Below are 461,373 nucleotides of genomic sequence, written 5' to 3'. Positions count from 1 at the left end.
GGTTACGAAACAAATTTATGATAAGACGAGAAGCAAAGAAGAAGAAAAAGAAATACAAAATGAAGTAAACAAAGCAATGGGGACATTTTCAAATGATGATACAGATGATATTTTACGACTGATGAGACGAAATGTAGGAGAGCTAAAGGAATATTACACAATAAACAAACAGCAAGCAAGAAATGCTTTTTCATCAGCATTAATAATTTGTTTCTTAGGATTTATTCTGTTTGCATTGGGTTTTATAAGTGTTTATTTTATAGAAGATAACGGGAATATAGTAATATATACAACAATATCAGGTTCAATTGTTGAAATCATATCTGGATTGTTTTTTTGGCTATATAGTCAATCTTTGAAGCAAATTAATTTATTTCATGAGAGCTTAAGGAATACAGAAAAGTTTCTAACGGCAATTCAATTAGCTGAGAAATTGTCAGTTAAAAACCAAGATTTAATTTATGGATTTATTATTCAAAGTATCTTTAAAAATGACAACCTGAATATTTCAAAGAATGAAAGTGAAACTACAACTTAGAATATTCAATTTAGTAGAGCCTTTCGTATAACATTGTATTCACGCATCGAATTTTGGCGGCTCGTCGGTCCGCGAGAAGCTATTGGCTGGGAAGCAGATTCAGCGGACACATCCGCACCGACTAACCGCATCGCGGTCGGCTGCCAGCAGCCTTAAGTCGGTGGAACGTCGTGAACACAGAAACGTTATACGACAGAATCAAAATGAAAAAGAGCCAGAAGGCTCTCAATCTAAAGATATATGTAATTCGTTATGCAGGTGAAGAGCGTCCTTAAAACCTTGCAAATAAATTTCACGTTCTAAAATAGCTTGAACAGAAAGCTCAGCATCGTCGTAAAGGAATAGGGTCTTCTGTATATTCTCCGGTACTCCTTCATGTAACTGCTTGAAGTAGAGATTCCGTTCGGATGAAAATTGGTTGTAGCTGGAGTTGTTTTTGATAAGCTCGCCATATAAAGATTCAATTCGAGTATAAATCAGTGAATCAAGTAAGGCTTCTAAAGAATTATGCATTTTAAACACCTTCCAATGTATTTGATTTTATGAATAAAAGTTCAACTTGTTAAACATAATTTTATCATATCAAATAATCAAGTCAATACATGTTGAAGATGTTTTTGATAAAGAAAATATACTTTCATATAATTAAAGAAAAATTCACTTGATGTGTGAAAGGAATCTCAGATGATTAGTTATAAACCTTTTCAAAAATTATTGATCGACAGGGAGATTAAGAAGCAAGATTTATTGAAAATGACAGGTATCTCGTCTGCTACAATGGCGAAACTTAATACGAACGAATATGTATCATTAGAAGTGATTGATAAATTATGTGCGGCTTTAGGTTGTCAGCCAGGAGATTTATTGGAACATATAGCAGAACAATGACAGATTAGAATCAAGAATGAATGTTGGTTAATCGAAGAAGTGATTCCATCGTATAACATAATATTCAAGCAGCGGCTCCGTTGGAGCCTTGGTCTGCGAGAAGGATTTCAGGGAAGCATCTCAGCAGACAACCCTTCGGGGTTCATGAATACAGGAACGTTATACGACAGAATCTAAATTGCAGATCTTTGACGCACAAATGGAATCGTGTTTAACAATCCAATAAATATAAATTGTAAGTTGAATACAGGAAATTAAATTAAGCTTACAATGAAGAAAAGTTTATTAAGGAGACCTTATGATTAGATTCGAAGAAATCGGGAATGAAATTATAATTCGATACACACCAAGGGATGGATTATATTGGATAACAAAAAAATTTGATAATAACGAGAAGATAACTATAGGCAGAACCTTTTATTTTGAAAAGGATGATTTATATAAAGAGATCGGTTCAGAAGAATTTACTATAATAGAAGAGGCACAATTTTCTTTTGCAAATTTAGAAGGCGACTATTTTAGAGTCAAGAAAACTGCAATCGGGATAGAGAATGAGTTATTTATCCATAAAAGTATAAAATTCCAACCAAATATATTTAAGACATGGAATAATATATCTATTTTCAGGAAGATTTTTGATGTGATAGAAGGAGATTTGTTTATTGGACCAAAAGAATCGGATTTACATATGGAAGAATTCAATAAGCTATTAAAGGTATTTCCTAACTCTACTGAACTACAGAAATATTCTAATGCAAGGATTAGCTGTATATTAAAAGAATATGTAAATATTAAACAAGATTTTATATCAGAATATAATTCTTACATGTCTAAAAAGTCAGTGGCTAAAAGTACTAAGTCAAGCTTAAGTGCTTCATTTGCTGAGTACGAAACCATTAAGTATCAGATAGTGCTGAATCGCCTTAAAGATATGCTTAAGAATGAAAAAGGCTATTCTGAATCAGACTGGCAAAACGAAATTATTGACGTTTTGATATTGATTTACCCTAAATATATCACAGTATTTAAAGAAGTAAGCGTCTACGACGATTACGATTTGAAAGAAAGAAGATTAGATTATATGCTAGTTGACTCAAATGGAAATGTTGATGTTGTTGAAATAAAAAAACCTAATTCTAATGCCTTGATTTCGACAAGAACATATAGAGATAATTATGTCCCCGTTAGAGAACTCTCAGGTACTATCATGCAAGTAGAAAAGTATCTGTTTCATTTAAACAAGTCGGGTAGACAAGGTGAAATAAAACTAACAAATAAATATAAGGATTTGCTTCCGGATGGTTTCAAGATTAACATAACAAATCCTAATGCTATCTTAATTCTTGGAAGAGAAGAAGAGCTTGGTATTGAACAACTTCGAGATTTAGAAGTTATTAAAAGAAAGTATAAAAATGTGATGGATATTGTTACATATGATGATCTTATTAGAAGGTTAGAAAGAATTATCGAAAAATTTCAAAGCCAATTGCCGAAAGCAGATTCAAGAAGTGACTCCGTCGTATAACATAATATTCAAGCAGCGGCTCCTTATGGAGCCTTGGTCTGCTGGATGGATTTCGAGGAAGCATTTCAGCAGATACATCCGACTACGTCGGACGTCATGAATACAGGAACGTTAGGTGAAATTAATTACTTAATTTTATTTCTAATCAAAGGAGTATGATTAGACAATGAGTTTTACTTCAACAAGTATCCTTCCAGATGATGCATCCTATAATAAATTAATAAATTTAATAGACTTGTTAGGTTACACAAAGCAGAGAAACGAATTTAAAACTGAAGGTCTACTAGCAAGTTATTTTTGGTATCAACATAAAAACTATAGATCGTATGTTGGAGTCGAACTTTATATTTATAGAGAAAACGGCGTAATTTCAGTTGACACAAGAACTAGAGCGGGGAGAAGTTATTGGGATCTTGAACATCAAAATAAAACTATTAAATATATAAAAAATTATTTTAAAGGAAGCTTTTCGACGGATGAAGGGAAAAATCGTTATTTTATAATGGATGAGGAAGTTCCTACTGAGTTAGAAGCAGGACTATTTATTGCTAGATGGACTTATAATAATGCACTTATTAAACCTAAGATATATTTGGATTCAAGAAATTTACAAGGTCAAATTGCAAGGCCAGATTCTACAGGTATTGTGTATATGGATGAATTGAATCCAAGGTTCTTCTCGAATAACTTATTAATACCTTACTTAGTAGCGATTTGGGAAGAATATTTAAAGACATCATTTATTGTGCTGTTGAAATATACAGATAATAGAGACAAGATTTTTAAAGAAGCACGATTTTCGGTAAATAATCTGAAAGATATCTCTGCTGGAAAAACGTCAATTGAAGAAGCTTTAGTTGAAAAGTTTTCATTTCAGAGGCCGAGGATAATCGCTGAAAATTATAAGAAGCTTGATGAGAAACTAGATATATTTACTGTGTTAAACAAACCGATATCAAAGAGAAAAATATCTCTTTTCGATTCTATTGAAGAAATTATTGAATTAAGGAACGCTTTTGTTCACGAAGGTGGAATGGATTTAAGTATTACTGACAAAAAACTTAAAGTCATCATTAAAGATTTTGAAGTTGCGGTAGATAGAATTTACGATAGATTTGGAGCTTATTATAATTTTGAACCTAGTAGAGATTTTTAATGCGAAGGACGTAATTAGCTCCACCTAACATAATATTCACACTGCGGACATTCGTCCTTGGTCCGGCGATAGCCGTACACATCCGACTGCGTCGGACGTCGTGAATACAGGAACGTTAGCTGAAATTGCTGAAATCAAAAAAGGTTCTTGAGGTGAACATTGGGAGTAAGAAAAAAATACAAACGAAAGATCATACGTGCAAATCGATTATTCTATTGGTATGTTGAACCGGATATTGATGACGAAGGAATAATTAAATTACACATTTTAGCTGAGAATAAGAAGTTTTTAGTTACTTATGAAGTGGGACAGCATAGCATTAAAAATAAACCCCCTATAATTGTAATCATTGGAAAAGAATTCGAAGGATGGACTAAAGAATATATAGGATACAGAAGAGTGATAACACCAAATTGGAATGATGAAATAATCACTCCAAACTTGATAGGTGAAATAATTGATTGGTGCCTTTTAAGGGATAAAGAAATAAAAGTCGTTAATTGGAAAGGAGAGTTAATAGAATAAGAGATAATTATAAGTAATATCGAGGACCAGCAATATCAGCTAACATTATATTCACGCATCGGGCATACGCCCTCGGTCCGGCAGAATGGATTTCGGGGAAGCAGAAGCAGCTGGACACCCAGCATTCGCTGGGTCGTGAATACAGAAACGTTACGCGTAATTACTGCAATTCTAAAGAAGAGAGGAGAAATACAATGGATCAAATCAAATATCCGATTGGTCAATTTCAACCCAAAAACAATCTTTCAAATGATGAAATAATAAATCTTATTAAACAAATTCCTGAACTAATTAAGCGATTAAATACATTGCTGATTGGTCTCGAACAATACCAATTGGAGACTCCGTATCGGCCGAACGGTTGGACAGTAAGGCAGGTCATACATCACTTAGCTGATAATGATATGAATGCGTACCTGAGATTTAAAAGAGGATTAACTGAAAATAATCCATTAGCAAATACATATAGAGAAGATCTGTGGGGAGAATTAATTGATTACAAGAAGCTGCCCGTAGAGAATTCGCTATCACTTATTGAAGTATTGCATCATCGCTTTTTGGTGTTGCTGAATGAACTTAGTATAGAAGACTATAAACGGACTATACAAACCGAAGTATTAGGAATAATTACATTAGAGACAGCTATACAAAGGTTTATTTGGCACAACAAACACCATGCATCCCAAATCGAAAACCTAATATGAAGAGAGAAATGGAAAGACATATAAGAAAGAGGGTAATTGTAAGGAGTTCAAAGATAGCAGTAACAACGCATAACATAATATTCAAGCTGCGGCTCCTTTGGAGCCTGGGTCTGTGAGAAGGGTGTCGGAGAGGAATTTCAGCAGACACCCCCTTCGGGGTTCATGAATACAGGAACGTTAGTTGAAATTATTGTGATAAATTAATTAATACTGGGAGGATAATATGGATTGTATTATTCCTTATACACATAAAAGACTACTTGAAGCACATCGCTTATGGCACCAAGCATATGATAACTATTTTGATCCGGAAGGATTTAGAGTGAATATCAATGCGACCATACAGGCTTTAAGAAATTTGACTTTTGCTCTTCAAAATGAAAAAGAAAAATTATAGACTTTGATTCTTGGTATCCAAATTGGCAATCAAAAATGAAAACTGATCCAATTATGAAGTGGCTTAATGAAGCTAGAGTCAAAATCGTTCATCAGAAGGACCTTGAAACAAAAAGCCAGGCAAACGTTCTAATTCATAGTTATTTTAACCTCGTGGAGTATAAGTTTGATGTACCAGCGCTTTTGCCCTCTGAGGTAATTGCTCACAAGGCAAAAAGTATTATCAAAGAAAAATTGAAATTCCTGAACATCAATTAAAGGAGTGTATAGCAGTTGTAGAACGAAGATGGGTAGCCGAAGACCTACCTGATTGGGAGATCCTCGATGCTCTTGCATACGGGTTTAATTTTGCTAAAGATATCGTTCTTGATGCACATAAACAAGCAGGATCTAATTATATTGAGTGCTCACTTCATGATTATTTACACCCGTTATCCTATGACGATCTGACAGGACAATATAGCTGTATGAATATGAATACAACGTTCAGAACACAAAATATAGTATTAAGTGACTTTCAAACAAGAGCATTTGAAACGAATACGGTGAAAATGAATGAACAAATAATATCAGCAGCTAAGAAAAGATATTCATCCAAGATATTTAGTCAACTTTCTGGAATTTCAAAACATGATCCATTTAAATTCGCTGATACTTTGAATAAAGTGGCTTTGCAAGTGCTTAAAAAAGATAAGTATCACGAATGGATACAGTTTATTAAAGTGCCATACAAAGGGTGGGAGTTACGCACTGTTAATCCAGAAGATAAATCAGATAAGTTTTTAATTATGAAAGAGCTTGCTCAATATGTTAAAGAAACAAAGGCCACTTGTGTAATTAATATCAATGAGGCTTGGATCTCTAGAGATGTAGATGCAATAATGGACGGTACTCCTGTTAGTGAGACACGAGATAAAGCGGAAGCACTTTGTATTTCTGTAATAACCTCTGATGGGAAATCCAGAAGTTATATGACTGAATTCCAAAGAAGATATTTTGGGAATATTAAATTTTTAGAGACGAAAGTTTCTGAAGAAAATCCAGGATATTTTTTAAAACCCGTCTTAGATGTATGGGAAAGTGGAAGTGAAGAAGTATCTAAATAATTTAGCGTCTCTAAGAAGACAGTAACTTCAACTAACATAATATTCACACTGCGGGCATACGCTCTGGGTCCGGCAGAGGGATTTCGAAGAAGTGGGAGCTGCCGGACACCCAGCATTCGCTGGGTCGTGAATACAGGAACGTTATGGTAAATTAGCTTAAAACTAACAAATGTAAAATATGGGCGGTGATCAATTTGAAATTCTTAGAATTAAGCAAAAATAATAATCTAAAACTGTGCAAGGGTGTATACAACGGAATTGAAGGAAGGGCAGTATTTAATAAAAACAAAAGTGCTCGAAAACGTTATTTCTTGGAGAAACGCTGGCGCAAAGGCAAGAATGTGTTGACTGCAATAATGATGAACCCTAGTAACGCAACACATAATAATTCTGACGATACGGTCGATCAATTAATCGAAGTAGCTCAGAACTATGATTATGATGCTCTTTATGTTGTTAACGTATCAAGCTTTATAGGAGGAAGTAGCAACAAGTTAAACAGTGATAAATTCGTCTTTGATAAAATCAATTGGAAATTCATAGAACAAGCTATGAAAGAATCAAAAATGATATTTATTGGTTGGGGCATGAAAGGACAAAAAGCGATATTTCAACAACAAAGAGTTAATATTACTATTCTACATACTTTTATTAAAACGAAAGAATCTATATATACTTATGAGTTTATACAGTCTAAAAATAAAAATTATTTAAAAAAGCCATTTTATTATGTACCACATCCTCGACCAATAAGAAATAAAGAGAAGTATAGAAAACGAAAGTTGTATAAGTTAACGAATGTTCAACTAAACCAATTGTTAATTAGATGATATTAAAGACGAGTTAAATAAATGTAGATAAAAATTCGGATTAATCAAAGGGGGCGCTAACATCCCATAACATAATATTCACGCTGCGGACATTCGTCCTTGGCCCGGCATTCGCCGGACACCCAGCATACGCTAGGTCGTGAATACAGGAACGTTATGTGAAATACCTGCAAACAATGGAGGAATAGAGATGACCGTTATTTTTGATACAATAACTTCTAAAATACTTCCAGGAATATTAATAGCTATTGTAACTTCATTTATTACTGTTAGATTATCAATGAAGCAGTTTTATACTCAAAAATGGTGGGAAAGAAAGGCAGATACTTACTCAAAAATTATTGAGGAACTATCCTATTTACAATATTACTTTGGCGAGTTATTTGATGAGGGTATACAAATTAAGAAAATCAATAGTGATGTCCATAATGAACTATGGAAGGATTTTAATAATTCAAAACAACAAATATTCAAAACTTATGCTTCAGGTGCATTTATAATTTCTGATAGATCGACGAAAGCATTGGAGGATCTTGTAAAAAAAATCGAACAAGAGAGCAGTAATGGTGATTATGTTGGAGACTTTGATAGATGGTATGGTGCAGTCAAGAAATGTATTCAAATTATTAGAGATGAGGCTAAGAAAGACCTGAAAACGAAATGAATATTTTCTGATTTATCAGGAAGTCAGGTACTTCACATAACAAAATATTCATGCTGCGAACCTTCGGCTCTTGGTCTGCCCGAGTGATTTCAAAGAGGAATTACAGCAGACAACCCCTTTGGAGTTCATGAATACAGGACCGTTAAGCGAAAGTATGAGGAGGAATTCAACTGTTTCCAATTCAGATAAATGGACGATACAAATATCTAGTGAAAGTCATTAATAGAACAGTGGCCTTAATCTCTATAATTGTAAGTTTCTTCACTTTAACTCAGTACTTAAATATAGCTGTTGCTATTATGATCGTTTTTATAGGTTACTTAATAGAAAAAGTGATTTTTGTTTACAATATTGTACACATAAATCCGTTCCCTCAAAGGCTAAGAGAGAACCAAGCAGTTTCAATAGGATATGGTTATCTTGATGAAGAGATGAAAAAGCCATTTATTTACCTAGTATATAAAACCAAGACTGAAGCAATCGAACATTTTAAATATTTTGAGTCAATTGTTTTAGGAAAACTAAATGATGAAGATAACAACTTAGTATTAAGTATTGTTTTTGAAGATAAATCTCGGTATGGAATATATTTTTACCCAAGCCCTTATAGACTTTCAGCGTTAGAAACTAAAAGGAAATTCGAAAATTCTTTAGGGAAAAATGAAAAAGCCAATTTGAAAGTTATGTCGTATATCGATTTCTTACCAGCAATTTATACTGGCGATGGGGAACTGATGGAAATATTCAAAAAGTTTACGGAACAAACACCCATCGAACTTAATACTTGTTACTTTGCTAATGGAGAGATCATTATTGTAAGAAAAAAAGCTATTAAAAAATATCATATGAGAATAATGAATAGAAATGATTTGAATTTTTATACTGATGTTGAATCGAGAATTGATTGGTTTGATCCTCTTGAAGATAGGGATAAAATTATTAGTAATTAGTTGATATACCCAAAGTACCTTCGCTTAACATTATATTCCCGCATCGGGCATACGCCCTCGGTCCGACAGAGGTATTTCAGGGAAGTAGAAGCAGCCGGACACATCCGACTACGTCGGACGTCGTGAATACGGAAACGTTATACGACAGAATTAAAATGAAAAAGAGCCAGAAGGCTCTCAATCTAAAGATATATGTAATTCGTTATGCAGGTGAAGAGCGTCCTTAAAACCTTGCAAATAAATTTCACGTTCTAAAATAGCTTGAACAGAAAGCTCAGCATCATCGTAAAGGAATAGGGTCTTCTGTATATTCTCCGGTACTTCTTCATGTAACTGCTTGAAATAGAGATTCCGTTCAGATGAGAACTGGTTGTAGCTGGAGTTGTGTTTCATAAGTTTTCCATATAAATATTCAATTCGAGAATGAATCAGTGAATCAAGTAAGACCTCTAAAGAATTATGCATTTTGGACACCATCCAATGTATTTGATTTTATGAATAAAAGTTCAACTTATTAAATATAATTTTATCATATCAAACAATTAAGTCAATACATGTTGAAGATGTTTTTGATAAAGAAAATATAGTTTCATATAATTAAAGAAAAATTCACTTGATGTGTGAAAGGAATATCAGATGATTAGTTATAAACCTTTTCAAAAATTATTGATCGACAGAGAGATTAAGAAGCAGAATTTATTGAAAATAACGGGTATTTCGTCTGCTACAATGGCGAAACTCAATACGAACGAATATGTGTCATTAGAAGTGATTGATAAATTATGTGCGGCTTTAGGTTGTCAGCCAGGAGATTTATTGGAACATATAGCAGAACAATGACAGATTAGAATCAAGAATGAATGTTGGTTAATCGTAGAAGTTATTCCATCGCATAACATAATATTCAAGCTACGGCTCTCTTGGAGCCTGGGTCTGCGGATGGATTTCAGGGAGGAATTTCAGCAGACAACCCCTTCGCGGTTCATGAATACAGGAACGTTATGTGAAATCATCGCAAAGAATAAGAAACTTACTTCACAAATCTTCTATATTGAAATTTATCAGAGGTGAACTGTAGACATGATGAACTTTACAAGTAGATGTCCTTCAATCATTAATCGAATGCAATTGCGTAAATGTATAGCGTTATTAGGGGAAGAGTATAATAGTTTGCCATACCATATCTATTTATATAAAGATCGACTTGAACTTGAGATTGAAATGCATGAAGCCCCCAATATGTTAGAAGACTCGTATAATACAATTTTAGGTAATGAAGTGGCTGTACCAATTGGTATTTGTCTTGATGACATTCAAATGATTAAGATATTTCCTTTTAATTTAGATGATACTGAAATTGATGTGATTAAGTGTAAGATCATCTGGTATGTTTTTCATGAAATTCGTCATGCATGGCAAAATTCAAGGCATATTTATACTGAAGACAACATTGACCTAAACACAGAAAACATAAAAGAATACTATGAACATGAGTCGGAGAGAGATGCGAACTCATTCGCTGATAAAATGTATGCAAGTAATGTAGAACATATATTAAGAATTCTTGAGGTCAATAGAGGTATTATGATCGATTCTAAGAGTTTTTATAGACATAAATAATAAGTTTAAGTTTATTCGAGGAAGGCGCTGGCATTACATAGCACAGTATCTACGCTGCGGACTGTTCGGCCCTTGGTTTGTTTGAAGCAGTAAGCGGAAGAGTGAATCATCTACAATCTCAGGAGGCCAAGTCCGTCGAACCAGGTGCATTTGCTCCTTAACCCCCTCGGGTTCGTAGATACAAGAGCGTTATGTTAAATCATCAATAAAAGAATAGGGAGGTATGAGATGGCTAGTTTCATCTGGGGAAGAGATCCTCAAGAAGCTTATAAAAATCCTTATGAATACGAAGCTCAGAACCAGTTTTACAGAGAAGCGAGTGAATTGTTGAGATTATTGATTGAGCACATGACAAAAAAATCAGGTACATATACACGTGACGACCAAAGTGCTGAAAAGGCTATTTGGATGTTATCTCTTGATTCTTTAGAATCTTTAATTGATTGCCTTGATTTACTTAGAGATAAAAAGCATAGGATTGCAGGTAGGTTATTTCGTGATGCTGTGGAAGCAATGGATACAGCCTCTTATTTTAATTCCAATGATATAAAGAAAGATAAGTATTTAAGATACTGGTACAAAGATAAAGTAATACAGAATAGCATTTACAGAAACTACATAAAAGAAAATGATGAACAGGAGTGGGAAACACTACAAAAATATTACAAACAATTATCCAAAATTAATCATAGAACATATAGATCATTAGCATATTCTTATTCATTAGGTAGTAGTAAAAGGCTGATATATGAAGGTAGATATGAGAGCGGATTAATGGTTCCTCCTCATGTGATAGCAATGTATTATGCTTTGCTTGGTGGCTTAATCAGTCATTTCATAATAAGAATAATTGATTGCAAATTGATTTCTGTTGAAGAAGTAGATAGATTTTGGGATCACGCTTTGGAAGAGGAAACTATAGAAAGAAGATTTGCTACACCAAAAGAAGTATTTGAAAGATTTATCAAAGAAGCTGATGACATCACATAACATAATATTCACGCTGCGGGCATTCACCCTTGGTCCGGCAGGAGCCGGACACCCAGCATATGCTGGGTCGTGAATACAGGAACGTTATAAGCAATTGGGGCCAACATCTTAGGAGGGTGAACCATGATAGATCATCAAGAAATTTTACCAATTATCAGAAGATTTGAAGAGAATGAATTAACTTATTCACTTGGTGGAAGTGGATTATTATATTATTTGAATTTAACAGATTTAGTGAATGATTGGGATCTCATGGTTGAGTGTCCAAAAGATAAATTGCTTAAGGCTATAGATGGATATGATTGGATAGAACAGGATAGTGGAGACTACCCTTTTGCAAGTAAATATAGAATACATATTATATCATTAAGAATAGATATAATTGGGGGATTTGCTTTTTACGCTTAAGGAGAAATAATTCATTTACCTACATCGCATATTCGAAATAGAAAATGGGATGGAATAAAGGTATCAAGTCCTGAAATCTGGTACGTGGCCTATTATTTAATGGGAAGAGAAGAGAAATCGAATTTAATTTTAGGTTACTTACAAACACATAAAAAAATTGTAGATAAGCATTTAATAAGAGATATATTGAAGAAGAATGGTTTAAATGATGAGATTAGAGAAGAACTTAGTAAGTTAATTCAATGATGGCCCCAACAACATATAACATAATATTCAAGCAGCGGCTCCTTTGGAGCCTTGGTCTGCGAGAAAGGATTTCAGGGAAGCATTTCAGCAGACAACCCTTTTGGGTTCCTGAATACAGGAACGTTATATGCAATCGACAAGCCATTCTAGGAGTGAGATAACATCATGGAAGAATTAAAAACATTCGAAAAACTTATAGAACAAGACGATATATATCTAACAAATTTGTTATTCGGTAACGGATTTTCGATTAATTTTGGTAGTAAATTTATGTATAGCAATTTATTCGAAGAAGCAAAGCAGTTATTTTCAGGACAAGATATTGAACTCTTCGGTAAACTAGAAACAACAAATTTTGAATACGTGCTACGCATTTTAAGTAGCACAATTGATACAAATTTGATTTATGGAATAAAACATGAAAGTTTAAGGGAAAGTTATGAAAGAGTAAAAGATGCTCTAATAGAAACAGTTAGAAAAGTTCACCCTGAACCACATGAGCTTTCTTTTGAGCAAGTTAATGATTTAAAAACCATTTTTAGGATATTTAAAGAAAAGGTTTTTACAACGAATTATGATCTTTTGGCATATTGGGCCCTAAATAAAGTTAGAGGTATTAACAGAACAGTTTCTGATGGATTCGGATATGATGCTGATTCAGATATGATAATGTTTGGAGCAGGACCAGGAGTTTCCAAAGAGGATAATCCAATTAGATTATATCATCTTCATGGCTCGTTACATTTTTATATGGAAGATGGAGACATAATAAAGATAACTAAAAGTAGAAACCCAGTGGGCTTAAGTGAATTACCTTTATTAAATGTTATTACCGAGACATATGATTCAGGATATTTTCCCTTATATATTTCTGAAGGCACATGGAAACAAAAATTAAATAGAGTATTAAACAATAAATACTTACGGTTCTGCTATGAGGCGTTACTTAAAAGTTCTGAAGGATTAACAATATATGGTCAGTCATTGGACAGGGAAAGTGATAAGCACATAATTGATGCAATTAAGAATTCATCAGTAAGAAAGCTTGCATTTGGAATATATGATGTAGGTAATAGTGCAAATATAATTCATGAGATTACTGAACATTTTAAAGATAGTTCTATTGAAGTTGAATTTTTTGATGCGAGATACTTTTTTGAGTCGCTCAGAAATATTGAAATGGAAATGACTTTTAAGTAACTCGTAAGAAGTGTCGACCGCATATAACAATGCATCTACGCTGCGGGCCGTTCGGCCCTTGGTCTGCAAGATGCGTCTCAATGAGGTGACTTTAGCAGACAACCCTGCGAGGCCAAGTCCGTCGGACCCGGTCGCGTGCGCTCCCTTAAGCCTCTCGGGTTCGTAGATGCCAAAACGTTATGTGCAATATCTTGAAAAACTAAAAAGTGAGGGCTGTTATGAAAGTTTGGGTTTGTACTTGTTTTGATACAAGCTTTGATTTTTGTGAACAAAAATATAATGTCAGATACGATTCATTTGACATAGAAATAATTCGAGGGAGTTCAGAAGAAGGTCATAACTTATTCATTGAAACAACTAAAAAAAATGCTAAATTAGCGAACGAGGCAACTAGAAGATTCTTAAGTGAGATTTGCTGGTTGTATCAATCAAGAGTAGAGATCATTGCTGGTGGTGGATGGGCCTCTCATAAGACGCCTACTAACGTTGCGTTTCGAAAATTTGCAAGGATAGGTGGGGGAATAGATTTAACTAGTTACAGGCAAATAGCTTCAACACATGAACAGAAAATTGCTTTAGGAATTTATAGAGAAGCATTCAGTTCAAATAGTATTTTTTATAAATTTTTGAGTTGTTTTAAAATCATCAATATGATTTATAAGACGGGGAAAGAACAAAAAGACTGGATAAATAATAATATAGAGAAACTCATTAAAAGTAAAAGTAAGATTGAACAGTTGAAGCAGGAAGGCATCACTAACTTGGGAGAACATTTTTATCATTCCGGGAGATGTGCTATAGCACATTCTAATATCATTAGCGGCGAACCCATTGCAGATGCTGACAATCATGAAGATAACTTTAGGATTGGAAGAGAGATTGAGGTTATCAAAGAATTAGCGGAAATAATTATGAGTGATGAACTAATGATACCGACTAGGGGACAACTAATTAAGTATTATTAAGCGTATCCATGGAGTCACGGTACAGCACATAACATATTATTCATGCATCGGGCATACGCCCTCGGTCCGGCAGAGGGATTTCAGGGAAGCAGAAGCAACCGGACACACCTGGCATACGCCAGGGGTCGTGAATACAGGAACGTTAGGCGAAATTCATGCAATGTTAAAAACTTGAAAGGAGTGATGTGGTATGAAAACAAATAACCATATTCAAGATCTCTTTGTGTCGCAGAGGTCACTATTTTAGCAGAGAGATCATTAATTCGGGTCTCTCTAAGTTTAGGAGGAGTCCGATGATTAAATTAAAGGAAGTATGTAAGGATAACTGGGAAGAATGTATTTCACTAAAACCTAAGCAAGAACAGATGGAGTTAATAGCATCGAATTTATATTCAATCGCGGAAGCGCAATTTTTGAATGGATTTTCTAGTAGGGCAATTTATGAAGATGACGTTATGGTAGGTTATACACTATTTGGGCTCGATCAGGATGATCATAATTATTGGATCTATAGGTTTATGATCGATGAACGATACCAAAGAAACGGGTACGGTTTTGAAGCAATGACGAAATTGATTGAAGAGATTAGAAACAGAGAAGACAGGACGGATATAATAGTTCTTGGTTACAACCCAGAGAATGAACCTGCAAAGAAATTATATATGAGAGCAGGATTTAAAGAAGAAGGGATTGCTCCTTGGGGAGAAATGATTGCAAAATATAAGTTTGAGTAAGTATCTCAAAGGTGGCATGAACATAGCCTAACATGCATTCACGCATCGGGGCATACGCCCCTCGGTCCGCGAGAGGAATCTCAAGAAGTAGATTCAGGCGGACAACCCTGCACCGACTAAGATAAGAGCTATCTAAGCCGGTGAGGGTTCGTGACATACAGGAACAAACGTTAGGCAAAATCTAAAATGAGGTGAACAACTTGAATAACTTATTTTATTATCCAAGCTTCGAAGTAGAAAGAGAAGACTGGCTTAAATTTGCACTACTATATATCGGAAAATTAAAGCCAATTGTTCCGATAAATGAAAGACCAAGATTAAGTTCACAAACGAGATTATTACTAGATGAAACAGATCTATTAGATTTTCATCACCCGTCTTCTGAGGAAGCTTATAGAGCTTCATTAGATGCTTTTACTGTAATTGAAAGTTTATTAAAGTCACCAGAAAGATATTTTAGAACTTTCCACACGCGAAGAATATCTGATGTCTTTAGGGACACAAACACTCATACGTCTACCTTATTTCAAGAAAAGTATACATATGAATTCGAAAGATTTTGTTTAGATGAGGGGTTGGCTACAGATACTAATAGAGGTATTTTAATGAGTGATGAATTGATAAATATATATATGACCCTATTAGCTAATATTATTAGTGAGAATAATCACACATCTGCTGTGACTGATAGTAATGAAATGGAAAAATATAATGTTTTGTTGAGAAGGAGTCCTTCGCCTTCTGCAAATAGAATAAACATCGCAAAATCAACGATTAATTTGGCTTTACCAACTAATTTAGAAAATATTTCATTGGAGACAATTATTCAGCTTAGAAATAACAATGATTTCAGAGCCATGATTGATTCATTCCATAGAGAACTCGATGCTTATATTACGTCACTAGAAAATAATAATTATGATGAGAATTTTGTTGAACATTTGAACAGAAATCTATTTGATATTAGAAGTGAGTTGGCTCAATTAGGGCCTAACTTATTTAGTTTTAGTCTTGGATTCTGGTTCATTTTTAACGGAAGTGTAGATTTTAAAGATGTATTTGGTACTGCACTTATTGGAGGAGCTGTGACTGCATCTGTAAGTAAAATCTCACGTCAATTGAGAAATAATAGAGATGCAAGATTTACAAGAAAATACTTAGCAACTTTAGGGAAGGTACCATTTTAGACCTCGCCTAACATAATATTCACGCATCGGGCATACGCCCTCGGTCCGGCATAGAAGGATTTCGGGGAAGCAGAAGCAGCCGGACACCTCAGCATACGCTGAGGTCGTGAATACGGGGACGTTAGATGACATAAAGGAGAATAAACATGAAAAAATTTTTTCAGTCAGATTACATATGCTTATGAATTCACAAGTATAGAGATCTTTTCAAGTATAAAAATATGACTTTTTTTAGTACTGATAATCTTACAAACATCTATATAAACAATGGTGCTTCTGAAGCAAGAGAATTCAAGTTGGATTGCATTACTAGTATTGAAGAACATGAAGGACCAAGTGAAATCAATAGATATAATAGAGCAAGCATACTTACAGTACTTGGAGTCGTTTCTTTTTTTGTAGGAATACCATTAACGGTTTATCATAAAACAGAAGGGAGAGATACAATAATAGAGGAAAATTCAATCTATAACAAACCCTTGAAATTAGTTATTGAAAATGAAGATTATACACAACAATTAAAATCTGTGCTAGAGAAGTTAGAATCAGATGAAGAAGTTGTTGTATCTTTGTTAGATCGTTGGAGGAAAGCTAATTATTTAGTGAATGAGAGCGTTGATGCAAATCTTTATCATGATGAAGCCATTCTCAGTTATTTTCACATAATAGAATTAATTTGTGAAATTTATTCAAAAGGATTACGAGTTGATTTAGAAGAAAATATAAGAGATTATGTCGAAGATTTTTATAAAAAAAATTTCTTTTTTAATGAAAATCAACTTGAGTCACAAGTTAATTCAGTGAAAAAAGTCTTTACTGAAGTTTTGATTGGTAGAGACTTGGCATTATCACATAAAATCAAATTTGTTTTAAATAAATTCAATATGCTGAACCCTTTTGTTGAATATTTTATTGATTCTGTAATAAAAATGAGGAACGCCATTGCTCATGGTAGATTTACATACCAAGAAAAATTATCTTGGCCCTTACCACCATTTTTTTTCATGTCTAATGAATCATTTGAAATATTAGGCTCTTTGAATTTTCTTACAGCTAGATTGATTAGTTGTTATTTAGGAATTGAATGTTGGAAAAAAGAATGGGAAGAAGTAGATAAAGATTTGATGCCACCTGATAAGTTACTAGAAAGATTTTTAACAAATGCTACAGAATTTCCTGAATTGAATTGCATAAGTATCAATGAGTCCAATCAATACCACATTACCTGGGGAACGATTTTTAAGCATTATGTAAGTAATCCTAAAAAATTTAAAATAGAAAAAATTGATATGTCTTTAAAAAGCTTATTCATAAATTCTACAGTGAACGAGTCTACCGCCGGTGATTTATTTAATATATCTGTGATCTTAAGTGACTCGAAGGATGAAGAAATTCAAAATACAGCTATAAAGAACATAGATTTGATAGTTCAAAATAGGTGGTACACTTGGTCAAATAAAAGAGATATCTATAGTTATTTAGAAAAAATGAATGTTCCACCTATCTGGTATCTAAGTTATTTAAAAGATTAAAGATTTACGTCATCTAACATAACATTCACGCTGCGGAAATTCGTCCTGGGTCCGGCATACGCTGGACACCCAACATTCGTTGGGTCGTGAATACGGGAACGTTATATGTAATTGAGGCAAAACTGACTATAAAAAAATATGGAGGAATTGCAGTTATGGGAATTTCAGTATTCTTAAGCTATCCAAGACCATATCTAAAAAGACAAGAAGAATTTATTAATCTAGTCATAAGGTATTTAGAAGATAGAGGTTTCACACCTAGGACATTGGGAATAACGGATTATGATATGAATGCACCACTAACGGCTATACGTAGGCTAATGCTTGAATCAAATGGTCTTATAACAATTGCATTTAGAAGAGCGTTTATAGAGAAAGGAATAGGTAAACCTAGTAGCGATATTGGTCAGTCAGAATATGATCTATCAAATAAATGGACGACAAGTCCCTATTGTTATATAGAACCAGCTATGGCCTTTCAAATTGGATTACCAATATTGATACTTAGAGAATCTGGAGTAATAGATGATGGTGTGTTGGAGAGAGGAGTGACTGGGTTGTATCTGCCAGAATTTGATCTTGATAAAATGCCCAACATTTACCTTGAATCAAGTGAATGGAGACAGATTATGGGACAGTGGGAAGGGAATGTACGTAAAGTGCTTGAAAATAAAGGATGCCCTCCTAAACTATATTAATATTTGAGCATTTCCATGAGGGCTCTCAACTACATATAACATAATATTCAAGCAGCGGCTCCTTTGGAGCCTTGGTCTGCGAGAAGGATTTCAGGGAAGCATTTCAGCAGACAACCCCTTCGGGGTTCATGAATACAGGAACGTTATGGGAAATCAGTGCGAATCATCGTAATATCAATACAAACAAAGGAGAATTTATATGCACTCTGAAAAGAACCCGTACAGCCTGTCAATAGAATGTAAAGACATTATCCTTCGCGAATATCAATTAGAAGATTTAAATCAATTACATGAACTTACATGGCAACCGGAGATTTATGGGTTCTTACCAGGTTGGAATGTTGAAAAAGAAGTTAGACTAGACTGGTTGAAGAATTATGAAATACCAGAAAATAATCAATTTCTTAATCTTGTCGAAGAAGGACTGGATGTTGGTGATCTTAGACTGAGGCTAGGGATCGTACTTAGAGAAACCGGGGAATTTATTGGCTGGTGTTGTTCAGGAATAAAAGACGATCTTCCAGCACCAAACAGAGAAATCATGTATGGTATTTCAAAAGAACATAGAAGTAAAGGATATACGACTCAGGCAGTTCAGGGAATAATTCAGTATTTATTTGATAACACGGAGATCAAAGAATTAAATGCAATTGCATTACTAGAGAATGGTGCATCGAATAGAGTTATTCAAAAAAGTAATTTTAAGTTTGTCGGAGAGATAGAAATAGATGATGAAGTATATAACCATTATAAAATTCATAAGATAGATTTTTGAAATATGGTGAGCTAATTCGGGAAGGCACTGACATCCTATAACATAATAATCAAGCACGGCTCCTTCGGAGCCTTGGTCTACGAGATGGATTTCGGAGAGGCATTTCAGCAGACAACCCTATGGGTTCATGAATACAGAAACGTTAGCCGATATACTTGTAAATTCATAATTATAGGGGTTGTTTATGTGCTTGTTGTTCATTGGTCACCTGTGAATTACTCAAAAAACATCTTGAAAAACGGAATTAGAAAAAGTCGGAACGGGGTTTACTGTTTTCCTTTAACAGGACATATTGCATTGGATCGTTGGTGGATGAAAGCATTAAAGAGATTTAGAAAAGACGGAAAGAAATATAATGGATTTGTATTTAGAGTGGAAGAGTCTGATTTTCCTGCTTATTTTGGTCATTTTATAGGACACATGACAAGTGACAGAAGCGAAAAAACCTATAAAAACGCTAATTGAATTAGGTATGGAAATACAGAATACAATCATTTGGAGGATCGGAGAAAGAGCTGTATGGAATAATATCGAAGTACATAACCATGGTCAGGATTTTTTAAAGCTGGGGAAGGAAGTAATTAAGAAAAATCCAGATGATTATAAGGAAACTTTAACAGATGCAGCATTCATGGAATACATCCTAGAGGACTGTCAACTTGTTTTGACGAATTCTATAAATGCTAGTCGAATCATTCGGGTTATCTCACCAACTAAAGAGTTTGGAAAAGTCTTATACAAGCAAAAGAAAGATGAGTATTTTGAGTGAAAACTCGAAGAGGATCAGTACTTCGGCTAACATATATTCAAGCAGCGACTCTGTGAAGCCTTGGTCTGCAAGGTGGATTTCGAAAAGGTATTTCAGCAGACAACCCCTAATGGGGTTCATGAATACAGAAACGTTATCTGAAAGACTAGCATTTAAGAAAACAGGTGAATAGAATGCCATTAATTCATGAGTTTCTTATAGCTCCTAAAATTGGCTTTGAATTAAATCAAATTGTTAGGAATAACAATGGGAGAATTAATAAAAGAAAATCAGGTATCGATTATTTAGTTGAATTAGATGATGAACTCTTTCAGTATTTTTCAGATACATTAAAGTGGATACCAAATGAAACTGAAAATAGATTCGGTTTGAATTACTGTGGGTTAACAGTTATGTATTCAAATGGAGCGAGTGTACTAAAGAAAATTATTACAGGTTGGTATGAGATATTTAAAAATGCTCCAAATGAAATAAAGTTAACAGGGAATTATTTTTGGAGAGACCAAATCGATAAAGGTGAATATGAAAAAATTGAAGTAAGAAAAGCTAATTTATTAAAAATTCTCTCTGAACTAATTACCTTATGTAATCTAGTTGAAGATAATGACGACTTAATAATATTACATCTAGGGATTTGACACTTTGAAAGAAGTTCTAGTAAGTTATTAGGTGTCAAGCACAGAAGCATATTCAGATAACACACGACCTGACCTAAGATAAGCTATCTAGGGTCAGGTCACGTCATAGAGGCGGAAATGTTAGATGAAAGCACCTAAATAAATAAAACCATCTATAAAGGATGAAAAGAAAAAATGATAAAATCTATTAGTATTGATGAATGGAATGGGACCACATTCAATGAAGAAATAGTTATGAATCCTACATGGGCAGACACTTTAAGATTTTTAAGAAAACTCGATGGAGATAAATTTACATTAGTCTTTTTTGAGGTATCAGACACAGATTCAGCATTAGTTGGAGGCGGACCGGAATATTTCATAGTGTCTATTACAATTGATGGTAATATATATACTCTTATGAACGATAAACAGGGAAACAATGAAATTCTTCTGGTTGCTGGTGGTCAGTTAGGCAATTATTGCGATAACATTTGTATAGAATTAATTCCTATGCTTGAAGTAATAAAGTATTATTATGAAACTGGAAAACTACTCGAAACACATAAATGGAAACAAGAATAATAATTACTTTGAATGCAACTCGAAGAAGTGGGTTAACGTCATCTAACATCGCATTCAACGCCTCTGACCGGGACAAGCCCGGCCCTTGGCCTGGAAGAGGCATTTCGGAGGAGCGGATTCATCGGACACATTAGACCTGCTAATTCGGACGAGCATTCCCGATGGTCACCTTAAGCTGTTTGAACTTCAGGAATACCCAAACGCTATGTGAAATCAACAAAATTATTTAAGAGGTAAACATGGGTGTGATCGCTTGGCGCTTTTTCTTACTTCACGAGCAAGTTGCAATAAAATGAACATGAAGTAGACGGAGCTGAGTGTCTACTTCATGTTCGCTTAAACTTTTGAAAATTGAATTACAGGTGGATCAATGGATCTTTGGAGGTTCAGAATTCATCCTATCGTTAAGCTGAGTCACAAAATCACCTTCGTTCGGGCCAGGGTTATTTCGAAACATTTTCGCTTCTTCCACCAGAACTTCGTCTGTATCCGTGCCAAGTATCTTTATTGTTGCATCAATGAATGAATCAAGTGGCATCGCACGCGGTTCATCGTTGTTGCTTTGAACCCATGGGGGCACAATTTCTATTACTTTTACCGATGTGTCTTTAAGCATGTACCTTTGGGACAGCGTATAGGTATGAAGTGCTGCTTTCGTCGCGGAGTATACAGCAGTTGTCGCTAATGGTGCAAATCCAAGTATTGAAGTCGTGTTGATGACAACCGCTTCTTCTTTGGACTTCAAATGCTCGATGAATGCAGAAGTCAACCGAATGGGACCTAGCAAGTTTGTAGTGACAGTCGAAATCAAAACATCCTCATCGATCACGCCCGCCGCGTCATCGGACTGTATGATGCCGGCGTTGTTAACCAAGACATTAACATCCGGGTATTCTTCGATTAACTGCTTGGCGACCGCCTTTATGCTGGCAGGATCTTGTACGTTCAATTCCACTGCGGACATGCCAGGATTCGCTTTGATTGTCTCCTCCAGACGCTCTTTACGTCGACCGGAGATAATAACTTTGTTTCCAAGATTGTGGAGAGCTTCTGCTAACGCACGTCCAATTCCCGAACCGCCGCCTGTAATAAAAATCGTGTTTCCTGTAAGTTTCAATTTTTAAACCCTCCTAATTCATGTGAATTAAATCATTCCAAAGATTGTAAAGCAATAGCTTTCATGAGTATGGCTCCTCTAAAATTGAACATATGTTGAATCATCAACATAAATTTTATAAAGTGAATGTATCAGAGCGGTATATGGGGTTCAATGGTTAAAACAAGCGTGGTTGTTGATTCTTCAACAGAGGACTTCGAAGTGTTCATTTTTTCGGATAGTACAAAGGGGAGAAGGATATGGACAGGCGTATTCAAAAATCGAGGCAAGCTATTATTGACGCTTTTATGAGGCTGATGTCAGAAAAGGAATTCGAGAGAATTACGATCAATCAAATTGCGGAGGAAGCGAATGTCAATCGCGGAACGGTTTATTTGCATTTCGCTGACAAGTACGATCTGCGCGATCAATGCATGGAAGCTCAAATTAACGAGTTACTACGCAATTGTATGTCTGAAGATAACTTCTTTCATGTCCCTTCCAAAACCGCACTACTGCGCACGTTTGAATATTTGGAGCAGCATGCTTCATTCTACTCTAGAATGCTAACGAACAAGGGAAGTACGGTCTTTCGGAACCAAATGGAGACAATGTTTCGGCAAAGTCTGAGCGAGCATCTGGATTCGATCAACCTCGATCAGGAAATGAACAGGGACATTACGGTGCAATTTTTAATTTCAGCGGCGGTAGGGGTATTGGAATGGTGGATTACCCGTTCGATGCCATATCCGGCATCGGTCATGGTTGAACAATTTTGGAATTTGCTGAACTGTGGTGTCGAGGGACACGAACGAACATCGTCCATTTGAGTCTCTAATTTAGAGGCTTTTTTAATGCTGGTGGAATAGTGATTCAAATGATAGAAATAGAAATAACAGAAGAAGAGTCACTAAAAGCTCAGAAAAGTGAAAGAGATGCATATGAACTAATAATCAAACTACAAAACGAAAAAAGACTATATAAGAAAATTCACTGATAAAAAATGGGTCAATCTTAAAATCAGTGCTTGGCTATCAACCCAACATCCGATGGCGGTTACATTCAATGAGAATGCCTGCTTTAGTACGGCTCTACTTTTCCAGCGATTCCGCAGGCGGATTGAGCAAGTGATGGTGGACTTTCAGATAAGTCCTTGCCCGTGGCAATAGCGTAGGCTGAACGGTTTTCCGAACCTACTGTACGCTGTCAATCACATGACCGTGAACATGAAACTGATCTGCAATGAGAATCGCACGAGGAAAGCACTCGCTGATCCAGGTATAATACGCCCATGCTAAATCCATGACGACCGCCTTGGGGTTCAACAAAAGAAAGTCTGGCTGAGTGTGTGCATACACTCGCAAGTCACTCAGTTTTTGACCCGGAAGCAGATGGAAGACACAGCAGAAAGGCTTTTTTCGCAAATACAGGCAAATGGCTTACCGTCCGCATACCATTACTTCCCTTACGAATGACGTTTTGGTCGGACTTGCACAGAGGCAGCATTGCTTGTAGCTGCGTGGAATGGCTTCGATGTGAAGCTCGTTGGTCACCATGGACCAAATTTGACGGACTTGTAGCTCTGGTATGCCGAGCATTTCATTGATACACTGGATCTGCTCTATTTATTTCCTTTTTTTGTTATTCGGTGAGACTTACAACAATACAGGAGTAGCAGACGATTTTCCATTTTATCCTTTGCTCACTACGTCAAGCATTGATTACAGCTTTGAGCCAAAAAACATGAAAAAAAAATGTTTTATCAGAATAATCTTTTCTGTCAAATATAATGTAACCATCTAACCGAATATTGAGCTACAACAGATTTACTAACATCTTGATTAGGAAAAATAACCCTATAATATTGAGTAACTGCAGAATAAACATAGTCTATATCTATATACTTAGGACTTCCGATGCTTAAGAAACCACCAAGTCTTATATACCTAGCAAATATTGTGGGTTGATCACGAGAAATAGCAATGCTAACCGCTGTACCAATTCTATACATCTCTCCAACGCCTATTGTCACAGGTGTATTTGTAGAAAACATAACAAAAGATTCTTTTTCCGTCTGGTTTTGATTTATTGTTTTCACATAAAGATCACCGGATATTTCCAAAGGACCTCCATCCAAGTTGTGCCCATAAGAAATTCCAATTAATGTTACTTCAAGCATCACAGCCATTTCTACATCTCCTTATGACTTATTTACCGTCAAAAAATCGACCATGGACTAAATTATTTCGTTACCGAAAGACTACTATTTCAAGGGAATAATCCCTATAGTTAATCATATACCCCATAATTACACTCTTTTGGTTATTCTAATCGATACGATTATATTCTCGAGATAATTCCAATATGTAAAAGTTTTAAAATAAAAAATAAAAAAAGCTCAATCTAAAAGTTAGTGTTTGACGAAGTTTTTTTCCATTTTCATCCTTTATCCCTTGCGTAAAACACTGATTTCAGTTTTGAGTCAAAAAAATTTGCATATTGATTTTGAATGCATAGTGAAGAAGTTCGGTAACTTCTGATAACATAATATTCAAGCATAAGAATCCTCACGGAGCCTTGGCCTGTTGGGATGGAGTTCGAGGAGGCATTTCAGTAGACAACCCCGGAAAAAATAAAAAGACAATGGAGGTATGTTTGGTGCTGACATTAGAAAAAGCTAGAAAAAATGATGCACAAAAACTTGCTGAAATACAAAAGGCCAGTTTTGAGGATGGATCAAAGCATTTTAAAAATAACGAAACCGTTGGGCCAATAGGATATGACTCCATAAGTTGGCAAGAAGAGATGATGCAAAATTGCGAATATTTCAAGGTACTCTTTAATGGAGAAATAATCGGGGGTGCTATGATATTTGTAGAATGTAATCAAGTGCATAATCTAGGAAGAATCTTTATTGATCCAAATTTTAAAAATCAAGGAATCGGAACGAAGGTGATGGAGAAAATTGAAAGTAAATTTCCAGACAGCACTGAATGGTGGCTGGATACTCCTAGCTGGAGTGTGAAGAATCATCACTTCTATTCAAAGTGTGGGTTTACTAAAGTTAGAGAAGAAGGTGGCTTATACATTTTTAAAAAGACTTTATAAACTTATGTAATGTACAAACGTTATGAGACATCAGTGCTAAGTGTTACCAAGAAGATATTCAATGAAAAGAGTGAAAGGGAGGATTTACAATGAAGATTGATTTTGCGATTGAATCAGATTATGAGTATATCTCGTTAAGAGACAAGCACATACATAAGACACTGATAAGACCAAAAATAAAAGAAAATGAAATTCTAATAATCAGAGAATCCAATCAAGAAATAGGTTGGATGAGATATGGATTTTTTTGGGACAACACACCATTTATGAATATGATATGGATAGATGAGGAGTATAGAGGAACAGGTATTGGTAAAAAAGTTGTCCAGTATTGGGAAGAGTCAATGAAACAAAAAGGATTTGAAATGGTCATGACCTCAACACAGTCAAATGAAGGAGCCCAACATTTTTATAGAAAGCTTGGATATAGAGATGCTGGATGTTTAATGCTTGAGAACGAACCTCTGGAAATAATACTGACAAAGGATTTAAACAAAAATTGACGTCGAGTAAACCAATGAAGGAAGTGACATTTAAAATATAATATTCAAGCTGCGTCCACAATTGAGCCTAGGTCTGGGAGTTGAATTTCGAAGAGGGATTTCAGCAGACAACCCCTTTGGGTTCAGGAATACAGAAACGTTAGATGAAACCATGCAAAACTAAAACTATGAAATCAAGATGAATATGATGAGTACCCTAAATCATGTTGTAAAGCTACTAATTCCGCCCCATAACAACTTTTCGGCTACAGATCTTGTGGAACACATGGGTAGTGTTATCTACGGAGAAGAGGCTAGCTCAATAAGAGACATGATTTATGAGGTACCAGAATCTTTGAGGACTATTATTTTATTAATAGATTTTGATACAGAATTATCAATGAATGGAGTCTTCGGGTTTCTGGAAAATCCCACTGGAAAGTACTTGAATGAAACAATTTCTGCTTTAAAGCTAATTAAATCAGAAAAAGATTCGTCTATTATGGAGGAGATAAAAGAGCTCATTGAAGGTATTAATTTTAATGGGCAAATAAAATTAGAACCATATCAAGTTACAACATTTGAAGAGAGACATGACATTAATGAAAGGCTACTTGAAAGAATTGAAGAGTTGGCTGATGGACTGTATATATATTCAATAGATAGGGATATTTTTGAATACTTAATTGGTTATCTTTCTGACAACTGGATTGTATTGTTGAAAGAGCTTAAGGGTGTTTGTAAGTAACTCGTAGAAGTGCGTGGTATCATCTAACCCAGCATGCGCTGGGCGTCTTGAATACACCCTCGGTCCGGTAAGAAAATAAACAGTTGATAGGAAGATGCGGATTTCATTTAGATTAAATACGGTATGGAAGTGAATTGATGGAGGGACCAATCATAACTTGTATAAGTATAGGCGTTTATGCTCATGCACTTACAAGGGGCAATAAATACATCGTAAAAAAAGAAGATGGGGACAAGTATAGAATTATTGGAAACCATGGAAAAGCAGTTTGGATATCAAAAGCTCATTTTATTGAGGGAAATATAGAAGTGCCTTATTTAGAAAGATGGAAGTTTGATGATGATCCAAAGGAGTTTGATTTGGTGGAGGTGACCCTTACTTTTTCGGATGGAAGTGAACGATGGAGTTTGGTGACAACCCCTCAAAAATTGGTAAATAACTTTAAAAAAAGAAATGGAAATACCAGGATTTAATATTAAACATCTTATTATAACGAAAACAATGGACTACGATGATATTGAAAAAATATTAAAATATTTAGAGGCCAATGATGAATTAACAGAAGCAAGCAGAGCGTTGGAATGTTGATCTGGAGAGCAGAGGAACCGCATAACACAATATTCATGCTTCGGGTCATGCAGAGCTCTTGGTCTGCCAGAGAGACTTTGAAGAAGTCAGTTATCAGAAACTCTTTAGCTAAAAACACAATAGAAAGAGGGATAGAAATTACAAAACTAGTTGCAATAATACGAAGAAACCTTTTTACAATTAATATCTTGCCAATAGTTATATTTCATCTAACTTTGTTACCTATTTGGATGTTGATAAATGTTTTTGAAGAATTGTGGATTGTTACTTTCTTTTCTGCAATTGGAACAACCATTATTATTCCTTTTTGTTTAGTAGTTATTAATGGATGGTTCAATAAAGATCATAACAATTATTGCTTTATAGAGAATTGGATATTAATATCAACTTCAACATTATTATCACATGCCCTAAACTACATAAATTGGGGTCTATCTTCTCAAAGTATATTGCAGCCTGATTCAGAAACATTATTAATATTGAAATGGGAAGTTATAATTTCTTTATTGATAGTTTTAATAATGAGTTGTATACAACAGATCGAATTGAATAATACGAAAAAAAGTAGAATAAAGAATATATAGAGGCAACATCTTGGAAGTATTTCGGAAAAAATGAACTTCTGATAACATTAATTCACGCTTCGGTCCGTGTGGTCCTTGATCTGCCAAATGAGATTTATCTCAAAGAGGGATTTCAGCAGACAACCCTTAGGGCTCACAGAAACGTTATCTGAAATACGATTAAATGATTAATTTATTTATAGGAGGCAAAGGCAATGAAACGACTAAATCTAAGTACAATAATTAGTTCCTTCAATATTAGGTTTATCAATTGTTATTAGTGGCTTTTTTATTAGTCACACTGGAGACAAAGAACTGAATAAAGACGGAACAAATCAAAAAGAATATAAACCACTAATGACAATCAAAGAAACAGCTGAATACTTGAATATAACTGAACCCCAAGTAAGAACAATCATATTTAGTGAAGAAACTATATTAAAGACCACTGGTTCTTATTCTGGCAAGATGTTTCCCATTATTAGAATTGGAACTGATATTTATATAAGTACAGATGGGTTAAAAGAATGGTTAAAGGAGTCAACAACACAGAGAACACAATATTACAGAGATTATTCGAAGAACTATGCATCAGATAACAACATATTTACGCTGCGTCATTGACACCCCTTGGTCTACACGAGGTATTTCGTAGAATCGGATCCAGGTAACCAACCCTGCATTGTCTAACCGCATCACGGCCGGGGCTGGCGTCACTTAAGCCAGTGAGGATTCGTGAATACAAGAACGTTATCTACAATTCCCAAAGCCTAAAAGGTATAATAGGAGGAGAGTATCTTGACCACAACTTTCACTAAGATAACTGGAGTTGGTTTTATTATTTTATCAGTATTAAGACTAACCCCCTTTATGAATGCTACTGGAAAATGGTTGTTATATATCTCAATTGCAGCGTTCTTTCTTATACTATATGACTTGCTGGAATTTATTGTTGAAGGCATATGGATAAAGAAAGGATTCATGCTAAGTAAATTTCTATTCAGTTTACGTTCTATATTTCTTGGGTGTGCGGTGATGGCTATAATCGTTTTGCCTAATATAAAGATCAATATTTCTGTCAAAGAAGTTAATACTTTTAGTGACGCCTTTACACTAATTAGCTTAGGTATAGCAATAACACTAATTGGGTTTAAAACCGAAAAAGCACAATCCATTTTGTATAATAGGAGAAGGACAATAGATAATGAGGTCAGAGAATTTCTTGATTCAATTGAAGGGCAAAATATAATTAATGAACACATAGAAAAACTAAGAATAGAAAATACACAACAGATTAATAAATTTGATGCAGATTCTAAGTAGTAGCAACAGCATATAACATAATATTCAAACTGCGGCTCCTAACGGAGCCTTGGTCTGCGGGATGGATTTCGAGGGGAGACATTTCTGATTACAACCCCTTTGGGATTCATGAATACCAAAACGTTATCGGAAAAACACGGGGCTATGCATTGAGGAGAAGGTTAAATGAATATTCAAAAAATTCAAGTAATAGTTTCAATTTTTACAGCAATAGTTACAGTGGGACTTTCGTTTTTGGGTTTTTTATTAAATAAATGGAATAAAAAAAAGGTCCAAATGGATGTAATAAAAGAATACTACAAAGAAGGGGATAGCAATGAGTTGATTCAAGCTAGAAAAAATATACTCAATAGAAAACATATCGCAAACGAGATTTTTGAATATGAAAATAGTGCATATCCATCTATAGTATGTAATTTTTTCAATAAGTGGGGTTTGATGGTTAAATATAGAAACTTACCTTTTTATATTTTTAAGGGATCGTCAGGACATGGAGTAACAAAATGTTATGAAGCATTGAAGAGTTATATTGATAAAAGAAGAGTTGACAATGTTTTGTATGCATTTCATTTTGAGTATCTCTATAAGAAAATAAAAAAACACAATAATCACCAAAGAAAAAAGAAATGGTATTTTATGTGGTTAAAGAAATAATGAAATTAAAAAATCAAAAAAGTACAGCAGTATCTGTAAGAGGCGTGTTCATGTGATAACATCTGATTCACGCGGCGTCGCAGGCTCCTGAGATCTGCTTAGGGGTAGATAACTCCTAGTGGATTTTGTGAATTGGGAAAACGTTATTAGAGATAATTGCTGATAAAAATAGTGTTGAGTTGAATGGTGATGAAAGTATTTTTAAAAAAAATATCAATTATTGTTATAAATTGTGAATTTATTTGCGTTGTTGACGAGAAAATTATGAGGTATTGTTTAGAGATTATTCAAGGAAGTATAAAACTTCCTTTATTGAAATTTCGTTCGACTAGAAAGAATGTTATTACATTAACTTATATAGACCTTTAATAAAATCCATATTAATTGAGTATTGTATAAAGCATGGTTGGATACATGATAAACCGATGCAAATTCTGAGAATAAAGGACGGTAGAAAAATTGTTCGAGAGCTATCATTAAGAGATTATGATTACAATTAAATGTTGGAATTTTCATGCTTTTTCCTGCAATTAGGAGGTTACTGATAAGATAGTTGATTTAGAATTTATAAGCAATTCGAAGGAGAAGATGGTAAAGGGCTGATTTTGTAAGTGAATCGAAGAAGTTGATGTTGTGTTAGTGAGCTCGAAGAAGGTGTTACGTCTGATAACATAATATTCAAGCTGCGGCTCCTGATGGAACCTAGCTCTGTAAAATGAATTTCGGTGAGAGATTTTCAGCAGACAACCCTTCGGGTTCGTGAATACAGAGACATTATATGAATTCAGTCTAAACTAATAAATTCAATAATTAGGAGTTACAAATGATAATAAAGATTAATGGAGCATTTGCTCGGGGAAAACAACGAGAGCTCGGAATCTTCAAAGAATTGTTCCAGGTAGTATGTTATTTGATCCAGAAGAGATTGGTTATGTGCTAAAAAAGCTTTTCCCAGAGGAGGGCTTTGCGCTTGGTTTGCAAGAAAAGGTAGGTAGAGAAGGAATTCAGCTCACAACCCTGCGAGGCTAAGTCCGTCGGACCCGGTCGCGGTGCTCCCTTAGGCCTCTCGGGTCGTTGATACAAGAACGTTATACGCCATTCAAAGAATATTCTTCTTGAGGTAAAATGAAGATAGCAATTCAAAAGGAAATAGATTTGATTATTTCCTATTTACAGAGTTGGATCATATCGTGATTTCTTCTATTTTAGTATATACATAAACATTATGAGCAAAAACAATAAGGGGGACTAACATGACAAATAGAGATAAAATGAATTCTAAGGTAGATGTATATTTAAGTAAAGTGAAAAAGTGGCAGGAAGAAATGGAGAAATTGAGAGTGATCATGCTTGACTGCCAACTGACTGAAGAATTGAAGTGGGGTAAACCTTGCTACACCTTTCAGAATAGTAACATAGTTATAATACAAGGATTTAAAGAACACTGTGCGCTTATGTTTTTCAAAGGTGCCTTGTTAAATGATCCCAATGGTATTTTAATCAAACCTGGGGAGGATACGCAGGCGGGGCGCCAGATTCGGTTCACCCATGTTCGAGAAATCGTTCAGATGGAAACCACTTTGAAGACCTATATTGTTGAAGCCATTGAAGTGGAAAAAGCCAGTTTGAAAGTGGATTTTAAAAAGAATACAGAACTCATATTTCCTGAAGAATTTCAAGATAAATTAGATGAGAATCCTGCCTTGAAAACTGCTTTTGATGCATTGACGCCAGGACGGCAAAGAGCATACGTTATGTATTTTTCTGCACCCAAACAATCTAAAACTCGGGAGTCAAGGGTTGAAAAATGTATGCAGAAAATTCTCAATGGAGAGGGATTAAATGATCGTTAAAAGTAATTCAGGCAAAGGCTAAATAAACGTATCAGAGGCGATAATTATGATAGATTTAGAGTCAGAAAGATTACTTATAAGAAATTTTCGATCTGATGATTGGAATGACCTACATGATTACTTATCAATAGAAGAAGTATTGAAGTATGAACCTGGGGAAGTTTGTAATGAGGAAGATTGTAAGCAGATGACATTGGAACGATCGCAAAGCAATATTTTTATGGCAGTTGTATTAAGAGAAAACAATAAAATGATAGGACACATTTATTTTAATCAAACCGTACCGTTTGAGTTTTTAACATGGGAAATAGGATACATATTCAACCCAAGATACTATGGAAATGGATATGCTACTGAGGCAAGTAGAAGAGTATTGCAATATGGATTTGAAGAGTTAAAGGCTCATCGGATTATTGCGATGTGTAATCCAGAAAACGCTTCATCATGGAGATTATTGGAGCGCTTGTTGATGCGAAAAGAAGGTCACCATATGAAGAAAGCATTTTTTAATAAAACGGAAGAAGGACAACCCATTTGGCATAATGCATATCAATATGCGATTTTAGCAGATGAATGGCAAAGGAACAATGAATAATTTGAAAAAAGGAGCGTGATACCATGAATGAGAAGTCACGGTTACTAGAGGAGTTCAAAGAATGGATCCGTTTTGTTTCTGAGATTCGTGAAATGGATTGGCAAATAACGATTGCTGAAGGTAAATGGTCAGTTCAGGATATCGTAAGTCATATACTACTGTGGGATAAATACTTTTTTGAAGCAGCAATAAGTCCCATATTAAACAATAAACCTCTGACATTAACACGTATTGATTTTGATAAATTTAATCAGGATGCTATTGAATATGGAAAAACAAAAACGAAAGAAGAATTAATTAAATTGACTATTCAGTACCGTAACATGATATTGGAGAGTATAGAAAGTTTTGAAGACGACAAGTTTACTAAAGAATATGCTGACGGGAAGTTTACTGTAATATCATATTTAAGAGATTTTATCTGGCATGATCAACATCACATAAGACAGATTGATGAGCTTAAAAGAAGAGCTATGTGAGTATATAGGCGGGTGAATCATATGGGGGATTATTGGAACAAAAGATTTACTGAAGAAGGGATGATTTGGGGTTGTGAACCAAGTCAAACTGTAACCCAAGCTATAGATTTGTTCAAAAAGAATAATGTACATGATATTTTGGTTCCTGGTGCTGGATATGGAAGAAATACAAAGGCGTTCTCTTCTTATTTTCAGGTTGATGGAATTGAGATATCTAGTTCAGCTATAAATCTAGCAAAAGAATGGGACTTAAAAACGAATTTTATTCAAGAATCGGTATTAGAGTTTAGTACATGCCAAAGATATGATGGAATATATTGTTATGATTTATTGCATTTATTTTTGTTAGAAGACCGAAAAAAACTGATACAGAATTGCGTGAAGCATTTGAAGGAATTGGGAGTAATGTATTTCACATGTTTTTCTAATTGTGATTTTAATAATGGTGTGGGTAGGGAAATTGAAGAAGGAACATACGAATACAAGAAGGGTAAATATGCTCACTTCTTTACTGAAGAAGATTTAAAAGGACATTTTAATGATTTGAATATATTAGAAACGGGTTCCATAAGAGAGACTCTAATATATGCAGAAAAACAACAGAAAAAATATGAATTAAGATATATATTTGTTCAAAAGATTGGATAGCTATTCTAAGAAGCAAGCAACTTCTTCTACATCGTTTTATTGCTTCACTCAGCTCAAGTTGATTTTTTGTGTACTTTTGAACAAAGCAAATACACTGCCGTAAGCCTAATCGCTAGGACAGTGTATTTGTATTTAGAACCTGTATATCCGTTGAAAACTTTTTATTCCTCCCCGGTCGCCACCGGATTCTCCTCATAGCTGATCCAGTCGCTCCAGCTTCCCGGATATAAACGGACCTTACTAAATCCAGCTTCATTCAAGGCGAGTACGTTGGGACAGGCGGATACGCCAGAACCGCAATACACGATAATTTCTGCGTTTGGATCAAGGTCGGCAAAGTGCTGCTGCAATTGTTCCGCATTTTTAAAGCTGCCTTTTTCGTCCAATACTTCTTTCCAAAAGTAATTCACCGCACCGGGGATATGCCCCGCAGCTTGATCTATGGGCTCTTCCAGTCCCAGGTAGCGCGGCCGCTCTCTGGAGTCGATCAGTATAGGTGAAAAACCGATATAGGAGCCAACAGGAGCAGAATCTTCGGATATATGTTGTATTTCTTTCATACTTGTGAGCATTTGTTGCTGAACATTTGCCACAAAGGTCGAGGGAATGCGAATCGGCTGATCTGCCGTAACGGGGAATTTTGCTTCCTTCCAGGCACTGTAGCCTTCTTCCAGTACGTACACCTGCTCATGCCCGAGATAGCGCAGGAGCCACCAGAAGCGGGAAGCCATCATACCGCCTTGGTCATCATAAGCGACGATGCGTGAAGATGCGTTGATCCCGGCACGACTCAGACGTGCGGCAAGTGTATCCGCATCAGGTAATGGATGGCGACCACCATGCTCACCAAGAGGAGCAGTAAGGTCTTCTTCCAAATCGAAGTGAACCGCCCCTGGAATATGGTCTTCATTAAATTGAGTCCGTCCAGCCCCGGCTTGTCCGAGCAGGGAACGGCAGTCAGCAATGATCATGTCCGGCTCATACAATCGGGCCAGCAGCCAGCGTTTGGATACGATGGATTTCATAGAGGATTCCGCCTTCCTTTATTTAACAGTAAATTTAATCCGTTGAGTATGGTTTATGAAAATGGGGTAAATAAGTTAAGAGCTGGCCTTCAGGGGATGCTCAGTGTCGGGCAACTCACTTTGGTGGATGACTTTCTTTTTAAAATCCGCTCCGTATCGGATAAAAATCCATACCCCGAACAGGATGAAAAAGCCTGCACCAAATTGTAAAGTAGACAGCCTTTCCCCGAGCAGCATCCAAGCTAGCAGGGAAGAAATAACGGGCTCGCCGAGTACCGCCATCGACACCGCGGTGGCGTTAATGTATTTGAGCAGCCAGTTAAACAGGTAATGTCCGAACAGCGTAGGCACAATGGCAAGCAGCAGGAACAGTCCCCATTCCCGTGGAGCGTATCCGGTAAAAGGAATAGCATTGACCACATTATACAGCGCAAGTGAGGTGGCTGCGATGGCGAAAACCCAAAAATTATACACAAACGCGCTCAAATGCTCGCGCAGATGCTTGCCCATTAGCATATGGATGGACACGGCTACCATACCCAAGAAGGACAGTGCGTCCCCGAGCAGGGCTTGTCCCGAGACATGGAAGTCTCCAGCTCCGATGGCCAGTGAGCCGATAAAAGCCATACCCATTCCGATGAGCATAGCGCGATTCGTGCCCGTCCGGAAAAACAAAAAAGAACCGAGCATGACAAGGATCGGCTCCAATGTCATAATAACGGTAGAGCTTGCAACGGTGGTCAGTCGCAGTGAGCCCATCCAGAGCAAAAAATGCAGCCCCAGCGCAATACCGGGCCAGAGGATCAGCATCCACTGCTTGCGGGTCAGGCTAAACAGCTCAGTGCGGTACTTCCAGACCAAAGGCAGCATGATCAGATTGGTTAGGTACAAACGGTACATAGCGATGACGGACACCTCGGCTTCAGACCATCTTACGAAGATCGAGGAGAACGAAATAGCGATAATACCTACGATGTACAATAATTCAAAGGAAAACGACGGTTTGTGTGCTTGATTCATGTGGCAGCTCCATCCGTATGGAAGAAAGTAAATACGTCTATGTTCCTTCCAAGCGGTATCTCGAAAAATAGGTTTAATACAGCCCATTATACCGTACCTGACATTCCCGTGGTATTAGGATTTTGCAAAATCCTGAGAATATTATAAACGGGAGCAGGAGGTAGGATTTTAAGTGAGATGCTGCGTAGAACTTTTGCTGCACAAGCTCGTCTATCATAGTGGAGGTGGATTTTATGAAAAAACAAAACACATTTTCAATCATACTACTGACTGTAGTGGCAGTGCTGGCTCTGTCAGCCTGTGGAACGAAACCGCAAACCAATAACACCGCACCTCAAGGGTCAGACCAACCGCAAACGCAACAGCAGCCGCAAGTTAAACCGGAGCCAATCGCTGAGCCGGAGGTTAAAAAAGGCACAGGTGTATACAATGGAGCTGCTGACCCCCATACGGTTGAAATTGAAACCAATGGCGAAGCCCAATCCTTCCAATTGGGGGAGGGACTGGACACGGTAATAGCTGGTCTTAAAGAAGGCGATACAGTAGCGTTTGAATATAACGAGAAAGCAGTAGAGGGCGACGCGACGGCGAAACAACTGACTTTAACGAAAATACAAAAAACAGAGGCTGCAACAGATAGCAGTCAAAACGGAAGTTCCAGTCAAGCAGTAGGCGGGGAACGCTCGAAAACTCAAGCTTTTGAGCTTACCCTTGAAGGAAAAAAGGAAAAGCAGACAGCAACATTGGCAAAAGGAGAGGGATATTCACTGTATGTGTTTGATCCGATGTCCCTGTTTCCCGATCAAAACCGTGTTGCCTTGGCTGTAGATGATAACTATTATGCTGAAATTACAAAGCTGCCCTCCGATTTTAATCTGGATGAGCTTCAAAAAGAAGGCGAAAAGGATCTAGCTTCCATCGGCAAGGTGCAAAAGCTGGACAAAGCATCCGTCCCTCAAGAGCTGACCAGCAGCCGTCTGTTCTTGCAAGTGAGCGGTTCGAAGATCACACAACAATATATTGTTGTAGAAAATAAAACAGGCGGTTTCATCGTGAAAGTGAACATTCCACAAGGTGAACCTGCTGAAGGATTCGAATCCTTCATTTATACATCGCTGGAGAGCCTGCAAGCTAATAAATAACCCTACTTTGGTGTGGGGTGGTCGGCGGCTTACAATTATGAATTTAAGGCAGTCATGCCGCTGAAAATAGTTATTTTAAGGGCTAGGTTAGAGCTATAAGGGTCTAATCTATAATTGCGAGACCTGCACTTTTGTGCTATAAAGGATGAGAGAATAAGATCATTCCGGCTTGCGAAGTCGTATGAAGCGATGAAGGAGTTGTTAGATTTACTATGTCCATCGAAATGAATACACAAGAAGTCATCAACGTGATTAAAAACAGCAAGAAAAAGACGCCTGTTAAAGTATATGTAAAAGGAGCTTTGGCTTCCGCATCTTTTGGCGAGAATGTTCAAGCCTTTATTTCTGGAGACAGTGGTGTTGTATTTGGGGATTGGGCTGATATCAAGCCTGTACTGGATAGCGCAAACGCGAAAGAAGAAGACTATGTGGTGGAAAATGACCGCCGTAACTCTGCTGTTCCTATGCTCGATCTGAAAGGCATCAATGCCCGCATTGAGCCAGGCGCATATATTCGTGATATGGTTGGCATCGGTAACAACGCAGTCATCATGATGGGTGCAGTGATTAACATCGGTGTCACCATTGGTGAAGGCACGATGATTGATATGAATGCTGTGCTGGGCGGTCGTGTTAAAGTAGGTAACATGTGTCACATCGGTGCAGGCGTTGTCCTGGCGGGTGTCATTGAACCACCATCTGCACAGCCAGTTGTAGTAGAAGACGATGTATTGATCGGTGCGAATTCGGTCGTATTGGAAGGCGTGCGAATTGGTAAAGGTGCAGTTGTTGCAGCTGGAGCTGTCGTAACTGAGGATGTGCCTGAATACTCCGTAGTGGCGGGTACACCTGCACGTGTGATCAAACAGGTCGACGATAAGACCAAATCTAAAACTGAGATTTTGAAAGAACTGCGCGTTCTGTAAGAAGGCAAAAGTTTTTTATGTACCAAAGGTGAACGATTCCTTGTCAGAAGCATGATGCACTGACAGCATAACTTAGGGACGAAGCACAACGGACAAGGCTCGGCGGCTGCGCCGGGCTTTTGTCCTTTTGTTCTTTTGCCAGATAAGAGCTGATGAGCTATAAAGAGGAGGCGTAGCGGTAATGAGTACGGTCGACTATCGTTCTTTTGTCCAAATACGAAGAGATTTACACCAAATTCCCGAGCCAGGTTTTGAGGAATACAAAACACAGCAATATTTGCTGGATTATTTGGAAACGCTCCCTCAGGAGCGGTTGGAAATTCGTACATGGCGTACGGGCGTGTTAGTGTTCATTCATGGAACAGCTCCTGAACACCGCTATGGATATCGTTGTGATATGGATGGTTTACCGATTGAAGAAGAGACAGGGTACGATTTTCGTTCGACCCATCCCGGCTATATGCATGCTTGTGGACACGATTTACATATGACGATTGGATTGGGAATTGTTACTCACTTTGCAAGCCATCCGATTAAGGATGACCTGGTTGTGCTGTTTCAACCTGCTGAGGAAGGACCGGGCGGAGCCTTGCCTATGCGGGACAGCATGGAGCTGGCAGACTGGATACCCGATGAAATTGTCGCGCTGCATGTTGCACCTGAATATCCTGTCGGTACAATTGCGACTCGCCCGGGCATCCTATTTGCCAATACGTCGGAGCTTTTCATCGACCTGAAGGGTATGGGCGGGCATGCTGCGTATCCACACAAGGCGAATGATATGGTAGTAGCTGCTTGCCAACTGGTGGGACAATTACAGACGGTTGTAGCCCGTAATGTGAATCCACTCGATGCAGCGGTCATTACCGTGGGTAAGGTTAGCGGAGGCACGAAGCAAAATATTATAGCGGAAACCGCCCGTTTGGAGGGTACGATTCGAACGTTGTCAGCCGATACAATGATGCTGGTTAAATCACGGATTGAAGCGCTGGTACGCGGTGTTGAAGCTGGATTTGAATGCCATGCAGAGATTCACTATGGCTCAAACTATTTGCAAGTGTACAATGAAGCTCAGGTGACCGAGGAATTTATGAACTGGGTCCGTAATCGGCAGGATGTGCAGCTTATTGAATGCGGAGAAGCGATGACCGGAGAAGACTTTGGGTATTTTCTGGAGCGAATTCCCGGTCTGATGTTCTGGCTTGGTGTTGATACGCCTTATGGTTTGCATCATGCGAAGCTGGAGCCTGCGGAGGAAGCGATTGGTGTAGCCATTCGTGTGCTGACAGACTATTTTACATGGAAGTCTCAAGGGTAAATGATACGCCCTGAATAATTATGTTTAATGAAAAGAATGAAATGGAATGAAGTCGAATTTTTGAAGGAGGGTGTTATGGGAGAGCAAACCATCATCCGATTTGAACGGGTGACCAAGCAATATGACAACGATCCCCCAGTGCTGGCGGACGTTAGCTTTGAGATTGAGCGTGGTAAATTTTATACACTGCTGGGTCCTTCCGGCTGTGGTAAAACGACGATTCTGCGTATGATTGCAGGTTTTGCGGAACCGACAGAAGGCTCTATTTATTTGAATGGAAAACTCATTAATCGTGTTCCAGCCAATGAGCGGCAGGTCAATACGGTTTTTCAGGATTATGCGCTATTTCCGCATCTGAATGTGTTTGAAAATGTAGCCTTTGGTCTGCGCATCAAAAAGATGAACAAAAAGGACATTCAGGAGAAGGTGACACAGGCGTTGTCCTTTGTCAATCTGGAAGGCTACGGTGAGCGAGAAATTTCTGAGATGTCCGGGGGACAGCGTCAGCGTGTAGCCATCGCACGGGCTATCGTCAATGAGCCTGATGTTCTGTTGTTGGATGAACCGTTGTCTGCACTGGATTTAAAGCTGCGTACAGAAATGCAGTACATTTTGCGCGAAATGCAGCAGCGCCTTGGAATTACCTTTATTTTCGTTACGCATGATCAGGAGGAAGCGCTGGCCATGTCGGACGAAATTTTTGTCATGAACAAAGGTAAGATTGAGCAGAGTGGTACGCCTAATGATATTTATGATGAGCCGATTAATCGGTTTGTTGCTGATTTCATCGGCGAATCCAATATTGTCCCAGGACGGATGATTGCGGATTACCAAGTGGAATTTAACGGTCGACAGTTTGAATGTGTTGACGGAGGATTACGTCCGAACGAGCCCATTGAAATTGTGATCCGGCCAGAGGACTTGGAGATTACGAGTGTGGCTGAAGGCAAGCTACGTGTAAAAGTGGATACCCAATTGTTCCGAGGTGTTCACTATGAAATAAGCTGCTATGATGATTCGGGTCAGGAGTGGCTCGTGCATTCTACCAAAAAGGCGGAGCTGGGCAGTGAAATCGGTCTGCGATTTGACCCGGAAGCGATCCATGTGATGCGGTTCGGGGAAACAGAGGAAGAATTTGATCGGCGTCTGGAAGCCTATGAAGAGGTGGATCAGCATGTCCGGTAATACAAGAGCAGCGTATCTGCTGCCTTACTATTTATGGATTGTGCTGTTCGTGGCAGCTCCGGTTGTACTTGTGTTTTACTATTCATTATTTGATGTGGATGGTCATCTCACCTTCAACAACTACGCTCAGTTTCTGACACCTGTTTATTTGAGCATGACGCTTAGCTCGTTCTGGTATGCATTTCTGATCACTGTATTTTCACTGTTAGTTGCTTACCCGGCGGCATATTTGCTCACACGCACCAAGCATAAGCAGCTGTGGCTGTTGCTCATTATTTTGCCGACCTGGATTAACTTGCTACTCAAAACGTATGCTTTTATCGGGATCTTTGGTACCTATGGGCCGGTGAATTCGGTGTTAGGTATGGTTGGGTTGGGAGGTCAGCAATTATTGTTTACCAGCTCCAGCTTTGTGTTTGTGTCGGTTTATATTTTTGTGCCTTTTATGATTTTGCCTATCTATAACGCGTTGGAAGGTTTAAACCCTTCATTGCTGGACGCAGCCCGTGATTTGGGAGCCTCCAAGTGGACCGCGTTTCGCAGGGTTATTTTCCCGTTAACGCTTGCGGGTGTGCGATCCGGTTGCATGGCTGTGTTTATTCCAGCGTTGTCGCTGTTTATGATTACCCGCCTGATTGCAGGTAACCGTGTGATTACACTGGGGACGGCGATAGAGCAGCATTTTCTGGTTACTCAGGATTGGGGTATGGGCTCTACGGTTGCCGTGTTCCTGATTTTGGCGATGGGGATCATTATGCTGCTCACCTCTGGAACGAAACGGAGGGTGCGGCATGGTAAATAAAAACCGATTCGGGAATATTTATTTGGTGATTGTTTTTCTCGTGTTGTACGCACCTATTTTGTATTTGATGTACTATTCCTTCAACAGTGGCGGGACGATGCATGAGTTTGAAGGTTTTACACTCCAATATTACAAAGAGGTGTTTGCAGACACCCGTTTGATCATTATTGTCATTAACACCTTGGTGATTGCTTTGCTGTCGTCTGCGTTGGCTACGATTATTGGCATTATGGGGGCGCTGGCTATTCATCAGATGCAGAACCGTCGAGTCAAAAACACGATGCTGTCGCTCAATAATGTATTGATCGTGAACCCGGACGTCATTATTGGCGCTTCCTTCCTCATTTTGTTCACGATGGTCGGGATTAAGCTGGGTTTCTACTCCGTTTTATTATCCCATATTGCATTTAGTGTGCCGATTGCGGTCATTATGATTTTGCCGAGGTTGCAGGAAATGAGTCCATCTCTGGTCGATGCCGCGCGTGATTTGGGTGCCAGCCGAATGGATGTGCTGACCAAGGTGATTCTACCCTTTATCAAGCCAGGGATTTATGCGGGCTTCTTTATGGCGTTAACATACTCGCTGGATGATTTTGCGGTGACCTTTTTTGTGACAGGTAGTGGCTATTCGACCTTATCGGTGGAAATATACTCACGTGCCCGTCAAGGGGTTTCCTTGTCCATCAATGCGCTATCCACGCTCATTTTCCTGTTTACTGTGCTGCTGGTGGTGGGTTACTACTTTATTATGCGCAAGGCGAATCGTAATGGTAAAAAAGAGCCTGCGGCAGAAATGGGGGTGCCTAGATGAAGTCACTTGTGCGCGTGTTTCTGTCCATTTTCATCATCTCGTTTGGTCTGATGGGGGTTGCAGCATGGCTTAATTCCAGTCAAGGCTACTCCGGTGGCAACACACTGACGGTGTATAACTGGGGAGACTACATTGACCCCGAGCTGTTGGAACGGTTTCAGAAGGAGACGGGGATTACTGTCATTTATCAGACCTTTGACTCCAATGAGGCGATGCTGACGAAAATCGAGCAGGGAGGAACTTCGTTTGATGTAGCGGTTCCCTCGGAATATGCTTTGGCTAAAATGAAGCAGGAGCACTTGTTGCTCCCGTTGGACCACAGCAAGCTGCCGAATTTGAAGCATGTGGATTCTCATTTTCTAAGCCTTTCGTTTGACCCGAATAATGAATACTCGGTACCGTATTTTTGGGGTACAGTCGGGATTGTGTTTAACCCGGAGCTGACGAAAGGCATTGATTTTCATAGCTGGAACGGTCTGTGGAATCCAAAGCTACGTAATAACCTACTGTTGGTTGATGGTGCGAGGGAAGTCGTAGGGATGTCACTGAACAGCCTTCACTATTCCTTGAACGATACGAATGAGGCACATTTACAGCAGGCTTTGACGAAGTTGGAGAAATTAGCGCCTAATGTCAAAGCGGTTGTCGGTGACGAGATTAAAATGCTGCTGGCAAACGAGGAAGCTGCTGCCGGGGTTGTATGGTCCGGTGATGCGTCTGAAATCATGGATGAGAACGAGAAGCTCGATTACATCGTGCCAGATGAAGGCTCCAACTTGTGGTTTGATAATATGGTTATTCCAAAAACCGCTACCCATGTGGATGCGGCCCATAAGTTCATCAATTTCATGATGCAGCCCGATGTAGCCGCTCAAAATGCCGAGTTTGTAGGATACTCCACACCCAACGAGGATGGAAAGAAGTTGTTGCCTGAAGATATCTCTGGCGACGAGCGTTTTTACCCTCCGTCCGAAATTACAGATAAGCTGGAAGTATACAACAATCTAGGCAAGCGCATGCTCGCTCATTATAATGAATTGTTCCTGCAATTCAAAATGCATTTAAAGTAGGGGAGTGGCGTTGGGATTAGGGGTTGGTGCTTTAAAGGTCGCTGCGGTGGCGGATGGTGCTTACCATCGCTGTTAAATTCCGATTTTTATGATTGAATATTTAAAGGTGAAAATCGGAATTTAAAGGCGACCGCTCCGCTTGTCCAGCACCATTCCGCCCCCTCCGCTGCACCGTGCTTAAAGGTACGCACCCATTAATCCCTACGCCGATAGCCGGTGGGAGTAGTGGAAGAGCGAAAAGGCCTCTGAGCCACCTGTACGGGTGGCTCAGAGGCCTTTTTTATGTTTACTCACCGCGCAAAGCGGTGAGTATTTTTTTACCCCTGCGTCTCCCACACACGTTAGAGAATTGTGGGACTTTAAGGCGGGCAGTGAGCGAAGCGGGCCATTTGAATCTGGAGAAGCGGTAGTGTTCGCTTTTGCTGTGGGATTCTTACCTATAAATGTTTTATCCAATCCAAGAATCCCCCAGCAACAGCGATCGGAAGATCAAATGGACTGCGTAGCGCCTCCTCCCGCCTTAACTCCCTATAACCCTCTAACAAACCTCTCTATTTTATCCAACCCTTGCTCCAGCACATCCTGCCCGTAAGCATAAGACAAGCGAATGTATCCTTCGCCATAGGAAGAAAAGGCATCTCCAGGTACGACAGCCACTCCATGCTCTTCCAGCAGCTTCAAGGTAAAATCCATAGAGCTTAATCCAAAATGCGCGATGGAAGGGAAAAGGTAAAAGGCTCCCTCGGGTTTCTCCAGCGGGATACCCATGTCTGTCAGCCTTCCATGTACATAATCACGACGCTTGCGGTATTCCTCACGCATCGGAAGTGCATCATCGACACCAGTGGTCAAGGCTTCCAGGGCAGCATATTGGCTAATCGAGCTGGCACAGGTTACGTTGTACTGATGGACTTTGACCATGTGCTGTGTAATTTCAGCGGGTGCAAGTGTAAAACCAATGCGCCATCCCGTCATGGAATGTGATTTGGACAGACCGTTGATGACGATGGTACGCTCCCGCATACCTGGTAGAGCTGCAATGGACACGTGGGGGGTATCGTAAATCAGTTCACTGTATATTTCATCCGAAATGATAAACAGATCACGCTCCTTCAGTAAATCCGCGACCGCTTCCAGTTCTTCACGGCTCATCACTCGTCCGGTTGGATTCGAAGGATATCCGAGAATGATTGCTTTTGTCCGTTCGGTCAGATAAGGCTCCAGCACCTCGGCCGTGAGCTTGAAGCCGCTACTGCGGGTATCGGCAAACACAGGAATGCCGCCTGACAAACGGATCAATGGCTCGTACCCTGGGTAGATCGGGACAGGTAGAACAACTTCATCGCCGGGTGACAAAATCGTGCGTAAAGTAATATCCAGCGCTTCACTGGCTCCATTCGTTACGATAACCTCATCCTGTCCACGGTAATTCAGGCCGTATTTACGAGCTACAAACGTCACTGCGGCTTCTCGTAATTCCGGCAGTCCTGGATTAGGTGTATAGGAGGTGCGTCCTTCGTTAATGGCCCGATGGGCTGCTTCCATAATATGCGCAGGGGTAGGGAAATCCGGCTGTCCGATCGTTAATGACAGGGTTCCGGGTAATGCGGCAACTTTGTTGGCGATTTTGCGGATGCCGCTGATTTGAATGTTTTTAACCTGATCGTTAAGCAAATGCTCCATAGCGTATGTGCCACCTTTTTCTGTATTAGAACAAGTTTACAATAATTTGATCTGAATATGCTACGGCAGGAAGAATTCATTTTTATATGATGGCTTTGCAAACATCCAATAAGCGACTTCCAATGAACAATATATAGACCGAAGTGGTCTAGTGCGTCTATATATTGCACTTTGGAGCGACTGGAATCGAATTTTTCAAAATCCTTACATAATTCAGGTACTAAATTGACTAATTTATGGTATCTTAAAAGAAGAATATATTTGTAAGCGTAATCATAGTAAAAATGGGGAGGGGAGTATCTTTTGATGAAACAAGAATACATAGTAAAAATATTACCCACGAAATTAAAAAGGTTCGGAATCACATGGCTCAGTGTCATACTGGTGCTTTCAGCTGGAGGGCCGGTAGGGTTGTCCAGTGGAAAAGCTTCGGCAGAGCCTGCATCTTTTGCAGGAAAAGAGGTGCAACCTTCACCCGTAACTGTAGGGGCAAGTGTATATGCAGATGTCTATTTTCCTAAAAAGCTTCGCATCCACGATATACAGGGGGTAGCACACCGTTCTCCATATGAAGGACAAAAAGTAGCGGATATTGAAGGCGTTGTCACAATGGTGAAGGGGAGCAGCTTCTATATCCAAGAGATGGATGATCAAGTGGATCAGGATGAAAAAACATCCGAGGCCATTTTAGTGTACAAGCCTAGTCACGGTGCACAGGTAGGGGATGAGGTAAGGGTTAGCGGTTCGGTGAAGGAATACACGGAAAGAACATATGCAAGTAAGCCAATCGACTTGACGACCACAGAAATTGTGGCTTCTTCGGTTAAGGTAATTGCCAATGACCGTCCATCGCCATCTCCAATTTTGCTAGGTGAACAGGGACGTGTGATGCCGACATCTGTTGTGGATAATGACGGAATGAAGGTGTTTGATCCACAGGAGGATGGCTTGGACTTTTTCGAAAGCCTGGAAGGCATGCGTGTAGAGTTGAAGGATGCCACTGTGATTGGTCCTTATGGTTATGAAATTCCAGTCCGAATTGATAACGGTCCAAACACAGGTGAGGTTGTAACGGAGGCAGGCGGACTCATGCTGACAGAAAGAAGTCTGAACCCGCAACGGATTCTGATTGATGCGAAGCCTTCGACATCGTTGAAGACAGGCGATCGTTTTGCGGGTCCTATCACAGGTGTGGTGAGCTATAGCTTTAGCAATTATAAGCTGCTGCCAGAGCGTATGCCGGATGTTGTACCTGGCGGCCTCCAGCCAGCCAACACGCGTTTGTTACGCGATGATCGTAAGCTGACAGTAGCTTCTTTTAATGTGGAAAACTTCGATCCCGGTGATGGAAAACGAATAGATCAGCTGGGGCAGGCTATTGCCGTAAATTTGAATCATCCGGATATCATAGGATTGCTGGAAGTGCAGGATAATAACGGTGAGAAAGACGATGGCACCACAGACGCTTCCGAAAGCTTCCGAGTGCTCATAGAGGCGATTCGTGCTCATGGAGGCCCGGAGTACGCTTTTACAGATATTGCCCCTGAAAATAATAAGGATGGCGGTGCCCCCGGTGGCAACATCCGTGTTGGCTTCTTGTACAATCCGCAACGTGTTACGCTGACCGACAAGCCCAAGGGGGATTCAGTTACGTCTGTCACTTATGGAGTGCAGGGACTCTCTCTCAACCCGGGTCGGATTGATCCCCTGAATGCGTCATTTGAAGACTCGCGCAAGCCGTTGGCCGCTGAATTTGAGTTTGAAGGCGAGCAGGTGATTGTGGTCTCTAACCATTTTAATTCCAAAGGGGGCGATCAAGCGCCATTTGGAGGAATTCAGCCACCTGTGCGAAGCAGCGAAATACAGCGTGCGAAGATTGCAACGATTGTGAATGGCTTTGTAAAGTCGGTACTGCAAGTGAACCCTAAGGCCAATATAGTGGTGCTCGGTGACCTGAATGATTTTCAATTTTCGGAAACGCTGGCTTTGCTACGGGGGCAGGGATTGACCAATCTGATTGACAACTTGGATGAAAAGGAACGGTACTCCTATATTTATGAAGGTAACTCGCAAACATTGGATCATATGCTGGTCAGCCCGTCACTGAGCAAAACATCCGTGCTGGATATCGTTCATATGAATGCAGACTTTAGTGCGGCGGACGGGCGGGTAAGCGATCATGATCCGTTGGTTGCGCAAATAGATTTGCCGCGCAAAACGGAAGAACCACCAACAGATGGTGGGAGTGGCCGAAATGACGATGACGATGACGATGAGGATCAGCAGGATAACGTTGGAAACGCCAACGCTGGGAATAGCAGTAGCAGTAACATGAATGGAACGGTAAATGGGCAGGGTCAGACTGCCAGTAGTGTACCCAATGGAAGCAGCCTGTCTGGTACAAATGTGGTGCAAGTCAAGTCTTTAATGATCGGAGTGGAGCAAAACGGACTGAAAAAGGCAGTTGCTCAAGTAACAGCTGCTGAAATACAAAAGGCCATTCAAAATGGCGCGAAGGGTACGCTTGTGATCCGTGCAGGGGAGCAAGTAGAAGCGAGGACGTACGAGGTTCATTTAAACGGTGAAGCTTTGGGAGCCGTCTTGAACGACCGTATTCATACCCTTCGAGTGGAAACGCCACAAGGTGGATATGAAGTAGCAACAAGTCGTTTGTCTCTTCAGAAACTGGCTGATACCTGGCAGGTGCCTGTAAAACAAATTTCCTTGAATGTTTCCGTCGCTTTGAACGAAGAATTGGCTAAACGCTTGGATGTTCCGACAGGGCGCAAACTGTTACAGGCTTTGGATATCGCCGCTGAGCTGAGAAACGAGGATGGACGGAAACAGCTTTTGGCAGGTAACGGAGACTCTGGTAGTGGGTATGAACGTTATCTGTTACGTGTTCCTGCAACGGTCGATGCAGACCAGCTTGCTGTAGTGAAGGTATCGACCAACCAAGCCGGACAGCTGTCCTATCAGCCTGTTCCTTTTCACGCTGCGAGTGAGGAAATAACCGTGTATGGACGTTCGGGAGGGACTTACGCTGTGCTTGATGGCGGGGCTTCTGGTGAAGTCAGAACGTTCATGGATATATCCGGCCATTGGGCGCAGCAAGACATTACACGGCTGGCGACTCGCCTGCTTGTGACGGGGACCGATTCAACAGCGTCTACAGCTAGTGCGACTCATGAAAGGGACTTAGCGAACATGCATTTTGAGCCTGAAGGCCAGATGCGACGCTCTGAACTGGCAGCGATGCTGGTTCGTGTGCTTGGACTGGAGCGTACAGATCGCACGCTGACGAGCTTTGACGACGTTCAAACCGAATCGTGGTATGCGGATTCCGTACGTACCACAGCAGCAGCCGGGCTGATCAACGGCTATGCTGACGGAAGCTTCCGTCCTAATACACCGGTATCGAGGGAGGAACTGGCTGTGATCATAGAGAGAGCCTTGCGCTTCGCTGGGAACACAGAAGAACATACAGGAGAAGTGAGTGAAAGTATATCTGTATCATTATCGGATGCGCAGGAGATCTCTACATGGGCAGCTCCGGCTGTGAAGACTTTGTCTGGACTAGGTATTATGAAGGGAGACGAGAAAGGCCGTTTTGGCCCGGATACATCTGTGACGAGGGCAGAAGCAGCGATTGTATTATCACGCACACTGGATAAGCTACATTGGGAATAGGAGACTTCATTACACAAATGTCAGATTGATTGACTTTATACGATAGTTAAGTTATCTTTTGTGGAGAGGTAGTATGATAAAGTAGAATGAATGACGAATGAAGAGGTGAAATGTCGTGGGAGTAACAGCTAAACAAATTTTTGTGAATTTACCAGTTAAAAACCTGCAACAGTCCATTGATTTTTTCACTACCATCGGATTTGAATTCAGCGCTCAGTTCACTGATGAACATGCAACCTGTATGGTTGTTAGTGAGCATATTTTTGTCATGTTATTGGTTGAAGAACGTTTTAAAGCGTTCACGACAAAAGAAATTTCAGATGCTACAAAAAGTACAGAAGCGATTGTTGCCTTATCGGTAGAGAGCCGAGAAAAGGTGGACGAGATCGTCCACAAGGCTTTGGAAGCAGGCGGCAAGCCCTCGAACGAACCTCAAGATCATGGTTTTATGTATGGATGGAGCTTTCAGGATTTGGATGGTCATCTGTGGGAGTTCTTTTATATGGCAGAGCAGTAATGGAAATAAGAATGATGAAGTAAACGAAGTATTATGGAAAGTAAGCTATCCTCAAAAGATAGTTTGCTTTCTTTATTGTATGTTATCGAACTCACCGGGAGGAATCACAATGTCTAACGAAATGAGAGTCTACCCTGTTCAAGCTCTGAGCGAAGCCCTGGCAGATTCACTGAGTCGACTGTTAATCGACGTGGTTGCAGACGGTGCATCTATAGGTTTCTTACCCCCATTAGGTTATGAGGAAGCAGCAGCTTATTGGAACAATGTACTTGAGGACGGTGTAGTTCTGTGGATTGCTGAGAAGGACGGAGTACCAGTAGGGACGGTACAGCTGCATTTGGCTCAAAAAGCTAACGCTATTCATCGTGCGGAAATTGCAAAGCTTATGGTGCATCCGTCCGGACGCAGACTGGGGATCGCACGACAGTTAATGAAGGTAGCGGAAGAAGAGGCACTAAGTCAGGATAGAACGTTACTGGTGCTCGATACGCGGGTGGGTGACCCCTCCAATGGACTATACGAGTCGATCGGGTTCGTAGAAGCTGGTGTTATTCCGGGTTATGCTCAATCAGCCGATGGTCAGCTTCATGCCACTCGATATTATTATAAGCCATTAAATCTGTATTCTAGTCATAGCTGAGCATTTACCGAATAATTGTGGTATATACGGGTAATCATAACTTGTCATAGGATTACATAGTTTTTTCCGCGTTTATTCGACTGGAAAAGCACGGGAATAGAAACGTATAATAAAGAGGGGATCAGAAAAGGTCTTTTTATGTCAATTTGGGTGTACTGAATTGAAGAACGTAGCAAACACAGCGGAGGAATCAGAGAATATGAGGTTGGAGCATGATTTTTTAGGTACCAAGGAAGTGCCATCAGATGCCTATTACGGTGTACAAACGCTGAGAGCAAAAGAAAATTTTCCAATTACAGGCCAAAGACTGCACCCTGAGTTGATTAAAGCCATGGCGATCGTGAAAAAGGGAGCAGCGACGGTAAATATGGAACTAACCCGTTTACATCGCCCCAAAGCAGAGGCCATTATTCAGGCTGCTGATGAGATTATACAAGGACAGTTGCATGATCATTTCATCGTCGATCCGATTCAGGGCGGCGCAGGCACGTCCATTAATATGAATACAAATGAAGTGATTGCGAACCGTGCGTTGGAGCTGATTGGCAAGCAACGCGGAGATTATCAGGAGATCAGTCCTAATAATCATGTTAATATGGCGCAATCGACGAACGATGCTTTTCCTACAGCCGTACACTTGGCTGTATTAAGTATGATTGATAAGCTGTTAGCTACCATGAGTGAGCTTCAGGAAGCATTTTCCCGGAAGGCAAATGAGTTTGATAGTGTGATTAAAATGGGCCGGACTCACTTGCAGGATGCAGTGCCCATACGATTAGGGCAGGAGTTTCAGGCTTATGCGCGTGTGCTGGGTCGTGATATCGGACGCGTCCGTGCGACCAAGCAGCACCTGCTAACGATTAATATGGGTGCAACTGCGGTGGGTACTGGCCTGAATGCAGACCGTCGTTATATTCAGCGTGTCGCAGAGGTACTGGCAGAAGTCAGTGGCTTCCCTGTGGAAGCTGACGAAAATCTTGTAGATGCTACACAAAATACGGATGCTTATACTGAAGTGTCTGCTGCCTTGAAAATTTGTATGATGAATATGTCTAAGGTGGCAAATGACATCCGGTTAATGGCTTCCGGACCTCGTGCAGGTCTGGGAGAACTGAGTCTGCCTGCTCGTCAGCCAGGGTCATCCATTATGCCGGGCAAGGTAAATCCGGTGATGTGTGAGGTCATTAACCAAATTGCTTTTCAGGTCATTGGTAATGATCATACAATCTGCTTGGCTTCAGAGGCTGGTCAGCTCGAGCTGAATGTGATGGAGCCTGTACTGGTCTACAATCTGCTGCAATCGCTGGAAATTATGAAGCAGGGCTTCCACGTCTTCCGCATTCATTGTGTGGAAGGGATTGAAGCGAATGTGGAGCGTTGTCGTGAATATGTAGAGAACAGTGTAGGCATTATTACAGCGCTTAATCCGCATCTTGGATATGAGGTGGTATCACGTATTGCTCGCGAAGCAATTACGACTGGGAAATCGGTGCGTGAGTTGTGCTTGCTGTACAATGTACTGACCGAGGAGGAGCTGGACATTATATTGGACCCGTACCAAATGACTCAGCCTGGTATTGCCGGAGAATCTTTGCTGAATCGCGAATAATGATGCGGAGTATGGAGTTTAGACAGCTTTGAGGCAAGACGAAGATAGCCCCGTCGAATCTGGCGGGGCTATTGTTATGTGATAACACAGATGTAATACGGGTGCCAGCGTGCATAGGGGAGTGTCCTGTCAAGGATGATATGGCTACGCTTATGGTAGAAAAGGGAGAGTTGGATGTTGCTAGAGAAATTATTGGCATACAAGGAATTAGGAATAGGACTCATTGTACTTTTAGTGTTGTTTGCGCTCATCATCAGAGGACTGATACGTAGTCGCAGAAATCGGATTTTACGTGATCTGGACCCACGCAAAATTGGAATTCAGGATATAGATCGTATGGAGGATGGCTCGGAATTTGAACTTTATTTGCAACGGTTATTATCCGCGCTTGGCTATAAGGACATCTATAAAACAACCAGTAGCCGGGATTTTGGAGCGGATCTGGTTTTTACAGACCGTGAAGGCGTCAGAGTAGTCATACAGGCCAAACGTTATGGGGTACAACATCCGGTAGGCCTGGGAGCAGTGCAGGAGATCTATACCTCTATGCGTTATTATGCAGCTGACAAGTCCCTCGTCATCACCTCCGGCCGGTACACGGAATCCTGTAAAACACTTGCTGCTGTCAACGGGGTTAAATTATTAGACCGCAACGACTTGATCGACATGATTGATTTATTCAAGACGAAACGGCGCGAGGAAGTCATGGATCTCATAGAAAGTAAAACCGAAGTGATTGCTTCCAAATGGAGCGAAAGATAATCATAAAAGGGACTGAATTACTGGTGACGAGATCGAAGCCCAGTAATCAGTCCTTTTTATTTTTTAACATAATGCTTGCTCTTATATTGTTAACATTAGATGCCTGTCCAGACATCCTTAGCATAGCGTTTCTCCTGTTGGAGACGATCCAACCATTGCTGTGCTTCTTCTTTATTGGTATGGTGTGCTTCCGCGTAAGCAGCACAAAGGGTGTTTTCTACATCGGGAGCCATCCGGCTACCATCACCGCATACATACAGATGCGCTCCTTCATCAAGCAAGTGAATCAGAGTGTCCGCATCTTCCTTCATGACATGCTGCACGTATCTTTTGGGTTGATCGGGCAGACGTGAAAAGGCTGTATGAAGCGTAACGATTCCCTCCTGCTCCCAGGCTTGCAGCTCTTGCTTGTACAGATAGTCAAGCTTCGGATTACGGCAGCCATAGTATAGATGAGCCTCGCCGAGCTGCTCTCCTCTCTCCTTAAGTACATAGCGTGTCTGTAGGAATCCGCGGAATGGTGCCACTCCAGTACCCGGACCGATCATGATGACAGGCACGGCTGGATCTTCCGGTAAACGGAAGCCCGACTGAGGCTTACGCACAAAAATGACAATAGGATCATCTGGTTGGAGCTGTGCCAAATAATTAGAGGCAATTCCTAGGTATTCACCTTGTCCGCTACGGGCTGGTCCACGCACGACGCCCACTGTTATACTCGCCGAATTATCCGATTCAAGCGGAGAGCTTGAGATGGAGTAGTACCTAGGCTTGAGTGGTGGTAACAGCGAGATAAAGTTTTCAAATGGCAGCTCGCAGGCTGGATACTTCTCCAGAATATCCAGCATCGTGACGCGCTTCTGTCGTATCTCTCGATCAAAGGTAGTATCCTCCAGCAAAGCTTCAATTTCTTTCTTGTGCGGTGGACACACTGTAAAGGATGCCAGTTGCCGTAGCTGGGCTCTCGTTGCCGGTTCTTGCAGTTCCACACTGAGAGTGAGCAAATCTCCTATACTGACAGGCCGATCTAAGGGGAGATGCGCCGCATCCCGGTCACTGCCTCTCAATACGATGTAATCCTGTTCCTGTAATTTAAAGCGTTGCATCACCCTTTTGACTAGCGAAGCAGGATTACGCGGCAACACACCAAGGTGGTCACCTTCGCGATAGGACAATCCGGTTGGTAATTTGAGCTCCAGATGTCGTGTACTGCGTTCACTTTCAGCAGCAAGCAGCTCACGATTCGCTGTAACGACGGCGGTCACTGCTCCGTAGTTGTCTGCAAGAGGTGTACTGAGTATGGCGCTGACGAACTCTATGCTCAGGCTGTTGCTGTCCTGCGGTTCTGTATCATTGTGCTCTACCCCGAAAGCATTCAACAAATCCGGCCATAAGCCGTGGTTCCAAGCTTCCCAATCCTTCTCGAAGTCACCGCTGGCATCGCCCTCACCCCGGTCATACAGTTGCTTTGCCCCTTTGGCAGACATCAGCTCGTCGATCAGCCTTGGAATACGCTGATACGTGCTGGTCCAATTGCGGTCGCCGCAGCCGAATACAGCATATCTTACGCCTGCCAGTTGCCCTTCGCCTGCCTGCTCCAACCATTGTACAAAGGCATCAGCATTGTCTGGCGGATGCCCATTATAAGATGCGGTCGTAATAAGTACCACGCCTTCTTTAGGCAAATTGTCCACACGATCATTCAGAGTTGCTATGCTACTGTTGAAACCCCAATTTCGACCTAAATCGGCTAGTTCACCTGCAAGTCCCTCAGCTGTACCCAGATTCGAGCCGTACAAAGAAAGCAAAGAAGTATCATGTTTTTCGGCATGGGGGGGTGCAACCTTTTGTTCCTCTTGTTCATGAAGTTCTTGAACGGCACCTGGCAGCATAACGGCAGTCTGTGTGCTGCGCGGGCGTACTTGAATGGTGAAGCCCTCCGGCTTGAGTGTGAGCGTTTCTTTGACTTTCAACTCATAATGAGTATGATCAATCAGCTCAAAATGTTTCAGTACCATACCCAGCACAAGAGTGGCCTCCTGTAAGGCAAACTGCTGTCCAATACAGGCGCGTTGACCGTTGCCAAACGGTTTGTAGGCATCTTGCGGAATGGCGGATGGGTCCTCGAAGCGCTCCGGTCGAAATTCCTCAACATCTTCGCCCCAAGCCTCGGTATCACGGTGCAGTTTTGGAATGAGTACATTGACGCTGTCACCTTTTTTAAGTGGGTAGGTTCCGTCGAGCAACGTATCTTCTTTGGCAAAGAGAGAGAAGGCGGGCGCTGTCGGCCATAGTCGCAGAGCTTCATTCAGTATCATCCTTATGTACTTGAGTTCACGAACCTGAGTATAAGAAGGCAGCGAATCGGTGAGCACGCGATCCACTTCTTCATAAGCCTTGGTTAGCGTTCGCGGATTCTTAAGCAAATAGTAAATGGCAAAGGATAAAAGCCCACTGGTCGTTTCATGACCGGCGATGAGGAAGGTGATGATCTGATAGCGGATATTTTCATCATCCAGCGTCTCACCAGTTTCTGGATCTTTGCCTTCCAGCATACGTGCCAGTAAATCCTCTTCTCCTTGGTTGCCAAGGGTTTTGCGTTCTTGAATAATGCTGTCTACCAGAGAAAACATCGTTTCGATATCGTTTTTAAACTGCTTTTTCTTCGATAACATCAGCTTGTTTTGCAGATTAAGGCGTTGCAGCTGACCCATCGCTTCATCTAATGCGCGTGTCATGCTGGTCACGAACGGATGGGGCTGATCGCGGTAGAAGCTGTTAAAACGATAATTAAAGCCGCATAATCCGATCGTATCCAAAGTCAGCCGGGTCATATCTTCCGGTACCTCTACACTTTCATCGGGATTAAGCCGAGACCATTTCTGTATCAGCTGAACAGCAAGATCAAGCATCATATTGTGGTAACCCTTCATAGCTCTCTGACTGAAGCTTGGTAGCAAAATTTGGTGGGCCTTGCGCCAGTTCGGTTCCTCAGTCCAGCTTGTGAATAGTCCGTCTCCTGCAAAAGCTCGTACTTTTTGTAATGGAGCCCACACTTGTTTGTCGAAACGGGATTCATCACAAGCATCTGCGACCAGCTTATGACCGGAAATATAAATGTTCGTTCCTTCAGGCAGATCCATGCGAAAAATTGGACCGTACTCATAAGAAAGCTTAACCAAAGACTGGACAGGGGCATGTGTATCGATCAAGGGCAGATTACCTAAGGGACCATAAGTTTTGGGCTGTGGAATTAAATCTGTCGAAGTCATTTTTAATGTTGCTCCTTTCGAATTGAAATAGAGTGATGGTTTCAGAGTACCTATGTTTTCCAAATTACACTTTATTCTTACGATATAAACGAAAATAAGTGAATTTGGACAGTTCGTATAATAAAAGAAGCATAAAAATATACATTTTTTACATATAGAGAAAAATAATCTTATTTATCATGTTCTATTTACAATGAATTTACAGAAACTCTTATGAAAAAATATGCTTTTATAACCGATATAAAGATGTTGGGGATTTCCAAATTATGCTGAGGTGATATGTCATGAAAAAGCGAGCTGAATTATTAAATTTTAGGTGGATTCCCATTGTCACAATCTTTGCATTATTGCTAAGTGCATGTGGGCAATCGGCAGCACAAACCAAGGCTCAGCCCATTAAGGTGGGAATCGTACTGTCAGATATTGGTCTGGGTGACCAATCTTACAGCGACGCTGCTTTTCGAGGTTTGGTCAAAGCACGGGATGAGGGGAAAATTGTTTTTGAATACCGAGAAATAACGGAGACCAAGACGTATGATGCGGCTTTTGAACAGCTTGCTCAAGAAAAAGCTGATTTAATCATTGGGCTGGGTTACATGGTGAAGGACAGCTTGGAATCCATTGCTAAAAAATATCCAGACCGTAAATTTTTAATCGTGGATGAGAAATCAGATTTACCGAATGTGGCCTCTATTAGCTTCAAAGCAGAAGAGGGCAGTTTTATGGCTGGAGTCGTTGCTGGTTTGACGAGTCGCACCGAACAGGTGGGTTTTCTCGGAGGTGCGGAATCTCCTTTGTTGAAAAAATTTGAAATTGGGTATCGCGCAGGGGTGCAATCAGTCAAGCCAAATGCCAAAGTTACTGCAACGTATGCAGGAGATTTTGGAAAGCCGGAACTGGGTACGGAAATTGCAGATGACATGATTAATCAGGATCAGATTGATGTCATCTTTGCAGCCGCAGGTCTTACGGGTGTAGGTGCGCTGCAGGAAGCGCAAAAGCAGCATAAATTCGCCATCGGGGTCGATAGCGACCAGTTTTTTATTGCGGAAAAAGCGGTAGTGACCTCGATGTTTAAAAATGTAGACATTGCAATTTATACAGCAGTCAAAGGCTTTGCAGATCATCAAAGAAAATTTACGGAGAAGGATATGGTGTTTGGTCTTGCGGAAGATGGTGTAGGTTTAGCGCCTATTCGTGTCGTGACACTGAGTCCGGATCAGCAAAAGTTGTTGGATGATTTAAAGGAAAAAATCAAATCCGGCACACTGACTGTTCCCACCCAATAAATTTTCGCAAACGGAGGATGAAAGCTGATGAAACTGCAAGGTAAACTGGTGCTGAACGCGATGATTTCCTTGATCGCTTGCCTGGCTTTAGTGGCTTATATCATTTTTGAATTAATTCGTATTAACTCGCAAAGTAGTAATCTGGTTCCGGCTATGTTGAATGTACAGCAGCTCAATGCCTATTTGATTCAGTCAGGGCAGGCACTGCAAAATTATTCAGCTTCCATGACGGAGAGCAACAAAGCCGATGTGCAAAATCAACTGACTCAGTCTGAAAAGACGATTGCTTTGCTTTCACAGGGCATGTTGCAAACCGAAGCGCAGCAAAAGCGACTGAATACGATTAAAACAAAATTCAGCCAATTGAAAGTAGCAACGGAGAAAGCCATGAGTACCCAAAACAGCCCGGAGTCCAAGCGGGAGGCCATGCGTGCCCAAGGGATTCAGAACGATGTATTTATGCTGGATCTGCTGACCAAGGCACGTTATGACCAATACACAGAAGATTTGACCAAGAGCATTCGTTTTACATGGCAATTGGCCTTGGCAGGTGCAGTTATACTTCTGGTGGCGGTTGGGCTATATAATACATATACATCCAGGCAGCTTGCCCTTAGAACACGCAAATTAACGGATGCCGCAAAGCAAATTGCTGAGGGAAATCTGACAGTGCAGCTTGCCCAAACCAAGGGACGCGATGAGCTGGACGAGCTCAATGAATCTTTCCGGGTGATGATCGGGAACTTGCGCAGCATTGTACTCTCCATTGATCAGGCGGGTAATCGTGTCGATCTGATGGCTCGGGATATTGATCAGCATAATGAGGCCATGAAGGAAATTGTGACACAAGTCAGCACGTCAACAGAGGAACTGGCAATAGGCAGTCAGAAAATTGCTGAGGATCTGTCGTCGACAGTTGGCGTTGTGGACGAGATGCAGCAGAAGTTTGAATCGAATCTACTGGAAACCACACAATCGACCGCGTATAGTGAGGATGCTTTGCGTGTCATTGAGCAGGGTACGCGGGTCATGAGCGATCAACTGCGTATTGTTGCAGAAAATCGTTCAGCCATGTCCGAAGTGGAGCAGACGGTCAAGGAGCTGGAGGCTAATGCAGCCGAGATTACAACCATGACTGGATACGTCTCCGAAATTGCCAGCCAAACATCGCTGTTGTCCTTGAATGCTTCTATTGAAGCTGCACGTGCAGGTGAAGCAGGAAAAGGTTTTGCTGTTGTTGCCAATGAAGTGAAAAAGCTGGCGAATCAATCAGAGTCTGCTGTAAAGAAAATTTATACTGCTGTTGACAGTATCACGCAGGCTATGGATAAGGTGAAGACTTCTGTGGCGCAAAGTCAGGAGCTGTTCCGTGAGCAGGAGAAGGCAACCTCCTCAACCGGAGAATCGTTTACAGAGATTAGTGGCAAAGTGCAGCAAATTGCCGGCCAAGTCAGCAAGTTATCAACGGACATGAATGTATCGCGAGAACTGAGCGTACAGGTACAGCAAGCTATCGAAAATATCAGCGCAATCACTCAGCAATCCGCCGCAGGCAGTGAAGAGATTACGGCTTCCACGGTAGAGCAGAAGCGTTCATTTGAGGAATCGGCTGAGAAGGTAAAAGAGCTTCGTCAGATTCGCGAGGAAATGCAGCGGGAGCTAGATCGTTTTCAGGTGGAAAAGACAAGCTAAAACCTGTGAAGCAAGTATCTGTTTTTGCTGAATAATGAATACAAGCAGTGCCAAAGAAGAAGTTCTACCTTGTACAGGGAGACCTCTTCTTTTTTATATGAATGTTGTTCCTTATATTAAGTTTGAATTACATAGGCAGGGAATTCCGACTCTTGCGTCAAATAGTAATAGGGAGAATATGTCACCATTATATGGGTCAGAGGAAGATGGACAACGAAGTCCGGAAGGATGAAGTTACGGGAATGCTGCGACTTAAGCTTCGATTGATACTGAAAAATAAACAGACAAGATTGATTCTACTGCTTACTCTGTGCGTGTCGCTTGTGATTAGCGTGATCGGCTTGCTATCGTATTCAGGATACCGTGAAGGTTTGGATACCGAGCTGAACACACCCAATATAGAATTATTGCAAATCAATCTGGATGTGACCAATCGGGCTTTTCGTGAGTCTGATAACAAGGCGCTGGACGCAGCCTATCATCCGGATGTAGAGGCTTTTGTACGTGTCCAAACGGACGGGAAATCGCTGGAAGACAACGTCTCCGTCATAGATCGGCTTCACAAATACTTGAAAACCCTTTCTTCGCACGAAGAAATTTATTCGGTTGAAGTTATTTCTTTGGACAATCATGCTCTCGTATCCAGCAATTATGGTTACATGCCTGATTGGAAGCAGGCACCGGATACCACATGGGTTCCCTGGATTCAGGACATTCAAAAAAAGCCGTTGTTGATTAAGCGGAGATGGTACGGCACCGATCGTGAGCAGGGGACAGTAGAGCTGCTTTCGCTGGCCAGGCCCATAGTAGAGGATGGTCAGGTCATGGGTGCGGTGCTAATCAATCTGGATTATGACCGTTTTTTCTCCAAACTCTATATTCATTTATCCAACTCACAATACGTGTATGATCTGGAGGGCGAGTTAATCTATCCCAAGCTGAAATCGTCCTTACCCTTAAATGATATGGGCAGGATTTTGAAAGAGCTGGATGTGAGCCCCTATGCTTATGTGGAGATAGGGGACATGGAATATATGGCCAACCAAACCTTTTCAGATGTAACGGGCTGGCGTCTAGTATCGCTCGTTCCGATGGACAAGCTGCTGAAAAATGTAAAGCTGGCGCGCAATATGATGCTGTGGCTTGCCTTTATCTCCATACTGGCTGGGTGCTCAGCAGTTTACTATTACAATTATGCAGCTTTTCGCCCCATGAAAAAAATTAATAGCCTATTAAATTCGGGCAATAAGGGAACGCGCCAAGGAGGATTGTATGACCTGGAACCTGTGATTAGCAAACTGGTTGGAGAGTTTCACCGCAAATCATTGGTGGTAGAGCGAAGCCTGCCGGAGCTGCGTTCCAAATATATGGAAGATGTCATCCAGCGTAGAATGGGCATACAGGAAATGCGTATGAAATGGGAACAGTATTTTTCCGATTGGGACGGCCATTCTTTGTTTGTCATGATCGTGTCCATTGACCGGTATTCTGCGTGGGCTGCAAGCTTTCCAGAAGAAGATAAAATGCTGCTCAAGTATGCGCTGAACAATATTTTGCTAGAGATGCTCGAACCTTACTGGAAAGCAGTATGCTCGCCGGAGGAGGAAAGTGGTTTTATTGTGCTGTTACAGTTCAGTGAGAGTTCGAATGAAGTTGGTACAGAGACTGACCTCCAAGAGAGCATTTTGCTTCAGAAAAGCGTGGATAGGCTGATTCAGGTTGTCGGTGAGTATCTTCCTTTGACTATTTCTATAGGGATTGGTCATATAGTCACGGATATTCAAGAGGCACGGGCGTCTTTTATAAAAGGAAAAGAGGCCCTTAATTTGCGTTTGTATGAGGGGTATGGACGTTCATATACGAATATAGACAGCAGCATAAGTGTGAAAAAGGATAACACAGTGGATGAACAGTCAAAGGAGCAGATTCAGGATTCAACATTGCTGGACAATCGGCGTGTGGAAATGATTCGTGCCCTGGAGTCACAGGAACCTGGTGCAAGTGTAAAGCTAATCAGCCACTGGGTAGAAGAACTTCGACTCCACAGAACATCCCCAGCCCAGGTCTACTTGTTTGTTCATGGATTGCTGGAAGATTTGCTAAAATGGTGTACCACTCAGAGTGTGACGCCGCCGGATCAGCTTGCTGATTACCACTGGAATCAGATTCTGACACTAGACCTTCAAGACATTGAGGTATTGCTGGTCATTATGTTGACTGATATCGAAGAAAAATGGCACGGTCGCATTCAGTCCAAAGATTTTGTGCGTGTACAAGAGATGATCGAATATATGGAACATCATTTGCATTTGAACATCGGGCTTCAGGAAATTGCGGATCATGTTCACATGAGCGTGTCCTCGGTGAGCAGCATGTTCAAGGAAGAAACGGGGACCACCGTTTACGATTATTTGACTGGATTACGCGTAAAAAAGGCATGCACATTACTATGTGAAACCCATTTGAAAATCGGTGAAATTGCAGAACAGGTCGGATACCGAAATGAGAACAGCTTTATTCGGGTATTCCGCAAGCACAAACAAGTGACCCCAGGGAAATTCAGACAAATCAGCAAATCTTCCAATGAATATGCAGATCGGTCAAAAGGCCGATACTTTGGCGAAATAGAAGATAAATACGAAGATTAAGCGATAGCTGTAGCCCTCCACGTTGCGGTACATTGACTTCATGTAAACGCAAACAACAAGACCGAAAACGTTGGAGGTGAAAACGGGCGCATGACGGGCCCAGTTCATTTTTGGAGAAGAGGAAACATAATGAAGAAAAAGCCATGGCAAAAATATGTGCTGGTTGCGGCTGGAGTAGCTATGCTTTCTGCCTTGAGTATCAGTGAATATGTGGATCACCGCACCCTGCAGGATCACAGCCGTATATTTCCTACGAAGCCAATAACACTCGTCGTTCCTTATGCGGCCGGAGGCGGTACAGATATTACCGCGAGAGCGTTGGCGAAAGCCGCCGAAAAGCATCTCGGTCAGCCGATCATCGTCGTTAATCGAACGGGAGGAGGCGGTTCTGTCGGGCTGATGGAAGGGGCTGAGGCGCAGGCGGACGGTTATACTGTAACGTATCTGGTCGCTGAGCTGACTACGTTGCCTCATTTGGGACTGCTACCGCTCACCTATGAGCGATTTAAGCCGCTGCTTCAAACCAATATGGACCCTTCCGCCATTACGGTCCGGGCGGATGCACCATGGAAGACAGCGGAGGCATTTCTGGAGGATGCTGGGGCCCATCCCGGCAAGCTCAAAATGGGGAATGCAGGCACGGGGAGCATATGGCACCTTGCTGCCGCAATGCTGGAGCAGAAAAGCGGAGTCCGCTTTACCCATATCCCTTATGAGGGAGCAGGCCCAGCCGTCTCCGCTTTGATGAGCGGATTTGTGGATGCTGTACCCGTCAGTCCCGCAGAAGTGAAGAAATACGTGGACGAAGGGAAACTTCGCATACTGGCGATCCAGGCAGACACTATTTCGGAAGCGTTTCCAAAAGTGCCGACACTACAACAAGCCACTGGGCTGCGTGTACATTTTATCGGTACTTGGAGAGGGCTGGCTGTACCCAAGGATACACCGGATGAAGTTGCTCAAACGCTGACGGATGCACTGATCAAGGGGACGAAAGACGAGGAATTCAGGGAGGAAATGCGTAAGCATGGGTTGGGATTGCGTGTCCAGGATGCAGAGGCATTCGCGCAGCAACTGAAGGAGAGTCATGATACCTTCGCAAGACTGATTCCCGAGCTCGGCTTGAGCCGCAAGTAATACGGCCTTGTTTTTGCATTGGCAAAAACGAAAGGGTTGAACGAAGTAATGAAAATCAAACAAAACATTGATAAAATTCCAGGGGGCATTATGCTGGTGCCGCTGTTTATTGGCGCACTTTTTCATACATTTACTCCATGGGCAGGCGACTATTTTGGATCTTTTACCAAGGGGCTGATGACAGGTACGGTACCCATTTTAGCAGTGTGGTTTTTTTGTATGGGTGCTTCTATAGATGTGCGAGCGACGGGTACTGTATTGCGTAAATCAGGAACGCTCGTATTGACTAAAATCGCGGTTGCGTGGGTAGTGGCGATCATTGCATCCAGATTGCTGCCTGTTGGTGGTGTAGAAAGTGGACTATTTGCAGGTTTGTCAGTGCTGGCGCTGATCTCGGCTATGGATATGACGAACGGCGGGTTATACGCCTCCATTATGCAGCAGTATGGCTCCAAGGAAGAGGCAGGAGCATTTGTACTGATGTCACTGGAATCGGGTCCGTTGGTGACCATGATTATTTTGGGTAGCACCGGGCTGGCCGTTTTTGAACCGCAGACATTTGTGGGGGCGGTATTACCATTTTTGGTCGGCTTTATGTTGGGCAATCTGGATCATGATTTCCGAAAATATTTTGGGAACGCAACGCAAGCTTTGATTCCATTTTTCGGTTTTGCACTTGGTTGTTCCATTGACCTGAGTGTCATTGTCCAGACAGGTATGCTTGGTATTTTATTGGGTGTTTTTGTCATTATCATTACAGGTATTCCACTGATTTTGGCGGACAAATATATCGGTGGTGGCAACGGTACAGCAGGAATTGCAGCCTCTAGTACAGCAGGAGCAGCAGTAGCCAATCCAGTCATTGTCGCCAATATCAAGCCTGAGTTTCTGCCTGTTGCGCAATCTGCAACGGCCTTAGTTGCCGCTTCGGTCATTGTGACCTCGATTTTAGTACCTATTCTGACGGCATACTGGGCCAATTATATGAAGCGTAAGGGGAAATCCCAAGGAGCAGGGCCTGTAAATCCAGGGACGAATGTACCTAAATGAGGATTTTGCAAAAATCCAATAAGCGACTTCCAATAAACAATATATAGATCGAAATGGTCTAGTTCGTCTATATATTGCACTTTGGAGCGATTGGAATCGGATTTTGCAAAATCCTAAAATAAAGTTTGGATGATGATGCTCTCAACTTATGGACCTTTCCATTACCCGGGAAATGCTTTTGCAGTTATACCTTCAATCCTAACATTACAAAACTTGTCCTAAAACGCTTCTGCAAACATACATATGTAAGCAGAGGAGCGTGATGGGATTGGAAAACAAGGTGCGTCGCTACTACCAGTTAAAGCAAAAGCAAAAAGAAATTGAAGGTGAACTGACTGATTTGCGTAATGACATTACCGCTCATTGTGCACAGCAGGAAGTATCAGATTGGGAAATTGGCAACTACCGAGTCAAGATTATACAGCAGCACCGCAAGGAATACGATCATACAAAGCTGTATGATTCACTGCCTGATCCGCAGCTATGGCGCTTGTTTTCCAAGCCGGATACGTCGAAGATTGCCAGTTTGCTTAAGCTCAAGGTCATCGCAGAGGAGCAAATAAAAGATGCTGTTTCTCTTAAAACGGTGACGCTATTGCAGGTGGATAAAAAATAAATAAAAAGAGCTGCCCCCGTTTTCGGAGCCAGCTCTTTTTATTGTCTGTTGTTTACTAGTCTTCCATCTTCACGCTCTATGAATTATTTATCAGACAAACTTTTTCCCACTCCTTTGAGAAAATGAATACCAAATCCCATTGCCCGGTTTACATCTGGATCATTCATCGCCTTCATAAGATCGCGCAGACGAGTCTTTTTATTCTGCTTTAGATGTTCTTCGGCTTCGTTCAGGCCATTGGTAACGCTATTTGTCAGCTTTTTCATCAGCTCGGGGTCTACCTCAGACAGCATCCCTGCTGCTCCCATGAGATTATTGATGATGTTCGTCACAGGCTTACGAGTCGCTTGTCCTACAGCGATTTTGGCGATGCTTTCTTTGGCTTTTAGCATAGACTGAGCTGCTTCGAGAAGACCACTGTCGTGCAGCTCGCGTACGATTTCAAGCGTCTTCTGCAATGCCGCCCCATTGTCCGCCAGATCAGCAGTAAGCTGATCCAGCGATTGTTTTTGCCGTTCTTCTTCTGTCAGAACGCGTTTTCTCACAATTGAAATAGGCTTAGCCACGGCTTGACCTCCTTATTTTTGATCCACTAAATCGACATAACCGGGACGGTTCCACTTACGGTCCACTTCAACCCCATTTTGCGGATGACGTTTTTTGTAACGCGGATTGATACGTGGTAGTGGATTTTGACCGTCTACCTCCAAAATTTGCATCCGTACTTTGGCTTGTTTATAGGCCGGTGTACGGGTGACCACATCGAACGCTCCACCAGTTAACAGATTGACCGCACCATCATGGCTGGTAGAGTGCATTGGCACATAAATTTCAGTTCCCTGCACCCGGTCTGTCACCAGAACACGTAGCTTGACCGCACCATAAGGGGATTCCAGTCGAACCAGCGATCCATTAGTGATTCCGCGCTCCTCAGCCAATTCAGGTGACACTTCCACAAATACTTTTGGAAGTTTGAGCTGAATACCCGCTGATTTGGTCGTCATATTTCCTTCATGAAACTGTTCGAGCAGTCGACCATTATTTAAGGTCAAATCGAATTCAACGGGGTACTCTTTCGGTGGTACATATTCGAAAAGTCCCAAACGCGCTTTTTTATCCGGAAAGTTAAAGCCGTTGGTGTGCAGCAGCGGTGTATTGCTACCATCCGGCGATCCCCAGTGGAAGCTGTTCCAGCCTTCCAATACGTCATAATTACATTGGGAGAAAAATGGAGTGAGCGACGCCATTTCCTCAAAAATTTCACTTGGATGGCTGTAATCCCAATCAAATCCCATATGCTTGGCAAATTGGCTGAAAATCCACCAATCTGGTTTGCTGTCTCCTATAGGGCGGAGTGCTTCATATAAACGCTGAACACGACGTTCGGTGTTCGTAAAGGTTCCGTCTTTTTCGAGTGAAGGTACGGCTGGCAAAATAACGTCAGCGAATTCAGCTGTCTTGCTCAGAAATACATCCTGAACGACAAGGAAATCCAAGTTCGCCAGCATTTCTTGGGTATGGTTGGAGTCGGCATCCACCCATGCCATCTCTTCTCCAGCGATATACATCGCTTTGAGCTTACCTGTTTCAATGGCTTCCAGCATCTGAATGTTGTCCAGTCCGCGTTGACCTGGAATTTGTACGCCGTAGGCCGCTTCAAACTTGGCACGAATGACATCGTTCGTCACGGGCTGATAGCCCGGGAAAATATCCGGCATTGTACCCATATCGGCAGCACCCTGCACATTGTTATGTCCGCGAAGCGGATATGCGCCTGCACCCGGACGCATAAAGTTTCCAGTCACCAGCAGCAGGTTGGCAATTGCAATCGAAGTGTAAGAGCCTGCGATGTTTTGCGTCACACCCATGCCCCAACAAATGGCAGTGCCGTCGGCTTCGTGAATCAAAGTCGCTACCTCAATCAGTGTCTCTTTGGAAATACCAGTTTCCTGTTCGGCAAATTCCAGGGTGAAACGCTCTAGCAACTTCAAATATTCAGGATAGAAGTTTACATGCTCTTCAATGAATTTTGCATCATGCCAGTTTTGCTCAATGATGTATTTGGCTACAGCGGATAACCATACATAATCAGTACCTTGCTTCGGACGAATGAACAGATCTGCGCGTTCTGCCATTTCATGCTTGCGCAGGTCGACCGAGATCAACTTTTGACCGTGCAGCTTATGCGCACGTTTGATACGAGTAGCCAGCACTGGATGTCCTTCTCCCGGCGCGCAACCGACCAGCATGACCAAACCTGCTTTGGCAATGTCTTTAATCGTACCGCTGTCCCCACCGATGCCTCCGGTGTATTGCAGCCCCCATGACGCAGGAGATTGGCAATACCGTGAGCAATTATCGACGTTATTCGTTTGGAAGACCTGACGAGCCAACTTCTGCATCAAATAGTTTTCTTCATTGGTAAATTTGGACGAAGAAATAAAGCCGAGTGCCTCACCGCCGTAAGTTTCTTGAATAGCTCCCATTTTGCTGGCCATCAGGCTCAAGGCTTCTTCCCAGGTTGCTTCCACAAATTCGTCACCTTGACGAATTAAAGGGGAGGTCAGACGCTGATCACTGTTCACAAAATCCCAGCCAAATTTCCCTTTTACGCATGTCGAGATACCGTTAACAGGTCCCTCAGAGGTAGGTTGTACCTTCAAAATTTTGCGGTCTTTGGTCCAAACCTCAAAGCTGCAACCTACACCGCAAAACGTACAGACGGTTTTCGTTTTTTTCGTACGGGTTTCACGCATCGCTGCTTCGGCTTCGGAAATAGCAAAAATCCCACTATAGCCCGGCTCCACTTCCTTTATTAAATCCACCATCGGATTTAATAAATCCTTGTTCATGCCACTCATGAAGCCTGCTTCTCCCAGCATGGATTTCTCCATCAAGGCATTGCATGGGCAGACGGTTACACACTGACCGCAGCTAACGCAGGAGGAATCGTTAATCGCAACCCTGTCGTCCCATATGACGCGAGGGCGTTCAGCTTCCCAGTCAAGGGAGAGCGTTTCATTGACCTGAAGGTTTTGGCATACCTCTACGCACTGGCCGCATGCAATACATTGATTGGGGTCATATCGATAGAAGGGATGAGACATATCTACTTCTGTCGGGTCAACTTTCGGTTGATACGGATATTTTTGATGTTCAATTTCCATTAGCTCTGCTGTATTATGCAAAGTACAATTACCGTTGTTGTTATCGCACACTGTGCAGTAGAGGAGATGATTTTCCAGCAATCGGTCCATAGCCTCGGTTTGAGCTGCTTTCGCGCGATCCGAATGTAAATGAATATTCATTCCATCGGAAGCCAGTGTCGAGCAGGAACGCATAAGTTTTCCGTCCACTTCCACGATACATGTGTCACAGGTACGGATCGGATCGACTTCGGGAACGTAACACAGCTGGGGATGGGCGATGTTGTTTTCGTTAATCACTTCAAGAATCGTTGCGCTGTTCTTCGTTTTCAGTTCCTGTCCGTTTAATGTAATTTTGATCGCACTATCAGTCACGGTTCAGGCTCCTTTCAGATTTTAAATTTAAAAATTAGGAATAAAAAAACTCCACCATAAACACAAGTGCTCGTGTTCCAGCACTTGTGTTTATGGTGGAGTAGTGACCAAGCTCTAGGTCCTGGAGGCCAATCCGCCATTTGAATATGTATTAATAACAAACAGTACGCACCGTCTGTATATCAATAACTTCTGAATAACTTAGATATGTCATTTTCTGCATGTCATCTCGTGTAACTATAACGTAAAATTTAAGATAGTTCAACGGTACATTATTAATTTTTTAATTGATAATGATTATCGTCTGAGAAATCGAAAAATCATTGACAAACGTTCCAGGATTGCTAACAATAGGAATGTAACCTATTTCAGAGCAATCGTAAATGGAGTGTACGTGGGAATCGCGTATATTTTATTTGTCGCAGCGCTTGTTAGTTTGATTTTTCTATATCACATGATGTGGGATTCGTAAAATCCTGATGTAGATAAATTAACCGGCATTTAGCAGATTCTTCGATATTCATAAGCGAAGAAGTTGTTGTGATGCCGGTTTTTTTGGTTCAGTATAAAATGAATGGAAATACCGTTCCAATTTAGAGTGTAAAGAGTTTTATTAATGAAGACGGATTGAGGTGAACAGGATGGCGAACCGGAGCGACGATCAATGGAATCGTCCGTTACGGGACTTAAGAATATCCGTCATAGACCGATGTAATTTTCGGTGCCGATATTGTATGCCGGAAGAAATATTTGGCCATGACTATCCGTTTTTGCCAAAAGAAAAAATATTGACCTTTGAGGAAATTACGCGCCTTTCCCGTATTTTTGTCTCGCTGGGTGTTACGAAGCTGCGCATTACTGGTGGTGAGCCGTTGCTGAGGAAAAATTTGTCCTCGCTTATTCATTCGTTAACTCAACTCGATGGGGTTGAGGATATTGCAATGACGACAAACGGCGTATTTTTGCCTAAATATGCTGTAGCACTGCGAGAGGCGGGACTAAAGAGAGTGACGGTTAGTCTGGATTCGCTCGATGATGATCGGTTCCGCCAAATGAACGGGGGCAGAAGCAGTGTAAAGGCGGTGCTGGATGGTATTGAGGCTGCGGCTCAAGCAGGGATGCAGGTGAAAATAAACATGGTCGTGCAAAAGGGCTTTAACGATCAGGATATTGTTCCCATGGCCGACTATTTCCAAAAGAAAAAGCATATTTTACGTTTTGTTGAGTTTATGGATGTAGGCAACACCAATGGCTGGAAATTGGATCAGGTCGTTTCCAAGCAGCAGATCATCGAAGCCATTCACGAGCATATGCCGTTAGAGCCTGTCCCACCCCAGTACAAAGGTGAGGTGGCGACGCGCTACAGGTATCAGGACAGAGACGGGGAAATCGGCATTATTTCGTCTGTTACGGACGCCTTCTGCTCCACATGTACACGAGCGAGAATTTCTGCTGAAGGCTCCTTGTACACGTGCCTGTTTGCCTCGCAAGGGTACAAGCTTCGCGCGATGCTGCGTTCCGAACAGTCCGATGACGAGATTAGAGCTTACATTGAGCGTGTTTGGAGAGAACGTACCGATCGCTATTCAGAGGAACGGCTGAATCATACACAGCAAGCAACATCTAAAATTGAAATGTCACACATCGGCGGGTGAGCCGAAGAGCCAGCCTGTCAGAAACAAGGGAGTGGAGCACATGGAAAAGCCAGCTGAGGTAAAACGTGAGATTCTACGTTATCGTGACGGTCAGATCAAGCGTTTTGAAGACACTGTGGTGACGGAGCATCCGGTGACCATCAAAATCAATCAGCAGGAATTTGCTACCATGGTTTGTACACCGGAGTATGTGGAGGATATGGCGGTAGGTTTTTTGGCCTCTGAAGGCGTCATTCAACGGTACGATGATATCGAAGATATTTGGGTTCAGGAAAAAGAAGGTTTTGTTCATATTAAAACCCGTCGAATGAATGAGTTTTATCAAAACTTTCATTCCAAACGGTACATTACCTCCTGCTGCGGTAAAAGTAGACAGGGCTTTTATTTTATGAATGATGCCAAAGTGGCAAAAAGAATGAATGACACCCATGTTACGCTGTCCTTTGACGATTGCTTCCGCTTGATGAATTTAATGCAAAGCTCGGCACTTACGTTCCAACAGACCGGTGGTGTTCATAATGCAGCGTTGTGCGATAAAGACGGGATGATCCTGTCCAGAATAGATATCGGCCGACACAATGCGCTGGATAAAATCTATGGACATTGCTTAAAACATGATATTGTATTACAAGACAAAATCATAGTATTCAGCGGACGCATTTCGTCTGAAATTTTGTTGAAGGTTGCGAAGATTGGCTGTGAAGTTGTTTTGTCCAAGTCAGCTCCTACAGAGCTTGCACTTGAGTTGGCTGAGGATCTGGGGATTACGACCGTCGGCTTTATACGCAGTCGTTCTCTGAATGTGTATACGCATACTGAACGGATTGATGAACTGGTCGAATCTAAAATATAATATAAAAATCTACAATGTACACCGTCATAGTTAACCAGCATGGAATAAAACCTTTCGGGGTATTCATTCATGTTGGTTTTTCTTGGTACATATGTGGTGGACATTCACTGTACTGAAAAGGAGGGCATGTTAAATGAACTATCATATTCAAGTATTTGCCGGACTTGCGGAACAGATGGGAGGGCCTATAATTATGGTGCCTACTGAGCAAGAAACGATGACCGTTGCCGCGTTAAAAGACTTGCTATTCGAGTGTTTCCCTGAATCGGCAGCTCAGTTGCAGGGTTCTTTTGTTGCCAGAAATCAAGCCTACGCCGCTCCTGAGGACCTCGTGAGTATATATGATGAGATTGCGATTATTCCTCCGGTTTCAGGAGGGTAAATTCTATTATATAGATAGATGAATTCGATAGAATAGGTGCAAGGGGGCAGATCATATGCAATACCGTATTCAGCTATTCGCAGGTATGGCGGAGCAACTTGGTGATGTGATCACGGTAGAACTTTCACATGAAACGGTGACCATGGCAGACATTCGAAAAAGGCTGAATGAGCTGTACCCGGAAGTGACTTCACAACTGCCAGGTTCTTTTTTTACCCATCATAAAAAGCTGGCTTCGCCAGATGAACTTGTGCTTCCATCAGATGCAATTGCTCTTCATCAGTCAGCACCCGGGATGGAGACGGTCGTTTCAAAATGTGGTTTATTTGCCATTACGTACGACCCGATTGATGCCGATGAAGTAACCTCAAAGGTGCTCGACCCTTCTCATGGCGCCTCGCTGACCTTTAATGGTACGACTCGGGAATTCACGCAAGGTCAGCGAACGGTGCTGCTTGAATATGAGGCGTATGTCCCGATGGCCATGAACACGATGAAGCAGATTGGTGACGAAATTGCAGAGCGTTGGCCTTCTACACGTACTGCGATTACACATCGGCTTGGCACGGTCAGAATTGGAGAGACGAGTGTGGTGATTGCTGTCTCTGCTGCACACCGCGATACTTGCTACGAAGCCAGCCGCCATGCCATTGAACAGTTAAAGCAAATCGTACCGATTTGGAAAAAGGAAGTGTGGGAGGACGGCTCAGAATGGAAGGGGCATCAGCTGGGTGGCTGGAATCCTCAAAATACCCCAAAGCTTTCGAATAAGGACGAGGACATCTGAGCTTTTAGCTTGTCTGATCAACTTGTAGCTATCAATGGATAAGTATGGAGGGTAAACCAACGATGTCAGAAATGGACAAAATCCAGAAAATAGAAGTTGCTGCACAAGCACATGCGCATGCGTCTCATGCCCGTTATTCTAGACAGGAATTATTCTCGAAAATTGGACCGACAGGCCAGCAAAATATCCGTAGTAAGCACGTGCTGATGGTGGGGGCCGGCGCACTGGGCACTGCCAATGCTGACATGCTGGTGCGAGCGGGCATCGGACGGCTGACGTTGGTAGACCGCGATTATGTAGATTGGAGCAATTTGCAGCGCCAACAGCTCTATGACGAAGCGGATGCCCGTGATCAGATCCCCAAGGCAGTGGCCGCGCAGAAGCGATTGCAGCAAATCAATTCGGACGTGGACATTCGTGCGCTAGTCCGGGACGTCTCGCTAGATGAAATCGACGATATCGCAGCAGGGGTGGATCTCATCGTAGATGCCACCGACAATTTCGATACACGTCTGCTTATGAACGATTATGCGGTCAAGCATCGAATCCCTTGGATTTACGGGGCGTGTGTGGGCAGCTATGGGACAACCTTTACCATCGTGCCAGGGCAGACACCGTGCCTGCATTGCCTGCTCGGAACCGTACCGCTCGGCGGTGCGACCTGTGATACGGTCGGTGTGATTAGCCCGGCTGTACAGATGGTGGCGGCTTATCAAAGCGCCGAGGCATTGAAGCTGCTCACCGGGAACGAATCAGCCTTACAGGGTAAGCTGATTTCCTTCGATCTGTGGAACAATCAGCATCAGGCGATCCAAATCAGCGCCATGAAGAAAGCTGATTGTCCAACATGTGGTGAGTACCCTGTGTATCCTTTTTTACAATCGGAGCATCAGGCTAAAACGGCTGTCTTGTGCGGACGAGATACGGTTCAAATCCGCCCGGCCCCGGGTACTGTACGTGATCTGAATGAAGCGGCACGTTTGTTATCCCGTCAGGGGGGCAAGGTGGAGCATAATCCATACCTGGTATCCGTTGTTATCGGAACGCATCGAATCGTTCTTTTTCAGGATGGACGCGTCTTAATTCATGGGACGAAGGACATCGCTGAGGCGAGATCGATTTATCACAAATATTTGGGTTGACCCAATAGATTCGACCCGTTATGAGATGTACAATGCTTTCTCATTTTCGCTATCACATTTTCGTCATCTCATTTTGGAATTTATAGGATAGGGGAAGAAAAAATTGAAAAAGAAATTTGGGTACATATTCACGTTCGTTGGATTGTTGGCATGGGTTCTGGCGGGGTGCTCGTCTCCGGCTGCTGTACAGTCGGCACAGTCTGCACCCAAGACAGAACTAGTCGTATCTGCCGCTGCAAGTCTTCAAGATAGTCTGAATACGCTCAAGGACCAGTATGAGAAACAGCACCCAGATATCAAACTTACCTTTAACTACGCTTCATCTGGTACATTACAAAAACAAATTGAACAAGGCGCACCCGCTGACGTATTTATTTCGGCGGGCATGAAGCAAATGAAGGCATTAACGGATGCTTCATTGGTGGAAAAGGATAACGTGTTGCTTCAAAATAAACTGGTTGTGGTTGTTCCACAAGATAAGGCGAAAAGCACAGATAACAAAAGCATTACGCTCAATGACTTGATGGGTCCTTCTTACCTGAAAGTGGCTGTTGGGGAGCCTACTACCGTTCCCGCCGGACAGTATTCCAAAGAATCGTTAACGAAGGCTGGACTATGGGACAAGCTGGAACCTAAGATGGTATTCGCCAAGGACGTAAGACAGGTATTAAATTATGTTGAAACAGGCAACGCCGATGCAGGACTCGTCTATCTGACGGATGCCAAATCATCTGATAAAACGGTCATAGCACTGGAAGTGCCTGAGGAATTGCATGCACCCATCCTGTATCCTGAAGGCATTGTAAAAGCAACCAAACACAGCCAGGAAGCAGGCGAGTTTCTTAATTTTCTACGGACAGATGAAGCTATGAGTGTGTTCAGTAAAGATGGATTTTCAGCCCCTACAGAAATGGCGGGAAAATAGAATTCACAGATAAAGGAGGGGGTTCCGTTGGATTGGTCAGCTTTTCTTCCTCCGGTTATCGTATCTGTTAAAGTTGCTGTCGTCGCCAGCATCATCGTCTTTTTATTAGCTACTGTGGTAGCGCGGATGATGGCGAACTGCACGCCGCGGAGGGGAACCAGCGTGATCGAGACCGTCCTACTTCTTCCGCTCGTTTTGCCTCCCACTGTTGTCGGCTTTATTTTGCTCATCTTGCTGGGAAGGAAAAGCTGGATCGGCACAGCCTTCGAAAGCCTGTTCCAGCAGACGATTGTATTTACATGGGGAGCTGCAGTGGTGGCGGCCGTAGTTGTTGCTTTTCCACTGGCTTACCGTACCATTAAAGCAGGTTTTGAAGCTGTAGACCCTGAGGTAGAGCAGGCTGCACGTGCGCAAGGTGCCAACGAATGGCAAGTGTTTCGCCACATTACGATGCCCCTTGCCTACCGACCGCTCATTTCAGGATACATTCTCGGATTTGCCCGAGGGTTAGGGGAATTTGGCGCTACGCTGATGCTTGCAGGTAATATTCCTGAACAGACCCAAACCCTGCCTACAGCGATTTACACCGCGTCCGAGGTCGGAAATATGACACTCTCTTGGAGCTGGGTAGCTGTCATCATTTTATTCTCTTTTATTATGTTGATGCTTTCAAATCGACTGGTAAAGGATTAGCTCTTTTGGAGTAAGAACATGCGCAGTCTGCCGATAGGGTAGGCTGTGTTTTATTTGTCTTGAGAAAATAAAACTCTTAGACTTCTTCATTCACTCTCCAACTCTTGGCATTCGAGGTACTGGAGACTCGCGGAAGGTCGAGGCGGTACTCCGTTTGCAGGCGTAACAGATTCGGTGAATTTTTGTGGTATAATTTACAAAAAAATAAGCAAAGGGAGATGGGGAACCATGAAGAAATTCGGGCAAATGTTTCTGGTAGGTTTAGCCATGGTTTTGGGGCTTGGTCTGGCGGTAGGAAATGTGGAGCTTCCCGCCGCCTCCGCGGCCGATACAGAATATTATGTGTCCACGAGCGGCAGCGACTCTAATGCCGGAACGAACGATGCGCCGTGGAAGACGTTGCAGCACGCGGCTGACGTGGCTCCTGCGGGCAGCACGGTTTACGTCCGAGGCGGCGTGTACAAGCAGAAATTAAAGATTACCCGCTCTGGCTCCGCTTCGCAGGGTCCAATTGTGTTCACCAACTATGGGACAGAGACCGCCATTATTGATGGCAGCGGACTTTCGGTCAGCGGGAACGAAGGGCTGATCGAACTGGCCGATGTCAATTACGTTACTGTTCAGGGGTTTGAAATCCGCAATTTTACCACTGCTTCCAAGAACGTGGTGCCTGTAGGTATTTATGTCCACGGTTCGGGCGGCTTCATTAATCTGTCCAACAACAAAATCCATGACATCAAAAACACGGTCACCCCGACCGGCAAAGATCGGCTGGGCCGGGACGCTCACGGTATCGCTGTTTATGGCACGAAAGCTCCGGCTTCGATTCACGACCTTACGATCAGCGGTAATGAGCTGTACAATCTCGTGCTGGGCTCCAGCGAATCGCTCGTTTTAAACGGCAACGTGGACGGCTTTGCGGTGACCGACAACCTCATTCACGATAATGACAACATCGGGATTGATCTGATCGGCTTTGAGGGAACTGCGCCGAATACTGCTTACGATCAGGCGCGAAACGGGCTAGTGAAGGGCAACCGGGTGTACAATAATTCTGTTCAAAATAACCCATCTTACAAGAGCGATGACAACTCGGCCGGTGGTATTTATGTAGATGGGGGCAAGGACAGTATTATCGAGCAGAACTACAGCTACAACAACGACATCGGCGTCGAAATGGCCTCCGAGCATGCCGGCAAAGCCACCAACAATATTACAGTCCGCAGCAACGTGATATATAACAACCGGCTGACTGGCATTGCCATGGGGGGATACAATGAGGAGCGCGGCTCAACGGTAAATTGCAAGATCGTGAACAATACGCTATACAAGAACGATACGTTTGACGACGGAAGCGGCCAACTTTTGGTTCAGTACGATACGCGAAACAACGTGATCAAAAACAATATTTTCGTGGCTAGCTCCACAGATATGCTGATCTCCAATGGATACACCAAAAATTCCGGCAATGTTATGGATTATAACTTATACTTTGCTCCGAGCGGCAGTTCGGAAGCTAACTGGATCTGGAAAAATAAAGAGTATACGGGATTCTCCGCGTACAAATCGGGGACCGGCAACGATACGCATTCTCTGTTTGCCGATCCTAAATTCGTGAATGCCGCGAACAGCGACTTCCATTTGCAGTCTTCGTCACCGGCGATCGATGCCGGAAACACGGACCGTGCCATCATTGGAACACTGGATATTGACGGGAAGCCCAGAGTACAGGGAGCCGCGGTGAACATCGGTGCCTACGAGTAAGCCTTATATTTTATGACTAGTGCATAGCGAAACTATGTGGGGCCGCTGCTTGTACGTTTTTACAATGTTCCTTGCAATTAAAACACCTTCAAAGAGAATCCCCATGTCGTAAGATATGAGGATAAACTTTGGAGGTGTTTTTGCGTTGGCAACAAGATTAAGCTATCCTCGGAAAGTAAAAATGGAAGTCGTACAAATGAGATTAGATGGTTGTTTCTGTTCGAGAGGCTCTGATTAACATAGTTGTTGTACACCTTTGAACCATACGGACTTGATCGACAAGGTATCCGAGATGTTGGTTGTCGGATCACCGTTTACTAGTATAAGGTCAGCGAGCGCACCTTCGGTAATACAGCCGCGATCGTAAAGCCCAAAGCAACGGGCCGGTTTCGCAGTAGCCGACTGAAGCGCTTCTATGGGAGTAAATCCGGCCTCAACCAGCAATTGCATTTCATGATGAACGCTGGCTCCATGAGCAAGGCCGCCAAGATTGGGAACAGGAACGGGGGCGACATCCGTCCCGACCAGAATATCCACACCGGCACGGTGAAGATCCATCACATTTTTAAAGCTATTCTCCAAATTGCCTTGCGGGAAAGTATGGAAGCTTGAGTTCAACATATCGATCCATTCCGGACTTAATTTGGAATAAACACGTGGATCATTCGCCAATTCTGATGCCGGATTCCCCAGAATGGATGAGTTCAATACTAAGCACGGTATAACAAATGCACCTGAATCCGCTATGGATTTCACCAACTCGGATGTGCATTCGGGCCTGTCGAGAAATAAGTGACCCAATCCGTCGACTCCCATATCGATGGCGGTTTGCGAAGAATGAGCCGTCAAGACGTGGGCTATGACAATTTTATCGAATTTATGGGCTTCTGCCACGGCTGCTTTTAAAATCTCGTCGCTTAAAATAGGTAGTCCAGGGGCACCCAAGACCGTCCCTTCTTCAATCATGATTTTAATATAGTCGGCGCCACTCTCCACCTGGGTATGCACATGTTTGATCGCTTCTTCCACTGTCGTCACTTGGGGCACCTCTTCGTGATCGTGAGCGTAGGCGGCTAGCATAGCTTCCCGGTCTTCCTTGGGTAACTTCTCCAATTCCTTTAATACGAACTCCGGAATTTCATCCTCATCCTGCAATAATTCATCCGGATGACCACCTGGAGCAGTGATCGCTGTGCCGGCAGAACGGACTTCGGCGACGTCATACACGTTTTTCAACTGGATCTTGCGCCCTCTTTCTGTAAAACTGCCGTTCATTTCGAGTTCTGTCGTGACGCCGAATTTTAAAGCATCTCGTAACCCACCGATTGAAGTGTGGACATGCGCATCAATCAGGCCGGGCAATAATGTCGCATTTTCCCCATCGATGATCGTTGCATGTGTCGGAAGGTCTCCGCCTACCGAAATAATGGTTTCCCCATGGATGACAACATTTCTGGGCTCAATAACTTTTTCACCATCGAAAATACGTACATTCGTAATCGCTGTAACTTTTTCTACCGTAGAGCTTTGAGTTACATTCTTCATGTCGTTCCTCCTTAGTGTTCAATCTTAAACACTTAGAATTCTAACTATTAGTTTTATAACTGTCAATAAACTAATTTTTATTTGACAAACAGTTTAGAGATTTATATAGTTTATTTACTGACAATTAGACTTCTAATAATTTGAGGAGATATGATTATGAAAACCCAAAAGGATACGGTTTATCTGGATTTGTTTCAGATTATTGGTCTTAAGTTAAAGAAAAGAGCGGACGAGAGCATAAAAGAGTTGGGATTAAATGCTCAACAAGGAAAAATGATTAAATATATCTACGAGAATCAAGAAAATGATTTAATTCAGAAGGATCTTGCCGATCGGTTTCATCTGCGCGGAGCCAGCATTACAAGCATACTTCAAGGTCTTGAGCAAAAAGGATTCATCGAGCGCAAAATCCCGGCCAATAATGAACGGCAAAAAAATATTTATGTTTTACCAAAAGCCATTGAATTGATTGAAGCTTTTAGTGACTCTTTCCAAAAGGTGGAGGACGAAATTGTTCAAGCCCTGACCGAAGAGGAGAAGCGAATTTTAGAGGAAATGTTAATCAAAATTAATGAACGCTTATAATTGCAGATAAAATCATGTTCCAAAAATCACTTTCGCTAGTCTCTGTTTTATATGATAGGAATCGGTTATGATGGAAATAGTAATAGGGATTTTAGTAGATTTTAGGAGAGCGGTGCGATATGAGAAGGGAAACGGGTTTTAACGAAATTATTCGAAAAGTACGTAAAGAGCTGTTTGGGAAAGGCCCGGAACGCATACATACGACCTTTGTAGATAATATGGCTATCACGATGCTGTATGGAAATTTAACCCCATCTGAAAAGTTTCTTGCACAAGAAGAATCCGGGAAAGAGATGGTGCATGCAGCCCGAACCAAAATGGTTCAAAAAATATATCCCACACACTTCAATAAAGAACTGGAGGATTACATGGATTCCCGGCTGCTGCACCTCTTTTCAGATATTAAAGTGGAGGAAGATATAGCCATCTCCGTTTTTGTATTTGAAGATAATATTACTGCAAAATAAAAAGAAGGCGGAACCGACATAGCATCCATATTGTCGGAGAGTTCGGCTGCACCTTCGATTTAATTAACGATGTCCTAATGGAATGAAAAGAGAGCTGTTTCTGTTTACACGTTTTTTCTTCTTCGATATTGATATTGGGACCATTGGTAGAGAACAAAACATCCTATGCAAAAACCAAGGATAGCCACCAAGGCCGCCACCAGGACCATGGCCGAGAATACATAAGCGACAATACTCCACTGGAGCATAAATCCTACCCAAGCGACCAACAGAAAAAAGACGGCAAGAAGCTGATTAAACCTTTGCTGCTCTCGGTCCTCCTGCACATACGAGGAGGGGCTTTTCTTCAAGAAAAGCTTGGCTATCCGCATTACTGGATTGAAGTTAAAAAGGACGCCGAGCAACCCCGCGATAAGAGGAATAACTAGCACCCCATATCCCCCTGTAATCCAAGTAAAAACTACAGATAAAACAATTACCCATTGATTAGCCCTGACTAACGGACGCGGAATGGAAGATGGATTTTGGCTCATATATATCATCCTTTTCATATCGGAATAAAGTAAAAACTGAAATTATTATAGCCTAACATTTGGAGAATAGATACCAAGAAAAAATGAAAGACTCTGCAAGTCCATCTGCTAAGTTTTTTTGTCTTTCTTAATTCCTAGCGATGTATCAGCCAATTTGTTACAATTCTTATATATGTCAATTGGGGAAGATAGACATTGTTTTACTCTATGCGCAAATCACGGATCATGAAAGGAACCTACATAGTTTATGAAAAGAAATGATTTTGGAAATAGGATGAAGGAATATGAAAATGCCTATAGATTAAGCCTACCACGCCGTTTACCCGTAATCATCAGAATTGATGGTGCGCATTTTCATACCTTTACACGTGGGATGACGAAACCTTTTGATGAGAAACTAATTTTTGCATTATGGGAGACGTGTAAATATTTGGCCTATAACATTATGGGATGTAAACTGGTGTATCATCAGAGCGATGAAATTTCATTGCTTCTTACGAATTATGACAAATTAACGACGCAATCCTGGTTTGAAAATAATCTTCAAAAGATGGTGTCCATATCTGCTTCTCTGGCTACAGCCAAATTTAATGAGGAAATCCAAAAGGTTTACCCAGGTCAGCCTTTAGCTACTTTTGATGCGAGAGCATGGGTCTTGCCCCAGGATGAGGTTACAAACTACTTTCTATGGAGACAACAAGATGCTACTAAAAATAGCATTTCTATGGTAGCTCAAGCCCATTTCAGGCATTCAGAATTAGAAGGGTTGAACGGAAATCAGCTCCAAGACAAGCTTTTTGTGGAAAAAGGGATAAACTGGAACGAACTTCCGGTCTGGCAAAAGCGGGGAATTTGCATTACCAAACAACAGTACAACAAAGGCGAAGCCGTCAGAAGCAAGTGGGATGTTGATCATGAGACACCGATTTTTTCACAGAATAGAGATTATATTAACCAATATGTATACTTGGACAAGGATGTGTAGATTTGGAGTGTGTCATTTTTATAGGAATTCAGGCTTCGGGCAAGTCGACATTTTATAAAGAACATTTCTTCAAAACACATATGCGAATAAACCTTGATATGCTTAAAACACGGAATAGGGAAAATATTTATCTACATGCCTCCATCGAAACAATGCAGCGCTTTGTTGTAGACAATACAAATGCCACTGTTATAGAACGGAAGAAATATATAGATGCTTGTATAAATAAGGGATTTAAAATTATTGGCTACTATTTTGAGCCCGATTTTGCAGAATCTATTAAGCGTAATGAGCAGCGCACAGGCAAAGAGTATATTCCTGAAATCGGTATTAAAAGTGTAATGAGTAAACTAGAGATCCCAAGCTACGAAGAAGGATTTGATGAACTCTATAGTGTGATTTCCATTGAAGGAACGTTTCAGATCAGAAGGCTGCCGGAAAACCATACAATATAGGGGGAGCATCCATGAACATACCAGAGAGATTTATCAAACGGTTTCCAGCATATGAGGACGTATTTATTGGTAATCTTGAACATCACCGCAAGCACTTTCTACCGATTTGCTCGATTAATCTTCAGTTTTTATTCCCGGAGCAGGACGAGTGGCTGCATTTTGTTTCCGTAAAAGAAATACACGAAGGCTGTGTGGGTGAAAATACTCAGCAATTTCATACCTCATATACCAAGGAAGATATGCTGGGTTTCGATGTAATTGACAGCAAATACAAATTCGAAGCAGACTGGAATTATTTTAGTCTTCATCATAAAGAGCAATTGGAAGCTACCTATGAAACGCTGAAACTACCGGGGATAAAGCGTACCTACGTATGAAGAGAGAAGTCATGGCGTTGGACGGACTGGAACAGGTGTACATGGCTAATGAACAAGACTACCAAGCTCGCAAAGCATTTTTCCTGGAAAACAATAAACTTTATCCATATTCCTCCTTTGGGGAGGCCAAAAAGTCTGTGGGAGAGCTCTCACCCGTGATTTTGAGGAAAAGCAATCCAGTGGTTGGGGACTGAGTTTCCCTGAAGTCAACGGAATTTTGGATGATATCGCTTTTCAGTCTGACAAGGCTCAAAGTTATATCAAGGAATATGACGAATCTCTGGAAGAGATGCTCCAGTTCGAGCAAACCAATCTGCTTCATGTGCCTAAACGTCCCAATGGTGAGACTTTTACCTATATCGGTTCTTTCACCGGATATTATTTCCAAGCGTTTGGGGCGGATACCGTCTATTTATTTTACGACCAAGAATTAAGTAAAGCGGTAATTTGCTTCGAATATTCATAAGTGAGAATTTTGCAAAATCCTGAAGTATAAAAAAAACTCCCATAAAGGGAGTTTTTATTTATTTCTTATTCATCTCCACATCATGCTCTTTAGCAAGTGTGTTGACTTGTTCACCAAAATCTCTGAATAGCTTTCTACCTTCGCTGAGCTTGGTGTTACTTTCATTGACTAAGTTCAGATCCTGTTTATCCAACGCATCGAGCATCTTAATGAAGGCTTCCTTTTGAGTACTAGCGGCCTTGATGTAGGTTTCGTGGACGGCTCTTACCTCAGGAGTTTCCGTCTTTACAGCTTCTAACTTATCAACAAATTTGGTGTATTCCGGGATGATATCGTCTTTTAAAGCATTATATAGTGTAACATCATCTGTAAAGTTATCTCCAGTCACAGCTTCATACTTATCAGTAACTGCTTTTTCATCTTGTGCCAAAGGAAGCATTCCATCATTTACATACGTGATTAAATCTTTTTTTATCGGATCGGTAGAGCAGGCTGCCAAAATGGAGAAGCAACATAATACTAACATAAACACGCTAAGTTTTTTCATCTGTATTCCCCTTTTTTATGTATGTTATGGGTAATTCGATTTATTTAATAGTCTTAAAGAACTATCCATATTATTTGATTATATCGTATAAATAAGAGAATGGTAGGATTTTTATGGTAAAATAGTGTCAAAATTAAGTTGATTAACCTAAACCTATTCACATGGAATTACAAATAAGAATTTTCTAAGAAGTATATTCCATTTGAACCAGAATTACTTTATGATAGAAAAGGACATCCTAGAATTTCCCTGTATATATTTGGGAAATGGTTGATTTTTTTTAATACATTTGAGAGATGATTTCAGTATGAAAAGATTCAGAAAGGTGATTTCAGTTACACTAAGCTCAATGCTCCTGCTTTCATTCGGGATGACGGCGAACGCGAGTGCAAGCCCAGAGGTGAAGACGGATCAAGCGATTCAAATAGTTTCCAATGTGCAGCTAACAACTGATAAGGAAAGTGTTATTGAACAATTAACACGCGCGGACAAGCCTGCCAGTATCACAGATTCGGTGTACACCATTACAGAAAATATTAACTTGGCGACACCACAGAAATCTGTATTGAAAAAGAGAGTTACCCCTTCGCTCAAAGCCAGTGCAAACTCAGTATCATCTAAAGCCGCAGCGACCGTAGCGACAGCGTCCACTGCTACATATTCCGGTACGATTACAGAAGAGGGAGGCACACAGTTTTTATATCCGATCTATTTGCAGCCGGGTGAATTGTTACAGGCTCAGTTGGATGGTCCATTTTCAGCCCAGCTTGACTATGACTTATACCTGTATGAGTTTGATATGGCGACAGGCGATATTAATTCCAATCCAATAGATGTTTCCAACTACGGGAATTATGTTAACAATTATGAGCAAGGAGCTGCTTCTCTTCCTGAAAACGTAGGAGCTCGCAACTCGAGCGGAGCTGAAAAGGCTTACGCGCTTGCGGTTCATGCCAAGAAGGGGGCTAGCATTAATGACCTTTTCTATTTAACTGTAGCAGTAAGCTCCAACTATGATGCCTATGAGCCGGATGACAGTGCCTTTCATGCTTATAATTTTACTGTTAACGACAAAGGCTCCTCGATTAACTTCCGCACCATCCATTCCGCTATAGACAACGATTGGTATCAAGTTACAGTACCGGCCGGCCGTAATTATGATGCATTAAATGTGAAGCTGGACAGCACTTCGGAAAGCTATGGGTACAAAGCGGAAGTATATGCAGCTCTTACTGGCAATCAAATGGTGCTTCTACCGCAAACCAATCATAATGTTACCCTAAACACAGGGACCTACTATGTACGAGTGTACAGCACAAGTCAGTATTCAGCCGACCATTTGTATACACTATCGATTAAACCAGTGCTTCGAGCTGGCAAAATTGAAATTACCGGCTATAACTCCAATGGCTATTATGATTATCCGACATATTCTTACGGTCGTCATTATCGTATTAACGGAGGCAGCAGTCTGATCGTGAACGGTGTTGTGAAAACAACAGATGGTCAACTGGTTCCCAATGCTCCTGTCACGGTCGTATGGCTGGATAAGAACTGGAGCGAGAGCAGCGGTAACCGTACGAGAACGGCTTCTACGTACACCGATGATAGCGGTAAATTCAGTGTGACCCTTTCTCTTCCACAATCGACAGGAAAAAATGTAGATTATATAAGTGAAATTGGTTCCACACACTACTATGATCTTACAGGAGTTGCCGCTCAGGTCGATGGAACTTCGATTAGTGCGACGGACATTGTTTATCTGTTTGCTTATAGCTTGAGAAATTAAGATATGCTTTAATGTAGTTTTGATTCATGAGAGTCGCTTTTTTTGAATGGTTAGCTGAGGCTTTCCATTTCTGAAAGAGCGACTTTTCATGTTTATTCACCAAGAATAAGAAAATGGTCTTGTTTTCATAGATTACAAATAGAAATTGTTTTGCATAATATATTCCAATAGAACCAAAGATGATTTATGATAGAGCCATACAGCCTAGAAATCACCCTGGTTTATCCGGGGATAGCGGGAATTCCTTAAACTATTTGAGAGGGGATTTCAGTATGAAGAGGTTCAAAAAGGCTATTGCAGTGATGTTAAGCATGATGCTCCTGTTTGCTTTCGGAATGACTGCGAATGCGAGTGAAAGCACGGAGGCTGCATCGGATCAAGCGATTAAGGCGGAATCCGAGATTCAGCTAACAACTGGAAATGAAGACGTGATTAAGCGTTTAACGCGAGCAGACAAGCCAGACAACGTTACGTCTTCGGTTTATGTCATGCAAGAAAATCTCAACTTCAAGACACCAGAGACAACATCATTGAAAAGGGAACCCATTTCTTCGCTGAAGGCAAACCCAATGGCTGCATCAGCCACAGTTTCCTCTGCTACGTATTCCGGTACGATTACGCAAGAGGGAGGCACACAATTTTTATATCCGATCTATTTGCAGCCTGGTGAATTGTTGCAGTCCCAGTTGGATGGTCCATTTTCAGCCCAGCTTGACTATGACTTATACTTATATGAGTTTGATATGACGACAGGTGACATTAATCCTAATGCCATTGACGCATCCACCTATGGTACTTATTTTAACAATTATGAACAGGGGGCTGCCTCACTTCCTGAGAACGTAGGAACCCGTAACGCTACCGGATATGAAAAGGCATATGCGATTGCTGTTCATGCCAAAAAGGGTTCCAGCATCAATGATCCTTTCTATCTAACGGTCGATACAAGCTCCAGCTACGATGCATATGAACCAGATGAGAGTGCTTTCCATGCCTATAACTTTACCTTTAGTACGGGCGGTTCATCGCTTAATTCACGCTCCATTCATTCAGGCATTGATAATGACTGGTACCAAGTTACGATCCCTGCCAGCCGCAATTATGATGCTTTGAACGTAAAGCTTGATAGTGTTTCGGACGGTTATGGCTACAAAGCGGAAGTCTACGGAGCTCTTACAGGAAACCAAATGGCGCTTTTGCCGCAAACGAACCATAATGTCAGCTTAAATACAGGAACCTACTATGTGCGAGTGTACACAACCAATCAGTATTCACCCAATCATTTATACACACTTACACTGAAGCCAGTGCTTCGGGCTGGCAAAATTGAAATTACCGGCTATGATTCTGTTAATGGTCCTAATGATTATCCGAACTACTCATATGGTCGTCATTATCGGGTTAATCAACGCAGCAACCTTACCGTGAAGGGGGTAGTTAAGACAACTGATGGTTATCCAGTGGCAAATGCGCCTGTTGATGTGACTTGGTTGAATCAGAACTGGACTGAAAGCAGCGGAAATCGTACTCGTACAGGCACAGCTTATACGGACCAGAATGGAGCCTTTAGTGTGACTCTTTCCCTGCCATCTTCCACTGGAAGTATAGCGGAATACCTGTCTGGAGCCATCAGTTTTACACACTACTATGATCTATCAGGGGTAGCCGTTCAGGTGTCAGGTACTTCGATTATAGACACAGATATTGTATATCACTTTGCCTATAGTATTTATGGCGGCTGATGGACGGGTTAAGCTAACACTTAAGGTAACTTGTTGCTTGAATATTTTATATCTGAAACAAAAGTAGTTCGTTTCAATATTTGTTCAATTTTAGGACAAAGCATATGTTCATTCCATATATGCTTTGTCCGATATATATAGAAACAGGGTCACATTACACTATACATACGCCTTAGATTGCCTGTTACAAACATGACAGGAGGAAATAGAATGAATTTTGGACCTCTTAGAGCACAGCAAGCGATTCTTAATGCAAGTAGCTTACGGATCAATCCGACAAGCAAGCAAGCTCCACCACCCCAGCTTCATGAAGAACAGGTCTCCAGAGTGGTAGTTCAAGACTCCGTGGAGATTAGTGAAGCCGGTAGACAGTTGGCGGAAGGAGCTATTGTATCACAGGCTACCAAGTATTTCGGTACAACACAGATCAATGATTCATTAAACCGGGTTTTGGAAGGTCAGCCAGAAGAAGTGTCTAATGCAGTGTACAGTATGATTGAATCTAATTTTATCGTCGACGGAACAGTAACGGATGAGAGTCAACGAGCTGTGCTGCTGGAGATGGGAGTTACTCAATCCAAGTATATTGCCGATCATTACATGGAAGGCGACAAGGCCAAAGAGTTTCTGGAAACCATGAACCAGATTGCTAGTATTGCTTTGACACGATCCACTGATCCAGAGACCGGAGATATTAGCTACACGACTCCAATAGATCGTCCGTCAGGTGCTCCTGAGGATTATGTCAAGCTGTCGGAAGTGATGAAGCAGGTTGATCCTCAAAAATATACTGCGTACATGAATGATATTAAAGGTGGAGGAAATGGGCTGAGCCAACTGTTAAATTTTGCGCAAAAGGTTCCTCAACATCCCGATTGGATTGAGAAATACAAGGAACGTACGGGACAGAATGCAGAGTTGCTCAATAACACACCGCTAAACAATCGGTTTGACAAAGCTGATACGACATCATCTTCTGCTTTTATGAACAGTATGCAAAATCTTCTTAAGGAATCTTCCGCTACTCAGGATTCTTACATGCAGAATATGCGAGGATTTTTTCGGAAATTAGGCGTTCAGGTCCATTAACACTTTCAAATAATTTGTCAGTTCTGTTTACAACTTGCTTGGAACGAAGTATAATAGCTTCAAAACATACTCGTGATATAGAGGAAGCACCTCAAACTTAGGCATTAACGCCTTCGTTTGAGGTGCTTTTTCTATTTTATCCGAAGCGAGTTTGTAAAACTCTTTGAAAATAAAATAAAGTAAGGAGAAGTGTATGTATCGAAAAAATAAGCGAAAGGTAAGGAAGTATAGGAAGTGGGTGTACGGATTTTTGGCTGTAGTCCTACTATTAACGATAATTCCCATATTTCCGGAAAGGGTATCAGCTGCTACTCAGGAGATCATGGGAGGACCTTTTTGCCAAAACAATTTGCCGGGTGGAGGCGACAGTTGGGGCTCTTGGTCAGGAAGTGGGATAGGAGCAACGGAAGTATACACTGGCATGGGTTCGGCCAGGTATAAATGTGATGGTACTACGCAGCCGACAAATCGTTTTATTGATATTGGAAGATCTATTAAGACTTCTGATTATAGAATTTTTGTTTACATTGAAGGGTCGTATCATACTGATATATATACATCTAATAACGCAGCAGGCGACAGTTGGAGGCCTAACGGAACGAACTTATACACATGGACTAATGTAACGAAATTCTATGCCGATAGATTTTACCAGGGAAAATGGATAGATATCACCGACTCTATTACATTAAGGGATGTTCGATATTTCAGAGCGGTGGGAACTAACCAACAGACAAGCAATGAAATATCCAAGTTTGGAATCCGTGTTATTCCCAAATCGGACCTAATGCCTAAACCACCTCAGATCCATGCAGGTACAGAGGGACAAGCGATTACAGGATGGACCAAAGAACCCGTAACCGTGTGGATAAATGGGGACGTGGCTCCTGAAGGGCTAAAATACTATGAATATAGCCTGAATGGAGGAGCATTCCAGCCATACACAGGTCCCTTTACTGTATATGATCACGGTGTAAATACGATCTATGCCCGGACAGTAGACGTGAATAACCAGTATAGTGGTCTTTCTTCCGGGAATGTCCGAATAGACAAGATGTCACCAACTCCACCCATCCTAAACGCAACGGGAAACAGTAATGACTATACGATTTCATTACAACCGGGAACAGACGATTATTCTGGACTAGCCCATACTCAATTTCGTTTGACGGGCGTTGTGAATCAGGATTGGCAGGACTATGATGGAGTGTTTCATGTGAATAAAGATGGCAAAAGCACGGTACATGCACGCTCCATTGACGGCGTCGGTAATGTGAGCCAAGAAGTAAGCAAAGAAGTCACCATTGATAAAAAGGGACCGACTGCTCCTGTCATCCGGGCTAGTGAAACAGGCCCAACGAACCATGATGTGAATATTACCATTGATTCAGGAAGTGACCTTACAAATGGAATTAAGATGACACAGTATCGCTTGGGCCCATTAGGGGAATGGCAGACATACAATGGCACTTTTACATTAAACGCAGAAGGGATTTACGAATTATCAGCGCGGACGATCAATAATCTCAACGTGTCTAGTCCAATCGTGACTCAATCGGTCATGATTGATCGAACCAAGCCAACGCCTCCGAAAGTTACGTTTTCCGAGGTGACGATACCTACCAGATATACCAATAAGCCAGTGCAGTTTACTCTATCGGGTGCGACGGATACTACAGCAGTACATTATGAATATCAATTGGGTTCTGGCACCTATGTGTCTGGTTCGTCTGGAATATTAAATGGTTCGGGTATCGTAAAATTGACTGCTCAAGCTGTAGATTCAGCTGGGAATCGAAGTGATCCAGTATCCGCAATATCTTATATTGATTTGGAACCACCGACGATTCAACTGACGCCGGATTCGCGTGAATGGAAAGATACCCATATTCATGTGAGGATACGATATGCCGATCAGCATTCGGGGATTGAGTCATCCACAATGCAGTATAAAATCACGAACAGCCCTGATTCACCAGAAAACTGGGATGCTTCAGCCGATACAACAATCCAGATGGATCTTTCAGATGAAGGTGAATGGTATGTTCATGCCAAGGTCAAAGACAGGGTGGGTAACATTTATGAAACGGTCAGCAGTGCACTTCGCATTCAAAGGCAGCCCCAGTCGGTTGTGCTCTCTGCGACATCCATACGAAATACAGAAGCTGATTTGCAGTGGACTCTCCCGTCTGGTCTTGATGATGGTTACGTTTATACAGTCCGAAATCTAACAACTAATGAGGTTTGGGATGTTACGCATCCGACAAATTCTTTTACAGATAGAGGGCTACAAGGAGGACGGCAATACGAATATGAAGTCCGTTCTAGTAATCATGTAGGAGGCAATGCCTATTCCAATCGAGTCCATATATTAACGTTACCTGATGCCCCTGAGCATATCCAGTTACGACCTGTCTCTCGTCATTCTGCAGAAATCATGGCTGACTTTACGCCAGTCTCATCAGCTAACAAATATAATATTACAGCAGCAGACGTAAGTACGGGAGAAATCATATTTAAGGATACGGTTACACAGGATGTGTATAATCCAATTACGGGAATGAAGCCTGGTAAATATTACGATGTTTCTGTATCAGCTATTAATGACACTGGAGAGGGTACAGCAAAGCATGTATCTTTTTTAAGTCTACCAGACAGCCCGAACGGATTTCGGAATGTAACTGTAAGAGAAGATGGAATCGACTTGAAGTGGAATTCTGTAATCACTGCCACCTACTACGCCCTAGAACGTGACGAAGTATCGGTTTATAACGATGTGTATACAGAATTCACCGATACTGATCTTCAGGCGGGAACAGAGTATGGTTATAACGTTTCCGCTGAAAATGCAACAGGATTCGGAGACTATGCCCATCTGGGAGTTATCACTTTACCTGATCGAGTAACGACATTATCGAGTGTGACGAAGGATGTGTATGCTATCGGTGTTTCGTGGCAGGATGTGCAGGGGGCTGAAGGATACATCTTGAATGTTAACGATGAACCGAAGGTGCGGGTTGCGCGTGGTATCCATTCTTATACGTTTGAGGGCTTGCCTGCTGGTAGATCTGCCAATATTAAAATACGAGCCTACAATCGAAGTGGCACGGGTAAAGATACATCTATCAAGGCATTAACACTACCTGATTCGGCTGTGCAACTTGCAGCTGAAGATGTTCGCGAGCACGATGCCACATTGATATGGGCCCCGGTTGATGGGGCAACTCAATATAAGGTAACGATCAACGGTCAAAATTATTATAGTACGGAACCACGTGTGGTTGTTTCTGGTTTAACAGGTGGGAGAAACTATGATTTTCAAGTGAGCAGTGGGAACAGTAGTGGTTTCAGCCAGCCAGCGTTGGGTGAGCTGCTGACACTTCCTCCTGAAGTACAAAATGTTAATGTTACAGAACTTGAGGGTGGCCAGATTTCACTGAGCTGGGATGAAATCAAGAGCTCTTCTCAATATACTGTAACCCGTAAAGATACGGGGGAAGTTTTTAACACCAGAGATGCCCATATTAAGCTTTCAGATATCCAGCCTGGTATGATTTACTCGTTTGGTATACAGGCCGTGAATACAACGGGGGTAGGTAATATAGCTCCCTTTACGCTTCGCGCTTTGCCAGGTCAAATACCAGACAATAGATTGACAGTGAAAGAAGTAACAGATACCGATTTGGTTGTTACGTGGAAAGAAGCTTCGGGTGCAGATGCCTACAATGTCTACCAAAACGAGGTGCTTATCGGTCATACGACCACCCATGAATTTAAAGTAGATGGATTGGACAGTTCTACAGTGTATCGTATTACCATTAAGCCAGTGAACACAAGTGGTGAAGGTAAGCAGACAGAAGGTCAGGTCGAGACGCTGCCGTCTCCAGCGTTTGCGTTTTTGAAGACGGAAACAACGAATAGTGAATTTATCATCCATTGGGAATCAGACCATGAGAATGATATTTTCGTCCTTGCCAGTGAAGGAGGAACAGAGCTATATCGTGGTAAGGATCGAAGCTATATCTGGAGACAACTTAAAGAGAAGCAGTTGTATACAGTTCAACTTTGGGCAGAAAATAGTCAAGGAAAACGCACAGAGGCAAAACAAGCGCATGGAAAAACAACGGGTAATACTGTGGACGTAGGTGGCGGAGCAGGAGGGGCGGAGAGTGTAAAACCGATTCAGCCTGTTATAAAGGAACCGATAGAAACAGAGCACATTCAGGATTCAACCGTTGAGAAGAAGCCAAATCATTTTAGTGACATTGATCGGATATTTAATAAAGAAAAAATAAATGTGCTTGCCGATTTGGGTATAGTAAAGGGAATAACCCACACGCTGTTTGAGCCGAACAGACCTGTAACGCGTATAGAGTTCACTTCTATGCTGGTCCGTTCCTTGAAATTACCGCTCGAAACAGATGTGACTTTAGGTTTCGAGGATATCAATCCATCGGCGTGGTACGTTGATCTTCTCAAAACGGCGATTAAAGATCAGGTCGCTCGCGGGTTTAGTACTAGAGAATTTGGCCCAGATCGGGTCATTAACCGTGAGCAGGCGGCTAAAATGGTGAATAACATTATCAAGGCTACACCACAGCAAGAAAGCAGTGCATACTCGGATTCCTCTCAAATTGTCGAGTGGGCCAGAAAGGATGTGCTTGGTCTAACGGAGATAAATTTAGTACAAGGATATCCAGATGGTAGCTTTCGGGCCAAGCAGGAGGTCACACGTGCGGAAGCGGCTGAGATGATTTATAACATGCTTCAAGTGAAATAGAACGAATCAAGGGGCGGCGTTGGCCAGCCCCTTTTTTTGTGTGTACTAACTTAACTTATTCCGCAATAGCGGGGTTTATATTGGATGCTCTGTAGGCAGGAACGCCATTAATGAGTGCGGTTTTTAGCTGAATATATCGTATACCATAATAGGAGGTTGTACTACTCATCCCAGATGAAAGTACAGTTATTTTATAATATGAAAAAGGAATCTCATTACTAAATTGATAGGTTGTTTTTGCAGTGGTTGGCAAAGTTTCGACTTCACCTAACCTAAACCAATTTTCTCCGTCATTAGAGCCGTAAAAAGAAAATGAAAGTATAAAAGCTCGAGAAGATGGCTGAGCTAAAAGAATATCATTGATCGTCTTACCTGTATCTAATTTGAAGATGATTTCTCCACCTTTACCGCTTAAACTGCTTTCCCAATAGAGATTATTATCGATTAAAACATTTTTCGGAAAAGTATTTTTAGAATCTCCGTTCGTTGAAACATTTTCCTCTGCTATAACAACAGGATCCACGGAAAAAGTATAGTCGTCTGGATTTTGACTGAATTTTGCCATGTTGAAATTCCTCCTTAAGTTTAATTTTTGAATGTGTCGAAAAGGTTGATTCATATCATTTATATGAAACTCTCTATGAATATATTCCTTGAACATGGAATGCATACTAGTTATACACTTATTATTTGGGAGATGGCATTTTCCCTTTGGATTGGGAAGTTTGTTTTAGTACTGTTGAGGAATATAAAAGAAAATTATTTGAGAAGTACACCGCTTCCCAAGAATATAATGATTTTGTAATAGGTGGATTTAATGTGCTTACCTACAAAATAGATGCAATTCTGAATTATGCTTTAGAGAACTTTCGAAAAGAATTTCCTCATAATTATGAGTTGCGTTGTCCGGCTATGATATTTCCGTTGCCAAGAGGCGATGAAAGTAATGGTGCTGAGTTTGCTATTATTTTAAAACGAGATGAAGATGGAGATACAATGGTCTATTCGCCACTTCCATTGTCATATTTAGAAAGAAGTTAATACTCTACTGAAAGAAAATGGGGAAACCAAGTGATGAATAATGTAAAGCTATCCCGGGTTTTCCTCTGGCTATATGGAGTGCGTTGATTTGTGTCGAAGAGATCTCAACGCTTCGAATTAAGTATTGGAGGTTGCTCCAGAAAGATATCCGGCAAATTGTTACGGAGCAGTTTTCGGAGTACAGGCACGGATGGGCACCTGCCTACATACAATAAACAGACCGCAAGCCCGGTAAGTAACAAAGGCCGGTAAGTTCGCAACTACCTCAGGAGGTGTCATCCGTGCCCGGACTATTTAGCGCTATCGCTCTGTTCATCAAGGAATTGACGCTACTCGTTTCCTACGTGAAAAACAACGCCTTTCCGCAGCCATTGACTGAGAAAGAGGAAGCTCGACACCTAAAGCTGTTTGCCGAAGGCAATGCACACTCCCGTAACACACTCATTGAGCATAACCTACGGCTGGTGGCCCATATTGTGAAAAAATTCGATAACACCGGCGAAGATTTGGAGGATCTTATATCCATCGGCACCATCGGACTGATCAAGGCCATCGAAAGCTTTCAGACCGGGAAAGGCACCAAGCTGGCAACTTTTGCAGCCCGTTGTATAGAAAATGAAATCCTGATGCATTTGCGATCTCTGAAAAAAACACGCAAAGACGTATCACTCCACGATCCTATAGGGACTGATAAGGAAGGCAACGAGATTACTTTGATTGATATCCTCGGCACCGAGGCGGACGATATTGTAGATAAAGTACAACTTAAAATCGAGAAGAGTAAAATCTATCGCAACCTGGATATTTTAGATGAGCGTGAAAAAGAAGTGGTGATTGGCCGTTTCGGTCTGGAAGCCGGAGGAGAGGAACGAACACAGCGGGAAATTGCCAGAGAGCTGGGGATTTCGCGTTCGTATGTGTCCCGCATTGAAAAGCGTGCATTAATGAAGCTGTACCATGAATTTTACAAGCAGAAGGGGTAATGGATAAGGAGATATATGAAGCCGCTTGAGGCCCTTAACAGGGCCTTTTTAGGTCTTTTTCATAGTTCAATTACTTGCTTCTTTTCAGAGGCGTGTTTAAATTGCATCCCCCTCTGCCCATCCAATATTCTTATATAAAGCTATCCTATAAAAATAACTGCTCCTTTACGCTGAAAAGCGCTAGGCAATTTTTCTATAAGTGTGGTTAATCGTTCAATAAGCTTTAATTCCCGAATATCTTTAATACTGTCAAGATGGGGAATATCAGATGAACTATTCTTTGTTGCTCATGTAGAGAACGCGTTGTTTTCTAGTTCATTAATTCGATTCCGGGTCTTTGTTCAAATGATCTCTATAAAGGATCTTCTCCTGACCAGTGAACAGCATACGCTTGTCTTTTTGTTTTAATCAACATGCTCAGTACTCGTACACTGTTTTTTTTCGCTTAAATAATAACTATTTTGCTATGTATTTTCATTTAAAACGCAAATAAAAGCCTGTAGTGTTTTTCTACACTACAGGATAAAAATGCTTGATATATTGGGTATTTTCACTTCATCAGGACAAGCTCCTTCGCTAGTTGGCTCTCTTGGATTGAATTTATTTTCCTACATACTCATCCAAAAAGCGATCTACTCTTTTGAAATATTCAGTGGGGTAATGGTTGATGGCATCGATGTGCTCCGTATTTTGCGGGTACCATACTTCTGCTTTTGGGTTATCTTTTAAGGACTCGTAAATAATTTCTGTATTTTTATAACTAATTTGCTGATCTCCAGTACCATGAATAAGCATAACTGGCTTGTCTTTCATCTTTTTTACCGCATCCATAGGAGATATGGAATCAAGATCAACCTTAAAGGCCCAACTTGCCATCCATGTCGATGTATAACTGAATGGAAACGCAGGTAAACCTGAAAAGAAGGGCAAACCCTCTCTCAGAAATAGACCAGCATTACGAAAAGGACTATCTGCAATTACGGCTTTGATGTCATCATTTTCATTTGCGGCCAGCAAAGTAGTAGCAGCACCCATTGAAAAGCCAATAACTCCAATGTTATCACCCGTATGGTCTCTCGATTTTAAATAGCTTACAGCTCCTAGCAAATCGTATTTTTCATTGAGGCCCAGTGTAATCAAATCACCATCGGATTTACCTTGTGAGCTGAGGTCAAATGCCAATACATTGTAGCCTTTCGGAACGAAATGCTCTACTAACTTTTGGGTCCGCCCTTTGACTAAACGATTGCTCGTATATCCATGGACGACAATAATCGTCTTATTACTTTCTTTACTAGAAAGACCACTTGCAGGAAAGAAGGAGCCTCTAATCGTATTATCATTTTTCAAACTCTTGAACTCGACCTCTTCGTAGGGAGTTTTATCGATATTCAATCCGTAGCTGACATTAGTGTCTCTAGGATGGTGCAACAAGGTGTCTACTACTTTATAAGATATAAAAAATATAAGAGCCATCACAAGCAAAAGCACGATCCCTAGGCTCCATAAAATTTTCTTTCGTTTTTTTACACGAACGTTAAATGTCAGATCGGGTTGTAATGATGCCTGACTCATTCAGACTCCTCCAGTTTTTCTTTAGGTTGTATGGGTGCGAACAAATAAAAGGCATGCCCCTTCAGATTTTCCCACTCGGGATGATGAATAATACTTTCTGCAAGAGTTAAGCCCACTCCATTTAAGAAAGAGATATAGGCACGAGAGATCATTGCTGGAGAAAAGCTTTTGTTGAATTCTCCCATTAACTGTCCCTTGGCATAGACGCATTCGATCGCATCTGTCATTACCTTTATACTTTCAAGGACCTTCTGTGTAAGTTCAGGGAATCTTATTCGTTGTCCTAAGACAGATTGAACAAGCCGCAATTCATTTATATAGAAGTAGATATGGTTGAATTGTTCTGCCACCATGTTCTTAATCAATACGCCCGGCGTCTCCTCTTGTTGTAGACAAGCAAGCGATTTCGCCTGAATATCAGCAAGCGGCTCAAGAACAGCGGCGTAGTATAAAGCTTCTTTGCTAGGGAAATATTGAAAAATGGTTCCAGGAGTCACTCCTACACTCTGCGCAATGATTGCCGTTGTGGTATTAGAATATCCACTTTCTGCGAACAGGACAACAGCTTCTTCTAGGATACGTTTACGCCGCTCCAGTCTTTTTTCTTCATTGATGGGTCTTGCCAAATGTATTCCCCTCTCTCTAAACTAAACTTTTATTAATTAAATGATTGATTATTTAATTAATAATATATCTTAAATTACGACTTATAGCAAGAGTGAATTTATCTTACTTACGAGCAGGGTGAACCTCAACAATAAAATTAAGCCGTAGTGCTGCCCAACATGCGCCTCCGGCTTGTTTTTATCAGGTTATTTTGGATGAGTACACGTTCCGCCTTCCTTAAATTTGATAAACCAGTGAAGATTTGGAGGACCTCATATCCTTCGGTACCATCGGACTGATCAAGGCCATTGAAAGTCAAACAGAAGGGATAAATGACAAAGGAGATCCGTTGAACTCCCGCAGTATTTGAAGGCCCTAATCAGGGCCTTTTTTCATTACTTGTATTTCGAACAGAATTCAAAAGGGTATGGGTAGAGCGCAGGATCATGATTATGACATCAGCTGGACGAATAACCTTACGGAACGCGGACGTAGTGGCGAGTCTAAATTTTCGCACGATGACTCTACGAGAAAATTTGTTTATACTTTAACTACTTAATAGTGAATGCAATGGATATGAGGTGGAACTAATGATTCTGGTAAGTTCGTGTTTGGCGGGCATGAAGGTACGATATAACGGGACGGATAGCCTGGATGTACATATTCAGAAGTTGGTAGAGGAAAAGAAGGCTATGACAATCTGTCCTGAGCTTTTGGGGGGCTTTGTGACTCCGAGAGAGCCTGCTGAGATTGTTGGAGGGACAGGGGAGGATGTGCTGAACGGCACAGCCAAGGTGGTCGAGTTTTCAGGCAACGATGTCAGCGATATGTACATTAGAGGTGCGTACGAAGCCCTGAATATAGCCAGAGAGGTTAACGCAACATTTGTTGTTTTAAAAGAAAATAGCCCGTCCTGCGGATCAGCAGCAATATATAATGGGTCATTCGAAAACCGTAAAATAGCAGGTAACGGGGTAACCTCGGCTTTGTTAAAAAAGGAAGGCTTTAAGGTCATATCGGAAGAACAAATATCGGATATTTTCTTGGATTAAATATGAAATGGTAGATCAAGCGCCTTGCTAGCTTACAGGCTTATACCTGCGAGCGCAAGACGCTTGTTTGTGCTGTGTGCCGCATACAATTAGACATCACATTATTTAAGCTTTAATGCAAGAATTCCTAGGTATTCCTTGAGGGCTGTTCCGGTTGTAGACATGGCCCCAGCAGACGGCGAGAGCTTGCCAGCATACAGTGCCAGCTTTTCACTTGCCAGATAGTCGGTAGGATAAGCTATGACCTGCATGCCTGCACGCTGAAATTCCAGTGCAGCACGTGGCATATGGAAAGCGGAGGTCACCAGAACAGGTCTAGTGAGTTGATGTTTTCCCAAAATTTGCGATGTATATACGGCATTTTGCTGTGTGTTCAAAGAACGGTTTTCGATCAGAATGTCCTTTGCCGGAATACCGAGTCCTAGTAGCTGCCTCTGCGCAATATTTGCTTCATTACCACTGTCTCCAAACACTTGCCCGCCGGAGAAAAGAATGGGTAAGCCTGTTGCTTCGTGCAGTCGGGCCGCAGTGAGCAGTCGATTAGCCGCAGATCCTAGCAGATTGCCTTGTCCATTGATGTCGGGGGTTCCCTGTGTGGCTCCGCCCCCAAGTACGACAATGACATCGCCTTGAACGGTACGGGGTTGTGGGTACTGTTTTTCCAGGCTACTGATTAACAAATCTCCAGCCAAATTGGTCGAGGAAACATACAGCAGCAATGTGACAAGAAGCAATACGACCGCAGGTATACGTGCCCTTTTCCATAGCCAGATCACGAGCCCTGCCATCACCAGGATGAACAAACCGGGAGGGAGCACAAAGCTGTACAAAAATTTGATGATATAAATCAAGTGCAGACAACCTCCTATCCTTATAAGCTTTATCTATCTTTTTGGTATATTGTAACATAGGAAAATGACTGGATTCCTCTGTCCGAAGACATACCTCGATGAACAAGCGGGCATGAAAGGTGGAGCTTTCCAATACATATTTTTTGTTTGATAAAGTCGTTCTGTAGGCGTAGTATATAAAGTCTAGTGATTTTTTTCATAGAGGAGCGAGAGCGTCATGGGAGAGTTAACGACAGCCAAGCGGATAATGATGATCGCGCTGCTGGTTGTATTATGGGGCATTTCTTGGCCCATTTATAAAGTCGCTTTGGAATTCACACCTCCACTGTTGTTTGCAGGGCTACGTACACTGCTGGGCGGTCTGCTGTTGGGAGTGATTTTAGTACCGAGATGGAATCGCATTCGTTGGAAAGAAAATTGGCGGGTGTATGCTATTTCAGGTATTTTTAACGTGGTACTGTTTTATGGCCTGCAAACAGTGGGACTGATGTACGTCCCCTCCGGCTTGTTTTCTGTGCTGGTATATCTCCAGCCTGTGTTGGTCGGTATTTTTGCATGGATGTGGCTAGGGGAAGCGATGTCCAGACTCAAGGTGATTGGATTGATCATCGGATTTTTGGGCGTTGCAGCTGTCAGTGTGGGCGGATTTTCAGGGCATGTGGCTGTGGCAGGTGTAATCATCGCCATTATTACAGCCGTGAGCTGGGCATTGGGAACGGTATATGTGAAAAAGGTAAACCAGCGTGTGGATTCGCTGTGGCTGGTTGCATTCCAATGTACACTGGGAGGCATCGTGCTGACGGGAGCTGGAACGGTGACGGAAAACTGGTCGGATATCGTATGGAATGTCCCGTATGTGTCAGGGCTGATATTCGGCACGGTGTTGGGAATTTCACTTTCCTGGTTGCTGTATTTCACACTTGTTAATTCAGGGGATGCGAGTAAGGTTGCGTCTTATACGTTTTTGGTGCCTGTGATCTCGGTGTTTGTCAGCTCGTTGGTGCTGGGCGAAGCGATTACGGCTTTCCTGCTTATCGGGTTAATCTTAATCGGGCTTAGCATTTATTTGGTTAATCGCAGAGCGAGAGTAGTACGACAAGCTTGAGCGTAGTAGTTGAAACCAAGAGATTGAAAGATAGAACTTGAAACTATAGTAACAACAAGGGACTCTTGCACAGTAGCAGGGTCCCTTTTTATATGCCGACAGGAGACACAGCTACGTGGGCTTTGACCTGCCTAATTCGAGAGTTTAAGGGGTTTCCTCCCTGGGGAGTTGGTTAAGATTATGATATGGATGACAGCATACAACCAAGCAAAGAAGGGAGATGCGGACGATGGCACGAAAATTGTTGATTACAGGTGCAGCAGGTACAATTGGGAAAGTATTGTATGAAGGGCTAAAAGCGGAAGGTAAATATGAAATAATCGCTGCTGATGTGAAGAGGGATGAAGAGGCAGGGATTGTGGAAATGGATATACATGATGCTGCACGACTGGCTGAGCTTACACGCGGAGTGGATACGGTACTGCATTTTGCATGGATCAAGGATGAAGGGGATTTCCTCGGCAAAGTGCTGTCTGGCAATGTTAGTGGAGCCTACAAGCTGTATGAAGCTGCGGTGAAAAATGGGGTAAAACGCATTGTTTTTGCCAGTTCCAATCATGCCACAGGGTTTTATAAAGTAGGCGAAAGTATAGATGTAGAAGATCCCTACCGACCCGACAGTTTTTATGGATTGAGTAAGTGCTACATTGAACTGTTAGGACGGCTGTATGCCGATCAGGGCAAAATATCTTCAATGAATATCCGTATCGGAAATTTTCCTGGAGATGATCGGCCCCATTCGGAGCGCGCCGCTCATATTTGGATCTCCGAGCGCGATATGATCCGTCTGACTGTCTGCTGTATCGAAGCTCGTCCGGAGATGAGCTATCTTAATTTGTACGGTACGTCAGCCAATACGGATAATTATTATGACATTGGCTACTTGGAAGAACTAATCGGATATAAGCCGCAGGATAATGCCGCTGAGCTGCTGGAGCAGGCAAAGAAAATCGGATTTTGGGTAAAACAGGATGAAACCACATTCCAGGGTGGGCAAAAGGAGTAGATTAGATCGTTCAAATATGCTTTATGAATAGGCTTAAGGCGTCGATTAGACGCCTCATATTACACAAAACTTCACAAATATCCGAATTGTTCACTCCTCAGGACACTCCTTTGTTCATGAAGCATGAGAGGCTTCACTTTTCATTTTGAATGCGCTTACATAAAATATAGTTATACGGCGGCGGTGCTACAAACTTTGCTGTCGGTAACGTATACAGAGGGGGAGTGACTCACATTGAATCAGCCTATGCCCAAAAATTCTGCAATGCTTACAACGGATTCCCGCCTGAACGGTAAGAGGCTGGGAACGGGTAGAAAACACGGGTTCTTCTATGAACTGTTCCGCAATCGGGTATTATTTTTGATGTTGTTGCCCACTTTAATTTTTTTCTTCATTAATTCCTACATTCCTATGGTGGGTATTTATTATGCATTTACCCAGTTCGACTTTAATACCAGCCTGTTTGATGCCAAGTTCGTCGGACTCCAAAATTTTCGCTTTCTATGGCAATCCGGCACGCTGACAAAACTGACATTGAATACGGTCGGATACAATGCAGCGTTTATTTTACTCGGTAACGTGCTAGCGATTGTTCTCGCTATTTTGCTGAATGAGCTGAGAGGCCGCTACTTTAAAAAGATCGCTCAATCCGTGATGTTCCTGCCTTATTTTGTTTCTTTCGTTATTCTAAGTGTTATCGTGTATAACATATTTAATTATGATAATGGTTTCCTGAATACGCTGCTGCTGCAATTTGGTGGTGAACGCGTGGATGTATACAACAAACCATGGGTATGGATTTTCCTGATTATCCTGTTCTATTTATGGAAAAATCTCGGCTACAGTATGGTGATCTATCTGGCAGCGATTACAGGTATCAGTGACGAATATTATGAGGCAGCTAAAATGGATGGGGCCAACATTTTTCAACGAATCTGGTACATTACCGTTCCTATGCTTAAATCGACATTCGTTGTGCTGCTGTTGTTTGCGCTTGGTAGTATTATGAAAGGACAATTTGATCTTTTTTATCAGTTAATCGGCAACAATGGGGTGCTGTACAATACGACGGATATTTTGGACACTTATGTGTACCGTTCGCTGAAAGTGACTTTTGATGTGGGGATGGCTTCGGCGGCAGGCGTATACCAATCATTATTCGGCTTTGTACTGATCATGACCGTGAACTATATCATCCGCAAGTTGAACGACGAGTATGCCTTATTCTAGAAAGGAGGACCCAAACGGATGGCGATCAAAGAGGATGTATACACTCGAATTTTTAAAATTATCTCTTATGTGATTATCATTATTGCTTCCATTGCTTGTTTACTCCCGTTTCTACTTATTATTTCGGCTTCACTGACCAGTAATGAATCGATTATCAGGGATGGATATCACTTTATACCACAGCAATTCTCACTGGAAGGTTACCGGACGGTGTTCACCTTTCCTGAAGAGGTGTTAAGGGCATACGGGGTGACGATTTTTACCACGGTTGTAGGTACGACGTTGGGCCTGTTCCTGATGACGATGGCAGGATATGTGCTGGCACGCAAAGATTTTAAATACCGTAATGCGTTTTCATTCTATATTTACTTTACGACGCTGTTCGGAGGCGGTTTGGTACCTTGGTACATTATGCTGACGAAGTATTTAGGATTGCTTGATACGTATACAGTGCTTATTTTCCCGGGATTGATGACTCCGTTTCTGATCATTTTAATGAAAAACTTCATTCGTTCCTCCATGCCGGAAGAGCTGTTCGAGTCCGCTAAAATTGACGGTGCGGGTGATTTTAAAATTTACTATCGAATTGTGTTGCCTTTATCTACACCGGGTATTGCCACTGTGGGACTGTTTCTGGCCTTGGCTTACTGGAATGACTGGTTCTCATCCTCACTCTTTATTAACGATCCGCATAAATACCAGTTGCAATATTATCTGTATAATGTAATTAACTCCATGCAATTTATCGCTCAAATGGGTGCAGGTACTGGCGTAACCCTTTCCAACGATATGCCGACAGAGTCGACCAAAATGGCAATGGCTATCGTGGTTACCGGACCTATTTTGCTGCTGTACCCGTTCGTACAGCGCTATTTTGTTAAGGGATTGACCATTGGTGCGGTAAAAGGCTAAAGTGGCACTCAAGGACTGTGATGGCATGACGTGCTGACGTTGTGCCATCTAAATAGCACTCTTTGTAAGCGTTTTATTTAATCAGACTACCATTTCAAAGGGAGGATTCACATGACATTCACAAAGAAAAGAAAACAACGCATGTCCATCCTGATTGCAGTAATGGTCATCACGGCGCTATTAGCCGGATGTGGAGGAGGTAGTGGAAACAGCGCTCAAAAAGCAAATGGAGAGGATGATAAATCCCAGAAAGTACAGCTGCAATTTTATATGCTGGGGGATGCTCCTAAGGACTTGCCTACCATTGAGACAGAGATCAATAAGTTGGCGGAAAAAGATCTGAATGCCACCGTCAAATTTAACTATACGACGTGGACAGACTGGGATCAAAAATATAAGCTGTTATTGTCTTCGGGTCAGCCTATCGACCTGATCTTCACTGCAGATTGGACGCAGTATCAGGCCTATGCCAAAAAGGGCGCATTCCTGCCGCTAGACGATCTGCTGCCTAAGGCTGCACCTGCCTTGCAAAAATTTGTGCCTCAGGACATGTGGGATGGAGTTAAAATCGGAGGCAAAATTTATACCGTGCCTGGCACGTATAAAGAATATGTCACAAACGGTTTTGTATGGCGTGAGGATTTACGTGAGAAGTACAATTTGCCTAAACCGACAGATATGAAAAGTTATGAGGCTTATATGGATGGGATACGTCAGCATGAGCCAAATATGAAAACAGTATCTCTGAACAGCGATATTAAGGGAAATCTGCATGATCGATATACTGAATTAGTAACGAAGAGCGTGGGCACACTGCCTTACGGTATCGGTATTAAATACGAAAAACCAACAGAGGTATATAAATTTTGGGGCTCGGATGAACAAAAGGAAGAGCTGAACACTTACAAACGCTGGGCCGATAAAGGATTCATTCCCAAAAACGTATTAAACGTAAAAGATACGCTTCAGGATCAAGTGACTTCTGGTAAAGCAGCGAGTATTTTCGGTGACAATCCAACCCGGTTTAATGATATGGTCATTAAGCTCAAAGCATCTCACCCGGACTGGAAGCTCGAGTACTACCCATTCCCTTTGACGACAGGTTATGCAACTCCAGTGCATCCGATTCATAACGGCTTTGCGATTCCAAAAAGCAGCCCGAATCCAGCGCGCGCATTGGCCTTTTATGAAAAGCTGGTGACGGACAAACGCTATAACCTGCTCACGCAATATGGTATTGAAGGCAAAAACTACGAAGTCAAAGATGGTTACTACCAAATGATAGGTAGCGGCAGTACTAATGGATTTTCACGCGAAGGTATGAATAGTTGGGCTTGGCGTAACCCGGAATACATGCTGTTTGATTCTGGCTTTGACCGTGTGAAGAAAATTTTTGCCGAGCTGGATAAAATCCAGAAGCCTGACCTGTTTACAGGCTTTGCAGAGGACTACACGACATATCAAGCAGAAAAAGCAGCTCTAGAACAGGTTGAGAAGCAATATCTGTATCCGCTCCAAGCTGGACTGATCGACAATGTAGATCAAGGCTTGCAGACCTTCTTGCAAAAGGCAAACCAAGCTGGTTTGGAGAAAATTCAAACCGAATATACAAAACAATGGGAAGCCTATGTAAAGGAGAAGGGGATTAAATAAAACATAAAGAATTGTGATAAAGAAAAAAGCAAGTCTCCAGAAAGTTGGAGGCTTGCTTTTTTAATGTCAGTCTATTTTTTGGGAGCAATGTTCCGTTCTCGGAGCAGGCGTGTAGAGCAGTTTACTTATTGCGCATTTGCTTTAGAACGGCGAAAATCTGTCGGTGTTACACCCAAGCTACGTTTGAACATACGATGGAAATAAGAGCTACTCGCAAATCCGGTTTGTTCTGCTACGTCAGCTACGGACCAGTCGGTCTGTTCCAGCAGCTCACAGGCCTTGCGAATACGAAGTTGTTGGATGACGTCCACGATAGTTGACATGGTCTGTTGCTTATATAGCCTACTGACATAGATCGGCGACATATCCAGTTCTTCCGCAATCTGATTGAGACAAAAATTGGGATCCGTATAGGCTTGCTCCATTCGTTCATTAATTTGCCGTACCAGTCGTTCCTGCTTCGTGTTTCGTTTTTCCGATAGATTGGAGCGAATATGATCAAAGACCAATTGATAATGATCAATAAGATTCTCAGCGGTCTCTAACCGATCAGCGGATGGTAATTCAGATTTAGATTCTATAGCAAATCCATTGAGCTCACTGATATGCCGAACAGCATTATTTACACTCATGATGAGCCGGGATATCGCCACTTGAACAGAGGAAAAAGGATATTTTTCCATATGCATCAATAATTCTTTGAACATACTGTGTGCATCCTCCGTATGACCAGACAGTAGCATATCTAGCATTTTTTTCTCTTTATCGGCTGGATATACGTAAGTATTTTGGATATCCTCCTCTGTAGTGTTTTGCGCATTAATAATGCATCTGTGCCCCTGAAAAAATCGGTGCATAGATGCGTCTTGTACTTGGCGGTACAGCAGATGCAGCCGTTCTGGTTGACTCGTGATGGCACTGTAAGTTAATGAAACACTCAGCTTCAAATATTCAAAGCAAGCTTCACGTATTTGGCGTAATAAGGTTTCTAGCAGTACAGTGTCTGTATGTTCTGCGGGATCGAGAATGTTAAGCATCAGCAGTACACTGTCCTCATCCATATCAACGGTCTCCACCTGGTACGTCTGTCCGCATATTTCAGAAGCAATGTTCATGATTGCAAACTTATAGGGTAGCAGATCAGGTCCACGTTCGCTTTGCCATCGGGTATATTCATCTATGCGCAGCAGCACAAGGCGGTAGTCTTTGTCAAACTGGAACGTAATCCCAAGCTCGCGCAATCGTTCCGGTTCTTCACCGGTAGGAAGATTTCGGATTCCCCGGATCACATTTTTTAAAATGTTTTGCCGGATCGTGTACATACTGTTTCGTTTCTCTGATTCCAGTGAATTCATATGCACAACAATTTGGCCAATAGGCGTATACAGCATTTTGGACAGCAGCCACGAAGCCACGAATCCTGCCAATGCAATGATGGCGGCTATCAGTAACATCGCATTACGAATAACACTTGCCATTTTGATAACGCTTTCATACGGTGTGACACTAATATACTGCCAACCTAGTCCATCCGGAGAGGTGTAGGAAATGAGTGATCTTTTACCATGAAAGTCTTCTACAAAATAGCCTGTTTCTTGTTTTTTGACTCTCGTGTGCAGCCATAGCTGTTCTTTTTCGTTCAAAGTTTCGTCTGTCAATGTTGTACCAGACAACAGTCTGCCCTGATCGTCTAAAATATAAGCGGTCCCGCCTGAGATTGGATTCGCCGCCATTTCCTTGTTCATCCAGGCCGCCGACACATTCACAATCACAGCCGAATTTATCGCTTCGTTCGAGTTAATTGCGTCATAACATAAATACGTATAGGCTGGGATATCTGGGCTTGCTTGCTCTACTTCAGCTCTGGAGTCTGAGGCAGACAGCAGTGGATACGTGCGTGGAATAGGCGTAAAGGGTTTATAGTCCTGATAATGATCCAGCACGCGAATGATATCTGTATCAGCCAGTTCATGTTTGCTGAATAGCCCGTTTTGACCTTGTGAGGAAGCAATGTAGAAGGTGCCGCTTTTAGGGTTAAACACGTAGATGGATTCGATATACGGCATGGAGTTAAGATAATTGTTCAATTCGGTCATGGCAGCGGTTACATCATATACATTAGGTTTTGGATAATACAACAACTTGGACAGGGTACTGCTGCGATACATTTGGAATGCCAACGACTGAGCAATAGATGTCATGTTAATAACCTCTCTGCTTCTCAACGTCAAGCTGTTGTGATTGGCCTCGAATGCCTGCTCCTTTTCCACGCGAATATAGTAAAAATAATACACAGTGGTGGATACCAGCAACGTTAGCGTAATACATAACGTAATGCTGACCAGCAATTTGCTGTGAAGCTTGTGATGCTTTTTGAAATTGCTCATATGAACAGGCCTCCTGTCTGTGTGCACGTAGCTGTAAAGTACACCCTATTTATGTATTCATTATACGTGTGATCTTGTGAACAGGACAGTGAACAAACCGATTCTTTGTGAAAAATAATAATTTTTTCGTAAAAAGGCCAGGAACACTTATACGCATTGGATTGCGTCGGTTCCCGGCCGGGTTTGTCTATTCAAATAAAAGAAGAAAGATGACGGTACTACAATTAGTCAGGAAATTGAACGTTACCTTTAACGATATAGGCTCCGCCTGTACCATTTTCCGCTAGAGCTGGGATTGTATCGTTCAGCACGACACCACGAATGTCCGTAATCCGTATTTTCAGAGGTTGTTTTCCTAAGTTAGTACCTAGAAAGTGGTTGTAATCCTGTTTTTCGAGATTGAGCCATTGTCCGTTTTGTTGGACTTCCATCTTCAAGACCGGATATTTATGATTGCGTACTTGAATGGCTGCCCACCATTGGCTGCTGCCTTCTTTAATGCGGTAGGAGACATTGCCGTTAACCGGAGCTTTGACAACTTTCCATGAAATATTGATTTTTCCGTCTATTTGATTTCCAATCAGGTTGAACGCGTTTGGGGACAGATCGAGCGCGCCACTTGGACCTTCAGGGTAAAGATCAGTTACATATACGGTTGTTTTCCCTTTGGGACCTTGAACTTCCAAATAGGCTCCAGCTAATGCAGCTTTGATTCCGTTATAATTCAGTTGTGTGCGGTTAAGCGCTGTAATTTTGGCATCCGTAGGGATGGGATCAAGCAGTAATGCCCCTCCAGAGTAACCTGATCCCGTATATGTGGCGTACCCCGTGTATGTATCATTCCAAGCAGCTGAAGCGGGAAGGGCGAATAATACAAGACTTAGCAACAATGTCAGACCGATGGTTTTGAACTTTCGGAACGTCGATTTTTTTTGCATAATCATTTCCTCCTTATTCATTTAATAGATTCATATAGTAAATATAAACACTATATTACCTAATATTTCAAATTATACAATAGGACTTTGAGGCAAAAAGAAAATATTGAAGATGTTTGTCAACATACTCATAGGCCATATGTCTTGTTGAACTGTGCTCTTTTTCGCAGAAGGTTTGCAGGGCAGCCGCGATAAGGTCAGGAAGATGTAGCCTTATAACAGAGGGCAGGGCTGACTGGAGAGTAAGCACAGAGGAGGGGTTTAATAATGGGGACGAAACTAGGACTTTTGAATGAAGTCTTTTAAATAGAATAAGCGAACTATTGTTCTCCTTTTGTTTGTCGTATACAATCGAATCATGCTGATTCAAATGGAGTGATGTTGAACTCTGTTGTATGCTGCAACGAAAGGATGTTTTGCACCATGATGGGAAGAGCCCATTTGATTATTGGAACCGGGGTCTCCCTGTCGGTATTAGCTCTAAGTGGATACGAAGTGACCCCGGCTGCCGTGGCAGCTGCTGTGGTCGGTTCACTGTTGCCGGATATTGACGAGCCTAACTCCATGCTCGTGAGCCGAGCGCTACCAACCAAAATGCTTAGGCTCGTACAGCTTCTAATGATTGGGGCTGCTGGTTGGGTGTTTTTCACCCGTTTGGCTCCACCGCCATGGAATCTTGTGTTGGCTTTGCTGATGATCAGTGCTTCTTTTATGCCTTCACGATCCATGCGCAAGGTTATTATCTTTTTAATTGGTATCGGCCTAGCCTGGTATGGAGAATCATATGCACCTTGGAATTATATCGCCGGGTGTCTGCTGATCATTTGTACGTTAGTCCCACACCGGGGGCTGACACATACGGTATACGGAACCGTCGCATGGACTGCGCTGCTTTATGGTACGACACGTTTGCACGGTGACAGCATATGGTTGGCTGGAGGTATGGCGTACTTGCTGCATTTACTGGCAGATTCCTTGACGAATAATGGAATTAAACCTTTGCCGCCGTTTAAATGGAAGCTGCGATTTAAATTGATGAGTACTGGAACCCGGAAGGGAGCTAAGGTAGAAAACGTCTGCGTTGCTTTAACTGCTGTACTTGTAGTGATTGCTTTGCTTCGTTATAAGCATTTGATTTGATATGTTCTATCTTTTGTTTCTATTAAATTAAAAAAACAGTCAATGCACGTTGTACGTGTCTTGACTGTTTTTTTATAGATTGCGATTCTCTGTTACACCTTAGGCTCGTTCAATAATGGTATTCAGCGTTGTACGATCCAGATTTTGAACCAGCTTGATGATCAGCTCTTTGGCTGCATCATAATCATCAGTGTGAATAATGGACGAGGAAGTATGGATGTATCGTCCACAGATGCCTATGACGGTGGATGGCACGCCAATTCCGCTCAAGTGCACTTGACCTGCATCGGTTCCCCCTGTGGAGATGAAATATTGATACTTGATTTTGTGAGTTTCCGCCATGTCTTGCACGTATTCCACAATCCCGCGATGTGTAATCATACCCGGATCAAATACCCGCAGCAGTGCGCCTTTACCGAGGTGCCCGTAAGCATTCGGGTCGCCGCCCATATCGTTAGCCGCACTGCAATCCAGTGCAAAGAATATATCCGGCTGAATCAGATTGGCCGCTGTGCGTGCACCACGCAGTCCCACTTCCTCTTGAACAGTGGCCCCCGCATACAATGTATTGGGAAGCTTTTCTTTTTCTTTATGTAACGCTTCAAGTAGTTCAATAGCCAAGCCTACACCGTAGCGGTTATCCCACGCTTTAGCCATGATTTTTTTAGGATTTGCCAGTGGGGTGAAATCACAGATCGGCGCAATGGCCGTTCCTGGTACGATCCCCAGATCTTGCGCTTCTTGTCTGCTGTCTACGCCGATATCCAGATACATATGCTTGATGTCCATAGGTTTGCTGCGTTGCGATTCATCCAGCAAATGAGGCGAGACAGAGCCAACTACACCGATAACTGGGCCTTTTGGAGTTAATACTTGAAGACGTTGTGACATAATGGCTTGGCTCCACCAGCCTCCAACCGGCTGAAAACGAATCATTCCATTTTCCGTAATACCATTCACGATAAAACCGACTTCATCCAGATGGCCTGCCACCATTACTCGTGGTCCACTTTCTTGACCGCGTAGCACCCCAAAAAGACTCCCCAATCGATCTTGCACGATTTCATCGGTATAACCGGATATCCGTTCCTTAACCCATGCCCGCAACTCACGCTCATGTCCAGGAATGGAAGGAAACTCCGTTAAGGTTTTAAACAATTCCAATGTTTTTGATTCCATGATGTATACCTCACTCCTTATTAATTAACCAGTGGTCGTCATGTATTCAGTATGAATGGATTTGTATCGAATGTCCACGATATCATTTTCCTGACATAACATTTCTCCAAAAAGCTCATAATGAAAAAGACCCAAGCAATTCGAACCGCCAAGCGCGAAAACTTACAGACAAGGGGTGGTGAATGATGCCAGCTAAATCAGGGCAGCGCGGTTTTCGTACCAATACGTCGCCGCTGTCCATAAATGAGAAGGACTATCAGAATATCTCACAAAAGCATGAACCCTCGAGGAAAGTATTTGCCAATTGTGTGCGCGCTTTTCTGGTTGGAGGCGGGATATGTGTGATTGGACAGGCGATTCAAGAGGCTTTTATGGCAGGAATGCACATATCAGCCAAGGAGGCCGCCCCGCCAACCTCATCCATGATGATCTTGCTGGCGGTCATATTAACCTGTATCGGGGTTTACGATAAGGTTGCCCAATGGGCGGGCGCGGGAACCGCTGTGCCAATTACAGGCTTTGCTAACTCCATGTGTTCGGCTGCATTGGAATATCGTTCTGAGGGACTGGTGCTCGGAGTGGGCGCGAATATGTTCAAGCTGGCAGGCTCAGTTATCGTATTCGGGGTGGTGGCCGCATTTATCGTAGGCGTTATATATGCCATCCTTGGTGTGGGAGGCAATCACTTATGAGAAGACAGGGAGGACAAACCTGGAAGTTTGAATCAAGACCGCGCATCATTGGAAGTGCCACCGTTGTGGGCCCGGATGAAGGAGAGGGACCGTTATCCACAGATTTTGATTATATTTATGACAATATAGAAATCAACGAGAAAACGTGGGAAAAAGCGGAACGTAGATTGATTGAGCATTCTACAGAGCTGGCGCTAATTAATGCCAATTTGAACAAAGAAGAAGTACAGTTTTTTATTAGTGGTGATCTGATGAATCAGATTATCAGTAGCTCCTTCTCGGCTAGCAAGCTGGCCATTCCCTATTTGGGTGTTTTTGGAGCCTGCTCAACATCAATGGAAAGCTTAGCCTTAGCCGCACTTATTGTGGACTCAGAGGCCGGTGACTACGTGATGGCGGGTACGACCAGCCATAACTGTACTGTAGAAAAACAATTCCGCTATCCTAATGAATACGGATCACAGAAGCCCCCTACGGCTCAGTATACTGTTACCGGTTCCGGCGCCGCAATTGTAGGACATGCCAAGTCAGGGACGGTGGTGGATTGTGCTACCATTGGACGTGTAATGGATATGGGCATTAAAGACCCCTTTAATATGGGCGGAGCCATGGCTCCAGCGGCTGCGGATACGCTGTTGTCTCATTTTCGAGATACTGGCCGTGACCCTGGTTACTATGATCTCATTGTAACGGGCGATTTAGCCTCAGTGGGGCTACCGATTGCCAAGGAGCTGCTCAAAAAAGATGGATTCGATATGAATCAGACGGAATTTAATGATTGCGGTTTACTGATTTACGATATCAATAAGCAAAAGAAAGTCATTGCAGGAGGCAGTGGTTGTGGCTGCTCGGCTGTTGTAACCTACGGGCATTTGTTGAAGCGGATCGAAAAAGGAGAGCTGCAAAAGGTACTGGTCGTGGCGACCGGAGCGTTATTATCTCCTTTGACTACACAGCAGGGTGAAAGCATTCCTTGTGTTGCACATGCTGTAGCTTTTGAAGCGGGAGGAACGGTATGATATTTCTATGGGCTTTTTTAGTGGGTGGTGCCATTTGTGTCGTAGGCCAGTTGATGATGGATGTGTTCAAAATGACGCCGGCACATACGATGAGTACGTTGGTAGTTGCAGGTGCAATTGCTGATGCTGTTGGGATATACGATCCGCTTATTAAATTTGCAGGGGCGGGTGCGACCATTCCAATTACCAGTTTTGGTAACTCACTTGTACACGGCGCATTAACGGAATTGGAGAAGGACGGATGGTTGGGTGTCATTACAGGGATCTTTAGTCTGACAAGTGCAGGAATTTCCTCTGCGATTATTTTCTCTTTTCTGGCATGCTTGTTTGTTCGTCCAAAAGGAAGCATATAGAAGCAGCGTACTTTAGAAATGACATAAAAATAAATGATTATATACATGTGCCCTTCGGATCTAATGACCGAAGGGTTTTTAATTGTTCTGCACATGAAAGATCGAAAGAAGGATGGAGTTTGAATAATACGGGCAGGGGGTTAAGTGTACTCTGTGCCCGCCTTCATGTACAATAATAGGAAACATGTTGCTATCTAGGAGGTTTACAGAGCTATGCCCGTACGTCAAGAATCTGTGCAGATTGTATCTGCAATCCGTTCTAATCTGGAATCATGTATATTAGGTAAATCCTTTGAAATAAAATTACTGCTTACGGCTATGCTGGCGGGGGGACACATTCTGATCGAGGACGTTCCGGGTACGGGGAAAACGCAAATGATCAAGGCGCTTGCCAAATCCATGCGCGGTGATTACCGCCGTGTTCAATGTAATCCTGATATTCTCCCGAGTGATATTACAGGGGTATCCATATTTCATCCACGGGATGAGCGTTTTTATTTCCGTCCGGGTCCTGTGATGACTAATATTTTGCTGGCGGACGAAATTAACCGAGCGACGACGAAAACCCAGTCGGCTCTGCTGGAGGTTATGGAGGAACGCAGTGTGACAGTGGATGGGGACACTCATATGTTGCCTCATCCTTTTATGCTGTGTGCGACACAAAATCCGATTGATTTTGAAGGCACTTATATGCTGCCGGAAGCACAGTTAGATCGTTTTATGCTCAAAATCAGCTTGGGTTATCCTGACATGGAGACGGAGCGAAACATGCTGCTTCATCATCAGGCAGGCCAGCCAGCAGACCGTCTGGAGGCTGTAGCTCATATGGAGCAGGTTGCTGACATCCAGCAGGAAATTAGAGGAATTTATATGGACGAAGCAGTGACGTCCTATTTACTTGATATCGTGCGTGCGACAAGAGAACATCCATCCGTGCTGCTGGGAGCTAGCCCCCGGGCGGCGCTTGCTTTTGTAATGGCTACGAAGGCATACGCTTTTCTGGACAACCGTGACTATGTGCTGCCTGATGATGTCAAGGCGCTGGCACCTTATGTGCTAACGCATCGTTTATTGCTGCGTCCCGAGGCGCGTCTGGACAGTTCCAATGCCCAGTCCGTGCTCCAAGCTGTCCTTCGGCAGGTTCATGTACCCGTACGAATGGAGCGTCCTTAGGGAATGAATATGGTCAAAAGGAAGCGCAGGCTTCCCCGGCTGTCAGGCCGCATCTGGCTTCTGGTGGTCATATGGGTGGTGTGCCTGCTATATTTGTTGTTTCAGGGCGGCAAGACGTCGGTCATGCTGTTGTCTATGGTTACGCTGTTAATCGTTTATTTATGGATCGTTGGTCTGAGCGGAGTTCGCCGTGTGCAAGGCTCCCGGCAGCTTTCGCAAGGCTCGGAGTTTGGAGAACTGCTGCATGCGGGAGATCAGGTGCATGTAAAGCTGAGCCTCAGCATTCCTGGTTTTCTTCCGTTACCCTATGTCATTGTCCGTGAGGTCCTCAAGCGGCATACAGGTGAATCCTGGTCGTTTGAGGACAGTGTCATTCCCAGTCTAAAAGGGGGCGGTCAGCTTACATTTCAGACTCCCGCTTTAGAGCGAGGAAGCTACCACTTTGAGGAAACTGAATGTGTGAGTGAGGACATCTTCGGTCTGTTAGAGCACAAAGGCAGCTTGAACGCACGCGGTGAATTTCGGGTGCTGCCCCGAACGGTATTCATTCCGTATTGGCAGATGAATGACCGTCGCTCAAGGATGTCTGGACCGCAGACCGTTCAAACTCGAACGCGGCGTGAGACGACACAAATTAACGGTGTACGGGACTATGTATATGGAGATCGGTTTTCGCGCATCCATTGGAATGCGACGGCTCGTACAGGTAGCTGGAAATCCAAGGAATTTGAGCATGAGACCGTTCCAAAAACGATGCTTGTGCTGGACGTACACATGAAGCATTATGTAAACGCCGAACAGTTTGAGCTAGCTGTATCCTCTACCGCTTCATTGCTGGAATATGGTGGACGGGAGCGAATGGGGGTTGGATTGTGCACAGCTGGAGAAAAAGGCACTGTCTTTCAGCCAAGTGAGCAGACAATGGAACGACAACGAATGATGCATCACTTGGTAGACATACACACAACTTCACAAGGTAGCTTGAAATCCGCTGTAGAAAGCAGTGTGCGCCAGTTTCCGCAAGGCTGTTATTTTATACTGATTAGTCCGCTGAATGATTATCAGGCGATGGAGCTTCTTCGTTGGGCCGATACCCGAGGGATGACTCCGTGCCATGTCTATATCGGAGAAGGTTCTGCTGAGGGAGAAGCTGAAAAATGGATGAGCATGCTTCGTGCAAGGGGAATCAAGGGCTACGATGTTGAGAGCCTTGAAGAGCTCCCGGCTGTAATGGGGGGAGGGACACTATGAAGAGCTGGTTACAATCGTTAAAGGGTTCCTGGGCCCCCGCTTTTACATTTTTATGGATTATTATTATTGCCATGCAATGGGTTTCTTTTGCTTCCGAATTATGGCTGGAAGAGACAAGAGCACTTGTACTGATGACCATTACAATGCTGGCTCTGGTGAAGATTGTACTACCATTTCGTCCTTGGATTGAATTTATTGTTAAGGCGGCGGCGCTGTTTTTTATTTTGTATCGGACATTGGTGTCTTACTCCATCATTATCCCCTTCGGAGGGGTAGCCAATCGCCTGGACCAATTTATATCCAATATGTCTCCTTATATTTGGTTTTCCCTCATCGCTTGGCTAGTTATTGAAATGGTGCCGCTCATCGTTACAACGAAACAGCGGATTCTTGTTTTTGTGGGTATTAATATCGCCGCGCTGGCAGTGCTTGATTCCTTTACGCCAACTGTGCTGTGGGAGGAGGTTGCCTGGATCGTCTTTGCTGGTATGGGTTGGCTAGTGACACAGCATCTGCAGTATTTTCGGCAGCATTATCCTCAAGGGTGGAAGCATATTCGACGCTATCCATATAAAATAGCAGCCAATATTGCGGTCATTTTTGCGCTCATTATTATGGCTGGTGTCAATATGCCCGAGGTACAGCCAGCTTTGACGGATCCCTATACAGCGTGGACCCAGAGAAATAGCTCAACCACCGCCGGGATTAGCAATGGATCTGGGGCACTGAATCAGCGGATGAACACCGCATCAGGTTATAGTCGCCAGGATAATCGGTTAGGTGGAGGTTTTAATTTTGATTATTCTCCTGTCATGACCATCACGACCACTCAACGAAGCTATTGGCGGGGGGAAACGAAACGAACCTATTCCGGTACAGGCTGGAGTGACGGGGGCAACGATGATCAAACGCTAAATGATGTTCCAATTACCGCAGAGCTTGAAAACACACAAGAAACGCGGCATTCGACTGAGCAGGTCGTTCAGACCATTACGATGCAAAATGACCAGAGCTATCCTGTTCTGTTTGGCGCCTATTCGGTGCAGCGTGTTCAATCGGTGGACAGAGATTCACGGGCAGATGGGTTACATTGGAACCCGGAACAGGCGGAACTGCTTTGGAATCCATCCTCCCGAAGAACTGCTTATCCTAAAACGTATACTCTGGTATCACATGTCCCTGTGATCCCTGAGAAAGAGCTACGCACAAAAACTTTTAATGAGTTGTACGGAAAAAACAAACAGGATGCCTATCTACAAATTCCAGATGAGTTGCCACAGCGGGTTCGTGATTTGGCTCAGAACGTAACGTCAACGGCGAAAACGCCGTATGAAAAAGTCGGATTACTACAGCAGTATTTGCAGCAAAATTATGCATATACGAACAACCCGGACCTCTCACGGAAAAGAAGCAGAGATTTTGTGGATGCCTTTCTGTTTGAGATTCGGGAGGGCTATTGCGATTATTATTCCACCTCATTAGTCATGATGGCTCGCTCTGTTGGGGTTCCAGCCCGTTGGGTTAAAGGGTATGCACCTGGTCAGCAGACGTTTTCAGATGATGCAACAACGGGCGAAGGTGATGAAAATATGTCCTCTTACTCCGTGACAAATGCGGATGCTCATTCCTGGGCGGAAGTATATTTAGGTGAATACGGTTGGGTTCCTGTAGAAGCTACGCCTGGCTTTGATATGCCGCTGCTTACGGAACAGGAGGATTCAAAGACTCCAGAAGCCCCAGAGGTTAAAGATCAGCCTGAACCAGAACAGCCTGAGCAGAACCCGCAGACTGATCCGGAGGAAGGTTCAAAGATTCATCCTGTAATCATAGGTTCTGCTGCTGCAATTCTGCTGCTGTGGGCTGCTTATATCGTCTGGCGTAATCGGGCAGACATTCACTTTTACCTGCTGCGTTTACGCAGAGGTAAGCCGCTGACCCCGGATGAAAAGGTGGTCGTGGAAACTGAGCACTGGTTAAGGTACATGCGAAGAAAGGGATTTGTCCGCGCCAGTCACGAGACGCTAAGGGAATCAGTTGATAGATGGTCGCTAGAAGTACCGGAACAAGCTTCTATTTTACATCAGCTGCTTGGACGATTTGAACAAGCGCGTTATAGTCCCTCATCCGTAACCGCAGAAGATTGGCATATGGTTCGCCAGCAGGCCTCTCTGTTACACAAAGAAGGATGGATAAAACGATGGGCTGGAAGAAAAGCTGCGACGGATCAGAAGGATCAAGACTAGTCTATTTTTGATTAGGTTCAATTTGCCGTCTATTTTAATCTTTAGCTATATTTAGTGAAAAAGCTGTCCGTTTGTTGCGGATAGCTTTTTACTAAGCCATAGTAATATGGTATAGTTTGTCGTATGAAACTGAGGTGACCGACGTTGTTTGAAATGCTGATGCCCAAATTACGGGTGAATACCGTCTTTGATATTGATCTCGAAGGCTTGTATGCTCAAGGATATCGCGGCATTATTACGGATCTGGATAACACGCTGGTCGGCGCAAAAGCGCCGAATGCGACTCCCGAGCTGGTGGCCTGGTTTGAGAAGGTCAAACAGGCGGGTTTTAAGCTTGTCATCGTGTCTAACAACAATATGGACCGTGTATCCGTGTTTGCTACGCCTTTGGACATTGAATTTATACATGCCGCACGGAAGCCTTCCAACTCGTCTTTTCGTAGAGCCATCCGTATGATGGGGCTGACTCCGGAAGAGACTATTATGGTCGGAGACCAAATGTTGACGGACGTATTGGGAGGCAACCGACTGGGATTGCATACGGTGTTGGTGCTACCGATATCCATTCATGATGAAGGAGTCATGACCCGATTTAATCGGAGGTTGGAGCGAATCGCGCTCACAAGGTTACGTAAGAAAGGCTTATGGCTTGAGGAGGAAAAGAAGAATGACTGAAAGACCTGACGGCGGCACTGCCGTCAAATGTAGTGGTTGCGGTATCACCGTGCAGACCACTAGCCCGGAGCTTCCGGGATATATTCCTGAAAAATTGCTTACTCGCGAACCTGTCATATGTCAGCGTTGCTTCCGGATCAAAAACTATAATGAGACGTCTTCAGTGACGGTGAATCAAGATGAGTTCTTGAAGCTGCTCAGCCAGATTGGGGACAAGGATGCGCTCGTCATCCACATTGTAGATATTTTTGATTTTGAAGGTAGCTTGATTTCCGGTCTGCAACGCTTTGTAGGCTCCAATCCGGTTATACTGGCTGTGAACAAGACCGATTTGCTGCCTAAGGTAACGAATTGGAACAAGGTGCGTAACTGGGTACAAAAGCAAGCGAAGGAGCAAGGACTACGCACAGAAGAAATCGTACTGTGCTCAGCTAAAAAAAATCAGGGCTTTGACCGTCTGTTGGATGTGGTATCTGAGCTCCGTGGTAACCGTGATGTATATGTAGTCGGAGCGACAAATGTGGGTAAATCGACGCTTATTAACCGCTTGATTCGTGATTATAGCGATATGGAGCAGGAACTCACAACGTCCCGTTACCCGGGGACTACACTCGATATGGTGAATATTCCGCTCGACGACGGCAAGCACATTATTGATACTCCGGGTATTGTATACCCTTGGCGATTCAGTGAGATTGTCTCCCGTCAGGACTTGAGTGCTATTATGCCGGACAAGCCGCTGAAGCCTGCTGCGTATCAGCTTGATGCCGGACAAACATTGTTTTTCGGCGGTATGGCCCGATTTGATTTTGTGGAGGGTCAGCACCAATCATTTACCTGCTATATTAACGGTGGTCTTAAAATACATCGCACGAAGCTGGAGCGGGCTGATCAGTTGTTCGCTGATCATGCCGGGGAATTGTTATCTCCGCCAACACGCGATCAATTGGCAGAAATGCCGGAATGGACAAGACATGAGTTCCGCGTTCCACGCAAATCTCCATCGGACATCTACATTTCCGGTTTGGGATGGATCAGAGTGAATAGCGAGAACGGAGCTCTGGTTGCGGTTCATGCTCCTCGGGGAGTCCGTGTGCTTTTGCGGCCTGCGTTGATATAACGTTGCTGTAACCATGTTATAGGGCGGCAAGGAACAGGTACTGGTTCCTGCCGCCATTCATGTATTTGTGCGGCCTAATATTTTGCAATATGGGGGAGAGCAACGATGAACAGCGGGGAGTCTGAAGCGACCGAACAAGGTCTTGTACTATTGGGCGTATTGGGTGATCCGATCAAGCACTCCAAATCGCCTCTTATGCATAAAATAGCTTTACAGGCAGCGGGGATTGAAGGAGATTTTGTACCTCTTCATGTCAAACCGGATCAGCTGGAAGATGCCATGAAGGGGATTCGCGCTATGCATTTCCGCGGAGTCAATGTGACGATTCCCCATAAAGTCGAGGTTATGAAATATCTGGATGAGATTGATGAAGGGGCCAGACTCATTGGCGCTGTCAATACGATAGTGAATGACAATGGACGGCTCAAGGGCTATAACACGGACGGAATTGGCTACGTACGTTCCCTCAAAGAAGAGACTTCTGTCGATTTGAAGGGCGCAAGAATTGCTGTTCTTGGAGCCGGAGGGGCTGCTCGTGGCGTAATTCATGCTCTATTGGAAGAGCAACCGGAATCGGTTATTATTTTGAACCGAACACGTGACAAAGCTGAGCAACTGGCATTAGAGTGGACGACGGAGGCGATCCCAGTGAGGGGTTATTCCAACGAGGATGCCAAGAACGTGCTCGCCACAGTGAATGTGTTGATTAACACAACCTCGGTGGGAATGTCCCCTTTATCGGATGAACTTCCACTGGAAACGAGCTTGATTCCGGAGGGAATCATTGTGAGTGATTTGATCTACAATCCGCTGGAAACGAGACTTTTACGGGAAAGCCGTGAACAGCGCGGCTGCACTGTACATGGGGGCTTGGGCATGTTCGTGTACCAGGGGGCTGTGGCTTTTGAGTATTTTACAGGGGTTGTCCCTGCTGTAGAGCAAATGAGAGTGGCTGTGCTGAGTAGCCTGTCGTAAGTAAGATTGTACATTAAAATTATGGAAATGCTGCATTGCATATGTGGCGACGAAGGGGTTAAATATACATGTTAACAGGTAAACAAAAAAGATATTTGCGTTCAATGGCGCATCATTTGGACCCGGTTTTTCAAGTAGGCAAAAACGGTACGAATGAGCATCTTATGCGTCACATCAACGATGCGATTGAAAAGCGTGAGCTGATGAAAGTGCAAATTTTGAACAACTGTTTGGACGACAAACATGAAATTGCGGAAGAACTGGCCGCGGAGACAGGTTCTGAGCTTGTTCAGATCATCGGGAGCACTATTATTTTGTACAAAGAATCCCGTGATCATAAGGAAATCGAGTTGCCTAGAGGATAACACGCGGGGAGAAAATTATGAAAATCGGTATTATGGGTGGTACATTTGACCCAATTCATATTGGACATCTGCTGGCTGGAGAAGCGGCAAGAGATGCCTATGGTCTGGATCAAGTATGGTTTATGCCTTCTCATATTCCTCCGCACAAGCATCAGGCGGGGGCGAGCGGTAAGGAGCGTCTGGAGATGACGAGTGAAGCGGTAGCGGGTCATCCTGCTTTTGAAGTGCTGGATATTGAAGTGCTTCGCGGGGGAGTATCCTATACCATTGACACGATCAAGGAGCTTCAGGAGTTGCACTCTGCTGTGGATTTTTATTTTATTATTGGTGCGGATATGGTGAACTACTTGCCTCATTGGCAGGGAATTGAGGAACTGGCGCAGCGAATTTATTTTATTGGTGTTCGGCGCCCAGGGTTCCAGCTTGCGTTGGATGAGTTGCCGCATTATTTGCAGGACAAGGTACTGCTTGCGGATATGCCAGTGGTGGACATTTCGTCGACGGATATTCGAGAGCGTGCTGCGGAAGGGCGTACCATCCGTTATCTTGTGCCTGATCGTGTGCATGACTATATTACAAGGGGCGGTTTGTATGAAGTACAGCCGTGAGCAATTAATGGAAGCCGTATCTGGTCAAATGCCTGAAAAGCGCTGGAAGCACACACTAGGTGTTATGCATACCTCAGTTGAGCTTGCGCAGCGATATGGAGCAGATCCGGATAAGGCCGAACTGGCGGCTATTTTGCATGATGTAGCGAAATATTGGCCTGTCCAGCAGATGGAAGAGGTGATTCGCAGTCATCCCGAATGTGATCAGGAGCTTTTGGAACATGACAAGCAGCTCTGGCATTCAGAGGTAGGATACTGCGTTGCAGCAAGAGATTACGGAGTGGATGATCCGGAAATAAGGAATGCGATCCGCTGGCATACGTCAGGACGCGTAGGTATGAGCCTGCTGGATAAAGTCGTGTGTCTCGCTGATTACATCGAACCGGGACGGGATTTTCCGGGGGTTGAGCATATCCGTAAACAGGCAAAGAAAAGCTTGGAGCAGGGCCTTATCGCTGGATTTGACTCCACGATTACATTGTTGCTGGAAAAGAAAAAGGTTATTTTTCCACTGACAGTCTTGTCGCGCAATGACTTGATTCAACAACTAAAACAGAGAAAAACGGAGGTTCATGAATGACCCTAACTAATGAGCAATTAATGCAAACAGCGGTTGATGCTGCAAATGATAAAAAGGCAATGAATATTGTCGCACTGGATTTGCGGGGAATATCACTAGTAGCTGATTATTTTGTCATCTGCCACGGTAATTCGGATACACAGGTACAGGCGATTGCAACAGAAATTCGCAAACGCGCTCATGATGAAGGTGTAACCATCAAAGGAATCGAAGGAATGGATTCCGCCCGTTGGGTGCTAATGGATTTGGGGGATGTCGTAGTGCATGTCTTCCATCGCGACGAGCGCGAATACTATAACATTGAACGACTCTGGTCGGATGCTAAGGTTGTGGAAAAGGTATGAGTTTGATCGCCGGTACTTATGTCACCATTATGGTGGATCGTGAGGTATCTCCTTTCGGTTATTTTCTCACTGTTGGTGAGCAGGATGTGCTGCTGCATTATACGGAGCTGACACGTGAAATAGAAGTTGGTGAACGGTTGGAGGTATTTATTTTTCACGATACAGAGGACCGTTTGGCCGCAACTATGAAAAAGCCGTTCTTGTCGTTGGGCGAAATGGCAAAGCTTGAGGTGGCCGATGTGCATCCGCGTTTGGGTTGTTTCCTGGAGATGGGATTGGGTCGTCAGCTTTTGCTGCCGATTCGTGAGTTGCCAGAAAACCGAGATTTGCATCCTCGGGTGGGCGACTACGTGTATGCCATTATGGAGCATGACAAGCAAGGCAGATTGCGAGCTAAGCTGGCAGGGGAACAGGAGCTGGCTCCGTTGTGCTTCCACGCCCCTGATTCGTGGTTAAATACATGGGTGCAGGCGACTGTGTACAAGCCGCTTCAGATGGGCACATTCGTCCTGGTGGACGGAGGTGTGCTTGGTTTTGGCGCGATTGGAATGATTCATTCCTCGGAGCGTAACCGGATGCTTCGCTTGGGCGAAGAGGTCAAGGTACGGGTCACGCTTGTTCGGGAAGACGGTCGGGTCAATCTGGCGATGTCACCACGCAAGGAAGTAGGCCGTGATGAGGATGCGGATCGGCTGATTGCTTTTCTGAAAGAGCGTCCGGGCGGCGGCATGCCTTATTCCGACGCAACACCGCCGGATATTATCAAGCAACGGTTTGGTATCAGTAAATCCGCCTTCAAGCGTGCGATGGGCAAGCTGATGAAGGAAGGACTGGTTACACAAAAGGAAAACTGGACCTACCTGGTGGAGAATATACCTGAACCGAAGGACGGGAATGGGGAATAAAAAATGGCTTCTTACCGGAAGTTTGCCTATGTGTATGATGAGCTGATGCAGGACATGCCGTACCCGGACTGGTTGCGCTTTGCACGGCAGGCTTGGGATCAGTACGGGATGCCGCATACGGTGGCCGAGCTGGGCTGCGGAACGGGTTCGATTACGATTCCCCTAGTCAACTCGGGCTTCGAAGTGGCTGGAATCGACTTATCCTCTGACATGCTGGCAGTAGCCCGCCGCAAAATGGAAACCACTCCACAGGGACAGCGATTGTTTCGTGAGGGAAGCGTTCGCTGGATACAGCAGGATATGAGAGAATGGATTTTGCCCGAGCCTGTGGATTCTGTAATTTCTTTTTGCGATTGTCTGAATTACTTGTTGGAGGAAGAAGATATAATTTCTACTTTTCGCAGAACGCATGCTGGTCTGAAGCCTGGCGGAACCTTCTTGTTCGATGTACATCATCCGCAGACGTTTTTACGTTATGATGAAGAGCAACCATTCGTACTGGATGAACGCTCTATCTCGTATATCTGGACATGTGCGTTGGACACTCCCCGTTGTGAAATTGAGCATCATCTTAGTATCTTTGCGAAAGCAGAACAAGTAGGACGCAATCTATACCAGCGTTTCGAGGAAATACATGTACAACGTGCCTATGACCCAGACTGGATGAAGGCAGAATTGTCCAAAGCGGGTTTTCGTGATGTGAAGGTATATGCGGATTTTGAATGGGTAGAAGCAGAAGATGACGCGGCGAGACTGTTTTATGTTGCTGTAAAATAGCAAGGCTTCATTTAGCGAGTATGGGAAAAGAAAGACGCTTTTCATGATGACATGAAGGGCGTCTTTTTGCACTCATATATTCACTTTATAGCTCAGCTGAAGCTCATCACCCGGTACACCCCGAATGCCCCAGTTCTGTTTGGGTGTTTCAAATATAGTAATCTCAAGATCCTGTGGAGAAATACCCAAAAGATCGTTAATTCTTTGGAATAACAGGTTAATGAGTTGCTTCTTAGCTTCTGTCGTTCTGCCTTCAAAGATACTGATTTCAATAATGGTGTACGCCTCAGAGCGACCATCGGCATATATAAAGTCTTCCTGATCCATAGGAAAAAAACGATGAAACCTCTTGTCAGGAGGATATTTGAACGCATCCACCACAGCAGAATGAATCACCTCTGAAAGTTGCTTTTTGATTGGATTTAGAGTTTCTTTTATTCCGTAAATTTTAATCTGTGCCATTTCTCAGCTCACCTTTCTTATCTCAACTCATCTCAACTTGAAGCGATTTAATTCGAAATCATTATAAAACATTCGTATGCATGTGTCATGAACAATTAGTATGAAGAGGGTCTTTAACACCAAAGGTAGTCCTTATTTGACTTTTTTCGCGGTTTTCAATATAATAGTGCCATTATTAACGGTTAAACAATCGCTGATGAGGAATAGTAGCTTTGTCTGGACATGTAGAGAGCTGGCGGGTGGTGCAAGCCGGTTGACAGTGCAAAGTGAACTCGCCTCGGAGATATGCGTCCAACGCAGGAACGCCCTATACAGGTGCTTGTATCCTGTTATTAACCCGCATCGGATCACCTCCGTTATCAGGTGCAAAGGGAGTAGAACGCGAAGAACGCTTTCTGCTAACTAGGGTGGTACCACGGGAATATAACCTCTCGTCCCTAGCGCTGACACGCTACGGGATGCAGAGGTTTTTTTGTTGCATACCGTTTGAGGAGGAAAAGACAATGACAGACACACAGCCGAAGCACGGCTATCAACCGCAAAGTATTGAACCAAAATGGCAGAAATATTGGGATGAGAACAAGACGTTCCGCACCGGGGAAGAGCCGGGCAAACCGAAGTTTTATGCTTTGGATATGTTTCCGTACCCATCTGGAGCCGGCCTACATGTAGGCCACCCAGAGGGCTACACAGCTACGGATATTGTTTCACGATATAAAAGAATGCGCGGCTACAACGTACTGCATCCGATGGGTTGGGACGCCTTCGGTCTGCCTGCCGAGCAGCATGCGCTGGATACAGGGGAGCACCCACGCGAAATTACGGTGAAAAATGTAAATAACTTCCGCCGTCAAATCAAATCGCTCGGCTTCTCCTACGACTGGGATCGTGAAATCAGCACGACGGATCCTGATTATTACAAATGGACACAGTGGATCTTCATCCAGCTGTACAAGCGCGGCCTTGCATATGTAGCTGAAGTACCTGTGAACTGGTGCCCGGCGCTGGGAACGGTGCTAGCGAATGAAGAAGTTATTGACGGTAAGAGTGAGCGTGGCGGTCATCCGGTCGTCCGTAAACCAATGCGTCAATGGATGCTGAAAATTACGGAATACGCGGATCGTCTGCTGGAGGATCTGGAGGAACTGGATTGGTCTGAGAGTATTAAGGATATGCAGCGGAACTGGATCGGTAAGTCTACCGGGGCAGAGGTTCGTTTTCCAATTGAAGGCTATGACGAGCAACTCACAGTGTTTACAACCCGTCCAGATACACTGTTCGGCGCAAGCTACTGTGTGCTGGCACCAGAGCAGGAATTGGTGGATATTATCACTACGCCTGAGCAAAAGGATGCTGTACAACAGTACCGTGAACAAGCTGCTCGTAAAAGCGATCTGGAGCGTACGGATCTGGCCAAGGATAAAACAGGCGTATTCACAGGAGCTTATGCAGTGAATCCGGTGAACGGCGAAAAGCTGCCGATCTGGATTGCTGACTATGTACTTGCAGGCTACGGAACTGGAGCGATTATGGCTGTACCTGCTCACGATGCGCGTGACTGGGAATTTGCCAAGCAATTCGGATTGAATATCATTGAGGTTGTCCAAGGTGGAGATGTGGCTAATGAGCCATATACTGAGGATGGACCGCACGTCAATTCCGGCCCGCTGAATGGACTTACCAACGAGGAAGCGATTCCGAAGATGATTGAATGGCTGGAAGCTGAGGGCAAAGGACACGGCAAAGTCACCTATCGCCTGCGTGACTGGTTGTTCAGCCGTCAACGCTATTGGGGCGAGCCGATTCCGGTAATTCATCTGGAAGATGGAACGATCAAAACGGTTCCTGAGGACCAACTTCCGCTCGTACTACCGGAGATGGACAATATCAAGCCTTCCGGTACAGGTGAATCCCCGCTGGCGAACGCAACAGATTGGATCGAAACCATTGATCCTGAGACAGGTATGAAAGCACGCCGCGAGACAAATACAATGCCGCAATGGGCAGGCAGTTGCTGGTATTACCTGCGCTTTATTGATCCGAAAAATGACAAAGAGCTTGTATCCAAAGAGAAACAACGTGAATGGATGCCTGTTGATTTGTATATTGGCGGAGCGGAACATGCGGTTCTTCACTTGCTGTATGCCCGTTTCTGGCATAAGGTACTGTATGATATCGGCGTAGTGGAAACGAAAGAGCCTTTTTATAAGCTGGTCAACCAGGGTATGATTTTGGGCAACAACAATGAAAAAATGAGTAAATCACGCGGTAATGTCATTAATCCTGATGATATTGTCAATACGTTTGGCGCCGATACGCTGCGTATTTATGAGATGTTTATGGGGCCGCTGGAAGCGACCAAGCCATGGAATGAGAATGGGGTAGAGGGAGCACATCGTTTTCTGTCCCGCGTATGGCGCCTGTTTGTTTCCGAGGATGGTAGCCTGAACGATAAAATTACAAATGACGGCGGTAGCGATGAGTTCAATCGTACTTGGCATAAAACGCTGAAAAAAGTAACTGAAGATCTGGATGCACTGCGCTTCAATACAGCGATCAGCCAGCTGATGATCTTCACCAACGATGCATACAAAGCAGACCTTCTGCCGCGTGCAGCAATGGAAAACTTCGTGCAAATGCTGTCGCCGCTTGCACCCCATCTGGCCGAGGAATTGTGGCAGCTGCTGGGGCACAATGATAGCATTACCTACGCGGCCTGGCCTGCTTATGATGAAGCATGGACGGTGGACGCCGAAGTGGAAATTGTTGTGCAAGTGAATGGTAAAATTGTGCAGCGTGCAACGATTGCCAAGGATCTTGATGCTAAAGCGATGGAAGCATTCGCTGTGTCGTTGGACAATGTTCAGCAGGCACTGGCCGGCAAAACGATCCGCAAGGTAATTGCTGTACCAGGTAAGCTGGTTAATATTGTTGCCGGTTAATTGGCTTTAAGCCGAAGGAGACATCCACCTTTTGCATGTCTTCTTCATACTTGTTGTGCGTGGCTTGTATCAGCTTGGGAAAGACACTATGCAGGCTGATGTCCAACAGTGCGAGAGCTTCGGCGGTAATACCTCCGGGAACCGCCACTCTGGCCTGTAACTCGGCTGGTGTCATCCCGCCTTCCGTGAGTAGCTTTCCAGTGCCGATGATCATTTCACCGGCCAGGGCGCATAGCTCCGTACGGTCTATACCTGTAGCTTGAACTGCGGCTTGAATCCACTGGTCCATAAAAAAGGCCAAGAAAGCAGGACCGCAACTCGAAAAATCCGACGTGATTCGAGTATAAGATTCTTTAACCCGAATCGGCCTGCTGATGTGGGACATAAGCTCTTCCAGAAGGGTGCGGTCCTCCTCTGTAATCCGGCTTCCATGGATGCATAGTGAGGCTCCGCTGCCCACTTGGTGGGTGATACTGGGAATAATTTTGGACACTTTGGCTTTCAGTGCATGCTCCAAAATACGAATCTGCACCGGGCTTGTGATAGATACGACGATTTGCTCTTCTGTAATGACGTTGCGTATTTCATCCGTTACGGCTTTTGATTCCAGCGGCTTCACACAGATAAACAAAACATCGCTTTCCGCTGCCGTTTCACGGTTGCTTTGGGCTGCATGCAAACCTGGATAACGACGGGCTAGCTCGGTTACCTTGGAATGCGTTCGATTGCTTGCTGATATTTGCTGCGGCTTGAGTGCGTTAGAATTAATAAAAGACTCAATTAGCAGACTTCCCATGCTGCCAGTCCCGATAAATCCAACTTTCATTGTTCAACGTCCTCCTTTCATACTTTGCGGTATAGACGCTGTGCTGTCAGCTGTCATTCTTCTTAGTGTATGCGCCTGGTCTTGGCCGACATGACGAATTTTATGTCTGAGCATGTTAGATCGTGCCCGGGGTCGTACCACTTTTTTGTAAAAATGCTCACAGCGAGACCGTATGGAGGTTGTTTGCACCCTCCGGTTTAACGGGAATTGAACAGACTTGCTCTGTTTGATTGAGACGGTGTTTTCAGTCGGCTCAATTTCCCGAAATCCATGTGGAGTAGGGGACGATACGGAAATGAAACGCGTATGGACAGGAACAGCGATAACGCTTGCTGTAATCGGGAGTGGACTTATTTTATTTGCCGGAGGACAGCGCTCTGAGCCGCAAGAAGAGTGGACTTTACTTAACCATAAGGTGGAGCAGGCTGTGGCGATGGATTCAGAGCCAAATGAGTCGCAGCGCAGCAGTGACTATGCCCAGAAAAAGCCTGCTGTAAAAGAACCCTCAGACAAAGCTGAGCGCAGTAGGAATGCCGAAGCCGCTGACAATGTGAAACGTGATACTGTGCAGATTTCTACTGGTGTATCTGCTGCTGTGAGCGAAAACTCTATTGCGGGAAATTCAAGTACCGTAAAGCAGTCAGGTGTTGCGAATCCGAGCTCAGACACAGGTATTGTTAGTTCGAGTGGTGCAACGACGAGTAGGACCAATACGGTAAGTGATTCGGTTACTACACCCGTTTCCGGCGAAAAAAAGGTAAACATCAACACGGCGACTGCTGCCGAGTTAATGGAGCTACCAGGGGTTGGGGCTAAAAAAGCCGAGGCTATTTTGAACTACCGTAATCAGCATGGGGCGTTCAAACGTGTGAACGATTTGGATCATGTAAAGGGAATCGGAGCTAAAATGTTGGCGAAAATGAAGCCGTATGTCAGCTTGTAACTTATATAAGATTACAATGTACAGGCCCTGAGAACGGCGGTAGCGGATATGGTTTACGTTTTAACTTGTTTATACGGGAGAGATGGAAATGAGTGCAGATGTACGCAAGGACTGGGACACCTATTTCATGGATATCGCTTATATGGTATCCACCCGTTCGCGCTGTGCGCGGCGTCATGTTGGAGCCGTACTTGTACAAGGTAAAAAGCTCTTGGGGACGGCCTATAATGGAGCACCATCCGGGGTGCCTGACTGTTCTGAGGCAGGCTGTATGATCTCAGAGGAGTATGAGGTCGTTCAACGTGATGGGCGCGAGGAAATGGTTAAGAAGCAGCGATGTATTCGCACTATTCATGCGGAGCAGAACCTGCTACTGTTTACTGACCGAATTGATCGTGAAGGCTCTTCAGTATATGTCACCGACCAGCCATGCTGGACGTGTGCCAATATGTTGGCGAACAGCGGTATTGTGGAGATTGTATACCACAGACCTTATCCCAAAGATGCCGACAAGGTTCGTGCTATGATGGAGGAAAAGGGAATCGCCTTTCGTATGCTGAAGACCTATCATCCACCGAAAGAAACGCTGATGGATGTAATGAATTAAAAAGTAAACGAGGAAGAACCTCTGACGAATGCTATTTTGTCAGAGGTTCTTTTTGTTTTGCTTATTTTGGACAAAAAGCAATGTTTGCTACCGGAAGGTGATTGTATTCAAGCTAAGCTTGTGTTAACTAGACCTATATTGACCCTTACTGTTTGTTGGATTACAGGAAGTGCGGGAGCATGTCTGTATTCTGGACGGATGCTTTTGTTGCTCTGGGCGGGGGTTACCCTGATCTTTCCGCTTATAGCTTTATGGATGAAAATCCCCATCCGGCATATGGTATTACTTTGGCTTGCATTCAGCGGGGGTGGATTTCATTGGTATTGGCATGATACGCATAATGTTAGCAGTATTCCCGATGCTCTCCATGTATCGTCTTCTATGGTGGAAGACATGTCTGTTCAAGCAGCAGGGCTTATCGCTTCTGAAGTACAGGTAGATGGTGATCGAACACAGTTTGAGATGAGAGTCACCTCAATCAATCACTACGGAAGTCATTCGAAAAAGGACGAGAATCGTGCACTAATTTCGGAACAGGTCATTGTTCATATCAAGTTGGCTGCCAAGCAGGAACAGCAACTTGCGGCAGCGTGGCAACGTGGAGATGCAATCCTACTGCGTGGCACCTTAAAGGCTCCTGCAAAAGCGGGGAACTTTGGTAGCTTTGATTACAGTGAATACCTGCACACACAGGAAATCCACTGGCTTTTCAAAGGCGATGGGGCAGCCTCGTTACAGAAGCAGGAGGCTTCACTTTGGAACCGCTACACTTTGTTCAGATGGAATGATCAGCTTAGGGAGCAGCTAGGGCAGAGAATGGAATCGGCATTTACATCACTTCATCACGCGGGATATATGAAAGGACTGGTACTTGGGGTAACAGATGAGTTGGACCCAGCAACGTATAACGAGTTTACGCAGCTTGGTTTAACGCATATTTTAGCAATATCGGGGATGCATGTGGCGGTATATGCAGCTACACTATTATATTTACTCAAGCTACTAAGAGTTAGCCGCGAGACATCTCTTACGGTCGTGATGATACTCATTCCGGCTTATGTCCTGCTGACAGGTGCTTCTCCCTCTGTTGTGAGGGCGGGAATTATGGCGATGATCGGCTTGTTTGCAGCCCGACGAGGTATGCTCAAAGACGGACTTAATATTCTAAGTATATCCGCGTTGCTCATGCTGATTTGGAATCCATATTATCTACTTAGTGTCAGCTTTCAGCTTTCCTTTTTGGTGACAGGTGGGTTGCTCATTTATATGCCGCTTATGAAGCCGTTTTTCGCCAAATGGCCTTTCCTAATCGGCGGTGAAGTTGCGATTACAATTACGGCACAGCTTGTTTCGTTTCCAATGACGGTATTCTACTTTAATCAATTTTCGTTGTTATCATTTGCGGCCAATTTTGTGCTTGTACCCCTTATTACATATATCGTGCTTCCATTAGGTACGGTGGCGATGGGGCTTTCCTTTTTGTGGGGGGATGGGGCTCGTATTCTTGCGTGGCCGGCAGAGCAATTGAACGATTTGACCTTTTTACTAGTGAAATGGCTGAATGTAGATGATGCTTATGTGAGTATTTGGCCGTCTTCTTCCATCCTGTGGGTCATGGCGTATTACGCAGCTCTGTACAGTGTTTTGTACTGGCTCAAAAGGTGGCTGACATCCCGCAGGCAAACGAACGACATTACCGTCTTGAATTCTACTGCCATTTCATCACCTATATATACAGGATTAGCAGCTTCTCCAGAATGGGCGGCTATATTGCATACGGCTCCTGAACCTGAGGGAGCAGGGAAATTTGCAAGTCGACAGTGGAATGGTTATCGTCATTTGGCACTGGCTCTAAGTGTTATTGCTTGGCTTGGAATATTGTATACAGGTTACCAATCTCCTGGTGAGGGAAATACGGGAATTGTTCAATATCTGGATGTGGGCCAAGGTGACAGCATTTTAATTACAACGCCGGGCGGGAAACATATCTTGGTTGATGGTGGGGGTACAATGGATTTTGCGACAGGGAAAAATGCTTGGCGCAAGCGTGCAGATCCCTACGAGGTGGGTGAAGATACGATTGTACCCTTGCTAAAGCAACGAGGTGTGCATCGCCTGGACGCTGTCATTTTAACGCATGGAGATCATGATCATGCCGGAGGACTACAGGCTGTGCTTGACCAGATTCCCGTATCTACTTTGTTTTTTAACGGTACCCTGACAGATAAAACCCCATTCCGTAAGCTGTTGAACACGGCTTTAGACAAGCAGATCAAGCTGTATGGTGCACATCATAGTATGGAATGGGAACCAGACCAGGCTACGAAAATCCGCTTTCTCTATCCGTTTACACTACCGGAGAACGAATCTGAGCAGTTGCCTGTTATGAAGGAACAGAATCATTACTCTGTTGCCATGATATTGGAAATGGAGGGAGCCTCTTTTTTGTTCACAGGAGATATGGATGATGCAGCAGAGTCGTCGTTGCTCTCTGAATTAACTCGTTTTTCATCAAGTGTGAAAGATGAGGGAGCAACGGGGGAAGTAAGGAAAGCTATAGATGTCATGAAAATAGCACATCACGGCAGCAAGTACTCCACCTCGGAAGAGTGGTTATCCTACTGGCGACCGAAAGTATCTGTTATTTCGGTCGGTGCGACCAATACTTATGGACATCCGAATGAAGCGGTATTGGAACGTTTATCGGCAGTTAATTCTGCTATATATCGAACAGATACGATGGGAGAGATACAGATTCGAGCACAGCAAGGAAAACTGAGTGTGCGGTACCAACGCAAATAGTTTTTTCGATCCTTTTTTATCAGTACAACAACACACTAAAACGGGTGCTCACTCTCAGGAGTGGGCTGTTTGCTTTGAATCCAATCTGCATGGACAGTAGCTGTAAGCTTTGATAGAATCATATGAGTAATGAAAATGAGAATCATTATTAATGGGAGGAATATTGTGAGTTATTTTAAATTCAGAGCATCAGCTTGTTTGTTCATCATTTCGTTAATGCTGGTATTGAGTGCATGCGCTACAAGTGGGGGTGGGACTGTAACAGAAAGCGGTCAATCGACTGCTCTCAAGACCACATCAACTGGAGATGAAGCTGCCACACGTACATATGAAAGTGATAAAGGTACAATTACTCTTCCTGAGCATCCCCAGCGTGTCGTAGTGGCAGTCGATGATTATGTAGGTGATGTGCTAGCACTTGATATTACACCTGTAGGGGCTCCAGACACTGTATTTGATGCTCCATACTATAAAAAATATTTGAATGGTGTTGCAAATATCGGTGACAGTTCCGCATTGTCCCTTGAAAAGGTGATCACCCTGAAGCCGGATTTGATCATTACCTATGATGAGAAAGCATATGAAAATCTGAAAAAAATAGCGCCTACAGTGTTTATTCCATATGGTAAATATCAATATAAGGACCGTCTGATGGAGCTGGGCAAAGTGTTAAACAAGGAGCAGGAAGCGAAGAATTGCCTGGCTGATTTTGCAACCAAGATTGCTGAGAAGAAACAGGCTTTGTCTGACGTCATTGATTCGGGCAAAAAAATCGCTATTTTTGAGATTACAGGAAAAGAATTATATCTATATGGAAAATCTTATGGACGTGGAGGAGCCATACTTTATGATGAGCTGGGACTTCATGCTCCTGAGAAGGTAGAAAAGGCAGCGTTCGAGAAGGGATGGGCCAGCATTTCAATAGAGGCTTTACCGGAGATGCTGGGCGATGCCGATTATTTAATGTTGGGTATTAGAGGCGACGGAACAGACCAAGGAAAAGATATTTTATCTAAAAGTGTGTGGAAGAACCTTTCTGCCGTTAAATCAGGTAAAGTATATCAATACTCAATCGACGATTTTTATTTTCAAGATCCGATTGCTCTGACTTATCAATTAGAACTCATATCTGATTTTTTGGTTTCCAAGAAGTAACAATATGATCTTGCAGCTCGATAGGCTAGCATTTAGATGTATGTAGGAGCTAGGGGAAGGTGACTACCTTCCCTTTTTCTGTTATTCTAAGGGAGGATACGCTGGGGAATCTGGGCTTTTTGGTATAATTTTTTTTGTTAAAAAAATAAAATTAGTGTCAGACGTCTATCCTGCAACAATTTGCAAAAGGGATACGTCTGTAATATTGCAGGGAGAGGGGGATCCTTTGTGGTAGAGCAGGGACTCATTCGAGCCGCTCAATCGGGCGATCGCGACGCTCTCATTACCCTATTAAGAGAGATAGAACAGCATGTGTACCGTACGGCATATTACATTCTAAACAATGAGCAGGACGCCATGGATGCTTCACAAGAAGCCCTCATACGGATCTATTCCAAAATTAACTCTTATGAGGAAAAAGCGCAGTTTAAAACTTGGGTCCAACGCATTGTAACGAATATATGCATCGACAAATTCAGAAGAACGAAGCCCTCGGTTTCCATTGACGAGCACGACATGATATTCAACGATCCCCAAAACGTGGAGGTCGAGGTGTTGACCTCTTACATGGCACAGGATGTTCGTGAGGCTATACAACAACTTCCGGAGCACCACCGGACGGTAATTGTCTTAAGATATCTGCAGGATTTCTCCTATAACGAGATTGCAGATTCTCTGGATTTGCCGCTAAATACGGTCAAGTCATACTTATATCGTGCAAGACAGCAATTGCAAGGGCTACTTCAGGAATATCAGAAAGGTGGTGTATCAGGATGAAGTGTGGGGAAGAGGTGATGGATTGGATGCAGCGTTATGTGGATCATGAGCTGGGCGAAGAAGAGACGTCCCAATTAATGAACCATATTGCGACTTGCCCGGACTGTGCGGAAAAATTTCTTATTCTTCAGACACTCTCTCGCGAGCTGGAGGAATTGCCTGCGGTTTCCCCGGCGTTCAGCCTGGTGGATTCCATCATGCCTCAGCTTGATGCCATTGACCGCGCACGTGAAGAACAGGGAAGTGCGCTTCAGGAAATGCAGCCTGTGGCTGTAGAGCCTGGACCAGTGCCTAGACAAAGTACCCAGCCTACACCTTGGTGGAACCGAATGGCTGGACGCGCTGCCATGGGCGTGGCTGCCGCTGCTGTTGTACTGGGGATTGTAGTGTTTAACTTCGAGCCTAAAACAGTGCAGGATGCGGAAGGCATACTTACAACCCAGACGCCCGAAGTGACGAATCCGCAGAATCAGACGGAAATTCTTCCAGGTACAGCCAATGGCAGTGGAGGCCGTGATGCAGCCATTGGTTCGGATTCTACACAGCAGCCGTCAGAGCAGGGGCAAGGAACGGATGCATCTCAGCTACCTGCGGATAAAGATCCTGACCTGAGCAAACAAGGTGCAAACGATGAAAAGAACTCTTCCAAACGGGATACTGGGAAACGTGACGATCAGCGAGCTGGGGAGGAAGATTCGACGAAGTCTGCACCAGCTGAACATTCTTCTCGTCAGGATGAAGGGCAGGGGCAGCTACGTATGGATCGTCAGGTGACAAAGGAAAATCCGTCTGCTGGAGATGCTCCTAAATCTGAGGACAAACAGTTAAGTCAGGAAAAATCTGATCGATCCACGATTGCTCCTGCTGAACAGGTGGAACCGAAAATGGAAAAAGCACCCCTAGCGGATACGGGTACCGCTCAGGACGATAATAATGGTAATACAAGTACGAATGATTCTTCTTCGTCGCTTAGTCAGGATTTGAAGGTACAGGATCGAATTGCGTCAAATGAAACGTCGAAAGAAACGACTTCCAAAAGCATCACCAAGGATTCGGGCAATGCCTTAGGAACGGATAGCAGCAATGCAGCTTCTGATGATCAGCAATCATCCGTGTCGCAAGACCCGGTTCGTAAAGAAGGATTTGTATCTAATTCACTGGTCTCTCCGGACAACAATAATGCTTCCAGCTATAGTGCCCAATCTGGCTCTACAGATCAGCTCAACTCGCCAGATGGTAGCTATGCGGTGGCTATTGAGGGCAAAAAGCTGAAAGTGTATAAGCTTTCCGATAACGGTGTAGACCGAACAACACTGGAAGTCCGTACTCTAAAAGGTGCCTGGGTCAAAGGAAGCTGGTCAGAAGACAGCCAGACCTTTATGTATGAGACGGAGCAGGATGGGACAGCAAGTAAATATACGTACACCGTCCCGCGCAGCACTGGAAAATAGTTTCCGTAAGTTGGCACACTTTTAAAAACAGAGAATATACTATATGAACCGACGTCGTATCCCGACGGCCGAAAGTTTCTAGAGCTTTCTGCTGCCGTGTTGATATAGATGGTGGTGAAGGGATCCTGCCTATAGGCAGGGTCCCTTCGTTTGTATCATGACTTGCCTTCCGGTCGGATGTCGGGTACGATCAGTGGGTGGGGGGAACGGAAAATGGATGTAAAAACAGCCTCTAAGGCTATTCGCAAAGGCGACATTTCGCCAGTGTATTTGCTATACGGCAGTGAAAAATATCAAATGAAGCAGTTTGTTGAGATGCTTAAAGAGAAAGTGGTGGAAGAGGAGCATCGTGACTTCGCCATCATTCCTTATGATTTAACCGAAACGCCAATTGAGGTGGTCGTGGAGGAGGCGGAAACAGCGCCTTTTCTGGTGCCAAAGAAGCTGATTATTGTACGGGATACCAGTGTATTTGCAGCAGGCAAAGATAGCGGTAAGATAGAGCACCGGCTTGAGACGCTGTTGACTTATATGGATAACCCGACTGACTATAGCGTCATCGTTTTTACGGTTCAGGCTGAAAAGTTGGATGAACGGAAAAAGATTGTCAAAAAGCTGAAAAGTGATGCTTCGGTTATTGCTTTTGCTCCAATGGGTGGAGATGATCTTATAGCTTGGATCCATAAGCGTGCAGGAGAAAGAGAAGTGCAATTGGCTGCAGGAGCTGCTGAAAGCCTCATTCAATTTACAGGTACCGGGCTGCAATCCTTGGCTGCCGAGATAGACAAGCTCTGCTTGTACGCAGGAGCACAGGGAACGATCTCATCCGCTGATATAGAATCCCTGGTGCCTCGTAACACAGAGCAAAACGTATTTGCGATGGTTGAGGATCTGGCTAATTTGCGGCTGGATAAGGCGCTTAGTATTTTTTATGAGTTGCTTAAGCAAAAAGAGGAACCGATCAAGATTGCCGCTTTGATCACGCGACAGTTCCGTATTATGTTGCAGGTCAAAGAGCTGGCAGGTCAAAGCTATTCCCAGCAACAAATTGCCAGTCAGCTTAGTTTGCATCCTTATGGGGTGAAAGTTGCAGGGGACCAAGCGCGGAGGTTCCGCCCTGAGCAGCTGCGTCAGCTTCTCTACGAATTGGGCGAGCTGGATTATCATATGAAAACAGGTGTCGTTGACAAGGTACTGGGACTGGAGCTATTTTTGATGAAAATGGGTGCGGGGGCTTCAATCTAATCCCCCCATGTGCTGTTATAGAGTCAGCTCATGTAGCGTGGAAAGCTGACTCTATAAATTAACAAAAGTTATAAACTAAAAAAACCTGATCAGCCAAGGCTGGTCAGGTTTTTTTCATTAACGTATGAAAGTAGCTCTTGCTTACGCTTGAGCTGTAAGAGCGTTAAGTTTTTTCGCCAAGCGGGATTTCTTGCGAGCAGCTGCATTTTTGTGGATCAGACCTTTAGTTACAGCCTTGTCCAGCTTTTGGGAAGCTACTTTGAAAGCAGCAGCAGCAGTTTCAGCTTCGTTACCTACCAACGCTGTATCGGCAGCTTTTACTGCTGTACGAAGCGCGGATTTTTGGGAAGCGTTCAACGCACGGCGTTTGTCGCTAGTTTTAACGCGTTTGATAGCGGATTTGATGTTTGGCATTACATTCACCTCCTGTAAAGGCATTACTTATGAACACAAACGTTTCACAACTTAAAATATTTTAGCATGCCACACCTCAAATTGCAATAAGAAAACATTCTGAGGCGATGCGAATTACAGGATGAAAATGGATGTGCATAAACCTGTTGGGTGTCTCGCACACTATAGTCAAAGATGGTATCCAAGGAGGCTTAAAAGATGGATCTGGATTTGCAGAAGTATGCGGTACGCACGGATTTGGCATTAGAGGCAAGAGAACTGGCCGAACGGGATCAGCCTGTACCTCTGTCGGGCATAAGTGAGAACGTGGAGGAAGATAACGGAATCAAAATCACACGGCTGGACGTACTGAATGAAGAAGGAGCCAACCGTATTGGGCGGGTACAAGGGCATTACGTCACGTTGGAAGTACCAGGCTTGCGTGAAGGCGACACGGGGCTCCAGCAACGTGTAGCTATTGCATTTGCAAAAGAAATGGAGCATTTTATACAAAAAATAGGGATCTCTAATACGGCAAAGGTACTGGTGGTAGGTCTGGGCAACTGGAACGTTACTCCCGATTCGCTGGGGCCGCTTGTCGTTGAAAATTTGATGGTGACTCGTCAATTTTTTGAACTGACACCTGATCAAATCAACCCGGGCTATCGAGATGTGAGCGCAATTGCACCGGGCGTCCTGGGTATTACGGGGATCGAGTCCAGTGAAATCGTTCAAGGCATCGTGGATCGCACAAAGCCAGAACTGATTATTGCAATTGACGCTCTGGCGTCACGTTCACTGGAGCGCGTCAATACGACCATTCAGGTGGCTGATATCGGGATACATCCAGGTTCAGGTATTGGCAACAAGCGGCGCGGTATCACCAAGGATATTATGGGTGTTCCGTGTATCGCTATCGGCGTTCCGACGGTATGCTACGCTTCTACCATTGTCAATAACGTAATCGAACTGATGAAAACACATTTTACCAAAGAAAAGGCTTCTACAAAAGCAATCCTGGGGATGTTGGACGATATTTCAGAACCTGAGAGACTTGGGCTGGTGAGAGAGGTACTGCAGCCGCTGGGGCATGATCTGATTGTGACTCCTAAAGAGATCGATGAATTTATTGAAGATATCGCGAACATCATTGCTACTGGATTGAACGCTGCTCTGCACGAAGCTGTTGATCCTGGCAATGTCGCCGCCTATACGCATTAATCAAGGGTTGGTAAAATCGTATTTTATACCAAAAGTCTCTATTTAACAGGAATCTAATCTCTTTCAAAAAGGGAGGTGATATACCTGTGGTAGAGATTTTTTGTGTTCTAGCAATTGTTCTCCGTTCATAGAGTTGAAGTATAAGAGATTTCCGCAGCAGATAGGAACCCTATGTTCAGAATATAAAGCGGGTTTCGACGGGACGAAGGAGGACAAGGCTCACATGAAAAAAATTCAGACCTGGAACGTCGGAAGATGGAGAAGAAAAGGTATCGAAATTTTGGCGATGGGACATACGCTTGTGCTGCTGATCATGGGCTCGGCGCTTTTATTTGTCGTTTTGGGGCTAGGGGGATTGGCAGAAAATCGTCTACAAACATCTCCTGTTTCTTCGATGAAAGGATTGGCAGGTTCGGTGTCTAGCGGTTTTTTTGCGGATATGCTAGGTATGGAAGTACCTCATTTGGCACAAAAGAAGCAGCAATCTTCGTTGTCGGGTGAACAATGGTCGCCTTTTGTTTTTCAGATGCTTACAGGTATTAATCCGCAGGATCCCAAAAGTCTCATTTCTCGTGAAATTCCTGGCATGTCTGCGGGAGCGCCTGTCTTGCTGCGCAAGGGTTCGGGGAACACAAAGGTAGAGGGTCCTACGGATTATCAGCCCGATCAGGGAACGACGGATGCCCCTGGTGGCTCAGATGCATCTGAGAACCCACCGACTACTACGCCGGATATTCCGACAACACCGCAAACAGATCCGGCACGTGAAGATCATCCAGGTGATACGGCCAAAGGGGACAAGCGTATATTAATCTACCATTCTCATCCCAGAGAAGCATATAACCCACTACTCAGCAAAACCAGTTCCAACCCCAATTCAGGTTCTAAATCAGCCAATGTGTCAAGGGTAGGGGACTTCGTAAAGAAGAGGCTGGAAAAGCAAGGGATATCCACACTGCATGTAAACAAGGATTATGCCACTACAGTTCAAAATTACAATTGGAACTATTCCTATAAATATTCACGCGAAACAGTCAAGGAAGCTTTAGCTGGAAATAAAGGTTTAACTTATTTGCTTGATATTCATCGAGATTCACAACGTCACGGAAAAACAACAGCAACCATTAATGGACTCTCTTATGCCAAGGTGTATTTTATTATCGGACATGACAACAAAAATTGGCGCGAAAATGAAGCTTTTGCTGCTCGTATTCATGAAAAGCTGGAAAAATCGTATCATGGCGTATCACGTGGTGTATGGGGGAAAGATGGTGGCAAAGGCAACAACGGTGAATACAATCAAAGCTTATCTTCGCATAGCATTTTAATTGAAATCGGGGGTATTGACAACACCGAGGAGGAGTTGAAACGCACCTCAGACGTTTTGGCGGACATGATCGGTGAAGTGTATTGGGAAGATCAGAAAGCTCAGAAAGCGGGCACTAACGTATCGGATACAAAAAAGAGCAACAGCGGCAATTAAATGAGGTAGCGGTAAGGGGGGAAGGTAATGTCTGGACATTTTCGTAATAAAGCACTTGGATTTGTATTGCTCATGGGGGCAGGTATTCTACTGGGTATGCAACTGGCAGGATCTGGCCTGCGTTCAGTGTATGGACCGGAATGGAACGGGGATACGATTCAATCGGTAAATCAACAGAAAGTCGGATATGAACAGACGGTTATTGAGGATACACCCGCAGCTAACGCTCGTGCATATAGCGGTACGTATAGCACAAGTGGAAATGTTAAGGTTGAGCCGAAAACGGGAGCGGGTATAAATGAAGCTAGTGGAAGGGAAGAAAATGAGGAGCAGACGGAACTCGGGGCATCCAGGTGGTATTCGACGACTGCGCAGCATGTCAATACTCAGGACCTGGAGACACCGCGTGAACTGTTAGCCGTCAAGGGACAACAAGCTTCGGTGGATACCATGGCGGACAAAACGGCTGGGCTGCTGCAAAACCTATCAAGACAGGGGATTCGATGGGTTGTGTCTGTTTTTGACGGAGTGACAGAATAGAAATATTGCTGACCCCCTATACAACTGCTATAATAAGCTGATTGACACTAGGCATTGTGTGGGGGTAAGGCATGACTGACATATTGGCAAGACAACGTAAAATTCGGAACTTTAGTATCATTGCACATATAGACCACGGTAAATCCACGCTGGCTGACCGGATTTTGGAATACACCGGTGCACTCACATCCCGTGAAATGCAGGAGCAAGTGCTTGATCAGATGGATCTGGAACGGGAGCGCGGGATTACAATCAAGCTCCAGGCAGTGCGACTCACTTATAAGGCCGATGACGGCGAAGAGTACATTTTGAATCTGATTGATACACCGGGACACGTCGATTTTACGTATGAGGTTTCCCGAAGCTTGGCGGCCTGTGAAGGGGCCTTGCTAGTTGTAGACGCGGCACAGGGTATTGAAGCACAGACATTGGCTAACGTATATTTGGCGTTGGACAACAATCTGGAAATTCTGCCAGTGCTTAACAAAATTGATTTGCCAAGTGCCGATCCTGAACGGGTGAAGCAGGAAATCGAGGATGTTATCGGCTTGGATACGAGCGAGACTGTCCACGCATCGGCCAAAGCTGGAATCGGTATCAAGGAAATTTTGGAACAGGTGGTCAGAAGCGTACCTGCTCCGCAAGGGAATCCGAATAATCCGCTGAAGGCGCTTATTTTCGATTCGCATTATGATCCATATAAAGGCGTTATTGTGTATGTCCGCGTCGTAGATGGTAGCATCAAGGCAGGTTCCAAAATTAAAATGATGGCAACTGACAAAACGTTTGAGGTTATTGAAGTTGGTGCTTTCATGCCACGTATGAGCATCGTGGACGAGCTGAACATCGGTGATGTTGGTTTTATCGTTGCTGGTATCAAGCATGTGGGTGATACGCGTGTCGGGGATACGGTGACAGATGCAAAAAATCCAACATTAGAACCGATGCCGGGTTATCGAAAAATTAATCCGATGGTATATTGCGGTCTGTATCCAATCGAAACATCGGAGTATAACGATCTGCGTGAGGCGCTTGAAAAGCTACAACTGAACGATGCTTCGCTCAGCTTTGAGCCAGAAACATCAAGCGCGTTGGGTTTTGGCTTCCGTTGTGGATTCCTTGGTCTGCTTCATATGGACGTTATTCAGGAACGGATTGAACGTGAATTTAACATTCCACTGATTACAACGGCACCAAGCGTTATTTACCGCATAAAGTTGACGAATGGGGAAACGATCCAGATCGACAATCCATCGAATTATCCGGAAATCGGACGGATTGAACATGTGGAAGAGCCCTATGTAAGAGCAGGTATTATCGTCCCTAATGATTACGTAGGTACGGTGATGGAGCTTTGTCAAACCAAACGTGGTGAGTACGTAAATATGGAATACTTGGATACGACACGGGTAACCATTACGTATCAAATTCCGCTGTCTGAAATCGTATATGATTTCTTCGATCAGCTTAAATCAAGTACCAAAGGTTATGCTTCCTTTGATTATGAGATTTCAGGCTATCGCCAGTCCAACCTGGTGAAAATGGATATCTTGTTGAATGGCGAGCAGGTCGATGCGCTGTCGTTCATCGTGCATAGAGATCGGGCTTATCATCGCGGACGTATTATCTGTGAGAAGCTGCGCGAGCTAATCCCGCGTCAAATGTTCGAGGTGCCAATCCAGGCATCTGTGGGAACAAAAGTCGTGGCGCGTGAAACCGTTAAGGCGATGCGTAAAAACGTCTTGGCCAAATGCTACGGCGGCGATATTTCCCGTAAACGGAAGCTGCTTGAAAAGCAAAAAGAGGGCAAGAAGCGTATGAAGCAGGTCGGTAACGTAGAAGTACCACAGGAAGCATTTATGGCGGTACTGAAAATAGATGAGTAAAGCTGCTTGAAGTATTCGTCCATTCTTTCATGGGGCATTTGCCGTGCATGGAGAATGGACGTTATTTATTTGAGCAAGCTATCCAGAGATGGAATGTTTGTTATCTCGGTTGCAAAAATAGTATAACAACAGTAGCTTTAGCGTATTTCTAAAGATGCTTTACTCTTACTGCAACACCTACATCACAAAAAATGACCGATGGTGGTGGGCAGCAGCAGAGTGGATGGAATCGTTCTGAAGAAGCGTTAGCGTTCGCCTTTATCCCCGGATTTTACCCTATTAAGTTTATTTACAAAGAAAAAATCCGGGGGTAACAGCGATCGGAAGAATGATCCATCCACGGAGCGTTCTCCCCCCTCTTCGCCATTTTTTTCAATCACCACACACTGAATTGACAAGGAGGATCGGTATGACCGCATCCATACAAAAACATGAACATTCATCCGCGCCTCAAGCGGTTTACCTGCATATACCTTTTTGCACGAATAAATGCTTTTACTGTGATTTCAACTCTTATGTGCTCAAGGATCAACCTGTTATGGAATATCTGTATGCACTGGAACGGGAGATGGAACATACAGTCAAGCTTCACCCGCCAGGAGAGATTAAAACCATTTTTGTCGGGGGCGGAACACCAACTACTCTAAACCCGAAAGAAATGGAATATTTCCTGAAGAGCGTCCGAACTTACTTCCCACATTGGGCGGAAGATATTGAGTTTTCCATGGAAGCCAATCCAGGCACCACTGATTTTGAAAAACTCACTGTAATGAAAGAAGGCGGCGTCAATCGACTCAGCTTTGGTGTACAGGCTTTTCAGAATGAGCTACTCACAGGCATAGGTCGTATTCACAGTACAGATGACGTATATCGCAGTTTGGAAAACGCTCGTAAGGTTGGCTTGGACAACCTGTCTATTGACCTGATGTTCGGTTTGCCGAACCAAACGGTGGAGATGCTGCATGAAAGCGTCAGTAGAGCGCTAGAGCTGGAGCTTCCTCATTACTCTATCTACAGCTTGAAGGTTGAAGAAAACACACTCTTCCATACACTGTACCAGAAAAATCAGTTGCCACTTCCACATGAGGATGACGAACTGGAAATGTATTTACTCCTCATGCGTCGCATGAAAGAAGCGGGGTATGAGCAGTATGAGATTAGTAATTTCGCAAAACCAGGCTTGGGGAGCAAGCACAACATGACCTATTGGCGAAATGAGGACTATTACGGTCTCGGCGCTGGGGCACATGGATATGTTGGCAGAGAGCGTCATATGAACATTAAAGGCATTAACCCTTATGTGGAGGCTAGTCGTAATGGTTTACCACGTCTGGATAGCTTTGAGGTGCCGGCGGCGGAAGCCATGGAGGATTTTCTTATGGTCGGTTTGAGAATGCTAGAGGGCGTATCCAAGTCCCGCTTTGAAGCTCAATTCGGTCAGGCATTGGAGGATACGTTTACTGCTCCTCTCGGGAAAATGCTCAATGCGGGGTTAATCGAATCAATTGAGGACGGTTATCGTTTGAGTGAACGCGGCATTTTATTCGGAAATGATGTATTTGCAGAGTTCATCGGTTCAATCACGGTAAATTCATAAGTCGTAGGCTTCAATACAGTACGTTTCAACTTCGTAAGCTGGGACAATCATTTTATAACAACATTCTGTCAAAGCAGGTAAATGGAGTATTGCGATTCTATGCGTGATGTTGTATATTTATTCATTATATGCGGCAAGCGGCAGGAGGAGAGCAAGATGGCTTCAGTGTGTAAAGATGTATTGTGCAGAAGTGCGGTTCCTGAGGATGTGGAGCCTTTATATCAAATGATTAGCGGCTATGCAGAGCGGGGGATTATGCTGCCACGTTCGAGGGAAGTGCTTACGCGCCAACTGGAGCTATTTATTGTTGCAGAGGTGGACGGCGAAGTTGTTGGTTGTGGTTCTTTATGCAAATTGGGCGCTGATCTGGTAGAGATTCGCTCCCTTGGCATCTCTGAGGGACATAAAGGTATGGGTATTGGCTCCAAGCTCGTGGAGGGCCTTATTATAGAAGCACGGCGGCAACGTATTCCTAAAATTATGGCATTGACCTACGAGGTCTCCTTTTTTATAAAAAACGGTTTTGATGTAGTAAGTAAAGAGATTTTCCCTGAAAAGGTATGGACCGACTGCATTCACTGTAGTAAACAAAACAATTGTGATGAAATCGCAGTGTTGAAAGTACTGAACTGACCTGTCAATAATGAGGTCAGTTCTTTTTTCATCAGGCCATAATCGTGCGTTTGTTATACAGCCTACATTGTTTAATCCTGGTTCATTTCTCATATGCTTTGAGCAACCACCAAATGAATTGATGATGAGGCTCCAGTTCGGAAGGTATTCCATTCAGGCTTCTTATGGGATGGTCCTTATGATAATCAGTATCATTATAAAAGTATGAAGTGCCGTCTAATGGAACTCGGTGTTTATATTTATACAAGGCGACAACATATCTTTCAGACGCTCCGCTTCTGCTTGGACTATATGTATATCCTTCCCAATCGGCTAGTGTTAAATCATCGTAATGTTGTATTGCCGATATACTGTATTTTATTTGCTTGGGAATACTTGGACTGAATTCTTGAGGGTAAAACAAAATGGTATTCCATATGCTTAAAAGTATTGTAGGAACCAAGATTAAGGCACAACACAGGGGGCTTAATTTACGAATTAGATGGATGACTGAAATAATAAGGGCTGCATTCAGGATGAAAACCAATGGCAAAGCAACTATTCTTCCTAGTCCTGTATACGGAAACAACTCAATTAAAATCTGAAACATACAAATTGTAGGTAAAAGTGCGATCGATGCGTATAAAAGATTGCGGCGATTAGTTCTCAAATTTAATTCCTCCTCAAGGACAAAGAAGCTATAATGGTATGGAGACATAGTCTCGAATTTTTCTATTTTCTGTGTCACTATACATAAATACGGTTTTTATACGCTGGATATTGAGATTTTTCGTGAAAAAGTGTAAACGTTGTGGATTCATTCCAGTAAACTAAACTGTTGTGATAAATCTTGTTTATTGAAAATACTGAACTGACTTGACAATGATCAGGTCGGTTTGGTATTTTTGTATTAACGGTTAGCACTCATCGCGAACGAGTGCTAATGATTCCATTTAACAATCATGCTATTATGGATAAACAACAAGGGGGGATTCGCTTGTTAACCGAACGTCAGAGACTCATTCTGAATGCGATTATTGATGACTACATTCGTTCGGCTGAGCCAGTGGGTTCCCGCAGCATATCCAAAAGGCAGGATGTCGGATTCAGCCCGGCCACGATCCGTAATGAAATGTCGGATTTGGAGGAACAGGGCTATCTGGAGCAACCCCATACTTCAGCGGGACGCATCCCGTCTCATAAAGGTTATCGTTATTATGTGGACCATCTGGTGCCACTGAATACGCTGAAGCCTATGGAAATGCGGGAACTGAAAGCCTTTTACGCCGAAAAGCTGAATGTAATGGAGCAAGTGATCCAGCATGCGTCAGGCATTTTGTCCCATATGACCAATTATACTTCCATCCTGCTTGGGCCGGAGGTTTTTCATACTTCATTGCGTCATTTTCAGCTGCTGCCGCTCAACGAAACGACGGCTGTGGCGATAATCGTGACCAATACCGGTCAGGTGGAGAATAAAACGGTAGATATTCCACCGGGAATTTCGATTTCCGAGATGGAGAAGGTTGTGAATTTACTGAACAGCAAGCTGGTCGGTGTGCCGATTTATCAGCTTAAATCGCGCCTTTACACCGCACTTGGTCAGGAGATGGAGAAGCATGTGTCTCATTTTGAGGACGCTATGAAGGTGCTGGATAAAGCACTGGATAATGAATCGGATCAGCGCTTGTATTTGAGCGGTGCGACGAACATGCTCAATCAACCTGAATTTAAAGATGTAGAAAAGGTTAAACATATTCTCGATCTGCTGGAGGAAACACCAACGCTGCTTAAACTAATGACACCTGTTGCCGGGGCACCTGAAATTCAAGTCCGCATCGGCACTGAAAATGATCATGAGGCGTTTGCCAATTGCAGCCTGATTACTGCTACGTATGCAGTAGATGGAGAAGCGTTGGGCACTATAGGCATACTGGGTCCGACACGGATGGAATATGCGAGAGTTATTAATATTTTGGGTATCCTGTCTAAGGATTTGACCGCAATGCTAACGCAACGGTTTAAATAGAACAAGACCGCATAGGTTGCGGTACTACATGTTCCGCGCCGGGATACGGTTTGTATCCTGCGCGGGTGCATTGTTGCGTGTTTTTGTAAAGGTAGTTATGACTTGAAGGAGGTGAAACATTTTGAAGGAAGAACAAGCGTTCCAAGAAGAAAAACAACAAAATGTAAGCACAGAGGAAGCCGCCGAAACGAGCCAGCAGGAAGAGCCGGTTAATGAAGCGGCAGCACTGGAAGACCAAGAAAGCGAAACAGAGCTGACTAAGCTTCGCGCACAGGCGGAAGAGCATCAACAGCGGTTTTTACGCGCTCAGGCGGATTTTGATAATTTTCGCCGTCGTACGCTGAAAGAAAAAGAAGACCTTGCCAAATATGCATCTATGAAGCTGGTTACCGAGTTGGTGCCTGTTTTGGATAACTTCGAGCGTGCGCTGGCAACAGCACCGCAAGGAGCGGAGTCTGAGTCATTCAGCAAAGGCGTGGAAATGATTTTCCGCCAGTTTGAGAGTGTGCTTCAGGCAGAGGGTGTAACGGCCATGAATTCGGTGGGACAACCGTTTAATCCGGATTTCCATCAGGCTATTATGCAGGTGGAGAGCGAGGAGCATGAGGAAGGCATCGTCGTTGAAGAGGTACAAAAAGGATACATGCTGAAGGACAAGGTGCTTCGTCCAGCGATGGTAAAAGTGAGCATGTAGCTTTTTCAATATACATTAGAAATACATCATTTTGATTCAACCATTCTGGCCTGCGGGCCTCGTATATACAGAAGGAGGAATTGTCCGATGAGCAAAGTAATCGGTATTGACTTAGGTACAACCAACTCTTGTGTGGCTGTTATGGAGGGCGGCGAAGCGGTCGTTATTCCAAATCCGGAAGGCGCACGCACAACCCCTTCCGTTGTTGGTTTCAAAAAAGATGGAGAACGTACTGTAGGGGAAACGGCAAAACGCCAAGCAATTACGAACCCGGATCGTACAATTATGTCCATCAAGCGTCACATGGGTACAAACCATAAAGAAAGCATTGACGGCAAGGAATATTCCGCACAGGAAATTTCCGCTATGATTTTGCAAAAGCTGAAATCCGATGCTGAAGCTTACCTGGGACAAACGGTTACTCAAGCTGTTATTACTGTTCCAGCTTACTTCAATGACGGTCAACGTCAAGCAACCAAGGATGCAGGTAAAATTGCTGGTCTGGAAGTTCTGCGGATTGTCAACGAGCCAACAGCAGCTGCATTGGCATACGGTATGGAAAAATCCGAAGACCAAACGATCCTCGTGTATGACTTGGGTGGCGGTACATTTGACGTATCCATTCTGGAACTGGGCGACGGTTTCTTCGAAGTTAAAGCAACAAGCGGCGATAACAAGCTGGGTGGCGATGACTTTGACCAAGTGATTATTGATTACCTCGTAAATGAGTTCAAAAAAGATCAAGGCATCGACCTGAGCAAAGATAAAGCTGCTGTACAACGTCTGAAAGATGCAGCGGAAAAAGCGAAAAAAGAACTGTCCGGCGTACTGACAACGACGATTTCTTTGCCGTTTATCACAGTAGCTGATGGCGTTCCACAGCATTTGGAGTTGAACCTGACTCGTGCGAAATTTGAAGAATTGTCTGAAGGTCTGGTAGAACGTACATTAGGACCTACTCGTCAAGCAATGAAAGACGCAGGCATGAGTGCCAGCGACATCGATAAAATCGTTCTGGTCGGCGGTTCCACACGTATTCCGGCTGTACAAGAAGCAATCAAAAAGCTGACAGGTAAAGAGCCACACAAAGGCGTAAACCCTGATGAAGTGGTAGCTTTGGGCGCGGCAGTTCAAGCGGGTGTACTGACTGGTGATGTGAAAGACGTCGTTCTCCTTGACGTAACTCCACTGTCCCTCGGTATTGAAACCGCAGGTGGCGTGTTTACTAAAATGATTGATCGTAACACGACGATCCCTACGAGCAAATCGCAGGTATTCTCGACATATGCCGACAATCAGCCTAGCGTAGAAATTCACGTGTTGCAAGGTGAACGTGAAATGGCAGCAGGCAACAAAACACTGGGTCGTTTCCAATTGGGAGATATCCCTCCAGCACCACGTGGTGTACCACAAATCGAAGTTACCTTTGATCTGGATGCGAACGGTATCGTGAACGTATCCGCTACAGATAAAGGCACAGGCAAAAGCCAAAAAATTACGATCACATCTTCCAGCGGCTTGAGCGACGAGGAAGTAGAACGTATGATGAAGGATGCCGAGTTGCATGCGGAAGAAGATAAAAAACGCAAAGATTTGGTAGAAGCGAAAAATGCTGCGGATCAACTGATCTACTCTGTAGACAAAACGATTAAAGATCTGGGCGAAAAAGCGGATGCAGGCGAAGTCGAAAAAGCAAATGCAGCTAAAGAAAATCTGCAAAAAACGCTGGAAACCGACAACCTGGAAGACATCAAAAAAGCTACTGAAGAACTGACTGAAATCGTTCAGCAATTGTCTGTGAAGCTATATGAGCAAGCTGCTCAAGAAGCACAGGCTCAACAAGCTCAAGATGGCGCAGCAGACAGCAAAGGCCGCGACAATGTGGTTGACGCGGACTATGAAGTTGTTGACGAAGACCAGAAGAAAGACTAAGCTACGGATCGGGTAGTGGTAGCTTTACGGTACACCGATGCGTTATGATATACTGAATAGTAATTGCAGCGTAGCTGCCTTGATAAATAACAATTAGCCGAAGGGTAACAGTTATTTCCAAGATAAATAAGCATATTACGGGTTGTACTGCCTTGAAATGATGGGAAGGTCAAAGCCGGGTCATCCCGTGCCTTTGGCTTTCCTTTTATATGTAGTGCAGACACGTTGTAGGCATGGGGGTGGAACATTGGCTGATAAGCGTGATTATTATGAGGTGCTGGGCGTCGCGAAGGGCGCTTCGGATGAAGAAGTCAAAAAGGCTTACCGTAAGCTTGCGCGTCAGTATCATCCGGACGTGAACAAGGCTGCGGACGCGGAAACTAAATTTAAAGAAGTGAAAGAAGCTTACGATGTTCTCAGCGATGGTCAGAAGCGGGCAAGATACGATCAGTATGGTCATGTAGACCCGAACCAGGGCATGGGAGGCGGCTTCGGTGGTGGCGCCGACTTCGGTGGCGGGTTTGGCGATATTTTTGATATGTTCTTTGGTGGCGGCGGCAATGGTCGACGTGATCCGAATGCACCGCAGCGTGGGAACGATCTTCAATATACGATGACGATTGAATTCAAGGAAGCGGTGTTCGGTAAAGAAACCGACATTCATATTGAACGTACGGAAACATGTGATACGTGTCACGGTACGGGAGCCAAAGCGGGTACTCAACCACAAACCTGCTCCGTCTGCCACGGCAGCGGACAGGAAGAAGTGGTGCAGAATACACCGTTTGGTCGCATGGTTAATCGACGCGCCTGCTCCAATTGCGGCGGTTCCGGTAAAATCATTAAAGAAAAATGTACGACTTGTAGCGGTTCGGGTCGGGTACGCAAGCAACGTAAAATTCATATCCGCATTCCAGCGGGTGTAGATGACGGCGCACAAATGCGTATTAACGGTGAAGGCGAAGGCGGTGTCAACGGAGGACCGGCAGGTGACTTGTACGTCGTGTTCCGTGTGAAATCGCACGACTTCTTTGAGCGTGAGGGAGACGATATCTACTGTGAAATTCCGCTGACGTTCTCACAGGCAGCATTGGGAGATGAAGTCGAGATCCCAACGTTGACCGAGAAAGTGAAGCTGAAAGTTCCAGCAGGTACGCAAACAGGTACTTACTTCCGTCTTAAAGGAAAAGGTGTGCCAAAACTGCGTGGCGTAGGTCAGGGTGACCAGCATATTAAGGTCGTTGTGGTAACGCCTAGTAAGCTGAGTGAAGAACAAAAGGATTTGCTGCGTCAATTCTCTTCGCTTAGCGGAGAGCAGACACATGAGAATGAGCAGTCTTTTTTTGACCGTGTGAAGCGCGCCTTCCGAGGCGACTAAGCCCAATTAGGAATCGCGGAGCTTCAACCATGAATCAAAGGAAACTATTCCGCAATTGCGGGATAGTTCCTTTTTTTATATTCACGTAAACACATACATAACCATTTTTGTATAGGCATGTTGAACTGTTGAGACTTAATATCAAGTAGAAAGGGGTGAGTTCCATCGGAAATGTACAGCTCAAGCTACGTCGGGGTAAACCACTATTAAAGCTCAGAGGCCTAATTACACTGCTAGTATGTCTAGTTATGGCACTTGTGCTTCTGCCTGTAACCCTGTTATTTGCTGAGAGAGTGGAACATGAAACTGAGAAGGGACTGGAAGAAAAGGCAATGTCCATCGCGCGTACACTCGCCCATACGCCGCTTATTGTCGAGCAATTGCAAGGGACGGGTTCGTCTCCTTCTATGCAGGAGTATGTGAAGAGGGTTTCAGCAGCAAATCACATCCAGTTTATCGTGGCTATGGATATGAAGGGAATTCGTAAAACGCACCCGGATGCTAGGATGATCGGCAAAGCCTTTGTCGGCGGAGACGAGTATACTGCACTTCATGGCCATGAGAGCGTGTCCGTTGCGAAGGGAACATTGGGCTTGTCCATGCGAGCCTTTTCCCCCGTGTTCAGTTTAACGGGGAAACAGGTAGGGGCGATTGTTGTTGGTATATCCATGCAAGATGTACAGATGGCTCAGGAAGGCAACAACCGTCTTATTGCTATCGCCATTGGCACTGGAATGTTGATTGGCACTGGAGGTGCGGTTGTGCTGGCTCGTAAAATCAAAAATATGCTAGTCGGACTGGAGCCGCCGGAAATCGCACGCTTGCTGGAGGAACGCAGCGCTATGTTGCAATCCATCAAGGAAGGGGTTATTGCAGTAGATGAATTCGGTCGCGTCATGCTGATGAATGCAGAAGCGATACGTCTGCTTAGGCAAGCGGGGATTGAAGATTTCTCATTCTCCGGACAGGAGATTACCGTTTATTTATCCGCTTTTCGATTGCAAGAGGTCTTGGAAGCGAGTACTCCACAGATGGATGAGGAAATGGAGCTGGGTGGAATAACCTTGCTGACCACCAGTGTTCCGATACGGGTCAAAGGGGAAATTGTGGGAGCAATTGTAACCTTTCGGGATAAAACGGAGATGAACCAGCTTGCGGAACGTTTGACAGGAGTGTCCCTGTACACGGAAGCACTACGTGCGCAGGCTCATGAATTTATGAACAAGCTGCATGTCATTATGGGGATGGTACACTTGCGAATGTACGATAAACTGGAGCATTACATTATGGATGCCGTCGAGCATCATCAAGTGGAGATTGGCTCCATCACCCGGCAGATCAGGGACCCAGTTATGGCAGGGTTTGTGTTGGGGAAATTAAGCCGGGCCAGAGAAGTAGGGGTGAATTTTGAACTGACTCCAGGTAGTTACTTGCCCGAATCCAGTCAAACTCAAACGACGCATGAACTGATTACTATTCTTGGCAATCTGTTTGATAATGCGGTGGAGGCGATGGAATCTTTGGAGCACAAACGGATTACCCTTTCACTTTATTTTGAGGAAAGCCAGAAGAACGGCTATCTGACCTGTATCATGTGCGATAATGGTCCGGGTATACCGGAAGGGCTTGTGAAGGCTATATTTGAAAAAGGTTTTTCGACCAAGGGAGAGTCACGAGGGATGGGTCTTTATCTGGTGACGCAAAGCGTGAAAAGATTACAGGGAAGTATAAAGTTGATCCCAGCCGAGCAAGGGTGCTGTTTTCAGATTACGATTCCATACATTATAGCGGGGAATGATGAACATGATTAATGTCCTGATTGTAGAAGATGATCCGATGGTTGCGGAATTTAACCGCAAATATATGGAGCAGGTAGAAGGTTTTCGATGTGGGGGTTGGGCTTCTTCTGTGGAAGAGGCTAAGAAATATATAGCTGAACAAGCCATTGATTTGATATTGCTAGATGTGTATATGCAGGAAAGCAATGGCCTCGATTTACTGTCATTCATACGGGAGACAGGTGTAAATATAGATGTCATTGTCATCTCGGCTGCAAGTGACATGAACAGTGTCAAAAAAGCGATGAACTTCGGTGCGGTGGATTACTTGATTAAGCCGTTCCACTTTAACCGTTTTTTGGAGGCCCTCACGGGGTACCGAGAGCACATTAGCATCGTGCGTGAGCGCAGCCTACTTTCGCAGGAAGAACTGGACCGACTGATTTATCATAAAAGCTTGACTAAAGAATTGGCACGTTTGCCCAAAGGCATAACTAAATCCACGCTGGCTATGATATGGAATTGTATCCAGCGGCATAATAAGGTGCTATTTTCCACCGAGGATATTGCGGAGAGCGCAGGGATATCCAGGGTGTCTATGCGCAAGTACCTGGCTTTTATGACAGAGATTGAGGCTCTTTCCATGGAAACCATATACGGTACCATAGGGCGTCCTGTTTACCAATACCGAATATTGCCACAGGCAGAAGGCATCATGAATAGTTTTATTTAAATCTTCTTTCTGATTACTTTAATTACAAAAGTGAATGATTAGTTTTAAAACCAAATAAAGCGTTTTCCAAGGTGTAGAATGGAAACATGATCATCATTCTTCACTTTATGGAGGGAGATTTATGGAAAATGCTACGAATCAGCCTGTCATTCAAAAGGGGCAAAGATGGAGTAAAAATTTTGTAGATGGCATCAGAATGCTGGGTAGGGTAAAGGTGGGGGTTATTCCTCTTCCACTCTATGCCGTGATCGCGCTAATTGTTTATGCAGCTGCAATTACTGAAAGACTTCCGAACGATCTGTTGGGCGGGTTTGCCGTCATCATGATTTTAGGTATACTTCTCAGTGATCTAGGGGCCAAGCTTCCGTTGCTTAAGTATATTGGCGGGCCGGCCATTTTATCTCTTATGGTTCCATCGTTAATGGTATTTTGGAATATGTTCAGTCCATCTGCGATGGGTGCTGTACACACGCTTATGAAAACCTCGAATTTTCTTTACTTCTACATCGCATGTCTAGTAACGGGAAGTATTCTTGGCATGGATCGGAAAATGCTGATGAACGGAATTGTCAAAATTTTTGCCCCCATTATTATAGGATCTATTGCAGCTGTTGCCGTGGGGATGGTGGTGGGGATGGCTTTTGGCTATAGCGCCTATCATACATTTTTTTTCATCATCATTCCGATTATCTCCGGTGGGATTGGGGAAGGCATTTTACCGTTGTCCATTTCGTATGGATTGGTGCTGGGCAAGGATTCCGCAGTATTCGTATCCCAGTTTATCCCGGCTGCAATTATCGGGAACATTGTTGCAATCATAGGTGCGGGTGTTCTGAAGAGATTAGCAGAGAAAAATCCGAAAACTTCAGGTAACGGGAGGTTATTAAAACTGGAGAAGGATGCAGATAAGTTAGCTCCGGCAAGTTTGGAGCAATCGATTTCTTTTCCATTGATGGGAGGAGGTCTGCTGTTAGCTTGCACTTTCTTTATTGTGGGTAAGTTGCTGGAGCCGTATCTCCATATTCCAGGCCCGATCCTCATGATTCTGGCGGCGGCATTAATTAAGTGTATTCAGATCATGCCGAACACATTGGAGCAGGGAGCTTTTCACTTGTACAAATGTATAACGGCAAGTCTGACGTGGCCCTTGATGGTGGGATTGGGTATTTTGTATGTACCTTTGGATAGTGTAGTTGGGATTTTAACGGTTCCTTATGCCATCACCTGCGCATCTGTTGTAGTTGCATTGATTGTTACCGGATACTTCACAGGAAAATGGATTCACATGTATCCCGTAGAAGCTGCTTTAGTGACTAGCTGTCGCGGTGGATTAGGGGGCACGGGAGATGTAGCCATTCTGTCTGCGTCCAATCGGATGGAACTGATGCCTTTTGCGCAAATTGCAACACGTATTGGAGGGGCAGGCACGGTCATTTTAGCAACTTTGTTACTCCAATTATGGAGCTGATGAGTTTTATACACAGGACTGAGATTCATTCCAAATAGAGACATGGAAGGACGGAGAAAAATATGAGCAGTTTAATAGATGAAATTAGAGAATTACACGCAGGTGGCAAAATGGAGACCTTACCAAAGAAGCCAATTGAAACGATGGAGGGGCTGTCCAAAGTTTATACGCCGGGTGTAGCTGAAATCTGTATGGAAATCGCCAATGACCCAGCCAAAGCGTATCAATTAACAATCAAAAAGAATACAGTAGCAGTCGTATCAGACGGAACTGCGGTACTTGGATTAGGAGATATCGGACCGGAGGCCGCTATGCCTGTGATGGAGGGTAAAGCAGTGTTGTTCAAACAATTTGCAGGTGTTGACGCCTTCCCGATCTGTCTCAACACGAAGGACGCTGATGAAATTGTTCAAATTGTCAAAATGATTGCTCCTGCCTTTGGCGGCATTAATTTGGAAGATATATCTTCGCCACGCTGTTTTGAAATCGAGAGACGGTTGAAGCAGGAACTGGACATTCCAGTATTTCATGATGATCAGCATGGTACGGCAGTCGTTGTATTAGCGGGTCTGGTCAATGCATTAAAGGTATGTGGCAAAAAAATGGAGGATGTCAAAGTTGTATTTGCAGGGATCGGTGCGGCGGGTATGGCCTGCTCCCGTATGCTGCTTAAGGCAGGTGTACGCAATCTGATTGGCGTTGATCGACAGGGAGCTATTCATCGTGACGTGGAGTACAGTAACCCGCATTGGACAGAGTATGCGAACATGACTAATCCGCACAATTTAAGTGGAAGTTTATCCGATGTGATTGTGGGAGCTGATGTATTCATCGGTGTGTCAGGCCCGAATATACTGACTGTGGAGGATATACAGAGCATGGCAACTGATCCTATTGTGTTCGCCATGGCGAATCCGAAGCCGGAAATTGATCCGGCTGTAGCCGCACCTCATGTACGTGTGCTTGCTACTGGCCGCTCCGATTTTCCAAATCAAATTAACAATGTGCTATGCTTCCCGGGAATTTTCCGGGGTGCTCTAGATTGCCATGCTACGACGATTAATGAGGAAATGAAACTAGCTGCCGGACTTGCTATCGCTGATGCGATCTGTCCTGAGGAGCTAAGTGAAACTTATATCATACCGAATGTTTTTAATCCGAAGGTGGTTCAAAAGGTACGGGATGCTGTCATTCGTGCTGCATGGGAGACAGGAGTGGCCAAGTCAGGTGAAGCTCCGGCTGCTACTTTACACCCGTAAAAGTTATATTCTTCACAAACTATGGTTCACAGTCTTGGCCTGCTGTTCTCGATACCGCCTGATCCGTCTAGCCTTCGTAGGGAATATAAAATCGTGCCAATGAGCAGGATATAACAAAGCGTAACGCTCTATGCTCTTGAAGAGCAGTTGCGCTCAATAATACACAGGGAGATTTTGAGATGGGCGAAAAAAATATTTTGGCGTATTTCAAAAGTCCTGAGGAAGCACAGGGAGCCGCTAGAAAACTGGAAGCTCTCCGGGTAGCCGATGTGTCGATAGACCGATTTAGCCGGTATCCGCGGCAGTCTACTGGCAACGCCGGATTGCCTGTATTTTCAGGACAGATTAGCAGCTTGTCCTCACTGACACAGGGCGTGGACTTTACAGATGCAACTCCAGCAATACTGGCTGCAGCTGATCCGTCCGCCAGTGGCATGAGTGATGGAGGACAGGGCGGACCGACGGGCCGTGATATTTTGTTGACTGCTGTGGTGGATGAATCCATTCATCATCAGGCGATGTCCATCGTGGAACAAGCGGGTGGAATGCTGTGAAAAGTTTGGAAGGAGTAGTGACCGATGTCCAAAAACAAACGGTTTGATAAAGTGCTGACCAAAACGGAGAAAATCAAACGCATGCAATCTGCTAAAAATGAAGATGTAGAGTTCTCGGCAGATCAGGCAGATGCTGAGGATCTAGAAGCGATCCGGCGTAGCGAAGTAGCTGACCGTCGTCAGCAGCGTATCATAATCGACAATGAGTAGAATTTAATAAGACGGGTTATCTCCATTAATAAGGATAATTTGTGGGATAGCCCGTCTTATTTGTGTTCTTTCCTCTTTCTATTCATTATCCGCTGTATGCTGTTGCACTAAAAACAAGAGGACCGGCGACGAAAGCAGTAGTCGCAGGCGTTTGATTTTCAATAATCAGTTGGTAGTTTTGCACGCCCAGAGGCGCAACGTCTACCGTTTCGACATTAAGAATAATATTGTTATCGAAGACATTGGATTCCAGTCCGTAATAAATTTCCTTGCCGGCTCTCCAAATCCGTACAAGCACTCTAATGTTGCCGGCACCGACAAAACGTAGTCCAATCGAGGCTTTTAACTCTACTCGGTTGTTGACAGCTCCAGAAATAGCAGGATCAATAAATACAGACGTCGTAGCAATTCCAAGTCCGGCTGGAGAAATCGGAACAGGAAGATTTATACCATTAGTGATAGGTGTAATAACACTGGCATTATAATCTAACACCGTCTTTGCCATACTAAATCACTCCTTTTCTAGTATATTGTATTGTATGTACTAGAGTTAAGGGTGCTTGGACTAAAAGAGTGGACAACATATACAAGCTCTACAAAAAATATTTTGAACTTCGATAATATTAGCTTTTTTGAACTCCTGTGCATGTATATAGTACAATGTAATGTATGCATGTGAAATGAGGAGGAAATGAAAACCATGTTGTGGAATGAAATTACAATACATACAACCGAAGAAGCCATCGAAATGATTTCGAATTTTCTGCACGAAGCAGGTGCAGGAGGGGTTTCCATTGAAGAATCCGGTTCGCTCAACAAGCCGCGGGATACGTCCTATGGACAGTGGTATGATCGGCCTTTGAACGACATACCTGAAGGACAAGCGATCATCAAAGGCTATTTTGCCGAAGAAGTGGATATGGATCGTATTCGTTCGCAGATTGAGCCGCGCGTCGAAGAATTGAGAACTTTCGATATTGATCCGGGTGAGGTTCAGTATGAGCTGAAAACAGTTGATGAGGATGACTGGGCAAATGCTTGGAAGCAATATTTCAAGCCTTTGCGTGTGTCGGACCGTCTGACGATTAAACCCACTTGGGAAGACTATGAGCCTGCGAGTGAAGAGGAAAAAATCATTGAGCTGGACCCTGGTATGGCCTTTGGGACCGGAACGCATCCTACGACATCCCTTTGTCTGAGAACGCTGGAGTCTGTGATTAAGGGTGGAGAAGAAGTTATTGATGTCGGCACGGGTTCCGGTATTTTGGCCATTGGAGCTGTAAAGCTGGGAGCGAAGCATGTACTTGCCTTGGATTTGGACCCGGTGGCAGTATCCAGTGCGCGGGAAAATACGCGTTTGAACGGACTGGAGGAACGCATCACCATTAAAGAAAGTGATTTGCTATCTGTGCTTAATGCAAGCGATCCAACGCTGGGTATCCAGTTACCGGTCAAGCTAGTGGTAGCTAATATATTGGCAGAGATTATTCTGCTGTTCATTGATGATGTATATAAAGCCCTGGAACCAGGTGGTATTTATATTGCTTCAGGGATTTGGAAGAACAAAGAAGAGGTTGTCGAAACTGCTTTGAAAGCAGCTGGCTTTGAGATTGCCGAAATAAGCCGGGATGAAGATTGGCTGGCGTTTGTGGCGAGAAAGAGGTAAGTATGGATTTTCTACAAAATATTTTTCGTGTAAATTTAAATGTTCTTCCCTTTTATTTACTGGCTGTGATCATATCGTTCACGGTTCATGAGTTTGCACATGCGTATTATGCCAATAAATTTGGTGACCCTACGGCCAAGCTACTTGGGCGCGTGACTTTAAATCCGGCAGTGCATATTGACCTGCTGGGTACGCTGCTGCTGTTGATCGGAGGCTTTGGCTGGGCCAAGCCAGTTCCGGTTAATCGTGACAATTTTAGCCGTCCGCGCCTCATGGGCATTATCGTATCGGCTGCGGGTCCGCTGAGCAATCTGCTGCTTGCATTTGTTACTACTTTGATCTATGCCGTGCTCCTTCATTTTCAAGTATTGCCGGGGATGGAGAACCAACGGGTAGCTCAAGCAATCTATTTGTTTATCAATGCTCTGATCAATTTAAATCTATTTTTGTTTATCTTTAATTTGATCCCACTGCCTCCACTGGATGGATACCGGATTGTGGAAGATGTGGCCCCCACTCCTGTACGCCGTAAGCTTCAGCAATTTGAACAGTGGTCGATCTTTATTTTTCTGCTTATCCTGGTCATTCCGCAGGTTCGAGCTGTAACAATTGAACCTCTTTACACGCTGGCCCAGATGATTTATATACAGTTTTTGCAGTTCTCTTTTTATATCACTGGATTGTTTGGAGCCTAAGGGCTCCTTTTTTTACGAGAATAGGTAGGTATAACCTGAATAGAAGAGGGAACAGACTGGTCATACAGGCGCAAAAGATGATATGATGTTGCTTGGTGATTTATTCGGATTTTGTACGGAACGTTAGTGGATAACAGTTATTTTTAGAATGAGGATTTTGCAAAATCCAGGAATAGGTGTGAGAGAGAATGCAGCGTTATTTTATTCCGGCAGAGCAATTTCTAGAAGATCACGTGATTGTCGCGGGTGAGGACGCGCGGCATATCGCTAAAGTCATGCGGGGCCGTAGTGGTGACAAAATTATAGTTAGTGACGGGATATCTAGGGAAGCGCTGGCTGCATTGGATACGATTGAGCAGGATCGTGTTACGGCGACGATTATTGAGCCGTTGAAGATGACCTCTGAACCGCATGTGCAGGTCACTATCGCTCAGAGTCTTCCTAAAGGAGACAAGATGGAGACGGTGATGCAAAAATGTACAGAAATCGGAGCAACCGGGTTTGTACCGTTTTTGTCCGAGCGTACGGTCGTGCAGTATGATGCCAAAAAAGAAGGCAAGCGACTGGAGCGTTGGCGCAAGATTGTGAAGGAAGCGGCTGAACAAAGCCACCGTAACCGGATTCCAGAAATTAGCGCGCCCATGACGTGGAAAGAACTTCTGGCTTCTTTTGCTGGGTATGATTTGATATGTTATTGTTATGAAAAAGAGCAGGGTAAACAGCTACGGGATGTAATCCAGCCTTTGGCAGGACAATGGGCGTCGACGGACATGCCGCGTGTTCTGCTGGTGGTAGGCCCGGAAGGCGGCTTTACTGAAGCGGAAAGCCTGGAGGCCGAGCAGGCCGGGGCACAGTCTACAGGACTGGGAAGACGTATTTTGCGTGCGGAGACCGCAGGAATGGCTGCATTGGCATGCATTTTATATGAGACAGGAGAAATGGGAGGGGTTTAATATGCCGTCAGTGGCATTTTACACATTGGGCTGTAAGGTAAACTTTTATGATACAGAAGCGATCTGGCAGCTGTTTAAAAATGAAGGTTATGAACAGGTGGACTTTGATGAGCAGACTGCTGATGTCTATCTTATCAATACATGTACCGTTACGAATACCGGTGATAAAAAGAGTCGGCAGATCATTCGCCGCGCGATTCGCCGGAATCCAGATGCCATTGTGGCAGTGACGGGCTGTTATGCCCAAACTTCTCCTGCCGAAATTATGGATATTCCTGGCGTTGATCTCGTTATCGGGACTCAGGATCGAGACAAAATCATTCCGTTCGTACAGGAAATTCAAGAAACGCGTCAACCGGTGAACGCCGTGCGCAATATTATGAAAACGCGTGTATTTGAGGAAATGGATGTGCCTGATTTTGCTAATCATACTCGGGCCTTTTTGAAAATTCAGGATGGGTGCAATAACTTCTGTACCTTCTGCATCATTCCGTGGTCGCGGGGTCTATCCCGTAGTCGTGATGCTGCGAGTATTATTGCACAGGCGCGTCAACTGGTGCACGCAGGCTACAAGGAAATTGTACTCACAGGTATCCACACTGGCGGTTATGGTGACGACATGGATAATTACGACCTATCTGATCTGCTGTGGGATCTGGAGAAGGTGGAAGGGCTGGAGCGTATCCGTATCAGTTCGATTGAAGCCAGCCAGATTGATGAAAAAATGCTTGATGTACTGAACCGTTCCACCAAGCTGGTTCGTCATTTTCACATACCGCTTCAGGCGGGGGATGACACCGTGTTGAAACGGATGCGTCGCAAGTACACCACAGAAGAGTTTTATAACAAAATGCTTATGATTCGCAAAGCAATGCCGGATGTAGCGATTACAACGGATGTGATTGTCGGCTTCCCTGGGGAGACGGATGAAATGTTCCGCAATGGCTATGAGCTGATGAAAAAAATCGGTTTTTCGGAAATGCACGTGTTCCCATACTCCAAGCGCAGTGGAACTCCTGCGGCGCGTATGGAGGATCAGGTGGACGAAGACGTGAAAAATGCACGAGTGCATGAGCTGATACAACTGTCAGAGCAAATGCAACTGGCGTATGCTGAGAAGTTTGTAGGTCAGGTGCTGGAGGTCATTCCGGAAGTTGCGCCGAAAGGGACCGAAGATAGCGGCATACTCCATGGATATAGTGACAATTATATTCAACTGGCGTTTGAAGGTACTGAGGATCTGGTTGGCAAGGTATGCCGCGTGAAGCTGACGAAGGCAGGTATTAATGAAAGTGAGGGCCAATTGGTCCGCGTACTAGAGAATGGGCTGCAAACAGCTCTGTAAGAACAAAAAAGCCTGAACAGGCAATAGAGATGGCAAACAAGGATTTCGCCTTTCCTTACAGAGAGGACGGAATCCTTGTTGCGCAAGGAAGGGAGATTACAGGATGGCAGCAAAAAAGGAAATTTCCGCAGGCGGCGTTGTGTTTCGCAAACAGGGGGAGCAGCTTGAAATTCAGCTCATTACTGACCGATATGGTAAGGTATCCTTGGCTAAAGGGAAAATGGAGTTGGGAGAAACAATCGAACAGACGGCTTTACGTGAAATTCGCGAGGAAACAGGGTTGAACGGGCGGATTATCCAGCATGTAGATATGATTGCTTATACGTATCAGCATCCAGAATTTGGGGAAGTAGATAAAGAAGTACACTATTATCTCGTAGAGGCACTGGATGGGGTTTTACAGGCACAGATCGAAGAAATTAAAGGAGTTGCGTGGCATACGCCTGAGGAAGCATGGCGTCTCCAGCGCCAGGGTGGATATGACAATAATGATGTCATTTTAAGCAAGGCGCTGTCCATGCTAGGAATTAACGTTTGATTCTGTGGGGAGATATACGATCCTCTAAACGCGTCCACACAGGTAGATAGCAGAGAGGCAAAACCAGCAGAGAGCTAATAACGTTAAACAGAGTTTGGGCATGGGCTACCTTGGCTCCGGGCTCGGTAGATATCCAGGCAGCGGCCATCTCCAGACCAGGGATCAACGGCATAAAGAGCAAGGCTCCGCCTACGTTCAGCAGCACGTGGGACCAGGCCACAAATTTGCCGGACACGCTGCCGCCAACAGCGGCAATCAGGGCGGTTACGCAGGTGCCTACATTGGAGCCGATGACGATGGCGATCCCCACATCGGCTGGCAAGGCTCCCGCAGCGGCAAGGCTAATCGCCATGCCAATGACGGCTGCGCTACTGTGAACCAGCGCGGTCAGACAGGCTCCAGCAGCGAAGGCCCACCACATGTTGGCCGCAGCGTGATCAAGAAACCAGCGGAATAGTCCGGCCTGCTCAATCCAGGGGCCGACTGTTTGCATTACGCGGATACCTGCCAGAATCAGCGAAAATCCAGCAAAGACGAGGCTGATATATTGTACAGCCTGCGGACGGCTAAGCCCATTGGAGCCGGGTGAAGCTCCAGCGGACGCATACTGGCGACTGGGGACAGCTTCACCCCACAGGACGGCAGTGCTCCAGCATAGCAGTGAGCCGCAGAGCAGCGGAACAGCCAGCATGCCAAGCTGGAGCCCCATCAGCTCAGTGGTCAGGCAGGTGCCGATATTGGTGCCGAGAATGATGCCGAGCGTGCGGCCGTAGGTCAACAGCCCGGCGTTGACCAGTCCGATCGTCAGCACCGTTACGGCGGTGCTGCTTTGCAGCAGGGCCGTAACGCCTGAGCTGAACAGCATGCCCCGCCAAGGGGAAACTGTGGCGCGGTTCAGCCAGCGGGTGAGGAAGGGGCCGGCTAAATGCCGGAGGGCTGCTTCCATCAGCTTCATCCCGCCCAAAAAAATAAACAGCCCGCCGCACAGTGGGAGTATAACATGTATAAACACGGGCATAGCCCCCTTTTCTAGGTAAAAATACTTATGTAACAGCCTATGATCTGTCGGGGACAGCCATGACAAGCATGGCTGAGCTCTTTTTTACGGAACGATATTAAGGACTTTGAGTAATCCAAGAATGGGAGTGAAGGATTTTGCCTTCAGTAATATTAGAACGCAGCCGTAAAAAAAGGCTGGAGCACGCACACCCTTGGGTGTTTAAAAACGAAATAGCCAAGATCGAAGGGGACCCAGAGGCAGGCGATTTGGTCAGTATCGTTAACCATCAGGGGCGTTATTTGGCGACAGGTTACTATAATCCAGCTTCACAAATTACAGTGCGTGTGATGTCCTACGAGCCGCTGGAAGCAATGGATCAAAACTTTTTTGCCCAACGCTTTCGCAAATGTCTGGAGCACCGCGAACGTTTTGTGACCGGGGGAAACGCTTATCGGTTGGTGTACGGCGAGGCTGATTTTTTGCCTGGACTGATTGTAGATCGATTTGGTGATGTGTTAGTCGTGCAGTTGTTAACGCTTGGCATGGATCGGCGCAGGGAAGAAATCAGGGATGCGCTCGTTGAAGTAGTGGGTCCTGTTGGTATATATGAGCGAAGTGATGTATCCATCCGTGAGCTGGAAGGATTGGAACAAACGAAGGGTCCTTTGTACGGTGATTGCCCGCGTCATGTGGTAGTGACGGAAAATGGTCTGCAAATCAAGGTTGATATCGTAGAGGGCCAGAAGACGGGTTATTTCTTTGACCAGCGTGAAAATCGTGCGGCCATAGCACCGTTGATGACAGGTTGGGGAGCACGTAGTGGAATTACGCTACAAGAAGTAGCTGCAGACTCAGGGGATGCGGGCACAACGGTCATGAAGCCAGTGAATAAAAGTGGTAAGGTTGTTGAATTCCCATTCTGGGATGGCGCAACCGTATTGGAATGTTTTTCGCACACGGGAAGCTTTACGCTCAATGCATGTAAACATGGTGCTAAAAAAGTAACTTGTCTTGATATTTCAGAGCATGCGATTGAAAGTGCGCGGGATAATGTCAAGCTGAACGGTTTTGAGGAACGCGTCGAGTTTGTCGTCGACGATGCTTTTCAATATTTGCGCAATCAAGTGAAAGGTGTAGAGGAACGCAATGCACGAGCCGGGGGCAAAGGAGATACATCCAAGCCGCTGACAGCAGGTGGCGGACGCACCTTTGACGTGGTCATTCTTGATCCGCCAGCCTTTGCCAAAACGAAGAACGCTGTCAAAGGAGCTACACGTGGATATAAAGATATCAACCTGCACGGGATGAAGCTGGTCAATGAGGGCGGCTATCTGGTGACTGCGAGCTGCTCGTTCCATATGCGGCCAGAGTTGTTTTTAGATACCATTAAGGAAGCGGCGGCAGATGCCGGCAAAATCCTTCGTCTGGTAGACTGGAGAGCGGCTGGTAAGGACCATCCTCAAATTTTGGGTGTGGAGGAAGGCCATTACTTGAAATTCGCCATCTTTGAGGTGCGCAGCCGGACACAGCTGTAGGTTTCATACAAGGTCAAAGTCAATCGCCTTTTTGGTGATTAAATAGGTAAAATAGACTCGTTTAGGTATAAATCAGTCCTGTAGAGAAGGCGTGCACCAAGCCAATCTGCGGGACTGATTTGTTTTTTTAGAGGGAGGAAGAATTGCTACAACATGGCAAACGTACGTTCTTTTCTCCCTTGCCTGATATGCTATACTGTTTAATAGAATGTTGTTCGTTGGAAAGGAGGCCGCATCATGTCGGTTCGCTTGTTGATTGGCCGCTCTGGGAGTGGTAAAAGTACGTTAATCCGCAATGAAATGACGTCTATGTTACGCGAGGAGCCGCTAGGTAAGCCTATGCTGTTACTTGTACCGGAGCAATCGTCATTTGCTTCTGAGCATGCGTTACTTACAGAAGCCGGAAACGGTATTCAGGGGTCGGTGCGCGCCCAAGTGATGGGATTTCATCGTCTTGCCTATTTAGTTATGCAGGAAACCGGGGGTTCAGCACTGGTGCCTGTAACGGAAGAAGGCAAGAAGATGCTTTTATATAAAATTATTCGTCGTCGCAAGGATGAACTGAGTTTGTTTAAGGATTCGGGAGACCAGCTCGGCTTTGTGGATCGGTTGAATACATTGTTTACGGAGCTAAAGCAGTATGGAAATGATACTCGGTCTGTACCGGAGCAACTGGAGCGAATGAACGCTGCTGGAGAGTCAACTCCGATTTTGCGCGGCAAGCTCAAAGATATCAGTCTAATCTATGAGGATTTTGAACGTGAGCTGACGCTTAAATATATTGACGGTGAAGATACGCTGCGCATGCTGGCAGAACAGATTGCTGAGTCTTCCCTTGTGCGTGGGGCAGATATTTGGATGGATGGCTACCGCAGGTTTACACCACATGAATACAAGGTGGTGGAGCAGCTTATGCTGCACGCTTCTTCGTTGACGGTGGCGCTGACTTGCAACCGCAGCTACGAGAGCGGACAGCTTCCGCATGAGCTGGATTTGTTTCATCCCTCAGCGGCTACGTATGTAAAGCTCAAAGGAATGGCAGACGAGCTGATGATAGAGACGCAGACACAATTACTGCGCCCTGATCCGCTGCCGAGATTTAAGGAGCGTCCGGCGTTGGCGTATTTGGAGGCTAACTTTGAACATCGTACAGGGTTACGGAATCAGGAACAATGGATGCGGCTGCAGCAGCTACGAGAGCAGTGGACAGAAGAACAGCCGGAAGGCATAAAACTGTACACTGCGGCTAATCGCCGTGCAGAGCTGGAAGGGGCTGCACGCGAAATGCGTCGTCTGGCCCGAGATGAGGGCGCTCGTTATCGGGAGATGGCCCTGTTTGTACGTCATATTGAAGATTATGAGCCATGGGTGGAACCGATATTCAAACAATATGAGGTTCCAGTATTTCTGGATCAGCGGAGAAGTGTTTTGCATCATCCCTTAGTGGAATTGATTCGGGCTTCGCTGGATATCGTGCAGCGTCGTTGGCGATATGAGGATGTATTCCGTGCGGTCAAAACAGACCTTCTCCTGCCGCTGGATGGTCGGGTAAGCCGTGAGGAGATGGACCGTTTGGAAAACTATGTACTAGCCTGCGGAATACAAGGTAGCCGTTGGACAGACGGTCGCCCGTGGCAGGCTGTACCCAGCTTGTCACTGGAGCTGGAGGAGCAGGAACGGAACCGTCAACGGGATGAAACGTTGGATTTAATGGAGCTGTGCCGGGATGTGATCGTGACGCCTTTACGTGCGTTTGAGAAACGTGTGGGCAAGGCACGAACTGCACTTGAGAAGTGTGAAGCGGTATATCTGTTACTGGAGGATGCAGAAATTGGCCACAAGCTGGACGCCTTCATTCATCAGGCAGAGGAAGCAGGAAAACCTGAGCAGGCGAAGGAGCATCGTCAAGTATGGGATGCGGTGCTTGAACTACTGGATCAAATTGTCGAAATGATGGGTGATGAGAGGCTGGATACCTCTTTGTTTGCGGGTGTGCTGGAAACGGGATTGGCTGAGTTCCGTATGGGACTTGTTCCGCCAGCTCTGGATCAGGTTCTAGTCGGAAACACGGACCGTACACGTGTGTCCGGTATTCAACATGCCTTTGTGCTAGGTATGAACGAAGGTGTGATGCCGGCTGTGTTCCATGAGGACGGTGTGCTGAATGAGCAGGAGCGTATGGCATTAAACGAACGAGGCGTAGAGCTGGCGCCGGATATGACAAGACGTCTGTTGGACGAACGTTTTCTCGCTTATACGGCCCTTACCTCAGCCGGTAAAAGCCTGTGGATGAGCTATGCAGTGACTGATGAAGAAGGGAAGTCGTTGCTGCCGTCTGAGTTAGTACGACATGTGCGGCACCTGTTTCCTAGTCTGGACGAACGTCCACTGGCTGGATACCCTTTGCCTGGGGATACTTGGACGACTCAATGGGAGTATGCTTCTCATCCGTCCGAGGCTTTGCCGCAGCTCATTGCGCAATTACGGCATTGGCGACGTGGCGGTGACATTTTATCTCCTTGGTGGGAGGTATATAACTGGTACGCAAGCCAGCAAGGGCGTGAGAAGGACAAGCTGCGTCAGCTGTTGACCTCACTTTTTTACGAGAACCATGCCGAAATGCAGAAGGAAACGAGCCGCCGTCTGTACGGCAGCAAGCTGCGTACCAGCGTATCTCGTATGGAACGTTTTGTGGCATGTCCATTTTCGCACTTTGCCTCTCACGGTCTTCGTTTGAAGGAACGTCAAATGTATCGCCTGAAGGCCCCGGATATCGGACAATTATTTCATGCAGCGCTTGGAGAGATGGCGATCAATTTGCGTAAACGCAATGTCAGCTGGGGCAGTCTCAGCACGGAGGAATGCCGCCAAGAGGCGGAAAGTACAGTGGAGCGTTTGGCTCCTCGTCTGCAAGGCGAGATTTTAATGAGCTCCAAGCGGTATGGCTACATTTTGCGTAAATTGAAAGACATCGTGAGCCGTGCCTCGTTGATTTTAGGTGAACATGCGCGAAGAGGTAGCTTTGAGCCGATTGGGCTGGAGTTAGACTTTGGGCCGGGTCAGCAGCTTCCTCCGTTAAGCTTCCGGTTAGATAACGGCGTTGTAATGGAAATTGTCGGACGGATTGACCGTGTAGATGTGGCAGAGGGAGAAAAGGGGTTACTTTTGCGTGTCATCGATTACAAATCTAGCCAAAAGGATCTCAAGCTGCATGAAGTGTACTATGGCCTGTCCTTGCAGATGCTCACCTACCTGGATGTGCTGCTGAATGCGGCGGAGGAATGGTTGGGCGAGACAGCTTATCCAGCGGGTACACTGTATTTTCACGTCCACAATCCGATGTTGCAGTCGCCTAACGGTCTTAGCGCAGAACAGGCCCGTCAGGAGCTTTTAAAACGTTTTAAGATGAAGGGATTATTGCTCGCGGATCGGGATGTAGTTGGGCAAATGGATACAGCATTGGACAAGGGATATTCCTCTATTTTACCTGTTGCGGTGAAAGCAGACGGCAGTTTTTATAGCAGTGCTTCGGTTGCTTCGCCGGAACAGTGGGACAGCCTGCTAGCTTCGGTACGTCATAATATCCGGACGATTGGCACACGGATGACAGAGGGCGATGTGGCCATTGAACCTTATCGTATCCAGCAAGAGACGGCTTGTACCTTCTGTTCTTTTAAGCCTGTTTGTCAATTTGACGACAGTCTGGACGGTAGTGGCTACAATCAATGGGGTAAACCCGGTAAGGATCAGATCTGGAATCTGCTGGGTCATACACAGGAAGGGAAAGGAGGAATGGACCAATGATAGGCACGTCAAACACTAAAGGCATGCCGAAGCCGGAAGGCAGTATGTGGAGTGATGACCAGTGGCGTGCAATTTCGGAATCTGGTAATAACATGCTGGTCGCGGCAGCGGCAGGGTCTGGTAAAACAGCGGTGCTCGTAGAGCGTATTATTCGTAAAATCGTCGATCCCCAGCTCGGCTTCAGTGTGGATCGGTTACTGGTAGCGACCTTTACGAAGGCTGCCGCCGCCGAAATGCGTCAACGGATACGCGAAGCGTTGGAACGTGTACTGGAGCAGGAACCGGAAAGTGAGCATGTACGCCGCCAGCTATCGTTGCTGAATCGGGCCTCGATTACGACGCTTCACTCATTTTGTATGGAGGTCATCCGCAGGCATTATCAGGCCATTCCCCTTGATCCCGGTTTTCGGATTATGAATGAGCATGAGACAGAATTGCTGCGTCAGGAGCTTCTAGAAGAACTGTTTGAGGAGAAATATGAGGCTCATGATGAAGGCAGTACATTCCGCAGACTGGTCGACTGGTTCAGTGGAGAACGCACCGATGATGCAATGTACGTGCTTGTTCAGCGGCTGTATGATTTTTCTCAAAGTCATCCTTGGCCAGAACATTGGCTGCGGGAGACAGCGGCAGCATTTCGTGTACAGGATGTAGCCGCTTTGGGAGAGACTCCCTGGGTTCGCAGTATTTTGGCGGATGCTGCACTTTCATTGCGTGGAGCAGCGAGCTTGCTGGAACAGGCGCATGAAACAGCTATGCAGCCTGGCGGTCCTGCACCTTATGCCGTGACGCTGCAAGAGGATGCGGCGATGGTGAAGGGATTGTTACAGGAGCTGGAGACACAGCCGTGGGCATCTCTATATGATCATTTTCAGACAGCTTCCTTCGGTAAGCTCAAGCCCGTCAAAAAAGATCAGACCGAGCCTGCATTGCAGGAACGGGTTAAAACGCTGCGTGAAGCAGCCAAAAAAATGATTACAGATATGAAGGCTTCCCTGTTTGGCAGGAGAGCAGAAGCCTATTGGGAGGAGCTGCACGCCGCGGCTCCGCTGATGGACGAATTGATAGAAACCGTGATTGTATTCGGGGAACGATTTCAACATCACAAGCAGTCAAAAGGGCTGGTGGACTTCGGGGATTTGGAACATTACTGTCTGAAAATATTACGACATCCCGATTCTACTCCGTACAAGCTACTACCTTCCGACGCTGCGCTCGAATACAAGGCGCAATTCGACGAGGTGCTGCTGGATGAGTATCAGGATACGAATACCGTACAGGAAGATATCGTCAGGCTGGTATCACGGGAGGAACCGGGTAACCGTTTTATGGTGGGCGACGTGAAACAGAGTATTTATCGGTTTCGGCTGGCGGAGCCGGGTCTGTTTTTGAATAAGTATCAACGGTACGGCATGCAGGAGCAGGAAGATGGCTTATTAATTGATCTGGCGCGTAATTTCCGCAGTCGGGAGGAAGTTGTCGATGCGGTCAATTTGGTGTTCCGCCAGATTATGAGTGTGGATGTGGCGGAAATTGAGTACGATGAACGAGCGTGGCTGGTACACGGCGCATCCTATCCCGACCAGTCGGATCAAGACGCCGCATCTGTATACGCACCTGAGCTGCTGTTAGTTGATAAGGGTGGACATGGTCTTTCCGAGGCTTCGGAGCTGTCCGAAGCGGAGAACGAATCTGCTCTACAGGAAAGTGAGCTGGCTGAGCTTGCGGAGCTGGAAACGGCACAGTTAGAGGCTCGTGCGATCGCGCAACGGATTAAGGAGCTGACCGGAGATACTGGACAACCACTGTTGATTTACGACAGAGGATTAAAAGCGATGCGTCCGGCAGTCTACGGCGATATCGTCATTTTGCTTCGTTCCGCAAGCGTGTGGGCCCCCCTAATTGTGGAGGAACTGCGGCTTGAGGGCATTCCGGCCTCTGGGGAGCAGACGACAGGCTTTTTTAAAGCAACGGAAGTTGAGGTAATGTTGTCTCTGCTGCATATTATTGATAATCCGCAGCAGGACATCCCGCTTGCATCCGTGCTTCGTTCGCCGATTGTCGGCTTGACCGAAGATGAACTGGCACAAATTCGGTTGGAGAAGCCGGATGGATTGTTTTATGGCGCATTACTGGCGGCGGCTGAGGCTGACCTACTGGAAGAAAGCGAAGAAGGGATTTCAGCTGACATCATGGAGTTGGATATTTTCCCAGAGGACTCTTTATCTTCATCTGACTTTGGTAATAGAAATGACGGGAATACGTTGTCTGCCCGACTACGTTCATTTTTGCGTAATTTGGAAGCCTGGCGGCATGAAGCCAGACAAGGCAGCTTAAGTGCATTGATTTGGAATGTGCTGGAGGAAACAGGATATCTGGATTGGGTCGGTGGACTGCCTGGCGGCTCACAGCGCCAAAGCAATTTGCGGGCGCTATATGACCGAGCGAGACAGTATGAGACTTCTACGTCCAACCGAGGATTGTTCCGATTTCTGACCTTCATTTCCCGTCTACGGGAGCGAGGCGGTGATTTAGGATCAATTAGCGGAGGGACTGAACCCGATCAGGCTGTCCGCATTATGACCATTCATAAAAGTAAAGGACTTGAATTCCCTATCGTGTTTATTGCCGGGACAGCAAAAATGTTCAATCAACAGGATCTCAATGCGCCGTTTCTTATGCACAAGGAGTTGGGGTTTGGTCCTAAATATGTGGAGGAACAAAATCGTGTCAGCTACCCTACGCTGCCTAATTTAGCGATCCGCCGACGCTCACAGCTGGAGCTATTGGCTGAGGAAATGCGGGTGTTATACGTGGCGCTTACACGTCCGCGCGAAAAGCTGATTATGACCGGAACCGTGAAGGATCTCGCTTCGCGCGCAGCGGGTTGGGCACGTGCCAAAGAACATACGGAAATTGTCTTACCAGACTATATGCTGGCGGCAGGCCGCAGCTATCTGGACTGGGTAGGTCCCGCTTTGATTCGGCATCCTTCTGCTACTTTGTTGAGGGAAGCCGCAGGTGATCAGGATGGGTACTATCACAGGCTGGAACATATGCCGGGAACAGACTGGTTATTTAAAATCGTGGCCTCGGAAACACTTTCCGGCTCTCGTGTGAACTCAGATCATGAGGAAGAGGTGTCGGGAGAAGAGCGCCAAAAGAAGACAGAAGCACTGAGAAATGCGGAGCTAATCGACTTGAACGAAGAGAGTGAAACGGATATTGAAGCTGCTCTTTCCTGGATTTATCCGTATGAACGGGCTGGCAAGACGGCAGCCAATACATCGGTTACTGAGATGAAAAGATGGCTGGAAATGCAGGAGATGGGTTCGGACGATTGGCTGAATCTATCTACCTCCCTACTAGCAGAGTTACCGGAGGATTGGGAGGATTCTCACACTGGGGGAAGTCAATTACACTTGCGCAGACCTAAGTTTATGGGGAATCAGCGTCTGACTCCAACGGAACGAGGAACAGTCTATCATACGTTGATGCTGCATTTGCCACTAGATGGGGGGATGAGCGCCGAAGTTATTGAGGAAACCAAGGCTCGTTTGCTCAATCAGCGTATGTTACTGGATGTTCATGTAAAAGCGCTAGAGACGGATAAAATATTACGCTTTTTCACTAGTGAGCTGGGGAGCAGAATGCTGGGGGCATCCCATGTTCAAAGAGAGCTTCCGTTTACTTATACCATGCGGGCAACCGATTACTGGAACCACAGCTTACCATCAATGTCACCAGGACAAGAAACAGATTCGGAAGGTGGGCAGGACGGAGATAAAGTGCTGATGAACGGGATTATTGACTGTCTATTTGAAACTCCCGAAGGACTCGTGCTGGTGGATTATAAAACAGATCGGATATCTGAATATCGTACACTGTCCCATTTAACAGACCAATATCGATTTCAATTGGAGCTGTATGCCCGTGTGATCGAAGAGATTACAGGCAAAAAGGTTGCTGAGAAGTGGCTGTATTTTTTAGAAGCTGGAGAGAGTGTACGGCTGTAGTTATATAGATAGGGAGAGGAGGAATAGCATGCGGATTTTGCATACAGGTGATTGGCATTTGGGCCGCACGTTGGAAGGACGCAGCCGTTTAAAGGAGCAGGAGGCGTTTTTGGAAGAATTGGCGAAAATGGCTGACGATCAGCAGGCCGATTTGATTATGATGGCTGGAGACGTATACGACTCAGTCAATCCATCGGCCGCAGCCGAGCAATTGTTTTATGAAACGTCTGCCCGTCTTACGGCTGGAGGAAGACCACTAGTCGTCATTGCGGGCAATCATGATCAGCCGGAAAGGGTATCCTCGGTCACACCGCTGGTGAGCGGGCGCGGAATTACATTGCTGGGACTGCCCCATGGGGAAGCGGTACGCGTTCATACACCGCGAACGGGTGAAATGGCATGCATTGCAGCCTTGCCATATCCCTCCGAGTCTCGTCTGAACGAGCTATTGTCTGAAGACGGAGATGAAACAGTATTGCGCGAGGCATACAGCCGCCGTGTGGGCTTGCTGATGTCACAGCTGGGTACAGCATTTCGGCCTGACACCGTTAATTTGTCGATGAGCCATATTTATGTGCTCGGCGGGCTAGAATCGGACTCGGAACGTCCGATTCAGGTCGGGGGGGCGTATACCGTAGATCCGTCTGCTTTGAGCATTGGGGCACAGTATACGGCTCTAGGACATTTGCATCGTCCCCAATATGTGAAGGGAGACGGGCTGATGCGTTACAGTGGCTCGCCGCTGGCTTATAGCTTTTCCGAAGCCGGACAAGCCAAATCGGTTACGTTAATTGACGTGGTTGCTGGCAAGCCTGCTCAGGTCGAGGAACTGTATATTACCAGTGGACGCCCATTAGTGAGGTGGCGTGCACGGGGAGGTCTGGAGGAAGTATATCGCTGGCTGGACGAAGGACTGGATGCCGATGCCTTTATTGATCTGGAAATTACGCTGGATGAAGCGATGTCGATGGGAGATATTCAGCGGCTGCGCAAAAGCCGTGAAGGCATCATTCATATTCGCCCAATGTATCCAGAAATGGCTGCCGCACAGCTGGAGCACCAACGATCAGAACTGCCAGTGCATGAGTTGTTCCGGGCATTCTATCAGCGGCAGACAGGTGGAGCAAAGCCGGATGACGGATTAGTGCAGTTGTTTCTGGAACTGGTGGAACAGGATGATGCAAGAGAGCACGCTGAGGAGGATGACGCATGAAACCAATCCTTCTAAAACTGGCGGGGTTGCAAAGCTACCGGGAGTCACAGGAAATTCGCTTTGACGATTTGACCGAAACTGGACTGTTTGGAATTTTTGGCCCAACGGGTAGTGGAAAATCAACGCTGCTGGATGCCATTACGTTGGCTATGTACGGTAAAGTGGAGCGGGCAGTGAATGGTACACAAGGCATTATGAATCATGCTGAGGATACGTTGTCTGTTGCATTTACGTTTGAATTAATGTCAGCTCAAGGGCCTCGTCGTTACCGTGTAGAACGACGTTTCAAACGTGCTGGAGGCGTATCGGTTAATAATACGCTTAGCCGTTTTATTGCGTTAACAGAGGATGGCGAGGAAGTGCTTGCCGATAAGGTGCAGGATGTGACGCGCTGTGTAGAGGAGTATATCGGCCTGAAAATGGACGATTTTACACGAGCTGTTGTATTGCCGCAGGGAAAGTTTGCGGAATTCTTGTCCTTAAAAGGCAGTGAACGTAGACAGATGCTACAGCGTTTATTCCATCTGGAGAAGTACGGAGATCAACTTGCACAGAAGCTAAGCCGTCGTGTGAAAGATAACGATAGCGCACTGAAAGCGTTAGAGGCGGAGCAGCAAGGGCTGGGGGATGCGAGTGCTGAAGCGCTTGAACATGTAGAGTTGCGTCTCAAAGAGGCGATTGCCAATGCAGAAGCTTCGCGTCGCGAGCTAGAGCGTGTCTCACGTGAATCGGAGGCGCTAAACAAAACCCGTGAGCTGGTCATCGAGCTCAGCCAAAGATCGAACGAGCTGGAGCAGTTGGCAGCACAGGAGCCGGGCATTGCTTTGCTGGAGCGCAAGCTTCGACAAGCAACTGCAGCCGAGGCATTGCTGCCTGCGCTGACGGATTGGAAGGAAGCCATTGCTGAAGCGGAAAAACGGCAAAAGACTGCCGAAGAAATGGAAGTCCTGGCCGCTACCGCGCAGGAGGCTGCGCTTGTGTCTGCGCAAGCAGATGAGCAGGCCCGGCAAGCACTCAGTGCCGAAGAACCGAAGCTATTGCTTCGGATCGACCAACTAGAGCAGGCGCTTCAACTGGAGCGTGATACGGAAGCGTTGCGGACCGAACGGGAACGTCTGGCGGCCGAGCTTGTGCAAAGCGAACAAACCCTTGCTGAACATGCAGAAGGACTCGCAAAGGAACAAGAGCTACAGACGCGAGGCTTGAAGCGACAGCAAGAGCTTCAACAGGAGCTAAAGCAAAATGAAGTGCGGGCAGATGAGCGGCGTATGCTGCAAGAGGCTGTGCAACGGCTGCAACAGCTGGAAGTCGCGAATGAGCAATTGCGTGAAGCTGAACTGGAGTACACCGCTCAGGAGAATCGGCTTGTGCAAGCTGACGAACGTTTACAGCTGACGGACCAGGAGACACAGGAGACAGAGGCACGGCGTTCTGCCCTTGCTGCACAGGCAGCTGATGGCATTGAGGCATTGCTGACGTTGGAGGCAGAGATCACCGTCGATATGTCGTCACTGGCCTCCGAGGAAGAGCAACTGCGCCACGAGCTCCGTGCCGAGGAGCTGGGCCGTCTTGCTCAGCATCTCGCTGCCGAGTTGCGCGAAGGCGAGCCGTGCGCAGTGTGCGGCTCGTTGCATCACCCCGCGCCTGCCGTCGTCGCGGCGCATAGCGCGGATGCCGCTGCGCCAGATGAGCTGCACCGCCTGCGGCTCGGTTTGCAGGAGCTGCGCCTTACACTGCGCCAGCAGTTGCATGAGCAGCGCAGCTTGCTGGCACAGCCCGCCACCGCAGACAGCGGCGCTGCCGCCACGGGCGAGCCTTTCACGCCTGCGGCAGCGCCAGCAGAGCCGCGCGGTGCCGCCGCTTGGGCGGAGCGCTGCACGGCGCTGGAGCGTGCTGCGGCAGAGCTAGCCGCACGTGCGCATATGCTGCCTGCCGAGGCACAGGCGCTGCGCGAGGCAGACGCCACCGGACAGCAGCGGCGTATCCGTGCTGCCGCCGAGCAGGAGGCAGCAGCTGCAGCGCTGACGCAGGCACGCAGCAAGCGCGAGGCATGCACCACGCGCAGCGAGGGGCTGCGCGCCGAATGGGCGGCGCAGCTAACGGATGTCGCTCCTGGCGAAGCCGCGGAGCGTTACCGCGCCATGCAGGAGCGCGACGGGCGTGCGGAAGAGCTGCGGTCCCGGCTGGAGACGAGTGTGACCTTCCTCGAAGGAAAGGCGGCGCGTGTTCAACAGATACAGCAGAGTATCATCGAGGAGGACAAAATCATTATTGCCCGCCGTACAGGGCTCCAAAGCAAAGATGATTCGCTTCGTGAAAAGCTAGCACAGCTCCGAAAGTGGGTTGGAGATGGCCAAGCGGCTTCATTGCTGGAAGAAGCGACCTCGCGACTGTTGGGACTTAAAAACGGAGCCGAAGCCGCGGCACGCCGCCGTACCGAAGCGGAAGAACGCAAGCAGCAAGCCGTTCATGCTTCACTGATTGCCCGGCAGGCCTCCGACTCGGCAGAAGAAAGACGTCAGATGGCAGAGTCCCGTTGGGGCAGCCGTCTGGAAGCATCCTCCTTCGCTACGGAAGCAGAGGTCATGGAATGCTGCCTGGGACCGGAAGAAGCCGCACGCTATGAGCGTGAAGTGAGTTTGCATCGAGAACGGGAAAAAGAGCTGTCTTCCCGCTTAAAACATGTCAAAGAGCAGCTGAATGGAGCAACGGTATCAGAGGAACAGTGGGAAACGGCCACTGCACAGCTACGTGATTGCCGTGCACGCGATGAAGAGGCGCTTCAGAATCGCGCCAAGGCTGAGCGTGATTTAGAGGACTTGCAGCATCGGCACGTCCGCTGGATGGAGCTGGAGTCCAATCGTATACATTTGCGTAGCGAAGCGGAAAAAATGTCCAAGCTCCAGTCTGTTTTTCGCGGCAATGCCTTTGTTGAATATATTGCCGAGGAGCAGCTCATGCAGGTCAGTCAGTCGGCTTCACGCCGCCTGCGTTTTCTGACCAAGCAGCGTTACGCGCTAGAGGTAGATTCCAGCGGTGGATTTGTCATTAGTGACGATGCCAACGGTGGGGTCAAACGTCCGGTATCGACCTTGTCCGGTGGCGAAACGTTCCTGACCTCCTTGTCGCTTGCGCTTGCGCTGTCGGCTCAAATTCAATTGCGGGGCCAATACCCTCTGCAATTTTTCTTTCTGGATGAAGGCTTTGGAACGTTGGACCCTGAGCTGCTTGACACAGTGATCACCTCACTGGAAAAGCTGCACCACGATCAATTGTCTGTTGGTGTGATTAGTCATGTGCCTGAACTACGGGCCCGTCTTCCGCGCAAGCTAGTTGTTCTGCCAGCAGAGCAGGCTGGAGGCGGCTCACGTGTGGTTATGGAAACTTTTTGAAGCAATGTGATACAGGTCACAGATACAGTTTCAAACTATTGTTATAATACAGCCAAGCCGACAAGTTAATCATACAGCACCCCGGCGGACGTATGCTGCGGAAGAAATCTTCCCATCATACGTCCGTTCAGAGGGGCTCTGCCAAGAGCTCCCGGGGTGCTTCTTTTTTTTTGCAAGCCGGAATTCGCCCAATTTGATGTAGCAAATAGCCCGTTTTTGAATAACATACGGTATACATGCAAGAGCCTAGGAGGAAACAACCATGGAAAAAAGCATGACAACCGAAAAAGTTACAGCACCGGAACAGACGGATGCTAAAACACTATGTCAAAAGCATATGCATCGTTATGTATGCGTATGGGTGAAGGACGGGACAATGTATGACGGCATTGTAGAGCATGTGGATGATGAAAAGATATACTTAGCCGTTCCTATGGGTGGAGACGAGATGGAGAATGTCAATGTTAATCTCCCATATCCGCCTAATAATTGTGGCTGCGGCTCCCGTGCATATGGTGGCTATGCGTCTTATCCTCCGTATCCGTACCCGTACCCGTATCCAGCACCCGCTTATGCATATGGGTTCCCATACGGACGCCGTCGCTTTAATCGTTTGATTCTGCCACTTGCAGCGTTGACAGCGATTAGCTTGCTGCCTTATTACTAATCCTATTTTCTTAGTCGTCAGACATAGTGAATTCCTGCTCTCTCCCGCCTACAGTTCTTGTGCAGTACAAGTGACTTTAAGGCGCATCCATACATTATCACCATGCAAGGCTGCTTCTTCCATTATGAAGAAACAGCCTCTTTTTCACGTAAAACATCCCGAATATGATTCAATGATTGAAACTGTATTAGTACAGTTCAATGAAATGAGGTATCCTGTTTATTCATAAACCATGGTAACATCTAGCGTGTAAAGAAACATAAGACGGAATAAGCATGTAATGAGTATGTAAAGAGCAGGTGGGAGGATATTGTGAAAAAATACGTTTCAATTTTATTGGATATAGAACTTAAAATTCGCGAGGGACAATATAAATCAGGTTACAAGTTGCCGTCGGTCCGTGAGGCTTCTGAATTATACAGGTGCAGCAAAAGCACGATTCTGCGGGCATATGCTGAACTTGAAAAGAAACACGCCATCTATTCCATACCGCAAAGTGGATACTATGTAGTGGAAAATTCGGGCGATTTACACCATAGCCATATTCAAGACTCCGTTGATTTTGCTTCGGCCTCCCCGGATTTGAATGTATTCCCTTATCTGGATTTCCAACATTGTTTGAATCAGGCTATTGACACCTACAAATATCATCTGTTCACTTATGGCGATTCGCAAGGGCTGGAAACACTGCGTCATACGTTGGTTTCCCATTTGGCTGATACTCAGGTGTTTGCAAAAATGGATCGGATTATCGTTACTTCGGGTGTTCAGCAGGCATTGGAGATACTCGCTAAAATGCCGTTTCCCAATGGCAAAGAAAAGGTTTTGGTCGAGCAGCCAAGTTACGATATATATTTGCGTTTTCTGGAGGAAGAGAACATACCCGTCAGTACCATCGTCCGGACAGCGGAAGGTATGGATTTTCACGAATTGGAGAATCAATTTAAGAACGAGAGCATCAAGTTTTTTTATACCATGTCAAGATATCATAATCCATTAGGAGTCTCTTACAACACAGAGGAGCGAAAAGCGATAGCTGCCTTAGCCGCCAAATATGATGTGTACATCGTAGAAGATGACTATATGGCAGATTTGGGGGCCGATCATCTTTTTGATCCCATTTATGCATACGACCAGACACACCATGTTATTTATTTGAAAAGCTTCTCGAAAATCATTTTCCCCGGCTTGCGATTAGGAGTTGCGGTATTGCCAGAAGTCCTATTGAAGACGTTTAACACTTATAAAAGATATGTCGACACATCTATATTGTCTCAGGCGGCGCTTGATATTTATATTAAAAATGGAATGTATGAACGCCACAAGCACACGATATATAAACTGTATTCGGAGCGCGTTCGTGCTCTTAACAAGGCTGTGGAACGATACAATCAGGCCGGATACGTTCAGACTTCAGCTGTAACTTCAGGAGTTTATATGCAGTTTAAACTGCCTCGGACGGTGAATTTGGAACGCTTGGTACAGTGTCTTTCCGCGAGGAACATCCAGGTTGTAGCTGGCAAAGGCTTTTATTTATCAGGCTATAGGGAACAAGAGAAATTTTTGCGCATAAGTATTTCGCGCGCGCAGTTGGATCAAATTGATGCAGGGGTGAAAGCTATTATAGAGGAAGTTAGTAAGGGAAACTGGTATTAAGACCCTTTTTCCGTTATGATACATAAAGAAACATAAGTATAACCAAACATGGCTGTATATGTTTCTATTCAGTGTGGGAAATACATAACTTTGAATGCCGAGAGCAAGGGCTGTTTTTGTCTATTTGCTTATGATCGGCTCACTGCCAAAGGAGGGTTTTGAATGGACGATCTGTTTTTGAAAATTGTGGATGGAACCATCCCCAGCAAGAAGGTGTTGGAAACCGACAATGTGCTCGCATTTCATGACATCCAGCCTGCGGCGCCAGTACACGTGCTCATTATTCCAAAAAAATATATTCCTTCGATGAACGCTGTGACAGAGGAGGATCTTCCTCTTATCGCGGAGATTCATCGTGTTGCGGTTGAGGTTGCGAAAAAGTTAGGAATTGCCGAGTCTGGCTATCGGTTGATTAACAACTGTGGCCCAGATAGTGGACAAGCGGTGGGGCATCTGCATTATCACTTACTGGGCGGCGCCAAATTGGGTGCCTTGACAGGTATTTCGGACTCACATTTTTAAAAAATGACAGAGCTTGTCTTTTCAGTAATACGGATGTGAATGGAGAAAAATGGCCCTTTATGTATTCATTTTTTCTTATAGGTTGACACCTGGTTTCCGTTTCACCTATAATAAAATTTGATGAACCGTGTTATTGCTCTTGGACGGTCTGGTCGGAGGGAGGGAAAACTGGTGTCTGAAACTAAAGTTCGCAAAAACGAGACAATTGATGCTGCACTTCGTCGCTTTAAACGTTCCATTGCTAAGGATGGCGTATTGGCTGAGGTGAAGAAACGCAAGCATTATGAAAAGCCAAGCGTAAAGCGCAAGAAAAAGTCCGAGGCTGCTCGTAAGAGAAAGTTCTAGGAGGATCTAAGCAATCATGAATTTGAGCGAACGATTGAACGAAGATATGAAGCAAGCAATGAAGAGTAAGGACAAGTTCAAACTCTCCACCATTCGAATGGTTCGTTCTACGATTAAAAATCTTGAAATAGATTTGAAACGGGATTTGGACGACAACGAAGTGCTTGATATTCTGAGTCGTGAGATCAAACAGCGAAAAGATGCCCTCCATGAATTTGAAAAAGCCGGTCGTGATGAACTTGCGACAAGCACTAAAGCAGAAATAGAGATCATCGCTCAGTACCTTCCCGAACAACTTTCTGAGGAAGAAATTAAAGTTATTGTACAGCAGACCATCCAGGAAACCGGTGCTTCTTCGAAAGCCGAGATGGGGAAAGTAATGACGGCCTTGATGCCTAAGGTAAAAGGCCGCGCTGACGGTAAGCTCGTGAACCAAGCGGTTCAGCAATTTCTGCAATAAACCTGCGACAAACAGGAAAACACAACACCCTCTGTTTACAGAGGGTGTTATTTCTATATATGCGATGCCTACCATAGAATGTAATGATGAGAAGATTCTTTTATGTAAGCGCTATTATTAATTGTGTGAAACGTGATGTCCGTTGGGTGCGTAAAGTATCTGACAGCCGTCAGGATTAGCAATATACCCAATAATTTCACATTAAATCCTGAAAACTGTATAGTTTGTCTAACAAAGTTTGGTATGCTGTAACATAGAAAGGTCGAAAGGGGGGAGAGAAATGCATAGAGAACATCACCACTCCAGTCGCAAATTGATCTTTTTAACGTTGTGGATTATGGTAACCGTTTTGCTGTTACCCTTAGTTCATTCTGAATCAGCGGCGGCCCAAACTAAAGGTGGAGCTGTGTTTGTTATACCAGTTGATCAGGAAATTGAGCAAGGTCTGGGCAAATTTATGGAACGTGGATTTGCAGAAGCAGCAGATTCCAAAGCAGGTCTGATTTTACTGGATATTAACACTCCCGGTGGACGGGTAGATACAGCAGAGAAGCTGGGCAAACTGATTAAAGACAGTCCGATTCCGACCGTAGCCTATATAAGGGGCGAAGCGGCCTCAGCGGGTAGCTATATTGCGTTGAGCGCAAACAAGATTGTTATGAAACCGGGGAGTATTATCGGAGCAGCAGCGTTAGTAGACGGTAGGGGGCAGGCTATCACAGATCCAAAAACGGTAGCTTGGTGGAAGAGTAGCATGGCATCTGCCGCAGAAGCTGGTGGACGTAATCCAGATATTGCCAGAGGTATGGTTGACTCCAAAACGACCGTATCTATTCCAGAGATGAACTTTAATAAGGAAAATGGTCAGATCATTTCTTTAACCAGTGAGGAAGCGCTGAAGTTGGGTTATGCGGATCACATCGCGTCTTCCGAACAAGAAGTTATCCAGTGGATGGGCTACAGCACGGATGATGTAATTCATGTGGAGCGAACATGGGCTGAAAAAGCAGCCGAGATATTGACTAACCCAATTGTGCAGACGTTGCTTTTATTTATCGGTATCGCGGGTGTCGTTATTGAGCTGCTCGTACCCGGTTTTGGTGTACCGGGAATTTTGGGCATACTCGGATTTGGTTTGTATTTTTTCGGCAATTATATCGCTGGTTTTGCAGGTTCGGAGACGTGGCTGTTGTTTATTATCGGTCTGGCTCTGCTTATACTTGAAATGTTCATCCCAAGCTTTGGTATTTTGGGCATTTTGGGTTCAGTCAGCCTTGTCGCCGGAGTTGTTCGGGCAGCATACAACATGCAGCATGCGTTTATATCTTTGGGCATTGCCTTTGCAGCTGCGGTTGCTGTTGTGGCGATTATCGCGGTTGTATTCAAGGACCGAGGGATATGGAACCGTTTTATACTTAAAGAAAGTTTAACGGCTGAACAAGGCTTTTCTTCAGTTGTGAACCGGGAAATGCTATTAGGTCAACGGGGTGTCAGTCTGACACCACTTCGTCCAGCCGGAACGGTGCTGATTGCTGATGAGCGAGTCGATGTTGTAACGAACGGCGAGTTTATTGCTACAGATATGCCGATTATAGTATCCAAAGTAGAAGGTGGGCGAATTGTGGTCAAGGCTGACACTAGCGTCTAAACAAGTAAATAACAAAGAATTAGATTAATGGAGGATGATGCGAGTGTTCGAATCGGGTATTGTCAGCGTTTTGCTGATTGCCGTTGTAGTGATTATTGTATTGAGCGTATTTTTCAGTTTCTTCCCGGTGATGCTGTGGATTTCAGCATTGGCATCGGGTGTGCGTATTGGCATCATTACGCTGGTAGCTATGCGGTTACGGCGCGTCACGCCAAGCCGAATTGTCAATCCGCTCATTAAGGCAACCAAGGCGGGTCTGGGATTGAACATCAACCAGCTGGAAAGCCATTTTCTCGCAGGAGGGAATGTAGACCGAGTGATCAATGCGTTGATTGCTGCCCAGCGTGCTAACATTCCGCTTGAATTTGAACGTGCGGCTGCGATTGACCTGGCAGGACGGGATGTTCTGCAAGCGGTCCAAATGAGCGTTAATCCGCGTGTTATTGAGACACCTACTGTTGCAGCGGTCGCCAAGGATGGTATCGAAGTGAAGGTTAAAGCTCGTGTTACCGTGCGTGCCAACATTGATCGACTCGTCGGGGGTGCCGGAGAAGAAACGATTATTGCACGGGTCGGTGAAGGTATCGTTACAACCGTAGGTTCCAGTAATTCGCATAAGGACGTGCTGGAGAATCCGGATTCAATTTCGAGAACTGTATTGTCCAAAGGTTTGGATGCCGGGACAGCATTTGAAATCCTGTCCATTGATATTGCGGACGTTGATGTAGGTAAAAACATCGGTGCTTTTCTGCAAACAGAGCAGGCGGAAGCCGACAAACGTATTGCGCAGGCAAAAGCAGAAGAGCGGCGTGCGATGGCTGTAGCGCAGGAACAGGAAATGAAGGCACGTGTCGTAGAAATGAGAGCACGCGTGGTGGAATCCGAATCCGAAGTGCCGCTGGCAATGGCTGAAGCACTGCGTGGCGGGAAACTTGGCGTCATGGACTATATGAATTTGAAAAATATTGAGGCGGATACGCAAATGCGTGGCTCCTTAGGCAAACCGAATGAGAACTCGGGGAATGATAACAAGAACCGGGATTAATAACGGGACATAGCCGATGAATTACGGCAGCTAGGTGGTGAGTAATGAACTTTATCAGCTGGATCTTTGAGCATTTGTATATCCTGATCGTGATTGGCTTTGCTTTGGTGTCCTTTTTGGGGAAAAGCATCCAAGGCACAGGGCGGAAATCTCCGCCACGAAAAGGTATGCCCACCTTTGGTGGTGATCATGGTTCTCGTGGGCCCTCGACGTCATCCAGACCCTTCACAACGGAACATGGGCAAGAGCAGCGCCAACAGGATGTTGCTGGGGAGTTGCAACGTCAATTTCCTAATGAACGACGGGTGGTTATGGAAGCTCGTCGTATAGAAGAAGTGGGCGATCGGTCAGAAACGGAAGAACGGATGGACCGGGATTCATTAGATAACGGTTCGACTCTAGAGGATCGGATCCGTGCTATGGAAGAAGAACGCAGATTGGTTTTAGCCCGTCTCGATCGTATATCCAACGTGAGGGAGTCAGGGGAAATTACAGATGCGCCAGAGATAGCTTCGCAAGACCGTAATACGGTGGATACGGCTGATCTGCGCAGAGGTGTGATTTGGGCAGAAATATTAGGTCCTCCGCGTTCCAAGCGCTATATGGGTGGAGGAAGACGTTAAAATGATAGTGGATCCGTCACAGCTTTGGCTGTGGCGGATCTTTTTTTTGTGAGCTTTAGGAATACATAAGCATGCTCAGAATAAAAAATGAATTAACGACAAATGCTCTAATTACCTGACAACGAATGTGATAATCCCTTGTACGCCCTAGGTTTCTCACATTTGTTGTCATCTAAAATGGTGGCATTTTGTCTAATTTAGAGTCTCATTTATGAAAATATATTCGTGAAAAATGATCAAATGTAACAATATGAATGGAGCTTTCCGAAAGCAGTTTTCATTTTTTCTTTTTTATATATAATGTTCTCAATGATAGACACTTATGAAATTTACTCCAAATTTAGCTAAAATTTGATTTATATCGAGGTGATAAAACAAGATTATAAAAATGGAAAATTAATTTTTAGGAGGATGGGATGGATGGGAAATAGCTTGTTCAGAAAGAAGAGCATTGATCAGTTGATCGCCGCTACGCGGGGGGAAAAAGCACTCAAAAAGGAACTGGGTGCGTTTGATTTAACGATGCTTGGGATTGGAGCCATTATCGGAACGGGGATATTTGTGTTGACAGGTACGGGAGCAGTTACGGCTGGTCCAGGCTTGGTACTTTCTTTTGTGATTGCGGGACTCGCCTGTTTATTCGCGGCATTGGCTTATGCGGAGTTTGCATCCACCGTTCCAGTATCCGGTTCTGTTTACACTTTTACATATGCTACGATGGGGGAGCTATTGGCCTTTATTATTGGATGGGATTTAATTTTGGAATACATGCTGGCAGCCAGCGCCGTTTCCGCAGGTTGGTCGGGTTACTTTGTATCATTTTTGAATGGAATTGGCCTTCACATTCCGCTTGAATTCACTGCCGCACCGGGGACTTTAAAAGACCAAACTACTTATTTTAATCTCCCAGCTTTTTTAATTTTGATGGGTATCACGTTCTTGCTTTATTTTGGGATAAAAGAATCAAAACGGATAAACAACTTCATGGTAATTGTAAAGATTATTGTTATTTTATTATTTATCATCGTTGCTTTTAAATATGTGAAGCCAGATAATTGGACACCATTTATGCCGTTTGGGTTCAGTGGGGTGTTTGGAGCCGCAGCACTTGTGTTTTTTGCTTTTATTGGTTTTGATGCTGTTTCATCAGCGGCTGAAGAAACCAAAAATCCCGCTCGTGATCTACCGCGAGGCATTATTTTCTCACTCGTTATTTGTACGTTTTTGTATGTTATTGTTAGCGCGATTATGACAGGTATTGTGCCGTTTATGCAATTTGAAGGTATCTCTCACCCAGTGTCATTGGTATTGCAGGTTGCGGGCCAGAACTGGGTTGCAGGTATTGTAGATATAGGAGCTATCTTAGGGATGACAACGGTCATGCTGGTAATGCTCTATGGTCAAACTCGCATTATGTTTGCCATGTCACGTGACGGTTTAGTCCCTAAAATATTATCCAAGGTTCATTCTAAATATAAAACGCCCTACATTAACACGTTGTTTTTTGGTACTTTATCTGCATTAATGGGTGGGCTGATCCCGCTAGATGAGTTAGCAAGTTTGGTGAACATTGGAACCTTGTCAGCATTTATTCTGATTTCGGTCGCCGTCATCGTTATGAGAAAAACACAACCTGATTTGCCAAGGGCCTTCCGATGTCCTGGAGTTCCGTATATTCCGATCCTGGCTATCGTTTCATGTGGGGTGCTCATTCTTAATCTGAATGGCCAGACATTTATTCGCTTTATTATTTGGCTTGTCATTGGTATGGCTGTTTACTTCTTATACTCTAGAAAAAACTCTCTTTTGAATCGAGATACCGAAAAATAACTGTGTCATCTGATGAAAATCAAAAAAAAGACAACCTTGTTTTCGATATGAAAATGAGATTGTCTTTTTTGTTGTAAATTCTGAAAGGACACATCTTTTTCCTCTGCAATATAGCAGCTGCTGCGAATTGTAAGTTTAGCCTCATAAATGCGGGGACTGGATCATAAAATGTACAGTACAGATATCTGTGGCGCTGGTGTAATGGCGTTCACTGATAATAAGAATATAAGATGAAAAGCCAGCAGCGTAGCTGCCATGAAACATCTATGGGTACCGAATGGCAATAACAGAAGATGAAAAAATAGCAGCGTGCTGTCATCAAAACAACATTAGCCGTTGGATAACAGATGTTTTGATGACAGGAAAGGAGATTTCGCCGTATGAGCCGGATGAGCCGCAAACTGCGAAAGTGGGCCAGCGAGACGCTGGAGCTTCCGCAGGACATTCTATTTGACCTGCCGCGGTTAACCCTCATCGGCAGCCGCCAGCTTTATGTGGAGAATCACCGGGGCGTGGTGGATTTCACACCGAATCAGCTCGTACTTGCACTTGAGAAAGGCAGGCTGAGGGTGTCCGGCCATGATTTAGTCATTACGTCTATTCTGCCAGAGCAGGTAAGTGTGGAGGGACATATAACAGATATCCAAATGGAAGGAACGGAGGAAGGCTCGTGAAACATCCTGCTTTAGCAATGCTGCGTGGCACGGTTACCCTTGCTGTCAAGGGCGAAAGTGTGGAAGCTTTCATTAATTTACTCACCGATCACCATATACCTGTTTGGAACGTGCGGTCGATGGGTACTAGACATGCAGAAATGAACCTTCTGCTGCCGCACGTCTTCCTCCTACGCCCGCTTTTGAGAAGGACAGGCTGTAAAATGCATGTTCTGAAGCGGCAAGGGCTTCCCTTTACTGTTATACGACTTGCCAAACGTAAATTTTTTATGGCTGGATTGGCTTTGTTCTGGATAGGTCTCCTGCTGATGTCTTCGCTTATCTGGGACATTGAAGTGAAGGGGAATGATAAGCTCTCGACGGACTCCGTTCTCAAAGCCGCCCGACAGGAGGGGCTGTATCCGTTTCAATGGAGCTTTCGTCTTTCCAGTCAAGACAAGCTTTCCCGTGCGCTCATGCAGAAGCTTCCAGAGGCATCCTGGATCGGTGTGGAAAAGCAGGGTACTTTGGTAACGATTCAGGTTGTTGAAGCTTCACAGCCTACCCCTGCGCCGCTCTACAGCCCACGTCATATCATCAGTAAGGCAGACGCGGTAGTCACTGAGATTTTTGCCGAGCAGGGTCGTCCTGTCGTGCATAAAAATACACGTGTCAAAAAAGGAGCCATCCTCATCTCGGGAACGCTTGGAGATGAGGAGAATCAGCAGCAGGTCGTAGCCAAAGGAGAGGTTAAGGGTCTTGTATGGCATGAATACGAAATTAGCAGTCCTACGGTGCAACGCAGCAGCACGTATACAGGTAACAGTCACGACCGCTTGTATCTGGTGTTAGGCAATCGTGCGATACAATTGTGGGGATATGGGAAAATACCTTATTCTACACATAAAACAACAGTTGAACATGATCCGCTAACTTGGCGTTCCTTCAAACTTCCGATGGGTTGGATGACTGAAAGTGTGAGGGAGACAAAGATACAAGAGCAGAAGCTTACGGAAGCAGAAGCGAAAATGTCAGGAATAGAAGGCGCGCGAGCTGATATTTTAGCTAAATACGGCAAAGGAACGAAAATAATGAGCCAAAAAATTTTGCATGAGAAGAGAGAGAATGGTAAAGTTTATATGAAAGTGCTTTTTGAAGTGGAGCAGGATATTGCGGAAGAACTTCCGTTAGTTCATAACCAAGGAGAATGAGGCTATTTGGCAGAACAACAACGCAGCATACAAATTGCATTGAACAATGCGGGAGAAGGACAGGCGTTATTTGGCCCGCAGGATTCCTTTTTAAAATTAATCGAAGCCGCTATTCCAGCAAAAATAGCATCTCGTGAGGCAGAAGTTAATGTTTTTGGTAATGCTCACGAGGTGGAAGTGCTCGAACAATTGTTCGATGTATTACTCCAGTTAATTCGCAATGGGTATATACTGACCGAAAGGGACGTCCATTATGCGATTGAATTGGCAAAAGATTTGCGCGCTGATCAGCTGCTCGATTTGTTCAAGGGTGAAATTACGACGACGTTCCGGGGGAAACCGATTCGCGTCAAAACGATTGGACAAAAGCACTATGTAACCACGATTAAGAAACGCGATATTGTATTTGGAATTGGCCCGGCGGGTACGGGTAAAACCTATCTGGCTGTAGTGCTGGCTGTAGCTGCCCTGAAGGAAGGTTCAGTCAAGCGCATTGTACTGACTCGTCCTGCGGTCGAAGCAGGGGAGAATTTAGGTTTTTTACCAGGGGATTTGCAGGAAAAGGTTGATCCGTATTTACGCCCATTGTATGATGCCCTATACGATGTGATGGGCCCAGAGCAGACTGCAAAGGCACTGGAGCGCGGGTTAATAGAAATTGCTCCTTTGGCTTATATGCGGGGACGTACGCTGGATGATTCATTTATTATTTTGGACGAAGCGCAAAACACCACACCCGAGCAAATGAAAATGTTTTTGACTCGACTTGGTTTCGGCTCCAAAATGGTCATTACCGGCGATGTTACGCAAATTGATTTGCCTCGTGGCAAAAAATCCGGTCTGATTGAAGCGAATGCGATTTTACAAGGGATTGAAGAAATAGGCTTTGTCCAGTTTGCAGAAGAGGATGTTGTCCGTCATTCCCTAGTTCAAAAAATCATTGTTGCTTATGACCGTATTGCCGAAAATCATGGATAGCCATTCAATCACGAGTATGGTGTGTACGATCAGAAAAAGTATAAAATGAGCAGTGTAGCTGCCTTGAAAAAGATGATGGAGAGGGATTGTTTTAGATGACCTCGAAGGAATTATCTAAAGGGAAAACGTTCCAGCATAGAATGAATGGATGGAAGTATAGCGTGGCGACACGCTATCTTCTGTTTTTATTTTTGGTGGTTCTTTTTTATGTAGGCTTTGCATCCAAGCTGCTTCCCGAGCGTTATGACATTCGGGTAAATCAACCGAGTGAAAAGGAAATTGTCGCCCCGATGCAGCTTCCTAACAGTAAGGCGACTTTGAAGGCTCAAGAGGAATCAGCTGAACGTGTGCAGCCCATGTATACCATTGTGCCAGTTCGCAACGATAACCTGATTACTGGTATTTTGGATCGAATTGAACGGCTCAATCAGGATGATCAGGTTTCCAGAGCAGATAAGATTTCGATTTATAAGGATGAGATTCCGCAACGTGCACGGGAATTTGTGCAAAATTTTGTGAATAACAGCCGTAATGCGGATGCCTACCCAGATAAGTTGCTGGATGAAGTGCTGGAAAAAACGAAAGAGCAAACGTACCGAATTCCAGAGGAGACATTCATTAAAATTCCGCGCCTTACATCTGAGGATATTGCTGAAATGCGGCCTGTTGCCCGTGAGATTGTGACAGGGTTGATGAATGATCAAATTACGGATGCCCAGACAGCTCGAGCCAAGGTAGCTGAGCGGGTTAGTACAAGCTCGCTTACCAAACGTACCTCACGGGAGGTTGTTCAGGAACTTGCAAGGCTTGTGATTACCGCCAACAAGTTTTATGATGATACAGCTACGAAGGACGCCAAGGTACAGGCTCGTGAAGATACACCGACAGTTTACATTAAACAGGGTGAAGTACTCGTCAAGAAGGGTGAGATTATTACCCAGGAAATCTATACACTGCTTGATGAAAATGAATTGCTCAAGGATAAAATCAATTATTGGCCACAATTTGGTCTACTGATGATGTCTATGATGCTTGCGTTGGGCTTGTTTATGTATATTCGTCAATTCCAATCACGAACACGAAACTTCAAGTATAATAATGCGCAGTTGCTCATGCTAGTATTAATCTTTGTGATTACAGTGGGAGCAATGATGTTAATTTCCATACTGCAGAACAGTGAACGTTCCTATCTCGGCTATCTGGCGCCTATCGCGCTTGGAGCTATGCTCGTAACGCTGTTGCTTGATATGTCGTTGGCTTTCGTATGTGCCGTTATATTCAGTATATTGGCAAGTGTTATTTTGAATGTCCGTCAGGGACAAATTTTTGACTTTAATTTTGGGTTTTTTGCTCTTGTGGTCTGTCTGGCAGCGATTTTCTCTACCCATCGAGCCAGCCAGCGTTCAACACTGTTCAAAGGGGCGATCATGGTATGCCTGTTCGGGGCCCTGTCTGTTTTTTCTCTGGCACTGATTGACCAAGGGAATTGGACTCAAACGACGACGCTCTATGGGGTAGCTTTTGCTTTTGCAGGCGGTCTGATAACAGCAATACTTGTTATTGGGCTAATGCCATTTTTTGAGTCTACCTTTGGTATCTTGTCGGCACTGAAGCTTGTTGAGCTGTCGAATCCCAACCATCCCTTGCTCCGCAAGCTGCTTACGGAGACACCGGGAACGTATCATCATAGTGTAATGGTGGGTAATCTGTCAGAGGCCGCAGCGGAGGCTATAGGAGCAAACGGCTTGTTGTGCCGGGTTGGTTCGTATTATCATGATATTGGTAAAACCAAGAGGCCTTCGTACTTCATTGAAAATCAAAATGGGTTGGAAAATCCACATGATACAATAGAGCCCAAGCTGAGCAAATCCATCATTATCGCCCATGCTCGTGACGGGGTGGAAATGCAATTGGATTACAAGCTACCCAAGCCAATTCGCGATATTGCCGAGCAGCACCACGGAACGACATTCTTGCACTATTTTTATCACAAGGCGTTGCGTGAGGCTGAAGAGCGAGGGGTAGAGCCTGACTTCACGGAGGATGATTTCCGTTATCCGGGACCGAAGGCTCAGTCTAAAGAGTCTGCTGTGGTGGGAATTGCTGATAGTGTGGAGGCAGCAGTTCGTTCCTTACGGAAGCCGACGGTGGAACAGGTAGAATCCATGATTGAGAAAATTATTAAGAGCCGTCTTGATGATCACCAATTTAACGACTGTGAGCTGACCATGCGGGAGCTTGATATCGTGGCTCAAACCCTCAAGGAAACAGTAATGGGGATTTTCCATTCCCGTATTGAGTATCCAGAGGAAAGGCCCAAGTCTGAAAACGGAAAAGCTTAATATAACTTGTGCACGAAGCACGGTTAGAGCACTAGAATTAAAAGGAGCGGTTGGCATGGGCCTTCAATTAGCTTGGAATAATGAACAAAACGATATGGTAATTAACGAATCCTTGATTACGTTGCTGAACACCTTATTGGAGGAGGCAGGCAAAGTGGAAGGAGTCACAGACGGTGAGGTAGCCCTTACCTTCGTTAATGATGAGCAAATTCATGAGTTGAACAGGGACTATCGGGGAATTGATCGTCCCACCGACGTGTTGTCTTTTGCTATGAAGGAGACACTGGATGAAGAGCTTGAAATTATTTACGAACCGAATGAAGAAACTTCAATGAATGATGTACCGGATGTTCTGGGGGATATTATAATCTCTGTACAGACAGCGCAAGCTCAGAGCGAAGAATACGGACATTCGATTGAGCGTGAAATCGGTTTTTTGTTTGTTCACGGCTTTCTGCATCTGTTAGGCTATGATCATCAGGATGATGTGAGTGAAGCTGAAATGATGGGCAAACAGGAAGCTGTACTGGCTCAAGCGGGGTTGACAAGGTAATGAGACGTCAGCCTTGGAGAATGACCTTTCGCTATGCGGCAGAAGGCGTGATGTACGCTCTGCGTACGCAAGTAAATATGCGGATACATGTGGTCATGGCGCTCTTTGTCATTGTAGCAGGCTTAACTCTGCACATCTCCCGGCTCGACTGGTTATTCGTCTGCGTGGCTATCGCTATAGTCATTGTAGCCGAACTGTTCAACACCGCTGTTGAAGCAGCGGTGGATCTCATCTCACCTGATATTCATCCGCTGGCCAAAGCGGCTAAAGACACCGCCGCCGGAGCCGTGCTCCTGGCAGCGGTTTTTGCTGTAATTATTGGTATATTTGTGTTTTATAGGCCTATGTTAACGTTAATTAGTTCGCTGTTTTAATGGAAAAACCAAAATAAAATAGGTGCTTAATCGCGCTGGAGGAAATGAAATGGCTAAGAAACACTTTAAATCAGGCTTTGTCGCAATTGTTGGCAGACCCAATGTCGGAAAATCAACACTGATGAACCATGTCATTGGGCAGAAGATTGCCATTATGTCGGACAAGCCGCAAACTACACGCAACAAAATTCACGGCGTATTTACTACAGAGGACACACAAATTGTATTTTTGGATACACCGGGGATTCATAAGCGCCAGTCAAAATTAGGCGATTACATGAATCAGACTGCTTTTAATACGTTGGGTGAAGTAGAAGCGGTGCTTTTTCTTATTGACGCTGCTGAGGGTCTAGGCGGTGGCGACCGTTTTATTGCGGAACAGCTTAAACAAGTAAAAACGCCAGTTATCTTGGTGCTGAATAAAATTGATCGCATTGAGCCGGAAGCGTTGTTGCCACTGATTGAGCAGTATCGCAAGTTGTACGACTTTGCAGAAATCATACCGATCTCGGCCAAAATGGGCAACAATGTAAACACCCTGCTGGAGCAGGTGCAAAAATACTTGCCAGAAGGTCCGCAATATTATCCGGATGATCAAATTACCGACCATCCAGAACAGTTTGTCATCTCCGAACTGGTTCGGGAAAAAATTCTGCATATGACACGTGAGGAAGTACCCCATTCTATTGCGGTTATGATTGAAGACATGAAAGTGCAGGATAATGGGGTAGTGCATATTATGGCTGTTATTTTTGTAGAGCGTGACTCCCAGAAGGGGATCATTATCGGCAAACAGGGAGCCATGCTCAAAGAAGTGGGCAAACAGGCCCGCCAGGATATCCAAAACCTGCTAGGCTCCAAGATTTTCCTGGAACTTTGGGTTAAGGTCAAAAAAGACTGGCGCAACCAGGAACGCGTCCTTCGTGACCTTGGCTTCCATCGCGACGCTTAAAAACAGAACTTGATTCTACGTCACTTTAGTTCAAGGGTTTATTGAGGCTAAAAAAATTGATATTAAATAAATATGTATAGTTGTTGTAAGCAACATAAAAAGGCCGTCCCGATCTCTATGACTGAGATAAGTAACAGTTTTTTGGTCATTCAAAGCGCCGCGCATATGCGGCGCTTAACTCTTGCTCTTTTTACCCCTTTCTTCCAGTGATGAAATAAGGAGTGCTTTTAAAAGAGTTATTGTAACTGTGTGCACATTGTAGCGGAGCGAAGGATTTGAATCTGAAGAAGCGATCGTAAGATCAAATCATTTGCGAAGCGGCATTCCAATCTACATACAGTAGCCTTTTTCAACGTAATCCATTAATTTCATCGCATACTTCTCCCCTCTTCGCATCATCCTATTTTTGAGATGCAAACGTCATTTCCGAAGAAAGGATGAATACGATTGCGAGATTTTTCGTGGAAGTATTTTGCGATGACTGGAGATGTCGGTGCGTATCTGTTATATCGGGAGAGCGCCGTGACAAGGGAGCAAGACACGGATGAGGGAGAGTCGGACGAGCATGAAGAAGCCCGTGAATAGTACAAGCCACTGGCTTCTTCGCGAATGTTTGGGGGAAGAGGCATGCTTTACAGGGTGGAAGGAATCGTCATCCGCAGCATGGATTACGGTGAGGGGAACAAAATTATTACGCTTTGCACCGAAAGCGGAGGCAAAGCAGGCGTGCTGGTCAGAGGTGCAAAAAAGTCCAAAAGCCGTCACGCTGCTTTAACGCAGCCGTTTACGTACGGTGAATTCGTTTTTTTTCGAAACACAGGTTTAGGCACGTTGAATGCCGGTGAAATCATCCAATCCCACCATACATTACGCGAGGATATTACTAAAGCTGCTTACGCTTCTTATGCTTGTGAATTACTCGATCGGGTGCTACAGGATGAGGAAACAGGCGCGTTCTGGTTTAAGCAGCTTAAAGCATGTTTGGAGGCGCTGGAGAGTGGCAAAGATCCGCTGATCGTCATGAGTATTTATGAATTTAAAATATTGCAGGCGGCCGGATATGCTCCTCAGCTTGATGCATGTATTTCAAGTGGTCAACAATGTGCTGATGAAGATATGTTTGTCAGTCCGAGGCTGGGCGGAGTTTTGTGTCGGAGCTACAAGCATTATGATCCAGCTGCATTGAGCGTGACTCCACGTACATTGAAGTTGCTGCGCTTGTTCGCCAGAATGGATTTGAATCGGCTCGGCAACATTGACGTAAAGGACTCCACAAAGCTGGAGATCAAACATGTCATGCGTCAGTTCATGGATATGCAGTTGGAGGTCAAGCTGAAATCCCGCAATTTCTTGGATCAGCTCGACAAGTACGATATGTGAAACGCCCTATTCTCTTGACTGTATTGCTGAAAACGTGTAATATCCTACTATATATCTCCTTCGGGAGCAGATGCATTGAACGAGAAAGTAGCGGGATGTATTCTCTGTAATTAGCGAGTTGGGGACGGTGTAAGCCCAGTGGGAATTCTTCGTGAACAAGGCACTCGGGAGCGTCTGAATGGACACGGAAAAGAGGATTACGATCTGATTGGTGATGTAGGATCGCAATCAAGTAGGGTGGAACCGCGGGAGTCAGCTCTCGTCCCTACGTCTGTACAGGCGTAGAGGCGGGGGCTTTTTGCTGTCTCTAGCAAGGCTTTTGGGATAAAATAGCCCTGTACATACGAGCTTAATGAGAAGAAATCACCAACATTTGAGGGAATTGGAAAGGGAGCGTGGACCAATGAATTTTCAGCAGATGATTTTAACGCTGCAACAATTTTGGGCTGAACAGAACTGTATTATTGTACAGCCGTATGACACGGAAAAAGGGGCAGGCACGATGAACCCGATGACGTATTTACGTTCGATCGGACCTGAGCCGTGGAACGTAGCTTATGTTGAGCCTTCTCGTCGTCCGTCAGACGGACGTTATGGTGAGAACCCGAATCGCCTGTATCAGCATCATCAGTTTCAAGTAGTTTTGAAGCCTTCACCGGATAACATTCAGGAATTGTATTTGGAGAGTTTGAGCCGTTTGGGCATTAACCCTCTGGAGCATGATATTCGTTTCGTTGAAGACAACTGGGAAGCACCAACGCTGGGAGCGTGGGGCTTAGGTTGGGAAGTATGGCTGGACGGTATGGAAATTACTCAATTCACGTATTTCCAGCAAGTGGGCGGTATTGATGCCAGTCCAGTTGCCGTAGAAATCACGTACGGTATGGAGCGTCTTGCTTCCTACATCCAGGACAAGGAGAATGTGTTCGATTTGGAGTGGGTCAATGGAATCACGTACGGTGATGTCTTCCACCAGCCTGAATTTGAGCATTCTAAGTATACGTTCGAAGTATCTGACGTCAAAATGCTCTTTACTCTTTTTAATATGTACGAAGAAGAGGCAAATAAAGCGATGGCGCAGCATCTTGTGTTTCCAGCCTATGATTATGTGCTGAAATGTTCTCATGCGTTCAACTTGCTGGACGCTCGCGGAGCGATCAGTGTGACGGAACGGACTGGGTTTATTATACGAGTGCGTAATTTGGCGCGTCAGGTGGCTGCGACCTATCTGGAGGAGCGCGAGAAGCTGGGCTTCCCGCTGTTGAAGAAAGGAGGTGCGGCAAATGTCTAAGGATTTATTGTTTGAGATCGGGTTGGAAGAAGTCCCTGCACGTTTTATCCCGAATGCAATTCAGCAGTTGAAGCAGCGTATGACGGCGTGGCTTGACAGTTCGCGTATTGCTTATGGTGCTGTAGAGGTTTATGCTACACCTCGCCGTTTGGCGGTACTTGTCAAGGAAGTAGCGGAGAAGCAAGAAGATATTAACGAAGAAGTTAAAGGTCCTTCCCGCAAAATCGCACTCGACGAGGCTGGTAACTGGAGCAAGGCTGCACTAGGCTTTGCTCGCAGCCAAGGTGTTGATCCTGAACAGTTCACGTTCAAGGAGCTTGGAGGCGTGGAATATATTTACGCAACTAAGAGCAGCATAGGTGTACCAACAGCGGATGTACTGTCCGAAGGTTTATTGCACATTTTACATGCCATGACATTCCCTAAATTCATGCGCTGGGCAAGTTATGACTTTAAATTTGTTCGTCCGATCCGCTGGTTAATTGCCTTGTTTGGTAGCGATATTGTTAATTTGGAGATTGCCGGCGTGCAGTCAGGAAATGTGACAAGAGGGCATCGTTTCCTGGGACAGGATGCCGTAGTAGAAAGTCCAGCTGACTATGTTGAAGTGCTTCGCAAGCAGCATGTCATTGTGGACATTGAGGAACGGCAATCGCTTATTGTAAAGCAGATTGAAGCGCTGGCTGCCGAAAAAGATTGGACGATTGCGGTCAAGGATGATTTGCTGGAAGAAGTGCTGTATTTGGTGGAAACCCCAACAGTACTGTTCGGAGGTTTTGATCCTGCGTTCCTGAACATTCCGAAGGATGTGCTCATTACTTCCATGCGCGAACATCAACGCTATTTCCCAGTGCTGGATCACACAGGAGAGCTATTGCCATACTTTGTTACGGTACGTAACGGAGGAAGTCAATCGCTGGAAGTCATTGCTAAAGGGAATGAAAAAGTATTGCGTGCACGGCTGTCTGATGCCAAATTCTTTTATGAGGAAGATCAGAAGCTGGAAATTAAGGATGCACTCTCCAAACTGGAAAGTATCGTTTTCCACGAAGAGCTGGGAACGGTTGGAGACAAAGTGCGCCGGATTCGCCGTATTGCTGATGCTCTGGCAGAGAAGCTTCGCGTTTCTCCAGATACACAGGAGTCGGTTAGTCGAGCAGCGGATATTTGTAAATTTGACCTGGTAACACAAATGGTATATGAGTTCCCAGAACTGCAAGGTGTAATGGGTGAGGATTATGCTCGTAAGGCTGGAGAGAAGGAAGAAGTGGCAAGAGCGGTGTTTGAGCATTACCAGCCTCGTTATGCAGGAGAAACGGTTCCTTCAACGAATGCTGGAGCGATTGTAAGTATCGCAGACAAGATAGATACCATTACAGGCTGCTTCTCTATCGGTATTATTCCAACAGGTTCACAGGACCCTTACGCGCTTCGTCGCCAGGCAGCAGGTATTGTGCAGATATTGTTGGATCGTAAGCTTTCGGCTACGTTGTCTGATGTGTTCAATATCGCGCTCGAGGTGCATGGCAACCTTGGAAATATGAAACGTTCCGCTGATGAAATACGTAAAGAATTACATGAGTTTTTCGGATTACGCGTGAAGAAACTATTGTCTGAGACACTTCGTTATGACGTTGTGGATGCTGTACTTGCAGCTGGATATGACGATGTTGCTTCCGTTGTTAACCGCGGAACTGCGTTAATGACTGCCGTACAAACAGGTGAGGTATTCAAAGCAACAGTTGAGTCCTTTAATCGTGTAGGTAATCTGGCTGCTAAAGCAGTTCATAAGTCAGTTAATACAGGTGAGTTTACGGAGCAAGGCGAAAAAACGCTTTACGAAGCATGGTATAGCGCTTTTGAATCTTATAGCGTAGCTTTACAGGAAGGTGATGCGACACGGGCGTTAGCGCTTGCTTCATCCATTACCCCTGCGGTGACGGCGTTCTTTGATTCCGTTATGGTTATGGCTGAGGATGATGCTGTTCGTAATAATCGTTTGGCATTGCTGGCTGCTATTGACTCAGAACTGAAGCGTTTTGCCGATTTTTCCAAGCTTGTAGTTTAAACGTCAGTTGTGGTAGTATGAACAACTTGAAAAAATGGGTATAAATATACGGAACGGTGTAAGAGTAATCTTGCAGCCGTTCCGTATTTTACTCGAATGCGGATGGAGATGGGGGATGCTCATGGAGGGAACCGGAACTTTACTGGATGTGCGGATCGTTGTTGACGGGGACGCTTGTCCTGTTAAAAGTGAAATTGCGGAGATAGCTTCCCGTTTTCATATTGAGGTTATTATGGTATCTTCATATGATCATCTCATTCAGGGCAGCAAAGGCGTAAGCATCGTTAAAGTAGACCGAAGCGACCAAAGTGCCGATCTCTATATTGCCAATCATATCCGCCGCGGCGATATTGTAACCACCAATGATTATGGTCTTGCTGCACTTGCCTTGGCAAAAGGTTGTGAAGTGATGTCTTTTCGCGGAGCTATGTATCGAAACGATTCGATAGATTTCATGCTTGACCGACGTCATACTTCTGCCAAAGAACGGAAAAAAGGACGTTATGGAAAAGGTCCTAAACCGTTTACATTAGAGGATCGTGAAGTTTTTCAACATAAACTGACAAAACTTTTACTTCGCTTGCAGGAGAATGAGTAACGGTATCGAATTATATTTACGTGCTAAAGAGATGAAGGTGGTTAATATGAGTGCCGGACAAGGTAACATACCGGACGATATCATTGAGTCGGTTTTACAACATCATGATATTGTAGATACGGTAAGCAAGTACGTGCATTTGACCAAGCAGGGGAAGTATATGAAAGGCCTCTGTCCTTTTCATTCCGAAAAAACCCCTTCATTCACCGTGACACCGGATCGTCAGATTTTTTACTGCTACGGCTGCGGCGCGGGAGGCAATGCCATCAAATTTATGATGGAAATCGAAGGACTATCCTTTCCCGAAGCTGTCAGGACAATGGCAGAAGAAAGTCATATCCCGCTCGGCGAATGGCAGGGACGTGATTCATCGCATCAGCATCCTGAGTTGGACAGGCTGTTGCAAGCGTATGAGTTAACTTCTAAGATGTACCATTTTTTGCTTAAAAATACGGAGCACGGCAAACCAGCGATGGAATACTTGCGTTCACGGGGATTCAGTGACAAGATCATTGATCAATTTCAAATTGGCTATGCACCCAACCGATGGGATACGATCGTTCAGTTTCTGGAGAAGCGTTCTTTTGATCCAGTGGAGATGGAAAAGGGAGGGCTTATTTCTCCCCGGCATGAGGGTGATGGATATGTGGATCGATTCAGAGATCGCATCATGTTTCCCATTTGGAATCGCAACGGAAAAGTTATTGCCTTTGCAGGCCGTATACTTGGTGAGGGACAGCCGAAGTATTTGAATTCACCGGAGACCAAGCTATTCAACAAGAGCCGAACGCTGTACAATCTTCATCATGCTAAAACCTCAATTCGCAAGCTCCGCCAGAGTGTTCTTTTTGAAGGCTACGGTGATGTCATCTCGGCATGGGAAGCGGGCGTACAAAATGGGGTGGCCGCCATGGGCACTGCTCTAACGGAGCACCATGCTACGATGTTAAAAGGACTGTGCGACGAGGTCATTATTTGTTATGATGGTGACCGGGCAGGACAAGCTGCTGCGCTTAAAAATTTTCCGCTGTTGGAAAATGCGGGACTTCACGTGAAAGTAGCGCTGGTCAGTGACGGTATGGACCCGGATGATTTTATCCGGCAATACGGCGGCGAACGATTCCAGCGTCAAATTATCGAAAGTGCTGTTTCAACGGTGAAATTTAAGCTTATATATCTGAAAAAAAACCATATACTGCAAGAGGAAGAAGGAAGAATCGCGTATTCCCGCGAAGCATTAAATGTCATTGCACCTCTGTCATCCCCGACTGAGCGGGAAGTGTATCTGCGCGAAGTATCAGCCGAAGTCAAGGTGGATTTTGAAACCTTGAAGCAAGAATGCAATTTACTGCGTCAATCCCTGCAAAAAAAACAGAACTTTGGGGATAATAACGAAAATGGGTGGAATAATGGTAGGCATAAAAAAGGGCAGGTCTCCACACCTAATCTGTTGCCGGCTTACCATGTGGCTGAGCGCAGGCTGCTTCACTGGATGATGCAGGATTTAGAAGCTGCAGAGTATGTAGAAAAGCATCTGGGCGACGCCTTTAATATTGAGGATCATGCAGCAATTGCTGCTTATCTATATGCCTATTACGCGCAAGGGAAGTTACCAGATACAAGCCGTTTTATTTCATCTTTGCAAGACGACCGGCTGGAGAAGAACGTAAGTTCGATCATGATGATGGATGCTCCAGGCGTATGGGCACCGCACATTTTGGATGATTATATTCATCAGGTGCGAAAATTTCCATTGCAGGAGCAACTGGATTTGAAAAGGGAAGAAATGAGAGCCGCTGAGCGCTTGGGTGACTTTTTGCGCGCAGCACAAATTGCAAGTGAGATTATAGCCCTAGAGAGACAATGAACACACAGAGGTCGGATGTTTCTAGGGAGGAGGGAGTCGAAAGATGGCGAATGATCAGCATACTGAACTGGAGACGGAACTAACACTGGATCAGGTCAAAGATCAACTGATTGAGTTGGGTAAAAAAAGTTCTTCTCTGAACTACAAAGATATCATGGAAAAACTGTCGCCGTTTGATCAGGACCCCGAGCAAATGGATGAGTTTTATGAGCAACTGGGTGACTTGGGGATTGAAGTTGTGAATGACAACGACGAAGAAGTTACCAGATTGCGTCAAAATGACGACCCGGAAAACAATGATGGGGATGATTTTAATTTCGATGACGATCTGAGCCTGCCTCCCGGTATTAAAATTAATGACCCGGTCCGGATGTACTTGAAGGAAATCGGTCGTGTACCGTTGCTTTCTGCTGATGATGAGGTGGAGCTTGCCAAACGGATCAATAACGGCGATGAAGAAGCTAAGCGTCGGTTGGCAGAAGCGAACTTGCGTCTGGTTGTAAGTATTGCCAAACGTTATGTTGGTCGCGGAATGCTTTTCCTGGATCTGATTCAGGAAGGTAATATGGGTTTGATTAAGGCAGTAGAAAAATTTGATTACGAAAAAGGCTTTAAATTCAGTACGTATGCAACCTGGTGGATTCGTCAGGCCATTACGCGCGCAATAGCCGATCAGGCGAGAACAATCCGTATTCCGGTGCATATGGTGGAAACGATCAACAAGCTGATTCGCGTATCGCGTCAACTGTTGCAAGAGTTGGGGCGCGAACCTACGCCGGAGGAAGTGGCTGCCGAGATGGAGCTGAGCGTGGAAAAAGTACGGGAAATTATGAAAATTGCCCAAGAACCTGTTTCATTGGAAACACCAATTGGTGAAGAGGATGACTCACATCTGGGGGATTTCATTGAGGATCAAGAAGCATTGGCGCCTGCAGATGCGGCTGCCTATGAACTTCTGAAGGAACAGCTCGAGGATGTACTGGATACGTTAACCGAACGGGAAGAGAATGTTTTGCGTCTCCGCTTTGGTTTGGACGACGGAAGAACCAGAACCCTTGAAGAAGTGGGTAAAGTGTTCGGTGTTACACGTGAACGTATTCGTCAGATTGAGGCCAAAGCGCTGCGTAAGTTGCGCCATCCAAGCCGCAGTAAGCGACTGAAGGATTTCCTCGAATAGAAGCGTAACATTGCGGACCTTCTGCGGCTTGAAGCGCGCAGGAGGTCTTTTTTTATCTCATGGCAGCCTTGGTGGAGGGGAAGAAGCTTGGACCAGGAGAAAAAACGGGCAATACTGTTACATGAAATTGAGCATTGGCGGCGAAGTCGGCTGCTCCCTGAGCAATATTGCGATTTTTTGTCTAACCTGTATCGGGAGGACGAAGATCCGTCGCAGAGCCAGAACCGTAACAACACCGGGCTGCTTACATATCTTAGACACGGGCATGGGATCGCCTGGCTTCTTGGTTTTGTCATTATTTCCTGCATTTGTTTGATCGGTTTTTATTTTACCGCTTTTCCGTTGGCAATGCAAATATTCTCGGCAAGTGCAGTTACTACGATTTGCTATGGAGTGGCCGCATTTTGGCGGTCTTCCGAAAAGAGTATGAGTGCGATGTTGAGCACTTTAGGCAGTGCGATTATGCTGGGTTCGGGTGTGTGGATCATTCAGCTCCATCAAGGTGAAGCTAGGGTTTGGTTTCTTTTGCTCGTAGGCCTATGCGGTGTGGTATGGTGTCTTGTGGGATTAACTTTGCGGATCAGCTTACTTCATTACTGTGGTCTTGCTGGGCTGCTTTTAGTGTACGCGGTCCTTATAGGCCGCTACTGGCCTACAGCAACTTTAGTGATGCTTGAGGCATTTTGGATTTTGCACGCAGTATTGTTGATCTGGCTAAGCTGGTGGGTACATCGCCGCTTTCCGCGTCTCGCTTTGATTTATTTCGCTATAGGCATGACACTAGCATTCATGGCTGAAGCAGACATGATTATCCTGCGCCATCAAGCGGCGGGTGATGTGGTATTTTACAGCATACTGAAGTTGGCATTTGTTGTAGGAATTTTATTTTGGACTCGAAAAAAATGGATTACGTGGGTGACGTCATGAAACTTTCTCAACGATTACAATATATTATGGAACAAATTCCTGCGGGGAGCAGACTTGCGGATATTGGCTCGGATCATGGACTACTCCCTGTGGCTGCAGTGCGTAGTGGCAGAGTACCGCAAGCCGTGGCGGGTGAGGTCAACGATGGTCCGTTACGTGCGGCTCAAAAGCAGGTGGCCGAAGCAGGTCTTACTGATCGCATTGCGGTTAGAAAGGGAGATGGCTTGGCTGTAATTAAGGCCAATGAGGTTGATGTTATTACGATAGCCGGCATGGGTGGTGCCTTGATCGCTTCCATTTTAGAGCAAGGGAAAGACAAGCTTGTTTCAGTGAAACAGCTTGTTCTACAGCCTAACGTAGGCGAGGATATCTTACGCCGTTGGCTCATCGAACATCAATGGGTACTAACAAGTGAACATATTATGGAAGAAGACGGAAAAATATATGAAATTCTGACGGCCGTACCTGATTCGGTAAGCCCACTGAAACAGGATGAGCTGTATCAACCATGGAAACTTCCCAATAGTTCGCTGGTACTGACACAGGATTTGTTAATGCAACTCGGACCGCTATTGGTCAAAGCACCGAATGAAATTTTTTTTTATAAATGGAAATTGGAAATTCGCAAGCTTGAGGATGTGCTGGCACAAGTGGCACGATCAGATCAGGAATCCGCACAGCATAAGCGGGAGCAATTGCGCAAGCAAATTGAACAGCTAGAGGAGGTACTTGCATGTTTGCCAAAGGACAGACAGTGATTAGCTACATGGAGCAGCTGGCTCCGAAATACTTGGCAGTTCCGGACGATAGAATCGGGCTTCAGCTGGGTAGTCTGCAAAAGGAAATCAAAAACATATTAGTAGCCCTGGATGTTAATGATGAGGTTGTCGAAGAGGCAATCCGCATAAAAGCTGATCTCATTATTGCACATCATGCGATTATATTCCGCCCACTTAAAGCATTGAACACGGATCAGCCTGCGGGCAGATTGTATGAAAAGCTGATCAAGAATGATATTGCTGTCTACATCAGTCATACGAATCTGGATACGGCTGAGGACGGCATGAATGACTGGATGGCGGAAGCTCTGGGTATTCAAAGTGAAGGTACGCTGGAGGATGTTCACACCGAGCAATTATTCAAGCTTGTTGTTTTCGTACCCAAAACACATCATCAACGGGTACTTGATGCCGTATTAGGGGCGGGAGCTGGACATATCGGCAACTACAGCCATTGCAGCTTTAACATTGACGGCTACGGAACTTTTGTGCCGGGTGAAGGCACACAGCCGTTTTTGGGTGAGCCGGGTAAAATGGAACGTAGTGAAGAGGTTCGTATCGAGACCATTGTACCGCAGGGTGTACGAAGTAAAGTTGTTCAAGCGATGCTGAAGGCTCATCCTTATGAAGAGGTGGCTTATGACCTGTACCATATGGATTTGCAAGGCCGTAGCTTTGGTTTGGGGCGGGTCGGCAAGCTCAAGGAAACCTGCACGTTACGGGAGTTTGTCGATGTTGTAAAAAACGGTCTCAACGTCGAGCATGTACGTGTGGTGGGCGACTTAGATCGTACGATCAAAAAGGCAGCCGTGCTTGGGGGCTCTGGTAGCCGTTATGTGAACAAGTCGCTCTTTAAGGGAGCTGACGTATTAGTCACGGGGGATATTGACTATCACACGGCTCAGGATGCCCTTATGGCGGGGATTGCTATTATTGACCCTGGACATAACGCTGAAAAGATTATGAAGCCTAAAACTGCAGAGTGGATGCGTAAACGCTTGGTAGAAGGTCGATACTCAACGGAAGTACATGTATCTCAGGTGGAAACCGAGCCTTTTCAATTTTTGTAAAATCTCAACATCTATGAGAAAATGAAGATGCTCTATTATTTTTTTTCGTAGGGAGAGGTTCTATGCGGACGCTGATAGCTGATTCTGCAATTCATGCCTATCCAGGCATGGTCGCTGTTGTTACTTCCCGCTATGAGGGGGAAAATAATGTAATGGCCTCAGGCTGGCATACCTATATCGGATCATCACCGGGCATGTATGGCATTTCACTGAGGAAGGAAACATATTCTCACGGTCTGATCGAGAAAAGCAGAGGCTTTGGTATTCAGTTTCTGCCTGCACACAGATCGGAATGGATTCAGGCTGTAGGTACCTTTAGTGGTAAAGATGTAGATAAGTTTCAGCAGTTTGGCATTGCATATGAGGATGGAATTTCAGTCAATGTGCCTATATTGCTGGAGGCTTATCTTGCTTATGAGTGTAAAGTCGTGGATATTCATACCTATGGAGATCATGATTGGATCGTCGGTGAAATACAGCAGACCTACCGAGATGATGAACTGTTCCTAGATGAGGACGTTCCTGATTTTAGTAAGCTTTCTATCCCGCTATACGTGGGAAGGTCTGCTTATTATGTGGCGGATGATTCATTGCAGAGAAAGGTGCATCCGTTTTATTTGAGCAAGTAAACAGAGATCTATACGTTTTACAATATTTTCAGGGTTGTATCATGCGCGCGTTCCCTGTATACTATGTAATGTTGTTCGGAAAGTTTGACAGACAATCGCTGGCGGCGTGAGCCGCGAGAGGAAAGTCCGGGCTCCATAGGGCAGGATGCTGGATAACGTCCAGTCAGCGCGAGTTGAAGGATAGTGCCACAGAAATGGACCGCCGATGGCCGCTTGCGGCACAGGCAAGGATGGAACCGAGGTGTAAGAGACCCCGAGGAACGCTGGTGACTTCGTTCCTGGTAAACCCCATCTGGAGCAAGACCTAATGGGACACAGCTTCTTCGCGAAGCAGCCTTAGCCCGAGGCGTGTCTAGGTTGGTCGCTGGAGCTGGATAGCAATGTTCGGCCTAGATAGATGATTGTCGCTTGTAGTGGGAGGGTAGTTCCCGTCTGTACCACGAATAGCACAGAACCCGGCTTACGGAAAACTTTCCCCACTGCAACACCTTAAAATGCATAAATTTAACTTTTGTAAATGACCTGTTTGCATGAAAGCTTTTAATCCAAATGTATTTATTGAATTAAAAAGGGTGTGTCATATTCCAACGGGAATCATGGCACACCCTTTTTAACATACCGTATTTACGCAGAAATAGTGCCTTCTTAGAATGAAGCCCCCAGCATAATTACTGGGGGCTTTCATTTTAATTTTTACTTCCTCTACCGTAAAACCGTTCGAGGATGAGGCACGTAGTTAGTGTAGCAACGCATTTGAATCTGTAGAAGCGAGGCCTGCACCTTTGTCCCAGATTCCACCATACTATTCAAATTCCAAACGAATCAGGGGTAACAGCGATCGTAAATCAAATGATTGGTGAAGCGGCCTCACGTACATATCCTGCCAACTCCATCATCGCACGCTTTTTACCACACTTTCCTCTGTGTACATCTTCAGTGCTCGATCCAATCGGTCAACCGCTTTAGGCAGCAGGGAAGGATCCGTATGCGTGAAGTTGATCCGCATGTGGTTGCTGCCACTTAGGTCAGCATAGAAGACTTGTCCGGGGACAAATGCGACTCCTTCCTGAATTGCGAGTTGCAGCAACCGATCAGAACGGAAGCCCTCGGGTAGAGTAACCCACATAAACATACCGCCGAGTGCATCATTCCAGGTGATTCCTTCCCATTGACGTTCTTTCATCAGCGATGTGAGACGTAGCATACGAGTGTAGTACTCGGCGGACACGGTACGAATATGTCCGTCCAAGTCAAAAAAGTCCAATAACTCATTCAAAGCACGTTGATCAATACTGCTGGAGTGCAGATCGGCAGATTGTTTGGCATTCGCGACTTTAACGACGATAGCTTGATCGGCTACCAACCATCCAGAGCGAACACCAGGAGCAACGGTTTTAGAGAATGTAGAAGTGTACATCACATGACCGTCTCCACCTAGTTGTTGATCAATTGAGAAAAGGGATGGAAAGTTAAGGTTTTCGTCAAATTTAAGACGTCCGTAAGGATCATCTTCAAAAATCAAAGTGCCGTATTTACGGCATAGTTCAACAACGCCCGTTCTGCGTTCCATACTCCAAACACTTCCTGCCGGGTTGGAGAAGGTGGGGATGACATACACGAATTTAGGCTGATGTTTTTTGATCTTGGCTTCAAGATCTTCTAATCGCATACCGTTAGAGTCTGTATCTACACTTACAATGTTGGCACCATAGGAATTAAATACCTGAAGAGCTGCCAAATAAGTAGGGGACTCCACCAATACAGTATCCTGCGGATCGAGCAACACACGCGAAACCAGATCAATGGTCTGCTGTGAGCCCGTCGTCATGATGATATTATCTCTGGTGACGGAGATGCCTTGGGATGACATGATTGCTGCAAGACGTTCCCGTAGAGGAATGTAGCCCTCGGTTAGGCCGTATTGAAGAGCGGTAGTACCGCCGAGACGAAATACCCGCTCATAGGCTTTAGCAACAGCTTCGATGGGGAAAAAGGCATCGGCCGGAAGGCCGCCTGCCAGAGATAACACATCTGTTCCCTGTGTCAGCTTTAAAATGTCCCTTACCATGGACGAGCCCTGAGTACGAGCCATACCCGAAAATTTGTGTTCCAATCCAATCATCTCCTGTGTTCTATACTGTACTATGAAATTTGTTGTATTATATCGATAATGAAGTATAACAGTAAACGTCTAAATGTAACAGTTGATTTTTGGAGGGGACGGTTCCGATGCATATTGATCTCAGCCGCAATAGCAGTGTCAAATTATATTTACAGATTGCCAAAACATTAGCAGATCGCATCCAGTCTGGATTGCTGCCTCAGGGCACAAAGCTTCCCTCTGTCCGTCATTTGTCCAGTCTGCTTGCGGTAAGTCCCGTAACTGTAAGCAAGGCGTATGCTGAGTTGGAGTCTATTCATTTGGTTACCTGTACACAGGGAAAAGGTTGCTATGTAGCGGAGCCTTCGGTAGCTGTTCAACGTGAGGGAGCACAGGACTTGTCATGGCAAATGTCGCTGATCGATTATTTGCCGCGCGCACAGTTATGGAGAAACTTTAACCATAGCAGACAGTTTCCTTATTCTTTTCATATAGCAGCAATTCAACCGGAGCTTCTTCCTACACGCGAAATCATCGCTGATACTCAACGTCTATCCTCTGGAAATCCCGATGCAATGGCAGCATACGGGACTTTTGAAGGTGATTTAGCGCTGAGGGAAGTGTTTGCAGATCACCTGAACGAACGCGGTATATGCACAGTGGCAGAACAGCTGCTCGTGACTAGTGGTGCCCAACAGGGCATTGACTTGGTGGCACGTACCTTTGTTGGTTCTGGTGATGTTGTCTACATGGAGGCTCCTACATATACGGGGGCCATTGATGTGTTTACCAGTCGTGGTGCCAAAGTAATTATGATTCCGATGGATGAGCAGGGCATGCGGATTGATATCCTCACACGTCTCTGTGACACTCATCCCCCAAAACTAATCTACACGATACCCACCTTTCATAATCCTACCGGAGTAACTTTAACGATGGCCAGACGCACACAATTACTGGATCTAGCTCAAAGTTATCATTGCCTCATTGTTGAGGATGATCCATTTTCCGACCTATACTATAAAACAAAGCCGCCACTCTCTATCAAGGCGCATGATCAGTCCGGACATGTGATATATATCAAAAGCTTTAGCAAAACCGTTGCTCCCGGCTGCCGTATAGCTTGTGTAGCGGCCACTGGCAGTGTAATGGATCGTTTGGTGGCTGCCAAGTCTACTACGGATTTGGGGAGCCCTCTATTAACGCAAAAAGCGCTATTGCCCTTTATCAAGAACCGACTTGATCAGCATCTTGTTAGGTTGCGGGAACAAATGCGGGATCGGTTGACAGTCGCGTTGTATACGCTCCAGCGCTATGCTCCGCCAGAGGTCAGCTGGTATGCCCCCGAAGGCGGCTTAAATGTGTGGATTAAGCTTCCTCCTAATGTTGATATTCCAGAATTGGAGCGGCTGGCTGACCGAGAAGGAGTTTCCTTTTTACCTGGTGCAGTATGCTATGCAGGTGGTATGGACAGTAATCATATCCGTATTTCTTTTTCGTATGCGGACAAGGAAACACTTAAAACAGGTCTTCACAAACTGTGCCGTTTGTTGGGCGAACTGCTTGATCATTCGGTCATTGTTGAACGGAAGCCTATTTTATAAGGGATATTTGTATTAGGGGGTAAACATCCAAGCACAGCACCCGCCTTCATAATATGCTGTACTAATTAACCGAAAGGAGTTGCACATTATGAGTCATTGCCCTTACGACCCGATCGTGTGCCCGCCGATCCAATTTGTAAATCATCAATTTTTCCCACAAGTCGTGCCTGTGGTTCATCCGATTGAAATTGTTAATCAGACGCACATTGTACCTGTACCTCATCACGTATTTCCGGTGAGTATAAAGGACCCTGGAGAACCTTGCTGTCATACTCGCAGCCATGGCAAGCGTCCTGTTCGAAGCAGTTCCAAGCGTTAATAAAGCCCAAAAAAGCAGCCATGGAGCAACATGGCTGCTTTTTTCCAATAAGGAATCTTACGTTTCCAGTTTCTTTAATATAGATTTTAACTTGTCACTTAAATGCTGTGGATAGAATTGCAAAGGAACATATGGACGTTGTGCTGCCTTCAACGCTTTATACACGTCAATTTGACCATATCCGAAATATTTGTCATGCCCGGGTGTGCCCAAGTCAATTATGCTGCTTCTCATTAAATCCATAACCTCTTTGTTGGTCAGATCGGGGTTAATGGATCGAATCAGTGCAGCAAGCGCTGATACATGGGGACTGGCCATTGAAGTACCCGACAGTGCAGCATATTGGTTCCCTGGGTACGTACTGGCAATACTTGCACCTGGAGCCATGACGTCTACATAATCTCCATAGTTAGAAAAGGATGCACGGTGCATAGAAGAATCTGTAGCGGAAACGGCAAATACTTCAGGATACGCTGCTGGATAGCCAGGTCGTTCCGTATTGTCATTACCTGTAGCTGCAACTAATACGACATCTTTATCATAGGCGTATTTGATCGCATCATGCAAAAATTCAGCTTGTGCGTAATTGCCCAGACTCAAATTGATGACCTTGGCCCCATGATCAGCTGCCCATACAATACCTTCTGCAACCGAGTAAGTCGTACCGGAGCCGGATTGGTCAAGTACCTTAATCGGCATGACTTTGTTGTACCATGTCATGCCAGCGACCCCCTCACCATTATTCACGAGGGCAGAAATGATGCCAGCGACGTGCGTTCCGTGACCGACGTCATCATAAGGCTTTTCAGACGGATTTACCACGTTATGACCTGAAAGGATTTGACCTTTTAGGTCGGGGTGATCCAAATCTACTCCCGTATCTACGACAGCGACAATTACGTCCTTGCTGCCTTTGCTTAATTTCCAACCCCGGTTGGTTTCAGTAGCCGGCAGATTCCATTGATAGCGGGAAAAGAGCAAATCATTGGGGATAGAGCTGTCCGCTATGATAGGTGTTTTCTCATTGGTTAGATACATATAGTGAGGCTCAGTATAAAGCGGGTTCCACTTTCTTGAAAAATATTGCTTTAGTTCCTTGAAGTTCATCTTATCCGAATGAAATACATAGGTATAACCAAGCTTGCGGCCTGGCGCACAGTGTAAATCTGCTGCAATTTCCTGCAGCTGTCGTGAATCAGGATTGTGACGGAAGCGAACGACAATTTCGTTTTCGAAATAATGGCTTGCATTTTCGTTGTCATGGCCCGTCTTGACAGTAATATCGTGCAATGTGTCGGGATGTACGGATTCGATTTTGTAGCTGCCTTCTTTTGGATAGGGAATCAAACGCAAATTCTTCCGCTGATGCTTCTCCACGTCACGCAATACTTGCTGACTGACCAGGGCAGCAACGCCGCATGTTCCGTCAGCCGATGGTTCTGCCATGACAAAATATTTACCGCCTTCAGCCTGAAATGCAGCAGATTCGTAGGATTTATTTTGCATGACGGAACGGCGAGCCGCAGCCAAGCTGCTTTTGATTTGAGGATGACTGAGCAGACGAGTTTGTGCTTTGCTGCCCGTATAGGTGCTCGTGTTCCCGTCGCGTGTGTGAATCCACAGTAACGTATGAAGATGACTGTGTGATTGCTGCAGTGTGCGAGTAAACTGTCTTTTCTGATCAGCAGTTTTACCATCAAGCTCCCGCATCACGTATTGAATATCCTGCCTTGCATCCATGCGTGTGAGGGTATCCGTAGCGGACAGGTCCAAAGCCAACATTCCTTTTTTGAGCTGCTTCTCTTGCTGTGGCACCATCTTGGCCGTATATTCGGGTTGCGGTGTAGGGCGATGATCACGGGAAGGCAGCATCAGTGTGATGAGAAGCACCCCGGCAGCTGCTCCTAGCAGGGGTTTTAACCATTTTCGCCGAGACATGGGACCGTCCTCCTTGAGTATTCATAAATTTATGGTTTAGCGTGAGGAGGTTGGCATGTTTTTATACCTTTCAATGCTCATTTGTGGTAGGATAAATACTGAAAATTACAGCTCTTTCGGTTAGAAGGGACTATTTTCGGGTAACCAAATTGATGAACAAGCAACAAATAAGGGGGAGCTGCCTTGATGTCAGCAGTCAACGTACAAAAATTATGTGAGTCGGCGCAGGAGAGACTGAAAACTGCCGTGAAACGGGTGGAAACATTCCTCAATGAGCATGCTCTGCCGCAACTGGTTGCAGATGGCAATGAGGAGTCCGTACTTTTTTACAAAGGCTTTTTGTCGGATCTCCGTCATGTCCTTGTTTTTTCCGAAGTATCTTATGAAAAGCTGGGTGTGGCTTTACGCCGTGCCAATTTTGACGTCGATTTTGCGGAAAAGGCATTGTATAACGTTTACCATGACTGCGTGAACAGCTTTTTTTATCCCAAAAATGAATCTTACGCAGAGGATGGACGCTATGCGTATACGGGACAAGATGCTATCCGCTTCCGTAAAACGCCAGTGCCAGCCGCTCGCGAAGTGATCATGGACATTACGAAAAATTTTGAAGAATTGCGTGATGATCTGACTTATTATGAAAGTGACTATTTGACTCAGCGCCGGATGCAGACTCGACGTACTCATGCCTAAAGCATTCAACGGGGAAGATCATTTCTAATCAAAAACTAAAACAAGACAAGCAAGCCGTTTTCTACTTGCTTCCTGCCATTTTGGAGGAGGTGAAGGAAGCGGCTTTTTTCGTATGTCACCAACTGCCATATACCATGAACGCATAGGTGCAGGGTAGCGGGGGGACAATGAATCCGAGGTGATGATCATGAGCCAAGAGGCCAAGCCAATCGTTAAGTGTAGCGTAGCCAATTGCCATTATTGGGGAGAAAACAACTTGTGCAGGGCAGATTTGATCATGATTGAAGTTGATGGTCATGCCGGAAAGAAATTTAAAGAAGAATATGCGGGAGAAAGCTTCAGTTCAGAAGAACGTGATAAGGCTGCCACGTCAGCCGCAACCTGTTGCCACACTTTTAAGCCGAAGTCCGTGTGAATTTTATTACGCGATTCATTTCGCATTTGGAGGTGCAGTTTATTATGGAAGATCATGAAAACGACAAGCATCAGAATGAAGAGCATGTTAGCCGCAAACGTGTAGATTACCCCCGTCACATTCATGAACGATCTGCCAAGCGCCGTAATGATCGTGAAGAATATGCAGCAGAGGTTGCTCCCGGATCAGTTGTGACTCGACATGAGGTCAAGGGTGAAGAGCAGGTTATAAACAATAGTGGTCGTATTTCTGGCTATATTGGTCTGGCTGCAGGAATTGCCTCATTGTTTATGTGGTCAATTGTGCTGGGGCCTATTGCTGCAGTTTTAGGTTTTTTTGCTTATGTGAATGGCAGCAAAACGACCGGCATTTGGTCGATTGGTCTTGGGGCGCTGGCAACATTGAGTTATTTTGCTTTTATCCCGTTCGTTCGTTGACCCTACTGGAGGAAAAAGCTCAGTTTTCTTTTGTATATCCGAGAAAAATCATCTTAGTGATATAATTACATTAAAGCTGATCTATAAAGCTCCGCTGTCTTTTCGACAGAAACGGAGCTTTTTTTCATTAAAAGGTATGGAAGTACATAGTAAAAAGTTGTATCATAGCAGTAATGACAAGCTATTTGGGATACAACAACTATAGAAAGTTGGGAACACCACATGCAAATTGATCCGCGCGTGTCCAAGTCCATGTTAGACATGCAGCTGTTAAATAATATGAGTGCTACAACCCAGACGGGTACAACGGACGCTTTTTCCGGATTACTGGAACAAGTAGGTCAGTTGGAAACAGATGGTGCTGTGACTCGAGAAAATTCAAGTGATGTTAGCAGAGACGAAAACGGTTTACTATGGCTTCAATTGGGACCTTCCAGGGGAACGGCTTCGTCACTGTATCCCGCTCCTTCCAGTACAGCAACAGACGGACCCACAACACCTACAGCATATGATGATTTGATTAACGAGGCTAGTCAGAAATACGGCATTCCAGTAGCGTTGATTAAAGCAGTTATTGATACGGAATCTTCATTTAATCCGTCGGTCACTTCTTCGGCTGGAGCCAAAGGGCTTATGCAGCTTATGGATGCTACGGCTCAAGGTCTGGGAGTCAGTGACCCATATGATCCTGTTCAAAATATTGATGCAGGTGTTCGTTATTTGTCTTACCAGATTAAACGGTTTAACGGACAAGAAAATATGGCGCTGGCTGCATATAATGCAGGTCCCGGGCGGGTGCAGCGGCTTGGTGTAAATAGTGATGAACAGTTAATGGCTGTACTGGACAAGCTTCCGCTGGAAACGCAAAGATATATTACCAAAATTCAAAATGCACGTGAAAAATATACGATCTAAGCCCTATAGCTTATAACGAAAAAAAGTGCGTAATTTCATTTAGATTAGGTCCGCAGATAGGATCAAATGGGGAAAGGGTGTCGCTATAATGTAGCGGCCTTTCCCTGTTTTGGTCTTTTTTTGTTGTAGCAGTTATAGGAAAGAAAGGGGAGTGCAATGAAATATTTTGATTATGCGGCGACAACTCCACCTTTTGAAGAGGTGATTACAACAGTTGCCGAGGTCATGAGACGCCACTATGGGAATCCATCTTCGATGCATCGGTATGGAGAGGATGCGGATAAGTTGCTTAAGCGTTCGCGCGAAGTATGTGCTGCGGCTTTGGGAGTGTATCCATCAGAGATTGTCTTCACATCCGGAGCAACGGAAAGCAACAATCTTGCTATTAAGGGAGCAGCTTTGCAGTATCAGACCAGAGGCAAGCATATTGTTACTGTATCGACAGAGCACCCGTCTGTGTACGAAGCTTGCAGACAACTGACAAATCTGGGCTTCGAGGTTACATTTTTACCTGTCGATGCGGAGGGGCATGTGAGCACCGAACAGGTTTGTGCCGCTGTCCGTAAAGATACGATTTTAGTCAGTATCATGCATGTCAATAATGAGACGGGAAGGGTGCAACCGTTGCATGATATCGGAGCTGTGTTGAAGAAACAGTCCCCCCGTGTGCTATTTCATATTGACGGTGTACAGGGGTTTGGAAAGCTACCGGTTGATATCCGGGGCTGGCAGGCTGATCTGTACAGCCTCTCTGCGCATAAGCTGCGTGGACCCAAAGGTGCTGGACTACTATTCGTTCGGGAAGGTGTGGAGCTTTTCCCACTGCATAGTGGCGGCTCTCAGGAGCAGGGTTTTCGTGCAGGTACGGAAAATGTACCGCTGCTAGTCGGTATGTCTAAGGCGGTACGGTTGGCGGGCGAACGGCAAGTAGAGACAGCACGCCGTATGACCGAGTGGAGAGAACGGGTGGTCGCAGAAGTGAAGACAATCCGTCAACTGCGGCTGAACAGCGGGGAAGAAGCGCCGCATATTGTCCACTTTTCGTATCCGGGCATGAAGGCCGAGGTAATGCTGCATACGCTGGAGCAATTGGGTGTGGTAGTATCCACCAAATCGGCTTGCTCTTCGAAATTGGCTGAACCCAGTCGGGTGCTGCTGGCGATGGGATGCAATGAGGCGGAAGCGTCTGGCGGCATTCGTATCAGCTTCGGTGATGAGCATTCGGAACAGGATATCGATGAGCTTATACTTGCACTGCGACAGGCTGTAGCCAAGCTGGAATCCCTTGAAAGGTGGAAACGTTAAAATGCACTATGATATGTTGTTACTTCGCTTCGGTGAATTTACATTAAAAGGGAAGAATCGGACTCGTTTTGAAAAGGCAGTACTGAATCACGTGAAGCTGCTACTCAAACCGTTTCCCGGTGCTTCTTTGCGGAAGGAATTTGGACGGATTTATGTGGTTCTCGGAGGAGAGCCTTATGAACAGATCATTCAAGTGTTACAAAAAGTGTTTGGCATCACGACAATAAGTCCTGTCAAAATGGCTCCTGTCGAGCTTGGTGCTATAATTGAGACCGCTGTAGCTTTGATGCGTGAGCTGAATGTGGACGAGGGAACGACTTTCAAGGTAAATGCCCGCAGAGTGTGGAAGGAATTTGCCCATTCTTCACAAGAGATGAACCATTTAATTGGTTCTCCTATTTTGCGAGAGTTTCAAGCGTTGAGGGTCGATGTACATCGACCAGATATTGAGTTACGTGTGGAGGTTAGAGAGCAGGCGGCCTATATATTCAGCGATGTTATTATGGCTGTAGGGGGCTTTCCGTTAGGAACGAACGGTAAAGCTATGCTGCTGCTGTCTGGTGGAATTGATAGCCCGGTAGCAGGGTGGTCTTCCATGCGTAGAGGATTGGAAATTGAATGTGTGCATTTTTATAGCTATCCGTTTACAAGTGAGCGTGCGAAAGAAAAGGTCATTGAATTGGCAAGGGTCTTAGCAGGCTATGCGGGTCGGATTAAAATCCACCTTGTGCCGTTTACAGAGGTGCAGACGGCCTTTACGCGCACTGGACAGGATAATCTGATTATTACGTTAATGAGACGGTCTATGTTACGAATTGCAACGATGCTGGCTGAGCGTGAAGGAGCACTGGCACTCGTGACGGGCGACAGTCTGGGGCAAGTCGCTAGTCAAACGTTATCCAGCATGAATGTGATTGGCCGTTCGACAGAATTACCATTGCTGCGACCTCTCGTAATGATGGATAAGCAGGAGATCACGGAAATCGCAAAGCAAATTGGCACCTACGATCTATCCATCCTTCCATATGAGGATTGCTGCACATTGTTTGTTCCCAAATCCCCAACCACCAATCCGAATTTGTGGGTTGTTCAAAAGATTGAAGCCTCTATTCGGGATTTAAATGCCTTGATTGAACAGGCTGTGGCTGAAACGGAGACACTTGTTCTGGAGACAGGTGGAGCTATAGAGGGGCGTAAAGAGGAAGTTATACAGGAAGATTGGTTTTAAAATAAAAAAGCAGACCCACCAGCTAATTTGGGTCTGCCTTTTTATTTTAGTTAAAACAGTTTTTGAATCATTTTAGACGGCTTTTTCTCGACTGGATACTGCTCTGCGATTTTGAAGATATCCTGTGAGCAAAATACCAGCCATAACTGCGGCAATAAACAAGATACGCAGCGCAGGGTGCTCGGTAAAATAGGGTTCCAGCTTACGTTCTTCAGTAATCATATTAGAGGCTGTATAACCAAGAACAGCCGATCCCAAATAGATAATCCAGGGAAATTTATTGATCAGTTTGATAAAAAGAGTGCTACCCCATACAACGATCGGTACGCTAATTAACAGGCCAAGCACTACAAGTAGCAAATGCTGCTGGGCCGCGCCAGCAACCGCAATCACGTTGTCCAGACCCATAGCCGCATCGGCTACAACAATCGTGCGGATAGCACCCCATAACGTTGTTCCCGCTTTGACTTCGGTATGGTCCTCCTGGTCTACGAGTAACTTATACGCGATCCAGACTAACATGACACCCCCGATGAGTAACAACCACGGTACTTGAAGCAACCAGAGTACCACAATGGTGGCTGCTATGCGAATGAGCAGGGCACCACCGGTACCGTACAGTATCGCTTTTTTTTGCGTGGCAGGAGGCAGCTTTCTGGCGGCAAGTCCAATTACAATCGCATTATCTCCTGCGAGCAGAAGATCAATAAATATCACATTAAGCAGTAGCCAAAAGAACTGAAGTCCGGACATATCAATCGTTCTCATCTCCCTGATTAAACATCCTAAAATCATTGTATGTTGTTTATTTTAATACCCGTTTTTCGGAAATACGATTCATTATATTGCTGTTTGTTATTGATTTCAAGGTCTTTACTCAACAAATTTGACATCAATTTTTAATAAATGATGACTTATTTGACAAGGCTTATAAGCATAGCCTCGTCCTATTTCGCATACAAGTAGGATGGGGGTGTTTGTACACATGGAGCATATCATTTTGCTGTTGAAAATATTAATGATTAATTTGGTATTAAGCGGTGATAATGCAGTTGTTATAGCCATGGCGAGCAAAAACTTGCCTGCAAAGCAGCGGAGTCAAGCAATATGGTGGGGGGCAGTCGGTGCAGTCCTCCTGCGCTGTGTTTTGACTTTTGTAGCTGTCATTTTGCTGGGCATACCCTTTATTCAGGCGGCAGGCGGTCTACTTCTGTTATGGATTGCGTTTAAGCTGCTTTATGAGAATGAGGATCATGTGGGAGTCAGAGCAGAAACAACCATATGGAAGGCTATACAGGTGATTCTGGTAGCGGACTTTGTGATGAGTCTAGATAACGTATTAGCTATTGCAGCCCTAGCAGATGGGGATATCGCCATTATCGTCATTGGTATTGCAATTAGCATTCCGATTGTCGTCTGGGGCAGCAACGTGATTGCGATCTGGCTTCATCGGTTCCCTGTACTTGTTTTGCTTGGATCTGCAATCCTGGCTTTTACGGCAGGAGAAATGCTACTCCGTGATCCCCGATTGGGTGTGTGGTTAGCAGGTGCGGGGGAGCTAATACATGCATGGTTACCGGGACTTTTGGCCGCAACTGTTGTCATTGTAGGAATATATCGTCAGTTACGAGCTCGCCATATTTGAACGTAGTTTTTTTGGAAAACATCGGCTAAAATATACTTAAAAACAATCACATTAAAAGACCTAAAAACAAATTCAGCAAACAAAGGAGACCACGATGAATTCCGGAAAAGAGCGTATGATCGGAGTGGGCATTGTTGCCGTAGGACTGATTATTTTGTTGGGGAAACTGGGGACGTTCTCCTTCTTGGGACGAAACTTTTGGCCTTTGCTGTTTTTAATACCTGGAATCGTACTGCATGCAATGTACATGAAGCGTAAAGTTTCACCCTTTATGTTGCTGCCAGCAGGGATTTTGTCGGTTTATGGCTTCTTATTTTTGCTCTGCAATATTTGGGGCTGGCATTTAATGGCCTATTTATGGCCTTTGCTACTTCTAGGTGTGGCGATTGGATTATGGCAGTACGCCATTAATGATATTTCGCTTTCTCGTAATGTTTATACAGGGGGCGTGATATTGGGGTTGATATCGGTGTTTTTATTGGTCATTACCCTGCTAAGAACGGGCATCATATATGTTATTGCAGTTTTACTGATCGGAGCTGGAATCTGGTTGGTCCTAAACAACCGTGGCAAACGCAAAAGGTAAAACGACAAGCTGTGAGATTTTATGGCGGTAAATTACGGAACAGGCAATAATGTCTTGCTTTATGACATATTTCAACTATAATATAATGGATATGATAAGAGCGTCGGAGATTTCTGACGCTTATTTTAAGGTTTTCACGCGAATCGGAGAGAGAAGCTGTCTGTACAAAGCCTGAAACATATAGAAGGCTGGCAGGGAGTGGGCCTAAAGAACGATTGTTAGCCTTGAATCAGCACTGCTTCAGGATAGAGACACTATTTTGATATACGGAAAGGATATGGATACAAACCATGCATGCAAGAGAAAACATTCGCAATATTGCGATTATTGCCCACGTCGACCACGGAAAAACGACGCTTGTCGACAAGCTGCTTCAACAGTCCGGAACATTTAGAGAACACGAGGCTGTTCAGGAGCGCGCCATGGACTCCAACGATCTGGAGCGTGAACGCGGTATTACGATTTTGGCTAAAAATACAGCAATCACTTACAAAGATTACCTGATTAACATTGTAGATACACCGGGACACGCCGACTTTGGTGGCGAAGTGGAACGGATTATGAAAATGGTTGACGGTGTTTTGCTCGTCGTTGATGCTTACGAAGGTTGCATGCCGCAAACGAAATTCGTACTGCGTAAAGCGCTGGAACAAAATCTGACGCCTATCGTTGTAGTTAACAAAATTGACCGTCCGGCAGCTCGTCCGGCAGAAGTCATTGACGAAGTATTGGATTTGTTCATTGAGCTGGGTGCGAATGATGAGCAATTGGAATTCCCTGTTGTGTACGCTTCGGCGCTGAACGGAACATCCAGCATGGATGCTGAAAAGCAAGACGATAACATGCAAGCATTGTACGAAACAGTTGTAGAGCACATTCCGGCTCCAACTGAGAAAGTAGATGAGCCTCTTCAATTCCTCGTAACACTGATGGACTATAACGAATACCTTGGCCGAATTGCAGTAGGTCGTGTAAACCGCGGTATCATCAAGCAGGGGCAAGCAGTCACAGTTATGCAGCGTGATGGTAGCAGTAAATCAGCGCGTATTGAGAAGCTGTTCGGCTTCCAAGGTCTGAAACGTATTGAAACTGACCAAGCGGGCGCTGGTGACATTGTGGCGATTGCGGGAATTAAAGATATCAACATCGGTGAAACCATTGCCGATCCAAATCATCCTGAAGCATTGCCTGTACTGAAGATTGATGAGCCAACGCTGCAAATGACCTTCCTGGTTAACAACAGCCCATTCGCAGGTCGCGATGGTAAGTGGGTAACATCCCGTAAATTGCGTGAGCGTCTTCTGAAAGAACTCGAAACGGATGTCAGCTTACGTGTTGATGAAACAGATAGCCCGGACGCCTTTATTGTATCCGGACGTGGTGAGTTGCATCTGGGTATCCTGATTGAAAACATGCGTCGTGAAGGTTACGAACTGCAAGTGTCCAAACCGGAAGTTATCGTCAAGGAAATTGACGGTAAGAAAATGGAGCCAATCGAACGTCTCCTCATTGATATTCCGGAAGAAAGCATGGGCGCGGTTATGGAAAGTTTGGGCTCCCGTAAAGCCGAAATGGTTAACATGATTAATAACGGCACCGGACAGGTTCGCTTGGAATTCCTGATCCCTGCACGTGGTCTGATCGGTTACACTACAAACTTCCTGACTTTGACTCGTGGTTACGGCGTAATGAACCATGCGTTTGACAGCTATGGACCATTTGTTGGCGGTCAAGTAGGTGGACGTCATCAGGGTGTTCTCGTGTCAACGGAAAACGGCAGCTCTACATTTTATGGTATGCTGGGCGTAGAAGATCGCGGTATTTTGTTCCTGGAGCCAGGTACTGAAATCTATGAGGGCATGATCGTTGGGGAGCACACACGTGATAACGACATCGTCGTTAACATTTGTAAAGAAAAACAATTGACAAACGTTCGTTCAGCAACAAAAGACGATACAGTTAAACTGAAAACACCTGTTATCTTCTCTCTGGAGCAGGCGCTCGAATATCTGAATGATGATGAGTATTGCGAAATTACGCCTAATGCCATCCGTTTGCGTAAAAAGATCTTGAACAAAGGTGAACGCGAGCGTGCGGAGAAACAACGTAAAACAGCACAAGCAAATACGTAATTAATTGGATTGGTCTTTGGCCACAGCGGCGACGCCCGGGAACGGGATGCGCCGCTGTATGTGTTTTAGGATTGTAAACTTGGAGAAAGCGATATTTCTCAAAACGCAGGAAAAGGTGTTGAAGCATGAGTAATCTTTCGAACGGATTGCCTCCCCGGACACAAAGCGGGAAAAAATCCGCCAAACCGAAAAAAACGAAAAAGAAAAAAAGCTTTTTCAGATCGTTTATGAAGTTTGTCTTGTTTCTGCTCATTATAGGTATTTTGGCAGCAGGTGGTTATACCTACTATCTTTACAATCAGGTAGAGGAAGTTTTGGATACGGGGATCAACAAGGAAGTACCCAAAACACAATTGGCTGAAGCTAAGCCTTTGACTATCTTATTGCTGGGAACCGATTACCGCCCTGATCATCCGACTTATTTGTCAGACGTTATTATGGTAGCTACATTAAACCCCAATACCAAATCGTCTACCATCGTGTCTTTACCGCGCGATACGCGTCTAGAAATGGATGGATATAAACCACGCAAGTTGAATGAGTATTATCCGGTGTTTAAGGCTAGAGAGAAAGAATCTGGTGAAGTTGCTGAAGAACAAATGAAGAAGATGATCGGCAAATATTTAAACATTGATATCGATTATGTGACGGTTATTAACTTCCAGGGCTTTAGAGATGTAGTAGATAATTTGGGTGGCGTAGATGTGACGGTTGATAAAAACATGTGTTATCGTGACCGTGCAGATGGTACCGATATTAACCTGACAGCTGGAGCCAAGCATTTGAACGGTGATCAGGCTCTTGATTTTGTTCGCTACCGCAAATCGAATTGTCGTCCAAGAACAGCTGAATCTGACGATTTTGATCGCAATCGTCGACAAAATCAGGTGCTTCATTCCCTAATTGACCAAATGCAATCCTTTAACGCTTTGACCAAGTTTAGCGCAATTATTAAATCGGTTGATAAGAATATGATGACAGATATCGAGTCACAGCAAATGAAAAATATCGTACAAACCTATTGGAATATTTCCAAGCAAAATGTGAAATACAATCCGGTGGCAGGAACGTGGCGTAGCCCGTATGTGTACATTGATGAGCAACAGCTCGATTTGGCCAAACAAGCGCTACAAGAGGAATTAGCTAAAAAAGCAAGCGACACTACTGCAGCTTCTTCCAATTCCTGAGTATGTATCTTTCTCCTCTCTTATGTTATACTCGCAGCGAGTAAAGCTCTTATATAACATAAGGGGGTTGAGGTATGTCTAAAGTTATAGTGAACCAAGTCTAGGTCCAGTGAGCAATCACTGGGCCTTTTGTGTCTAATTTTAAAAATGTACAGGCTCAGAGCTATCTTCACTACAACTTTTCGTTGCTTTATCTGCTTTGGGGTTCTTTTTTCAGGGAATCAGCAAGTATTGGGTACCCGGTGAATAGGTATAGGTATGAAACACGAGATTGTCCACGCCGCTTTGGAGGGGATTTAATGAAGAAAATTTTTGTGCTGGATACGAATGTGCTGCTGCATGATCCGAAAGCCATTTTTACCTTCAAAGAACATGAAGTTGTCATTCCAGCTGTTGTTCTGGAAGAAATCGACTCCAAAAAACGCAACGCGGATGAGATTGGACGGAATGCCCGCAATGTATCGCGATTGTTGGACGGGTTAAGAGAAGTAGGTCATCTGCACAGTGGCGTTCCACTTCCCCAAGGTGGGAGGCTTAAGGTTGAGTTAAACCACCGAAGTTTTTTGAAAGTTCAGGAGATGTTCGGGGAGGTTTCGAACGATAACCGGATTTTGGCGGTCGCCTTGAATTATCATCTGGAAGAGCAGGAGCAGCCTGAACCACGTTCGGTCGTTTTGGTCAGTAAAGACGTGCTGGTCAGGATCAAGGCAGATGTACTGGGACTGCTGACCGAAGACTACCTATCCGATAGAACAGGCGATCTAAGTGAGCTATATCCCGGATACTCGGCAATACAGGTGCACCCGTCCATCATAGATGAATTTTACTCTAACCGTTTTTTACCAATCAAGCCACTGGAACTACCTTATACGCTGTATCCGCATGAATTTGTTATTCTGAAAGATGAAATGGGAACTGGAAAATCAGCTTTGCTGAAAGTGAATCAGGAGGCAGAGCGATTAGAGCCGCTGTACTTAAGTAACGAATCGGTGTGGGGAATCAGCGCGCGTAATGCTCAACAGCGGATGGCATTGGAGCTTTTGCTTAATGACGATATCCCCCTCGTGACCATTACAGGAAAAGCGGGTACGGGCAAAACGCTGCTGGCGCTGGCGGCAGGTTTGCTTAAGGTAGAGGATGAACATCGCTTCAAAAAACTGCTGATTGCTCGGCCTGTTGTTCCTATGGGTAAGGATATTGGTTATTTACCGGGAGAAAAGGATGAAAAGCTTCGCCCGTGGATGCAACCCATCTACGATAATCTAGAGTATCTGTTTGATGCCAAAAAATCAGGTGATATCGACAAAATTTTGATGGGCTTGGGCAGTATTCAGGTGGAGGCACTTACTTATATTCGCGGGCGTTCGATACCTGGGCAATTTATTATAGTCGATGAGGCGCAAAACTTATCCCGACATGAGATCAAAACGATTGTGTCCCGGGTGGGTGAGGGGAGCAAGATCATTTTGATGGGAGATCCGGAGCAGATTGATCACCCTTATCTGGATGCAGCCAGTAACGGTCTAACCTATGTGGTGGAGCGGTTTAAGCAAGAAGGGATTAGCGGGCATATTATGTTGGAAAAAGGAGAACGCTCCAAGCTCGCGCAGTTGGCAGCCGATCTACTATAAAATCCCTACCGTTATTACAATAATAAAGACCTCGGGAATCTCCCGGGGTCTCTTGTTTTATACACGTAAAAATTCAGAACAATGAAAGGTGAGCAAAATTTTACTTAAAGTTTAATTCGAGCTTAACTTCAAGCATTCCTGCTAAAGTGCGTACTTCTGTGGCTTTGACATATGAAATAAGCTGCTGTGGGTAGAAACCCAGATCAAAATCCTTTTCCAGCTTGTTGCGGGTCGTATCAGGTAGCTCCAGACCATTAAATACCAATCGATCCACATGAAATAAAATTGCATTTTTCGGCTCATTCTCTAGCGTGTAGTGACCTTCTACCCTTAATTTCATCGTTCCCTGCTGACCTTCTACCACAATTCGATCCTGCGCAAATGTAAAGTTGAAGTGATTAAACAATTCATTTTCTGACTTTAAAAAACGGTTAAAGTCCTCTTCACGAATGCTTATCGTAATGACTTTTCCATTTGTAACCATGGCACCTTGTTGTTGTTGAATGAATTGTGGTAAATTCTGCATAGCTTGAGCTAATGCTTTAAAGTGCTTATTTACCTCGTAGACACCTACATTCTCCCAATAAGCTGTCATTTCGCCAATTAGCTTGCGTAGGGTATCCGGGTCATTACTGGCGTTAACGCCGTCATTTACACGCGACTGAAGCAGGGCAATGCGTTTACGTTGTGCCAGTAAGTTTGTTTTGACAGTCTCCAGTTCCATTGAGGCTTGGGTGACTTGTTGTTCTGTTTTTCGCATAGATTGATAATTGGATTCATATTCTTGAAGCACATCCTGATCGTGACTAATCAATAATAAGTAGTAATCGTACAGAGAGAGAAGTTGCCTTATACTTTTCGCCCCTAGCACCACACTCAACAGTTTGTCCCTTTCCCCCATATAATAAGATCGCAGCACAGAACCTGCACGCTTCCGTTGTATGGTCATTTGCTCTTGCTGAACGGTGAGATTACTTCGCAGTTCCTGCTGACGCTGCAAAAGGGTATGCTGCTCCTGACTGATTCGCTCAATTTCATGGTCTATCTCTACAATCGACAGGCTATCTTGTAAAATCTGACTTTCTTCATGGGAGGGAGCGGCCAGGGTAGGACGTACATATATGAAAGTTAGCAACATAATGGTGGTCAGCAGGGTGCTGATTGTGATTTTTATTCGTTTGTTCATTTGGTTTCCCCTTTTATGTATTCCCGAAAAAAACTAATGGTAATGTATATGATCCTTTCTGTTTCTTTAACCATTCATTTTATTGTACAGCAGTCTGAGCAGGCTTGAAACCCGAAACTGTTTACGTTCACGTATGAGTTCTTGCAGAAATGGAAATACAATTTAGTATCAAATAGATTCTATGAACTCTACGAGAGGCATAGGAATGAATAAACAGCTTTTATACCCTATTCAAATACCGGCAAGATCGGTTCATGAAGACGGTTATTTCAGGATGTTGTTAGGAGGGCTAGAGGCATGACTGCAATAAGACAAGATGCATGGAGTGTGGAAGATGACTTGATATTGGCGGAGGTGACATTGCGGCATATCCGTGAAGGTGGAACGCAGCTCGCTGCGTTTGAGGAGGTTGGACAAAAAATAGGAAGAACCTCTGCAGCATGTGGCTTTCGTTGGAATAGCTGCGTGCGCAAACGTTACGATGAAGCGATTAGTATTGCCAAAGCACAGCGCCAGAAGCGCAGTTATATCCGTAAGCAGAACCCGGTGGGTGTATCACAGGTTGCGGCTTTTGCCTCGCTTGATACAGTCGAAGGTGGATACAGAACGGATGGTGCGAGTGAGGATACATTATCTATTGATGCAGTAATTCGCTTCTTGCGCCAATGGAAGGGATCCGTCCAGGAAACGAATCGGCAGATTAAGATGCTGGAGAAAGATTTACGGGAAAAGGAAGAAGAATTGAATCAGCTTCGCTCCATTAATGACCGGCTGTCCAAAGAAGTGAATGATGTACAAACCGACTATCGTGTTGTGAATGATGATTATAAAGCTCTGATTCAGATTATGGACCGAGCTCGGCGCTTGGCTTTAATCACTGAAGATGAGGAAGAGCTTAAATCCAGATTCAAAATGGACGCCAATGGGAATCTGGAGCGCATTGAGTAACAAGATTACTTCTGCAATATTGAAATAAAACGTCAACTAGCGCTTTGCCGTAGTTGGCGTTTTTTGTATTTCTTTAGAGTGCATATGATATAGTAGAAAAAAAGATGGAAGCGAGACGATACAAAGGTGATTGATATTATTGGAGCGGGTTCGCTGGGATTGTTGTTTGCCGGGAGGTTGTCTGCTTCGGGTACAAAAATAAGGCTGTGGACGCGTACACTTGAGCAGGCACGCGTCATTGCTCGTGAAGGGATTACTGTGTTTGATAAGGAGGGACAGACGGCAGTACATGTTTCCGGGGATAAATTGAAGGTAGCGCCATTGGCAGATTGGCAACGGTTAAATTCACAGGCTCCAGCACGATGGATAATGCTTATGACCAAACAGGGGGCGATTGAGGAAGTATTAGAACAGATCCAGCCTGCAGCTCAAATGGATAGAGATACAGGAATTGTTTGCTTGCAGAATGGAATCGGCCATATAGAACGCATTAGACAGGCTTGGCCTGAAGCTGTGGTATACCCTGCTGTGACGACTGAAGGAGCCAAAAGGCAGGGAGTAGCATCTATTGTACATGCAGGATCGGGTGTTACTGAAATTGGTAGTTCGGAGGAAGGGGAGGAGGCGAAGAACAATAATTTTAATCAATGTGTGCTAAATCGGCTGCTTGCAGCAGGATTTGACGTTTGCTTGTCGAAAGAAATCGAGAACGGTATGTATCGCAAGTTGTTGATCAATGCTGTGATCAATCCGCTGACAGCGGTATGGCGAGTTCGTAATGGCGAGCTGCTTTCGGACCCTATTCGAATACATATGATGCGCAGGCTGTACGATGAAGGCATTCAAGTGTATGAAGCTCATGGTATCCACTGGGAAAACGCATGGTGGGAGCAAATTATGAATGTATGCCGGACAACGGCAGAAAATCACTCGTCCATGCTAGCTGATGTACTTGCACAGTCCATGACGGAAGTTGCTTCAATTAACGGACAACTGGTGCAGATGGCAGATCGGGCTGGAGTTACTGCACCAACTCATGAGGTATTGTGGCAATTAATTGAAGGCATGCGGCTAAAAGAGGGGTGATCAGTTGAGTCTTATACAAGGTACTATTATCACTTTCAGTATTCTTCCCTTTTTTCCGTTTTTGATCGTGTTTGCGGTTTGTCGCTACATTCTTAAAATGGAAAAAAAGAAATCGTTACTTACTTCTATGGATATTACCACGTTTTTTCTGATATTTTCCGTCGCAGCACTCTTTAACGTCATTTTTACATCTCGATTCGGTTTTTATTTGATTCTACTGCTCCTATTACTGGCCTTGGGTTTAATTGGAGGAGCTCAAAATCGAATAAAAGGGAAGGTTGATGGTAAAAGATTATGTAGAGCGGTCTGGAGATTAACTTTTATAGCGATGACATTGGCGTATATTTTGTTGACTGTTGTTGGTATATTTAAGAATATATTCAACATCATGTGATATAAGGTGACATGAAAAGGTGAAAAAATATGAATTAATCATGTTTTTTTGAAAAAAAAGCTCAATTTGAAGAAATGTAATGTAGATTTTTTTGACCGCTGGTTGTATAATCTATAAACATATACCACTTTAGAACTAGGGGGAAAACGCTAGATGAAAAGGAAAAGCTTTTTAGTCCTTTTGACACTCATTCTTGCAGTTGGCGCACTGCTGGCAGGTTGCGGCGGCAAGAACGATACCAATGGTAAGGGCGCACAAGAAAACACCTCGACTACGCCGGCTGCGGCCGACAAGCAAATTTTGCGCATTAACCTTGCATCCGAGCCGCCAACGTTCGATCCGGCACAAGCTCAGGATAGTCAAACTAACACGGTTCTGAAAACTTTGTATGAAGGTCTCGTACGTATGGGTCCTGACGGCAAAGAAATCCCTGGCGTAGCTGAATCTTGGAAAATTTCCGATGACGGCAAAACCTATACGTTCAAGCTTCGTGATACTGCAAAATGGAGTAATGGCGACCCAGTCAAAGCAAGCGATTTCGTATTTGCTTGGCAACGGGTATTGGATCCTTCCACGGCTCCTGCACCTCCATATGCTTACCAATTGTACTATATCAAAAATGCTGAGGGTTACAACCTGAGCACTTCGAAATCTTTTAAAGGCACTAAAGTTACAGACTTTAAAGATGTAGGTGTTAAAGCTGTTGACGACCATACATTGCAAGTAGAGCTGGAGCACCCAACTCCTTACTTCTTGGGCTTGACTTCTTTCTACACTTTTTACCCTGTAAATCCTTCCGTTAAAGGTAATGATAAGTGGGCTGTTAAGAAAGATAGCATGATCACTAACGGACCTTACACATTAACGACTTGGGACAGCGGTCAAAAGATCGAAGTAACCAAAAGTGAAAACTATTGGGGTAAAGATGATATCAAGCTGAATAAAATTACGATGTCCCTTGTAAATAGCGGTGCAACAGAGCTGGCTTCTTATAGAAGTGGACAACTCGATTACGCAGGTATGCCAAACGGTGAAATTCCTACCGACCAAATTCCGGCTGTGAAAAAAGAACTGCCTAACGAATTTAAGGCAAAAGGGATTGCAAGTACGTACTACTATCTGTTTAATGTAACTGAAAAACCATTTAATAATGTTAAAATCCGTAAAGCGTTTGCGATGGCTATTGAACGCCAACCAATCGTTGAAAGAGTAACATTGGGCGGTCAAATTCCTGCATACGGCTTTGTACCTCCAGGTATCAAAGGAGTATCTCAAGAATTCCGTACTGAGAATAAAGATGATTACTTCAAAGAAGACTTCACTGAAGCGAAAAAATTGCTTCAAGAAGGTATGAAGGAAGAAGGCGTAACTACACTTCCTCCGGTAACATTGCTGTATAACTCCAGCGAGAGTCACCAAAAGATTGCTTTGGCAGTTGCTGATATGTGGAAGAAAAACCTTGGTGTTGACATCAAAACTCAAAACCAAGAGTGGGGCGTATTTATCCAAACACGTAACAAGCTGAATTTCCAAATCGCTCGTGGTGGATGGTCTGCTGACTATAATGATCCAATGACATTCCTGGATATGTGGACAACAGGCAATGGCAACAACAATGCAGGTTATGCTAACCCAGCATATGATGCTTTGATTGAAGCAGCTAAGAAAGAAACTGATCCAGCAAAACGCATGGAAGATTTTGCGAAAGCGGAGAAAATTCTGGTTCAAGATGATATGGTAATGCTTCCGATCTACTACTACTCAAATGTTTCTTTAACGAAACCGAATGTAAAAGACATTGGGCTTGACTTTAGTGGAGCAGTTGATTTCACAAGAGCGTATATTACACAGTAACTGAAGCTCGATTCTGAAGTTTGATAGTTACTTCGGGATATATATGTGGATAGAACCATATATATCCCGTTTTTTTTGTGTGTCATGGTCTTTTCCATCATCATGTAACCATGCAAATAAGTAGATTGGACAGTCCAATTCTATTTCGATAAAATCGAATGGTGTCGAAAAAAATTTATGGGGGGTGTAAACGGGCAATGACGCGTTATTTGATCAGTAAATTTTTCTATATGCTGCTATCTTTGTTCATTCTGATCTCTGCGACGTTTTTTCTCATGAAAGCAATTCCGGGTAACCCCTTCATGAGTGAAAAAGCGACTTCTCCTGAGATTCAAGCCCGGTTAATGGAACAATATGGGCTGGATAAGCCTGTATATGTCCAATATTTTAAATACTTAGGTGATATTGCTTCAGGTGATTTTGGTATTTCTATGAAAAAGCTGAATCAAAGTGTAACTGACATTATCGGACAAACTTTTACGGTTTCCCTCAAACTAGGTTTTGTTGCCATAATCGTGTCGATAATTGTCGGTCTCTTGCTAGGTATGCTGGCAGCTTTGTATCATCGTAGGCTAATAGATAACGTTGCAATGGTATTAGCTATCATGGGGATTGCGGTTCCCAGCTTCGTTCTAGCATCGTTGATTCAATTTTTCTTCGCTCAACAGTTAGGTTGGTTTAATGTTATGGGCTTTGACGGTCCGATGGACTACGTTCTGCCTGTTGCAGCTTTATCTGCTTCCCCAATTGCGTTTATCGCTCGACTAACGCGTTCCAGCATGCTGGAAGTGCTTCATGCGGATTACATTAAGACTGCCAAAGCTAAAGGCTTGAAATCCATTACAATTATGTTCAAACACGTTGTACGTAATGCTATTTTGCCGGTTGTTACCTATGTGGGACCCATGACGGCCAATATTATTACGGGTTCAGTTGTTATTGAACGTATCTTCGGGATTGGCGGTATTGGTAAGGTATTCGTAGATAGTATTACAACCCGCGATTATACCATGATTATGGGAGTTACTATTTTTTACGGTATTTTGCTGATGGTGGCGCGTTTTATTACAGATATTGCATATGGATTTATTGATCCGCGGATTAAGCTTACTGGCGGGAAGGAGGGATAACTTTATGTCTGTTAAAGATAATGCTGTGAACTTGGATAAGCTTCAGGTAAAACCGGAAGATTTCCAGAAGGTCGGGGCGGATGAAAAGCAGTCTGAAGTTATTCAGCGCGAAAGCTTGTCCGCTTGGCGAGATGCTTGGGAACGACTTCGTAAAAATAAACTGGCAATGACGAGCTTGAGTGTGTTGGTTCTCATTGTGCTTGCTTCAATTGTTGGGCCGATGCTGTCCCCATACGATGATCGCACCAATGATTTGTTGAGCACCAATCTTCCTCCTTCGGCGGAACATTGGTTCGGAACAGATGATCTGGGACGTGATATGTTTGTACGTACTTGGATGGGCGCTCGGATTTCCTTGATTATTGGTTTGGCTGCTGCAATGATTGACTTGATGATTGGAGTTATTTATGGTGGAATTATGGGTTACTTTGGTGGCCGCGTTGATGAAATCATGAATAAATTTTCTGAAATCTTGTACTCCATTCCTTACTTGCTTGTTACGATCCTGTTGCTGGTTGTACTGGAGCCAAGTATCACTACAATTATTATTGCGCTCTGTGTAACGGGGTGGATTAACATGTCGTGGATTGTACGTGGTGAGATGTTACAACTTAAAAACCGAGAATTCGTACTTGCTTCCCGTTCAATGGGTGCTGGTGCAGGTCGTTTGCTGTTCCGTCACTTGTTGCCTAATGCGGTAGGACCAATCATTGTCACACTGACTTTGACAGTTCCAAGTGCTATTTTCTCTGAGGCATTCCTGAGCTTCCTTGGATTAGGGGTACAGGCTCCTCAGGCGTCGCTGGGTTCAATGATTGAATCGGCTCTGACCGGGTGGATGTATTACCCGTGGCGGATGCTTTTCCCAGCAGGTTTGATCAGTTTGATTATGCTTGCGTTCAACCTTTTTGGCGACGGCTTGCGTGATGCGCTTGATCCGAAGTTGAAGAAATAGGAGGTGAGATCATGGTGAGTAGCAACAATTTAATTGAGGTTGAAGGTCTTAAAAAGTATTTTAATGTTGGCAAAAACCGTGTGCTCAAAGCGGTGGACAACCTGAATTTCTATATTCGCGAGGGTGAAACGCTGGGTATGGTTGGCGAATCCGGCTGTGGTAAGTCTACAGCGGGTCGTACGATTTTGCGCTTGTATGAACCTACAGCAGGTAGCGTGCGTTTTAACGGTACGGATATTTACAAATTATCACCAAGTAAAATGAAAGCAATGCGCCGTGATATGCAGATGATCTTTCAAGATCCGTATGCATCATTGAACCCGCGTTTTACCGTTTCTGATATTATTGGTGAGGCACTGGATATTCACAATATGGCGGGTAGCCGTGCAGAACGTAAGAAACGGATTGAAGAGTTACTTGATCTGGTTGGTTTGAACCCTGACCATGCAACACGCTATCCGCATGAGTTTTCTGGTGGTCAACGTCAACGGATCGGCATTGCACGCGCACTAGCGGTTAATCCTAAATTCATCATTTGTGATGAGCCGATTTCAGCTCTTGACGTATCTATTCAGGCTCAGGTTGTCAACCTGTTAAAAGAGCTTCAAGAACGTTTGGGTCTGACATACCTGTTCATTGCGCATGATCTGTCGATGGTCAAGCACATCAGTGATCGGGTAGCTGTAATGTATATGGGTAGAATGGTCGAGCTTGCAGAAAGTGCTGAATTGTATGCAAATCCGATCCATCCTTATACGAAAATGCTTTTGTCGGCGATCCCACTTCCTGATCCAGAAGTAGAAGCCAACAAAAAACGGATTATTATGCCAGGCGACCAAGCAGGCCCGATTCATGATGCATCTGGCAGCAAGACAGGGGCTTATAACCTGGAAAATGCCACGCTCATCGAAGTGTCTAAAGGACATTTTGTAGCTGAGCCTTACGCCTGATCTTGTTTTATGCACCAACCGCCGAGTTATTCGGCGGTTTTTTTTGTAGGAAGCTTTGACGTGGACATGGGCTTTCGGTACAATCAAGCAGTAAGGTTTTAGTGGAGACAGGAGGCAGACCCATGAAGATAATTCCGGAAACGCTTCGCGGAGGGTCGGCTTTGGCAGAAGATTATATACAGGGTACAGGACGCGCAAGCGACTTGTATGAATATAATGTGCTGCACGCTGATGCTTATGCCCAACGGGCGAAGTGGCTGGATAAGACGGGGCATCTGCGATTAAACCGTAAGGATATCGTAGCATGTCTTCGTATATACAATGAGAAATACAATTCGTATGAGGCGGTTCGTGCTTCATTGGACCGTCTGGAAAGTCCAGATGCCTTAGTAGTAGCTGGCGGGCAGCAAAGCGGATTGTTCACAGGTCCGATGCTGGTCATTTACAAAGCTGCTACCCTAATTAAGGCGGCGAGAGAAGCTGAGGAACGGCTTGGACGTCCGGTTATTCCCGTCTTCTGGATTGCTGGCGAAGATCATGACTGGGACGAGGTCAATCATACATACGTAATGGCAAATGACCCACAAGCCGTCAAAATCAAGCTGAATAAGCAACCTGAACGCCGTTCTTCGGTTAGTGCCATTAAAGTTGAGGCTGTTGAGTGGAAGCAAGCGATAGCGGATATAGAGCAAAGCTTGCCAGATTCAGAACATAAGGCTGATATAATGCGCATGATTGAGAACGGGCTAACGGATTCATATGGACTGAGTGAAGCCTTTGCCAAGTTGCTGGGCCTTTTGTTCGGCACCTATGGATTAGTACTCTTGGATTCAGCAGATCCTTCGCTACGCAAGCTGGAAGCATCCGTTTTTAAGCGGCTGGTTCAGCACAATGATGAGTTGGAGCAGGCTTACCGGACGACTGCTGCGCGGATCGTAGATTATGGATATCATTTACAAGCCGATGTGCATGAAGGTGGCGCGAATCTCTTTTATATCCATGAAGATGAACGCTTGCTGCTTTTCAAAAAAGCTGGACTATTCACGGACCGACACGGTCTGGTGGTGTTTACTGTGGATGAACTGCTTGAAGAGATAGATAGACATCCCGAACGTTTTAGTAACAATGTGCTAACTCGTCCTCTAATGCAGGATTCACTGTTTCCGGTGCTGGCATCTGTGCTGGGTCTAGGAGAGATTGCTTACTGGGCGATTACACGGGATGCTTTCGGGGTGTTGGAGATGCAGATGCCGATACTGCTGCCACGAATGTCTTTTACGTTGGTAGAGCCAGGCGTGGAGAAGCATATGCTTAAGTATGAATTGAGTTTTGGTCAAGTTAGAGACGGACTTGAGGAACGGAAAAAGCAATGGATCGCCACTCAAGATCAGCTTGGAATGCAGGATCAGTTTTCCGGGGCTAAGGAAGCTTTTGTCCGCATGTACGAACCGCTTGTGCAGCAGACAGGTTTGATTGAAAAAGGTTTGCTACCGCTCGGAGAAACCAACCGCGATAAGATTCTGGCACAGATCGCCTATCTGGAGGCAAAAGTTCAGGAAGCGTTGCTTCGGCAAAATGAAACAGCACTTCGCCAGTGGGATCGTATTGAGTGGTCGCTTTTTCCATTTGGACAGCCGCAGGAGCGGGCGTATACGATCTATCATTTTCTGAACCGTCATGGTCTCAGCCTGATTGATATGATTATGAGTGCACCATTGGATCTGACGGGTACGCATCGCGTTATTTATGTATGATTTATTATTTTATATAGGATTTATCATGGTTCAAATTTAACCAATATGAAGGAGGAAACAAAGTATGACTTCCCATTCTCTGCAAAATAGCATAGTTCACGATCTTAAATTGGCCCCTGAAGGTCATTTGAAAATTGATTGGGTAGAAGCCCATATGCCAGTATTGAACCGTATACGTCAACAATTCGAGCAAGAGCAGCCTTTTGCTGGTCTGAAGGTAACCATCTGTCTACATCTGGAGGCCAAAACGGCTTATCTGGCTAAAGTGGTACAAGCAGGTGGAGCGCAGGTAACTATTACGGGTAGTAATCCGTTGTCCACACAAGATGATGTTTGCGCCGCATTAGTTGAAGATGGCGTTACAGTATTAGCTAAATACAATCCGGACCCGGAAGAATTCAAAAATTTGCAAATCAAGGCACTGGAAACAAAGCCGGATCTCATTATAGATGATGGTGGTGACTTGGTTACTCTGTTGCAATCCGAACGGCCTGATCTGATTTCTACGATCCGTGGGGGAGCAGAGGAGACAACTACTGGAATTATTCGTTTGAAGGCTTTGGAAAAAGAAGGGCAACTTCACTTTCCGATGGTGGCTGTTAATGATGCTTACTGCAAATATTTGTTTGATAACCGCTATGGTACAGGACAGTCAGCTTTCGACGGCATTATTCGTACGACTAATCTGGTTGTAGCCGGAAGTACAGTGGTTGTGGTAGGTTATGGCTGGTGTGGCAAAGGGGTTGCAATGCGTGCGAAAGGGCTAGGAGCCAACGTTGTTGTAACCGAAGTTGATCCAATCAAGGCAGTAGAAGCCCATATGGATGGTTTCCATGTCTTGCCGATGGTAGAAGCTGCCAAACTGGGCGACTTCTTTATTACAGTAACTGGAAACAAGGCTGTAATTACAGGAGAACACTTTGATGTGATGAAGGATGGAGCTGTGCTGTGTAACGCAGGGCATTTTGATGTGGAGGTTAGTAAGCCTGAGCTTGCTAAACGTTCCGAATCCATTCGTACGGTGCGTCGCAATATCGAGGAATATCGCTTTAAAGATGGACGTAAAATGTATTTGCTGGCAGAAGGACGCCTCGTGAATCTGGCTGCTGCTGATGGTCATCCTGCGGAAATTATGGATACGACATTTGCGCTTCAGGCGCTTGGCTTGAAATATGTGAATGATCGTTACAATGAGCTAGGCAAAGCTGTTATTAATGTACCTTATGAAATTGATGAGCAGGTAGCTCGATTCAAGCTTGATAGTCTGGGAATCCAAATTGACACGTTAACTGAAGACCAAAAGATCTATTTGGACAGCTGGAACGCGTAATCGGATTATTTCATCACGATTTTCGCTGCAAAAGTGTTGCGTTTTTAATGCAAGTGTTTGTTTAGGTTGGCATAATGGACAGAGAGTAAGCCCTTTATTCCGTGTTGTTTCGAAACCTGATGCATATTGTCGGGGGCCGGCTTCATGGGGTAAGGGGCTTTTTTGCATCTTGTGACGCAGGGCTACAATAACAGACATAAGGGTATGGATCCGGCTTCTATCACTTTTTGGTAATGAAAAAGAGGTCTTTGATTTTTTAAAGCGAATCTATTATGCTTAGGTGGTGGAAAGTGGGCCAAAGTGGGAGAATGGGGTAAGGGGTGACGAAACCAATGTTTATGGGGGAGTTCCAACATAGCATTGATGAGAAGGGTCGGCTTACTGTACCGGCCAAGTTTCGTGAACTTCTCGGTGCCTCGTTCGTGGTTACCCGCGGGCTGGACCAATGCCTCTTCGTGTATCCCATGGATGAGTGGGCTGTCATGGAGAAAAAACTTAAAGCACTGCCTCTGATGAAGGCCGATGCGCGGGCGTTTACCCGTTTTTTTTTCTCGGGGGCGACTGAATGCGAATTGGACAAACAGGGCAGGGTAAATTTACCGGGGAATTTGTGCGAATACGCCAAGCTTACTAAAGAGTGCGTCGTATTGGGAGTGTCCACCCGTGTAGAGATTTGGAGCAAGCATACTTGGGAGCAATATTTCAACCAATCAGAAGAAGCATTTAACGACATTGCTGAGAAATTGGTTGATTTCAACTTTGAATTGTAATTTAGGAGGTCAGCCGTTTGTTTCACCACATTACCGTACTCAAAGAAGAAGCAACACAGGCACTAAACATCAGGCAGGACGGGATTTATGTGGACTGCACGTTGGGAGGGGCAGGACACAGTTCCGTCATTGCATCACAGCTTGGCCCTGAGGGAAGGCTCATTGCCTTTGATCAGGACGACTGGGCATTGAACAATGCGCGAGAGAAGCTGTCAGCCTATGAAGGAAAGATTTCCTTAGTGAAATCCAACTTCCGCCACTTGCAGGACAAGCTGACCGAGCTGGGATTGCCCGAAAAAGACGGCGTCCCGCAAGTCCAGGGTATTTTGTTCGATCTGGGTGTATCCTCGCCCCAGTTCGATGAGGGGGAACGGGGATTTAGCTACAATCATGATGCACCGCTTGATATGCGGATGGATCAGAGTAGCTCGCTTACGGCTTACGAAATTGTCAATGAATGGTCGGAAGCAGAGATTGCGCGTATTTTGTTTCATTACGGAGAAGAGAAGTTTTCACGGCGGATCGCAAAGATCATGATTGAACGTCGATTGAACAAGCCTATTCACACAACAGGGGAACTTGTCGATATTATCAAAGAAGGAATTCCGGCTGCGGCACGCAGAACCGGGGGACATCCGGCTAAACGCAGTTTCCAGGCTTTGCGGATTGCTGTGAATGATGAGTTGGGTGCACTGGAAGATACTTTGCATCAGGCAATAAGATGTCTGGCTCCAGGAGGCAGAATTTCGGTCATTACATTCCATTCTCTGGAGGATCGGATATGCAAGCATATTTTCAAGGAGTATTTGGCGAAAAGTATCTATCCATCTGATTTGCCTATTTTGGAGGACAAAATGATAGGCGATCTGAAGCTGGTGAACCGTAAGCCGATTGTGGCGTCAGAGCAGGAATTGGAGCTTAATCCACGGTCCCGGTCAGCGAAGCTGAGAGTTGCCGAAAAATTGTAAATTTAATGGAGAAGGAGAGGCGACATGGCTTATACACGCGGTAATTTGGCTGTAAAAGAAAGAGCCCGTCAGGAACAGGTTCAGCAACAACGGTATCGTGAGACCACCAAAGTCGTTACACGCCGCAGAGAGCTGCCGATTCGAGAAAAGCTGCTGTATCTATTGACACTTGTAGCGTGCATTGTCATTGCTGGTATGTTGATTAGCAGGTACGCTCACATTTATCAAATCAATTATTCGATTAATACGGCAAGCAAGGACATTTCCAAATTACAGACCAATATCGCCCAACTGAAGATTCAAAAGGAGCGTCTGGAAAATCAGATCGTGCCGACTGCAAAGGAACAGGGATATATCGAACCAACAAGAGAGCCCATTCGTGTGGAAAAGCAGGCTGCCAAATAGTTAAGGGCATAGCATCAAGCTATGCTCTGACGTACATTTTTTTGCAGAGAGGTTTGAGCTATGGTCAAAAGAATAAAGCTTCGCACACTGCTAATAGGGGGATGTATTACCCTCTTTTTTCTTGTTCTGCTACTTAAGGTATTTTGGATTCAAGTTGTGAGTGGGGAGTACTGGCATAACCTGGTAGTTAATCAAGTAGAAAGAGATCAGGTGATTCAACCCAAGCGTGGAACCATTACGGACCGTAAAGGAAACGTATTGGCTACGGATGCACCGGCTTATACGGTAGTTGTCAATCCTAGCATCATTCAGGAGTATGATTTGGAGAATGAGGTTGTAGCTAAGCTGCACCAGTTACTCAAAACGCCTGAGGATGAGCTGAGAGGACATCTTTCTGCAAAGGATAAAAAGGGGAACTACTTAAAAAATCGCGAGATTCGTAATGGGGGCTGGAAGGTAGATCCTGAGGTCAAGGCACAAGTGGATACGTTCAAAGAGTATTTGAAGGATAAGTATGAAGTAATTGGAGCTGTGGACACGGTTCAAGAATCCAAACGCTATTATCCGGAAAATAAGCTGGCTTCCCATGTTCTTGGCTATCAAAGAAAAGATGGCACAGCAGGTATGGGGTTGGAAGCTTATTATAATAAAGAGCTCTCGGGGACGGCTGGAAAGCTTCTGTATCAGCGGGATCGGAAGGGAGTTCCTCTTCAAGGATCGGAAAGTGTCTATGAGCCGGCACAAAATGGTAAAAATTTAAAGCTGACGATTGACGATACGATTCAGTATTATATAGAGGATGCCATGCAGGAAGCTATTGCAAAATACAACCCGAAAACGATGACTGTAGTAGCTGCTGATCCCCAAACGATGGATGTTCTCGGTATGGCGACTTACCCGAATTTTAATCCCAATACATATGGGAGTACACCCTTGGAATATTTCCGTAATAATGCTACTCAATCTATCTACGAGCCTGGTTCCACGTTTAAGATTGTCACCTTGGCAGCTGCGGTTCAAGAAAAGGTGTTCAATCCAAATGAATCCTACCAATCTGGTATGATTCGGGTCGGAGGCTGGGATATTCGTGATGTAAGCCGTAACTGGGGAACGTTAACCTATCTTCAGGGGGTCAAGCGTTCAAGTAACGTCGGTTTCGTCCATCTGGGATTGGATAAGTTGGGTGGCGAAAGGCTGAAGAAATATATTAATAACTTTGGATTCGGCGTGAAAACAGGCATTGATCTTCCGAGTGAGTCTACCGGAGCTATTACTTTCCATACCCAGTACAAATCCGAGGTGGCAACGGCTTCGTATGGACACGGACGTGTTCAGGTAACGCCAATCCAGCAGGTAGCTGCAATTTCGGCAATTGCTAACGGGGGGAAGCTGATGCAACCTCATCTGGTGAAAGAAATCATGAACCCAGATACAGGCGAAGTTCAGACGATTCAACCGAAGGAAGTCCGCCAAGTGATTACTCGGGAATCGGCAGTCCGGACAAGCAGCTATCTGGAACAGGTCGTATCTGACCAAGAAATTGGTACGGGACGCCTTGCTTATATTGACGGATATCGTGTAGCCGGTAAAACAGGTACAGCGACGAAGGTCGTCGGAAAAGTATATGACCATTCGAAGGATGTCGTGTCCTTTATAGGTTTTGCACCAGTAAATGATCCGAAAATAGCTGTTTTGGTTGTTATGGATGAACCTAACAAATCAGTAGGCGGCGGTACAGCAGCAGCGCCTGTATTTAAAAAAATCGTATCCCAATCGTTGCAATATATGGGGGTCCCAAAAACGGGAACTAAAACGAATAAATCAGGTGGCGCTGTTGTAAAAACAGTGAATTTGCCAACGGTACCAACATTAACTGGTCAGGTGAAGAAAGATGCGCAAAATGCATTGCTCAAACAGGGAATTGCCTATGAAACGGTAGGCAAAGGCTCCAAAATTGTTCGCCAATATCCTGAAGCAGGCGTCAAAATGAAACCCGGACAACGCATTTACTTGCTGACTGAGGATAGTGCCAACATGACTATTCCTGATTTTACAGGTGTTTCGTTGCGTGACACACTTCAAGTTCTGACCCTTATGAAGGTTGGTGTGCAGGTAAGCGGCGAAGGTTATGTTGTCTCTCAAAAGGCGCAAATGGTAAATGGAAAGCGGATCGTCAGCGTGACGCTTCAGCCGGCCAAAGAAACGGTGACCGGAGTGAAACCGGAGGAAACACAGGACTCGACCAATGGAGTTGCAGCTAACCAGACCGGCAGCGCAACAAAAACGGAGGCCGATACTAAAACCGAATCCAGTACTACTGCTGATGCTGGAACAGACGCGGGAGCTCCTAAGGGAGGAATATCTGCTGTTGCAGATGAGAAAAGTGCTGCTGCGATTAAAGGCGAGGATAACTGATAGCTTGTTCTAATGTCCGTTCTTTTGAATATTCATGAGGTAAGACATGTCATGAGTATTTGAGGAACGGAGGGAGCGCGTTTGAAAAAATCTAACGTGACCATGCGGCGGAGGCTGGTATGGGGGCTAATGGGATTATTTGTACTGTTTGCGGCCTTGTCGATCCGGCTCGCCTATGTTCAATTGGGTAAAGGAGGCGAGCTCTCGGCCAAGGCTGAGGATTCGTGGCGCCGCAATATTCCATTTGCCGCCAAGCGCGGCGAAATTTTGGATCGGCAGGGTACGGCGCTGACCTACAATGTCAGTTCGCCGACAGTCATGGCGATACCAGTGCAAATTAAGAAGCCGGAAGAAACGGCACGCAGGCTGGCGCCCTTGCTGGATATGAGTGAGGATAAAGTGCTCAAGCTGATTACCAAACGAACAGCAAGCCAAAAACTTCAGCCCGGCGGACGAAAAATTACGATGGAGAAAGCGCAGCAAATTCGTGATTTGAAGCTGCCGGGTATCGTTGTTGCTGAAGACAACAAACGTTATTATCCTTATGGTGATCTAGCGGCTCATATTCTTGGGTTTACAGGAATTGATAATCAAGGGCTGACAGGCGTAGAGAAGCAGCAAAACAGTAAGCTTCGGGGAATCGACGGAAGCATTGCGTATTTATCAGATGCAGGTGGTCGTCTGATGCCTGGTTCTTCTGAAAAATACATTGAACCGAAGGATGGACTGAATTTACAATTAACCATTGATAAGTCTGTGCAGTCCATTATGGAACGGGAGCTTGACCAAGCCATGGTCAAATTTCAGGCGAAGTCCGCGTTGTCTATTGCTATGAACCCCAAGACGGGTGAAATATTAGGCATGGCTGGACGACCAAGCTATGAGCCAGCACTATACAAGCAGTATGCGCCTGAAATCTATAATCGAAATCTGCCTATCTGGATGACATATGAACCTGGGTCTACTTTCAAAATTATTACACTGGCGGCTGCCTTGGAAGAAAAGAAGGTCAATCTCAAAAATGACCGTTTTTTTGATCCGGGATATATTGAAGTCGGTGGAGCACGCCTGCGTTGCTGGAAGAAAGGCGGACATGGAAGCCAAACGTTCCTTCAAGTGGTGGAGAATTCTTGCAACCCCGGTTTTGTAACATTGGGGCAGCGGTTAGGTAAAGAAACACTTTTCAAGTACATTCGCAATTTCGGCTTCGGCAGCAAAACGGGAATCGACATGATTGGTGAGGGCAACGGCATTTTGTTCAAGCTACCTCAGGTCGGTCCTGTAGAACTGGCGACAACCGCTTTTGGTCAAGGGGTGTCTGTCACTCCGATCCAGCAGGTAACGGCAGTATCGGCGGCAATCAATGGCGGTAATCTTTATAAGCCTCACATTACAAAAGGTTGGGTTCAGCCGGGAACCGGAAAAGTGCTGGAAAAAGTAGAACCAGAACTAGTACGTAGGGTCATTTCAGAGGAGACCTCCCGACAGGTAAGAGAAGCGCTGGAGAGCGTCGTTGCTAAAGGTACAGGTCGTCCTGCTTTCATTGAAGGCTACCGGGTAGGAGGTAAAACGGGGACGGCACAAAAGGTGATTAACGGACGTTATTCTTCCTCGGAGCATATTGTATCCTTTATTGGTTTTGCCCCGGCGGATGATCCGCAAATCGTCGTCTATACCGCTGTCGATAACCCGAAGGGCATTCAATTCGGCGGGGTGGTTGCTGCGCCAATCGTGCAAAATATTTTAAAGGACGCGCTGATTGCCTTGAAAATACCGCCTCGCACCAATCAAATTGCCAAAGAGTACAAGTATGGAGAAAATCCGATCGAAACGGTACCTGATCTAGTAGGTGCCACTGCAGCTGATTTGTACGAAGATATGAATATGAACTTTATGCTCGTGAAATCTGGGTCAGGCAAGACGGTCGTGAGTCAGGCGCCGAAGCCGGGCTCCAGATTGGAGCGGGGATCAACGATCCGTATTTACATGGGGGATTGATAGGTTCATTTTATACCATACTATGAATAACGAGAGAGCAATGGAGGAATGAAAGATGCAGCTTCAACAATTGGCTTCACTGCTGGCCGTCTCCCGTGTGGTGGGTGACGGTACAGTGGATTGCCGAGGAATCGGGGCGGATTCACGTCGAGTGCAACCGGGGGATTTATTTCTGTGTTTGCCAGGTTTTACAGTGGACGGACATGACTATGCTGAGCAGGCAATTGCGTCCGGGGCGGCAGCTTTGGTCGTTGAACGTGAACTGGATGTACCTGTTCCGCAGCTTGTAGTTAAGGATGCACGACATGCCATGGCGGTTTTGGCAGATTATATGTTTGATTCACCGAGCCGACGCATGCGCATGATCGGCATAACCGGAACCAACGGTAAAACAACGATAACTTATCTGATTGAAAAGATCATGAAGGATGCGGGGGTGAACACCGGACTGATTGGTACGATTCAAATGCGTTACGGTGGTCAGTCTTACCCAATGTCTGGCACTACGCCCGAAGCGGTGGAACTGCAACGTTATCTCGGAAATATGGCAGAGCAGGGGGTTCAATGCTGTGTCATGGAAGTATCCTCACATGCGTTGGAGCAGGGCCGCGTCAAAGGAACTGATTTTCGCACCGCTATATTTACAAACCTGACGCAGGACCACCTGGACTACCACAACACAATGGAGGAGTACCGTGCTGCAAAAGGACTTTTATTCTCTAGGTTGGGAAATGCTTTCTCGCGGGATGCATCCGATAGCAAATATGCTGTTCTGAATGCAGACGATCCGGCTTCTTCCTATTTGCAGGCTCAAACTGCGGCCCAAGTGATTACATACGGCGTGGAAAAGGAGTCTGATGTGCAGGCATCTCGTATCACTATAGGTTCCAAGGGAACCTCCTTTCATGTGTCTACTTTTAAAGGAGATACCGATATTGAGCTTCGAATGGTAGGCAAGTTCAATGTGTACAACGCACTGGCGGCCATTACCGCTGCTTTGCTGGAAGGAATCTCGTTGGTGGATATCAAGCGTAGTCTAGAGTCTATTGCAGGCGTAGATGGGCGGGTAGAGCCTGTAGATGCGGGTCAGTCCTTTGCTGTTATTGTAGATTATGCCCATACACCGGACGGATTGGAAAATGTCCTTCGCACCGTAAAGGAATTTGCGGTCGGTAAAGTATGGTGTGTATTTGGATGCGGCGGCGACCGAGATCGTACGAAACGCCCATTGATGGGGAAAATTGCTGCGCGTTACAGCGATCACTCGTTTATTACTTCCGACAATCCGCGAACAGAAGATCCGAAAGTGATTTTGAAAGACATCGAACAAGGGTTGATCGACGAAGGTGTACCCGCAGAACGATACGAATTGATCGTGGATCGCAGAACTGCAATTCATAAAGCTGTTGAAATGGCAAGCCCTGACGATGTAGTATTGATTGCGGGAAAAGGTCATGAGACTTACCAGTTGATCGGAAAAACGGTGCATGAATTCGATGACCGCATCGTAGCCAAAGAAGCGATAAGGGGTTTATCCAAGTGATGAAAAGAACAATCGGTCAGATTGCATCTATGTGTGGAGGAATACTTCACGGAGAAGCGGACACCGAACAGATGGTCGAAGGCGTTTTTACAGATTCTCGCAGGCCGCAGAGCCAAGGGTTGTTTGTTCCACTCGTGGGCGAACGGTTTGATGGGCATAATTATGTGCAGCAGATCGTAAGCGAGGCAGGTGCAGCTGCATTTTTATGGCAAAAGGATCATGGAGCACCTCCGGCTGAGAACGCTATTGAGGTAGAGGATACGTTAGAAGCCCTTCAGCATCTAGCAGCTGCATACTTACGCGAAACCGGCGTTTCTGTCGTTGGGATCACGGGAAGCAACGGCAAGACGACAACGAAAGACATCGTAAACGCTCTGCTGGGCACGACTTTTAAAGTACACAAAACCGAAGGGAATTATAACAATCATATCGGTTTGCCTTTAACGGTACTGTCCATGCCGCAGGATACAGATATTCTCATTCTGGAGATGGGCATGAGTGGACGTGGAGAGATTCGTCTGCTGGCTAATATTGCCCAACCAGATGTAGCTATCATAACGAACATAGGCGAATCGCACTTGCTGCAGCTTGGTTCTCGTGCGGAAATCGCTCGTGCAAAGTTGGAGATCACAAGTGGCCTTAAGGCTGGTGGTTTGCTGATCTACAACGGAGATGAACCACTGCTTTCACAAGTGTTGGCGGAGTCTGAAACGGTCAAGCCTGAAGGTTTAAAATTGTTTACGTTCGGGCTAGTTGCAGGTAACGATGACTATCCAACTGAAATCACTTCCGATGGAGAAGGCAGCTTATTTATAACAGCCCAATATGGCAAAGAGGCTTTCCGGCTTCCCTTGCTTGGACAGCACAATGTTGTAAATGGTTTGGCAGCACTGGCGGTAGCGCGTCATTTCAATGTCGATGCAGACCATATACGTAAAGGGTTGTCGTCTTTAAAGCTGACGGGCATGCGCATTGAGGTCGTGAACTGTCCTAATGGACTTACCGTGCTAAACGACGCTTATAATGCCAGTCCGGCTTCAATGAAGGCTGCAATTCAGACGTTGTCTGCGTATAAAACGGACGGACGTAAAATCGCCGTGCTTGGTGACATGCTGGAGCTGGGACCTGAGGAAAAGCAATTCCATGAGGAAATTGGAATTTTCGCGGCAAAGCATGACGTAGAAGTACTGTTTACCTACGGTGCGTTAGGCACTTCGATTGCGCAGGGTGCGCAAGGGTTGATGCCAACTGCTAACGTGCACGCTTATACAGATAAGCAAGAGCTGATCCAGTATTTGCTGGTTCATCTACACGCCAATGATATTGTGCTGGTTAAGGCATCCAGAGGGATGCGACTAGAAAAAATTGTGGATGCGCTGAAAAACGGTCCGCTACAGAACTGATGTTGACGAGAGGGAGACTCCCATGGATATTCAATTATTACTGCTGACGATCGTCGTATCGTTTATATTGGCGGTCATTGCCGCTCCACTGCTCATTCCGCTGCTGCGGCGAATGAAATTCGGCCAGCAGGTCCGGGATGACGGGCCACAAAGCCATCTTAAAAAAATAGGTACGCCTACAATGGGCGGTATCGTGATTCTGGTGGCTTTTACGCTGACCTTTCTTAAGTTTTCAGCTATCAAAAATACGGACTTTTACGTTCTGCTGGTTGCTACGCTGGGTTTTGGGCTGATCGGCTTTTTGGACGACTATATCAAGATTGTATTCAAACGCTCGTTAGGTCTGACGGCGCGTCAAAAGCTGTTTGGGCAATTATTGTTTGGCGCGATCATGTGCTGGCTTCTGCTTAGTAATGATCATAGTACTGCGATCGGCATCCCTGGAACGTCATGGTCATTTGATTGGGGCGGCTGGTTTTATTATCCGTTCATCATTATCATGATGCTGGCGATTAGCAATGCTGTCAATTTCACGGATGGGCTGGACGGGCTGCTGTCCGGTACAAGTGCCATTGCCTTTGCTGCTTATGCCATTGTCGCGATTCAGGCGACCTCGCTTCCGGCAGCAGTATGCTCAGCGGCTATGATTGGCGCTGTACTCGGATTTCTCGTGTATAATGCTCATCCTGCCAAGGTGTTTATGGGTGACACAGGCTCGCTGGGAATCGGCGGCGCCATAGGTGCCATTGCCATCGTTACGAAAAGCGAAATTTTGTTCCTCATTATCGGTGGTGTATTCGTAATTGAAATGCTGTCCGTGGTCTTGCAAGTAGCTTCTTTTAAAACACGTGGCAAGCGTATTTTCAAAATGAGCCCGATTCATCATCATTTCGAGCTGTCCGGCTGGTCCGAATGGCGCGTAGTTATTACATTCTGGGCTGTAGGACTGTTGTTGGCAGGACTCGGACTTTATCTCAACAAGGGGTTGTAGACAAATGAACCATCCAGACGCATACAGAGATCAGGAAGTCGTCATTATCGGGCTGGCCAAAAGCGGCGTGCAAGTTGCCAAGGTGCTGCACCAGGCCGGAGCCAAGCTGACAGTCAATGATAAAAAAGATAGGGAACAATGTCCCGAAGCTTCTGAATTAGAGGCTTTGGGAATTTCCGTTTTATGCGGGGGTCACCCAGAGGGGCTAATTCATCCTGGAGTGAAGCTGGTTGTCAAAAATCCAGGGATTCCTTATACGGCTCCTCCCGTACAGAAAGCTGTCGAGCTCGGCATTGAGGTCGTGACCGAGGTTGAGGTCGCCTACCATCTATGTAAAGCTCCGATCATCGGAATTACTGGCTCCAACGGAAAGACGACCACGACCACTTGGGTAGGCAAGCTGTTGGAGGCATCCGGCATGAATCCAATCGTGGCTGGTAATATCGGTACGCCCTTATGTGAGGCGGCTGTGGACGCCAAGTCGGACGAGTGGATGGTTGTGGAGCTGAGCAGCTTTCAGTTAAAAGGAACAAAGGATTTCAAGCCCGCTGTGGCCTGCCTGCTCAATGTAGCTGAGACCCATTTGGACTACCACGGAGGCATGGAGGACTACGTTGCATCCAAGGCGCGTCTATTTGCCAATCAAACGGCGGCGGATACTGCGGTGGTGAACTGGGATGACCCCGTCTGCCGGGAGCTCGTACCCTATATAAAAGCGAAGCTGCTTCCGTTCTCTATGACAGAACGTTTGCAGGAAGGGTTGTTTGCTGACCCGCCATACATACCGGATGTGACGGACGATATTGAACGTAGCATCGTATACCGCGATGGAAATGGTGTGCTGCATCCCATTATAGGCGTAGCTGAGATTGGACTTCCGGGTCGTTTTAACGTAGAAAATGCTCTTGCTGCTTGCGCAATCGCCATTGCTGCAGGCGCAGAACCAGCGAATTTGGCGGAACCATTAAGTACTTTTCGCGGCGTCGAACATCGGCTTGAATATGTTTTAGAACACGCTGGTGTAGCTTATTACAATAATTCCAAAGCAACCAATTCGAAAGCAACAATGATGGCCTTATCTTCCTTTAAGCAACCCATTGTACTCATTGCCGGAGGATTGGATCGCGGTTCTGATTATACAGAGCTCGTACCTTCCTTGCAGGAAGGTGTGAAAGCCGTTGTGCTCTTGGGTGAGACACGGCATAAGTTGGCTGAGCGCGCCCAGCAGGCCGGAATAGAGCATGTCAAGGTCGTCGATAATGGGGAGGATGCCGCCGCTACGCTCGTGGAGGCTGTGAACAAGGCTGCTGAATTTGCTGAGACGGGAGATGTAGTATTACTCTCACCCGCCTGTGCAAGCTGGGATATGTTCCGATCCTATGAAGAGCGTGGACGTATTTTTAAAGAGGCGGCGCATAAATTGTAAGTAGGGGGGTTGGATAAGCCCCTACTTTTATGCAAGGGGTGGCCTCCTGATGAAGCAATCTCGTCCAGCGCCGGATCTATGGCTTTTCGTTTGTATTGTAAGCTTATTAGCCATCGGCATGGTTATGGTATACAGTGCGGGCGCCGTCCTCGCTTTTCACGAGTACGGGGACTCCTACTATTTTGTAAAGCGGCAATTGCTATTTGCAGGGCTCGGTCTTGTAGCGATGTACTTTACTGCCAGAACGGACTACCGGATCTGGCAGAAATATGCCAAGGTTGTGTTGTTGATCTGTCTTGCGTTGCTGGTTGCCGTATTAATTCCCGGCATTGGTGTAGTAAGAGGCGGGGCACGAAGCTGGCTCGGTATTAGCTCTTTCGGCATTCAGCCTTCCGAGTTTATGAAGCTGGGTATGATTCTTTTTCTCGCTCGTTGGCTCAGTCGTCCTGACTATGATATTAGCTCTTTTACGCGCGGCCTGTTGCCCCCGCTTGGACTCATGGGACTGGCTTTTGGGCTTATTATGCTCCAGCCCGATTTGGGCACTGGCACGGTAATGATGGGAGCGTCCATGCTCATCGTATTTACGGCAGGCGCGCGTATGAAGCATCTCGGTCTGCTGGCTTTGTCGGGAGCAGCAGGGTTTGCTGCACTGATTGCAGCTGCGCCTTATCGGCTTCAGCGCATCACCGCTTTTCTGGACCCTTGGTCCGATCCGCTTGGCGCAGGTTATCAAATTATTCAATCGCTATATGCGATTGGTCCAGGCGGCCTGGCGGGCTTGGGGCTTGGCATGAGTCGACAAAAATATAGCTACGTTCCTGAGCCGCAGACTGATTTTATTTTTTCCATTTTGGCGGAGGAGCTTGGCTTTATCGGTGGAATGGCGGTGTTGGGGCTCTTTTTGGTTCTCGTGTGGAGAGGAATGCGTGTCGCTATAACCATTCCGGATACCTATGGTAGTTTGCTTGCGGTGGGTATTGTCGCAATGGTCGCGGTACAGGTCGTCATTAATATTGGTGTCGTTATCGGTTTAATGCCGGTGACAGGAATAACACTGCCCTTAATCAGCTATGGAGGTTCTTCTCTGACCTTAATGCTAACTGCTCTGGGCATTTTACTAAATTTATCACGTTATGCGAGGTGAACGTTTATGCGCGTCGTGTTGAGCGGCGGCGGCACCGGAGGGCATATTTATCCGGCGCTGGCCGTAGCCAGACAGTGCGAAGAGATTGATTCGGACGCTGAATTTTTATACATTGGCGGTCAACGAGGACTCGAAAGCAAGTTGGTTCCTCAGGAAAAAATTCCATTTGAGGCTATTGATATCACAGGATTTCGTCGCAGCTTGTCTGTGGAAAATATAAAAACGATCATGCGCTTTTTCAAAGGGGTTCGCAGATCCAAAGCATTATTAAAGAAATTTAAGCCAGATGTCGTTATTGGCACCGGGGGATATGTATGCGGCCCCGTCGTTTATGCAGCTTCCAAGTTGGGAATTCCCAGCATTATTCATGAGCAAAATGCAATTCCAGGGCTGACTAATACATTTCTGAGTCGCTATGTGGATACAGTGGCTGTTAGCTTTGAAGGCTCAGAAGGAGCTTTCCCCAAAGCTAAAAATGTACTGTACACCGGGAACCCGCGTGCTACAACAGTTCGTTTGGCTAACCGGGATCGGGGATTTGCTACTATTGGGGTACCGATGAACAGCTCGGTCGTCCTTGTGGTCGGTGGCAGCAGGGGAGCGAAGGCCATTAATGACGCCATGATTGCAATGGCTCCGCAACTTTCGCAACTGAAAGACGTCCATTTTGTATATGTAACCGGTGAATCTTATTATGAGCAAACGCTGGATAGCATACGGAATCAGATCGGCTCATTGCCCAATCATCTACACGTGCTTCCCTATATTCACAATATGCCAGAGGTGCTGGCTTGTACCTCATTAATTGTTAATCGCGCAGGTGCGTCCTTCTTGGCAGAGATTACATCGTTGGGCATTCCGTCCATTCTGATCCCATCACCTAATGTGACGAATAACCATCAGGAGGCTAATGCTCGTACACTTGAAAAGGCAGGCGCATCCGTCATGATTGTAGAAAAGGAACTGAGTGGCCCGGCCCTGTTTCAAACTATAGCGGGAATTATGAAGGATGAGGCATGGCGGAGTCGTATGGCAGAGTCGGCGTCTGCGCTTGGCAAGCCTGACTCCGCAGATATTTTAGTAAAAGAAATGGAACGTCTTGCCCATAAAAGGTAGTCTGCAGCGCAGAATTGGGCGGTTGTCACACACCGGATGGTATTTACATAGGATACCCTATAGATTGTGACCATCACTCAGGCTGCCGGTTGTCAGGTGAGAGCCTTATAACCATGCGGGGCAAGCAACAAGGAGGTTTCAGTACAATGCAGCAATGGATGCCATTATTAGCGGAGCATGATATCGGAAAAGTGCTGGAGCATGAGCCGCTGTCCAAATATACGACATGGAGGATTGGAGGCCCTGCGGATGCAATTGTCATCCCGGATACCAAAGAGCAGCTGGCAAGAGTATTGAAGCTGGCTAGCGAGCACGGAATTCCCTGGATGCAGTTGGGTCGGGGCTCCAACATGCTCGTCTCTGACAAAGGGATACGGGGACTTGTGATCAAGCTGGGGCCAGGATTTGATTATGTTCATTTTGAAGATGAACAGATCGTTGCTGGAGGAGGCGTTTCACTGGTCAAACTGTGCGTTATGGCCAGCAAGCAGGGCCTGTCCGGCCTTGAATTTGCTGGTGGTATCCCAGGATCAGTCGGTGGGGCTGTCTACATGAACGCCGGTGCCCATGGGTCTGATGTGTCACAAATATTCCAGTCCGCTGAGATTGTGCTGGATACAGGGGAATTGGTTGTGTACGATGCCGAGAATATGCATTTCAGCTATCGTCACTCCGTGTTGCATGAGCAACGTGGAATGGTGACAGAGGCAGTGTTTCGGATGAAGCGGGGCGACCGCGAGGAAATTTCAGCAGCACTTGCGGCTTTTAAAGACCGCCGCCGGCTGACCCAGCCGTTACAGTTAGCTTGTGCAGGAAGCGTATTCCGTAATCCTCCAGGAGACTATGCTGCTCGTCTTATTGAGAGCGCAGGTCTCAAGGGCTTGAAGGCGGGAGGCGCAGAGGTATCTGTACAGCATGCCAATTTCATTGTAAATACCGGTCAAGCGACAGCAGAGGACGTGCTTACCCTAATGAAGCATATTCAAAGTACAATATCATCTCAAACCGGCATCAAGCTAGTTCCGGAGGTTTTCGTAGTGGGTGAGCGGTAAACTCGGAGGTGATACATTGGACAAATTGGTGATTGAGGGAGGCCGTCCCCTGTCAGGCACCATACGTATCCATGGGGCAAAAAATGCGGCACTACCTATTCTTGCAGCGAGCTTACTAGCACAAGGTAAGGTAGAAATTCGGAATGTGCCCCATCTTTTAGACATTAAGGTCATGCTGCACATCCTTGAAAGACTCGGCTGTACATGCCGACATGAAGAGGAAACGGTATACGTGGATACGTCGTCCGTCCGAACGTTCCAAATTCCAGAAGATTTGATGAAGCAAATGCGCTCATCTATCTTTCTGATGGGACCGCTGCTCGCCAGATATGGAGAAGTTTCCATTTACCAGCCCGGAGGCTGCGCCATAGGCGAGCGCAAAATTGATCTTCACCTAGAGGGCTTAAAAGCTCTTGGCGCAGAGATAGAGGAAAAAGACGAGCAAATTACATTTCGAGCCCACAAGCTAATCGGCTCGGACATCCACATGGATTTCCCGAGTGTAGGTGCAACGGAAAATATTATGATGGCCGCTGCGTTGGCTGAAGGACGAACAACGATCACCAATGCAGCGAGGGAACCGGAAATTCAGGATCTACAAAACTTCTTGAATGCCATGGGAGCCCGCATTATCGGTGCTGGAACCGACACAATTACAATTACGGGGGTCAGTCGCCTCAATCCGTGTACGTATGAGGTCATTCCTGACCGCATAGTAGCTGGAACGGTTATGATCGCAGCTGCAGCTACACGAGGAAGTGTGTCGCTGACCCACTGCAATCCATCCCACTTGTCTGCTCTGATTCATGTCCTCAGGCGGGCTGGTGTTCAAATCGGCATCTTGAATGATATAATGACCGTAAGTTGTATGAGTCGTCCCAAAGCAGTGGAAAGGATCGTTACCTCCCCTTACCCGTCTTTTCCGACGGATTTGCAATCTCAGGTCATGGTTCTGCTTTCCTTGGCGGACGGATTCAGTGTCATGAAAGAGACCGTCTTCGAAAGCCGATTCAAACATGTAGATGAACTAAATGTAATGGGTGCTGATATTACGGTTGATGCAAATGCTGCTTTTATAAGAGGAGTTTCTCGTCTGTACGGGGCTACGGTAGAGGCTACCGATCTGCGGGCAGGGGCTGCGCTGGTCATAGCGGGTCTAGCGGCTCAAGGATGTACCATTGTCGAGCAGGTTCATCATATTGACAGAGGGTATGACCGAATCGAACGTCTTTTCCAGGGACTGGGTGCCCGAATGAGCCGTCAGTCTCCGGTGCCGGAGCAGCTGGATTTCGTAAATTAATGCCTGTAATGTCCCTCCGTTAACGGGGGGACAAAAGGCTTTTGTGGAGAGAAGCTATGCCAAATGCTCAAATACCTGTTCTTAAAAAGAACAGAACGAAAAAAAGTACAAGCCGGAAGATTGCTATTCTTCTCATTTTGTTGTTTATCGTACTGCTCGCTGTTCTCTTTTTCCGTTCTTCGTTGAGTCGGGTTTCTGAAATTCGTTTTGATGGTAATGTATTTTCGACCCGAGATCAGCTTCTTAATCGAAGCGGTCTGGCTGTTGGAGATCAGTATTTCGGAGTCAGTTCATCCGACATCTCTGAGAAACTGCGGGAAATTCAATCGATACAGCAAGTCACAGTGGACAAGCAGTTTCCGGGGATTATTGCTATTCACATTAAAGAGTTTGCTACGGTCGCTTACGAGTTGCAGAGTGACGGGAGCCTTCGTGCTATTCTAGCGAACGGGACAAGCGTGGGCGTGGGGAGTAGCGGAATAGCCGTTGAGAAGCCTATTTTGACCAAATGGAAATCTGATGATCCGTACAAAGCGAAGCTGTGTGATGCTTTATCGCGCATTCCGGGGGAATGGACAGCCGATATTTCGGAGATTATTCCCGCGCCGATTCCTTCTTTTCCGGACCGCATCAAAATGTACACACGTTCCCAGTTTGAGGTTATTACAACCGTTTCTCTACTGAATTCTAAAATCAGCTATTTGAACCAGGTGCTAGAAACAGAAGATCCAGGTTTGATCACCATGTTGGAGGCGGATTCCTACGTTCCGTTCAAACCGGATACGAGTGAAGAGGGCCAAGAAAAAGATACTACTCAGTGATGTGAAAAAATGCTAGAATTGATTTTATGGGTAATAGACTTGCCTCCTTCTTTTTTCTTCAAATTTTTATGTGACTGCAACCATAAATTGGCTTCTAAAAAATTTGTAGAAAAAAGAGGGAAAGCATGGAGTTTGTTGAATATGTACAGAGTGTGTTTAAAGAACGAAATTCATTTTGGAGTCAGGAGGTGCCACAGACTTGAGCAACAATGACATCATTGTTAGTTTGGACATCGGTACATCCAAAGTTCGGGCTATTATTGGGGAAATGAATAATGGAACCTTTAATATTATTGGAGTTGGATCTGCCGACTCGGAAGGGATTCGCAAAGGTGCAATTGTAGACATTGATCAAACCGTGCAATCAATCCGTAACGCCGTGGATCACGCAGAACGCATGGTTGGTATTCAAATAACAGAAGTGTATGTGGGGATTTCAGGCAATCATATTGGCCTGCAAAATAGTCATGGCGTAGTAGCCGTGTCCAACGAGGACCGTGAAATCGGTGAGGAGGACATTGAGCGTGTACTGAAGGCAGCTGAGGTTATTGCCGTACCACCGGAGAGAGAAATTATTGACGTGGTAGCCAAGCAGTATGTCGTGGATGGCCTTGAAGGCATTCAGGACCCTCGCGGTATGATTGGAGTTCGTCTCGAAGTAGAGGCTACGATTGTTACTGGAGGCAAGACCCCGATACATAATCTGTTGCGCTGCGTTGAGAAAGCCGGCTTGAGGATTAAAGATCTGGTCTTGCTGCCTCTTGGAGCCGGACAATTGTCTCTTTCGAAGGATGAAAAGGTGATGGGTTCGGTGCTGGTGGATATTGGTGCAGGTTCTACGAATGTTGCCATTTTCCAGGAAGGAACGATTGTTGCCACATCTACACTTCCGATTGGTGGAGAATTTGTAACCAATGATATTGCCTACGGACTGAGAACCCTTACCGATCAAGCCGAAAAAGTAAAGCTTAAGTACGGCTGCGCATGGTATGATGATGCGGCAGCCGATGTCGTCTTTAAAGTGACGCGTATCGGCAGTAACGTGGATAAGGAGTTCAACCAGCAGGATTTGGCTGCTATTATTGAGCCGAGAGTGCAGGAAATTTTTCAACTCATTCAGGCGGAAGTTAAGCGCTTGGGTTACACAGAGCTTCCGGGAGGTTATATACTTACCGGAGGCACCGTCTCCATGCCTGGTGTACTTCAGGTGGCACAAAGCGAACTGGCCGCTTCCGTAAGGATCGCCGTACCTGATTTTATCGGTGTAAGGGATCCGGGTTACACGAGCGGAGTTGGAATCTTGCATAATGCTATTCGTTACTATCGCGGAAGATCGACTAGCGTTAGCAACAGTGGCGGAAGTACCAAGAAGCCGACTAACCGAACCAAAAGCAGTAGTCCCGCTGCGGAAGGCGAGCAAAAGCAGGGGTTGATTGAACGCTTAAAAAATATGTTCAGTGAATTTATATAACGTTCATTGCTAATTATGCCAATCATGGACGGGCCATCCATGCACATTGAGGGGGAGATGGAATAGTATGTTGGAATTTGATTTTGAAATGGAGAGCTTGGCTCAAATTAAAGTGATCGGCGTCGGAGGCGGCGGCAGCAATGCGGTTAACCGAATGATCGAAAATGGTGTTCAGGGTGTGGAGTTCATCACAGTCAATACAGATGCCCAGGCACTTCATTTAGCGAAGTCTGAGCATAAGCTTCAAATTGGGGATAAGCTGACCCGCGGTCTGGGTGCCGGTGCTAACCCCGATGTGGGTAAAAAAGCGGCTGAAGAATCGCGTGAGCTCATTATGAATACGCTCAAAGGTGCGGATATGGTATTCGTAACGGCGGGAATGGGTGGAGGTACTGGAACCGGAGCGGCTCCTGTCATTGCTGAAATTGCCAAGGAATGCGGCGCGCTGACTGTGGGCGTGGTAACCCGACCATTCACGTTTGAAGGGCGTAAGCGTTCCAATCAAGCTGAACTTGGTATTGAGGGATTAAAAGAAAAAGTAGACACTTTGATAGTAATCCCGAATGACCGTTTGCTTGAAATTGTGGATAAGAAAACCCCAATGTTGGAAGCATTCCGTGAAGCAGACAATGTTCTGCGTCAGGCGGTACAAGGTATTTCAGATTTGATCGCTGTACCGGGTCTAATCAACCTCGACTTTGCTGACGTTAAGACGATCATGACGGAGCGTGGCTCCGCTTTGATGGGGATTGGCGAAGCAACTGGTGAAAATCGTGCGGCTGAAGCAGCACGCAAGGCTATCATGAGCCCGTTGTTGGAGACATCCATTGAAGGTGCTCGTGGTGTGATTATGAACATCACTGGTGGCAACAACCTGTCTCTGTATGAGGTTAATGAGGCGGCTGAAATTGTAACATCGGCTTCCGATCCGGAAGTAAACATGATTTTCGGTGCTATCATTGACGAAGAGTTGAAAGAAGAGATCAAGGTTACCGTCATTGCCACTGGCTTTGAAGGCAAGCCAAGTCAACCGGCACCGGGACGTAAACCGGCAGCCAACCCGGCTACTTCCGAATCGGCGGAAAAAGGCTCTCCTAACTTGCGTCCATTTGGTAACACTCAAAGCAGTGACCAATTAGACATTCCTACATTCTTACGTAACCGTTCGCGCAATAATAATAACGATAACTAGTTTTAATTCAGACTGCCCGCATTCTCCTTGGAGATGCGGGCTTCTTTCTGTTTTCCGCATCCTGCAGTTCAGGCGCTTCTCCTCTTTCCGACAAAATTAGTCGGTCACCGTCCCCACCGTTAGACAGACTTTGAACAGCATGACTACTATACTTAAGCCTATCCTGCAAACGCTGGGCGGGTGAAGTCTTGGTTGTTTATATCGACTTGATTTTTTTGGCCAATTTGTTCATTGATGCTGTGCTGCTGATGGTCACCGCCTGGATGAGAAAAATTCGTCCGGTGTGGTGGAGGTTGATGGCTTCAGCTGGAATCGGCGCAATGTACGTGGTCATGATGTTTGTGCCGGAACTGACCTTTTTATTTACGTTCCTGATCAAACTGGCATTATCGGTCATAATGCTGCTGGTGGCTTTTGGATTTGGCAGCATGCAAAAGTATCTTCGTACAATGGGTGCTTTTTACATGATCAATTTTGTAGCTGCAGGTGGCATTTTGGGGATGCATTATTTTCTCCAAAATACGGGGGAATTGTTTAATGGTATCTGGTACACCGCTTCGGGAGGAATGTCTTTTGAACTGAAAATCGCATTCTGGTTTATTTTATGCGCATTTGGCGGAGTGATGCTTTTCTTTCGTATTGTGCAGTCCTCAAAGCAGCGCACAGAAAGGATGAGTGGGTTTCTGGGACAAGTGCAGGTGTGGATTGGGCAGGATCATATTGAGTGTACAGGCTTGTTGGATACAGGTAACCAGCTCTATGATCCTTTGACCCGAACCCCGGTGATGGTCATGGAGGCGGCCTTGTGGGAATCGTATTTGCCCGCCTCCTGGCTTCGAAAATGTTCTGAGGGTAATGCTGACCAACTGGTGATGGAACTGGGGGACGAATCGTTTAGCTGGCAGGATCGTGTTCGTCTCGTCCCCTATCGTGGAATTAACCGCAGTCATTCCTTTATGCTCGCCCTCAAACCAGACCGAGTAGAGGTGGTGATGAATGGGGCTCATTTTGTACATCATCGAGTGTTGATTGGCTTGGATGGGGGAACATTGTCAGCAGAGGGTAAGTATCGTGCCATCATCCACCCGGATGTGACGGCACAAGAAGAGGGCAGTGCTGATACCAACCAGAAACGAGATGCACATTTTAGTGAGCATTTTACGGAATCAGGATGACGAGCATAAACACAAAATGATGTTTGAAGGCGACGAGAAATATCCAATGGTGAAATGGGCGGAGCACAGCTGGAATTGCACTATTTTCAAAAGGGGGAGAATGATATGTGGGAACAGATGAAATTGAAGATGAAAATTAGGCTAGCGTTGCAATTGCAATATTATCGTATTTTATTTTTATTTGGGCTGAAAAGTGAAGAAATTTATTATATTGGCGGCAGCGAGGCGCTCCCCCCACCGCTGACGAGAGACGAAGAAGAATATTTGCTGGGGAAACTTTCTTCTGGAGATGCAGCAGTACGGTCGATGCTAATCGAAAGAAATTTGCGGTTAGTCGTATATATTGCCCGTAAATTTGAGAATACGGGAATCAACATTGAGGATCTCGTATCCATTGGTGCTATTGGACTAATCAAAGCAGTTAACACTTTTGATCCAGAGAAGAAAATCAAACTTGCGACATATGCGTCTCGATGCATTGAGAATGAGATTTTGATGTATTTGCGTCGCAATAGTAAAACGAGAACGGAAGTTTCTTTTGATGAGCCTCTGAATATTGATTGGGACGGTAATGAATTATTGCTTTCCGATGTGATGGGGACGGAAAATGATACCATTTACCGTAATATTGAGGAGCAGGTGGACCGTAAATTATTGCATAAGGCACTGGATAAGTTGACGGATCGAGAGCGTTTGATTATGGAGCTGCGCTTCGGCTTACAAGACGGAGAAGAGAAGACACAGAAGGATGTTGCTGACCTGTTGGGTATCTCGCAATCGTATATTTCGCGTCTGGAAAAGCGAATTATAAAGCGCTTACGAAAAGAATTTAATAAAATGGTATAATGCATGGGTATATCCGGAAGCGATGGAAACGGCGAATAAAAAAATGCCCTCAGGAGATAATGTACATTAATGTTGCTCCTTGGGAGGTAAGACACGATGACCCGAAATAAAGTGGAAATTTGCGGTGTGGATACCGCCAAACTGCCGGTATTAACCAATGCAGAAATGCGCGAGTTGTTCACATCACTTCAGCAAAATAATGAACGATCAGCCAGAGAAAAATTGGTCAACGGCAATCTCCGACTCGTCCTGAGTGTGATTCAACGATTTAACAATCGGGGAGAGTTTGTGGACGATTTGTTCCAGGTAGGATGTATCGGCCTAATGAAGGCGATTGATAATTTTGACCTTTCGCAAAACGTAAAGTTCTCCACTTATGCGGTGCCGATGATTATCGGAGAGATCCGCCGTTATTTGCGGGATAACAATCCGATCCGTGTATCTCGTTCGTTACGGGATATTGCATATAAGGCGCTTCAGGTGCGGGACAGTCTGACGAATCTGAACTCGCGAGAACCAACGATTTTTGAAATTTCAGAGGCATTGAATGTGCCCAAAGAAGACGTTGTGTTCGCGTTGGATGCGATTCAGGATCCGGTTTCGCTGTTCGAGCCGATATATCACGACGGGGGCGACCCAATCTATGTGATGGATCAGATCAGTGATGACAGAAATAAAGACGTCTCATGGATTGAGGAAATCGCTCTGCGGGAAGCGATGCATCGCCTGGGCCAGCGTGAAAAGATGATATTGTCTATGCGTTTTTATGAAGGAAAGACGCAAATGGAGGTTGCCGACGAAATCGGTATCTCTCAAGCCCAGGTTTCAAGATTAGAGAAGTCGGCTATACAGCAAATGCAAAAACATGTAAAGTCCTAATGAAATGAATGCTTGAATGATTCAGCGATAAAAACGATCCTACCCGGATCGTTTTTGCGTTTACAGGACATTTTTTGGGCTCTTCCGCTCATATAGTGAAATAAAGGATGTGATGCGTGTGAGTGCACCAGAAACGTCAGTAAGAGCAATGAAAATTTCCGAGTTTCAAACCAAGGATGTCATTAACATTGTAGATGGACGACGTCTGGGACAAATCAGTGATTTGGAGATTGACGTGCGGCAGGGGAAAATTGAAGCCATTGTGGTTCCAGGCAGCAGTCGTTTTATGGGCTGGTTTGGAGGCGGAAGCGAGTTGGTCATTCCGTGGCGCAACATTGTGAAAATTGGTTCGGATGTTGTGCTTGTACGACTGGAAGGATTGCATGAGCCGTCGGGTGAAGGTGAGGAAAAGTTGTATATCGAACGTCAAGAGCGGAGTGACCGACGGGGCTTCTGAACTTGCAGATCTACGTATTTTAGTGTGTTGTGAAGACACGGCGGCGGCTTTTTGGTACACTGGGCAGTAGAGGTGAGAATGAATGGAACCATTTGTAGTGAACACCGAGGCTACGGGGGCTGCGCTTATGCAAGATGGCGGACGTCCCGTACCGGAGTTGTTATATATTCAATCTTGGGAGCGGCAGGTTCAGGGATTAACAGCGGGTTTTACAGGTCGTCATGGCGGTGTCAGTGAGGTGCCCTACGCTAGTCTGAACTGTGCGTTCCATGTAGGGGATGACCCCGAGCAAGTTATTCGTAACCGTCGGCTCATTGCTGAGCAGCTTGGCTTTGCTGCTGAAGCGTGGACGTGCGGTGAACAGGTTCATGGTCATCATGTTGCCGTGGTCAAGGCTGCTGATCGCGGGCGGGGCTTTATGGATCGTGCATCCGCTTTTCAGGACACAGATGGACTTTTGACGAATGTACCTGGCATTTTGCTGACGTCCTTTTATGCAGACTGTGTACCATTATATTTTTGTGATCCAGTCCGCCGTGTGATTGGGTTGGCGCATGCAGGCTGGAAGGGAACCGTTGCGGAAATCGCATTGAAAATGGTACAGACCATGCAAAACGAATATGGATCTCAGCCGTCTGATATACTAGCAGCTATTGGTCCTTCCATTGGTTCTGAATCCTATGAGGTGGATGAGCATGTGATGAGCCAAATTCGGGTTTTGGAGCATGATTGCCCGGGTAATGATAAATGGGAAGGTTCTGTTTACTTCCCCTTAACCGACGGAAAAACACTACTTGACTTGAAACAATGCAATCGACACATTATGATGAAAGCAGGAATATTGCCGAGCCATATCGAATGTACTACCTTATGCACGAGTAGCCGTAGCGATTTGTTTTTTTCATATCGCAAAGAAGGCGGCGTCACAGGAAGAATGGCGAGTTGGATTGGTCTGGAAGAGAGGTGAGTCCTCCCGTGTCTTTGGAGGAACGAATTAAAGAAGTGAATGCCCGTGTAGAAGCGGCATGTGCCCGAAGCGGACGTTCGTGTGATGAAGTTAATGTGATCGCTGTCACGAAATATGTTTCGGCGGCGACAATGACATCGGTACTGGATAGCGACTTAGAGCATGTGGGCGAAAATCGCTGGCAGGATGCTGCGGATAAATGGAGCAAGTTGGGTGACCGGGGAACGTGGCATTTTATTGGTCATCTCCAAACGAATAAGGTTAAAGATGTGATTGGAAAATTTAAATTTATACATTCGCTTGACCGCTTATCGCTCGCTCAGGAATTGGACAAGAAGGCAGCCGCTCTGGGACTGCGAGTTAAAGCTTTTGTGCAAGTCAATATTTCTGGGGAAATATCCAAATATGGCTTGTCCTCTGAGGCGGTTGTCCCCTTTTTGGAACAAATTCGCGAGTTGGAGCATGTGGACGTGATTGGCTTGATGACGATGGCTCCTCATGAGCAAGACCCGGAAAAAACTCGGCCTGTGTTTCGGGGATTACGTGAATTACGGGATAGGTTAAATGGACAAGCCTTGACCAGAGAACCCATCGCTCACTTGTCTATGGGGATGTCCAATGATTTTGAAGTGGCGGTTGAAGAGGGAGCGACCTGGCTGCGGCTTGGTTCCGTATTGGTCGGACGAGAGGAGGATTTCCATTGGGCGTAATGAATAAGTTCATGAACTTTCTGGGGCTTCAGGAAGAAGAGGAAGTTATAGAGCGAGAGGTTATGAATACGCCGGAAGATCAAGAAATTGAAACCCCAAGCTTTGATAAACGTAAGAACCAGAAGAGCACTAATGTTGTCAGCATCCATTCACAGAAAAATGTGAAAGTTGTCCTGTATGAGCCGCGTTCTTATGATGAAGCACAGGAAATTGCCGACCATATCCGTTCCCATCGCACCGTCGTAGTTAATTTGCAACGAATTCGCAAGGATCAGGCGCTGCGCATTATTGATTTTTTGAGTGGTACTGTGTATGCACTGGGTGGTGGTATTTCCAAGGTCGGGAACAATATTTTTCTGTGTACACCAGACACGGTTGAGATTCAAGGCTCTATTACGGAAATACTGGCTGACACTGAACAAGAACTTAACAGAATGAGGTGAACTTTTCTTGATCGAGGTAATTTACTGGCTATTTCAGATTTATTCGTACATGATCATTGCATATGTTCTGCTGTCATGGCTTCCTAATGCCAGAGAGAGTGTAATTGGCGATTTACTTGCCAAGTTTGTGGAGCCGTATTTGTCTCCTTTTCGCAGGTTTATACCGCCAATCTTCGGGATGATTGATATTTCACCCATCGTTGCGCTGATTGCTCTGCGTTTTGCGTCATACGGTTTGATTTCTTTAATTGGTAATTTCGTCTAGGAGGAGTTATGCGAACTGAGATTTATGAGCATTTTCACCCGGATGAACGGGATTATGTGGATCGCGCTTCCGAATGGATCAGTCATGCGGGAGCTTATCATGAGCAGAAGCTGACTGATTTTTTGGACCCGCGCCAACAGTACATATTGGAGACACTTGCTTCGAAGGAAGACAAGGTCACGATTAGGGTAGATGGCGGATATATGGCTTCAGAACGAAAGCGGGCGCTTATTGCGCCCGATTATTCGTATTTGGACGGTGAGGAGATGGGGATTCAGGTCCTTTCCATCACATCTGACGATCATAAAGTAGGTACTCTTGAACACGGTGATTATCTAGGTGCCCTACTGGGACTTGGAATCAAACGTGGGAAAATCGGGGACATTCATGTACTAGATGATGGGTGCCATGTATTGGTAGCTTCAGAGATTGTCGATTTTATGACGATGCATTTGCAGCAGGTACATCGTGTCCATGTATGGACAGAACTGTTGCCTGTAGCGAGTCTGCGAACGAAGGAAGTTGTATTAGAGGCGCTAGATCTGACTGTCGCTTCTTTACGACTGGACGGTATTGCCAGCGATGTGTACAAGCTAAGCCGCAGTAAAATATTAACACCGATTCGGGCGGGACGGTGCCGGGTAAATTGGAAGGTGGAGGAGAATCCATCCACTTCACTTAAAGCTGGGGACGTTATTTCCATGCAGGGTTTTGGGCGTTTCAAAGTGCTTGAAACAGACGGGATGACAAAAAAGGGAAGATTCCGTGTCAAAATTGGTAAGTTTGTATAGCTGTAGGCAGGAATCACGAGCTTTCTGTCGAAAGAATTAAGCTATAGCGAAGAACTGGAACGATTTTGCTCTGTACAGTATTCACAAAACGGGGTATGATGACCGATAGATGATAGTGAGCGTCGTGACGCGGAAAATATATTTTTTGTCAATCTTATAGGAGGTGGACGGCATGCCATTAACGCCATTGGATATACATAACAAGGAATTTGCCCGCCGGCTTCGCGGTTATGATGAGGATCAGGTTAATGAATTTTTGGATCAGGTGATCAAAGATTACGAGGGCGTTATTCGTGAAAATAAAGAACTGAGCACCGAGTTGTTGAACGTACAGGAGAAGCTCGATCATTTCGCGACGATTGAGGATACGCTGAGTAAGACGATTATCGTGGCGCAGGAAGCGGCTGATGAAGTTCGTAACAACGCCAAGAAAGAATCCCAACTGATCGTGAAGGAAGCGGAAAAAAATGCGGACCGTATTGTGAACGAAGCATTGTCTAAATCCCGCAAGATCGCGTTGGAGGTTGAAGAACTGAAGAAGCAGGCATCAATTTACCGAGCACGGTTTCGTACACTGGTGGAAGCACAGCTTGACTTGTTAAGCCAAGACGGCTGGGAAGCCCTTGAAAACCGGGAACGCGAAGTACTGGAGCGCGAGCGTGAGATGAAAGAAATTTACTAATTTCATTTCTGACAAGCTTTTATTAGGCTTTGTTAGGGTTGACTTTTATCTTTAAACAGGCTATAACTGTAAATACTATACTGAATTCAATGATTATCCGTCCGTCGGCTGATGGTTGTTATTCAAGGCAACGATGTTGCTGATTTAATATTCGATGAATTTAACATGTTTAATTCGTTGATGGGAACGAGTACGTCATGATTTGTCCCTCAGAGAGTTGGCCTTCCGGTGCAAGCCAACGTTCAGAACATGACCGAAGATCCTCCCGGAGAAGTGAGCTGAAGCGCTTAAGATTTTTTATGGCGTGTGTAAGCAATCACCGTTTGCCATGCGTTATAATGGCGCCCTGCTGTAGTTGAGTGGGGCTCAGAGAGCCGTGATGAGACTGTATTTTTAGAATGGTCTGTTTTTACGGAATCAGGGTGGTAACGCGAGCACAGTCTCGTCCCTTTACAGGGATGGGGCTTTTTTTGTTGCTTTTTTTAGGAAATGCTAGGGAAATCAATGATGAGCAGAGAGGGAGTATGACAGTATGAACAGAGTGGATGTTAAAGAAAAAGCACGGTCCCGTGACCTGCGCATCCTGAGCAAATGGAAACAAGAGGACACATTCCGTAAATCCATCACAAATCGTGAAGGAAAGCCAAATTTTGTATTTTATGAGGGCCCACCAACAGCTAACGGTAAACCGCATATCGGTCACGTGCTGGGACGTGTAATTAAGGATTTTGTAGGCCGCTATCAGACAATGAAGGGATACCGCGTCGTACGTAAGGCAGGCTGGGACACGCATGGCTTGCCAGTAGAATTGGGTGTACAAAAGCAACTGGGAATCTCCCACAAGCCTGAAATTGAAGAATATGGCGTTGAAAAGTTTATTAAGAAATGTAAGGCAAGCGTGTTTGAGTATGAGCAACAATGGCGTGATCTAACCGAAGCGATCGGATACTGGACAGACCTCGATAACCCGTACATTACTTTGGATAATAACTACATCGAGAGCGTATGGAACATTTTGGCGACAATTCATGAAAAAGATCTGTTGTATCGTGGTCATCGTGTGAGTCCGTATTGCCCGGATTGTCAGACGACGCTAAGTTCTCATGAAGTAGCGCAGGGCTACAAAGATGTGAAGGATCTGAGTGCCACGGCGAAATTCAAGCTGCATAGCAGTGGTGAATATGTACTGGCTTGGACGACAACACCTTGGACCTTGCCGAGTCACGTGGCGCTCGCCGTCAACCCTGAACTGGAATATGCACGTGTGAAGCAGGAAGACGGTGTATACATCGTTGCTAAAAATCTGGTTGAGGACGTAATTAAAGGCGATCATGAAGTGATTGGCACACTATCCGGTTCAGAACTGGTTGGCCAAACGTATACCCCGCCATTTACGTATTTTCAGGTTGAGAAGGGTAATCAGATTCTGGGTGCGAAGTTCGTAACAGACTCCAGTGGTACAGGTATCGTTCATATGGCTCCAGCGCATGGTGAGGATGATTACCGGGTATGTCGTGAAAATGGTGTTGAATTCATCAACGTGGTGGATCTTCAAGGTAACTATGTAGAGGAAATCACTGATTTTGCAGGCCGTTTTGTGAAAGACTGTGATGTAGATATTGTTAAAATGCTGTCCGAAAAAGGTTTGCTGTACAGCAAGGAAAAATACGAGCATAGCTATCCGTTCTGCTGGCGCTGCGATACTCCATTATTGTACTATGCTATGGACAGCTGGTTTATCAAAACAACTGCGATCAAGGATCAATTGATTGCCAACAACAGCGAAGTCGAATGGTACCCGGGGCATATACGTGAAGGACGTTTTGGCAAGTTTTTGGAGGAACTGGTGGATTGGAACATCAGTCGCGATCGCTATTGGGGTACACCACTAAACATCTGGGTTTGTGAGGAAACTGGAGAACAGTTCGCTCCGCATAGTATTGCTGAATTGAGGGAACGTGCGATTGGCGATGTACCAGCGGACATCGAGCTGCACAAACCATATGTAGATGATATTAAGGTTCGTAGCCAATGCGGTAAATACGAAATGACTCGTACACCGGAAGTAATCGACGTATGGTTCGATAGTGGCTCCATGCCGTTTGCACAGCATCATTATCCTTTTGAAAATAATGAAACGTTCGAGCAGCAATTTCCGGCAGATATGATCTGTGAAGGGATTGACCAGACTCGTGGCTGGTTCTATAGCTTGCTTGCGGTTTCGACTATGCTGACTGGCAAAGCTCCTTATAAAGCTGTCATGGCGACAGGCCATGTACTGGATGAGCAGGGGCAGAAAATGTCTAAATCCAAGGGTAATGTTATTGATCCGTGGGAAGTGATTGACGAGTACGGTACAGATGCTTTCCGCTGGGCATTGCTGTCTGATAGTGCACCATGGAATAGCAAACGTTTTTCCAAAGGCATTGTAGGTGAGGCTAAATCGAAGCTGGTGGATACGCTTGTAAATACACACGCTTTTCTGACTTTGTATGCGGATATCGACGGATTTGATCCGGCACAGCATCCGTTCAAACCATCGGCTCATAAGTTGGATCGTTGGATTTTGTCCCGTCTGAACAGCCTCATTTTGGTAGTGGACAAAGCGCTGGCTGTAAATGACTTCCTGAACTCATCTAAAGCAATTGAATCGTTTATTGATGAGCTGAGCAACTGGTATATCCGTCGTTCACGCGACCGATTCTGGGGCAATGGTCTTACAGAAGATAAGCTGGATGCATACCGTACACTGACCGAAGTGTTGTTAACGACTGCCAAACTGCTTGCGCCGTTTACACCACTGCTTGCAGAGGATATTTACCTCAACCTAAGCAACGGGGAAAGTGTTCATCTGGATGATTATCCGACTGCCAATGAGTCCTTGATCGATTTGGAACTGGAACGAGATATGGAAACGGCACGCCGTGTCGTTGAATTGGCGCGTAACGTCCGCAACGAAACGGGTTTGAAAACGCGTCAACCGTTGTCCGAGTTGATTCTGTCCATGGATCAGGACTTTGAACTGAGTGGCTATGAGGAAATCATCAAAGATGAGATTAACGTGAAGCATATTCATGTTGAGACGGACGATAGCGGCTTTGTAGATTTTACACTGAAACTGAATTTGAAAGTAGCAGGCAAGAAATACGGCAAAAATGTCGGTTTCCTACAAAACTTTTTCAAAGGAATGTCTGCTGAGGATACCCGTTCTGTTTTAGAAAAAGGAGTGTTAAACGTCGCTTCTCCAGAAGGTGAAGAGCTGCAAGTTACGGCCGAAGAACTGCTGGTGGAGAAAAAAGCGAAAGAAGGCTTCGCTTCTGCTTCCGGTTATGGCTTAACGGTAGCGTTGAACACAGACATTACGCCAGAGCTGGAGCAAGAGGGTTGGGTACGTGAAGTGGTTCGTGCGGTACAGGATTATCGTAAAAAACTGGATCTGCCGATTGAAAAGTATGTGGCGTTGACGTTGGATGTAGATAACGAGCTGCGTCAGGCCATCGAAAGCTTCGATTCTGTGTTGCGTGAGAACGTATTGGTTACTACTGTGACATTTGGTCAAGCCGAACCGGCAGAACATGTGGATGTGAACGGTAAAACCATCGGCGTTCATATTGGAGAATAATTACAAGCCCCCTGTCCCATAATACAATAACAGGCAGCATATAAAAACGAGCCTAAGCATCGGAAACGGTTTTTCTCCGTTACGTGCTTCGGCTCGTTTGCTGCGTTCAGGGCAGCCATGGGAAAAGGGGGATTGTGCATATGACGGCACGATCAAGGCGTAGACAGGGGAGAAGTCTCCGAGAGATGAACGGAGAAGGAGCAGCCGTAGCCGCAGATAAAAGCAAAACAGGTAATCAGGCAGAGCAATTAAGTCGTGTTGAAAAGCTGATACGTGCTGTGTCAGAGCAGATGGAACGGACACGTATTGCAGATTATGCTTTGCTGCTGAACAAGCCTTGGCGATTACTTTGGCTAAATCTAATATCAGGCGTTTCCAGGGGAATCGGCATCGCGCTAGGTTTTACTTTTTTTGCCGCTACCATTATTTATGTGCTGCAAGTGCTCGGAGCGTTGAATTTGCCGATTATCGGTGATTATATCGCTGATATTGTACGAATTGTACAACGACAATTGGAGCTTACTACCTATTAGGCAGCGATCTCCACTTTGAAGTTCACGATTCGTCTTCGTGCGTATCCGGCTCCAGTAGACCTTCGCCCTCGCCATCTTCGATATAACGCTGATAAATGGAACTACGAATAACGGAAACATTTTGTCCATAAATGTCAGTAGCAACAAAGCTTTCGTATGGTTCTACGAAGCCCATATTATCGTCGCCTGCTTCAATTTCCATATCATCATAACTGTGGATTTCTCTACTTTCGGCCATGGCTGGTGTGTTAGAGGTACCCCAATTTTCGACGATCTGCCATGCATCTTCACCGTCGAAGCCGTTTTGATCATCACGCTCATCCAGACTTGTTCTGCCGAACGAGGGAGCGAGAAATTCTTCCTCCACTGGGCGGCGGTTAGACACTTCTGTTTCGGGACTGTACTCTTTACAGTAAATGGTATAGGGAACAGCCAGTAGGCGCTCATAGGGAATGGGTTTACCGCTGGCGGCACAAATGCCATACGTCCCCTTTTCCATGGCCATCAGAGCTGATTCGATGCGTTCTAATTGGAATTCGTCGTGCTCCAGTAAGGAAATATCCTTGGCTCGCTCGTAGGTTTCGGTAGCCAGATCTCCTGGGTGGTTATCAATAGGAGAAAGCTCGCCGGTTTGATCGCGTTGGGAATCGCCGAGTCCGTAATGGCCGTTGTCCTGCAAACGATGCTCAATTTCTTTTTTGCGTTCCAGCAGTTCGTTACGCAAGCCCTGCAATTGTTGCTCCGTCAATGGGGACATGAAATCCTCTCCTTGTTCTAGGTTTACATGCGCATGCGTTGTGTCGAGTATGCTCCTTGTAGTTTGCACCGGGAAGACCTCTTTTACATAGGAAATTCTAATCAAATGCGAAGGAGTTCATTTTATGGATGATCTGTGCTTGATAGCTTGCGGGTTTCGTGGACGATCTGAGAACGCTTATGCTACAATAAATGGGTTCAACAACGGATATAAGCGGATCGGAGTGACGAAGGACTGTGATTTATTTTGGTATTGCGCTAATTATTTTTTTGATTGATCAGGGAGTAAAATATTTGGTGGCTACGCGGATGGAATTGTACGAGCAAATACCAGTCATCGGCAATTTCTTTTTAATCACCTCCCATCGTAATCGTGGAGCCGCTTTTGGGATTTTGGAAGGTCAACGTTGGCTTTTTATCGTGATTACAATTGTAGTGGTGATCGGTATCGTCTGGTACCTGCGAAAAACAGTCAAGGCTGGACAAAAGCTACTTCCTGTTGCGCTAAGTTTGGTGCTGGGGGGAGCAGTCGGTAACTTTTTGGATCGGGCTATTTCAGGTGAAGTGGTTGATTTTGCGCAATTCAATTTTGGAAGCTATACGTTCCCGATTTTTAATGTGGCAGATTCGGCGATTGTCATCGGTGTAGCACTGATTATTTTGGATACATTGCTGGAATCGCGTCGGGAAAAAGGAAATGGCAATGATAGCATTGAAGGGAAGTCATAGCATGAGCGAAGTGAATGAAAATGGCGAAGCCGCAGGTCTGTCTTATGAAGACGAACTGGAGAGTGAATCTCTGGAATGGACAGCGGATTCCGTGGATGCCAAAACACGTATAGACAAATATATCGCCGAAGAAATGAAGGAAGTGTCTCGTTCTCAGATACAGCTGTGGATCGGAAATGGTCGGGTGTTGGTGAACGGTACGGCGATCAAGGCGAACTACAAGCTGGCTGAAGGAGATCGTATTGTATTATCGGTACCGGAGCCAGAAAGTGTAGATATTGTACCGGAAAATATTCCGTTGGATGTCGTTTACGAGGATTCGGACGTTATTGTTATTAACAAGCAACGTGGTCTGGTCGTGCATCCTGCACCGGGACACTCTTCGGGAACATTGGTTAACGCACTGATGTACCACTGCCACGATCTTTCCGGCATCAATGGGGAATTACGTCCTGGTATTGTTCACCGTATTGATAAGGATACATCAGGACTGCTGATGGCGGCTAAAAATGATCAGGCTCACGCATCACTTGCAGCACAGCTTAAGGACCATAGTGTGACTCGGAAATATATAGCCTTAGTTCACGGTCATTTGAGCCACGATCAGGGAACGGTAGATGCTCCGATTGGCCGCGATTCGGGTGATCGCAAATTGTTCACAGTGACGGAACGTAACAGCAAGCATGCAGTCACCCATTTTCTCGTCATTGAACGGTTGGGGGATTATACCCTGCTTGAACTTCAATTGGAAACAGGACGCACACACCAAATTCGTGTTCACATGAAATTTATTGGACACCCATTGGTTGGCGACCCTATGTATGGACGCAGCAAAGGGGTTCGTATGGATGGTCAGGCGCTGCATGCGGCGGTACTGGGTTTTAAGCATCCATCCACTGGAGAGTACATGGAATTCAACAGACCGATCCCTCCTGATATGGAGGATGTGTTAGCATCCTTGCGTAGTCGCTAAAACAATGACAATTTGCATTCCTATTCACAAACCTGAATAAATTATTAAGTTAAACCGCCTAAATGGCGGTTTTTTTATTGTGGGATAAGGTATGGGTAAAAACAACTATGGATAATTATACAATGAAGTTGTATAATTATTAGAGTGCTTCCGGTGGTTCCGGTTGAACGGGTGTTGACACACGATTTTCAATCTGTCATACTTCTCGTAGTTGCGATGAACTTTGTCCAAGAGATGGCTAACCATCTCACACTATGAGAAGCAGGACAAAGGAAATCCTGAATAGCACCTTTAAATCAGTCCCGTGAGGCTGGCAAGGTAACGTGAATGGATCACTGATCAGTGCATCCGCTGCGGCGGTATGTCTTCAGTGTGTCCGAGAGATCGGAGAACAGTAGAAGACTGTTCACACGAGACTCCTTGCCAAACTTGGGCAAGGAGTCTTTTTTGTATCCGAACACGGGACCAGGTCTGAAGGGAACATCACCTGAGGAGGCTGGAAGCATGAGTAATGAAACACATGTACTGATGGATGAAATTGCGATTCGTCGGGCATTGACACGGATTGCACATGAAATTTTGGAGAAAAACAAAGGTATTGACGATTGTGTGCTAGTAGGTATTCGAACACGTGGAGTTCATCTGGCGCAACGTCTGGCTGAAAAAATTGCTGAGATTGAAGGCGCACCAATTCCATGGGGAGAGCTGGATGTTACAGCCTACCGGGATGACCGGAGCAGCGTAGCCGAAGCTAAAGGAAATGGAAAAGAGCTTTTGATGAATCCTGCTGACGTATCGGTTCATGATAAGAAAGTCATTCTCTTTGACGATGTGCTGTATACAGGCCGCACCATCCGCGCGGCGATGGATGCATTGATGCACTGCGGACGACCGCAAATGATTCAGCTGGCAGTGCTAGCGGATCGCGGACATCGTGAGCTTCCGATTCGTCCGGATTACATCGGCAAGAACATCCCGACCTCCAAATCTGAGGAAATCGTAGTAGCCCTTCAAGAGACGGACGGTAAGGACGAAGTGACAATCATTCAGAACCGGGGGGAACAGCTATGATCACAACAGCCAGTCAACTTAAAGAACGTAGCCTGCTCGGGTTAAAGGAACTTAGCCGAAATGAAATCGAGTCCATTCTGGATCGCGCTCATTATTGGGAGTCTCAACCAGAAAAACTAGTTCCAGTACTGCAATCACGCTTTGCGGCCAACATGTTTTTTGAAAACAGCACTCGCACCCGCTTTTCTTTTGAAATGGCAGAGAAGCGGCTGGGCGCTCAGGTTTTGAACTTTTCCGCTGCGGCTTCCAGTGTGGAAAAAGGGGAGTCCATTTACGATACAGTACGTACGCTCGAATCCATGGGCATTGATGCAGGAGTCATTCGGTTAAAGCCAGCCGGGGTGCTGCAAGAGCTCGCCGAGAAGGTCAGTGTCCCACTGGTTAATGCGGGGGACGGCAACAATGAGCATCCAACGCAGGCTCTGCTGGACCTGTACACCATGCGCAAAACTTTCGGTGAGCTTAAAGGCTTGAGAGTATCCATCATAGGAGACATTCTGCACAGCCGTGTCGCTCGCTCGAATCTGTGGGCCTTGCAAAAATTCGGAGCCAAGGTTAGCTTCTGCGCTCCTGATAATATGCAAGCACCTGATCTTGCGGCGTACGCGCCTTATGTTCCGATGCAAGAGGCACTACAGGCGGACGTGGTCATGATGCTTCGGGTACAGCTGGAACGGCATGCTGAAGGGATGTTGCGCTCAGCGGATGAGTACCGAGAGCAGTACGGTTTGACAGAAAAAAGAGCAGCGAACCTGAAGCCCGGAACGATTATCATGCATCCAGCTCCAGTGAATCGGAATGTGGAAATTGATAGTGCAGTTGTGGAAAGCGAACAATCGCGAATTTTTCCGCAAATGGCAAACGGAGTTCCGATCCGCATGGCGGTTATGGAACGGGCAATGAAGCTGTAGAAGCTGTCAATTGGATCGTAGGAAAAAGTTGCAGAAAACTGAGCGGAGGAATATTTCAGATGAAACAATTAATAATGAATGCAAGCGTATTGAACGAGCAGGGCGAGGCTGAATTGAAATCCATCCTAATCGCCGACGGAAAAATTTTGGCTATCGCAAATGCAGATGCTGGAGTCAGCCTACTTATAGAAGAAGGGGCATCTGAGCAGGAGCGCGAAGTTGAAAAAATCGACGCCCAGGGAAAACTGGTCATCCCCGGTTTAATCGACATGCATGTGCATCTGAGAGAACCTGGCTTTGAATATAAAGAAACGATTGAAACGGGCAGCCGTGCGGCGGTGAAAGGCGGATTTACGACGATTGCCTGCATGCCAAACACACGTCCAGTGACTGACAATGTGGACACAGTCCAGCTGGTATTGAAAAAGGGACAGGAAGCCGGGCTTGCCAAGGTTCTTCCTTACGCAGCCATTACGAAAAACGAACTGGGTCGTGAGCTGACAGATTTTGAAGCGCTCAAGGCAGCAGGTGCAATTGGCTTTACTGACGATGGTGTCGGGGTGCAAAGCGCGCAAATGATGAAGGATGCCATGGCGCGGGCCAAAGCATTGGATATGCCGGTTATTGCACACTGTGAGGATAACACGCTTGTTGAAGGAGCGGCGGTGACGGACGGAGAATTTGCCAAGCGCCACGGACTTAAAGGCATTCCGAACGAATCCGAAGCCATTCACGTCGGACGAGACATTTTACTATCCGAGGCAACCGGGGCACACTATCATGTATGCCATGTCAGCACGGAGCAGTCAGTGCGGTTAATCCGCCACGCGAAATCTTTTGGCATCAAGGTAACGGCTGAGGTATGCCCACACCACTTGGTATTGTCAGATGAGGACATCCCTGGGCTGGATGCGAACTGGAAAATGAATCCTCCGCTCCGCTCCCCACGTGATGTGCAGGCATGCATCGAGGGACTGGAAGACGGTACGATTGACATCGTCGTAACCGACCATGCAGCGCACAGTGAGGAAGAGAAGGCAAGAGGTATGGAGCTGGCGCCATTCGGAATCGTTGGATTCGAGACGGCCTTCCCGCTGTTGTACACAAAATTCGTAGCTACCGGACAGTGGACGCTGGACTTTCTAGTGCGTCGTATGACTGCTGATCCAGCGCGTGTCTTCCGCCTTGATACGGGACGCCTGGAAGAAGGGGCTCCAGCTGACCTGACCATGATTGATCTGGAGCAGGAGCAGGCAGTTGATCCGCAAACGTTTGCCAGCAAAGGACGCAACACTCCTTTTACAGGCTGGAAGCTCAAAGGCTGGCCTGTGAAAACTTGGGTAGATGGCAAACTGGTATGGTCTGCTGACGAAGCAAAATAAATAGAAACCACTAAAAAAATAGAACCTTATAGCAGGAAACAATATAGAGGAGTGAGACGGGATGCAGGCAAGATTGTTACTTCAGGACGGCACGCTGTTTACAGGCACATCATTTGGTGCGGAAGGTGATAAAACAGGCGAGGTCGTTTTCAACACAGGGATTACAGGCTATCAAGAGGTGCTTACTGATCCCTCTTACTGCGGACAAATCGTAACGATGACTTACCCGCTGATTGGCAATTACGGAATTACTCGGGATGACTTTGAATCGGTACGGCCTTATGTCCACGGCTTTGCTGTTCGACATTACGAGCCGGCGCCAAGCAACTGGCGTGCTCAATACAGCGTGGGCGATTTGCTGAAGGAATATGGCATCATTGGCATTAGCGACATCGACACCCGCATGCTTACCCGGATTATTCGCCATCACGGCACGATGAAGGGCATTTTGACGACTGGTTCCCAGCCGCTGGAAGAACTGAAAGAAATGATGTCTGACCTCACCATTGAAGAATTGCGTAATCAGGTTCCTATGACTTCCACACCTCATCCGTACAGCAGTCCTGGCAACGGAGAGCGGATCGTACTGATTGACTACGGTGCAAAAAGCGGAATTTTGCGCGAACTGAATAAACGGGACTGCGATGTGGTTGTCGTTCCACATGATACGACGGCTGAGGAAATTCGTCGCTTGGACCCGGACGGTATCCAGCTGTCTAACGGCCCTGGAGATCCAAAAGACGTACCCCATGCCGTTCGTACGGTAGCTGAACTGTTAGGGGAATACCCGATTTTCGGAATTTGCTTGGGACACCAGTTGTTCGCTTTAGCTTCGGGGGCGGATACGGAGAAGCTGAAATTCGGACATCGCGGTGGTAACCACCCGGTGAAAGAACTGGAGAGCGGACGTTGCTTTATCACATCACAAAATCACGGCTACACGGTGAATGAGGATTCGATCCAAGGAACTGAGCTTGAAGTGACGCATATTAATAACAACGATAAAACGATTGAAGGTCTTAAACATACCAAGTATCCCGCTTTTTCGGTTCAATATCATCCAGAGGCTGCGCCAGGACCTTACGACAATGGCTACCTGTTTGACCGCTTTCTGGACATGATCCGTGAGCACAAAAGAAATCATCCAAAGCAACCGCGTCAGGCTGCTATCGCCGCCGCAGTGAGAGGAGAGCGCTAATATGCCGAAAAATACAGAACTTAAAAAAATACTTGTGATCGGTTCCGGTCCGATCGTTATTGGTCAGGCAGCAGAATTTGATTACGCTGGTACACAAGCTTGTCAAGCGCTCAAAGAAGAAGGCGTCGAGGTAGTGCTGATCAACAGTAATCCGGCAACCATCATGACAGACACCAACATGGCAGACAAAGTATACATCGAGCCGATCACACTTGATTTTGTAACACAGATTATCCGTCAAGAGCGTCCAGATGGTCTGCTTCCTACGCTGGGAGGACAGACAGGTCTGAATATGGCAGTGGAACTGGCTCGCGCCGGAGTGCTGGAGCGTGAAAACGTCAAGCTGCTGGGAACTCAACTGAATTCGATAGAACAAGCCGAAGATCGTGATCTGTTCCGTGATTTGATGCGCGAGTTGGAGCAGCCTGTACCGGAGAGTGTAATTGTAACAACCTTAGAGGAATCGTTAGAATTTGCTAACGAAATCGGTTATCCAATTATCGTTCGCCCTGCTTATACGCTAGGGGGAACAGGCGGTGGTATCTGCTCTACAGAAGAAGAACTGCGTGAAACCGTCAGCTCTGGCTTGAGATACAGTCCAATCGGACAATGTTTGGTGGAAAAAAGTATCGCAGGTATGAAGGAAGTCGAGTATGAGGTCATGCGTGACGGCAATGATAACTGCATCGTTGTTTGTAATATGGAGAACTTTGATCCAGTCGGCGTGCATACTGGTGACAGTATCGTCGTAGCTCCGAGTCAGACGCTGTCAGATCGCGAATACCAGATGCTGCGCTCCGCTTCTCTGAAAATTATCCGCGCCCTCAATATCGAAGGCGGCTGCAATGTACAGTTTGCGCTTGATCCGCACAGCTATCAATACTATGTAATTGAAGTAAACCCACGCGTAAGCCGCTCCTCGGCGCTGGCTTCCAAGGCAACCGGATATCCGATTGCTAAAATGGCTGCCAAAATTGCACTGGGCTACACGTTGGATGAAATTGTGAATCCGGTAACGGGACAAACGTATGCTTGCTTTGAGCCAACACTGGATTACATCGTGAGCAAAATACCACGCTGGCCATTTGACAAATTCATTTCTGCCAACCGCAAGCTGGGCACGCAAATGAAAGCAACGGGTGAAGTCATGGCCATCGGACGCACATTCGAAGAGTCCATCCATAAAGCGGTACGGTCGTTGGAAATCGGTGTAAACCGTCTGCATCTTAAGGGAGCCGAACAGCTGTCTGATGACGTGCTCAAGGATCGCCTGATTAAAGCAGATGATGAGCGTTTGTTCTTGGTAGCCGAGGCGTTCCGTCGCGGCTGGCAGCAGCAGGAGATTCAAGATTTGACGAAAATTGACTGGTGGTTCCTCGATAAGGTAGAGGGAATCGTCAAGTTCGAAGCCATCATCGCTGGAGAGTCTGAGCTGACCTACGAAACACTCTATCAGGCCAAACGTAAAGGTTTTACCGACCGCTCTATCGCCGAGATTCGCAGTATGGGCCAAAACGACAGTATGACAACCGAGCGTGAGGTACGTGAATTCCGTCTAGCTCAAAACCTGCGTCCGGTCTACAAAATGGTAGATACGTGCGCAGCCGAGTTTGAAGCCACAACTCCGTACTACTACTCCTCTTACGAGGTGGAAAATGAAGTGATTCCATCTAACAAAGAGAAAGTTATCGTACTCGGCTCCGGACCGATTCGGATCGGGCAAGGGATTGAATTTGATTACTCCACCGTACATGCGGTATGGGCTATTCAAAAAGCAGGCTACGAAGCAGTGATTATCAATAACAACCCGGAGACGGTATCTACGGACTTTAACACATCCGATCGCCTCTACTTTGAACCGCTCTTCTTCGAAGATGTAATGAATGTCATCGAGCAGGAAAAACCGAGTGGGGTTATCGTCCAGTTCGGTGGTCAAACGGCCATTAATCTCGCAGCTCCGCTGAGTGCGGCAGGCGTGAATATTTTGGGTACGAGTCTGGAAAGTATCGATGAAGCGGAAGACCGGAAAAAGTTCGAGCAACTTTTGTCTCGTCTGGCTATCGCACAGCCTAAAGGCAACACGGTCACATCGGTAGATGAAGCAGTAGGAACCGCACAGGCGCTAGGCTATCCGGTCCTGGTACGTCCATCCTACGTTCTGGGCGGGCGCGCTATGGAAATCGTGTACTCAGATACGGAATTGCTGCGGTACATGGAAGAAGCGGTTAAAATCAATCCAGAGCATCCGGTGCTCATCGACCGTTATATGCTGGGTAAAGAAGTTGAGGTCGACGCCATCTGCGACGGCGAGACAGTATTGGTACCAGGCATTATGGAGCATGTAGAACGGGCCGGGGTTCACTCAGGTGACTCGATCGCGGTGTATCCACCACAGCACTTGTCTGCCGAGCTGAAACAAAAAATTGTGGAAATTACAATCAGTATCGCCAAAGAATTAAAAACGATCGGTCTGGTAAATATCCAGTTTGTCATTCATCAAGACCAGGTGTACGTGATCGAGGTTAATCCTCGCTCCTCGCGGACGGTTCCTTTCTTGAGTAAAGTAACGAATATCCCGATGGCGAATCTGGCTACACAGGCTATTTTGGGCGGTAAGCTTAAAGATGCAGGTTATTCAGAAGGCCTTTGGCCTGAAAGTAATTATGTCTCGGTTAAGGTTCCGGTATTCTCCTTTGCCAAACTGCGCCGTGTAGAGCCGACGCTGGGCCCAGAAATGAAATCGACAGGTGAAGTCATGGGACGCGATATTCAGTATGCCAAAGCACTGTACAAAGGACTTGTGGGGGCTGGCATGAAAATTCCATCCACTGGAGCAATCATCATTACAGTGGCAGATAAGGACAAAGAAGAAGCTGTCGAGTTGATGCAGGGCTTTTACAGACTGGGCTATAAAATTATTGCAACAGGTGGAACGGCGGTTGCTATGAAGCAGGCCAATATTCCGGTGAACACGATCAACAAGCTGAGCGAAGGTAACCCGAACATCCTGGATATGATCCGTACGGGTGAAGCCAACTTTGTCTTCAATACGCTGACCAAAGGCAAAACGCCAGAGCGTGATGGATTCCGTATCCGCCGTGAAGCGGTTGAGAATGGCATCGTCTGCATGACCTCACTGGATACAGTACGCGCTTTGCTAAGAATGCTGGAAACGATCAATTTCACATCCGAATCCATGCCGGTCCTAAGCAACTAATGCGTTACGAATAGATGTGAGGAAATAAGTAGCACAGGGAAGGACATTCATCAGCTTCGGCTGACGGATGTCCTTTATCACGGGCAAATGTACCCGAATTGACGTGAAAAGGGGATGTAGAACGGTGAATGGAGCATTTCAGCAGATGGCAGGACGGCTGATGGTTGCATTAGATTATCCCAATGCACAACAGGCTGAGCAGTTAATTCGGCAGCTAGAGGGAATTCCCTGTTATATAAAAGTAGGTATGCAACTGTTTTATAATGCAGGGCCAGCTTTTGTAGAACAGCTAAAGTCCAGAGGATACTCCGTATTTCTGGATTTGAAAATGCATGATATCCCTAACACGGTGCGGGGAGGGGCAGAGAGCATTACCCGCCTAGGTGTGGATATGTTCAACGTACATGCTGCTGGAGGCGTTAATATGATGTCAGCCGCTAAAGCTGGTGCAGAAGCAGCTATTTCCGCAGACAGTTCGCTTTCCATGCCGCTCATTATTGCAGTCACACAGCTGACCAGCACGGATCAGACGACCATGAATAAGGAGTTAGGTATTCCTGGTACGGTACAGGATGCAGTAGTTCGTTATGCACAACTGACCCGTGAGGCGGGACTGGATGGTGTGGTAGCTTCACCTTTGGAAGTGCCTGCCATTCGTGCTGTATGTGGATCAGACTTTAAGACGATAACTCCTGGCATACGCCCGGCAGGTAGTGCTGCAGGCGATCAGTCGCGTGTGCTTACACCTGGGCAAGCCATTGCCCAAGGCAGCAGCTACATTGTTGTTGGACGTCCTATCACCGCAGCAGCAGACCCACGTGCCGCAGCGGAACACATTATTGAGGAGATGATACAAGTATGACCACATTCAATAGTATCCCCGAGCAAATCGCATCCCATCTGTTACGTATTCAGGCGGTGGCATTGCGCCCGCAACAGCCTTTTACATGGACATCCGGCATTAAATCGCCAATCTACTGTGACAATCGTCTGACCATGTCCTACCCGGAGGTACGCGAGCTGATCGCAGACTCATTTGCTGCCCTCATTCGTGAGCAATATCCCGAAACCGAAGTCATTGCAGGGACAGCTACAGCAGGGATTCCTCATGCGGCCTGGGTGGCGCAAAAGCTAAATCTGCCAATGGCCTATGTGAGGGACAAAGCCAAAGGACATGGGAAAGAGAACCAAATTGAAGGCCGCATCAGCGCAGGACAAAAGGTTATGGTCATCGAGGATCTCATTTCTACAGGAGGCAGCTCCATTAAAGCAGCACAGGCCGTAGCACAAGCAGGCGCTCAGCCGTTAGCGGTACTAGCTATTTTCAGCTACCAGCTAGACAAAGCGACTCAAGCCTTTGAAGAAGCAGGTGTGGAGCTGCAAAGCCTGTCCAATTATACAGCCCTGATGAACGTTGCCTTGCGTGAAGGAACTATTCAGGAAGAAGAGATGGAACTGCTGCGTTCCTGGCGTCAGGATCCGACTTCCTTTGGCAAATAAGATGAGCTATAGGGGCCAACAGAGCTAATGATTAGAGCGATTCGTACTCGTGCTAACCATTGTAGATTGTTATGGCTCAGGCCGTGTAAATCGAATTCGATCCGGTTACACTAACTCCTACCATCATGTGAAAAGAGGGAGTTCGGATGTATTGGATTTACTATGGCAGACTGTACACGACTAAATTTCAGGCAGGATGTCTGGCAAAAAGGTTGGAGCACGACGGCTGGATGTATGGCTACAATGATCCCCGCGCAGTGGAGGTGTACCGCTCGCGCAAAGGTCGTTATGGTGTCCGATTTATTCCGTAAGTCCACAAAAATAATTTTGTAAAAGAAAATTTTCGAAAGACTATTGACGAAACACAAGAAAATGTTGTATATTAATTAACGTTGCTGTTATGAATGTGTAACGTGAATATACAAATTTTTTTGAGGGCCCTTAGCTCAGTTGGTTAGAGCGGTCGGCTCATAACCGATTGGTCGGGGGTTCGAGTCCCTCAGGGCCCATTTCCTCAAAAACCCTTGCGTAGCAAGGGTTTTTTTGTTGTTTATAGAGGGTGAGAAAATGGAGGGAAATAGCCCCTTTATTAGGGAGCGATTATAATTTGCAGCGAACCTTCTCTTTCTTCACTTTTTCTAAATGTGATTTAATTTTTTTAATCTTTCATTGCCATGAAGAATGCCCCCTTAGAATATATTAAACTACCCAGTGGGGATCAATATCTATTCTAGGGGATGCAATCTATAGGCTAGGAGAAGCTCCCAAAAGACTATTTTTTTGAGATTTTAAACTTGAACGGATTATATTCAATGGAAAAATCCTCCGCAGACCCCTTTGCAATTAAGGTTAAGTCCGTAGAAGAGTCAACTTTTGAGAATGTCAGAATTCCTTCTGTCTTCATACCAGGTAGTATTTCAGACTGTAACGCAGGATAAGTATAACTTACACTATCAGCTGTTGGTTCGTATTGTTTGTTTCCTTGAACCAATTTAGTATAAAAGTCATAATAATTTATCGTGTTTTTAGATTTATTTTCGATTGCCATATAAATCCGTGTTTCCTCTTCAGCAAACTCGACTTTTTGAAGAGTCATGATATAGCCCTTTTGTTTTATTGACTTATTTACTTCTATAGTGCTCAATGTAGGATCAATAAACATAGATTTTTCTATTTTATTTGCCGAGATGGCAGGAGCTGAGGTGTAGGTGCCGTAGGTCGTTCTATAGCGATATTTATCAATGACAGTACCGGTTACGTGGATAAAATCATTCTCTTTTGCATTAGAGAAGCTGGAAAAACTATTGCCGTAGACAAAAGTGTTTTTTTTATTATTTTTCGGATCAGCATTCACTTGAACATAAATCCCATTTCTATCCTCCTTAGGACCATTAGTGATTTGTCCATAAAAATCAATAGAGCGGTCTTCAAACTGATCAGCATTGACGTACATTTGTTCAAATTCTTCTTTAGATAATAATGAATGATCTTTACTTGATGATACTCCACATGCTGTTAATCCCATTATAAAAATAATAAAAGCACACAAAAGAGAGAAAAAAGCTTTATTTTTCATGAACCCAATATCCTCCAGCATAAAAATATAGTAGCAATAGTCTATCAGAACTAGATCTATTTTTCTATAAATATTTACAAATAACTAATTTCACTATTTTTTCTCACGTTTTTACCGAAATTTATTATGCCTGGCTACAATCAAGCCTTCATTTTTTACTTTGTGCAGCTGTTTCCATTGTTTGGTTTGCAACAATCGTATTATTGTTGAGTTATGTAAGGAAATGGTTAATGTCTCCGAGAGTACAAAATGTTATTGATAAAGCTACGGGCCTCGTTTTAATTGGATTCGGTTTAAACATGATCTTTAGAGTTCAAAGAACAGGACATTGAATAGCTGTGAGAATAGGGGTTGACATCAGCCCGTCCATAAAAATAGCACCGCCCAATAAACGGACAGTGCTATTTTTACCGTTTTTATCTTAGGATACCTTAACAGTGTACACCATTCTCAATTTACCGTTACCGCCGTAAATCTCAACTCTTGCAGTCGTTGCAGTAGTAGTTGTTACCACCCCGGAAGCGGAGACGGTGACATTTCCGCTCGCCACTTTATAAGTATCCCCTGGGTAATTTGACAACGCATAGGAATAATTACGTGGCAACGTAGCCGTTCTGTAGTATACTCCGTTAACTTCTACGACAGGCGTAATTACCGGAGAAGGGCCTACAGATGCGGACGCGCTAGGGACGATAATACTCCCAATAAGTCCCAGAGACATAGCTGTTGATAATAATATTTTCTTAGTTTTCATAAAAAAATCCTCCTTATGTATGATCTGAGCTCCTAAAATATACCATGTAAAGTTATGGATTTCACTTAATTCGACAAATGTTGTCAAAATAATACAACAAAACGATTCTAAAGTCCTATAAAATACAAAAGAATTAAAATATAACAATTTAAGTTTTTTATTTACCATACTTTTGAACTATTCTTCATAGCTGTATAGTCTTTGATCACACGAAATAAAAAACGGACGTCAGAGTGATTAGCTCCAAGTCCGTTTTGTGTTTGTATCTATTTAGTTCTTGATTTCAGTTGACAAGTTGGTGTGCAAGCCTCTCATCGCTGTCTAGATTCCTTTCTACCATACGTTGTTTTAATGCAGACAGTTCCGCACACTGTCGAATTGCTTCCGCTACAAGCTGGGCGACCTGCTTTGCTCCTTCGTCAGAAAAATGGGTATTATCCGTTACACCAGCGGGGTAATTAGGATGCGCTTTTTCAGGCAAATGCATAAATAGCTGCTGTGACTCTTTTTCACCCATTGAACGATATAGCTGCTGAGAAGCTTTAAAAATATCGAGCAGGGGTGTTTTGGTTTCCGCGGCTACTTGTCTCATGGCAGCAGGATAGGCTCCTACAGCCAGCGGATCAGGTTCACCGTCTGCTTTGAAGCGGCGGCGGCTTACAGAGGTCAATAGCACTGGAATTCCACCACGCTCCCGAGCGGACTGAATGTATTGAATTAAGTTTTGACGATACTCTCCATCAGGATCGGTATAGCGAGTGGGGTCTTCTTTTTTCTCATCGTTGTGTCCAAATTGAATAAACAGATAATCTCCAGCTTGAATATCTTTTTCAATATCAGCTAACCGGCCTTCTGCTATAAAAGATTTGGTGCTTCGTCCATTGACGGCACGATTGTCCACATGAACAGACGGTGCCAAGTAGCTTTGCAAGTGTTCGCCCCAGCCTGTCATCGGTTTTTCGGTAGCCCCTTTTTGAGCTGCAGTGGAGTCCCCAGCGATAAACAGTCGAGTTGTCATCTGTTGCCTTGCCTGAGCATATCCATGTTTTTGAAGCCAAGTTTCCGCCAGATTAAGCCATTGATGGCATTCATGGTTGTCCTCTGACAGCCCCAAGCCGTGTCGCCCTTCCTCAAATACATGCAGTTCAAACGGAATACGTTCTCTGGATAATGAAAAAGCGAACAACAGACTATTTTCTACCGGTACAGCGCCATCATTGGCTGTAGTCCACATCAAAGTTGGAGGTGTATGTGAAGTTACTTGCCGATCGGATGAAAAGGCTTGGAGCTGCTCCAGCGTCGGCTGTTCCCCTAAAAAATGTGTACGGCTTCCGATATGTGTATAAGGCTCATGAAATGAAATTACAGGGTATCCCAACAACAGAAGATCTGGTTTTACCATCCCTATAGTGGAGACAATGGAGGCCAAGTGACCGCCTGCTGAAAAACCGATGAGCCCCACTTGATCAGGGATGACTAGCCAATCATGCGGTGTTTGGCGAATCCATTGCAGAGCATGTTCTACATCCTTCAACAAGGAAATAATCTCGAAATCGCCGACTTGATACTCCAGCACACCCGCATGAATACCTAGATCATTCAACCACCGAGCTATAGGCTCTCCTTCATGTGAGGCCAAATGCTCGTATCCACCGCCAGGTAATACCAATATAAAAGGACGAGCTTCATGAGCTGCTACGGGATAGAGGGAGAGAAAGGAAGTGTTTGACGGAAATTCTTCTTTTATAATCGGTTCTTTAGGACTAATAACATGTAACATAAATAACTCCTCCAAATTTCTTTTTAACTGCCGCAAACCAAACAAAATCGACTTAAATTGGAATGATACGGATGTAAAAAATAATGCACACGTGAAAAAAATGATTTAAACCTTGTTATGAAAGCGCTATAATTTTGTTGTGATGCAAAGAGCCAGAGGGGGAGCGCAATGAAAAAAGGAAGAATGTTCTATACTATTTTTATTACGATTCTGGTTTTGGGAATAGGATTGGTGGCCAGTTTTGGCAGCTACATCTATTTTACAACAATTAGCTCCGTTGTGGAGAGAGTTTCCAATACCAAGCAAAGCTACATGGCACAGATCAGAAATAGTCTGGAGCAGAAAATTCAAACGATTGAATATGCTTTTAATACGTATAGCACGACCAGTTCCTTTAATGATGTTGTGAAAAATCCCATTACAGAAAAAGATTTTATAGCGTATCGGAATGTGAATACTCAGCTCAATTATATTGCTACGATGGGATTAGAGGGGACGGAATATTCGCTAATCAGTCTGGATCAGAATTGGAGAATCTCCAATGGAAGCCTGTCCTATTTGACGAAAACGGAACGAGAAAAGCTGATTAGTACCTATATCGACCACCAAGAGAAGGGACTATTCTGGGTTAAAACAGATAAAGGAATTCGTTTTGTTAATACCTTGCCTGTATTCTCTAAGAAGAAGCAAGCCATTGCTTTGTCGGATATTTCGCTGCAAACGTTAAATCATACGATTCAAACCGAGGATCATATGGCTGTTTTTATTTTGAATAAACAAGGCGATTTAATGTATGAAACCCAGCCTGCTGAACAATTATTGTCCACCCAACAGCTTCAGCATATTTCAGAAGCTGCAGTGAAGCCGAACAACACAGGTATGTTAACTTTGGAGAAAACGGATCAGCAGCCTGCACGACAAGTCATTTATGCCAAATCTGCTTACAACAATTGGACTTACTTAACGGTATTAGATAAGAAAGAAATTGCGGATGCCTTTCAAACGACCAAATTTGGGATCATCATGATGGGACTTGTATTAACGCTCTTAATGGTGGTAGTGGCGTACTTCATTGCCATTTACTTTACAAAGCCATTTCAGCAAATAAAACGAAGCTTGCCTAAAAATCCTAATTTCGCTTTCAAAAATGAACCTTCTAAAAATGAAATTGAATGGATTATTAATTCAATCGATAACATTGTAACCGAGAAAGAAAGCTTGGAAAGTCTCATTCAGTCCGAAATGCCACAGTTGGAAACCCAATTGATTCTCAACCTGTTCCGCAAACGTATTTCTGCAGAGGAATTGGCACGAAAAATGCCACGCTTGGGTTATCCGCCGATCGAGAATCAAATGTATATTACCTTGTTAGTCCAACTGGATAATCTGGGAGATCGAGAGCCCTCGGATAAAGATGTTTTGCTGCTGGCTATTAATAAAATCGTAGAAGAAACGATTCCAGAGCAGCAGCGAATGCTTCCCATCATTTTGAACGATAACACTCAGGCCACCATATTAATTCTGACAGGTAAGAGCGAACAGGAAATGAGAAAGCAAGTCCTAGATGATGCGACCCTTTTGGTTCGAAACGTAAAAGAGTATTTGAATGTATCCATCAGCATCGGCATTAGTACTGCGTATGATAACTTATTAGAAAGTAAAGAAGCCTGTGAGATGAGCAAGCAAGCTTTGCATCACCGTTTAAATTTAGGCAAAGAATCAATTATTTTTTATGAAGATATTTCCATGGTCATTTCAGGTCCGGTGCTGCTTCATTATCCTACGGAATTGGAATCAAAACTGTTTGATGCCATCCGAATAGGGGACGAAGAGCAGGTATACCATACCGTGCACTCTTTATTGGAGGAAATGATGATAAAAAACAATCATTCCATGAACTTTGAAGTGCTGTTGGTACGGTTTGTGAATAACCTCATCCAATTGGAGCAGCTATTAGGGATTGAAGTGCTGCTGACGCAAGACAATCATGCCTTGTATCATCGTTTGCTGGACATCCGTAACCCGGAAGAGATAGAACGTATGCTGATAGAGCAAGTTATTTTCCCCATGGTAAAAAGCATGAAGGAGAAGACCAACCAGCAATTCCGCTGTCTCTCGGAAAAAATTGCGGCTATTATCCGTGCTGAATATGACCAGGAATTATCATTAGAACTCATTGGAGACCGACTTCATTACAATCCGAATTATTTAAGCAGTATTTTCAAAAAAGAATACGGAACGACGTTTAGTGAATATCTAATGGGCTACCGGTTACAAATGGGCAAGAAATGGCTTGTTGAGACCGATATGACGATTAAAGAAATCGCTGAGCGACTGCAATATCATAATTCGCAAAACTTTATCCGCTCATTTCGGAAAAAGGAACAGGTTACACCAGGAGCTTACCGAAAGATGAAGCAAGCCAATTAGCCTTTAACCGCTCCTAATAAAGCTCCTTTGACAAAGTGCTTTTGCACAAATGGATACACGATTAACATCGGAACGGTCGCAATGACAATGACTGCCATCTTAATCGTCTGCGCAGGCGGGATGACATCTACAGCAGTTCCTTCTGCCTGCATACCACTGGAAACGATTACAATTTGACGTAGCAAGACTTGAATCGGCCATTTGGCAGAATCATTAATATAGAGAATGGCGTGCATATACGTATTCCAGTAGGCAACAGCGTAGAATAGAGAGATGGTTGCAATAGAAGGCAGGGCTAACGGCAACATAATTTTAAAGAAGATACCAAAATCGTTGCACCCGTCCATCTTGGCTGATTCCTCCAAATCATCTGGCAGCGCCTGAAAAAAGTTACGCATGATAATCAGGTTAAACGCATTAATGGCCACGGGAAGAATCAAGGACCAATACGAATTGATAAGCCCCATGCTTTTTACAACCAGGAATGTCGGAATCATCCCCCCACTAAACAACATAGAAAACACGACAATGAAGTTAATCGTATTGCGGCCAAGTAGATATCTTCGGGATAATCCATAAGCCATAAAAGCAGTAAATATCATACTTACAACTGTACCGACGACCGTTACTCCAACCGAAACCCCGAGACCTCTAAAAATGGTGGGAGTCGACAGAATATAGCGATAGGCATCCAAGGAAAAAGTAACGGGGAATAAAATGAACTTCTTGGCTATCACTTCTTCAGTTGAGGCAAAAGAGCTGGCGATGATATTCAAAAAAGGTAAGAGACAAGTGAGGGCAATGAGAATCAATAGTGTACTGTTTACAATGTTGAAAATACGGCTGCCCAGCGATTCTTTTTTTCGTAATTTTTGTTTTCGTAATGGTTGCGTCAATGTGGTTGACCTCCTCGTAATCGTTTACATGTCAACCTTATCAAGAGGAAAGAATTCCGTATATAATCAAATCTTGAGGTGTTCTCTAATCATGGAGAAAAGCGGATGATCATTAGGTTGTGTTGTAATCATTAGCTAAGGTGAAAAGGTTGAAAAGTAGGCTGTATACTCAATTTTGTAAACGCTATCATTTGATGATTATATGCGGAATGCTGAAAATCGCGTACTCTTGAAAACGTATACAGGAACGTTTGAAGGAGGTCGAACTAATGAAAGTTTCAAGTGTCCCCGCACCAAACATGAAAATGAAAAAGAACAAAAGAACGACAGAAAGCCTTTTACGAATGCAGAAACACAAGTTGCTCTATTTAATGGTTTTACCCGGACTGGTGTACTTCATTATTTTTAAGTACTTTCCTATGGGGGGATTGGTGATTGCATTTCAGGATTATCAAGCTTTTCAGGGAATCACGGGCAGTCCATGGGTAGGAATGAAGCATTTTATTCGTTTGTTTACCGAGCCTACGTTTTTTATGCTGCTTCGTAATACACTGGTTTTGTTTGCGCTGAACATTGTAATCTTTTTTCCATTGCCCATCATTTTGGCACTCATGTTGAACGAGGTTAGGAAGATGTTTTTTAAAAACATTATTCAAACCATCATCTACATCCCGCACTTTATGTCATGGGTTATCATTGTTTCGATTTCTTATGTATTCCTAACCGTAGACGGTGGGGTGCTGAATGAAATGATTGCCGCGCTGGGCGGTGAGAAGATCAGCTTCTTAACTTCTCCTCAATGGCTGCGAACCGTCTACATCGGGCAAGTGATTTGGAAGGAACTTGGCTGGTCTACCATCATTTATCTATCTGCGATTACAGTGGTAGATACGCAATTGTATGAGGCAGCAGAGATGGACGGAGCTGGACGCCTGAGAAAGACATGGCACGTTACCTTGCCTGCGATCCGCCCAGTCATTATTACATTATTAATTTTGAAGATCGGTAGCACGTTGGATTTGGGCTTTGAGCATATGTATCTGCTATTGAACTCATTAAACCGCGAGGTTGCCGAAATCTTTGACACCTACATTTATACTGCGGGCTTAAAGAATGGACAATTAAGTTTCAGTACGACGGTAGGACTTTTTAAAGGTGTAGTAGGGTTAATCCTGATTATGGGCTCCAATCGACTGGCCAAGAAATTTGGTGAAGACGGCGTTTACTAATGACGACGGGAAGGATGCAAAATGGTACGGTTTGTAGAAAACATGAACAAATGGTGCATGCGCCTGCTGCGCCTGGTCTACCTTAACTTGCTTTGGACGGTTGCGACGATTCTGGGCTTGGGTTTTATAGGCGTTGGGCCTGCAACCGTTGCTATGCTTAGTATTTTAAGGCAGTGGATTCGGGGCAATGAGGAAGTCGCCATTTTCTCGACGTTTGTACGTTACTTTAGAGAAAGCTTTAAAGAAGCAGCAATCATTGGCGGGCTTTACAGCCTTGTGGGTTACGTGCTCTACGTGGATATAGTCAACGTCTCGTCCTGGTATGTTCGTGTGGTGACGCTTATTGGAGCCTTTTTGTATCTCATCTCTTTGGCCTACATTTTCCCGCTGCTGGCTCACTATGATTGGAAAGGTATCGGACTGAAGGTCAAAATGTCGATAGTGATTGGATTTTCGTATTTACAATATACGCTTGTTCTTTTTGTAGCCATTGTCGTGCTTTTTGCATTGATTCTAGGCTTGTACCCAGGAATTCTAACTTTTGCCGGAGCAAGTATTATGGGTTATCTCGTGATGTGGATGACGCATCAGGTGTTCAGCAAAATAGAGCGAGAGGTTCTGGTGAAAGAGGAAGATATGGCATAAATATATAAACAGAAAAGGAGCAAACACGATGAAAAAGGGAATCACGACGAAAAAGGGAGTATCGGGCCTTCTTGCTGTACTAATGGTCATGAGTGTTTTTTTAGCTGCTTGCGGTGACAAGGGAGCTGAGGATCAAAGCGGCCAAACCTATGATCCGAAGTCCAAACTGGAATTTACCTGGTTAAACGTATTGCATACAGCTTCTCCGCCTACAGAAACGATCAAAAGCAAAATTGAAGAATACACCAATTCTAAAATCACGTTCAATTGGGTGCCTGACGCTTCCAAAGAAGAGAGAATCACTACCGCGCTTGCATCCGGCGAATTGGCCGATATGGTGACTCTGACGATGATGACAAATTCTTCAGTACGAAGCTCTTTGAAATCAGGGCTATTCTGGGATGTAGGAAAGTATTTGGATGATTATGAAAATTTGAAGAAAATCCCGCCTGAAGTTCGGGAAGCCGCATCCATTGAAGGGGTACTGTATGGCGTTCCGTTCCAGAAGAATCTGGCTCGGGCGGGTCTGGTCATTCGCCAGGATTGGCTGGATCGCTTGGGACTGAAGGTGCCGACGACACTGGATGAGTTGTATGAAGTTGCGAGAGCGTTTACAGAAGATGATCCGGATGGAAATGGAAAAAATGATACGACTGGGTTTGTTGACAGATCGGATCTACGCTACAGTAGCTTCAAAACTTTAAGTTCCTACTTTGGCACACCTAATGGCTGGAAAGTAGATGAAAGCGGAAAATTTACGCCGGAATTTGATACTCCTCAATATTTGGAGACCTTAAAGTATTCCAATAAATTATACAAAAATGGATATCTCTCTAAAGACTTTGCTGTAACCGCTAAAACGGACCAGCAGCAACAATTTGCACAAGGTAAAGCAGGTATTTATACAGGCATGATCGATATCTCTAACCTCAGAACCTTGTCCCAAGGCTTACAAAAGGGACTGAAGCTGGTACCGGTTAACAAGATTTCGAATGGAGATGGCAAATACCACGTATGGTCTGAGGGAAGCGGGGTAGGAGGTTTGCTGGCATTTCCGAAATCCGAAGTAAAAACAGAAGCTGAGTTGAAGAGACTGCTGCAATTTGTAGATGATTTAATTGACAAAGATGTATATATGTATATGACCGGCGGTATAGAAGGCACTCATTATAAGATCGAAAAAGATGGAGCCTTCAAAATTACGAATACAGATTTGTGGCAAGCAGATGTTCAGCCGTTTTCAAGCTCCAGACCAAGTGAAGTGACCTACAACTTAAAAGATGCCAATCCAGAAAAGGAACTGGCTAATGAATTAGTCCGAGAAAATAATGAATTTGCTGTTCTGGACCCAACCGTGCCACTGGATTCAGTCACCGCTAATGAGCAAGGAACAGAGCTGGAGAAAATCATTACCGACGCCTCCTTCAAATTTATTATGGGTGAGCTTGACGAAGCAGGATTTAAAGCAGCCGTAGAAAACTGGAAAAACTCCGGTGGATCACGGATTACTGCTGAGTACGAGGAAGCGTATAAGAAAACGAAAAAATAATAGCTGAGCATGGCTGTTGCCCCCAGACTCCTTGAATAATTTCTTGGATGTTGAAATCCGGGGGCAGCTTATGCTTTTCCAATACAAAATGGATCTAACATTCACAAAATATAAAGACAGGAGAGAACGAAATGCAATTGTATAACATTGTAGATTATGGAGCAGTTCAGGATGGCACGACGCTGGCTACGGGAGCGATTGCGGCTGCGATTGAAGCGGCCAGCAATGCTGGAGGAGGAACCGTTTTTGTTCCGTCTGGGACGTATCTGACAGGTGCTATCTTTCTGAAAAGTAACATTGAGCTGCATGTAAGCCCTGGCGCAACTCTGTCCTTTAGTACGGAACTGGCTGATTACCCTGTAGTAGAATCCAGATGGGAAGGCGTTCAGCGGGAAGTGCATGCGTCATGCATTTATGGGCAGAACCTTGAGAATATTTCAGTTACAGGTAGCGGAACGCTGGATGGAAATGGTCAGCCGTGGTGGGAAAAGCACCGCAATCATCCAGAGGAGTTACAGTATCCGAGACCCAAATTAATCAGCTTTGACCGTTGTCAGCGGGTTACCATTAAAGATGTTATGTTAAAAAATTCCCCCAGTTGGACTGTAAACCCCATCGCTTGCTATAACGTTACAATTGATAATTTGTCCATTCTTAACCCGGCGGACTCCCCCAATACGGATGGCATTAATCCTGAATCCTGTTCCAATGTTCGTATTAGCAACTGCAATATAGATGTGGGCGATGACTGTATTGCGATCAAAGCAGGAACCGAAGATACACAAGAGCGAATTCCATGTGAAAATATTACGATTACCAACTGTACGATGGTGCATGGACATGGCGCAGTCGTACTGGGAAGCGAAATGAGTGGTGACATTCGTAATGTTACGATCAGCAATTGCGTGTTCAAGCAAACGGATCGGGGCATACGTCTGAAATCCAGACGAGGACGTGGCGGAAGCATCGAGGATATTCGCGTCAGCAACATTGTGATGGAAGATGTAATTTGTCCATTTATTCTGAATCTTTATTATTTCTGCGGCCCTCGGGGCAAAGACAAATATGTGTGGGACAAAAATCCCTATCCGATTACCGATGAAACCCCGTGCTTTAGACGAATCCATTTTTCCGATATTACGGCACGACAGGTTCATGCGGCTGCTGGATTCTTATACGGACTTGCAGAACGATATATTGCTGAAATCACATTTTCCAATATTGATATTTCTATGGCTAAAAATGCAATTCCCGGTCGTCCGGCCATGATGACAGGGATAGAAGATATGAACAACCGTGGTTTTTATCTAGGTAACGTGAAGGATATTCGTTTTCAACATGTGACGATTGAGAATCATGAAGGTCCTGCCTTTTATATTGAAAATGGGGAAGACGTTGAAATCAATCGTTGCCATTCGAAGAATACAGCTCAGCCCGAAAAGCTGATAGAACAAGTAACGATACAACCTTCTGAACAAAATATGATGAATTAGGAGGGCATGAAAGGAGGTACAACGTGGATAAGTTGCAAGCATTGTTGGGAGACCTTCCGGCAGATCGCCCTGTAACGGCAACTCTGCTGAATCAAGAAGAGCGTGAGGGATATCGACTGGAGTGTCTCCTGCTGGACTTGAACGGGATCGAGTCTGTACCCGCTTATGTAGCTACACCCTTACAAGGGAACGGTCCGTTCCCATTGGTCGTTTTTAACCATTCGCATGGAGGCAATTATACGAACGGGCGCAAGGAACTGATCCATAGCAGTTCTTACTTACAGCAGCCCTCGTTTGCTACAACTCTGACAGACATGGGGTACTGTGTATGCTGCATTGACATGTGGGGATTTAATGAACGTGGAGGCAAAACCGAGAGCGAGCTGGTAAAGGAAATGCTCTGGCAGGGCCAAGTGCTGTGGGGCATGATGCTGTATGATAACCGTCGTTTGGTGGATTATATGTGCCAGCGTGAGGACATTGATGCTTCTCGTATCGGAACAATCGGTATGTCGATGGGTGGACTCATGGCATGGTGGATGGCTGCGTTAGATGAACGGATACAGGTCACGGTTGATATCTGTGGACAGGTAGATGCCCATACGCTGATCGCCAAAAGGGGATTGGACCATCATGGCTTCTACTCCTATGTCCCCGGCTTGCTGAAGCATTTTACCACCTTGGATATTCAAAAGCGGATCGTACCTCGTCCACGGATGAGTATAACAGGTCAAAATGACCGGATGTGTCCTATTGAAGGAGTCGAGCATTTGGCAAAAGGGCTGCTGGAAGCTTACCAGGAGGCAGGTCACCCTGAGCATTGGCAGCCTGTGATTGCGGGCGGTGGACATATGGAGACGTTGGAAATGCGAACGGCGTGGCAGTCATTTTTAGCTGAACACCTGTAAATCAAATGAAGGGATCGGGGTAACCATGCTAGTTGGAAAAGAATCCTTTTGTGATTTCCATACGATTCAGGAGGCGATTGCTGTATTGGAGCAGTCGGCTTCCAACGAAATGGAAACGCTAACTATTTTATCAGGTACTTATGAGGAAGAGGTACGAATTTACCGTTCATATCTTCATATTATAGGCATTGGGCAGGTAGAGATTCGAATGGATCGGTATGCCAAGGAGCGGGATGAAGCGGGTGAGGAAATAGGGACCTTTGCGACACCTACTTTATTTTTAGGCGGTAGCCATCTGATCTTGGAAAATCTCACGATTTCCAACACGGCAGGACAGGGAGAAGCCATTGGGCAGGCCGTTGCGGTATACGCTCATTGTGATGAAACGGTCTTTAGAAACTGTACCTTTAAAGGACACCAGGATACTTTATTTACAGGCCCTCTACCTCCTGCACCGAAAGAACGACTCCAGTTTGGTGGAATCCATTTGAAGGAGCATCATAGGCACTATCGGCAGCTCTATCAGCATTGTTATATAGAGGGTACGGTGGACTTTATTTTTGGTGGGGCTACCGCGTATTTTGAAGATTGCGAAATTCGCAGTTTACGCCATCATAAGAACCAAACGAGCTACGTTACAGCTGCCTCTACGCCGCAAGGACAAGCGTATGGTTATGTATTCAACCATTGCTACCTAACTGCAGAGCCTGATATTACTCCGGTTTTTTTGGGGCGTCCGTGGCGGGAATATGCCAAGACCGTATTTGTCGATTGTAAAATGGGCGATCATATTGACCCACGTGGCTGGGACAATTGGGACAATGTTGCGAACGAGAAAACCGTCTGTTATCAAGAATATAACGGACACGATGAAGTTGCTACGTTACGTAAGCAGCGTGTTCCGTGGGCGGATTGTTTTGAAGCGGGAACAGAAGCATGGAGCAAGGAACAGGTTTTTGCTGAAGTTACATTTTGGAAGTAAGGAGAAGTGAGGTCTCATGATGATCCAAAATCCCATATTAAAAGGCTTTAATCCCGATCCGTGTATTACACGTGTCGAAGATACTTACTATATTGTGGTGTCATCGTTTGAGTGGCTGCCTGGAGTGCGGGTGTACCAGTCCAAAGATTTGGCAAATTGGGAGCATTGCACAGATATTTTGACCGATCAGGTTGACTTAAGAGGTAATCCTAAAAATTGTAGCATTTGGGCACCGCAGCTTAGCTATGCAGATGACCTTTTTTATCTGCTCTATACGGATGTGAAAAGCACCAAACGTCCGTTCAAGGATGTTCATAATTTTGTGATGACGGCGCCTACGATCCAAGGACCGTGGTCGGACCCCGTTTATCTTAACAGTAGCGGATTTGATCCGTCTTTATTTCATGATGAGGACGGACGTAAATGGCTGTTGAACGCATTGTGGGATTACCGCATGTTGGAAAGCAATAAATCTTCCGGTATAGTCATGCAGGAGTATGACAGCAAGCAACAACAGCTCATTGGCGAGCCTGTTAAAATCTTTGATTGTACTCCTTTAAAGAAAACAGAAGCGCCTCACATCTACAAGCAAAACGGATATTATTATCTTGTTACAGCGGAAGGCGGAACGGGTACGGGGCATGCCGTTACCGTAGCACGCTCGAAGCAGATATCCGGGCCATATGAAGTAGACCCGCACAACCCAATGCTTACGTCACGTGATCAACTTGATTTCCCGTTACAATGCGCAGGGCATGGCAGTCTTGTACAAACACCAGACGGCGAATGGTACATGGCTCATTTATGCACACGTCCAGTAGAGGGGAAATATGCCATTTTAGGACGGGAAACAGCCTTGCAGCAAGTGTACTGGAATGATGAAGGCTGGCTCCGATTAACTGCTGGGGGCCATACACCTCAATTGGAGGTACCCGCACCTCAAGGGATATTCTCGGTTAAGCAAGAGCAGCAGAGTTATGTTTTTGAGGATTTTTTCGAGGGACCCACATTAGATAAAACGTGGAACACATTGCGTATCCTGGCGGACGATAGCTGGTGTTCATTAAGCCAGCGCCCAGGCTACCTTCGCATTCTGGCTGGAGAATCCATTCAAAGTCTGTTCCAGCATCACGTGCTTGCCATTCGGCAAACGGATCATCATTTCCGGGTAGAAACAGCATTGGAGTATAAGCCGACAAGCTATTTACAAATGGCGGGGCTACTACTGTACCTTAATGAAGAAGATTATTTGTACGCCTATATTAGCTATGAGGAGGGGCAAGGGAAGGTACTGCGCATGATGCGATGTGAAGCCAATACATTTACCTTAGTTCCTCAAGCAATTACGCTTCAGGACGATCTTCCTATACATTTAGCTGTGGAAGTCCATGCATCCCACGGGCAATTTTATTATGGAGTCGGAGACAAACCTGCTTGGAAGCGGCTTTTTGAAATGCAGGATATCAGCTTTTTATCCGGGGGTTTTACAGGAAATTTTGTAGGTATTGCTGCTCATGATATGCAACAATTCCAAGGAAGCTACGCTGATTTTTCTCATTTCTTCTATCATGGTAAGGATCATCTTTCCTCATAAAAAAACATGATAATGATTATGTTGAAAGCACCTTAATGGGTGCTTTTTTCGTTGTTTCTGCACTTTACCTTTTCACATTATAACTTCGCAAAATCTCCAAAAAAGCGGTGCTTGCTTTCGTTTCAAATGTCGAAGAAGGAGTTAGGAAGGAGAATTTTCGAATAACCGGAAGATTACGAATATCCAGTACTTTTAATGTTCCCAGAGCAAGTTCCTTCTGAATGACCCATTGGGACAGCAAAGAAATCCCCAAGCCTGCTTCTACAGACTCTTTGATGATCTGTGTACTGCCAAAATTCATCATATGAGAAGGGGAGAACTGAAACCGTGTAAACATTTTTTCAGCCGCTTCCCGGGTTCCAGAACCTTCTTCCCGCAGAATCCAGATGTCCTCTTGCAGCTCACTTACATCCACTTGAGATTTACCAGCCAAACGGTGATTTTGCGGAACGACGATATACATTCTATCATCAGCAAATGATTCGATGTGTAAATGGTCATGCTGAAATTCTCCTTCGATAATGCCTACATCCAGTTGATTATGGATCATGAGTTTTTCAATTTCCTGGGTGTTGCCGATGGTAATGGAGGGCTGAATGAGTGGATACCGGACCCTCATTTGCGCGATCACATGCGGCAGCACATATTCGCCATACGTGTAGCTTGCGCCGATCGACAGGTTTCCTTTTGCTGTATGCATCAGCTCGTCCACCAAATACTGCATCCGTGTATGGAGACGGATAATCTCCTGAGCATGATGATACACAATTTCACCTGCTTTGGTTAAGCGTACATACTTATTGCTACGCTCCAGGAGGCGGGTTCCTACGCTACGTTCCAGCGTTTGAATATATTGACTTACCGCAGGTTGGGTCATGTGTAACACCTCGGCAGCTCGTGTGAAATTTTGTTTCTCCGCGACCATAACAAATACGATTAAAGATTGGTCCAAGGCCCATTCCTCCAAATTCATCATATCTATTTGCTTATTATCATTATTATAATGATTTATTTTTCTTATGACAAAAACCATATTAAGCTGGATGCATGTAGAATTGGAGGGGTTCACCATGAACAGTCATACACAACACACCAAATTATTTTCGAACAGAGGTCGATTATTCCAGCGTATATTTGGCATTGTCCTCACGATGTTATTTGCTTTGGCAGGCTATGGCCTGAACGAATTGCCAGGCTTTCATTATGTAGGTCCATTGGCTTGTGCCATGTTTCTCGCTATTCTGTACCGACAGTTGTGGGGATACCCTGAAGCTGTGCGCTTGGGAGTTGAGTTTTCAGCAAAGAAAATACTACGTGGAGCTATTGTGTTATTTGGGCTGAAGTTGAACATGGATGTTGTCATTCATCATGGACTTGGTTTACTTTTGCGTGATGTGGGCACTGTTGTATTTTCCATCTTTTTTACGGTTTGGCTGGCAAAACGTTTCAAGGCAGATGCTTCGCTTTCACTTCTTCTTGGTATTGGAACAGGAGTTTGCGGTGCAGCAGCGATTGCAGCGGTTTCTCCCTTGTTAAAATCCAAAGATGAGGATACAGCCATAGGGGTAGGACTCATTGCCTTGGTTGGAACGGTATTTGCCATTTTGTTTACTGTGCTTCGGCCCTGGCTCCCTTTGACGGATATGCAATATGGAATCTGGTCGGGTATCAGTTTACATGAAATTGCACATGTGGCCTTAGCTGCAGCGCCTGCCGGACAGGATGCACTTGCAATGGGCTTATTAGCCAAACTGGGGCGTGTTTTCTTACTCATACCGCTCAGCTTTGTTTTAATGTATTGGATGAAACGAACTGGAAAAATTCGTACAGACGCTAAAGTGGAGTTCCCCTGGTTCCTCATCGGCTTTATGGCTACAAGTATTGTGGGCAGCTATGTTTTTGGAAAATATATTGTAGTTCCATCTAGTCTGACGAACGGAATTTCTCAAGTTACCACCTTTATGTTAACGATGGCTATGGTAGGCATGGGGCTGAATGTGAGCTTTAAGGCTTTGCGGGAGAAAGCAATGCTTCCCTTACTGGTACTGTCTGTTACTTCGATCATTCTTACAGGGTTAACATTTTTAACAGTGTGAGCATGAAGTATTCGTTTGTGATAAGATTGCTAGTAAACTAGATTAATAAAACTGGAAAAAGCTCTGCTTGCTGTATAGCTGGCAGAGTTTTTTAGTACTTTTGTATGATAAGACTGAAATATATACTGAATCAATCGTAACTTTTTACATATGATTCGCGTCTATCAAAATGGAGGTCCTGAGAATCATAGAGTGCAAGAATTTCATAAGCGAAAATTTAGAGAATGGTAGGGTACATAATGAAGAAAATTTGTTTATTTGCTTTTTTGTTTCTGTTTCTACTAGCATTTCCAAGAGAAAGTCATGCTGCATCTTCGAGTTCACATCTTCAGTTGGATGGTAAAGATATAAGTGTTGGCAAAGGTGTTCAGATTCAAGAAGTAAAGGGGAATGTACTGGTTCCACTCCGTCTCATTGTAGAGGAATTGGGTTATAGCGTGAATTGGGAGTCCAAGACAGGGACCATAACTATACATAAGCAAAATCTTAACCTCAGTCTTCAGGTCAACAATCCCATAGCCTCTGTCAATGATCATCAAATGGGATTGGCTGTAGCGCCTTTGCTTAGAGAGGGGACGACTTATGTTCCGCTTCGCTTTGTGTCTGAACAGACAGGGATTGATGTGGCCTGGAACAACGAGCTTAAAACTGTGTTCCTGACGACTCCGCCTACTTCAAGCGACAATAGCGAGTCCACTCATGATCATTCTGCTACTCCAGCTGTAAGTAATCCTAAAGAGAGTGCGCGTACAGCTATAAACCAAATTAGCTTCGCTAATCACCAATTGACTATAGCTGTTAATGGAAAAGCAACCCCCAAAGTAACTACGTTGACTCATGCAGACCGTATTGTTGTAGACATACCTAGTTCAACGTTTTCTGAGGAATTTCTAGCATCGCAATCATTTGACAGTAGTGGACAAGGAAGTTTTCCAGTCACTGAAGATCCAGATGTTTCCCAAGTAAGATACTCCATGTTTAGTACAACCCCCGCATCGGTACGTATTGTGGTTGATCTTAATCACAGCACACCCTTTCATGTACTCAATGCGGATGATGGTAAGGTTGTTATAGCGTTGGATCAGGAAACGGAGGAGCCATCAACTACCGAGGACGTTATACCTACCATACCTGTTGTACCTGCGATTTCTTCTGATGGACACGCGCAAGGAATTGACGTCTCACACTATAATGGCAATATTGATTGGCAGCAAGTGGCAGCGGCAGGTAAGACATTTGCTTTTATTAAAGCTACAGAGGGCACAAAATATCAAGATAATCAATTTTTGATAAATGTACAGGGTGCCAGAGATGCTAACATCTTGGTTGGCGCTTACCACTTTTTGAATGCTACTACCGCGGATGGAGCTCGTCAGGAAGCAGCTAATTTTGCCAGGGCAATAGATTCAGCAGGAGGCAGGCTAGATCTGCCCCCTGTGATGGACTATGAAAATAACCCCAAAGGTCTTACTCCTGCACAAATTAGTGAAGTGGCTCATGCCTTTTTGGATGAAATGGAGAGGCTTACCGGGCGTCAGCCAATCGTATACACGGGCAATGTTTTTGCTTCCAAGTTTGATCCTACATTTTCTATGTATAAACTGTGGGTAGCCCGATACAGCACTACGCAAAAGCCGACCGCGGTTCCAGCTTGGAATAACTGGTGGGCTTGGCAGTACAGTAGCACAGGCAGTGTTCCGGGTATTCAAGGCCAAGTCGATTTGGATGAATACAACGGAACGATAGATGAACTCCGGGCTTCACTGGCAGGAGAGCTCGATTAGCAAAATCATATCATGATCAATCCTCGCGAATCCGGAACGGGATCTGCGAGGATTTTTAATGTCTGATTTGTTTAGTTGGGCATGATCCATACGATTTCGCTGATTCTAACAAAGAATTTTTTTCCGTATACATCTAAAATGACATGGTCGGGCTTACAATCGACTACGCATCCATCAATTCTGCCACGTGTTGTCTCAAGTACAACGTACTTGCCGATCACCGATTTTAATGTTTCTACGACGTATGGATCTACAGGGTGCACCACGACGTGGTGAGAGGTAGGATGGTGAGGAAAAGGTTGATTAACGTTGTAATTGAGCATTTGATTTGAATTCAATTGCTTCACTCCTTCAAGATTAGTTGTGTTATCCTATGCTCCTGCCTAGGAAAGGTGTAGGCTAATGCCCATCAGCGAAAACATTCATAACATTGCCGAAAAGCCCGGTCCATAGGAAAGCTCAATACATAAGCTATGTTGTACCTTGAATTGAAGGAGGCAATGACCATGAGTGAATGTGAAAGAGGTTGTGGTGGCGGTTCAGTAGGGGGCTACCCAGGAGTATGGACATCGACAGGAGCTATCCTGGTACTGTTCATTTTGCTCGTTATCATTACTAAGTCTTTATGGGTTTAAATTGAAATGAGTAGCTTAACCCCCCATCGGTATATAACCGATGGGGGGTTAAGTGTTTTAGAGGATGGAACGTATGATAAAACACCTCAAATAACAGCGTACAGGCCCTACACAAACTGTGCCGGGCTGGGCAGCTGTCATTTGAGGTACATTGGCATCTATAGACAGGAACGGACAATGGAACAGAGATTAAATTAACGCAATCGCCAGCAGGGTGAACAAGCTCAAAGTTAAGATTTGATTCCCATACCCGTAGCCAGGATAAAAGGCAGACGTTTGTACACGTCCGTTCCGTTCTGTTTTTAAGTACACATTATTACGATCCACATCCATAATGGTTCCTTCGTACTGTTTTCCGTCAACGGTGAGAATACGCACTTTTTTATTCATGCAGTTCAAACAGTTGTAATAAGCGTCCATTCCATCACCCCCTCTTATACATTGGCATTTTATGAGAGGGACGGTCTTATGGTAACGGCGAACATACAGGGAAAAGGTATTCCCTCGAACTTAAGGCCTGACTAGAGTTAGCCTATTCTTGATAGGGATTAAAAGAGAAGCCAGGATATCCATTGGTATGGGCGTAACCTCTTTGGGGGGCGACCTGAGGGTGGGGTGAAGTATCGGCAAGCCTTACATGTATCCCAGGTTTTCGGGGGGGCTGCTGCTTGCAGTCATTGGGAGGACCGATGATGACAGGCTTTTTAATTGGGGCGAGTGCTTCCTGAATCTTATTCTCATTCAGGCAGTAAGTATGAGCCAGAATGTTACTTGGCGTTAGCCGCAAAATGTCGGAGCCCAGTATGAATTCAGGGGTCGGAGCATTAAAAATGGTCAACAAATGAGTGTTGTCCATCGTGGCGACCAGATAATGCCACCATCCCTGAGGAACGTTAGCCACTTGGCCAGGTGTGATCGGAAAATGTCGTAACTCGAGGGTGAAGGGGTTAATCAGTGACACGGTTACTGCTCCAGAGATGCAGTATACCAGTTCTGTGGCATTTTGGTGATAGTGAGGCTCCACAACATTAGCTGTGCTAAGGCGAATATCCAGCAGCGATACATTCGCCAATGTATTCAGCTGCTGGATCGACAGCTCGTTGATCGAGTTTTGAGCATCCTTCTGAAACAAAACATTGTCTCTTAAATCATAGGTAAATTGTACAGTAGGGGAGGTGTAATCCATATATGAATCCACGCGTCGTTTCCTGCCTTTCTATTATTCGAAATTTGATGATCGTACGCTACCCTATGCATACGCCCATGTATGTGTGCGCGGATATGTGATTTAAATTAGTAGAAATCAGGCTCCGGTCCCGGGCAAGTTGAAGCGAAAAATAGCGAAAAAAGTCACGTATTCAAGTGTGGTCAGAACATGATCCATTGTTCTTAATACACGTCATCCCTTTAGGGATGGCGTTTTATTTGCTTGGGTAGTCTTAGGACCAGAGCCGGATGATACGTAAATGCGGCTTATGGTATACTGCAACGGACGTGTGAAAGCATGATTGTCCCATTCCGTATGTAGCCACGCGTCATTTCTGCAGCTAGGCATAAGTTATGTCATAAGAAACATCATCGGATAAACGTCCCTGAGTTGTACAGGCCGGAATGGTTGCACCGGACAGAACATGAAAGAGGAGGTTGTCTGGAATATGAAAAAGTTATCTATTTTAATCCTGTCCTGCGCATGTATGTTAGGTACTGTATTGTCAGTCGCACCAGGACAAGCACAAGCACAAACGTCAGCTTTGAAGATAGGGGTTCAAAGCGAACGGGTGCTGGAGCTTCAACAGCAGCTTCATTCGCTCGGTTATTTCAAGGCTGGGTTTACTGGGTACTATGGTTCTCTGACCAGTAAAGCGGTGGCTCGTTTTCAACGGGATAACGGTCTGACACCTGATGGAGTAGCCGGAGCGGCTACACAAGCCAAGCTGGAATCCTTCGGAGAGGTGCGCGTAACCGCGCTGGATCAACTGGCTCGTATCATTTATTCTGAGGCTCGCGGGGAATCGTTTGAAGGTCAAGTGGCTGTCGGCGCTGTCGTATTAAACCGTGTTCAGTCCGGTGAGTTTCCAAGCTCGATCCCGGACGTTATTTTGCAGCCTGGTCAATTCACCGCTGTACAGGATGGTCAATACCGCCTGAAACCCAACAAGACTGCGTACCGTGCAGCCAGACAGGCACTTAATGGTGCTGATCCGACCAATGGGTCCTTGTTTTATTACAACCCGGCCATTGCTACAGCCAAATGGAGTAAAAGTCGCCCGGCTGTCATCTCACTCGGTCGCCATACGTTTACGAATTAATTTCATATGAGAATACGCAAATTTCTAGCCGTCAGTTGCTTCTTCTAGGAGCAGTGACGGTTTTTTATATTCACAAATTTGTAATATTTTAGTGGTGAATTATCTGATTTAATATTAAAAATTCTACCTATTATTCCGATACTCTTAATAGACAAAAAAATGAAATTAAAGGAGTCCTTCTAAAATGAGTCAACATCCTTACACTATCGAAGTAGATCAAGCCATGAAAACGGTACATATGGCGGTGAATGGAGTTTTTAGCCAGGAGGAGTATGATAGCTTTGTAAAAGATTATGTAGCCAAAACCTCATCCATTCAGGCGTCCAGCTTTACACTCAAGGTAGATTGTACCCAGATGGCACTTTTGGGTCCGGGAGAAGTGGAAAAATTGAAGGGCTCATTTGTACGTTATAAAGAAACTGGATTTACCAAAGTAATCTTTGGCATCAGCCTTCAACAAACCATTATTAAAATGCAGCTTGGTCGAGTAGCACGCGAAGCAGGATTAAACAACGTAGATATTGTTGTACAATAATGCGCTGATGTATGTGTAAGGGGGAAGCCTGATGAGCCATATCAAAATAAAAGCACTGGGTGTGTATCATCCGTCCCATTCGTTGGATAACGAATACTATGTTCGCCATTTTGACGAGCAGGGCAAAGATATTCGACGCTTCATGGAGCATATGGGTAGAAAACAGCGTTATATCATTGATGATCCGAACGAAAACGGTCTAACAATGGGAATTGCGGCTGCGCAAAAAGCTCTGGAACAGGCTGGTATGACAGGCCGTGACGTGGATATGATCGTGTTCTCCACTCAAGTTCCTGAGTCACTGTTTCCGATGAATGCATTGTTTGTTCACCAGGCGATTGGGGCCAGACATGATGTGGCCGTGATGGATTCCAACGCGAATTGTGCAGGGATGACAGTCGCTGTCGATCAAGTCAGTCGGTCGATGTTATCTAATCCTGACGTGCGGACAGCGCTTATTATCGGTTCGGATTATAATTCACTCATTTCCGGTCCGGAGGATGAGATTACTTATGCGAACTATGGAGATGCTGCATGTGCGGCTATTTTGGAGCGTACAGAAGAAGACACCGGATTTATAGATTCTATGTATTTTACGGACCCAGTCAATATAGATAAAATTTTGTACCCGGCTCAGGGGTTAGCGGCGACACTCCAAAGGAACGCCCCCGGAAAATATATTCAGTGGCTTCCGTTCGACGCCAATATGGCCTTGCCTCCTACATTTGATCTGCTTGAACGCATTTTAAAAAAGAATGGGCTGACGCCTCGGGATGTACGGGCTTATTGTCTGTCTCAGTTCTCGTTAGCAAATGTATTGAAGATTCAGGATCACTTGGAGCTAGAGGATGCCCAAATGATTTATGTGGGTGATCGATATGGTTACACAGGTACCAGTAGCCCGTTCATTGCTCTATATGAAGGTATTGAATCGGGTCGTATCCGGCGCGGTGATTATGTACTGTTCTGGACGATTGGAGCTGGATATCAACTGGTTGCTATGTTATTTAAATACTAGGAATATGAAGACCTTGCAGCTGCAAGGTCTTTTTGTGTATCACACAATGACAACTGTAATGATTTGGTTGTGTTATGTTTGATTATTTTGTAAAATTTAAACATTGAATTAAAAGGGAGAGCTTATATTGCGGACATCGGATAGCATGACAATTATGACGGAAAACATGGCACACAATTCATAATAGGAGCTGAAGAGTCATTAAGATCGAAAATTTATTTTATGGAGAACGAATAAAACTGGCCGCAGTCAGGGAAGAAGATGCCGAAGTGATGTTCAAATGGGGTGAGGATGCGAAGTATCTGCGAAATGTAGATACGGATTTGGCGCTCCCTTACACGTTGAAACAGATGGAGTCAGAAGGATCTCCCAGCTCTAACGAGGTCTATTTTCGATTAAGAACATTGGCAGATGATGTCTTGATCGGATTTGTTGCTATCCACGGAATTGAGTGGAATAATCGTAGCGGGCAGCTGGCAATAGGTATAGGTAATACGGACTACCGTGGCAAGGGCTTTGGGGCAGAAGCTGTAGGTCTCATTCTTCGTTATGCGTTTTATGAGCTCAATTTAAATCGGGTCGGCTTGGATGTGATTGAGTACAATACACAAGCGATCCGAACTTATGAGAAGGCGGGGTTCCAGCTTGAGGGTAGAGTTCGTTCCGCTGTTCTTCGTGATGGTAATAGTTATGATCGTATCATGATGGGTATCCTGTATTCTGAATGGCGCTCGACTGTTCAAGTATAATAGATACACAATTTGTTCATAAAATATTCCATAATAAGCCTTTTAATAACGTGAAAAGAGGTTTATAGTTAAGGGGTCACATGCCCAAATGGTTATTAATTTGAGTATGAGTCAAAGCTGAGGAGGAATTTACATGGCAAACGTTGTAAGGTCCGTCACTTCACCCAAGAAATTTATTTCTGGACAAAATCTGCTCTCGTCGTTAAATGACTATATTAAGGATTATGGCGATAAAGCCTTTGTTATTTGCGATGAGTTCATACTTGAAAGGGCCCAAAAAGAGGCAGGTGCTTCAATTGAAGCAGCTGGTAACCAGGTGGTCTTCGAGAAATTCCAATATGAATGTACAAAAGAAGAGATTGATCGTAACCGTGAATTGGTGCGTAAACATGGTTCAAACATTATCATAGGGATTGGCGGGGGAAAAACGTTGGATACCGCCAAGGCAACCGCTTATTATGAAAAGCTGCCTGTTGTTATTTTCCCAACGATTGCTTCTACAGATGCTCCTTGTACCGCGCTTGCGGTTATATACAAAAAAGATGGCTCTTTTGATGAATATCTGTTCCTGCCTACTAATCCAGACGTTGTACTGGCGGATACAGGCATTCTGGCAGCAGCGCCTGCACGTTTCTTTGCAGCTGGAATCGGTGATGCACTGGCCACTTATTTTGAAGCTCGTGCTTGCTATCAGGCTAACGGAGATAACCTGGTTCTGAACAAGCCTTCCACTACAGGATTGGGACTTGCTCGTCTTTGTTATGATACGTTGCTGGAAAATGCTGTGAAGGCCAAACGTGCTGTGGATCGGAAAGTATATACTCGTGCGGTGGAGGATACGATTGAAGCTACCATTTATCTGAGCGGTGTTGGTGCAGAATCAGGTGGGTTGGCAGCAGCACACGCCATTCATAACGGCATGACGGCTGTTCCTTCGCTTCATAAAGCACAGCATGGTGAGAAAGTTACATTCGGTTTGTTAACCCAGCTAGTGCTGGAAAATGCACCGAAAGAAGAACTGGAAACCGTGATTAAACTGGTTAAGGATGTAGGCCTTCCATTGACGCTTCGTGACTTGGGTGTAGAGGAATTTGTTGAGGCTGAATGGCGCCAAGTGGCTGAAGCTGCTTGTGCATCGAATGATACAATGGTCAACATGCCGTTCCCGGTTAGTCCTGCTGACGTGTACAATGCAATCATTGCAGCGAATGCAATAGCAGAATCCTATCAAGAATAGTTTCTTCCTAAATCACGAAAATGGGTTTACAAAAACGGGTCTGTCACATCAATGGCAGACCCGTTTCGTTTACGTGCACTAACATGTGAAACGAAAGAGGGTACCAGGGACTTATATCCTATCTTGTTCTGACCGATATACATGTAACAGGGAAATTAGGTTGGTTACACAGCAGGAGGAGATTTGATGTTGGTGCATGGTAAAACACGTAGGGGCAACTTGTACATCCATATGTCCAGCGGTTTTCACAAAATTGGAGATTATCGGGAAGAATATTCTGTAGCACCGGGTGATCGGCTGATGTCTAGACTGTCCAAGCGGATCTACACCATTGTATCCGTACATCTTGGTGAAGAGGCGTATGCCGATATTGATCTAGAAGAGGTTATTAGAAATAGTTAGAGTGCTTTATTTGGATTTGGTTAAAAAAAGCTTCCACTTTGCTCCTAGAGCGAAGTGGAAGCTTTTTTCTTTCAGCGTAGGGACTCATGAAGAAGGTCTCGTGTGATGATATTATTTTGGTTCATAAAATGTCTGATTGCTGTTTGTGAATTGGTTGCAGACAGCTCCTTTCCCCATGTCATGGCATAGGCCCAGGCTGGCTGATTTTGCAGCACCTTCGCACTTGGCAGAATATCACTTTCTCCGATTCCCATAGGCTTGCCCTGCGCAAGCTTTAGCAATTCGGTGTAGTAGGAGGGTTTGTAATCATTGTTATAGATATCAGCTGCAAGAATATCTACTCGGTTAATACCTGGGAAGGACAAATTATAGGGAGTGCTATATGCGTTTGGAGCATTGGGACTCCACACCCACAACAGGTTATCCAGATGATGGACATGAGTGAACCGATCATACATTAGATTCCACAACTTAGCATAATTTTGCTTGTTTCCCCACCAAAACCAGTTGCCGTTCATTTCATGATAGGGCCTCCATAAAACAGGTACATCCGCGTCTCGTAAGGTCTTAAGGGACAAAGCCACCTCATCCAGATCAGCGATCAGTTGTTTATATTGCGGGGTACCCGGCGTGATGTAACGATTAAATTCAGCTTGAGTAATTTTTGCTTGTACGTTTTTCCACGTTTTAGGTTTGCCAGGAAGCGCCTGATGGAAGGTAACAGCTACGATTCCGCCGTCCTGACTCCATTGGATAGCACTATTCACAACATGCTGACGTTGCTCTCGTAGGGCTGTACGGGACTGGTTAGCCAATCCTCCAAACTCATAGCCGTGAAGTCCTGCGTATTGTCCGCTGATTTGTTGTAGCTTGTTATTTTGTTCATCCGGTGCCTCTAAGTAATCATGCTGCCCGGAAATTAGCATATCATCCGGTACATTAGATAGGTAGGCAAGTAATTGCTTGGCTTTGGCAGAGGCCTGAACATTAATTGGCGGGGCGGCATCGGCAACAATGAATGATTGCTGAGAGCCGCTGAAGAGTAAAACAAGCATTAGCAGTAGCACCCTCTGTAACCAAAAGCGTGTTGAGTGAGATTTCATGGCGCTCCTCCTTTGATGCATGGTAATGGGATTAGTATTTTTCTTTTTGCTTTCTAAGCTGTATATAGGCGCTAATAATAATCACCAGCAGACTAATCGTGGCCCATCCATTGAATTCCTGTAAGTGTATCCAGTTATCCCACACAAGGAAACCTAAAATTACAACGAGCAAACCCATTGCAAGATACATTTTGGTTTGTGCTGGACGTTGGGTTCGTTTTGAAATCCAATGTATGATGCCGAGAACGATGGCTGCCTGAAATAAAAATATGCCCATCATCATTAAACTTGCTATAAAGATTGGGGACATCGGTATCCTCCTCCTGGGTTTACAAACAGAATATGCAGGTTGTAACCGGGATGTGGATTCTTAGATGTCAATTTAATTATAAGTTGAGTAAACAAATGAGCGCTGGTTACGATCTTGAACAAGTTGACTAAATTATACCATAACTACCGTCCTGCAATGAAAGACGTCTAAATACCCACTCTACCTTGATTCGACATCATACTTTATATTCAGCGAAATATTGACATATGGATGTACACTTCACATATATGAAGATGCAATCAGAAATATATGTGAAGTATATGCATAAGAGCAACGCGAAATCGACGGAAAAGTTTGGTATGATTAAAGTGGATTGAAAAGGAGGTGCTCTTATGAATGAAGAAAACAGACCATTCTCTAGGTCAGCAGATGCTGAAGGAGCCAAAGCGAACTTTGATGCCAATCAGCGGAAGCTTCTCTCCGAGGGAGTGCCTAGCTTATGGCGTCAGGTCAGCAACCTGCTGATTCTGGTTGGCGTGATTGCATTGATTATCCTTTTAGGTCGAGTGCTCTAATGAGATATCCAAAAAAATCGAAAAGAATTTGAAGAATTAGGGATGTGAAATGGTGTTAAAGGCAGCTTTACTTTTTATATTGGCTGGCATCGCTGAAATTGGAGGAGGATATTTGATTTGGCAGTGGCTGCGTGAAGGAAAGACATGGTATGTCGGACTTTGCGGCGGAGTAATCTTGGCTGTGTATGGAATCATTGCTACCTTTCAGGTTTTTTCCTCCTTTGGGCGTGTATATGCAGCATACGGAGGTGTCTTTATTGTTCTTTCCATTGCATGGGGCTGGTGGATTGATAAAAAGACACCCGACTTGTACGATTTCATTGGTGGATTGATTTGTTTGGTCGGTATAGCTGTAATCCTATTTCCGCGATCAGGATGATAGGACGAAAAACCCTATTTTATTTTTGAAAACATGACTATAGGTCTACAAAAATAAGCTTCATATTCCGAAATAGAACTTAAGGAGGGGGTTCTATGAACTGGAATCAAATGAAGCTTAGATTGAAATTTGGTAGTGCTGTACCGAAGAGTGAAGGTAATTTCTCTTTTGGTATCATGTGTGGACTCTTAATCAGCATCGTGCTGTGGATATCAATCATTGGCTGGATCATGCTGATCTTTAAGTGATTTTACGAAATCACTGTACATATCAAAACAAATGAATTAAGGACTGCTCACAAACCTGTGTCTTATTACCCATGCTTTATTTTGTGAAATCGTTACGTAACTTGTCTATCCCGCGACCTATGGCTTCATCAATCATATCAGTAGCAGCAGGTGTATCTGCATCGGTGTCAGGAATGCGATTAAATCCTGGCTCGCGCTTGTCCAGGGATTGTTTATGTTCGATTTGATCGTCAGTACGATTCTTTTCAGAGTTATTATCTCTCATAGCACATCACAGCTCCTTTTATTAGGCATATTCAGCTTCTATACTTTACATAAACGCTTGTGCTCCAGACTAAACGTTGATAAAAATAAAACCGGGAGGGAGTAAATCCCGCCCGGTACTTCCCAAACAACTAGCGATGCTCAATCAGATCAATCGCTCCCAGAACAACATGAGCCAGTCCGAAACCGAGAATGCCTGTAGCTGCAAGTTTGTACTTACTGCTCAGCAACACAGCGCCTGAAGCCGATACTACCGTTCCAAGAACAGCTGGAATCATACCTTCACGCATTCGTAACACCCCTTCTGGTAGTTTGGAAAGACGTTTATTAGTGTAATTCAAATGTGCACAAGTTATACAAAAAGAGAATTTTATTATTTTTTTTAAAAACACTTTACAATTCGATAAAATTATCGTATTATATGTTGGTGCCCAATTGAACGACATTTACATAATGAGAACACTTCTTAATCAGATGCGTGTTTCTCAGATACTTGTAAGACAAGTAAGTGTGAAGATTAGCGTTCCTAAATTTATGCCGGGGTGGCGGAATTGGCAGACGCACAGGACTTAAAATCCTGCGGTAGGTGACTACCGTACCGGTTCGATCCCGGTCCTCGGCATTCTTGATTTATAACGGACACATCAAAGTTAAATGAACGAAAATAACGCGAGGTTCTGTGTACCTGCGGAATACTCCGTAACAGGTATGTAGGATCAACAAAAAACGTCTCACCGTTAACATACGGAGAGGCGTTTTTTGTTTTGGAAAAATTAAGCGATCTTGTAACAGAGAGTTGGAGCCTTTCTATTGCATCAATTGTTATAATCATAGGACAACGAAATTAGGCCTTTATAATTAAATAGTAAGTATTTCTAAAAAATGAAGTGGCCCAAAACCTTAAATCAGAATGTTGTTGTTTTTAATTAACTATTGGGAAGGTGGTTCGGTGAAGCTGATATGAATCTGACTTTTCATATGGAACAGTTAAGAGTCTGTTTTATGAATTTCATCAATTATGTATATTTTGTAATGGATGAGAAAACAAGAGACATAGCTATTGTTGACCCATCATGGGATTTATTGAAAGTAGAGTTCTATCTTCAACAATTGAATGGCGATCTCAAAGCGATACTATTAACTCACTCACATTGGGATCATATTAATTTGGTAAATCCACTCCTGGAAAAATATAACCCGCAGGTATTCATGTCAACAAACGAAATCGATTTTTATCATTTTAGATGTAGAAATTTACATTCAATTAAAGACAAGGATTCAATCCAGGTCGGTGAAACAGAAATTAAAAGTCTTTTGACTCCTGGACATACCGCGGGAAGTGTATGCTATCTTTTATCAGATCGCTTATTTACTGGGGATACAATATTCATTGAAGGTTGTGGCTTTTGTGACCCAAATGGAGGAAATCCAATAGAATTATATAATAGTGTTCAAAAAATAAAGCGAGAAATTGATGACTCTATTCAAATTTATCCTGCTCATTCATTTGGTAAAGCGCCTGGTTTTACACTCAATCACCTCATGGATGAAAATATTTATTTTCAATTTACGAGTAAGGAATCTTTTATTAAATTTAGAATGCGTCCGAACCAAAAGGGCCTGTTCGATTTCAAATGAGTCTGTATTGTGGCCCAGTTCTAATGGTGAGAGAAAATCTTGAATATAAAAAATAATACATAACGATCTATCATTTGTCTGTGCCCCAGATGCTCAAGTTAACTAGAGTAAAACACTCGGATCAGTTCTTTTATAAGCCGCCAGAAACGTTGAAGCTGTATTCGAAAGATAATAATGACTTCAAATTTAGCATTTTCAGAAAGGTTTGCGAATCCAATCATGAACTTGGCCGTTTCCAATCAACTGTGAATTGACAGGGTTTGAGTAGAGGATTATAATGGAAAAACATTATTCCAATTATATGATTATATGAAAAATAAAGGAACTTTTCTGTGGTTAATCGCTGGCGGGTCACGTTAACCATCAAAGAGGGATATATCGTGAGAGATTGTAGCTTATCAAGTAGGATAAGTGAAAGGGCGAAGCTATGTATATGGGTAGTAGTAGACATTATAGGAGATGATTTGGCAGTACGTTTTTATAGGAGATGAGTTAAGTGAGCTGGTACGTGTTTTTTGTGCGAACGGGTAGGGAAGAACAGGTCAAGCAGCTTATTAATGAGTGGTTGGATTCTGAAGTCTACAAACCCTTTATACCACTCCAAGAAAGACTCTTTAAAGTAGCAGGAATAGTAAAGAAAGAATGGGCTCCTTTGTTCCCAAGCTATGTATTTATTGAGTCGAATTTACCTGACTTGCAGTTCGTAACCAGTACAAATTCAATGATTTGCACTTCTAGTGATATCATTCGTTTATTGAGATACTCGAAGTTTGAAGCTTCAATGAGAGATTCGGAGAAACAAATGTTAGAAAGTCTATGCAATGATAGCTATTGTATAGAATCATCAACTGGAATTATTGAAGGAGACAATATATGTATCCTAGATGGCCCACTTAAAGGAAGGGGGAGTATAGTTAAGAAAATAGATAGACATAAACGACAAGCGGTCATTCAGTTAGAATTTATGGGTGATATCAGGTTAGTGAGAGTAGCTTTGGAAATTATAAGTAAGGTTTAAAGTGGAGAACTCGTGACGAGTTCATACTCCATGAGGAAGCTTTCAGAACCCTTAAGGGATTTGAAGGCCTTTTTTGATTTGGACTGCTAAGTTAGTAGTTTACTAGGGGGGATATGCGTAGCCTCGTATGCAGAACAACTAATGTTGAAGCGGGAAGATGCCGTGATGAAGGCGGCCGTCAGTTTTGTCCATGCAGATTATAACGCAGACGCTCCCCTTGATCGAGAAGTCTTTCATTCGGATGAGTGTAGTTACTTCGAGAGTTTGGTATTCCATCGGCGGAAATCCAACTTTGTGCTTGGCAGGCTAAGTGCCAAACAAGCAGTTTCGGTGCTGTTAAGCGAGCCAGACCTGCGCAACGTAAGTGTGGAGTCAGGTGTCTTCGGCCAGCCCATGCTTCGAATCAATGGTGTCCACAGCTATCAGGTGAGCATTGCCCACTGCGACTATATCGGAGCGGCTGTTGTTTTTCCCGAAGCACATCCCATGGGCATTGATATTGAGAGGATTGATTCTAAGCGAAATAAGACAATTGAAAGCCAACTGACGGCGGAAGAAAAAGGAAGAATCTCTGTCGTGCGGGGAGTAGGGGAGTACTCAGCTTTATTGACGGTTTTTTGGACAGTGAAGGAGGCCCTGTCGAAAATATTGCGAACAGGTTTTACAACATCGCTGCATGTACTTGAAATGAATGAGACCAGGTTTGTGGATGGATGCTTCCAAAGTACATTTTCACATTTTCCACAATATGCTGCCCAGTCTTACCAGTTAGGTGACTATATCTGCACGATTGTAGCACCGAGGAAGACGGAATGGAGTATGAATACTTCTCGGCTTTATGAAAAATTCAATGCAAGTTTTCATCGAAATCCGTTTGTAGATCATGTTTACTGAACACCAGGTTTGTTGAGTTTTAAATCATTTATTTTTTAGGAGGATACCCATGCATAAGGAAGAAGTATTCGATATCGTTAAACGTTGTATTCGTGAAGTGCTTCCCGAATTACAAGATCACACGTTCGAGTATGGAGATCGATTGGTGGATTTGGGTGCAGATTCAGTAGATCGGGCTGAAATTGTAAACAAGACGATGGAAACATTATCTCTTAATATTCCGCGCGTCGAATTGTCTGGCGTGAAAAATATAGGGGAATTGACAGATGCACTTTATGCGAAATTATGAAAAATTATGAAAAACCTGAGTTAGTCGTTACGGGGATTGGCGTGACTTCGGCGATTGGGCAGGGGAAGGCTGCTTTTGCCTCAGCGTTGTTCAAAGGGCAGCATGCATTTGGCGTCATGCAACGCCCGGGCAGAAGAGGCGAAGCTTCAATTATAGGTGCGGAGCTGCCACCCTTGTCTTATCCGAATGCATTATCCAAACGAATGTTACGTACAGCATCATTTTCGGGGCAGGTGGCCATGGTAACCCTTCAAGAAGCCTGGGATGATGCTCAATTGGATAACGTTGATCCTAGCCGTATTGGACTGGTGGTTGGAGGCTCCAATTTTCAGCAACGGGAGCTATTTCAGACTTATGAGGCCTATCGGGACAAAATGTGCTTTGTACCGCCGACCTATGGGGTTTCCTTTATGGATACTGATTTGTGCGGACTATGTACCGAACAGTTCGGTATTCAGGGGTTAGCTTATACCGTCGGTGGTGCATCCGCGAGTGGACAAGTCGCAATCATTCAAGCAATTGAGGCAATTCAAGCAGATCGTGTTGATGTTTGCATTGCAATGGGGGCATTGATGGATATTTCGTATATGGAATGCCAGGCATTGCGATCCTTGGGAGCGATGGGAAGCGACCGATATGCCGATGAACCTGCAATGGCGTGTCGACCATTTGATCAGTCGCGGGACGGGTTCATCTATGGGGAATCTTGCGGGGTTGTAGTCATAGAACGGGCCGATTCTGCCGTGAGGCTTCGGGAGAAACCTTATGCCAAACTTGCAGGATGGGATATGGGAATGGATCGAAACCGGAATCCCAATCCCTCCTACGAAGGCGAAGCCCGAGTGATTAGAAGAGCTTTGGAGAAAGCAAAGCTGCTACCGGAAGAGATTGATTATATTAATCCCCATGGGACAGGCTCGGTCGTTGGAGACGAGATAGAAATAAAGGCATTACAGGATTGTAAATTGTCACATGCCTATATCAATGCAACTAAATCCATTATCGGTCACGGCTTGAGCGCGGCAGGAACTGTTGAAATTATTGCTACTCTTTTACAAATGTCGGAGTCGAGACTTCACCCTACCCGTAATTTGGAGGAGCCTATCCAATTGGACTGCAATTGGGTGAAGAATGAGTCCGTACCAGCAATTATTCACAATACTATGAATCTGAGCATGGGCTTTGGTGGAATCAATACTGCCATTTGTATGCAAAAATGTGAGTCGCGTATTTGAGAGAGGGGGACGATTATGGTTGTCGTGGGAATTGAGGCAATGAACGTTTTTGGTGGCTCTGCCTATCTGGATGTTATGCAATTAGCCCAACACAGGCAATTGGATCCTGCAAGGTTCGAAAATTTATTAATGAAAGAAAAGGCGGTTGCCCTACCTTACGAAGATCCAGTTACCTTTGGAGTAAATGCGGCAAAACCGCTGGTGGACGCTCTTTCAGAAGCGGAAAAAAACCGAATCGAAATGCTTATTACCTGTACGGAATCAGGTATTGATTTTGGAAAATCAATCAGTACATATATTCACCACTATTTGGGGTTGAATCGGAATTGCAGATTATTCGAGCTCAAGCAAGCCTGCTATTCCGGTACTGCTGGACTCCAAATGGCGGTGAATTTTATTCTTTCTCAGGTCTCGCCAGGAGCAAAAGCGCTTGTAATTGCCAGTGATATTTCACGATTTATTGCTGCTGAAGGCGGGGATGTCTTGAGTGAGGATTGGTCTTATGCTGAGCCAAGTGGAGGCGCAGGGGCCGTGGCAATGCTCATTAGTGAAAATCCTCATGTTTTTCAAATTGATGCAGGCGCTAATGGATATTACGGCTATGAGGTGATGGATACGTGCCGGCCGATTCCAGATAGCGAGGCTGGGGATGCAGATTTGTCTTTAATGTCCTATCTGGACTGTTGCGAGCAAGCGTTTTTGGAATACCAAAAACGGGTGCAAGGAGTGGATTATAAAGATACCTTTCAGTATCTTGCCTTTCATACTCCTTTTGGCGGAATGGTAAAAGGAGCGCATCGCACGATGATGCGAAGGTTGACTAAATCCAAACCAAATGAGATTGAGGCAGATTATTTACAACGTGTTAAGCCCGGATTGGCGTATTGCCAACGAGTCGGTAATATTATGGGGGCGACTTTGTACCTCTCCTTGGCAGGTACGATTGATCAGGGTACATTCGATGCTCCAAAGCGAATCGGCTGTTTTTCCTACGGGTCAGGCTGCTGCTCTGAATTTTATAGCGGGGTTGTTATGCCGCAAAGCCAGGAACATCTGCGGCGTTTTGAAATTGAGCGTAATTTGAATGATCGCTATCAGTTAACTATGGATGAATATGAATCCCTGCTAAAAGGCAGTGGCGCTGTACGGTTTGGAACCCGCAACGCCAAGCTGGATTTTCAATTGATTCCGGGGGTGATAGCTTCCGGGAAAGGGAGACAGCGGTTGTATTTGGAAGAAATCTATGAATTCCACCGTAAATACAGGTGGGAATCATGAGTTATCAAACGATTCAGGTTCGGTTTCAAGAATCGATTTGTTATATTCGCTTTTACCGACCGGAGGCAAATAATACGATTAATAATACCCTCATCGAGGAGTGCTTGCATGTACTTGCACTGTGTGAGGAGTCAGTTACGATCGTAGTTTTGGAAGGTTTGCCGGAGGTGTTCTGTTTTGGCGCGGATTTTGAGGGAATGCGTGAAAAAGTGGAAAGTGGACAAGAACATGCAATGAGTCCAGAGCCTATGTATGATCTGTGGTTAAAATTAGCAACTGGGCCCTATATCACGATTTCTCATGTGCGAGGAAAAGCAAACGCTGGTGGCGTCGGATTTATTGCTGCCAGCGATATTGTGATAGCCGACGAGACGGCACAGTTCAGCTTGTCAGAATTGCTATTCGGACTTTTCCCTGCTTGCGTTCTACCATTTTTAGTCCGCAGGATTGGATTCCAAAAAGCGCATTATTTAACACTAATGACGCAGCCCGTTTCGGTTCAACAGGCCCATGTATGGGGATTGGTTGATGCGTACGATGCTCAGAGTGAGATGGTGCTACGCAAGCATTTATTACGCCTCAGACGATTGAGCAAGCATGGGATTTTACGCTACAAGCGCTTTATGGATGAACTCAACGATTTGCGTCAGTGTAAACCACTAGCGTTGGCGTCCAATCAAGAGGTGTTTTCAGACGCTCAAAATCTTAAGGGCATTTTCCGATACGTCGAAACGGGGCAATTTCCGTGGATGGACTGATGGTCTACGCCACAAGATGGGGATGTAGGAGGGAAGAAGATCATAATGTCACAATCCGTGGTTGAATTACTTGAAATCGAACGAGGTATTATTCAAGTGAAAATGCAAGATAGAGTTCATAAAAATACATTTACGCTTGAAATGACCCATGGACTAAGACAAGCGTTCAAGACGATCCAAGAAGATTCAACCTGCAAAGTCGTAATTCTAACAGGATACGATAATTACTTTGCCACGGGTGGGACGCAAGAGGGACTGTTGGCTTTACATGAAGGAATCTCGAAGTTTACCGATGAAAATATTTACTCACTTGCATTGGGCTGTAAAGTTCCAGTGATAGCTGCTATGCAGGGACATGCGGTGGGCGGAGGCTTTGTAATGGGGCTATTTTCTGACTTTGTAGTCCTAAGCAGTGAAAGTGTGTACACGACTAATTTTATGAGATACGGATTCACACCGGGAATGGGTGCCACGTATATTATTCCTAAAAAACTAGGGTTCAGCTTGGGAGAAGAGTTATTGTTAAATGGGGGCAATTATCGAGGTGTTGAACTGGAAAAACGGGGAGTTCCATTTCCGACCCTGCCCCGCAAAGAAGTGATGGGCTATGTAATGGATCTTGCCCGGCAGCTAGCCGAGAAACCCAGATTTTCTTTAATCACGCTAAAGGATCATTTGGTTGCTCCACTCCGGGAACAGCTTCCCAAAATCGTAGAACAAGAGCTTATCATGCATGAGAAGACCTTTCATCAAGCGGAGGTTAAAGAACGAATTATCAACTTGTTTGGAAAATAACCAAATAGAGATTCGTTGAACGCCTTTGCGGTTGTTCATGCGAACCAGCAACGAGTGTGAAAGAGGCATATAGCCTTCCTCATCACTCGTTTTTTCTTTGATATATTTTAGCAGGCAACTCCTGGCAATGCTTCAAACGTGAATAATAGCTCAAAATGGACAGGGTGATAAGCCTTTAGCTCATGTTATATAAACTTTGTGTTTTGAGGAGTTGGTGGAGAATGATGCGAAAACATGACCAAACATGGAACCTTGATATTCCGATCGCTTCTTTTATTGAAACTTGCCGGAAATTTCCTGAAAAAGAGTTATTTACGTTTGAGAAAGAAGGCCAGAGTCCTCAAATTCTTTCCGGAAATACGCTTCTACATCAAATACAGGCTTTGGGCAATATCCTATTGAAAGAACTGGCTGAGCAGGAACGGGCACTTCTTGTATTTCCTCAGGGTCTGGAATATATCAGCAGCATGCTGGCATGTTTTTATGCAAATATCGTGGCCATACCTACACCTATTACAGATTCGGAGCCGGATGAAAAAATCTTTGAGAAGATGATGCCTATCTATAGGGATTCCCAAGCCGTATGTATCATAACCAATACGGACTTCAAAGCATTTCTCCAAACACGGAGGGAGTTTAATTCAATCCGTATCCTGAATATTGATGAAATCTTTCAAGAAGACACCGTTGACGTTGAGATAGAGATGAGAATGCCAGCGCCGCAGGATACTGCTCTTTTGATGTATACATCGGGCTCGACATCCTTGCCAAAAGGCGTAATCCTCAGTCACAGCTGTGTGATGAATCAGGCCAAGGCCGAGCAATGGAGAATTGACCGGAATAGTCGTGTCGTTTCCTGGACGCCGCAATTTCATGCTTTTGGACTGCATAACAATATTTTAGTCCCACTTTTAAACGGGGCGTCGAGCATTATTCTCCCGCCAGAAAGCTTCGCTAAAAATCCGGAAAATTGGATTCATATGATTGACAAGTATCAGGCTACCCATACGGCAGCGCCAAATTTTGCGTTCGATTATTGCTGCTCCACACTGGACATAGCTTCAATTAAGCAATATTCACTTCGCCATCTCCAAGCGATTATATGTGCAGGTGAGCCCATCCGGAAGGAAACTTACGAGAACTTCATCCATAAATTCCGGGAATTAGGGCTACAAGAGGATATATTTTGTCCCCTCCTTGGCTTATCGGAGCTGTGCCCTGTCGCCAGTATAAAACCAGGTCAGTCGATGAGATTCCTTAACTTGGATATCCCTAGCTTGGAGCAACGAAGAGTCCAATACACGGATGAAAAGAATAAATCGAAGTCCGTAGTGAGCTGTGGGGAGATTGAAGATCCGACGCAAATACGAATTGTTCATCCTGAAAGGCATACACAATGCTTACCGGAGGAAGTCGGCGAGATTTGGATTAAATCCGCACGGATGGCAGAGGGATATTTAAACAGGAAGGAAGAAACGAATAGCACTTTTGAGGTAGCCCTTTCAGATACAAAAGAAGGCGGCTTTTTTCGTTCCGGGGACCTTGGCTTTATTGCGGATAATCATATCTATGTCATCGGTAGAGAGAAGGAAGTCATCATTATTCGCGGCAAAAACCATCATCCCGTCGATATTGAATGGACCATCCAAAAAAATATGCCAGAGTTGACCTTGCCCATCGCTGTATTTTCCTCTGAAATCAATGGTCAGGAAAAAGTAATCGTCGTACAGGAAATTGAAGCGCCCCTTCATGAGCAGGAATATAAACGTCTGGTCGAAAACATACTGAATGCCGTATCCAATACGCATCAACTTGAAATTTACGATATCTATTTGCTGCTTAAGGGAAGTATACCCAAAACGGGAAGTGGGAAAATCCAAAGAAAGATCTGCCGCAATGCTTATATCAAACAAGAGCTTCAAGCACTTTATCAATATCGGAGTGCGTTCTCACTATCACATTCGAATATGGAAGAAACCGCCGCAGAAAACCATGACAGTACCATAAATGCCGTTTCATTGGTTCAATCGAAGATTCAGGAGTATATAGTGCAATTTTTGTGTTGGGAACTGAATCTCAAGCACGAGGAAATGAATTTGAATACAAATCTTCATGGTTATGGCATCGATTCTATTCTTGTCATGAAGCTTATACGCGGCCTTGAGAAGTCCTATCCGATCAAGGTCAAAGCAAGAGAAATTTTAGAGAACCCGACGATTCAACTATTATCGGCATATTTAGCCCAAAAGGTGGAAGAAGATAAATCCACTGTACAGGTCAATACTGAGAAAAATTCGCTCAGTTTCCGAAGGAATCCGCTTTCTGAAGTTCAGAAAGGGTTGTGGCTATTACATAAAATGTCCCCTGAGATGAATGCTTACAATATACCAATATGCCTCCGGTTTAATACGAAGATTGAGATTGAGAGCATTAAACGGGCTTTTCACATCGTTTTAGAACAGTATCCTATTTTAAAAAGTGTGATTGAAGAGGAAAATGGGATACCTTATCAAAAGCTGCAGCCCACGCAGCCGCTTCATGTGCAAGTGGAGGATATTTCAGCCTTGGAAGCAGATGAGATTATTCCATTTATTAGGGATAAAGCGAAGCAACCATTCGTGCTGGAACAGGATCCTTTGATGCGTATTTATGTTATGTCCAGATCTGAACAGGAACATTTCATACTGGTTGTCATCCACCATATTATTTTTGATGGAAGTTCTTTCGGCATGTTTACACAAAGCTTTTTAGATGCCTATAAAAACGTGGTACAGGGAAAGACATCGACAGTGTTTCCACCCGCAGCGAGCTACGGCGATTTTGTTAAATGGGAGCAAACGATGTTAGCGAGTGCAGAAGGGGAGAAGTATCGTTCCTACTGGACACAACAGCTGTCAGGTGCTTTACCGACCCTGGAGCTGCCATATGACCGCTCTGGTTTTCCGGCTCAAAGCATGGAAGCACAAACATATTCCAAGCCGCTTCCGCTTAAATGGGTCAAACGGGTAAAGTCTTTTGCCCAAGCGCAATATACGAGCTTGTCTACAGTCTTGTTAGGTATGTATACGGTATTGCTTAACCAGTATTCGGGACAGGAAGATATCATTGTTGGAATGCCAGTTATGGTGCGCCCGGAGCAGCGTTTTGATAATTTAATCGGCTATTTTGTCAATATGCTTCCAATCCGGAGTCAGATATCGGAAACAGAGACATTCCTGGATTTCATGAAAAAATTGCAGCTGACAGTAGTCGATGGAATGGATCATGCCTCGTATCCTTTTCCGGCTCTGGTCCGAGAATTGAATGTGCCGCGGAAGCAGACGAGCTCACCTGTTTTCCAAGCAGCCTTTTCTTATCAAAACTTCCTTCCAACTTCAAGCTTTCAGCAGCTTTGCAAGCCATATAAAGATATCTTTTTCGTCGAATTGGTTGAAGAAATTCACCAGGAAGGCGAATACGAGTTGGTATTGGAACTGCAAGAGCAGGAAGAGGAAATGATATTAAATATTAAATATCGCTCCAATTTGTTCGATCATTCAACCATCATACAGATGGCAGAGCGTTATATAGAATTAGCGGAAGCACTTATGGAGAATCCCGCTTGGCCCTTGGAGGAGCATTCCTTACTCTTACCAGAGGAAAAGGACATCATCCTTAATGACTGGAATGCTACCGGAACAAGTTATCCTGATAAGTGCTTCCCTGAATTATTCGCAAAACAGGCAAGAAAAACACCTGAAGCTATTGCAGTTGTATATGAAAAGGAATCGCTTACCTATGGGGAACTAAAAGAAAAGAGCACTTTACTGGCCTTATATTTGCAGAAACATGGGGTAACTCCTGATACTCTTGTGGGGATTTGCATGGAACGTTCTTTAGATATGGTGATTGGGCTGTTAGGAATCCTGATGGCCGGTGGAGCCTACGTACCGCTCGATCCGGAATATCCGGAGGACCGATTGGAGTATATGCTTCAGGATTCCAATGTTTCACTGGTTATTACGCAATCGGGGTTGTTGGAGAAAGTATCACGCTTGGAAGGGAACAACGTTAGCTGTATTGTCCTTGATAAAGACTGGGATCATCTGAAAAGTGATGTGAAGGGTAGAAAGACAATCAAACGGGAAGTGCAACCTCACCATTTGGCATATGTGATATATACCTCTGGAAGTACAGGGAAACCCAAGGGGGTCATGATTTCACATAAAGCGTTGACCAACTTTCTTATTTCCATGGGAGAGCAGCCCGGTTTAACAGAGCAGGACAAACTACTTGCGGTGACAACGTATTGCTTTGATATAGCGGGACTGGAATTATATCTGCCTTTGATTAAGGGGGCTCAATGCTATATTTGCAGCTCCAAAAACATAAAGGATGCCGAAAGACTTAAGCGGGAAATTCAAAGAATAAAACCGACAATTATGCAAGCTACTCCTGTGACTTGGACCCTGCTCTTTCAAGCCGGCTGGAAGAACGAAGAGAACATGAAAGTTCTCTGCGGAGGGGAAGCCCTTTCGGAAACGTTGAAATCTTATTTTGTTCATAACAGCTGTGACGCATGGAATATGTTCGGTCCGACTGAAACCACAATTTGGTCTACAATTCAAAAGATCGACGCTGATAAGCCTATTTCGATCGGTAAGCCTATTGCAAACACCCAGATTTACATTTTGGACAAACATCTTAGACCTGTGCCTGTTGGTCTTCCGGGAGAGCTTTTTATTTCGGGCAGCGGATTGGCCAGAGGCTATTGGAACCAGCCAGAGCTTACGGCTGAAAAGTTCATAGACAACCCATTCAATCCGGAAACCAAGCTCTACAGAACTGGAGATTTATGCAGGTGGCTTTCGGACGGCTCTATTGAGTATGTGGGACGGATGGATTATCAAGTGAAAATTCGCGGGTTTCGGATCGAGCTGAGTGAAGTTGAAGGTCAGGTCAGAACATATCCAGGAATCGATGATTGTGTCGTGATTGCCAAGGAACAGGAGGGAAATAAGCAGCTTATTGCCTACTGTTTGCTGAACAATTCCGAGTCCGGTAAGCCTCCTCTTGATCCGAAGGAAGTGCGAAACTATTTAAAAACTTTCTTGCCTTTTTATATGATACCAGCATTTTTTATAGAGCTAGATAAGCTGCCTTTGACCCCTAATGGGAAAATAGATCGAAAAGAATTAATGAATCGCAGGATCGAGTTAGCAACAACAAGAAAGATCCATTTACCACAATCGGATGTTGAACATCAGGTTCTAACGGTATGGAAAAAACTTCTGAATGTTGATGATCTAAGTACAGATGATGCTTTCTTTGACGTAGGTGGGAATTCTTTTTCAGCAGCAGAGATGATCGGAAGGGTCAAGGAATTGTTGGAATGCGATATTTCGGTGACAGCATTGTTCAAGTATCCGACAGTTAAGGAACTCAGTGCCTACATTACAGAAACAAGAAGCGAGAATGTTGATTCTCAAACGGAACAATCACATTCACCGGAACAAACAGATACAGCTGAAAATACAGCCTTACCGAAAATGGTTTCAGGCGAAGATGACCTCGAGCTATCCTACCCAGATTATTTTGAGGATAGTCTCGCAATTATAGGGATTTCATGCCATTTTCCGGGGGCCAAAAACCATGCCGAGTTTTGGAGCAATTTGAGGGCAGGGGTGGAGAGTGTCCGCTTCTTTTCCGAGGAAGAATTGGTTGGATTAGGGCTGGAAAAAGAAATCGTCGGGAATCGAGGCTATGTTCCCGGACGATGCACAATTGAAGGAAAAGAGTATTTCGACCCTGAGTTTTTCAGCTTATCACAGAAAAATGCAGAGTTTATGGATCCTCAAATGAAATTGCTGTTGCAGCATTCATGGAAAGCCGTTGAGGATGCTGGCTATATTAGCAAAGAAATTCCTGAAACCAGCGTGTATATGTCGGCAAGCAGCAGTTTCTATCAAGCATTTATCCCAAATTTGGCGTCGCAATCACCTAATGTCCTGAAGAACGCGGATGAATATGTAACCTGGATTTTAGCACAGGGTGGGACAATTCCTACTATGATCTCTCATAAATTGGGATTTAAAGGTCCGAGTCTGTTTGTGCACTCGAACTGCTCTTCCTCATTAGTAGGATTGCGTCTGGCTTCGCAAAGCCTGTTATCCGGTGAAGCCAAATACGCTTTAGTCGGAGCATCCACGATCTTTCCTTTTACCAGTGTAGGCTATGTGCATCAACCCGGCTTGAATTTTTCCAGTGACGGACATATTAAAGCCTTTGACGAGTCGGCAGATGGAATGATTGGCGGAGAAGGGGTTGGGGTTGTTCTACTGAAGAAAGCGCCAGATGCCATTAGAGACGGTGACCATATTTATGCGCTTTTACGGGGAGTAGGTGTGAACAACGATGGAACCGACAAATTAGGGTTTTATGCCCCAAGTGTCAAAGGTCAGGCTGAGGTTATTCAGAAGACGATAGAATCAACCCGAATTCATCCCGAATCTATCAGTTATATCGAGACGCATGGAACTGGAACAAAATTGGGCGATCCTGTTGAATTTGCCGCCTTAAATGAAACGTACAGGCAGTATACAACCAAAAAACAATTTTGCGGTATTGGATCGGTCAAAACCAATATCGGGCATCTGGATACTGCAGCAGGTTTGGCGGGGTGCATTAAAGTTGCTTTAAGCTTATACCATAATGAGATTCCTCCTTCACTTAATTACGAAAAACCAAACTCTGATATCAATTTTCCTGATTCACCCTTTTATGTTGTTGATAGTCTCCAAAAATGGGAGAAGGCGTCGTCTCCTCATCGGGCGGCGTTAAGCTCCTTTGGAATAGGCGGAACTAACGCTCATGCCATTTTTGAACAATTTGCAGTCAATGCTGAATCAGAACGATTTAAAGATAGTTCTGTGAACGAAGAAGCTGTCTATCTGATTCCATTATCTGCAAGGCATCATCATCGGCTTAAAGTGTATGCACAAGAGCTTTCAGATTTTTTGATAGCTTCTGAAGACATTAATTTGTCGGATGTATCCTTTACGCTTCAGACAGGACGAATGGCAATGAAAAACCGGGTAGCTTTTATCGTAAAGAATACGAGCGAGCTGGTACAAAAGCTCCAATCGTTCACGAATGAACAAGAACCTATCGAGGACTGCTGGAGGGGAGAAAACAATCAGTCAAAAGATTCAGTGCAATTATTTGAACAGGAAGAAGTTTTCAAGGAATTAATGAGCAAATGGATTGCAAATCGTGAAATGAACAAGCTGGCAGAGTTGTGGACCAAAGGCTTCTATATAGATTGGCGATTGCTATATTCCAATGTCATACCGAAAAGAATAAGTCTACCTACGTATCCTTTTGCTCAGGAGCGCTGTTGGGCTCCTGAGGTTGAGGCCGGAGCAGTAAGAACCGAAACAGTGGATGCGCCTGCGATTAGCCGTACACTGCTATTTGAGCCTGCCTGGAAGGAGCAGGACGTACCACTGGAAGCCGAAGCCCCTGACTATGATTGGCGAATGGTCTTGCTTTATGAGCCGGAAGAAGCTTTGCACGAGCGACTCGAAGCGAGCTTGAATGGAGCTGCGCAGGTGCTTGCCTTTCAATCCGGAAAAGGCCGGGTCGATGAGCGGTTCCAGGCCTATGCTGTTCAGGCCTTTGAGAGCATCCAAAGTATGCTCAAAGACAAGCCGAAGGGAAGAGTATTGGTCCAAATTGTGGTGCGGAACGCCGGGGAAGGACGGCTCTTTTCGGGACTTTCGGGACTGTTGAAGACAGCCCGTCTGGAAAACCCGAAATTCATCGGGCAGCTGATCGAAGTGGATCAGGGAGAACAGGCGGAAGGTATCCTGGCGAAGCTGGAGGACAACAGTCGAAGCCCGATGGATGGCTGGATTCGCTATGAGGAAGGTCAACGGAAAACCGCTTTTTGGAGCAGGCTCGAAACATCTGGGCAAAAAGAGGAGCTTCTATGGAGAGATGGTGGGGTCTATCTGATCACCGGCGGCTCCGGCAGTCTGGGGCTACTGGTTACAGAAGAGATTTCCCGGCAGACGCGAGCAGCGACCTTCATTTTGACGGGGCGGTCGCCGCTGGACCAAGACAAGCAGACGAGGCTGCAGGAGCTGGAGGCTTCAGGGGCCAGCGTGGTGTACAGGCAAGGCGATATCACCGATAGGAAGACGGTTATCGATTTACTGAACAGCATCGAGCAGGAATATGGGCGTGTCCATGGGATCATCCACTGTGCAGGGGTGATTCAAGATAACTTCATCATCAAGAAAACAAGGGAAGAATTTATAGAAGTGCTGGGACCGAAGGTGAGCGGACTGGTCCATCTGGATGAGGCAAGCAGTGGCCAGAACCTGGACTTCTTTGTGCTCTTTTCTTCCATATCGGGTAGCCTGGGCAATCCGGGACAGGCTGATTATGCGACCGCTAATGCCTTTATGGATGCATACGCCGAATACCGGAACGCACTGGTAGGGGCCAAGCAACGGCAGGGACAGACGTTATCTATCCGCTGGCCGTTATGGAAAGAGGGCGGAATGCGGATCGATGCGGATTCGGAACAGATCATGACGCAAAACATGGGCATTACAGCCATGCAGACCTGGTCGGGAATGAGGGCGTTGTACCAAAGTTTGGCCTCCGGCAAGGAGCAGGTGATGGTCATGGAAGGGGAACCCGAGAAGATCGAGACCTACCTGACGAAAGCCTTCTCACAGGCCGGTGTCCGTGCCATCCAGGCAGCTGTACCTTACCAGGCAAGCGTACCTATGCTGGATGCAGGCTTGCTCTACGACAAAACCTTGCATTGTCTCAAGGTGCTGTTTGGAGAGGTGACCCGGCTGAGCGTCGGCAGCATTGAAACCCATGAACCGCTGGAAACCTATGGAATCGACTCGATCATGATTACCCAGCTCAATGCCAAGCTGGCGGGCTTCTTTGGAGAACTGTCCCAGACGCTGTTTTATGAGTACCAAACCTTGCGTGCTTTGACGGAATATTTTGTGGCGGAATACCCACAGGAGTGTATGCAGTGGGCCGGGATGAGCCATGACATGCAGCCTGTAGAGGAAATACTTGCGGCACCGCTGTACGCCGAGGAAGAGGCCGTGCCGGCTGAGACAAAGGCGGCAGCGAAGCCTGTCCGAAGCTTGGCCGGGTCTGCTCCTGCGGAAATGCGTGAACCAATAGCGATCATTGGGATGGCTGGAAAGTATCCCTGGTCCAGGGACATGAACGAATATTGGGAAAATCTAAAAGCAGGGAAGGACTGTGTCACCGAAATCCCGCGTGAGCGCTGGACGATGGAAGGATTCTTCCATCCTGATCCACAGGAAGCAGTGGTGAATGCAAAAAGCTACAGCAAATGGGGGAGCTTTATCGAAGGATTTGCAGAATTCGATCCGCTGTTTTTCAATATTTCGCCACGGGAAGCACTCGGTATGGACCCGCAGGAAAGGCTGTTCATTGAAGCCTGCTGGGAAGCATTGGAGGACGCGGGCTACACTCGAGAACAGCTTGTGGTGCGGCATAACCGCCAGGTAGGCGTATTTGCCGGAATTACTAAGACGGGCTACGAACTCTATGGGCCGGAATTATGGAAGAAGGGAGCGCAAATATTTCCCCAAATATCCTTTAGTTCGGTAGCAAATAGGATTTCGTACCTCTTTAATTTGCAAGGGCCAAGCATGCCGATCGATACGATGTGTTCGTCCTCGTTGACTGCGATTCATGAAGCCTGTGAGCATCTGTACCGCGGAGAATGCGAAATGGCTATTGCAGGCGGAGTAAATCTGTATCTCCATCCGCTCAGCTATGTCGGACTTTGCGCCAACCACATGCTGTCGATAGACGGGCAGTGCAAGAGCTTCGGCAAAGGAGGCAATGGATTTGTCCCTGGAGAAGGCGCGGGGGTCGTCCTATTAAAGCCACTGTCCAAGGCGATCGCTGATGGGGACCTCATCCATGCGGTGATCCGGGGGACAAGCATCAACCATGGGGGTAAGACCAACGGCTATACGGTGCCGAACCCGACAGCCCAAGGGGAACTGATTCGGACGGCATTGGAGCGAGCGGGGGTCCACGCGCGGACGGTCAGCTATATTGAAGCTCACGGGACAGGCACGGAGCTGGGAGACCCGATAGAAGTGACGGGTCTGACTCAGGCATTCAGGAAGGATACGCCGGATACGGGATTCTGCGCCATAGGCTCTGTGAAGTCCAACATCGGACATCTGGAGGCGGCAGCGGGCATCGCCGGGGTTGGGAAAATCATCTTGCAGATGAAAAACCAGACGCTGGTTCCCAGCCTGCATGCCCAAGAACTGAATCCGAACATCCATTTCGGTCAGACGCCGTTCGTCGTCCAGCAGGAGCTGGGAGAATGGAAGCGGCCGGTGGTTGAGATCGATGGAGAGACGCGGGAATACCCGAGGATTGCTGGGATTTCATCGTTTGGAGCGGGAGGCTCCAATGCACATGTCATCATCGAAGAGTATATCGCAGAAGAGAAGATGCCAATGAGCGTTACGGCTCAAAAGCCTGCGATCATCGTATTGTCGGCCAAAAATGAAGAACGACTGAAAAAGCAGGCCGAAAGATTGCTAGCTGTTATGCGGGAAGGACAGCTCAGCGAAAGCAGTCTGGCCGATGTGGCATACACGCTGCAGGTGGGACGCGAGGCCATGGAAGAGCGCCTGGCAGTGATTGCAGGGTCTATGCAGGAGCTGGTGGACAAGCTGGAAGGATTCCTGGAAGGACGGGACGGAATCCCTGAGTTGTACCGGGGCCAGGTCAAACGGAATAAGGAGGCGCTGACGGCGCTGGTAGAAGATGAAGACATGGAGAAAATGATTGCTGCCTGGATAGGGAAAAGGAAATATTCGAAGGTTGTTAATCTCTGGGTCAAGGGACTGGCAATGGATTGGAACATGCTTTATGGGGATGCCAAGCCGCGGCGAATCAGCCTGCCGGCCTATCCTTTTGCGAGAGAGCGGTACTGGATCACGGATATTAAAACTAAATTGGCTTCCATTGAATCTGCAGATGCTGTAAAGCCAACAGATTCGTTCATTGCCCAAAAGACACTTGCCAAAACGGCAAATGTTTCGGAAATGAATAAGGAAGACATCGATGCTTCAAATCCCGAAGCTATTCCTTCGTATATCCAAAACATCCAGAGTCATATTTCTGCCAGTGTAAAAATAAAGAAGATGCCAGATCTTTCTTACCTAGCGGCTGCATACGAGACAATGTCCTCGACTACAGTCGACAGCAAAGCTTATTCGGAACAGGACGGAGCGACACGAGGGACTGAACGGGAATGGAGGCTTACAGATGAAGGAAATGAATGATATCTTATGCAGGCTGTTATGGAGCCATTTGCGCTTGATGGGATTATGTCCATATGCGCAAATGGAAAAGAAAGCTATGATCGCAGATTTTAAAACAAAAACCGCCTTACTGAATTTATACGATCGTTGGCTTGAAGAAAGCATAGAGATTTTGGTACGGAATCAGTATTTGTACTGCAATGGAGATTCATATAGCGTAGCGGGTACCGCTTCGGTCGATCTGCAGGCTGTATGGAAGGAGTGGGAATGGAAGAAAGGGGCATGGCTGAAAAATCCGGATCTCTCAGCCTGGGTATTTTTGGTAGAATCAACCTTGCGCAAACTGCCGGAAATTTTAACCGGGAAAATACCAGCCACCGATATCATTTTTCCTAATTCCTCTATGAAACTGGTAGAAGGTATATATAAGAACAGTCCTGCAGCGGATTACTTTAATGAAGTGTTGGGAGATATCGTAGTTTCCTATCTGAATGAGCGGATTAAGCATAACCCGTCGGTACCGATTCGAATCATTGAAATTGGCGCAGGCACTGGAGGTACTAGCGCTTTGGTCTTCCAGAAGCTCGAACCTTATCGGAAGCATATTCAAGAATATTGCTATACCGACAAATCCAGAGCATTTTTATTACATGCACAAAAAGAGTACGGTCCGCAAAACCCTTACCTGACTTATCAGATTTTTAATGTGGAAGAGTCGGCTCAGGGACAAGATATCGATATAGGTGGATATGATATTGCGATTGCCACCAATGTATTGCACGCCACTCGGAACATTCGCCAAACGTTACGCAATGTCAAAGCGGCGCTGCGAGAAAACGGTCTGATTCTTATAAATGAAATCAGCGGTAACTCTCTGTTAAACCATCTATCCTTTGGCCTTTTAGAGGGATGGTGGCTTTATAATGATCCGGAGCTGCGCATTCCAGGCTCTCCCGGGTTATATCCCGAAAGTTGGCGAAAGGTATTGGAAATGGAGGGTTTCCGGTCCGTTTTCTTCCCTGCTCAGGAAGCGCATGATATAGGTCAACAAATTATTGTGGCGGAAAGCGATGGTCTGATTCGGAACAAACAGGAGCCTGAACACGACAAATCTCAAATGAAACAGCGTGACGAAGGAATTCGATCAGATATTGATGTAACAAGCGAGATGGCTGAAGAGTATGTCCAGGAGCTTATCGTAGGGAAGCTGGTAGAGGCTTTGAATGTGGACTTTACTATGATTGATATTCATGAGTCTTTCGCAGATTATGGCCTGGACTCCATTCTTGGCGTCAACTTTGTGCAGGCTGTCAATCAGGGGCTGGGGATTCATTTGCAAACCACCGACATCTTCGATTACAGTTCGGTAAAACAACTGACGCTATACATTTTAAGCCAATATGGAGATAAAGTTTCACAAGTCTTGGACCGGAGCGCTAATCCAATAGACAACATGGAAGATGCAAGTCGCGACATCCAAAAACTTAAAGACACGGATTATACGATTCATCCTGTTGAAACGGCAAGTATATCCTTTGAGCAGGAGAGACCCAATAAGAAGGATAAAGAGAGAGCTTTAACACCAAGGGAGCCCATTGCGATTATTGGAATGAGCGGGCGGTTTGCTGGATCAGATAATGTACATGAGCTTTGGAATCACCTTAAGAACGGTGACGATTTAGTGGAAGAGGTAACCCGGTGGGATCTTTCGAAATACCAAGAAAAACATGCAAGCTATTGCAATCACGGCAGTTTTTTGGGGGATATTGATAAGTTTGATCCGCTTTTTTTCAATATCTCGGGACTGGAAGCGACCTATATGGATCCGCAGCAGCGATTGTTTCTGGAGGAAGCGTGGCATGCTCTGGAGGATGCTGGCTATGCAGGTACAGGGATGGAGGGTCGCCGCTGTGGAGTGTATGTGGGTTGTGCCGAGGGAGATTACCAACAATTGCTGGGTGAAGACCTGCCTCCACAAGCGCTTTGGGGTCATATGGGTTCCGTGATTCCCGCTAGAATATCCTACTACTTGAATCTTCACGGACCAGCAATAGCTGTAGATACAGCTTGTTCCAGTTCGTTAGTTGCAGTTCATCTGGCTTGCCAAAGCTTATGGACCGGAGAAACGGATATGGCTTTAGCGGGTGGTGTCTATATTCATACGACCCCTCGCTGCTATTTGTATGGTGACAGGGCAGGGATGCTGTCTCGCTCGGGACGCTGCTATACCTTTGATGACAGGGCAGATGGAATGGTTCCGGGAGAGGCGCTTGGCGCGATTGTGCTCAAGCGACTTCATGAAGCTGTTGCTGATGGAGACCACATCTATGGAGTGATTTCAGGCTCAGCGATCAACCAGGACGGCACCACGAATGGACTTACTGCGCCAAGCCAGAAATCTCAGGAGCGACTCGAGCAAAATGTATATGATACATTTCATATCCACCCAGAGCAAATCCAGATGGTGGAAGCACATGGAACTGGCACCAAATTGGGAGATCCCATTGAATATCAGGCACTGACTCGAACCTTTAGAAAGTATACCGACAAGAAGGAATATTGCGCCATTGGGTCCATTAAGACGAATATTGGCCATACGCAAATTGCGGCAGGAATTACGGGAATGATCAAACTTTTATTGTCATTAAAGAATAAGCAAATTCCTCCTACACTTCATTTCCGGTCGGGCAATTCAAATATTCAGTTTGCGGATAGTCCTTTTTATGTCAATACGCATCTGCAGGACTGGGAGGTTGAGCCTGGAGCCAGACGCTGTGCTGCGGTCAGCTCCTTTGGTGCCAGCGGTACGAATGCTCATATGGTTATAGAAGAGGCTCCACAGACGGAACGGAGACATTCCGAAAAGCCTGGTTATTTCATTCCACTGTCGGCACGGACTTCAAAACAATTGCGCCAGCAGGTAGAGCAACTGCTTGCCTATTGCGAACAGGAGCCTAAGGCGGATTGCGGTAATATGAGTTATACATTATTGCTTGGGAGAAAGCACTGTAATCATCGTCTTGCCTGTGTTGCCCGTAATCAAGGCGAGCTTGCCATGTCCCTTAAAAAGTGGCTGGAAAAAGGCAGTGCTTCTCAAGTTTATCATTCTGAACTGCACGAAAAAGATCAACGCATACAAACATCTTTGAAAAGATACGGGGATGAATGTATTTACAATTGTCAAAACGCAAGCGATACCCGCGAGTATTTGGAGCTTTTGACTACGATTGCAGATTTGTATGTTCAGGGATATTCGTTAGACTTTGAGTGTTTATTTTCAAATGAACAGTACTCTAGGATTCCGTTGCCAACTTATCCTTTTGCAAAAGAGCAGTATTGGGCGCCTAGGAGTGAGGACAAAATTACAGGCGGCAGAGCGGCAGAGCGTGAACCAAAATTTACGGTCGCCAGAGCTGCGGAAGCGCCTGCCGTTACGAGTAGCCGTACACTGCTATTTGAGCCTACATGGAAAAAGCAGGAGATACCGCTGGAAGCCGAAGTCCCTGCCTATGATCGGCGAATGGTCTTGCTTTGTGAGCCAGACGAAGCTTTGCACGAGCGCCTCGAAGCGAGTTTGAACGGAGCTGTGCAGGTGCTTGCCTTTCAATCCGGGAAGAGCCGGATTGATGAACGGTTCCAGGCCTATGCTATTCAGGCCTTTGAGAGCATTCAAAGCATACTCAAAGACAAGCCTGAGGGGAGGGTGCTGGTCCAAATTGTGGTGCGGAACGCCGGGGAAGGACGGCTCTTTTCGGGACTTTCGGGACTGTTGAAGACAGCCCGGCTGGAAAACCCGAAATTCATCGGGCAGCTGATCGAAGTGGATCAGGGAGAACAGGCGGAAGGCATCCTGGCGAAGCTGGAGGACAACAGCCGTAGCCCGATGAATAGCTGGATTCGCTATGAGAACGGACAACGGACAATCGCTTGCTGGAGCAGGCTTGAAACATCTGGGCAAGAAGAGGGGCTTCCATGGAGAGATGGTGGGGTCTATCTGATTACCGGCGGCTCCGGCAGTCTGGGACTGCTGGTTGCAGAAGAGATTGCCCGGCAGACGCAAGCAGCGACCTTCATTTTGACGGGGCGGTCGCCGCTGGACCGAGACAAGCAGACGAGGCTGAAGGAGCTGGAGGCTTCAGGAACCAGCGTGGTGTACAGGCAAGCGGATATCACCCATAGAAACACCGTTATCGATTTATTGGACAGCATTCAGCAGGAATATGGACGTGTCCATGGGATCATCCACTGCGCAGGGGTGATTCATGATAATTTTATCATTAAAAAAACTAGTGAAGAATTTATGGAGGTGCTGGGACCGAAGGTGAGTGGACTGGTCCATCTGGATGAGGCAAGCAGTGGCCAGAACCTGGACTTCTTTGTGCTCTTTTCTTCCATATCGGGCAGCCTGGGCAATCCGGGACAGGCTGACTATTCGACCGCCAATGCCTTTATGGACGCATACGCCGAATACCGGAATGCCCTGGTAGGGGCCAAGCAACGGCGGGGACAGACGTTATCCATCCGCTGGCCGCTATGGAAAGAGGGCGGAATGCGGATCGATGCGGACACGGAACAGATCATGACGCAAAACATGGGTATTACAGCCATGCAGACCTGGTCGGGAATGAGGGCGTTGTACCAAAGCTTGGCCTCTGGCAAGAAGCAGGTGATGGTCATGGAAGGAGAACCTGAGAAAATTGAGGCCTACCTGGCAAAAGCCGTTTCACAGCCCGATGTCCATGCTATCCAGGCAGCTGTCCCTATCCAGGCAACTGCGCCTAAGCTGGATTCGAACTTGCTCTACGATAAAACCTTATATCGACTCAAGGTGCTATTGGGAGAGGTGACTCGGCTGAGCGTCAGCAGCATCGAAGCCCATGAGCCGCTGGAGAGGTATGGAATCGACTCGATCATGATTACCCAGCTCAATGCCAAGCTGGCGGGCTTCTTTGGAGAGCTGTCCCAGACGCTGTTTTATGAGTACCAGACCTTGCGCGCCTTGACGGAATATTTTGTAGCGGAATACCCGCAGGAGTGCATGCAGTGGACCGGGATGAACCATGACATACAGCCTGTGGAGGAAACACTTGCGGCACCGCTGTATGTCGAAGAAGAAGCCGTGCCATCTGCGGCAAAAACGGCAGCGAAGCCCATCCGAAACTTGGCCGGGTCTGCCCCTGCGGAAATGCGTGAACCGATAGCGATCATTGGGATGGCTGGAAAGTATCCCTGGTCCAGGGACATGAACGAATATTGGGAAAATCTAAAAGCAGGGAAGGACTGTGTCACCGAAATCCCGCGTGAGCGCTGGACGATGGAAGGGTTCTTCCATCCTGATTCACAGGAAGCGGTAGCGAATGGAAAAAGCTACAGCAAGTGGGGGGGCTTTATCGAAGGATTTGCGGATTTCGATCCGCGCTTTTTCAATATTGCGCCACGGGAAGCACTCGGTATGGACCCGCAGGAAAGGCTGTTCATTGAAGCCTGCTGGGAAGCGTTGGAGGACGCGGGCTACACCCGGGAACAGCTTGCGGTGCGGCATAACAGCCGGGTAGGCGTATTTGCCGGAATTACCAAAACGGGCTTTGATCTATACGGACTTGATTTATGGAGAAAAGGAACACAAATATACCCTCACACATCCTTTAGTTCAGTGGCCAACAGGATTTCGTACCTCTTTAATTTGCAAGGGCCAAGCATGCCGATCGATACGATGTGTTCGTCCTCGTTGACCGCGATTCATGAAGCCTGTGAGCATCTGTATCGTGGAGAATGCGAAATGGCTATTGCAGGCGGAGTAAATCTGTATCTCCATCCGCTCAGCTATGTCGGACTTTGCGCCAACCACATGCTGTCAGCAGACGGGCAGTGCAAGAGCTTCGGCAAAGGAGGCAATGGATTTGTCCCTGGAGAAGGCGCGGGGGTCGTCCTATTAAAGCCGCTGTCCAAGGCGATCGCTGATAGGGACCTCATCCATGCGGTGATTCGGGGGACGAGCATCAACCATGGAGGCAAGACCAACGGCTATACGGTGCCGAATCCGACAGCCCAAGGGGAACTCATCCGGGCGGCACTGGAGCGAGCGGGGGTACATGCGCGGACGGTCAGCTATATTGAAGCTCACGGGACAGGCACGGAGCTGGGAGACCCGATAGAAGTGACGGGTCTGACTCAGGCATTCAGGAAGGATACGCCGGATACGGGATTCTGCGCCATAGGCTCTGTGAAATCCAACATCGGACATCTGGAGGCGGCAGCGGGCATCGCCGGGGTTGGGAAAATCATCTTGCAGATGAAAAACCAGACGCTGGTTCCCAGCCTGCATGCCCAAGAATTGAATCCGAACATCCATTTCGGTCAGACGCCGTTCGTCGTCCAGCAGGAGCTGGGGGAATGGAAGCGGCCGGTGGTTGAGATCGACGGAGAGACGTTGGAATACCCGAGGATTGCTGGGATTTCATCATTTGGAGCGGGAGGCTCCAATGCACATGTCATCATCGAAGAGTACATTGCAGAAGAGAAGGTGCCAATGAGCGTTACGGCTCAAAAGCCTGCGATCATCGTATTGTCGGCCAAAAATGAAGAACGACTGAAAAAGCAGGCTGAGAGATTGCTAGCTGTTATGCGGGAAGGAAAGCTAAGCGAAAGCAGTCTGGCCGATGTGGCATACACGCTGCAGGTGGGACGCGAAGCCATGGAAGAGCGCCTGGCAGTGATTGCAGGGTCTATGCAGGAGCTGGTGGACAAGCTGGAAGGATTCCTGGAAGGACGGGACGGAATCCCTGAGTTGTACCGGGGCCAGGTCAAACGGAATAAGGAGGCGCTGACGGCGCTGGTAGAAGATGAAGACATGGAGAAAATGATTGCTGCCTGGATAGGGAAAAGGAAATATTCGAAGGTTGTTGATCTCTGGGTCAAGGGACTGTCAATGGATTGGAACATGCTTTATGGGGACGCCAAGCCGCGACGAATTAGCCTGCCGGCCTATCCTTTTGCGAGGGAGCGGTACTGGATCACGGATATTATGAGTCCATCTGTAGAAAGAGTCTCTTCTGTAGAAAGAGCTGTTACGGAAGCTCAGGAAAAGGCAATTCCCGTCCAGACTCATGCGATGCAGCCAACAGCCCTAATACAACCCGGTTTTTTGAATAGTTCTGAAAAACCAAGCGGCATATCCTTACCGAATTTGTTGGACCATCAGCCGCACCTAAGCAAGTCTGCCAACCAGGAGGGGACAACGATCATGTTAACTTCACTGGAGGAGACATCGCACACATTAGAGGATGAGAAGAAGACGGAAGCGCTGTCGTCTATTCCTTCTGCAATATCGGCGGAAATATTGCAGGAGGAGCTGACAACAAGCCTGGCGCAGGCTTTATATATAGATCGGAGCGATATCGATTCGGTTAGAAACTTTGTTGATCTTGGATTGGATTCCATTATAGGCGTAGAGTGGGTTCGTAGCATTAATAAGCATTACAATACAGCCATAACAGCGACAAAAGTCTACGATTATCCAACCATCCGGGATTTTAGCAAATTTGTTGAGAAGGAATTGTTGAGCAAATCAATTGCGCCATTCTCTGCCCAGTCTATTTCGGATCATTCTCCAGCAGAGTATTCACTGTCATCCGTTGCATTAGAGCCGGAGAAATCGGCAGAGGCTTCCATTCAGGTGAATTTGATGCCGATTTCGTTTGAAAAGCAGGCGCAGGCCAGCATGGCTGAGTGCAGCGCCTCTGCAGAGCTGTTGCAGGAAGAGCTGACGGTAAGCCTGGCTGAGGCTTTGTATATGGAACGGAGCGAGATTGAGGCGGATAAAAACTTTATAGATACCGGACTAGATTCCATTATAGGCGTAGAGTGGGTTCAAAATATTAATAAACGATATGGTACATCTATAGCAGCGACCAAGGTCTACGACTATCCGACCATTCACCAATTCGCTGCATATTTGGCACAAGAAATCAATAAGCGTGGAGGAAGCTCCAATCAACAGTCCTTGAGCACAGTCCCGGACACGGACAAGCCTATTGCGAAAGTCCATTCGAAGGGACCTGACACGCTGCAATGTTCCCCAAGGCTATCGCCTAAGGAGGATTCCGAGCCATTCCACCTGGTAAAGGTAGCAGAGGATTCATCGCCTATGCCTTTGGAAAATAAAGACGTAATTGCAATTGTCGGGATTTCGGGAAGATATCCTGGTGCGGAAGATGTGCAGCAATATTGGGATAATCTCGCTCTAGGCAAAAATTCCATTATTGAGATCCCAAAGGACCGTTGGGATGTAAGCCAATATTATGATCCTCGTCCAGCGCAAGAGGGGAAAATCAATTGCAAGTGGCTGGGTGTTTTAGAGGATATGGAATATTTTGATCCGTTATTTTTCAATATTTCTCCTACCGAGGCGGAAGGGATGGATCCCCAGCAGCGCATTTTTATGCAGGAAGCATATAAGGCAATTGAGGATGCAGGCTATAGTGGCTCACAGTTGGGAAATAAAAAATGCGGGGTTTACCTTGGAATTTTAAATAATGAATATAGTATGCTGCGGTACAAGCATCAAGCGCAGTTCACCAATACTACTGGGAACAGCAACGCTATTGCAGCGGCTCGCATCTCTTATTTCCTCAATCTGAAAGGTCCGGCCATATCCGTAGATACGGCATGCTCCTCATCGCTGGTGGCAACCCATCTGGCCTGCCAGGCGTTATCTAACGGAGAGATAGAAATGGCGTTGGTTGGCGGGGTGTCGCTATATCTGACTCCTGAATCGTATGTAGGCATGTCTGCATCCGGAATGTTGTCGCCAGATGGCCGGTGTAAAACGTTTGACAATAGCGCCAACGGCTTTGTTCCGGGGGAAGGAGTAGGGGCGCTGGTTCTGAAGCGGCTGAAGGATGCTGAGGCTGATCGGGATCATATATACGGAGTTATTATTGGGTCCGGAATCAATCAAGATGGAAAAACCAACGGGATTACCGCTCCAAGCACAAACAGCCAAATTGAGCTGGAGCGGGAAATATACAACAAATATCAGATTGAGCCTGAAAGCATTAGCTATGTTGAAATGCATGGGACAGGAACCAAGCTGGGCGACCCTATTGAATTGGAAGCTTTATCAACCGCCTTTAAAGAGAAAACCGATCAGAAGAACTACTGTGCCATAGGTTCGGTAAAAAGCAATATCGGGCATACTTCTGCAGCAGCGGGCATAGCAAGCGTGCAAAAGGTGTTGCTATGCATGAAGCATAGAAAACTAGTACCGACACTGAATTTCAAGAACCCGAATGAGCATTTTGATTTTGATAATTCTCCTTTTTATGTCAATACAGAATTGAACGCCTGGGAACCTTCCCGCGGGAACAAAAGGCGCGCCGCTGTGAGCTCTTTCGGATTTAGCGGTACGAACGCCCATCTTATTATTGAAGAATATCGTCCCGGGACTGGAACATCTGCGACATCACCAGCAGCCGCCGATATCCATAATCCCGTTCTCTTCGTTTTGTCTGCTAAAGGTGAAAAGCAACTAAAAACGTATGCCGAAAGAATGAGGAGCTTTATTGCATCCCGGGAAAATCTTAACCTCTCGGATATGGGGTATACGCTGCAAGTGAGCCGCGAGCCGATGGATTACCGGCTGGCTTTTGTGGCAGATTCAAAAGAGGCATTGCTAAAAGCGCTCGAAGGATTTGCGAATCATGATCTGGTTTCTGGCGTCCTAACGGCGCAGGTGAAAAAGAGCAAAGACGGGATTGTGATGTTTGAGGCGGATGAAGATGCCAAATCGTTGCTTGAAACCTGGATCAAGAAGAGAAAACTGAAAAAAATAGCGGAGTTGTGGGTAAAGGGGCTAACTATTGACTGGAACAAGCTGTATGGGGACATCAAACCTTACCGGATCAGTCTGCCGACCTATCCTTTTGCGAGAGAACGCTGCTGGGCGCCTGAGCTTGACAGCAAGGCAGGCAAAGGCATGACTTCTGTCACTGCTGCTTCGCTCCATCCTTTACTGCATCGAAACACCTCCGATTTCTCGGAGCAGCGGTTCAGTTCGACTTTTACAGGCCAGGAGTTTTTCCTGAAGGATCATGTGGTGAATGGACGCAAGGTTCTATCTGGGGCTGCTTGCCTTGAAATGGTCCGGGCGGCCGTGGATCAGGCAACAGGATATGATGAGGGCGGGCCAACCGGAATTTGCCTTAAAAACGTGGTTTGGGCACGGCCTATTATCGTAGAGGATGGGCCACTACAGCTACACATCGGACTTTTCCTGGATGATCATCAAGAGATTTCCTATGAAATATATGGGGAGAGCGCAGAAGCTGATGCAGGGATTGTGATATATAGCTACGGCAGTGCTACACGAAGATCGGCTGTGGAGGTCCCAACACTGAATATTAAAGACTTGCAGAATGTATGCAGTCGGAACTTCGACTCCACACAATTGTATGGAGTTTTCAGGGATATGGGAATGGATTATGGCCCTGGACATCAAGGGATTGAGATGGTGTATGCGGGAGAGGGTCAAGTGCTGGCTAAGTTATGCTTGCCGGCTTCCGTTTCTGACAACCAAAGCAAATTTGTCCTGCATCCAAGTATGATAGATTCGGCCTTGCAGGCAACCATAGGCTTGACGCTGGGGTCTGGCGAGATCAAACCTTCTTTGCCTTACGCCATTCAAGAAGTTGAAATTATAAAAAATTGCAGCTCCATCATGTGGGCGCTGATTCGCTACAATGCAGACGGTCTAGCTGAGGAAAAGGCACAGAAGCTGGATATTGACCTGAGCGACGAAACTGGAGCCATCTGTGTCAGGATAAAAGGATATTCATCAAGAATTCTGAATAGGGACTTGATTTCCTCGGATGTTCAGTCAAATTCCAGTAACTTGATGCTTGAACCCGTATGGAAAGAGCAAGGGATTGCTCTAGGGGCTGAAATGCCCGTATATGATCGCCATGTCGTGTTACTCTGCCAGCCGTCCGAGATTTCCCGTGAACAAGTTGAAGCTCGGATGGACGGCGTGCAATGCATTGTACTGCAACCCGACCGAAACGGAATCGCGGAACAGTTCCAGCATTACGCCGTCCAGGTGGTTGAAGAGATTCAAAGCATTTTCAGGGAAAAACCCAATGGCAAGGTGCTGATCCAGATTGCCATAAGCGGACAGGAGGAGCAGCAGCTTTTCTCGGGACTTTCCGGTCTTTTAAAAACGGCCCGGCTTGAGCATTCAAAACTGGTAGGTCAGTTAATAGAACTGGGACAGGATGAGGACTGGGGAGCAATCATAGACATTTTAAAAGAAAACAGCCGTAGCCTCGAGGATATCCAGATTCGGTACGAGAAAGGCACACGGTGGGTTTCCTGCTGGAACGAAGTTCACATCTCTCAGGAAGCGGCGGGTAACCCGTGGAAGGATGGCGGAGTGTACCTGATTACTGGCGGTGCCGGTGGATTGGGACTCATTTTTGCCAAAGAGATTACGGATAAAGTCCATAAAGCCGTCTTGATTTTAACGGGGCGTTCCGCGCTGGATGAGGGCAAACGGGCTGAGATAGAGAAAATGGAGGCACTAGGGGCACGAATAATATACAGACAGGTCGATGTGACTCAGGAGCAGGCGGTGACCGATTTAATCCAGGAAATTCAGGAGGAATTTGGAAACATCAATGGCATCATTCACAGTGCAGGAGTCATTCGTGACAACCGCATACTCCAAAAAAATAGCGAGGAAATGCTGGAGGTTCTCGCACCCAAAGTAATAGGGACAGTGAATCTGGATCAGGCAAGCAAGAATCTGCCGCTTGACTTCTTTGTTCTATTTTCGTCTGTAGCCGGAGGATTAGGTAATCAGGGACAGGCAGACTATTCTGCAGCTAATGCGTTTATGGATGCTTATGCCGGATACCGGAACACTCTGATAGCATCTAAGCAGCGCCAGGGTCAAACGCTATCCATCAATTGGCCGCTATGGAAAGAGGGTGGGATGCGTATTGATGAGGAAACGGAGAAGCTGGTAAGGCAGCGTACAGGCATGAGCGGCATGTCAACCTCTTCCGGCGTTCAGGCCTTGTATCGTGGCATGATCGCGGGCGTTGATCAGGTTATGGTGATGGAAGGCAATCTCGCAAAAATGAAGAAAAGCATGGGTTTAATCACGACTCCAGAGATTAGGCAGCCTGAAAAGGTGACAGGAATTTCAGAAGCTTCCCCTAAAAGCAATGCCGTACCGGATCTGCTGGACAAGGTACAGGCCGCTATGATACAGGCCGTGTCAAAATTGCTGAAAGTCAAACTTGAAGATATTGATGAACATGTAGAACTGAGTGAGTATGGCTTCGATTCCATCCTGCTCACACAATTTACCAACAACATCAATCACTTATACCGACTTGAGCTGACGCCGGACATATTTTTTGAATACACAACGATTCATGACTTCACCAGGTATTTGGTGGACGAATATGATGCCGTGCTTGGCGAGCAGTTTGCCGTGCATGCCCGGATTGAGCCTGCTGTCCAGGCCGTGGAGGATGATAGGGAAGACAGTACCCACGTTAGACGGCAGCGTTTCCGGTTTGCAGGCGGGAATGTGTTGTCCATGCCGCAACAGACTCAGGCTGTTCCTGAACCTATTGCCATCGTGGGAATGAGCGGTGTATTTCCCATGGCTCGGGATGTGGATGAGTTTTGGAAAAATCTTGAGGAAGGCAGGGACTGTATCACTGAAATCCCTGAAGATCGCTGGGATTGGAAGACGTATTACGGTGACCCTGAGCAGGAGGCCAATAAAACAAACATCAAGTGGGGCGGGTTTATTGAGGGGATCTATGAGTTTGACCCGTTATTCTTTGGAATTTCACCACGGGAAGCCGCACTCATGGACCCGCAGCAGCGTCTGTTGATGACCTATATCTGGAAGGCGATTGAAGATGCAGGCATTCAGGCAGGGAGTCTGTCGGGAACCCGCACAGGAATCTTTGTAGGTACCGCGAACAGCGGCTACAGCGGTATGATCTATCAGGGAAATGTGGGTGTCGAGGCGTATTCCTCCAGCGGTATGGCACCGTCTGTTGGGCCCAATCGAATGAGCTATTTCCTTAATATTCATGGTCCGAGTGAGCCTATCGAAACGGCTTGCTCCAGTTCGCTGGTGGCCATTCACCGAGCCGTTAGAGCCATAGAGGATGGAAGCTGCGAGATGGCGATTGCAGGCGGTGTCAATGTGATTATCACGCCTGAACTCCATATCAGCTTCAACAAAGCAGGAATGCTGTGTGAGGACGGTCGGTGCAAAACCTTCTCCGATAAGGCCAATGGCTACGTGCGTGGTGAAGGGGCCGGCATGCTTTTCCTGAAAAAGCTGAAGGATGCAGAGAAGGACGGAGACCATATTTATGGTGTAATTCGGGGTACTGCCGTCAATCACGGAGGCCGGGCCAATTCCCTGACAGCTCCTAATCCGAGGGCTCAGGCGGATGTGTTGGTAAATGCATATACAAAGGCCGGAATCGATCCAAGGACTGTCTCTTACATTGAGGCCCACGGGACAGGCACCGAGCTGGGCGATCCGATTGAAATTAACGGACTGAAAGCAGCTTTCAAAGAGCTTTATGAGAATACAGAGGGACCCGGGATCACAGAATCCCATTGCGGATTGGGCTCGGTGAAGACCAATATCGGACATCTGGAACTGGCTTCTGGAATCGCGGGTGTCATAAAAGTACTGCTTCAGTTAAAGCATAAAAAGCTGGTCAAAAGCCTTCATTGCGAGGCAATTAATCCCTATATAAAAGTTGAAGGTAGTCCGTTCTATATCGTTCAGGAGGCGCGGGAGTGGAAGCCACAGCGGGATACTCAAGGGAAAAATATTCCTCGAAGAGCGGGTGTTAGCTCCTTTGGATTCGGGGGTGCCAATGCCCATTTGATAATCGAAGAATACATTCCTGGAAAGCAGGCGCAGAATTCTATTACCCTTACCACCCCAAAATCGGCTATTGTGGTGCTGTCAGCCAAGAGTGAAGGACAACTGCTAGAGCAGGCGCAGCTATTACTTGCTGCAATCGGGGAGCATCCGTTCACAGACAGCAGTCTGGTAGATATAGCGTATACCCTTCAGGTGGGGCGCGAAGCAATGGAAGAACGTTTGGCTTTCGTTGTAGGCTCTCTCCGGGAGCTTGAAGAGAAATTGAAAGGATTTGTGGAAGGCCGGGATGGTATCCACGGCTTACACGTGGGACACGCCAAACGCCATAAAGAAGAAATTAGAGCTCGTGAAGACGGAGAGGGTGCAGGCACGACGATTGATGTTTTGGTTAGCGAAGGCAGCTATGGAAAAATCGCACACCTTTGGGTAAAAGGAGTCGCAATTGACTGGGCCCTGTTGTACGGAGAGGCTAAACCAAACCGTATCAGTCTGCCAACCTATCCCTTTGCCAAAGAACGATATTGTATAACCGATATCAATAAACGGACGGGAGCAAGCGGTGTTGTGTTGGAACGGGAGACAGCAGTCGGCATTCATCCCTTACTTCAGCGTAATACGTCCGATATTTATGGACTGCAGTTCAGCTCCATTTTTACGGGGAAGGAATTTTTCCTGTCTGACCATGTGATAAGGGGGCAGAAGCTCTTGCCTGGAGTGGCCTACCTTGAAATGGCGCGGGCGGCAGTAGAGCAGGTTGCAGGATCTCCAGAAGATAAGTGGACGTCCATCCGGTTAAAAGATGTGGATTGGATCCGTCCAGTTGTGGTTGGGGAGGAGTCGGTTGATGTCAGTATTGGGCTCTATCCGCAAGATGGCGGAGAGATCGCCTATGAAATTTACAGCAAGTCTGGAGCAACGGACACCGAGCTGGTGGTGCATAGTGAAGGCAGGGCAGTAATTGTTCCGGTGGCAGAGGTCCCTGCTATAGATATTAAAACCTTGCTGGAGCAGTGCAGTCTGGGCTCCGTTTCATCCCGTCAGTGCTATGAGGCGTTTGCGGCGATGCAGATTTCCTATGGGCCGGGACATCAGGGAATTGAGAAAATATATATCGGAGTGGGTCAAGCGCTTGCCAAGTTGTCCTTGCCTTCTTCCGTTTACCATACGATGGAGCATTATGTGATGCACCCCAGTTTGATGGACTCCGCTCTTCAGGCGACGATAGGCTTGATTATGAGTGCAGGTGATCGCAAAGCTTCCATTAAGCCAGCTTTACCATTTGCATTGGAAGAGTTAGAGGTATTTAACAGATGCACATCAGAGATGTGGGCCTGGATCCGTAATAGTGAAGACAGCAGGCAGGATGGCCCGCTGCAAAAGTTAGATATCGATTTGTGTGACGAGCAGGGGAATGTTTGTGTGAGGATGAAGGGATTTTTATCACGAGTTGCTGAAGGAGGAACAGGTGGCCCAGATGAATGGACTGCACCTGAGACTTTGATGCTTGAGCCTGTGTGGGAAGAACAAGCGATTGCTCTGGAAGGAACAGCACCTGACTATCAACAGCATCTGGTAATTTTATGCGAACCGGGATATATTTCCGGGGAAATTATTGAATCGCAAATGAACGGGGTGCAGTGCCTCATTCTCCAATCCGAAGAGAAGAGCATTGATGCACGGTTTAGGACTTATGCGACACAGGTGTTTGAGGCAATTCAACATATTCTTAAAACGGAATCCAAAGGCAAAACATTGGTTCAGCTTGTCGTTCCGGTGCAGGATCACCAACAGGTATTCTCGGGACTTTCCGGACTCTTAAAAACAGCATGGCTGGAGAATCCAGTACTGGTTGGCCAATTGATAGAAATGGATGTGGAGCAGGATCCAGCAGGTCTGATAAATATCCTGCAAGAAAACAGTCGCGGTTCTATAGAACCACATATCCGCTATCAATCAGGTAGACGGCATGTTGCCGTATGGACGGAAATTAAAGCCTCCGGGGAAGCGATCAGCATTCCGTGGAAAGACAGGGGAGTATATTTAATTACCGGCGGAACCGGAAGTCTCGGTTTGATTTTTGCCGAAGAAATTACACGACAGGCCAGGGATACCGCTTTAATTCTTGTCGGACGCTCCCCGCTTCGTGGTGACACCAAAGCAAGGATTGAGGAGATAGAGGCTTTAGGTGCAAGAGTAGTATTCCGACAAGCCGATGTCGCCGATAAAAGGGCCGTTGAAGTTTTGATTCGGGATATTCAGGAAGAGTTTGGGAAGCTGGACGGAATTGTGCACAGCGCAGGAATGGTTAGCGATAATTTCATTATTAAAAAAACACGGGAGGAATTGCAAAACGTTTTGGCACCAAAGGTTACGGGATTGGTGAATCTGGATCAGGCTTGCAAGGAAATCCCGCTGGACTTCTTCATCCTTTTTTCATCCGTTGCAGGGAGCCTCGGGAATATAGGGCAGGCTGACTATGCTGCTGCCAATGCCTTTATGGACGCCTATGCCAAGTACCGTAATACGCTGGTAGAGCGAGAACAACGCCAGGGGCGGACGATTTCAGTCAATTGGCCACTCTGGAAAGAAGGCGGAATGCGTATTGATGGGGAAACAGAAAAGATCATGGAAGGGATGGGGATGTTTGCAATGGAGACTGGTGCAGGAATTCGGGCTTTGTATCAGAGCCTGGCTTCCGAAAAGAATCAAGTCATGGTGTTGGAAGGGCATGCCAGTCAGCTAAGAGAAACGCTCCTGCAGCAACCGTCCCTGAATCAGGCTGGAGATGCCTCCTCTATGATAAGGGAAAGCGAGATGGGTTCGGTCATCGGACAAGACCTGCTTGCCGAAAAAGCGGCAAATTATTTAAAGCAATTGCTCGCTACATCCATCAGGCTGCCGGCAAGGCAGATTGAAACCGATGCCCCTATGGAGAAGTACGGCATTGATTCCATTATGATTAAACAGCTAACCCGTGAGTTGGAGAAAACGTTTGGAACACTGCCCAAAACTTTATTTTTTGAATACCAGAATATCCGGGAATTGACCCAATATTTCCTTAAAGTCCACCAGAAGCAGCTGATTAAATTGCTTGGAATCGAGACAGAGGTCAACCCTGCGAAAGAATTCAAGCCTTCTACGATGGAAAACGACCCGGGAAGGTCACTTTCTGATAGTCGGAAGCAATCGCGTTTCATGCCAGTTCAGGCAAGTTTCCAACCGCAACCGAAAAGAGCAGGCGAATCAGAGGAAATTGCCATTATTGGTTTGTCGGGCATGTATCCCGATGCAGAAAACATACGGGAATTCTGGAACAATCTGCGCGATGGGAAGGATTGCATTACGGAAATTCCCAAAGATCGCTGGGATCACAGCATGCACTTTGACGAGGACAGGAACCAGTCCGGAAAAGCTTACAGCAAGTGGGGAGGCTTTATCAAAGGTGTGGATCAGTTTGACCCCATGTTTTTCAATATCTCTCCTAGAGAAGCACAGATAATCGATCCTCAGGAGCGTCTATTCCTGAAATGCGTCTATGAAACGATAGAGGATGCAGGCTATACCCGGGAAGCGCTTGGACTAGAGCGGGGCCTTGGGCAGGATAGGAATGTGGGTGTTTTTGTCGGGGTCATGTATGAAGAATACCAGCTTTATGGGGCACAGGAACAAGCTAGGGGCAGAATGATTGCCGTTCCTGGCAATCCGGCTTCCATCGCAAATCGGGTATCTTATTTCTGTAACTTCCACGGTCCGAGCATGGCTGTGGACACCATGTGTTCTTCTTCATTGACGACCATTCATCTGGCCTGCCAAAGCTTGCAACAAGGCGAGTGTGAGCTTGCCATTGCTGGCGGCGTCAATGTATCCATTCATCCGAACAAATACCTGATGCTTGGGCAAGGCAGGTTTGTATCGAGTAAAGGACGGTGCGAAAGCTTTGGACAAGGCGGAGATGGATATGTGCCGGGAGAAGGCGTAGGAGCCGTACTGCTCAAACCACTGTCCAAAGCTATTGCAGATGGCGACCATATATATGGGGTCGTAAAGGGGACCTCGGTGAATCATGGAGGGAAGACAAACGGATTCTCAGTTCCTAATCCCAATGCGCAGGCCAGTGTAATTGGAAGGGCCTTTAAGAAAGCAGGAATTAACCCCAGAACCATTAGTTACATCGAAGCGCATGGCACCGGGACATCCTTAGGTGACCCCATTGAAATCGCCGGATTGCAAAAAGTTTTCCAGGAATATACGGAGGATAAGCAATTTTGCGCAATCGGATCGGCAAAATCAAATATTGGGCATTGTGAGAGCGCGGCAGGGATCGCCGGAGTTACAAAGGTGCTCCTTCAGCTCAAATACGGACAAATCGTGCCTTCATTGCATTCAAAAACACTAAACCCGAATATCGATTTTAGCGATAGTCCTTTTATAGTTCAGCAGGAGCTGGGAGAGTGGAAAAGACCCGTCGTCACAATGAATGGGAAGACAGTTGAATACCCAAGAATCGCAGGTATTTCCTCATTTGGCGCCGGAGGCTCCAACGCACATGTGCTCATTGAGGAATATATCCCTGAGGAGCAGGAGACTAGACAAGTTACCATTCCACTGCAAAATCCGGCAATGATCGTGCTGTCGGCGAGGAATAAAGATCGACTGGATGAACAGGTGCAAAGACTGCTTGCTGAACTCAAAGCGCCGGAATACTCGCAAACCAGCCTGGAGGATATAGCATTTACTCTGCAGGTGGGACGGGAAGCCATGGAAGAACGGCTAGCAGTCATAGTTAAGTCTACCCGTGAGCTTACAGAAAAGCTGGAGAGTTTTTTAGCGGGGAATGAGGATATTGACGGGCTGTATTTGGGTCAGGCAAAGAAGAATAAAGACATCCTAGCTGTTCTTGAGGCAGACGAAGACATGGCAAAAATGGTGGATAGTTGGATAAGCAAGGGGAAGTATACAAAGCTGGCGGAGCTTTGGGTGAAGGGGCTACTCTTCGATTGGACTAGACTTTATGAGAATACCAGCCCTCGTCGGATTAGTCTGCCAACTTATCCATTTGCCAAGGAGAGCTATTGGATCTTCGCGCGTGGGGGCGAATCCCGGGACGTCGAGGCGGAAACTCCTGTAGTCGATGTGTCGGTACAAGAGTTCGTTTCCAGCCCTCCTGCAGTTAACCATAGCAACGATAATGTGCAGAGACAGACTTTGGCGAAAGTACCTGAAAAACCGCAGGGCATTTTGCTAAGCTCCGTTTCCAACATCCAGATGGTAGCAGATAAGCCAGAAAAGTCAGCTGTGCTGGCAGAATCCAAGCCTGCCCCGCCGCAACCTGAGGCCAAGCCTTCTTCGCCGCCGCCCATTGTTGCCAGGGATGAGGCAAAGCGGTCGACATATGCGCCAACGGCTGTACGGATAGAAACATTGGAGAAGGAACTGGTAGAAAGTCTTGCGAAATCCTTGAGTATGAATGAAATGGATATTGGCCGGGATGATCAATTTATTGATATGGGACTGGACTCCATTATAGGTGTAGAGTGGGTGCAGGCTGTGAATAAACGCTTTGGAACAGCTATTCCGGCAACCAGAGTGTACGACTATCCTAACATTAAAGAATTCTCCAAATTTTTGGCAAAGGAATTGAACAAGTCGGCGGGAGATACAAATCAGGCTCCTACAGAGCCGAAGCCTAAGCAGCCCATGCAAGTCTTGTTACAGAAAGTACTGCAGGGTGAGTTAGATTTTGAACAGGCCGACCAGTTATTCAACCAATTACACTCGTAGACAGCCAACACGATATTTGTCCTATTTCATACAGCTAGGAGGACATGTTTATGGATTCAAAAGATATTTTTCGTGCGGTGCAAGCAGGGGAAATCAATTATGAAGATGCTGAAAAACAATTGCTTCAATTTATTGGCGAGCTCCCGGATGAATCATTGGAAGCCAGTCCACAGGAATTATCAGAAGGACGGGCTTTCACGTTGCAACCATTGGACAGCTTCCACACGTCGGAGGATGGGCAGGAGATAAGCGCCCCCCAAATGAAGGTACAGTCTGTGGTTGAATTGCAGGAATTTGAGCACGGGATTGTCTTGTTGAAAATGAAGGACACGGCGCACAAAAATACATTTTCCGATGAACTAATTATTGGCCTGAATCAGGCGTTTGAGACAGTGCAGGCTAACGAGAATTATAAAGTTGTGATTCTGACGGGATATGACACCTACTTTGCCACAGGAGGCACCCAAGAGGGGTTGCTGGCTATCCATGAGGGAAAGGCGAAATATAGCGATACCAATGTTTACAAGATTGCTTTGGATTGCAAGCTGCCCGTCATCGCTGCTATGCAGGGACATGGGATTGGTGCTGGCTGGTGCATGGGGATGTTTTGCGATTTTATCGTGATGAGTCGGGAAAGCATCTATACTACTAACTTTATGAAGTACGGCTTTACTCCCGGAGCGGGTTCGACCCTGATTTTCCCTGAGAAATTCGGGGTTAGTATGGCACAGGAAATTTTATTTACAGGTACTAGATATAGTGGTTCGGAACTGGAAACCAAAGGGGTTCCTTTTCCGGTAGTGCCGAGAAATGAAGTGGTGCCGTACGCCATGCAGCTGGCAAGAAAACTGTCCGAGTCTCCCAGGGAGTCATTAATTGAGCTGAAAAACCATATGGCCCAATCGATAAGAGAAAAGCTGGCGGCTACTATTGAAAAAGAAATAAAAATGCAGGATAAAACGTTTGTAAATCAGCAAGAGGTTAAAGAACGGATTCAATTTGCCTATGGACAGCTGCCGAATAGCAATGATTCCCACAAAACGGTCAAGCATGCTGATTCTAAAAAAGCTATGCCAGATATGCCGCGCGGTCAGGAACATAAGGAGTCTATCGCAATTATTGGTATGGCAGGGCAATTCCCAGAATCCAGGACTTTGGCTGAATTTTGGGACAATCTGGCTCAGGGCAGGGATTGTATATCGGAAATCCCTTCAACGCGATGGTCAATCGATGAATATTACGATACCGATCCCAAGGCTCAGGGAAAAACCTATAGCAAATGGATGGGTGTTTTAGAGGATGTAGATAAATTTGACCCGTTGTTCTTTAATATATCCCCTGCAGAAGCAGAGATGATGGATCCTCAACAGCGCCTGTTTCTTGAAAGCAGCTGGAAATGCATTGAAGATGCCGGATTAAATCCAGCCTCACTGTCGGAGAGCCGCTGCGGTGTTTTTGTAGGTTGTGCAGCCAGTGATTATGGGAGGTCCATGAGTGGGCAGGGGTTAAATGCGCAGGTTCTTATGGGAGGGTCTCCTTCAATTCTATCCGCTCGGATTTCGTATCTGCTAAATTTGAAAGGTCCTTCTTTGGCTATTGATACCGCATGCTCTTCCTCTCTGGTGGCTATTGCTGAAGCCTGCAACAGTCTCCTTTTAGAAACAAGTGACCTTGCTCTGGCAGGCGGAGTCATGATTATGGCTGGTCCGGGGATGCATGTTATGACTAGCAAGGCAGGAATGCTGTCCAAGGATGGACGGTGCTTTACCTTTGATGCCCGTGCAAACGGGTTTGTCCCCGGAGAAGGAGTTGGGGTCATTTTATTAAAACGGCTCTCTGATGCAGTCAGAGACAAGGACTCCATATATGGAGTTATTCGGGGATGGGGAATGAACCAGGATGGAAAAACCAACGGAATAACTGCCCCAAGTGTAAATTCACAAATCTCGCTGGAAAAAGACGTATATCGACGGTTTAACATTCATCCCGAAACCATCTCCATGATAGAGGCCCACGGAACAGGAACAAAGCTGGGTGATCCTATCGAGGTGGAGGGACTTACGGAATCATTCCGATCCTATACAAGCAAGAAGGGCTATTGCGCATTGGGGTCACTGAAAAGCAATATGGGTCATATGATGACTGCGGCCGGAGTGGCCAGTGTGATGAAAGTGCTGCTGGCCATGAAGCACCACCAATTGCCGCCTACCATTCATTTCGAATCCTTAAATGAGCATATTTCTCTGGAGGATAGCCCGTTCTATATTAACACCAGTCTGCAAAGCTGGGAGCCCGAACCGGGAGTACCCCGGCGTGCGGGCGTAAGTTCTTTCGGATTTAGCGGCACTAACGCTCATATGGTTATTGAAGAATATGTTCCTGTAGTCTCTGCGGTGAATCTACCCCCAGTGGGTAAAGACAACCCGGGACTATTTGTGCTGTCCGCTAAAAGTGAACAATCCTTGAAAACCTATGCAGCAGATATGATGAATTTTGTTAAGTTGCACGAAAGCGTTAATCTCACGGACCTGGCCTATACCTTGCAAGTGGGAAGAGAGGCCATGGACTGGCGTCTCGCGTTTTTGACGGATTCAAGAGAAAATCTGATAGATGAACTTGAACATTTTATTAACGGAAACTCGTCGGAAAAAGTGCTGATCGGCCGTGTGAACTATCCAGGTGGCGGAATCGAACTCTTGGATTCGGACGAAGACACCGGAACCCTGGTTCGGGCCTGGACTGAGAAGAAAAGACTTGATAAGGTAGCCAAATTGTGGGCCAATGGCGCAAGCATTGAATGGGACGCACTTTATGGAGATATCAAGCCCAGACGAATCAGTCTGCCGACCTATCCTTTCGAAAGGGCACGCTATTGGTTATCCGAAACAGACACTGGACAAGGCAGTGTAAATCTGGCTATGACTGCCCAAATTCATCCTTTATTGCATCAGAATATTTCCGATCTCTCCGGACAACGTTATAGCTCTACTTTTACAGGCCGGGAATTTTTCCTGTCAGACCACAGAATCAAGGGTCAACAAACATTACCCGGGGTGGCTTACCTCGAAATGGTGCGAGCAGCTGTAGAAGAGGCAGTGGGGGCCGTAGTAGAAGGCGGGACCCATATTCAGCTGAAAAATATCGTATGGGCTCGGCCTGTGGTTGTAGCAGACGGACCGGTCAGGGTACTCATCAGTCTATATCCCCAGGACAATGGAGAGATTGCGTTTGAAATATGCAGCGGGATGGAAGGGGCCGACGCTGAAGGTATTATACACAGTCAGGGAATGGCTGTGTTGGAGAGGGTTGGGGAGATACAGTATCTGGACCTGAATGTCTTACGGGCAGACTGTACCCTCACACCACTTTCTTCGAGCCAATGCTATGAAGCTTTCAAAGCCATGGGGATAGACTATGGACCCGCACACCGTGGTATTGAGGCAATCTTTCGAGGAAAGGATTACGTGCTGGCCAAGCTGTCCCTACCATCCGCTGTACTCCATACTCAAACTGAATTTGTACTGCATCCAGCTTTGATGGATTCAACTTTGCAGGCCACAATCGGCTTGGTAATGGGTTCGGAAGAAAATTTGCCTGTAGGCAAGCCTGCGTTACCCTTTGCTTTGGAGGAACTGAAGATATCCGAAAAATGCACTCCAGTGATGTGGGCCCGGATCTCGCAACATGGGAGTGAAGAGACGTCGAATGGATTAAGCAAGGTGGATATTGATCTGTGCGATGAGACCGGGAAGATTTGCGTGCAGCTCAAAGGGCTTTTATCCAGAGCTTTGGAAGGAGATGTGCGGCAAGCCAGCATCACTGAGGATATGGGTACACTGATGCTTGAGCCTATCTGGCAGGAGATGCCTGTCACCACAGGGGTGAACGCTAACGAAGATATCCAGCATGTTGTGATCCTGTGTGAAGTGGATGGTATCTCCGGGGAGGATATTGAAGCCCACATGGATGGTACTCGCTGCCTTGTTTTACAGTCCTCCAGCATGGATATGGACAGTCGGTTTGAAGATTATACCATTCAGATATTTGAAGAATTGCAAAGCATCCTGCTAGACATCCCAAAACAGAAAGTTTTGATACAGCTTGCAACCCGCGCTCGGAAGGACCAACAGGTTTATTCCGGGCTCTTTGCAATGCTGAAAACCGCTCAAAAAGAAAATCCGAATGTCATGGGTCAGTTGCTTGAGCTTGATGTAGAGAATGATTTCGAAGGAATCATTGAGAAACTACAAGGGAACCGAAGTGACCGGCATAACGAACGGATACGGTACCAAGGGGACAAACGACAGGCTTTAATGTGGCAAGAAATTGAAGCCTTACGTGAAGATGCAGACCTGCCGTGGAGAGATGGTGGGATTTATCTCATTACTGGTGGCTTAGGCGGCCTGGGGCTCATTTTTGCCAGAGACATTGTGCGCAATGTGAAAAACTCCACCGTCGTATTGGTGGGTCGGTCATCACTTTCTGCGGACCAAAAGGCTCTGTTGAGCGAACTGAGAGTGCTGGGCGGTCATATAGAGTATCAACAGGCGGATGTGGGCCACAACGAATCGGTTACCGGGCTAATTCATGGCATCGTCGAGCAATTTGGCGGCCTTAACGGTATTTTGCACACAGCCGGAGTGATTCTGGACAACTTCATCATCAAGAAGACTAAAGAAGAGGTTAGAGAAGTGCTGACTCCGAAGGTTTCAGGGGTGATGAATCTGGACCAGGCCAGCAGAGACCTGCCTCTGGACTTCTTTATCTTATTTTCTTCAGGCGCAGGAAGCCTTGGCAATGTAGGACAGGTTGACTACTCCGCTGCTAATGGATTCATGGATGCGTATGCCTCCTATCGAAATGCTTTGGTGACAGCAAAGCAGCGCCAGGGGCAAACGCTGTCGATAAACTGGCCTCTGTGGAAGGATGGAGGCATGCATGTCGACCTGGAAACGGAAAGGGCGATGCAAGGCCTGGGCATGATTGCCATGCAAACGGAGAATGGAATCAAAGCTTTGTATCAAAGCCTGTCTTCCGGCAGAAGTCAGGTTATGGTGATCGAAGGGTATCCCCAAAGGATTAAAGCGGCAATTTTAGGCCAGCTCTCGGAAACTGATGTCTCAGGCCGATCTGTAATGGAAAGCGGAGGAGCACCGCTTATCGGAGAAGAATGGCTAAGGGAAAAAGCGGAGGGTTATTTGAAAACGGTACTTTCAACCGTGATCAAGCTGCCCGCTGAAAGTATAGATGTAAATGCACCAATGGACAGGTATGGGATTGACTCCATACTGGTTATGCAGCTTACCAATGAATTGGAAAAGACTTTCGGCTCATTACCGAAAACATTATTTTTTGAATACCAGAATCTCCGGTCATTGACGGGTTATTTCCTTGAATCGTATCGCGGTCGGCTGATTGATGCTGTAGAAGCGACAGAGAAGAATACGGCTCCTGATGCAGGCCCGAAAGTACCTATAAAAGCAACCATAGAGCCTTTAGTCTCGATATCGGCTAATCGTAGGCGTCCATGGCTTTTCCCGACAGGTATACAGCCACATCAGGAGAAGAAGGCATTAGACATTGCAATTATCGGCGTGTCGGGGAGATATCCGGGAGCATTGGGTATCCGAGAGTTCTGGGACAACCTAAGGGATGGAAAGGATTGCATTACAGAGATTCCTAAGGAACGCTGGGATCACAGTCTGTACTTTAATGAAAACAGAGGCAAGCCCGGAAAAACCTACAGCAAGTGGGGAGGGTTCATCGATGGAGTGGACTGGTTTGACCCGTTGTTTTTCAATATTTCGCCAAGGGAAGCGGAAACGATGGACCCGCAGGAGCGCTTATTCCTGGAATGCGTTTATGAAACGATAGAGGATGCAGGTTATACGAGAGAAACCCTTTGTGCAGAGCGGGAGCTTGGCGGCATAGAAGGCAATGTCGGGGTTTACGTCGGAGTGATGTACCATGAGTATCAACTCTATGGAGCCCAGGAACAAGCCAAGGGAAGGATGATTGGACTTCTCGGGAATGCCTCGGCGGTTGCCAACCGGGTATCGTATTTTTGTAATTTTCAAGGGCCAAGTATCGCTGTAGATACCATGTGCTCCTCGTCACTGACATCAATTCATATGGCCTGTCATGGACTACAGCATGGAGAATGCGAACTGGCAGTAGCAGGAGGGGTCAACGTCTCCATCCATCCTAACAAATACCTATTGTTGGGACAGGGAAGTTTTGCATCAAGCAATGGGAGATGTGAAAGCTTCGGACAGGGAGACGGATATGTACCGGGAGAAGGAGTCGGGGCTTTGCTGCTCAAGCCATTAGCCAAAGCCATAGCAGACGGAGACCGGATATATGGAGTTATCAAAGGAACTGCAGTGAACCACGGGGGAAAAACCAACGGCTATACCGTACCTAACCCCAACGCACAGGCCCGTGTGATTGGTCAGGCAATTAAGGAGGCAGGAATCAACCCCAGAACCATCAGCTATATAGAAGCCCATGGAACAGGAACTCCACTGGGAGACCCGATTGAAATTGCAGGCTTACAGAAGGCCTTCCGGAAATATACCGGCGATAAGCAGTTCTGTTCAATCGGGTCGGCGAAGTCTAATATCGGGCATTGTGAGAGTGCTGCTGGTATCGCCGCGGTGACAAAGGTGCTTATGCAGTTGAAATATAAACAAATCGTGCCTTCGCTACATGCAAGTACCTTAAATCCCAATATCGACTTCAGCGATAGTCCCTTTAAAGTTCAGCAAGGGTTAGAAGAGTGGAAAAGACCAGTAGTTGCTATCAACGGTGAAACCAGAGAATACCCAAGGGCAGCAGGAGTATCGGCCTTTGGTGCTGGGGGCTCTAACGCTCATGTGGTTATCGAAGAATATATTCCAGAAGAAGCTAGTCAGCAGCAAGCTGCGCCTGTATCCCTGAATCCTGTCATAGTCGTGTTGTCGGCCAAAAATAAGGAAAGACTGGACGAGCAGGTGCAAAGATTGCTGTCTGCACTCAGAGAGCTGAATGACCCGCATACAAGTCTCTCAGATATCGCCTACACGCTGCAAATCGGGCGAGAAGCGATGGACGAACGTCTGGCGATCATTGCAAAATCCATCCAAGAGCTTGACTGGAAATTGGAAGGCTTCCTACAAAAAAAGGAAGGCGTAGAAGAACTGTATAGAGGACAGGTAAAGCGTAATAGAGGAGGGCTTGTCACTCAGGAAGTCGATGAAGATATGGCTAAAATGATTGATGCATGGGTGGACAAAGGGAAGTATGGAAAGCTCGCTGAACTTTGGGTTACGGGACTGATTTTGGATTGGAACAAGCTTTATGAGGATGTGAAGCCTCGCAGGATGAGTCTGCCAACCTATCCTTTTGCCAGAGAAAGCTATTGGATACCCGTACATGAGGAAAAGAGCGCCGCAATAACAGAAGCCGCTTCGTCCCAATCATCCTTTTTGACACCTTTACTGCATCAGAACACTTCAGACTTTCTGGAACAGCGGTTCAGTTCAACGTTTACAGGCGAGGAATTTTTCCTCAAGGATCATGTTGTGAAAGGTCAAAAGGTTCTGCCTGGCGTAGCCTATCTTGAGATGGTACGGGCGGCTGTAGAACGTTCCACAGGAGATATGGACAACAGCACAACAGGAATCCGTTTGAAAAATGTAAACTGGATTCGGCCCATTGTGGTGGATAACCAGCCAGTTTCTGTACACACCAGGCTCTACCTGGAAGACACTGGAAAAATCAGCTTTGAAGTGTATAGCGGGCAAGTAGGAAGCGAAAGAGGGCATACCGTGCATAGCCAAGGTGATGCGGTGCAGGTTTGCGTAGAGCAAAAACCGACACTAAACCTTAAGGCGTTACAGGCAGATTTTGGTCAACACAGGTTTAACGGATCGCAATGTTATGAAATCTTCGAGGAAATGGGAATGGATTATGGCCCGGCATACAGATGTGTGGAGAAGGTATATACACATCCGGGCAGGGTACTAGCCAAGCTGGCATTGCCTTCCTTCATTTCTAATATGGCGGACAGCTTGGTTCTTCACCCCAGCTTGCTGGATTCGGCCTTGCATGCATCCATCGGGCTAATTATGGGCCAAGAGAACGGAGGGTTGTCGGGTAGCGCTGTACCAGCTACGCCTCATATGCCGTTTGCCCTCCAAGAGATTGAGATTTATGGGGCATGCACCCCGAACATGTGGTCGTTGATTCAATACAGCGAGGGCAGCAAGAAAGAAGACAAGGTACAGAAGCTTAATATTGACTTGTGTGATGAGGAAGGAACTATTTGCGTCAGAATAACAGGATTATCCACCCGGGCGCTGGAAGGAGAAGTCGGCATTGAAAATGCACAAGGCGCAGCGGCAGGAGAAAGTGCCGCCGACCCGCTTGTAGGATCCGTAATGCTCATCCCGAAATGGGACCCTGCTGCTGTAAAAAAAGATGTCGTTTCCCCGTCACCGACAGACCGATTGGTCATTGCAGGTGGTACTGACAAAGACAGACAGGCCATCCGGGAGTATTATCCTAGGGCGCATTTCTTGGAGCTTCAAGCGCACGATTCCATTGAAACAGTTGCCTCAAAGGTAGAAGAATATGGAGCCGTTGACCATATCCTGTGGATTGCACCCTGTGTTTCCGTCGAATCGGTGACTGCCGAGTCCTTGATCAAGGAACAGGAGCAGGGAGTCCTTCTCTTCTTTAGAATGGTCAAAGCGATGCTTTTATTGGGATACGGGACGAAAAAGCAAGGCTGGACAACGATAACCAATCAAGCTCAGCCGATGGATCAGAACGATACAGTCAACCCGACTCACGCAAGTCTTCATGGGCTGGTAGGCACCATGGCCAAAGAATATCCGAACTGGAAAATCCGTATCCTTGACCTGCAATCCGATGATGACTGGCCGCTATCCGATATGTTTACGCTGCCTTCGGACCGACAAGGACGGATGTGGGTTTACAGAAATGGGCAGTGGTACCGGCAGCACTTGGTCCCATTCAAACAGACTTCAGGTTTAAAAGGACAGACGCTATACAAAACCGGAGGCGTCTATGTGGTCATCGGGGGTGCCGGCACTATCGGAGAGGCTTGGAGCAAGTATATGGCCTGTACCTACCAGGCCCAGATGGTGTGGCTAGGCAGAAGGCAAAAGGATGCCTCTATCCAGGCCAAACTGGACGGATTTGAAGGCCTGGGACCTGTTCCATGCTATATCACGGCGGATGTAGCAGACGAAAGGGAGCTGCAGCGGGCATATGAGGAAATAAAACAGCGGTACTCCAACATAAACGGAGTGGTCCACTCAGCCATTTCATTTTTGGAGAAGGGCTTGGAAGATTTGACGGAGGAAGAGCTCCGGTCAGGGCTTTCAGCAAAGGTTGATGTAAGTGTACGCATGGCTCAGGTCTTCCAAAATGAGCCGTTGGATTTCGTATTGTTCTTCTCTTCCATGATTACCTATGTAAAGAATCCGGGACAAAGTAGCTATGCTGCCGGAAGTACCTTTAAAGACGCGTTTGCGCATCGTCTTTCGCAGGAATGGCGTTGTCCGGTGAAGGTCATGAACTGGGGATACTGGGGGAGCGGCGAAAACAATGCCTCTCAAAATGGAGGGCAGGAGGTAGAAAATTACTCCAGACTGGCGCAAATAGGTGTTGGGCTCATTGACCCGCAGGAGGGGATGGAGGCGCTTGAGACGCTTCTTGCCTCACCAGTTGACCAAATGGGGCTTATGAAAACAACAAGACATTTGGAGATGGAAGGGACTAATCCGACGGAAGAGATTGATCTCTACCCGCCTAATTCGGATCCGAATCTCAGGGATATACAGGAAAATATTGCTACAGCAATACAATCAAGAAGCCATTTTATCGAAAACTATGCTGCAGACGATATGGGCGACCTCCAGGAAAGGGAGATGGAACATCTCCTAAGCAGGTTGTTGCGGGAGCAGCTCTTGTCCATGGGGTTATCAGGGACAGATCGTCAGTCCGTCGACGAGTTCAAAAATAAACTCGGACTACCTGAGCTATATGGCAAATGGCTGAAAGAGAGCATGGAGATTTTGACACAGATGGATAACGACCTATCAGGTAGAAACTCCAGCTTGACGGATCGAGATGATGTCTGGCAGGAATGGGAAGAGCGCAAGCGTACATGGCTACAATATCCGCAGATGAGAGCAAGGGTTAATTTGGTTGAGACAACGCTACGGGCTTTACCGGAAGTGCTTACCGGAAAATCGCCTGCGACTGAAGTCATCTTTCCCAATTCCTCAATGGAACTAGTGGAAGGAATTTACAAGAACAATCTGGTGGTGGACTACTTTAATGAAGTACTTGCCGATACTACTGCCGCTTATATTCAGGAGAGGATTATGGCCGACTCCACTGCGAAAATCAGAATTCTGGAAATCGGAGCGGGCACCGGAGGAACCAGTGCCACGCTATTCCTGAAATTGCGCCCATACCGCAAACACATTCAGGAATATTGCTATACCGATATTTCCAAAGCCTTTTTGATGCACGCGGAAAAAGAGTATGGGCCGCATAATCCGTATCTCAGCTACCAGATTTTTAATGTTGAAGAACCTATTGCTGGGCAAGGTGTTGAGACGGGTAAATATGATATTGTCATTGCCGCTAATGTACTTCATACCGCAAAAGACATCCGCCAGGCGTTACGTAATGCTAAAGCGGTTTTGAAAAGCAACGGCTTGCTCCTGCTCAATGAAATCACAGGTAGTAGCGTGTTTACCCACCTTACCTTCGGATTGCTAGATGGCTGGTGGGCGTATGAGGATCCGGAATGGCGTATTCCTGGATGTCCAGGGCTTCACCCTCAAATATGGGAAACCGTACTGGACAAAGAAGGCTTCCATGCAGCGTTCTTCCCGGCGCAAGAGGCGCATGATTGGGGCCAGCAGATTGTTGCAGCCCAAAGCGATGGCTTGGTTCGGCAAAAGCGACAGCACAAACGAAGATCAATATTGATAGAGAAAAGAACCGTAGAAACGGTATCAGTGAAACAACAATCTCAACCCAAAATAGAGGTAGCACAAGCAGAGGTAGAGCATGTGCTGCGTGAAAAAAGTACGGCGTACTTTAAACATTTGCTTGGTGAGACGCTAAAAATGGAACCGGGAAGTATCGACTCAACGGTTGCCCTGGAAGAGTATGGAATCGACTCGATATTGGTTGTGCAAATCACAAATGTTTTGCGTGAAGTCATCGAGGATTTTGCCAGCACGCTGTTTTTTGAGTACAACACCATAGATGATCTAGTAGCATACCTTCTTCAAACGCAAAAGGACTCGTTGAAGAAGCTGGTAGGAATGAAGGAACAGGAGTTGACCGAAGAGACTTCCAGAGTTGAAGAGGTCCCTGCTTCACAATTACTCGCTACTGTCCCAATGAAGTTTGACCGGGGAGGGCGTTTCCTTAAGCCTTCTGACAGCACAAAGGAAAAGCCAACGACACGATCCTCCAATATTAGGGATGTTGCGATTGTTGGGATGTCAGGACGCTATCCGGGAGCTCGTGATATAGAGGAATATTGGAATAATCTAAGAGAAGGTAAAAATTGCATAACTGAAATTCCGAAAGACCGTTGGGATTGGAAGGCCTACTTTGACCAAGAAAAAGGGAAAAGGGGCACAATCTATACGAAATCGGGCGGTTTTATCGAAGGCATTGATTTATTCGATCCGCTATTTTTTAAGATTTCTCCCGCAGAAGCCGAAACAATGGATCCGCAGGAAAGACTTTTCCTGGAAGCCGCATATGCAAGCATAGAGGATGCTGGGTATACCCCTGCCAATCTTTGTGAGAGTAGAAGAGTCGGTGTATTTGCAGGCGTTATGAACGGAAATTACGGTTTGGGACCTCAATATAATTCCATCTCAAACCGGGTTTCCTATCATTTGGATTTCCAAGGTCCGAGTATGTCCTTAGATACCGCTTGCTCTTCCTCATTGACGGCGATCCATTTGGCTTTGGAAAGTCTGTATAGCGGTACAAGCGAGTGTGCCATTGCCGGGGGAGTCAACTTGATTGTAGACCCTATACACTATATCAAGCTGTCGGCTATGACGATGCTTTCTAAAACGGGTGAATGTAAGTCATTCGGAGATCAGGCAGATGGATTCGTCGACGGAGAGGGTGTCGGCGCGATCGTGTTGAAGCCGTTGGAGAAGGCCATTGCAGATGGCGACCATATTTATGGAGTAATCAAAGGGAGCATGCTTAATGCTTCAGGTAAAACCAGCGGTTATACAGTACCTAGCCCTCAAGCTCAATCCTGGTTGATTGAAGAAGCGCTCCAGCGTGCGGATGTCGATGCAAGGACAGTCAGTTATATTGAAGCCCACGGAACCGGTACAGCTCTGGGAGATCCTATTGAAATTGCAGGACTGACAAGGGCTTTCGAAAAATTCACAAAGGATAAGCAGTTCTGCGCCATAGGGGCGGTCAAATCCAATATAGGCCATTGTGAGAGTGCAGCAGGCATTGCAGGAGTGACTAAAATATTGTTGCAGCTAAAGCACAGCCAGCTAGTACCATCCTTACATTCAAGGAAGTTGAACCCTGAAATTAATTTCAACAATACTCCATTTATCGTTCAGCAAAGCCTGGAGGAATGGAAGAGACCGGTAATTACAACCGATGGAATCACAAAAGAATATCCAAGACGGGCTGGAATATCTTCTTTTGGTGCAGGCGGGGCAAACGCTCATATCGTGATTGAAGAGTATATTCCCGAGTATCAGGAACAGTCTGGAACAGAATCCGCTTCTCAGGGACCTGTCATGATCGTGTTGTCAGCCAAGAGCGAGGAGCAGCTTAAGGAAAAGGGACGGCAGCTGCTGAATGCTCTTCAGGGTCAGCTATTCTCCGCAAGCCTATCGGATATTGCTTACACGCTTCAGGTGGGGCGCGAAGCGATGGAGGAGCGTTTAGCCATACTTGTGGAATCTACCGCAGAGCTTGAGGAAAAATTAAAGAGTTTTGTGGATGGACGCCATAACATGCTCAACCTATATAGGGGACAGGCTAAACGTAACAGAGAATCGTTGTCTATTTTTTCGGGGGACGAAGACTTGCAACAAATGATCGATCTTTGGATTTCCAAAAAGAAATATACCAAGCTTTTGGAGCTGTGGGCCAAAGGGATAAATTTGGATTGGGAAAAACTTTACACAGGGAAGATGCCTCACCGTATCAGCCTGCCTACCTACCCTTTTGCTAAAGAGCATTACTGGGCTTCTGAAAGCAAGGATCAAGTAAAAGCCTATGCATTATTTTCGCAAGGTGAGAGCGATGTAGACTTTGATGATATATTGTGCGGCAGACTCTTGGATGAAATGATGAACGATACCCTGTCTGTTGATGAGGCTGCCAGTGAAATCCTCAATATATGTATACGTAAATGAGAAGTTTCTACGTGCTGGGAGGCAATAGAAGATGAAGGATTTTTTTCAATATATTCTAGGCGAGGTAAAAAGCGGACGGATACAGAAAGAGGACGCCATTGTAAAAATACGCCAATTTCAAGCTCAAATGGTTTCACATGAGGCCCCGCAAAGCGGAACAGGGACTGCGGGGTCCTTGGCGGATACGGGAGTCCTTATGCTTGAGCCTTTCTGGAAAGAGCAAGTTGCTCATCAGAAAGTGGCACGCCCTGAATTTAGCCAGCATCTGGTGGTGCTTTGCGAACTGGATCATTTCGCGGAGCGCAGCATTGAATCGCTCATGAAAGGAACCCGTTGCATCAAGCTGCATGCCAGCCAAAGCAGCATGGATGAACGCTTTCAGGCGTATGCCCTCCAGCTGCTCACGGAAGTGCAAATGGTTCTCATAGAGGAATCCAAGGGTAGCGTACTGATACAGATTGCAGTTTCCGCACAAAGCGTTCAGCAACCTTTCGCAGGACTGTTGGGATTACTGCAGACAGCTGAGAAAGAAAACCCGAAAATCGTAGGGCAACTCGTAGAATTGGAATCTGTAGGTCTGGAAGAGGTGATTGAGAAATTAAAAGAGAACAGTCAATATCCAAAGAATAAAAGGATACGGTATGAGGATGGTAAACGTTTGGTTCTCGGTTGGAACGAGATGAAACCCACTGAGACAACGGGAAGAGTACCCTGGAAGGATCGGGGGACTTATTTGATTACGGGTGGTGCAGGAGGTTTAGGACTTATTTTTGCGGAGGATATCGCCCAGCGAGTCAGGGAAGCCACGCTAGTTCTTGTAGGCCGTTCAAATCTAAACGAAGGCAAACAGGCCATATTGGAGAAGTTGAAGGCACTGGGGACCCGCGTTGAGTACAGACAGGTAGATGTAGCACGGAAGGAAGAGGTCTCCAAATTGATCCTTGAGATCAGGGAAGAGTATGGAGGCCTTGATGGTATCCTTCATAGTGCTGGAGTAATACAGGATCGTTTTATTATGAATAAATCACAGGAAGAGTTCGCGGAAGTAATGGCACCAAAGGTTGCCGGACTGGTGAACTTAGATCAGGCGACCAAGGAGCTACATCTGGATTTCTTTATTCTCTTCTCCTCAATAGCTGGGATTATGGGCAACCCCGGTCAAGCCGACTATTCTGCCGCTAATGCCTTTATGGATGCCTATGCCGCGTATCGAAACAGCCTTGTATCCTCAAAGGGGCGCAAAGGGCAGACGCTATCTGTCAATTGGCCTCTTTGGAAGGATGGAGGGATGCATGTGGACGATGACACGGAGAGGGCTTGGCAAAGTATTGGCATGGTAGCCATGCAAGCTTCAAACGGTATCCAGGCTTTATATAACGGTCTGGCCGCTGGTCTGAATCAGTTATTAGTAATAGAAGGCGAGCAATCCAGATTGCAAAAGTATTTCCTGGAGTCCCGACCGCAGGAGAAAGAATATGTTGAAGAGTCAGCTTCTTCAGAGGTGAATCTTGAACTGCTTCTGGAAAAAACCTTACATCAGCTAAAACTATTGTTTGGAGAAGTTACCAAGCTGAGCATTGACAAGATTGATGTCAGCGAGCCTTTGGAGAGCTATGGCATAGACTCCATCATGATTACAAGGCTTAATCAAAAGCTGCAGGGGATTTTTGGAGAAATATCAATGACCTTGTTTTATGAATATCAGACGTTGGAGGCAGTGGCCGAATATTTTATTGCTGATTATCACAAGGAATGCGTACGGTGGACAGGACTCGGAAGCCCGATAAAGACGGAAGAGAAATCCGTCTCCATTTCCGCAACCTTGCATGCTGCCAGCGAGTTTTCTTTGTCACCCCTGCCAAAGGAAGAAAACAATCGTATCCGCAACACGGCTACTAACAGAGACCGTGTGAAACACGAGCAAATAGCGATTATTGGTATAAGCGGACGATATCCGCAGGCCAAAAATATGGAAGAGTACTGGAGCAACCTGGAACAGGGCAAAGACTGTATAACAGAAATCCCTGCGGAACGCTGGAAGAGGGAAGGGTTCTACTGTTCCGACATCAAAGAAGCGGTTGAGAAGGGCAAAAGCTATAGTAAATATGGAGGATTCGTGGAGGGTTTTGCAGATTTTGATCCTCTCTTCTTTAATATATCTCCCCGGGAAGCAATGAGTATGGATCCTCAGGAGCGAATATTCCTGGAAGAATGCTGGAAGGTTTTCGAGGATGCAGGATATAGCAGGGAACAGCTCGCCGAACAGTATAATGGCCGGATTGGCGTCTTTGCAGGAATTACCGGAACGGGGTTCAATCTATATGGACCAAAGCTGTGGGAACAAGGACAACCCGTATTTCCGCGAACCTCCTTCAGCTCGGTAGCCAACAGAATATCCTATTTCTTGAACTTAAAGGGGCCCAGTATCCCGGTTGATACCATGTGCTCTTCCTCATTAACTGCAATCCACGAGGCCTGTGAGCATATCTTTAACGGTGAATGCGAAATGGCTGTTGCTGGAGGAGTCAACTTATATCTTCATCCTTCAAGCTATATCTTTCTCAGTACGATGAGAATGCTATCGCCTGAGGGGCGGTGTAAAAGCTTTGGGGAAGGCGGGAATGGATTTGTCCCTGGCGAAGGTGCAGGGGTCGTACTGCTCAAACCTTTGTCACGAGCCATTGCAGACAAGGACCATATCTATGCGGTTATTCGGGGAACCCGTATCAACCATGGAGGAAAAACAAACGGGTATACCGTGCCTAACCCCGTAGCACAGGGTGAACTGATTAGAGAGGCTTTTGATAAAGCAGGCGTAAATGCCCGGGCAGTCAGTTATATTGAGGCCCACGGTACTGGAACGGAGCTCGGTGATCCTATTGAAATCACCGGGCTTACCCAGGCATTTAAGAAAGATACGCAGGACACGGGGTTTTGCGCTATCGGCTCGGTAAAATCAAACATAGGCCATTTAGAGGCGGCCGCAGGGATTGCAGGCATCGCTAAAATCATCTTGCAAATGAAAAACCGGAAAATTGCCCCTAGCCTGCATTCCCAAAAACTGAACCCTAATATAAACTTTTCCAAAACGCCATTTGTAGTCCAACAGGGGCTTTCTGAATGGGAGCGTCCGATAGTGGAGGAGGACGGCGAGCAACGGGAATACCCGAGGATCGCCGGGATATCTTCCTTTGGAGCCGGTGGGGCTAATGCTCATATCGTCCTTGAGGAATACCTCCCTGCGGAACAGGATGAATTTCAAAATACCTTTACTCCTCCAAGACCAGTCGTCATAGTTCTGTCGGCAAAAAGTGATGGAGCATTGAAGGAGCAGGTAAGCCAATTGGCTACTGTAATGGATCGGAATGAGTTTTCCGATCACGATTTGGTGAATGTGGCTTATACCTTGCAGACAGGACGTGAGGCGATGGAAGAGCGCCTCGCTGTGGTCGTTGAATCAGTGGAGGAACTTAGAAGCAAGTTGCGGGGCTTTATTGGAGGAAGACAGAGTATTGCACAGCTTTACCGGGGACAGGCCAAGCGGGACAAGGAGAGCTTGAACATGGCCTCAGAGGAGAAAACGCTCGATGAAACGGTTGATTTACAGATTCTAACGGAAAAGTATGGCAGAATCTCAGACTTGTGGGTCAAGGGTGTCCATATGGACTGGAGCAGACTTTACGGTAATGTCCAGCCCCGCCGTATCCCTTTACCCACATATCCTTTTGCCAGAGAACGCTATTGGATACATGTAGATGAAGAAAAGCCTGTCGCCAATGCAGATGCACATCTACATCCATTACTGCATCAAAACACCTCCGTACTTTCTGAGCAAAGATTTAGTTCAACCTTTAGCGGCCAGGAGTTTTATCTGAAGGACTCCGTAGTTGACGGAAAGCTTGTCCTGTCAGAAGCGGCATGCCTTGAAATGGTGCGGGCAGCGGTTGAGCAGTCGTTAACAGTACAGGAGAAGGGTCAGGCAAACATCATTATTAAAGATATTGTATGGACACATGCTCCCGCTATAGGAGATCAGCCGTTAGAAATACATATAGGGCTCTTTCCGGGAGATCAAGGAGCGATTGGCTTCAAAATCTACAGCAGATTAACAGAAGCCAGGGACCCTGTCTTACACAGCCAGGGTAGTGCCGAACTGAAGATGTTAAATGAAGCGGAAACGTGGGATATACAGGCTTTGCAGATGGAGTGCTTTCAGCATGTTTCGCCTGGGATAGACGATGAAGCAGTGTGGGGCATGGGGGCCGACTACAGTTCGGGACATCAGGCCAATGAACAAGTGCATATAGGACAGGGGTTAGTGCTGGCCAAGCTATCGTTGCCTTCCGGTATAAGGAATACTGAGGGCTTATTTGTTTTGCATCCCTTTATAATAAATGCTGCTTTGCAAATGCCGCCGGCATACTTGTTTTCGAATGATGAAAATATCATGCGGCCTTCAGGCATTGACCCTCTACAGAAAATACGGCCGACTGCCATTGAGAGACTCGAAATTTTTCGGGAATGTCCCTGTGAAATGTGGGCGTTGATCCGGTATAGCAGAGGAAGCGGGGCTGGTCATAATACGCAGAAGTATGACATTGATTTGTGTGATGAGGCAGGCCAAGTCTGCGTGCGTATAAAAGGATGCTCCTACAAGGTAGTGGGCGCATGTGAGAAAACACCTGGTGTAATGATGCTCCAACCCTTCTGGAAAGAACAGGCGGTTGCGGAGGACACGATGGTTCCCACTTACGAACGACATGTGGTAATGCTTTGCGAAACAGATACCATTGCTGCAGGAGATATCGAGTTCTCCTTGGCAGGAATGGAATGTATCACTCTGCAATCCGGTATGGAAGAGGTTGATCGGCGCTTCGAAAAGTATGCCGTCCAGGTTTTTGAAAAAATAAAAAGTATCCTGAATGACAAACCCAAAGGCAAGGTGCTGGTGCAGATTGTAACGATGCCTCAGCATGAAAAGCTGCTTTTCGCTGGGCTGTGCGGCATACTCAAAACTGCGCAAAAGGAAAATCCAAAGATCTATGGTCAGTTAATTGAAGTTGAGGGTACAGAAAAAATGGAAGGGCTCATTGAAATACTAAAGACGAGCAGCCGACACCCTGCGGATAGCCGCATCCGGTTTGCAGAAGGCAAACGTTGGATTCCTGTCTGGAGTAAAGCAGAAATGCCGTCAGAAACACCGGATATTCCATGGAAAGACCGCGGGGTTTATTTGATTACTGGAGGAGCAAAGGGTTTAGGTCTTATTTTTGCTAAAGAGATTGCGCGTCAGGCCAAGGAAGTGACTTTGATTCTTACTGGACGTTCCCTACTGGATCAGGACAAGCAGACTTCATTGGAGGAATTGAAGGCATTGGGCGCCTGGGTAGAATACAAACAGGCGGATGTCACGCGGAAGGAAGCTGTGCTTGGCTTAATTGAAGATATCAAACAGACATACGGCGGAATCAACGGCATCCTGCACAGTGCTGGAATAATCCAGGATAACTATATTATTAAAAAGACTAGCCTGGAATTCAGGGCAGTGCTAGCGCCCAAGGTTACGGGACTGGTAAATCTGGACCAAGCCAGTAAGGACATTGCTCTTGACTTCTTTATCCTTTTTTCGTCAGGTTCGGGAGTGGGTGGTAATGCAGGTCAGTCTGACTATGCTGCCGCGAATGCTTTTATGGACGCATATGCCTGGTACCGCAATACCTTGGTAACCTCCATGGAGCGTACAGGCAAAACGCTGTCCATCAATTGGCCGTTATGGAAAGATGGCGGAATGCGGCCTGACCAGGAGACGGAGAAGGCCATGCAGAAGGTGGGTATGTATGCGATGAGGACAGAGACAGGAATGAGCGCCCTGTACCAAAGCATAGCCTGTATTTCGGATCAGGTCATGGTGATCGAAGGAGACGTAGATCTAATCAGCACAATGATGGTCATGGAGGGACAGCTTGAAGAAAGCGGTAAAGCATCTCGGGATCAGGCGCTCGGGTCAGAAGCTAACATCGTTCCCTCCACAGCAAACAAGACAGAGCCCGGCCAAGAAGAAGACCTGTTGCGTGAAAAGACGGTCCATTACTTGAAGACTCTGCTTTCAACGTCCATCGGCCTGCCAGTATATCGAATCGAAGAGAATACACCTTTTGAGAATTATGGGGTTGATTCTATAAAGTCTATGGAGTTGACCGATCAGCTGGAGAAAACGTTCGATCAGGTGTCGAGGACTCTATTTTTTGAATATCCGGATATCCGGAGTTTAACGGATTATTTTGTGGAAGCCTATCGAGGCCAATTGATTGCTTTGTTTGGTATAGATCAGGTAGCGGTGGCAGGCGCGAAAGCTGACACAACTGTTGCAGCAAACAAGGAAGTGTCCGGCAGAGAAGCGGACCTGCTGCGTGAAAAGACGGTCCATTACTTGAAGACTCTGCTTTCATCGTCCATTGGCCTGCCAGTATATCGAATCGAAGAGAATACACCTTTTGAGAATTATGGGGTTGATTCTATAAAGTCTATGGAGTTGACCGACCAGCTGGAGAAAACGTTCTATCAGGTGTCGAGGACTCTATTTTTTGAATATCCAGATATTCGGAGTTTGACGGAATATTTTGTGGAGGCCTATCGAGACCAATTGAACGCTTTGTTTGGCATAGATCAGGCAGCAGCTGCGGGTGCAAAAGCCGACACAACTTCTATAACAAATAAGGCAGTGTCCAGCCAGGAAGAAGAGCTGCTGCGTGAAAAAATGACAAGTTACCTAAAGAGCCTGCTCTCTTCGTCCACTGGACTGCCGGAACACCGCATTGAAGAGGACAAAAATCTGGAAAACTACGGTGTTGACTCCATAAAGTCAATGGAATTAACCGATGAGCTGGAAAAAAACTTCGGACCGCTATCGAGGACCTTACTTTTTGAATATCCGAATATTCAGAGTTTAATAGAATATTTCCTGGAATCGCATCGAGGCGAATTGATTGAATGGTTTGGTATGGAGCAGGTAAAAGCCCCTTCTCCGATATTCCGTCGTCCCCAATTTTCGGCAACCGAGGTAGAGGCTCAGGAGGAGAAGAAACAAGAAACAGGAGCGATGGACATTGCTGTCATCGGGGTGTCCGGGAAATATCCAGGGGCGGAAAATCTTCAGGAGTTCTGGAGCAATCTCCAAGATAGCAAGGACTGCATTACCGAAGTTCCAAAAGACCGTTGGGAGCACGATCTTTATTTTGACAAGGAGAGAAACAAGCCGGGAAAAACCTACTGCAAGTGGGGCGGTTTCATGGAACGAATAAGCTTGTCAGAGCCAGCATTCTTTCATCTCACCCCTTATGAGATCAGTTTAATGGACCCGATGGAGCAACTCTTCCTGGGGATAATATGGAATTTGCTTGAAAGTGCAGGATATACGCGAGAGGCAATACAGAAGAAACACCAGAACAAAGTTGGCGTCTATGTGGGCGCTACGTATCATAAATACTGCTCCTGTGATATCGAACCGGACTCTGCCCAACGGGTAACATCATTTGGGTCTGTTGCAGTCGCAAACCCCATGTCGCATTATTTCAATTTCCAGGGACCGAGCATATCCATTGATACGATGAGCTCTTCCTCAGCTGTAGCTGTCCATATGGCATGTGAAAGCCTGATCAGGGGAGAGTGTCAAATAGCGGTAGCTGGCGGGGGGAATCTATTGACCAGTCCCAAAAAGTATATTGAATCCAGTCAAAATCAGTTGATTGGAAGTCATGAAGATAGCAGAAGCTTTGCAGATGGGGATGGGTACCTTCCAGCGGAAGGAGTTGGAGCGGTACTCTTAAAACCGCTTCATAAGGCTGTACAGGATGGAGATTGCATTTTAGCGGTTATTAAATCCACGGCAACCAATCATGGGGGACATAGCAATGGATATACAATCCCTAACCCAAATGCGCAGGCGCAACTAGTCGAAGAAAACTTTTTGAAAGCCGGTATAGACCCCCGGACGATCAGTTATGTAGAGGCAGCCGCAAATGGTTCTACATTGGGAGACCCTATTGAACTTGCTGCTTTGAATAAAGCATTCCAGAAATTTACGACTGAGCAGCAATTTTGTGCCATTGGCTCAGTCAAATCCAATATAGGGCATGCAGAAGCGGCTTCGGGAATATCACAGCTAACCAAGGTCATATTGCAATTGTGGCATCGAAAACTGGTTCCTACCATTAAGGCCGAGAAGCTTAACCCTAATATTAATTTCAGTAATACTCCATTTTATTTGCAACGGGAGGTTCAGGAATGGGAGCGGCCTGTAATTGAGATTCAGGGAGAAGAACGGGAATTCCCGTTGCGGGCAACCGTAAGCTCCTTTGGTGCGGGAGGCTCTAATGTGCATTTCATTCTGGAAGAATATATCCCTTCAGAAAAAGACAACATTCATTTACGAGTGGCAGATCAGCCCCAAGTGGTGATTCTCTCGGACATAAATCGTGAGAGACTGATGGCGCTTGCCAATCAATTACTGGGATATCTGGAGCAGCAGAGCGATGATGCCTTACAAGATATTGCTTTTACACTTCAGACAGGCCGCGAAGCGATGATATGCCGGGCGGCAATCGTAGCGAATACGCGGCAGGATCTACTCACGGGTCTTAGGGAACTTCTCGAAATAGCCGATAGCGGCAACGGGCCCGAAGGGGCATCCATTCCTTTATTTATAGGAGAAAGCGCAGAAGACTCAAACACGAGTGCGCTTCTCTCAGGGAAAATAGGAGAGACCGTTTCTCAATTGCTGCTAGAGGAGAAAAATATGGAAAATATAGCGATGTATTGGAGCCAGGGGGGCAGGATTTCATGGGAGGCACTCCATGAGGATAAAGATGTTCGCAGAATCCCCCTACCGATAACCCTGTTTTAAACATAAACAGGGAACCGATCACTATCAGATGGAAAATACAAAATATTCTGGAGGTAAATCATGAGGGAATTTAAAGATAAGATAGCCGTAGTTACGGGAGCCGCCAGTGGGATTGGCCGTGCTATTGCGGATCGATGTGTAAATGAGGGCATGAAGGTCGTCCTCGCGGATATTGAGGAGGAGGCCCTTCTAAGGGCCGAAAAACAATTGAAAGACATGGGTGCAGAAACGTTATCCGTGGTGACGGATATTTCCAAAGAAGCTGATATACGTGCATTAGCGCAAAAAACGGTTCAGACATTTGGGGCTGTGCATCTTTTGTTCAACAATGCAGGGGTGGACGCCGGCACGGGCTGCTTATTATGGGAAAATACGGTGGCGGATTGGCAGTGGGTAATAAACGTAAACATATGGGGGATTCTCTTTGCAACTGAAATTTTTGTTCCTATTATGCTGAAACAGAAAACCGCATGTCATATTGTGAATACAGCTTCCATCGCCGGGCTATTGTCCGGCCCTGGTAATGGCATATATAGCGCGTCAAAACATGCCGTTTTAAGCTTGTCTGAAACGCTACACCAAGAACTCAGATTGATAGGTTCCAATGTAGGGGTTTCAGTTGTCTGCCCCGGGTTCGTACGCACCCAAATTATGGATGCTGAACGAAACCGACCGACGGAGCTGAGTAAGCAGACCGGACTAGGAAATCTTCCCCCGGAAAGACAAGTCATTAATCAATTGGCCCGCAAGGCTGTCCAGAATGGAATACTTCCAGAGGATGTAGCAAATCAGATGTTTGAGGGAATCAAAAAAGGGCAGCTATATATCATAACAGAGCCGAAATTCAAACCTGCAATAAGACAACATATGGAGAATGTTCTTAACGAAAGCAATCCCACACCTTCCCAAATGCAATTAGTTCGCAATTTACTGTGAAATATTCGTTTTAAATGGAGTTATTGGGATTTTATCAATGAGTATGTTGTGGGAGGTTAGAATGGACAGATCTGTGATTTTTATGTTTTCAGGCCAAGGCTCACAATACTACGGCATGGGAAGAGAATTATTTAAGTTAAATCCAGTTTTCCGAAAATGGATGACGAAGCTGGATGATATTCATACGGATATTACAGGAAGGTCCGTATTAAAAATGCTGTACGACGACAACCGTGGGAGAGGAGACCTGTTTGATAGTCTGTTATATACTCACCCCGCAATTTTCATGGTGGAGTATGCCCTCACACAGGTATTACTGGAAAAGGGGATTTATCCTGATTACGTTTTGGGTTCCAGCCTCGGTGAGTTTGCATCTGTTGCTGCGGCTGGTTGTATGAGTTATGAAGATACTCTTCAATGCCTTGTCAAGCAAGCAGAAATGGTAGAAACCTACTGTCCAAAGGGTGGCATGCTGGCCGTAATTGGCGACCTCAGTCTGTATGACCAAATATCCGTATTGAATGCCAACTCAGAGTTAGCATCAATCAACTATGACTCGCATTTTGTCATTTCTGGAAGCTGTGAGGAACTGGAAGAAATTGAACGCTACTTGATAGCAAATGAGATTATATGTCAAAGGTTACCGGTTCAGTTTGCTTTTCACTCTTCCTTAATGGACCCTATAGCCTTGGAATATACAGCGTATTTAAAGCTTAAGACCCTAAGGAATCCGACTATAAATATGGTTTCATCTATGTTCGGAGGAAAAGCGACATCCCTTGACAACCGTTTTCTTTGGGATGTTGCTAGAAAACCTATCCGTTTTCGGAACGCTTTAAAATGTCTGGGAGACGGGGACGGGGTCATCTATATTGACCTTGGCCCCTCTGGCACGCTTGCTAATTTTGTGAAGTACAATTTTGGTAGCAAGAAAATGGCAAGTATTTGTTCTATTCTTTCACCTTTTCAAAACGATATGAAAAATTTGGATCGTCTATTTGAAATATTCGACTAATATGCATTCACTAGCAAAAAGGAGGACACAAATGATCGCATATCTGTTCCCTGGACAAGGGGCTCAAGCCAAAGGCATGGGAGTAGGACTATTTGACGAATTTCAGGAATTGGTTGCAAAAGCGGATGCTATTCTTGGTTATTCTATTAAGAAACTGTGTCTTGAAGATCCTGCCAATCAACTAGGACAAACGGATTTTACCCAACCGGCGCTATTTGTCGTAAACGCTTTGAGTTATCTTAATAAATTAAAAGAGACTGGAAGAAAACCCGATTATGTTGCAGGACATAGCCTAGGTGAATACAATGCCTTATTTGCCGCAGAGGCATTTGACTTTGAAACGGGCTTGAAGCTGGTTAAAAAAAGAGGAGAACTGATGGTCAAGGCTACCGGTGGTGGTATGGCAGCGGTCATAGGCTTGAACGAGGAAGTATTTAGAGAAGTTATCGAGAAAAATAATTTAAGGGGGATTGATGTTGCCAATTTTAATTCGCCAAGCCAGATTGTCATCTCAGGACCGAAGGACATGATTGAGCAGGCACAGCCAATTTTTGAAGATGCAGGAGCCACAAACTATGTGATTTTAAATGTAAGTGGAGCATTTCACTCCAGGTATTTGGAAGATGCCAGACAGAGATTTGAGGCCTATGCGTCACAGTTCGAATTCTCAAAATTGAAAATACCAGTCATTTCAAATATCTATGCCAGACCCTACAGGCAGCAAGATGTAAGGAGTACGCTGATCAACCAGATCGTAAGTCCAGTCAAATGGTCGGAAAGTATAAGATATCTAATGGGTAAAAATGTAACCCAGTTCATACAGGTTGGGCCTGGAAAAGTCATAACAGGGTTGGTTAACGCAATACAACGAGACGCAGAACCGCTGATTGTGAGGGAGGATGAGGAACGTAGCGAGCAGGTACAGGAAGTAAAGTCGAAGAATAGTATATCCGGCCAACGATTTACGGCGGAGTCTCTTGGTCATAGCGAATTCAAAAAATATTATGGACTTAAATACGCGTATCTTATGGGTTCGATGTATAAGGGAATATCTTCAAAAGAGATGGTCGTAAAAGCAGGTAAGGCAGGAATGATGGGATTCTTTGGGGCAGGGGGAGTCAAGATTGGGGCCCTTGAGGAAGCTATAAAGTATATTCAGCAAGAATTGAACCAAGGCGAAGCCTATGGAATGAATCTTATTCATGTTCCCGATCACCTGGAAATAGAAAATAACATCGTTGATTTGTACATAAAATACGGTGTTAGAACTATTGAAGCCTCTGCGTTCATGAGTATAACGCCTTCTTTGGTAAGGTACAGATTGAAGGGTTTGAAACGAAATGAAAAGGGGATCGTAACACCGCAGAACAGGATTATAGCGAAAGTATCAAGACCCGAGGTTGTGGAGGCATTCTTGAGTCCTGCGCCTCAGAATATCGTAAATAAACTGCTCGAGGAAAATAGGATAAGCCGGGATGAGGCCCGGATGGCGATGGAAATTCCTATGGTAGACGATCTGTGTGTCGAGGCTGATTCAGGCGGGCATACTGATCATGCTGTTGCATATGTACTGGTTCCGTTAATGCTTAAAATGAGGGATGAAGCGTTACTTAAGTATAAATACAATAAAAGTATAAGGGTAGGGGCAGCCGGGGGGATAGGGACTCCACAAGCTGCTGCGGCAGCGTTTATACTGGGTGCGGATTTTATCATGACAGGCTCAATCAACCAATGTACGGTTGAAGCAGGGACAAGTGATGATGTAAAGGATTTGCTCCAGCAGTTAAATATACAGGATACAGACTACGCTCCCGCAGGGGATATGTTTGAAATGGGAGCGAAAATTCAGGTTATGAAAAAAGGAGTTTTTTTCCCGGCTAGGGCGAATAAATTATATGATCTTTACCGTAATTATAACTCCATAGATGAAATTGATAGCGGAACCAAAAAATATATCGAAGAAAAATATTTTAAGAAGAGTATTGAACAAGTATATGAAGATATTAAAGCTTATTACCCGGCTGAGATCATTGAAAAAGCTGAAAGAATTCCTAAACGTAAGATGGCGTTGATATTTAGATGGTACTTTACTTATTCTACACGACTTGCAATGAATGGAGACAAACACAGTAAGGTTGATTATCAAGTACACTGCGGACCAGCCCTTGGCGCTTTTAACCAATGGGTCAAGGGAACAGTCTTTGAGAATTGGAAGAACAGGCATGTTGATGAAATAGGACAAAAAATAATGGTTGAAACTGCGGAATACCTGAATGAGAGGTATAAAGCTTTAACGATAATGTGAGTATATGTGTGGAGAAAAATAGAAATCATTAAGATGATAGGGATAAAAGAAAGTGGGGTTTTTCATGCATAGTTATAGGACTCATAACTGTGGAGAATTGGATCAAAAACATGTCGGCGAAGTAGTGAGAATTGCAGGATGGATAAAAAATATGCGTGACCATGGCGGGGTTATTTTTATTGACCTTAGGGATCATTATGGAGTAACGCAGATTGTTGTTTCTGATAATAACGAATTGAAAGATTTTGTATCAAAGATCAGCAGGGAGTCAACCATTTCTGTTACAGGCACTGTATGTAACAGATCTGAAAATACGATTAGTCCCACTATGAAAACCGGACATATTGAGTTAGCTGCTAATGAGATAAAAGTTTTAGGGAAGGTAGTGAATCCATTACCTTTTGAAGTATCTTTAGCAAATGAAGCTCGGGAAGATTTAAGATTAAAGTACCGTTTCTTGGATCTACGGAATGAAAAAATACACAATAATATTATACTTCGTTCTAAAGTAATTCAAAGTATCAGAAGAAAGATGATCGGTTTGAATTTTTTAGAGATCCAGACACCTATCCTGACAAGTTCATCTCCAGAGGGCGCCAGAGACTATTTAGTTCCTAGTAGAGTGCATCCAGGCCAATTTTATGCCTTGCCTCAAGCACCACAACAATTTAAACAATTATTAATGGTTTCGGGCTTTGATAAATATTTTCAAATTGCTCCGTGCTTTAGAGATGAGGATGCAAGGGCAGACAGATCACCCGGCGAGTTTTATCAGCTGGATTTGGAAATGGCTTTTGCAACACAGGAAGATGTCTTTAATGTAGTTGAAAATATGCTATATGAAGTTTTCTCTGAATTTACAAATTTTAAAATCTCAAAGCCTTTTACCAGGATTCCATATCAAGAAGCCATGCTCAAATACGGGAGCGATAAACCTGATTTAAGAAATCCATTAATTATCCATGATGTTACAGAGCTGTTTACAGAGACTGATTTTAAAGTATTTAAAAATAAAACGATAAGAGTTATTGCTGTTCCTGGTTGTGGAGCACAGCCAAGAAGCTTTTATGACGATATAGTAAACTTTGCTATTGAGTCTGGAGCGAAAGGCCTCTCATGGATTAAGTTCAACGATGATATGTCTCTTAGTGGCTCTATTGCAAAATTCATCTCTGAAGAGGTGAAAAACGAATTAATACATGTTACGCAAGCTAGTTCAGGATATGCACTGTTTTTTGCTGCTGATCAACTTGAAAATGTCGAAAAAATAGCCGGTGCTGTCAGAAATCAATTAGGAAAAAGACTAGATTTGCTGGAAAAGGATATATATAAATTTTGCTGGATAGTTGATTTTCCTATGTTTGAATTGGATCCTGATACTCATAAAATTGGGTTTAGCCATAATCCTTTTTCGATGCCACAAGGTGGTATGGATGCGCTGCTGAATATGGATCCTCTTGATATCCTAGCGTACCAATATGATATTGTATGTAATGGGATTGAACTGTCCTCGGGTGCTGTCCGTAACCATGATACGGAGATTATGGTAAAAGCCTTTGAGATTGCAGGTTATACATATAGAGATATCAAGAGTAAATTTCCTGCACTCTTTAATGCTTTTCAATTTGGGCCGCCGCCTCATGCAGGTATAGCACCTGGAATTGATAGGATTGTTATGATCATTGCAAATGAATCGAATATCCGAGAGGTTATTGCTTTTCCAATGAATAGCAAAGCGCAGGATCTATTAATGGGAGCACCTTCGGAGGTTACTGAGAAACAATTGAGAGATGTTCATATAAAATTGGTAAATACTCAGCCAGAAACAGAATAAACAGATTCAACAACATACTGAAAGCAAAGGCTGAATTCGGCACGTATTTGAATCTCATTGAGTGTGTTAAAAACTCTCCCTGCTAGATGCAGAGGAGAGTTTTTTTATTTAGCTCAGATTGGGGTTGTTCATTTTGCAATCTTCATCGGTACACTGGAAGGTATGGCAGGCTTATCGAATGGAGCTATGCCAAAAAGTAGAAATTATAGGAATACAGGAAAATCGAAATAGCTAGAAACGAAAGAATCAGCGTCGCGGTGTATACCTTTCTTAACAATGTTGTTTTGGTAACATTGCATCTTCTTACAGCAAGATAGGCAGCCGGTACAAAGGCAAGCCCAAGTACCCAGAAAAAGATAATATTCAAATTGAAATTGGACATAGGCTGAAAGGGGTCGCCTATCAATTGGATGCTGGAAGCAATGAGATTGACGATCACAAGCAGACCCAGCAATGGTATTACGGTTACACTGTCAGGGAAGGGAAGCCGCGAAGTATTCTTCTGCTTTCTTGCGTCCTTGAGCTTCCGCAGCCACCCTGTAATACCAAAAACAAACCCAAGCGCAAACCAAATGCCGCATGCCCCCACTAGAATATAACTGAAAATGGATGTTTGCAGGAAGGAGATCGGCAATTGGTCATCGATCACTCCATATGACAACTGCGTCACTTTACCATCGGCATTGGTTAAGAAAAAAAGACGACTGATGTTTAAGCCCGCGTAATCATAAGAAGTGCTCCCAGGAGTCACACGTTCAAAAAAATAGGGTTTGGTTTCTACATAATCAACATGAATATTCATGGATGGAATACTCAGAGTGATTCCGCCATTGCCGTTGGCTGTGACCACTTCTTCCGCATTGGATAATACGGGTATAAGCTTCAATATACCAGATGATACTGCACGAGCAGAACGGTATTTTCCCGCCACATCCGCGCTATGCTTCAACGTGCTATCCGCTTGCGGAGTAGCGTGGGAATCCCCAACAAACAGGTCAATGAGTTCGCTTCTTGCACCGGACATTTCATTTTCCACATTGGTCAGGATGCTGATCCCAAAGTTTTGATCCGGCACGATAGAGACCAGAGAGGAGAATGAATCTGTATTTCCACCGTGCTCGATAACACGATAATCTCCCGCGAACCGTTCCCAAAAGCCATGGGCATTCCCCGGAAGCTCGGGATAGTGGGTATATGAAGCCTCATGCATTTCTCGCAGGGTTTCATTCTTGTTGAATAGCGAATATTTTAAGGAATGCTCCATGTTCAGATGAGCAAGCATAAAATGAGCCATGTCCTCCGAAGTAATGTTTAACGCACCCGCCGGCACATCATTAAAGAAAACATTGGGCTTTGCCACCCAGTTTCCATCCTTCTTGGAGTAGCCTGTTGCTTTATGTTCGATAACCTCCGGGATAAGATCATATCGTTGTGTAAAGTAAGAATGTTTCATGTCTAGAGGCTCAAATATATGTTTCTGAATATAGGTTTCAAAAGGCATTCCGGATACACGTTCTATAATATAACCGGCCAGGTTGGTCCCATAGTTGGAATAAGCAATCACTGTTCCAGGCTCATAAATCTGTTCAGGCTGATTTCTGGGTGCGATATGCTCCTTGAGAGACCTAAGATCAGCAGGATCATGAACCAAAAGTTTTTCCAGGTGCTCCTCAAAACCTGCCGTGTGGCTCATCAGTGATTTCAGGGTAATAGGCTTATCAAAAGAAAGCTTGAGAAAGCCGTCAGGCAAGTATGTGCGGATGTCCGTATTCAAATCCAGCTTTTCCTGCTCAACCAGTTGCATTACTGCCGTCCAGGTGAACAATTTCGATACGGAACCGGCCTCCATATAGGTTGTTTCCGTACTCATGGGTGTTTTTTTCTCGATGTTTGAGTATCCGTAACCTTTTGAAAAAACAATTTTCCCGTCCTTTACTATGGAAACCGCAGCACCAGGAATCGCTGTTCCTATATATTTTTTCATAATTTGATCTGTTCTGTTTTCGATTTCGGAAATCGGAATTCCAGAGGGCGTGGTTGGAACGGACCCAGAAGCATATGCCTGGACCGGGATAAATGCCATCAATGCCAACAGGAACAAAGAGGCAAATCGTTTTTTCAATTTCATATCAAGTCTCCTTTTTGCTGCACTTGAATCTTTAAGGGCAGTCTGTTTTTTGGAACATTTTTAGTGTAGCAATCAAGTCTTTCTTATTTCTCTCCTGTTCCTTACTTTTTTCTTTCTCGAATTAAGCTTCAACTCTCAAGTGATTTACCGAAAAAAAGCTATATTTACGTTGGAACAGCTTTATATGTATGTTGCCAACCTATAAAATAAAGACAAGAAGAATCCTCATAGTTGAAAAAAATAGGAGATGACAATAAATGAAAGCTTGTGAACCTCTAACTATTTCATCTGAAAGCGGATACAATCTTCAAACCGATGAAAGTGTGCCCATTGCCCACGCTTGGAACATGATTGCGCGAGATCATAAGCAAGTGTTTGGCCGCAAGCCATTGCAAACAGAAGTAGAGCCCTCGATCATTATCCGTTATGCGCAGGAAGGAGATAGCTGCCCGCATTGGCCAGAGGGCTATTGTCTGCGTTTTGTTGCTGGTAGCAAGGGAACGGTACTCCATATTATTGGCCGTGATGAATTAGGAATTATTTATGGACTGCTTCATTACAGCCGTTTCGCTCTGGGTGTGGAGCCGTTCTGGTTCTGGGCGGAGCTTCTCCCGCCTAAGCGGGATACCATCGTTTTGCCAAGTCAGAATGTTGACAGTATACCGTCCAAGGTCCGATATCGGGGATGGTTTGTCAATGATGAGGTATGCTTGATTGGCTGGAAGGAAGATTATCCACCAACGGAGCAGGTGTGGCAGCCCGTTTTTGAAGCGTTACTGCGGTGCGGTGGAAATATGGTGATTCCCGGAACCGATTTACCACGCACAGGTATCCATCATAAGCTTGCAGCAGACATGGGCTTATGGATCACACATCATCATGCCGAGCCGTTGGGGGCGGAAATGTTTTTGCGCGCCTTTCCGGGTAAACAAGCTAGCTACAGAGAGCATCCCGAGTTGTTTGAACAGCTGTGGCAGGAAGCGATTGAACGGCAGAAGGAAGAGAAAATTGTATGGGTATTGTCTTTTCGCGGGCAGGGTGACAAGCCTTTTTGGGAAGATGATCCTTCCTTTAATACGCCGGACAAACGCGGACAATTAATATCGTATGTGGTTCGCAAGCAGTACAATATGATCTGTGAATTTGTGGAGCAGCCCGTGTGCTGTATGGCGATGTATGGTGAGATTGCCGAGTTATACAAGCAGGGGCATATTGAAGTACCCGAAGGGGTGATCAAAATATGGGCGGACAATGGTTACGGTAAAATGGTATCTCGGCGCCATGGGAATCTTAATTATCGTGTACCAGCATTGCCTGAGGCGCAGGATGGGGGCAAGAATGGAGTATATTACCATGTGACCTTCCACGACTTGCAAGCGTCGAACCATCTTACCCAATTTCCCTCCTCAGCCAGCTTGATTGTAGAGGAATTAACATCAGCGTTTACTACAGGGGCGGACGAGTACCTGCTGGTCAATTCAGGTAATATTTTGCCACATGTATATACGCTGGATTTAGTAGCAAATTTATGGACGAATGGTAACGTGGATGCCGAAGAGCAGCTTACTGATTTTATCGGACGGCTGTACAGTAGTCAGCTTCAAGAGATTTCCCAATTATACCGGGATTATTCCCGTTGCACTATCGTTTATGGCCCGCATAAGGATGATCGAGCAGGGGAGGAATTCTATCACCATCCGGCTCGGCAAATTATGGGGTATTGGCTACAAGGCAAAGAAGGCAGTGATGAATGGCTGTACTGGGCTACTGGAGAAAGGCCTTTTCCTGAACAGGTACGCTGGTTCAAGGAAAAAGCCGAGTCGGCAATCCCGGATTGGGTTGAACTACGAGAGCGGTGTCTACGAATCATGAAGCAGTTGTCTGAAGATGAATGTCGCAGGCTGTATAATCAACTGCTTGTGCAGATTGAACTGCATCTGAGTGGTTCACGTGGACTGGCAAGCTTATGTAGCGCTTATGGGCTGTTCCTTGAAAAAGATTACCCAAGAGCATTTATACAAGCTTCTCATGCCGTTTGGAGCTACCGGATGGGTAAAGAAGCGTTGTCGCTCGCAGGAACTGGAAGATGGGAGCATTTCTACCGGGCAGATTGGTTAACCAATCTAGATAACACTATTTCTCATGCGGACACTGTGCGGAGATTTCTTCGTCTTCAGGGAGACAGTCCGGATATGTTCCTGTGGTCCAAACAATATTTAATGCCAGAAACAGAGAAATATATCTACCTGGAGAATACGCATCGCATGCCCCTTCCCGATGATGAGTTGGCACGCTGTCTGGAGAAGGTATTATATTAAAAAGGATCTTAGAACTTCTATGACTTCTGATAAAAGAACCTTCCAATCCATGAAGTTAGATGGACAGGAAGGTTCTTTATAACCTGATCTACATATTCGTTGAGCTTCTTGCCAAGTGTGGATGTGATTCTCAGCCATCTAACCGTCAATGTTTTTATAGGGCAATAGGTCTATTTCTTGGGGGAGAACTCGTGATTCTTAGCACGCCACGAAACTATGAAGGCAAGTAGCATAAGAATCAGTAACGCCCACGGGAAAGAGCTGCTTCCAAGTGTCTCCAGAAGAATTCCGCCAAGCAAACCGCCTCCACCAATGGCCAAATTCCAAGCGGTTACAAGCATAGACTGTGCCACATCTGCGCTCTCACAAGGCAACAGTTAAATAGACAACAGCAGGTTGGTGACTTCCGATTCCCAGCGCCAAAGATGCGATAGCGAAGCCGAAGGTACTCACAAGTACCAGTAGACGCAGCCAGCGGTCAATGAATACACCGATCAACCCGATTCCGGCAACCGAAGTTATTCCAAAAATAAGCAGCACCACATCTGTTTGAGAAGCCAGTCCAGCTTGATTTAGATAGGGAGCGATATAGGTGTAAAGAATATTATGCGCTAGCACCCAAATTAAAACGACAGTTAAAGGTATATTTTGATATAACTGAAATACTATTATTTCATGGAGGGAATAACCGTATGGTTATAACGGGTGTATGTCTGTGAATATGAATCATCTTGAAGTGTTTATGAAGGTTGCGGAGAAAATGAATATGACGGAGGCTTCCAAAGCGCTGTTTATTTCCCAGCCTGCGGTTAGCAAGGCTTTGATCCAATTTGAAAATACTTTGCAGGTGAAATTGTTTATTCGCGACAAGCAGAATGGACTCGTACTGACCGAAGTGGGAAAAGAAATGCTGAGTCTGGCCAGACAAATGAAGGAAATCGAAGATAAAATGGTTCAGCTTGCGTGTCAGGAGAATAAGCTTTTACGCGGTAAAGTAAAAATAGGCTCCTTCCCGGCAGCCTCTACGAACTTGCTTCCAGAAGCGATCTGCTTATTCCGCTCCCAATACCCCGATGTCACCATTGAACTGATGGAAGGAAACACGAATCAAATTAAACAATGGGTGGAGGATCGCACTGTTGAAATTGGAATAGTAGCTTCTCCTTTCGATCATTATGACGTCCATATTCTTGAACACGATTCCATGGTTGCTATCATGCCGGAGAATCATCCATTGCAAGCAGAACATGAGGTTTCTCTGGAACAGAACAGGAACGACCTTATCTTCTGTAAAGGAGGACATGAATCTGCTGTATTAAACACCTTGCATGAGCAGCAAATTCCTTTCCAGGAGAGTCTCACGGTCCAAACGGCTGAAACCTTAGTCCATATGGTCCAAAAAAAGTTGGGCATTGGCATTATATCGAAGTTTACGCTTTCCTCGGTGTCCCATACACTAATCGTTAAAGAGATCATTCCCCAAATTTCGCGGGATATCGGAATTATCGCGCATTCTTTTGATGAAGCGACCCCGGCAGCCCGTGAGTTTGTAAAAGCGTTGGGTCAGTTATATCGTTCGAGTGAGTAACTTAATAAAAGGGCCTTTGTAAAAGCAAGGGCCCTTTTTGTTTGGTTTGTATTGGGGAGATATGAGGAATGGAGTACAGAGATTATTTATAAAACGGGAAATTCATGCTGTTGTTGCAATACAGACTGAACAGCCCGCTGCCAGCCAGTATAATATTTCTCTCTGGTAGCCTCATCCATCTTTGGTTCGTATGCTTCATACATTTTAAGATTGGAAGCGATTTGCTCTGGATCGGACCAAAAGCCTGTGCCGAGCCCACCGAGATAGACCGAACCCATGGCCGACAGCTCGGCACATGTGGATCGGGTCACAAGGTTGCCCAGAATATCGGCCTGAAATTGCATCAGCCAAGTGTTGGAGGAAGCCCCGCCGTCCGTGCGCAGGCCGACCAACTCAATCCCGGACTGTTCCTGAATAAACTCTATAGCGTCCCGTACTTGGTAAGCGATGCTCTCCAGCGCAGCCCGGACGATGTGTCCTTTGCCAGTTCCACGGTTCATACCGATAATTGCCGCCCGGGCGTAGGGATTCCAATAGGGAGCGCCCATTCCGACAAAGGCAGGCACAAGATAGACGCCATCGTTTGCAGGAACGCTTTCGACTAAGCGCTGCATTTCCTCAAAGGTAGAGAACAGTCCTAAGTTGTCCTGCGTCCATTTGATGCTGTCGCCTGTTGTCCGGATGATGGCTTCAAGCGCATACGTAACAGTTCCGCTGGCCCCCCAGGCGATAGCGGTTACAAGTCCGTCACCGCCATCCACCGGATGATTCCCTACGTTCATTAATACAGAGGTACCCGTGCCAAAGGTTGCTTTGGCTGTTCCGGGCTTGAAACACAGATGCCCATACAATGCCCCTTGTGAATCCCCAATGACGCCCGAAATCGGTATTTTCTCATTGAAAAGGTCGCAATCTGCCGTATATCCGAAAATAGCGTCGGATGGTTTAACCTCAGGCAGCAGGGAAGAAGGAACGGAGAACAGCTGGGCAAGCTCTTCATCCCACTCCAGCGTGTGGATATTGAACAGCGATGTACGGCTGGCATTTGTAAAGTCGGTTGCATGGTTTTTACCGCCGGTAAGCTTCCAGACCAGCCAACTGTCCATGTTCCCTGCAAGTAGCCTCCCTTCAGCCAGCAGGTTGGCAGCTCCCTCCGTATGTTCAATGATCCATTTGAACTTGGCAGCGGAGAAATAAGGGTCAAGCATAAGCCCTGTTTTGGCGTGGATGGTTCTTTCGTGGCCAGCTTGCTTCAGCTCGGCGCACAGGTCCGCCGTACGTTGGCATTGCCAGACAACAGCATTATATATTGGCTGACCAGTCGTCTTATCCCACACCAATGCCGTTTCGCGTTGATTGGTGATTGTCAGCGCAGCTAGTGCGGACGGGTGGACGCAGGCTTGCTCCAATACGCTGCGGGCCGTTATTTTGACATTTTCATAAATTTCGAGCGGATCATGCTCTACCCAGCCGGGATGGGGGTAATATTGCTTATGCTCCATCCCGCTGCGGGCGATTACTGTACCCTGATGGTCTACAAGGAGTGCTTTGGTGCCTGAAGTACTCTGGTCGATGGCCAATATATATTGTTGATTGTGCTCCATATGCTTCGCCCTCTACTTATTAATCAATTCGAATGCAATTTGTTTGATATTGTCACCCGTAATGCCGTAGTGGTGGAAAACTTCCGCCGATTTACCGGCAATCGCTGGCTCATCCGGGATGCCGAGCACTCTCATAGGAACCGGGTGATTCTGCACAACAACTTCTGCCACGGCTGCGCCGAGACCGCCGTAAATGCTATGTTCCTCAACGGTAATGATGCGTCCAGTTTCACGTGCAGCGGTAATGATCGCCTCTTCATCCAGCGGCTTGATTGTATGCATGTTGATTACCCGGGCGGATATGCCTTCGTCGTTGAGTGCCTTGGCGGCATCGAGTGCGATTCGCACGGTTTCACCGACACCAATAATTGTAACGTCGTTGCCTTCTCTCACAGTTATAGCTTTGCCTATTTCGAATGGGTAATCATCGGTTTCGTAAACGTCCTCAACGGGATTACGCCCGATTCGCACGTATACGCCGCCGTCATATTTTACAAGCGCTTCGGTCAGTTTCTTCGTTTCGTGACGATCAGCAGGCAGGACAATCGCCAGTCCCGGAATTGCCCGAGCTACTGCGATATCTTGCACGGAGTGGTGTGACATGCCAAGCGCCCCGTAGCTGACGCCTCCGCTAATGCCGATGAGCTTCACATTTGTCCGCGAATAAGCAACGTCAACTTTGACTTGTTCAATACTGCGCATACTGAGGAAGCAGGCTGGTGAAGTCACAAACGGTTTTTTGCCGCTGTGGGCCAGGCCTGCAGACATGCCTACGATATTCTGTTCGGCAATGCCGACCTCGACGAACTGCTGCGGGAACGTATTGGCAAAGGGAGCCATTGCAGCAGAACCGCGCGAATCGCTGGCCAGTACCATGATATCACGGTCGTCTTTGGCCAACTCCAGCAGTGTGTCACAGATTACTTGGCGATTAGGAATTTTATTCATGCTTAATGCACCTGCCCTTTCTGCGTCAATTCTTCGATCGTTGCCTTTAGCTCTGTGAGAGCCAGCTCCAATTCTTTATCATTAGGCACATGGTGATGCCATGCCGGGACATTTTCGGCGAACGATACGCCTTTGCCCTTGGTGGTATTGGCCATAATTAACGTTGGCTTTCCGGCTACTTCAGGGGCGGACCTGAATGCCTTAAGCAATTCTTCCATATTGTTGCCGTTGATAGAGACGACGTTCCAGCCGAAGGCAGTCCACTTCTCTTCCAGCGGCTCCAGTCCCATGACTTCTTCGGTAGCACCGCTGATCTGGAGTCGGTTGCGGTCGATAATGCCGATCAGGTTATCCAGCTTATAATGAGAGCCTGCCATAGCGGCTTCCCAGTTGGAGCCTTCGGCCTGTTCGCCGTCTCCCATTAAACAAAATACACGGTAAGGACGGTCATCCCGCTTGGCAGCTAGTGCCATGCCTACGGAAATGGGCAGGCCGTGGCCGAGGGCCCCGGTGTTCATTTCAATCCCTGGAACCTTGTTGTTCGGGTGGCCAATGAGTCGGGTGCCGAACTGGCTATAGGTCTCCAGCTCTTCTTTTGGGAAAAAGCCCCGGTCGGCCAGAATACACCATAGAGATTCTACGGAATGCCCTTTGCTGGCGATAAAGCGATCACGGTCATCCCATTTTGGATTAGCAGGATCAACGTTCATGATTTCATAATATAAAGCCGTTAAAATGTCTGTATTGCTCAGCGATCCCCCCGTATGTCCCGTTTTGGCGCGGTGAATGATGGTTAGCAGGTCCATGCGGATTTGTGCGGCTTTTACTTTCAGTTCCTGGATTTCCATAATGTCCTCCTCAAGATAGGTATTAAAGGGATGGGCTTTGTCGCTTTAGACGTCTCAAACGTGAAGGTTCGGGCGCTTATTACGGGCGAGATCGGATCCTCTAAGCCAGCTTTGAATTTCCTGTTCCGTGGGATCGACCGGATCAGGCGTCAGGCCGGGTATATAATTGCAGGCCTCATAAATGGCCGGGATCACATTGGCATGGATACCTACGGAATGATGGACGTAAGGCCCTTTTACGAGTTTTTCCTCCCACAGCGGCCAATCGTTTACTTCCACCCATACGTAGGAGCCGCGGGTATAAGGACCTTCAATACCCCGGGCACGCCCGAGGAACATGGAGTACTCACCGTGGTCGCCGTCAAATCGGGCAATGGTCATACCGCCACCGCGGATTTCGCCTTCATGAGTTCCGGGAGAATGGTCGTCGAAGAGAAAATGTTTGCGTAACTTCGGTTTGTTCTCTACGGAGAGCGAGACCGGGAAATTGCCACAGTGGAAGAGAAGTTCGCCGTTATCATTCTCAGGATGTCGAACAGTAATATCTGCGAAGAAGGTTGGCAATGTGTTCATGGAGGCAGCCTGCACCATAATGGAAGTAATGGCTCCATGGATATCTGTTTCACAAGTAACCGGAATTTGTTCGTCAGTCAGGATTGCATTGGCCAGACACGGCATAATAGATATAGCATCCTGCAAAGAGGACCAGCACTGAATTGCGATAGCGCTGCTTCCCGTCTCACGGGCGAAGGATTTCATGGCGACCTTTAAAGCGGCTATCCGTCTTACATCATCTTCGGTCACTTCACTGTAATCGAGTTTTTCTTTAATGTAATCCATCGTTTCCAGAAGCTCTGAGCTATTGCTGGAGGCGATTTTTTTGGTTCTAAGCTGAATGTCGACAATGGTAATGGGATGAATCTCAATGCCGAAGCGTTCCAGCAGTTCGCCTTCATTGCACATCATCGTCCAGAATGAAGCGGGGCGGGGGCCAATCTGGAGAATGCGTAAGCTCTTGAATTGGCGCACGACGTTGGCGGCCGCCACAAAGTTGGTAAAGCCTCTTTCGAAAACCGGATCATTCACCCAACTGTTCGTTACATAGGTGAAGGGAACGTTGAATCTTCGCAGCACTTTACCTGTGGCGAAAATACCGCATTGGGTGTCGCGAAGGCGCATGCCGTCCGCAAGCGGCGCTTCATCCCGCGGTCCCCACAGCAGGACAGGCTTGCCGAGCGCCTTGCCTACACGAGCTACAGTATCTTCTGTACCAAAGTTGCAATGTGGGAAAAAAACAGCGTCGACTTCTTCTTCTTTGAATCGCTTTGCAATTAAATCCGCGTTTATATGGTCGTCATACAGCAAGCCTTCCTCATTAAGGCCCTCCAGGTCTACAATGTCGATATCCATGCCAAAACTCTCAATTTTCTTGCGAATTTCCACTTTGTACTTAAAGGCATCGTCGGCGCTGAACGTAAATCGGCGCGTCGGAGCATAACCCAACTTTAATTTCTTCATGATCATGTCTCCTCTGTACTTGAATAAACAACATTTGCTGAACAAAATAGAATGAATAAACTAAACAAAACCAAATTAGTTTAGTTGTAAAAACTAAATTCAATGACTATTTCTATGTCGAGGCCATAGTAACATCGAATTAAAACGGTGTCAATTAATTATTTAGTGATATTTAGTTATAAAAACTAAAAAAATAACTAAACAAATATAAATAAATTCAGCTAATTATTGCATCGCATCTCAAATCGGTGTAAACTTCATTTATTCACTTCACTGCTGTGTTCATCTTATTTAGAATGGAGAATTAGGGCATGAAAATGGAAGACATTGCCAAGCTGGCCAACGTATCCAAATCAGCTGTTTCACTGGCCTTCAGCGGCAAGCCGGGTATTGGCCCGGATACGCGTCAACGTATTCTCCAGGTAGCCCACGAGGCAGGATACAGTCCCAAAAGCAAGACGATAACGGCTTCAAGAAGTGATAAGTCCTTGCTTTTTCTCGTGTGTACAAATTCGGGCATTGTCCTTGAGGAATACTATCAACAGCCATTTTTTAAAGAATTAATCCAGTTTATTGAGGAACGTTGCCGACAAAAAGGGTATTCGTTGATCTTCTCGACGGTCGACGTAGAATTTTTCCAGAGGGATATCCAGATGGTTGCAGAGGAGAAACGCAGTGCAGGCACCATTGTTCTGGGAACCAATCTGACCCGTGAGCAGATCAGTAATATTCATGGCAAGCTGCCGAATCTGATTGTGCTGGATACCTGCTTTGATACGCTTCCCGTACAATTTATCCAGATTAATAATGTTATGGGTGCTTATCAGGCAGGAGCTTATTTATGCGACATGGGTCATACCTCAATCGGTTATATTGCTTCAAATGTACGAATTCATAATTTTGAGGAACGTAAACGCGGATTTTTGGCGGCACTCATGGAACGGGGGCTGAAGATTCCGGAGGCACAAATGCTGGCTGTAGCGCCAACCATTCTTACTTCGCAGGAGTATCTGAATCGGCAGTTAACCGTTTATCTGGAGAGCGGGAAAACTTTGCCGACGGCCTGGTTCTGCGAATGCGACTATATTGCTATCAGCGCTATGAAGACCATGAGCGAGCTTGGCATCCGGGTGCCGCAGGATACTTCAATTATCGGCTTTGACAACATTACGGAATCGGTCATTGTTACGCCGGAGCTAACGACCATTCATGTAGAAAAAGAAAGAATGGCCGTTCTGGCTGTCGATCTCCTGACCGATACTATTGAGCAGGGAACGCAGGTTACAGCAAAAATCACAGTGGATACGAAATTTGTAGAGCGCAATTCCTGTGCTGCTCCTGCCACTTTCGTACCTAAAGGCGAGCTAACCGAGCAGGCCTGAGTAGAGGATAGATTTTGACAAAAGAACGGGGGGTCACCTTGAATGAATACGCGAATGGTTTCGATTCTACAGCATTTGCTGGCTGCGGACACTCCTGTCAACAGCGAGCATCTGGCAAAGTTGATCCAGGTTACTTCACGTACCGTACGTAGCGATATCAGAGAACTGGATGAATTTCTGGCCAAGCATGGAGCATCGATTCAGCCTGTTCGTTCAAGGGGGTATGAACTGAAAATCACGGACGACCGCAGCTTTCGTACGCTCCTACAGCAGTTGTTCCTGTATAACGAACCGGATGATCCCAATTCTCCTGAATACCGACAGCGTTATTTAATCTCGCGCCTCCTGCTTACAGAAAATTATTTGAAGCTCGAAGAGTTGGCGGATGAGTTATACATTAGCAAATCCACCGTACAAAATGATTTCAAAGAGGTTAAGCATATGCTACAGGCTTACGGAATCGGCATTGATAAGCGCCCGAATTACGGTGTCAAGCTGAGGGGCGACGAGGTTCGCTTACGTTTCTGCATGTCTGAATTCATCGTCAACCGTTCTGAAGAAGAAAGGGCTGGGGGCGTGGAGGCCGCATCGAGAATGGTTACCCCTTGGGAAATGACACTCATTCGAGGTATTATTCTGGAGCAAATCCAGAACCACGGGGTCACTTTGTCGGATGTTGCCTTCAACAACCTGTCCATTCATATCGCTATAGCTTGCAAGCGTATTCGCGATGGGAACCGGGTCGCGATGCTTTCCGATGAAAGGGAAGATTTTCGGGCTACCGAGGAATTTCGAGCCGCTGAACATATTGTTAGCCACATTGAAAAGCAAATGGATTTGACCTTTCCGGAGGATGAGGTTGCTTATATCGCCATGCATCTGGCCGGGAACAAGTGGTTTGAGGGAGTTACGGAGCAACAGACAGAAGAGACAGGGCCTCAGAAGCTCTTGGATCGGGGAATTTATGAGCTTGGCAGAGAAATGCTGGCTGAAATTGACAGGGGCTTTAACCTGAATATCAGCCGGGATCAAGAACTGTTAATGGGCATATGTCTTCATCTGAAATCGGCGCTAAACCGCGTAAAATATAGGATGAATATCCGTAATCCGATGCTGGATCATGTGAAGAATAATTATCCTTTGGCTTTTCAGGCGGGGGTCATAGGTGCCAAGTTAATCGAGAGCAAACTGAATTTGACCATACCAGAGACAGAAATGGGTTATTTGGCGATTCATATCGGGGCCGCCATGGAAAGGCAGCAGATGAACAACAGACCTAAACGCTGCCTTGTCGTATGCACTTCGGGTGTTGGAAGTGCCCGCTTGCTGTATTACAAGCTACGTAGCAAGTTCGGTGAAAGGCTTGAGGTTGCTGGCACGACCGAGTATTACAAGTTGCAGCAGGTTCCTTTGCATGGCATTGATTTTGTGGTAAGCACAGTTCCAATCCCGCAGACATTATCCGTTCCGGTCGTGGTAGTTCAGACTCTGCTTGGCGGCGGTGACATCGATAAGATTGAAGAGCTGCTGACGGATGAAAACGAATTTACTTTCCGCTACATTATGGAAGAGCTTGTATTTCTGAGACATAACTTTACTACAAAAGAAGAGGTTATTACTTTTTTGGGAGAAAGAATGCATGCTTCCGGATTGATCCGCTCTTCCGAGGGATTCATCGGATTGGTGATGGAAAGGGAAAATGCTGCTCCTACGGCTTACGGAAATCTGATAGCCATTCCTCATCCTATTATTCCGCAAAGCAACCGGACGGTATGGGCGGTCTGTACACTGAAATCTCCCATAGATTGGTCCGGCAAGCCCGTGCAGTTCGTCTGCCTGCTCAGTATTAACAAAAACGGCGACGAGCCTCCGGCGAAAATGTATAAGCATCTGATGGGACTACTCGACGACTCGGATATTATCCAGCAAATGCTGGAATGCAAAACCTACGGGGATTTTGCTCAAATTATTGTCAAACATAAACTGTATTAAAATAAAGCTCTGCACGACATCTGCTTGGATTTTGAACAAGCATCGTGCAGAGCTTCTCTATTTTTTTCCATTGTAAGCATTTCCGCTTCTAGTGGAAAAGGGTTGCGTTTAGAAGTCGGCAAGAATCGTATACACTGAATCTGTAAGCTAAAGAGATGAAATGCATGAGGTGAATTCAATGGATGAGTATCAGGAAATCATAATGGGACTTATAACAAATTCGGGTATTGCGAAGAGTAAAGCTATGGAAGCTATCAGCTTTGCCGAGAAGGGTAATGCGGAGCAGGCAGCAGAATGTCTTGAAGAATGCAAGAACGAGCTGGTCCAAGCGCATAAATCGCAGACGCGACTGATCCAGCAGGAAGCGGGTGGGACAGCTCATGAAGTGACACTGCTAATGGTGCATGCACAAGACCATCTCATGTCTGCCATTACGACCAAGGATCTGGCGAGACATATCGTGGAACTTTACAGCAGATTGAACCGTTACGAAGCAACAGTATCCATCACACCATTATCGGGGAGGAATAACCAATGAAACAAATTACGCTTGTATGCGCAGCAGGAATGTCTACAAGTATGTTGGTACAAAAGATGCAGAAGGCTGCACAGGCTCAAAATGTTGAGGTTGAAATCAGAGCTACTTCCGAAAGCTCTTTTAAAGAGTATGCGGACAAAACGGACGTATTGCTGATAGGACCGCAGGTTGGCTACTTGGAAGACGATTTTAAAACCAAATACGAGCCTAAAGGCATCAAGGTAAGCGTAATCGACAGAATGGATTATGGCATGATGAATGGTGAAAAAGTACTTGCCGAAGCCTTAAATCTATAATCGTCTGTACATATAGATCAACACTTTTTCATTGGAGGTGTTAAATGAAATATCATAAATTGAAAGCGTTTGATTCCAATTTTCTATGGGGTGGATCGACCTCGTCCTATCAGTTTGAAGGAGCATGGAACGAGGACGGAAAAGGGCCGTCTGTTATTGACACCCGTCCGCCCCGGGAAGAGATCACTGATTATAAGGTGGCAAGCGATCATTACCATCACTATAAGGAAGACATTGCCTTACTGGCAGAAATGGGCTTTAAGGCTTATCGCTTCTCGGTGGCCTGGACCCGCATTTATCCGCAGGGAACAGGGGAATTGAATCCGAAAGGCATACAGTTTTACAACCATTTAATTGATGAGTTATTAAAATACGGGATCGAACCGATCGTGACCATGTATCATTTTGATCTTCCGGCAGCTTTGGAAAAAGAAGGCGGATGGTCGAACCGTAGTACAATCAACGCATTTGAAACGTATGCGAAGACATTGTTCGAACACTTTGGGGACCGGGTGAAATATTGGTTAACTATTAACGAACAAAACATGATGATTTTGCACGGTTCCGCTTTGGGAACGTTGGACCCGAACCTGAAGAATCCGAAAAAGGAATTGTATCAGCAAAATCATCATATGCTTCTGGCTCAAGCCAGGGCGATGATTCTGTGCAAAGAAATGTTACCTGAAGCTAAAGTGGCACCGGCCCCTAACATCTCGTGCGTATATCCAGCGTCTTCGCGTCCGGAAGATGTGCTGGCGGCTGATAACTTCAACGCAATCCGCAATTGGTTATACCTTGATATGGCGGTGTTTGGCCGTTACAATACGCTGGTCTGGAGTTACTTCGAGGAAAAAGGCTATACGCCTGAGATTCAAGAAGGGGATATGAGCATTCTGGCCGCCGCGAAGCCAGACTTTATCGCTTTTAATTATTACAGCTCTGCAACGGTCAAAGCCAGTACCCAGAATTCGGTAGAAAAAGGCGGGATGGGAGATCAGCAAATCTCAGTTGGAGAAGTGGGTGTTTTTGCTGGGAGTGGAAATGAGTACCTGGAGCGAACGGAGTTCGGCTGGGGAATTGATCCGGCAGGCCTGCGTGTTACTCTTAGGAAGATCTATGACCGCTACCAGCTACCGCTGATCATTACCGAGAATGGACTGGGGGCTTATGATTCCTTGGAAGAGGGCGATGTTGTAAGAGATGATTACCGCATCGATTACTTGCGCAAGCATATCGAGCAATGCCAGCTGGCTATTACGGACGGAGTGGAGCTGTTTGGTTATTGTCCTTGGTCCGCAATTGATCTGGTCAGCACCCACCAGGGAGTAAGCAAACGTTACGGATTCGTCTATGTTGACCGGGATGAGTTCAACCTGAGACAATTGCGGCGGATTCGCAAGAACAGCTTCCATTGGTACAAAAATATGATTTCCTCAAATGGAAGCGCTCTCTAGATTATTGTTCAACAGATGAAACTCTAAAACAGGAGTTGAAGGAATATGGCTAACGAAAAAAAACTATCGCATAAATTGCAAAGATACGCTGGGAAAATTCAGCAAAATCGCTATATGAGCGCTATATCAAATGGACTGATGTCCACCCTTCCTTTTTTGATTATTGGAGCATTTTCGACGCTTTTCTCCGCACTTGCCTGGGAGCCTTACCAGAACCTCATCGCACCCATCAAGGGTATTATCGGATTAGGATCGACGATGACAACTGGCATCGTCGCCCTCTATGCAGTCTTCTTCATTGCCTACAGACTGGCGCAATCTTTTGACAAGGACCCACTGGTTCCCGCAGCAACGGCACTGCTCTCGTTTCTTATTTTGACGCCGATCCAAACATTCGATAAAGTCCGGGCGCTTCCACTTCAGTGGCTCGGTGCGCAGGGTTTGTTTGTCGCCATGTTGGTTGGCTTGCTCGCTTCCCGATTGTATATCTGGATTGTCGATCGCAACTGGACCATTAAAATGCCCGAAGGAGTACCGCCTACCGTTGTCAAAACATTCTCAGGATTAATTCCGGCGATACTCGTAGCTATGGTATTCGTTATCGTTTCCGGTCTATTCATGCATACGTCATTCGGTACGGTCCATGAGTTTATTTATACCTATCTGCAAGTGCCACTGGAAGGACTGGGTGGATCACTGGGGGCTATGATTGTCGCCCTCATCATTATGCAGGTGCTCTGGATGTTCGGAATCCACGGTGCAATCGTAACGCTTGCCATCGTCAAACCGATCTGGATGAGCCTGGATCTTGCCAATCTCGACGCTTTCCAGGCGGGAGCTCCGCTACCGAACATTATCGGGCTGGCTTTCTGGTATATCTTCTCAAACTATGCGCCGATGCTGGGCTTCGCTCTCCTGCTGGTCTTCTTGGCCAAGAGCAAGCAATTACGCACGATTGGCAAGCTCGGCCTTCCGGGGACTTTCTTCTCGATTCACGAGCCACTCAATTTCGGAATTCCAGTTGTTTTGAATCCGCTCCTGGCTATTCCGTTTATCATTTCTCCTATCGTCTGCGCCGTCCTCGGTTATTTTGCGACAACTGCGGGCTTGCTGCCCGCACCCATCGGAATTTACCCGGCATTTGGCACTCCGATTTTTGCTCTTGGCTTTATTGAGGGGAGCTGGAGACTTGCAGCTGCACAGCTTTTGCTCATTCCCGTTTGTATGTTGATTTACTATCCGTTCTTTAGAACGCTTGATAAACAAGCGTTGAACAGGGAACGCGAAGCACAGGAGAAGTCAGAGCAGGAGGGAACGGCTGGAGCCCAAACTAGTATCGTTACTTCATAAATGAGCAATAAAAGGGAAAGCGGCGAACTGTTCGCCGTTTTCTGTCATTACAGCAATAAGGGGGATGCCGTATGATAAAGCTTGGCATAGCGGAGAACAAACGTTACTTTGTCAATGAAGGAGTTCCATTTTTTTATCTGGCCGATACCGTCTGGAGCGCATTTACCAACATCTCACTGGAGGAATGGGCTGATTATCTTGACTACAGAAGTAGCCAGGGGTTTAATGTTCTGCAAATCAATTTGCTGCGTCAGTGGGATGCCAGCGGCAGTGATTTGGATTACGAACCGTTCGTACGGATTGAGGACGGAAGCTACGATTTTTATTCGCTGAATCCAGACTATTTTGACAGGGCGGAGACAATGGTCGAGATGGCGGTGAGCAAGGGATTTGTACCCGCGCTTGTTTTGCTTTGGTGCAATTACATCCCAGATACATGGGCGGCCAAGCTTCGTGATGAGAAAAAGATGCCTCTGGAGGCGGTAGAACCGTATGTGCGCTACGCGGCAGACCGATTCTCAAAGTATCACCCTATCTATATTGTGAGCGGGGATACCGACTTCCCGTCAGAGCGAGCGAACGAGTATTACCGCACCACACTTCACGTTGTGAAGACACATAGTCCGGAGTGTTTGACTACTCTCCACATTCAGGGGAGACTGGCGGATCTGCCGGATGAGTTCATTAACGATCCTAATTTGGACTTTTACATGTACCAATCAGGTCACAATTCGCAGTTTCAGTCCAAGGCCTACACCTTGGCATTGGACTTCTACAACAAGCGGGTAACACGGCCTGTGCTAAACTCGGAACCTTGCTACGAGATGATGGGATACAGCCGGAGAGAATACGGTCGTTTCGGCCGTGCCGACGTGCGTAAAGCTGCATGGCAAAGTCTTTTGTCCGGTGCGGAAGCCGGCGTAACCTACGGAGCACATGGAATATGGAGCTGGCACAAAAAAGGGAAACGCTTTGGAGTTACCGGGGAAGGTTTTGATAGCCCCTATGAATGGCAGGCTGCCCTTAAATTTGAGGGAGCGTGGGATTATGGATTCGCGAAGTGGCTGTTCCAGATGTACGGACTGGTAGATTTGCAGCCTTGGAACATAGTACTTAAAAACACGGAAGAGATTCGAGTTGCCTCAACCAGAGGCTTCGAAAAAATTGCTATTTATGTGCCGGTGAACACGGTCCTGAAGCTAGACGCCGATCTCAGAGAATATGACTTTACGATTATCGACCTGGAATACCGCCGATTTGCAGCAGCTTCGGTAGCGTTTCGGGGCAATGTGACGGTTATTGATATGCATAATTTTGAGGGGGATGTCATCGTGATTGGCGTTAAAGATAAGAATTGAGCGTTCGGGCAATCTTCATCCAAATCTCTGTTAGATTTCGCTTGCAACCTTTCCATCCTGAACTACGTCAAAGAGGTTGTTAATGGCCAGGCGGCCTAATTCAACTACAAGGTGGAACTTGACATGAACATGAGAAAAAGTGCATTTGCAGCCATTACAACTGTAGCCATTTTGTCCTTCTCCGTTGGAGGTCAAATGTCTGCGGCAGACCGTCAATTCAAGGATTTGGACAACGTAAGCGGCAAAGAAAAAATTATATCCCTTAAAGATCAGGGTCTGCTCAAAGGTGCCTCTGACACGCAGTTTCTCCCGTCATCTAAAGTCACCGCTGCCCAGGGCATTCAGTTGATCTCCGGCGGACTCCAGCTCAGTTTGGCCGCTATTGATTTTAATAAGGCGCCACAGGCCAGCGGACTGTTTACCCATGTTAAGGATACTGCATGGTATGCTGAAGCCTTTATCAACGCGCATTATAATGGCGTAGAGATTCCAAAAGATATCGTTCCTTCAAAAACCCTGACTAAGGAAGAGTTCACCCACATGCTGATTCAGGGCATGGAAAAAGCAGGCGCTCTTCCGATGATTAAAATCGCACCTGCGAATATTGCGGATGACAGCGAACTGGAGCCTTCTTACCAAGGTAGCATTCAACGCTCGCTAGTCTACAAGGTCAATACCTTGGATGCAAATGAAAAGTTTCATCCAAAAAGCGAGATTACACGTGCCGAAGCTGCTGTTATGTTATATAATGCATTGGAATACCTGAATGCTCATACAAAATCGTCATAAATACAGCAATTAAGAGCTTTTCTTCTGAGAGAATTAAGCTTTCAGTTACTTGACATCATTATCGTTAATGTTATAATAAGGAAATCGAATTTAGACCTGCGGTAGCTGATTACCGTAAGGATATTTTCCTGGTCCTTCGGCATATAACACAGGTAACGAATAAATAAGCTGGCTCCGGATGAGGAGTTCAGCTTATTTTTTTGGATCAAAAAGCTTACCGTTTTCACAGATCTACATATTGAGAGGAGACAGGGGTATGTTTGGAAATGACTGGGATGATGTACTACGAGAAGAGGTCGAAAAGCCATACTTTAATGAATTAAGGTATACGTTAGCCAGAGAGTACAAGTTACATAAGGTATATCCTCCAAAAGAAGACTTGTTTTCCGCACTTAAATTAACGCCATTTCATCTGACCAAAGCGGTTATATTGGGACAGGACCCCTATCATGGAGAGGGACAAGCCCACGGCTTGAGCTTTTCTGTTAGACCTGGTGTGCGAACACCGCCATCTCTACTAAATATATACAAGGAGCTTCGCGATGATATCGGCACTCCCATTCCGAATCAGGGATACCTCGTGCCTTGGGCTGAGCAAGGTGTGCTGCTGCTAAACAACGTGTTAACCGTGCGTGAAGGACAACCGCAATCTCACCAGGGAATAGGTTGGGAACGTTTCACGGATGCTGTCATTGAAGCGATTAATGAACGCGAGCAGCCAGCAGTGTTTATTTTGTGGGGGAGCCATGCTCAGAAAAAAGCAAGCTTCGTGAATACCAGCAAGCATTTGGTGCTGAAATCCGTTCATCCAAGTCCATTGGCGGCTCACAGAGGCTTTTTTGGCAGCAAGCCTTTTTCGCGTACCAATGCATTTTTGCAGGAGCATGGAATGGAGCCTATTCGGTGGGAGATTCCTAACCGCTAGCACTGGAGGTGAGGACATGCGTCAGTGGAAGGGACGTCAGGTCATTTTATATCACGGCAACAACGGTCATACCCAGAAGGTGCGCGGCACGCTTGAAAAATGGGATGATATACGAAAGTGTGTTATTTTAGGCCCGAAAATGCTGGCTATTCCTTTTGAAAATATTACGCATATTACCATGCTTCCTCCGGGGCGTGAACGTAGAAGCCGCCATCCGGCGAAGCTGAACGCTATCGGTTATGTAATGAGCGTTCCGTTACAGTTTGATAATGCCATTCATTTTCAGTCGGCGGTGACGATTTGGAGAGAGGATCAGCTGATTGCTTATAATGTAAAGCTGGTTAGCCACTCGGCACACGATGTAATTCTTGAAGATGGACAAACCTTATCTAAAGAAGAGCATTTGTTTGTAGTAAGGTCACTACGTGGAGAACTTTAACTGTAATTATTCACCTTTTTTTGATGAAGGGTTCAATTTAGTTAGCTGCTAACCGATAAAAGTAATGGGATTGTTAATTATATCCTATTTTATAGAGATGAAACTAAGGGAGAGAAACGAATGGAGCGTATGAAACGTATGAGCAAACGGAGTACCTTCTTACTTGCTTTGCTGATGTTTGTATTTGCAGCATGGCCAGCGGGTTTGATCCGGGCTGAGGAGAGCACGACTTCCACGGTACAGTGGGACAGTCAAAATCCGACTACATTGAATCTGGGTGGAAGCCCCGCTCAATTAAAAGTGTGGTCATTGACAGAAAAGGGCAAAGAAGATGTTACACAAAAAGCAGAATGGATCTCTGGGGATTCAAGCATTTTAAAGGTAGATAAGGGACTCATTACTCCTGTGTCAAAAGGGCAGATTAAGATTGTTGCCACATATGAGCAGCAAACGGTAAGTACAACGATTACAGTAAAATCGCCTTACAGCAAGCTGCAATTAAATCCGTCTAGTCCCATTAATTTGACGATTGGTGGAGAATCAAAGCAATTGACTGCTCAAGGTGTACTTACTGGAGGTGGGACGGAAAATGTATCCGGTGTCGAATGGACTTCTTCGAATGCGGCTGTTGCTACCGTTGAAGATGGTCTGGTTCGTCCACTTGCCAAAGGCGTGACTTACATTAAAGCAAGCAAAGATGAACTCAAAGCACAAACGATTGTGTATGTGCGTTCTTCTTCTCAGGCATTAGTATTGAATGCAACTGGGTCCAAATCGGTCTTTCTGGGTAGCTCCCTAATTCAGGTTAGTGCAACCGATGTCAACCTGACTGGCGGCAAGACAGATGTGACCAACACGGCAGAATGGACTTCCTCCAATCCGTTGGTTGCCACAGTCGAGCAAGGTAAAATCACACCGATGGATGCAGGCAATTCGACGATTACAGCGTCCTATCACGGTTTGAGCAAGACTCTGAAGATTAATGTACTTCCGACGGTTGAAAAACTGGTTTCAAGCAAAGCCAGTCTGACTCTCGAAACAGGAGGCAAAACTTCTCTTCCGAGTATATCTGCTTATTTGGTCAATGGGGCTAAAAAAGCAGTTCAATCCGATGTAAAATGGAGCTTAGGCAGTGAAAGTGCAGTTAAAATAGCAAATGGTAAGCTGATTGCAGTGAACCCAGGCAGTGCAACATTGACAGCAACGGTAGGTGCACTCAAACTGGATATTCCAGTGACTGTGCAATACAAAGTGCTCAAGCTGACCGCTTCTGAGAAAAAATATGTATTGGTTGCAGGCCAAGAAGCAAGTATTCCGACAGTAAAAGCACACATGGCTGGTGGCGGAATCCTGGATGTTACCAATCAGGTAAGCTGGGTAGGTACAACAGCCGCAATTACAGTAGCAAATGGTAAAGTAAAAGCGGTAAATGGCGGTAACTCTGGAATCAAGGCTATGTATATGAACAAATATGTGAAAGTACCTGTCATTGTGGAAGGAGCCATTTCTACATTGACACCAAGCTTTTCGAGTGCTGATATGAATTTGAAAGGAAGTAAGTCCATCAAAGTCATCGGCATATATACGGATGGTAAAAAAGCTACGCTGAGCAGTAAAGTGAAATGGACATCATCGAATGCTTCCGTAGCGATCGTAAAAGGCTCTTCCATTAAAGCCGTTGGAATTGGAACAGCAACGATTACGGGCACATATCAGGATAAGTCGTTTAACGTTGAGATCAAGGTCACACCTAAGCTGCTCAAACTGGTATTGAGCAATAAAAACCTGAAGCTGCCTAAAGGCTCCTCTCAAGTGCTTAGTGTGAATGCAGTTTATGATTCAGGTGCTACTACCAATGTGACAAGCTCAGCGGTATGGACATCTTCCAAACCGTCGATCGTACAGGTTACTGGCGGTCAGGTGAAGGCGATTGATACCGGAAGTTCCAGTATCAAAGTAGTTTATGGTGGTAAGACTGTAGCGACATCGGCCAGAGTGTTAAAATAGTCTACGCATATTGCCACATCCACTTATACAAAATAACCCCCGGTCCAAAGACCGGGGGTTATTTTCAGCTTATTCTACGCCGTCCTGATAATGATTTTTCCAGTGCTTATCGCCTTTGTGTGCGAAGTCTTCAACTGTCTTTTCCAAAGTAGCTACCAGTTGGGCTTTAATCTCAGAAATTGTGTCTCGGAACAGTCTTTCTTCCGTACCATTGATTTTTTCACCATATAGAGCCTGAGCGGCTATAAATTGACGATGTTGCTCCACAAAACTGTCAATCGAATGCAATGCATGCTCCACGTATTGGGAAATGCTATGATGCTCGTTAGGCAGTTGCAATTTTAATTCATGAACTCTGTTTAATAATGCCATGATGATCACCTCGTGCGTTTTGTTATGTCAATAATTATACATCATTTTCGGAAAACTTTCATTAAATTTTGATTAAAATGTGACTTTTATTATGTCATGATTGCATTTTCACTGGTGATCAGGCCTAATTTTCGGAATTATTTCATTATTTCCTTTGTGTCGTGATTTTAAAATTTAATATATTTGATACGAAGATGATATAAGAGCAAGCTGCGACAGCTGTCTTTCTGACATGTTATAATGGGGGAAAAGCCCAGTAGGAAAGGTTGTCAGTATGGTATGAAGCTTTTTAAAGGTTTATTTTGGGGGATTCTGATCAGTCTTCTCCTGTGGTGTGCCTTGTTTGGGCTTGTCCGCTGGATGTCTCATTAAGTCGCTTCCTGTATCTTATACAATAACTCTTGCGACTGTATCCACGTCATTAACGGAAATCGTATATACGTGTTCGTCATCATAGAGCTTGAATTGCTGAGTTTCTTGGTCAGATAGGAGCTTAGGCCAGCCAATTACGGTACTTCCATTCAGTAATCGGATTACAACGGCTTGCATTTGGCTCACGGCCAGTTTGATCTCATCGTTCATTCGTACAACCTCCTCTCTATACTATTTGTCGTCGAATATTCAACCTTTTTTTATAGTCAGTAAGGGGTTACAAAAAATAAAATCCAGGGATTACCTTAGTTGAAGGCATCTACTGGAATAGCTTGAAGGGAAGAGGGAAATTGAAGAAAAAATTGCTAAGTTTTATAGCTTTAGTGCTGCTAGCTTTGGGCGCGTACTGGTTTGAAGGAGGCAATCTTCTTACAAAAATGACAGGAGAGAACCCGCCTTCATCGGCTCAGGTTACGCTGCAATTCCCGTCAGGTCGTTACCCTGAAACGGCGCAGCATATTAAGGAAGCCATTCAGGCGGGAAAATCACCGGTATGCACAATTGACCGTGAAGGAGCCGAGCAAAATCGCAAGCATTCGCTTGCAGGTGTTCCCACTCGTAAAGGATACGATCGTGACGAATGGCCGATGGCTATGTGCTCAGAAGGTGGCAAAGGTGCAAATATCAAATACATAGCCCCTAAGGATAATCGTGGGGCAGGATCATGGGTCAGTCACCAATTGGATGAGTATGAGGATGGAACTCGTGTGAAATTTGTTGTGAAATAGTGCTATTACTTTTTATTACCTTGCGCTGTTTCCTGTCTGGCCTTAATCAACGCCAGAAAATCAAAAAAATCACCTAGTGTATTGAAGCCGGCACCTAAAATGGCCAAGTCTTCAGCGGATAGTTGGTTAAACCATTCCATTTGCTTAGCATCAAACATATTATCACCGCCAACCATTGATAATGTATAGTATGTACTGACGGCAACGAAGGTCAGGGCTCTGGCATACCATTTAAGTATGCTTGTTTTTTGTGCAGAGGATGTGTAGAACTCATGTTTAAATTTAATTTTTATACTAAAATCGTCTCCATCGTTATCGTATTGCTTATACCTATGCTGATCCTGTATGTCTATTCTAATCAGACAACGACAGGTGTATTACGTGAGGAGCTGAATCAATCTAATTATAATCAGCTGACTTTTTTTCAAAACCAGGTGAATACGAATATTGAAATGATCTCCTCTTGGCCGCATCTGCTGATTCATGATCCCGATGTAGCCAGTTTTCAAGCGATTTTTTTGAAGGACAAGGTTCTCAATCTGGATGGAATTAACCTTGTCAAACGGATCCAAACCAAGCTTGGGCTTCAGGAAAGCTCTTCTAATTGGAGAACCGGGCTGAGTATCTATTCTCCTTCGCTTGGACGGGTTGTATCGGAGAATGGAGCAGGTTTATATGACCAGAAAAAACTAAATCAGCTGATAAAAGACGGCTGGCAGGTATCCAAAAAAAGATCATACGGGAAAGACCAATTTATATTTTCATTGTATACATTATCCCCGTTTTCTTCACTTGGTAATCCAGAAACCGCTAACACGATTATTAAGGTTGAATTTGACAGCAGTAATATTCAGGACATGCTTGACCGTTTCAAAGGTGATGGTCGAAAGGAGCCTTTTTATTATAAGAAAGGCGTAGGAGTGATCTTTAATCGTACTGCAAATGAAGAGCTGTCTGGACAGCTGATTTCTAAATTGCAAAAAATGGGACTCCATGAAGTTGATAATCTGACTGTGAAAATTGGAGAAGAAAGCTACCTGGTTCATGCCGTTCTTTCGCAAACGACTGGTTGGTATTTGATTGATTACATGCCTTTGTCCGATATGATGTCTCCGATTTACTCATCGAATCGACTGTTTTATATAACTGTTGTTGGCTCGCTGCTGGTAGGCTTGATTGGTGCTTACTTGCTTCATTCACAGGTACAAGTGCCGATTCTTCAGCTTGTGCGGGCATTTCGGAGATTAAAGGATGGAGACTATGCTGTTCGATTAAGTCTAAGGGGGAGTCACGAGTTTGCTTTCCTGTCTAGTCAATTTAATCTGATGGTCGAACAGATTCAGGAGCTGTTTGAGAAGGTGTATGTTGAGCAGCTACATGTCAAGGAAGCGCGACTAAAGCAGCTCCAGTCACAAATTAATCCGCATTTTTTTTATAATTGTTTTTCGTTTATTACAAGTATGGCAAAGCTGCGCAATCATGAGGCGGTTGTAGCCATGGCTCATAATTTATCCAGGTATTATCGGTATACGACAAGACAGGAGCGGGATTTGGTTCCATTGTCAGAGGAAGTCGAGTTTGTTCAATATTATTTGAACATACAGCAGATGCGTATGCCAAGGCTAACGTTCTTAATTCATGTTTCTTCACAAGCCAGCAGTCTACTGATTCCGCCGCTTGTAGTGCAGCCACTGGTGGAAAATGCGGTGCTGCACGGGATAGAGCCTCAAGCGGAGGATGGTATAATTCATATTTTAACCGAGCGTGTTGGCTCGTATATGTACCTGATTGTGGATGATAACGGACTCGGTTTGAGTAGAGAGGCTATAACTGCCCTGACGTCAACGCTTGACAAGCCTGTGGAAGAGGATCATGGATACGGTTTGTGGAATGTGCATCAACGCATGCGATTACATTTTGGGGAGGATGCAGGGCTGGAATTCTCTTTGTCTCCATTGGGAGGATTGCGTGCAGTTTTAAAATGGTCGATCTCAACAGAAGGAGAGCATGCGAATGGTTTAATTGAGCCTTCGCCAAATTCGAATATAGTTAAAACGGAGGGACCAGATGGTTCAGATATTACTAGTAGATGATGAGAGTTATGTAACAGAAAGTCTGGCAGCTACCATTCCGTGGGAGACGCTAGGCATCGAGAGGGTTCATCAAGCGGCTTCCGCATTAGCAGCGGTGGATGTGCTGGAAGCGTACGATATTGATATTCTGGTTACGGATATTCGTATGCCTGGCATGACGGGACTGGAGTTGATTGTTGAGGTAAACGAACGATGGCCACATATCCGAAGTTTGTTACTGACAGGCTATGCCGATTTTGAATATGCTAAAAAAGCGCTCCAGCTTAAGGCTTTTGATTACATTTTAAAGCCGGTGGATGATGAAGAGTTTATCAAATGTGTGTCAGCTGCCATGGATTCGCTAAAGGAAGAATGGGAAGCATTTGACAAGGTTCATCAATTACAATATAGCCGCAGAAACGATTTTGGTGTACTGCGGACCCATTTGATGCATGATTTGCTACTCGGGCGTGATTTGCCAGTACCAAAAATAGAGAGCAAAATGTCTGAGTACGAAATCAAGCTACGCACGGGACATCCTGCCAGTATGCTGCTTATTCAGCTAGGGAAGCATTTTTCTGATATGGACTATCATTCAGTCTCCTTAATTGAGTATGCGATTGGAAATATTGCCGAAGAAGTGTTCGCACCTGATTTTCACGTTTGGCATTGCAAAGCGCCGCATGACTGCTTAATTGTATTAATAGAAGGTAATTGGAATTCATTTCCTGAACGGAGCGCGGATGAGCAGAATCGTTTTTTGAGTGCGGCGATTGAGACCTTTCGAAAAAATGTGAGCAATTACTTGAAAGGGGAAATTTACGTTGCATTAACCGGATGGTTTAAGTTTCCAGAGGAGCTGCCTAAGCTATATCAGACAGCGATTAGATCCTTATACTGGAACCATCACGAGGAGACGGATACACTGCTATTCATAGAAGAACAGGCAGAACAGCCACACAGCTCAGTTAAGTCACTGGAGGGGCTTTATATGCACCCTACGCTTACTCATCTGCTAGAGTCCAGGCAATGGGAAGAGGCCGAAGCGAAAGTGAACCGTGTATTTGGAAAAATGGAAGAGGTGGGATATACACGCGAACATTTATATGAGCTGTTTATTTCGGTGACGAGTGCCTTTATGTATACAGCGCACAAACAAGGACGTTTCATTACACAGATGGACCAAGTAGGCTTCGATCCGTTACATGCGCAGAAAATGGTTCATTCGTTTCCCCACCTCAAAGAGTGGATACTTTCCATGATGAACAAACTTAAATCTGAATGGTCCGCAAGCGAGCAAAGCGCTAAAAGCTATGTGGTCAAGCAAGTTCAGGAGCTCATCTCCCAGGATAAAGGTCAGGAGCTGTCTGTTAAGACGATTGCCGATCAGGTTTATCTTCATCCAGTCTATCTGTCTAAAATTTATAAAGCTGAAACCGGAGAAGGTTTGGGTGACTACATTATCCGAATGAGAATGGAGCGGGCTCTTTATTTGCTTAAATATTCCAACAAAAAAATATACGAAATTACGACGGAACTGGGCTATCAGAATCCCCAATATTTCAGTAAGATGTTCAAAAAGCATTACGGAATGACTCCGCATGAATTTCGGGACCAGTAAAGATGGGACCAGTAAGGACGAAACCAACAAAGATCAGTTGGGAAAGGTGCAGAAATATTTATTTTGTGACATAGGCTGCGAAGAAAAGCCCTCTTATAATAAAAGAGTAGAAAATGATTTTTAGAGGGGGAACAATATGCGAGTTCATTCGAAAAAAAAGTTGTTGTCGTTGCTCGCCGCAACTATGGTATTAGGAGTTGGCCTTGTGGGCTGCTCAGGAGCAGGAAATGGTGGGAATGCGGACAGCACAGCTAAAACTGAAAACGTATACAAAGAAAAATACAATCCGGAAGTCACAATTTCCACGGTATGGGGTGTAGATCCCGCCTTAAAATTTAAAAATGGTGAATCTATCGAAAATAACATTGCGACAAAATGGGCTAAAGAGAAATTCGGTATTAATATCAAATCACTCTGGTCCGTCACAGATACGAATGGTGCATTTGCTACGAAGCTGCGATTGGCTATGTCCTCCGGTCAGGAGATGCCAGACGTGGTTGTATTGGGGACGGAGAATGAGCAACTGGCACAGGACATGATTGATTCCGGTATGTTTGCAGAGGCTGGTCCGTTGTTTGACAAGTACGCTTCGGATTCCTGGAAGCAGGCGATGAATCAGGATACGAACGTATGGAATCAGTATAGCCGAGATGGCAAAAAAATGGGCATTCCTGTGCTTGATTTTGCCTATAACCATGATTATGTATTGTGGGTACGACAAGATTGGTTGGATAAGCTGGGTATGAAGGCTCCAGAGACGATGGATGACTTGGAAAAAGTGATGGATGCCTTTAAAAATAAAAATCCGGACGGACTGGCTCCGAACAAAGTGATTCCGCTCAGCATCGGTTTCAAAACATCCATGAACACTTGGATGGGTGACCCATCCTGGATTTTCGGGGCATATGGCACTCTACCTCAGCAGTGGAACAAAGGCACAGATGGCAGTTTGGAATATGGCTCCGTGCAGCCTGGCATGAAGCCGGGTTTGCAAAAGCTGAGCGAGTGGCTCAAAAAGGGATATATTCCTCAGGAAGCAGCATTGTGGGATGAAAATAAAACGTCAGAACCTACAGTCGCAGGAACAGCCGGTATGATTCCTGGACCATATTGGATGAGCGGCTGGCCGCTTCAGGATACAGTCAAAAATGCGCCGGGTGCCGTGTGGAAGCCGATCAAGATTCCAGCGGGTCCTGACAACAAAGCCATGCGCCACGGAACGCAATATACCAATGGTGTTGTACTAATCAACAAACAAATGCAGCATCCTGAAGCTTTTTTCACTTATCAAAATTATTTGTTTGACCATTATGCTAATGCTAAACCGGACGGTGATTTGTCGAATGGGCTGTTTAAGGGCTACGATTATGATTTGGATGCGGGCGGAAAGCTAATGTCTATCGATAAAATACCAGGCGGTTATGTAAACTCTTTTCGTTATTTGCTGGTTCGTGATGGCGCGCGTATACCTGATGCCCAAATGAAGGCTTTGTTAAGTTTGGCTAACGGCGCAGAACCGAAGACCCGTCTGGAGAAAGATGTAATGGTGAACTACGGGAAAGATACTCCTGCAGCTGCCAAAGTGCTTATGGAACAGAAGGATATCTCCATGAAAGATCAGTTCACGGGCCCTACTACGCCAACCATGAAGGCTAAAAAGGACTATCTGGATAAGATTGAAAGTCAGACCTTCAATGAAATTATTTATGGCAAGCAGCCGATCTCTGCTTTTGATACCTTTGTACAGACGTGGAAAACAGCTGGTGGCGAACAAATTACAAATGAAGTAAACGAATGGTATAAAAGCGTCGAAAAGTAAAATCATGATGTTGTAATAGTTAGGAGGGCTGTCCCAAGGTGGACAGCCTTTTTACTACAGCTTTATCAGGATTGAGTAGAAATGAATGCGCTATTATGATGTGTGTGAAAAAAAATTCATTCGTTTGGCGAACTTAAAAAATGATTGCTTTTGTGCCATGTATGTTGGTTTTTTGAACTGTTGGGACAGCGAAAACGCTTTTATAATTGAAGTATACCATGAGAGTTACAGGAGGAACTGCAATGAGAAGTCTGCAACGTACGTGGCCATTTCATATCATGCTGCTGCCAGCCATCATTTTCTTAATTGTATTCAGCTACATTCCGATGGGCGGCATCGTGATGGCCTTTCAAAATTACAAACCTTGGCTAGGCATAACTGGTTCCGAGTGGGTTGGACTGGATAACTTCCGCTTTTTGTTTCAACGGGAGGACAGTCTTCAAGTCGTCTGGAATACACTAATTATTGCTGTGTTAAAGATGTTTTTCAATCTGGTGGTTCCGTTTGTTTTTGCTATACTGCTGAATGAAATTCGCAAGGTCGGCCTTCAGCGATCCATTCAGACACTGGTTTATCTGCCACACTTTCTTTCGTGGGTCATCTTGGGCGGAATTCTGATTGACCTGTTGGCTACAGATGGATTTATGAATCGTATTCTCGGTAGTTTCGGGATCCAGCCTATCTTTTTTCTGGGAGAAAATAACTGGTTTCGGTTTACTGTCATTGTATCGGATATATGGAAGGAGTTCGGATACAACACCATCGTATTTCTTGCTGCACTGGCGGGTATTAATCCTTCGTTGTATGAGGCTTCTGAAATGGATGGAGCGAGCCGCTGGAGACAGACGCTGCACATCACTGTACCTTCGTTAATTCCGATGGTAGTCGTTGTTGGAACGCTTGCACTTGGCAATGTACTGAATGCCGGTTTTGACCAGATTTTCAACCTTTATAATCCGCTGGTTTACCAAAAAGGCGATATTATTGATACATTCGTCTACCGGACAGCGTTAATCAATGGGGAAATGGGCTTTGCCACCGCAATCGGCTTGTTCAAATCCGTTATCAGTATGATTCTCATTCTGATATCTTATCGACTTGCTTACAAATGGGCAGGTTACCGCATATTTTGATTCCACGAGGCTGAAAGAGGGAGAGTCATGTATCATAAAACAACGCCATACCGCATCTTCAATGTGTTTAACATTTGCTTGCTTGTGATTTTGTCCATCATGTGTATCGTTCCGCTGATTCATGTGTTGGCGGTATCATTTAGTGCTAAATCAGCAGCAGATGCCAATCTGGTTGGACTGTGGCCGGTGCAATTTTCATTAGAAGCCTATAAGAAGACGATGAATAACCCAATTTTTCTGCACTCTATCTGGATTTCTGTCTGTCGGACTGTATTGGGAACCGGCTTAACATTGCTTATTACCTTTTTAGCTGCTTATCCACTTTCAAAGGAAACATCTGTGTTCCGTAGCAGAAACGTATATTCATGGTTGTTCGTATTCAGCATGATTTTTAACGGTGGTCTGGTTCCATTCTATATGGTTATTCAAAAGATCCATCTTATGGACAGCTTCTGGGTACTTGTTTTGCCGGGAGCGGTCAACACATTTTTGGTCATCCTTATGTTGAACTTTTTTAGAGGAATTCCTAAAGAGATGGAAGAGGCCGCATTGATCGACGGAGCAGGACATTTTCGGACATTGTTTAGTATCTTTTTACCGATATCCCTGCCTTCCATTGCCACGATTGCGCTGTTTAGTATGGTATTTCATTGGAACTCCTGGTTTGACGGTCTGCTCTATTTGAGCAATGCAAAGGACTATCCGCTGGCGACGTTCCTGCAAACTGTAATTATTCAGAAGGACATGAGTTCCATGAGTATGAGTCCCAAAGAGATGGAATTACTTTCTCAAACGACGGTTAATGCTGCGCAAATTTTCATTGGTGCAGCGCCTATTCTCATTGTATATCCATTTTTACAAAAGTATTTTGTTAAAGGTATGACGCTAGGTTCCGTCAAAGAGTAACAGAATTCATAGAAGGAGATGATTTGTAGTGACGAAGCAAAACATAATCAAGTACCCTCCCATTAGTGAGCGAGTTCCACGTATGCTGCATGGCGCGGACTATAACCCGGAGCAATGGCAGCATTACCCTGACGTGTTAGCGGAGGATATCCGTCTAATGAAACTAGCCAAATGCAACGTGATGTCTGTCGGCATTTTCTCATGGGTTTCATTGGAGCCTGAGGAAGGTGTATTTACGTTTGAGTGGATGGATCGTATTCTGGATTCGTTTGCTGAGAACGGAATCTATGCTTTTTTGGCCACTCCTAGTGGAGCAAGACCAGCCTGGATGTCACAAAAATATCCTGAGGTGCTGCGTGTGGAGGCTAACCGTGTCCGTAATCTGCACGGGTTTCGCCATAATCACTGTTCTACATCGCCTGTTTACCGGGAAAAAGTACGTATCATGAATACGAAGCTGGCCGAGCGTTATGCTAACCATCCGGCTGTGATTGGCTGGCATATTTCCAATGAATTTGGTGGAGATTGCCACTGTGATTATTGTCAGGAGGCATTTCGTGCTTGGGTCGAGGATAAATACGGTACGCTGGACAAGCTTAATCACGCATGGTGGACAACCTTTTGGAGTCATACGATTACAGATTGGAGCCAAGTTGAGTCCCCAGCACCTCACGGTGAAACACAGGTCCATGCCCTGAATTTGGACTGGAGACGGTTTGTGACCGATCAGACCGCAGATTTTATCAAACATGAGATTGTGCCGCTCAAGGCTGCAAATCCAGCAATTCCGGTCACAACCAATTTAATGGAGTTTTTTGAAGGATTGAATTACTGGAAGTTTGCTGATCTGCTCGATGTTATATCCTGGGATAGTTACCCAACGTGGCATGACCGTGAGGGAGATGATAGCCGTCAGGCTGCTAAAGTGGCCATGATGCACGATATTATTCGCTCAATTAAGGGAGGAAAGCCTTGGATGCTCATGGAGAGTACACCAAGTTTGACGAATTGGCAAGACGTTAGCAAGCTGAAGCGACCAGGAATGCATCTGCTATCGTCTTTACAGGCTGTGGCACACGGGTCAGACACCGTTCAATATTTTCAGTGGCGGAAAAGCCGCGGTTCGAGTGAAAAGCTGCATGGTGCGGTTGTCGATCATGTCGGACATGAGCACACTCGTGTATTTGGAGATGTGACAGAGGTCGGTAATGCGCTGGAAAAACTGGAGGAGGTTATCGGTACATCGGTACCGGCGGAGGCCGCAGTCATTTTTGACTGGGAGAACCGTTGGGGAATCAACGATTCACAGGGACCGCGGAACAAAGGTGTGAAATATGAGGAGACAGCTGAAGCGCATTATTTGGCACTTTGGGAACAGGGAGTGCCTGTAGATGTCATTCATATGGATGCAGATTTTTCCAAATACAAACTTTTGGTAGCTCCGATGTTGTATATGGTCCGCAGCGGTGTGGGGGAGCGTATACAGAAGTTTGTTGAAAACGGTGGCATTTTCGTAGCAACCTATTGGTCTGGTATTGTAGATGAACATGATTTGTGCTTCCTTGGAGGCTTTCCGGGCCCGCTTCGTAAGACGCTGGGGATCTGGTCGGAAGAGATTGACGGATTGCATGATCATGACCGTAATCACATTTTGCCGGTTGAAGGCAATGAGCTGGATCTGCAAGGGGAGTATGAAGCTGTAGAATTGTGTGATCTCATTCATACGGAGGGTGCAGAGGTACTGGCTGTGTACGGCTCAGACTTTTATGCAGGACGCCCGGCTTTGACGGTGAACCGTTTGGGAGAGGGAAAGGCTTATTACATCGCATCACGCAACACCGGACTGTTCCACAGTCATTTTTACAGAAGTTTAATTGATGATGCAGGAATCAGTAAAGCGCTCAATGTGAAGTTGCCTCATGGAGTGAATACGGCGATTCGTACCGATGGGGTTCATGATTATATTTTTATACTGAATTTCACGTATGAGCCGCAAAAGATTACGTTGGATGGACGAACTTATGTGGATATGCTTGAAAATCATGAGATAGAAGACGGCAGCGTTCAATTGGATGCCTACGCTGTTAAGGTTTTAAAGACAGAGCGCAATAAATAGAACATGATATTAAAGTGTGATCTCTGTCGTTTTCCCGAGTGAGGGAACTGGTAGATTGGTCAGAGGCAATGAGAAGTATACAATTCGGATGGGAGATGACTTATGAAAACAGGTAACCGCACGATGGTATTTGCGATGTTGATCTTGCTATCCAGCTTATTGTATCCGTTCGGCTCTGTAGGGTTGGGTGCGGCTTCGGCCGCCCCTGCTTTCGCCAAAGGAGCAGATATAAGCTGGGTAGCAGGAATGGAAGCGCAAGGTATGACTTGGAAGGATAAAAAGGGTGTTCGTCGAGATATACTGCAAATTTTGCGAGATGACTATCAGATTAACTCGGTACGTATCCGTGTGTGGGTAAATCCTGACATGAAAGATTATGCAAGCGGATACATGAATGCCGAAAAGGCAGCAGAACTAGCGCAGCGAGCTAAAAAATTGGGTATGAGCGTTATGCTGACTCTACATTATAGTGATTCCTGGGCAGATCCAGGGCAACAGAACAAACCTTATGCGTGGCGTAATTTTACATTTACACAACTCATGGATGCAGTCTGGTCTCATACGGTTTATGTTATGAACACGATGAAAAGCAAGGGGGTAACACCGGACTGGGTGCAGATCGGTAATGAGACGAACAATGGAATGCTCTGGGAAGACGGCAAAGCTTCGGTGAACATGAAAAACTATGCCTGGCTCGTCAATACAGGTAATAATGCTGTAAAATCGGTAAGCAGCAGTACCAAAACGATAGTACATTTAGCCAACGGGGATAACGGTTCCGTGTTGAACTGGAATATCGGCGGACTGATTGATAATGGAGCTCAGTTTGATCTCATCGGGCTGTCTCTGTATCCGTCTCCTTCTGACTGGCAGGGCAAGGTGGACCAGACGATTACCAATGCCAATAGCCTCATTGCCAAATACGGTAAAGGTATTGTCATCAGTGAAATCGGGATGGAATATAACGAACCTGCAGCTTCCAAGGCATTTATTTCTGCAATCAAAACAAAGGTTCGGAACATCGGAGGCGGCAAAGGTACAGGGGTATTTTATTGGGAGCCGGCTGCAACTCCAGGTTACAATCAAGGTTATAACAAAGGTGCTTGGCAGGCTGACGGTAAACCAACCTCAGCTTTGGAAGGATTTTTAAACTAAAGAAGTATGTAAGAGTATATCAAAGAACCTCTAGTTCGCTGTCTATGCAGACTAGAGGTTCTTTATTGTTATCTTGAGTTAGTTGGAAGTTATAAAATTAGGCTTCCCGGTTCACCTTGAAGAACGAAATGAGCTCTTCCAGCTCCCCGGACATCAATGTAAGCTTGTCAGAAGCTTGGACAATAGAAGCCATAGACTCAGCCTGTTCTCCAATGGTATGCTCGATTTGTTTGCTGCTGCCGACTGTTTTGCTAACTGTCGAAGACAGCTCGTCAGAGGTAGCTGACATTTCCTGCGTGCTGGCCGAGATCTGCTCCGTTGCGCTGGATACCTCCTGAATTTGTGACGACACTTTATTAGACGCATCTAAAATTTCAGAGAACATTTCGCCTGTCTGCTTCGTAACTTCCAGCCCAATGTGAACTTCTTTTGTACCAAGGCTGATGCCTTTTACAGTCTGCTCAATTTCTCTTTGGATTTCTTCAATGAGCTCTGCAATTTGTTTGGCAGACTCTTGAGACTGTTCAGCCAAATTACGCACTTCTCCCGCTACGACTGCAAAACCTTTGCCCTCTTCACCGACTCTGGCAGCTTCGATAGAAGCGTTCAGTGCAAGCAGATTCGTTTGACTGGCAATGCCTGTAATGATGCTGACGATATTACTGATTTCGTTAGAACGGTTCTGCAGCGCATTAACGGAATCAGCTGTACTTTCCATTGTAGTGGAGATGGAGTCCATTTGAGCGGAAAGCTTTTGGGCTACTTGATTGCCTTCAACGGAGCGTTTTTCCATAGAATAAGCTTGATCGGCTACGGAAGAGGAGCTTTCGGCAATCGTTTGGATAACTGTCGACATTTCATTCATAGATCTGGAACTTTCAAGTGCTGCGTGATCCTGAGCTTCAAGTCCCTGGGTTATTTCCTGAATATTGCTGTTAATGACGTTCGTATTCGTACTGTTTTTCTCGCTAATGCTTAACAATTCCTGGGCAGATCCCGTAACTTCTTGTGTCGTATCCTGTACTTTCACCATTGTATCGTTAAGGCGTTTGATCATAGAATTGAATTTTTGATTGATAATGCCAAGGTCGTCCTCGCCTGTCTTGATTTTTACATTCAGATTACCCTCGCTGACTTCCTCAATTCCCTTCATCAAGCTACGAATCGGGGATAGGGTCCGTTTTACCAATAAATATTGGATCGTTAAGAAGATCGCAAGGAACAGAATGAGCAATGACACACCATATACAAGCAATTTATGAAGTCCGGTAGGTACAGAGCTCGCGTCTACGTCAAAGTATATCGCACTTGTGATTTTACCGCTTTCATCTGTAATTGGGTAAACAATGGTAGTCCATGTACCATATTCGTCCGAGTAAAAGCTGCTCAATGATGATTTATTGGATTGAAGCATTTTATTTACAGCTTGTGCATTTTCGTCAGGAAGAGTATACATATCCCCAATATCCAACTTCAAGTCTTGGAAAGCTTGGACTAAATTTGTGGGAACGCCAATAATGGAAGTTTGATTTCCTTCTGTTAGTTCTGTGCCAAATATGTAAGCTTGGGCAACATTAGGATAAAATGTGTGGATAGAATCTAGGAATTTGCGTAAATCCTGTTGAGCAGAACCGTTATAATCTTTTTCGCTTAATGCTTGTTGTACTTTTGTTTTGTCAACATCTTCTGCCCATTTTTTAGTCAATACTTTAACTTGGTCTTGCAGCTGCGTGGTGAGAATGTTCTTTTGAAGTATATAGCTGGATGTGATGAGAATAGCACCTATTAATACGATGTTAAGAAAAGAGATTAATAGATTTTTACCAAAAAAGGACATAGTTCTCCACTTCAAGTTTTTCACGTTTTCTTCTCCTTTGAATTAGCAATTTAGTTTCATATACAACCTACCCCATATATATTTCGACAATTTGCTTTCTAAATGTTAGGTATTTATTAAAAGGGAGAGAAGAAGGTTATTTAAAAAGAACGGCGGCCCCCTAGTGAATGAAACGATGGGACCGCCGCTTGTCGGCAAAACTGGATTTTATGTTGTTTTTCCGAATAATCTTACTAAATCATTTTATTGTTCAAACAATATTTAAAAAATAAGATAAATGAGAGCGAACGGGTATGCTTTATACCTATAAATACCTGGATTGCATTGAGGGTTCTTAAGTTTCTGTCCCTTATAAAAGAAGTGAAATGAGCAAGGGTAGTGAAATGAGCGATAAGACTGAGCTAATAACAAATGCAGATGCAGCTTCCGTTTCCAGTGTTTCATAACGGGTAGCAATCATAGCGGCGACAGCCGAGCCGGGAAAAGCGACAAGCAGTACGGCTTTGGTTACATCCTCATGGGATAGTCCTATCAGAACAGCAATACCGAGCATAACAATAGGCATCACGATGGCTTTCAGCACAGCGATGCTAAGTGCTTTTGGACTGAACGTAATCTTTTTGATACCAATGGTTACCCCGATGGCAAATAGGGCTGTACCAGCAGTAATATTGCCGATTTGATCAAACATGGATTGTAAAAGTTTCGGAGCGTGGAATCCACATAGAGTCAATACGACACCAAACAAGGGTACGCAGGCAAGCGGCTCGCTGAGTCCATGAAGGACTGATTTCATAGTGACTTTAAATAAGTTGCCTTTAGTGCCGTCGGATTCTGTTGTTTTGCGCTGACCGACCGTTCCCAAAATACTTGCAAGCGGATCAAGAATGGCATTAACGACGATCCCAGTAATCGCAATAGGGATGGCGACTGCCGCACTTCCGAACAAGCTTCCCAGAACCGGAATTCCCATGAATGCGAAAGAAGGCTGTGTTGAATTCAATGCGAACATGGAGGATTCAGTCAGGCCTTTTTTGGCAATTAAGCGATAAACAATGAGCAATACAATATAAAAGCCGATTACACCAAGTAGCAAAGCCACAAGAAAGGGCCACTTTTGAATCAATGTCTCTCTTGGTGTCGTCGTAATACCAATAAACAAGTGTGCAGGTAGAGCAAACTTCGTCACGAGTGTATTTAATCCCTTAGAAGAAGCAGGGTTAAAAGCCTTAAACAATCCTGCGAAATAACCAATTAAAATGACAAAGAAAATAGGAATTAAGATAATAAAAATATGACCTGTAGCCATGATGTCGCCTCCAATGAAGATGTCCGCCAAAAATGGCGGACATCAGTTAAATAATCACTTTGCGTATGCAAGTACAAATTTGATGTTGTCGCTATTTTTTAAACCAGGACCGCTTCCTGACCATATTGTTTGATTGGTTTATATTTGCAGTCCCACATCGCATCTCGAACCGCTTGTGCGATATCGTCCGGTTGATGACGCGCTACTCCATCCTGAACTGCTGCCTTGGCCACAGCCACGGCTACCGCTTCAGATACTTCGCGTAATTCATTGATTTTTGGCAGCAGGGAAGCACCAGGCTGCGACAAATCAACCATTTGAGCTACTGCATGGGCAGCTGCTGCAAACATGCTATCTGTTATAATTTTGGATTTTACCACGATTGCGCCAAGACCAAGACCCGGGAACACGAAAGCATTGTTGGATTGCCCAATTTCAAACTTAATATTGTTATAGATCACCGGCTCAAAAGGACTTCCTGTTGCAATGAGGGCTTTTCCTTCGGTCCAGTGGATCAAATCTTGCGGAGTTGCTTCTGCCAGTGGAGTCGGGTTGGACATAGGCATAATAATAGGACGTTCTGTATGTTTGGCCATTTCTTTAACGATTTCCTCACTAAATGCCCCAGTAACACCGGAAGTACCAATCATAATCGTCGGTTTTACGCGGCGAATGACTTCAAGCAGTGGGATTTTGCCATCCTCAGCATGTTCCCAGTCACGGCATTCTGCAACATCACGCATATAAGGGACTTGGAATGGAAAAAGTCCTTCTGTTTCGTTGGTAAGCAGGCCACGGTAATCATAAGCCCAGAAGTTACGTCTTGCTTCTGCTTCTGACAGTCCTTCCAGCATCATGGCTGCGCTAATTTGGTCTGCATTGCCGATTCCAGCAGCTCCTGGGCCAAAGACTAGAACCCGATGCTTGCTCAGTGGGATTCCGGACAATTGAACACCGGACATTACACCTGCGAGCGTAACCGCTCCAGTACCTTGAATATCGTCATTAAAAGTCAAAATACTATTTCCGTATTTATTGATAATGTTCCGTGCGTTGACATTGCCCAGATCTTCCCAGTGCAGCAGGGCATTCGGGAAAAAGGAAAGTGCAGCTTGAACATAAGTGTCAATAAATTGGTCATATTGTTCTCCACGTACACGCTTATGACGATTCCCCATATATAAAGGATCTTCCAATAGCTTCTCGTTGTTTGTACCTGCATCAAGAACAACTGCCAGTACTCGGCTAGGATCTATACCAGCAGCAGCAGTATACACAGCAAGCTTACCAATAGAGATATTAATACCTCCGACTCCCCAGTCCCCGATTCCCAAAATACTCTCGGAATCTGTGGCTACGATCAGGTCGATATCATCAGGGTCTAGGTTCAAATTCTTAAAAGCCTCTCCAATACCCGCCAGATTATCAATAGATAAATACATACCACCAGGTTTGTGATATTCATGACTGTATTCCTGTATAGCCTGGCCTACTGTTGGTGTATAGACAATCGGGAGCATTTCGCTTAGGTGCTCAGAGAGCAAACGATAATAAAGGACCGTATTCCGGTTAAAAAGATCATTTAACGCAACATTTTTACGCAAATTATCTGGTTGGCTCTGAAATTGCTCGTAAACCCGTTGAACCTGCTCCTCAATAGTTAATATCGTAGGAGGAAGGAGACCGTCAAGTCCAAGCTGTTTCCGTTCTTCCAGGGTAAAAGCTACTCCTTTATTCAGCAGTGGGTTGGCAAGTAGATCTTTTCCGGTTAATTTAGTTTCGATAGATCCGTCTTCCGTAAAATGAAAAGCACGCATTTCCAATTCCTTCTTTCTAAAAAATTACATTTAATTAATCCTTGAACAATTCGTGAACAAGTATACGCCTTATTTTAAACCAAGTGAACAAGTATGTTGTGTGAAAAATGGTTATATAAGTGTTTACATAAGAAAAATTATGAAAATGAAAGCGATTTTCAATGTTTTTTGAATGAAAATTTCATTTAATTTTCATGATATTTTCGGAAAATCTTGATTGAATGTGATAATTATCATAGTTTTTTAGGTGTAGTTCGATTAAGCGTGCATGAAAAATAGCTTAACTTCATTTTAAATAAACGAAGTTAAGCTATTTTTTGGCTATAGGGATGGTTGAGGGACAAAATTTAATGCTTCGCAGCTCTATGTTTAATGAACATCAGGCATTTAATTCTCCGATGCGATTGACGGCTTCATCAGTAACTGTAGCAGAGCGTTGCATCCAGCTGTTACGCCATTTCAATTGCATTATGATGACGAGGGTAAAGGCACAGAACGTGATTAGGCTCAGAGAGATGAAGCCTGGCATATATGAACCCGTTGATTTGTACAGATGACCCAGTATAAGGGGGAGGAAGTACCCGCCTATGCCACCAGCAGCGCCGACAATGCCGGTCATGAGCCCGATTTCGTTGCCGAACCGCTGCGGAACGAGCTGGAATACGGAGCCGTTGCCAGCGCCAAGGCACATCATGCCTACGAACAGCAGCACAACTACCACGGTAAGTGGCGGTAAAAACGCAATGCCAGCGAGCATAATCCCGGCTCCCGCATACAAGTACATTAACATGCGTGAACCACCAATCCGATCGGACAAAAAGCCGCCTACAGGACGAAAGAAGCTTCCGGCAATCACACAAACGGTTGCAAAATCGGCGGCATGTACCGCGGAGAGGCCATATTGGGTATTGAAGAAAATAGTCAAATAATTAGAAAGACCAACGAATCCGCCAAACGTCACGCAGTAAAAGGCACAGAATACCCAGGCATCCCTCTGTTTGAGCACCGAAGCATATTGCGACAGACTTTTTGGTGCCGGGCGGTGAGGGCTGTTGCGGGCAAAAATACTGAACAGAATGAAGACGGTTAAGATGGGGAGGATAGCCAATCCGAAAACGGCTTCCCAACTGCCAAAATGTTGAGCAATGCGGTTGGCGAACAAAGTCGCAAGGACGGTACCGCTATTACCAGCACCGGCAATTCCCATAGCCAAGCCTTGATGCTCTTTGGGGTACCATTGACTTGCCAACGGCAGCGCAGCTGCAAATGATGCTCCGGCTACACCCAGGAGCAGGGCAACAACGTACAAGTGCTCCAGCGAATCAACCCACAGCCAGCCGAGCAAGAGAGGGATTATCGTAACAAGCATACCAATCTGCCCTGTGAGCTTCGGACCGATATAATCCGACATGAATCCGAGCACGAGCCGCAGCAGGGAACCACCGAGTATGGGTAGGGCAACAAGATTGGCTTTTTGTACAGGGTCCATTGGATAATCATTAGCAATTACAACGGCCAACGGTCCGATCATTCCCCATATCATAAAACTGATATCAAAATACAGAAAGGAGCCAAATAGGGTGGGCTTGTGTCCGCTTTTCCAGAAATTTTTTTTGTTCATTCTCCATCTCTCCTGTTCTAATTGTTGTTCTTTGTCTGCAAAATGTAATTTGAACATGAAAAAGCCGCAAATCGCCCCTACATGGTATCTAGGAAACGGTTTGCGGCTTCATTGCCGTGGTTGACACACCTCATTGTGAGTCGACTTGGTATGATCACGTTGGAGTGATTTTAATCAAATTATAAAAAAGGATCTGTTTTATGTCAATATACGTAACACAAAATCGCAAAAAAATTAAATATAAGACAAAAAATATAGCATTCATGTATTAAATATTGACATGACATTCACAATTCAGTAATCTTAGATACATATCGGCACAATGATGTGCCGACATTTACGGCAACGGTGCCCTTTTCCATTGAATGGAGAAGGGCTTTTTCTGTCTTATTTTATTCGGAGAATGGGGCTGGTTTAATATGATGAAAAAACTGGTCGTCGTCGGCAACGGTATGGCAGGCATCAAATGTGTGGAGGAAATACTCGTTTTGGAGCCAGAGCGGTTCCAAATCACGATATTTGGTGCAGAGCCCCGTCCCGGGTACAACCGAGTGCTCCTGTCCAAAATGCTTCAGGAGGAGAGCTCATTTAAACATATCGTTACCCATGACTGGGACTGGTATGAAGAGAACGGGGTAAAGCTGTACGCGGGTGAACGCGTCTGTCGTATTGATGTTGCAGCCGGGATGGTGGAAACGGAATCCGGTATGAAAGAACCTTATGACATGCTCATATTGGCAACGGGCTCATTGCCTTTCATGCCGCCCATTCCCGGAGCTCGAAAACAAGGAGTAATCGCTTTTCGTGATGTGAATGATTGTGAAACCATGGCGAGATATGCCAACACATACCGCAAGGCCACGGTTATCGGAGGGGGGCTGTTAGGACTTGAAGCCGCTCAAGGCCTACTGAATCTAGGGATGGAAACTGAGGTTGTTCATAATGCGCAGTGTCTTATGAACCGTCAGCTTGACCGGACGGCGGCTGTGCTTCTGCAGCGAAAGCTGGAGCAACAGGGCATGAGGTTTCATTTGGCGAAGGAAACGGTCAACATCATAGGCCGAAACAGGGCGCAAGGATTGATGTTTGCGGACGGGGACAGGTTGGAAACGGATTTGGTTGTGCTGGCGGTTGGTATCCGACCGAATATCGAATTAGCTCAGGACAGCGGTCTGACCGTAAACCGTGCCATTGTCGTGGATGATTATATGCGCACGAGTATTCCTGGTATTTATGCCGTCGGCGAATGTGCTGAGCACCGCGGGATTTCATACGGGCTAGTGGCGCCGCTATATGAGCAGGGCAAAGTGCTGGCAAAAGTTATTTGTGGTCGTGAAACGGCTCCCTATGAAGGGACGGTTCCGTATGCGCAGCTCAAGGTAGCGGGAATCCATGTGTTTTCCGCAGGAGACATTCGTGATGAGGGAAACGAGACAGCAGTCATGGAATATAACGGGATGCTGAAGGTTTATAAAAAAGTGATGATGCACGGCGGTGCTGTCACTGGCGCCATTTTGTTCGGAGATACGGCGGAAAGCACCTCGCTGCTCGGAATGGTACAGCGCGGCGCACCCGCTACAGAGCTAACATCCCGGGATAACGGCGGAAGCAAAGCGGAGGATGCGGCAGCCGCACTGCCGGAAGAGGAAACGGTATGTGCGTGCAACGGCGTGAGTAAGGGGGCTATTTTGCGAGCGATCACTACGGATAAGCTGAAGACGGTGGAAGAGGTGAAGAGCCGGACCAAAGCATCCGGTTCCTGTGGGGGCTGTCGGCCGCTGGTGGCTGCACTGGTCAAAAATAGTTTGTCCCAATCGACAGTTTCCGGACCTGTAGTTACTCCGACCGCCCAAGAAGTAGTCCCTGTGTGTGGATGTACGCATTACGATCATGATTCGCTTAAAACAGCTATGGTGGACGCAGCCTGTCAGACTCCAGATGAAGTAGTGTCCCGTCTCGGTTGGACTAGACAGCAGGGGTGTGAATTGTGTCGGCCGGCTGTACTTTATTATTTGGAATCCCTTGGGTTGCGCGACAGATCTGCGACAAATCCATTAGGTGCTGGTGTTGTGGTTCAGGTCACACCGCAGTACGGAGGAGAAGCGCCCTCTGCGGATCTGCGCGTTACGAACCTAAATGCCGAGAATCGGGCTTTTGTTGAGTCGGACCTGATGGATCAGGCATTTGTAGAAGTAGCCTGGCTCAGAGAGCGGTTGGTAACTTTATGGGGAAGTCTCGCATTGCCCGCGTTGGTTACAGTTGCTATTTGTCCTGGATCGGCGTATCCGGCAGGTGTACTTGTCCACGATATTGGAATATCCCGATCTCCAGTAGGCTGGGAGGTTTATGCCGGTGGCCATGCAGAGCATCCAGTTCGCCAGGGGCAGCTGCTTGGATTGGAGGAAGACCCGGCAGAAGCGGTCCTGATGGCTGTAGCCTGCTTGCAAATATACCGACATAGTGCCCGGTATGGGGAGAAAATGTGGGAGTGGATTGAAAGGACTGGCGTTCTGGCATTACGGGAAAGTGTGCTTGACGCTGCTCTTCGAAGTGGACTGGCGGGTAGCCTGCGGACCACAATGCTGACAGGATGATGTGATGGGTTGAGTTCAGTTGTGGCGATATTCTATCGTGTGCAGACAATAAAATTCCGAAAAATGGCGAAGGGGAGGTGACTTTGATGTGTCAGTCAGGAGAAGGCAAACCGGAAGCTGGGCTACATGTATCGTCAGTAATGGATACGCAGTGCCCGTTTTGCAGCGTGCAATGTAAGATGACCGTTAGTGCGGGTACGGAGACACTTGCGGGTATCATCCGTACTGTGTATAAGGCGGAAGGGAAGGCTAATGCAGCCTCGCAGGGTAGGCTGTGCATCAAGGGAATGAATGCGCATCAGCATGCGACTCATGCGGAAAGGCTGGTACAGCCCCTCATACGCAAAGAGGGCAAACTTGTTCCCGTCAAGTGGGAGGAGGCGTTGGATACTATAGCTAGCAGTTTCTCTACGCTACTGTCCACACAGGGTCCCGATGCAATCGGAATTTACGGTGGAGGTTCACTCTCCAATGAAACGGCTTATTTACTCGGTAAATTTGCAAGAGTAGCTGTAGGTACGCGATATATCGATTATAACGGGCGCTTCTGCATGTCGGCAGCGGCATCCGCTGGCAGTAAAGTGTTTGGCGTTGATCGCGGACTGACCTGCAGACTGGCTGATATTCCGTTGGCTCGTTGTATTGTGCTTGCAGGCACGAATATCGCTGAATGCCAGCCGACCTTAATGCCTTATTTTCATCAGGCGAAGGAAAACGGTGCGTTTGTCATTGTAATTGACCCGCGCGTGACGCCAACGGCGGCGGCCGCCGATCTGCACCTGCAAATCAAGCCAGGTATGGATGCTGTACTGGCCAATGCCATGCTAAAGGTCATCATGGACGAAGGATTTGCGAATGAAGAGTTTATCCGCAAGCGGACCAACGGCTATGATCAGCTGTTGACTCATTTGAAGGGTGTGGATCTGAACGAATCAGCTGCGCTGTGTGGAATTGAAGTAGAAATGATCCGGCAGGCAGCACATGCCTTTGGCAGTGTGGAGACCGGCATCGTTTTTACGGCCAGGGGTGTTGAACAGCAGACAGATGGACATATGGCGGTGCGTGCATTTCTTAATCTGGTGCTGGCCACTGGCAAGATTGGAAGGGAAGGGTGCGGTTATGGAGCTATTACAGGTCAGGGAAACGGGCAAGGGGGGCGAGAGCACGGCCAAAAGGCTGACCAGCTTCCTGGTTACAGATCAATTGAGGATGAAGAAGATCGAGCCTATGTGGCGTCCGTGTGGGGAGTAAAACCAAGCAGTTTACCGGGTAAGGGAGTGTCCGCCTATGAAATGATGGAGCTTGTCCATCAGAGAGAAATCCAAGCTTTGTTCGTGATGGGCTCTAATCCTGTTGTATCTAACCCGAATGTCCGGCTGGTGGAGGAAGCCCTCAAAAAGCTGAATCTGCTGGTTGTGGCGGATATGTTTCTCACTGAAACCGCGCGGATGGCCGACGTTGTTTTGCCTGTGACGTCTTATTTGGAGAATACGGGGACGATGACCAATCTGGAGGGCCGCGTTCTGCTACGGGAAGCGGCGAGGTCCGCACCAGGCGAGGCTAGAGATGACTGGAACATTTTGTGTCAGGTAGCTGCAAAGCTAAACAAGGGCAGCTATTTCTCGTACAGGGATGCTGAGCATATCTTTGAAGAACTGCGGCTTGCCAGCCGGGGCGGTCCTGCCGATTATTATGGGATCACATATGACAGGTTGCGTCGTGAAGAAGGGGTATATTGGCCATGCCCGTCTACGGACAGAGCCGGTATGGATACGATGTTTCGGGAAACCTTTGCCCATTCCGATCAAAAGGCTGTTTTTACGGTGGTTGAAAGCTGTGGAGCAGGAGAGGAGATATCCGAGGAGTACCCGCTTATTTTGACGAACGGCCGCGTGCTGGCTCACTATTTGACCGGTGCACAAACGCGCAGAAGTCCGTCGCTGGCCGCACGAGAGATTGAGAATTATGTGGAAATTCATCCGCGGACAGCGCGACGCTGGCATATCAGGGACGGGGAGTGGGTAGAAATAGCATCACAGCGCGGCAGCTTCACTGTCCGCGGCCGGATCAAACCACATATCCGCGAAGATACGCTCTTCGTGCCCATGCATTGGGGTGGGATACAAAATGTAAATCGGGCGACCCGACCCGATCTTGATCCGTTCTGCCGGATGCCTGGCTTCAAAACGGCTGCTGTACGCATCCGTCCCCTTCACCTGGCCGTAGCCGCGACCAGTGCAGATAATGGGGAATGGTCTGAGTTCTAGAGCAGGACTGAGTAAGTGACTTTTTCTTTGCATAAAAGGCCAGCCCCCTTTGTATGAGTGAGGGAGCTGGCCTTTTTGGGTTGGACAGTTTAGGGCCCGCAATCCCTAGACTGCGTGACGCCAATAATTAAAAATGCATTCGGGTTTCGGATCTGCTTGCTCCTGTTTTTATTTCTTTTCTGAGCATAGCTTCCCGCCAGTGACAATACAAACCCCAGGCGTCCCCGTTTTCTAGCAGCGGTTTGCAGGTATACAAACCTTCCTCTATGGAGTCGACTCGCCCTGCAACGAACAGTCGGACCGCACTGTTGAGTAACACTTGATTCGAAAAGGCTATAGAAGCTGTGCCTTGCAGCACTTCCTCCGTAATGCGCAGCTGTTCAGCGGGGGTCCAGTTATGCTCGGGTACCACCGAATCCAGCCCGTACATTTCCGAATCAATAACCTGTAGTGATACCTCGCCGTTAGCAAGCAGGTAAGTCCGGGTCGGCCGATCGATGAACAGATCCTCCGATCCTTCGCTCCCCTGGACGATCAGAGCCCTGCGGTAATTCAGATTTTGCATGAGTTTCGCCGTCTTCTCGAGCACAGTATTGTGGAAAACGCCGAATACAATATACGGGGAAGAACCGTAATCAACCAGTTTCTCGGCAGTATTCAGCACTGTGCGAAGCCCCAGCTCTTCGCGAATGGGCCGCATATCTCGCAGGGGCGCGCACCACTGTTCGGAGGCAACGAACAGTACACCAGTCAGCTTCGCGGCATGAATGGCGGTTTCACGTGTCATGTTCCGGGACGTTACCCCCATTTCCTGCAGCAAAAGCGGGAGCGTAACACCCCATTTGGGAGGGAGAGGTGCACTGCCATGCATCGTTACAGGAATTCCGCATGAGGCGAGTAGAAAGGCCGTTGCGAAGGTGGCGATAAATGAAGACTTTCTGCCATCGTACGGACCGGCGAAATCAATCCCTTCCTGCATCGGAAAGCGATGGGTATATTTACGGCAGATGTTTACAAATGCTTCCAACTCGGCAACACTCTCCATTTTAATGCGCTCCGCGGCAAAGAAAGCTCCGATTTGAGCAGGGGTTGCTGACTGGGTCATAATAAGTTCGGCAGCAGCTTCGGCTTCGGCGTAATTCAGATCCCGGGCGCCCCTTTTGCCGCGACCAACTTCTTTTAATATTTCAATGATATTCATGTTCGGGCCCCTTTCAGATTTATGCTTTTAGCATTTGCTGTGCTTTGACGATGGAGATGGCCACATCAACGATACGTTTGCGTTCGTTCATTGCTTTTTTGCGTAGCACATCATATGCTTCCGCTTCCGGGATACCGTTTACTTCCCCAAGTATTCCTTTCGCCATATCAATCCATTTGCGTTCTTCCAGCCGAGCGGTCAGTTGCTTGCGTTCACTTTGCCAGTGCTGGCGTTCAAAAAAGCGTTTGGCGCTAAAATGAAGAGCCCAATTCAGCTCATGGGCTGCCATAGAAGGGGTTAGAATGCCATCGACAGTGACATCAGCTTCACAGGCCTCTGTCGATGATAGCGCTGATTCTGCGCTGCACCACCAGAGCAATGGGATCGCTTTGGCTTGCTCCAGCCTGCCACTCCATATGCTGATAGTGCCGACAGGTATGTTTAGTACCGCCGCGTCTGCATTAAGAATTAGCTGTTTGATTTCAGATTCATTGCGGCAGGGCAGGGTTAGGTATCCGTTGGACTCTAAAAGGTGCTCAGGTCCTGCCTGCCATGAGGAAACGGCGTGTGTCTGCTCAGATACATAGTCAGAATGTAAGTGAATTACCAACAAGGAACGCAAGCGGGCTCCTCCTCTCTGTAACATGAAGGGTAGTTAGCGATGGGGATAGTAATCATTGATAACAAATATGACATAAGATTTTGTCTGCCTGCTTATTTTTTTCATCATCATCAAGCTAAAACGGACTTTTAAACCATTTTGGCGTGTTTTGGACTGAAAATCAATCCTAATTTTGTAGGGGAGTGATATTTTATACGTCATAGATATGTTACATGGTGATAAAATATAATTTTTTATAAGTTAATGCGTAAGGAATGTTGACATATCATTTGAAGCATTATATATTAGCTACAATACTTTTTAATTCCATACTCTGATGGATACAACGGCGTATTCGATGAAACGGCAATGGAGCCTGTTTTCTCATGTGGAGGGATATTTTGAATCCCCATATGTGAAGCAGGCTTTTTATGTTTTGAGGATACAAATGGAAGGGAAGTGACCTGATGAACGATATCCAAAAGTTAGTGTTGATCGGCAACGGAATGGCGGGGATACGCACTCTCGAACATTTGCTGAAGCTTGCACCAGGTAGCTATGAGATTACGGTATTCGGGGCCGAGCCCCATCCAAACTATAACCGGATCATGCTGTCCTCCGTTCTGGCGGGAGGGGCTGGTTTGCAGGATATTGTCATTAACGACTGGAGTTGGTATGAAGACAACAATATTCGATTGTATACCGATGATCCTGTCACAGCCATCAATACGGAAAAGCAGCAGGTGACGTCGCGCTCCGGCGTATGCATCTCTTATGATTTGTTGTTGTTGGCAACAGGTTCTAAAGCCTTTATTCTGCCGCTTCCAGGGGCCGACAAGGAGGGTGTTATCGGTTTTAGGGATATTCGTGACTGTGAAACGATGATGGAGACGGCAAAGACGCACAAAAAAGCAGCTGTTATCGGCGGCGGATTGCTTGGGCTAGAGGCAGCTAGGGGGCTGCTTAACTTGGGGATGGACGTCACAGTTATTCATATTAACGGATATATTATGGATCGGCAGCTGGATGAGGCTGCTTCCCTTATGCTCCGGCGCGAGCTGGAGGAGCAGGGAATGACTTTTCTGGTCAATAAGCGAACGGCGGCTATTACGGGCCGTCGTCGCGTGGAAGGATTGAAATTTGCCGATGGCAGTGAGCTGGAAGCAGACTTGATCGTTATGGCGGTAGGCATCAGACCAGACATTGAACTGGCGGTGTCGGCGGGAATTCCTGTAAACCGTGGCATCATCGTAAATGATTACATGGAAACGAATGTCCCTGGCATATACGCCGTTGGCGAATGTGCAGAACACCAGGGAATCACTTACGGACTGGTAGCTCCATTATACGAGCAGGGTGGTGTGCTGGCTCAGCGGCTCGCGGGAATGGAGACTCCCGGCTACAGTGGTTCCGTCACTTCTACAAGGTTGAAGGTATCGGGTGTCGACGTGTTTTCAGCAGGGCATTACAAGGATGAACCGGGAACACGTTCCCTGCGGTATCAGGATGATATTGGCGGCGTCTACAAAAAAATCGTGATCAAGGACGAAAAACTGATCGGAGCCGTTCTGTTTGGGGATACGTCTGACGGAGCCATGCTGTTTTCTTTGATCAAAAGTGGCGAGTCGGTGGTTGGCCGAGAGAAAGAGTTATTACTTGGCTTCAATCCCGGTCAACCTGAAGCTAGTGGCGCCATGATGCTGGAGCAGATGCCTGATGACGAAATTGTATGCGGATGTAATGGTGTATCCAAGGGTGACATTGGAGAGGCGGTTGCGGCTGGCTGCCGGAGTGTCGGGGAGATTAAGGCATGTACGAAGGCATCGGCATCATGTGGCGGCTGCAAGCCATTAGTGGAGGGACTCTTACAGCTATACGCAGGTGCAGAAGCCGGAGAAACGCTGAAAGAGGGGATTTGTAGTTGTACGACGCTTGACCGGGAAGCGATCATTGATGGCATTCGAGAGATGGGATTGAAGAGCGTTAAAGAAGTGATGAATGTGCTGGGATGGAACGAACCGGAAGGTTGCACGAAATGTCGTCCGGCCCTCAATTATTATCTAGGTATGGTATGGCCGATCGATTATGAGGATGAGAAGGAATCCAGATTCACGAATGAACGGTACCATGCCAATATACAGAAAGATGGCACCTATTCTGTCGTGCCCCGCATTTATGGAGGAGTTACTTCACCTGCCGACCTGAAGAAAATTGCTGCTGTCGCAGAAAAATACAATGTGCCTCTGGTTAAATTTACGGGTGGCCAACGTCTTGACCTGCTTGGTGTGAAAAAGGAGGATTTGCCGGGGATCTGGGCCGAGTTGGATATGCCGTCTGGATATGCCTATGGAAAGACGCTGCGAACGGTTAAGACGTGCGTAGGTAACACCTTTTGCCGCTTTGGCACTCAGGATGCTATGGGTATGGGCATTCGGTTGGAAAAGGCATTTGAACGGCTGAATGCGCCATCCAAAGTCAAACTGGCTGTATCTGGTTGCCCGCGTAACTGCGCTGAAGCGACGATAAAGGATTTAGGCGTCGTTGCTATTGACGGTGGCTGGGGGATCTACGTTGGAGGTAACGGCGGTATTAAGGTTCGGGCAGCTGAACTGCTTTGTACCGTTAAAACCGAGGATGAAGTAATGGAATGGACCGGTGCCTATCTGCAGTATTATCGCGAGCAGGCCAATTGGAACGAACGCACAGCCCATTGGGTGGAACGGGTCGGAGTTGAATCCGTCAAACAGGCACTCGCGAATGCAGAGACGAGGAAACAACTGGTGACCAGAATTGAAGAGACGTTAAGCACGACGACTGATCCGTGGCACGAAATTATTCACAACGAAGAGCTGCGCAAAAATTTTGTACAGTTGCCGGAACTTAAGGCAGTAACGGAATAGGGGGCTGACAAAATGGAGACCAATACGACAACCAACAGAGTCAGAATAGCTGATCTGAACGAAATTGACCGACGTGGAGCAAGGACAGTTCGCATTCATAATACAGAGATAGCTGTATTCCGTCTGAGCGATGGCAGCGTGCATGCGCTTGAGAATCGTTGTCCGCACAAAGGGGGGCGGTTATCCGAAGGAATGATATGTGGCTCAGCGGTCCATTGTCCGCTCCATGACTGGAAAGTTGACCTTTCCACTGGCCGGGTGCAAGAGCCGGATACTGGATGTGTGACTGCTTACCCCACGGAGATTGATAGTGAGAGCGGGGCGGTTTATATCGTAATCTAAGAGTTCTATACGTATTGTGCTGATGGTTCTGCTTTTTTTCCTCTATATAATAGAAGGATCAAGGTGAAAGGCTTTGTTGAAGAAGTGGTGCTGTTAAAGTGCAAATGATCTGAGTATACAGAAAAGTCGACCCTATTTTTCCGGGCGGCTTTTTTATCTTATAAGTATGATTTTAATTAAAAAATAGGTTATTGACTAAATCTTAGTCAATGACCTATCTTCTTTTCTCAGGATAACTCGCTTTATCTCTAGACAAATAAAAAAAGCCTTGAGAATCAAGGCTTTTGACGAATAGGACGGATGGGGATCGAACCCATGACCCTTACCCTGTCAAGATAATGCTCTCCCGCTGAGCTACCGTCCTGCGGTTACTAGATAATATCATGTATTAACCATATATGTAAAGTGAAAAAATAGAAGTCAGCCTGTACTTCATGACCATTTATATATATAATTCGAATTTAGCGAGTTTGCAATTTGGAATTAATGATAGGGGGAACAGATGATGGCCGCAGAAATTATAAGTGTAACAACAGAGGAACAGCTACAGGAGGCAATATCGATCCGTACCAAAGTGTTTGTCGAAGAGCAAAAGGTTCCTCTTGATTTAGAAATTGACCATTATGACAAGCTGGGAGATACGGCCCATCATTTGCTAATTTGTGAACATGGTGAAATGGTGGCCACTGGTCGATTGACATACTATGAGGAAGATACAGCTAAAATGCAACGTATTGCCGTTCTCAAGGAGCATCGTGCGGCAGGCTATGGACGTGTATTACTGCTAGCACTGGAGGAACGTGCACGTGAATTGGGGTTAAGATACTCGCTGCTAGATGCCCAATGCCAAGCCGAGAGGTTTTACGAAAAGCTCGGTTATGAGACGATCTCCGATGAACCTTTTGACGATGCGGGAATACCGCATGTACGTATGCGCAAAAAGTTGTAGTCGACAGCGTAAGGTGCATACAAATCTGTACAATGTGCATGCTAGTAAAAGTTCCTCCACTATAATACTATGGATAAGGAGCGATACAGTTTGGCTGATACAGAACGAGAGCAAATTACAGCAGTACGTAAAGACGGGGATGGCGACCTTACGTCTTTTCAGACATCTACCGGTCGGGTTTTAGATTATAACCAAGCATTGAACGAGATTGAAGCAGGCTCAATTGCAGGCGTTAACGTTTTCAAGGCCAAGGATGGAAGCAAACGAATTCGGGGAGATGCCGATGGAGATCCATCTAATAACCTGGATCAACTGCCATTGTTCTGACCTTAACTCGCAACATTAGAATACAAGTTCATCATTATATTCAAGAACAGCAAGCCGCCTGGCTATCCTTTGTAGGAAAGCCAGGCGGCTTTTTGTTAATTGTTCAAACTGTATTTAGCATGCTACTCTGCACGTTCCAACTCTGTAAGTTGATATACTCGTTGCTGCTCCAGAAAGGACATGACTCCTGCTTTCTCCCTGAATTGTTCCATATCATCACTATAGTGCATCAGATGAATCCGCTCTTGAAGAGATGGCGCCAAGCTTAGCAGCTCGTCCAACGTCGTATGGACTTCTCCAGCGCCTTGTAATTGAACCTCATGCAGAATACTCCGACATCCTCGTTCATGCACCAGATGATGAAGCAAATCAGGGTCAAAAACCATATCTGCACTATAAAAAAGGCGGTCATTAATGAATATGGAATAACTGTTTTTACCCGGAATATGCCTTGTAGGGATTAGCTCCACCTGGATACCCGATACTAATGTAGTGGGTACACCAGGCGTTATTACGTTTACCTCGAATACATCTTCAAGCTTGTCAATCATACCTTGCTGTGACATTCCGCCCTTGAGCGTATGTTCCCACAAAGGGTGGATTAGTGGTTCGGCGATATAAAGTAGAGGCTTGCGACGATGGAGAATGTTCATTTGAAAACCGAATTCCTCCAAACCTCCGACATGATCTGCGTGAATATGTGTGATTAAAATTGCGCCAATATCAGGCAAAGGGACGCCCATTTGGTGTAATGCTAAAGAAGCGGTTGTACCGCAATCGATCAGCAGTTTGCCTTCTCCGCTGTCCAGCAGCGCGTTGTTGTTGTAATAATGCTTGGCAAAGGCACTGCCTGTGCCAAGCATTTGTATCGTTAGGCTCATTATGGATATCCCTCCGGACTTTGTGTACTAGGACATTCTACAGTCGTATTTTATCACCTATGCTGCTGGAACTAAAGATTTGGCTCCTTATGTAAAAACTTTGGACAATTTGTGAAACACAGCGCAACTTGTGCGGCTGAGCTAGGTATAAATGTACGACAGAAGGTTTTAAACAGATAACGATGGAGGGATTAGTAGTGATGAAATGGAGAAAAGTGATGGCCCTAGTGATGGCCTTTTCAATAATGGGAGGGACCGCCATTTCGGCGGAATCCGCCAAGGACCAAGTGCAGTTGATTATTAATGGAGAAGTGTCAAAAGATGGCGCAGTTGTCATTGATGGGAAAACCTATGTGCCCATCCGTGATTTTAACGGACTTGTAAATTTTGATCCATCCGGTGGAAAAGTTGTTTTCGACCAGCCTAACGTGCATATGTTCCTGTTCAAGGGAGATACGGTGTTTGGTAACGTGAATAAAGGCAATAAAGTGAAATTTAATGTATTCAGTCAAATTGATACCTTGAAAACAGATATCTCCGGAGTGAAGGTAGCGATCACCGACCCTTCAGGCAACGTGAAGGATATTCAGTCCCAAGATATCAAAGGAGCGCAAAAGGATAACTTCTGGTTCCGTACGAACGACTTTACGTATGATTTCAAAACAGCAGGGAATTACCGGGTTGGTTTCTACATTAAAGAGAGCAAAGACGGCAGCTATACCCTGGTGTCCGAAAAAGTCATTACAGCGATAAATTAGGCATACCACAAATTGACCTGCACCCTTGATCATGTTACGATACGAGGGAAAATAAAACAATTTGAAGGTAGGTATTTCCATGAGTGATCACAAACATGAACACGGTGAAGCCTGCAACCACGATCATGACCACGAACATGAAGAAATGGTTCTTACGCTAACTGATGAAAATGGTAAAGATGTAGAAATGGTGCTGGTAGAGACCTTTGACGTAGAAGATCACGTTTATGCTCTTCTGCTTGAGCGAGGCAATCCCGAAGCGGATGGCATTATTCTTCGTATGGAAGAAGAAAACGAAGAAATGGTGCTTTACAATATTGAGGACGAAGATGAGTGGAAACGTGTAGAAGCCGCATATAGCGAGCTTGTTGCCCAATACGAATAGAATTGGATGTAGCAGCTGCATAGCTCTTTAAGAAAAAGCCCCCAAATGGGGGCTTTTTTTGTTGGCTATCAACATATTTTGTAAGCATGTGTTGACAGTTCAATATTATGAAATAGCGTCAGTCTCGACGATAACCTTCACCTGATGTACTGTTCGGTCCTCAGGTCCTTTAACAGGCAGGCCTACTTCTACATGATCAACAATATAATCAATATTGTCCTGCGAAATAACTTCTCCTGGCAGTAAGATCGGAATACCAGGTGGATACACATAAATGAATTCTGCAATAATGCGACCAGCAGATTCCTTGAAAGGCACGATTTCCGTATCTCCATAAAAAGCGTCTCTTGGAATAAGGGAGAGCTGAGGGATATCCGGTATCTTTACAACCAGCTCATGCTCCTGACCTGTGGAATAGTGCAGAGAAGCCAGCTCACGCAGAGCCTTCAACAAAATTTCAATTTCCTCTTTGGTATCACCAGGGGTCACCAAACAGAGAATATTGTACATATCGCTAAGCTCAACCTCGATATTGTAGTGATCTCTCAGCCAATTTTCCACATCGTATCCGGTAAGACCTAAATGGCGGATATGAACCGTAATTTTGGTTGGATCATAATCGTAGGTAGCTTCCGTGCCGAGAATTTCACTACCAAAGCAATATAGTCCTTCAATCTTGTTAACCTCTGAGCGGCAATATTCAGCCAAATCAAGGGCTCGTTGTGCTATTTCATGACCGTTAAGTGCTAGGTTGCGTCGGGATGTGTCCAAGGAAGCCAACAGGAGATACGAAGTGGATGTCGTTGTCAGCATACTGAAAATCGTTTGTACACGTTGTGGGTTAACGTATCCGTTTTTCGTATTTACATTCAAGATCGAGCTTTGTGTCAAGGAACCGCCCAGCTTGTGGACACTTGTAGCTGACATGTCTGCTCCCGCCTCCATGGCGGACATCGGTAGATCAGGATGAAAATGAATTAGTACCCCGTGAGCCTCATCGACCAGGACCGGCACATTATAGCTGTGAGCGAGATCTACAATTTCTTTTAAGTCGGCGCACACACCGTAATATGTCGGGTTGATAACAAGGACGCCCTTGGCGTCAGGGTGGCGTTCCAATGCCCGGCGTACGGACTTGGTTGTAACCCCGTGGTGAATACCGAGATTTTCATCACTGACTGGAGAAATGAATACTGGTTTTGCACCAGCAAAGATAATGGCAGACATTATAGATTTGTGTACGTTTCTGGGTACAATAATTTTATCACCTGGCAAGCAAATGGACATAATCATGGTGATGATGGCTCCGCTTGTCCCCTGTACACTGTAGTAAGTATAATCTGCTCCGAAGGCATCTGCTGCAAGCTTTTGGGCTTCTTCGATGACACCTGTTGGTTGATGCAGATCGTCCAATGGAGCGATGTTGATCATATCTATGGAAAAGGCATTATCCCCCATAAATTCGCGAAATTCCGGATCTGCTCCGACTCCCTTTTTATGACCTGGGATGTGAAATTGAACCGGGTTGCTCTGAGCGTGCTTCTTCAAAGCAGTAAAAAGCGGGGTGTTGCTTTGATTCATTAGTGTTGTCACAACCTTTCGTGCAGGATTTCGACAATCCTGTGCAAGTGATAATAGAACAAAATTGAGTATAGCAGTTTGAAGTAGGAATGCAAGCGATTGAGGGCGCATTTATTTGCGAAAGAGTGGAGTAGGCGGAGAACCCGGTCTTTATAGCCAAAAAACGAAGGTGGAGGATGTGGATTAGATGTGGCAAAAAGGACGAAAAGAAGCTCCGCAGCGGCTGTGGACTCCTTTTTTTAGCAAATTGTGGGTTTTGGTATTTCTAGTCGAATTTATGAAAGGATCTCTTCTGGTATCCATCCTTCCGGTATATATGGGAGAAACGCTTGGTTTGTCAGCCGGGATTATTGGTTTAGCCTTTTCACTTCAATATTTTGGAGACAATGCGTTCCGGGCACCGGCGGGCTGGATGGCTGAACGGCTTGGTTACCGTGGAACGATGTCGACCGCACTGTTGTTTACGCTTGTAGCTATTATTATGCTGAGCGTACTGACAGAGCCCGTGTGGCTCGTCGTCGCGTGTCTACTGCTCGGTCTGGGTACTTCTCCGCTCTGGCCTTGTGTTATGACCGGAACGACCGAAATGTCCGGGCCTAATAACAGCAATGGCGCGGCGATGGGCACACTGGAAATTGCGTCTATGGGCGGAACGGGATTGGGTCCGCTCATTATGAACTTCGCCATATCCCACTATGGGCATTCTTACGGCATGGTGTTCATGATTTTGATAGGATGCAGTGTTGTATTGTTGTTGGTTGCTCTCATGCTGCCAGGACCGAAAAGGTCTGCTGACAAAGGTGACCTCGAACAGAGCGCTCTAGTGTCGTCTGATGGGCACATAAAGCAGAAGCGGGGAGTTCTGAAAGGAATCCAGGAGACGATTGGCGTGCTCAAAACAAAGCTTAACGTCAATCCGTTAATTTACCCGGCGCTGTTTTTGCAGTCTTTTGTTATCGGTTTAATCAGCCCGGTACTGACGCTATACGCTCGGACGGACCTCGGGATTTCACCAAACCTGTACAGCGTCCTCCTGATTGCAGGCGGTGGGGTGACTGTGCTGGCACTGATCCCTTGCGGCAAGTTGGTCGACCGACTTGGAACGGAGTATTTTCTACATGTTGGTTTTTTGCTAGCCGGAATTACACTGTTTCTCTTTTCAATCGTTCGATCTATTCCGCTGGTGTTTGTATCCGTAGCGCTTATTGGTTTGGGATATGCGCTCATTTTGCCTGCATGGAACACATTTCTTGCCCGACTGATTCCGGAAAGCGAGCGAGCAACGGTATGGGGCTTTTTTTTAACACTTCAAGGCTCCGGCATGGTTATAGGCCCGCTCGTTTCAGGAGTGCTATGGGACCGTGCCGGACACACAGCACCATTTATCATCAGTGGGGTCGTGATGCTGCTCATGTTTGGCTGCCACCTGGCTCTGGCGCGTAATCCACGCAGGAAGACTGTGGAGGCCTGAACAGCACCTTGAAAAGCGGCGAGGGCTACTCTTTCGAGAAAGACATTCGGTACAGCGGCAGTAAATGCTCAAAGGTAGAACGCACAGCCTGTAATAATGCAGCCCCGTCGCTGGCGAGTGGATCTTCTCGGTCAATACGGATTCCACACATGACCTCCGCTTTTTTTACCTGTTGCAGCTTGTGGATGATCGTTTGAAAATCTTCATTATCCATGTGTTGTTGTTCTGTGCCTTCTGGAGCCATATGATCCATGGACCAGTAAAAATGATCCGGTAGGTTAGAACGTACATCACTCAGGTTGGCTTCGAGCGCCTGGGCAAATGTAGCTTTGTTCGGGCTTTCATAAATAATTGCGAAGATGACGAAAAGATGGGAAGCGAACATGCCTACCTCAAAATGCGGCAGCGCCTTGTATCCGCGCTTGTTTGCCGCCCAGGCAACCCAAGTATCTTTGGGGGGATTGACTTTCCGTCGTGCATGCTTGGCAATGTGAACGTGCATAGGCTCCCCACATAAGTCTGTGAGGAACGGGGCCAATTCCTCGCCAATTGCCTCCAGCTTGGGCCGAACCTGCTGAATCAGCACTTCCATACGAGGCTCCAACCCCGGTATTTCAAAAACATCGAAGTCCTTTGCAGTAAATCCACTAAATGTCATTCCTTTTCCTCCTGTAACTGGGTTAAGCCATGTCGTGTGGCGTAATATGTCCGATTATAGCATAATGCCGCCGGGCGTGGCCGACTTTAGACCAGGTTTGAAACAAGCATATAAGGCAAAAGTAGGATTGTGCGCTGTTACTCATAAAAATAGGTCAAATAACCAAGTACCCTTACATAAAATGAAGTATAAAATAGAGCAAGGGAAGATCAAGCGGGAAAGCCGCAGGCTTGCTGTAGCCGGACTTCTTGAATCGGACTTGAAAAAGGAGGGAATGCCGTGAACAAGGGCTGTGAGGTAGAATATTGCAATCTAGAGCTCCGGTTTAGCCGTCGGCATATCCATAATCTGATCAAGGATTTGATATCGGAAGGGTATTCGCTATACTGGAGCGAGGATGAGTCGTACCTGGTTTTGTCGGTGAGAACCGGGCGCAAGCTGGTGAAGCTCCGTTTTCAACAGCTGCGCACAGGACACTACAAGTTGGCTGGAGATTATGTAATCCGCGATGCCAAGCTGGCTGAGTGGTTGGAGAAGCTGATTGGAAGCACCCGAGGTCATGCCATTGTCAAAAGAGTTAAGGATCATCATATTTTAGTAGAAAATATTTTGTTCGGTGAGGTTATTCGTCTGGTCGAGGTTACTGGCTTTAAGCAGCGTGTCATTTATCAGAAAGGACCGGTGCTGTCCGCACAGGAAATGGAGAATATGTACGCTTCCAATGAAGGGGAAACCCGGCTGCTGCTGCTCAAAATGGAAGTAGACGATGAATTGGAGAAGCTGTTCACAGCGATGACAGACGGAGATAAGGCTAAAATCGGGAATTGCCATGAACGCCTGCAAACGCTATCCCACCAACTGCTGATGATGGAAGTGTAATACATCTGAACACCTCATGAAAATGGGGTGTTTTGATCTGTGAATAGACAGGGGTTCACTTCTGACACCAAAAACGTTAAAATAGAAGTGCACGTGTTCCGATTCACATAAAGTGTAATGCGGTAAAGCGGCGATGTAGAAGACAAAATATGTTGCAAAGGATGAGGAACCAGATGGCAAAACAGCAAATTGGTGTGATCGGCCTGGCGGTAATGGGTAAGAATTTAGCCCTTAATATTGAGAGCAGAGGCTTCACCGTCTCGGTTTTTAATCGCTCTCCAGAAAAAACGCACGATCTTATCAAAGAAGCAGAAGGTAAAAAACTGACGGGTACTTTCTCTATTGAAGAATTTGTGAACTCATTGGAGTCACCCCGTAAAATCCTGATCATGGTTCAAGCTGGTAAAGCTACAGATGCCACGATTGAACAGCTTGTGCCTCATCTGGACAAGGGCGACATTATTATAGACGGAGGCAATGCCTACTTCCCTGATACACAGCGCCGCAGCAAGGAGCTGGAGGAAAAAGGACTTCGCTTTATTGGTACAGGCGTATCCGGTGGTGAAGAAGGTGCCTTGAATGGTCCTGCTATTATGCCAGGTGGACAAGAAAGTGCCTATAAACTGGTAGAGCCGATTCTGACGGCAATCTCTGCCAAAGTGGAAGGCGACCCATGCTGTACATATATCGGTCCCGACGGTGCTGGTCACTATGTAAAAATGGTGCATAACGGTATCGAGTACGGCGACATGCAATTGATCGGTGAAGCTTATCACCTGTTAAAATCAGTCCTGAACGTGAATGCGGAAGAGCTTCATGAAATCTTCACGGAATGGAATAAAGGGGAACTGGACAGCTACCTGATCGAAATTACAGCTGACATCTTCTCCCAATACGATGCTGAAACAGGCAAGCCAATGGTAGACGTTATCTTGGATGCTGCTGGTCAAAAAGGTACAGGTAAATGGACAAGCCAAAGCGCTTTGGATCTGGGTGTGCCATTGTCCATGATTACCGAATCCGTATTCTCCCGCTTCTTGTCTGCTATGAAAGACGAGCGCATTGCGGCAAGCAAAGTGCTGAGCGGTCCTAAAGCTGAGTCCTTCAGCGGCGACAAAAAAGAATTTATCGAGAGCGTACGTAAAGCACTGTTTGCAAGTAAAATCGTGTCCTATGCTCAAGGTTTCGCTCAAATGCGTGCAGCTTCCGATGAATATGATTGGGATTTGAAATATGGAAAAATTGCTATGATCTTCCGTGGCGGTTGCATTATCCGCTCGCAATTCCTGCAAAACATCAAGGATGCATATGACCGCGACCCTGCCTTGAAAAACCTGTTACTGGATTCTTACTTCAAAAATGTAGTTGAAACGTATCAAGATGCATGGCGTCAAGTGATTTCCGTGGCTGTATCTCAAGGTATTCCTGTGCCTGGCTTCTCCAGTGCGCTTGCATACTATGACAGCTACCGCACTGAGCGTTTGCCAGCAAATCTGCTGCAAGCACAACGTGACTACTTCGGTGCCCATACGTTCAAACGTGTGGACAAAGAAGGCGTATTCCATCATCAATGGTTCTAATGAACGGACGGATATGCATGAATAGCATTATGTAATACAACGGAAGCTTTTTTGCCCTATGGGTAGAAGAAGCTTCCGTTTTTTAATTTTTAATTATGGATATCATTCTAGGGTAGTAGAGGATTGTGTAATCTTTTGAGGCTATGGTATGATAGGAATAGAATATTTTAATGCATTACCGCGTCTAAGCTTTGAGTTAAAACAAAAGAGACGGGAAGTTCCCGTCTCTTTTGTTAAGTAGGTTTTCTATTGCTCCTGTGACCATTGCAGCATGCCGCCGGTCATGTTAGTACAGCCTTCATAACCTAGCTGCTGTAGATATTCGCAGGCTCGTTCACTACGATAACCGCTCCGGCAAATAAAGATAATTTCACCGGTGCGTTCAATTTCTTCAAGACGACCCGGAAGCTGTCCGAGCGGAATGTGCTTGGCACCTTCAATCATGCCTTCCGCTACTTCTTCCGCTTCGCGGACGTCGATTAATTGCAATTGCTCTCCTGCTTGCAGACGTGCGCGCAACTCAGAAGGTTCAATCAGGGCGATTTGCGTCATGGCCGGACCTCTTTTCTGATAAATAATGGGTGCTGCGTATGTTTTTGATGTGTGCAAAATGTCACACATACTCTATGTATGATAGCTAAGCTATCTCTAGGCTGTCAATTGGCTTAATCCTAAAGGCAGGTATAGATTAATTAACCGACGGGATTCACTCGGGCGACCTAGATTAATATTTCTTATTTTTTGGGTGGAGAAATGAATGCTACAACTTGTATAATTAACGTAAAATAGGATGGTTTGAACCGAAAAGGAGCATGTACATTATGGATGTTATCGTTAGACCTACCCCTTCCTTGCAAGGAGAGATTGGGGCCCTGTCCTCCAAAAACTACACTACTCGCTATCTGCTCACTGCGGCACTTGCTGAGGGACAAAGTACCATTTATTATCCAGCTCATAGTGAAGACAGTGATGCTATGCGTCGTTGTATCGCCGATCTGGGTGCAGTACTGGAAGAGGATGATGAAAAAATAATTATTACAGGTTTTGGTAGCCATCCTCAAGCTGTGAAGGAATTGAATGTGGGAAACGCAGGAGCGGTGCTCCGTTTTTTGATGGGTATTGCATCTCTATGTCCGGATGTTACATTTGTTAATACATATCCCGACTCATTGGGTAAGAGACCACATGATGATCTAATCGATGCACTGGGGCAACTGGGTGTGAAAGTAGATCATCGTGAAGGTAAGTTGCCAATTCGTATTCAGGGTGGTCAGGCGAAAGGCGGTAAAATTCAGGTGTCCGGCTCGGTTAGCTCACAATATTTGAGCGCCTTGCTATTCCTTACGCCTTTACTAGAGGAAGACAGTGAAATCGAAGTGCTGCATGATTTGAAATCCAAGGTGGTCATTGGGCAGACCCTGGAGGTATTGCAAGAGGCTGGTATTATCATTCATGCAAGCGATGATTACATGTCTTTCCGTGTCCCGGGGCGGCAATCCTATCAGCCACGTACGTATACTGTACAGGGAGACTATCCAGGGAGTGCAGCGGTGCTAGCGGCTGCTGCAGTAACGAATTCTGATGTTACCATTCATCGTCTTAAAGAGCAGAGCAAACAGGGAGAACGCGCTATCGTAGATGTGCTGCGCATGATGGAAGTGCCACTGACACACGAGAACGATACCGTTGTCGTGAAGGGCAATGGCCGATTGAAAGCTGTCGAGTTTGACGGTGATGCTGCAACAGACGCTGTGCTTGCAATGGTGGCTGCGGCTGTATTTGCTGAAGGCACGTCCCGCTTTTATAACGTGGAGAATTTACGGTATAAGGAATGCGACCGCATTACCGATTATTTGAATGAGCTGACCAAGGCTGGAGCTCGGGTAGAAGAACGCCAAGCGGAAATTATCGTACATGGCAGACCGGAAGGTGTCGAAGGTGGCGTGGAAATTAACGCGCATTTTGATCACCGTGTTATTATGGCCTTGACGATTGTAGGTTTGCGTTCACAGAAGCCGTTAGTGATCAAGGATGCACATCATGTCGCCAAATCGTATCCGCAGTATTTTGATCATCTAACGACGCTTGGTGCTTCTGTAGAATGGGTAAAATAAAAGCAAACGAAGATGCGAATAGGAGGGAACAGGATGGCTTTTGAAAATCCGTCGAGAGAAGAGATTAAAACCATTTTGGAACAAGTAGGCAATATTGCGGTTGTTGGTTTGTCTGATAAATCAGATCGAACCTCTTATATGGTTTCTTATGCCATGCAGAAGCGGGGATACCGGATTATTCCGGTTAACCCTGCGGCGGCAGGGCAAACGATTCTTGGGGAGACTTGTTATGCCAGTCTTGCTGAAGTACCTGAGCCTGTGGAGCTGGTCAATGTATTCCGCCGCAGTGAATACTGTGCAGAGGTTGCGCGTGAAGCAGCAGCTATTGGAGCTAAGATTTTGTGGCTTCAACAGGGGATTATAAGCCAGGAAGCCGCTGACATTGCGCAGGAGCATGGAATGACGGTTATTATGGATCGTTGCATTAAGGTGGAGGACTCAGTGACCCAGGCTGTACGTAAAGGATAAACAAGGATCAGTGACCCGTGCTATACGCACATGAAAACCTTCTTCCCTTGCTTCACAGGGTTGAAGGTTTTTGGTGCGAAATGAGGAATATGGTAAAGTATATTATACTTTTAGCAATCCACATAATGTATGTATGCCTGATGATGAAAATGGTCTAGACGGATTCATAGTGTTATCTGTTGTGGTGATAAAGTTTTTTGACCTGTAGAAGCGTAAATAAATATTTTGGCAGATGGAATCATTGCTTTGACAAAAGTATTTATTCGGCTTACCATCAGGGATAGAAAGGAGAGGAATGCCATGAATTGGCTCGGATCCTTACAACAGCTCGGTCGTGCTGTCATGCTCCCGACGATGGTGCTACCAGCCGCTGCAATATTGCTAAGTCTCGGCAGCCTTCCTTGGTCCACATGGGGATTCCCTATGGTGTCTGATATGGCAAATGCGGCGGGACATGGGATTTTTTATTTTTTGCCATATTTATTTGCGGTTGGTGTTGCACTGGGGATGTCGAATCAGGCAGGTCAGGCGGGACTGGCAGCATTAGCTGGTATGGCTATATATGATCAGGTCACATTGAGATTTGGAAACGGACTCATTCAACCGGCGACGCTCATTGGTATCATTTTGGGGGTCATTTCAGGGGTGGCTTATAATCGCTTCAAAAGCATCAAATTGCCCGAGGTGCTTCAGTTTTTTGGGGGTACCCGATTTGTTCTGCTGCTTATTGGCCTCTTCTCGGCTGTGTTTGCAGGACTCATGCTAATTATTGCCCCACTCATACAGAGAGGGCTGCAATTTATAGTAGGTCTGGAATCGAGCTTGGGCGGCTTTGGACTGTTTATCTACGGTATTCTATATCGGTTGCTGGCGGCCTTTGGTCTGCACCATCTGCTTAATAATATTTTTTGGTTTCAACTGGGTACATATAAAACGCCGTCTGGCAACGTTGTGCAGGGAGATTTACCCCGGTTTTTTGCTGGCGATCCGACAGCGGGCTATTTCATGTCCGGGTTGTTCCCCATTATGATGTTTGCGATCCCTGCCATTGCGCTGGCGATCATTCAGGAAGCGCGTGAAGATTTGAAGCCAAAGGTGCAAAAAACATTTTTGACGGCTGCGCTTGTCTGCTTTTTTACCGGAGTGTCGGAACAGATCGAGTTCGCCTTTTTGTTTGCAGCACCTTATTTGTTCCTCGTTCATGCGGTTATGTCTGGGCTGGCCATGTGGCTTACCTTTGAGCTGGATATTCATCACGGATTTTCCTATTCGGCGGGTTTTATAGATTATGTCCTTAATTTTCATCTCTCACATAACGCCTGGTTGTTAATTCCAGTGGGAGTGGCATACGGGCTTGTGTATTATGTATTGTTTCGATGGGCTATCCGGCGGTTCCGTATTCCAACTCCTGGGCGCGAGGAAGGTTCGGTTCTGGAGGATTGGGCCGGCAATATTCCTTATAGTGCTCCGCTTATTTTGGAAGCACTTGGCGGGAAGGAAAATATTGTGCAGGTGGAGGCCTGCATCACACGTTTGCGGCTGACCGTCCACAATGACAGACTGATCGATACCGGAGCGATGAAGGCTTTGGGATCGGCCGGGCTTATCAATCTGGGTGGAGGTAACTTGCAGGTTGTATTCGGAACGTATTCAGAACTGATTCGTGAGGAAATCGCGAAGCTGATGGAGCGTGATCTCCCTCAAATTTTGTTCAACGCTCCTGTACATGGAAAAATGCTCCCGATTCATGAAGTGCCTGACAAAATTTTTGCGACGAAGCTGGTCGGGGACGGTGTTGCTTTTGTTCCTGAACGTGGTGAACTTGTGTCTCCAGTGTATGGTACTGTGATGCACTTGTATCCGACTATGCACGCTTTAGGCATCTCCACACGAGAGGGACTTGAGGTTCTGCTCCACATAGGGATTGATACTTCACAGCTAAAAGGAAATTTTACTGCTATGGTAGAAGCAGGCGATACGGTGGAACCGGGGCAATTGCTGATCAAATTTGATTTGCAGGCGCTGCGAGAGCAAGCTCCATCACTGGTGACTCCTATGGTCATCACGAATCCGGATCGCGTCAAGTCGTGGAGCTTTGCTCCGTTTAAAACAGTGAAAAAAGGTCAGGCCTCGGTAATGTCCGTTGTGCTGCATGACAGGAATGTTGGAGGGGTAGAAACATGATAGAAGGCATCGGCGCCGCAGCAGGTGTGGCAATCGGGAAGGCATTTGTCCTGCCGAGCTGGGAGTGGGATTTACCTGATCAAAAAATGGATGCGGTAGATCTTGCAAAGGAATTTGAACGGTTGTATGAAGGGATACGCACATCCAAAAGTGAGATCCAGTTTATTAAGGATGAGTTTCGAGAGATGGTGGGGCCGGAGGAATCCAGCATTTTTGATGCTCATCTTGCGATATTGGAAGATCCAGAATTCATGAATGAAATTCGCGGAATTATTGAGCGTCAGTATAAGGCGGCTGAGGTGGCCGTGAAGGAAGCCATTGATCATTTTGTAACAATGTTTGATTTACTGGATGATGAATATATGAAGGAGCGGGCAATCGATATCAAAGATGTGGGAAACCGGCTGCTCAAGCATTTGCTGGGTGCACCGGAAGTGACTCTTCCCAAGGATACACAGCCCTATATTCTGGTAGCCAAGGAGCTCTCACCCTCCCAATCGGCACACTTGAATCCTAGCTATGTTTTAGGGATTGTAACTATGAATGGTGGTAAAACATCACATTCTGCGATCATGGCCCGCGCACTTGGTATTCCACTCGTTTCAGGACTGGAGAGCAATCTGAATTTGCCCGTTCAAACGGGAGATATGATGGTTGTGGACGGAGACCTGGGCAAAGTTTATGTGAATCCGGAAAAAACGGTAACTGATCATTATAAAATTTTGCGTGACGAGCAGCGACGCAGAAAAGAGCAGCTTCAGGTACTTGCTTCTGTAGATGCCGTGACCAAGGATGGAACCACCCTGAGGCTGGCGGCCAATATTAGTTCGATTAAAGAGCTGGAGGCAGCTTTGAAGCATGGCTCTCAAGGTGTGGGACTGTTCCGCACGGAGTTTTTATACATGGATCGCAAATCTGCTCCAGATGAAGAGGAGCAGTATGAAGTATATCGGCTGATAGCGGAAAAGGCAGGAAACCACTCTGTAGTCATCCGTACATTGGATATCGGTGGAGATAAGCCGTTGGACTATCTTCAACTACCAGAGGAAGAAAATCCTTTTCTAGGTTACCGTGCTATACGGATCAGTCTGGATTGGAAGGAATTGTTTAAAACCCAGTTGACTGCAATTTTAAGAGCCAGTGCAACGGGAAATATCAAGGTAATGTATCCGATGATCTCATCCGTGGAGGAGGTCCGCCAGGCAGATGCTCTTTTGAAGGAGGCTATGGCGGATTTGGATGCAAGAGGGCTTGCCTATAATCCAAACATTCAGCGAGGAATTATGATTGAGGTACCGGCTGCAGCGATGATCGCTGATCTATTGGCAGCTGAAACAGATTTTTTTAGTATCGGAACGAATGATCTGGTTCAGTATGTGCTGGCTGTAGACCGTATGAATGAGCAGATTGCACATATGTACCATCCATACCATCCAGCTGTACTTCGAATGCTGCGCATGACTGCACAAGCGGCACATCAAGCAGGAATTGATGTGAGTGTATGTGGTGAGATGGCTGGAGATGAACGTTCCGTTCCTCTTTGGCTGGAACTGGGGATACATCAACTCAGCATGTCTCCCCAATCTTTGTTGCGGGTCAAGCATCGTGTGCTGAATACGACTGCATCTGAGGCAACGACAGTCGCTCAGGTTTGCTTTGGCATGTCCACTGGTGCAGCGATCGAAGACAAGCTGACTGCAGCTAATGTCAGCTGCACTCCGGCCGGGCCTGGACGGCAGTAATATATAATGTCCGCAAAGCTTTGCACAGCCAACACCCCGTATTGTTGAGCTTGTCGTAGCAAACCTTAAGGCGTAGCACGGCTTGGACGAAAAAGAACCTTCAAAACCACTTATTCATGGTTTTGAAGGTTCTTTTTTTCATCTTGTTGACAGCCTCTTGAGATTACGGAAAATTAACTTAATCTCTTATTTCCGTGTGTTATCTGCTAACAAATCGCAGAACGCTTTTCCGTAAGGTGGAAGATCAGGCGGCCGACGAGCAGATACAATATGTCCGTCCGTCACAACTGCCTCATCCTTCCAAATAGCTCCTGCATTCTCCATATCATCACGAATACCTGGTGTGGAGGTTACCGTAACACCATCCAAAATTTTAGCAGAAATCAGTACCCAGCCTGCATGGCAGATTTGTCCAATCGGCTTATGAGCAGCATGAAACTCCTGTACGAGTTGAATTACCTTGGGATAGCGACGCAGTTTATCAGGTGCCCAACCGCCAGGGACAAGAATTCCGTCATAGTCGCTGCTATTCAGTTCCTCAAAGGCATATTCCGCTTCAGCAGGTACGCCATATTTTCCAATATATTTCTTACCCTTTTCAGCACCGGCTAAATGCACTTCTGCGCCTTCTTCACGAACACGGTAAATCGGATACCACAGCTCCAGATCCTCGAATTCCTCATCCACCAGGGCGATAACCTTTTTTCCGGCAAGTCTTGACATCCAACCATCCTTTCGTGCGTCACATGATGACACCTCTGTTTTGTAATCTGTACTTTTACATCTTAAGAAAAAGAACGCTCGAAGTCCATTCCTTCGCAGATTCTTATGTTAGTAGTCTGCTCTTTGACAGCAATTGTCGTCATTTTCTGACCCGCCAAAAGCTTTGGTAATTTGTTCATAGCTGCAATCTGTGGAAGGATTTGAGGTCCCAAAGTCGAAATAAAACAAGGTATGATAGATTTAATGGAGTTAACAATTATTTATTAGACTAGTAGATAGATATATTTGGATTCTGATGAGATCCTCGTATAGTTTGATCCTACGTAATGAGGTGGTTAAATGCAGAAGCAATGTCAATGTGGCAAACCGATGGGACTGGAACTGCGAAAGGTAATCTATGCGGGCAAGGTTGAAATTTTGCACGTCCCTGTATTCTCATGCTCGTCATGCTTTTCCAGTGAGGTTTTGCAGCATGTGACGAAGGACATTAAGGCACTATTACAAAGTCTAGGGAGCAAACCTACGGCACGGAGAATATCTTTTGCTCGCAACAATGAACTGGCAGAAATAATTCGCAAGCTTGTATTGGAGGAAGCGGACAATCCCAATGTGGATTGGCAATCTGCTTTGGAGGAGCGCATGGAGCTTCGAATTAATCTCTTACTGGATCTTTATCGCTATGCGAGAAGTCTGGGAGACGAAGATTGGATGAATGATGTAGAGAAAAAATTGGTTCAATTATCCGGTTTTACCAGTGAATCGGTATTTACGAATACAAAAAACTAAAAAATATGAAAATTTTCATGGTCACCATTGGATTTTACATGTTCTTTTTGTTACGATGTGAATAGGCCATACGACAAGACACAGAAAGGAATGTATATCCAATGGCGACGATGACAAAAATGACTACTGTTCAACAATTAAATACGGCTCTGGAAGCGTCATCAGACAAGCCGTTGCTTCTCTTTAAACATAGCACACGTTGTCCGATAAGTGCAGGCGCATATCAGGAAGTGGAGTCCTATTTGCATGGCGCTCCCAACGAAAATATTGAATACGGTATCATTTATGTAGTAGAAGATCGGCCGGTGTCCAATGAAACCGCGGACAGGCTTCAGGTGAAGCATGAATCCCCGCAGGCCATTTTAATCAAGGGCGGAGAGGCTGTTTGGCATACATCCCATTCGAATATTACAGCCCGTGCACTCCACGATCATCTCACATAGATAGAATGTGTGCTGTCGTTGCATAAAGTAGTATTTTGTCGTATCATGGTTCTAATTAGTTGATCTAGGATTCGGTTGAAAATTTATTGGCAATGGAGAGAAGGAATGTGACGGTAACGATCTATGATGTAGCTCGCGAAGCTGGTGTCTCAATGGCCACAGTGTCCCGCGTAGTTAACAATAATCCTAATGTGAAACCTCAGACCCGCAAGAAAGTGTACGAAGCGATTGAACAATTGGGATATCGCCCAAATGCGGTCGCTAGAGGTCTGGCCAGCAAGAAGACAACGACCGTCGGCGTGGTTATACCCGATATATCGAACTCAATTTTTGCAGAAATTGCGCGCGGTATTGAGGATATAGCGAATATGTATCACTATAATATTATTTTGTGTAATGCCGACAAGCGAAAAGAAAAAGAGATTCGTGTCATCAACACATTGCTTGAAAAGCAAGTGGATGGTCTTCTGTTCATGGGTGGTACAGTAACGGACGAGCATATTCAGGCGTTCCATACAGCTGCGGTCCCTATCGTTCTATGTGCAACGAGTGATGAAAAAGGAAGCTATCCTTCGGTCGATATCGACCATGAAGCCGCTGCTTTTGATGCAGTAAACACGTTGATCCGCCATGGACACCGTCAAATCGCAATGATCAGTGGTACGCTTCAAGACCCTGCAAACGGCTATGCACGTTTCCAAGGTTACAAGAGAGCACTGGAAACAGCCGGAATTGATTATCAGGAGGATCTCGTGCGAATCGGGAACTACCGTTATGAATCCGGTGTCGAAGCAATGAAATATTTTCTCGGCCTGAAGAAGAAGCCAAGTGCGATTTTTGCTGCTACGGATGAAATGGCAATTGGTGCGATCCACAGTATTCAGGATGAGGGTTTGAAAGTTCCTGATGATTTTTCGGTAATCAGTGTTGACAATATTCGTATGGCCTCTATGGTTCGTCCTCAGCTGACAACCGTCGCGCAACCGATGTACGATTTGGGTGCGGTAGCGATGCGTTTGCTGACCAAGCTGATGAAAAAGGAAAACGTGGAGAACCCTCGCGTTATTTTGCCGCATGAAACTATTTTGCGGTTGTCAGTTAATTATTTAGACTAGATGCAGTGCTGAATAGGATATACCTTCGATGAAAGCTCCTTTGATGGAGCTTTTTTCGCGGATATAAAGCTTCTTATGGACATCATCATCAAACCAAGAATAGAGGGATGCGTAATGAGCCGACTTTACGGATTAATGGGTGCTATGGATGAAGAAATTGAATTGCTGCTGGCAGCGATGACGGAAGCGAGCAAGACGGTCAAGGCTGGAATCACGTACACTACAGGAATCATTCACGGGCAAAGAGTCGTTGTCTGCAAATCCGGTGTAGGCAAGGTTAATGCTGCGGTAACAACACAAATCCTGATTGATCATTTTGGTGTAGAACAGATTATATTTACGGGAGTGGCAGGGGCAGTTCATCCCGATTTAAACATTGGGGATATTGTCATCTCATCAACATGTATGCAGCATGATATGGATGTAACGCCTTTGGGTTATGCCAGAGGGGTCATTCCTTATCAGGACACCTCAGAGTTTGTGGCTGATCCCGAGCTTGCAAGTCTAGCTGAGCAAGCCTGCAAATCGTTTGGCGATCGGTATATTGTCGGCAAGGTACTTTCTGGCGATCAATTTGTTGCAAATCGTGAGTTAGTGACTGCATTGCATCAGGAAATGGACGGTGCTTGTACCGAAATGGAGGGTGCAGCTGTGGCTCAGACAGCTCATATGAACGCTGTGCCTTATGTTGTCCTACGATCTATGTCAGATAAGGCTGATGGATCGGCTCACGTTAATTATGCTGAATTTACGGTAGAAGCTTCACATCGTTCGCATCGTATTGTGGAGTTCATGCTCAAGCATTTGGGATAAGGGTATAATTTTTTAATACATGAATCTTCGGACAAACCGGATATGGTCAAACTGCTCCTGTGATGCGAGGGGCACATCCTTTCCCATTCGTACCATCAGACAGTTAGCAGGATGTGAGCATATTTCAGGATCATCCGTGGCGTACCAGACCATATCTACAGTTTTCATCAGACGTTCCATCATGCGGCGGTATTCCCATACGGAGAGACCGCTGCCTTTTAAATCCCAATGCCAATAGTATTCGGTGGTAAAAATAATATAGGATTCAAGTTGTCTGTCCTCAAAGGCAATCCGAATCATTCGGCTACCCAGGCCCAGACCACGATAGTCATCGGCTACCTCAACAGCTCCAAGTTCCAGTAAATCCTTCATGCCAGCTTCCGACCAGCGCTCCATCTCATCTGGGTAATGAAAAGTAACATATCCCAGAAGGGTTTCCCCGTTGTGGGCAATGATAATTCTGCCTTCTGGCAGTTCTGAAATATCCACCAACGCGTCGAACTGTTCCTTTGGTTTGCGAAAGGCATCTAATTGCTTGTGCATTTGAAATGAACGCAGTTGATCCGCGGATACGGGGCCTTCTACATAGATTGTTTGTCCGTTATGATCCAGCGTGTCCAAGTGGTACAGTTTTAAATGCTGCATGTGTACGCCCTCCTTGTTCGCCATGAGCTCGTTCCTCATATCCCCTACTTATAGCAAAAAAACAATTAAATGAAAAGGATGGTCGTCACATCCTGACCTATGATATACTGTTTTAGACATAAAATGTTCACAATTAAGTGCTTAAATCAACCAGTACACCAAAGGATTTCGTCTGCTTTATTTATTTTGTAAGCGTTATCTTGTTCTGTGTGATTCTCATTAATCCATTGTGAGGAGGCTGAACGTATGAAGATTGAAGAACTCCAGACTGTAGTTCCCACATCCAACATGGGCCCGTATGAACAAGCTTACAACAACTTTCAGTGGGAGGATGCAGAGCGTCATTTTACGTGGTATGAAACAGGCAAGGTAAATATGGCACATGAAGCCATTGATCGACATGTACAGGAAGGACGAGGTGAGAAAGCGGCACTATTGTATTGTGACGCAAACCGTCACGAAACCTACACCTTCTCTCAGCTTCGTGCTAGTTCTAACAGGTTCGGAAATGTGCTGCGGAAATACGGTATTGGTAAAGGGGAGCGGGTGTTTATTTTCATGCCACGTTCACCCGAGCTGGTTATTAGTTTACTTGGTGTTCTAAAGGTTGGAGCTGTTGTCGGTCCATTATTTGAGGCGTTTATGGAAACTGCGGTTAAGGATCGATTGGAGGATAGTGGGGCGGTGGCATTAGTGACCACACCTGCGCTTCTGTCACGGGTAAAACGTGAGGAGCTTCCTGAGCTGCGACATATTTTTGTGGTTGGTGATATGGATGCACGCGAGCAGGGAATTATCGATTTCGAGACAGAAATGCTTATGTCCTCAGAGGAACTTGAGCCAGAATGGTTGAATCGTGAAGATGGATTAATTATTCACTATACATCAGGCTCAACAGGCAAGCCCAAAGGCGTGTATCATGTGCAAAATGCGATGATTCAGCATTACTATACTGGCAAAATGGTGCTGGATTTGCGGGAAGATGATGTGTATTGGTGTACTGCTGATCCTGGCTGGGTCACGGGAACATCATACGGTATTTTTGCTCCATGGCTAAATGGAGCGACGAATGTCATTCGTGGGGGGCGTTTCAGCCCGGAAGACTGGTACCGCACGATTGAGCGTCACGAAGTGACCATATGGTATAGTGCTCCTACAGCGTTTCGGATGCTGATGAGCGCAGGGGAGCAGGTTGTTTCCAAATATGATCTTAGCAGTCTACGGCATGTATTATCCGTTGGGGAACCGCTGAATCCAGAAGTGGTGCGATGGGGATGGCAAGTGTATACACAGCGCATTCATGATACTTGGTGGATGACGGAAACAGGAGCACAGTTGATCTGTAATTACCCTGAGCTGCCAATTAAGCCGGGTTCGATGGGAATGCCACTCCCAGGTATTCAGGCTGCTATTTTGGATGACAGAGGGCAGGTGTTGCCTCCTGACCGGATGGGCCACTTGGCGATCCGTACACCATGGCCATCCATGATGAATCGTATATGGAACAATCCGAACAAGTTTCAGGAATATTTCCGCTTTCCCGGTTGGTATGTATCGGGTGATTCAGCTTACATGGATGAGGACGGATATTTCTGGTTTCAGGGTAGGATTGATGATGTCATTAACTCCTCCGGGGAGCGAATTGGCCCTTTTGAGGTGGAGAGCAAGCTTCTGGAGCATCCTGCAGTAGCGGAAGCCGGAGTCATTGGAAAACCAGATACCGTGCGGGGAGAGATTATCAAGGCTTTTGTTGCACTGCGTGAAGGCTATGCACCGTCTGAAGCTTTACAGCAGGACATCTATCGCTTCGTTAAGGAAGGGCTGTCTGCTCATGCTGCTCCACGCGAAATTGAGTTTAAGGAAAAGCTACCCAAAACCCGTTCCGGTAAAATTATGAGACGCGTGTTGAAAGCCTGGGAGCTTAACCTTCCTACAGGTGACTTATCTACCATAGAGGATTGAAGTGCTGTGCATATTAGAATTAAAAAAGGGAGTCTCCAAAGCCTTAATGGCTAAGGGGACTCCCTTTTTGATAGGGTGAATCTCATATTCACCCTATCACTTTCTGCTTTGTCTTCTGTTATGGACGGACGGCTCCGGAAGGAGCCGATTCCCCCATGGCATTCATGGAAGTGACACGAAACCAGCCTTTTGGCTTTTTCCCCGACTTATATTCAAAGCTGGGAGATGCGGTAGAGCCTATGTTTGTAAAAGGCTCCGCACCGCTTTCGCTGTAATACACGTTATAGCCTGTAATAGCGTCCGCAGACTTACCTGCGCTCCATTGGAGCGCTACGGATGAGCCAGCGGCTTTAGCTTGAGGCTGTCCAGGGGCAGTAGGAACCTCTGTAGGCTGTGCACCTGTTCCATCTCCCTCGCCCGGAACGTCTGGAGACTCAGAATCTGCAGGTGGCACCACAGGTGCTGCGCTTGCTTTCGTGCTTGGCCCAGACTCATGGCCGCCTACATCAACGGCGGTCACGTAGTAGCTGGAGCTGCTGCCCCCAGGGCTGTCAGAGAACACCTTGGAGCCGTCAGCCATAACAACCTTGCCAAGCCGTTGGAAGCTGCCCCCATCTGTAGAACGATACAGACGGTATCCTACGACGTCGCTGTTTCCGCTTGGGCTAAAGCTGATTATGGCTTTGCCGTCACTATAGCTTACGTTGACGCTAGATGGAGCGTTAGGGGCTGCTCCATCGTCCTTGCGTGGATCAATCTGAGTAGGAGCTTCCTTATCTGCATCCTGAGGCAGATAGTAGGACAACGAATTATGTCGTCTCATCACCTTGAAGGCTTGCTGAAGCTCTTTAATCAATTCTGAGATGGGCTTTTCCCGTTTTCTAACGGTCCGTTCATATAACATATCATCCGGTGTACCATCGCGTGGAATATAATTCACACCTTGGTAGGTAATATATTTCGCACGGCTCACACCATTTTCACTGTTTTTAGGTGGATACTTACTGTTATAAATGTCCGAACCATACGCGGATGCTGTGCGGCTTACAATGCCGTCAGGTCTCTTGAAGCTGTCCGTTTGGAACAGCTGGGCATCTTTAGCTGTTACTTCATTCATGATTAGAGCCCATAAGCGACGAGCCCGCTCTTTTTGGACTTTCGTTTCAAGCTTATTGACAGGTTGCTTGTAACCAACCCATACACCCAGCGTGACGTCAGGCGTAAAGCCCTCGAACCAAACATCAGTGTAGGATTGCGTAGTGCCTGTCTTGCCGGCAATCGGAATCTTGCCGGATTGATCAAAGTTCCGCTTCACCAGTCTGCCTGTGCCTTCCGACACGGCTGTACGCAACATATCCGTCATCAGGTAGGCGGTTTGCGGTGAGAAGGCCTGCACAGGATTAGCCTGATGCTTATATACAATATTGCCTTGCGAATCCACAATCTTTTCGATCATATAGGCGTCATTAAACACACCGCCATTTGGAATGGCTCCATATGCATTCGTGAGTTCCTCGACAGTCACCCCATGGGCCAAGCCGCCAAGTACACCCGTTTGAGCGTTGTTATCACTGGATTCCAAGGTGGTGATACCCAGTTTTTTAGCAAAAGCCCAAGCGTTGCTAATCCCTACTTTTTCGTTAAACAGCTTGAGTGCTATCGTATTTAGCGATTGATTCAGTGCATAACGCGCCGTAACCAATCCTTGATAGCGGTTGTTAGCATTTTTCGGAATGTGATATCCATTACTGCCATCTTTCAAAATAATAGGGGCATCATCCACGATACTACCAGGCTGCACAAGACCGCTGTCCAATGCAGGGAGATAGGCAGCAATCGGTTTCATTGCCGAACCTGGCTGACGTACCATCTGCGTGGCATAATTCATCTGCTCCTTTTGGAAGTCCCGACCTTCCATCATTCCAAGAATGGCGCCTGTTTTATGCTGAATCAGAATAGCCGCTGCTTGTTCGTCACCCTTGGTTTTACTAGTGGCAGAGAAGTTGTTTTTATTTTCTGCAATTTGACGCATAGATTTGTAGACGCTCTTATCAATGGTGGTGTACACCATATAACCGCCTGTGCGAAGCTGCTGTTCAGCTTCTTTGAGTAAATCGTTATCGTCCTTGGTCTTGGCATCTGCACTGGCATTAGCTGCTTGACCCGGATTGGTGACAGACATGAGTGCCTGCGCAGCCTGTCGTTCTGTTTCCATCATAAGGTATGGATAGGTGTTATAAGCTTTAACAGTGCGTGGTGCGAGAGATTTTTTGATATCAAAAGCCATCGCTTCATCATACTGTGCTTTATTGATTTTGTTCTCCTCCAGCATTCGACTGAGCACCAGGTGCTGGCGGTTGATGGCTCTTTTAAAGCCAGCTTCATTAAACTCGCCCTTACCGTTGTAAGCAGAATAAGAAGAAGGAAGCTGTGGCAAACCTGCCAGATAGGCGGCCTGGGCTACATTAATCTCGTTCAGATCATTCTCATTAAAAATACCTTTGGCCGCTGCTTTAATGCCAAAGACGTTGTAACCGCTTGAACCGTTACCAAAAGGTACTTTATTGAGATAGGCCGTAATAATTTGCTGCTTGCTCAGGAAGCGCTCAAGGCGCAGAGACAGCAAAATTTCTTTGACCTTGCGGTCATCCGTGCGATCGAGATTTAGAAAGACACGACGCGCAAGCTGCTGGGTGAGGGTACTCCCCCCGGTTTGTACGGATTCATGCAGCGCCTTTTGCTTCACAGCACGCAGCGTTCCCGACAAATCGACACCTTTATGCTCATAAAAATGATTATCTTCAATGGCAATGACTGCGTCAATGACGAGTTGTGGAATCTCCTTAAACGTGACAGGTCTTCGATCTTCTTCTGTCCGAAGTTGTCCGATGGGAGAGCCATCATTGAAATAAGCGAAGCCTGTAATTGCATTCTTATCTACTTCCTGTAGGATCATGGATCTGGAACGCACGGGTTCGCTTTTTACAATAGAAGCGACATAGCCAGCGGCGGCCCCCCCTGCAAATAGTGCCCCCATAAAACCGATGATGATGACCCACTTTATGACACGGCCGAGCCTTCGCATGGTTGTCCTCAAGCGGGAAGGCTTTGGCGCTGATACATTGTTTTTTTCTTCAACCATTAAGTCTTCCTCCTTTATAACAGCCATTATTATAGCATAAAATTACAAAATGAACCCATATGCTAAAAAGCCTGTCTTTTGGTGTCGTTGACTACATAAAAGCAGTGTGTTATAAATAGGTCAAAGTAAATATCGTGAAAAGCAGAGAAAGACTTCAGTAGAAGGCGGATTCACGTTGTACAGAGAGCCGATGGGTGGTGTGAATCGGTAGCGTCCCTCCTTTGAATTACCGTCTGGAGCTGTCTGGATGAATGGAAAGCATTTGCAGGTTTGCGAAGCTACCATAGTAATCCAGTACCGGGTGTAGGCCCGTTATAGGAATGAAGTGAAAGAAATGTCTGTCTTTGACATGCGTTTCTTTAATTAGGGTGGTAACGCGAGTAGCTCCTTCTCGTCCCTTGGGATGAAAGGGGCTTTTTGGTTTGTCTAATATGTAATATTTTGGATGAAAAATAGGAGGTATACAGGATGAAGTGGGAAGAATTGAAGCCGGAGCAACAGGTAGAGGTCGAGCGACAGCTAGAGGTGATACAGCGGGGTGTGGCGGAAATTGTACCGGAGGATGAGCTGAAGCGTAAGGTAATCAAATCGGTCGTTAGCGGCGAGCCGCTCAAAATTAAGCTGGGTCTTGATCCATCTGCGCCCGACATTCACATCGGACATACGGTTGTTATGCACAAACTGCGCCAGTTCCAGGAATTAGGCCATCAAGTGCAACTGATTATCGGAGATTTTACAGGCAGAATTGGTGATCCGACAGGTAAATCGGAGACTCGTAAGCAACTGACTGAGGAAGATGTACAGCGTAATGCACAAACGTACAAGGAACAAATTTTTAAAATTCTCGATCCTGAAAAAACAAAGGTATTCTACAATTCCGAATGGTTAGGGCCAATGTCTTTTGCTGATGTAGTAACCCTGTCGGCCAAAGTAACGGTTGCCCGTATGTTGGAACGAGATGATTTTACAAAAAGGTACCAAAACGGATTGCCGATCAGCATCCATGAGTTCTTTTACCCGCTGATGCAGGGCATGGATTCCGTGGCTCTCCAAAGCGATATTGAATTGGGGGGGACGGATCAGAAGTTTAATCTGCTGATGGGCAGAACCCTGCAAAAAGAATACGGAGTTGAGCCGCAGGCTACTATTACATTACCATTGCTTGAAGGGCTGGATGGCGTCCAGAAGATGAGCAAAAGTTTGGGGAACTACATTGGTGTTGATGAGGAGCCAAACGAAATATACGGGAAATCCATGTCCGTTCCTGACGAGCTGATGCTGAAATATTTTGAGCTTGCAACGGATATCAACAACGAGGAGCTGGCAGAGCTGGCGAAAGGTGTTAAGGACGGCTCAGTACATCCACGTGATGCCAAAATGAAGCTGGCTGGAACGTTAGTGCGCATGTACCACGGCGAAGAAGCAGAGGAAGCAGCGAAGCAGCATTTTGTGACCGTATTCCAGCAACGTGCGCTGCCTGACGATATTGAAGAGTTCACCTTGACGGCTGATCAGTTAGAAGAAGGTGGCATTCGTGTGATCCAGTTGCTGACTCATCTGGGCTTTGCAGCATCAAATGGTGAAGCCAAGCGCAGTATTCAGCAGGGTTCGGTCAAAATTAACGAAGAGAAATGGACCGATGTGAACGAAGCATACACGCCGAAGGAAGGCGACATTGTGCAGGTAGGTAAACGGAAATTTGCTAAAATCAAGCTTGGATAATGAAAATATATTCAAAAGCAGCACTGAGATTGTATCGATCTCAGCGTTGCTTTTTTTTCTGACAAGTGAAAAGTCATGGTAAACTTAGCACAAATAATCAAACATGTAGGTAAAGAGTTATACATAATGAAAACGTGGGTTGCACAATTTGGGTGTAGGATAGATAACCAAAACAATTACAAGTGCGGGGAAGGATTATATGGACTATTTTAAACGAATTCAGTGTGCGATTGAGTTTATTGAATTGAATCTCCGGGAGGATTTAAAAATTGCCGAGATTGCTTCACAGGCCTGTTTTTCAGCTTTTCATTTCCAACGGGTTTTTCAGGCCATTTCGGGTTTTACGGTTCAACAGTATATAAGAAGGAGAAGATTGTCCGAGGCGGCTGAACAGCTAAAACAATCCAATCAAAAAGTGTTGGACATTGCTATTGAGTATCAGTACAACTCACAAGAAGCTTTTACCCGCGCTTTTGAAAAGAATTTTGGGATCACCCCTGGGAAGTATCGTAACGGTGATATCGAGTTTCCTGCGCAAAGTAAAATCAATTTTCTGGATTACCAAAAAAATACGATGGGGGATTTGGATGTGAATAAGCCGGTGATATTGCAGCTCGAAACAGTTAAAATTGTAGGATATGAATATAAAACAAATCTGAATAATGAGCAGCACTATAAAGAAATCCCAGGGTTTTATGGGCACTTTGGAGCAAATGAATATTTTATGTTTATCCCGAACAAAATTGCACCGGGAATGTCATATGGGGTTGCCTGTCGATTTGAAGACAACGGTGCATTTTCATTTGTGGTGGGCGAGGCAGTTGAAAAAGAGTCAAAAGAACTGGCAGAGGGTTTCGTATATATGGAGATTCCAGCAGGGAAGTATGCTGAGTTTGACGCTTCGGGTTCAGATGGACGGGTTCAGAATATACGAGACTTTATCTATGGCACATGGCTTCCTAATTCTAATTTTGAACGGAGGGAGGGGCCTGATTTTGAAATTACGGACGTGATGAATTCCTCCTATCCAGATCACTTGAGTATGAAGGTATACATCCCCATTGAATAAAACCCTCAGGCTCGATGCATAGGGAATATAAAAAAAAGCACCCGAATAAATTCGGGTGCTTTTTGGTGCTAATACAAGGATTAGCGGTTGTAGAATTCGACGATTTGTTTTTCATCGATATCTTGGGACAATTCGCCACGCTCAGGCAAACGAATGAATTTACCTTCCAGAGCTGCGTCATTGTACTCCAGGTAAGCTGCCAAGTGGTTGCGGTTTTCCAAAGCTTCTTTAATGGAAGACAGGGAACGACTTCTTTCACGAAGACCGATCACGTCGCCAAGACTTACTTGGTAAGAAGCGATGTCAACTTTTTTACCGTTCACAGTAACGTGACCGTGAGCTACCAATTGACGTGCGCCTGCACGGGAATTAGCAAAGCCAAGACGGAACACAAGGTTGTCCAGGCGGCTTTCCAGCAAGAACATAAAGTTTTCACCAGCGATACCGTGCATGTGTTGAGCTTTGTTGAACAGGGTACGGAATTGTTTTTCACCCAAGCCGTACATGTGACGCAGCTTTTGTTTCTCTTGAAGCTGCATACCGTAGTTGCTGATTTTTCTCCGTTGGTTTGCACCATGTTGTCCCGGAGGGAAAGGGCGTTTCAATTCTTTACCTGTGCCGCTCAGGGAAATACCGAGACGACGGCTCAATTTAAATTTAGGACCAGTGTAACGTGCCATTATAGAGTTAACTCCTTCATAATTAAAATTTGAGTTGGGGCTCTCTTTGCGCTCCAATTTGTTCGGCGCTACCAATTAAGGTAAGACGCACTACTGACAGAAAAGTTCAGCCGCTGTCCTGTCAGCAACAAAAAAGATGAGGGTGACACAAACTGTTACGCCCAAAATTTAAGATCCGCACAGTAGATAGTTCTGCCGTACAGTCTTTTTCATTAATATATACTATATGTAAGAGTGGGTCAATGTCAAGAAAAGAAAAAGAATGAAAACGTCAGAATTTGTCGATAGGGCTTAAGAACTAAAAAAGTGGGACGAATTTCTGAAAAATGGATGCAAATTTCTAGAGTTGAGAGTAAAATAGATCATATTATGAGCTATAGTGGTGTATAGCCGCTGTCTTGGTACAGCTAATTTTGCTGTGAAGGAGCGCCTTAATATGTCGGAATTTTCAACAACGGATCAGCAAATGCTTGACAGTAAAACAGTCCAGGCTGGCGGTGCTCCGCTGTTTGATGATAAAGGATATACGTCTTTTGCCTGGCTCCAGAACATGGATATGACACCCTATGATTTCCCCTATATTAACCAGCTGCTTGTCCAAGGATATCGGAGTTGGTTACAGCAGAGCAATGGTATATCCTGGATTAACGAAGAATATACTGGTGTTTTTAATTTTATAGGTGTTCGTGTTGCTGGTAGGGAAGAAGATGATGACGAGGATTTGGATTTGGTCGAACGTTGTTGCATATCTAGAGAGATGGAAGTGAGTCAGCGCAAACTTCGTGATGGAAGCCTTGCGTTTGTGTATATGGTTCCCATACTATGCCGTAATTACAAGAGGGAGCCCTTTGCCGCTCTTCGTTTTACACGGCCTGCTCAACATTCTGTCTCAAATCAGGACACATTGTTAGCAGCTGCTTTACATTTTAAATCCTGCTTTTACTCGAAGTTTGAGTATATATTTATGGAAGATATCCTTGGGATGCAGAATCGAAGCGATCGTGAAGGTAGACGCCGTTCTATTTTATTTCAGATTGTAAAACGGATGCATGACAAAATTGACGTGGAAGGCGTGCTGGATGAGGTATTCGGGAGCATCGCCTATTTGTTTCCCCATGTAGATATCACCTTGTATATGAGTCAGGATCGACACAGTCGCAATCCGCAGGTCAAACCTTTGCTGCTGCATGAACGGGACGAAGATGTATGCGTCCGTGCATTTATGAAAGGGCAAATGGCTGTGAATGAGCCTGTCGGTACACAAGATGAAATGACTGAAATCGGCATCCCATTACGTGGCAAGCAGGGTGTATACGGTGTTTTCCATATGATCCTTCCATCGGGTGCGGATAGTATGAAAAAAGTGGATGTAGAGCTGATTGCCATGATGGCGGATACGGCTGGCACTGCATTTGAAAATGCGAAGCTGCTTGAGCAGTCTAATGTACTTATTCATGAATTGCGTCTCATTAATGAACTGGTTCAGCGCTTGAATCAGAGCCTGAAGTTAAATGAAATATTTGAATTTGCCGTGCAGGAGTTATTAAAAATGTTCATGGCTGACTTTTGTTGTATTGTACAGCTTGATCAGGATGGAAGCTGTTTTAAGGTCATGTCGAGTAATGTGGAAAGCTTAAAATTAGAAAGTTACCCTCATGAAGAGGGATTTGCTGGACTGATACGCAAAACAGGAGAACCAGTGATTGTGTCGGACTATAGAAAGGATGGGAAGATAACCTCTCATTTTATGGATGCGACGGACTCCCAGTCTTTGATGGCTGTACCTATGAAGACCAGCGGTACTCCTAGAGGGGTTATACTATTGTCCAGCAAGCTTCCACACTTTTTCTCTTATGATAATTACAAAATGCTGCAAATGCTAGCCCCTCACATCGGGTTGGCGGTAACCAATGCTATGCTGCACGCTGAGGTGCGACGTTTGGCTAATATGGATATGTTAACAGGTCTGTATGTACGTCATTATGTGGACCAAATCATTCAGCAACATCAGGAAAAGGATTTCTGTGGATCTCTTATTTTGGTAGATATTGATCAATTCAAACAGGTGAACGATACGTATGGGCATCAGACGGGTGACGAAATTCTGAAAAGCGTCAGCAATATCGTTCGTTCGGCGACTCGCGATGAGGATGTATGTGCCAGATGGGGCGGCGAGGAGCTTGCCATTTATTTACCGCAGCTGGGGGTACAGCAGGCGCTCGGATATGCAGAAAAAATACGTTACCGTGTACAGCATGAAACCGAGCCTCAGGTGACTGTTTCTTGCGGGATTGCTGAATGGAACTGGCTGGACGAGCAGATCAGTATTGAATCTTTATTTTATAGCGCTGATATGGCCTTGTACGAAGCGAAAAATGAAGGACGCAATCGAATAGTTGTTGATCATGTAGCCAATGTGTAGAGAATATTCCTTAGGGAATGTTCTCTTTTTGTCTTGCATAACCCATTGCAGACAGGTAATCCTAAACGTAGCTTTATCGTGTGTATGTTTGAACTATAGGGAAAACACGATAAAGTGAACCAGGTAGCATAACTGCCTTGAAGCAGGATTATTGCTCATGAGTACAGTTATGTTCAGGATAGGATGGATGATGGGATGCATTGGAGAAAGCAATGGGTGATGCAGGTTTGTGGTGTGTTCCTTGTGATAGGTGTGTTAAGTGGTTGTGCACTGGATCGACAATATACTCCTGAGCAGATTTTTAAGAGATCTGTTGCAGGAATGGCTGGCAAAGAGATGGTAACGTTTACTGGACGGACTGCAATTAGAGCTGACAGTGGTCTGCCAACGAATAAGCAGTTTGAATATCGCGGTAGGCTAAGAAATCACGATGAATTGATCATGCATTGGGGCTCTACAGAAGCTTTTCGTAAGCAAGGTGGCTACGTAGCCCTGCAACAAGGTAAGTCCGAGCATGATGTTACACAAGAACATTTTCTTCGTCAGAGTGGAAAATGGGTTGCGCTGACATCCGGTTATCCCCCTCTGGGTGGAAATGGTATGTTAAATCGCTTCAATCCGATTCAGGAGCTTGAGGAATTAAATACACTGAATAAGAGCATTCGTATGGAAACGGGAGCTGCCCGGGGAACTTGGATGTTGAGGATTGAACCGGAATCTGCTTCGGCAAAGCGCTGGTTGAAAGATCGTTTAATAAAAGAAATGAATACGTTAAACCCTCAAATCGGGATATTAAAAACGCAGCATACAGGAACGAATCGAGAACTGCAAAAGAAGCTGACTCAAGTATGGTCACAAAGTTGTGAGGATATGAGCAACCAGTTGGAGCAATCCATTGTGCGTACTGTGTATCATCTGACCATAGATCGCCAAACAGGTTTACCCTTAAAGCTTTCATCGGAATGCAGGATTTCCCGACAGGGAGTGAATGAAGAGCTGCATCAAGAGGCTTTGATAACCAGAGTTACTTTTGAGGACTACAAGTAAAGGAGCGGGCGTGATACAATGAATTTTGAATTAACCATTGTTCAAAAAGAATGAAATAGAGAAGGAGAGACACTACATGAAAGATCCTAGAATACTTAAGCTGGCGGAAAATTTGGTAGGTTACTCTGTTGAGGTGCAGCCTGGAGAAAATGTATTGATCGAAATGATTGGTACAGAGCGTGACTTGCTTAACGCCATCATTCATGAAGTTGGTAAAAAAGGTGGAAATGTTTTTGTACAACTTACAGACCGTAAGGTACAGAGCGCCATGCTTCGTCACGCGACAAAGGAAATGCTGGAGACCTGGGCTGAGATTGACCTTAACCGGATGAAGCAAATGCACTGCTACATCGGAATTCGTGCAGGGGAAAATGTAAATGATCTGTCAGATGTGCCGGAAGATAAAATGAAAATGTATAATTCCATTTATCAGCATGCGGTACATAGCGAACAACGGGTGAAACACACCAAATGGGTAGTGCTGCGTTATCCGAATGACAGCATGGCTCAATTGGCGAATATCAGCACAGAAGCATTCGAAGATTTTTATTTCGATGTGTGTAATCTGGATTATGCAAAAATGGACAAAGCTCAAGATGCATTGGCAGACCTGATGAATCGGACGGACAAGGTACGGATCAGCGGACCGGGTACGGATTTGAATTTCTCTATTAAGCAAATCGGAGCTATCAAGTGTTCAGGTCAATGCAATATCCCGGATGGCGAAGTATACAGCGCACCTGTACGTGATTCCGTTAACGGAACTATCAGCTACAATGCACAAACCCTATATAATGGTATTACTTTTGAAAATGTTAAATTCCGTTTTGAAAATGGTAAGATCGTGGAAGCGACGAGTAACGATACGAAGCGGCTGAATGATATTCTTGATTCTGACGAGGGAGCACGTTATATTGGCGAGTTTGCCATCGGGTTTAATCCGCACATTTTACATCCAATGAAGGATATTTTGTTTGACGAGAAAATCGCTGGCAGCTTGCATTTTACACCAGGTCAAGCTTATGAAACAGCGGATAACGGTAATCGTTCATCCATCCACTGGGATTTGGTGTTGATTCAGCGTCCAGAATACGGCGGTGGTGAAATTTATTTTGACGATGTTTTGATTCGTAAAGACGGCATCTTTGTACTGCCTGAGCTGGAGCCATTAAACCCTGAAAATTTAAAATAACGATATCCGTTCTTGCTGAGAAAGCGATTTCAATGTATTATTATGGATGAGTAACGATACATGACAATTCAGTAAAGCGAGGGATCTCTATGTCCAATAATAACGCGGCTGTTGTTGAAATTGCACAGACGGCGAGCAAGTTCACCTCTTCCATCGTCCTTCATTCCGAAAATAAGTATATTGATGTGAAAAGTATACTGGGCTTGTTTACGACCCTAGTCAGCAGCCATAGCTATGAACTACACGTTCATGGACCAGATGCGGAGGAAGCTAAGAAAGCGATCATCGAGGTGTTCGAGAAGCACGGACTTCATATTTCAGTAGCCAGCTAACTTTATTCTTGAAGCAAAAGCATCCCTACCTGTAACTGTAGGGATGCTTTTTTTGTCAGGTTCTTGTATTAGCCTGCAATTTGGTCTAATATTAAGGATAGGACGTCTTGTGCGACATTGAGACATAGGGGGGAAGAATCCATGACTTCATCTGATTTGCAGGAACAATTGAATATCAAGGCTATTAATCTGCTTCAGGAAGATGCAGATAAAATAAAGAAGCTTATTGAAGTACAGATGGAGAATCTGGCAACCCGTTATTGCCCTCTCTATGAGGAAGTGCTGGATACTCAGATGTACGGATTTTCCAAGGAAGTGGATTTTGCGGTTCGCGCTGGACTTCTTCCGGAAATGGTAGGTAAACAGCTGGTCAGTGAGCTGGAACGCAATCTGGCTATTCTATATGAGGCCATGAATAATAAGGCCAATTAGGAAGACGGTTGAATTGATGAGAGCATGCGTAGTTTGAGAGCATGCTTTTTTTGATGCCTTTTTTAAAAAAATGTTCTTTTAGGATGGTGAAAGCGCATCGCCCTTCCACCATCCTAATGCACATTTTAAAACCTTAAAAGCTACACAAGGAAGAAGGATACACCTAACAATACATACACTACCAGTAGCATGAGTCCCTCATACCAGTTGGTTGAGCCGTCCTGGGTGATGGATTTGGCGATAAATACAGCGACAGCAATGGCGACCAGCTCAATTGTGGTGAAAACAATATTCATCGTGTTTCCCATAAAGTAACTGATAAAAATCAGCACAGGGGCAACAAATAGTGCAATTTGCAAACTGCTGCCGATAGCTATTTCGACAGATGCACCGATTTTGTTCTTCATCGCCAGTAAAATAGCAGCGCTGTGTTCGGCTGCATTACCAATAATAGCGACGAGGAAGGCACCTACAAACAATTCGCTGAGCCCAAATTGGGTCGTAAATACCTCCAGTGTACCTACCAGCCATTCGCTGACAAAAGCGACCATGACAGTAGCGAGTACCAAATAGGCAATGGATTTGTTTCTGGACCACACAGGGGCATGCTCATGTGGCAATTCTTCATCTTTTTGTTCGGTCACATCAGCTAAATAGTCCTTATGCGTAATCATAGAAAAAATAAGCCACGCAATATACGCGACAATGAGCGTGCCTGCGACAATGAGGCTGAGCGTATCTGATTCGTTATCCGTGATAACGTGTGTGTTCAGAAAGACAGCTGGAACGAACAAGGCAATAACAGCCACAATCATCAGAGAACCACTTAATCCAGCCAGCGATATATTGAAATTTTGCACTTTGTACTTTAAACCGCCAGCGAACAGACTTGCTCCGAGCACCAGCAGCAGATTACCGATGATGGAACCGGTAAGACTGGCCTTTACCATATCGTAAAGACCTTCTTTAACAAGAAAGATGGCGATGATCAGTTCGGCTGCGTTACCAAAGGTGGCATTTAAGAATCCGCCTAAACGTTGGCCAGCATAATGCGCGACACTTTCGGTCGCCCTGCCGAGAAAACCGGCTACGAATACAACAGAAATTGCGCAAATGACAAATTGGGCTATAGCGTTCCAATGCGTGTAATGAGCGACTGCGCTAAGAGCAAATGTCACTATAAGCAAAGCGGGAGATAACCATTTTTTCAATGAAGAGCACCTCGATATCAATAGATGTGTACAAGTTTGGTGAAAGCTGTCACTTGTATGGATTTTCTAAATTAATATACCCAAAATGATATAGGTTGTAAACGAAAGTTGTTTTTCATACGTAGGGTTTGCATTTGGAGTGGCTGAGGCTTTACAATACAAATAAAGGATGGATGAAGGGGGACATAGGTCATGGCAGAGCAAATTCAACAACTGGAAGCAGGAAACATCAAGATTTCCAACGATGTCGTAGGTAAAATTGCCGGGATGGCCGCATTAGAGACACCGGGCATTGCTGCAATGTCAGGCGGTTTATCGGAAGGCTGGGCCAAAAGGCTGAGCGGTAAAAATGTGCAAAAAGGCGTATCAGTGGAGGTTGGACAGCTGGAAGCTGCCATTGATCTACGTATTATCGTGCTCTACGAAACACCTATTCATGAGGTGTCCCGAATTCTTCAGCAAAATGTGCGAGAAGCCGTCGAAAGTATGACGGGTTTGCGGGTCGTGGAAGTGAACGTAAAAGTGGAAGGTGTCGCGTTCAAGGACGACGCAGTGTAAAAGAATCAGGAACCGATAAATTGACGTTTTTCACCAATTGTATACATGCCGGGAATTCCGTGGGATAACCCGAATAAAAACACGAAAACTGGTGGTTATAGAATCGCCAGTTTTCGTTTTGTGAGTCAACAGTATAGCCATTTTTGCAGAGGATTCCCGTATTTTTATACATAACCAAAAGAACTTCCAAAGCCACCGTTGTAAGTGGTCCATGGAAGTTCTTTTTTTAACGAAAACGGTTGGTTCTACGCGTTTGAAAGCGATTGGGTACTTCATTACGGACAGCTACCCCTGTGGTGCGTTCCTGCACCGCTTGTTTGGTGTTCTCACGAGAAATACTGAGCATAATGCCCATGGAAAACATCATGACAAGTAGGGAGGAGCCACCAAAGCTGATAAATGGAAGCGTTACGCCAGTGATTGGAATCGTTTGGGTTACACCGCCGATATTAATGAAGGCCTGAATAGCGATCAAACCCATGATGCCAGTGCCTACCAACGTTCCGAACGGATCATGGCAACGCAGAGCAATGATCATGCCTCGCCAAATGAAATACAAATATAGCATCAGGAATATGGCTGTTCCGACAAATCCGAATTCTTCACCAATTACAGAAAAGATAAAATCATTAAATGAATTAGGAAGATAGTGAAGCTTGATAATACCTTTACCAAATCCTGCCCCGTTTAAACCGCCTTCACCTATAGCTTGCAAGGACTGTACCAGATTGTATCCTGTTCCTTGTCTATATTTCTCGGGATTAAGAAAGGCTTGAAAGCGTCCGATTTTATAATCTTGCTTGGCAGCAGCTTGTCCATCTGTGGTTCCAGAATCTCCTCCA

General features: G+C 45.3%; 375 protein-coding genes, 3 tRNA genes, 1 other RNA gene, 2 pseudogenes and 3 other annotated features (2 of these 384 only partly in view). Of the genes and pseudogenes, 310 read left to right on the top strand and 71 right to left on the bottom strand.

Going from position 1 to position 461,373, the window contains the following annotated elements:
- On the top strand, positions 1 to 538 hold the 3' portion of the coding sequence (locus ACM1ND_RS18815) for a TRADD-N-associated membrane domain-containing protein (protein WP_418026471.1). It extends 71 nt beyond the left edge of the window; the window shows 538 of its 609 coding nt (coding positions 72-609); its start codon lies off the left edge, out of view; it ends in the stop codon at positions 536 to 538.
- A gap of 225 nt (positions 539 to 763) precedes the next feature.
- Here the strand turns inward: ACM1ND_RS18815 and ACM1ND_RS18810 are convergent, their stop codons facing one another.
- Positions 764 to 1,051 (bottom strand): hypothetical protein, encoded by a 288-nt coding sequence (locus tag ACM1ND_RS18810; protein WP_418026470.1) that lies wholly within the window; start codon positions 1,049 to 1,051, stop codon positions 764 to 766.
- 171 nt (positions 1,052 to 1,222) lie between these two features.
- On the opposite strand from ACM1ND_RS18810, the gene ACM1ND_RS18805 reads away from it, so the two are divergent.
- The 10 genes from ACM1ND_RS18805 (at position 1,223) to ACM1ND_RS18760 (ending at position 9,282) form a co-directional block, all read left to right on the top strand.
- Positions 1,223 to 1,426 (top strand): helix-turn-helix domain-containing protein, encoded by a 204-nt coding sequence (locus tag ACM1ND_RS18805; RefSeq protein WP_010345194.1) that lies wholly within the window; start codon positions 1,223 to 1,225, stop codon positions 1,424 to 1,426.
- 298 nt (positions 1,427 to 1,724) lie between these two features.
- Positions 1,725 to 2,951, top strand: a complete 1,227-nt coding sequence (locus ACM1ND_RS18800) for a Shedu immune nuclease family protein (protein ID WP_418026469.1) — start codon at positions 1,725 to 1,727, stop codon at positions 2,949 to 2,951.
- 166 nt (positions 2,952 to 3,117) lie between these two features.
- Positions 3,118 to 4,107, top strand: coding sequence for a HEPN domain-containing protein (locus ACM1ND_RS18795; RefSeq protein ID WP_418026468.1), 990 nt, complete (start codon positions 3,118 to 3,120; stop codon positions 4,105 to 4,107).
- A 159-nt stretch (positions 4,108 to 4,266) separates the two neighbouring features.
- Positions 4,267 to 4,632 (top strand): hypothetical protein, encoded by a 366-nt coding sequence (locus tag ACM1ND_RS18790; protein WP_418026467.1) that lies wholly within the window; start codon positions 4,267 to 4,269, stop codon positions 4,630 to 4,632.
- Positions 4,633 to 4,826: 194 nt separating this feature from the next.
- The gene (locus tag ACM1ND_RS18785; protein ID WP_418026466.1) at positions 4,827 to 5,336 is read left to right on the top strand and encodes a YfiT family bacillithiol transferase; all 510 of its coding nucleotides are present in this window, start codon (positions 4,827 to 4,829) and stop codon (positions 5,334 to 5,336) included.
- A 223-nt stretch (positions 5,337 to 5,559) separates the two neighbouring features.
- Positions 5,560 to 5,733 (top strand): hypothetical protein, encoded by a 174-nt coding sequence (locus ACM1ND_RS18780; protein ID WP_418026465.1) that lies wholly within the window; start codon positions 5,560 to 5,562, stop codon positions 5,731 to 5,733.
- A 466-nt stretch (positions 5,734 to 6,199) separates the two neighbouring features.
- Positions 6,200 to 6,838: a hypothetical protein gene (locus tag ACM1ND_RS18775; protein ID WP_418026464.1), complete on the top strand. Its 639-nt coding sequence runs from the start codon at positions 6,200 to 6,202 to the stop codon at positions 6,836 to 6,838.
- Between the two features lie 194 nt (positions 6,839 to 7,032).
- Complete coding sequence (locus ACM1ND_RS18770; protein ID WP_418026463.1) at positions 7,033 to 7,668, top strand: DUF1643 domain-containing protein; 636 nt, start codon at positions 7,033 to 7,035, stop codon at positions 7,666 to 7,668.
- Positions 7,669 to 7,807: 139 nt separating this feature from the next.
- Positions 7,808 to 8,332 (top strand): hypothetical protein, encoded by a 525-nt coding sequence (locus tag ACM1ND_RS18765; RefSeq protein ID WP_418026462.1) that lies wholly within the window; start codon positions 7,808 to 7,810, stop codon positions 8,330 to 8,332.
- Positions 8,333 to 8,631: 299 nt separating this feature from the next.
- A complete protein-coding gene (locus tag ACM1ND_RS18760; protein WP_418026461.1) occupies positions 8,632 to 9,282 on the top strand; it encodes a hypothetical protein in 651 nt (216 codons plus the stop codon).
- Positions 9,283 to 9,459: 177 nt separating this feature from the next.
- On the opposite strand, the gene ACM1ND_RS18755 is transcribed toward ACM1ND_RS18760, so the two are convergent.
- A complete protein-coding gene (locus ACM1ND_RS18755) occupies positions 9,460 to 9,747 on the bottom strand; it encodes a hypothetical protein (RefSeq protein ID WP_418026460.1) in 288 nt (95 codons plus the stop codon).
- A 171-nt stretch (positions 9,748 to 9,918) separates the two neighbouring features.
- Here ACM1ND_RS18755 and ACM1ND_RS18750 point away from each other — a divergent pair, with 171 nt between their 5' ends.
- The 15 genes from ACM1ND_RS18750 (at position 9,919) to ACM1ND_RS18680 (ending at position 21,608) form a co-directional block, all read left to right on the top strand.
- A complete protein-coding gene (locus ACM1ND_RS18750; protein WP_418026459.1) occupies positions 9,919 to 10,122 on the top strand; it encodes a helix-turn-helix domain-containing protein in 204 nt (67 codons plus the stop codon).
- 240 nt (positions 10,123 to 10,362) lie between these two features.
- Complete coding sequence (locus tag ACM1ND_RS18745) at positions 10,363 to 10,902, top strand: hypothetical protein (RefSeq protein ID WP_023989624.1); 540 nt, start codon at positions 10,363 to 10,365, stop codon at positions 10,900 to 10,902.
- Between the two features lie 228 nt (positions 10,903 to 11,130).
- Positions 11,131 to 11,892 carry a hypothetical protein gene (locus ACM1ND_RS18740; protein ID WP_418026458.1) on the top strand — a complete coding sequence of 254 codons (762 nt, stop codon included), beginning with the start codon at positions 11,131 to 11,133 and terminating at the stop codon, positions 11,890 to 11,892.
- Positions 11,893 to 12,015: 123 nt separating this feature from the next.
- Positions 12,016 to 12,300 (top strand): hypothetical protein, encoded by a 285-nt coding sequence (locus ACM1ND_RS18735; protein WP_418026457.1) that lies wholly within the window; start codon positions 12,016 to 12,018, stop codon positions 12,298 to 12,300.
- A 411-nt stretch (positions 12,301 to 12,711) separates the two neighbouring features.
- Positions 12,712 to 13,746 (top strand): DUF4917 family protein, encoded by a 1,035-nt coding sequence (locus tag ACM1ND_RS18730; protein WP_418026456.1) that lies wholly within the window; start codon positions 12,712 to 12,714, stop codon positions 13,744 to 13,746.
- Positions 13,747 to 13,964: 218 nt separating this feature from the next.
- Positions 13,965 to 14,711, top strand: a complete 747-nt coding sequence (mauJ, locus tag ACM1ND_RS18725) for a methylamine utilization protein MauJ (RefSeq protein WP_341163551.1) — start codon at positions 13,965 to 13,967, stop codon at positions 14,709 to 14,711.
- A 293-nt stretch (positions 14,712 to 15,004) separates the two neighbouring features.
- Complete coding sequence (locus tag ACM1ND_RS18720) at positions 15,005 to 15,445, top strand: GNAT family N-acetyltransferase (protein WP_418026455.1); 441 nt, start codon at positions 15,005 to 15,007, stop codon at positions 15,443 to 15,445.
- 200 nt (positions 15,446 to 15,645) lie between these two features.
- The gene (locus ACM1ND_RS18715) at positions 15,646 to 16,632 is read left to right on the top strand and encodes a hypothetical protein (RefSeq protein ID WP_418026454.1); all 987 of its coding nucleotides are present in this window, start codon (positions 15,646 to 15,648) and stop codon (positions 16,630 to 16,632) included.
- A gap of 296 nt (positions 16,633 to 16,928) precedes the next feature.
- Positions 16,929 to 18,164, top strand: a complete 1,236-nt coding sequence (locus ACM1ND_RS18710; RefSeq protein ID WP_418026453.1) for a hypothetical protein — start codon at positions 16,929 to 16,931, stop codon at positions 18,162 to 18,164.
- 155 nt (positions 18,165 to 18,319) lie between these two features.
- Positions 18,320 to 18,862 carry a hypothetical protein gene (locus ACM1ND_RS18705; RefSeq protein WP_418026452.1) on the top strand — a complete coding sequence of 181 codons (543 nt, stop codon included), beginning with the start codon at positions 18,320 to 18,322 and terminating at the stop codon, positions 18,860 to 18,862.
- 199 nt (positions 18,863 to 19,061) lie between these two features.
- The gene (locus ACM1ND_RS18700; protein ID WP_418026451.1) at positions 19,062 to 19,637 is read left to right on the top strand and encodes a GNAT family N-acetyltransferase; all 576 of its coding nucleotides are present in this window, start codon (positions 19,062 to 19,064) and stop codon (positions 19,635 to 19,637) included.
- Between the two features lie 186 nt (positions 19,638 to 19,823).
- Positions 19,824 to 20,102: a hypothetical protein gene (locus ACM1ND_RS18695; protein WP_418026450.1), complete on the top strand. Its 279-nt coding sequence runs from the start codon at positions 19,824 to 19,826 to the stop codon at positions 20,100 to 20,102.
- Positions 20,065 to 20,406, top strand: a complete 342-nt coding sequence (locus ACM1ND_RS18690; protein WP_418026449.1) for a hypothetical protein — start codon at positions 20,065 to 20,067, stop codon at positions 20,404 to 20,406. Before ACM1ND_RS18695 ends, ACM1ND_RS18690 begins: the two co-directional genes overlap by 38 nt.
- A 173-nt stretch (positions 20,407 to 20,579) precedes the next feature.
- The gene (locus ACM1ND_RS18685; protein ID WP_068942497.1) at positions 20,580 to 21,044 is read left to right on the top strand and encodes a hypothetical protein; all 465 of its coding nucleotides are present in this window, start codon (positions 20,580 to 20,582) and stop codon (positions 21,042 to 21,044) included.
- 174 nt (positions 21,045 to 21,218) lie between these two features.
- Positions 21,219 to 21,608 carry a hypothetical protein gene (locus tag ACM1ND_RS18680; RefSeq protein WP_209943032.1) on the top strand — a complete coding sequence of 130 codons (390 nt, stop codon included), beginning with the start codon at positions 21,219 to 21,221 and terminating at the stop codon, positions 21,606 to 21,608.
- Between the two features lie 367 nt (positions 21,609 to 21,975).
- Here the strand turns inward: ACM1ND_RS18680 and ACM1ND_RS18675 are convergent, their stop codons facing one another.
- Positions 21,976 to 22,725, bottom strand: a complete 750-nt coding sequence (locus tag ACM1ND_RS18675; protein WP_341057329.1) for an SDR family oxidoreductase — start codon at positions 22,723 to 22,725, stop codon at positions 21,976 to 21,978.
- Positions 22,726 to 22,964: 239 nt separating this feature from the next.
- Between ACM1ND_RS18675 and ACM1ND_RS18670 the strand changes: the two genes are divergently transcribed.
- A complete protein-coding gene (locus ACM1ND_RS18670; protein ID WP_418026448.1) occupies positions 22,965 to 23,534 on the top strand; it encodes a TetR/AcrR family transcriptional regulator in 570 nt (189 codons plus the stop codon).
- A 363-nt stretch (positions 23,535 to 23,897) separates the two neighbouring features.
- On the opposite strand, the gene ACM1ND_RS18665 is transcribed toward ACM1ND_RS18670, so the two are convergent.
- The gene (locus tag ACM1ND_RS18665) at positions 23,898 to 24,128 is read right to left on the bottom strand and encodes a transposase (protein WP_418026447.1); all 231 of its coding nucleotides are present in this window, start codon (positions 24,126 to 24,128) and stop codon (positions 23,898 to 23,900) included.
- 356 nt (positions 24,129 to 24,484) lie between these two features.
- Entirely contained in the window at positions 24,485 to 24,892 is a 408-nt protein-coding gene (locus ACM1ND_RS18660) for a hypothetical protein (RefSeq protein ID WP_418026446.1), read from the bottom strand.
- A gap of 470 nt (positions 24,893 to 25,362) precedes the next feature.
- On the opposite strand from ACM1ND_RS18660, the gene ACM1ND_RS18655 reads away from it, so the two are divergent.
- The 11 genes from ACM1ND_RS18655 (at position 25,363) to ACM1ND_RS18605 (ending at position 33,745) form a co-directional block, all read left to right on the top strand.
- Positions 25,363 to 25,812: a GNAT family N-acetyltransferase gene (locus tag ACM1ND_RS18655; RefSeq protein ID WP_418026445.1), complete on the top strand. Its 450-nt coding sequence runs from the start codon at positions 25,363 to 25,365 to the stop codon at positions 25,810 to 25,812.
- An 89-nt stretch (positions 25,813 to 25,901) separates the two neighbouring features.
- Entirely contained in the window at positions 25,902 to 26,315 is a 414-nt protein-coding gene (locus ACM1ND_RS18650) for a GNAT family N-acetyltransferase (RefSeq protein WP_418026444.1), read from the top strand.
- Between the two features lie 178 nt (positions 26,316 to 26,493).
- Positions 26,494 to 27,042 carry a DUF4375 domain-containing protein gene (locus tag ACM1ND_RS18645; RefSeq protein WP_418026443.1) on the top strand — a complete coding sequence of 183 codons (549 nt, stop codon included), beginning with the start codon at positions 26,494 to 26,496 and terminating at the stop codon, positions 27,040 to 27,042.
- A 137-nt stretch (positions 27,043 to 27,179) separates the two neighbouring features.
- Entirely contained in the window at positions 27,180 to 27,515 is a 336-nt protein-coding gene (locus tag ACM1ND_RS18640; RefSeq protein ID WP_418026442.1) for a hypothetical protein, read from the top strand.
- A 108-nt stretch (positions 27,516 to 27,623) separates the two neighbouring features.
- On the top strand, positions 27,624 to 28,214 hold the full coding sequence (locus ACM1ND_RS18635) for a hypothetical protein (RefSeq protein WP_418026441.1): 591 nt from the start codon (positions 27,624 to 27,626) through the stop codon (positions 28,212 to 28,214).
- A gap of 777 nt (positions 28,215 to 28,991) precedes the next feature.
- Positions 28,992 to 29,516 (top strand): hypothetical protein, encoded by a 525-nt coding sequence (locus ACM1ND_RS18630; protein ID WP_418026440.1) that lies wholly within the window; start codon positions 28,992 to 28,994, stop codon positions 29,514 to 29,516.
- A 165-nt stretch (positions 29,517 to 29,681) separates the two neighbouring features.
- Complete coding sequence (locus ACM1ND_RS18625) at positions 29,682 to 30,170, top strand: hypothetical protein (protein WP_418026439.1); 489 nt, start codon at positions 29,682 to 29,684, stop codon at positions 30,168 to 30,170.
- Between the two features lie 1,253 nt (positions 30,171 to 31,423).
- A complete protein-coding gene (locus ACM1ND_RS18620; protein ID WP_418026438.1) occupies positions 31,424 to 32,023 on the top strand; it encodes a YdeI/OmpD-associated family protein in 600 nt (199 codons plus the stop codon).
- A 46-nt stretch (positions 32,024 to 32,069) separates the two neighbouring features.
- Complete coding sequence (locus ACM1ND_RS18615) at positions 32,070 to 32,618, top strand: GNAT family N-acetyltransferase (RefSeq protein ID WP_060628786.1); 549 nt, start codon at positions 32,070 to 32,072, stop codon at positions 32,616 to 32,618.
- Between the two features lie 23 nt (positions 32,619 to 32,641).
- On the top strand, positions 32,642 to 33,097 hold the full coding sequence (locus ACM1ND_RS18610; RefSeq protein WP_418026437.1) for a DinB family protein: 456 nt from the start codon (positions 32,642 to 32,644) through the stop codon (positions 33,095 to 33,097).
- A gap of 21 nt (positions 33,098 to 33,118) precedes the next feature.
- Positions 33,119 to 33,745 carry a class I SAM-dependent methyltransferase gene (locus tag ACM1ND_RS18605; protein ID WP_028542547.1) on the top strand — a complete coding sequence of 209 codons (627 nt, stop codon included), beginning with the start codon at positions 33,119 to 33,121 and terminating at the stop codon, positions 33,743 to 33,745.
- 161 nt (positions 33,746 to 33,906) lie between these two features.
- On the opposite strand, the gene ACM1ND_RS18600 is transcribed toward ACM1ND_RS18605, so the two are convergent.
- Positions 33,907 to 34,770 (bottom strand): sulfurtransferase, encoded by an 864-nt coding sequence (locus ACM1ND_RS18600; RefSeq protein ID WP_013311262.1) that lies wholly within the window; start codon positions 34,768 to 34,770, stop codon positions 33,907 to 33,909.
- 75 nt (positions 34,771 to 34,845) lie between these two features.
- Positions 34,846 to 35,790 (bottom strand): DMT family transporter, encoded by a 945-nt coding sequence (locus ACM1ND_RS18595; protein WP_418026436.1) that lies wholly within the window; start codon positions 35,788 to 35,790, stop codon positions 34,846 to 34,848.
- A 233-nt stretch (positions 35,791 to 36,023) separates the two neighbouring features.
- Between ACM1ND_RS18595 and ACM1ND_RS18590 the strand changes: the two genes are divergently transcribed.
- The 7 genes from ACM1ND_RS18590 to ACM1ND_RS18560 all read left to right on the top strand — a co-directional run bounded on the left by ACM1ND_RS18590 (position 36,024) and on the right by ACM1ND_RS18560 (position 43,044).
- The gene (locus ACM1ND_RS18590) at positions 36,024 to 36,932 is read left to right on the top strand and encodes a hypothetical protein (RefSeq protein WP_023989589.1); all 909 of its coding nucleotides are present in this window, start codon (positions 36,024 to 36,026) and stop codon (positions 36,930 to 36,932) included.
- Positions 36,933 to 37,144: 212 nt separating this feature from the next.
- Complete coding sequence (gene dapD, locus ACM1ND_RS18585; RefSeq protein ID WP_013311259.1) at positions 37,145 to 37,858, top strand: 2,3,4,5-tetrahydropyridine-2,6-dicarboxylate N-acetyltransferase; 714 nt, start codon at positions 37,145 to 37,147, stop codon at positions 37,856 to 37,858.
- Positions 37,859 to 38,039: 181 nt separating this feature from the next.
- On the top strand, positions 38,040 to 39,176 hold the full coding sequence (locus ACM1ND_RS18580; RefSeq protein WP_418026435.1) for an N-acetyldiaminopimelate deacetylase: 1,137 nt from the start codon (positions 38,040 to 38,042) through the stop codon (positions 39,174 to 39,176).
- Between the two features lie 75 nt (positions 39,177 to 39,251).
- The gene (locus ACM1ND_RS18575; protein ID WP_028542542.1) at positions 39,252 to 40,361 is read left to right on the top strand and encodes an ABC transporter ATP-binding protein; all 1,110 of its coding nucleotides are present in this window, start codon (positions 39,252 to 39,254) and stop codon (positions 40,359 to 40,361) included.
- Positions 40,351 to 41,163 (top strand): ABC transporter permease, encoded by an 813-nt coding sequence (locus ACM1ND_RS18570; protein ID WP_418026434.1) that lies wholly within the window; start codon positions 40,351 to 40,353, stop codon positions 41,161 to 41,163. Before ACM1ND_RS18575 ends, ACM1ND_RS18570 begins: the two co-directional genes overlap by 11 nt.
- Entirely contained in the window at positions 41,153 to 41,974 is an 822-nt protein-coding gene (locus ACM1ND_RS18565) for an ABC transporter permease (RefSeq protein WP_023989585.1), read from the top strand. The genes ACM1ND_RS18570 and ACM1ND_RS18565 overlap by 11 nt, the downstream gene beginning before the upstream one ends.
- Positions 41,971 to 43,044: an ABC transporter substrate-binding protein gene (locus ACM1ND_RS18560; protein WP_023989584.1), complete on the top strand. Its 1,074-nt coding sequence runs from the start codon at positions 41,971 to 41,973 to the stop codon at positions 43,042 to 43,044. The genes ACM1ND_RS18565 and ACM1ND_RS18560 overlap by 4 nt, the downstream gene beginning before the upstream one ends.
- Positions 43,045 to 43,572: 528 nt before the next feature.
- On the opposite strand, the gene ACM1ND_RS18555 is transcribed toward ACM1ND_RS18560, so the two are convergent.
- Positions 43,573 to 44,727, bottom strand: coding sequence for an aminotransferase A (locus ACM1ND_RS18555; RefSeq protein WP_418026433.1), 1,155 nt, complete (start codon positions 44,725 to 44,727; stop codon positions 43,573 to 43,575).
- Positions 44,728 to 45,033: 306 nt separating this feature from the next.
- Between ACM1ND_RS18555 and ACM1ND_RS18550 the strand changes: the two genes are divergently transcribed.
- The 5 genes from ACM1ND_RS18550 to ACM1ND_RS18530 all read left to right on the top strand — a co-directional run bounded on the left by ACM1ND_RS18550 (position 45,034) and on the right by ACM1ND_RS18530 (position 51,945).
- Positions 45,034 to 48,417, top strand: coding sequence for an S-layer homology domain-containing protein (locus ACM1ND_RS18550; RefSeq protein ID WP_076264706.1), 3,384 nt, complete (start codon positions 45,034 to 45,036; stop codon positions 48,415 to 48,417).
- A 115-nt stretch (positions 48,418 to 48,532) separates the two neighbouring features.
- Positions 48,533 to 48,934, top strand: coding sequence for a VOC family protein (locus ACM1ND_RS18545; RefSeq protein WP_023989581.1), 402 nt, complete (start codon positions 48,533 to 48,535; stop codon positions 48,932 to 48,934).
- Positions 48,935 to 49,043: 109 nt separating this feature from the next.
- The gene (locus ACM1ND_RS18540) at positions 49,044 to 49,574 is read left to right on the top strand and encodes a GNAT family N-acetyltransferase (RefSeq protein ID WP_076264705.1); all 531 of its coding nucleotides are present in this window, start codon (positions 49,044 to 49,046) and stop codon (positions 49,572 to 49,574) included.
- Between the two features lie 199 nt (positions 49,575 to 49,773).
- Complete coding sequence (gene aspA / locus ACM1ND_RS18535) at positions 49,774 to 51,183, top strand: aspartate ammonia-lyase (protein ID WP_013311251.1); 1,410 nt, start codon at positions 49,774 to 49,776, stop codon at positions 51,181 to 51,183.
- Between the two features lie 174 nt (positions 51,184 to 51,357).
- Complete coding sequence (locus ACM1ND_RS18530) at positions 51,358 to 51,945, top strand: restriction endonuclease (protein WP_028542537.1); 588 nt, start codon at positions 51,358 to 51,360, stop codon at positions 51,943 to 51,945.
- Between the two features lie 95 nt (positions 51,946 to 52,040).
- Here the strand turns inward: ACM1ND_RS18530 and ACM1ND_RS18525 are convergent, their stop codons facing one another.
- Positions 52,041 to 55,217 carry a bifunctional cytochrome P450/NADPH--P450 reductase gene (locus ACM1ND_RS18525; RefSeq protein WP_418026432.1) on the bottom strand — a complete coding sequence of 1,059 codons (3,177 nt, stop codon included), beginning with the start codon at positions 55,215 to 55,217 and terminating at the stop codon, positions 52,041 to 52,043.
- Between the two features lie 284 nt (positions 55,218 to 55,501).
- Between ACM1ND_RS18525 and ACM1ND_RS18520 the strand changes: the two genes are divergently transcribed.
- From ACM1ND_RS18520 to ACM1ND_RS18495, 6 genes are all read left to right on the top strand, one after another.
- Positions 55,502 to 56,506 (top strand): BMP family lipoprotein, encoded by a 1,005-nt coding sequence (locus tag ACM1ND_RS18520; protein ID WP_069080350.1) that lies wholly within the window; start codon positions 55,502 to 55,504, stop codon positions 56,504 to 56,506.
- 27 nt (positions 56,507 to 56,533) lie between these two features.
- Complete coding sequence (locus tag ACM1ND_RS18515) at positions 56,534 to 58,198, top strand: methyl-accepting chemotaxis protein (RefSeq protein ID WP_028542534.1); 1,665 nt, start codon at positions 56,534 to 56,536, stop codon at positions 58,196 to 58,198.
- Between the two features lie 206 nt (positions 58,199 to 58,404).
- Entirely contained in the window at positions 58,405 to 60,846 is a 2,442-nt protein-coding gene (locus tag ACM1ND_RS18510; protein WP_418026431.1) for an AraC family transcriptional regulator, read from the top strand.
- A 129-nt stretch (positions 60,847 to 60,975) separates the two neighbouring features.
- Positions 60,976 to 61,983 (top strand): tripartite tricarboxylate transporter substrate binding protein, encoded by a 1,008-nt coding sequence (locus tag ACM1ND_RS18505; protein WP_023989574.1) that lies wholly within the window; start codon positions 60,976 to 60,978, stop codon positions 61,981 to 61,983.
- A gap of 48 nt (positions 61,984 to 62,031) precedes the next feature.
- Positions 62,032 to 63,033, top strand: coding sequence for a 2-keto-3-deoxygluconate transporter (gene kdgT / locus ACM1ND_RS18500; RefSeq protein ID WP_341062591.1), 1,002 nt, complete (start codon positions 62,032 to 62,034; stop codon positions 63,031 to 63,033).
- 262 nt (positions 63,034 to 63,295) lie between these two features.
- Positions 63,296 to 63,649, top strand: coding sequence for a hypothetical protein (locus ACM1ND_RS18495; protein WP_013311244.1), 354 nt, complete (start codon positions 63,296 to 63,298; stop codon positions 63,647 to 63,649).
- Between the two features lie 83 nt (positions 63,650 to 63,732).
- On the opposite strand, the gene ACM1ND_RS18490 is transcribed toward ACM1ND_RS18495, so the two are convergent.
- Together ACM1ND_RS18490 and fdhF are read right to left on the bottom strand one after the other, a co-directional pair.
- Positions 63,733 to 64,215, bottom strand: coding sequence for a DUF1641 domain-containing protein (locus tag ACM1ND_RS18490; protein ID WP_068942430.1), 483 nt, complete (start codon positions 64,213 to 64,215; stop codon positions 63,733 to 63,735).
- 12 nt (positions 64,216 to 64,227) lie between these two features.
- Positions 64,228 to 67,170, bottom strand: coding sequence for a formate dehydrogenase subunit alpha (gene fdhF, locus ACM1ND_RS18485; RefSeq protein WP_418026430.1), 2,943 nt, complete (start codon positions 67,168 to 67,170; stop codon positions 64,228 to 64,230).
- Positions 67,171 to 67,811: 641 nt separating this feature from the next.
- Between fdhF and moaA the strand changes: the two genes are divergently transcribed.
- The 8 genes from moaA to ACM1ND_RS18445 all read left to right on the top strand — a co-directional run bounded on the left by moaA (position 67,812) and on the right by ACM1ND_RS18445 (position 75,371).
- Complete coding sequence (moaA, locus tag ACM1ND_RS18480; protein ID WP_023989570.1) at positions 67,812 to 68,825, top strand: GTP 3',8-cyclase MoaA; 1,014 nt, start codon at positions 67,812 to 67,814, stop codon at positions 68,823 to 68,825.
- A gap of 40 nt (positions 68,826 to 68,865) precedes the next feature.
- Complete coding sequence (gene fdhD / locus ACM1ND_RS18475; protein WP_023989569.1) at positions 68,866 to 69,678, top strand: formate dehydrogenase accessory sulfurtransferase FdhD; 813 nt, start codon at positions 68,866 to 68,868, stop codon at positions 69,676 to 69,678.
- A 133-nt stretch (positions 69,679 to 69,811) separates the two neighbouring features.
- A complete protein-coding gene (locus ACM1ND_RS18470) occupies positions 69,812 to 70,060 on the top strand; it encodes a MoaD/ThiS family protein (protein WP_418026429.1) in 249 nt (82 codons plus the stop codon).
- 55 nt (positions 70,061 to 70,115) lie between these two features.
- Positions 70,116 to 70,847, top strand: a complete 732-nt coding sequence (locus ACM1ND_RS18465) for a molybdenum cofactor biosynthesis protein MoaE (protein ID WP_075154520.1) — start codon at positions 70,116 to 70,118, stop codon at positions 70,845 to 70,847.
- 62 nt (positions 70,848 to 70,909) lie between these two features.
- A complete protein-coding gene (locus tag ACM1ND_RS18460; RefSeq protein ID WP_023989566.1) occupies positions 70,910 to 71,989 on the top strand; it encodes a thiazole biosynthesis adenylyltransferase ThiF in 1,080 nt (359 codons plus the stop codon).
- A gap of 103 nt (positions 71,990 to 72,092) precedes the next feature.
- The gene (modA, locus tag ACM1ND_RS18455; RefSeq protein WP_023989565.1) at positions 72,093 to 72,914 is read left to right on the top strand and encodes a molybdate ABC transporter substrate-binding protein; all 822 of its coding nucleotides are present in this window, start codon (positions 72,093 to 72,095) and stop codon (positions 72,912 to 72,914) included.
- Positions 72,915 to 72,941: 27 nt separating this feature from the next.
- Positions 72,942 to 73,607: a molybdate ABC transporter permease subunit gene (gene modB, locus ACM1ND_RS18450; RefSeq protein WP_028542525.1), complete on the top strand. Its 666-nt coding sequence runs from the start codon at positions 72,942 to 72,944 to the stop codon at positions 73,605 to 73,607.
- Positions 73,608 to 73,835: 228 nt separating this feature from the next.
- Positions 73,836 to 75,371 (top strand): choice-of-anchor Q domain-containing protein, encoded by a 1,536-nt coding sequence (locus tag ACM1ND_RS18445; protein WP_418026428.1) that lies wholly within the window; start codon positions 73,836 to 73,838, stop codon positions 75,369 to 75,371.
- Between the two features lie 234 nt (positions 75,372 to 75,605).
- On the opposite strand, the gene ACM1ND_RS18440 is transcribed toward ACM1ND_RS18445, so the two are convergent.
- Positions 75,606 to 76,916: an amidohydrolase family protein gene (locus tag ACM1ND_RS18440; RefSeq protein WP_076295485.1), complete on the bottom strand. Its 1,311-nt coding sequence runs from the start codon at positions 76,914 to 76,916 to the stop codon at positions 75,606 to 75,608.
- Between the two features lie 156 nt (positions 76,917 to 77,072).
- On the opposite strand from ACM1ND_RS18440, the gene ACM1ND_RS18435 reads away from it, so the two are divergent.
- Positions 77,073 to 77,501: a MarR family winged helix-turn-helix transcriptional regulator gene (locus tag ACM1ND_RS18435; RefSeq protein ID WP_023989562.1), complete on the top strand. Its 429-nt coding sequence runs from the start codon at positions 77,073 to 77,075 to the stop codon at positions 77,499 to 77,501.
- Positions 77,502 to 77,620: 119 nt separating this feature from the next.
- On the top strand, positions 77,621 to 77,968 hold the full coding sequence (locus ACM1ND_RS18430) for a DUF2294 domain-containing protein (RefSeq protein ID WP_013311231.1): 348 nt from the start codon (positions 77,621 to 77,623) through the stop codon (positions 77,966 to 77,968).
- A gap of 104 nt (positions 77,969 to 78,072) precedes the next feature.
- Here the strand turns inward: ACM1ND_RS18430 and ACM1ND_RS18425 are convergent, their stop codons facing one another.
- A complete protein-coding gene (locus ACM1ND_RS18425) occupies positions 78,073 to 78,501 on the bottom strand; it encodes a DUF4395 domain-containing protein (protein WP_023989561.1) in 429 nt (142 codons plus the stop codon).
- Positions 78,502 to 78,748: 247 nt separating this feature from the next.
- On the opposite strand from ACM1ND_RS18425, the gene ACM1ND_RS18420 reads away from it, so the two are divergent.
- The 3 genes and pseudogenes from ACM1ND_RS18420 (at position 78,749) to ACM1ND_RS18410 (ending at position 80,784) form a co-directional block, all read left to right on the top strand.
- Entirely contained in the window at positions 78,749 to 79,486 is a 738-nt protein-coding gene (locus ACM1ND_RS18420) for a tRNA(His) guanylyltransferase Thg1 family protein (protein WP_028542522.1), read from the top strand.
- 2 nt (positions 79,487 to 79,488) lie between these two features.
- Positions 79,489 to 79,941 (top strand): AAA family ATPase, encoded by a 453-nt coding sequence (locus ACM1ND_RS18415; protein ID WP_076295481.1) that lies wholly within the window; start codon positions 79,489 to 79,491, stop codon positions 79,939 to 79,941.
- Between the two features lie 11 nt (positions 79,942 to 79,952).
- A pseudogene (locus ACM1ND_RS18410) lies at positions 79,953 to 80,784 on the top strand (siderophore biosynthesis protein).
- Between the two features lie 58 nt (positions 80,785 to 80,842).
- Here the strand turns inward: ACM1ND_RS18410 and ACM1ND_RS18405 are convergent.
- On the bottom strand, positions 80,843 to 81,331 hold the full coding sequence (locus tag ACM1ND_RS18405) for a hypothetical protein (RefSeq protein ID WP_023989558.1): 489 nt from the start codon (positions 81,329 to 81,331) through the stop codon (positions 80,843 to 80,845).
- A gap of 307 nt (positions 81,332 to 81,638) precedes the next feature.
- Here ACM1ND_RS18405 and ACM1ND_RS18400 point away from each other — a divergent pair, with 307 nt between their 5' ends.
- From ACM1ND_RS18400 to ACM1ND_RS18385, 4 genes are all read left to right on the top strand, one after another.
- On the top strand, positions 81,639 to 83,120 hold the full coding sequence (locus ACM1ND_RS18400) for an Ig-like domain-containing protein (RefSeq protein ID WP_418026427.1): 1,482 nt from the start codon (positions 81,639 to 81,641) through the stop codon (positions 83,118 to 83,120).
- A 272-nt stretch (positions 83,121 to 83,392) separates the two neighbouring features.
- Positions 83,393 to 84,862, top strand: a complete 1,470-nt coding sequence (locus ACM1ND_RS18395; protein WP_076295478.1) for a hypothetical protein — start codon at positions 83,393 to 83,395, stop codon at positions 84,860 to 84,862.
- A gap of 210 nt (positions 84,863 to 85,072) precedes the next feature.
- A complete protein-coding gene (locus tag ACM1ND_RS18390) occupies positions 85,073 to 85,951 on the top strand; it encodes a hypothetical protein (protein WP_071558453.1) in 879 nt (292 codons plus the stop codon).
- Between the two features lie 193 nt (positions 85,952 to 86,144).
- Entirely contained in the window at positions 86,145 to 90,731 is a 4,587-nt protein-coding gene (locus tag ACM1ND_RS18385; protein WP_076295476.1) for a fibronectin type III domain-containing protein, read from the top strand.
- 55 nt (positions 90,732 to 90,786) lie between these two features.
- Here ACM1ND_RS18385 and ACM1ND_RS18380 read toward each other — a convergent pair whose 3' ends face one another.
- Entirely contained in the window at positions 90,787 to 91,296 is a 510-nt protein-coding gene (locus ACM1ND_RS18380) for a discoidin domain-containing protein (protein ID WP_025718229.1), read from the bottom strand.
- A gap of 146 nt (positions 91,297 to 91,442) precedes the next feature.
- Here ACM1ND_RS18380 and ACM1ND_RS18375 point away from each other — a divergent pair, with 146 nt between their 5' ends.
- Both ACM1ND_RS18375 and sigK read left to right on the top strand, forming a co-directional pair.
- Entirely contained in the window at positions 91,443 to 91,772 is a 330-nt protein-coding gene (locus tag ACM1ND_RS18375) for a hypothetical protein (RefSeq protein ID WP_256704504.1), read from the top strand.
- Positions 91,773 to 92,053: 281 nt separating this feature from the next.
- On the top strand, positions 92,054 to 92,755 hold the full coding sequence (sigK, locus tag ACM1ND_RS18370) for an RNA polymerase sporulation sigma factor SigK (protein ID WP_013311218.1): 702 nt from the start codon (positions 92,054 to 92,056) through the stop codon (positions 92,753 to 92,755).
- A 600-nt stretch (positions 92,756 to 93,355) separates the two neighbouring features.
- On the opposite strand, the gene ACM1ND_RS18365 is transcribed toward sigK, so the two are convergent.
- Complete coding sequence (locus ACM1ND_RS18365) at positions 93,356 to 94,330, bottom strand: alpha/beta hydrolase (RefSeq protein ID WP_028540425.1); 975 nt, start codon at positions 94,328 to 94,330, stop codon at positions 93,356 to 93,358.
- Positions 94,327 to 94,956, bottom strand: coding sequence for a TetR/AcrR family transcriptional regulator (locus tag ACM1ND_RS18360; RefSeq protein WP_023989549.1), 630 nt, complete (start codon positions 94,954 to 94,956; stop codon positions 94,327 to 94,329). The genes ACM1ND_RS18365 and ACM1ND_RS18360 overlap by 4 nt, the downstream gene beginning before the upstream one ends.
- A 230-nt stretch (positions 94,957 to 95,186) precedes the next feature.
- Between ACM1ND_RS18360 and ACM1ND_RS18355 the strand changes: the two are divergent.
- Positions 95,187 to 95,276: pseudogene (locus tag ACM1ND_RS18355) on the top strand (RNA polymerase subunit sigma-70); the annotation flags it as partial.
- A 250-nt stretch (positions 95,277 to 95,526) separates the two neighbouring features.
- On the top strand, positions 95,527 to 95,988 hold the full coding sequence (locus ACM1ND_RS18350) for a DUF523 domain-containing protein (protein ID WP_053325809.1): 462 nt from the start codon (positions 95,527 to 95,529) through the stop codon (positions 95,986 to 95,988).
- Positions 95,989 to 96,089: 101 nt separating this feature from the next.
- Here ACM1ND_RS18350 and ACM1ND_RS18345 read toward each other — a convergent pair whose 3' ends face one another.
- Positions 96,090 to 96,839: a YdcF family protein gene (locus tag ACM1ND_RS18345; protein WP_028540426.1), complete on the bottom strand. Its 750-nt coding sequence runs from the start codon at positions 96,837 to 96,839 to the stop codon at positions 96,090 to 96,092.
- 217 nt (positions 96,840 to 97,056) lie between these two features.
- On the opposite strand from ACM1ND_RS18345, the gene ACM1ND_RS18340 reads away from it, so the two are divergent.
- From ACM1ND_RS18340 to ACM1ND_RS18320, 5 genes are all read left to right on the top strand, one after another.
- Positions 97,057 to 97,944 (top strand): DMT family transporter, encoded by an 888-nt coding sequence (locus ACM1ND_RS18340; protein WP_053325808.1) that lies wholly within the window; start codon positions 97,057 to 97,059, stop codon positions 97,942 to 97,944.
- A gap of 229 nt (positions 97,945 to 98,173) precedes the next feature.
- A complete protein-coding gene (locus tag ACM1ND_RS18335) occupies positions 98,174 to 98,950 on the top strand; it encodes an NAD-dependent epimerase/dehydratase family protein (RefSeq protein WP_053325807.1) in 777 nt (258 codons plus the stop codon).
- 234 nt (positions 98,951 to 99,184) lie between these two features.
- Positions 99,185 to 100,180: an ABC transporter permease gene (locus ACM1ND_RS18330; protein ID WP_023989544.1), complete on the top strand. Its 996-nt coding sequence runs from the start codon at positions 99,185 to 99,187 to the stop codon at positions 100,178 to 100,180.
- Between the two features lie 18 nt (positions 100,181 to 100,198).
- On the top strand, positions 100,199 to 101,092 hold the full coding sequence (locus ACM1ND_RS18325) for a carbohydrate ABC transporter permease (protein WP_013311212.1): 894 nt from the start codon (positions 100,199 to 100,201) through the stop codon (positions 101,090 to 101,092).
- Between the two features lie 111 nt (positions 101,093 to 101,203).
- Positions 101,204 to 102,745, top strand: coding sequence for an extracellular solute-binding protein (locus ACM1ND_RS18320; RefSeq protein ID WP_023989543.1), 1,542 nt, complete (start codon positions 101,204 to 101,206; stop codon positions 102,743 to 102,745).
- Positions 102,746 to 102,870: 125 nt separating this feature from the next.
- Here the strand turns inward: ACM1ND_RS18320 and ACM1ND_RS18315 are convergent, their stop codons facing one another.
- Both ACM1ND_RS18315 and ACM1ND_RS18310 read right to left on the bottom strand, forming a co-directional pair.
- The gene (locus ACM1ND_RS18315) at positions 102,871 to 105,132 is read right to left on the bottom strand and encodes a helix-turn-helix domain-containing protein (protein ID WP_053325806.1); all 2,262 of its coding nucleotides are present in this window, start codon (positions 105,130 to 105,132) and stop codon (positions 102,871 to 102,873) included.
- Between the two features lie 224 nt (positions 105,133 to 105,356).
- The gene (locus tag ACM1ND_RS18310) at positions 105,357 to 106,070 is read right to left on the bottom strand and encodes an expansin EXLX1 family cellulose-binding protein (RefSeq protein ID WP_418026426.1); all 714 of its coding nucleotides are present in this window, start codon (positions 106,068 to 106,070) and stop codon (positions 105,357 to 105,359) included.
- A 423-nt stretch (positions 106,071 to 106,493) separates the two neighbouring features.
- On the opposite strand from ACM1ND_RS18310, the gene ACM1ND_RS18305 reads away from it, so the two are divergent.
- On the top strand, positions 106,494 to 107,210 hold the full coding sequence (locus tag ACM1ND_RS18305) for a metal-dependent hydrolase (RefSeq protein ID WP_069080368.1): 717 nt from the start codon (positions 106,494 to 106,496) through the stop codon (positions 107,208 to 107,210).
- A 99-nt stretch (positions 107,211 to 107,309) separates the two neighbouring features.
- Here the strand turns inward: ACM1ND_RS18305 and ACM1ND_RS18300 are convergent, their stop codons facing one another.
- Complete coding sequence (locus ACM1ND_RS18300; RefSeq protein WP_023989539.1) at positions 107,310 to 108,389, bottom strand: M42 family metallopeptidase; 1,080 nt, start codon at positions 108,387 to 108,389, stop codon at positions 107,310 to 107,312.
- Between the two features lie 185 nt (positions 108,390 to 108,574).
- Here ACM1ND_RS18300 and spoVAC point away from each other — a divergent pair, with 185 nt between their 5' ends.
- From spoVAC to ACM1ND_RS18225, 15 genes are all read left to right on the top strand, one after another.
- A complete protein-coding gene (gene spoVAC / locus ACM1ND_RS18295; RefSeq protein ID WP_023989538.1) occupies positions 108,575 to 109,081 on the top strand; it encodes a stage V sporulation protein AC in 507 nt (168 codons plus the stop codon).
- Positions 109,078 to 110,100, top strand: a complete 1,023-nt coding sequence (gene spoVAD / locus ACM1ND_RS18290; protein WP_023989537.1) for a stage V sporulation protein AD — start codon at positions 109,078 to 109,080, stop codon at positions 110,098 to 110,100. Before spoVAC ends, spoVAD begins: the two co-directional genes overlap by 4 nt.
- Positions 110,097 to 110,453: a stage V sporulation protein AE gene (gene spoVAE / locus ACM1ND_RS18285; protein WP_013311204.1), complete on the top strand. Its 357-nt coding sequence runs from the start codon at positions 110,097 to 110,099 to the stop codon at positions 110,451 to 110,453. Before spoVAD ends, spoVAE begins: the two co-directional genes overlap by 4 nt.
- A 213-nt stretch (positions 110,454 to 110,666) precedes the next feature.
- The gene (locus ACM1ND_RS18280) at positions 110,667 to 111,626 is read left to right on the top strand and encodes an AAA family ATPase (protein WP_418026424.1); all 960 of its coding nucleotides are present in this window, start codon (positions 110,667 to 110,669) and stop codon (positions 111,624 to 111,626) included.
- Positions 111,627 to 111,629: 3 nt separating this feature from the next.
- Positions 111,630 to 112,877: a DUF58 domain-containing protein gene (locus tag ACM1ND_RS18275; protein ID WP_076158626.1), complete on the top strand. Its 1,248-nt coding sequence runs from the start codon at positions 111,630 to 111,632 to the stop codon at positions 112,875 to 112,877.
- Complete coding sequence (locus tag ACM1ND_RS18270) at positions 112,874 to 115,120, top strand: transglutaminase TgpA family protein (RefSeq protein ID WP_418026422.1); 2,247 nt, start codon at positions 112,874 to 112,876, stop codon at positions 115,118 to 115,120. Before ACM1ND_RS18275 ends, ACM1ND_RS18270 begins: the two co-directional genes overlap by 4 nt.
- 144 nt (positions 115,121 to 115,264) lie before the next feature.
- A complete protein-coding gene (locus ACM1ND_RS18265; protein ID WP_013311200.1) occupies positions 115,265 to 115,795 on the top strand; it encodes a YqeG family HAD IIIA-type phosphatase in 531 nt (176 codons plus the stop codon).
- On the top strand, positions 115,788 to 116,915 hold the full coding sequence (gene yqeH, locus ACM1ND_RS18260) for a ribosome biogenesis GTPase YqeH (protein ID WP_028540435.1): 1,128 nt from the start codon (positions 115,788 to 115,790) through the stop codon (positions 116,913 to 116,915). The genes ACM1ND_RS18265 and yqeH overlap by 8 nt, the downstream gene beginning before the upstream one ends.
- 105 nt (positions 116,916 to 117,020) lie before the next feature.
- Positions 117,021 to 117,890 carry a shikimate dehydrogenase gene (gene aroE / locus ACM1ND_RS18255; protein WP_160790768.1) on the top strand — a complete coding sequence of 290 codons (870 nt, stop codon included), beginning with the start codon at positions 117,021 to 117,023 and terminating at the stop codon, positions 117,888 to 117,890.
- A gap of 68 nt (positions 117,891 to 117,958) precedes the next feature.
- Positions 117,959 to 118,255: a ribosome assembly RNA-binding protein YhbY gene (yhbY, locus tag ACM1ND_RS18250; RefSeq protein ID WP_013311197.1), complete on the top strand. Its 297-nt coding sequence runs from the start codon at positions 117,959 to 117,961 to the stop codon at positions 118,253 to 118,255.
- A gap of 17 nt (positions 118,256 to 118,272) precedes the next feature.
- Positions 118,273 to 118,863 carry a nicotinate-nucleotide adenylyltransferase gene (gene nadD / locus ACM1ND_RS18245; RefSeq protein ID WP_013311196.1) on the top strand — a complete coding sequence of 197 codons (591 nt, stop codon included), beginning with the start codon at positions 118,273 to 118,275 and terminating at the stop codon, positions 118,861 to 118,863.
- A complete protein-coding gene (gene yqeK / locus ACM1ND_RS18240; RefSeq protein ID WP_023989530.1) occupies positions 118,847 to 119,443 on the top strand; it encodes a bis(5'-nucleosyl)-tetraphosphatase (symmetrical) YqeK in 597 nt (198 codons plus the stop codon). Before nadD ends, yqeK begins: the two co-directional genes overlap by 17 nt.
- Entirely contained in the window at positions 119,440 to 119,787 is a 348-nt protein-coding gene (gene rsfS, locus ACM1ND_RS18235; RefSeq protein ID WP_013311194.1) for a ribosome silencing factor, read from the top strand. The genes yqeK and rsfS overlap by 4 nt, the downstream gene beginning before the upstream one ends.
- Positions 119,784 to 120,692, top strand: a complete 909-nt coding sequence (locus ACM1ND_RS18230; protein ID WP_076293525.1) for a S1 RNA-binding domain-containing protein — start codon at positions 119,784 to 119,786, stop codon at positions 120,690 to 120,692. Before rsfS ends, ACM1ND_RS18230 begins: the two co-directional genes overlap by 4 nt.
- 3 nt (positions 120,693 to 120,695) lie before the next feature.
- The gene (locus ACM1ND_RS18225; RefSeq protein WP_418026419.1) at positions 120,696 to 121,469 is read left to right on the top strand and encodes a class I SAM-dependent DNA methyltransferase; all 774 of its coding nucleotides are present in this window, start codon (positions 120,696 to 120,698) and stop codon (positions 121,467 to 121,469) included.
- Between the two features lie 72 nt (positions 121,470 to 121,541).
- Here ACM1ND_RS18225 and ACM1ND_RS18220 read toward each other — a convergent pair whose 3' ends face one another.
- A complete protein-coding gene (locus ACM1ND_RS18220; protein ID WP_023989527.1) occupies positions 121,542 to 121,931 on the bottom strand; it encodes a tautomerase family protein in 390 nt (129 codons plus the stop codon).
- 184 nt (positions 121,932 to 122,115) lie between these two features.
- Positions 122,116 to 122,373 (top strand) — a binding site (T-box leader).
- Positions 122,374 to 122,434: 61 nt separating this feature from the next.
- Here ACM1ND_RS18220 and leuS point away from each other — a divergent pair.
- Positions 122,435 to 124,873 carry a leucine--tRNA ligase gene (gene leuS, locus ACM1ND_RS18215; protein ID WP_023989526.1) on the top strand — a complete coding sequence of 813 codons (2,439 nt, stop codon included), beginning with the start codon at positions 122,435 to 122,437 and terminating at the stop codon, positions 124,871 to 124,873.
- Here leuS and comER read toward each other — a convergent pair.
- Positions 124,854 to 125,699 carry a late competence protein ComER gene (gene comER, locus ACM1ND_RS18210; protein WP_023989525.1) on the bottom strand — a complete coding sequence of 282 codons (846 nt, stop codon included), beginning with the start codon at positions 125,697 to 125,699 and terminating at the stop codon, positions 124,854 to 124,856. The genes leuS and comER overlap by 20 nt on opposite strands.
- Positions 125,700 to 125,994: 295 nt before the next feature.
- Here comER and ACM1ND_RS18205 point away from each other — a divergent pair, with 295 nt between their 5' ends.
- The 8 genes from ACM1ND_RS18205 (at position 125,995) to holA (ending at position 134,679) form a co-directional block, all read left to right on the top strand.
- Entirely contained in the window at positions 125,995 to 126,642 is a 648-nt protein-coding gene (locus tag ACM1ND_RS18205; RefSeq protein ID WP_023989524.1) for a ComEA family DNA-binding protein, read from the top strand.
- Between the two features lie 88 nt (positions 126,643 to 126,730).
- Positions 126,731 to 127,249, top strand: coding sequence for a deoxycytidylate deaminase (locus ACM1ND_RS18200; protein ID WP_023989523.1), 519 nt, complete (start codon positions 126,731 to 126,733; stop codon positions 127,247 to 127,249).
- Positions 127,250 to 127,428: 179 nt separating this feature from the next.
- Complete coding sequence (locus ACM1ND_RS18195; RefSeq protein WP_279834681.1) at positions 127,429 to 127,581, top strand: hypothetical protein; 153 nt, start codon at positions 127,429 to 127,431, stop codon at positions 127,579 to 127,581.
- The gene (locus tag ACM1ND_RS18190) at positions 127,511 to 130,051 is read left to right on the top strand and encodes a DNA internalization-related competence protein ComEC/Rec2 (RefSeq protein ID WP_418028038.1); all 2,541 of its coding nucleotides are present in this window, start codon (positions 127,511 to 127,513) and stop codon (positions 130,049 to 130,051) included. Before ACM1ND_RS18195 ends, ACM1ND_RS18190 begins: the two co-directional genes overlap by 71 nt.
- Before the next feature lie 165 nt (positions 130,052 to 130,216).
- The gene (locus ACM1ND_RS18185; protein ID WP_418026416.1) at positions 130,217 to 131,206 is read left to right on the top strand and encodes an iron-hydroxamate ABC transporter substrate-binding protein; all 990 of its coding nucleotides are present in this window, start codon (positions 130,217 to 130,219) and stop codon (positions 131,204 to 131,206) included.
- Positions 131,207 to 131,434: 228 nt separating this feature from the next.
- Entirely contained in the window at positions 131,435 to 131,983 is a 549-nt protein-coding gene (locus ACM1ND_RS18180) for an RNA polymerase sigma factor (protein WP_013311184.1), read from the top strand.
- Positions 131,980 to 133,434 (top strand): zf-HC2 domain-containing protein, encoded by a 1,455-nt coding sequence (locus ACM1ND_RS18175; protein ID WP_418026414.1) that lies wholly within the window; start codon positions 131,980 to 131,982, stop codon positions 133,432 to 133,434. The genes ACM1ND_RS18180 and ACM1ND_RS18175 overlap by 4 nt, the downstream gene beginning before the upstream one ends.
- A 213-nt stretch (positions 133,435 to 133,647) precedes the next feature.
- Entirely contained in the window at positions 133,648 to 134,679 is a 1,032-nt protein-coding gene (gene holA / locus ACM1ND_RS18170; RefSeq protein ID WP_013311182.1) for a DNA polymerase III subunit delta, read from the top strand.
- Positions 134,680 to 134,820: 141 nt separating this feature from the next.
- On the opposite strand, the gene rpsT is transcribed toward holA, so the two are convergent.
- Complete coding sequence (rpsT, locus tag ACM1ND_RS18165; RefSeq protein WP_013311181.1) at positions 134,821 to 135,093, bottom strand: 30S ribosomal protein S20; 273 nt, start codon at positions 135,091 to 135,093, stop codon at positions 134,821 to 134,823.
- A 198-nt stretch (positions 135,094 to 135,291) separates the two neighbouring features.
- On the opposite strand from rpsT, the gene gpr reads away from it, so the two are divergent.
- The 6 genes from gpr to ACM1ND_RS18135 all read left to right on the top strand — a co-directional run bounded on the left by gpr (position 135,292) and on the right by ACM1ND_RS18135 (position 142,432).
- Positions 135,292 to 136,293, top strand: a complete 1,002-nt coding sequence (gpr, locus tag ACM1ND_RS18160) for a GPR endopeptidase (protein ID WP_023989518.1) — start codon at positions 135,292 to 135,294, stop codon at positions 136,291 to 136,293.
- Positions 136,294 to 136,516: 223 nt separating this feature from the next.
- A complete protein-coding gene (locus tag ACM1ND_RS18155) occupies positions 136,517 to 137,776 on the top strand; it encodes a stage II sporulation protein P (RefSeq protein ID WP_023989517.1) in 1,260 nt (419 codons plus the stop codon).
- Positions 137,777 to 137,803: 27 nt separating this feature from the next.
- Positions 137,804 to 138,316: a hypothetical protein gene (locus tag ACM1ND_RS18150; protein ID WP_023989516.1), complete on the top strand. Its 513-nt coding sequence runs from the start codon at positions 137,804 to 137,806 to the stop codon at positions 138,314 to 138,316.
- Between the two features lie 71 nt (positions 138,317 to 138,387).
- Positions 138,388 to 140,202, top strand: a complete 1,815-nt coding sequence (gene lepA / locus ACM1ND_RS18145) for a translation elongation factor 4 (protein ID WP_023989515.1) — start codon at positions 138,388 to 138,390, stop codon at positions 140,200 to 140,202.
- A 409-nt stretch (positions 140,203 to 140,611) separates the two neighbouring features.
- A complete protein-coding gene (gene hemW / locus ACM1ND_RS18140) occupies positions 140,612 to 141,799 on the top strand; it encodes a radical SAM family heme chaperone HemW (protein WP_053325799.1) in 1,188 nt (395 codons plus the stop codon).
- A gap of 156 nt (positions 141,800 to 141,955) precedes the next feature.
- Complete coding sequence (locus ACM1ND_RS18135) at positions 141,956 to 142,432, top strand: N-acetyltransferase (protein ID WP_013311174.1); 477 nt, start codon at positions 141,956 to 141,958, stop codon at positions 142,430 to 142,432.
- Between the two features lie 82 nt (positions 142,433 to 142,514).
- Here the strand turns inward: ACM1ND_RS18135 and ACM1ND_RS18130 are convergent, their stop codons facing one another.
- On the bottom strand, positions 142,515 to 143,081 hold the full coding sequence (locus ACM1ND_RS18130; protein WP_245240360.1) for a hypothetical protein: 567 nt from the start codon (positions 143,079 to 143,081) through the stop codon (positions 142,515 to 142,517).
- A gap of 327 nt (positions 143,082 to 143,408) precedes the next feature.
- On the opposite strand from ACM1ND_RS18130, the gene hrcA reads away from it, so the two are divergent.
- The 10 genes from hrcA (at position 143,409) to ACM1ND_RS18080 (ending at position 154,446) form a co-directional block, all read left to right on the top strand.
- Entirely contained in the window at positions 143,409 to 144,440 is a 1,032-nt protein-coding gene (gene hrcA / locus ACM1ND_RS18125) for a heat-inducible transcriptional repressor HrcA (RefSeq protein ID WP_013372178.1), read from the top strand.
- A gap of 121 nt (positions 144,441 to 144,561) precedes the next feature.
- Positions 144,562 to 145,134 carry a nucleotide exchange factor GrpE gene (gene grpE, locus ACM1ND_RS18120; protein WP_013311172.1) on the top strand — a complete coding sequence of 191 codons (573 nt, stop codon included), beginning with the start codon at positions 144,562 to 144,564 and terminating at the stop codon, positions 145,132 to 145,134.
- 87 nt (positions 145,135 to 145,221) lie between these two features.
- Positions 145,222 to 147,066 (top strand): molecular chaperone DnaK, encoded by a 1,845-nt coding sequence (gene dnaK / locus ACM1ND_RS18115; RefSeq protein WP_023989512.1) that lies wholly within the window; start codon positions 145,222 to 145,224, stop codon positions 147,064 to 147,066.
- 247 nt (positions 147,067 to 147,313) lie between these two features.
- Entirely contained in the window at positions 147,314 to 148,444 is a 1,131-nt protein-coding gene (gene dnaJ / locus ACM1ND_RS18110) for a molecular chaperone DnaJ (protein WP_023989511.1), read from the top strand.
- A 155-nt stretch (positions 148,445 to 148,599) separates the two neighbouring features.
- A complete protein-coding gene (gene dcuS, locus ACM1ND_RS18105; protein ID WP_071558461.1) occupies positions 148,600 to 150,255 on the top strand; it encodes a DcuS/MalK family sensor histidine kinase in 1,656 nt (551 codons plus the stop codon).
- On the top strand, positions 150,248 to 150,955 hold the full coding sequence (dcuR, locus tag ACM1ND_RS18100; protein WP_053325797.1) for a two-component system response regulator DcuR: 708 nt from the start codon (positions 150,248 to 150,250) through the stop codon (positions 150,953 to 150,955). Before dcuS ends, dcuR begins: the two co-directional genes overlap by 8 nt.
- A gap of 121 nt (positions 150,956 to 151,076) precedes the next feature.
- Positions 151,077 to 152,423 (top strand): 2-hydroxycarboxylate transporter family protein, encoded by a 1,347-nt coding sequence (locus ACM1ND_RS18095; protein WP_418026413.1) that lies wholly within the window; start codon positions 151,077 to 151,079, stop codon positions 152,421 to 152,423.
- Between the two features lie 62 nt (positions 152,424 to 152,485).
- A complete protein-coding gene (locus ACM1ND_RS18090) occupies positions 152,486 to 153,682 on the top strand; it encodes an NAD(P)-dependent malic enzyme (RefSeq protein ID WP_025723348.1) in 1,197 nt (398 codons plus the stop codon).
- A gap of 179 nt (positions 153,683 to 153,861) precedes the next feature.
- Positions 153,862 to 154,236, top strand: a complete 375-nt coding sequence (locus ACM1ND_RS18085; RefSeq protein WP_013311164.1) for a hypothetical protein — start codon at positions 153,862 to 153,864, stop codon at positions 154,234 to 154,236.
- A 24-nt stretch (positions 154,237 to 154,260) separates the two neighbouring features.
- On the top strand, positions 154,261 to 154,446 hold the full coding sequence (locus ACM1ND_RS18080) for a YfhD family protein (RefSeq protein WP_023989507.1): 186 nt from the start codon (positions 154,261 to 154,263) through the stop codon (positions 154,444 to 154,446).
- A gap of 85 nt (positions 154,447 to 154,531) precedes the next feature.
- Here the strand turns inward: ACM1ND_RS18080 and ACM1ND_RS18075 are convergent, their stop codons facing one another.
- Positions 154,532 to 154,951 carry a hypothetical protein gene (locus ACM1ND_RS18075; protein WP_023989506.1) on the bottom strand — a complete coding sequence of 140 codons (420 nt, stop codon included), beginning with the start codon at positions 154,949 to 154,951 and terminating at the stop codon, positions 154,532 to 154,534.
- A gap of 195 nt (positions 154,952 to 155,146) precedes the next feature.
- Here ACM1ND_RS18075 and prmA point away from each other — a divergent pair, with 195 nt between their 5' ends.
- The 5 genes from prmA (at position 155,147) to ACM1ND_RS18050 (ending at position 159,643) form a co-directional block, all read left to right on the top strand.
- Complete coding sequence (prmA, locus tag ACM1ND_RS18070; RefSeq protein WP_023989505.1) at positions 155,147 to 156,112, top strand: 50S ribosomal protein L11 methyltransferase; 966 nt, start codon at positions 155,147 to 155,149, stop codon at positions 156,110 to 156,112.
- A gap of 2 nt (positions 156,113 to 156,114) precedes the next feature.
- Positions 156,115 to 156,807, top strand: a complete 693-nt coding sequence (locus ACM1ND_RS18065; protein WP_023989504.1) for a site-2 protease family protein — start codon at positions 156,115 to 156,117, stop codon at positions 156,805 to 156,807.
- 188 nt (positions 156,808 to 156,995) lie between these two features.
- Positions 156,996 to 157,760: a 16S rRNA (uracil(1498)-N(3))-methyltransferase gene (locus ACM1ND_RS18060; protein ID WP_053325796.1), complete on the top strand. Its 765-nt coding sequence runs from the start codon at positions 156,996 to 156,998 to the stop codon at positions 157,758 to 157,760.
- Between the two features lies 1 nt (position 157,761).
- Positions 157,762 to 159,105 (top strand): tRNA (N(6)-L-threonylcarbamoyladenosine(37)-C(2))-methylthiotransferase MtaB, encoded by a 1,344-nt coding sequence (gene mtaB, locus ACM1ND_RS18055; protein WP_053325795.1) that lies wholly within the window; start codon positions 157,762 to 157,764, stop codon positions 159,103 to 159,105.
- A gap of 103 nt (positions 159,106 to 159,208) precedes the next feature.
- Positions 159,209 to 159,643 carry an NUDIX hydrolase gene (locus tag ACM1ND_RS18050; RefSeq protein ID WP_053325794.1) on the top strand — a complete coding sequence of 145 codons (435 nt, stop codon included), beginning with the start codon at positions 159,209 to 159,211 and terminating at the stop codon, positions 159,641 to 159,643.
- Here ACM1ND_RS18050 and ACM1ND_RS18045 read toward each other — a convergent pair.
- Positions 159,633 to 160,655 (bottom strand): Na/Pi cotransporter family protein, encoded by a 1,023-nt coding sequence (locus ACM1ND_RS18045; protein ID WP_053325793.1) that lies wholly within the window; start codon positions 160,653 to 160,655, stop codon positions 159,633 to 159,635. The genes ACM1ND_RS18050 and ACM1ND_RS18045 overlap by 11 nt on opposite strands.
- Positions 160,656 to 160,798: 143 nt before the next feature.
- On the opposite strand from ACM1ND_RS18045, the gene ACM1ND_RS18040 reads away from it, so the two are divergent.
- The 34 genes from ACM1ND_RS18040 to rnpB all read left to right on the top strand — a co-directional run bounded on the left by ACM1ND_RS18040 (position 160,799) and on the right by rnpB (position 202,726).
- Positions 160,799 to 162,178 (top strand): class I SAM-dependent rRNA methyltransferase, encoded by a 1,380-nt coding sequence (locus ACM1ND_RS18040; RefSeq protein ID WP_028540449.1) that lies wholly within the window; start codon positions 160,799 to 160,801, stop codon positions 162,176 to 162,178.
- 237 nt (positions 162,179 to 162,415) lie between these two features.
- Complete coding sequence (addB, locus tag ACM1ND_RS18035) at positions 162,416 to 165,982, top strand: helicase-exonuclease AddAB subunit AddB (protein ID WP_418026412.1); 3,567 nt, start codon at positions 162,416 to 162,418, stop codon at positions 165,980 to 165,982.
- Complete coding sequence (gene addA, locus ACM1ND_RS18030) at positions 165,979 to 169,998, top strand: helicase-exonuclease AddAB subunit AddA (RefSeq protein WP_418026411.1); 4,020 nt, start codon at positions 165,979 to 165,981, stop codon at positions 169,996 to 169,998. The genes addB and addA overlap by 4 nt, the downstream gene beginning before the upstream one ends.
- Positions 169,999 to 170,026: 28 nt before the next feature.
- Positions 170,027 to 171,211 carry an exonuclease SbcCD subunit D gene (locus ACM1ND_RS18025; RefSeq protein WP_028540452.1) on the top strand — a complete coding sequence of 395 codons (1,185 nt, stop codon included), beginning with the start codon at positions 170,027 to 170,029 and terminating at the stop codon, positions 171,209 to 171,211.
- Positions 171,208 to 174,603, top strand: coding sequence for an AAA family ATPase (locus ACM1ND_RS18020; RefSeq protein WP_075154466.1), 3,396 nt, complete (start codon positions 171,208 to 171,210; stop codon positions 174,601 to 174,603). The genes ACM1ND_RS18025 and ACM1ND_RS18020 overlap by 4 nt, the downstream gene beginning before the upstream one ends.
- A gap of 262 nt (positions 174,604 to 174,865) precedes the next feature.
- Positions 174,866 to 175,270 (top strand): hypothetical protein, encoded by a 405-nt coding sequence (locus ACM1ND_RS18015; protein WP_028540454.1) that lies wholly within the window; start codon positions 174,866 to 174,868, stop codon positions 175,268 to 175,270.
- Positions 175,271 to 175,582: 312 nt separating this feature from the next.
- Positions 175,583 to 176,926, top strand: coding sequence for a PLP-dependent aminotransferase family protein (locus tag ACM1ND_RS18010; RefSeq protein WP_053325788.1), 1,344 nt, complete (start codon positions 175,583 to 175,585; stop codon positions 176,924 to 176,926).
- Between the two features lie 162 nt (positions 176,927 to 177,088).
- Positions 177,089 to 177,448: a histidine triad nucleotide-binding protein gene (locus ACM1ND_RS18005; protein WP_053325787.1), complete on the top strand. Its 360-nt coding sequence runs from the start codon at positions 177,089 to 177,091 to the stop codon at positions 177,446 to 177,448.
- 171 nt (positions 177,449 to 177,619) lie between these two features.
- Positions 177,620 to 177,793, top strand: coding sequence for a 30S ribosomal protein S21 (gene rpsU / locus ACM1ND_RS18000; RefSeq protein WP_005547957.1), 174 nt, complete (start codon positions 177,620 to 177,622; stop codon positions 177,791 to 177,793).
- 16 nt (positions 177,794 to 177,809) lie between these two features.
- A complete protein-coding gene (locus ACM1ND_RS17995; RefSeq protein ID WP_013311146.1) occupies positions 177,810 to 178,253 on the top strand; it encodes a GatB/YqeY domain-containing protein in 444 nt (147 codons plus the stop codon).
- A gap of 280 nt (positions 178,254 to 178,533) precedes the next feature.
- Positions 178,534 to 179,901, top strand: a complete 1,368-nt coding sequence (locus tag ACM1ND_RS17990; protein WP_341057405.1) for an NfeD family protein — start codon at positions 178,534 to 178,536, stop codon at positions 179,899 to 179,901.
- A gap of 37 nt (positions 179,902 to 179,938) precedes the next feature.
- Positions 179,939 to 180,946, top strand: a complete 1,008-nt coding sequence (gene floA, locus ACM1ND_RS17985; protein WP_043922497.1) for a flotillin-like protein FloA — start codon at positions 179,939 to 179,941, stop codon at positions 180,944 to 180,946.
- A 44-nt stretch (positions 180,947 to 180,990) separates the two neighbouring features.
- The gene (locus tag ACM1ND_RS17980) at positions 180,991 to 181,569 is read left to right on the top strand and encodes a hypothetical protein (RefSeq protein WP_418026410.1); all 579 of its coding nucleotides are present in this window, start codon (positions 180,991 to 180,993) and stop codon (positions 181,567 to 181,569) included.
- A gap of 420 nt (positions 181,570 to 181,989) precedes the next feature.
- Positions 181,990 to 183,399 carry an amino acid permease gene (locus ACM1ND_RS17975; protein WP_418026408.1) on the top strand — a complete coding sequence of 470 codons (1,410 nt, stop codon included), beginning with the start codon at positions 181,990 to 181,992 and terminating at the stop codon, positions 183,397 to 183,399.
- Positions 183,400 to 183,779: 380 nt separating this feature from the next.
- Complete coding sequence (yqfC, locus tag ACM1ND_RS17970) at positions 183,780 to 184,073, top strand: sporulation protein YqfC (protein ID WP_023989488.1); 294 nt, start codon at positions 183,780 to 183,782, stop codon at positions 184,071 to 184,073.
- Positions 184,070 to 185,263 carry a sporulation protein YqfD gene (yqfD, locus tag ACM1ND_RS17965; RefSeq protein ID WP_075154464.1) on the top strand — a complete coding sequence of 398 codons (1,194 nt, stop codon included), beginning with the start codon at positions 184,070 to 184,072 and terminating at the stop codon, positions 185,261 to 185,263. Before yqfC ends, yqfD begins: the two co-directional genes overlap by 4 nt.
- 6 nt (positions 185,264 to 185,269) lie before the next feature.
- Entirely contained in the window at positions 185,270 to 186,241 is a 972-nt protein-coding gene (locus ACM1ND_RS17960; RefSeq protein WP_013311138.1) for a PhoH family protein, read from the top strand.
- A gap of 95 nt (positions 186,242 to 186,336) precedes the next feature.
- A complete protein-coding gene (locus tag ACM1ND_RS17955; protein WP_209942901.1) occupies positions 186,337 to 188,583 on the top strand; it encodes an HD family phosphohydrolase in 2,247 nt (748 codons plus the stop codon).
- 55 nt (positions 188,584 to 188,638) lie between these two features.
- Positions 188,639 to 189,136, top strand: coding sequence for an rRNA maturation RNase YbeY (gene ybeY / locus ACM1ND_RS17950; RefSeq protein ID WP_023989485.1), 498 nt, complete (start codon positions 188,639 to 188,641; stop codon positions 189,134 to 189,136).
- Entirely contained in the window at positions 189,136 to 189,510 is a 375-nt protein-coding gene (locus ACM1ND_RS17945) for a diacylglycerol kinase family protein (RefSeq protein ID WP_053325783.1), read from the top strand. The genes ybeY and ACM1ND_RS17945 overlap by 1 nt, the downstream gene beginning before the upstream one ends.
- A 49-nt stretch (positions 189,511 to 189,559) precedes the next feature.
- Positions 189,560 to 190,462 carry a GTPase Era gene (gene era, locus ACM1ND_RS17940; RefSeq protein ID WP_013311134.1) on the top strand — a complete coding sequence of 301 codons (903 nt, stop codon included), beginning with the start codon at positions 189,560 to 189,562 and terminating at the stop codon, positions 190,460 to 190,462.
- 447 nt (positions 190,463 to 190,909) lie between these two features.
- Positions 190,910 to 191,047 (top strand): YqzL family protein, encoded by a 138-nt coding sequence (locus tag ACM1ND_RS17935; RefSeq protein WP_013372137.1) that lies wholly within the window; start codon positions 190,910 to 190,912, stop codon positions 191,045 to 191,047.
- Between the two features lie 42 nt (positions 191,048 to 191,089).
- On the top strand, positions 191,090 to 191,842 hold the full coding sequence (gene recO, locus ACM1ND_RS17930; protein WP_023989481.1) for a DNA repair protein RecO: 753 nt from the start codon (positions 191,090 to 191,092) through the stop codon (positions 191,840 to 191,842).
- Between the two features lie 138 nt (positions 191,843 to 191,980).
- Positions 191,981 to 192,127 carry a hypothetical protein gene (locus ACM1ND_RS17925; protein WP_155613687.1) on the top strand — a complete coding sequence of 49 codons (147 nt, stop codon included), beginning with the start codon at positions 191,981 to 191,983 and terminating at the stop codon, positions 192,125 to 192,127.
- Positions 192,128 to 192,245: 118 nt separating this feature from the next.
- Entirely contained in the window at positions 192,246 to 193,133 is an 888-nt protein-coding gene (glyQ, locus tag ACM1ND_RS17920) for a glycine--tRNA ligase subunit alpha (protein WP_418026405.1), read from the top strand.
- Positions 193,126 to 195,201, top strand: coding sequence for a glycine--tRNA ligase subunit beta (gene glyS / locus ACM1ND_RS17915; RefSeq protein ID WP_023989479.1), 2,076 nt, complete (start codon positions 193,126 to 193,128; stop codon positions 195,199 to 195,201). The genes glyQ and glyS overlap by 8 nt, the downstream gene beginning before the upstream one ends.
- A gap of 121 nt (positions 195,202 to 195,322) precedes the next feature.
- The gene (locus tag ACM1ND_RS17910; RefSeq protein ID WP_013311130.1) at positions 195,323 to 195,799 is read left to right on the top strand and encodes a YaiI/YqxD family protein; all 477 of its coding nucleotides are present in this window, start codon (positions 195,323 to 195,325) and stop codon (positions 195,797 to 195,799) included.
- Positions 195,792 to 197,666: a DNA primase gene (gene dnaG / locus ACM1ND_RS17905; protein ID WP_025722118.1), complete on the top strand. Its 1,875-nt coding sequence runs from the start codon at positions 195,792 to 195,794 to the stop codon at positions 197,664 to 197,666. The genes ACM1ND_RS17910 and dnaG overlap by 8 nt, the downstream gene beginning before the upstream one ends.
- Before the next feature lie 43 nt (positions 197,667 to 197,709).
- A complete protein-coding gene (rpoD, locus tag ACM1ND_RS17900) occupies positions 197,710 to 198,843 on the top strand; it encodes an RNA polymerase sigma factor RpoD (protein WP_007431230.1) in 1,134 nt (377 codons plus the stop codon).
- An 87-nt stretch (positions 198,844 to 198,930) separates the two neighbouring features.
- A complete protein-coding gene (locus tag ACM1ND_RS17895) occupies positions 198,931 to 199,770 on the top strand; it encodes a hypothetical protein (RefSeq protein ID WP_418026404.1) in 840 nt (279 codons plus the stop codon).
- Positions 199,767 to 200,528: a tRNA (adenine(22)-N(1))-methyltransferase gene (locus tag ACM1ND_RS17890; protein ID WP_418026403.1), complete on the top strand. Its 762-nt coding sequence runs from the start codon at positions 199,767 to 199,769 to the stop codon at positions 200,526 to 200,528. Before ACM1ND_RS17895 ends, ACM1ND_RS17890 begins: the two co-directional genes overlap by 4 nt.
- A complete protein-coding gene (locus ACM1ND_RS17885) occupies positions 200,504 to 201,619 on the top strand; it encodes a Nif3-like dinuclear metal center hexameric protein (RefSeq protein WP_053325779.1) in 1,116 nt (371 codons plus the stop codon). The genes ACM1ND_RS17890 and ACM1ND_RS17885 overlap by 25 nt, the downstream gene beginning before the upstream one ends.
- A gap of 62 nt (positions 201,620 to 201,681) precedes the next feature.
- Positions 201,682 to 202,248 (top strand): flavin reductase family protein, encoded by a 567-nt coding sequence (locus ACM1ND_RS17880; protein ID WP_028540463.1) that lies wholly within the window; start codon positions 201,682 to 201,684, stop codon positions 202,246 to 202,248.
- Between the two features lie 79 nt (positions 202,249 to 202,327).
- An RNA gene (rnpB, locus tag ACM1ND_RS17875) (RNase P RNA component class A) lies at positions 202,328 to 202,726 on the top strand.
- A 414-nt stretch (positions 202,727 to 203,140) separates the two neighbouring features.
- Here rnpB and ACM1ND_RS17870 read toward each other — a convergent pair.
- Positions 203,141 to 204,361 (bottom strand): PLP-dependent aminotransferase family protein, encoded by a 1,221-nt coding sequence (locus tag ACM1ND_RS17870; RefSeq protein ID WP_028540464.1) that lies wholly within the window; start codon positions 204,359 to 204,361, stop codon positions 203,141 to 203,143.
- 116 nt (positions 204,362 to 204,477) lie between these two features.
- On the opposite strand from ACM1ND_RS17870, the gene ACM1ND_RS17865 reads away from it, so the two are divergent.
- Together ACM1ND_RS17865 and ACM1ND_RS17860 are read left to right on the top strand one after the other, a co-directional pair.
- The gene (locus tag ACM1ND_RS17865) at positions 204,478 to 205,953 is read left to right on the top strand and encodes a PLP-dependent aminotransferase family protein (protein WP_418026402.1); all 1,476 of its coding nucleotides are present in this window, start codon (positions 204,478 to 204,480) and stop codon (positions 205,951 to 205,953) included.
- Between the two features lie 88 nt (positions 205,954 to 206,041).
- Entirely contained in the window at positions 206,042 to 206,272 is a 231-nt protein-coding gene (locus ACM1ND_RS17860) for a hypothetical protein (protein WP_071558470.1), read from the top strand.
- Between the two features lie 57 nt (positions 206,273 to 206,329).
- On the opposite strand, the gene ACM1ND_RS17855 is transcribed toward ACM1ND_RS17860, so the two are convergent.
- Entirely contained in the window at positions 206,330 to 208,210 is a 1,881-nt protein-coding gene (locus tag ACM1ND_RS17855; RefSeq protein WP_418026401.1) for a S8 family peptidase, read from the bottom strand.
- 186 nt (positions 208,211 to 208,396) lie between these two features.
- Between ACM1ND_RS17855 and ACM1ND_RS17850 the strand changes: the two genes are divergently transcribed.
- From ACM1ND_RS17850 to thiI, 6 genes are all read left to right on the top strand, one after another.
- Positions 208,397 to 208,903 carry a YpuI family protein gene (locus ACM1ND_RS17850; RefSeq protein WP_013311121.1) on the top strand — a complete coding sequence of 169 codons (507 nt, stop codon included), beginning with the start codon at positions 208,397 to 208,399 and terminating at the stop codon, positions 208,901 to 208,903.
- A 187-nt stretch (positions 208,904 to 209,090) separates the two neighbouring features.
- A complete protein-coding gene (locus tag ACM1ND_RS17845) occupies positions 209,091 to 209,318 on the top strand; it encodes a DUF1540 domain-containing protein (RefSeq protein WP_418026400.1) in 228 nt (75 codons plus the stop codon).
- A gap of 44 nt (positions 209,319 to 209,362) precedes the next feature.
- On the top strand, positions 209,363 to 209,755 hold the full coding sequence (locus ACM1ND_RS17840; RefSeq protein WP_023989470.1) for a hypothetical protein: 393 nt from the start codon (positions 209,363 to 209,365) through the stop codon (positions 209,753 to 209,755).
- Between the two features lie 222 nt (positions 209,756 to 209,977).
- Positions 209,978 to 210,670, top strand: a complete 693-nt coding sequence (locus ACM1ND_RS17835) for a lytic transglycosylase domain-containing protein (RefSeq protein ID WP_053325776.1) — start codon at positions 209,978 to 209,980, stop codon at positions 210,668 to 210,670.
- Positions 210,671 to 210,826: 156 nt separating this feature from the next.
- Positions 210,827 to 211,975 carry a cysteine desulfurase family protein gene (locus tag ACM1ND_RS17830; protein ID WP_418026399.1) on the top strand — a complete coding sequence of 383 codons (1,149 nt, stop codon included), beginning with the start codon at positions 210,827 to 210,829 and terminating at the stop codon, positions 211,973 to 211,975.
- Position 211,976: 1 nt separating this feature from the next.
- Complete coding sequence (gene thiI / locus ACM1ND_RS17825) at positions 211,977 to 213,203, top strand: tRNA uracil 4-sulfurtransferase ThiI (protein ID WP_075154457.1); 1,227 nt, start codon at positions 211,977 to 211,979, stop codon at positions 213,201 to 213,203.
- A gap of 72 nt (positions 213,204 to 213,275) precedes the next feature.
- Here the strand turns inward: thiI and ACM1ND_RS17820 are convergent, their stop codons facing one another.
- Positions 213,276 to 213,971, bottom strand: a complete 696-nt coding sequence (locus ACM1ND_RS17820) for a TerC family protein (protein WP_025722107.1) — start codon at positions 213,969 to 213,971, stop codon at positions 213,276 to 213,278.
- A 217-nt stretch (positions 213,972 to 214,188) separates the two neighbouring features.
- Between ACM1ND_RS17820 and ACM1ND_RS17815 the strand changes: the two genes are divergently transcribed.
- From ACM1ND_RS17815 to ACM1ND_RS17795, 5 genes are all read left to right on the top strand, one after another.
- Complete coding sequence (locus ACM1ND_RS17815; RefSeq protein ID WP_071558475.1) at positions 214,189 to 214,848, top strand: TerC family protein; 660 nt, start codon at positions 214,189 to 214,191, stop codon at positions 214,846 to 214,848.
- 94 nt (positions 214,849 to 214,942) lie between these two features.
- A complete protein-coding gene (locus ACM1ND_RS17810) occupies positions 214,943 to 215,434 on the top strand; it encodes a LiaF transmembrane domain-containing protein (protein WP_076295460.1) in 492 nt (163 codons plus the stop codon).
- 290 nt (positions 215,435 to 215,724) lie between these two features.
- Positions 215,725 to 217,566, top strand: a complete 1,842-nt coding sequence (gene typA, locus ACM1ND_RS17805) for a translational GTPase TypA (RefSeq protein WP_013311112.1) — start codon at positions 215,725 to 215,727, stop codon at positions 217,564 to 217,566.
- A gap of 125 nt (positions 217,567 to 217,691) precedes the next feature.
- Positions 217,692 to 218,753 (top strand): LCP family protein, encoded by a 1,062-nt coding sequence (locus ACM1ND_RS17800; RefSeq protein ID WP_068942355.1) that lies wholly within the window; start codon positions 217,692 to 217,694, stop codon positions 218,751 to 218,753.
- 299 nt (positions 218,754 to 219,052) lie between these two features.
- Positions 219,053 to 220,384 carry a PhoH family protein gene (locus tag ACM1ND_RS17795; protein ID WP_023989462.1) on the top strand — a complete coding sequence of 444 codons (1,332 nt, stop codon included), beginning with the start codon at positions 219,053 to 219,055 and terminating at the stop codon, positions 220,382 to 220,384.
- A 100-nt stretch (positions 220,385 to 220,484) separates the two neighbouring features.
- Here the strand turns inward: ACM1ND_RS17795 and ACM1ND_RS17790 are convergent, their stop codons facing one another.
- Positions 220,485 to 221,570: a hypothetical protein gene (locus ACM1ND_RS17790; RefSeq protein ID WP_071558477.1), complete on the bottom strand. Its 1,086-nt coding sequence runs from the start codon at positions 221,568 to 221,570 to the stop codon at positions 220,485 to 220,487.
- 297 nt (positions 221,571 to 221,867) lie between these two features.
- Between ACM1ND_RS17790 and ACM1ND_RS17785 the strand changes: the two genes are divergently transcribed.
- The 37 genes from ACM1ND_RS17785 to ACM1ND_RS17605 all read left to right on the top strand — a co-directional run bounded on the left by ACM1ND_RS17785 (position 221,868) and on the right by ACM1ND_RS17605 (position 263,359).
- Positions 221,868 to 222,518 carry an RsfA family transcriptional regulator gene (locus ACM1ND_RS17785; RefSeq protein WP_013311108.1) on the top strand — a complete coding sequence of 217 codons (651 nt, stop codon included), beginning with the start codon at positions 221,868 to 221,870 and terminating at the stop codon, positions 222,516 to 222,518.
- Positions 222,519 to 222,644: 126 nt separating this feature from the next.
- A complete protein-coding gene (locus ACM1ND_RS17780) occupies positions 222,645 to 223,604 on the top strand; it encodes a ketopantoate reductase family protein (protein WP_418026398.1) in 960 nt (319 codons plus the stop codon).
- A 4-nt stretch (positions 223,605 to 223,608) separates the two neighbouring features.
- On the top strand, positions 223,609 to 223,998 hold the full coding sequence (locus tag ACM1ND_RS17775) for a DUF3397 domain-containing protein (protein ID WP_013311106.1): 390 nt from the start codon (positions 223,609 to 223,611) through the stop codon (positions 223,996 to 223,998).
- Between the two features lie 153 nt (positions 223,999 to 224,151).
- Positions 224,152 to 225,852, top strand: a complete 1,701-nt coding sequence (locus ACM1ND_RS17770; protein WP_069080390.1) for a peptide ABC transporter substrate-binding protein — start codon at positions 224,152 to 224,154, stop codon at positions 225,850 to 225,852.
- Positions 225,853 to 226,049: 197 nt separating this feature from the next.
- Positions 226,050 to 226,982, top strand: coding sequence for an ABC transporter permease (locus ACM1ND_RS17765; protein ID WP_023989458.1), 933 nt, complete (start codon positions 226,050 to 226,052; stop codon positions 226,980 to 226,982).
- Positions 226,983 to 226,986: 4 nt separating this feature from the next.
- Positions 226,987 to 227,937 (top strand): ABC transporter permease, encoded by a 951-nt coding sequence (locus tag ACM1ND_RS17760; RefSeq protein ID WP_013311103.1) that lies wholly within the window; start codon positions 226,987 to 226,989, stop codon positions 227,935 to 227,937.
- Positions 227,938 to 227,948: 11 nt separating this feature from the next.
- Positions 227,949 to 228,887, top strand: a complete 939-nt coding sequence (locus ACM1ND_RS17755; protein ID WP_013311102.1) for an ABC transporter ATP-binding protein — start codon at positions 227,949 to 227,951, stop codon at positions 228,885 to 228,887.
- A gap of 122 nt (positions 228,888 to 229,009) precedes the next feature.
- Positions 229,010 to 230,641 carry a bacillithiol biosynthesis cysteine-adding enzyme BshC gene (bshC, locus tag ACM1ND_RS17750; protein WP_338532644.1) on the top strand — a complete coding sequence of 544 codons (1,632 nt, stop codon included), beginning with the start codon at positions 229,010 to 229,012 and terminating at the stop codon, positions 230,639 to 230,641.
- 64 nt (positions 230,642 to 230,705) lie between these two features.
- Positions 230,706 to 231,971 (top strand): adenosylhomocysteinase, encoded by a 1,266-nt coding sequence (locus tag ACM1ND_RS17745; RefSeq protein WP_013311100.1) that lies wholly within the window; start codon positions 230,706 to 230,708, stop codon positions 231,969 to 231,971.
- Between the two features lie 332 nt (positions 231,972 to 232,303).
- Positions 232,304 to 232,741 carry a division/cell wall cluster transcriptional repressor MraZ gene (gene mraZ, locus ACM1ND_RS17740; protein ID WP_013311099.1) on the top strand — a complete coding sequence of 146 codons (438 nt, stop codon included), beginning with the start codon at positions 232,304 to 232,306 and terminating at the stop codon, positions 232,739 to 232,741.
- A 17-nt stretch (positions 232,742 to 232,758) separates the two neighbouring features.
- Complete coding sequence (rsmH, locus tag ACM1ND_RS17735) at positions 232,759 to 233,709, top strand: 16S rRNA (cytosine(1402)-N(4))-methyltransferase RsmH (RefSeq protein WP_023989455.1); 951 nt, start codon at positions 232,759 to 232,761, stop codon at positions 233,707 to 233,709.
- Between the two features lie 24 nt (positions 233,710 to 233,733).
- Complete coding sequence (locus ACM1ND_RS17730) at positions 233,734 to 234,114, top strand: hypothetical protein (protein WP_028540475.1); 381 nt, start codon at positions 233,734 to 233,736, stop codon at positions 234,112 to 234,114.
- 60 nt (positions 234,115 to 234,174) lie between these two features.
- Positions 234,175 to 236,529 (top strand): penicillin-binding transpeptidase domain-containing protein, encoded by a 2,355-nt coding sequence (locus ACM1ND_RS17725; RefSeq protein WP_071558480.1) that lies wholly within the window; start codon positions 234,175 to 234,177, stop codon positions 236,527 to 236,529.
- Between the two features lie 81 nt (positions 236,530 to 236,610).
- The gene (locus tag ACM1ND_RS17720) at positions 236,611 to 238,527 is read left to right on the top strand and encodes a stage V sporulation protein D (RefSeq protein WP_043882263.1); all 1,917 of its coding nucleotides are present in this window, start codon (positions 236,611 to 236,613) and stop codon (positions 238,525 to 238,527) included.
- A gap of 55 nt (positions 238,528 to 238,582) precedes the next feature.
- Positions 238,583 to 240,070: a UDP-N-acetylmuramoyl-L-alanyl-D-glutamate--2,6-diaminopimelate ligase gene (locus ACM1ND_RS17715; protein ID WP_071558481.1), complete on the top strand. Its 1,488-nt coding sequence runs from the start codon at positions 238,583 to 238,585 to the stop codon at positions 240,068 to 240,070.
- A complete protein-coding gene (locus ACM1ND_RS17710) occupies positions 240,070 to 241,473 on the top strand; it encodes a UDP-N-acetylmuramoyl-tripeptide--D-alanyl-D-alanine ligase (RefSeq protein WP_418028037.1) in 1,404 nt (467 codons plus the stop codon). Before ACM1ND_RS17715 ends, ACM1ND_RS17710 begins: the two co-directional genes overlap by 1 nt.
- Before the next feature lie 22 nt (positions 241,474 to 241,495).
- Positions 241,496 to 242,464 carry a phospho-N-acetylmuramoyl-pentapeptide-transferase gene (gene mraY / locus ACM1ND_RS17705; RefSeq protein WP_013311092.1) on the top strand — a complete coding sequence of 323 codons (969 nt, stop codon included), beginning with the start codon at positions 241,496 to 241,498 and terminating at the stop codon, positions 242,462 to 242,464.
- A gap of 4 nt (positions 242,465 to 242,468) precedes the next feature.
- Positions 242,469 to 243,890 (top strand): UDP-N-acetylmuramoyl-L-alanine--D-glutamate ligase, encoded by a 1,422-nt coding sequence (gene murD / locus ACM1ND_RS17700; protein WP_028540480.1) that lies wholly within the window; start codon positions 242,469 to 242,471, stop codon positions 243,888 to 243,890.
- Between the two features lie 49 nt (positions 243,891 to 243,939).
- Positions 243,940 to 245,037, top strand: coding sequence for a stage V sporulation protein E (gene spoVE, locus ACM1ND_RS17695; protein WP_023989448.1), 1,098 nt, complete (start codon positions 243,940 to 243,942; stop codon positions 245,035 to 245,037).
- A gap of 6 nt (positions 245,038 to 245,043) precedes the next feature.
- Positions 245,044 to 246,153 carry an undecaprenyldiphospho-muramoylpentapeptide beta-N-acetylglucosaminyltransferase gene (gene murG / locus ACM1ND_RS17690; RefSeq protein WP_418026397.1) on the top strand — a complete coding sequence of 370 codons (1,110 nt, stop codon included), beginning with the start codon at positions 245,044 to 245,046 and terminating at the stop codon, positions 246,151 to 246,153.
- A 146-nt stretch (positions 246,154 to 246,299) separates the two neighbouring features.
- Entirely contained in the window at positions 246,300 to 247,205 is a 906-nt protein-coding gene (gene murB, locus ACM1ND_RS17685) for a UDP-N-acetylmuramate dehydrogenase (protein WP_028540483.1), read from the top strand.
- Complete coding sequence (gene murA / locus ACM1ND_RS17680) at positions 247,195 to 248,505, top strand: UDP-N-acetylglucosamine 1-carboxyvinyltransferase (protein ID WP_176716858.1); 1,311 nt, start codon at positions 247,195 to 247,197, stop codon at positions 248,503 to 248,505. The genes murB and murA overlap by 11 nt, the downstream gene beginning before the upstream one ends.
- A gap of 56 nt (positions 248,506 to 248,561) precedes the next feature.
- Complete coding sequence (locus ACM1ND_RS17675) at positions 248,562 to 249,326, top strand: cell division protein FtsQ/DivIB (RefSeq protein ID WP_023989444.1); 765 nt, start codon at positions 248,562 to 248,564, stop codon at positions 249,324 to 249,326.
- Between the two features lie 199 nt (positions 249,327 to 249,525).
- Positions 249,526 to 250,797: a cell division protein FtsA gene (ftsA, locus tag ACM1ND_RS17670; protein WP_013311085.1), complete on the top strand. Its 1,272-nt coding sequence runs from the start codon at positions 249,526 to 249,528 to the stop codon at positions 250,795 to 250,797.
- Between the two features lie 67 nt (positions 250,798 to 250,864).
- Entirely contained in the window at positions 250,865 to 251,989 is a 1,125-nt protein-coding gene (gene ftsZ / locus ACM1ND_RS17665; RefSeq protein ID WP_013311084.1) for a cell division protein FtsZ, read from the top strand.
- 188 nt (positions 251,990 to 252,177) lie between these two features.
- Positions 252,178 to 253,164, top strand: a complete 987-nt coding sequence (spoIIGA, locus tag ACM1ND_RS17660) for a sigma-E processing peptidase SpoIIGA (RefSeq protein ID WP_418026396.1) — start codon at positions 252,178 to 252,180, stop codon at positions 253,162 to 253,164.
- A 105-nt stretch (positions 253,165 to 253,269) separates the two neighbouring features.
- Positions 253,270 to 254,010 (top strand): RNA polymerase sporulation sigma factor SigE, encoded by a 741-nt coding sequence (gene sigE / locus ACM1ND_RS17655; RefSeq protein WP_175405300.1) that lies wholly within the window; start codon positions 253,270 to 253,272, stop codon positions 254,008 to 254,010.
- A 96-nt stretch (positions 254,011 to 254,106) separates the two neighbouring features.
- On the top strand, positions 254,107 to 254,889 hold the full coding sequence (gene sigG, locus ACM1ND_RS17650) for an RNA polymerase sporulation sigma factor SigG (protein WP_007431182.1): 783 nt from the start codon (positions 254,107 to 254,109) through the stop codon (positions 254,887 to 254,889).
- A 118-nt stretch (positions 254,890 to 255,007) separates the two neighbouring features.
- A complete protein-coding gene (locus ACM1ND_RS17645) occupies positions 255,008 to 255,346 on the top strand; it encodes a YlmC/YmxH family sporulation protein (RefSeq protein ID WP_028540485.1) in 339 nt (112 codons plus the stop codon).
- A gap of 82 nt (positions 255,347 to 255,428) precedes the next feature.
- Positions 255,429 to 256,313 carry a peptidoglycan editing factor PgeF gene (gene pgeF, locus ACM1ND_RS17640; RefSeq protein WP_418026395.1) on the top strand — a complete coding sequence of 295 codons (885 nt, stop codon included), beginning with the start codon at positions 255,429 to 255,431 and terminating at the stop codon, positions 256,311 to 256,313.
- A gap of 8 nt (positions 256,314 to 256,321) precedes the next feature.
- Positions 256,322 to 257,023, top strand: coding sequence for a YggS family pyridoxal phosphate-dependent enzyme (locus ACM1ND_RS17635; RefSeq protein ID WP_103744839.1), 702 nt, complete (start codon positions 256,322 to 256,324; stop codon positions 257,021 to 257,023).
- Positions 257,014 to 257,466 (top strand): cell division protein SepF, encoded by a 453-nt coding sequence (locus ACM1ND_RS17630; protein ID WP_023989437.1) that lies wholly within the window; start codon positions 257,014 to 257,016, stop codon positions 257,464 to 257,466. Before ACM1ND_RS17635 ends, ACM1ND_RS17630 begins: the two co-directional genes overlap by 10 nt.
- Before the next feature lie 7 nt (positions 257,467 to 257,473).
- The gene (locus tag ACM1ND_RS17625; protein WP_023989436.1) at positions 257,474 to 257,731 is read left to right on the top strand and encodes a YggT family protein; all 258 of its coding nucleotides are present in this window, start codon (positions 257,474 to 257,476) and stop codon (positions 257,729 to 257,731) included.
- Positions 257,732 to 257,739: 8 nt separating this feature from the next.
- Positions 257,740 to 258,522, top strand: coding sequence for an RNA-binding protein (locus tag ACM1ND_RS17620; RefSeq protein WP_418026393.1), 783 nt, complete (start codon positions 257,740 to 257,742; stop codon positions 258,520 to 258,522).
- Positions 258,523 to 258,694: 172 nt separating this feature from the next.
- Complete coding sequence (locus tag ACM1ND_RS17615) at positions 258,695 to 259,204, top strand: DivIVA domain-containing protein (RefSeq protein WP_023989434.1); 510 nt, start codon at positions 258,695 to 258,697, stop codon at positions 259,202 to 259,204.
- Between the two features lie 168 nt (positions 259,205 to 259,372).
- Positions 259,373 to 259,657 (top strand) — a binding site (T-box leader).
- 79 nt (positions 259,658 to 259,736) lie between these two features.
- Positions 259,737 to 262,826, top strand: a complete 3,090-nt coding sequence (gene ileS, locus ACM1ND_RS17610; protein WP_279834770.1) for an isoleucine--tRNA ligase — start codon at positions 259,737 to 259,739, stop codon at positions 262,824 to 262,826.
- 140 nt (positions 262,827 to 262,966) lie between these two features.
- Positions 262,967 to 263,359, top strand: a complete 393-nt coding sequence (locus tag ACM1ND_RS17605; RefSeq protein ID WP_226887732.1) for a DUF5665 domain-containing protein — start codon at positions 262,967 to 262,969, stop codon at positions 263,357 to 263,359.
- 22 nt (positions 263,360 to 263,381) lie between these two features.
- On the opposite strand, the gene ACM1ND_RS17600 is transcribed toward ACM1ND_RS17605, so the two are convergent.
- The gene (locus ACM1ND_RS17600; RefSeq protein ID WP_023989431.1) at positions 263,382 to 264,116 is read right to left on the bottom strand and encodes a TraR/DksA C4-type zinc finger protein; all 735 of its coding nucleotides are present in this window, start codon (positions 264,114 to 264,116) and stop codon (positions 263,382 to 263,384) included.
- Between the two features lie 236 nt (positions 264,117 to 264,352).
- Between ACM1ND_RS17600 and lspA the strand changes: the two genes are divergently transcribed.
- The 11 genes from lspA to ACM1ND_RS17545 all read left to right on the top strand — a co-directional run bounded on the left by lspA (position 264,353) and on the right by ACM1ND_RS17545 (position 275,605).
- Positions 264,353 to 264,844 carry a signal peptidase II gene (gene lspA / locus ACM1ND_RS17595; protein WP_023989430.1) on the top strand — a complete coding sequence of 164 codons (492 nt, stop codon included), beginning with the start codon at positions 264,353 to 264,355 and terminating at the stop codon, positions 264,842 to 264,844.
- A gap of 1 nt (position 264,845) precedes the next feature.
- Positions 264,846 to 265,817, top strand: coding sequence for an RluA family pseudouridine synthase (locus tag ACM1ND_RS17590; RefSeq protein ID WP_023989429.1), 972 nt, complete (start codon positions 264,846 to 264,848; stop codon positions 265,815 to 265,817).
- A 504-nt stretch (positions 265,818 to 266,321) separates the two neighbouring features.
- On the top strand, positions 266,322 to 266,888 hold the full coding sequence (gene pyrR / locus ACM1ND_RS17585) for a bifunctional pyr operon transcriptional regulator/uracil phosphoribosyltransferase PyrR (RefSeq protein WP_043882258.1): 567 nt from the start codon (positions 266,322 to 266,324) through the stop codon (positions 266,886 to 266,888).
- Complete coding sequence (locus ACM1ND_RS17580) at positions 266,885 to 267,799, top strand: aspartate carbamoyltransferase catalytic subunit (RefSeq protein WP_023989427.1); 915 nt, start codon at positions 266,885 to 266,887, stop codon at positions 267,797 to 267,799. Before pyrR ends, ACM1ND_RS17580 begins: the two co-directional genes overlap by 4 nt.
- 59 nt (positions 267,800 to 267,858) lie before the next feature.
- Entirely contained in the window at positions 267,859 to 269,181 is a 1,323-nt protein-coding gene (locus ACM1ND_RS17575) for a dihydroorotase (protein WP_028540490.1), read from the top strand.
- Positions 269,182 to 269,242: 61 nt separating this feature from the next.
- Positions 269,243 to 270,379, top strand: a complete 1,137-nt coding sequence (carA, locus tag ACM1ND_RS17570; RefSeq protein WP_025718621.1) for a glutamine-hydrolyzing carbamoyl-phosphate synthase small subunit — start codon at positions 269,243 to 269,245, stop codon at positions 270,377 to 270,379.
- A gap of 1 nt (position 270,380) precedes the next feature.
- Positions 270,381 to 273,596, top strand: coding sequence for a carbamoyl-phosphate synthase large subunit (carB, locus tag ACM1ND_RS17565; RefSeq protein ID WP_418026391.1), 3,216 nt, complete (start codon positions 270,381 to 270,383; stop codon positions 273,594 to 273,596).
- A 67-nt stretch (positions 273,597 to 273,663) separates the two neighbouring features.
- Positions 273,664 to 274,458, top strand: a complete 795-nt coding sequence (gene pyrF / locus ACM1ND_RS17560) for an orotidine-5'-phosphate decarboxylase (protein WP_081047489.1) — start codon at positions 273,664 to 273,666, stop codon at positions 274,456 to 274,458.
- Positions 274,455 to 275,096: an orotate phosphoribosyltransferase gene (pyrE, locus tag ACM1ND_RS17555; protein ID WP_418026390.1), complete on the top strand. Its 642-nt coding sequence runs from the start codon at positions 274,455 to 274,457 to the stop codon at positions 275,094 to 275,096. Before pyrF ends, pyrE begins: the two co-directional genes overlap by 4 nt.
- A 146-nt stretch (positions 275,097 to 275,242) precedes the next feature.
- Positions 275,243 to 275,407, top strand: coding sequence for a hypothetical protein (locus ACM1ND_RS17550; protein WP_014282411.1), 165 nt, complete (start codon positions 275,243 to 275,245; stop codon positions 275,405 to 275,407).
- A gap of 124 nt (positions 275,408 to 275,531) precedes the next feature.
- A tRNA-Ile gene (locus ACM1ND_RS17545) sits at positions 275,532 to 275,605 on the top strand.
- A 263-nt stretch (positions 275,606 to 275,868) separates the two neighbouring features.
- Here ACM1ND_RS17545 and ACM1ND_RS17540 read toward each other — a convergent pair.
- Positions 275,869 to 276,672, bottom strand: a complete 804-nt coding sequence (locus ACM1ND_RS17540) for a DUF4352 domain-containing protein (RefSeq protein ID WP_103744838.1) — start codon at positions 276,670 to 276,672, stop codon at positions 275,869 to 275,871.
- Between the two features lie 80 nt (positions 276,673 to 276,752).
- Here ACM1ND_RS17540 and ACM1ND_RS17535 point away from each other — a divergent pair, with 80 nt between their 5' ends.
- Positions 276,753 to 277,004 carry a LysE family transporter gene (locus ACM1ND_RS17535; RefSeq protein ID WP_305953836.1) on the top strand — a complete coding sequence of 84 codons (252 nt, stop codon included), beginning with the start codon at positions 276,753 to 276,755 and terminating at the stop codon, positions 277,002 to 277,004.
- A gap of 89 nt (positions 277,005 to 277,093) precedes the next feature.
- On the opposite strand, the gene ACM1ND_RS17530 is transcribed toward ACM1ND_RS17535, so the two are convergent.
- Together ACM1ND_RS17530 and ACM1ND_RS17525 are read right to left on the bottom strand one after the other, a co-directional pair.
- Complete coding sequence (locus ACM1ND_RS17530; protein ID WP_068942323.1) at positions 277,094 to 277,426, bottom strand: hypothetical protein; 333 nt, start codon at positions 277,424 to 277,426, stop codon at positions 277,094 to 277,096.
- A 283-nt stretch (positions 277,427 to 277,709) separates the two neighbouring features.
- Entirely contained in the window at positions 277,710 to 279,206 is a 1,497-nt protein-coding gene (locus ACM1ND_RS17525; RefSeq protein WP_068942321.1) for a GDSL-type esterase/lipase family protein, read from the bottom strand.
- A 168-nt stretch (positions 279,207 to 279,374) separates the two neighbouring features.
- On the opposite strand from ACM1ND_RS17525, the gene ACM1ND_RS17520 reads away from it, so the two are divergent.
- The gene (locus ACM1ND_RS17520) at positions 279,375 to 281,636 is read left to right on the top strand and encodes a helix-turn-helix domain-containing protein (protein WP_053325758.1); all 2,262 of its coding nucleotides are present in this window, start codon (positions 279,375 to 279,377) and stop codon (positions 281,634 to 281,636) included.
- Here ACM1ND_RS17520 and ACM1ND_RS17515 read toward each other — a convergent pair.
- The gene (locus ACM1ND_RS17515; protein WP_028540498.1) at positions 281,633 to 282,532 is read right to left on the bottom strand and encodes a carbohydrate ABC transporter permease; all 900 of its coding nucleotides are present in this window, start codon (positions 282,530 to 282,532) and stop codon (positions 281,633 to 281,635) included. The genes ACM1ND_RS17520 and ACM1ND_RS17515 overlap by 4 nt on opposite strands.
- 269 nt (positions 282,533 to 282,801) lie before the next feature.
- Here ACM1ND_RS17515 and ACM1ND_RS17510 point away from each other — a divergent pair, with 269 nt between their 5' ends.
- The 7 genes from ACM1ND_RS17510 to ACM1ND_RS17480 all read left to right on the top strand — a co-directional run bounded on the left by ACM1ND_RS17510 (position 282,802) and on the right by ACM1ND_RS17480 (position 290,932).
- Positions 282,802 to 283,761: an ABC transporter permease gene (locus ACM1ND_RS17510; RefSeq protein WP_023989418.1), complete on the top strand. Its 960-nt coding sequence runs from the start codon at positions 282,802 to 282,804 to the stop codon at positions 283,759 to 283,761.
- A gap of 21 nt (positions 283,762 to 283,782) precedes the next feature.
- Positions 283,783 to 284,406, top strand: coding sequence for a YesL family protein (locus ACM1ND_RS17505; protein ID WP_023989417.1), 624 nt, complete (start codon positions 283,783 to 283,785; stop codon positions 284,404 to 284,406).
- Between the two features lie 28 nt (positions 284,407 to 284,434).
- On the top strand, positions 284,435 to 285,955 hold the full coding sequence (locus ACM1ND_RS17500) for an extracellular solute-binding protein (RefSeq protein WP_028540499.1): 1,521 nt from the start codon (positions 284,435 to 284,437) through the stop codon (positions 285,953 to 285,955).
- A 131-nt stretch (positions 285,956 to 286,086) separates the two neighbouring features.
- Positions 286,087 to 287,448, top strand: a complete 1,362-nt coding sequence (locus ACM1ND_RS17495; protein WP_340858372.1) for a glycoside hydrolase family 28 protein — start codon at positions 286,087 to 286,089, stop codon at positions 287,446 to 287,448.
- Between the two features lie 23 nt (positions 287,449 to 287,471).
- On the top strand, positions 287,472 to 288,356 hold the full coding sequence (locus ACM1ND_RS17490) for a dienelactone hydrolase family protein (protein ID WP_023989414.1): 885 nt from the start codon (positions 287,472 to 287,474) through the stop codon (positions 288,354 to 288,356).
- Between the two features lie 25 nt (positions 288,357 to 288,381).
- A complete protein-coding gene (locus ACM1ND_RS17485; protein WP_023989413.1) occupies positions 288,382 to 289,338 on the top strand; it encodes a pectinesterase family protein in 957 nt (318 codons plus the stop codon).
- Between the two features lie 16 nt (positions 289,339 to 289,354).
- On the top strand, positions 289,355 to 290,932 hold the full coding sequence (locus tag ACM1ND_RS17480; RefSeq protein WP_076158530.1) for a glycoside hydrolase family 43 protein: 1,578 nt from the start codon (positions 289,355 to 289,357) through the stop codon (positions 290,930 to 290,932).
- A gap of 64 nt (positions 290,933 to 290,996) precedes the next feature.
- Here ACM1ND_RS17480 and ACM1ND_RS17475 read toward each other — a convergent pair whose 3' ends face one another.
- Positions 290,997 to 291,884 (bottom strand): LysR family transcriptional regulator, encoded by an 888-nt coding sequence (locus tag ACM1ND_RS17475; protein ID WP_076158527.1) that lies wholly within the window; start codon positions 291,882 to 291,884, stop codon positions 290,997 to 290,999.
- 118 nt (positions 291,885 to 292,002) lie between these two features.
- On the opposite strand from ACM1ND_RS17475, the gene ACM1ND_RS17470 reads away from it, so the two are divergent.
- Positions 292,003 to 293,028: a YeiH family protein gene (locus tag ACM1ND_RS17470; protein ID WP_418026389.1), complete on the top strand. Its 1,026-nt coding sequence runs from the start codon at positions 292,003 to 292,005 to the stop codon at positions 293,026 to 293,028.
- A 239-nt stretch (positions 293,029 to 293,267) separates the two neighbouring features.
- Positions 293,268 to 294,812, top strand: coding sequence for a GH25 family lysozyme (locus tag ACM1ND_RS17465; RefSeq protein ID WP_023989409.1), 1,545 nt, complete (start codon positions 293,268 to 293,270; stop codon positions 294,810 to 294,812).
- Positions 294,813 to 294,883: 71 nt separating this feature from the next.
- Here the strand turns inward: ACM1ND_RS17465 and ACM1ND_RS17460 are convergent, their stop codons facing one another.
- Positions 294,884 to 295,150 carry a DUF2642 domain-containing protein gene (locus tag ACM1ND_RS17460; RefSeq protein ID WP_025719729.1) on the bottom strand — a complete coding sequence of 89 codons (267 nt, stop codon included), beginning with the start codon at positions 295,148 to 295,150 and terminating at the stop codon, positions 294,884 to 294,886.
- A 168-nt stretch (positions 295,151 to 295,318) separates the two neighbouring features.
- Between ACM1ND_RS17460 and ACM1ND_RS17455 the strand changes: the two genes are divergently transcribed.
- Positions 295,319 to 295,447: a hypothetical protein gene (locus tag ACM1ND_RS17455; RefSeq protein WP_013371969.1), complete on the top strand. Its 129-nt coding sequence runs from the start codon at positions 295,319 to 295,321 to the stop codon at positions 295,445 to 295,447.
- Positions 295,448 to 295,636: 189 nt separating this feature from the next.
- Here ACM1ND_RS17455 and ACM1ND_RS17450 read toward each other — a convergent pair whose 3' ends face one another.
- Together ACM1ND_RS17450 and ACM1ND_RS17445 are read right to left on the bottom strand one after the other, a co-directional pair.
- Positions 295,637 to 295,867 (bottom strand): hypothetical protein, encoded by a 231-nt coding sequence (locus ACM1ND_RS17450; protein ID WP_028540505.1) that lies wholly within the window; start codon positions 295,865 to 295,867, stop codon positions 295,637 to 295,639.
- Between the two features lie 112 nt (positions 295,868 to 295,979).
- Entirely contained in the window at positions 295,980 to 296,645 is a 666-nt protein-coding gene (locus ACM1ND_RS17445) for a cupin domain-containing protein (protein WP_023989406.1), read from the bottom strand.
- Positions 296,646 to 297,102: 457 nt separating this feature from the next.
- Here ACM1ND_RS17445 and ACM1ND_RS17440 point away from each other — a divergent pair, with 457 nt between their 5' ends.
- From ACM1ND_RS17440 to ACM1ND_RS17415, 6 genes are all read left to right on the top strand, one after another.
- Complete coding sequence (locus ACM1ND_RS17440) at positions 297,103 to 297,756, top strand: cell wall hydrolase (RefSeq protein ID WP_069080406.1); 654 nt, start codon at positions 297,103 to 297,105, stop codon at positions 297,754 to 297,756.
- A gap of 184 nt (positions 297,757 to 297,940) precedes the next feature.
- Complete coding sequence (locus tag ACM1ND_RS17435; RefSeq protein WP_013311042.1) at positions 297,941 to 298,291, top strand: hypothetical protein; 351 nt, start codon at positions 297,941 to 297,943, stop codon at positions 298,289 to 298,291.
- Between the two features lie 31 nt (positions 298,292 to 298,322).
- Complete coding sequence (locus ACM1ND_RS17430; RefSeq protein WP_023989404.1) at positions 298,323 to 299,309, top strand: ketoacyl-ACP synthase III; 987 nt, start codon at positions 298,323 to 298,325, stop codon at positions 299,307 to 299,309.
- Between the two features lie 200 nt (positions 299,310 to 299,509).
- Entirely contained in the window at positions 299,510 to 300,058 is a 549-nt protein-coding gene (locus tag ACM1ND_RS17425) for a GNAT family N-acetyltransferase (protein WP_023989403.1), read from the top strand.
- A gap of 133 nt (positions 300,059 to 300,191) precedes the next feature.
- Complete coding sequence (locus tag ACM1ND_RS17420) at positions 300,192 to 301,295, top strand: glycerol dehydrogenase (RefSeq protein WP_023989402.1); 1,104 nt, start codon at positions 300,192 to 300,194, stop codon at positions 301,293 to 301,295.
- A 186-nt stretch (positions 301,296 to 301,481) separates the two neighbouring features.
- Positions 301,482 to 301,697: a hypothetical protein gene (locus ACM1ND_RS17415; RefSeq protein WP_013311038.1), complete on the top strand. Its 216-nt coding sequence runs from the start codon at positions 301,482 to 301,484 to the stop codon at positions 301,695 to 301,697.
- A 71-nt stretch (positions 301,698 to 301,768) separates the two neighbouring features.
- Here the strand turns inward: ACM1ND_RS17415 and ACM1ND_RS17410 are convergent, their stop codons facing one another.
- Both ACM1ND_RS17410 and ACM1ND_RS17405 read right to left on the bottom strand, forming a co-directional pair.
- Positions 301,769 to 302,800, bottom strand: a complete 1,032-nt coding sequence (locus ACM1ND_RS17410; RefSeq protein WP_418026388.1) for a glycosyl hydrolase — start codon at positions 302,798 to 302,800, stop codon at positions 301,769 to 301,771.
- A 31-nt stretch (positions 302,801 to 302,831) separates the two neighbouring features.
- Positions 302,832 to 303,110, bottom strand: a complete 279-nt coding sequence (locus tag ACM1ND_RS17405; RefSeq protein WP_028540506.1) for a hypothetical protein — start codon at positions 303,108 to 303,110, stop codon at positions 302,832 to 302,834.
- 353 nt (positions 303,111 to 303,463) lie between these two features.
- Here ACM1ND_RS17405 and ACM1ND_RS17400 point away from each other — a divergent pair, with 353 nt between their 5' ends.
- The 3 genes from ACM1ND_RS17400 (at position 303,464) to ACM1ND_RS17390 (ending at position 304,273) form a co-directional block, all read left to right on the top strand.
- Complete coding sequence (locus ACM1ND_RS17400) at positions 303,464 to 303,646, top strand: hypothetical protein (RefSeq protein ID WP_023989399.1); 183 nt, start codon at positions 303,464 to 303,466, stop codon at positions 303,644 to 303,646.
- A gap of 52 nt (positions 303,647 to 303,698) precedes the next feature.
- Complete coding sequence (locus ACM1ND_RS17395; RefSeq protein WP_023989398.1) at positions 303,699 to 304,025, top strand: YnfA family protein; 327 nt, start codon at positions 303,699 to 303,701, stop codon at positions 304,023 to 304,025.
- A 95-nt stretch (positions 304,026 to 304,120) separates the two neighbouring features.
- On the top strand, positions 304,121 to 304,273 hold the full coding sequence (locus ACM1ND_RS17390) for a hypothetical protein (RefSeq protein WP_023989397.1): 153 nt from the start codon (positions 304,121 to 304,123) through the stop codon (positions 304,271 to 304,273).
- Positions 304,274 to 304,349: 76 nt separating this feature from the next.
- On the opposite strand, the gene ACM1ND_RS17385 is transcribed toward ACM1ND_RS17390, so the two are convergent.
- Both ACM1ND_RS17385 and ACM1ND_RS17380 read right to left on the bottom strand, forming a co-directional pair.
- Positions 304,350 to 304,538, bottom strand: coding sequence for a hypothetical protein (locus ACM1ND_RS17385; protein WP_023989396.1), 189 nt, complete (start codon positions 304,536 to 304,538; stop codon positions 304,350 to 304,352).
- A 130-nt stretch (positions 304,539 to 304,668) separates the two neighbouring features.
- Positions 304,669 to 304,827 carry a hypothetical protein gene (locus ACM1ND_RS17380; protein ID WP_013311032.1) on the bottom strand — a complete coding sequence of 53 codons (159 nt, stop codon included), beginning with the start codon at positions 304,825 to 304,827 and terminating at the stop codon, positions 304,669 to 304,671.
- 246 nt (positions 304,828 to 305,073) lie between these two features.
- Here ACM1ND_RS17380 and ACM1ND_RS17375 point away from each other — a divergent pair.
- The 17 genes from ACM1ND_RS17375 to aspS all read left to right on the top strand — a co-directional run bounded on the left by ACM1ND_RS17375 (position 305,074) and on the right by aspS (position 371,935).
- Positions 305,074 to 305,159, top strand: a tRNA-Leu gene (locus ACM1ND_RS17375).
- A gap of 338 nt (positions 305,160 to 305,497) precedes the next feature.
- Positions 305,498 to 306,175, top strand: a complete 678-nt coding sequence (locus tag ACM1ND_RS17370; RefSeq protein ID WP_053325751.1) for an MBL fold metallo-hydrolase — start codon at positions 305,498 to 305,500, stop codon at positions 306,173 to 306,175.
- A gap of 496 nt (positions 306,176 to 306,671) precedes the next feature.
- On the top strand, positions 306,672 to 307,193 hold the full coding sequence (gene loaP, locus ACM1ND_RS17365) for an antiterminator LoaP (protein WP_023989394.1): 522 nt from the start codon (positions 306,672 to 306,674) through the stop codon (positions 307,191 to 307,193).
- Between the two features lie 141 nt (positions 307,194 to 307,334).
- Entirely contained in the window at positions 307,335 to 308,087 is a 753-nt protein-coding gene (locus ACM1ND_RS17360; protein WP_028540508.1) for a 4'-phosphopantetheinyl transferase family protein, read from the top strand.
- A 49-nt stretch (positions 308,088 to 308,136) separates the two neighbouring features.
- The gene (locus ACM1ND_RS17355) at positions 308,137 to 308,376 is read left to right on the top strand and encodes an acyl carrier protein (RefSeq protein ID WP_013310983.1); all 240 of its coding nucleotides are present in this window, start codon (positions 308,137 to 308,139) and stop codon (positions 308,374 to 308,376) included.
- Positions 308,373 to 309,611: a beta-ketoacyl synthase N-terminal-like domain-containing protein gene (locus ACM1ND_RS17350; RefSeq protein WP_028540509.1), complete on the top strand. Its 1,239-nt coding sequence runs from the start codon at positions 308,373 to 308,375 to the stop codon at positions 309,609 to 309,611. Before ACM1ND_RS17355 ends, ACM1ND_RS17350 begins: the two co-directional genes overlap by 4 nt.
- 15 nt (positions 309,612 to 309,626) lie before the next feature.
- Positions 309,627 to 310,889, top strand: a complete 1,263-nt coding sequence (locus tag ACM1ND_RS17345) for a hydroxymethylglutaryl-CoA synthase family protein (protein ID WP_023989391.1) — start codon at positions 309,627 to 309,629, stop codon at positions 310,887 to 310,889.
- A complete protein-coding gene (locus tag ACM1ND_RS17340; RefSeq protein ID WP_075154436.1) occupies positions 310,886 to 311,647 on the top strand; it encodes an enoyl-CoA hydratase/isomerase in 762 nt (253 codons plus the stop codon). The genes ACM1ND_RS17345 and ACM1ND_RS17340 overlap by 4 nt, the downstream gene beginning before the upstream one ends.
- Before the next feature lie 45 nt (positions 311,648 to 311,692).
- Entirely contained in the window at positions 311,693 to 312,442 is a 750-nt protein-coding gene (locus ACM1ND_RS17335) for a polyketide synthase (RefSeq protein ID WP_418026387.1), read from the top strand.
- A 221-nt stretch (positions 312,443 to 312,663) separates the two neighbouring features.
- Positions 312,664 to 323,802 (top strand): amino acid adenylation domain-containing protein, encoded by an 11,139-nt coding sequence (locus ACM1ND_RS17330; protein WP_418026386.1) that lies wholly within the window; start codon positions 312,664 to 312,666, stop codon positions 323,800 to 323,802.
- Positions 323,786 to 343,492, top strand: a complete 19,707-nt coding sequence (locus tag ACM1ND_RS17325; protein ID WP_418026385.1) for an SDR family NAD(P)-dependent oxidoreductase — start codon at positions 323,786 to 323,788, stop codon at positions 343,490 to 343,492. Before ACM1ND_RS17330 ends, ACM1ND_RS17325 begins: the two co-directional genes overlap by 17 nt.
- A gap of 50 nt (positions 343,493 to 343,542) precedes the next feature.
- On the top strand, positions 343,543 to 356,943 hold the full coding sequence (locus ACM1ND_RS17320; RefSeq protein ID WP_418026383.1) for an SDR family NAD(P)-dependent oxidoreductase: 13,401 nt from the start codon (positions 343,543 to 343,545) through the stop codon (positions 356,941 to 356,943).
- Between the two features lie 31 nt (positions 356,944 to 356,974).
- Positions 356,975 to 365,845 (top strand): SDR family NAD(P)-dependent oxidoreductase, encoded by an 8,871-nt coding sequence (locus tag ACM1ND_RS17315; protein WP_418026382.1) that lies wholly within the window; start codon positions 356,975 to 356,977, stop codon positions 365,843 to 365,845.
- A gap of 60 nt (positions 365,846 to 365,905) precedes the next feature.
- Complete coding sequence (locus ACM1ND_RS17310; RefSeq protein ID WP_025718361.1) at positions 365,906 to 366,781, top strand: SDR family NAD(P)-dependent oxidoreductase; 876 nt, start codon at positions 365,906 to 365,908, stop codon at positions 366,779 to 366,781.
- Positions 366,782 to 366,818: 37 nt separating this feature from the next.
- The gene (locus tag ACM1ND_RS17305) at positions 366,819 to 367,796 is read left to right on the top strand and encodes an acyltransferase domain-containing protein (protein ID WP_418026381.1); all 978 of its coding nucleotides are present in this window, start codon (positions 366,819 to 366,821) and stop codon (positions 367,794 to 367,796) included.
- A gap of 31 nt (positions 367,797 to 367,827) precedes the next feature.
- Positions 367,828 to 370,101, top strand: a complete 2,274-nt coding sequence (gene fabD / locus ACM1ND_RS17300) for an ACP S-malonyltransferase (protein WP_418026380.1) — start codon at positions 367,828 to 367,830, stop codon at positions 370,099 to 370,101.
- Between the two features lie 64 nt (positions 370,102 to 370,165).
- Positions 370,166 to 371,935, top strand: coding sequence for an aspartate--tRNA ligase (gene aspS / locus ACM1ND_RS17295; protein ID WP_418026379.1), 1,770 nt, complete (start codon positions 370,166 to 370,168; stop codon positions 371,933 to 371,935).
- A 184-nt stretch (positions 371,936 to 372,119) separates the two neighbouring features.
- Here aspS and ACM1ND_RS17290 read toward each other — a convergent pair whose 3' ends face one another.
- Positions 372,120 to 374,063 (bottom strand): serine hydrolase domain-containing protein, encoded by a 1,944-nt coding sequence (locus tag ACM1ND_RS17290; protein WP_418026378.1) that lies wholly within the window; start codon positions 374,061 to 374,063, stop codon positions 372,120 to 372,122.
- Positions 374,064 to 374,320: 257 nt separating this feature from the next.
- Between ACM1ND_RS17290 and ACM1ND_RS17285 the strand changes: the two genes are divergently transcribed.
- On the top strand, positions 374,321 to 376,381 hold the full coding sequence (locus ACM1ND_RS17285) for a glycosyl hydrolase 115 family protein (RefSeq protein WP_418026377.1): 2,061 nt from the start codon (positions 374,321 to 374,323) through the stop codon (positions 376,379 to 376,381).
- Between the two features lie 170 nt (positions 376,382 to 376,551).
- On the opposite strand, the gene ACM1ND_RS17280 is transcribed toward ACM1ND_RS17285, so the two are convergent.
- Both ACM1ND_RS17280 and ACM1ND_RS17275 read right to left on the bottom strand, forming a co-directional pair.
- Complete coding sequence (locus tag ACM1ND_RS17280) at positions 376,552 to 376,734, bottom strand: hypothetical protein (protein WP_175405281.1); 183 nt, start codon at positions 376,732 to 376,734, stop codon at positions 376,552 to 376,554.
- A gap of 10 nt (positions 376,735 to 376,744) precedes the next feature.
- Positions 376,745 to 376,999 (bottom strand): MFS transporter, encoded by a 255-nt coding sequence (locus ACM1ND_RS17275; protein ID WP_068941449.1) that lies wholly within the window; start codon positions 376,997 to 376,999, stop codon positions 376,745 to 376,747.
- A 91-nt stretch (positions 377,000 to 377,090) separates the two neighbouring features.
- On the opposite strand from ACM1ND_RS17275, the gene ACM1ND_RS17270 reads away from it, so the two are divergent.
- Positions 377,091 to 377,969, top strand: a complete 879-nt coding sequence (locus ACM1ND_RS17270) for a LysR family transcriptional regulator (protein ID WP_069080028.1) — start codon at positions 377,091 to 377,093, stop codon at positions 377,967 to 377,969.
- 86 nt (positions 377,970 to 378,055) lie between these two features.
- Here ACM1ND_RS17270 and glpK read toward each other — a convergent pair whose 3' ends face one another.
- The 4 genes from glpK to ACM1ND_RS17250 are packed head-to-tail and all read right to left on the bottom strand — an operon-like array spanning position 378,056 to position 382,887.
- Entirely contained in the window at positions 378,056 to 379,573 is a 1,518-nt protein-coding gene (gene glpK / locus ACM1ND_RS17265; protein WP_316243938.1) for a glycerol kinase GlpK, read from the bottom strand.
- 12 nt (positions 379,574 to 379,585) lie between these two features.
- Positions 379,586 to 380,521 (bottom strand): transketolase family protein, encoded by a 936-nt coding sequence (locus ACM1ND_RS17260; RefSeq protein ID WP_023989377.1) that lies wholly within the window; start codon positions 380,519 to 380,521, stop codon positions 379,586 to 379,588.
- Between the two features lie 2 nt (positions 380,522 to 380,523).
- Positions 380,524 to 381,369, bottom strand: coding sequence for a transketolase (locus ACM1ND_RS17255; protein WP_023989376.1), 846 nt, complete (start codon positions 381,367 to 381,369; stop codon positions 380,524 to 380,526).
- A 54-nt stretch (positions 381,370 to 381,423) separates the two neighbouring features.
- A complete protein-coding gene (locus ACM1ND_RS17250; protein ID WP_023989375.1) occupies positions 381,424 to 382,887 on the bottom strand; it encodes an L-fucose/L-arabinose isomerase family protein in 1,464 nt (487 codons plus the stop codon).
- 311 nt (positions 382,888 to 383,198) lie between these two features.
- Between ACM1ND_RS17250 and ACM1ND_RS17245 the strand changes: the two genes are divergently transcribed.
- The 11 genes from ACM1ND_RS17245 to ACM1ND_RS17195 all read left to right on the top strand — a co-directional run bounded on the left by ACM1ND_RS17245 (position 383,199) and on the right by ACM1ND_RS17195 (position 395,417).
- A complete protein-coding gene (locus ACM1ND_RS17245) occupies positions 383,199 to 384,269 on the top strand; it encodes a LacI family DNA-binding transcriptional regulator (protein WP_418026376.1) in 1,071 nt (356 codons plus the stop codon).
- Between the two features lie 42 nt (positions 384,270 to 384,311).
- Positions 384,312 to 386,261 (top strand): BglG family transcription antiterminator, encoded by a 1,950-nt coding sequence (locus ACM1ND_RS17240; protein ID WP_028540520.1) that lies wholly within the window; start codon positions 384,312 to 384,314, stop codon positions 386,259 to 386,261.
- Positions 386,262 to 386,439: 178 nt separating this feature from the next.
- On the top strand, positions 386,440 to 386,799 hold the full coding sequence (locus ACM1ND_RS17235; protein WP_023989372.1) for a PTS lactose/cellobiose transporter subunit IIA: 360 nt from the start codon (positions 386,440 to 386,442) through the stop codon (positions 386,797 to 386,799).
- Entirely contained in the window at positions 386,796 to 387,095 is a 300-nt protein-coding gene (locus ACM1ND_RS17230) for a PTS sugar transporter subunit IIB (protein ID WP_023989371.1), read from the top strand. The genes ACM1ND_RS17235 and ACM1ND_RS17230 overlap by 4 nt, the downstream gene beginning before the upstream one ends.
- Before the next feature lie 44 nt (positions 387,096 to 387,139).
- A complete protein-coding gene (locus ACM1ND_RS17225; protein WP_341057519.1) occupies positions 387,140 to 388,549 on the top strand; it encodes a glycoside hydrolase family 1 protein in 1,410 nt (469 codons plus the stop codon).
- Between the two features lie 45 nt (positions 388,550 to 388,594).
- Positions 388,595 to 389,899, top strand: coding sequence for a PTS sugar transporter subunit IIC (locus ACM1ND_RS17220; RefSeq protein ID WP_341057521.1), 1,305 nt, complete (start codon positions 388,595 to 388,597; stop codon positions 389,897 to 389,899).
- A 71-nt stretch (positions 389,900 to 389,970) separates the two neighbouring features.
- Positions 389,971 to 391,257 carry a DUF4038 domain-containing protein gene (locus ACM1ND_RS17215; RefSeq protein ID WP_418026375.1) on the top strand — a complete coding sequence of 429 codons (1,287 nt, stop codon included), beginning with the start codon at positions 389,971 to 389,973 and terminating at the stop codon, positions 391,255 to 391,257.
- Positions 391,258 to 391,380: 123 nt separating this feature from the next.
- A complete protein-coding gene (locus tag ACM1ND_RS17210) occupies positions 391,381 to 392,046 on the top strand; it encodes an S-layer homology domain-containing protein (RefSeq protein ID WP_028540524.1) in 666 nt (221 codons plus the stop codon).
- Positions 392,047 to 392,302: 256 nt separating this feature from the next.
- Positions 392,303 to 392,971: a uracil-DNA glycosylase gene (locus ACM1ND_RS17205; RefSeq protein ID WP_013310967.1), complete on the top strand. Its 669-nt coding sequence runs from the start codon at positions 392,303 to 392,305 to the stop codon at positions 392,969 to 392,971.
- A gap of 16 nt (positions 392,972 to 392,987) precedes the next feature.
- On the top strand, positions 392,988 to 393,410 hold the full coding sequence (locus ACM1ND_RS17200; RefSeq protein ID WP_023989366.1) for a hypothetical protein: 423 nt from the start codon (positions 392,988 to 392,990) through the stop codon (positions 393,408 to 393,410).
- Between the two features lie 120 nt (positions 393,411 to 393,530).
- Positions 393,531 to 395,417 carry an Ig-like domain-containing protein gene (locus ACM1ND_RS17195; RefSeq protein ID WP_418026374.1) on the top strand — a complete coding sequence of 629 codons (1,887 nt, stop codon included), beginning with the start codon at positions 393,531 to 393,533 and terminating at the stop codon, positions 395,415 to 395,417.
- 69 nt (positions 395,418 to 395,486) lie between these two features.
- Here the strand turns inward: ACM1ND_RS17195 and ACM1ND_RS17190 are convergent, their stop codons facing one another.
- The gene (locus ACM1ND_RS17190) at positions 395,487 to 395,789 is read right to left on the bottom strand and encodes a hypothetical protein (RefSeq protein WP_013310964.1); all 303 of its coding nucleotides are present in this window, start codon (positions 395,787 to 395,789) and stop codon (positions 395,487 to 395,489) included.
- Between the two features lie 387 nt (positions 395,790 to 396,176).
- On the bottom strand, positions 396,177 to 396,371 hold the full coding sequence (locus ACM1ND_RS17185; protein WP_013310963.1) for a hypothetical protein: 195 nt from the start codon (positions 396,369 to 396,371) through the stop codon (positions 396,177 to 396,179).
- 140 nt (positions 396,372 to 396,511) lie between these two features.
- On the opposite strand from ACM1ND_RS17185, the gene ACM1ND_RS17180 reads away from it, so the two are divergent.
- The gene (locus ACM1ND_RS17180; protein ID WP_023989364.1) at positions 396,512 to 396,949 is read left to right on the top strand and encodes a NucA/NucB deoxyribonuclease domain-containing protein; all 438 of its coding nucleotides are present in this window, start codon (positions 396,512 to 396,514) and stop codon (positions 396,947 to 396,949) included.
- 5 nt (positions 396,950 to 396,954) lie between these two features.
- Here ACM1ND_RS17180 and ACM1ND_RS17175 read toward each other — a convergent pair whose 3' ends face one another.
- Positions 396,955 to 397,107, bottom strand: coding sequence for a hypothetical protein (locus tag ACM1ND_RS17175; RefSeq protein ID WP_023989363.1), 153 nt, complete (start codon positions 397,105 to 397,107; stop codon positions 396,955 to 396,957).
- Between the two features lie 114 nt (positions 397,108 to 397,221).
- Here ACM1ND_RS17175 and ACM1ND_RS17170 point away from each other — a divergent pair, with 114 nt between their 5' ends.
- From ACM1ND_RS17170 to ACM1ND_RS17140, 7 genes are all read left to right on the top strand, one after another.
- A complete protein-coding gene (locus tag ACM1ND_RS17170) occupies positions 397,222 to 399,042 on the top strand; it encodes a sensor histidine kinase (protein WP_071558505.1) in 1,821 nt (606 codons plus the stop codon).
- Positions 399,017 to 400,642, top strand: a complete 1,626-nt coding sequence (locus tag ACM1ND_RS17165; RefSeq protein WP_071558506.1) for a response regulator transcription factor — start codon at positions 399,017 to 399,019, stop codon at positions 400,640 to 400,642. Before ACM1ND_RS17170 ends, ACM1ND_RS17165 begins: the two co-directional genes overlap by 26 nt.
- 136 nt (positions 400,643 to 400,778) lie before the next feature.
- The gene (locus ACM1ND_RS17160; RefSeq protein WP_053325734.1) at positions 400,779 to 402,461 is read left to right on the top strand and encodes an extracellular solute-binding protein; all 1,683 of its coding nucleotides are present in this window, start codon (positions 400,779 to 400,781) and stop codon (positions 402,459 to 402,461) included.
- A gap of 242 nt (positions 402,462 to 402,703) precedes the next feature.
- Positions 402,704 to 403,594, top strand: a complete 891-nt coding sequence (locus ACM1ND_RS17155; protein WP_025718416.1) for an ABC transporter permease — start codon at positions 402,704 to 402,706, stop codon at positions 403,592 to 403,594.
- A gap of 27 nt (positions 403,595 to 403,621) precedes the next feature.
- Positions 403,622 to 404,500 (top strand): carbohydrate ABC transporter permease, encoded by an 879-nt coding sequence (locus tag ACM1ND_RS17150; protein WP_023989359.1) that lies wholly within the window; start codon positions 403,622 to 403,624, stop codon positions 404,498 to 404,500.
- A 28-nt stretch (positions 404,501 to 404,528) separates the two neighbouring features.
- Positions 404,529 to 406,616 carry a beta-galactosidase gene (locus ACM1ND_RS17145; RefSeq protein WP_340958836.1) on the top strand — a complete coding sequence of 696 codons (2,088 nt, stop codon included), beginning with the start codon at positions 404,529 to 404,531 and terminating at the stop codon, positions 406,614 to 406,616.
- A 102-nt stretch (positions 406,617 to 406,718) separates the two neighbouring features.
- Positions 406,719 to 407,771, top strand: coding sequence for a glycoside hydrolase family 53 protein (locus ACM1ND_RS17140; RefSeq protein ID WP_341057529.1), 1,053 nt, complete (start codon positions 406,719 to 406,721; stop codon positions 407,769 to 407,771).
- 97 nt (positions 407,772 to 407,868) lie between these two features.
- Here the strand turns inward: ACM1ND_RS17140 and ACM1ND_RS17135 are convergent, their stop codons facing one another.
- From ACM1ND_RS17135 to ACM1ND_RS17120, 4 genes are all read right to left on the bottom strand, one after another.
- Positions 407,869 to 409,632 (bottom strand): methyl-accepting chemotaxis protein, encoded by a 1,764-nt coding sequence (locus ACM1ND_RS17135; RefSeq protein ID WP_023989356.1) that lies wholly within the window; start codon positions 409,630 to 409,632, stop codon positions 407,869 to 407,871.
- Between the two features lie 325 nt (positions 409,633 to 409,957).
- A complete protein-coding gene (locus ACM1ND_RS17130; RefSeq protein ID WP_025718424.1) occupies positions 409,958 to 410,917 on the bottom strand; it encodes an AEC family transporter in 960 nt (319 codons plus the stop codon).
- Between the two features lie 98 nt (positions 410,918 to 411,015).
- Entirely contained in the window at positions 411,016 to 412,734 is a 1,719-nt protein-coding gene (locus ACM1ND_RS17125; protein ID WP_338532538.1) for an NAD-dependent malic enzyme, read from the bottom strand.
- 379 nt (positions 412,735 to 413,113) lie between these two features.
- Positions 413,114 to 414,355 carry a nitrate/nitrite transporter gene (locus ACM1ND_RS17120; protein WP_053325731.1) on the bottom strand — a complete coding sequence of 414 codons (1,242 nt, stop codon included), beginning with the start codon at positions 414,353 to 414,355 and terminating at the stop codon, positions 413,114 to 413,116.
- 419 nt (positions 414,356 to 414,774) lie between these two features.
- Here ACM1ND_RS17120 and nirB (ACM1ND_RS17115) point away from each other — a divergent pair, with 419 nt between their 5' ends.
- Both nirB (ACM1ND_RS17115) and nasC read left to right on the top strand, forming a co-directional pair.
- Positions 414,775 to 416,949, top strand: coding sequence for a nitrite reductase large subunit NirB (gene nirB / locus ACM1ND_RS17115; RefSeq protein ID WP_418026371.1), 2,175 nt, complete (start codon positions 414,775 to 414,777; stop codon positions 416,947 to 416,949).
- 86 nt (positions 416,950 to 417,035) lie between these two features.
- Positions 417,036 to 419,216 carry an assimilatory nitrate reductase catalytic subunit NasC gene (gene nasC, locus ACM1ND_RS17110; RefSeq protein ID WP_076295273.1) on the top strand — a complete coding sequence of 727 codons (2,181 nt, stop codon included), beginning with the start codon at positions 417,036 to 417,038 and terminating at the stop codon, positions 419,214 to 419,216.
- 127 nt (positions 419,217 to 419,343) lie between these two features.
- Here nasC and ACM1ND_RS17105 read toward each other — a convergent pair whose 3' ends face one another.
- Positions 419,344 to 420,417, bottom strand: coding sequence for an anthranilate phosphoribosyltransferase (locus ACM1ND_RS17105; protein WP_418026370.1), 1,074 nt, complete (start codon positions 420,415 to 420,417; stop codon positions 419,344 to 419,346).
- A gap of 19 nt (positions 420,418 to 420,436) precedes the next feature.
- Positions 420,437 to 421,039, bottom strand: coding sequence for an ANTAR domain-containing response regulator (locus tag ACM1ND_RS17100; protein ID WP_023989349.1), 603 nt, complete (start codon positions 421,037 to 421,039; stop codon positions 420,437 to 420,439).
- A 446-nt stretch (positions 421,040 to 421,485) separates the two neighbouring features.
- Here ACM1ND_RS17100 and nirB (ACM1ND_RS17095) point away from each other — a divergent pair, with 446 nt between their 5' ends.
- On the top strand, positions 421,486 to 423,918 hold the full coding sequence (gene nirB / locus ACM1ND_RS17095; RefSeq protein WP_053325727.1) for a nitrite reductase large subunit NirB: 2,433 nt from the start codon (positions 421,486 to 421,488) through the stop codon (positions 423,916 to 423,918).
- A gap of 12 nt (positions 423,919 to 423,930) precedes the next feature.
- A complete protein-coding gene (gene nirD / locus ACM1ND_RS17090) occupies positions 423,931 to 424,260 on the top strand; it encodes a nitrite reductase small subunit NirD (protein ID WP_025724005.1) in 330 nt (109 codons plus the stop codon).
- 292 nt (positions 424,261 to 424,552) lie between these two features.
- Here nirD and ACM1ND_RS17085 read toward each other — a convergent pair.
- Positions 424,553 to 424,624: transfer RNA gene (locus ACM1ND_RS17085), tRNA-Val, on the bottom strand.
- A gap of 141 nt (positions 424,625 to 424,765) precedes the next feature.
- Here ACM1ND_RS17085 and ACM1ND_RS17080 point away from each other — a divergent pair.
- A complete protein-coding gene (locus ACM1ND_RS17080) occupies positions 424,766 to 425,209 on the top strand; it encodes a GNAT family N-acetyltransferase (protein ID WP_023989346.1) in 444 nt (147 codons plus the stop codon).
- Between the two features lie 90 nt (positions 425,210 to 425,299).
- Positions 425,300 to 425,536 (top strand): DUF3892 domain-containing protein, encoded by a 237-nt coding sequence (locus tag ACM1ND_RS17075; protein ID WP_023989345.1) that lies wholly within the window; start codon positions 425,300 to 425,302, stop codon positions 425,534 to 425,536.
- 122 nt (positions 425,537 to 425,658) lie between these two features.
- Here ACM1ND_RS17075 and ACM1ND_RS17070 read toward each other — a convergent pair whose 3' ends face one another.
- The gene (locus ACM1ND_RS17070; protein ID WP_023989344.1) at positions 425,659 to 426,417 is read right to left on the bottom strand and encodes an MBL fold metallo-hydrolase; all 759 of its coding nucleotides are present in this window, start codon (positions 426,415 to 426,417) and stop codon (positions 425,659 to 425,661) included.
- 200 nt (positions 426,418 to 426,617) lie between these two features.
- On the opposite strand from ACM1ND_RS17070, the gene ACM1ND_RS17065 reads away from it, so the two are divergent.
- Both ACM1ND_RS17065 and ACM1ND_RS17060 read left to right on the top strand, forming a co-directional pair.
- A complete protein-coding gene (locus ACM1ND_RS17065; RefSeq protein WP_023989343.1) occupies positions 426,618 to 427,175 on the top strand; it encodes a hypothetical protein in 558 nt (185 codons plus the stop codon).
- 79 nt (positions 427,176 to 427,254) lie between these two features.
- Positions 427,255 to 427,560 (top strand): DUF1292 domain-containing protein, encoded by a 306-nt coding sequence (locus ACM1ND_RS17060; protein WP_007431055.1) that lies wholly within the window; start codon positions 427,255 to 427,257, stop codon positions 427,558 to 427,560.
- 105 nt (positions 427,561 to 427,665) lie between these two features.
- On the opposite strand, the gene ACM1ND_RS17055 is transcribed toward ACM1ND_RS17060, so the two are convergent.
- Entirely contained in the window at positions 427,666 to 429,141 is a 1,476-nt protein-coding gene (locus ACM1ND_RS17055; RefSeq protein WP_013310938.1) for an aminotransferase class I/II-fold pyridoxal phosphate-dependent enzyme, read from the bottom strand.
- A gap of 187 nt (positions 429,142 to 429,328) precedes the next feature.
- Between ACM1ND_RS17055 and ACM1ND_RS17050 the strand changes: the two genes are divergently transcribed.
- Positions 429,329 to 430,612, top strand: a complete 1,284-nt coding sequence (locus tag ACM1ND_RS17050) for an MFS transporter (RefSeq protein ID WP_418026369.1) — start codon at positions 429,329 to 429,331, stop codon at positions 430,610 to 430,612.
- A gap of 25 nt (positions 430,613 to 430,637) precedes the next feature.
- On the opposite strand, the gene ACM1ND_RS17045 is transcribed toward ACM1ND_RS17050, so the two are convergent.
- Entirely contained in the window at positions 430,638 to 431,270 is a 633-nt protein-coding gene (locus tag ACM1ND_RS17045; protein ID WP_075154420.1) for a YktB family protein, read from the bottom strand.
- Between the two features lie 279 nt (positions 431,271 to 431,549).
- On the opposite strand from ACM1ND_RS17045, the gene ACM1ND_RS17040 reads away from it, so the two are divergent.
- Together ACM1ND_RS17040 and gndA are read left to right on the top strand one after the other, a co-directional pair.
- Complete coding sequence (locus tag ACM1ND_RS17040) at positions 431,550 to 432,149, top strand: hypothetical protein (protein ID WP_418026368.1); 600 nt, start codon at positions 431,550 to 431,552, stop codon at positions 432,147 to 432,149.
- 173 nt (positions 432,150 to 432,322) lie between these two features.
- Positions 432,323 to 433,729, top strand: a complete 1,407-nt coding sequence (gndA, locus tag ACM1ND_RS17035; RefSeq protein ID WP_069080015.1) for an NADP-dependent phosphogluconate dehydrogenase — start codon at positions 432,323 to 432,325, stop codon at positions 433,727 to 433,729.
- A gap of 246 nt (positions 433,730 to 433,975) precedes the next feature.
- Here gndA and ACM1ND_RS17030 read toward each other — a convergent pair whose 3' ends face one another.
- Positions 433,976 to 434,281: a rhodanese-like domain-containing protein gene (locus tag ACM1ND_RS17030; protein ID WP_010345522.1), complete on the bottom strand. Its 306-nt coding sequence runs from the start codon at positions 434,279 to 434,281 to the stop codon at positions 433,976 to 433,978.
- Between the two features lie 269 nt (positions 434,282 to 434,550).
- Here ACM1ND_RS17030 and aroA point away from each other — a divergent pair, with 269 nt between their 5' ends.
- From aroA to ptsP, 4 genes are all read left to right on the top strand, one after another.
- Positions 434,551 to 435,843, top strand: a complete 1,293-nt coding sequence (aroA, locus tag ACM1ND_RS17025) for a 3-phosphoshikimate 1-carboxyvinyltransferase (protein WP_028540541.1) — start codon at positions 434,551 to 434,553, stop codon at positions 435,841 to 435,843.
- Between the two features lie 33 nt (positions 435,844 to 435,876).
- On the top strand, positions 435,877 to 436,311 hold the full coding sequence (locus ACM1ND_RS17020) for a CoA-binding protein (RefSeq protein WP_013310932.1): 435 nt from the start codon (positions 435,877 to 435,879) through the stop codon (positions 436,309 to 436,311).
- Between the two features lie 300 nt (positions 436,312 to 436,611).
- Entirely contained in the window at positions 436,612 to 438,495 is a 1,884-nt protein-coding gene (locus ACM1ND_RS17015; RefSeq protein ID WP_023989337.1) for a glucose PTS transporter subunit IIA, read from the top strand.
- Complete coding sequence (gene ptsP, locus ACM1ND_RS17010) at positions 438,492 to 440,237, top strand: phosphoenolpyruvate--protein phosphotransferase (protein WP_075154419.1); 1,746 nt, start codon at positions 438,492 to 438,494, stop codon at positions 440,235 to 440,237. Before ACM1ND_RS17015 ends, ptsP begins: the two co-directional genes overlap by 4 nt.
- Positions 440,238 to 440,423: 186 nt before the next feature.
- On the opposite strand, the gene ACM1ND_RS17005 is transcribed toward ptsP, so the two are convergent.
- Positions 440,424 to 440,960: a type 1 glutamine amidotransferase domain-containing protein gene (locus ACM1ND_RS17005; RefSeq protein WP_023989335.1), complete on the bottom strand. Its 537-nt coding sequence runs from the start codon at positions 440,958 to 440,960 to the stop codon at positions 440,424 to 440,426.
- A 339-nt stretch (positions 440,961 to 441,299) separates the two neighbouring features.
- Between ACM1ND_RS17005 and ACM1ND_RS17000 the strand changes: the two genes are divergently transcribed.
- From ACM1ND_RS17000 to ACM1ND_RS16985, 4 genes are all read left to right on the top strand, one after another.
- Positions 441,300 to 441,746, top strand: a complete 447-nt coding sequence (locus tag ACM1ND_RS17000) for a hypothetical protein (RefSeq protein ID WP_023989334.1) — start codon at positions 441,300 to 441,302, stop codon at positions 441,744 to 441,746.
- A 101-nt stretch (positions 441,747 to 441,847) separates the two neighbouring features.
- Positions 441,848 to 442,189: a bacillithiol system redox-active protein YtxJ gene (gene ytxJ, locus ACM1ND_RS16995; RefSeq protein ID WP_013310927.1), complete on the top strand. Its 342-nt coding sequence runs from the start codon at positions 441,848 to 441,850 to the stop codon at positions 442,187 to 442,189.
- Positions 442,190 to 442,296: 107 nt separating this feature from the next.
- A complete protein-coding gene (gene ccpA, locus ACM1ND_RS16990) occupies positions 442,297 to 443,304 on the top strand; it encodes a catabolite control protein A (protein ID WP_023989333.1) in 1,008 nt (335 codons plus the stop codon).
- A 114-nt stretch (positions 443,305 to 443,418) separates the two neighbouring features.
- Positions 443,419 to 444,117: a 5'-methylthioadenosine/adenosylhomocysteine nucleosidase gene (locus ACM1ND_RS16985; RefSeq protein ID WP_068941485.1), complete on the top strand. Its 699-nt coding sequence runs from the start codon at positions 443,419 to 443,421 to the stop codon at positions 444,115 to 444,117.
- Between the two features lie 12 nt (positions 444,118 to 444,129).
- Here the strand turns inward: ACM1ND_RS16985 and ACM1ND_RS16980 are convergent, their stop codons facing one another.
- Positions 444,130 to 444,762 carry a GNAT family N-acetyltransferase gene (locus tag ACM1ND_RS16980; protein ID WP_023989332.1) on the bottom strand — a complete coding sequence of 211 codons (633 nt, stop codon included), beginning with the start codon at positions 444,760 to 444,762 and terminating at the stop codon, positions 444,130 to 444,132.
- A 246-nt stretch (positions 444,763 to 445,008) separates the two neighbouring features.
- On the opposite strand from ACM1ND_RS16980, the gene acsA reads away from it, so the two are divergent.
- Positions 445,009 to 446,724, top strand: a complete 1,716-nt coding sequence (gene acsA / locus ACM1ND_RS16975) for an acetate--CoA ligase (RefSeq protein WP_418026366.1) — start codon at positions 445,009 to 445,011, stop codon at positions 446,722 to 446,724.
- A 118-nt stretch (positions 446,725 to 446,842) separates the two neighbouring features.
- Here the strand turns inward: acsA and ACM1ND_RS16970 are convergent, their stop codons facing one another.
- Complete coding sequence (locus tag ACM1ND_RS16970; protein WP_069080013.1) at positions 446,843 to 449,866, bottom strand: penicillin-binding protein 1A; 3,024 nt, start codon at positions 449,864 to 449,866, stop codon at positions 446,843 to 446,845.
- A 135-nt stretch (positions 449,867 to 450,001) separates the two neighbouring features.
- Positions 450,002 to 450,268, top strand: a binding site (T-box leader).
- Positions 450,269 to 450,334: 66 nt separating this feature from the next.
- Here ACM1ND_RS16970 and tyrS point away from each other — a divergent pair.
- Together tyrS and ACM1ND_RS16960 are read left to right on the top strand one after the other, a co-directional pair.
- Positions 450,335 to 451,588 carry a tyrosine--tRNA ligase gene (tyrS, locus tag ACM1ND_RS16965; RefSeq protein ID WP_013310921.1) on the top strand — a complete coding sequence of 418 codons (1,254 nt, stop codon included), beginning with the start codon at positions 450,335 to 450,337 and terminating at the stop codon, positions 451,586 to 451,588.
- A gap of 199 nt (positions 451,589 to 451,787) precedes the next feature.
- Positions 451,788 to 452,657 (top strand): AraC family transcriptional regulator, encoded by an 870-nt coding sequence (locus tag ACM1ND_RS16960; protein ID WP_076264812.1) that lies wholly within the window; start codon positions 451,788 to 451,790, stop codon positions 452,655 to 452,657.
- An 80-nt stretch (positions 452,658 to 452,737) separates the two neighbouring features.
- Here ACM1ND_RS16960 and rpsD read toward each other — a convergent pair whose 3' ends face one another.
- Positions 452,738 to 453,337, bottom strand: a complete 600-nt coding sequence (gene rpsD, locus ACM1ND_RS16955; RefSeq protein ID WP_025723468.1) for a 30S ribosomal protein S4 — start codon at positions 453,335 to 453,337, stop codon at positions 452,738 to 452,740.
- A 436-nt stretch (positions 453,338 to 453,773) separates the two neighbouring features.
- Here rpsD and ACM1ND_RS16950 point away from each other — a divergent pair, with 436 nt between their 5' ends.
- The 5 genes from ACM1ND_RS16950 (at position 453,774) to ACM1ND_RS16930 (ending at position 458,762) form a co-directional block, all read left to right on the top strand.
- The gene (locus ACM1ND_RS16950) at positions 453,774 to 455,759 is read left to right on the top strand and encodes a sensor domain-containing diguanylate cyclase (RefSeq protein ID WP_264453603.1); all 1,986 of its coding nucleotides are present in this window, start codon (positions 453,774 to 453,776) and stop codon (positions 455,757 to 455,759) included.
- A gap of 195 nt (positions 455,760 to 455,954) precedes the next feature.
- Positions 455,955 to 456,806, top strand: a complete 852-nt coding sequence (locus ACM1ND_RS16945; protein WP_023989325.1) for a hypothetical protein — start codon at positions 455,955 to 455,957, stop codon at positions 456,804 to 456,806.
- A 76-nt stretch (positions 456,807 to 456,882) separates the two neighbouring features.
- On the top strand, positions 456,883 to 457,998 hold the full coding sequence (locus tag ACM1ND_RS16940) for an aminopeptidase (RefSeq protein ID WP_013310916.1): 1,116 nt from the start codon (positions 456,883 to 456,885) through the stop codon (positions 457,996 to 457,998).
- 89 nt (positions 457,999 to 458,087) lie between these two features.
- Entirely contained in the window at positions 458,088 to 458,330 is a 243-nt protein-coding gene (locus ACM1ND_RS16935) for an HPr family phosphocarrier protein (protein WP_013310915.1), read from the top strand.
- A gap of 141 nt (positions 458,331 to 458,471) precedes the next feature.
- Positions 458,472 to 458,762, top strand: a complete 291-nt coding sequence (locus tag ACM1ND_RS16930; protein WP_007431028.1) for a YlaN family protein — start codon at positions 458,472 to 458,474, stop codon at positions 458,760 to 458,762.
- 140 nt (positions 458,763 to 458,902) lie between these two features.
- Here ACM1ND_RS16930 and cax read toward each other — a convergent pair whose 3' ends face one another.
- Positions 458,903 to 459,973: a calcium/proton exchanger gene (gene cax, locus ACM1ND_RS16925; protein WP_028540551.1), complete on the bottom strand. Its 1,071-nt coding sequence runs from the start codon at positions 459,971 to 459,973 to the stop codon at positions 458,903 to 458,905.
- Positions 459,974 to 460,165: 192 nt separating this feature from the next.
- Here cax and ACM1ND_RS16920 point away from each other — a divergent pair, with 192 nt between their 5' ends.
- A complete protein-coding gene (locus tag ACM1ND_RS16920) occupies positions 460,166 to 460,531 on the top strand; it encodes an Asp23/Gls24 family envelope stress response protein (protein ID WP_013310912.1) in 366 nt (121 codons plus the stop codon).
- A 226-nt stretch (positions 460,532 to 460,757) separates the two neighbouring features.
- Here the strand turns inward: ACM1ND_RS16920 and ftsW are convergent, their stop codons facing one another.
- Positions 460,758 to 461,373 carry the end of a putative lipid II flippase FtsW gene (gene ftsW / locus ACM1ND_RS16915; RefSeq protein WP_023989322.1) on the bottom strand. The gene runs 644 nt beyond the window's last position, so 616 of the gene's 1,260 nt are visible here — the last part of the coding sequence; the start codon falls outside the window, past its right edge; it ends in the stop codon at positions 460,758 to 460,760.

Origin of the sequence: Paenibacillus sp. JJ1722, from assembly GCF_048282685.1 — a bacterium.
GTDB lineage: Bacteria > Bacillota > Bacilli > Paenibacillales > Paenibacillaceae > Paenibacillus > Paenibacillus polymyxa_B.
The sequence above is the reverse complement of the archived record's forward strand: the minus strand, read 5'-3'. Positions and strand labels throughout refer to the sequence as shown.

Bases quoted from the DNA above. Each gene is read 5' to 3' on its own strand.
- ACM1ND_RS17250 (WP_023989375.1), bottom strand. From the start codon at position 382,887: ATGAAGAAATTAAAGTTGGGTTATGCTCCGACGCGCCGATTTACGTTC.
- ACM1ND_RS18660 (WP_418026446.1), bottom strand. From the start codon at position 24,892: ATGGCTGTGATGCTTGAAGTAACATTAATTGGAATTTCTTATGGGCAC.
- ACM1ND_RS17195 (WP_418026374.1), top strand. From the start codon at position 393,531: ATGGAGCGTATGAAACGTATGAGCAAACGGAGTACCTTCTTACTTGCT.
- ACM1ND_RS17285 (WP_418026377.1), top strand. From the start codon at position 374,321: ATGAAAGCTTGTGAACCTCTAACTATTTCATCTGAAAGCGGATACAAT.
- ACM1ND_RS17245 (WP_418026376.1), top strand. From the start codon at position 383,199: ATGAAAATGGAAGACATTGCCAAGCTGGCCAACGTATCCAAATCAGCT.
- ACM1ND_RS16945 (WP_023989325.1), top strand. From the start codon at position 455,955: ATGCATTGGAGAAAGCAATGGGTGATGCAGGTTTGTGGTGTGTTCCTT.
- holA (WP_013311182.1), top strand. From the start codon at position 133,648: ATGGATGTAAAAACAGCCTCTAAGGCTATTCGCAAAGGCGACATTTCG.
- ACM1ND_RS17955 (WP_209942901.1), top strand. From the start codon at position 186,337: ATGACCTCGAAGGAATTATCTAAAGGGAAAACGTTCCAGCATAGAATG.
- ACM1ND_RS17715 (WP_071558481.1), top strand. From the start codon at position 238,583: ATGCAGCTTCAACAATTGGCTTCACTGCTGGCCGTCTCCCGTGTGGTG.
- ACM1ND_RS17185 (WP_013310963.1), bottom strand. From the start codon at position 396,371: ATGAACGATGAGATCAAACTGGCCGTGAGCCAAATGCAAGCCGTTGTA.
- ACM1ND_RS18205 (WP_023989524.1), top strand. From the start codon at position 125,995: ATGAAACGCGTATGGACAGGAACAGCGATAACGCTTGCTGTAATCGGG.
- ACM1ND_RS17790 (WP_071558477.1), bottom strand. From the start codon at position 221,570: ATGAACAAACGAATAAAAATCACAATCAGCACCCTGCTGACCACCATT.
- ACM1ND_RS17105 (WP_418026370.1), bottom strand. From the start codon at position 420,417: ATGAATATCATTGAAATATTAAAAGAAGTTGGTCGCGGCAAAAGGGGC.
- aroA (WP_028540541.1), top strand. From the start codon at position 434,551: ATGGATGTTATCGTTAGACCTACCCCTTCCTTGCAAGGAGAGATTGGG.
- ACM1ND_RS18395 (WP_076295478.1), top strand. From the start codon at position 83,393: ATGAAGAGGTTCAAAAAGGCTATTGCAGTGATGTTAAGCATGATGCTC.
- ACM1ND_RS17795 (WP_023989462.1), top strand. From the start codon at position 219,053: ATGAAGAAAATTTTTGTGCTGGATACGAATGTGCTGCTGCATGATCCG.
- ACM1ND_RS18730 (WP_418026456.1), top strand. From the start codon at position 12,712: ATGGAAGAATTAAAAACATTCGAAAAACTTATAGAACAAGACGATATA.
- ACM1ND_RS17015 (WP_023989337.1), top strand. From the start codon at position 436,612: ATGAATTGGCTCGGATCCTTACAACAGCTCGGTCGTGCTGTCATGCTC.
- ACM1ND_RS18680 (WP_209943032.1), top strand. From the start codon at position 21,219: ATGATAAAATCTATTAGTATTGATGAATGGAATGGGACCACATTCAAT.
- ACM1ND_RS17255 (WP_023989376.1), bottom strand. From the start codon at position 381,369: ATGGAAATCCAGGAACTGAAAGTAAAAGCCGCACAAATCCGCATGGAC.
- ACM1ND_RS18400 (WP_418026427.1), top strand. From the start codon at position 81,639: ATGAAAAGATTCAGAAAGGTGATTTCAGTTACACTAAGCTCAATGCTC.
- ACM1ND_RS17835 (WP_053325776.1), top strand. From the start codon at position 209,978: ATGCAAATTGATCCGCGCGTGTCCAAGTCCATGTTAGACATGCAGCTG.
- ACM1ND_RS17860 (WP_071558470.1), top strand. From the start codon at position 206,042: ATGAGTCATTGCCCTTACGACCCGATCGTGTGCCCGCCGATCCAATTT.
- ytxJ (WP_013310927.1), top strand. From the start codon at position 441,848: ATGGCGACGATGACAAAAATGACTACTGTTCAACAATTAAATACGGCT.
- ACM1ND_RS17080 (WP_023989346.1), top strand. From the start codon at position 424,766: ATGGCCGCAGAAATTATAAGTGTAACAACAGAGGAACAGCTACAGGAG.
- sigG (WP_007431182.1), top strand. From the start codon at position 254,107: ATGACCCGAAATAAAGTGGAAATTTGCGGTGTGGATACCGCCAAACTG.
- ACM1ND_RS17005 (WP_023989335.1), bottom strand. From the start codon at position 440,960: ATGTCAAGACTTGCCGGAAAAAAGGTTATCGCCCTGGTGGATGAGGAA.
- ACM1ND_RS17885 (WP_053325779.1), top strand. From the start codon at position 200,504: ATGTTTGCCAAAGGACAGACAGTGATTAGCTACATGGAGCAGCTGGCT.
- ACM1ND_RS17305 (WP_418026381.1), top strand. From the start codon at position 366,819: ATGAGTATGTTGTGGGAGGTTAGAATGGACAGATCTGTGATTTTTATG.
- spoVE (WP_023989448.1), top strand. From the start codon at position 243,940: ATGAAGCAATCTCGTCCAGCGCCGGATCTATGGCTTTTCGTTTGTATT.
- ACM1ND_RS18745 (WP_023989624.1), top strand. From the start codon at position 10,363: ATGATGAACTTTACAAGTAGATGTCCTTCAATCATTAATCGAATGCAA.
- ACM1ND_RS17910 (WP_013311130.1), top strand. From the start codon at position 195,323: ATGGAGGGAACCGGAACTTTACTGGATGTGCGGATCGTTGTTGACGGG.
- ACM1ND_RS18650 (WP_418026444.1), top strand. From the start codon at position 25,902: ATGAAGATTGATTTTGCGATTGAATCAGATTATGAGTATATCTCGTTA.
- ACM1ND_RS18320 (WP_023989543.1), top strand. From the start codon at position 101,204: ATGACATTCACAAAGAAAAGAAAACAACGCATGTCCATCCTGATTGCA.
- ACM1ND_RS17760 (WP_013311103.1), top strand. From the start codon at position 226,987: ATGTCTGTTAAAGATAATGCTGTGAACTTGGATAAGCTTCAGGTAAAA.
- aspS (WP_418026379.1), top strand. From the start codon at position 370,166: ATGCATAGTTATAGGACTCATAACTGTGGAGAATTGGATCAAAAACAT.
- comER (WP_023989525.1), bottom strand. From the start codon at position 125,699: ATGAAAGTTGGATTTATCGGGACTGGCAGCATGGGAAGTCTGCTAATT.
- ACM1ND_RS18720 (WP_418026455.1), top strand. From the start codon at position 15,005: ATGATTAAATTAAAGGAAGTATGTAAGGATAACTGGGAAGAATGTATT.
- ACM1ND_RS18785 (WP_418026466.1), top strand. From the start codon at position 4,827: ATGGATCAAATCAAATATCCGATTGGTCAATTTCAACCCAAAAACAAT.
- gpr (WP_023989518.1), top strand. From the start codon at position 135,292: ATGGATCTGGATTTGCAGAAGTATGCGGTACGCACGGATTTGGCATTA.
- thiI (WP_075154457.1), top strand. From the start codon at position 211,977: ATGCACTATGATATGTTGTTACTTCGCTTCGGTGAATTTACATTAAAA.
- ACM1ND_RS17675 (WP_023989444.1), top strand. From the start codon at position 248,562: ATGCCAAATGCTCAAATACCTGTTCTTAAAAAGAACAGAACGAAAAAA.
- ACM1ND_RS17215 (WP_418026375.1), top strand. From the start codon at position 389,971: ATGATAAAGCTTGGCATAGCGGAGAACAAACGTTACTTTGTCAATGAA.
- ACM1ND_RS18750 (WP_418026459.1), top strand. From the start codon at position 9,919: ATGATTAGTTATAAACCTTTTCAAAAATTATTGATCGACAGAGAGATT.
- ACM1ND_RS17615 (WP_023989434.1), top strand. From the start codon at position 258,695: ATGCCATTAACGCCATTGGATATACATAACAAGGAATTTGCCCGCCGG.
- ACM1ND_RS17730 (WP_028540475.1), top strand. From the start codon at position 233,734: ATGGCTTATACACGCGGTAATTTGGCTGTAAAAGAAAGAGCCCGTCAG.
- ACM1ND_RS17225 (WP_341057519.1), top strand. From the start codon at position 387,140: ATGAAATATCATAAATTGAAAGCGTTTGATTCCAATTTTCTATGGGGT.
- ACM1ND_RS18755 (WP_418026460.1), bottom strand. From the start codon at position 9,747: ATGCATAATTCTTTAGAGGTCTTACTTGATTCACTGATTCATTCTCGA.
- ACM1ND_RS17260 (WP_023989377.1), bottom strand. From the start codon at position 380,521: ATGAATAAAATTCCTAATCGCCAAGTAATCTGTGACACACTGCTGGAG.
- ACM1ND_RS17765 (WP_023989458.1), top strand. From the start codon at position 226,050: ATGACGCGTTATTTGATCAGTAAATTTTTCTATATGCTGCTATCTTTG.
- ACM1ND_RS18605 (WP_028542547.1), top strand. From the start codon at position 33,119: ATGGGGGATTATTGGAACAAAAGATTTACTGAAGAAGGGATGATTTGG.
- ACM1ND_RS17485 (WP_023989413.1), top strand. From the start codon at position 288,382: ATGCTAGTTGGAAAAGAATCCTTTTGTGATTTCCATACGATTCAGGAG.
- ACM1ND_RS18175 (WP_418026414.1), top strand. From the start codon at position 131,980: ATGAAGTGTGGGGAAGAGGTGATGGATTGGATGCAGCGTTATGTGGAT.
- ACM1ND_RS18020 (WP_075154466.1), top strand. From the start codon at position 171,208: ATGAAACCAATCCTTCTAAAACTGGCGGGGTTGCAAAGCTACCGGGAG.
- ACM1ND_RS16920 (WP_013310912.1), top strand. From the start codon at position 460,166: ATGGCAGAGCAAATTCAACAACTGGAAGCAGGAAACATCAAGATTTCC.
- ftsZ (WP_013311084.1), top strand. From the start codon at position 250,865: ATGTTGGAATTTGATTTTGAAATGGAGAGCTTGGCTCAAATTAAAGTG.
- ACM1ND_RS17350 (WP_028540509.1), top strand. From the start codon at position 308,373: ATGAAAAATTATGAAAAACCTGAGTTAGTCGTTACGGGGATTGGCGTG.
- ACM1ND_RS17385 (WP_023989396.1), bottom strand. From the start codon at position 304,538: ATGAGAGATAATAACTCTGAAAAGAATCGTACTGACGATCAAATCGAA.
- ACM1ND_RS17590 (WP_023989429.1), top strand. From the start codon at position 264,846: ATGAGCGAAGTGAATGAAAATGGCGAAGCCGCAGGTCTGTCTTATGAA.
- ACM1ND_RS17455 (WP_013371969.1), top strand. From the start codon at position 295,319: ATGAGTGAATGTGAAAGAGGTTGTGGTGGCGGTTCAGTAGGGGGCTAC.
- spoVAE (WP_013311204.1), top strand. From the start codon at position 110,097: ATGATATTTCTATGGGCTTTTTTAGTGGGTGGTGCCATTTGTGTCGTA.
- ACM1ND_RS17505 (WP_023989417.1), top strand. From the start codon at position 283,783: ATGGTACGGTTTGTAGAAAACATGAACAAATGGTGCATGCGCCTGCTG.
- ACM1ND_RS18445 (WP_418026428.1), top strand. From the start codon at position 73,836: ATGAAGAAATTCGGGCAAATGTTTCTGGTAGGTTTAGCCATGGTTTTG.
- ACM1ND_RS17620 (WP_418026393.1), top strand. From the start codon at position 257,740: ATGCGAACTGAGATTTATGAGCATTTTCACCCGGATGAACGGGATTAT.
- ACM1ND_RS17845 (WP_418026400.1), top strand. From the start codon at position 209,091: ATGAGCCAAGAGGCCAAGCCAATCGTTAAGTGTAGCGTAGCCAATTGC.
- ACM1ND_RS18775 (WP_418026464.1), top strand. From the start codon at position 6,200: ATGAATATGAATACAACGTTCAGAACACAAAATATAGTATTAAGTGAC.
- ACM1ND_RS17140 (WP_341057529.1), top strand. From the start codon at position 406,719: ATGAAAACAGGTAACCGCACGATGGTATTTGCGATGTTGATCTTGCTA.
- ACM1ND_RS17880 (WP_028540463.1), top strand. From the start codon at position 201,682: ATGCGGACGCTGATAGCTGATTCTGCAATTCATGCCTATCCAGGCATG.
- carA (WP_025718621.1), top strand. From the start codon at position 269,243: ATGCAGGCAAGATTGTTACTTCAGGACGGCACGCTGTTTACAGGCACA.
- ACM1ND_RS16970 (WP_069080013.1), bottom strand. From the start codon at position 449,866: ATGGTTGAAGAAAAAAACAATGTATCAGCGCCAAAGCCTTCCCGCTTG.
- ACM1ND_RS17830 (WP_418026399.1), top strand. From the start codon at position 210,827: ATGAAATATTTTGATTATGCGGCGACAACTCCACCTTTTGAAGAGGTG.
- ACM1ND_RS17325 (WP_418026385.1), top strand. From the start codon at position 323,786: ATGAAGGAAATGAATGATATCTTATGCAGGCTGTTATGGAGCCATTTG.
- ACM1ND_RS17785 (WP_013311108.1), top strand. From the start codon at position 221,868: ATGACTGCAATAAGACAAGATGCATGGAGTGTGGAAGATGACTTGATA.
- ACM1ND_RS17400 (WP_023989399.1), top strand. From the start codon at position 303,464: ATGAATGAAGAAAACAGACCATTCTCTAGGTCAGCAGATGCTGAAGGA.
- ACM1ND_RS17190 (WP_013310964.1), bottom strand. From the start codon at position 395,789: ATGGCATTATTAAACAGAGTTCATGAATTAAAATTGCAACTGCCTAAC.
- dnaG (WP_025722118.1), top strand. From the start codon at position 195,792: ATGAGTAACGGTATCGAATTATATTTACGTGCTAAAGAGATGAAGGTG.
- dapD (WP_013311259.1), top strand. From the start codon at position 37,145: ATGTCCATCGAAATGAATACACAAGAAGTCATCAACGTGATTAAAAAC.
- spoVAD (WP_023989537.1), top strand. From the start codon at position 109,078: ATGAGAAGACAGGGAGGACAAACCTGGAAGTTTGAATCAAGACCGCGC.
- ACM1ND_RS18195 (WP_279834681.1), top strand. From the start codon at position 127,429: ATGTCTGTATTCTGGACGGATGCTTTTGTTGCTCTGGGCGGGGGTTAC.
- fdhD (WP_023989569.1), top strand. From the start codon at position 68,866: ATGGAAAAGCCAGCTGAGGTAAAACGTGAGATTCTACGTTATCGTGAC.
- ACM1ND_RS17710 (WP_418028037.1), top strand. From the start codon at position 240,070: ATGAAAAGAACAATCGGTCAGATTGCATCTATGTGTGGAGGAATACTT.
- ACM1ND_RS16980 (WP_023989332.1), bottom strand. From the start codon at position 444,762: ATGCAGCATTTAAAACTGTACCACTTGGACACGCTGGATCATAACGGA.
- ACM1ND_RS18705 (WP_418026452.1), top strand. From the start codon at position 18,320: ATGGGAATTTCAGTATTCTTAAGCTATCCAAGACCATATCTAAAAAGA.
- ACM1ND_RS17855 (WP_418026401.1), bottom strand. From the start codon at position 208,210: ATGTCTCGGCGAAAATGGTTAAAACCCCTGCTAGGAGCAGCTGCCGGG.
- mtaB (WP_053325795.1), top strand. From the start codon at position 157,762: ATGCCGTCAGTGGCATTTTACACATTGGGCTGTAAGGTAAACTTTTAT.
- pyrF (WP_081047489.1), top strand. From the start codon at position 273,664: ATGTCCTTTATCACGGGCAAATGTACCCGAATTGACGTGAAAAGGGGA.
- ACM1ND_RS18425 (WP_023989561.1), bottom strand. From the start codon at position 78,501: ATGAGCCAAAATCCATCTTCCATTCCGCGTCCGTTAGTCAGGGCTAAT.
- ACM1ND_RS18060 (WP_053325796.1), top strand. From the start codon at position 156,996: ATGCAGCGTTATTTTATTCCGGCAGAGCAATTTCTAGAAGATCACGTG.
- ACM1ND_RS17810 (WP_076295460.1), top strand. From the start codon at position 214,943: ATGAATTCCGGAAAAGAGCGTATGATCGGAGTGGGCATTGTTGCCGTA.
- pgeF (WP_418026395.1), top strand. From the start codon at position 255,429: ATGGAACCATTTGTAGTGAACACCGAGGCTACGGGGGCTGCGCTTATG.
- ACM1ND_RS17000 (WP_023989334.1), top strand. From the start codon at position 441,300: ATGCAGAAGCAATGTCAATGTGGCAAACCGATGGGACTGGAACTGCGA.
- ACM1ND_RS17850 (WP_013311121.1), top strand. From the start codon at position 208,397: ATGTCAGCAGTCAACGTACAAAAATTATGTGAGTCGGCGCAGGAGAGA.
- ACM1ND_RS17800 (WP_068942355.1), top strand. From the start codon at position 217,692: ATGAGTAATCTTTCGAACGGATTGCCTCCCCGGACACAAAGCGGGAAA.
- ACM1ND_RS18385 (WP_076295476.1), top strand. From the start codon at position 86,145: ATGTATCGAAAAAATAAGCGAAAGGTAAGGAAGTATAGGAAGTGGGTG.
- gndA (WP_069080015.1), top strand. From the start codon at position 432,323: ATGGCAAAACAGCAAATTGGTGTGATCGGCCTGGCGGTAATGGGTAAG.
- ACM1ND_RS17270 (WP_069080028.1), top strand. From the start codon at position 377,091: ATGTCTGTGAATATGAATCATCTTGAAGTGTTTATGAAGGTTGCGGAG.
- ACM1ND_RS18570 (WP_418026434.1), top strand. From the start codon at position 40,351: ATGTCCGGTAATACAAGAGCAGCGTATCTGCTGCCTTACTATTTATGG.
- ACM1ND_RS18325 (WP_013311212.1), top strand. From the start codon at position 100,199: ATGGCGATCAAAGAGGATGTATACACTCGAATTTTTAAAATTATCTCT.
- ACM1ND_RS17160 (WP_053325734.1), top strand. From the start codon at position 400,779: ATGCGAGTTCATTCGAAAAAAAAGTTGTTGTCGTTGCTCGCCGCAACT.
- nirB (WP_418026371.1), top strand. From the start codon at position 414,775: ATGATGAAAAAACTGGTCGTCGTCGGCAACGGTATGGCAGGCATCAAA.
- ACM1ND_RS18225 (WP_418026419.1), top strand. From the start codon at position 120,696: ATGGCTTCTTACCGGAAGTTTGCCTATGTGTATGATGAGCTGATGCAG.
- ACM1ND_RS18515 (WP_028542534.1), top strand. From the start codon at position 56,534: ATGAAACTGCAAGGTAAACTGGTGCTGAACGCGATGATTTCCTTGATC.
- ACM1ND_RS18350 (WP_053325809.1), top strand. From the start codon at position 95,527: ATGATTCTGGTAAGTTCGTGTTTGGCGGGCATGAAGGTACGATATAAC.
- recO (WP_023989481.1), top strand. From the start codon at position 191,090: ATGCTTTACAGGGTGGAAGGAATCGTCATCCGCAGCATGGATTACGGT.
- ACM1ND_RS17865 (WP_418026402.1), top strand. From the start codon at position 204,478: ATGCATATTGATCTCAGCCGCAATAGCAGTGTCAAATTATATTTACAG.
- ACM1ND_RS17130 (WP_025718424.1), bottom strand. From the start codon at position 410,917: ATGGCTACAGGTCATATTTTTATTATCTTAATTCCTATTTTCTTTGTC.
- ACM1ND_RS17945 (WP_053325783.1), top strand. From the start codon at position 189,136: ATGAGACGTCAGCCTTGGAGAATGACCTTTCGCTATGCGGCAGAAGGC.
- ACM1ND_RS18460 (WP_023989566.1), top strand. From the start codon at position 70,910: ATGTCAGAAATGGACAAAATCCAGAAAATAGAAGTTGCTGCACAAGCA.
- ACM1ND_RS17240 (WP_028540520.1), top strand. From the start codon at position 384,312: ATGAATACGCGAATGGTTTCGATTCTACAGCATTTGCTGGCTGCGGAC.
- ACM1ND_RS17745 (WP_013311100.1), top strand. From the start codon at position 230,706: ATGACTTCCCATTCTCTGCAAAATAGCATAGTTCACGATCTTAAATTG.
- ACM1ND_RS17605 (WP_226887732.1), top strand. From the start codon at position 262,967: ATGACGGCACGATCAAGGCGTAGACAGGGGAGAAGTCTCCGAGAGATG.
- typA (WP_013311112.1), top strand. From the start codon at position 215,725: ATGCATGCAAGAGAAAACATTCGCAATATTGCGATTATTGCCCACGTC.
- yqeH (WP_028540435.1), top strand. From the start codon at position 115,788: ATGACTGAAAGACCTGACGGCGGCACTGCCGTCAAATGTAGTGGTTGC.
- ACM1ND_RS18405 (WP_023989558.1), bottom strand. From the start codon at position 81,331: ATGAAAAAACTTAGCGTGTTTATGTTAGTATTATGTTGCTTCTCCATT.
- nadD (WP_013311196.1), top strand. From the start codon at position 118,273: ATGAAAATCGGTATTATGGGTGGTACATTTGACCCAATTCATATTGGA.
- ACM1ND_RS16930 (WP_007431028.1), top strand. From the start codon at position 458,472: ATGACTTCATCTGATTTGCAGGAACAATTGAATATCAAGGCTATTAAT.
- ACM1ND_RS17065 (WP_023989343.1), top strand. From the start codon at position 426,618: ATGAAATGGAGAAAAGTGATGGCCCTAGTGATGGCCTTTTCAATAATG.
- ACM1ND_RS18015 (WP_028540454.1), top strand. From the start codon at position 174,866: ATGGAAAAAAGCATGACAACCGAAAAAGTTACAGCACCGGAACAGACG.
- ACM1ND_RS18280 (WP_418026424.1), top strand. From the start codon at position 110,667: ATGCCCGTACGTCAAGAATCTGTGCAGATTGTATCTGCAATCCGTTCT.
- ACM1ND_RS16940 (WP_013310916.1), top strand. From the start codon at position 456,883: ATGAAAGATCCTAGAATACTTAAGCTGGCGGAAAATTTGGTAGGTTAC.
- ACM1ND_RS17390 (WP_023989397.1), top strand. From the start codon at position 304,121: ATGAACTGGAATCAAATGAAGCTTAGATTGAAATTTGGTAGTGCTGTA.
- ACM1ND_RS17070 (WP_023989344.1), bottom strand. From the start codon at position 426,417: ATGAGCCTAACGATACAAATGCTTGGCACAGGCAGTGCCTTTGCCAAG.
- ACM1ND_RS17450 (WP_028540505.1), bottom strand. From the start codon at position 295,867: ATGGACGCTTATTACAACTGTTTGAACTGCATGAATAAAAAAGTGCGT.
- ACM1ND_RS17465 (WP_023989409.1), top strand. From the start codon at position 293,268: ATGAAGAAAATTTGTTTATTTGCTTTTTTGTTTCTGTTTCTACTAGCA.
- ACM1ND_RS17580 (WP_023989427.1), top strand. From the start codon at position 266,885: ATGATCACAACAGCCAGTCAACTTAAAGAACGTAGCCTGCTCGGGTTA.
- ACM1ND_RS17030 (WP_010345522.1), bottom strand. From the start codon at position 434,281: ATGACGCAAATCGCCCTGATTGAACCTTCTGAGTTGCGCGCACGTCTG.
- mraZ (WP_013311099.1), top strand. From the start codon at position 232,304: ATGTTTATGGGGGAGTTCCAACATAGCATTGATGAGAAGGGTCGGCTT.
- acsA (WP_418026366.1), top strand. From the start codon at position 445,009: ATGAAGATTGAAGAACTCCAGACTGTAGTTCCCACATCCAACATGGGC.
- ACM1ND_RS18335 (WP_053325807.1), top strand. From the start codon at position 98,174: ATGGCACGAAAATTGTTGATTACAGGTGCAGCAGGTACAATTGGGAAA.
- aspA (WP_013311251.1), top strand. From the start codon at position 49,774: ATGAGGTTGGAGCATGATTTTTTAGGTACCAAGGAAGTGCCATCAGAT.
- yhbY (WP_013311197.1), top strand. From the start codon at position 117,959: ATGTTAACAGGTAAACAAAAAAGATATTTGCGTTCAATGGCGCATCAT.
- ACM1ND_RS17815 (WP_071558475.1), top strand. From the start codon at position 214,189: ATGGAGCATATCATTTTGCTGTTGAAAATATTAATGATTAATTTGGTA.
- ACM1ND_RS18155 (WP_023989517.1), top strand. From the start codon at position 136,517: ATGAAAAAAATTCAGACCTGGAACGTCGGAAGATGGAGAAGAAAAGGT.
- tyrS (WP_013310921.1), top strand. From the start codon at position 450,335: ATGAAGTGGGAAGAATTGAAGCCGGAGCAACAGGTAGAGGTCGAGCGA.
- aroE (WP_160790768.1), top strand. From the start codon at position 117,021: ATGAACAGCGGGGAGTCTGAAGCGACCGAACAAGGTCTTGTACTATTG.
- ACM1ND_RS17335 (WP_418026387.1), top strand. From the start codon at position 311,693: ATGTCACAATCCGTGGTTGAATTACTTGAAATCGAACGAGGTATTATT.
- ACM1ND_RS18390 (WP_071558453.1), top strand. From the start codon at position 85,073: ATGAATTTTGGACCTCTTAGAGCACAGCAAGCGATTCTTAATGCAAGT.
- ACM1ND_RS16985 (WP_068941485.1), top strand. From the start codon at position 443,419: ATGAGCCGACTTTACGGATTAATGGGTGCTATGGATGAAGAAATTGAA.
- murD (WP_028540480.1), top strand. From the start codon at position 242,469: ATGAACCATCCAGACGCATACAGAGATCAGGAAGTCGTCATTATCGGG.
- ACM1ND_RS17230 (WP_023989371.1), top strand. From the start codon at position 386,796: ATGAAACAAATTACGCTTGTATGCGCAGCAGGAATGTCTACAAGTATG.
- ACM1ND_RS17360 (WP_028540508.1), top strand. From the start codon at position 307,335: ATGTTGAAGCGGGAAGATGCCGTGATGAAGGCGGCCGTCAGTTTTGTC.
- ACM1ND_RS18640 (WP_418026442.1), top strand. From the start codon at position 27,180: ATGGAGGGACCAATCATAACTTGTATAAGTATAGGCGTTTATGCTCAT.
- ACM1ND_RS18525 (WP_418026432.1), bottom strand. From the start codon at position 55,217: ATGACTTCGACAGATTTAATTCCACAGCCCAAAACTTATGGTCCCTTA.
- ACM1ND_RS18615 (WP_060628786.1), top strand. From the start codon at position 32,070: ATGATAGATTTAGAGTCAGAAAGATTACTTATAAGAAATTTTCGATCT.
- hemW (WP_053325799.1), top strand. From the start codon at position 140,612: ATGACCGCATCCATACAAAAACATGAACATTCATCCGCGCCTCAAGCG.
- ACM1ND_RS17340 (WP_075154436.1), top strand. From the start codon at position 310,886: ATGAGTTATCAAACGATTCAGGTTCGGTTTCAAGAATCGATTTGTTAT.
- era (WP_013311134.1), top strand. From the start codon at position 189,560: ATGGCTAAGAAACACTTTAAATCAGGCTTTGTCGCAATTGTTGGCAGA.
- ACM1ND_RS17060 (WP_007431055.1), top strand. From the start codon at position 427,255: ATGAGTGATCACAAACATGAACACGGTGAAGCCTGCAACCACGATCAT.
- ACM1ND_RS18340 (WP_053325808.1), top strand. From the start codon at position 97,057: ATGGGAGAGTTAACGACAGCCAAGCGGATAATGATGATCGCGCTGCTG.
- ACM1ND_RS17520 (WP_053325758.1), top strand. From the start codon at position 279,375: ATGAAAAAAGGAAGAATGTTCTATACTATTTTTATTACGATTCTGGTT.
- dcuR (WP_053325797.1), top strand. From the start codon at position 150,248: ATGATTAATGTCCTGATTGTAGAAGATGATCCGATGGTTGCGGAATTT.
- ACM1ND_RS18635 (WP_418026441.1), top strand. From the start codon at position 27,624: ATGTTGATCTGGAGAGCAGAGGAACCGCATAACACAATATTCATGCTT.
- ACM1ND_RS18780 (WP_418026465.1), top strand. From the start codon at position 5,560: ATGGATTGTATTATTCCTTATACACATAAAAGACTACTTGAAGCACAT.
- ACM1ND_RS17470 (WP_418026389.1), top strand. From the start codon at position 292,003: ATGAACAGTCATACACAACACACCAAATTATTTTCGAACAGAGGTCGA.
- moaA (WP_023989570.1), top strand. From the start codon at position 67,812: ATGGCGAACCGGAGCGACGATCAATGGAATCGTCCGTTACGGGACTTA.
- ACM1ND_RS17495 (WP_340858372.1), top strand. From the start codon at position 286,087: ATGCAATTGTATAACATTGTAGATTATGGAGCAGTTCAGGATGGCACG.
- ACM1ND_RS18595 (WP_418026436.1), bottom strand. From the start codon at position 35,790: ATGAATCAAGCACACAAACCGTCGTTTTCCTTTGAATTATTGTACATC.
- glyS (WP_023989479.1), top strand. From the start codon at position 193,126: ATGTCTAAGGATTTATTGTTTGAGATCGGGTTGGAAGAAGTCCCTGCA.
- ACM1ND_RS18620 (WP_418026438.1), top strand. From the start codon at position 31,424: ATGACAAATAGAGATAAAATGAATTCTAAGGTAGATGTATATTTAAGT.
- ACM1ND_RS17345 (WP_023989391.1), top strand. From the start codon at position 309,627: ATGGTTGTCGTGGGAATTGAGGCAATGAACGTTTTTGGTGGCTCTGCC.
- ACM1ND_RS18565 (WP_023989585.1), top strand. From the start codon at position 41,153: ATGGTAAATAAAAACCGATTCGGGAATATTTATTTGGTGATTGTTTTT.
- ACM1ND_RS17220 (WP_341057521.1), top strand. From the start codon at position 388,595: ATGGCTAACGAAAAAAAACTATCGCATAAATTGCAAAGATACGCTGGG.
- bshC (WP_338532644.1), top strand. From the start codon at position 229,010: ATGAAGATAATTCCGGAAACGCTTCGCGGAGGGTCGGCTTTGGCAGAA.
- leuS (WP_023989526.1), top strand. From the start codon at position 122,435: ATGACAGACACACAGCCGAAGCACGGCTATCAACCGCAAAGTATTGAA.
- ACM1ND_RS17355 (WP_013310983.1), top strand. From the start codon at position 308,137: ATGCATAAGGAAGAAGTATTCGATATCGTTAAACGTTGTATTCGTGAA.
- ACM1ND_RS17170 (WP_071558505.1), top strand. From the start codon at position 397,222: ATGTTTAAATTTAATTTTTATACTAAAATCGTCTCCATCGTTATCGTA.
- ACM1ND_RS17290 (WP_418026378.1), bottom strand. From the start codon at position 374,063: ATGAAATTGAAAAAACGATTTGCCTCTTTGTTCCTGTTGGCATTGATG.
- ACM1ND_RS17370 (WP_053325751.1), top strand. From the start codon at position 305,498: ATGAATCTGACTTTTCATATGGAACAGTTAAGAGTCTGTTTTATGAAT.
- ACM1ND_RS17150 (WP_023989359.1), top strand. From the start codon at position 403,622: ATGTATCATAAAACAACGCCATACCGCATCTTCAATGTGTTTAACATT.
- ACM1ND_RS18095 (WP_418026413.1), top strand. From the start codon at position 151,077: ATGGAAAATGCTACGAATCAGCCTGTCATTCAAAAGGGGCAAAGATGG.
- ACM1ND_RS17975 (WP_418026408.1), top strand. From the start codon at position 181,990: ATGGGAAATAGCTTGTTCAGAAAGAAGAGCATTGATCAGTTGATCGCC.
- ACM1ND_RS17430 (WP_023989404.1), top strand. From the start codon at position 298,323: ATGAGCCATATCAAAATAAAAGCACTGGGTGTGTATCATCCGTCCCAT.
- ACM1ND_RS18080 (WP_023989507.1), top strand. From the start codon at position 154,261: ATGTCCAAAAACAAACGGTTTGATAAAGTGCTGACCAAAACGGAGAAA.
- ACM1ND_RS18495 (WP_013311244.1), top strand. From the start codon at position 63,296: ATGGGATTGGAAAACAAGGTGCGTCGCTACTACCAGTTAAAGCAAAAG.
- ACM1ND_RS18735 (WP_418026457.1), top strand. From the start codon at position 12,016: ATGATAGATCATCAAGAAATTTTACCAATTATCAGAAGATTTGAAGAG.
- ACM1ND_RS17155 (WP_025718416.1), top strand. From the start codon at position 402,704: ATGAGAAGTCTGCAACGTACGTGGCCATTTCATATCATGCTGCTGCCA.
- ACM1ND_RS16950 (WP_264453603.1), top strand. From the start codon at position 453,774: ATGTCGGAATTTTCAACAACGGATCAGCAAATGCTTGACAGTAAAACA.
- ACM1ND_RS17420 (WP_023989402.1), top strand. From the start codon at position 300,192: ATGGCAAACGTTGTAAGGTCCGTCACTTCACCCAAGAAATTTATTTCT.
- ACM1ND_RS17405 (WP_028540506.1), bottom strand. From the start codon at position 303,110: ATGTCCCCAATCTTTATAGCAAGTTTAATGATGATGGGCATATTTTTA.
- ACM1ND_RS18305 (WP_069080368.1), top strand. From the start codon at position 106,494: ATGATGGGAAGAGCCCATTTGATTATTGGAACCGGGGTCTCCCTGTCG.
- addB (WP_418026412.1), top strand. From the start codon at position 162,416: ATGTCGGTTCGCTTGTTGATTGGCCGCTCTGGGAGTGGTAAAAGTACG.
- floA (WP_043922497.1), top strand. From the start codon at position 179,939: ATGCGAGTGTTCGAATCGGGTATTGTCAGCGTTTTGCTGATTGCCGTT.
- ACM1ND_RS18590 (WP_023989589.1), top strand. From the start codon at position 36,024: ATGAAAAAACAAAACACATTTTCAATCATACTACTGACTGTAGTGGCA.
- murG (WP_418026397.1), top strand. From the start codon at position 245,044: ATGCGCGTCGTGTTGAGCGGCGGCGGCACCGGAGGGCATATTTATCCG.
- ACM1ND_RS18795 (WP_418026468.1), top strand. From the start codon at position 3,118: ATGAGTTTTACTTCAACAAGTATCCTTCCAGATGATGCATCCTATAAT.
- ACM1ND_RS17820 (WP_025722107.1), bottom strand. From the start codon at position 213,971: ATGAGAACGATTGATATGTCCGGACTTCAGTTCTTTTGGCTACTGCTT.
- ACM1ND_RS17320 (WP_418026383.1), top strand. From the start codon at position 343,543: ATGGATTCAAAAGATATTTTTCGTGCGGTGCAAGCAGGGGAAATCAAT.
- mauJ (WP_341163551.1), top strand. From the start codon at position 13,965: ATGAAAGTTTGGGTTTGTACTTGTTTTGATACAAGCTTTGATTTTTGT.
- ACM1ND_RS18230 (WP_076293525.1), top strand. From the start codon at position 119,784: ATGAGTTTGATCGCCGGTACTTATGTCACCATTATGGTGGATCGTGAG.
- ACM1ND_RS17055 (WP_013310938.1), bottom strand. From the start codon at position 429,141: ATGAATCAAAGCAACACCCCGCTTTTTACTGCTTTGAAGAAGCACGCT.
- ACM1ND_RS18685 (WP_068942497.1), top strand. From the start codon at position 20,580: ATGCCATTAATTCATGAGTTTCTTATAGCTCCTAAAATTGGCTTTGAA.
- ACM1ND_RS17435 (WP_013311042.1), top strand. From the start codon at position 297,941: ATGAGTCAACATCCTTACACTATCGAAGTAGATCAAGCCATGAAAACG.
- murB (WP_028540483.1), top strand. From the start codon at position 246,300: ATGCAGCAATGGATGCCATTATTAGCGGAGCATGATATCGGAAAAGTG.
- ACM1ND_RS18315 (WP_053325806.1), bottom strand. From the start codon at position 105,132: ATGAGCAATTTCAAAAAGCATCACAAGCTTCACAGCAAATTGCTGGTC.
- ACM1ND_RS17540 (WP_103744838.1), bottom strand. From the start codon at position 276,672: ATGAAAAATAAAGCTTTTTTCTCTCTTTTGTGTGCTTTTATTATTTTT.
- ACM1ND_RS17525 (WP_068942321.1), bottom strand. From the start codon at position 279,206: ATGTTACATGTTATTAGTCCTAAAGAACCGATTATAAAAGAAGAATTT.
- ACM1ND_RS18430 (WP_013311231.1), top strand. From the start codon at position 77,621: ATGAGAAGGGAAACGGGTTTTAACGAAATTATTCGAAAAGTACGTAAA.
- ACM1ND_RS18380 (WP_025718229.1), bottom strand. From the start codon at position 91,296: ATGGCAAAATTCAGTCAAAATCCAGACGACTATACTTTTTCCGTGGAT.
- pyrR (WP_043882258.1), top strand. From the start codon at position 266,322: ATGAGTAATGAAACACATGTACTGATGGATGAAATTGCGATTCGTCGG.
- nirB (WP_053325727.1), top strand. From the start codon at position 421,486: ATGAACGATATCCAAAAGTTAGTGTTGATCGGCAACGGAATGGCGGGG.
- ACM1ND_RS17990 (WP_341057405.1), top strand. From the start codon at position 178,534: ATGCATAGAGAACATCACCACTCCAGTCGCAAATTGATCTTTTTAACG.
- ACM1ND_RS17050 (WP_418026369.1), top strand. From the start codon at position 429,329: ATGTGGCAAAAAGGACGAAAAGAAGCTCCGCAGCGGCTGTGGACTCCT.
- ACM1ND_RS18270 (WP_418026422.1), top strand. From the start codon at position 112,874: ATGAAGAGCTGGTTACAATCGTTAAAGGGTTCCTGGGCCCCCGCTTTT.
- ACM1ND_RS17165 (WP_071558506.1), top strand. From the start codon at position 399,017: ATGGTTCAGATATTACTAGTAGATGATGAGAGTTATGTAACAGAAAGT.
- spoVAC (WP_023989538.1), top strand. From the start codon at position 108,575: ATGCCAGCTAAATCAGGGCAGCGCGGTTTTCGTACCAATACGTCGCCG.
- ACM1ND_RS17045 (WP_075154420.1), bottom strand. From the start codon at position 431,270: ATGACATTTAGTGGATTTACTGCAAAGGACTTCGATGTTTTTGAAATA.
- glyQ (WP_418026405.1), top strand. From the start codon at position 192,246: ATGAATTTTCAGCAGATGATTTTAACGCTGCAACAATTTTGGGCTGAA.
- ACM1ND_RS17480 (WP_076158530.1), top strand. From the start codon at position 289,355: ATGATGATCCAAAATCCCATATTAAAAGGCTTTAATCCCGATCCGTGT.
- ACM1ND_RS18610 (WP_418026437.1), top strand. From the start codon at position 32,642: ATGAATGAGAAGTCACGGTTACTAGAGGAGTTCAAAGAATGGATCCGT.
- ACM1ND_RS18800 (WP_418026469.1), top strand. From the start codon at position 1,725: ATGATTAGATTCGAAGAAATCGGGAATGAAATTATAATTCGATACACA.
- ACM1ND_RS18740 (WP_418026458.1), top strand. From the start codon at position 11,131: ATGGCTAGTTTCATCTGGGGAAGAGATCCTCAAGAAGCTTATAAAAAT.
- ACM1ND_RS18540 (WP_076264705.1), top strand. From the start codon at position 49,044: ATGTCTAACGAAATGAGAGTCTACCCTGTTCAAGCTCTGAGCGAAGCC.
- carB (WP_418026391.1), top strand. From the start codon at position 270,381: ATGCCGAAAAATACAGAACTTAAAAAAATACTTGTGATCGGTTCCGGT.
- ACM1ND_RS17550 (WP_014282411.1), top strand. From the start codon at position 275,243: ATGTATTGGATTTACTATGGCAGACTGTACACGACTAAATTTCAGGCA.
- rpsT (WP_013311181.1), bottom strand. From the start codon at position 135,093: ATGCCAAACATCAAATCCGCTATCAAACGCGTTAAAACTAGCGACAAA.
- ACM1ND_RS18150 (WP_023989516.1), top strand. From the start codon at position 137,804: ATGTCTGGACATTTTCGTAATAAAGCACTTGGATTTGTATTGCTCATG.
- kdgT (WP_341062591.1), top strand. From the start codon at position 62,032: ATGAAAATCAAACAAAACATTGATAAAATTCCAGGGGGCATTATGCTG.
- ACM1ND_RS18550 (WP_076264706.1), top strand. From the start codon at position 45,034: ATGAAACAAGAATACATAGTAAAAATATTACCCACGAAATTAAAAAGG.
- ACM1ND_RS18135 (WP_013311174.1), top strand. From the start codon at position 141,956: ATGGCTTCAGTGTGTAAAGATGTATTGTGCAGAAGTGCGGTTCCTGAG.
- ACM1ND_RS17310 (WP_025718361.1), top strand. From the start codon at position 365,906: ATGAGGGAATTTAAAGATAAGATAGCCGTAGTTACGGGAGCCGCCAGT.
- ACM1ND_RS18050 (WP_053325794.1), top strand. From the start codon at position 159,209: ATGGCAGCAAAAAAGGAAATTTCCGCAGGCGGCGTTGTGTTTCGCAAA.
- dnaK (WP_023989512.1), top strand. From the start codon at position 145,222: ATGAGCAAAGTAATCGGTATTGACTTAGGTACAACCAACTCTTGTGTG.
- ACM1ND_RS18300 (WP_023989539.1), bottom strand. From the start codon at position 108,389: ATGGAATCAAAAACATTGGAATTGTTTAAAACCTTAACGGAGTTTCCT.
- ACM1ND_RS18760 (WP_418026461.1), top strand. From the start codon at position 8,632: ATGATCGTTTTTATAGGTTACTTAATAGAAAAAGTGATTTTTGTTTAC.
- rsfS (WP_013311194.1), top strand. From the start codon at position 119,440: ATGACCCTAACTAATGAGCAATTAATGCAAACAGCGGTTGATGCTGCA.
- ACM1ND_RS17500 (WP_028540499.1), top strand. From the start codon at position 284,435: ATGAAAAAGGGAATCACGACGAAAAAGGGAGTATCGGGCCTTCTTGCT.
- ACM1ND_RS18470 (WP_418026429.1), top strand. From the start codon at position 69,812: ATGAACTATCATATTCAAGTATTTGCCGGACTTGCGGAACAGATGGGA.
- ACM1ND_RS17200 (WP_023989366.1), top strand. From the start codon at position 392,988: ATGCGTCAGTGGAAGGGACGTCAGGTCATTTTATATCACGGCAACAAC.
- ACM1ND_RS17770 (WP_069080390.1), top strand. From the start codon at position 224,152: ATGAAAAGGAAAAGCTTTTTAGTCCTTTTGACACTCATTCTTGCAGTT.
- ACM1ND_RS17020 (WP_013310932.1), top strand. From the start codon at position 435,877: ATGGCTTTTGAAAATCCGTCGAGAGAAGAGATTAAAACCATTTTGGAA.
- ACM1ND_RS18005 (WP_053325787.1), top strand. From the start codon at position 177,089: ATGGACGATCTGTTTTTGAAAATTGTGGATGGAACCATCCCCAGCAAG.
- ACM1ND_RS18530 (WP_028542537.1), top strand. From the start codon at position 51,358: ATGTTGCTAGAGAAATTATTGGCATACAAGGAATTAGGAATAGGACTC.
- ACM1ND_RS18580 (WP_418026435.1), top strand. From the start codon at position 38,040: ATGAGTACGGTCGACTATCGTTCTTTTGTCCAAATACGAAGAGATTTA.
- ACM1ND_RS17510 (WP_023989418.1), top strand. From the start codon at position 282,802: ATGAAAGTTTCAAGTGTCCCCGCACCAAACATGAAAATGAAAAAGAAC.
- ACM1ND_RS17995 (WP_013311146.1), top strand. From the start codon at position 177,810: ATGAATTTGAGCGAACGATTGAACGAAGATATGAAGCAAGCAATGAAG.
- ACM1ND_RS18365 (WP_028540425.1), bottom strand. From the start codon at position 94,330: ATGAGTCAGGCATCATTACAACCCGATCTGACATTTAACGTTCGTGTA.
- rpoD (WP_007431230.1), top strand. From the start codon at position 197,710: ATGGCGAATGATCAGCATACTGAACTGGAGACGGAACTAACACTGGAT.
- ACM1ND_RS18025 (WP_028540452.1), top strand. From the start codon at position 170,027: ATGCGGATTTTGCATACAGGTGATTGGCATTTGGGCCGCACGTTGGAA.
- ACM1ND_RS16960 (WP_076264812.1), top strand. From the start codon at position 451,788: ATGGACTATTTTAAACGAATTCAGTGTGCGATTGAGTTTATTGAATTG.
- sigE (WP_175405300.1), top strand. From the start codon at position 253,270: ATGTGGGAACAGATGAAATTGAAGATGAAAATTAGGCTAGCGTTGCAA.
- nasC (WP_076295273.1), top strand. From the start codon at position 417,036: ATGTGTCAGTCAGGAGAAGGCAAACCGGAAGCTGGGCTACATGTATCG.
- ACM1ND_RS17210 (WP_028540524.1), top strand. From the start codon at position 391,381: ATGAACATGAGAAAAAGTGCATTTGCAGCCATTACAACTGTAGCCATT.
- ACM1ND_RS18065 (WP_023989504.1), top strand. From the start codon at position 156,115: ATGGATTTTCTACAAAATATTTTTCGTGTAAATTTAAATGTTCTTCCC.
- ACM1ND_RS18670 (WP_418026448.1), top strand. From the start codon at position 22,965: ATGGACAGGCGTATTCAAAAATCGAGGCAAGCTATTATTGACGCTTTT.
- ACM1ND_RS18465 (WP_075154520.1), top strand. From the start codon at position 70,116: ATGCAATACCGTATTCAGCTATTCGCAGGTATGGCGGAGCAACTTGGT.
- ACM1ND_RS18200 (WP_023989523.1), top strand. From the start codon at position 126,731: ATGAGTGCAGATGTACGCAAGGACTGGGACACCTATTTCATGGATATC.
- ACM1ND_RS18625 (WP_418026439.1), top strand. From the start codon at position 29,682: ATGAATATTCAAAAAATTCAAGTAATAGTTTCAATTTTTACAGCAATA.
- ACM1ND_RS17315 (WP_418026382.1), top strand. From the start codon at position 356,975: ATGAAGGATTTTTTTCAATATATTCTAGGCGAGGTAAAAAGCGGACGG.
- ACM1ND_RS18810 (WP_418026470.1), bottom strand. From the start codon at position 1,051: ATGCATAATTCTTTAGAAGCCTTACTTGATTCACTGATTTATACTCGA.
- ACM1ND_RS17175 (WP_023989363.1), bottom strand. From the start codon at position 397,107: ATGTTTGATGCTAAGCAAATGGAATGGTTTAACCAACTATCCGCTGAA.
- ACM1ND_RS17755 (WP_013311102.1), top strand. From the start codon at position 227,949: ATGGTGAGTAGCAACAATTTAATTGAGGTTGAAGGTCTTAAAAAGTAT.
- ACM1ND_RS18805 (WP_010345194.1), top strand. From the start codon at position 1,223: ATGATTAGTTATAAACCTTTTCAAAAATTATTGATCGACAGGGAGATT.
- ACM1ND_RS16935 (WP_013310915.1), top strand. From the start codon at position 458,088: ATGTCCAATAATAACGCGGCTGTTGTTGAAATTGCACAGACGGCGAGC.
- addA (WP_418026411.1), top strand. From the start codon at position 165,979: ATGATAGGCACGTCAAACACTAAAGGCATGCCGAAGCCGGAAGGCAGT.
- ACM1ND_RS17600 (WP_023989431.1), bottom strand. From the start codon at position 264,116: ATGTCCCCATTGACGGAGCAACAATTGCAGGGCTTGCGTAACGAACTG.
- ACM1ND_RS18575 (WP_028542542.1), top strand. From the start codon at position 39,252: ATGGGAGAGCAAACCATCATCCGATTTGAACGGGTGACCAAGCAATAT.
- ptsP (WP_075154419.1), top strand. From the start codon at position 438,492: ATGATAGAAGGCATCGGCGCCGCAGCAGGTGTGGCAATCGGGAAGGCA.
- glpK (WP_316243938.1), bottom strand. From the start codon at position 379,573: ATGGAGCACAATCAACAATATATATTGGCCATCGACCAGAGTACTTCA.
- yqfC (WP_023989488.1), top strand. From the start codon at position 183,780: ATGAGCCGGATGAGCCGCAAACTGCGAAAGTGGGCCAGCGAGACGCTG.
- ACM1ND_RS18600 (WP_013311262.1), bottom strand. From the start codon at position 34,770: ATGAAATCCATCGTATCCAAACGCTGGCTGCTGGCCCGATTGTATGAG.
- ACM1ND_RS17330 (WP_418026386.1), top strand. From the start codon at position 312,664: ATGATGCGAAAACATGACCAAACATGGAACCTTGATATTCCGATCGCT.
- yqeK (WP_023989530.1), top strand. From the start codon at position 118,847: ATGAAGTACAGCCGTGAGCAATTAATGGAAGCCGTATCTGGTCAAATG.
- nirD (WP_025724005.1), top strand. From the start codon at position 423,931: ATGGAGACCAATACGACAACCAACAGAGTCAGAATAGCTGATCTGAAC.
- ACM1ND_RS18555 (WP_418026433.1), bottom strand. From the start codon at position 44,727: ATGGAGCATTTGCTTAACGATCAGGTTAAAAACATTCAAATCAGCGGC.
- ACM1ND_RS17725 (WP_071558480.1), top strand. From the start codon at position 234,175: ATGGTCAAAAGAATAAAGCTTCGCACACTGCTAATAGGGGGATGTATT.
- mraY (WP_013311092.1), top strand. From the start codon at position 241,496: ATGGATATTCAATTATTACTGCTGACGATCGTCGTATCGTTTATATTG.
- ACM1ND_RS18645 (WP_418026443.1), top strand. From the start codon at position 26,494: ATGAATATGATGAGTACCCTAAATCATGTTGTAAAGCTACTAATTCCG.
- pyrE (WP_418026390.1), top strand. From the start codon at position 274,455: ATGACCACATTCAATAGTATCCCCGAGCAAATCGCATCCCATCTGTTA.
- ACM1ND_RS18220 (WP_023989527.1), bottom strand. From the start codon at position 121,931: ATGGCACAGATTAAAATTTACGGAATAAAAGAAACTCTAAATCCAATC.
- ileS (WP_279834770.1), top strand. From the start codon at position 259,737: ATGAACAGAGTGGATGTTAAAGAAAAAGCACGGTCCCGTGACCTGCGC.
- ACM1ND_RS18440 (WP_076295485.1), bottom strand. From the start codon at position 76,916: ATGAAGAATGTAACTCAAAGCTCTACGGTAGAAAAAGTTACAGCGATT.
- ACM1ND_RS17120 (WP_053325731.1), bottom strand. From the start codon at position 414,355: ATGAACAAAAAAAATTTCTGGAAAAGCGGACACAAGCCCACCCTATTT.
- ACM1ND_RS18700 (WP_418026451.1), top strand. From the start codon at position 19,062: ATGCACTCTGAAAAGAACCCGTACAGCCTGTCAATAGAATGTAAAGAC.
- fabD (WP_418026380.1), top strand. From the start codon at position 367,828: ATGATCGCATATCTGTTCCCTGGACAAGGGGCTCAAGCCAAAGGCATG.
- ACM1ND_RS17440 (WP_069080406.1), top strand. From the start codon at position 297,103: ATGAAAAAGTTATCTATTTTAATCCTGTCCTGCGCATGTATGTTAGGT.
- ACM1ND_RS17415 (WP_013311038.1), top strand. From the start codon at position 301,482: ATGTTGGTGCATGGTAAAACACGTAGGGGCAACTTGTACATCCATATG.
- ACM1ND_RS18275 (WP_076158626.1), top strand. From the start codon at position 111,630: ATGAATATGGTCAAAAGGAAGCGCAGGCTTCCCCGGCTGTCAGGCCGC.
- ACM1ND_RS18510 (WP_418026431.1), top strand. From the start codon at position 58,405: ATGGACAACGAAGTCCGGAAGGATGAAGTTACGGGAATGCTGCGACTT.
- ACM1ND_RS17575 (WP_028540490.1), top strand. From the start codon at position 267,859: ATGAAACAATTAATAATGAATGCAAGCGTATTGAACGAGCAGGGCGAG.
- ybeY (WP_023989485.1), top strand. From the start codon at position 188,639: ATGGGCCTTCAATTAGCTTGGAATAATGAACAAAACGATATGGTAATT.
- ACM1ND_RS17890 (WP_418026403.1), top strand. From the start codon at position 199,767: ATGAAACTTTCTCAACGATTACAATATATTATGGAACAAATTCCTGCG.
- ACM1ND_RS17205 (WP_013310967.1), top strand. From the start codon at position 392,303: ATGTTTGGAAATGACTGGGATGATGTACTACGAGAAGAGGTCGAAAAG.
- ACM1ND_RS18310 (WP_418026426.1), bottom strand. From the start codon at position 106,070: ATGCAAAAAAAATCGACGTTCCGAAAGTTCAAAACCATCGGTCTGACA.
- ACM1ND_RS17125 (WP_338532538.1), bottom strand. From the start codon at position 412,734: ATGCGTGCTTTTCATTTTACGGAAGACGGATCTATCGAAACTAAATTA.
- ACM1ND_RS17410 (WP_418026388.1), bottom strand. From the start codon at position 302,800: ATGAAATCTCACTCAACACGCTTTTGGTTACAGAGGGTGCTACTGCTA.
- ACM1ND_RS17840 (WP_023989470.1), top strand. From the start codon at position 209,363: ATGGAAGATCATGAAAACGACAAGCATCAGAATGAAGAGCATGTTAGC.
- ACM1ND_RS18420 (WP_028542522.1), top strand. From the start codon at position 78,749: ATGAAAAGAAATGATTTTGGAAATAGGATGAAGGAATATGAAAATGCC.
- ACM1ND_RS18560 (WP_023989584.1), top strand. From the start codon at position 41,971: ATGAAGTCACTTGTGCGCGTGTTTCTGTCCATTTTCATCATCTCGTTT.
- ACM1ND_RS18505 (WP_023989574.1), top strand. From the start codon at position 60,976: ATGAAGAAAAAGCCATGGCAAAAATATGTGCTGGTTGCGGCTGGAGTA.
- ACM1ND_RS18520 (WP_069080350.1), top strand. From the start codon at position 55,502: ATGAAAAAGCGAGCTGAATTATTAAATTTTAGGTGGATTCCCATTGTC.
- ACM1ND_RS17980 (WP_418026410.1), top strand. From the start codon at position 180,991: ATGAACTTTATCAGCTGGATCTTTGAGCATTTGTATATCCTGATCGTG.
- ACM1ND_RS18090 (WP_025723348.1), top strand. From the start codon at position 152,486: ATGAGCAGTTTAATAGATGAAATTAGAGAATTACACGCAGGTGGCAAA.
- ACM1ND_RS18435 (WP_023989562.1), top strand. From the start codon at position 77,073: ATGAAAACCCAAAAGGATACGGTTTATCTGGATTTGTTTCAGATTATT.
- ACM1ND_RS18085 (WP_013311164.1), top strand. From the start codon at position 153,862: ATGGGCGAAAAAAATATTTTGGCGTATTTCAAAAGTCCTGAGGAAGCA.
- lepA (WP_023989515.1), top strand. From the start codon at position 138,388: ATGACTGACATATTGGCAAGACAACGTAAAATTCGGAACTTTAGTATC.
- ACM1ND_RS17235 (WP_023989372.1), top strand. From the start codon at position 386,440: ATGGATGAGTATCAGGAAATCATAATGGGACTTATAACAAATTCGGGT.
- ACM1ND_RS17380 (WP_013311032.1), bottom strand. From the start codon at position 304,827: ATGCGTGAAGGTATGATTCCAGCTGTTCTTGGAACGGTAGTATCGGCT.
- ACM1ND_RS17530 (WP_068942323.1), bottom strand. From the start codon at position 277,426: ATGAAAACTAAGAAAATATTATTATCAACAGCTATGTCTCTGGGACTT.
- prmA (WP_023989505.1), top strand. From the start codon at position 155,147: ATGTTGTGGAATGAAATTACAATACATACAACCGAAGAAGCCATCGAA.
- rpsD (WP_025723468.1), bottom strand. From the start codon at position 453,337: ATGGCACGTTACACTGGTCCTAAATTTAAATTGAGCCGTCGTCTCGGT.
- ACM1ND_RS18075 (WP_023989506.1), bottom strand. From the start codon at position 154,951: ATGGCAAAGACGGTGTTAGATTATAATGCCAGTGTTATTACACCTATC.